The sequence below is a fragment of the Streptomyces fildesensis genome, from assembly GCF_016107395.1.
In the GTDB taxonomy this organism is placed as follows: Bacteria; Actinomycetota; Actinomycetes; order Streptomycetales; family Streptomycetaceae; genus Actinacidiphila; species Actinacidiphila fildesensis.
This window is the reverse complement of record NZ_JAAIKO010000004.1, coordinates 1-454,228: the sequence shown is the minus strand read 5'-3', so window position 1 is coordinate 454,228 and position 454,228 is coordinate 1. Positions and strand designations below refer to the sequence as shown.

The 454,228-nt window shown below is 70.9% G+C and carries 377 protein-coding genes, 10 tRNA genes and 3 pseudogenes; 171 read left to right on the top strand and 219 right to left on the bottom strand.

Annotated elements, in window-relative coordinates; genetic code table 11:
- Positions 1-274 precede the first annotated feature (274 nt).
- The 6 genes from C6N31_RS09940 (at position 275) to C6N31_RS09915 (ending at position 6,876) form a co-directional block, all read left to right on the top strand.
- A complete protein-coding gene (locus C6N31_RS09940) occupies positions 275-817 on the top strand; it encodes a hypothetical protein (RefSeq protein WP_138353251.1) in 543 nt (180 codons plus the stop codon).
- A gap of 83 nt (positions 818-900) precedes the next feature.
- Positions 901-2,055: a DUF4331 family protein gene (locus C6N31_RS09935; RefSeq protein ID WP_138353250.1), complete on the top strand. Its 1,155-nt coding sequence runs from the start codon at positions 901-903 to the stop codon at positions 2,053-2,055.
- A complete protein-coding gene (locus C6N31_RS09930) occupies positions 2,052-3,401 on the top strand; it encodes a Dyp-type peroxidase (protein ID WP_138353249.1) in 1,350 nt (449 codons plus the stop codon). Before C6N31_RS09935 ends, C6N31_RS09930 begins: the two co-directional genes overlap by 4 nt.
- 30 nt (positions 3,402-3,431) lie before the next feature.
- Positions 3,432-4,298, top strand: coding sequence for an enoyl-CoA hydratase/isomerase family protein (locus tag C6N31_RS09925; protein WP_138353248.1), 867 nt, complete (start codon positions 3,432-3,434; stop codon positions 4,296-4,298).
- Positions 4,299-4,354: 56 nt separating this feature from the next.
- Positions 4,355-5,410 carry a sulfite oxidase gene (locus C6N31_RS09920; RefSeq protein WP_138353247.1) on the top strand — a complete coding sequence of 352 codons (1,056 nt, stop codon included), beginning with the start codon at positions 4,355-4,357 and terminating at the stop codon, positions 5,408-5,410.
- Between the two features lie 947 nt (positions 5,411-6,357).
- Positions 6,358-6,876 (top strand): hypothetical protein, encoded by a 519-nt coding sequence (locus C6N31_RS09915; protein ID WP_187144867.1) that lies wholly within the window; start codon positions 6,358-6,360, stop codon positions 6,874-6,876.
- Between the two features lie 107 nt (positions 6,877-6,983).
- On the opposite strand, the gene C6N31_RS46060 is transcribed toward C6N31_RS09915, so the two are convergent.
- The 5 genes from C6N31_RS46060 to dnaG form a co-directional block, all read right to left on the bottom strand.
- On the bottom strand, positions 6,984-7,307 hold the full coding sequence (locus C6N31_RS46060; RefSeq protein ID WP_187144868.1) for an IS3 family transposase: 324 nt from the start codon (positions 7,305-7,307) through the stop codon (positions 6,984-6,986).
- A 174-nt stretch (positions 7,308-7,481) separates the two neighbouring features.
- Entirely contained in the window at positions 7,482-7,769 is a 288-nt protein-coding gene (locus tag C6N31_RS09905) for a transposase (protein ID WP_187144869.1), read from the bottom strand.
- An 821-nt stretch (positions 7,770-8,590) separates the two neighbouring features.
- A complete protein-coding gene (locus C6N31_RS09900) occupies positions 8,591-9,343 on the bottom strand; it encodes a hypothetical protein (protein WP_187144870.1) in 753 nt (250 codons plus the stop codon).
- 393 nt (positions 9,344-9,736) lie between these two features.
- Positions 9,737-11,080 (bottom strand): RNA polymerase sigma factor, encoded by a 1,344-nt coding sequence (locus tag C6N31_RS09895; protein WP_381585351.1) that lies wholly within the window; start codon positions 11,078-11,080, stop codon positions 9,737-9,739.
- A 255-nt stretch (positions 11,081-11,335) separates the two neighbouring features.
- On the bottom strand, positions 11,336-13,255 hold the full coding sequence (gene dnaG, locus C6N31_RS09890; RefSeq protein WP_138353244.1) for a DNA primase: 1,920 nt from the start codon (positions 13,253-13,255) through the stop codon (positions 11,336-11,338).
- 120 nt (positions 13,256-13,375) lie between these two features.
- Between dnaG and C6N31_RS09885 the strand changes: the two genes are divergently transcribed.
- The gene (locus C6N31_RS09885; protein ID WP_198357398.1) at positions 13,376-15,286 is read left to right on the top strand and encodes a glycoside hydrolase family 9 protein; all 1,911 of its coding nucleotides are present in this window, start codon (positions 13,376-13,378) and stop codon (positions 15,284-15,286) included.
- Between the two features lie 59 nt (positions 15,287-15,345).
- Here C6N31_RS09885 and C6N31_RS09880 read toward each other — a convergent pair whose 3' ends face one another.
- From C6N31_RS09880 to C6N31_RS09860, 5 genes are all read right to left on the bottom strand, one after another.
- Positions 15,346-15,786 (bottom strand): GNAT family N-acetyltransferase, encoded by a 441-nt coding sequence (locus C6N31_RS09880; RefSeq protein WP_138353242.1) that lies wholly within the window; start codon positions 15,784-15,786, stop codon positions 15,346-15,348.
- A gap of 35 nt (positions 15,787-15,821) precedes the next feature.
- Entirely contained in the window at positions 15,822-17,084 is a 1,263-nt protein-coding gene (locus tag C6N31_RS09875; RefSeq protein WP_138353241.1) for an NAD(P)/FAD-dependent oxidoreductase, read from the bottom strand.
- A 244-nt stretch (positions 17,085-17,328) separates the two neighbouring features.
- Positions 17,329-18,663, bottom strand: a complete 1,335-nt coding sequence (locus tag C6N31_RS09870; protein WP_138353240.1) for a deoxyguanosinetriphosphate triphosphohydrolase — start codon at positions 18,661-18,663, stop codon at positions 17,329-17,331.
- A gap of 68 nt (positions 18,664-18,731) precedes the next feature.
- Positions 18,732-19,658, bottom strand: a complete 927-nt coding sequence (locus tag C6N31_RS09865) for a sirohydrochlorin chelatase (protein WP_164607213.1) — start codon at positions 19,656-19,658, stop codon at positions 18,732-18,734.
- A gap of 66 nt (positions 19,659-19,724) precedes the next feature.
- Positions 19,725-20,189 (bottom strand): gamma-glutamylcyclotransferase family protein, encoded by a 465-nt coding sequence (locus C6N31_RS09860; RefSeq protein WP_138353238.1) that lies wholly within the window; start codon positions 20,187-20,189, stop codon positions 19,725-19,727.
- 129 nt (positions 20,190-20,318) lie between these two features.
- On the opposite strand from C6N31_RS09860, the gene C6N31_RS09855 reads away from it, so the two are divergent.
- The 3 genes from C6N31_RS09855 to C6N31_RS09845 all read left to right on the top strand — a co-directional run bounded on the left by C6N31_RS09855 (position 20,319) and on the right by C6N31_RS09845 (position 23,789).
- On the top strand, positions 20,319-21,038 hold the full coding sequence (locus C6N31_RS09855; RefSeq protein WP_198357397.1) for a SanA/YdcF family protein: 720 nt from the start codon (positions 20,319-20,321) through the stop codon (positions 21,036-21,038).
- Positions 21,039-21,150: 112 nt separating this feature from the next.
- On the top strand, positions 21,151-23,247 hold the full coding sequence (locus tag C6N31_RS09850; protein ID WP_138353236.1) for a molybdopterin oxidoreductase family protein: 2,097 nt from the start codon (positions 21,151-21,153) through the stop codon (positions 23,245-23,247).
- Positions 23,248-23,291: 44 nt separating this feature from the next.
- The gene (locus C6N31_RS09845) at positions 23,292-23,789 is read left to right on the top strand and encodes an OsmC family protein (protein ID WP_138353235.1); all 498 of its coding nucleotides are present in this window, start codon (positions 23,292-23,294) and stop codon (positions 23,787-23,789) included.
- A gap of 73 nt (positions 23,790-23,862) precedes the next feature.
- On the opposite strand, the gene C6N31_RS09840 is transcribed toward C6N31_RS09845, so the two are convergent.
- From C6N31_RS09840 to C6N31_RS09830, 3 genes are all read right to left on the bottom strand, one after another.
- On the bottom strand, positions 23,863-24,768 hold the full coding sequence (locus C6N31_RS09840; RefSeq protein ID WP_138353234.1) for a GlxA family transcriptional regulator: 906 nt from the start codon (positions 24,766-24,768) through the stop codon (positions 23,863-23,865).
- Positions 24,765-25,349 carry a cysteine hydrolase family protein gene (locus tag C6N31_RS09835; RefSeq protein ID WP_138353233.1) on the bottom strand — a complete coding sequence of 195 codons (585 nt, stop codon included), beginning with the start codon at positions 25,347-25,349 and terminating at the stop codon, positions 24,765-24,767. Before C6N31_RS09835 ends, C6N31_RS09840 begins: the two co-directional genes overlap by 4 nt.
- A gap of 76 nt (positions 25,350-25,425) precedes the next feature.
- The gene (locus tag C6N31_RS09830) at positions 25,426-25,872 is read right to left on the bottom strand and encodes a MarR family winged helix-turn-helix transcriptional regulator (protein ID WP_232484976.1); all 447 of its coding nucleotides are present in this window, start codon (positions 25,870-25,872) and stop codon (positions 25,426-25,428) included.
- Positions 25,873-26,112: 240 nt separating this feature from the next.
- Between C6N31_RS09830 and C6N31_RS09825 the strand changes: the two genes are divergently transcribed.
- From C6N31_RS09825 to C6N31_RS09755, 15 genes are all read left to right on the top strand, one after another.
- Complete coding sequence (locus tag C6N31_RS09825; RefSeq protein WP_187144871.1) at positions 26,113-27,444, top strand: NAD(P)/FAD-dependent oxidoreductase; 1,332 nt, start codon at positions 26,113-26,115, stop codon at positions 27,442-27,444.
- A 2-nt stretch (positions 27,445-27,446) separates the two neighbouring features.
- Positions 27,447-30,068, top strand: coding sequence for a nitrite reductase large subunit NirB (gene nirB, locus C6N31_RS09820; protein ID WP_232484975.1), 2,622 nt, complete (start codon positions 27,447-27,449; stop codon positions 30,066-30,068).
- A complete protein-coding gene (gene nirD / locus C6N31_RS09815; protein ID WP_138353231.1) occupies positions 30,065-30,388 on the top strand; it encodes a nitrite reductase small subunit NirD in 324 nt (107 codons plus the stop codon). The genes nirB and nirD overlap by 4 nt, the downstream gene beginning before the upstream one ends.
- 144 nt (positions 30,389-30,532) lie before the next feature.
- Positions 30,533-31,501, top strand: a complete 969-nt coding sequence (locus tag C6N31_RS09810; RefSeq protein ID WP_187145288.1) for a FecCD family ABC transporter permease — start codon at positions 30,533-30,535, stop codon at positions 31,499-31,501.
- On the top strand, positions 31,498-32,628 hold the full coding sequence (locus C6N31_RS09805) for a FecCD family ABC transporter permease (RefSeq protein ID WP_138353229.1): 1,131 nt from the start codon (positions 31,498-31,500) through the stop codon (positions 32,626-32,628). Before C6N31_RS09810 ends, C6N31_RS09805 begins: the two co-directional genes overlap by 4 nt.
- Positions 32,625-33,464 (top strand): ABC transporter ATP-binding protein, encoded by an 840-nt coding sequence (locus C6N31_RS09800; protein WP_138353228.1) that lies wholly within the window; start codon positions 32,625-32,627, stop codon positions 33,462-33,464. The genes C6N31_RS09805 and C6N31_RS09800 overlap by 4 nt, the downstream gene beginning before the upstream one ends.
- Before the next feature lie 62 nt (positions 33,465-33,526).
- Positions 33,527-34,534 carry an ABC transporter substrate-binding protein gene (locus C6N31_RS09795; protein WP_138353227.1) on the top strand — a complete coding sequence of 336 codons (1,008 nt, stop codon included), beginning with the start codon at positions 33,527-33,529 and terminating at the stop codon, positions 34,532-34,534.
- A gap of 79 nt (positions 34,535-34,613) precedes the next feature.
- Positions 34,614-35,807, top strand: coding sequence for an ATP-grasp domain-containing protein (locus tag C6N31_RS09790; protein ID WP_138353226.1), 1,194 nt, complete (start codon positions 34,614-34,616; stop codon positions 35,805-35,807).
- Positions 35,804-37,603: an IucA/IucC family protein gene (locus C6N31_RS09785; protein ID WP_138353225.1), complete on the top strand. Its 1,800-nt coding sequence runs from the start codon at positions 35,804-35,806 to the stop codon at positions 37,601-37,603. Before C6N31_RS09790 ends, C6N31_RS09785 begins: the two co-directional genes overlap by 4 nt.
- Positions 37,600-38,838 carry an MFS transporter gene (locus C6N31_RS09780; RefSeq protein WP_138353224.1) on the top strand — a complete coding sequence of 413 codons (1,239 nt, stop codon included), beginning with the start codon at positions 37,600-37,602 and terminating at the stop codon, positions 38,836-38,838. Before C6N31_RS09785 ends, C6N31_RS09780 begins: the two co-directional genes overlap by 4 nt.
- 11 nt (positions 38,839-38,849) lie before the next feature.
- Complete coding sequence (locus tag C6N31_RS09775) at positions 38,850-40,679, top strand: IucA/IucC family protein (protein WP_138353223.1); 1,830 nt, start codon at positions 38,850-38,852, stop codon at positions 40,677-40,679.
- On the top strand, positions 40,676-41,908 hold the full coding sequence (locus C6N31_RS09770; RefSeq protein ID WP_138353222.1) for a type III PLP-dependent enzyme: 1,233 nt from the start codon (positions 40,676-40,678) through the stop codon (positions 41,906-41,908). Before C6N31_RS09775 ends, C6N31_RS09770 begins: the two co-directional genes overlap by 4 nt.
- 8 nt (positions 41,909-41,916) lie before the next feature.
- Positions 41,917-42,558 carry a PhzF family phenazine biosynthesis protein gene (locus tag C6N31_RS09765; RefSeq protein WP_138353221.1) on the top strand — a complete coding sequence of 214 codons (642 nt, stop codon included), beginning with the start codon at positions 41,917-41,919 and terminating at the stop codon, positions 42,556-42,558.
- A gap of 62 nt (positions 42,559-42,620) precedes the next feature.
- Positions 42,621-43,391: an alpha/beta fold hydrolase gene (locus C6N31_RS09760; RefSeq protein ID WP_138353220.1), complete on the top strand. Its 771-nt coding sequence runs from the start codon at positions 42,621-42,623 to the stop codon at positions 43,389-43,391.
- A 134-nt stretch (positions 43,392-43,525) separates the two neighbouring features.
- Entirely contained in the window at positions 43,526-44,440 is a 915-nt protein-coding gene (locus C6N31_RS09755) for an oxidoreductase (protein WP_138353219.1), read from the top strand.
- A 49-nt stretch (positions 44,441-44,489) separates the two neighbouring features.
- Here C6N31_RS09755 and C6N31_RS09750 read toward each other — a convergent pair whose 3' ends face one another.
- Positions 44,490-45,302, bottom strand: a complete 813-nt coding sequence (locus tag C6N31_RS09750; protein WP_187144872.1) for an HAD family hydrolase — start codon at positions 45,300-45,302, stop codon at positions 44,490-44,492.
- Between the two features lie 212 nt (positions 45,303-45,514).
- Between C6N31_RS09750 and C6N31_RS09745 the strand changes: the two genes are divergently transcribed.
- Positions 45,515-46,567: an LPXTG cell wall anchor domain-containing protein gene (locus C6N31_RS09745; protein ID WP_138353218.1), complete on the top strand. Its 1,053-nt coding sequence runs from the start codon at positions 45,515-45,517 to the stop codon at positions 46,565-46,567.
- A 77-nt stretch (positions 46,568-46,644) separates the two neighbouring features.
- Here C6N31_RS09745 and ppdK read toward each other — a convergent pair whose 3' ends face one another.
- Complete coding sequence (gene ppdK / locus C6N31_RS09740; protein ID WP_138353217.1) at positions 46,645-49,356, bottom strand: pyruvate, phosphate dikinase; 2,712 nt, start codon at positions 49,354-49,356, stop codon at positions 46,645-46,647.
- 440 nt (positions 49,357-49,796) lie between these two features.
- Positions 49,797-50,939 carry a tRNA dihydrouridine synthase DusB gene (dusB, locus tag C6N31_RS09735; RefSeq protein WP_198357396.1) on the bottom strand — a complete coding sequence of 381 codons (1,143 nt, stop codon included), beginning with the start codon at positions 50,937-50,939 and terminating at the stop codon, positions 49,797-49,799.
- 104 nt (positions 50,940-51,043) lie between these two features.
- Here dusB and C6N31_RS09730 point away from each other — a divergent pair, with 104 nt between their 5' ends.
- On the top strand, positions 51,044-52,468 hold the full coding sequence (locus C6N31_RS09730) for an MFS transporter (RefSeq protein WP_138353215.1): 1,425 nt from the start codon (positions 51,044-51,046) through the stop codon (positions 52,466-52,468).
- On the opposite strand, the gene C6N31_RS09725 is transcribed toward C6N31_RS09730, so the two are convergent.
- Positions 52,469-53,380 carry a helix-turn-helix transcriptional regulator gene (locus C6N31_RS09725; protein ID WP_138353214.1) on the bottom strand — a complete coding sequence of 304 codons (912 nt, stop codon included), beginning with the start codon at positions 53,378-53,380 and terminating at the stop codon, positions 52,469-52,471.
- 110 nt (positions 53,381-53,490) lie between these two features.
- On the opposite strand from C6N31_RS09725, the gene C6N31_RS09720 reads away from it, so the two are divergent.
- The 3 genes from C6N31_RS09720 (at position 53,491) to C6N31_RS09710 (ending at position 57,078) form a co-directional block, all read left to right on the top strand.
- Positions 53,491-54,972 (top strand): MFS transporter, encoded by a 1,482-nt coding sequence (locus C6N31_RS09720; protein ID WP_232485032.1) that lies wholly within the window; start codon positions 53,491-53,493, stop codon positions 54,970-54,972.
- A gap of 74 nt (positions 54,973-55,046) precedes the next feature.
- Positions 55,047-56,057: an aldo/keto reductase gene (locus tag C6N31_RS09715; protein WP_138353212.1), complete on the top strand. Its 1,011-nt coding sequence runs from the start codon at positions 55,047-55,049 to the stop codon at positions 56,055-56,057.
- A 388-nt stretch (positions 56,058-56,445) separates the two neighbouring features.
- On the top strand, positions 56,446-57,078 hold the full coding sequence (locus C6N31_RS09710) for a TetR/AcrR family transcriptional regulator (RefSeq protein WP_138353211.1): 633 nt from the start codon (positions 56,446-56,448) through the stop codon (positions 57,076-57,078).
- On the opposite strand, the gene C6N31_RS09705 is transcribed toward C6N31_RS09710, so the two are convergent.
- The 3 genes from C6N31_RS09705 to C6N31_RS09695 form a co-directional block, all read right to left on the bottom strand.
- On the bottom strand, positions 57,039-57,821 hold the full coding sequence (locus C6N31_RS09705; RefSeq protein WP_138353210.1) for a DUF4097 family beta strand repeat-containing protein: 783 nt from the start codon (positions 57,819-57,821) through the stop codon (positions 57,039-57,041). The two genes, C6N31_RS09710 and C6N31_RS09705, sit on opposite strands and share 40 nt — an antisense overlap.
- Before the next feature lie 71 nt (positions 57,822-57,892).
- Positions 57,893-58,537, bottom strand: a complete 645-nt coding sequence (locus C6N31_RS09700) for a LuxR C-terminal-related transcriptional regulator (RefSeq protein ID WP_138353209.1) — start codon at positions 58,535-58,537, stop codon at positions 57,893-57,895.
- The gene (locus tag C6N31_RS09695) at positions 58,525-59,769 is read right to left on the bottom strand and encodes a sensor histidine kinase (RefSeq protein ID WP_138353208.1); all 1,245 of its coding nucleotides are present in this window, start codon (positions 59,767-59,769) and stop codon (positions 58,525-58,527) included. Before C6N31_RS09695 ends, C6N31_RS09700 begins: the two co-directional genes overlap by 13 nt.
- Before the next feature lie 169 nt (positions 59,770-59,938).
- Here C6N31_RS09695 and C6N31_RS43670 point away from each other — a divergent pair, with 169 nt between their 5' ends.
- The gene (locus tag C6N31_RS43670) at positions 59,939-60,430 is read left to right on the top strand and encodes a hypothetical protein (protein ID WP_138353207.1); all 492 of its coding nucleotides are present in this window, start codon (positions 59,939-59,941) and stop codon (positions 60,428-60,430) included.
- Between the two features lie 103 nt (positions 60,431-60,533).
- Here the strand turns inward: C6N31_RS43670 and C6N31_RS09685 are convergent, their stop codons facing one another.
- Positions 60,534-61,916, bottom strand: coding sequence for a glycine--tRNA ligase (locus tag C6N31_RS09685; protein WP_138353206.1), 1,383 nt, complete (start codon positions 61,914-61,916; stop codon positions 60,534-60,536).
- Between the two features lie 141 nt (positions 61,917-62,057).
- Here C6N31_RS09685 and C6N31_RS09680 point away from each other — a divergent pair, with 141 nt between their 5' ends.
- The 4 genes from C6N31_RS09680 (at position 62,058) to C6N31_RS09665 (ending at position 65,264) form a co-directional block, all read left to right on the top strand.
- Complete coding sequence (locus tag C6N31_RS09680; protein WP_138353205.1) at positions 62,058-63,035, top strand: metal ABC transporter substrate-binding protein; 978 nt, start codon at positions 62,058-62,060, stop codon at positions 63,033-63,035.
- A gap of 50 nt (positions 63,036-63,085) precedes the next feature.
- A complete protein-coding gene (locus C6N31_RS09675; RefSeq protein ID WP_138353258.1) occupies positions 63,086-63,871 on the top strand; it encodes a metal ABC transporter ATP-binding protein in 786 nt (261 codons plus the stop codon).
- On the top strand, positions 63,871-64,764 hold the full coding sequence (locus C6N31_RS09670; protein WP_138353204.1) for a metal ABC transporter permease: 894 nt from the start codon (positions 63,871-63,873) through the stop codon (positions 64,762-64,764). The genes C6N31_RS09675 and C6N31_RS09670 overlap by 1 nt, the downstream gene beginning before the upstream one ends.
- Positions 64,765-64,838: 74 nt before the next feature.
- A complete protein-coding gene (locus C6N31_RS09665) occupies positions 64,839-65,264 on the top strand; it encodes a Fur family transcriptional regulator (RefSeq protein WP_138353203.1) in 426 nt (141 codons plus the stop codon).
- Between the two features lie 98 nt (positions 65,265-65,362).
- On the opposite strand, the gene C6N31_RS09660 is transcribed toward C6N31_RS09665, so the two are convergent.
- The 5 genes from C6N31_RS09660 to leuA all read right to left on the bottom strand — a co-directional run bounded on the left by C6N31_RS09660 (position 65,363) and on the right by leuA (position 70,524).
- Positions 65,363-66,193, bottom strand: a complete 831-nt coding sequence (locus tag C6N31_RS09660; protein ID WP_138353202.1) for an isoprenyl transferase — start codon at positions 66,191-66,193, stop codon at positions 65,363-65,365.
- 63 nt (positions 66,194-66,256) lie between these two features.
- Positions 66,257-67,003 (bottom strand): DNA repair protein RecO, encoded by a 747-nt coding sequence (recO, locus tag C6N31_RS09655; RefSeq protein ID WP_138353201.1) that lies wholly within the window; start codon positions 67,001-67,003, stop codon positions 66,257-66,259.
- 111 nt (positions 67,004-67,114) lie between these two features.
- Positions 67,115-67,462 (bottom strand): hypothetical protein, encoded by a 348-nt coding sequence (locus C6N31_RS09650; protein WP_138353200.1) that lies wholly within the window; start codon positions 67,460-67,462, stop codon positions 67,115-67,117.
- Between the two features lie 148 nt (positions 67,463-67,610).
- Positions 67,611-68,378 carry a TerB family tellurite resistance protein gene (locus C6N31_RS09645; protein WP_138353199.1) on the bottom strand — a complete coding sequence of 256 codons (768 nt, stop codon included), beginning with the start codon at positions 68,376-68,378 and terminating at the stop codon, positions 67,611-67,613.
- 376 nt (positions 68,379-68,754) lie between these two features.
- Entirely contained in the window at positions 68,755-70,524 is a 1,770-nt protein-coding gene (gene leuA / locus C6N31_RS09640; RefSeq protein ID WP_381585325.1) for a 2-isopropylmalate synthase, read from the bottom strand.
- A 305-nt stretch (positions 70,525-70,829) separates the two neighbouring features.
- Between leuA and C6N31_RS09635 the strand changes: the two genes are divergently transcribed.
- Positions 70,830-71,909 (top strand): M4 family metallopeptidase, encoded by a 1,080-nt coding sequence (locus tag C6N31_RS09635; RefSeq protein ID WP_198357395.1) that lies wholly within the window; start codon positions 70,830-70,832, stop codon positions 71,907-71,909.
- Positions 71,910-71,956: 47 nt separating this feature from the next.
- Positions 71,957-72,223: a protealysin inhibitor emfourin gene (locus C6N31_RS09630; RefSeq protein ID WP_138353196.1), complete on the top strand. Its 267-nt coding sequence runs from the start codon at positions 71,957-71,959 to the stop codon at positions 72,221-72,223.
- A 42-nt stretch (positions 72,224-72,265) separates the two neighbouring features.
- On the opposite strand, the gene era is transcribed toward C6N31_RS09630, so the two are convergent.
- Positions 72,266-73,216: a GTPase Era gene (gene era, locus C6N31_RS09625; RefSeq protein WP_138353195.1), complete on the bottom strand. Its 951-nt coding sequence runs from the start codon at positions 73,214-73,216 to the stop codon at positions 72,266-72,268.
- Between the two features lie 200 nt (positions 73,217-73,416).
- Between era and C6N31_RS09620 the strand changes: the two genes are divergently transcribed.
- Together C6N31_RS09620 and C6N31_RS09615 are read left to right on the top strand one after the other, a co-directional pair.
- Positions 73,417-74,745, top strand: coding sequence for an ammonium transporter (locus C6N31_RS09620; protein ID WP_198357394.1), 1,329 nt, complete (start codon positions 73,417-73,419; stop codon positions 74,743-74,745).
- Positions 74,742-75,080, top strand: coding sequence for a P-II family nitrogen regulator (locus C6N31_RS09615; protein WP_138353193.1), 339 nt, complete (start codon positions 74,742-74,744; stop codon positions 75,078-75,080). The genes C6N31_RS09620 and C6N31_RS09615 overlap by 4 nt, the downstream gene beginning before the upstream one ends.
- Positions 75,081-75,104: 24 nt before the next feature.
- Here C6N31_RS09615 and C6N31_RS09610 read toward each other — a convergent pair whose 3' ends face one another.
- On the bottom strand, positions 75,105-75,458 hold the full coding sequence (locus C6N31_RS09610) for a cytidine deaminase-like protein (RefSeq protein ID WP_138353192.1): 354 nt from the start codon (positions 75,456-75,458) through the stop codon (positions 75,105-75,107).
- 252 nt (positions 75,459-75,710) lie between these two features.
- Here C6N31_RS09610 and C6N31_RS09605 point away from each other — a divergent pair, with 252 nt between their 5' ends.
- Positions 75,711-76,940: an esterase/lipase family protein gene (locus tag C6N31_RS09605; protein ID WP_138353191.1), complete on the top strand. Its 1,230-nt coding sequence runs from the start codon at positions 75,711-75,713 to the stop codon at positions 76,938-76,940.
- 674 nt (positions 76,941-77,614) lie between these two features.
- Here C6N31_RS09605 and C6N31_RS09600 read toward each other — a convergent pair.
- Entirely contained in the window at positions 77,615-78,052 is a 438-nt protein-coding gene (locus tag C6N31_RS09600; protein WP_138353190.1) for a hypothetical protein, read from the bottom strand.
- Between the two features lie 127 nt (positions 78,053-78,179).
- Between C6N31_RS09600 and C6N31_RS09595 the strand changes: the two genes are divergently transcribed.
- From C6N31_RS09595 to C6N31_RS09580, 4 genes are read left to right on the top strand one after another with little or no spacing between them, the layout of a single operon-like run.
- A complete protein-coding gene (locus C6N31_RS09595) occupies positions 78,180-78,992 on the top strand; it encodes a helix-turn-helix domain-containing protein (protein ID WP_198357393.1) in 813 nt (270 codons plus the stop codon).
- Positions 78,989-79,234, top strand: coding sequence for a DUF397 domain-containing protein (locus tag C6N31_RS09590; RefSeq protein ID WP_198357392.1), 246 nt, complete (start codon positions 78,989-78,991; stop codon positions 79,232-79,234). Before C6N31_RS09595 ends, C6N31_RS09590 begins: the two co-directional genes overlap by 4 nt.
- Positions 79,235-79,264: 30 nt before the next feature.
- Complete coding sequence (locus C6N31_RS09585; RefSeq protein WP_198357391.1) at positions 79,265-82,228, top strand: NACHT domain-containing protein; 2,964 nt, start codon at positions 79,265-79,267, stop codon at positions 82,226-82,228.
- A gap of 6 nt (positions 82,229-82,234) precedes the next feature.
- Positions 82,235-82,648 carry a hypothetical protein gene (locus tag C6N31_RS09580; protein ID WP_198357390.1) on the top strand — a complete coding sequence of 138 codons (414 nt, stop codon included), beginning with the start codon at positions 82,235-82,237 and terminating at the stop codon, positions 82,646-82,648.
- 12 nt (positions 82,649-82,660) lie between these two features.
- On the opposite strand, the gene C6N31_RS09575 is transcribed toward C6N31_RS09580, so the two are convergent.
- The 4 genes from C6N31_RS09575 to C6N31_RS09560 all read right to left on the bottom strand — a co-directional run bounded on the left by C6N31_RS09575 (position 82,661) and on the right by C6N31_RS09560 (position 86,887).
- Positions 82,661-83,992 carry a hemolysin family protein gene (locus C6N31_RS09575; protein ID WP_138353186.1) on the bottom strand — a complete coding sequence of 444 codons (1,332 nt, stop codon included), beginning with the start codon at positions 83,990-83,992 and terminating at the stop codon, positions 82,661-82,663.
- Positions 83,993-83,997: 5 nt separating this feature from the next.
- Positions 83,998-84,495 (bottom strand): rRNA maturation RNase YbeY, encoded by a 498-nt coding sequence (gene ybeY, locus C6N31_RS09570; protein WP_138353185.1) that lies wholly within the window; start codon positions 84,493-84,495, stop codon positions 83,998-84,000.
- A 22-nt stretch (positions 84,496-84,517) separates the two neighbouring features.
- Positions 84,518-85,564 carry a PhoH family protein gene (locus C6N31_RS09565; protein WP_138353184.1) on the bottom strand — a complete coding sequence of 349 codons (1,047 nt, stop codon included), beginning with the start codon at positions 85,562-85,564 and terminating at the stop codon, positions 84,518-84,520.
- A gap of 207 nt (positions 85,565-85,771) precedes the next feature.
- Positions 85,772-86,887 carry a carbohydrate kinase family protein gene (locus C6N31_RS09560; protein ID WP_198357389.1) on the bottom strand — a complete coding sequence of 372 codons (1,116 nt, stop codon included), beginning with the start codon at positions 86,885-86,887 and terminating at the stop codon, positions 85,772-85,774.
- A gap of 46 nt (positions 86,888-86,933) precedes the next feature.
- Between C6N31_RS09560 and C6N31_RS09555 the strand changes: the two genes are divergently transcribed.
- Positions 86,934-88,268, top strand: a complete 1,335-nt coding sequence (locus C6N31_RS09555) for a family 4 glycosyl hydrolase (RefSeq protein WP_198357388.1) — start codon at positions 86,934-86,936, stop codon at positions 88,266-88,268.
- A gap of 147 nt (positions 88,269-88,415) precedes the next feature.
- Here C6N31_RS09555 and C6N31_RS09550 read toward each other — a convergent pair whose 3' ends face one another.
- Together C6N31_RS09550 and C6N31_RS09545 are read right to left on the bottom strand one after the other, a co-directional pair.
- Complete coding sequence (locus tag C6N31_RS09550; RefSeq protein WP_138353181.1) at positions 88,416-89,498, bottom strand: hypothetical protein; 1,083 nt, start codon at positions 89,496-89,498, stop codon at positions 88,416-88,418.
- Between the two features lie 166 nt (positions 89,499-89,664).
- On the bottom strand, positions 89,665-90,750 hold the full coding sequence (locus tag C6N31_RS09545) for an S-(hydroxymethyl)mycothiol dehydrogenase (protein ID WP_138353180.1): 1,086 nt from the start codon (positions 90,748-90,750) through the stop codon (positions 89,665-89,667).
- Positions 90,751-90,900: 150 nt separating this feature from the next.
- On the opposite strand from C6N31_RS09545, the gene C6N31_RS09540 reads away from it, so the two are divergent.
- Positions 90,901-91,704, top strand: coding sequence for an HAD family acid phosphatase (locus C6N31_RS09540; protein ID WP_138353179.1), 804 nt, complete (start codon positions 90,901-90,903; stop codon positions 91,702-91,704).
- 83 nt (positions 91,705-91,787) lie between these two features.
- Here C6N31_RS09540 and C6N31_RS09535 read toward each other — a convergent pair whose 3' ends face one another.
- Both C6N31_RS09535 and C6N31_RS09530 read right to left on the bottom strand, forming a co-directional pair.
- Positions 91,788-92,780 carry an adenosine deaminase gene (locus tag C6N31_RS09535; RefSeq protein WP_138353178.1) on the bottom strand — a complete coding sequence of 331 codons (993 nt, stop codon included), beginning with the start codon at positions 92,778-92,780 and terminating at the stop codon, positions 91,788-91,790.
- Between the two features lie 134 nt (positions 92,781-92,914).
- Positions 92,915-93,592, bottom strand: a complete 678-nt coding sequence (locus tag C6N31_RS09530; protein WP_164293992.1) for a TetR/AcrR family transcriptional regulator — start codon at positions 93,590-93,592, stop codon at positions 92,915-92,917.
- Positions 93,593-93,708: 116 nt separating this feature from the next.
- Between C6N31_RS09530 and C6N31_RS09525 the strand changes: the two genes are divergently transcribed.
- Positions 93,709-94,083: a DoxX family protein gene (locus C6N31_RS09525; protein WP_138353176.1), complete on the top strand. Its 375-nt coding sequence runs from the start codon at positions 93,709-93,711 to the stop codon at positions 94,081-94,083.
- Between the two features lie 21 nt (positions 94,084-94,104).
- Here the strand turns inward: C6N31_RS09525 and C6N31_RS09520 are convergent, their stop codons facing one another.
- The 13 genes from C6N31_RS09520 to hrcA form a co-directional block, all read right to left on the bottom strand.
- Positions 94,105-94,692 (bottom strand): hypothetical protein, encoded by a 588-nt coding sequence (locus C6N31_RS09520; RefSeq protein ID WP_198357387.1) that lies wholly within the window; start codon positions 94,690-94,692, stop codon positions 94,105-94,107.
- A 4-nt stretch (positions 94,693-94,696) separates the two neighbouring features.
- Complete coding sequence (locus tag C6N31_RS09515) at positions 94,697-95,296, bottom strand: hypothetical protein (protein ID WP_138353174.1); 600 nt, start codon at positions 95,294-95,296, stop codon at positions 94,697-94,699.
- Positions 95,293-96,705: a hypothetical protein gene (locus C6N31_RS09510; protein ID WP_198357386.1), complete on the bottom strand. Its 1,413-nt coding sequence runs from the start codon at positions 96,703-96,705 to the stop codon at positions 95,293-95,295. Before C6N31_RS09510 ends, C6N31_RS09515 begins: the two co-directional genes overlap by 4 nt.
- A complete protein-coding gene (locus C6N31_RS09505) occupies positions 96,698-98,185 on the bottom strand; it encodes a putative T7SS-secreted protein (RefSeq protein ID WP_198357385.1) in 1,488 nt (495 codons plus the stop codon). The genes C6N31_RS09510 and C6N31_RS09505 overlap by 8 nt, the downstream gene beginning before the upstream one ends.
- Positions 98,182-98,484: a hypothetical protein gene (locus C6N31_RS09500; protein ID WP_138353172.1), complete on the bottom strand. Its 303-nt coding sequence runs from the start codon at positions 98,482-98,484 to the stop codon at positions 98,182-98,184. The genes C6N31_RS09505 and C6N31_RS09500 overlap by 4 nt, the downstream gene beginning before the upstream one ends.
- 116 nt (positions 98,485-98,600) lie before the next feature.
- On the bottom strand, positions 98,601-99,506 hold the full coding sequence (locus C6N31_RS09495) for a ribonuclease Z (protein ID WP_138353171.1): 906 nt from the start codon (positions 99,504-99,506) through the stop codon (positions 98,601-98,603).
- 5 nt (positions 99,507-99,511) lie between these two features.
- The gene (locus C6N31_RS09490) at positions 99,512-99,871 is read right to left on the bottom strand and encodes a histidine triad nucleotide-binding protein (protein ID WP_138353170.1); all 360 of its coding nucleotides are present in this window, start codon (positions 99,869-99,871) and stop codon (positions 99,512-99,514) included.
- A 91-nt stretch (positions 99,872-99,962) separates the two neighbouring features.
- The gene (locus C6N31_RS09485) at positions 99,963-103,259 is read right to left on the bottom strand and encodes a S41 family peptidase (protein ID WP_198357384.1); all 3,297 of its coding nucleotides are present in this window, start codon (positions 103,257-103,259) and stop codon (positions 99,963-99,965) included.
- 46 nt (positions 103,260-103,305) lie between these two features.
- Entirely contained in the window at positions 103,306-103,770 is a 465-nt protein-coding gene (locus C6N31_RS09480) for a hypothetical protein (protein ID WP_138353168.1), read from the bottom strand.
- A gap of 139 nt (positions 103,771-103,909) precedes the next feature.
- Entirely contained in the window at positions 103,910-104,659 is a 750-nt protein-coding gene (locus tag C6N31_RS09475; protein ID WP_138353167.1) for a 16S rRNA (uracil(1498)-N(3))-methyltransferase, read from the bottom strand.
- Positions 104,656-105,720: a nitronate monooxygenase gene (locus C6N31_RS09470; protein WP_198357383.1), complete on the bottom strand. Its 1,065-nt coding sequence runs from the start codon at positions 105,718-105,720 to the stop codon at positions 104,656-104,658. The genes C6N31_RS09475 and C6N31_RS09470 overlap by 4 nt, the downstream gene beginning before the upstream one ends.
- A 138-nt stretch (positions 105,721-105,858) precedes the next feature.
- Complete coding sequence (gene dnaJ, locus C6N31_RS09465) at positions 105,859-106,992, bottom strand: molecular chaperone DnaJ (RefSeq protein ID WP_138353165.1); 1,134 nt, start codon at positions 106,990-106,992, stop codon at positions 105,859-105,861.
- Positions 106,993-108,009, bottom strand: a complete 1,017-nt coding sequence (gene hrcA, locus C6N31_RS09460; RefSeq protein ID WP_138353257.1) for a heat-inducible transcriptional repressor HrcA — start codon at positions 108,007-108,009, stop codon at positions 106,993-106,995.
- A gap of 168 nt (positions 108,010-108,177) precedes the next feature.
- Here hrcA and C6N31_RS09455 point away from each other — a divergent pair, with 168 nt between their 5' ends.
- Entirely contained in the window at positions 108,178-108,903 is a 726-nt protein-coding gene (locus tag C6N31_RS09455; protein WP_138353164.1) for an MBL fold metallo-hydrolase, read from the top strand.
- Positions 108,904-109,059: 156 nt separating this feature from the next.
- The gene (locus C6N31_RS09450) at positions 109,060-109,893 is read left to right on the top strand and encodes a DUF3097 domain-containing protein (protein ID WP_138353163.1); all 834 of its coding nucleotides are present in this window, start codon (positions 109,060-109,062) and stop codon (positions 109,891-109,893) included.
- Between the two features lie 162 nt (positions 109,894-110,055).
- Here the strand turns inward: C6N31_RS09450 and hemW are convergent, their stop codons facing one another.
- The 3 genes from hemW to lepA form a co-directional block, all read right to left on the bottom strand.
- On the bottom strand, positions 110,056-111,288 hold the full coding sequence (gene hemW, locus C6N31_RS09445) for a radical SAM family heme chaperone HemW (RefSeq protein ID WP_198357382.1): 1,233 nt from the start codon (positions 111,286-111,288) through the stop codon (positions 110,056-110,058).
- A gap of 68 nt (positions 111,289-111,356) precedes the next feature.
- Positions 111,357-113,243, bottom strand: a complete 1,887-nt coding sequence (locus C6N31_RS09440) for an AMP-dependent synthetase/ligase (protein ID WP_198357381.1) — start codon at positions 113,241-113,243, stop codon at positions 111,357-111,359.
- 254 nt (positions 113,244-113,497) lie between these two features.
- Entirely contained in the window at positions 113,498-115,384 is a 1,887-nt protein-coding gene (gene lepA, locus C6N31_RS09435) for a translation elongation factor 4 (protein ID WP_138353160.1), read from the bottom strand.
- A gap of 197 nt (positions 115,385-115,581) precedes the next feature.
- Between lepA and rpsT the strand changes: the two genes are divergently transcribed.
- Together rpsT and C6N31_RS09425 are read left to right on the top strand one after the other, a co-directional pair.
- A complete protein-coding gene (gene rpsT / locus C6N31_RS09430) occupies positions 115,582-115,848 on the top strand; it encodes a 30S ribosomal protein S20 (protein ID WP_138353159.1) in 267 nt (88 codons plus the stop codon).
- Positions 115,849-116,050: 202 nt separating this feature from the next.
- The gene (locus C6N31_RS09425) at positions 116,051-116,905 is read left to right on the top strand and encodes a hypothetical protein (protein ID WP_232484972.1); all 855 of its coding nucleotides are present in this window, start codon (positions 116,051-116,053) and stop codon (positions 116,903-116,905) included.
- A gap of 97 nt (positions 116,906-117,002) precedes the next feature.
- Here C6N31_RS09425 and holA read toward each other — a convergent pair whose 3' ends face one another.
- Positions 117,003-117,989, bottom strand: a complete 987-nt coding sequence (holA, locus tag C6N31_RS09420; protein ID WP_138353158.1) for a DNA polymerase III subunit delta — start codon at positions 117,987-117,989, stop codon at positions 117,003-117,005.
- A gap of 57 nt (positions 117,990-118,046) precedes the next feature.
- On the opposite strand from holA, the gene C6N31_RS09415 reads away from it, so the two are divergent.
- From C6N31_RS09415 to C6N31_RS09405, 3 genes are all read left to right on the top strand, one after another.
- Positions 118,047-118,298: a hypothetical protein gene (locus C6N31_RS09415; protein WP_138353157.1), complete on the top strand. Its 252-nt coding sequence runs from the start codon at positions 118,047-118,049 to the stop codon at positions 118,296-118,298.
- 182 nt (positions 118,299-118,480) lie between these two features.
- Positions 118,481-118,912 carry a pyridoxamine 5'-phosphate oxidase family protein gene (locus C6N31_RS09410; RefSeq protein ID WP_232484971.1) on the top strand — a complete coding sequence of 144 codons (432 nt, stop codon included), beginning with the start codon at positions 118,481-118,483 and terminating at the stop codon, positions 118,910-118,912.
- Positions 118,913-119,124: 212 nt separating this feature from the next.
- A complete protein-coding gene (locus C6N31_RS09405) occupies positions 119,125-120,573 on the top strand; it encodes an APC family permease (RefSeq protein ID WP_138353155.1) in 1,449 nt (482 codons plus the stop codon).
- 38 nt (positions 120,574-120,611) lie between these two features.
- Here C6N31_RS09405 and C6N31_RS09400 read toward each other — a convergent pair whose 3' ends face one another.
- The 22 genes and pseudogenes from C6N31_RS09400 to C6N31_RS09290 all read right to left on the bottom strand — a co-directional run bounded on the left by C6N31_RS09400 (position 120,612) and on the right by C6N31_RS09290 (position 151,113).
- Positions 120,612-121,892, bottom strand: coding sequence for an MFS transporter (locus C6N31_RS09400; RefSeq protein ID WP_138353154.1), 1,281 nt, complete (start codon positions 121,890-121,892; stop codon positions 120,612-120,614).
- Between the two features lie 2 nt (positions 121,893-121,894).
- Positions 121,895-122,524: a winged helix-turn-helix domain-containing protein gene (locus tag C6N31_RS09395; RefSeq protein ID WP_138353153.1), complete on the bottom strand. Its 630-nt coding sequence runs from the start codon at positions 122,522-122,524 to the stop codon at positions 121,895-121,897.
- 43 nt (positions 122,525-122,567) lie between these two features.
- Positions 122,568-123,179, bottom strand: a pseudogene (locus C6N31_RS09390) (ComEC/Rec2 family competence protein); the annotation flags it as partial.
- Between the two features lie 364 nt (positions 123,180-123,543).
- On the bottom strand, positions 123,544-125,034 hold the full coding sequence (locus C6N31_RS09385) for a UvrD-helicase domain-containing protein (RefSeq protein WP_198357380.1): 1,491 nt from the start codon (positions 125,032-125,034) through the stop codon (positions 123,544-123,546).
- 49 nt (positions 125,035-125,083) lie between these two features.
- On the bottom strand, positions 125,084-125,935 hold the full coding sequence (locus C6N31_RS09380; protein WP_232484970.1) for a DUF6083 domain-containing protein: 852 nt from the start codon (positions 125,933-125,935) through the stop codon (positions 125,084-125,086).
- Between the two features lie 171 nt (positions 125,936-126,106).
- Positions 126,107-126,370, bottom strand: coding sequence for a helix-turn-helix transcriptional regulator (locus C6N31_RS09375; protein WP_198357379.1), 264 nt, complete (start codon positions 126,368-126,370; stop codon positions 126,107-126,109).
- 944 nt (positions 126,371-127,314) lie between these two features.
- Positions 127,315-129,018: an anti-phage protein gene (locus tag C6N31_RS09370; protein WP_198357378.1), complete on the bottom strand. Its 1,704-nt coding sequence runs from the start codon at positions 129,016-129,018 to the stop codon at positions 127,315-127,317.
- Between the two features lie 104 nt (positions 129,019-129,122).
- Entirely contained in the window at positions 129,123-129,560 is a 438-nt protein-coding gene (locus C6N31_RS46055) for a Cap15 family cyclic dinucleotide receptor domain-containing protein (RefSeq protein ID WP_438817412.1), read from the bottom strand.
- A gap of 194 nt (positions 129,561-129,754) precedes the next feature.
- Entirely contained in the window at positions 129,755-130,678 is a 924-nt protein-coding gene (locus tag C6N31_RS09360) for a nucleotidyltransferase domain-containing protein (RefSeq protein ID WP_198357376.1), read from the bottom strand.
- 262 nt (positions 130,679-130,940) lie between these two features.
- Complete coding sequence (locus tag C6N31_RS45100; protein ID WP_198357375.1) at positions 130,941-131,648, bottom strand: type ISP restriction/modification enzyme; 708 nt, start codon at positions 131,646-131,648, stop codon at positions 130,941-130,943.
- Positions 131,534-134,242, bottom strand: coding sequence for a type ISP restriction/modification enzyme (locus tag C6N31_RS45885; protein WP_307811311.1), 2,709 nt, complete (start codon positions 134,240-134,242; stop codon positions 131,534-131,536). The genes C6N31_RS45100 and C6N31_RS45885 overlap by 115 nt, the downstream gene beginning before the upstream one ends.
- Positions 134,243-134,515: 273 nt before the next feature.
- Positions 134,516-134,959: a hypothetical protein gene (locus C6N31_RS09340; RefSeq protein WP_307811310.1), complete on the bottom strand. Its 444-nt coding sequence runs from the start codon at positions 134,957-134,959 to the stop codon at positions 134,516-134,518.
- Entirely contained in the window at positions 134,956-137,067 is a 2,112-nt protein-coding gene (locus tag C6N31_RS09335; RefSeq protein WP_198357373.1) for an integrase, read from the bottom strand. The genes C6N31_RS09340 and C6N31_RS09335 overlap by 4 nt, the downstream gene beginning before the upstream one ends.
- Entirely contained in the window at positions 137,064-138,995 is a 1,932-nt protein-coding gene (locus C6N31_RS09330; RefSeq protein WP_198357372.1) for a hypothetical protein, read from the bottom strand. The genes C6N31_RS09335 and C6N31_RS09330 overlap by 4 nt, the downstream gene beginning before the upstream one ends.
- Positions 138,995-140,467: a site-specific integrase gene (locus tag C6N31_RS09325; RefSeq protein ID WP_198357371.1), complete on the bottom strand. Its 1,473-nt coding sequence runs from the start codon at positions 140,465-140,467 to the stop codon at positions 138,995-138,997. Before C6N31_RS09325 ends, C6N31_RS09330 begins: the two co-directional genes overlap by 1 nt.
- 3 nt (positions 140,468-140,470) lie before the next feature.
- The gene (locus C6N31_RS09320; RefSeq protein ID WP_307811309.1) at positions 140,471-142,600 is read right to left on the bottom strand and encodes a ComEC/Rec2 family competence protein; all 2,130 of its coding nucleotides are present in this window, start codon (positions 142,598-142,600) and stop codon (positions 140,471-140,473) included.
- On the bottom strand, positions 142,597-143,313 hold the full coding sequence (locus tag C6N31_RS09315; protein ID WP_269285038.1) for a ComEA family DNA-binding protein: 717 nt from the start codon (positions 143,311-143,313) through the stop codon (positions 142,597-142,599). The genes C6N31_RS09320 and C6N31_RS09315 overlap by 4 nt, the downstream gene beginning before the upstream one ends.
- A 335-nt stretch (positions 143,314-143,648) precedes the next feature.
- On the bottom strand, positions 143,649-144,494 hold the full coding sequence (locus C6N31_RS09310; protein WP_138353151.1) for a DegV family protein: 846 nt from the start codon (positions 144,492-144,494) through the stop codon (positions 143,649-143,651).
- A gap of 114 nt (positions 144,495-144,608) precedes the next feature.
- A complete protein-coding gene (locus C6N31_RS09305) occupies positions 144,609-145,220 on the bottom strand; it encodes a hypothetical protein (protein WP_164293976.1) in 612 nt (203 codons plus the stop codon).
- Positions 145,221-145,388: 168 nt separating this feature from the next.
- A complete protein-coding gene (gene leuS / locus C6N31_RS09300) occupies positions 145,389-148,277 on the bottom strand; it encodes a leucine--tRNA ligase (RefSeq protein ID WP_138353149.1) in 2,889 nt (962 codons plus the stop codon).
- A 254-nt stretch (positions 148,278-148,531) separates the two neighbouring features.
- Positions 148,532-150,493 (bottom strand): S53 family peptidase, encoded by a 1,962-nt coding sequence (locus C6N31_RS09295; RefSeq protein WP_198357370.1) that lies wholly within the window; start codon positions 150,491-150,493, stop codon positions 148,532-148,534.
- A gap of 547 nt (positions 150,494-151,040) precedes the next feature.
- Positions 151,041-151,113: transfer RNA gene (locus C6N31_RS09290), tRNA-Ala, on the bottom strand.
- Positions 151,114-151,322: 209 nt separating this feature from the next.
- Here C6N31_RS09290 and C6N31_RS09285 point away from each other — a divergent pair.
- A complete protein-coding gene (locus C6N31_RS09285; RefSeq protein WP_307811308.1) occupies positions 151,323-152,675 on the top strand; it encodes a glycosyltransferase 87 family protein in 1,353 nt (450 codons plus the stop codon).
- Here C6N31_RS09285 and C6N31_RS09280 read toward each other — a convergent pair.
- Positions 152,665-153,237 carry a MarR family winged helix-turn-helix transcriptional regulator gene (locus tag C6N31_RS09280; RefSeq protein ID WP_198357369.1) on the bottom strand — a complete coding sequence of 191 codons (573 nt, stop codon included), beginning with the start codon at positions 153,235-153,237 and terminating at the stop codon, positions 152,665-152,667. The genes C6N31_RS09285 and C6N31_RS09280 overlap by 11 nt on opposite strands.
- Before the next feature lie 89 nt (positions 153,238-153,326).
- Here C6N31_RS09280 and C6N31_RS09275 point away from each other — a divergent pair.
- Positions 153,327-154,393, top strand: a pseudogene (locus C6N31_RS09275) (alkene reductase).
- Between the two features lie 126 nt (positions 154,394-154,519).
- Here the strand turns inward: C6N31_RS09275 and C6N31_RS09270 are convergent.
- Positions 154,520-155,968: an MFS transporter gene (locus tag C6N31_RS09270; protein ID WP_187144877.1), complete on the bottom strand. Its 1,449-nt coding sequence runs from the start codon at positions 155,966-155,968 to the stop codon at positions 154,520-154,522.
- Positions 155,969-156,070: 102 nt separating this feature from the next.
- On the opposite strand from C6N31_RS09270, the gene C6N31_RS09265 reads away from it, so the two are divergent.
- On the top strand, positions 156,071-157,033 hold the full coding sequence (locus C6N31_RS09265; protein WP_306664960.1) for a helix-turn-helix transcriptional regulator: 963 nt from the start codon (positions 156,071-156,073) through the stop codon (positions 157,031-157,033).
- Positions 157,034-157,084: 51 nt separating this feature from the next.
- On the opposite strand, the gene C6N31_RS09260 is transcribed toward C6N31_RS09265, so the two are convergent.
- Positions 157,085-157,723, bottom strand: coding sequence for an NAD(P)-dependent oxidoreductase (locus C6N31_RS09260; RefSeq protein WP_198357368.1), 639 nt, complete (start codon positions 157,721-157,723; stop codon positions 157,085-157,087).
- Between the two features lie 5 nt (positions 157,724-157,728).
- Positions 157,729-158,712: an EamA family transporter gene (locus C6N31_RS09255; RefSeq protein WP_244809166.1), complete on the bottom strand. Its 984-nt coding sequence runs from the start codon at positions 158,710-158,712 to the stop codon at positions 157,729-157,731.
- A gap of 44 nt (positions 158,713-158,756) precedes the next feature.
- Here C6N31_RS09255 and C6N31_RS09250 point away from each other — a divergent pair, with 44 nt between their 5' ends.
- Positions 158,757-159,254: a MarR family winged helix-turn-helix transcriptional regulator gene (locus C6N31_RS09250; protein ID WP_138353144.1), complete on the top strand. Its 498-nt coding sequence runs from the start codon at positions 158,757-158,759 to the stop codon at positions 159,252-159,254.
- 93 nt (positions 159,255-159,347) lie between these two features.
- Here the strand turns inward: C6N31_RS09250 and C6N31_RS09245 are convergent.
- The 6 genes from C6N31_RS09245 to C6N31_RS09220 all read right to left on the bottom strand — a co-directional run bounded on the left by C6N31_RS09245 (position 159,348) and on the right by C6N31_RS09220 (position 163,263).
- Positions 159,348-159,420: transfer RNA gene (locus C6N31_RS09245), tRNA-Ala, on the bottom strand.
- Between the two features lie 94 nt (positions 159,421-159,514).
- Positions 159,515-160,168 carry a histidine phosphatase family protein gene (locus C6N31_RS09240; RefSeq protein WP_232485017.1) on the bottom strand — a complete coding sequence of 218 codons (654 nt, stop codon included), beginning with the start codon at positions 160,166-160,168 and terminating at the stop codon, positions 159,515-159,517.
- Positions 160,165-160,599 carry a ribosome silencing factor gene (gene rsfS, locus C6N31_RS09235; RefSeq protein WP_198357367.1) on the bottom strand — a complete coding sequence of 145 codons (435 nt, stop codon included), beginning with the start codon at positions 160,597-160,599 and terminating at the stop codon, positions 160,165-160,167. The genes C6N31_RS09240 and rsfS overlap by 4 nt, the downstream gene beginning before the upstream one ends.
- Positions 160,600-160,738: 139 nt before the next feature.
- Entirely contained in the window at positions 160,739-162,472 is a 1,734-nt protein-coding gene (locus C6N31_RS09230) for an LCP family protein (RefSeq protein WP_198357366.1), read from the bottom strand.
- Positions 162,473-162,499: 27 nt separating this feature from the next.
- Complete coding sequence (gene nadD, locus C6N31_RS09225; RefSeq protein WP_138353140.1) at positions 162,500-163,102, bottom strand: nicotinate-nucleotide adenylyltransferase; 603 nt, start codon at positions 163,100-163,102, stop codon at positions 162,500-162,502.
- A gap of 8 nt (positions 163,103-163,110) precedes the next feature.
- Positions 163,111-163,263 carry a hypothetical protein gene (locus tag C6N31_RS09220; protein ID WP_187144878.1) on the bottom strand — a complete coding sequence of 51 codons (153 nt, stop codon included), beginning with the start codon at positions 163,261-163,263 and terminating at the stop codon, positions 163,111-163,113.
- 136 nt (positions 163,264-163,399) lie between these two features.
- Between C6N31_RS09220 and C6N31_RS09215 the strand changes: the two genes are divergently transcribed.
- Positions 163,400-164,545: a M48 family metallopeptidase gene (locus C6N31_RS09215; RefSeq protein WP_198357365.1), complete on the top strand. Its 1,146-nt coding sequence runs from the start codon at positions 163,400-163,402 to the stop codon at positions 164,543-164,545.
- A 75-nt stretch (positions 164,546-164,620) separates the two neighbouring features.
- On the opposite strand, the gene C6N31_RS09210 is transcribed toward C6N31_RS09215, so the two are convergent.
- The 6 genes from C6N31_RS09210 to galE all read right to left on the bottom strand — a co-directional run bounded on the left by C6N31_RS09210 (position 164,621) and on the right by galE (position 170,687).
- Complete coding sequence (locus C6N31_RS09210) at positions 164,621-165,724, bottom strand: SCO2583 family membrane protein (protein ID WP_138353138.1); 1,104 nt, start codon at positions 165,722-165,724, stop codon at positions 164,621-164,623.
- A 66-nt stretch (positions 165,725-165,790) separates the two neighbouring features.
- Positions 165,791-166,225, bottom strand: coding sequence for an SCO2583/SCO2584 N-terminal domain-containing protein (locus C6N31_RS09205; protein ID WP_138353137.1), 435 nt, complete (start codon positions 166,223-166,225; stop codon positions 165,791-165,793).
- Positions 166,226-166,320: 95 nt separating this feature from the next.
- Positions 166,321-167,628 carry a glutamate-5-semialdehyde dehydrogenase gene (locus C6N31_RS09200; RefSeq protein ID WP_138353136.1) on the bottom strand — a complete coding sequence of 436 codons (1,308 nt, stop codon included), beginning with the start codon at positions 167,626-167,628 and terminating at the stop codon, positions 166,321-166,323.
- A 171-nt stretch (positions 167,629-167,799) separates the two neighbouring features.
- Positions 167,800-168,252, bottom strand: a complete 453-nt coding sequence (locus tag C6N31_RS09195) for a DUF8830 family protein (protein ID WP_138353135.1) — start codon at positions 168,250-168,252, stop codon at positions 167,800-167,802.
- Positions 168,253-168,408: 156 nt separating this feature from the next.
- Positions 168,409-169,539 carry a glutamate 5-kinase gene (gene proB / locus C6N31_RS09190; protein ID WP_244809168.1) on the bottom strand — a complete coding sequence of 377 codons (1,131 nt, stop codon included), beginning with the start codon at positions 169,537-169,539 and terminating at the stop codon, positions 168,409-168,411.
- Positions 169,540-169,706: 167 nt separating this feature from the next.
- On the bottom strand, positions 169,707-170,687 hold the full coding sequence (galE, locus tag C6N31_RS09185; protein WP_138353134.1) for a UDP-glucose 4-epimerase GalE: 981 nt from the start codon (positions 170,685-170,687) through the stop codon (positions 169,707-169,709).
- A gap of 123 nt (positions 170,688-170,810) precedes the next feature.
- Between galE and C6N31_RS09180 the strand changes: the two genes are divergently transcribed.
- Positions 170,811-174,380 carry a bifunctional glycosyltransferase/CDP-glycerol:glycerophosphate glycerophosphotransferase gene (locus C6N31_RS09180; RefSeq protein WP_269770748.1) on the top strand — a complete coding sequence of 1,190 codons (3,570 nt, stop codon included), beginning with the start codon at positions 170,811-170,813 and terminating at the stop codon, positions 174,378-174,380.
- 103 nt (positions 174,381-174,483) lie between these two features.
- Here C6N31_RS09180 and C6N31_RS09175 read toward each other — a convergent pair whose 3' ends face one another.
- From C6N31_RS09175 to C6N31_RS09140, 8 genes are all read right to left on the bottom strand, one after another.
- On the bottom strand, positions 174,484-176,046 hold the full coding sequence (locus C6N31_RS09175) for a glycosyltransferase family 2 protein (RefSeq protein ID WP_232484969.1): 1,563 nt from the start codon (positions 176,044-176,046) through the stop codon (positions 174,484-174,486).
- A 111-nt stretch (positions 176,047-176,157) separates the two neighbouring features.
- A complete protein-coding gene (obgE, locus tag C6N31_RS09170; protein WP_138359419.1) occupies positions 176,158-177,588 on the bottom strand; it encodes a GTPase ObgE in 1,431 nt (476 codons plus the stop codon).
- Between the two features lie 136 nt (positions 177,589-177,724).
- Positions 177,725-177,982 carry a 50S ribosomal protein L27 gene (gene rpmA, locus C6N31_RS09165; RefSeq protein ID WP_138359421.1) on the bottom strand — a complete coding sequence of 86 codons (258 nt, stop codon included), beginning with the start codon at positions 177,980-177,982 and terminating at the stop codon, positions 177,725-177,727.
- A 14-nt stretch (positions 177,983-177,996) separates the two neighbouring features.
- Complete coding sequence (gene rplU, locus C6N31_RS09160) at positions 177,997-178,317, bottom strand: 50S ribosomal protein L21 (protein WP_138359423.1); 321 nt, start codon at positions 178,315-178,317, stop codon at positions 177,997-177,999.
- 262 nt (positions 178,318-178,579) lie between these two features.
- Complete coding sequence (locus C6N31_RS09155) at positions 178,580-182,587, bottom strand: Rne/Rng family ribonuclease (RefSeq protein ID WP_198357363.1); 4,008 nt, start codon at positions 182,585-182,587, stop codon at positions 178,580-178,582.
- A gap of 222 nt (positions 182,588-182,809) precedes the next feature.
- Positions 182,810-183,589, bottom strand: coding sequence for a TIGR03936 family radical SAM-associated protein (locus C6N31_RS09150; RefSeq protein WP_138357744.1), 780 nt, complete (start codon positions 183,587-183,589; stop codon positions 182,810-182,812).
- A gap of 383 nt (positions 183,590-183,972) precedes the next feature.
- Complete coding sequence (locus C6N31_RS09145; RefSeq protein ID WP_198357362.1) at positions 183,973-185,442, bottom strand: hypothetical protein; 1,470 nt, start codon at positions 185,440-185,442, stop codon at positions 183,973-183,975.
- Between the two features lie 90 nt (positions 185,443-185,532).
- Positions 185,533-186,999 (bottom strand): APC family permease, encoded by a 1,467-nt coding sequence (locus tag C6N31_RS09140; RefSeq protein WP_198357361.1) that lies wholly within the window; start codon positions 186,997-186,999, stop codon positions 185,533-185,535.
- Between the two features lie 146 nt (positions 187,000-187,145).
- Between C6N31_RS09140 and C6N31_RS09135 the strand changes: the two genes are divergently transcribed.
- Positions 187,146-188,339 carry an ROK family transcriptional regulator gene (locus C6N31_RS09135; RefSeq protein WP_232484968.1) on the top strand — a complete coding sequence of 398 codons (1,194 nt, stop codon included), beginning with the start codon at positions 187,146-187,148 and terminating at the stop codon, positions 188,337-188,339.
- Between the two features lie 23 nt (positions 188,340-188,362).
- Here the strand turns inward: C6N31_RS09135 and C6N31_RS09130 are convergent, their stop codons facing one another.
- The 11 genes from C6N31_RS09130 to C6N31_RS09080 form a co-directional block, all read right to left on the bottom strand.
- Positions 188,363-190,288: a TIGR03960 family B12-binding radical SAM protein gene (locus tag C6N31_RS09130; RefSeq protein ID WP_138357748.1), complete on the bottom strand. Its 1,926-nt coding sequence runs from the start codon at positions 190,286-190,288 to the stop codon at positions 188,363-188,365.
- A gap of 101 nt (positions 190,289-190,389) precedes the next feature.
- On the bottom strand, positions 190,390-191,910 hold the full coding sequence (locus C6N31_RS09125; protein WP_198357360.1) for a CYTH and CHAD domain-containing protein: 1,521 nt from the start codon (positions 191,908-191,910) through the stop codon (positions 190,390-190,392).
- 83 nt (positions 191,911-191,993) lie between these two features.
- On the bottom strand, positions 191,994-193,190 hold the full coding sequence (rodA, locus tag C6N31_RS09120) for a rod shape-determining protein RodA (protein WP_138357750.1): 1,197 nt from the start codon (positions 193,188-193,190) through the stop codon (positions 191,994-191,996).
- The gene (mrdA, locus tag C6N31_RS09115; protein WP_138357751.1) at positions 193,187-195,400 is read right to left on the bottom strand and encodes a penicillin-binding protein 2; all 2,214 of its coding nucleotides are present in this window, start codon (positions 195,398-195,400) and stop codon (positions 193,187-193,189) included. Before mrdA ends, rodA begins: the two co-directional genes overlap by 4 nt.
- A gap of 75 nt (positions 195,401-195,475) precedes the next feature.
- Entirely contained in the window at positions 195,476-196,105 is a 630-nt protein-coding gene (gene mreD / locus C6N31_RS09110) for a rod shape-determining protein MreD (RefSeq protein ID WP_198357359.1), read from the bottom strand.
- Positions 196,106-196,107: 2 nt separating this feature from the next.
- Positions 196,108-197,055 carry a rod shape-determining protein MreC gene (gene mreC / locus C6N31_RS09105; protein ID WP_138357753.1) on the bottom strand — a complete coding sequence of 316 codons (948 nt, stop codon included), beginning with the start codon at positions 197,053-197,055 and terminating at the stop codon, positions 196,108-196,110.
- A 128-nt stretch (positions 197,056-197,183) separates the two neighbouring features.
- Positions 197,184-198,209, bottom strand: a complete 1,026-nt coding sequence (locus tag C6N31_RS09100) for a rod shape-determining protein (protein WP_138357776.1) — start codon at positions 198,207-198,209, stop codon at positions 197,184-197,186.
- A 310-nt stretch (positions 198,210-198,519) separates the two neighbouring features.
- The gene (gene ndk, locus C6N31_RS09095; protein ID WP_138357754.1) at positions 198,520-198,933 is read right to left on the bottom strand and encodes a nucleoside-diphosphate kinase; all 414 of its coding nucleotides are present in this window, start codon (positions 198,931-198,933) and stop codon (positions 198,520-198,522) included.
- Positions 198,934-198,983: 50 nt separating this feature from the next.
- Positions 198,984-199,319 (bottom strand): DUF4233 domain-containing protein, encoded by a 336-nt coding sequence (locus tag C6N31_RS09090; RefSeq protein WP_138357755.1) that lies wholly within the window; start codon positions 199,317-199,319, stop codon positions 198,984-198,986.
- Positions 199,320-199,328: 9 nt separating this feature from the next.
- On the bottom strand, positions 199,329-200,816 hold the full coding sequence (gene folC, locus C6N31_RS09085; protein ID WP_232485012.1) for a bifunctional tetrahydrofolate synthase/dihydrofolate synthase: 1,488 nt from the start codon (positions 200,814-200,816) through the stop codon (positions 199,329-199,331).
- 189 nt (positions 200,817-201,005) lie between these two features.
- The gene (locus C6N31_RS09080; RefSeq protein WP_138357757.1) at positions 201,006-203,636 is read right to left on the bottom strand and encodes a valine--tRNA ligase; all 2,631 of its coding nucleotides are present in this window, start codon (positions 203,634-203,636) and stop codon (positions 201,006-201,008) included.
- A 120-nt stretch (positions 203,637-203,756) separates the two neighbouring features.
- Here C6N31_RS09080 and C6N31_RS09075 point away from each other — a divergent pair, with 120 nt between their 5' ends.
- Entirely contained in the window at positions 203,757-204,683 is a 927-nt protein-coding gene (locus tag C6N31_RS09075) for a hypothetical protein (RefSeq protein WP_198357358.1), read from the top strand.
- Positions 204,684-204,772: 89 nt separating this feature from the next.
- The gene (locus C6N31_RS09070; RefSeq protein ID WP_138357759.1) at positions 204,773-205,570 is read left to right on the top strand and encodes a hypothetical protein; all 798 of its coding nucleotides are present in this window, start codon (positions 204,773-204,775) and stop codon (positions 205,568-205,570) included.
- Between the two features lie 82 nt (positions 205,571-205,652).
- Here the strand turns inward: C6N31_RS09070 and clpX are convergent, their stop codons facing one another.
- From clpX to C6N31_RS09045, 5 genes are all read right to left on the bottom strand, one after another.
- Positions 205,653-206,936 carry an ATP-dependent Clp protease ATP-binding subunit ClpX gene (clpX, locus tag C6N31_RS09065; protein ID WP_138357760.1) on the bottom strand — a complete coding sequence of 428 codons (1,284 nt, stop codon included), beginning with the start codon at positions 206,934-206,936 and terminating at the stop codon, positions 205,653-205,655.
- Between the two features lie 174 nt (positions 206,937-207,110).
- Positions 207,111-207,749, bottom strand: a complete 639-nt coding sequence (locus tag C6N31_RS09060; RefSeq protein ID WP_138357777.1) for an ATP-dependent Clp protease proteolytic subunit — start codon at positions 207,747-207,749, stop codon at positions 207,111-207,113.
- Positions 207,750-207,855: 106 nt separating this feature from the next.
- Positions 207,856-208,461 carry an ATP-dependent Clp protease proteolytic subunit gene (locus C6N31_RS09055; protein WP_164295743.1) on the bottom strand — a complete coding sequence of 202 codons (606 nt, stop codon included), beginning with the start codon at positions 208,459-208,461 and terminating at the stop codon, positions 207,856-207,858.
- Between the two features lie 261 nt (positions 208,462-208,722).
- Positions 208,723-210,132 carry a trigger factor gene (gene tig, locus C6N31_RS09050; RefSeq protein ID WP_138357762.1) on the bottom strand — a complete coding sequence of 470 codons (1,410 nt, stop codon included), beginning with the start codon at positions 210,130-210,132 and terminating at the stop codon, positions 208,723-208,725.
- A gap of 193 nt (positions 210,133-210,325) precedes the next feature.
- Positions 210,326-210,402, bottom strand: a tRNA-Pro gene (locus tag C6N31_RS09045).
- A 159-nt stretch (positions 210,403-210,561) separates the two neighbouring features.
- On the opposite strand from C6N31_RS09045, the gene C6N31_RS09040 reads away from it, so the two are divergent.
- Both C6N31_RS09040 and C6N31_RS09035 read left to right on the top strand, forming a co-directional pair.
- Positions 210,562-210,632 (top strand) — tRNA-Gly (locus tag C6N31_RS09040).
- Positions 210,633-210,895: 263 nt separating this feature from the next.
- The gene (locus C6N31_RS09035) at positions 210,896-211,267 is read left to right on the top strand and encodes an arsenate reductase family protein (RefSeq protein ID WP_138357639.1); all 372 of its coding nucleotides are present in this window, start codon (positions 210,896-210,898) and stop codon (positions 211,265-211,267) included.
- A 22-nt stretch (positions 211,268-211,289) separates the two neighbouring features.
- On the opposite strand, the gene C6N31_RS09030 is transcribed toward C6N31_RS09035, so the two are convergent.
- A complete protein-coding gene (locus C6N31_RS09030) occupies positions 211,290-211,742 on the bottom strand; it encodes an Lrp/AsnC family transcriptional regulator (protein ID WP_138357640.1) in 453 nt (150 codons plus the stop codon).
- Positions 211,743-211,859: 117 nt separating this feature from the next.
- Between C6N31_RS09030 and C6N31_RS09025 the strand changes: the two genes are divergently transcribed.
- Positions 211,860-212,873 (top strand): asparaginase, encoded by a 1,014-nt coding sequence (locus C6N31_RS09025; RefSeq protein ID WP_138357669.1) that lies wholly within the window; start codon positions 211,860-211,862, stop codon positions 212,871-212,873.
- On the opposite strand, the gene C6N31_RS09020 is transcribed toward C6N31_RS09025, so the two are convergent.
- Positions 212,838-213,032, bottom strand: coding sequence for a hypothetical protein (locus tag C6N31_RS09020; RefSeq protein WP_138357641.1), 195 nt, complete (start codon positions 213,030-213,032; stop codon positions 212,838-212,840). The genes C6N31_RS09025 and C6N31_RS09020 overlap by 36 nt on opposite strands.
- Before the next feature lie 229 nt (positions 213,033-213,261).
- The gene (locus tag C6N31_RS09015; RefSeq protein WP_138357642.1) at positions 213,262-214,404 is read right to left on the bottom strand and encodes a PP2C family protein-serine/threonine phosphatase; all 1,143 of its coding nucleotides are present in this window, start codon (positions 214,402-214,404) and stop codon (positions 213,262-213,264) included.
- Between the two features lie 112 nt (positions 214,405-214,516).
- Between C6N31_RS09015 and C6N31_RS09010 the strand changes: the two genes are divergently transcribed.
- The 3 genes from C6N31_RS09010 to tgmB all read left to right on the top strand — a co-directional run bounded on the left by C6N31_RS09010 (position 214,517) and on the right by tgmB (position 217,097).
- Complete coding sequence (locus tag C6N31_RS09010) at positions 214,517-215,749, top strand: GNAT family N-acetyltransferase (RefSeq protein WP_138357643.1); 1,233 nt, start codon at positions 214,517-214,519, stop codon at positions 215,747-215,749.
- Between the two features lie 201 nt (positions 215,750-215,950).
- Positions 215,951-216,142, top strand: coding sequence for a putative ATP-grasp-modified RiPP (tgmA, locus tag C6N31_RS09005; protein ID WP_198357357.1), 192 nt, complete (start codon positions 215,951-215,953; stop codon positions 216,140-216,142).
- A 13-nt stretch (positions 216,143-216,155) separates the two neighbouring features.
- Positions 216,156-217,097, top strand: a complete 942-nt coding sequence (gene tgmB, locus C6N31_RS09000; RefSeq protein WP_138357645.1) for an ATP-grasp ribosomal peptide maturase — start codon at positions 216,156-216,158, stop codon at positions 217,095-217,097.
- Positions 217,098-217,223: 126 nt separating this feature from the next.
- Here the strand turns inward: tgmB and C6N31_RS08995 are convergent, their stop codons facing one another.
- Complete coding sequence (locus C6N31_RS08995) at positions 217,224-218,045, bottom strand: Fpg/Nei family DNA glycosylase (protein WP_138357646.1); 822 nt, start codon at positions 218,043-218,045, stop codon at positions 217,224-217,226.
- A 7-nt stretch (positions 218,046-218,052) separates the two neighbouring features.
- Positions 218,053-218,538: a ribose-5-phosphate isomerase gene (locus C6N31_RS08990; RefSeq protein WP_138357647.1), complete on the bottom strand. Its 486-nt coding sequence runs from the start codon at positions 218,536-218,538 to the stop codon at positions 218,053-218,055.
- Between the two features lie 148 nt (positions 218,539-218,686).
- Between C6N31_RS08990 and C6N31_RS08985 the strand changes: the two genes are divergently transcribed.
- Positions 218,687-220,132: an amino acid permease gene (locus C6N31_RS08985; RefSeq protein WP_138357648.1), complete on the top strand. Its 1,446-nt coding sequence runs from the start codon at positions 218,687-218,689 to the stop codon at positions 220,130-220,132.
- 56 nt (positions 220,133-220,188) lie between these two features.
- Here C6N31_RS08985 and C6N31_RS08980 read toward each other — a convergent pair whose 3' ends face one another.
- On the bottom strand, positions 220,189-220,791 hold the full coding sequence (locus C6N31_RS08980; RefSeq protein WP_138357649.1) for a biotin transporter BioY: 603 nt from the start codon (positions 220,789-220,791) through the stop codon (positions 220,189-220,191).
- A gap of 337 nt (positions 220,792-221,128) precedes the next feature.
- Between C6N31_RS08980 and C6N31_RS08975 the strand changes: the two genes are divergently transcribed.
- Entirely contained in the window at positions 221,129-222,529 is a 1,401-nt protein-coding gene (locus C6N31_RS08975) for an amino acid permease (RefSeq protein ID WP_269287725.1), read from the top strand.
- Between the two features lie 84 nt (positions 222,530-222,613).
- The gene (locus tag C6N31_RS08970) at positions 222,614-223,255 is read left to right on the top strand and encodes a superoxide dismutase (protein ID WP_138357651.1); all 642 of its coding nucleotides are present in this window, start codon (positions 222,614-222,616) and stop codon (positions 223,253-223,255) included.
- Between the two features lie 88 nt (positions 223,256-223,343).
- Here the strand turns inward: C6N31_RS08970 and C6N31_RS08965 are convergent, their stop codons facing one another.
- Both C6N31_RS08965 and C6N31_RS08960 read right to left on the bottom strand, forming a co-directional pair.
- A complete protein-coding gene (locus C6N31_RS08965; RefSeq protein WP_138357652.1) occupies positions 223,344-223,736 on the bottom strand; it encodes a VOC family protein in 393 nt (130 codons plus the stop codon).
- Complete coding sequence (locus C6N31_RS08960) at positions 223,736-224,374, bottom strand: mycothiol-dependent nitroreductase Rv2466c family protein (protein ID WP_164295722.1); 639 nt, start codon at positions 224,372-224,374, stop codon at positions 223,736-223,738. Before C6N31_RS08960 ends, C6N31_RS08965 begins: the two co-directional genes overlap by 1 nt.
- A 151-nt stretch (positions 224,375-224,525) precedes the next feature.
- Here C6N31_RS08960 and pepN (C6N31_RS08955) point away from each other — a divergent pair, with 151 nt between their 5' ends.
- From pepN (C6N31_RS08955) to C6N31_RS08945, 3 genes are all read left to right on the top strand, one after another.
- Positions 224,526-227,102 (top strand): aminopeptidase N, encoded by a 2,577-nt coding sequence (gene pepN, locus C6N31_RS08955; protein ID WP_138357654.1) that lies wholly within the window; start codon positions 224,526-224,528, stop codon positions 227,100-227,102.
- A gap of 248 nt (positions 227,103-227,350) precedes the next feature.
- Positions 227,351-228,358: a hypothetical protein gene (locus tag C6N31_RS08950; RefSeq protein ID WP_138357655.1), complete on the top strand. Its 1,008-nt coding sequence runs from the start codon at positions 227,351-227,353 to the stop codon at positions 228,356-228,358.
- A gap of 155 nt (positions 228,359-228,513) precedes the next feature.
- The gene (locus C6N31_RS08945; protein ID WP_232484966.1) at positions 228,514-231,831 is read left to right on the top strand and encodes a S8 family serine peptidase; all 3,318 of its coding nucleotides are present in this window, start codon (positions 228,514-228,516) and stop codon (positions 231,829-231,831) included.
- Positions 231,832-231,911: 80 nt separating this feature from the next.
- Here C6N31_RS08945 and C6N31_RS08940 read toward each other — a convergent pair whose 3' ends face one another.
- Together C6N31_RS08940 and C6N31_RS08935 are read right to left on the bottom strand one after the other, a co-directional pair.
- Positions 231,912-234,440: an FtsX-like permease family protein gene (locus C6N31_RS08940; protein WP_269287722.1), complete on the bottom strand. Its 2,529-nt coding sequence runs from the start codon at positions 234,438-234,440 to the stop codon at positions 231,912-231,914.
- Positions 234,437-235,306, bottom strand: coding sequence for an ABC transporter ATP-binding protein (locus C6N31_RS08935; RefSeq protein WP_138357657.1), 870 nt, complete (start codon positions 235,304-235,306; stop codon positions 234,437-234,439). The genes C6N31_RS08940 and C6N31_RS08935 overlap by 4 nt, the downstream gene beginning before the upstream one ends.
- A 185-nt stretch (positions 235,307-235,491) precedes the next feature.
- Here C6N31_RS08935 and pepN (C6N31_RS08930) point away from each other — a divergent pair, with 185 nt between their 5' ends.
- Together pepN (C6N31_RS08930) and C6N31_RS08925 are read left to right on the top strand one after the other, a co-directional pair.
- A complete protein-coding gene (gene pepN, locus C6N31_RS08930) occupies positions 235,492-238,071 on the top strand; it encodes an aminopeptidase N (protein ID WP_138357658.1) in 2,580 nt (859 codons plus the stop codon).
- A gap of 134 nt (positions 238,072-238,205) precedes the next feature.
- Positions 238,206-239,627, top strand: coding sequence for an ATP-binding protein (locus tag C6N31_RS08925; protein ID WP_138357659.1), 1,422 nt, complete (start codon positions 238,206-238,208; stop codon positions 239,625-239,627).
- On the opposite strand, the gene C6N31_RS08920 is transcribed toward C6N31_RS08925, so the two are convergent.
- Positions 239,611-240,552, bottom strand: coding sequence for a DMT family transporter (locus tag C6N31_RS08920; RefSeq protein ID WP_198357355.1), 942 nt, complete (start codon positions 240,550-240,552; stop codon positions 239,611-239,613). The two genes, C6N31_RS08925 and C6N31_RS08920, sit on opposite strands and share 17 nt — an antisense overlap.
- A gap of 96 nt (positions 240,553-240,648) precedes the next feature.
- On the opposite strand from C6N31_RS08920, the gene C6N31_RS08915 reads away from it, so the two are divergent.
- Positions 240,649-241,323 carry a class I SAM-dependent methyltransferase gene (locus C6N31_RS08915; protein ID WP_203218435.1) on the top strand — a complete coding sequence of 225 codons (675 nt, stop codon included), beginning with the start codon at positions 240,649-240,651 and terminating at the stop codon, positions 241,321-241,323.
- A 658-nt stretch (positions 241,324-241,981) separates the two neighbouring features.
- Here C6N31_RS08915 and C6N31_RS08910 read toward each other — a convergent pair.
- From C6N31_RS08910 to C6N31_RS08900, 3 genes are read right to left on the bottom strand one after another with little or no spacing between them, the layout of a single operon-like run.
- On the bottom strand, positions 241,982-242,182 hold the full coding sequence (locus C6N31_RS08910) for a DUF397 domain-containing protein (protein ID WP_138357661.1): 201 nt from the start codon (positions 242,180-242,182) through the stop codon (positions 241,982-241,984).
- Between the two features lie 9 nt (positions 242,183-242,191).
- A complete protein-coding gene (locus tag C6N31_RS45880) occupies positions 242,192-242,398 on the bottom strand; it encodes a DUF397 domain-containing protein (protein ID WP_187144880.1) in 207 nt (68 codons plus the stop codon).
- A gap of 10 nt (positions 242,399-242,408) precedes the next feature.
- Positions 242,409-243,260: a helix-turn-helix domain-containing protein gene (locus C6N31_RS08900; RefSeq protein ID WP_187144881.1), complete on the bottom strand. Its 852-nt coding sequence runs from the start codon at positions 243,258-243,260 to the stop codon at positions 242,409-242,411.
- Positions 243,261-243,459: 199 nt separating this feature from the next.
- Between C6N31_RS08900 and C6N31_RS08895 the strand changes: the two genes are divergently transcribed.
- Positions 243,460-243,930, top strand: a complete 471-nt coding sequence (locus C6N31_RS08895; RefSeq protein ID WP_198357354.1) for an ATP-binding protein — start codon at positions 243,460-243,462, stop codon at positions 243,928-243,930.
- On the opposite strand, the gene C6N31_RS08890 is transcribed toward C6N31_RS08895, so the two are convergent.
- Together C6N31_RS08890 and C6N31_RS08885 are read right to left on the bottom strand one after the other, a co-directional pair.
- On the bottom strand, positions 243,816-244,772 hold the full coding sequence (locus C6N31_RS08890; RefSeq protein WP_198357353.1) for an EamA family transporter: 957 nt from the start codon (positions 244,770-244,772) through the stop codon (positions 243,816-243,818). The genes C6N31_RS08895 and C6N31_RS08890 overlap by 115 nt on opposite strands.
- Before the next feature lie 219 nt (positions 244,773-244,991).
- The gene (locus C6N31_RS08885) at positions 244,992-246,287 is read right to left on the bottom strand and encodes an MFS transporter (RefSeq protein WP_138357665.1); all 1,296 of its coding nucleotides are present in this window, start codon (positions 246,285-246,287) and stop codon (positions 244,992-244,994) included.
- 116 nt (positions 246,288-246,403) lie between these two features.
- Between C6N31_RS08885 and C6N31_RS08880 the strand changes: the two genes are divergently transcribed.
- Positions 246,404-246,958, top strand: coding sequence for a MarR family winged helix-turn-helix transcriptional regulator (locus C6N31_RS08880; RefSeq protein ID WP_164295710.1), 555 nt, complete (start codon positions 246,404-246,406; stop codon positions 246,956-246,958).
- A 45-nt stretch (positions 246,959-247,003) separates the two neighbouring features.
- Here C6N31_RS08880 and C6N31_RS08875 read toward each other — a convergent pair whose 3' ends face one another.
- From C6N31_RS08875 to C6N31_RS08865, 3 genes are all read right to left on the bottom strand, one after another.
- Positions 247,004-247,189, bottom strand: a complete 186-nt coding sequence (locus tag C6N31_RS08875; RefSeq protein WP_232485007.1) for a hypothetical protein — start codon at positions 247,187-247,189, stop codon at positions 247,004-247,006.
- A gap of 179 nt (positions 247,190-247,368) precedes the next feature.
- On the bottom strand, positions 247,369-249,435 hold the full coding sequence (gene malQ / locus C6N31_RS08870) for a 4-alpha-glucanotransferase (RefSeq protein WP_198357352.1): 2,067 nt from the start codon (positions 249,433-249,435) through the stop codon (positions 247,369-247,371).
- A gap of 91 nt (positions 249,436-249,526) precedes the next feature.
- Positions 249,527-250,933, bottom strand: coding sequence for an amidase (locus C6N31_RS08865; protein WP_187144882.1), 1,407 nt, complete (start codon positions 250,931-250,933; stop codon positions 249,527-249,529).
- A gap of 326 nt (positions 250,934-251,259) precedes the next feature.
- Between C6N31_RS08865 and C6N31_RS43660 the strand changes: the two genes are divergently transcribed.
- On the top strand, positions 251,260-251,889 hold the full coding sequence (locus C6N31_RS43660) for a discoidin domain-containing protein (RefSeq protein WP_438817411.1): 630 nt from the start codon (positions 251,260-251,262) through the stop codon (positions 251,887-251,889).
- 145 nt (positions 251,890-252,034) lie between these two features.
- Here the strand turns inward: C6N31_RS43660 and C6N31_RS08855 are convergent, their stop codons facing one another.
- On the bottom strand, positions 252,035-252,571 hold the full coding sequence (locus tag C6N31_RS08855) for an HNH endonuclease (protein WP_138355113.1): 537 nt from the start codon (positions 252,569-252,571) through the stop codon (positions 252,035-252,037).
- Between the two features lie 233 nt (positions 252,572-252,804).
- Here C6N31_RS08855 and C6N31_RS08850 point away from each other — a divergent pair, with 233 nt between their 5' ends.
- From C6N31_RS08850 to C6N31_RS08780, 15 genes are all read left to right on the top strand, one after another.
- A complete protein-coding gene (locus C6N31_RS08850) occupies positions 252,805-253,872 on the top strand; it encodes a mechanosensitive ion channel family protein (protein ID WP_138355112.1) in 1,068 nt (355 codons plus the stop codon).
- 200 nt (positions 253,873-254,072) lie between these two features.
- Positions 254,073-255,311 carry an ROK family transcriptional regulator gene (locus tag C6N31_RS08845; protein ID WP_138355111.1) on the top strand — a complete coding sequence of 413 codons (1,239 nt, stop codon included), beginning with the start codon at positions 254,073-254,075 and terminating at the stop codon, positions 255,309-255,311.
- Between the two features lie 157 nt (positions 255,312-255,468).
- Positions 255,469-256,797 carry an extracellular solute-binding protein gene (locus C6N31_RS08840; protein ID WP_138355110.1) on the top strand — a complete coding sequence of 443 codons (1,329 nt, stop codon included), beginning with the start codon at positions 255,469-255,471 and terminating at the stop codon, positions 256,795-256,797.
- The gene (locus C6N31_RS08835) at positions 256,797-257,744 is read left to right on the top strand and encodes a carbohydrate ABC transporter permease (protein WP_138355109.1); all 948 of its coding nucleotides are present in this window, start codon (positions 256,797-256,799) and stop codon (positions 257,742-257,744) included. Before C6N31_RS08840 ends, C6N31_RS08835 begins: the two co-directional genes overlap by 1 nt.
- A gap of 5 nt (positions 257,745-257,749) precedes the next feature.
- Positions 257,750-258,655 (top strand): carbohydrate ABC transporter permease, encoded by a 906-nt coding sequence (locus C6N31_RS08830; protein WP_138355108.1) that lies wholly within the window; start codon positions 257,750-257,752, stop codon positions 258,653-258,655.
- Positions 258,652-259,914 carry a 6-phospho-beta-glucosidase gene (locus tag C6N31_RS08825; protein ID WP_138355107.1) on the top strand — a complete coding sequence of 421 codons (1,263 nt, stop codon included), beginning with the start codon at positions 258,652-258,654 and terminating at the stop codon, positions 259,912-259,914. The genes C6N31_RS08830 and C6N31_RS08825 overlap by 4 nt, the downstream gene beginning before the upstream one ends.
- Positions 259,905-260,903 carry an N-acetylglucosamine kinase gene (locus tag C6N31_RS08820; protein ID WP_138355106.1) on the top strand — a complete coding sequence of 333 codons (999 nt, stop codon included), beginning with the start codon at positions 259,905-259,907 and terminating at the stop codon, positions 260,901-260,903. Before C6N31_RS08825 ends, C6N31_RS08820 begins: the two co-directional genes overlap by 10 nt.
- Positions 260,904-261,148: 245 nt before the next feature.
- Complete coding sequence (locus tag C6N31_RS08815; protein ID WP_244809177.1) at positions 261,149-262,609, top strand: GlnX family signal transduction membrane protein; 1,461 nt, start codon at positions 261,149-261,151, stop codon at positions 262,607-262,609.
- A 38-nt stretch (positions 262,610-262,647) separates the two neighbouring features.
- Complete coding sequence (locus C6N31_RS08810; RefSeq protein WP_138355104.1) at positions 262,648-263,655, top strand: glutamate ABC transporter substrate-binding protein; 1,008 nt, start codon at positions 262,648-262,650, stop codon at positions 263,653-263,655.
- 89 nt (positions 263,656-263,744) lie between these two features.
- The gene (locus C6N31_RS08805) at positions 263,745-265,064 is read left to right on the top strand and encodes a hypothetical protein (protein WP_138355103.1); all 1,320 of its coding nucleotides are present in this window, start codon (positions 263,745-263,747) and stop codon (positions 265,062-265,064) included.
- Between the two features lie 40 nt (positions 265,065-265,104).
- A complete protein-coding gene (locus C6N31_RS08800; RefSeq protein WP_138355102.1) occupies positions 265,105-267,804 on the top strand; it encodes a serine/threonine-protein kinase in 2,700 nt (899 codons plus the stop codon).
- A gap of 4 nt (positions 267,805-267,808) precedes the next feature.
- On the top strand, positions 267,809-269,086 hold the full coding sequence (locus C6N31_RS08795) for a PP2C family protein-serine/threonine phosphatase (RefSeq protein ID WP_138355101.1): 1,278 nt from the start codon (positions 267,809-267,811) through the stop codon (positions 269,084-269,086).
- A gap of 58 nt (positions 269,087-269,144) precedes the next feature.
- Entirely contained in the window at positions 269,145-270,488 is a 1,344-nt protein-coding gene (locus tag C6N31_RS08790; protein WP_138355100.1) for a vWA domain-containing protein, read from the top strand.
- Between the two features lie 32 nt (positions 270,489-270,520).
- Positions 270,521-271,420: an FHA domain-containing protein gene (locus C6N31_RS08785; RefSeq protein WP_138355099.1), complete on the top strand. Its 900-nt coding sequence runs from the start codon at positions 270,521-270,523 to the stop codon at positions 271,418-271,420.
- A 345-nt stretch (positions 271,421-271,765) separates the two neighbouring features.
- A complete protein-coding gene (locus C6N31_RS08780) occupies positions 271,766-274,732 on the top strand; it encodes a S53 family peptidase (protein WP_187144884.1) in 2,967 nt (988 codons plus the stop codon).
- A gap of 148 nt (positions 274,733-274,880) precedes the next feature.
- Here the strand turns inward: C6N31_RS08780 and C6N31_RS08775 are convergent, their stop codons facing one another.
- Positions 274,881-276,044, bottom strand: a complete 1,164-nt coding sequence (locus tag C6N31_RS08775) for a methyltransferase domain-containing protein (protein ID WP_138355097.1) — start codon at positions 276,042-276,044, stop codon at positions 274,881-274,883.
- Positions 276,045-276,299: 255 nt separating this feature from the next.
- Here C6N31_RS08775 and C6N31_RS08770 point away from each other — a divergent pair, with 255 nt between their 5' ends.
- The 4 genes from C6N31_RS08770 to C6N31_RS08755 all read left to right on the top strand — a co-directional run bounded on the left by C6N31_RS08770 (position 276,300) and on the right by C6N31_RS08755 (position 283,980).
- Positions 276,300-276,704, top strand: coding sequence for a globin (locus C6N31_RS08770; RefSeq protein WP_138355096.1), 405 nt, complete (start codon positions 276,300-276,302; stop codon positions 276,702-276,704).
- 157 nt (positions 276,705-276,861) lie between these two features.
- Entirely contained in the window at positions 276,862-280,188 is a 3,327-nt protein-coding gene (locus tag C6N31_RS08765) for an ABC transporter permease (RefSeq protein ID WP_198357350.1), read from the top strand.
- Between the two features lies 1 nt (position 280,189).
- A complete protein-coding gene (locus tag C6N31_RS08760; RefSeq protein ID WP_164607916.1) occupies positions 280,190-282,988 on the top strand; it encodes an FtsX-like permease family protein in 2,799 nt (932 codons plus the stop codon).
- Entirely contained in the window at positions 282,985-283,980 is a 996-nt protein-coding gene (locus tag C6N31_RS08755; protein ID WP_138355093.1) for an ABC transporter ATP-binding protein, read from the top strand. Before C6N31_RS08760 ends, C6N31_RS08755 begins: the two co-directional genes overlap by 4 nt.
- Before the next feature lie 103 nt (positions 283,981-284,083).
- On the opposite strand, the gene C6N31_RS08750 is transcribed toward C6N31_RS08755, so the two are convergent.
- The 7 genes from C6N31_RS08750 to C6N31_RS08720 all read right to left on the bottom strand — a co-directional run bounded on the left by C6N31_RS08750 (position 284,084) and on the right by C6N31_RS08720 (position 292,963).
- Positions 284,084-284,776, bottom strand: a complete 693-nt coding sequence (locus C6N31_RS08750; RefSeq protein ID WP_138355092.1) for a DUF8185 domain-containing protein — start codon at positions 284,774-284,776, stop codon at positions 284,084-284,086.
- On the bottom strand, positions 284,773-285,225 hold the full coding sequence (locus C6N31_RS08745; protein WP_138355091.1) for an acyl-CoA thioesterase: 453 nt from the start codon (positions 285,223-285,225) through the stop codon (positions 284,773-284,775). Before C6N31_RS08745 ends, C6N31_RS08750 begins: the two co-directional genes overlap by 4 nt.
- The gene (gene ettA, locus C6N31_RS08740; RefSeq protein WP_138355090.1) at positions 285,225-286,889 is read right to left on the bottom strand and encodes an energy-dependent translational throttle protein EttA; all 1,665 of its coding nucleotides are present in this window, start codon (positions 286,887-286,889) and stop codon (positions 285,225-285,227) included. Before ettA ends, C6N31_RS08745 begins: the two co-directional genes overlap by 1 nt.
- 292 nt (positions 286,890-287,181) lie before the next feature.
- Positions 287,182-288,573, bottom strand: coding sequence for an LAETG motif-containing sortase-dependent surface protein (locus C6N31_RS08735; RefSeq protein WP_138355089.1), 1,392 nt, complete (start codon positions 288,571-288,573; stop codon positions 287,182-287,184).
- Positions 288,574-288,808: 235 nt separating this feature from the next.
- Positions 288,809-289,213: a single-stranded DNA-binding protein gene (locus tag C6N31_RS08730; protein ID WP_138355088.1), complete on the bottom strand. Its 405-nt coding sequence runs from the start codon at positions 289,211-289,213 to the stop codon at positions 288,809-288,811.
- A gap of 304 nt (positions 289,214-289,517) precedes the next feature.
- On the bottom strand, positions 289,518-291,047 hold the full coding sequence (locus C6N31_RS08725) for a GTPase (protein ID WP_232484965.1): 1,530 nt from the start codon (positions 291,045-291,047) through the stop codon (positions 289,518-289,520).
- A gap of 293 nt (positions 291,048-291,340) precedes the next feature.
- Positions 291,341-292,963, bottom strand: coding sequence for a dynamin family protein (locus C6N31_RS08720; protein WP_198357348.1), 1,623 nt, complete (start codon positions 292,961-292,963; stop codon positions 291,341-291,343).
- Positions 292,964-293,263: 300 nt separating this feature from the next.
- Here C6N31_RS08720 and C6N31_RS08715 point away from each other — a divergent pair.
- Positions 293,264-293,339, top strand: a tRNA-Arg gene (locus tag C6N31_RS08715).
- 354 nt (positions 293,340-293,693) lie between these two features.
- Entirely contained in the window at positions 293,694-294,110 is a 417-nt protein-coding gene (locus C6N31_RS08710; protein ID WP_138355085.1) for a CBS domain-containing protein, read from the top strand.
- Between the two features lie 24 nt (positions 294,111-294,134).
- Here C6N31_RS08710 and C6N31_RS08705 read toward each other — a convergent pair whose 3' ends face one another.
- The 4 genes from C6N31_RS08705 to C6N31_RS08690 all read right to left on the bottom strand — a co-directional run bounded on the left by C6N31_RS08705 (position 294,135) and on the right by C6N31_RS08690 (position 299,786).
- Entirely contained in the window at positions 294,135-295,655 is a 1,521-nt protein-coding gene (locus tag C6N31_RS08705; protein WP_198357347.1) for a cellulase family glycosylhydrolase, read from the bottom strand.
- 107 nt (positions 295,656-295,762) lie between these two features.
- The gene (locus tag C6N31_RS08700) at positions 295,763-298,309 is read right to left on the bottom strand and encodes an ABC transporter permease (RefSeq protein ID WP_198357346.1); all 2,547 of its coding nucleotides are present in this window, start codon (positions 298,307-298,309) and stop codon (positions 295,763-295,765) included.
- A complete protein-coding gene (locus C6N31_RS08695) occupies positions 298,309-299,076 on the bottom strand; it encodes an ABC transporter ATP-binding protein (RefSeq protein WP_138355082.1) in 768 nt (255 codons plus the stop codon). The genes C6N31_RS08700 and C6N31_RS08695 overlap by 1 nt, the downstream gene beginning before the upstream one ends.
- Positions 299,073-299,786, bottom strand: a complete 714-nt coding sequence (locus C6N31_RS08690) for an ArsR/SmtB family transcription factor (RefSeq protein WP_138355081.1) — start codon at positions 299,784-299,786, stop codon at positions 299,073-299,075. The genes C6N31_RS08695 and C6N31_RS08690 overlap by 4 nt, the downstream gene beginning before the upstream one ends.
- A gap of 230 nt (positions 299,787-300,016) precedes the next feature.
- On the opposite strand from C6N31_RS08690, the gene C6N31_RS08685 reads away from it, so the two are divergent.
- A complete protein-coding gene (locus C6N31_RS08685; RefSeq protein ID WP_138355080.1) occupies positions 300,017-300,220 on the top strand; it encodes a helix-turn-helix transcriptional regulator in 204 nt (67 codons plus the stop codon).
- Between the two features lie 68 nt (positions 300,221-300,288).
- On the opposite strand, the gene C6N31_RS08680 is transcribed toward C6N31_RS08685, so the two are convergent.
- Positions 300,289-302,520, bottom strand: coding sequence for an MMPL family transporter (locus C6N31_RS08680; protein WP_138355079.1), 2,232 nt, complete (start codon positions 302,518-302,520; stop codon positions 300,289-300,291).
- A gap of 171 nt (positions 302,521-302,691) precedes the next feature.
- Here C6N31_RS08680 and C6N31_RS08675 point away from each other — a divergent pair, with 171 nt between their 5' ends.
- The gene (locus C6N31_RS08675; RefSeq protein ID WP_244809178.1) at positions 302,692-303,282 is read left to right on the top strand and encodes a TetR/AcrR family transcriptional regulator; all 591 of its coding nucleotides are present in this window, start codon (positions 302,692-302,694) and stop codon (positions 303,280-303,282) included.
- Between the two features lie 28 nt (positions 303,283-303,310).
- Here the strand turns inward: C6N31_RS08675 and C6N31_RS08670 are convergent, their stop codons facing one another.
- The 4 genes from C6N31_RS08670 to recD2 all read right to left on the bottom strand — a co-directional run bounded on the left by C6N31_RS08670 (position 303,311) and on the right by recD2 (position 309,117).
- The gene (locus C6N31_RS08670; RefSeq protein WP_198357345.1) at positions 303,311-304,066 is read right to left on the bottom strand and encodes a DedA family protein; all 756 of its coding nucleotides are present in this window, start codon (positions 304,064-304,066) and stop codon (positions 303,311-303,313) included.
- Between the two features lie 218 nt (positions 304,067-304,284).
- On the bottom strand, positions 304,285-305,034 hold the full coding sequence (locus C6N31_RS08665) for an SDR family NAD(P)-dependent oxidoreductase (protein WP_138355076.1): 750 nt from the start codon (positions 305,032-305,034) through the stop codon (positions 304,285-304,287).
- A 452-nt stretch (positions 305,035-305,486) separates the two neighbouring features.
- Positions 305,487-306,776 (bottom strand): citrate synthase, encoded by a 1,290-nt coding sequence (locus tag C6N31_RS08660; RefSeq protein ID WP_198357344.1) that lies wholly within the window; start codon positions 306,774-306,776, stop codon positions 305,487-305,489.
- Between the two features lie 124 nt (positions 306,777-306,900).
- The gene (recD2, locus tag C6N31_RS08655) at positions 306,901-309,117 is read right to left on the bottom strand and encodes an SF1B family DNA helicase RecD2 (RefSeq protein WP_164298385.1); all 2,217 of its coding nucleotides are present in this window, start codon (positions 309,115-309,117) and stop codon (positions 306,901-306,903) included.
- Between the two features lie 197 nt (positions 309,118-309,314).
- Here recD2 and C6N31_RS08650 point away from each other — a divergent pair, with 197 nt between their 5' ends.
- Both C6N31_RS08650 and C6N31_RS08645 read left to right on the top strand, forming a co-directional pair.
- Positions 309,315-309,563 (top strand): class F sortase, encoded by a 249-nt coding sequence (locus C6N31_RS08650; RefSeq protein ID WP_138355073.1) that lies wholly within the window; start codon positions 309,315-309,317, stop codon positions 309,561-309,563.
- Between the two features lie 84 nt (positions 309,564-309,647).
- Complete coding sequence (locus C6N31_RS08645) at positions 309,648-310,085, top strand: DUF937 domain-containing protein (protein ID WP_138355072.1); 438 nt, start codon at positions 309,648-309,650, stop codon at positions 310,083-310,085.
- A gap of 226 nt (positions 310,086-310,311) precedes the next feature.
- Here C6N31_RS08645 and C6N31_RS08640 read toward each other — a convergent pair whose 3' ends face one another.
- From C6N31_RS08640 to C6N31_RS08630, 3 genes are all read right to left on the bottom strand, one after another.
- Positions 310,312-311,163, bottom strand: coding sequence for a sugar phosphate isomerase/epimerase family protein (locus tag C6N31_RS08640; RefSeq protein ID WP_138355119.1), 852 nt, complete (start codon positions 311,161-311,163; stop codon positions 310,312-310,314).
- A 74-nt stretch (positions 311,164-311,237) separates the two neighbouring features.
- Positions 311,238-312,404, bottom strand: coding sequence for a dihydrodipicolinate synthase family protein (locus C6N31_RS08635; protein ID WP_244809179.1), 1,167 nt, complete (start codon positions 312,402-312,404; stop codon positions 311,238-311,240).
- On the bottom strand, positions 312,401-313,552 hold the full coding sequence (locus C6N31_RS08630; protein WP_198357343.1) for a Gfo/Idh/MocA family protein: 1,152 nt from the start codon (positions 313,550-313,552) through the stop codon (positions 312,401-312,403). The genes C6N31_RS08635 and C6N31_RS08630 overlap by 4 nt, the downstream gene beginning before the upstream one ends.
- Before the next feature lie 158 nt (positions 313,553-313,710).
- Between C6N31_RS08630 and C6N31_RS08625 the strand changes: the two genes are divergently transcribed.
- From C6N31_RS08625 to C6N31_RS08615, 3 genes are all read left to right on the top strand, one after another.
- Positions 313,711-314,787 (top strand): LacI family DNA-binding transcriptional regulator, encoded by a 1,077-nt coding sequence (locus tag C6N31_RS08625; RefSeq protein ID WP_138355070.1) that lies wholly within the window; start codon positions 313,711-313,713, stop codon positions 314,785-314,787.
- A gap of 179 nt (positions 314,788-314,966) precedes the next feature.
- A complete protein-coding gene (locus tag C6N31_RS08620) occupies positions 314,967-315,884 on the top strand; it encodes a bifunctional helix-turn-helix transcriptional regulator/GNAT family N-acetyltransferase (protein ID WP_138355069.1) in 918 nt (305 codons plus the stop codon).
- A 76-nt stretch (positions 315,885-315,960) separates the two neighbouring features.
- Complete coding sequence (locus tag C6N31_RS08615; protein ID WP_138355068.1) at positions 315,961-316,758, top strand: sugar phosphate isomerase/epimerase family protein; 798 nt, start codon at positions 315,961-315,963, stop codon at positions 316,756-316,758.
- A gap of 308 nt (positions 316,759-317,066) precedes the next feature.
- Here C6N31_RS08615 and C6N31_RS08610 read toward each other — a convergent pair whose 3' ends face one another.
- On the bottom strand, positions 317,067-317,300 hold the full coding sequence (locus tag C6N31_RS08610; RefSeq protein WP_198357342.1) for a hypothetical protein: 234 nt from the start codon (positions 317,298-317,300) through the stop codon (positions 317,067-317,069).
- Here C6N31_RS08610 and C6N31_RS08605 point away from each other — a divergent pair.
- The 3 genes from C6N31_RS08605 (at position 317,293) to C6N31_RS08595 (ending at position 320,740) form a co-directional block, all read left to right on the top strand.
- A complete protein-coding gene (locus tag C6N31_RS08605) occupies positions 317,293-317,991 on the top strand; it encodes a hypothetical protein (protein ID WP_198357341.1) in 699 nt (232 codons plus the stop codon). The genes C6N31_RS08610 and C6N31_RS08605 overlap by 8 nt on opposite strands.
- 78 nt (positions 317,992-318,069) lie before the next feature.
- On the top strand, positions 318,070-319,890 hold the full coding sequence (locus C6N31_RS08600; protein ID WP_138355066.1) for a glycoside hydrolase family 3 protein: 1,821 nt from the start codon (positions 318,070-318,072) through the stop codon (positions 319,888-319,890).
- Positions 319,891-320,044: 154 nt separating this feature from the next.
- Entirely contained in the window at positions 320,045-320,740 is a 696-nt protein-coding gene (locus C6N31_RS08595; protein ID WP_138355065.1) for a hypothetical protein, read from the top strand.
- A 62-nt stretch (positions 320,741-320,802) separates the two neighbouring features.
- Here the strand turns inward: C6N31_RS08595 and C6N31_RS08590 are convergent, their stop codons facing one another.
- The 5 genes and pseudogenes from C6N31_RS08590 to C6N31_RS08570 form a co-directional block, all read right to left on the bottom strand.
- Positions 320,803-322,227, bottom strand: coding sequence for a S28 family serine protease (locus C6N31_RS08590; RefSeq protein WP_198357340.1), 1,425 nt, complete (start codon positions 322,225-322,227; stop codon positions 320,803-320,805).
- Positions 322,228-322,312: 85 nt separating this feature from the next.
- Positions 322,313-326,209 carry an ABC transporter ATP-binding protein gene (locus tag C6N31_RS08585; RefSeq protein ID WP_138355063.1) on the bottom strand — a complete coding sequence of 1,299 codons (3,897 nt, stop codon included), beginning with the start codon at positions 326,207-326,209 and terminating at the stop codon, positions 322,313-322,315.
- A 174-nt stretch (positions 326,210-326,383) separates the two neighbouring features.
- A complete protein-coding gene (locus C6N31_RS08580) occupies positions 326,384-328,009 on the bottom strand; it encodes a thiamine pyrophosphate-binding protein (RefSeq protein ID WP_198357339.1) in 1,626 nt (541 codons plus the stop codon).
- On the bottom strand, positions 328,006-328,977 hold the full coding sequence (gene speB / locus C6N31_RS08575) for an agmatinase (protein WP_138355061.1): 972 nt from the start codon (positions 328,975-328,977) through the stop codon (positions 328,006-328,008). The genes C6N31_RS08580 and speB overlap by 4 nt, the downstream gene beginning before the upstream one ends.
- Before the next feature lie 141 nt (positions 328,978-329,118).
- A pseudogene (locus tag C6N31_RS08570) lies at positions 329,119-329,277 on the bottom strand (sodium:solute symporter); the annotation flags it as partial.
- Positions 329,278-329,410: 133 nt separating this feature from the next.
- On the opposite strand from C6N31_RS08570, the gene C6N31_RS08565 reads away from it, so the two are divergent.
- The 4 genes from C6N31_RS08565 to C6N31_RS08550 all read left to right on the top strand — a co-directional run bounded on the left by C6N31_RS08565 (position 329,411) and on the right by C6N31_RS08550 (position 334,023).
- Positions 329,411-331,060 (top strand): PucR family transcriptional regulator, encoded by a 1,650-nt coding sequence (locus C6N31_RS08565; protein WP_138355060.1) that lies wholly within the window; start codon positions 329,411-329,413, stop codon positions 331,058-331,060.
- A gap of 214 nt (positions 331,061-331,274) precedes the next feature.
- Positions 331,275-332,066, top strand: a complete 792-nt coding sequence (locus C6N31_RS08560; RefSeq protein ID WP_138355059.1) for a phosphatase — start codon at positions 331,275-331,277, stop codon at positions 332,064-332,066.
- A gap of 104 nt (positions 332,067-332,170) precedes the next feature.
- Positions 332,171-332,848 (top strand): response regulator, encoded by a 678-nt coding sequence (locus C6N31_RS08555; RefSeq protein ID WP_138355058.1) that lies wholly within the window; start codon positions 332,171-332,173, stop codon positions 332,846-332,848.
- Positions 332,845-334,023 (top strand): sensor histidine kinase, encoded by a 1,179-nt coding sequence (locus tag C6N31_RS08550; RefSeq protein ID WP_138355057.1) that lies wholly within the window; start codon positions 332,845-332,847, stop codon positions 334,021-334,023. The genes C6N31_RS08555 and C6N31_RS08550 overlap by 4 nt, the downstream gene beginning before the upstream one ends.
- Before the next feature lie 171 nt (positions 334,024-334,194).
- Here C6N31_RS08550 and tesB read toward each other — a convergent pair whose 3' ends face one another.
- The 3 genes from tesB to C6N31_RS08535 form a co-directional block, all read right to left on the bottom strand.
- Positions 334,195-335,070 (bottom strand): acyl-CoA thioesterase II, encoded by an 876-nt coding sequence (gene tesB, locus C6N31_RS08545; RefSeq protein ID WP_198357338.1) that lies wholly within the window; start codon positions 335,068-335,070, stop codon positions 334,195-334,197.
- A gap of 10 nt (positions 335,071-335,080) precedes the next feature.
- Entirely contained in the window at positions 335,081-336,238 is a 1,158-nt protein-coding gene (locus C6N31_RS08540) for an acyl-CoA dehydrogenase family protein (RefSeq protein WP_138355055.1), read from the bottom strand.
- A gap of 64 nt (positions 336,239-336,302) precedes the next feature.
- Complete coding sequence (locus C6N31_RS08535) at positions 336,303-336,914, bottom strand: SACE_7040 family transcriptional regulator (protein ID WP_138355054.1); 612 nt, start codon at positions 336,912-336,914, stop codon at positions 336,303-336,305.
- An 84-nt stretch (positions 336,915-336,998) separates the two neighbouring features.
- Between C6N31_RS08535 and C6N31_RS08530 the strand changes: the two genes are divergently transcribed.
- Genes C6N31_RS08530 through C6N31_RS08515 form a run of 4 tightly spaced genes read left to right on the top strand, consistent with a single transcriptional unit; the run spans position 336,999 to position 342,692 of the window.
- Complete coding sequence (locus C6N31_RS08530; protein ID WP_138355053.1) at positions 336,999-338,612, top strand: carboxyl transferase domain-containing protein; 1,614 nt, start codon at positions 336,999-337,001, stop codon at positions 338,610-338,612.
- 14 nt (positions 338,613-338,626) lie between these two features.
- Positions 338,627-340,588 carry an acetyl/propionyl/methylcrotonyl-CoA carboxylase subunit alpha gene (locus C6N31_RS08525; protein ID WP_198357402.1) on the top strand — a complete coding sequence of 654 codons (1,962 nt, stop codon included), beginning with the start codon at positions 338,627-338,629 and terminating at the stop codon, positions 340,586-340,588.
- The gene (locus C6N31_RS08520; protein ID WP_138355052.1) at positions 340,585-341,523 is read left to right on the top strand and encodes a hydroxymethylglutaryl-CoA lyase; all 939 of its coding nucleotides are present in this window, start codon (positions 340,585-340,587) and stop codon (positions 341,521-341,523) included. Before C6N31_RS08525 ends, C6N31_RS08520 begins: the two co-directional genes overlap by 4 nt.
- A gap of 2 nt (positions 341,524-341,525) precedes the next feature.
- Positions 341,526-342,692 (top strand): acyl-CoA dehydrogenase family protein, encoded by a 1,167-nt coding sequence (locus C6N31_RS08515; protein ID WP_164295410.1) that lies wholly within the window; start codon positions 341,526-341,528, stop codon positions 342,690-342,692.
- Positions 342,693-342,749: 57 nt separating this feature from the next.
- On the opposite strand, the gene C6N31_RS08510 is transcribed toward C6N31_RS08515, so the two are convergent.
- Positions 342,750-344,456, bottom strand: a complete 1,707-nt coding sequence (locus C6N31_RS08510) for a beta-N-acetylhexosaminidase (RefSeq protein ID WP_198357337.1) — start codon at positions 344,454-344,456, stop codon at positions 342,750-342,752.
- Positions 344,457-344,633: 177 nt separating this feature from the next.
- Here C6N31_RS08510 and C6N31_RS08505 point away from each other — a divergent pair, with 177 nt between their 5' ends.
- Both C6N31_RS08505 and glmS read left to right on the top strand, forming a co-directional pair.
- On the top strand, positions 344,634-344,909 hold the full coding sequence (locus tag C6N31_RS08505) for a hypothetical protein (protein WP_138355050.1): 276 nt from the start codon (positions 344,634-344,636) through the stop codon (positions 344,907-344,909).
- Between the two features lie 95 nt (positions 344,910-345,004).
- Positions 345,005-346,819 (top strand): glutamine--fructose-6-phosphate transaminase (isomerizing), encoded by a 1,815-nt coding sequence (gene glmS, locus C6N31_RS08500; protein ID WP_138355049.1) that lies wholly within the window; start codon positions 345,005-345,007, stop codon positions 346,817-346,819.
- A gap of 303 nt (positions 346,820-347,122) precedes the next feature.
- Here the strand turns inward: glmS and C6N31_RS08495 are convergent, their stop codons facing one another.
- Positions 347,123-347,644 (bottom strand): universal stress protein, encoded by a 522-nt coding sequence (locus C6N31_RS08495; RefSeq protein ID WP_138355048.1) that lies wholly within the window; start codon positions 347,642-347,644, stop codon positions 347,123-347,125.
- A gap of 1,029 nt (positions 347,645-348,673) precedes the next feature.
- Here C6N31_RS08495 and C6N31_RS08490 point away from each other — a divergent pair.
- The 3 genes from C6N31_RS08490 (at position 348,674) to C6N31_RS08480 (ending at position 350,702) form a co-directional block, all read left to right on the top strand.
- Positions 348,674-349,954 (top strand): helix-turn-helix domain-containing protein, encoded by a 1,281-nt coding sequence (locus C6N31_RS08490; protein WP_164295473.1) that lies wholly within the window; start codon positions 348,674-348,676, stop codon positions 349,952-349,954.
- Positions 349,955-349,959: 5 nt separating this feature from the next.
- Positions 349,960-350,562, top strand: a complete 603-nt coding sequence (gene orn, locus C6N31_RS08485; protein ID WP_138355047.1) for an oligoribonuclease — start codon at positions 349,960-349,962, stop codon at positions 350,560-350,562.
- A gap of 67 nt (positions 350,563-350,629) precedes the next feature.
- Positions 350,630-350,702: transfer RNA gene (locus C6N31_RS08480), tRNA-His, on the top strand.
- Between the two features lie 136 nt (positions 350,703-350,838).
- Here the strand turns inward: C6N31_RS08480 and C6N31_RS08475 are convergent.
- The gene (locus tag C6N31_RS08475) at positions 350,839-351,897 is read right to left on the bottom strand and encodes a LacI family DNA-binding transcriptional regulator (protein WP_138355046.1); all 1,059 of its coding nucleotides are present in this window, start codon (positions 351,895-351,897) and stop codon (positions 350,839-350,841) included.
- A gap of 260 nt (positions 351,898-352,157) precedes the next feature.
- On the opposite strand from C6N31_RS08475, the gene C6N31_RS08470 reads away from it, so the two are divergent.
- The 4 genes from C6N31_RS08470 to C6N31_RS08455 all read left to right on the top strand — a co-directional run bounded on the left by C6N31_RS08470 (position 352,158) and on the right by C6N31_RS08455 (position 357,086).
- On the top strand, positions 352,158-353,504 hold the full coding sequence (locus C6N31_RS08470) for an ABC transporter substrate-binding protein (protein ID WP_138355045.1): 1,347 nt from the start codon (positions 352,158-352,160) through the stop codon (positions 353,502-353,504).
- A gap of 123 nt (positions 353,505-353,627) precedes the next feature.
- Positions 353,628-354,644, top strand: coding sequence for a carbohydrate ABC transporter permease (locus C6N31_RS08465; RefSeq protein ID WP_198357336.1), 1,017 nt, complete (start codon positions 353,628-353,630; stop codon positions 354,642-354,644).
- A gap of 4 nt (positions 354,645-354,648) precedes the next feature.
- Positions 354,649-355,560 (top strand): carbohydrate ABC transporter permease, encoded by a 912-nt coding sequence (locus C6N31_RS08460; RefSeq protein WP_138357984.1) that lies wholly within the window; start codon positions 354,649-354,651, stop codon positions 355,558-355,560.
- Between the two features lie 56 nt (positions 355,561-355,616).
- Positions 355,617-357,086 carry a glycoside hydrolase family 1 protein gene (locus C6N31_RS08455; RefSeq protein WP_138357986.1) on the top strand — a complete coding sequence of 490 codons (1,470 nt, stop codon included), beginning with the start codon at positions 355,617-355,619 and terminating at the stop codon, positions 357,084-357,086.
- 116 nt (positions 357,087-357,202) lie between these two features.
- Here C6N31_RS08455 and C6N31_RS08450 read toward each other — a convergent pair whose 3' ends face one another.
- The 3 genes from C6N31_RS08450 to C6N31_RS08440 form a co-directional block, all read right to left on the bottom strand.
- Positions 357,203-358,678, bottom strand: a complete 1,476-nt coding sequence (locus C6N31_RS08450; protein ID WP_138357988.1) for a cellulose binding domain-containing protein — start codon at positions 358,676-358,678, stop codon at positions 357,203-357,205.
- Positions 358,679-358,803: 125 nt separating this feature from the next.
- Positions 358,804-360,198 (bottom strand): HAMP domain-containing sensor histidine kinase, encoded by a 1,395-nt coding sequence (locus C6N31_RS08445; protein WP_138357990.1) that lies wholly within the window; start codon positions 360,196-360,198, stop codon positions 358,804-358,806.
- On the bottom strand, positions 360,195-360,884 hold the full coding sequence (locus tag C6N31_RS08440; protein ID WP_187144889.1) for a response regulator transcription factor: 690 nt from the start codon (positions 360,882-360,884) through the stop codon (positions 360,195-360,197). The genes C6N31_RS08445 and C6N31_RS08440 overlap by 4 nt, the downstream gene beginning before the upstream one ends.
- 96 nt (positions 360,885-360,980) lie before the next feature.
- Here C6N31_RS08440 and C6N31_RS08435 point away from each other — a divergent pair, with 96 nt between their 5' ends.
- A complete protein-coding gene (locus tag C6N31_RS08435; protein WP_138357994.1) occupies positions 360,981-361,520 on the top strand; it encodes a hypothetical protein in 540 nt (179 codons plus the stop codon).
- Positions 361,521-361,543: 23 nt separating this feature from the next.
- Here the strand turns inward: C6N31_RS08435 and C6N31_RS08430 are convergent, their stop codons facing one another.
- The gene (locus tag C6N31_RS08430) at positions 361,544-362,410 is read right to left on the bottom strand and encodes a spermidine synthase (protein ID WP_198357335.1); all 867 of its coding nucleotides are present in this window, start codon (positions 362,408-362,410) and stop codon (positions 361,544-361,546) included.
- Positions 362,411-362,441: 31 nt separating this feature from the next.
- Entirely contained in the window at positions 362,442-362,801 is a 360-nt protein-coding gene (locus tag C6N31_RS08425; RefSeq protein WP_138358028.1) for a hypothetical protein, read from the bottom strand.
- A gap of 252 nt (positions 362,802-363,053) precedes the next feature.
- On the opposite strand from C6N31_RS08425, the gene C6N31_RS08420 reads away from it, so the two are divergent.
- On the top strand, positions 363,054-364,373 hold the full coding sequence (locus C6N31_RS08420; RefSeq protein WP_138357998.1) for an NsdA family TPR-like regulatory protein: 1,320 nt from the start codon (positions 363,054-363,056) through the stop codon (positions 364,371-364,373).
- Between the two features lie 80 nt (positions 364,374-364,453).
- On the opposite strand, the gene C6N31_RS08415 is transcribed toward C6N31_RS08420, so the two are convergent.
- Together C6N31_RS08415 and C6N31_RS08410 are read right to left on the bottom strand one after the other, a co-directional pair.
- Positions 364,454-365,062, bottom strand: coding sequence for a histidine phosphatase family protein (locus C6N31_RS08415; RefSeq protein ID WP_138358000.1), 609 nt, complete (start codon positions 365,060-365,062; stop codon positions 364,454-364,456).
- Positions 365,063-365,100: 38 nt separating this feature from the next.
- Complete coding sequence (locus tag C6N31_RS08410; protein ID WP_138358002.1) at positions 365,101-365,808, bottom strand: TetR/AcrR family transcriptional regulator; 708 nt, start codon at positions 365,806-365,808, stop codon at positions 365,101-365,103.
- Positions 365,809-366,022: 214 nt separating this feature from the next.
- Between C6N31_RS08410 and C6N31_RS08405 the strand changes: the two genes are divergently transcribed.
- The 12 genes from C6N31_RS08405 (at position 366,023) to C6N31_RS08350 (ending at position 381,195) form a co-directional block, all read left to right on the top strand.
- Complete coding sequence (locus tag C6N31_RS08405) at positions 366,023-367,030, top strand: phosphatase PAP2 family protein (protein ID WP_138358004.1); 1,008 nt, start codon at positions 366,023-366,025, stop codon at positions 367,028-367,030.
- A 21-nt stretch (positions 367,031-367,051) separates the two neighbouring features.
- Entirely contained in the window at positions 367,052-368,194 is a 1,143-nt protein-coding gene (locus tag C6N31_RS08400; RefSeq protein WP_244809180.1) for a PD-(D/E)XK nuclease family protein, read from the top strand.
- Positions 368,185-369,747 (top strand): hypothetical protein, encoded by a 1,563-nt coding sequence (locus C6N31_RS08395; protein ID WP_198357334.1) that lies wholly within the window; start codon positions 368,185-368,187, stop codon positions 369,745-369,747. The genes C6N31_RS08400 and C6N31_RS08395 overlap by 10 nt, the downstream gene beginning before the upstream one ends.
- Positions 369,744-371,126: an AAA family ATPase gene (locus C6N31_RS08390; RefSeq protein ID WP_198357333.1), complete on the top strand. Its 1,383-nt coding sequence runs from the start codon at positions 369,744-369,746 to the stop codon at positions 371,124-371,126. The genes C6N31_RS08395 and C6N31_RS08390 overlap by 4 nt, the downstream gene beginning before the upstream one ends.
- Before the next feature lie 134 nt (positions 371,127-371,260).
- On the top strand, positions 371,261-371,623 hold the full coding sequence (locus C6N31_RS08385) for a DUF8844 domain-containing protein (RefSeq protein WP_138358010.1): 363 nt from the start codon (positions 371,261-371,263) through the stop codon (positions 371,621-371,623).
- Positions 371,624-371,775: 152 nt separating this feature from the next.
- On the top strand, positions 371,776-372,393 hold the full coding sequence (locus C6N31_RS08380; RefSeq protein ID WP_138358012.1) for a bifunctional DNA primase/polymerase: 618 nt from the start codon (positions 371,776-371,778) through the stop codon (positions 372,391-372,393).
- A 57-nt stretch (positions 372,394-372,450) separates the two neighbouring features.
- Positions 372,451-372,524, top strand: a tRNA-Lys gene (locus C6N31_RS08375).
- A 260-nt stretch (positions 372,525-372,784) separates the two neighbouring features.
- Entirely contained in the window at positions 372,785-373,426 is a 642-nt protein-coding gene (locus C6N31_RS08370) for a class F sortase (protein ID WP_138358032.1), read from the top strand.
- 213 nt (positions 373,427-373,639) lie between these two features.
- The gene (locus C6N31_RS45520; protein WP_187144890.1) at positions 373,640-374,986 is read left to right on the top strand and encodes an alpha/beta hydrolase; all 1,347 of its coding nucleotides are present in this window, start codon (positions 373,640-373,642) and stop codon (positions 374,984-374,986) included.
- Positions 374,987-374,999: 13 nt separating this feature from the next.
- Positions 375,000-377,567: a bifunctional lysylphosphatidylglycerol flippase/synthetase MprF gene (locus C6N31_RS08360; protein WP_138358016.1), complete on the top strand. Its 2,568-nt coding sequence runs from the start codon at positions 375,000-375,002 to the stop codon at positions 377,565-377,567.
- A gap of 32 nt (positions 377,568-377,599) precedes the next feature.
- Complete coding sequence (locus C6N31_RS08355) at positions 377,600-380,272, top strand: phosphatidylglycerol lysyltransferase domain-containing protein (protein WP_198357332.1); 2,673 nt, start codon at positions 377,600-377,602, stop codon at positions 380,270-380,272.
- Between the two features lie 260 nt (positions 380,273-380,532).
- The gene (locus C6N31_RS08350; RefSeq protein ID WP_198357331.1) at positions 380,533-381,195 is read left to right on the top strand and encodes a hypothetical protein; all 663 of its coding nucleotides are present in this window, start codon (positions 380,533-380,535) and stop codon (positions 381,193-381,195) included.
- Between the two features lie 47 nt (positions 381,196-381,242).
- On the opposite strand, the gene C6N31_RS08345 is transcribed toward C6N31_RS08350, so the two are convergent.
- On the bottom strand, positions 381,243-382,694 hold the full coding sequence (locus C6N31_RS08345) for an alpha/beta hydrolase (RefSeq protein WP_198357330.1): 1,452 nt from the start codon (positions 382,692-382,694) through the stop codon (positions 381,243-381,245).
- A gap of 248 nt (positions 382,695-382,942) precedes the next feature.
- On the opposite strand from C6N31_RS08345, the gene lysX reads away from it, so the two are divergent.
- From lysX to C6N31_RS08330, 3 genes are all read left to right on the top strand, one after another.
- A complete protein-coding gene (gene lysX / locus C6N31_RS08340) occupies positions 382,943-386,182 on the top strand; it encodes a bifunctional lysylphosphatidylglycerol synthetase/lysine--tRNA ligase LysX (protein ID WP_198357329.1) in 3,240 nt (1,079 codons plus the stop codon).
- A 304-nt stretch (positions 386,183-386,486) separates the two neighbouring features.
- Positions 386,487-387,350 (top strand): polysaccharide deacetylase family protein, encoded by an 864-nt coding sequence (locus C6N31_RS08335; RefSeq protein WP_269287128.1) that lies wholly within the window; start codon positions 386,487-386,489, stop codon positions 387,348-387,350.
- A 110-nt stretch (positions 387,351-387,460) separates the two neighbouring features.
- Entirely contained in the window at positions 387,461-387,892 is a 432-nt protein-coding gene (locus tag C6N31_RS08330; RefSeq protein WP_138359237.1) for an OsmC family peroxiredoxin, read from the top strand.
- Positions 387,893-387,981: 89 nt separating this feature from the next.
- On the opposite strand, the gene C6N31_RS08325 is transcribed toward C6N31_RS08330, so the two are convergent.
- Both C6N31_RS08325 and C6N31_RS08320 read right to left on the bottom strand, forming a co-directional pair.
- The gene (locus C6N31_RS08325; RefSeq protein ID WP_244809185.1) at positions 387,982-389,235 is read right to left on the bottom strand and encodes a M6 family metalloprotease domain-containing protein; all 1,254 of its coding nucleotides are present in this window, start codon (positions 389,233-389,235) and stop codon (positions 387,982-387,984) included.
- Between the two features lie 4 nt (positions 389,236-389,239).
- Entirely contained in the window at positions 389,240-390,415 is a 1,176-nt protein-coding gene (locus tag C6N31_RS08320) for a M6 family metalloprotease domain-containing protein (RefSeq protein WP_138359251.1), read from the bottom strand.
- A gap of 331 nt (positions 390,416-390,746) precedes the next feature.
- On the opposite strand from C6N31_RS08320, the gene C6N31_RS08315 reads away from it, so the two are divergent.
- The gene (locus C6N31_RS08315; RefSeq protein ID WP_138359239.1) at positions 390,747-392,522 is read left to right on the top strand and encodes a putative bifunctional diguanylate cyclase/phosphodiesterase; all 1,776 of its coding nucleotides are present in this window, start codon (positions 390,747-390,749) and stop codon (positions 392,520-392,522) included.
- Positions 392,523-392,625: 103 nt separating this feature from the next.
- Here the strand turns inward: C6N31_RS08315 and C6N31_RS08310 are convergent, their stop codons facing one another.
- Positions 392,626-394,344, bottom strand: coding sequence for a glycosyl hydrolase family 18 protein (locus C6N31_RS08310; protein WP_307811296.1), 1,719 nt, complete (start codon positions 394,342-394,344; stop codon positions 392,626-392,628).
- 336 nt (positions 394,345-394,680) lie between these two features.
- On the bottom strand, positions 394,681-395,787 hold the full coding sequence (locus C6N31_RS08305; RefSeq protein WP_244809189.1) for an LLM class flavin-dependent oxidoreductase: 1,107 nt from the start codon (positions 395,785-395,787) through the stop codon (positions 394,681-394,683).
- A 345-nt stretch (positions 395,788-396,132) separates the two neighbouring features.
- Here C6N31_RS08305 and C6N31_RS08300 point away from each other — a divergent pair, with 345 nt between their 5' ends.
- A complete protein-coding gene (locus C6N31_RS08300; RefSeq protein WP_138359245.1) occupies positions 396,133-396,888 on the top strand; it encodes an IclR family transcriptional regulator in 756 nt (251 codons plus the stop codon).
- A gap of 102 nt (positions 396,889-396,990) precedes the next feature.
- Here C6N31_RS08300 and C6N31_RS08295 read toward each other — a convergent pair.
- Positions 396,991-397,064 (bottom strand) — tRNA-Lys (locus tag C6N31_RS08295).
- A gap of 127 nt (positions 397,065-397,191) precedes the next feature.
- Between C6N31_RS08295 and C6N31_RS08290 the strand changes: the two genes are divergently transcribed.
- Positions 397,192-400,950 carry a S8 family peptidase gene (locus C6N31_RS08290; protein WP_198357326.1) on the top strand — a complete coding sequence of 1,253 codons (3,759 nt, stop codon included), beginning with the start codon at positions 397,192-397,194 and terminating at the stop codon, positions 400,948-400,950.
- 104 nt (positions 400,951-401,054) lie between these two features.
- A tRNA-Lys gene (locus tag C6N31_RS08285) sits at positions 401,055-401,128 on the top strand.
- 98 nt (positions 401,129-401,226) lie between these two features.
- Here C6N31_RS08285 and C6N31_RS08280 read toward each other — a convergent pair.
- Positions 401,227-401,622, bottom strand: coding sequence for a nuclear transport factor 2 family protein (locus tag C6N31_RS08280; protein WP_138358385.1), 396 nt, complete (start codon positions 401,620-401,622; stop codon positions 401,227-401,229).
- Between the two features lie 218 nt (positions 401,623-401,840).
- The gene (locus tag C6N31_RS08275) at positions 401,841-402,680 is read right to left on the bottom strand and encodes a metallophosphoesterase family protein (RefSeq protein WP_138358383.1); all 840 of its coding nucleotides are present in this window, start codon (positions 402,678-402,680) and stop codon (positions 401,841-401,843) included.
- 114 nt (positions 402,681-402,794) lie between these two features.
- Here C6N31_RS08275 and C6N31_RS08270 point away from each other — a divergent pair, with 114 nt between their 5' ends.
- The 3 genes from C6N31_RS08270 to C6N31_RS08260 are packed head-to-tail and all read left to right on the top strand — an operon-like array spanning position 402,795 to position 407,766.
- Positions 402,795-405,668: a Na+/H+ antiporter subunit A gene (locus C6N31_RS08270; RefSeq protein WP_198357325.1), complete on the top strand. Its 2,874-nt coding sequence runs from the start codon at positions 402,795-402,797 to the stop codon at positions 405,666-405,668.
- Positions 405,665-406,150, top strand: coding sequence for a Na(+)/H(+) antiporter subunit C (locus C6N31_RS08265; RefSeq protein ID WP_138358379.1), 486 nt, complete (start codon positions 405,665-405,667; stop codon positions 406,148-406,150). Before C6N31_RS08270 ends, C6N31_RS08265 begins: the two co-directional genes overlap by 4 nt.
- Complete coding sequence (locus C6N31_RS08260) at positions 406,147-407,766, top strand: Na+/H+ antiporter subunit D (RefSeq protein WP_164295441.1); 1,620 nt, start codon at positions 406,147-406,149, stop codon at positions 407,764-407,766. The genes C6N31_RS08265 and C6N31_RS08260 overlap by 4 nt, the downstream gene beginning before the upstream one ends.
- A gap of 20 nt (positions 407,767-407,786) precedes the next feature.
- Here C6N31_RS08260 and C6N31_RS08255 read toward each other — a convergent pair whose 3' ends face one another.
- Both C6N31_RS08255 and C6N31_RS08250 read right to left on the bottom strand, forming a co-directional pair.
- Positions 407,787-409,286, bottom strand: coding sequence for a M1 family metallopeptidase (locus C6N31_RS08255; protein ID WP_198357324.1), 1,500 nt, complete (start codon positions 409,284-409,286; stop codon positions 407,787-407,789).
- Positions 409,287-409,443: 157 nt separating this feature from the next.
- Positions 409,444-410,901, bottom strand: coding sequence for a peptidoglycan D,D-transpeptidase FtsI family protein (locus C6N31_RS08250; RefSeq protein WP_138358373.1), 1,458 nt, complete (start codon positions 410,899-410,901; stop codon positions 409,444-409,446).
- Positions 410,902-411,011: 110 nt separating this feature from the next.
- Between C6N31_RS08250 and C6N31_RS08245 the strand changes: the two genes are divergently transcribed.
- The 5 genes from C6N31_RS08245 to C6N31_RS08225 all read left to right on the top strand — a co-directional run bounded on the left by C6N31_RS08245 (position 411,012) and on the right by C6N31_RS08225 (position 414,080).
- Positions 411,012-411,533 carry a Na+/H+ antiporter subunit E gene (locus C6N31_RS08245; RefSeq protein WP_244809190.1) on the top strand — a complete coding sequence of 174 codons (522 nt, stop codon included), beginning with the start codon at positions 411,012-411,014 and terminating at the stop codon, positions 411,531-411,533.
- Positions 411,530-411,799 (top strand): MrpF/PhaF family protein, encoded by a 270-nt coding sequence (locus C6N31_RS08240; protein ID WP_244809191.1) that lies wholly within the window; start codon positions 411,530-411,532, stop codon positions 411,797-411,799. Before C6N31_RS08245 ends, C6N31_RS08240 begins: the two co-directional genes overlap by 4 nt.
- Complete coding sequence (gene mnhG, locus C6N31_RS08235; protein ID WP_198357323.1) at positions 411,796-412,161, top strand: monovalent cation/H(+) antiporter subunit G; 366 nt, start codon at positions 411,796-411,798, stop codon at positions 412,159-412,161. The genes C6N31_RS08240 and mnhG overlap by 4 nt, the downstream gene beginning before the upstream one ends.
- A gap of 22 nt (positions 412,162-412,183) precedes the next feature.
- On the top strand, positions 412,184-413,308 hold the full coding sequence (locus C6N31_RS08230; RefSeq protein WP_138358367.1) for a PP2C family protein-serine/threonine phosphatase: 1,125 nt from the start codon (positions 412,184-412,186) through the stop codon (positions 413,306-413,308).
- Between the two features lie 211 nt (positions 413,309-413,519).
- The gene (locus C6N31_RS08225) at positions 413,520-414,080 is read left to right on the top strand and encodes a hypothetical protein (RefSeq protein ID WP_138358365.1); all 561 of its coding nucleotides are present in this window, start codon (positions 413,520-413,522) and stop codon (positions 414,078-414,080) included.
- A 69-nt stretch (positions 414,081-414,149) separates the two neighbouring features.
- Here C6N31_RS08225 and C6N31_RS08220 read toward each other — a convergent pair whose 3' ends face one another.
- The 11 genes from C6N31_RS08220 to C6N31_RS08170 all read right to left on the bottom strand — a co-directional run bounded on the left by C6N31_RS08220 (position 414,150) and on the right by C6N31_RS08170 (position 424,254).
- Positions 414,150-414,746, bottom strand: coding sequence for a class F sortase (locus C6N31_RS08220; RefSeq protein WP_198357401.1), 597 nt, complete (start codon positions 414,744-414,746; stop codon positions 414,150-414,152).
- A gap of 60 nt (positions 414,747-414,806) precedes the next feature.
- A complete protein-coding gene (locus tag C6N31_RS08215) occupies positions 414,807-415,376 on the bottom strand; it encodes a hypothetical protein (RefSeq protein ID WP_138358363.1) in 570 nt (189 codons plus the stop codon).
- A gap of 136 nt (positions 415,377-415,512) precedes the next feature.
- Positions 415,513-416,292: an HAD-IIA family hydrolase gene (locus C6N31_RS08210; protein WP_138358361.1), complete on the bottom strand. Its 780-nt coding sequence runs from the start codon at positions 416,290-416,292 to the stop codon at positions 415,513-415,515.
- Between the two features lie 89 nt (positions 416,293-416,381).
- Complete coding sequence (locus tag C6N31_RS08205) at positions 416,382-417,446, bottom strand: 2-aminoethylphosphonate ABC transporter substrate-binding protein (protein WP_198357322.1); 1,065 nt, start codon at positions 417,444-417,446, stop codon at positions 416,382-416,384.
- Positions 417,447-417,499: 53 nt separating this feature from the next.
- A complete protein-coding gene (locus tag C6N31_RS08200) occupies positions 417,500-418,297 on the bottom strand; it encodes an ABC transporter permease (RefSeq protein ID WP_164295446.1) in 798 nt (265 codons plus the stop codon).
- Positions 418,284-419,192 carry a 2-aminoethylphosphonate ABC transporter permease subunit gene (locus tag C6N31_RS08195; RefSeq protein ID WP_198357321.1) on the bottom strand — a complete coding sequence of 303 codons (909 nt, stop codon included), beginning with the start codon at positions 419,190-419,192 and terminating at the stop codon, positions 418,284-418,286. The genes C6N31_RS08200 and C6N31_RS08195 overlap by 14 nt, the downstream gene beginning before the upstream one ends.
- Positions 419,189-420,337 (bottom strand): ABC transporter ATP-binding protein, encoded by a 1,149-nt coding sequence (locus C6N31_RS08190; RefSeq protein ID WP_138358353.1) that lies wholly within the window; start codon positions 420,335-420,337, stop codon positions 419,189-419,191. The genes C6N31_RS08195 and C6N31_RS08190 overlap by 4 nt, the downstream gene beginning before the upstream one ends.
- On the bottom strand, positions 420,334-421,107 hold the full coding sequence (locus C6N31_RS08185) for a phosphonatase-like hydrolase (RefSeq protein WP_232484962.1): 774 nt from the start codon (positions 421,105-421,107) through the stop codon (positions 420,334-420,336). The genes C6N31_RS08190 and C6N31_RS08185 overlap by 4 nt, the downstream gene beginning before the upstream one ends.
- 8 nt (positions 421,108-421,115) lie before the next feature.
- Positions 421,116-422,234, bottom strand: a complete 1,119-nt coding sequence (locus tag C6N31_RS08180; RefSeq protein ID WP_198357320.1) for a TIGR03364 family FAD-dependent oxidoreductase — start codon at positions 422,232-422,234, stop codon at positions 421,116-421,118.
- Positions 422,235-422,372: 138 nt separating this feature from the next.
- Entirely contained in the window at positions 422,373-423,119 is a 747-nt protein-coding gene (locus C6N31_RS08175) for a GntR family transcriptional regulator (RefSeq protein ID WP_244809194.1), read from the bottom strand.
- Positions 423,120-423,159: 40 nt separating this feature from the next.
- Positions 423,160-424,254, bottom strand: coding sequence for an ROK family transcriptional regulator (locus tag C6N31_RS08170; RefSeq protein WP_198357319.1), 1,095 nt, complete (start codon positions 424,252-424,254; stop codon positions 423,160-423,162).
- A 56-nt stretch (positions 424,255-424,310) separates the two neighbouring features.
- On the opposite strand from C6N31_RS08170, the gene C6N31_RS08165 reads away from it, so the two are divergent.
- Together C6N31_RS08165 and C6N31_RS08160 are read left to right on the top strand one after the other, a co-directional pair.
- Complete coding sequence (locus C6N31_RS08165; protein ID WP_198357318.1) at positions 424,311-425,387, top strand: Gfo/Idh/MocA family protein; 1,077 nt, start codon at positions 424,311-424,313, stop codon at positions 425,385-425,387.
- A complete protein-coding gene (locus tag C6N31_RS08160; protein ID WP_198357317.1) occupies positions 425,384-425,854 on the top strand; it encodes a heme-degrading domain-containing protein in 471 nt (156 codons plus the stop codon). Before C6N31_RS08165 ends, C6N31_RS08160 begins: the two co-directional genes overlap by 4 nt.
- A gap of 756 nt (positions 425,855-426,610) precedes the next feature.
- Here the strand turns inward: C6N31_RS08160 and C6N31_RS08155 are convergent.
- From C6N31_RS08155 to C6N31_RS08125, 7 genes are all read right to left on the bottom strand, one after another.
- The gene (locus C6N31_RS08155) at positions 426,611-427,465 is read right to left on the bottom strand and encodes a fumarylacetoacetate hydrolase family protein (protein WP_138356624.1); all 855 of its coding nucleotides are present in this window, start codon (positions 427,463-427,465) and stop codon (positions 426,611-426,613) included.
- An 83-nt stretch (positions 427,466-427,548) separates the two neighbouring features.
- Positions 427,549-428,280, bottom strand: a complete 732-nt coding sequence (locus C6N31_RS08150) for a YidC/Oxa1 family membrane protein insertase (protein WP_198357316.1) — start codon at positions 428,278-428,280, stop codon at positions 427,549-427,551.
- 99 nt (positions 428,281-428,379) lie between these two features.
- The gene (locus tag C6N31_RS08145; protein WP_138356622.1) at positions 428,380-428,688 is read right to left on the bottom strand and encodes a DUF6412 domain-containing protein; all 309 of its coding nucleotides are present in this window, start codon (positions 428,686-428,688) and stop codon (positions 428,380-428,382) included.
- A gap of 48 nt (positions 428,689-428,736) precedes the next feature.
- Positions 428,737-430,215: a sodium:solute symporter family protein gene (locus C6N31_RS08140; RefSeq protein WP_138356621.1), complete on the bottom strand. Its 1,479-nt coding sequence runs from the start codon at positions 430,213-430,215 to the stop codon at positions 428,737-428,739.
- Entirely contained in the window at positions 430,212-430,409 is a 198-nt protein-coding gene (locus C6N31_RS08135) for a DUF3311 domain-containing protein (protein ID WP_244809195.1), read from the bottom strand. Before C6N31_RS08135 ends, C6N31_RS08140 begins: the two co-directional genes overlap by 4 nt.
- A 29-nt stretch (positions 430,410-430,438) precedes the next feature.
- The gene (locus C6N31_RS08130; protein WP_138356620.1) at positions 430,439-431,257 is read right to left on the bottom strand and encodes a class E sortase; all 819 of its coding nucleotides are present in this window, start codon (positions 431,255-431,257) and stop codon (positions 430,439-430,441) included.
- 60 nt (positions 431,258-431,317) lie between these two features.
- On the bottom strand, positions 431,318-432,664 hold the full coding sequence (locus C6N31_RS08125; RefSeq protein WP_138356619.1) for a DUF445 domain-containing protein: 1,347 nt from the start codon (positions 432,662-432,664) through the stop codon (positions 431,318-431,320).
- A gap of 140 nt (positions 432,665-432,804) precedes the next feature.
- Between C6N31_RS08125 and C6N31_RS08120 the strand changes: the two genes are divergently transcribed.
- Positions 432,805-433,947 (top strand): aminotransferase class V-fold PLP-dependent enzyme, encoded by a 1,143-nt coding sequence (locus C6N31_RS08120; protein ID WP_198357315.1) that lies wholly within the window; start codon positions 432,805-432,807, stop codon positions 433,945-433,947.
- Positions 433,948-433,953: 6 nt separating this feature from the next.
- On the opposite strand, the gene C6N31_RS08115 is transcribed toward C6N31_RS08120, so the two are convergent.
- From C6N31_RS08115 to C6N31_RS08105, 3 genes are all read right to left on the bottom strand, one after another.
- Complete coding sequence (locus C6N31_RS08115; protein ID WP_138356617.1) at positions 433,954-434,976, bottom strand: ABC transporter ATP-binding protein; 1,023 nt, start codon at positions 434,974-434,976, stop codon at positions 433,954-433,956.
- Between the two features lie 7 nt (positions 434,977-434,983).
- Complete coding sequence (locus C6N31_RS08110) at positions 434,984-435,748, bottom strand: ABC transporter permease (protein ID WP_164295480.1); 765 nt, start codon at positions 435,746-435,748, stop codon at positions 434,984-434,986.
- Positions 435,749-435,923: 175 nt separating this feature from the next.
- Positions 435,924-436,724: an ABC transporter permease gene (locus C6N31_RS08105; protein WP_138356629.1), complete on the bottom strand. Its 801-nt coding sequence runs from the start codon at positions 436,722-436,724 to the stop codon at positions 435,924-435,926.
- 287 nt (positions 436,725-437,011) lie between these two features.
- Between C6N31_RS08105 and C6N31_RS08100 the strand changes: the two genes are divergently transcribed.
- Entirely contained in the window at positions 437,012-439,279 is a 2,268-nt protein-coding gene (locus tag C6N31_RS08100) for a transglycosylase domain-containing protein (RefSeq protein WP_198357314.1), read from the top strand.
- Between the two features lie 13 nt (positions 439,280-439,292).
- Here C6N31_RS08100 and C6N31_RS08095 read toward each other — a convergent pair whose 3' ends face one another.
- From C6N31_RS08095 to C6N31_RS08085, 3 genes are all read right to left on the bottom strand, one after another.
- Entirely contained in the window at positions 439,293-439,613 is a 321-nt protein-coding gene (locus C6N31_RS08095) for a DMT family transporter (RefSeq protein ID WP_138356615.1), read from the bottom strand.
- A 98-nt stretch (positions 439,614-439,711) separates the two neighbouring features.
- Complete coding sequence (locus tag C6N31_RS08090) at positions 439,712-440,014, bottom strand: GroES family chaperonin (RefSeq protein ID WP_138356628.1); 303 nt, start codon at positions 440,012-440,014, stop codon at positions 439,712-439,714.
- A gap of 49 nt (positions 440,015-440,063) precedes the next feature.
- Entirely contained in the window at positions 440,064-440,387 is a 324-nt protein-coding gene (locus C6N31_RS08085; protein ID WP_138356614.1) for a DUF3618 domain-containing protein, read from the bottom strand.
- 131 nt (positions 440,388-440,518) lie between these two features.
- On the opposite strand from C6N31_RS08085, the gene bcp reads away from it, so the two are divergent.
- From bcp to C6N31_RS08065, 4 genes are all read left to right on the top strand, one after another.
- A complete protein-coding gene (gene bcp, locus C6N31_RS08080) occupies positions 440,519-440,986 on the top strand; it encodes a thioredoxin-dependent thiol peroxidase (protein WP_138356613.1) in 468 nt (155 codons plus the stop codon).
- 348 nt (positions 440,987-441,334) lie between these two features.
- Positions 441,335-441,961 (top strand): HNH endonuclease signature motif containing protein, encoded by a 627-nt coding sequence (locus tag C6N31_RS08075; RefSeq protein WP_138356612.1) that lies wholly within the window; start codon positions 441,335-441,337, stop codon positions 441,959-441,961.
- The gene (locus tag C6N31_RS08070) at positions 441,958-442,812 is read left to right on the top strand and encodes an HNH endonuclease signature motif containing protein (RefSeq protein ID WP_138356611.1); all 855 of its coding nucleotides are present in this window, start codon (positions 441,958-441,960) and stop codon (positions 442,810-442,812) included. Before C6N31_RS08075 ends, C6N31_RS08070 begins: the two co-directional genes overlap by 4 nt.
- A gap of 26 nt (positions 442,813-442,838) precedes the next feature.
- Positions 442,839-442,912: transfer RNA gene (locus C6N31_RS08065), tRNA-Leu, on the top strand.
- Positions 442,913-442,961: 49 nt separating this feature from the next.
- Here the strand turns inward: C6N31_RS08065 and rdgB are convergent.
- From rdgB to C6N31_RS08045, 4 genes are all read right to left on the bottom strand, one after another.
- On the bottom strand, positions 442,962-443,564 hold the full coding sequence (gene rdgB, locus C6N31_RS08060; RefSeq protein ID WP_138356610.1) for an RdgB/HAM1 family non-canonical purine NTP pyrophosphatase: 603 nt from the start codon (positions 443,562-443,564) through the stop codon (positions 442,962-442,964).
- 39 nt (positions 443,565-443,603) lie between these two features.
- The gene (locus tag C6N31_RS08055; protein WP_138356609.1) at positions 443,604-443,993 is read right to left on the bottom strand and encodes a hypothetical protein; all 390 of its coding nucleotides are present in this window, start codon (positions 443,991-443,993) and stop codon (positions 443,604-443,606) included.
- A gap of 137 nt (positions 443,994-444,130) precedes the next feature.
- Positions 444,131-444,853: a ribonuclease PH gene (gene rph / locus C6N31_RS08050; protein ID WP_138356608.1), complete on the bottom strand. Its 723-nt coding sequence runs from the start codon at positions 444,851-444,853 to the stop codon at positions 444,131-444,133.
- Positions 444,854-445,006: 153 nt separating this feature from the next.
- Positions 445,007-445,246 (bottom strand): PTS sugar transporter subunit IIB, encoded by a 240-nt coding sequence (locus C6N31_RS08045; RefSeq protein WP_138356607.1) that lies wholly within the window; start codon positions 445,244-445,246, stop codon positions 445,007-445,009.
- 237 nt (positions 445,247-445,483) lie between these two features.
- Here C6N31_RS08045 and C6N31_RS08040 point away from each other — a divergent pair, with 237 nt between their 5' ends.
- From C6N31_RS08040 to C6N31_RS08025, 4 genes are all read left to right on the top strand, one after another.
- On the top strand, positions 445,484-446,785 hold the full coding sequence (locus C6N31_RS08040; RefSeq protein ID WP_138356606.1) for a PTS transporter subunit EIIC: 1,302 nt from the start codon (positions 445,484-445,486) through the stop codon (positions 446,783-446,785).
- 219 nt (positions 446,786-447,004) lie between these two features.
- On the top strand, positions 447,005-448,255 hold the full coding sequence (locus tag C6N31_RS08035) for a PTS transporter subunit EIIC (protein WP_138356605.1): 1,251 nt from the start codon (positions 447,005-447,007) through the stop codon (positions 448,253-448,255).
- A gap of 106 nt (positions 448,256-448,361) precedes the next feature.
- On the top strand, positions 448,362-448,628 hold the full coding sequence (locus C6N31_RS08030; RefSeq protein WP_138356604.1) for a hypothetical protein: 267 nt from the start codon (positions 448,362-448,364) through the stop codon (positions 448,626-448,628).
- On the top strand, positions 448,625-449,020 hold the full coding sequence (locus tag C6N31_RS08025) for a type II toxin-antitoxin system VapC family toxin (RefSeq protein ID WP_138356603.1): 396 nt from the start codon (positions 448,625-448,627) through the stop codon (positions 449,018-449,020). Before C6N31_RS08030 ends, C6N31_RS08025 begins: the two co-directional genes overlap by 4 nt.
- 6 nt (positions 449,021-449,026) lie before the next feature.
- Here the strand turns inward: C6N31_RS08025 and C6N31_RS08020 are convergent, their stop codons facing one another.
- Positions 449,027-449,779, bottom strand: a complete 753-nt coding sequence (locus C6N31_RS08020; protein ID WP_138356602.1) for an MBL fold metallo-hydrolase — start codon at positions 449,777-449,779, stop codon at positions 449,027-449,029.
- 225 nt (positions 449,780-450,004) lie between these two features.
- Here C6N31_RS08020 and C6N31_RS08015 point away from each other — a divergent pair, with 225 nt between their 5' ends.
- Positions 450,005-450,469 (top strand): type II toxin-antitoxin system PemK/MazF family toxin, encoded by a 465-nt coding sequence (locus tag C6N31_RS08015; RefSeq protein ID WP_164295466.1) that lies wholly within the window; start codon positions 450,005-450,007, stop codon positions 450,467-450,469.
- 55 nt (positions 450,470-450,524) lie between these two features.
- On the opposite strand, the gene C6N31_RS08010 is transcribed toward C6N31_RS08015, so the two are convergent.
- The 5 genes from C6N31_RS08010 to C6N31_RS07995 all read right to left on the bottom strand — a co-directional run bounded on the left by C6N31_RS08010 (position 450,525) and on the right by C6N31_RS07995 (position 454,048).
- A complete protein-coding gene (locus tag C6N31_RS08010) occupies positions 450,525-451,475 on the bottom strand; it encodes a PLP-dependent cysteine synthase family protein (RefSeq protein WP_198357313.1) in 951 nt (316 codons plus the stop codon).
- The gene (locus tag C6N31_RS08005) at positions 451,475-451,780 is read right to left on the bottom strand and encodes a MoaD/ThiS family protein (RefSeq protein WP_198357312.1); all 306 of its coding nucleotides are present in this window, start codon (positions 451,778-451,780) and stop codon (positions 451,475-451,477) included. Before C6N31_RS08005 ends, C6N31_RS08010 begins: the two co-directional genes overlap by 1 nt.
- Before the next feature lie 81 nt (positions 451,781-451,861).
- Positions 451,862-451,966, bottom strand: coding sequence for a putative leader peptide (locus C6N31_RS46040; RefSeq protein ID WP_331284098.1), 105 nt, complete (start codon positions 451,964-451,966; stop codon positions 451,862-451,864).
- Positions 451,967-452,024: 58 nt separating this feature from the next.
- The gene (locus C6N31_RS08000; RefSeq protein WP_138356598.1) at positions 452,025-452,435 is read right to left on the bottom strand and encodes a M67 family metallopeptidase; all 411 of its coding nucleotides are present in this window, start codon (positions 452,433-452,435) and stop codon (positions 452,025-452,027) included.
- A gap of 152 nt (positions 452,436-452,587) precedes the next feature.
- On the bottom strand, positions 452,588-454,048 hold the full coding sequence (locus C6N31_RS07995; RefSeq protein WP_138356597.1) for an amino acid permease: 1,461 nt from the start codon (positions 454,046-454,048) through the stop codon (positions 452,588-452,590).
- Between the last annotated feature and the right edge of the window lie 180 nt (positions 454,049-454,228).

The following is a 454,228-nucleotide window of genomic DNA, read 5'->3' as shown; positions in this document are numbered from 1 at the left end:
GCCAAACCCTGGATCTGGGGCAGACCCGCCCCACCCACCCGACACCTACGCCGACGCTACGTCTACTGCCTTTGAGGAATTCAGCAGTAGTGAGTCAACGACCCGAGAGCATCGCTTGCTGCAGGCTCCCACGGCGCCGCCTTGGCGTCGGAATTCCTCCGGAGTTACGCCGTCCGGGCCTTCGCGCGCCGGCTGATCAAGCGCGTGTCGCGGTGGGAGGTTATGTTGAGTCAGCGGACTGGTGGGAATGATTCATGCCTCGTAAGGAGACCTCATGGCCACGCCTGCATCAGGATCAGTGCGACCGGGAATCATGCTGGGTTCAACGAGTGAGTTCAGTCTGTTCTTCGCGATCAGGCCTGGGCATGTCGATGAGCTGCGGGAGGCACTCACGCGCCTTGCTGAAGCTCCCGGATATAGGCCTGGCGACCATAATCTGCCCATCGCGACGATCCACGAGGCCAGATTCGTCATTTTCGACGACGGCACGCGCCTGCTGTTCGCGACGAGTTTCGACGGCCCCTGGGATGCGTACATCGAGGACTTCGCGTCCAAACCGCTGGCTCTTTTCGACAGTATCTTCAAGCATCTGGAGGGCTATAGGGGGGCCTCGGATGCCGCGGCACTGAAGGAGTTCATCGAAGGGCATCAGGTCACGGCCGTCGCGTACGCACGCAATTACGGCGGGACGGTGAAGGAGATCCGAAGGGCTGGACGTGTCAACGCCGCGTTCCAGCGGGTGCTCGACGACCCCGCGGCGGAGCAGGCGTTGCAGGACCCCGCGCTCAATCCCCTGCTCGGCGAGGCCGCCCAGTAGGCCCCGCTGTCCGTGGCTGTGCAGGTATCAGCAACTCGACCGGCTCGTCTCGGGTGACGTGCTGGGACGCTCTGGAGGTCTAGATGTCGGATCACGTATCCGGTCCGCGCGCGCTGGAGCACCCCATCGCGGACATCACCGATTTCTACGCCTTTCCCAGTCCGGAGCGCGCCGGCCATCTCGTTCTGGTGATGAACACCCTGCCCTTCGCCCCTCCCGACGGCCGGTTCTCCGAGGGATTGGTCTACCGGTTCCGCCTGCGGTCGGCCGATCTGGGCGGACCCGCCAAGCCGGTGTCTCTGACCGCCGGAGTTCCGGAGTTCACTTTCGACTGTGTCTTCTCCGTCGCCGAGCAGGACGGCGAGGCACCGGCCCGGCAGGACGGCACGTGCACCACCCCGAACGGGGAGATCGTGCCATTTCGCGTGGACGAGGAGAACCCGGTCGCCGTTCACGGCGTGCGGATTTTCGCCGGGCCCCGATGGGATCCCTTCTTTCTGGACGCGCCGGCGGCCCTGAAGACGCTCGCCACCGGGAAATTGGCTTTCACCGAACCGGGATCGATCTTTCTCGACGGCAAGAACGTGCTCAGCCTGGTCCTGGAGATCGACTGTGCCCTGCTGCTCGGCGGCGTCGAGGTGCTCGCCGTGGTCGCTGAGACCCTGACCCGCGGACCGGTCGGCATCCGTGTGGAACGGGTCGGTCGGCCGGAGGTCAAGAACCTGATCCTGGCCCCCCAACAGTTCGATCAGGTCAACCGCAGCCTGGAGATCCGCGACCTCTACAACATGGAGGACGCCTTCAACCTGTCGGAGAACTACGAGGAGGCCTATCGCGCCCGGCTCGACGCGAACCTGGCCTACTGGGACACCTTCGATGACGACGTCAGCTGGGCCGCGCTCGAGACCGGGGCGCATCCGCTGACCGAGTTCGTCCTGGCCGACTACCTCGTGGTGGACATCGGACAGCCCTACGCGGAGCACGGGTCATTCCTGGAGATCGAGTCCGCCGTGCTGGCCGGGCGCATCCATCAGACGTGCGGCGGGCGGGCACTGAACGATGACGCGATGGACACCTTGTTCACCCTCCTGGTCAACGGCGGCAAGGGGGAACGGATCCGGGACGGCGTCGACCACGCCAGCCATCCCGCAACGACGACTTTTCCCTATCTCGCCGCTCCCAACCCACGACCCCCCGAACCGCCGGGCCACCACCACCTACCCCTGAAGGACCAATGAGCACGCCTTCAGCCGATGAGAGCGTCGAACTGGAGTGGGACGACATCCAGAGCGGGGCGTTGCACGAGCGCCCGTCCCCGTATGTCGGCCGCTACGTGCTCATCCGCATCGACGACCGCGAAGCCGGTCGTGAACTGGTCCGGCGGCTCCTTCCCGCGATCGAGGCAGGCCATCCGACCGCCGATCCCGCCCGCGACGCCTGGATCACGGTCGCCTTCACCTACCAGGGCTTGCGCGCCCTGGGTGTCCCGTCCGACTCGCTCGACAGCTTCGCGCCCGAGTTCCGGGCGGGTATGGCCGCGCGAGCAGCCGAGCTGGGGGACGTCGGCGACAGCGATCCCGGCAACTGGGAGCAGCCGCTCGGCACCCCGGCCGTGCACATCGCGCTGGCCGCGCTGTCGCCCGACAGCGTGAGACTGGCCAAGGTCATGGAACGGGCGCAGCAGGCCTACGGGCAGCTGCCGGGGGTCGAGGTGATCTGGCGGCAGGACTGCTACCAGCTGGAGACGGGGCGGACCTCGTTCGGTTTCCGTGACGGGATCGGCCAACCCGCCGTGGAGGGGACCGGGAGGAACACCAACCCGCACGAGGCGCCCATCAAGGCCGGCGAGTTCCTCCTCGGCTATCCCGACGAGACGGGTGCGCTGCCGCCGATGCCCTCCCCTGATGTCCTTGGCCGGAACGGCACCTACCTGGTCTTCCGGAAGTTGCACACGCGGGTCGCCGCCTACCGTCAGTACCTGTACGACCAGGCGTCCAGCCGTGCGGAAGAGCGCCTCCTGGCCGCGAAGACGGTCGGCCGCTGGCCCAGCGGCGCGCCGCTGAGCTTGAGCTCGGACCAGGACGATCCCGAGCTCGGCGCGGATCCGGACCGCAACAACCGCTTCAGTTACCACGACGACCTGGACGGTTTCAAATGCCCGGCAGGTGCCCACGCGCGGCGCGCCAACCCGAGGGGCGCGCTGGACCATGAGAACAGCGTCAACGTCCGGCTGCACCGCATGATCCGTCGCAGCACCAGCTACGGACCCTCGCTCCCGGAAGGAGTGCGCGAGGACGACGGCGCCGACCGGGGCATCGTCTTCGTCTGCGTCGGCGCCCATCTCAAAAGGCAGTTCGAGTTCGTGAAGACGCAGTGGTTGAACGACGGAGTCTTCATCGGCGCGCCGCAGGAGGCGGATCCGCTGGTCGGACGCTCCGACACCCCGGGCGTGTTCACCATCCCGCGGCGGCCGGTGCGAAGGAGGCTGCGGAACCTGCCGCCGTTCGTCGTCACGCGCGGTGGAGAGTACTTCTTCGTCCCCGGCCTGCGGGCCCTTCGCTGGCTCTCGGAACTCGACAGTTGACCTGCGGTCGAACCGCACGAAGGAGCGACAGTGACCACGCAACCGAACCGTTCCGACCGGTGGGCCGCCATGGGTTTCACCCCGGCAGGAGCAGACGTCGACGAACCGGACCAGCCCGTCCTGGTCGAGTACCTCTCGGACGGAAAGATCGCCCTGATCACCCTGAACCGGCCTGAGGCCGACAACGCGATCACGACCGCGATGGGTACCCGGCTGACCGAGATCCTGGAGACCGTCGCCGTCCGCGCTCAGGTCCGCGTCGCCGTCGTCACGGGCGCCGGCGACCGCGCGTTCTCCATCGGCAGCGACCTCAGTCAGCGCAAGCAGATGACCAAGGAGGACTGGCTGCGCCAACGTCAGGACTTCGACCGGGTCCTCTACACGCTGAGGCAACTGCGCAAACCGATCTTCGCCGCGGTCAACGGGCTGGCCTTCGGCGGCGGTTCCGAACTCGCGCAGAGCACGGACTTCATCATCGCCGCCGACAACGCCGTGTTCGGCCAGCCGGAAGCGATGATCGGATTGTCCGCCGGCGGCGGGTCGCCGGTGCTGCTGCCCCGCGTCCTGCCCCGCGGCAAGGCCCTGCAAATGCTCATGACGGGCGAATCGGTCTCCGCGCAGGAGGCCTACCGGCTGGGGATGGCCAACGAGGTGCACCCGCAAGCCGATCTCATGGAGGCCGCCCTCAAGATCGCCGAGAGGATCGCCAACAACTCACCCACCGCGGTGCAGGCGGTCAAACGGGCCGTCCGTATGAGTGACGGCGAACCGCTCGAGCAGGCGATCTCGATCATGATGGAGGCGCACTGGCGATCCGCGGTCCACCCCGACCGCGTCGAAGGGATCGCAGCGTTCATCGAAGACCGCGAGCCCCATTTCCAGGACCCGGACTACTGACATGCCCCCTCCCGCGCGGGTGTGTTCCGACAGGTACCCCGAAGGAAGTGACCAACATGGCCGCACCGCGAAGCCGTGAGCAAGCACGCTCGGACCTCGTCATGATCCAGCCCGAGCCGTTCAACGCCGAGGCCCCACGGCAGGGGCTGTCCTCGGACATCACCCCGGTCGGCCAGCACTACGTGCGCAGCAACTTCGCACTGCCCGCCCACGACGGCGTGCTGAGGATCGATGGCGCGGTCCGACACACGAGCGAACTCACGCTCGACGACCTGCGCGCGATGCCCAGCATCCAACGAACCGTCACCCTGGAATGCGCCGGAAACGGACGCCTGGCGCAAAGTCCGCTACCGGTGGGCGAGCCCTGGGGCGGCTGGGCGGTGTCGACCGCCCGATGGACCGGCACCCTGCTCCACGAGGTACTGCGCCAGGCAGGTCCGGCCGACGACGCGGTCGAGGTCATCTTCCACGGCGCGGACCACGGTCCGTACTACCAGTTCGAGGACCTCAAGTACGCCCGTTCGCTTCCCTTCGCGCACACCATGGACCCGGACGCCGAGATCCTCATCGCCTACGACATGAACGACGAACCGCTCAACGCCGACCACGGCGCACCGTTCCGGCTGATCGTCCCCAACTGGTACGGAGTCGCGTCGGTGAAGTGGCTCGACCGGATCGAGGTCGTGACCCGGCCTTACGAAGGCGAGTTCCAGACCGGCCACTACATGTACGAGTGGGCGGACCAACCGCACGAACCAGTCACCTTGATGCGCGTACGGGCCCGCATCACCGACCCGGAACCAGGGCAGAACCTCCCTCTTGGCCCGTGCCGCGTCAAAGGCAAGGCATGGAGCGGCACCGGGCCGATCACCCGCGTCGAGGTCAGCCTGACCGGCGAGGGAGAGTGGTATCCCGCCCACGTCGAACCCGCAGACTCCCCCTACCAGTGGCAGGACTGGCACTTCGACTGGGTCCCCACCACAGTCGGGCGGCACACGCTGCGCGCCCGCGCGACCGACGCCGCCGGCAACGTCCAACCCGAAGTCCCGCCATGGAACCGCCTGGGCTACGGCAACAACGGCGTCGAGGTTCAGTTCGTCCAGGTCGTGTGAGACACGCCCCGTGACCCCGGTTTCATCGTTGGTGTGTGACGGGTGCAGCGCGTCGCGGGTCCTTTGCGGGTGGTCGGCCGGGGCGGCGACGTTGTGCGGGAGTCATGCGGCCTGGGCGAAGGTGTCGGGGGCAGGTTGACGGTGCTGGAGGTGTGGGAGGAGCCGTTTTCCATGACCCGGTGGATCCGCAGGGCCGGGTCGGTGCACTGGTCCAGTTGCCGGAGGAACGCGGTGAACGTTGGCGAGTTGTTGCGCTCGATGCGCTGGGTGAGCCCTGTCCGGTGGCCACGTCCATGGCCGCGACCATGGAGACCGTGCCGTGGCGGCGGCACTCGACCTCGCGGCGCTCCTGGCGTCCAGGGCGGGCGCGCACGGTCGGGGGCGGCGGGACTTGGCCTCCCGACCGTGCGAACCCTGCGTGCGCCACACCGCGCGATGGTCGAGCACGACGGACAGGACGAGCACATCCCGCTGTGCCGCATCGAGGCCCTCGGCGACGATCAGGAGGTGGGGCTTCGGCCTCTACTCGGCCGCCGCCGACTCCAGCACCGATGTCCTCTTGCACACCGGCACCGTTACCCGCCACCCCAACGAGGCCTTCGACACCGCGGCCGTCGTTTCAGCTCGCCAATTACGAGTCGTGACCGCAATGGTCCCACTCAACCAGCAAAGAATTTGCGACGCACATCGCACTGGGAGCGTGGGCCAGTATCCGGCAGCCTACCTCCGGTTCGTAATCATTCGTGCGGAACAATGACGGTATGTAGGTGAAGACAAGCCGTTCGAAAGCCTGCGGACAAGAGGTAGTGGCAGGGCCGTGCGGCGCTGGTCGTAGGCGGCGTCCTTGTCCACTTGGGCCCGGCCCGCCGCGCGGTGGGCAGAACGGCGGATTACGTTGACGGCACTGGGCACCCCCGGCGCGCGGCAGGCTCACGAGGTGAACTGATATGCACAGACTCTTTCCATGGCAGCGTGCATCGCATGAGGATCGTCGTGCCCTGCGTACGGATTACGCCGGGGCCGTCTACGGATCGCTCCTGGCCGCCTCCGTGATCGCCGCAGCAAGTAGCGTCGGCGAGTTTCCCCGCCTCGAGACTGTTGTGCTTCTGCTCGTCACCGGGCTGGTGTTCTGGGCTGTCCACGTCTACGCGCGCCTCACCGGTGAGCGGACGGTCGGCCGGAGCATCACCTGGTCCGAGACCTGGCGGATCGGACGCAGTGAGTGGTCCATGGTGGAGGCAGCCGTCCTGCCGAGCGCCGTCGTAGCTCTGAGCCCTGTGCTTGGACTGAGCCTGACGGCCACAGGGTGGACCGCACTCCTCGTCGCTGTGGCGCAGCAGGTGACGTGGAGCTATTTCGGCGCCCTGCACGCCAGTGGGTCTCGTCGCCGAGGGGCAACGGAGGCCGCTGTGAACTTGGTGTTCGGTTTGATCATCGTCGCTGCGAAATCCCTTCTTGGTCACTGACCTCGATCGAGCTCTTCGGCGCTGGCCGACATCCGACCGCCCAGCGGTGGGCCAGCCGCTACCGCGAGCTAGGGTCCGTTGCGAAAGTGGATCTTGATCGGTGATGATCATGGTGTGGCACGTGGAGATCTGACGGATGCACGATGGGCAAGGCTGGAGCCGTTGCTGCCGGTAGGTGGCAAACCGGGGCGCGGTGCGGTGGAGTCCCGGCCGATCAGATCAGCGGCGGACAGCGCCCGCCTGGCCTGACGGGTCAGGCCGCATCGCCGCCGTCGGGTGATCGCGGTGATCGCGGTGATCCGAAGGACACGCATCAGCCGCTCGACCCGATTCCCGTTGACGATCCGGCCGGCCCGCCGCAGGGCCGCGTGAATCCGCGGAGCCCCGTATGCGCCGCGCGAACCCGCATGCAGCACCCGGATCTCACCCACCAGCAGCTCCTCGACCCCCTCCGGCACTGCCCGAGCTGACCGCGACGCCAGGTGCGCGTAGCAGGTGGAGCGGAGCACCCCCCAGCACTCGGCACAGAAACGCACCACTGCGACCTGCAAAATTGCCCTCACACGCCTTCTCCGCGTCAATGAAACGACACCGCGCGGCGATGTCTACCTCATCTTGTCCCGCGCGAAGAAGGGGGTCGCTTTTCCCAGGACCTCGATCGTGGCCCCCTGCTCGCGGACCTTCCGCCAAAGCCGGACCAGCTCCTCACGCCCTGCACTGGTCAGAGCCCCCGTCGGTCCTGCACCGCGGTCGGCCTTCGCCTGCTTCACCCACCCGCGCAACCCCTCCGGACTCACGCCCAGATCCCTGGCGACCTCGGTGACCGTCTTGTCCGACGACAACGCCAGAGCCACCGCGTCCCGCTTGAACTCGGCCGTATACCGCTTACTCATATTGCTCTTCGTTGTCACTACCTGTGACTGCATCCTCCGGGACCATCCGTCCCAGTATCAAGCTGTCCAGCTCACAGGGAGAACTCCAAACGCAACCCCTTCCTGTCGCCCATCAAGATCGGCACCGGCTGGGCCAGTTACACGATCGTCCACTGACCCGCCCTCACGCCTCCAGTGGCATCAGCGACGACTTGAGATGACTGCCATGAGGCTCCGCCCCGGTTTCGGGGCGGAGCCTCTACGCGTTGGAAGGGATATCCGCTGCGGGGAGGTTCAACCACCCGCTCCGAGCTGTCGCGACCCTCCCCGGGCTGCCCCGCTTCGTCCCCGTGGGGACTCGTTGGGGACACATTGGGGACGCAAGGACAGGAACAGACTGACAAAGGGACCAGAGCACGAGCACACGACACACAATCTGAGCTGGGAAAACATCCAGAATCTGCGCAGAAGAGCAAGGGCCGCCAAGATCCCTAAAGGACTCATAATCCGTCGGTCGTGGGTTCGAGTCCCACCCGCCCCACCCTGAGGTCTTGCCGGAGAACTGGCCAGCCGTACTCACGATGGAAACCAAGGCCCAGGGGACGCTCAGGGGACATGCGGGGCCCGTTCCGGGTCGTCGTCAGCTGCTCGCCGACGCCGACCGGGACGATGAGCCGCGGGAGCCGGCCGTCTGCCGTGAGGCTCTGACGCACCACGTGGTCGTTCCGGGGCGGCGCGGGCCCGGTCGGGCGCCCGGCTGCCGTCCGGCGTGGGTTCCGCGCCGGACGGTGACGCTGCCAGGGATGAGCGGGCTCGGGCCTGGCGGTGTCCGCATCCGCGGATCAGGCGGTGTGCGTCACCCAGATTGCGGCGTGGAACGGGCCGTTGGCGGTGAATGGGCCGGGGGGCGGCAGGGCCGCTTTTCCGACAACGATCCCCGAACAGCTGGACTGCGACGCCGTGGAGTTGAGTCCGCCCAGGGCGGGCAGATTCGTGAATGCGCCGGTCTTCATGTCGAAGGAGAAAGCGAAGGAGTTGGAGGCGAATACGTTGCCGACAATGAGGTCGCCTTTGATCGCGCTGACCTCGGTGACGCCGTTTCCGGGGCCGATGCTGATGACTGCGTGGGTGGCCAGGTTGAAAGTGGACGACAGGAGGCTGTCTCCGCCCACAGCGGTGTTCCCGCTGACCAGTTGGGAGATCATCAGGCTGCGCCCGAGGTCGGTGCGGGCGTGGGTGAGCAGGTTGTAGGCGTACCCGTGGAGGGCGGCGTTGCCGGCTGTTCGGGATTGGCCCACGACGGTGTGCCCGCTGACCGCACTGGCTGTGCTGAAGGTGCCGCCGAGGGTACCGAGGTCGGTCATGGTGCGGGCGTGCCGGTTGTAGGCGAACGCGTGGGTAGCGGCGTTGCCGGTGGTCTGGGACGTCCCGACGACCGTGTCGTCGTCGGCCGCGGCCGCGGAGCTGTTGGTGCCGCCCAGTGTGCCGAGGTCAGCGACGGTGTACTGGACAGCCGGCGTTCCTGGGTCCGCCGGCGCGGGGCCGGCCGCGAGGGCCTGTCCGGCACCGGCGGTGATCAGTGCGAATGTGCTCACCGACGCGAGCAGGCACGCACGTAATCGAGTCACTTTCATGTTGCCCCCCTGTAAGAAGGATTGAGAACGCGAAAATGCACGGAATTCGCTATTCCAGCCCCCAAGCGGTATCCAAAACATCGTGCATTGCGGCTCCGGCGCTAATTCTGCGCTGACTGAGCCCGTTTCCCCATCACTTTATACAGCTTTCTCTGCGGGCCACCGGACGGCCGTCGCCGTGGCTCGTACTTCCCTTGAGGTGGGCCGGCACCGGTGGCGCTCAGGTCATTGCGACGAGGCCGTCGGTGAGAGCCGGGAGGCCGATCCCGGCAAGCAGGCAATCAACTGCGACCCGGAAGGGACAAACCCTCCAGGGTGCAACCGCGCGGCCGCCCGCGAGGCTACGGAGCAGGTTCAGTCCAGGTAGCCGCGGAGCTGGTCCGCGAAGGCGTGGTCGCGGAGTTTGTTGAGGGTCTTGGACTCGATCTGGCGGATGCGTTCGCGGGTGACGCCGAAGATGCGGCCGATCTCCTCCAGCGTGCGGGGGCGGCCGTCGGCGAGGCCGTAGCGGAGCTGGACGACCTTGCGTTCGCGTTCGCCGAGGGTGGAGAGCACCGCTTCGAGGTGTTCGCGCAGCAGCAGGAAGGCGGCGGATTCGACGGGGGACGTGGCGTCGCCGTCCTCGATGAGGTCGCCGAGGGCGACGTCGTCCTCCTCGCCGACCGGGGCGTGCAGGGAGACCGGTTCCTGGGCCAGCCGCAGGACTTCGGTGACGCGCTCCTCGGAGAGTTCGAGGTGGGCGGCGACCTCCTCGGTGCTCGGCTCGTAGCCGTGTTCCTGCAGCAGGCGGCGCTGGACGCGCACGACGCGGTTGATGAGCTCGACGACGTGCACCGGGACCCGGATGGTGCGGGCCTGGTCGGCCAGGGCCCGGCTCATGGCCTGCCGGATCCACCAGGTCGCGTACGTCGAGAACTTGTAGCCCCGGGCGTAGTCGAACTTCTCGACGGCGCGGATCAGGCCGAGATTGCCCTCCTGGACGAGGTCGAGCATGGTCAGACCGCGTCCGACGTAGCGCTTGGCGACGGAGACGACGAGCCGCAGGTTGGCCTCGATCAGCCGCCGTTTCGCCATCCGGCCGTTGACCACCAGCCGGTCGAGGTCGACGGCGAGCTGGGAGTCCAGGTCAGGGAAGTTGTTCAGCTTCTCCTCGGCGAACAGGCCGGCCTCGACCCGGCGGGCCAGTTCGACCTCCTCGACGGCGGTGAGCAGCGGTATGCGGCCTATCTCGCGCAGGTACTGCCGGAAGAGGTCCGCGGACGGGCCCGCCGCCTCCTCGCGGGACCGGCGCTCCCGGTCGTCGGCCTCGTCGTCGGGGTCCCGGGCCTCGGGTTCCCTGGCTATGGAGCCGCGGGATTCCCGGGGCTCGCGGGGCTCCGGGGGCTCGGGGGGCGCGGCGGGCTCGGACGCGAGGACCTTCAGGAGCTCCGGCGGCTCGGGTGGCTCCGGGTCCGGGTCCGAGTCCGGGCCGTCCTGCACTTCCCGGCCGTCCTCGGTTTCCAGGACGTCCTCCGTTTCCAGGACGTCCTCCGCTTCCGGGTGGGTGGCGGCGTGGTTCTGCTCCGGTACCCGCTCCCGTTCCCTCGGCTCGGCCTCGGGTTCCGACAAGACCACCTCGGCCACGGTCGTCAGGGGGTGGGTCTGCACGGGAGCGACCTCCATGGTGAGCACAGTCACGGGCTCGGAGACGCGCGGCATTGGGACGGTCGCGGCCTGGCCGCTGTCCGTCCGGGAGTTCGCCGTATGCGGATCACCGGTCGCATCTCTGTTTGCAGAATCCGGTATTCCGCGCTCCGAGGACTCAGGCACCGCCCCCCAGTGTGGCGTACGGCACACCCCCGCCACGAGGGGCGTGCGCCGGGTTTTTCGGGCCAATGTCACGGGGTGCGTTCGATCGGTCACCGCACCGGACAGCGACCTGGGGCACCTCCCAGCAATAGCTGGAGGACGGCCCTACAGAGCCGCGGTGCCCTGTTCGCGCAGCCGCTGGCCGTACTGCTGCAGCGCCCACAACTCGCTCTGGACGGCGCTGAGATCATCCGCACCGGCGCGCGGGCCGAGCCGGGTCAGATTGGCGCGGACCTCGCTGATGCGGCGCTCGACGGCCTGCAGCCGGACGGCGACGAGCTGCATGCCCGCGTAGACCTCGTCGGGGGCCCGACGGGTGTGGGTGGCCTCGACAGCCAGCTCGGTGACGAGGATCCGGACGGTGTCGTCCGGGGCGACGTCCCGGACCCGGGCGAGGTAGCCGTCGTCCGCGTGCTCGGTACCGCCGGCTTCGGAGATGGCGTGCCGGACGGCGGCGTACGGCGGGGCGGTGAACTCGTCCTCGCCGTAGGCGTCGAAGGCCGGGGAGACCAGGTGCGGATGCTGGAGGGCGAGCTTGAGCAGCTCGCGCTCCACCCGGTGGGAGGGGCTGCGCAGATCCAGCCGCGGGCCGCGCGGCGGCTGGGGGCGGGTGACGCCCTGGCCCGAACCACTGGAGCTCTGGCCCTGGCCCTGCTGACGGTCGCGGCGCGGCTCCGGGCCGCGCTGGCCGCGGTCGCGGGCCCAGCGGGCGAGCTGGGAGACCCGGCGGACGACGAACTGCTCGTCCAGGATGCCGAGCTTGGAGGCGAGCGACACCGCGTACTCGTGCTGGATGGAGCTGTCCTTGATCCCGGCGACGATCGGTGCGGCTTCCTCCAGGGCGGCGGCGCGGCCCTCGGCGGTGTCGGTGTTGTGCCGGGCGACGGCGCTGTGGATGGCGAACTCGAAGAGCGGGGAGGAGTGCTCGACAAGGTTGCGCACGGCCGCGTCACCGTCGGCGAGCCGCAGCTCGCAGGGGTCCATACCGCCGGGGCTGATCGCGATGGAGGTGCGGGCGGCGAACTTCTGGTCGTCCTCGAAGGCGCGCAGCGCGGCCCGCTGGCCGGCCGCGTCCCCGTCGAAGGTGAAGACGACGTGCGAGCTGGAGTTGTCCATCAGCAGCCGGCGGAGGATCTTGATGTGGTCCTCGGCGAAGGCGGTGCCACACGTGGCGATGGCGGTGGTGACGCCCGCGAGATGGCAGGCCATGACGTCGGTGTACCCCTCGACGACGACGGCCTTGCCGGTCTTGGCGATCTCCTTCTTGGCGAGGTCGATGCCGTACAGCACATGCGACTTCTTGTAGAGCGGCGTCTCGGGGGTGTTCAGGTACTTGGGCCCGTTGTCGTCCTCGCGGAGCTTGCGGGCGCCGAAGCCGATCACGTCACCGGTGATGTCGCGGATCGGCCAGATCAGCCGGCCGCGGAAGCGGTCGATCGCCCCGCGGCGGCCCTCGCTGGCCAGCCCGGACGTGAGCAGTTCCTTGTCGGTGAAGCCCTTGCCGCGCAGGAAGCGGATGAGATGGTCCCAGCCGGCGGGCGCGTATCCGACGCCGAAGTGCTCCGCGGCGGCCTGGTCGAAGCCGCGCTCGGTGAGGAACTTGCGGCCGATCTCGGCCTCGGCGCTGCCGAGCTGCTCGACGAAGAACTGCGCGGCGATCTTGTGCGCCTCGATGAGCCGGATCTTCTCGCCCTGCTGGCGGCCGGGGTTGTACCCGCCCTCGTCGTACCGCAGCACGATGCCGGTCTTGGCGGCCAGCCGCTCGACGGCCTCGGAGAAGGAGAGGTGGTCGAGCTTCATGACGAAGTCGAGCGTGTCGCCGCCTTCTTGGCAGCCGAAGCAGTAGAAGAGCCCCTTCGAGGGACTTACCTGGAACGACGGGGACTTTTCATCATGAAAGGGGCAGAGCCCTTTCAGGTTCCCACCACCCGCGTTCTTGAGCTGCAGGTACTCCGAGATGACGGCGTCGATCGGGACCGCGTCCCGGACCGCCTTGACGTCCTCATCCTTGATCCTGCCTGCCACCCGTGAAGTCTAAGGCCCAGGTGTGACAGACCCTTGACCTCCGCCGCGGCCACCCACTAGCTTCCCCAATTGTTAAGAATGTTTACTAATGGCGCGCGGTACCGACGGAGAGGCGGGCGCATGCCCCACAAGCACAGTCGACGACGCGGACTCGGCCTGGCGGCAGGTGCGGCCACGGCCACTGCCGCTGTCGTCGCGGCCCTGCTGAGCGGCGGCGCGGGTTCCGCCGAGGCCGCCACCACCGGACAGGTCCGGGTCAACCAGGTCGGATACGACGGCAGCGGCGCCAAGGAGGCGTTCCTGCTGGCGAAGGGCGCCGTCTCGGGCGCCACCTGGAAGCTGCTCGACAGCACCGGCGCGACCGCCGCCACCGGCAAGACCGGCACGAGCCAGGGCAGCTGGAACACCGCCTACCCGGCCGTCTACCTGATCGACTTCAGCTCGGTGCAGGCTGCCGGCACCTACCACCTGGAGGTCAGCGGCGCGGCCACCGGCGCCTCGCCCACCTTCACCATCGGCAGCGCGAAGGCCGTCTACGGCAAGCCCGCCGCCGATGCCACCACCTTCTTCCAGGCCCAGCGCGACGGCCGCGACGTCATACCCGGGTCGCTGAAGCGCCAGCCGTCCCATCTCAACGACGCGCACGCCGCCGTCTACGACTGGCCCAAGTTCATCAGCGGCGACGGCGACACGATCTCCAAGGCGCCGGCCAAGCTCGGCGGCACCGTCGACGCCGAGGGCGGCTGGTTCGACGCGGGCGACTACCTGAAGTTCACCGAGACCACGACGTACGCCGCCGCCACGCTGCAGATCGCCGCCCGCGAGACCGGCGCCTCCCCCACCTCCGCGCTCGGCGCCGAGGCGCAGCACGGCCTGGACTGGCTCGACAAGATGTGGGACGGCGACACCAAGACCCTCTACATCCAGGTCGGCCTCGGCTCCGGAACCGACAGCGGCAGCGTCGTCGGCGACCACGACGTCTGGCGGCTGCCGCAGAAGGACGACTCCGACACCGCCAACGCGTTCCTGCGCAACCGCCCGGTGTTCCGGGCCGGCGCCCCCGGCTCGAAGCTCAGCCCCAACCAGGCCGGCCGGCTCGCCGCCGACTTCGCGCTCGGCGCGCAGCGCTACGCCGCCTCGGACCCCGCGAAGGCCAAGAGCTATCTGGCGGCCGCCGCGCAGGTCTACGCGCTGGCGGACACCAAGCCCGGCAAGCTCGTCACGACCGTCCCGTACGCGTACTACCCGGAGACCAGCTGGCAGGACGACCTGGCCTTCGGCGGCGCCGAGCTGGCGCTGGCCGCGCAGCAGCTGGGCGACTCCCGCGCCGCCGGCTGGCTCCAGCAGTCGGCCACCTGGGCGAAGGCGTACGGCACGACCGGCGACACGCTCAACATGTACGACACCAGCGCGCTCGCCTACACGGACCTGGCGCGCGCCATCAAGGCCGCCGGGAACCCGGCCGGGCTGCCGGTCTCGTACGACACCCTGGTCGCGAACCTCAAGGCGCAGATCGCCTCGGGGCAGGCCCGCGCCGCCAAGGACCCGTTCCACGCCGGCGCGGTCTACAACGACTTCGACGCCGACTCGCACACCCTGGGCCTCGCGGCCACCACCCGGCTCTACCGGGGGCTGACCGGCGACACCTCCGTCAACCGGTTCGCCGTCCAGCAGCTCGACTGGCTGCTCGGCGCCAACGCCTGGGGCACGTCCTTCATGGTCGGCTCGGGCACCACCTACCCCAAGTGCACCGCTGGGCAGCTCGGCAATCTCGCCGGGAGCCTGGACGGCAAGGCGCCGGTGGACACCGGTGCGATCGTCAACGGGCCCAACGGGACCGCGCAGTTCGCCGACGGGCTGGGCGACTACCTGGACGACATGCGCAAGTGCCAGCCCGGCGGCGCGGACCCGTTCGGGACCTTCACCGGGCGCGGAAGTCGCTATGTCGACGACGTCCGGTCCTGGCAGAGCTCCGAGCCCGCGCTCGACATGGACGCCTCCGGACTGCTGGCGTTCTACCTGTCGAGCTGATCCGGCCGGGCCGGCCGGCTGATCACGAGGACGTCCTCGTGATCAGCCGGCCCTCGTGATCAGCCGGCCGTCTTGATCATGAATATGAAGTGCGGTCCGCTCGGTTCGACGATGAACTCCTCGCCGGTCGCGGTGAACCCGAGGTGCTCGTAGAAGCCCTGGGCGGACGTACGGCCGTTGCACCACACCAGCTCGGCGCCGCGCACCGTGGCCTCGGCGAGGCCGGCCTGCAGCACGGCCGCGCCGTAGCCCTGGCCGCGCACCTCGGGGGCGCTGCCCATACCCCGGAAGCGGTAGGCGGCGGCGCCCTCGCCGGGCAGCGTGTCGGGGAAGAACGTGACGCACGCCTGGACCGCGCCCTCGTCGTCGTAGGCCGCGACGTGGAAGGTGGACTCGCGGGAGTCCTCCGGGTAGATCGCGGTCTCCCGGGGCAGGCCGGTGCGGAGCACCGCCCAGCGCAGCTCGAAGATCTCCTCGACGGGTACGACGGCCGTGCGCATGACGTGGTCCTCCGCTGGTCAGTCCGGTCCTTCGGTCATTCCAGGAAGGAGGCTAGCGGCACGGTGGGGTCGGACAGCCGGTCGGGGTCGACGGTGCGGCCCGAGCGGATCAGCTGCTGGATCGGGTCGGTGACGTCCCAGACGTTGACGTTCATCCCGGCCAGCACGCGTCCCCCGCTGAGCCAGAAGGCGATGAACTCCCGCTTGCCGACGTCTCCCCGGCACACCACCTGGTCGTAGCTGCCCGGCGCGGCATGGCCGGAGAACTCCATGCCCAGGTCGTACTGGTCGGAGAAGAAGTACGGCACCCGGTCGTAGCTGACGTCCCGGCCGAGCATGGCGCGGGCGGCGGCCGGGCCGCTGTTGAGGGCGTTGGCCCAGTGCTCGACACGCAGCCGGCCGCCGGAGAGCGGGTGCTCGATGTTGGCGACGTCGCCGGCCGCGTAGATGTCCGGGTCCGAGGTGCGCAGGGACGCGTCCACGGCGATACCGCCGCCCGCCGAGCGTTCGGCGAGGGTCAGCCCGGCGGCCTCGGCGAGCGCGGTGCGGGGGGCGGCACCGATCGCGGCCAGCACGTCGTGGGCGGGGTGCTCCTCGCCGTCGTCGGTGACGGCGGCCAGCACCATGCCGTCCTGGCCGGAGATCTCGGCGAGCTTCGCGCCGAAGTGGAAACGGACGCCGTGCTCGCGGTGCAGATCGGCGAAGACCCCGCCGAGCTCGGGGCCGAGCACCGAGTACAGCGGCGTGGGCTCGGGCTCCACGATGGTGACCTCGGCGCCGTAGCCACGCGCGGCGGCGGCGACCTCCAGGCCGATCCAGCCCGCGCCGGCGATGACGATATGGCCGTTCTCGCGGCCGAGCGAGGTCAGTACGTGCTTGAGGCGCTCCGCGTGCGAGAGCCGCCGCAGGTGGTGGACGCCGGCCAGTTCGGTACCGGGGATGTCCAGCCGGCGCGGCTCGGCGCCGGTGGCGAGCAGCAGCTTGTCGTACGGGAGGACGGTGCCGTCCCCGAGCCGTACGGTTTTGGCCGCGGGGTCGAGGTGCACGACCGGCTGGCCGAGGTGCAGCTCGATGTCGTGCTCCGCGTACCAGGCCGTCTGCTGGACGAAGACCGAGTCGCGTTCCGCGCTGCCGATCAGAAACCCCTTGGACAGGGGTGGCCGCTCGTACGGGTGCTCGCGCTCGTCGCCGATCAGGATCACCCGCCCGGTGAAGCCCTCCGACCGGAGGGTTTCCGCCGCCTTGGCGCCGGCGAGTCCCGCTCCGACGATGACGATGGTCTGGTCTGCGTCCACCACTGTGCGCCTCCCCAACAGATGCCGTACCTGCGAGCGTCCCTTACGTCACGCCTGGCGGGAAGAGCGCCGCGCCGAGTCGACAAAGCGCCCCTCGTATGCCTCGCGCGCCCGCACTACTTCGGACAGATGCGCGCGGGCCCGGTCGCGGGTGGCCGCGACGGGACCGGAAAGAGTACGTCCGCGGCTGGTCGGCCCGGCCCGGCGGCACGTCGCACCGCCCGGCCCCCACCGCCGCGTCACCGCCTCACAGCAGCCTGGCGGACCGGCCCGTCGTGAGCCGTGCGTGCAGGGCCGTGGCCGTCGCGTCGGTGAGCGACGCGATCTGGTCGACGACGGCGCGCAGCCGCGCACTGTCGTCCGCCGCCTCGTCGAAGATGCCGCGGAACTGCGGGTCCAGGCCCTCGGGGGCGCGCGCCAGCAGCGCTTCTGACAGCTCCGAGATGAGGATCCGCTGCTCGGCGCGGCGGCGCTCCTGCGAGGCGCGCTGCATGACGTACCGGTCGGCGACCGCCTTGAGGACTGCGCACTCCAGGCGCTGTTCGCGCGGCACGACCAGCTCGGCGCGGTACCGGGTGAGCCGCCCGGTGCCGTACGCCTCGCGGGTGGCGCGCTCGGCGGCCAGGCAGAACCGGCCGATGAGCTGCGAGGTGGCGTCCTTCAGCCGGGCCTGGGAGATGGCCGAGCCGTCGTAGCCGTGCGGCCACCACGCCTGCTCCAGGAGCCGGTCGAGGGCCTCGGCCAGCTCGTCGGGGGTGGCGTCGGCCGCGTACCGCTCCCCCGCGCAGTCGAAGATGTCGGCGCGCTCGGCGTCGGCGAGCAGCAGGTTCGGGTCGAGGTGGCCGGCGTGCAGGCCGTCCTCCACGTCGTGCACCGAGTACGCGACGTCGTCGGCCCAGTCCATGACCTGGGCCTCGAAGCACTGCCGGTCCGCCGGCGCACCGGCCCGCAGCCAGTCGAAGACCGGCAGATCGTCCTCGTAGGCCCCGAACTTGGGGCTGCCGGGGTTCGTGGGGTGGCCGCCGCGCGGCCACGGGTACTTCGTGGCGGCGTCCAGGGCGGCACGGGTGAGGTTCAGGCCGACGCTGACCATCGTGCCGTCGGCGTCCCGCATGAAGCGCTTCGGCTCGATCCGGGTCAGCAGCCGCAGCGACTGCGCGTTGCCCTCGAAGCCGCCGCACGCCTCGGCGACCTCGGCCAGCACCTGCTCGCCGTTGTGCCCGAAGGGCGGGTGGCCGAGGTCGTGCGCCAGGCACGCCGTCTCGATGAGGTCCGGGTCGCTGCCGAGCGCGGCGCCCAGCTCCCGCCCCACCTGCGCGCACTCCAACGAGTGCGTGAGGCGGGTGCGCGGGCTGGTGTTCATCAGGGCCGAGCCCGGGTCCACCACCTGGGTCTTGCCCGCCAGCCGGCGCAGCGCGGCCGAGTGCAGCACCCGCGCCCGGTCGCGCTGGAACGCCGTGCGGCCCGGCCGCTTGTCGGGCTCGGTCACATAGCGGTCGGTATCGGCGTCCCCGTACGGCCCGTACCGCTCGTACGGCCCGAGGTGCGCGGCCGCCGCGTCGGTCCGGTAGTTCGCTTCCATGCCTGTGACCGTAACGCTCCGGAGTGACAGACGCGCCGCCGCCACCGGTCCCGCGGTCCCGTACCGGGTTACGCGCTGGCGAGATGGCGCGGCGCGGCCCGGCCGGCGGCGGCCAGCGCCTGGTCGTAACGGTGCAGCACCAGGCGGGCCATGGCGCTGTGCGCGCCCAGCGGTGCCGCCGCGATCCAGGGCGCCCCTGCCGACGTCCGGGTGGCGAACCGACCGGGGGCGGTGAAGTACGAGGCGACCGCGACCCGGTGGCCGCGCGCGGTCAGCGCACCGACCGCCTCGTCGACGGACGGTCCCGCGCCGGAGGCGTAGGCGGGCAGGACGGGGGCGCCGCCGAGCCGGTGGCTGAGGAGTTCGGCGGTGCGGGCGGTGTCGGCGGGCCAGTCGGGGTCGTGGGAGCCGGCGGCCGCCAGCACCACACCCGCGCGCCGCAGGCCCTTGCGCCAGCCGGCCTCCGCGAGGCGCACGTGCAGCGTCTCGGCGAGCAGCGGATGCGGGCCGAGCGGCGCGGCGGTCAGCCCGCGCAGGTGCGGGGCGCGGGCCAGCGCCTGCGGTATGTCCTGCTTGACGTGGTAGCCGTGGCCGAGCAGCAGCGGCACGAGCACCACATCACCGCGCAGCGCGGCGAGTGTGTCGTCGAGCAGCGGCTCGTTCAGCTCGATGTGCCCGAGGTGGACGGGCAGGCCGGGGCGCAGCGCCCGGACCCGGTCGAGGAGCGCGCGCACGGTGCGCCGCGCCGCGGGGTCACGGCTGCCGTGCGCCACGGCGACCAGGGCCGGGCCGCGCGGGACCGCGGTGAGGGTGACGTGGGAGAGCTGGCTGCTGAGCTGTGCGGTGATCCGGTTCAGGAGCTGCGCCGTACTGTCGAAGCTGCCGGACAGGCCGGAGTTGTCGGGGCTGTCAGAGCTGCCGGGGCTGCCGGAGCCGTCGGCCGGGGCCAGGCCGAACTCCGGGTGCGGGTGCGGATGCGCTGTCGACGCCGTCATGGACCGAGCCTGAAGTGCGGAGGTTGCGCCCGCATTGCACAGTGATGACAAGTGTTTTCCTCGGTCTCACGAGCGTCGGTACGGCCTGTGAGACCGCTGGGTGCGGACCCAGTCGCCGCCCGGAATGATCCGCCCCGACGCCCGCAGGGTCCTGGCCGGCCCCTCCCCCGCGAGATACACCCAGGCGTCGCACCGCAGACCGTCGCAGATCACGCGCAGCGCCAGCCGCTCGTACAGATTCCCGCGCGCGCCCGGGACGTGGTCCTCCAGCCGGTCGAGGTCGGCGAGGACGGTGTCGTACTGGTCGGGCAGCACGTCCAGCAGCTCACCGTGCACGGTGTCGGTGACGGGTTCGGCGGCCGGGGCAGCGACCGCGTAGGGGTAGCCGGGCCCGGCGTACAGCAGCGCCCCGGGCAGTACGGCGGGTCTCGGCGGTGCGGTACGGCCCTCCACCAGCGGGTGGTTGGCCTGGCCGGGACGCAGCGTCCCGTAGACGAAGAAGGGCAGGCGGGACGGGGGCGGCGGGGTCAAGGCGGCGGTCCTCTCTTCGCTGGCGGCGCGGCTGCGTCCATCGTGCCCGGAACCGTACCGGCGCCGTACGCGTCGATCCGGACGACGGAGTTGACCGCACGACAGAGTCGCTCAGCGAGGGGACGCCGAATGAAGCCGGGCCGGATACGTGCCGCCGTGCCCGCCGTGCTGCGCAGGCTGCGCCCGCCGCGGACCCGGCGCGGCCGCCGGCTCCTCCTGCAGGCCGTGATGCCCTGCTGCGTCCTGGCGCTGCTGCCCACGACCTGGCTGCAGATCACGGCGGACGGACGGGTGCGGGCGGTCGCGGACGTACCGTCGGAGCCGGTGGCGGTGGTGTTCGGCGCGGGCCTGGCGGACGGGAAACCGACGCCGTATCTCGCACACCGGCTGGACGCGGGCGCCGAGCTGTACCGGACGCACAAGGTCCGGGCGATCCTGGTGACCGGCGACAACAGCCGCACCGACTACAACGAGCCGGGCGCGATGCTCGGCTATCTGCAGAAGCAGGGTGTGCCCGCGTCGAAGGTCGTGCTGGACTACGCGGGCTTCGACACCTGGGACTCGTGCAGCCGCGCCAAGCGGATCTTCGGTGTGGACCGGGCGATCCTCGTCAGCCAGGGCTTCCACATCCGGCGGGCGCTGGCGCTGTGCGACGCGGCGGGCGTCGAGGGGTACGGCGTCGGGGTCGACGAACCGCACGACGTGACGTGGTTCTACGGCGGCGGGCGCGAGCTCGTCGCGGCGACCAAGGCGGCGCTGGACATCGTGGTCGAGCCCGACCCGGTCTTCCTCGGACCCCGGGAGCCGGGCGTGACACGGGCCCTGGCCCCGGACCCGGCGGCACGCTGACGGACGTCCGCCCCGCCCTCACAGGGCGCCCGGCGGCGCGCTGAGGTGCGCGTACCGGCCGCGTAACCGCGTCGCGTACGGGGGCGAAACACGTACGGCGCAGGCTGGGCGGATGAGCCCGAGCACCATTGACACGCACTGTCCCTACTGCGCCCTGCAATGCGGCATGGGGCTCGCGGCGCTGCCGGCGGGCGGCGTCGAGGTCGTGGAACGGCCCGCGTTCCCGGTGAACCGGGGCGCGCTGTGCGGCAAGGGGCGCACCGCGCCCCAGGTGCTGGCGCGCGGCGCGCGGCTGACCGGGCCGCTGGTGCGCGGTGCCGGCGGCGCGCTGGAGCCGGCCGGCTGGGACGAGGCGCTCGACCGGGTCGCCGAGGGACTGCTGCGGACGCGGGCCGAGCACGGCCGCGACGCCGTCGGGGTCTTCGGCGGCGGCGGGCTGACCAACGAGAAGGCGTACGCGCTCGGCAAGTTCGCGCGGGTGGTGCTGCGCACCTCGCAGATCGACTACAACGGCCGGTTCTGCATGTCCTCGGCGGCCGCCGCCCACCAGCGGGCCTTCGGCCTGGACCGGGGGCTGCCGTTCCCGCTGGAGGACATCGCCCGCACCGGCTGCGTGATCCTCGTCGGCTCCAACCTCGCCGAGACGATGCCACCCGCGCTGCGGTACCTCACGGAGCTGCGCGAGCGGGGTGGCAAGCTGATCGTCGTCGATCCGCGCCGCACCCGTACCGCCGAGCACGCGGATCTGCATCTGCAGCCGCGGCCCGGCACCGATCTGGCGCTCGCGCTCGGGCTGCTGCACCTCGCCGTCGCCGAGGGACATCTGGACGAGCGGTTCATCGCGGAGCGCACGACCGGCTGGGCCGAGGCGCGGCCGGGCGTCATGGCGCACTGGCCGGAACTGGTGGAACGCATCACCGGGGTGCCGGTGCCGCAACTCCGGGAGGCCGTGCGGATGTTCTGCGCGACACCGGAGAGCATGGTGCTCACCGCGCGCGGCCCCGAGCAGCAGTCCAAGGGCACCGACACCGTCAGCGCCTGGATCAACCTGTGCCTCGCGACCGGCCGCGCGGGCCGGCCGCTCTCCGGCTACGGCTGCCTCACCGGGCAGGGCAACGGGCAGGGCGGGCGCGAGCACGGCCAGAAGGCCGACCAGCTCCCCGGCTACCGCAAGCTGGACGACCCGGGCGCACGGGCGCACGTGGCGGCGGTGTGGGGTGTCGACCCGGACGACCTGCCGGCGCCGGGGCGCAGCGCGTACGAACTGCTGGACACGCTCGGCGTGGAGGTGCACGCGCTGCTGCTGATGGGCTCCAACCCGGTCGTCTCCGCGCCGAACGCCGCGCACATCACCGAACGGATCGCCTCGCTCGGCTTCCTCGCGGTCTGCGACGTCGTCCTGTCGGAGACGGCCGAGCTGGCGGACGTCGTGCTGCCGGTCACCCAGTGGGCGGAGGAGACCGGCACGACCACCAACCTGGAAGGCAGGGTCATCCTGCGCCGCAAGGCGATCGACCCGCCGCCGGAGGTCCGTACCGACCTGGAGGTGCTGAACGGGCTCGCCGCCCGGCTCGGGTGGGAGAAGGGCTTCCCCACCGACCCCGAGGAGGTCTTCGACGAGCTGCGCCGCGCGTCGGCGGGCGGTCCGGCGGACTACTCGGGCATCACCTACCGGCGGATCGCGGAGGAGGACGGCGTCTTCTGGCCGTGCCCGCAAACGTCTTCGGACGCCGCGCACCCCGGAACGCCCCGCCTCTTCCTGGACCGTTTCGCGACGCCGGACGGCAGGGCCCGCTTCGTCCCGGTCCTGCACCGGCCCTCCGCGGAGGAGCCGTCGGCCGACTACCCGCTCCATCTGACGACCGGCCGCGTCCTGGCGCAGTACCAGTCCGGTGCCCAGACCCGCCGTGTCCCCGAACTCAACGCCGCCTCCCCCGGCCCCTTCGTGCAGCTCCATCCACAGCTCGCCGCGCGCCTGGGGGTCGCCGAGGGCGACGTCCTCGCGGTCACCAGCCGCCGGGGCCGCGCCGTCGCCCCCGCGCTCATCAGCTCCGCCATCCGCCCCGACACCGTCTTCATGCCGTTCCACTGGCCGGGCGAGGGCCGCGCCAACACCCTGACCAACCCGGCTCTCGACCCGACGTCCCGCATGCCGGAGTTCAAGGTGTGCGCGGTGCGGGTGGAGGCGGTGGGTCCCGCGACCGGCTGAACGTACTCTGGGCCCTGTCCGGCAGATCAACAGAAGGAGCCGCCGTGCCCACGCCCCACACCTATGACACGCAGGTCACCTGGACCGGCAACCTCGGTACCGGGACGAGCACTTACCGCGCCTACGACCGTTCCCACGAGGTCTCGGCCGCCGGCGTACCCACCATCCTCGGCAGCTCCGACCCGACCTTCCGCGGCGACGCCTCCCGCTGGAACCCCGAGCAGCTGCTCCTCGCCGCGCTGTCGCAGTGCCACATGCTCGCCTACCTGCACGTCTGCGCCGTCGGCGGCGTCACCGTCACCGCCTACACGGACAACGCGCACGGCACGATGGAAACCACCCCCGAGGGCGGCCACTTCACGGAAGCGGTCCTGCGCCCACAGGTCGAGGTCGCCTCCCAGGAGATGGCCGACAAGGCCGCCACCCTCCACGCCGACGCCCACCGCACCTGCTTCATCGCCGCCTCGGTCAACTTCCCGGTCCGCCACGAGCCGGTGATCACCGTCTCATCGCTCGCACCACGGGGCAACCGGTCCGCATGATCGATCCTCGATAGCGGCCGATGCGCCGCACGAACCACGTCGGACCACCTCACTCAACCGGGACCCGGCGCCGTCAGGCCCGGGCGCGCAGGCGGCGGAGCATGCGGGCGTCCTCGAAGCCGACGGCTCGGGCGGCGGATTCGATGGTGGAGCCGTGGGAGATGAGGTGTACGGCGCGCTCGACGCGGAGGACCTGCTGGTAGCGGAGCGGGGTGAGGCCGGTGGCTTCGCCGAAGCGGCGGGTGAGGGTGCGTTCGCTGACGCCGGAGGTGGCGGCGAGGTCGGCGAGGCCGAGGTGTTCGGTGAAACGGGCGTCGATGAGGTCCTGGACGCGGTGGACGGCGTCGCTGAGGTGGGCGCGGTGCCGGAGCATCGCGCTGGTCTGCTGTTCGTCGCCGTTGCGGCGGGCGTAGACGACCATGTTGCGGGCGATGCGGGCGGCGGCGCCCGGCCCGTGCCGGCCGGCGACGAGGTGCAGCGCGAGGTCGATGCCGCTGGCGATCCCGGCGGACGTGACGATCCGGTCGTCGACCACGTAGAGCACATCGCGCACGACGGTGGCCCGCGGGTGGCGGACGGCGAGTTCGTCCTGCACGTCGTGGTGGGTGGTGCAGCGGCGGCCGTCGAGGAGGCCGGCCCGGCCGAGGGCGTCGGCGCCCGCGCAGATGCTGGCGACGACGCCGCCCGCGGCGTGGTGGTCGCGCAGCCGCTGGAGCGTGGACTCCGCCACGTGCCCGTTCTGCCTCAGCGTGCGGGACCGCCAGCCCGGGACGATCGCCAGGTCGTCGGGGGTGAGGTCGGGCCAGCGGGTGGCCGCCCTGAGCGGTACGCCCTGGGCGGTCGGGATGTCTTCCTGCTCGCCGACGTAGGCGGTCTCGTAGTCGTAGCCGAAGTCGGCCGCGGTCGAGAACACCTGCGCCGGGCCCGCGAGATCCAGCAGGTGCAGGTGCGGGACGAGCAGGAAGACGACCCGGGTCACGATCCGGTCAGCTCCTTGACGGTGGTCACCCGGGCGAACCGGCCGGCGAGCGCGTACTCGGTGCGCGCGATGATGTCGTCGGTCTGCAGGGTGCGGGGGTCGGCGAGGATCTCCTCGACCGAGCGGCCGGCCGGCGCGTCCCAGTGCTCGCACGGGGTGGTGGCGGTCGCGTCGGTGACGAAGGTGACCTCGTAGCCGAGGTCGGAGGCGAGCCGGGTCGTCGTCTCGACGCACTGCTCGGTGCGGATGCCGCTGGTGATGACCTCGGTGACGCCGCGCGAGGTGAGGAGCTGCTGGAGGTTGGTGGTGGTGAAGGCGTTGTGCGCGGTCTTGGTGAGCACCGGCTCGCCGTCGAGCGGCTCCAGTCCCTCCATCAGGCGCACGTGACCGCTGGCCGGGTCGAAGACCCCGCCGGTGCCGGGCTCGCTGTGCAGCACCCAGACGACGAGGTCGCCCTCGTCGCGGGCGTGCGCCACGAGGCGGTTCACCTGGCCGACGATGCCGGGGTTGGACGAGGCCTGCCACAGCGGGCGCTGGAGGAAGGACTGCTGGACGTCGATGACGATCAGTGCTCGGTTCATGCCTCGATCCTGGCCCTCGGCGGAGTCCGCGGTACAGACACCATTGTGCCTGGATGCGGAACGATCCGGTCACCGATCACGCGTCGGCGGGCGGTCCGGCGGGCGGCAGGGCGAGGGTGCGCAGCGCGGCGAGCAGCGCTTCCTGGTCGGGCGCCGCGCCGAAGAACGCCGCGTCGGTCGCCTCGACCGTGGCGACCGCCTCGGTGGCCAGCTCGGCGCCCGCGGGCGTGATGCCGAGCCGCTTGGCCCGGGTGTCGCTCGGATCGGTCACGCGGGTGAGCAGGCCCTTGTCCTCCAGCCGGCGCAGCACCTGGGACGTCATCTTCACGTCCGTGCCGCTGTGCCGGGCCAGTTGGAGCTGGTTGGGCTGCTCGCCCTGGCTGTCGAGCCACCACAGCCCGGCCAGCAGGACGAACTGGGCGTGGGTGAGATCGAGCGGCGCCAGGGCCGCCGCGATGGCGCGCTGCCAGTGGAGGGAGGTGCGCCAGAACAGGAAACCGGGGCTGTCGTCGGGTGCGGCCATCATCCGACCGTACCCGTCCCCACCGGCCGTAAGCGGATTCGGGGGCATCAATCTTCGCAGAGATCATCTACGCGCAGTCTTTATTCCGGTTCGGGTGCGGCCCGGGTTCGGCTCTCGTGCGGCTCAGAGCCGCGCCGCCATCCGTCTCACACCCGCCGCCGTCCCGCGCTGAGGGCACCGTTCCCTCAGGGAAACGGACGCGATGCGGCCGGGTAACAGCCGCGCCGCAGGCTGACCGGCATGGACATCGAAGCGGGCACGGAGATCGTGGTGGTGGGCGGCGGGATGGCGGGTGCGCGCCTGGCGCAGCAGCTCGCGCCCGCCGCCCCCGGCGTCCGCGTGACGCTGTTCGGGGAGGAGGCGCACGCCCCGTACAACCGGGTGCTGCTCGCCGAGGTACTCGCCGGACGGTACGAGCCGGACGTCATCACGCTGCCGGACGCCGCCTGCACCGTACGGCGCGTGGTGCGGGTGGACCGCGCCGAGCGCCTCGTGATCTGCGACGACGGCTCCGCCACTCGCTACGACCGGCTGGTGCTGGCCACCGGCTCCAACCCGGTGCTCCCGCCGCTGCGCGGCCTGTTCGAGGCCGGGCGCGGTGAACTGCCGCTGGGCGTGCACGCCTTCCGCACCATGGACGACTGCCTGGCGCTGTCCGGGGCGCTGCACCCCGGCGTGCGGGCGGTCGTCGTCGGGGGCGGGCTGCTCGGGGTGTCCGCGGCGCGGGCGCTGGCGGCGCGCGGCGCCCATGTCGTCCTGCTCCAGCAGGGCGAGTACCTGATGGAGCGGCAGCTGGACGAGCAGTCCGGCAGGCTGCTGCGCACGCATCTGGAGTCGATGGGCATCGAGGTCCACACGGAGTGCCGGGTGCGGGGACTGCGGACCGCCCCGGACGGTACGCCGCAGGCCGTCCGCGCCGTCCGGTCCGTCGAACTCGCCGACGGCTACTGCCTCGGCACCGACCTGGTCGTTCTCGCCTGCGGTGTGCGGCCCCGCACCGGGCTGGCGCAGGCGGCGGGGCTCGAGGTCGACCGGGGCATCGTCGTGGACGACGAGCTGCGGACGTCCGACCCGTTCATCCACGCGATCGGCGACTGCTCGCAGCACGGCGGTGTCGTGTACGGCCTGGCGAACGCGGCCCGTGAACAGGCGGACGCGCTGGCGCTGCTGCTCACCGAGGCGGCGCGGGGGCCCGCCCCCGGCCGCCCCGCGGACCCACCGCGCTACACCGGCACCCGCGCCCTGACCCGGCTGACCCTCGGCGGCTCCCCCGCGCCCGCAGCCAACGCCTCAGAGCCCGCCCGTACCGGTGCCACCGGGATCGCCCCCTTCGACCTCGCCGCGTTCGGCGACCCGCTGCCGGTCCCCGGCGACGACGTACTGCGCCTCACGGACGCGACCCGCGGCGCCTACCGGAAGGTCGTCATCCGTGACGACCGGCTGGTCGGCGGGATCCTGCTCGGCGATCTCGCCGCGGTGGGCACGCTCGCCCGCACCTGGGAGGCCGACGAGCCGCTCCCGGCCTCATCCGCTCCGCTGCTCCACCTGCTCACCAACGACGGAGGTTCCTGACCATGGCTGTTGACACGATGGCTGGCGGCACGACGGACGTTCCCACGGTTCCGACGATCGTGCTGGTCGGACACGGCATGGTCGGTCAGCGGTTCCTGGAGGCGCTCGCCGACCGGGGCGTCACCGAGCGGGCGCGGGTGGTCGTGCTGTGCGAGGAGCCCCGCGCGGCGTACGACCGGGTCCATCTGACCTCGTACTTCTCCGGGACGACGCCGGACGGACTCGCCCTCGCCGAGGACGGCTTCATGGAGAAGCACGGCATCGAGCTGCGGCTGGGGGATCCCGCGCTCACCGTCGACCGCGCGGCCCGCACCGTGACCGCCCGCTCCGGGCTGACCTTCGGGTACGACACGCTGGTGCTGGCCACCGGCTCCTTCCCGTTCGTGCCGCCGGTCCCGGGCAAGGACACCGAGGGCTGCTTCGTGTACCGCACCATCGAGGACCTGCTGGCGATCGAGGAGTACGCCGCGACCGGCGGCACCGGCACGGTCGTCGGCGGCGGACTGCTGGGCCTGGAGGCGGCGGGCGCCCTGAAGGGGCTCGGACTGGACACGCACGTAGTGGAGTTCGCGCCGCGCCTGATGCCGGTGCAGATCGACGAGGGCGGCGGCGAGGCGCTGCGGCGCACCATCGAGGAGATGGGCGTCACCGTCCACACGGGTGTCGGCACCCAGGCGATCGTGGCGGGCGAGGACGGCAGGGTCGCCGCGATGTCGCTGTCGGACGGCTCGACGCTCACGACCGGCCTGGTGGTCTTCTCGGCCGGCGTCCGCCCCCGCGACCAGCTGGCCCGGGAGTGCGGGCTGCCGGTCGGCGAGCGCGGCGGGATCGTCGTGGACGAGCAGTGCAGGACCGAGGACGAGGCGGTGTACGCGATCGGCGAGTGCGCGCTGGCCTCCGACGGCCGGGTGTACGGGCTGGTCGCGCCCGGCTACGAGATGGCGGAGACGGCGGCGAAGGCGATCGCGGGCGACGCGGGTTCCTTCAAGGGCGCGGATCTGTCGACGAAGCTCAAGCTGCTCGGCGTGGACGTGGCGAGCTTCGGCGACGCCCACGGCGCCACCCCCGGCTGCCTGGACGTGCTGTACTCCGACTCCCGTTCCGGCGTGTACAAGAAGCTGGTGGTCTCGCGCGAGGGTGTGCTGCTGGGCGGCATCCTGGTCGGCGACGCCGACTCGTACGGCATGCTGCGCCCGATGACCGGCTCGGTGCCGCCGGTGCCGCCCGAGCGGCTGGTGCTGCCTGCGGGCGCCGGAGGGCCGGTCGAACTCGGGCCGTCGTCGCTGCCCGACACGGCGGTGATCTGCAGCTGCCACAACGTCACCAAGGGCGCGATCCTCGGCGCCGTCACCGAGCACTCCTGCACCACCGTGCCGCAGCTCAAGAAGTGCACCAAGGCCGGCACGGGCTGCGGCAGTTGCCTGAAGGTGCTGGGGCAGCTGCTGCCGCCCGCCGAGGACAAGGGGCTGTGCGGCTGCTTCGCGCACACCCGCCAGGAGCTGTACGAGATCGTGCGCGCGCTGCGGGTCACCTCGTTCGCGGCACTGCTCGACAGCCACGGGCGCGAGGCGGCCAGGGGCGGCGAGGGCTGCGAGGTCTGCAAGCCGGCGGTGGCCTCGGTCATCGCCTCGCTGGCGCCGTCGATCGGCGCTCCGGTGCATGTGCTGGACGGCGGACAGGCCGCGCTCCAGGACACCAACGACCACTTCCTGGCGAACCTGCAGCGCAACGGCTCGTACTCGATCGTGCCGCGTATCCCCGGCGGTGAGATCACCCCGGAGAAGCTCATCGTGATCGGCGAGGTGGCCCGGGACTTCGGCCTCTACACGAAGATCACCGGCGGGCAGCGGATCGACCTCTTCGGCGCCCGTGTCGACCAGCTGCCGCTGATCTGGACACGGCTGGTGGACGCCGGGTTCGAGTCGGGGCACGCGTACGGCAAGGCGCTGCGCACCGTGAAGTCGTGCGTGGGCAGCACCTGGTGCCGGTACGGCGTCCAGGACAGCGTGAAGATGGCCATCGGCCTGGAGTTGCGCTACCGGGGGCTGCGCTCGCCGCACAAGCTCAAGTCCGCCGTCTCGGGGTGCGCCCGCGAGTGCGCGGAGGCCCGTGGCAAGGACTTCGGGATCATCGCCACCGCGTCGGGCTGGAACCTGTACGTCGGCGGCAACGGCGGCGCCGACCCGCGCCACGCGGACCTGCTGGCACAGGACCTCAGCGACGCGGAACTGGTCCGGCTCATCGACCGCTTCCTGATGTTCTACATCCGCACCGCCGACCGGCTGGAGCGTACCTCCGCCTGGCTGGAGCGGATCGAGGGCGGCCTGGAGCACGTCCGCGACGTCGTCGTGCACGACTCGCTGGGCATCTGCGACGAGCTGGAGTCACTGATGTCCGCGCATGTCGCGGGGTACCGCGACGAGTGGGCCGACACCATCAACGACCCCGAGCGGCTGAGCCGCTTCGTCTCCTTCGTCAACGCGCCGGACGTGCCCGACCCCAGCGTCCGGTTCGTCGAGGAGCGCGACCAGGTCAAGCCCGATCTGGATCTGCTGGCCGGCCCGGTGCTGCTGGCCGGCCCCACCCTCGCCATCCGCACCCTCGAAGGGACGGTCACCGCATGACCATCGAACTCCTCCTCGACGACGCCTGGTTCCCGGTCTGCGACGACGCCCTGCTGACCCCGGGCCGGGGCGTCGCCGCCCTGCTGCCCGACGGCTCGCAGGCCGCCCTCTTCCAGGACCGCCACGGCGCCCTCTACGCGATCGGCAACCGGGACCCGTTCACCGGCGCCTACGTGCTGTCCCGCGGCCTGCTCGGCTCGGCGGCGGGCCGGGCGTACGTCGCCTCACCGCTGCTCAAGCAGCGCTTCGACCTGGCGACCGGCACCTGCCTGGACGACGAATCGGTCAGTACCGCCTCGTATGCCGTCAGGTCCCAGTAATCCCCCATACAGCGCGACCGCGTCACGTAATGTGGCGAATGCACAGCGAATTGACAAGGTTAGGTTTACCTAACCTAAGATCGACCGGTGCTCAAGACCCAGCGGACGGCCGTCGCCGGCCAGCTCCCCTCCCCGGTCCGGCGGATACCGCTGTTCCTGCTCGGCGCCGTCGCGTTGACGGCGTGCGCCGCCGCGAGCCTCGCACTCGGCTCGCGGCCGGTCCCCCTCGGCACCGTGCTCGACGCCCTGTTCCACCACGCCCACAGCCGTGACGCCGTGGTGGTCACCGGGCTGCGCGTACCGCGCACCCTGATCGGGCTCGCGGTCGGCGCGGCGCTCGGGGTGGCGGGCGCCGTCGCCCAGGGCGTCACCCGCAACCCGCTGGCCTCGCCGACCACACTGGGGATCAACGCGGGCGCCGGCTTCGCCGTCGTCACCGCGATCTACGCACTGCATCTGACGCACCCTTCCCAGTACTTGTGGTTCGCGTTCGCCGGAGCCGCGGCCGCCGCGCTCTTCGCCCAGACGCTCGCCCGGCGGGCGGGCGACCTGGACCCGGTACGGCTCGCACTGGGCGGCACGGTGCTGACGGCCGTCCTGGTGTCCTGGACGTCCGCCGTGATGCTGGCGAGCAACCGCACCCTGGACGAAGCCCGGTTCTGGCTCGCCGGCTCGCTCTCGGGGCGGACACTCGACGTCCTCTACCCCGTACTCCCGCTGATCGCCGTCGGGTTGGTCATCGCGCTGGCCATCACCCCGGCGCTCAACGCCCTGGCCCTCGGTGACGAGACCGCGCAGGCCCTGGGCGTGCCGGTGGCCAGGATCCGGGTCGCCGGCGGCCTCTCCGTGGTGCTGCTCGCGGGCTCCGCCGTCGCGGTGGCGGGACCGGTCGCCTTCATCGGGCTGGCCGCCCCGCACCTGGTGCGGCTGGTGTTCGGCAACGACCACCGGCTGCTGGTCCCCGGCTGTCTGATCGCCGGCCCGCTGCTGCTGCTCGGCGCCGACGTCCTGGGCCGCGTCATGATCGCGCCCTCCGAACTGGAGGTCGGCATCGTCACCGCCTTCCTCGGCGCGCCGCTGCTCGCGGTGCTGGCCCGGAAGGTGGCCCGATGACGCCGCCCGCCCCCACGACCCCGCCCACGCCCGTGACCCCGCCCGCCCCCACGACGACGCAGTCCCTCGTCCCCGCACCCCGGAAGGATGCCAAGGATGCCTCCGCCGCCCCGAAGCGGCGGCCCTCCCGCGGGCGCCGGACCGCGCTGTTGAGCGTCTGCGCCGTGGCGGCGATCCTCGTACTGGCCACCACCGCGCTCACCACCGGGCAGATCCTGATGCCCCCGCTCACCGCGCTGCGCGCCCTGATCGGCCTCGGCGACTCCGGCGACGTGCTGGTGGTCCAGGAGTTCCGGGCGCCCCGGATGGCGGCGGCGATCGTCGCCGGCGCGGGCCTCGCCGTCGCCGGCGGGCTGCTGCAGCGGCTGTTCCGCAACCCGCTCGCCTCCCCCGACGTCATGGGCGTGACCGGCGGCGCCTCCCTCGGCGCCGTCTCGCTGCTCGCCACCGGCGCCTCGCAGACCCTCATCCCGCTGGCCGCCCTCGGCGGCGGGCTGCTCGCCGCCGTCCTGCTCGGCGCGTTCGCCTGGCGCTCGGGGCTCGGCGTCACCCGTCTCGTCCTGGTGGGGCTGGCCGTTCAGGCGGGCCTGGCCGCCGCCGTCAACCTGATGGTGGTGCGCTTCCCCGCCGAACTCGCCAACTCCGCGCTGCAGTGGACGACGGGGTCGCTCTACGGGCGGACCTGGACCGAGGTGTCCGCCGCCGGCGGCGCCGTGGCCGCCGCGATGGCCGCCGCGTTCGTCCTCCACCGGCGCCTCGCCGTCCTCGACCTGGGCGACGACTCCGCGGGCGGGCTCGGCCTGGCGCCGTCCGCCGCACGCCTCCAACTGCTGCTCACCGCCATCGTGCTGGCCTCGCTGGCCGCGGCGCTCACCGGCCCGGTCGCGTTCGTCGCACTCGCCGTACCGCACGTGGTCCGTTTCCTCGCCGGGCCGCCGACCGCCGGAACGCTCGCGCTGTCGGCCCTCACCGGCGCCGTCCTGCTGCTCGGCTCCGACCTGGTCGTCCAGCATCTGCTGCCGGTGCACGGACTGCCCGTCGGCGTGGTCACCGCGACCCTCGGCGCCCCCTGGCTACTCGTCCTGATGATTCGTCAGAGCAGGCCCACACACCGGAGTTTCGGATGACCGCCCGCGCCGACCGGCCGAACCGCACCAACCAGCTCTCCACCCACGGCCTGGACCTGCGCTACGGCGACCGTCTGGTGATCGGCGGCCTGGACCTCGTCCTGCCCGGCGGCGCCGTCACCGCCATCGTCGGCCCCAACGCCTGCGGGAAGTCGACGCTGCTGCGCGGGCTGTCCCGGCTGCTCTCCCCCGCCGCCGGCACTGTGGCCCTGGACGGCGCGGACATCCACCGGATGCCCGCCCGTTCGCTGGCCCGCCGGATGGGGCTGCTGCCGCAGCAGCCGGTCACCCCCGAGGCGATCACCGTCGAGGCGCTGGTCCGGCTCGGCCGCTACCCGCACCAGCGGCTGCTCAGCCCCTGGTCGGCCACCGACCAGGCCGCCGTCGACGAGGCACTGGAGCGCACCGGCACCACGGAACTGCGCGACCAGCACGTGGACCAGCTCTCCGGCGGTCAGCGGCAGCGCGCCTGGATCGCGCTGGCCCTCGCCCAGGACACCGAGCTGCTGCTCCTCGACGAGCCCACCACCTTCCTCGACCTGCGGCACCAACTCGACGTCCTCGACCTGGTGTCGGACCTGCACACCGAGTCCGGGCGCACCGTCGTCATGGTGCTGCACGACCTCGGCCAGGCCGCCCGGTACGCCGACCATCTCGTCGTCCTCCAGGAGGGCCGGCCGGCCGCGGCCGGGCCGCCCTCCGAGGTGCTCGACGCGGCGCTGGTGAAGGCCGTGTTCGACGTGGACTGCCAGGTCATCCCCGACCCCGAGACCGGCACCCCGCTCGTCGTGCCCCGCGGCCGCGCCAGACGGCACGCCACCGCCGTCGCCGGCTGAGCCCCGACCTTTCCCTTCCCCCGTCCCCCTCTCCTGTCCAGTCGCAAGGAACCCCCACCCTCATGAACACCAGAGCCCCGCTCCACCGCCGTCTCGTCCGGCTGATCGCCGCGCCCGTCGCCCTCGTCATCGGCGTGGGAGCGCTCGCCGCCTGCGGCAGCGGGACCGCGGCCAAGGACGACAAGGCGAACGCCGCGGCCACCGCCGACGGTTTCCCGCGCACCATCACGCACGCCATGGGCAGCACCACGATTCCCGCGAAGCCGCAGCGCGTGGTCGTGCTCGACACCGGCGAGCTGGACGACGTGACGATGCTCGGCATCACCCCGGTCGGCGCGGTCGCACCGCACCTCAAGTCCGAGGGCGGCTTCCCGGCGTACCTGCAGGGCAGGACCGAGGGCACCAAGGATGTCGGCCCGTCCGCGGAGCCCGACCTCGAGCTGATCGCGTCCCTCAAGCCGGACCTGATCCTGTCCTCGAAGGTCCGCCACGAGAAGGTCTACGACAAGCTCAAGGCCATCGCGCCGACCGTCTTCACCGCGACCACCGGCTTCCCCTGGAAGGAGAACCTGGCCGTCCACGCCAAGGCTCTCGGCCTGGAGAAGGAAGCCGCTACCGCGCTGAAGTCCTACGAGGACCGCGCCAAGAAGCTCGGTGCGGCCATCAAGTCCAGGAACGGCGGCAAGGAGCCGACCGCCTCGGTCGTCCGCTTCGTCGCCGGCCCGACCCGGCTCTACCAGCTGGACTCGTTCAGCGGCGTCGTGCTGAGCGACATCGGCCTGGGCCGCCCGGCCTCGCAGAACGTCCACAGCGCGATGCTGGAGGTCGGCCCCGAGCAGATCGACAAGGCCGACGCGGACCTGGTCTTCGTCACCGTCTCCGACGACCCGGCCAAGACGCGGCAGAGCGTCGTCGAGTCCAACCCGGTCTGGAAGGACCTGGGCGCGGTCAGGAACCACAAGGTCGTCAACGTGACCGACGAGACGTGGATGTCCGGCATCGGCGTCCAGGCCGCGCTCAGCATGCTCGGCGACGTGGCCAAGGCCGCGGGCGTCGACCTGCCGGAGTAACGCTTCCCGTGTGAGAGGGGCGGGCCTCCCCCGGCCCGCCCCCTCCCCACCACACGTTCCCAGAACAGGACTCTCAGCCATGCGGCTGTATCTGCTCGCGCTCAACCCCACGGACTCCGTCACCGAGGGTTTCCTGCCGGCCGCCTCCCGGCTCGGCCTGGACGTCACCGTCCTCACCGACTCCCCCGCCGCCCACCAGGAGCTGTACGGCACCCAGGTGGACGTCGAGGAGTGCGACGTACGCGACTTCCGTGCCGTCATCACCCGGATCGCCACCGGCCGCACCCCCCACGCCGTCTTCACCAACAGCGACCACCTGCAGACCCAGACCGCGCTCGCCGCCGAGTACTTCGGTCTGCCCGCCAAGCCCTGGCAGGCCGCCCTGCGCACCAAGGACAAGGCGCAGATGCGCCGCCACCTGGCCGCCACCGGCGCCGACACCGTGTGGTCCGCCGAACTCGCGGCCGGCGCGGACCCCGCCTCGCTGCTCGGCCTGCCGGTCCCCTACCCGTGCGTGGTGAAACCGCGCGAGGGCGTGGCCAGCGAGGACGTGGTCCTCGTCGGCGGCCCCGAGGAACTGGTGCTGCGCTGCAAGGAGATCCAGGCCCGCCGCCCGCAGGCGGCGCTCGTGGCCGAGGAGTACCTCACCGGCGAGCTGTACACGCTGGAGACACTCGGTGACGGCCGGACCCGGCACGTGCTGGGCGGATTCCACACCGGGCTCTCGCCGCTCCCCTACTTCATCGAGGAACGGCTCACCTTCGTTCCCGAGCACCCCGCCGCGGTCGTCGAGCAGATCCTCGCGCAACTGGACGCCCTCGGCGTCGGGTTCGGCGCCTGTCACACCGAGTTCGTGGTCCAGGACGGCCGGGCGCGCATCATCGAGGTGAACTACCGGGCCATCGGCGACCAGTGCGATCTGCTGCTCGCCGGGCTGCTCGACATCCCCCTCTTCGAGCACATCCTCCGCGTCCACCTGGGCGAACCGCTCCCCGCCGACCTCGGCGCCCGCGGCGGCGGCCGCGCCCGGCTGGAGTACCCGTGCGCGGACCGGGCGGGCACCCTGACCGCCGCGCCCGAGGCCACCGAGCGCACGGTGGACGGTGTCCGGCTGGTCTACCGCCCGCTGCGCGCGACCGGTGAACGGCACGAACTGCACCACACCAACCGGGACCTCCTCGGCATCGTGCGCGCCACCGGAACCGACCAGGAGGCGGTGGACCGCGTCGTGACGGACTTCCTCCGGGCGCAGCGCTGGGAGATCACCCCATGACGGGCACCCGTACGACCGATGCCGGTGTGGACGCGGAACTGATGCTGCGCGTGCTCAGCGCGCTGCTGCGCGAGGACGTCGTCGGGCTGCGCACCCGCTCCACCCTCGTCGAGGAGTCCGACGGCCGCTGGCTGCGGCTGCCGTACACCTACGGCGGTGACGGGGCCGGCGGGTTCGGGAAAGCGCTGCTGCTCCCGGTGACCGACGACGGCTTCCAGAGCGAGTACGCCGCCCGGCTGCCGCTGCTGCGGCGCGCCTCGGACGGCCGCGAACTCACCGGCGCCGACGCCGTGCTGCGGGCACTGCGCGCCCTGGCGGACCCCGTCGACCAGGCCGGCTTCGACGCGTTCGCCGAGGAGTGCCGGCAGACCGCGGCGACCCTGCGGCTGCACGACCGGGTGCGCGCGGAGGTGACCGGCCGGCTCGCCGAGCGCTACGGCTCCGACACCGCGTACTGGACGTACGCCCGCAGCCTGGGCTTCGACGCGCTGGCCGCCTTCCACGACCACCCGGTGTATCCGACATCGCGCGGCCGCAGCGGCCTCGGCGAGTCCGACCTGCGCGCCTATGCGCCGGAGTTCCACGAGGACGTCGCACCGCGCTGGCTCGTCCTGCCCCGTGATGCCGTGACGGAGTCCGGCGGCGGCCCCGCCGAGACGTACGCCTATCTGTGGCCGACACCCGCCTCCCTCGGCATGCCGGAGCTGCGCGACACCCACACCGTGCTCCCGGTGCACCCGCTGACCGTCGGGACGCCGCTGGACGAGGCGCTGCGCGCCACCGGTCTGGAAGGGCGCGCGTTCCTCGCCGAACAGGCGCCGCTGTCCCTCGTCCCCACCCTGTCCATGCGCACGCTCGCGGACCGTACGTATCCGCTGCTGCATCTGAAGCTGCCGCTGGCCACCGCGACCCTGGGGCTGCGCAACCGGCGGACCATCAAGCCGGGCACGCTCGCCGACGGGGCCGCCTGCCAGCTGCTGCTGAGCGAGGTGATCGCCCGCGAACCCCGGTTCCAGGACACCGTGCTGCTCGCCGACGAGCGCCGCTACGCGCACGCCGGGCACGAGCTCCTCGCCGTCCTGCTGCGCCGCTATCCGGAGCACCTGCAGAACTCCGTCCTGGTCCCGATAGCCGCGCTGCTCGCCGGCGCCCCGGACGGCCGGCTGGTGATCGACCAGCTCGCCGACCGCTTCTACGACGGCGACCCCATCGCTCTCCTGGACGCCTGCCTGACACTGCTGTTCGACTGGCAGACCACGCTCTTCGGCTACGGGATCGCCCTGGAGTCGCACCAGCAGAACATCTCCCTCGCCCTGGACCAGGACCGCACGACGGGCACCACCCGGCTGCGGCTGGTCCTCAAGGACAACGACGGGCCACGCATCAACACCGCGCGACTGAGCCGGGCACTGGGCGAACTTACGGCCAGGATCGACGAGTTCGACGACGAACGGATCTTCTGCGTCTCCGACGAACCGCTCATCGACCTGTTCACCACCATCACCGTCCACCTGTGCGCGGGCTCGTACGCCTTCGGGCTGGCCGACCACGGCCGGGCGCCGCTGGACGACCTGCTGCGGCTGGTCCGCGACCGGCTCTCCGAGGCGTTCGACCGTCTGGGCGGCGAGCCGGCCGAGCTGCTGCGCGAACGCGTGCTGAACGCCGAGCGGCTCCCGGTCAAGGCGATGGTCAGCGCCGGGACCCTGCTCAGCAAGGAGCGCTCCGGCGCGGCCGACATCAACAAGCACTACACGACCGGCCCCAACTACCTGCTGGTCGGGACTGGTTCGCGGTGAGCGCCGAGGCGGCGACGATTTCCGCCGCTCCGGCTCCCGCCCTGGGGCGCCGCCAGGTGCACGCCGTCGCGGCCTGCTACTTCGTCGCCTCGTTCGCCGCGCTCGGCCTGCCCCCGTACCTGACGTCCATCCTGCCGGAGCTGGGTGACCCGACCGCGCACTGGGCCGGGCTGCTCTACATCGTCCCGACGGTCTTCGGCGGCCTCGCCGCCCCGCTGTGGGGGCGGCTGGCCGACCGCTACGGCCGCAAACGGCTTCTGCTGCGGGCCCAGTTCGGGCTGGCGCTGTCGTTCCTGCTGGCCGGGGCCGCCGACTCGCTGCCCACCTTCACCGCCGCCCTCGTGCTGCAGGGCATCCTCGGCGGCACCTTCGCCGCCACCAACGGCTATCTCGCGGCGGGGCTGGACGGCACCCGGCTGTCCTGGGCCCTGACCCTGATGCAGGGCAGCGCCCGCGCCGCCCTCGTCGCCGCGCCCATCGTGGTCGGCACGCTGTCCCCCTGGCTCTCCCCGCACCGCCAGTACGCGCTGCTCGCGCTGCTCCCGCTGGGCGCCGCGGCGATGCTGCTGGCACTGCCGGAACCGCGCGAGACCGTCGTGGTCATGGAGAAGCCGCGGGCGGAGCAGCAGATGCTCGGAGCTGAGCCGGTCGAGATCGCGGTGGTAGCGCCGCCGGTCACCGCGCAGCGCGGGCTCCTGCGGGAGCTGTACCTCTTCGAGTTCGCGTTCGTCTTCTCGACCGTGATCTCGTTCCCCTACCTCATCGCCCTGCTCGGGGACCGAATATCGGGGATCTCCCCGGTCGTCTCCGGGTCGCTCTTCGCCCTGCCGCACCTGTGTTACCTGCTCTTCGCGGCGCCCGTGCACTCCGCCTTCCGCAACCGCCCCCGGCTCGGTATCGCCCTCGGTTTCACGGCGGTGACCGCGGGTCTCGCGGGGCATGCCGTGGCCGGTTCGCTGATCACGTTCACGGCCGTCCGGCTGCTGCTCGGCGCCGGGCTCACGCTCGGCCTGGTCGGTCTGTCCCTGCTCGCCGCCGACGCGGTGCAAGGCCGCTCGCCGGGAAGGATGTTCGGCTCCCTGGAGTTCGTCTCCAAGGGCGGGGCCGTCGCCGCCGGAGTGGTCGCCGCACTCGGCAACAGCGCCTTCGGACCGACCGCGCCCGTGCTCGCGGGCACCGCCGTCGCTCTGATCACCGTCGCAGCCGCCGTACACGCTCTCTTCTCGCACCCTTGATGGAGCCGTTGATGACGCTTCCCCTGCACCTCGCGCAGCCTTCCGCCGGCCTTTCCGCCAGCGCCCTTTCCGCCAGCGGTCTTCACGCCAGCGGTCTTCCCGACGCCGATGACGTCGTGGCCCACACCCTCCTCAACTGCCTGCTCCGCGAGGTATCGGGACCCGAGCACCAGACCGCGGTCGCGGACGGCCACCTCCTGCTGCGGCTGCCCCGCGCGGACGCGCTGCTGCGTGTCGCGCTGCGTCGCACCTCGCTCATCGGCGCCCACCGGTTCACCGGCCCCGTCGCGGAGCAACACGCGGACGGGTGGAAGGAGTTGGACTGGTACCGACTCGCCGAGTACGTGCACGACGAGCTGTCACTGCGCACCGGGGTGCGCAACGACGAGTTCCTCGACCAGATCGTCTCCAGCCACCGGGGCGTCGCCGCCGCGCTGTCGCTCCCCCGTCCGGTGCCCGGCAGCGACGACGGTCCCGGCGCCCCCGACTACCTGGAGTCCGAGCGGTCCCTGCTGTTCGGTCACCGCTTCCACCCCACCCCCAAGGCGCGCACCGGCGACCCGGCGTCGTGGGCCGCGTACGCCCCGGAGGCGGGCGCGACGTTCCCGCTGCGGCACTTCGCCGTCCGCGAGCACCTGATCGCGGAGGAGCGCAGCGAACCCGGCGCCGCCGACCCGCTGGACCGGCTGCGGCCGGTGCCCGCCGGCTACCGGCTGCTGCCCGCGCACCCGTGGCAGTACGGGCTGCTGCACGACCACCCGGCGCTGCGCGCCGCCCTGGCCTGCGGCGACATCCTCGACCTGGGCACCGGCGACGCGGCCGCGGCACCGACCGCGTCGGTCCGCACGCTGTACGACGGCGACACGTTCCTCAAGTTCAGCCTCAACATCCGGATCACCAACTGCCTGCGGAAGAACGCCGCTTACGAACTGTCCGGCGCGGTCGCGCTCACCCGCCTGCTGGCGCCGGTCCTCGCCGACCTGGCCGGGCGCTTCCCGGACAGCGCCATGCTGCGGGAGCCCGCGTACCGCAGCCTCGCGCTGCCCGGCGCCGACGGGCGCCCGGACATCGGCCTGCTGGAAGGCTTCGGCGTCATCGTCCGCGACGGCCTGGCCGCGCATCTGCGCCCCGGTGTCACCCCGCTGCTGGCGGCCGCCGTCGCCGACGAGTACCCCACCGGCTCCGCGCACATCTCGCGGCTCCTCGACGGGGCGGGCCCACAGGCCGCCCTCGACTGGTGGACGGCGTATCTGCGACTGCTGCTCCCGCCGGTGCTCGCCGCCTATTTCGACCACGGCGTCGTGCTGGAACCGCATCTGCAGAACGTGCTGATCGGGGTGGACGGCGACGGCTTCCCGGTCCAGGTGCTCTTCCGCGATCTGGAGGGCACCAAGCTCCTCCCCGAGCACCATGCCGCCACCCTCGCCGCGCTGCCCGCCGATGTCGCGGCCCCCATGACGTACGACGCGGAACGCGGCTGGGACCGCGTCATCTACTGCCTGCTCGTCAACCACGTCGCCGAACTGCTCGCGGCCCTCGCCGATCTGCACCCGCAGTCCGAGACGGCGCTGTGGGCGCGGGTGCACGGCGTGCTGCGCGAGTACGCGGACGACCACGGCTGCCCGCCCCGGCTCAGCGCCCTGCTCGCCGGGGTCCCGCTGCCCGCCAAGGCCAACCTCCTGACGCGCTGGGAGCGCAAGGCGGACCGCGAGGCCGGCTACGTACGGCTGCCGTCTCCGCTGGCCGAGGACGTGCTGTCGGGGGCGTCGGCGCCGGGCGCGGCGGGCTGCGGAACCGGCGGCGACGACAGCGACCGGACCGAGCCCTGGAGCACCCGATGACCCCGAACTCCTCCGCCGGCCCGGCGCTGCTGACCGACGCGGTCCGCGACCGGGCCACGTACCTCGCCGCCGACGACCTGCCCGCCTACCTCTACGACCTGGCGGAGCTGCGCGCCCACGCCGCCGCCGTACGGGCCGCGCTCCCCGAGCGCGTCGAGCTCTACTACGCCGCCAAGGCCAACCCCGAGCCGGAGATCCTGACCGCGCTCGCCCCGTACGTCGACGGTTTCGAGGTCTCCTCCGGCGGCGAACTGACCCATGTCCGCAAGGCCGTCCCGGACCGCCCGCTGGCCTTCGGCGGGCCCGGCAAGACCCCGGCCGAGATCGCGGCGGCGCTGGAGCTGGGCGTGGAACGCTTCCACGTGGAGAGCGAGTACGAGCTGCGCATGCTCGGCCACCTCGCCGCGCGGCCGGCCCCCGGCCGGACCGTTCCCGTCCTGCTGCGCTTCAACCTGCCGGTGCCGGGCGCGGCGCTGGAAGGCAGTTCACTGGCGATGGGCGGCTGCCCGACCCCGTTCGGCCTCGACCCCGCACAGGCCGACAGCGCCGTCCGGCTGCTCACCGACGGCAGCCACCCCCAACTGGAGCTGCGCGGCATCCACGCCCACCTCGCCAGCGGCCTCGACGCGACGGCGCAGCTCGCCGTGGCCGCCGAGGTGGTGGCGTTCGCGGTGGGCCTGGCCGCCCGGCACGGCATCGCGCTGCCCGAGGTGAACGTCGGCGGTGGCATGACCGTGGACTACGCCGATCCCGGCGCCCGCTTCGACTGGACCGCCTACGGCGAAGGCCTCGCGCGCCTCATCGCCGCCCACCCCGGCCTGCTGCTGCGTATCGAGCCGGGCCGCGCCCTCAGCGCCTACTGCGGCTGGTACGCCACCGAGGCGCTGGACGTGAAGCCCAGCCACGGTGAGGAGTTCGCCGTGCTGCGCGGCGGCACCCACCATCTGCGCACCCCGGCGACGAAGGGCCACGACCAGCCCTGCGAGGTCCTGCCCGTCGGCCACTGGCCGCACCCCTGGCCGCGCCCCGCCGCCGGACAGGACCACGTCACCCTCACCGGCCAGCTCTGCACCCCGAAGGACGTCCTCGCCCGCCGGGTTCCGGCGCCCGGCCTGCGGGCCGGGGACCGCGTAGTGTTCGCGCTGGCCGGGGCGTACGCGTGGAACATCTCCCACCACGACTTCCTGATGCATCCCCGGCCGGGCTTCCACTTCCTGGGCAGTGCTTGAATCGGCCCATGACCGATCATGAAGTGCTCCGGGTGTTCATCGGCCCCGACGGCCGGGGCGGCAACCTCCTGGGCGTGGTGTCGGCCGACTCCTCCGACCCGGCCGCCCGCCAGGCGATCGCCGCCGAACTCGGCTACAGCGAGACGGTGTTCATCGACGACGCGGAGCGCGGCGACGTTCGGATCTTCACCCCCAGCGTGGAACTCCCCTTCGCCGGCCACCCCCTCACCGGCACCGCCTGGCTCCTGAAGTCGTCCCTCCTGCGCCCGCCGGCCGGCGACGTCCCCGCCTGGACGGAGGGCGACTTCACCTGGATCCGCGGCCGCGCCGCCTGGGCCCCCGGCCGCCGCACCGAGCAGTACCCGACGGTCGCCGAGGTCGACGCCCTGCCCTCCCCGCCACCGGGCGAGGGCTGGCTCTACGCCTGGGCCTGGGCCGACGAAGCGGCGGGCCGCGTCCGCGCCCGCGGCTTCCCCCGCCGCGGCGACGCGATCACCGAGGACGAGGCGACCGGCGCCTCCGCGATCGTCCTCGCCGCCCAACTCGCCCGCCCCCTCGACATCCGCCAGGGCACCGCCTCCCAGATCCTGACCCGCCCGGGCCCGGACGGCACGATCGACGTGGGCGGCCGGGTGGCAGCCGTGCGCTGAAGGCGCGCGAGGGGCCGGTGATCCAGGGGTGGGCCGGACCGCGGCTGAGTAGGGTCTGCCGGATGACTCTTTCTCATGACGTGGCCGGAGACGGCCCGGCCGTGGTGCTGTTGCATTCCGGGGTGTGCGACCGGCGGATGTGGGACGCGCAGTGGACGGACCTGGTCGACGCCGGGTACCGGCCGGTGCGGTGCGACTTCCGGGGGTTCGGCCGCAGTCCCGTGCCGGACCGGCCGTACAGCAACGCCGACGACGTGCTGGACCTCCTCGACACCCTCGGCATCGAGCGGGCCGCGCTGGTGGCGTCCTCCTCCGGCGGCCGGGTCGCTCTGGAGATCGCGGCGCGCCGGCCGGAGCGGGTGAGCGCCCTGGCGCTGCTCTGTTCCGCGCTTCCCGGACATGAGGTCAGCGCCGGGCTGCGCGCGATCGGCGCGCGGGAGGACGAACTGCTGGAGGCGGGGGACGTCGCCGGGGCGGTGGAGCTGATGGTCGACACCTGGGTGGGTCCTGCGGGCGGGCCGGACGTCCGGGAGGCGGTGCGCGGGATGCAGCGGCGCGCCTTCGACGTACAGCTGGCCGCCCTCGAGGAGTTCGAGCCGATCAGGGCCGAGTTCGACCTGGCGGCGGTCACGGCGCCGTGCCTCGCCGTGTCGGGCGCCCATGACGTGACGGACTTCCGGGAGATCGCCGCCGCCCTGCCCGGCCTGCTCGCCGACGCCCGCCACGTCGAACTGCCCTGGGCGGGCCATCTGCCCAGCCTGGAACGGCCTGCCGCCGTCACCGAACTTCTCGTCGGCTTCCTGCGCGGAACGGTACCCGCTGCGGGGCGCTGACCGGCCGCGAGGCCGCACGCGTACGTGCCGTTCTTGTCCTGTCACGCACATGCCTCGTGCATCGGCGGCCCGCTCTCTAAGCTGACCGCCGGGGGATCCGGATTTCGGCCAGCGACACGAGGAGAACCGGTCACATGGGCTGGACTGCGAACGACATCCCCGACCAGACCGGACGCACCGCCGTGGTGACCGGGGCCAACAGCGGCATCGGGTACTGCGCCGCGAAGGAACTGGCGCGGCGCGGGGCGCTGGTCGTCCTGGCGTGCCGCAGCGAGGAGCGCGGGCAGGCGGCGGCGGACCGGTTGGTGGCCGAGGTCCCGGAGGCGCGGGCCGTGTTCCAACGGCTGGACCTGGGGGACCTGGGGTCGGTGCGGGCCTTCGCGGAGGAGTTCGCGGGCGACCGGCTGGATCTGCTGGTGAACAACGCGGGGGTGATGGCCCTGCCGTACACGCAGACCGCCGACGGGTTCGAGACGCAGTTCGGCGTCAACCACCTCGGTCACTTCGCCCTGACCGGCCTGCTGCTGCCGAAGCTGCTCGCGACACCCGGGGCCCGGGTCGTCAGCGTCTCCAGCGGGATGCACGCGATCGCCAACGTGGATCTCGGCGACCTGAACAGCGAGCGCCGCTACCGCCGCTGGATCGCGTACGGCCGCTCCAAGAGCGCCAATCTGCTGTTCATCCACGAGTTGGCGCGGCAGTTGGGGACGACGGGCGCGGACATCGTGGCCGCCGCCGCGCACCCCGGCTACGCCGAAACGAATCTCCAGACGGCGGGCGCCAAACTGGAGGGCCGCAGGCGCGCCGAGCGCGTCATCGGGATCGGCAACCGGATCATCGGCCAGTCGGCCGCGGCGGGCGCGCTGCCGACGCTCTACGCGGCCACCGCACCGGACGTGGCCCCCGATTCGTTCACCGGCCCCCGCCTGCAGGGCTGGCGCGGCGCGCCCAGCCGCTCCTGGCGCGCCTCCTGGACGAAGGACGACCGCGCGGGCGAGATGCTGTGGACGGCGTCCGAGCAGCTGACGGGTGTGACGTACAAGTTCTGAGGCCCGGGATCGGACGCGCCGGGGGAACGCGTACCGCTGCGCGCGGGTGCTACCCGCCGTAGAGCTCCTCCAGCACCCGCGCCACCCCGTCCTCATCGTTCGTGGCGGCCCGCAGCGGCGCCGCGGCCAGGACGTCCGGGTGCGCGTTGCTCATCGCGTAGCCGGCTCCTGCCCAGGTCAGGGTGGACAGGTCGTTCGGCATGTCGCCGAAGGAGACCACCTCGGAGGCGCCGATCCCGCGGGCCGCGCACCACAGGGCGAGCGTGCCGGCCTTGGTGACACCGGGCGAGCTGATCTCCAGCATGCCGGAGCCGCCGGAGTGCGTGACCTCGACGCCGGTGAGCGCCGCGTCGTGCGCCGCGGTCATCATCCGGTCCGCGTGGTGCCGCGACGAGTGCACGAGGAGCTTGACGATGTCCTCGTCCGACTCCCACAGCTCGGCGGCGGTCTCCACGATCACCTCCTGGAAGTCCTTCTTCCCGAAGTCCCGCTCGCTGATGAGGCGGTGGCCGGTCTCCAGGGCGAGCGTCGAGCCGGGCAGCACCGCGACGAGCGCCTCCGCCGCCTTGCGCGCGACGGGGTTCGGCATCAGCCGTGCGTCGAGGAACTGCCGGCCGGGGACGTCGTAGACGATCGCGCCGTTGCAGCAGATCGCGGTCCCCTCGTGCCCGGCGCCCTCGGCGATGCCGTCCACGTAACGCGGCGGCCGCGCCGTCACGAAGACGACCTCGGCGCCCGCGGCCGCCACCGACCGCAGCGCCCGCCGGGTCCGCTCCGAGACCGTTCCGTCGCTGCGCAGCAGCGTGCCGTCGAGGTCGGTGGCCACCAGCCGGGGAGGGGTTCGGGAGGGAGAAGCAGTCATGTTCGGATCATGGCAGATACGCCGGAAAAGGGTGGAGACGAAAGGTGGAGGCAGGGCGGCGTGGGGTGAAACGACGGGGGGCGACGAGGGAGAACGGGCTCCTGGGACCACGGGAAGGGTGCGCCCCGTACAACTTCCCATGGCCATCAGGTGTCTTGCAGTGAACACATGGCCATTTCGGCTCTGTGGCTCACGGGGCGAAGGGGACACCGATGGGACGGCACACAAGGGCGATTCTGGCCGGATTGGGACTCGCGGGGCTGCTGCTGGCGGCCGGTCCGGCGGCCGAGGCGCAGGCGGATGCCGGCCCGGTGGACGCCGACGTCCAGATGCAGTTCCTCCACCCGCAGGTGGCTCCCGGCCGGCAGTTCCACTTCTATCTCCTCACGCACCTGAAGTCGGGCACACTGAGCACGTTCCGCGGCTTGGTGCACCTGCCGGAGGGCATGACGTACGTTCCCGTGGTGGAACGTACGTGCGAGCCCACGTCGGCGAACAAGCGGGAGATCGCCTGTCGCCCTGATAGCCAGAGTCTGACCGTCCAGGTCGCGGACGATGTACCGGTCGGCACCAGGCTGACGATCACGGCGACGGCCGACATCGGCGACGCGGTCGACACGCATCCGGAGGACAACACCGCTCGACAGGAGGTGCTGGTCAAGCCGGGCGCGGACTGGAGCGTCAAGTGGACCGGCCCCACCACCCCGGTGCAGCCCGGCAGCACACCGGTGACCACACGGCTGGTCGTCACCAATCACGGCCAGGAGGCCGACCTCCCGTTCATCCTCACCAGCGGCCCGGGCGACTACCCGAGGCAGATGGAGTACTACGGGAAGTGGGACAAGACCTGCGGCATCGCCACCGAGGGAAACGGCCTGTTGTGCCGACCCACCACACCGGTGCCGCCCGGCGGAACGATCACCTACACCTTCCGCTTCAAGGTCTACCCCGCGGCACTCGGTAAGGAGCAGCGCCGGGAGGCCCGCGTCAGCTCCGAATTCCCGGCGACGGAGCCGGACATCAACGACAACACGACCACGCTGGTGGTCAAGGTCGCCGACAAGGCGGCGCAGCCGACCGGCAAGCCCACGTCCCCGGCCACCGGCGGCGCCAAGCCCACCTCGGCACCCACCACGGCGCCCGGCGACCATCTCGCGGACACCGGAGGGGCCGGCACCGGGTCCGCGCTCACCGCGGCCGGAGCAGCCGCCGCGGTCGGCGGCGGCCTCCTGCTGACCTCTCGCCGTCGGCGCCGCAGCCACTGACCCCAGGGGAAAAAGGTGGGGGCGGCGTCTCCGCACGAGACGCCGCCCCCGGTGAGGGTGGAGATGGTTCTACGGGGTCACCGGCTGTCGTTGCCGGACGGGTCCGCCGCCGCGCGGCCCGCTTCGAGGCGGGCCACCGGGATGCGGAACGGGGAGCAGGAGACGTAGTCGAGTCCGACCTCGTGGAAGAAGTGGACGGACTCGGGGTCGCCGCCGTGCTCGCCGCAGACGCCGAGCTTGAGGCCGGGGCGCGCCGCGCGGCCGGCTTCGCAGGCGGAGCGGATGAGGGCGCCGACACCGTCCCGGTCGATGGTCTCGAACGGGGAGACGCCGAAGATGCCCTTCTCCAGGTACGCGGTGAAGAACGAGGCCTCCACGTCGTCGCGGGAGAAGCCCCACACCGTCTGGGTCAGGTCGTTCGTGCCGAAGGAGAAGAACTCCGCGGCCTCGGCGATCTGGCCCGCGGTCAGCGCGGCGCGCGGCAGTTCGATCATCGTGCCGAGCGTCAGCTTGAGGTTTATGCCGGTGGCGGCCTCCACCTCGGCGATGACCTTCTCGGCCTCCTCGCGGACGATCTCCAGCTCCTGGACGGTGCCCACGAGCGGAATCATGATCTCCGGACGCGGATCGCCCTTCATGTTCTTGCGGTGCGCGGCCGCTTCGGCGATCGCCCGTACCTGCATCGAGAACAGACCGGGGATGACGAGGCCGAGCCGGACACCGCGCAGGCCGAGCATCGGGTTCTGCTCGTGGAGCTTGTGGACGGCCTGCAGCAGGCGCAGATCGTTCTCGTTGGCGTCCTTGCGGGACTCCGCGAGCGCCACCCGCACCGACAGCTCGGTGATGTCGGGCAGGAACTCGTGCAGCGGCGGGTCGAGGAGGCGCACCGTCACCGGCAGGCCGTCCATCGCCTCGAAGAGCTCGATGAAGTCGGCCTTCTGCAGCGGCAGCAAGGCACCCAGTGCCTCGTCGCGCTCGCTGTCGGTGTCGGCGAGGATCAGCCGCTCGACCAGCTCGCGCCGCTCGCCGAGGAACATGTGCTCGGTACGGCACAGGCCGATGCCCTGGGCGCCGAAGCGCCGCGCGCGGTTGGCGTCCTCGGCGTTGTCGGCGTTGGCCCGTACCCGCAGCCGGCGGACCCGGTCGGCGTAGGCCATGATCCGGTGCACGGCCTGGACGAGTTCGTCGGCGTCGTCGGCGCCCGCGTGCATCCGGCCCTCGAAGTACTCGACGACCGGGGACGGGACGACCGGCACCTCACCGAGGTAGACCTTGCCGGAGGAGCCGTCGATGGAGACGACGTCGCCCTCCTCGATGACGATCCCGCCCGGCGCGGTCATCCGGCGCCGCTTGGTGTCGACCTCCAGCTCCTCGGCGCCGCACACACAGGTCTTGCCCATGCCGCGGGCGACGACGGCGGCGTGCGAGGTCTTGCCGCCGCGTGAGGTCAGGATCCCCTCGGCGGCGATCATGCCGTTGAGGTCGTCCGGGTTGGTCTCGCGGCGGATCAGGATGACCTTCTCGCCGGACCGCGACCACTTGACGGCGGTGTACGAGTCGAAGACGGCCTTGCCGACGGCCGCGCCGGGCGAGGCGGCGATGCCCCAGCCGAGCCGCGTGACCTTCGAGTCCTCCTCGAAGCGCGGGAACATCAGCTGCGCGAGCTGCGCTCCGTTGACCCGCTGCAGCGCCTCGGCCTCGTCGATCAGGCCCTGGTCGACGAGCTGGGTGGCGATCCGGAAGGCGGCCGCCGCCGTGCGCTTGCCGACGCGGGTCTGCAGCATCCACAGATGGCCGCGCTCGATGGTGAACTCGATGTCGCACAGGTCCTTGTAGTGCGTTTCGAGCGTCGTCATGATCTGCATGAGCTGGTCGTACGACGCCTTGTCGAGGCCTTCGAGATCGGCGAGCGGCACGGTGTTGCGGATACCCGCGACGACGTCCTCGCCCTGCGCGTTCTGCAGGTAGTCGCCGTAGACGCCCTGGTGGCCGGTAGCCGGGTCACGGGTGAAGGCGACGCCGGTGCCCGAGTCGGGGCCGAGGTTGCCGAAGACCATGGAGCAGATGTTGACGGCCGTGCCGAGGTCGCCGGGGATGCGCTCCTGGCGGCGGTAGAGCTTGGCGCGGTCGGTGTTCCACGAGTCGAAGACCGCGCGCACGGCGAGGTCCATCTGCTCACGCGGCTCCTGCGGGAACTCGCGGCCCGTCTCCTTGAGCACGATGCCCTTGAACTCCTCCACGAGCTGCTGGAGGTCGGCCGCGTCGAGCCCGAGGTCGCTCTCGGCGCCCTTGGCGCGCTTGATCTCCTCGAGGGCCTCCTCGAAGAGCTCGCCGTCCACGCCCATGACGGTCTTGCCGAACATCTGCAGCAGCCGGCGGTAGGAGTCCCACGCGAAGCGCTCGTCCCCGGCCTGGGCGGCGAGCCCGGCCACCGAGGCGTCGGACATGCCGATGTTCAGGACGGTGTCCATCATGCCGGGCATGGAGAACTTGGCCCCGGACCGCACGGACACCAGCAGCGGGTTGTCCGGCTGCCCGAGCTTCTTGCCCATCTTCTGCTCGAGGGCGTCGAGGTGCGCACTCACCTCGTCGCGGAGCTCCGCCGGTTCGTGGCCGGAGTCCAGGTAGACCTTGCACGCCTCGGTCGTGATGACGAAGCCCGGAGGGACGGGCAGACCGAGGTTGGTCATCTCGGCGAGGTTCGCACCTTTTCCGCCGAGCAGGTCCTTGAGTTCCTTGTTGCCCTCAGTGAAGTCGTAGACGAACTTCTGCGATACCTGTTCCGACACGGGACTCGACTCCTCGTGAGGTCCCCCCGGACAGGGTCTGGGGGAGGGATGCCCTGACGGCGGGGAGCGTACCCATTCCCAAGGCTTTGCAGCACGTCCATCACCACATCAGACGGCCGTAACCACCCGTCTGCCACTAGATCGAAAGTAACGCGCCCCGGTGATCCACACCGGATTCCGTTCACTTGTCGAATCGACGACCGCGCAGCGTGGTGCGATCACCCATCAGAGATCACCCTGCGTGAGAAATCGTTGATCAAGTGGAGAAGCCGGGATGGCACTGAGTGCCATCCTTTGGAGAGATGCAGTCATGCCTCTGCGCTCATTTGAGCGCAACCCCCATCAAACGTGGCGTGAATCACGCGGTCCCGGAGGCCCCGCTGGACGCCCCATCTCACCTTTCGGACGCCCGAGGACGGCGAGGACGTCCGGCGAGGACGTCAGCCGCCCGACGTGTCCAGTTCGGCTTCCGGGCTGACGGCGGCGCAGTCGTACGGGTCGTTCAGCCAGCCGTCCGGGAGGACGACGCGGTTGTTGCCCGCGGTGCGGCCGCGCGGGCCCTCGGCGCTCTCGGGCCAGGGCTGGTCGAGGTCCACGGCGGCCAGGTGCTCGTCCAGCTCGGCGAGGGAGGAAGAGACGGCGAGGCTGCGGCGCAGCTGGGAGCCGACCGAGAAGCCCTTGGTGTACCAGGCGACGTGCTTGCGGAAGTCGATCACTCCGCGCTCCTCGTCGCCGATCCACTCGCCGAGCAGCTCGGCGTGCCGCCGCATGACGACGGCGACCTCCTTGAAGGTCGGCCGGGCCTGGGCGTCCCCGCCCTCCATGGCGCTGACCAGGTCGCCGAAGATCCAGGGGCGGCCGAGGCAGCCGCGGCCGACCACGACGCCGTCGGCGCCGGTCTCGCGCATCATGCGCAGCGCGTCGTCGGCGCGCCAGATGTCGCCGTTGCCGAGCACCGGGATCTCCGGGACGTGCTCCTTGAGGCGGGCGATGGCGTCCCAGTCGGCGGTGCCGCCGTAGTGCTGTGCGGCGGTGCGGCCGTGCAGGGCGACCGCGGTGACGCCCTCCTCGACCGCGATCCGGCCCGCGTCGAGGTACGTCAGGTGGTCGTCGTCGATGCCCTTGCGCATCTTGATGGTGACCGGCAGGTCGCCCGCGTTGCCGACCGCCTCGCGCAGGATGGAGCGCAGCAGGTTCCGCTTGTACGGGAGGGCCGAGCCGCCGCCCTTGCGGGTCACCTTGGGGACCGGGCAGCCGAAGTTGAGGTCGATGTGGTCGGCCAGGCCCTCGTCCGCGATCATGCGGACGGCCTTGCCGACGGTCACCGGGTCGACGCCGTAGAGCTGGATGGAGCGCGGCTTCTCGGTCGCGTCGAAGCGGATCAGCCGCAGCGTCTTGGAGTCCCGCTCGACGAGGGCGCGGGTGGTGATCATCTCGCTGACGAACAACCCCTTGCCGCCGGAGAACTCACGGCACAGCGTGCGGAAGGGCGCGTTGGTGATGCCGGCCATGGGGGCGAGCACCACGGGCGGCGACACCGTGTGCGGGCCGATCTGAAGTGGCATGGTGGCGTCAGCGGTCATGGCCCCATTGTCGCGTACGCCGGACGGGGATTTCGATGTACCGTTCACGTATATGTGTGCCCTTGGCCACGAGGGCGGAGAACGGCCGATCCCAGGAGGCCCAAGTGCCGGAACTGAGCCCCCGGCGCCGCATGCTCGTGCTGGCGATCTGCTGCATGAGCCTGCTCATGGTCAGCCTCGACAACACCATCCTCAATGTGGCGCTGCCCTCCCTGCAGAAGGAACTGCACGCCTCGGTCTCCGGTCTGCAGTGGACGATCGACGCGTACACGCTGGTGCTGGCCTCGCTGCTGATGCTGGCCGGCTCGACGGCCGACCGGATCGGCCGCCGCCGGGTCTTCCAGACCGGTCTGGTGCTCTTCACCGCGGGCTCGGTGCTCTGCAGCCTGGCGCCCAGCCTCAACTGGCTGGTCGTCTTCCGGATGGTGCAGGCGGTCGGCGGCTCGATGCTCAACCCCGTCGCGATGTCGATCATCACCAACACCTTCACCGACCCCCGGGAGCGCGCCCGCGCGATCGGGGTGTGGGGCGGCGTCGTCGGCGTCAGCATGGCGGCGGGCCCGGTGCTCGGCGGACTGCTCGTGCAGACCGTCGGCTGGCGTTCCATCTTCTGGATCAACCTCCCGGTCGGACTGCTCGCGCTGGCCCTGACCGCCCGCTACGTGCCCGAGTCGCGCGCCCCCAAGCCGCGCCGGGTGGACCCGGTCGGCCAGCTGTTCGTCATCGCCCTGCTCGGCTCCCTGACGTACGCGATCATCGAGGCGCCGGACGCGGGCTGGACGTCGGCGCTGATCCTCGGCTGCCTGGCGGTCGCCATCGGCTCGCTCGCCGGGCTGCTCAGCTACGAGCGGCGCCGCGTGGACCCGCTGATCGAGCTCGGCTTCTTCCGTAGCGCGCCCTTCAGCGGCGCGACGGTCATAGCGGTGAGCGCGTTCGCGGCGCTCGGCGGCTTCCTCTTCCTCAACACCCTGTACCTGCAGAACACCCGCGGTCTCTCCGCCCTCGACGCCGGGCTCTACATGCTGCCGATGGCCGTCATGTGCCTGGTCTTCGCCCCGCTGTCCGGGCGGCTGGTCGGCAACCGGGGGCCACGGCTGTCGCTGGTGCTCGCGGGTACGGCGATGACGATCAGCGGTGTGATGTTCGCGGCCCTGGACGCCGAGTCCTCCAACACACTGCTGTTCACCTCGTACGTCCTCTTCGGCATCGGGTTCGGTCTGGTCAACGCGCCGATCACCAACACCGCCGTGTCCGGGATGCCGCGCTCGCAGGCCGGGGTGGCCGCCGCCGTCGCCTCCACCAGCCGCCAGGTCGGGCAGTCGCTCGGGGTCGCCGTGATCGGCGCCGCCATCGCCGCCGGGCTGCACACCACCGCCTGGTGGATCATCGCGGGCTGCGGCGCCGTCGTCCTGCTCCTCGGCACGCTGACCACCGGCCGCTGGGCCGCCGGGACCGCGGAACGGGCCGCGGCGCGGTTCCGGGAACCGGCGCCCCTGACCGTCGGGACCGAAGCGGTCACGAACTCCTGACTACGACCGGCCCGCCGACGCGAGAACGGGCCGCGCGTCACTCGCGGCAGGGCCGCACAGCTCGTACAGCCGCTGCAGCCGGGTACGCGTCACCTCGTCCGCCGGGGTGTACGTCACGAGCCGCGGCCCGGAGCGCGGGCCGAGCCACAGATGGGTGAAGTCGAAGGTGAGCAGCCCGACCTGCGGGTTCAGATAGCGCTTGGAGCGGTTGTCCGGCTGGAGCACCTCATGGCGGTCCCACGCCTCGCAGAACTCCGGTGACGCCTGCTGGAGGCGCTTGAGGAGCGACTTCCAGGCCGGCTCCGCCAGGTGCTCGGCCATCGCCGACCGGAATTTGGCGGCCATCAGCCGGATCACCTCTTCCCGGTCGATCAGCGCCTCGCGCCAGGCCGGGTCGGTGAAGGCGAGCCACATGATGTTGCGGTCCTCGAAGGGCCGCGCGTCCAGATCGTCGACCAGCCGCCCGTAGGTGCGGTTGTACGCGATCACGTCGTGCCGGCTGTTGGCGACGAAGGCGGGCAGCGGTTCCAGCTGCTCCAGCATCAGACGGATCTGGTCCGACATGCCGGGGCAGTCCGCGAAGGGGCTGGGGTCGGCGACCCCGGCGAGGGTGAACAGGTGCACGCGCTCGTTCGGATCGAGCATCAGGGCGCGGGCGATCGCGTCCGCGACCTGCGCGGACACCTGGATGTCCCGGGCCTGCTCCAGCCACGTGTACCAGGTGACGCCGACCGCGGCGAGCCCCGCGACCTCCTCGCGGCGCAGCCCGGGCGTGCGGCGCCGCCGCCCCGCCGGCAGTCCGACCTGCTCGGGAGCGATGCGCTCGCGGCGGCTGCGCAGGAACGAGGCGAGCTCGCGCCGCTTGATGTCGGCGTCCGACTCGTGCTGCGCGGGGGGCGTCGTCGTAGGCATGCTTCCAGCATGCCGGATCGCGGAGCCAGTTGCGTGGTGGTTCTTATACCTGGATAAACGCTCTCTGGTACCACCCTGAAAACCGGCGCATGGTTGCTCACGTGACCCCAATGGAACGTACTCCCGTCCTCCCCTCCCGCGCCCTGGTCCTGCCCCGGGTGACGCGCATCGGCACTCCCCCGGCCACCACGGGCCCCGCCGCTCCGGCCGGTCCTGTACTGACCGCACTCGGCCTGTTCACCGTGCTGCTCGGCGCGGCCCTGCCACTGATCGACTTCTTCATCGTCAACGTCGCGCTGCCGACCATCGACCGCGACCTCGCCGCCGGACCGGCCCTGCTGGAGCTGGTGGTGGCCGGCTACGGCACCGCGTACGCCGTGCTCCTGGTGCTCGGCGGGCGGCTCGGCGACATGTTCGGCCGCCGCCGGCTCTTCCTCGCCGGGATGGCCGCCTTCGGCCTGACCTCGCTGGCCTGCGGCCTCGCGCCGGACGCCTGGACGCTGGTCGGCGCCCGGGTGGCGCAGGGCGCCGCGGCCGCGCTGATGCTCCCCCAGGTGCTCGCCACCATCCAGTCCTCCACCGCAGGACCGCGGCGCGCCCGCGCGCTCAGCCTGTACGGCGCCACGGCCGGCCTGTCGATGGTCGCCGGGCAGATCCTCGGCGGCGTCCTGGTGGCCGCCGACATCGCGGGCACCGGATGGCGCGCGGTGTTCCTGGTGAACGTGCCGGTCGCCCTGATCGGCCTGGTCCTGGCGGCCCGCACCATCCCCGAGACCCGCTCCGAGCGCCCCACCCCGATCGACGTCCCGGGCACCGTCCTGCTGGCCGTCTCCCTGGTGACGCTGCTGGCGCCGCTGACCGAGGGCCGCGCCTCCGGCTGGCCGCTGTGGACCTGGATCTCGCTCGCCGCCTTCCCGTTCGCGGCCTGCGCCTTCTACGCGGTCGAGCGCCGCGCGGACCGGCAGGGCCGCACCCCGCTGGTGCCGCCGAGCCTCTTCCAACTGCCCGGCATCCGGCGCGGACTGCCGCTCGTCGTCCCGTTCTCCATCGGCTTCGGCGGCTTCATGCTGGTGATGGCGGTGGCCCTGCAGCAGGGCCTGGCCTTCGGCCCGGTCGCGGCCGGCATGGCGATGGCGCCGCTCGCCGTCACGTTCTTCGCCGCCTCCCTGATGGGCCCGCGCCTGGTCGCGCGGTACGGCAGCCGGGTGGTCACGGTCGGCGGCCTGATCCAGGCACTCGGCCTCCTCCTCCTGGTCGCCGCGGCCCTGCACGACTGGCGGCACCTGAACGGCCTCTCCCTCGCCCCGGGCATGGCGGTGGCCGGCTTCGGCCAGGGCCTGCAGCTCCCGGTGCTCTTCCGCATCGTCCTCGCGGAGGTGCCCGCCGAGCGCGCGGGCGTCGGCAGCGGCGTCATGGTCACCACCCAGCAGTCCGCCCTCGCCCTCGGCGTGGCGACGCTCGGCACCCTCTTCCTCGCCCTGATCCCGTCGGCCGGCATGCGGAACGCCCTGGTCATCACCCTGCTCGTGCAGCTCGGCGCGATCGCCCTGACGATCCTGCTCAGCCTGCGACTCCCGCGCCATGTCTCCTAAACTGAATGACAAATATTGAAATCTGTCACTCCATATGCCATGCTTCAGTCACCCCCTCGTCCAAGGAGCACCCCGTGCTGAAGCGCACCCTCGGAACCACCGGCCCCTCCGTCTCCGCCCTCGGCCTCGGCGCCATGGGCATGTCGGCCCTCTACGGCGTCAGTGACGACGCCGAGTCGACCGCCACCATCCACGCCGCACTCGACGCCGGCGTCACCCTCATCGACACCGGTGACTTCTACGGCATGGGCCACAACGAACTCCTCATCCGTGACGCCCTGCGCAGCAGCTCCCAGGGCCGCGACCAGGCCGTCATCAGCGTCAAGTTCGGCGCGCTGCGCGACATCGACGGCGGCTGGTCCGGCTACGACGGCCGGCCCGCCGCCGTGAAGAACTTCCTCGCCTACTCGCTCAACCGCCTCGGCACCGACCACATCGACATCTACCGGATCGCCCGCGTCGACCCCGACGTACCGATCGAGGAGACCGTCGGCGCCATCGCCGACCAGGTCCAGGCAGGCCACGTCCGCCACATCGGCCTCTCCGAGGTCGGCGCGGACGCCCTGCGCCGGGCCGCGGCCACCGCTCCGATCTCGGACCTGCAGATCGAGTACTCGCTCTTCTCCCGCGGCATCGAGGCCGACATCCTGCCGACCGCCCGCGAACTGGGCATCGGCGTCACGGCCTACGGCGTCCTCTCCCGAGGACTGCTCAGCGGCCACTGGACCCGCGAGCGCTCCGCCCGGAGCAGCGCCACCGGCGACTTCCGCGGCATGAGCCCGCGCTTCTCCGGCGACAACCTGGACCGCAACCTCGACCTCGTCGAGGCGCTCCGCAAGATCGCCGGGGCCAAGGGCGTCACCGTCGCGCAGGCCGCGATCGGCTGGGTGCTGGCGCAGGGCCCCGACATCGTCCCCCTCGTCGGCGCGCGCCGCCGCGACCGCCTCACCGAGGCGCTCGGCGCCCTCGACGTCACCTTCGACGCGGCCGACCTCGCGGCCATCGAGGCCGCGGTCCCTGCGGGAGCGGCAGCGGGCGCGCGCTACCCGCAGGCACAGATGGCCCACCTCGACAGCGAGAAGTAGCCCTCCCGCCTCCGGCGGTGGTGCGGTGACCTCGGCGCCAGCAGCGCCGTTGCGCCTGCGGCGGGCATCCCCACCCTCCCCCAACCTTCGGCCGGGGGTGCCCCCACCACCGCCGTCACGAATCCACGCCACAGACACCACCCGCACCCCCGCAAGTACGTCGGCCCCTGCCACACCATTGCGCCTGCGGCGGACTTCGGGCGCCGGGCCGGACGGACCTGTTGTGACGTGAGGGGGACGGGGCCGCAGGGGGAGGGGTCCGAAATGCTGCCGTGTATTTGTGAGCCGCCAGGCTCGTAAATATACGATTTCGGACCCCTCCCCCGGAGGGCCCGGTCCCCGCACCCCCCACACTGGGGACGTAGCACCCCGTACCGAAAGGCCCCCCATGCCGCCCCCGCCCCGGACGCTCACCACCGACCGCATCCTCGAAGCCACCGAGGACGTGCTCCGCCGCTACGGCCCCGCCAAGGCCACCGTCGTGGACGTCGCGCGGGCCCTGGGCGTCAGTCACGGGACCGTCTACCGGCACTTCGCCAGCAAGGCCGCCCTCCGCGAGGCCGTCACCCAGCGCTGGCTGGACCAGTCGCACGCCACGCTCGCCGCCATCACCACCGCCCCGCACCCCGCGCCCGAACGGCTGCGCCAGTGGCTGACGGAGCTGTTCGCGGCGAAGCGCCGCAAGGCCGGCGGCGACCCGGAGCTGTTCGCGACGTACCTGGCACTCGCGAGCGAGGCCAGCGCCGTGGTCGCCCAGCACGTCGAGGACCTCGTGGGCCAACTCTCAACCATCGTCAGCGGCGGCCTCGCACGCGGCGAATTCTTCCTCCCCGAGTCCACCGACCCCTCCACCATCGCCCGCGCCATCTGGGACGCCACCGGCCGCTTCCACGACCCGGTGTACGCGGCCGAGTGGTCGCAGCCCGGCATCGATACCGCCTTCGACGCGGTCTGCGACCTCCTGCTGACCGGACTCCGCCCTCAGGACGCTCCCGGAACCTCCGGTACCCCACCCACATAGTCGACATCCACCGACCCCGACCCCGCCGTCGCGTCGATGATCCGCGGCGACGTGCTCTCCTCCAGCCCCGCCGCATACTCCCGCGACCCGCTCCCGCTGCGCCCGACCACCTGGTAGTGGGAACCCGGCGGGACGCCGATCGTCACGGCGCCCGAGCCCACCTTCGCCGTCACCTTGTCCGGGGCCGAGGTGAACGCCAGGTCCAGCGAACCGGAGTTCGCCCCCACGTCCGCCGTCCGGGAGGAGAGCCCGGTGCCCTCGAGCGCGCCCGATCCGGTGCGGGCCCAGATGGTGCCGCCGACGTCGGTCAGGGTCGTGGACCCTGAGGTGCTCGTCAGGTCCAGGCGGCCGGTGGTGCCGCGCACGTCCGTGGATCCCGAGGTGCCCACGACCTGGATCTCGATCTCCGGCGGGACGTCGAACTCCAGCTTCACCGAGCAGTCCAGGCCGGTCAGCGACCACCAGCCGGGGCACTCCGCCTGCACCTTCAGCACGCTGCCGTCCCACACCTTCCTGACCTGCGGCTTCGTCGTCGACCAGATCAGCGTCTGGCGGACCCGCACCTGACCGGCAGGACCGGGCCGCACCGTCACCGACGCGTTGCCCGCGTCCACCTGCAACCGCTGGACCCGCCCTCCCCCGGGCGGGACCTCGAGCGACTCCGTCGGTCCGGGCCGGTGCCCGCCGAAGTACGCCCAGGTCTCCACGGCCATCGGCGACACGATGAACAGCGCGCTGATCACCGCGACCACCAACCAAGCCGCACGATGCTTGCGGGGCTTCCGGGGATTCGAAGGGCTCCCCTCCGGGACCGTCACGCCCCCTCCAGGAACCGCAGCACAGCAAGCACCCGCCGGTGATCCCCGTCCGCCACCGGCAGATCGAGTTTCGCGAAGATGTTGTTGATGTGCTTGGCGACCGCGCTCTCGCTGACCACCAGTTGCTCGGCGATGCCCGCGTTGGAGCGCCCCTCCGCCATCAGCGAGAGCACTTCGCGCTCGCGCGGCGTCAGCCGCTCCAGCGGGTCGGAGTTGCGGCGCAGCAGAAGCTGCGCGACGACCTGCGGGTCGAGCGCGGTGCCGCCGTTCGCGACGCGGCGCAGCGCGTCGATGAACTCCTCGACGTCCGCGACCCGTTGCTTGAGCAGGTAGCCGATACCGCCGCCGTGGGACGACAGCAGGTCGGCCGCGTACCGCTCCTCGACGAACTGGGAGAGCAGCAGGACCGCGGTGTCCGGCCACTGCCGGCGGATCATCAGGGCGGCCCGTACGCCCTCGTCGGTGAAGCCGGGCGGCATCCTGACGTCCACCAGTGCCAGTTGCGGCCGGTGCTCGTCGACGGCCGTCAGCAGGGCCTCGGCGTCGCCCACTTCGGCGGCGACCTCGAAGCCCGCGGTCTCCAGGACCTTGACCAGTCCGATGCGCAACAGGATCGAGTCCTCGGCGATTACAGCCCGCACGGCAACTCCACAGTGATGATGGTCGGGCCCCCGGCGGGGCTGCTGATTCCGATGGATCCGTCGACGGAGCCGACGCGCTGCGCGAGCCCGGCCAGGCCGGTACCGCCCGCCACGTCCGCGCCGCCGATCCCGTCGTCGGTGACGGTCACCCGCAGCACGTCCCCGCGGCACCGCACCTCGACGTCCACCCGCTCCGCGCGGGCGTGCTTGGCGACGTTCGCGAGCGCCTCGGAGACCACGAAGTACGCGACGGCCTCCACGGTGGGCGACGCCCGCCGCTCCATGTCCACCTTCAGATGGACGGGCAGCGGCGCCCGCGCGGCGACACCCGACAGTGCCGCGTCCAGGCCCCGGTCGTCCAGGACGGCCGGATGCAGCCCGCGCACCAGGTTGCTGAGTTCCTCGATGGCTTCCTTCGCCTCGCGGTGCGCCTCGTCGATCACCCGGCGCGCCTCGGGCGGCAGGTCCTTGAGGGTGGCGCGGGCCAGGCCGAGGTTCATCGCGAGGGAGACCAGCCGCTGCTGCGCGCCGTCGTGCAGATCGCGTTCGATCCGGCGGCGTTCGGCGTCCGCGGCGTCCACCACTCCCGCCCGGCTCTCGGCGAGGTCCTCGACGCGGCGCCGCAGTTCCCCGGCCCGGTTGGGCCCCAGCAGCGCGGCGGCGGCCGAGGTGTCGAGCCGGGTGACGGCGGCGGCCAGGAAGGGCGCCACGAGCAGCAGGACGACCCCGGCGGCGGTGACGAGCGTGTACCGCTCGGTCCAGCCGGGCAGCCGGTCCTCGGCCGGCAGCGCCCACACCCAGGAGAAGACCAGCGCGCCGAAGATCCCCGCGACCCAGGAGCAGACGACGAGCACCGCTCCGGCCGCCGCCAGCGGGGCGGCCAGCAGGTGGTAGCCCAACTGCCGCCAGGTCGCCTCCGAGCGCAGCCACCGCCAGGCGCCGCGCGGGGTGTACCAGGGGCTCGCCCGCGGCACCCGGGGGACGGTCAGCCCCAGCAGCGACCAGAACCGGCTGCGCTGCAGCATCGTCAGCGGGCCGCACACCAGGGGCAGCGCGGGCAGCAGGATCACCGACCGCCAGTCCGTCACGAGGTCGAAGATCAGCAGCGCGCTCACCCCGGCCAGCGGCACGCCCGCCGTGACGAACGCCGTGTTCCGCCATGCCCAGGCCGACCACGGGGCGTATGCGGCGGCCTGCTGGAGTGCACGCCGCAGCGGCCCTGTTGATGCCATGCGCTCACCGTAGAGCCCCAGGTGGGGTGGTGTGCATCCCGTAGGGGTCCGTTCTCGGGGTATGGCCAGCACCACCACAGGTCGGTCCCGGGCGTTACTGACCTGCGCGGGTCCGGCGACGAGGCTGGTTCCCGTACCCGACCGCCGGGTCCGGAAGGAGTTCACCACCATGTCCGTCCTGGAGATGCCGGCCACCCGGATCCGTCCGACCGCCACCGTGCACGGCGGCACCGGCGCCGAGATCATCGAGTTGTACGCCGTCCCGGAGCCGGAGCCGCGCCGCCCCAGACCGCTCGGCTACGTCCTGATCGCGCTCGGACTGGCCCTGGTCCCCTGGCTGTTCATCCTCGCGACCTCGCTCCCGGACACCGCGCAGGCGTCCCACTGGTCGACCGCCTGGGTGGGCCTGGACGCCCTGGAGGCCGTCGGCCTCATCGGCACCGGCCTGCTCCTGCGCCGCCGCGACCACCGCCGCGGTCTCGCGGCGGCCGCCACCGCGATGCTGCTGGTCGTCGACGCCTGGTTCGACGTCACGACGGCCGCCCCTGGAGCAGATATCGCATCCGCGCTCCTGATGGCGGCCTGCCTCGAACTGCCGCTGGCCGCGCTGTGCGCGGCACTGGCCGTACGGGCGTCCGCACGCACGAACTCCCCCAGCTGACGCTGGGGCTCAGTTCATGCGTCCGCACACGCAAACGCAAACGCCGGCGGGGCTGGAATTTCCAGCCCCGCCGGCGTTTGCGGCGAACCTTGTGCAACCCGCCCTAGCAGCCGAGCAGTCGGCCACCCAGGTACGACTGGATCTGGTCCAGCGACACGCGCTCCTGCTTCATGGTGTCGCGCTCGCGCACCGTCACCGCGTTGTCGTCGAGGGTGTCGAAGTCGACGGTGACGCAGAACGGCGTACCGATCTCGTCCTGACGACGGTAGCGGCGGCCGATGGCACCCGCGTCGTCGAACTCGATGTTCCAGTTCTTCCGCAGGTCGGTCGCCAGGCCCTTGGCCTTCGGCGAGAGCTGCGGGTTGCGGGACAGCGGCAGGACGGCGACCTTGACCGGCGCCAGGCGCGGGTCGAGGCGCATGACCGTGCGCTTCTCCATGACGCCCTTGGCGTTGGGCGCCTCGTCCTCGTTGTACGCGTCGAGCATGAAGGCGAGCATGGCGCGGTTCACGCCCGCCGCCGGCTCGATGACGTACGGGAACCAGCGCTCGCCGGCCTCCTGGTCGAAGTACGAGAGGTCCTGGCCGGAGGCCTCGGAGTGCGCCTTGAGGTCGAAGTCGGTGCGGTTGGCCACACCCTCCAGCTCGGAGAACTCGTTGCCGCCGAAGTTGAAGCGGTACTCGATGTCAGTGGTGCGCTTCGAGTAGTGGGACAGCTTCTCCTTGGCGTGCTCGAACCAGCGCATGTTGTCCGGGTTGAGGCCCAGGCCGGTGTACCAGTTCCAGCGCTGCTCCATCCAGTACTCGTGCCACTGCTCGTCCTCGCCCGGCTTGACGAAGAACTCCATCTCCATCTGCTCGAACTCACGGGTCCTGAAGATGAAGTTGCCGGGCGTGATCTCGTTGCGGAAGCTCTTGCCGGTCTGGGCGATACCGAACGGCGGCTTCTTGCGCGAGGTCGTCTGCACCTGGGCGAAGTTGGTGAAGATGCCCTGGGCGGTCTCCGGCCGCAGGTACGCGACGGAGCCCGCGTCCTGGGTCGGGCCGAGGTGCGTCTGCAGCATGCCGGAGAACTGCTTGGGCTCCGTGAAGGCGCCCTTGTTGCCGCAGTTCGGGCAGTTGATGTCGGCGAGACCGTTGGCCGGCGGACGGCCGTGCTTGGACTCGTACGCCTCCTCCAGGTGGTCCGCGCGGTAGCGCTTGTGACAGGAGGTGCACTCGGTCAGCGGGTCCGAGAACGTCGCGACGTGGCCGGACGCCTCCCAGACCTCGCGCGCCAGGATGACCGACGAGTCGAGTCCGACAACGTCGTCGCGCGAGGTGACCATGGAGCGCCACCACTGGCGCTTGATGTTCTCCTTGAGCTCGACGCCGAGCGGCCCGTAGTCCCAGGCGGCCCGCGAGCCGCCGTAGATCTCACTGCACGGGAATACGAAGCCTCGGCGCTTGCTCAGGCTGACGATGGTGTCGATCTTGTCGGCGGCCACGGTGCTCTCTTCAGTACGACGAAGCGGTCAGTTGCCCCAGGTTACCGGCGGGCCCTGTCCCCATATCAAATCGGTTCCGGCGGAACTCCAGGGATCGAGGGCAATTGACAATCGTTTCCACTTCAGATGAAAATGAGTGTCATGAACAAACGCCACCGTCTGATACCCGCCGCCGTCGCCGGAACCGCCGCCCTGGGCCTGCTCACACTGAGTGCCTGCTCGGCTTCGGACGCCGCGGACGGCGTGGGGAGCAGCGGGAAACTGAAGGTCACGGCGTCCTTCTACCCCATGGAATTCCTGGCGAAGGAGATCGGCGGCGACCACGTCGCCGTGACGGCGCTCACCAAGCCGGGCGTCGAGCCGCACGATCTGGAGCTCACCCCGCGGCAGACCGCCGCCCTCGGCAAGGCCGACGTGATCGTCTATCTCAAGGGCCTGCAGCCCGCCGTCGACGAGGCCGTCAAGCAGTCCGGTGTGAAGAACACCGCCGACGCCGCCTCGCTGACCACGCTCGAGGAGCACGGCACCGAGGTCGACGGCCATGCGCACACCACCGGCGACAACCACTCCGGCGAGGGCGAGGGCGAGGGCGAGGCCGGCGCTGACCCGCACATCTGGCTCGACCCGGTGAAGTACGCCGAGGTCGCCAAGGGCGTCAACGCCACGCTCGCCAAGGCCGACCCGGACAACGCCGCCACGTACCAGAAGAACACGGACGTGCTGGTCAAGAAGTTGGACGCGCTGAACAACCAGTTCAAGGACGGTCTCAAGAACCGCGCCTCCGACACCTTCATCACCACCCACGCGGCCTTCGGCTACCTCGCCGAGCGCTACGGCCTGGTCGAGGAGGCCATCGGCGGCATCGACCCCGAGGCCGAGCCCAGCGGCGCCCGCATCAAGGCTCTGCAGCAGCTCTCCGCGAAGCACCACGTCTCGACGGTCTTCTTCGAGACGCTCGCCAGCAACGCCACCGCCAAGACCCTGGCCGGCGACCTGAAGCTGAAGACCGATGTACTGGACCCCCTCGAGGGCATCACCGACAAGTCCAAGGGCACCGACTACTTCGAGGTCCAGCAGAGCAACCTCAAGGCTCTGCAGACGGCACTCGGCAGCAAGTGAAGGACGCGATGACCGAGCAGATGACGGAGCACCTGGTGAAGGAGGCAGGCATGACGGAGGCGGACAGGGAGCCGGTCCCGGTCATATCCCTGCGCGGGGCGACGGCCTCGCTCGGATCCCGGCCCGTACTGCGCGGGGTGGACCTGGCGGTCGGCCGCGGCGAGGTCGTCGCGCTGCTCGGCGCGAACGGCTCGGGCAAATCGACGGCGGTCCGCGCCGTCGTCGGCCAGGTGCCGCTCAGCGAGGGCCGTCTCGAGCTGTTCGGCACCCCGCTCAAGCGCTTCCGCGACTGGGCCAGGATCGGCTACGTCCCGCAGCGCACCACCGCCGCGAGCGGCGTGCCGGCGACCGTCCGCGAGGTCGTCTCCGCCGGCCGGCTGGCCCGTACCCGGCTGCGGCCGCTCGGCCGGGCCGACCGCGCGGCGGTCGACCGGGCGCTGGAGCTGGTCGGTATGGCCGACCGCGCCAGGGACTCCGTCAACGCGCTGTCCGGCGGGCAGCACCAGCGGGTGCTCATCGCCCGCGCGCTGGCCGTGGAGCCCGAACTGCTGATCATGGACGAGCCGATGGCGGGCGTGGACGTCGCCAGCCAGGAGATCCTGGCCGGCACCCTGCGCGAGCAGGTCGCGGGCGGCGCCACCGTGCTGCTCGTCCTGCACGAGCTCGGGCCGCTGGAGCCGCTGATCGACCGCGCGGTGGTACTGCGGGACGGCTGCGTCGTCCACGACGGACCGCCGCCGCGCGCCGTCGGCCAGCACGCGCTGCCCGGCCACGACCATGTGCACCCGCACGCCGCACACGACGCCGAACCGATCAGGACGGGGCTGCTGAGCTGATGGACATCCTCGACTACGCCTTCATGCAGCGGGCCCTGATCGCGGCCGTCCTGGTCGGCATCACCGCCCCCGCCATCGGCATCTACCTCGTCCAGCGCCGCCAGGCGCTGATGGGCGACGGCATCGGCCATGTCGCGATGACCGGCGTCGGCCTGGGTTTCCTGCTCAACGCCAGCCCCATCTGGATGGCCACCGCCGTGGCCGTCGTCGGCTCCGTCGCCATCGAGCTGATCCGCTGGTACGGCAAGACACACGGCGACATCGCTCTAGCGATGCTGTTCTACGGCGGCATGGCCGGCGGCGTGATGCTGATGAGCATGTCCGACACGGGCTCCAACGCGAACCTCGTCACGTACCTCTTCGGCTCGCTCAACACCGTCTCACCGCAGGACGTCACGACCATCTGCGTGCTCGCCGCGTTCGTGGTGCTCGTCACAGTCGGGCTGCGCCGGCAGCTCTTCGCGATCTGCCAGGACGAGGAGTTCGCCCGCGTCACGGGGCTGCCGGTCCGGCTGCTGAACCTGCTCGTGGCGGTCACCGCCGCCGTCACCGTCACCGTCGCGATGCGCGTCGTCGGCCTGCTGCTCGTCAGCGCCCTCATGGTCGTCCCGGTCGCCGCGGCCCAGCAGCTCTCCCGCAGCTTCGCGATGACGTTCGCCCTGGCCGTCCTCATCGGTGTGACGGTGTCGCTCTCCGGAGCCGTCACGTCGTTCTACGTGGACGTTCCGTCGGGACCGACGATCGTTCTGCTGGCCATCGCCATCTTCATCGCCCTGGCCCTGCTCGCCGGTCCGCTCGCAAGAAAACGGGCCCGAGGTTCCGCTGCCGCCGCGGAACGGTGCACCCTGGAGGTACCCGCCGCGCGCGTCCCCCAGGACGACGTTCGGGTTTAGGCCCTGTGGCCTGACACAATGACGACCGACCGGACATCTGGACGGTGACGGTGACGACCGAGAAGGAGGCGTCGGTGACGACCACCAAGCCCCCCGTGCAGGGCCGATCGACCCGGCAGCGCGCTGCCGTCGCCGCCGCGCTCGACGAGGTCGAGGAATTCCGCAGCGCCCAGGACCTCCACGACCTTCTCAAGCACCGCGGCGACTCCGTCGGCCTCACCACCGTCTACCGCACGCTGCAGTCCCTCGCCGACGCCGGCGAGGTCGACGTGCTGCGCACGGACGACGGCGAGTCCGTCTACCGCCGCTGCTCCGACGGCCACCACCACCACCTCGTCTGCCGCATGTGCGGCAAGGCCGTCGAGGTCGAGGGCCCGGCCGTCGAGAAGTGGGCCGAGGCCATCGCCACCGACCACGGCTTCGTCAACGTCGCCCACACGGTGGAGATCTTCGGCACCTGCGCCGAGTGCGCCACCGCGGCTCCCCCGAAGGACGCCTGACCGCTGCGCGGTCCCGCACGTCATAGCAAAGCCGATGGTCCGCCGCGGGTAGGCGGCGGACCATCGGCTTTCGTGCTCAGCCGCGACGCACGCCCTGCTCAGCCGCGCTTATCGGCGTCCGGGACGAGGTCGTTCGGGAGGGCGCCGCCGAAGCGGCGGTCGCGGGAGGCGAATTCGTGGCAGGCGCGCCAGAGGTCGCGGCGGTCGAAGTCGGGCCACAGGACGTCCTGGAAGACCATCTCGGCGTAGGCGGTCTGCCAGAGCAGGAAGTTGGAGGTGCGCTGCTCGCCGGAGGGGCGGATGAAGAGGTCCACGTCCGGCATGTCCGGGTAGTACAGGTACTTCGCGAAGGTCTTCTCGTTGACCTTGGAGGGGTCGAGCTTGCCGGCCTTCACGTCCGCCGCCATGGCGGCGGCCGCGTCCGCGATCTCCGCTCGGCCGCCGTAGTTGACGCAGAAGTACAGCGTCATGGCGTCGTTGTCCTTCGTCTGCTCCTGGGCGACCTGGAGCTCCTGGACGACGGACTTCCACAGCTTGGGCATCCGGCCCACCCAGCGGATGCGGATGCCGAGCTCGTCCATCTCGTCGCGGCGGCGGCGGATGACGTCCCGGTTGAAGTTCATCAGGAAGCGCACCTCGTCGGGCGAGCGCTTCCAGTTCTCGGTCGAGAAGGCGTACAGGGAGAGGTTCTTGACGCCCAGCTCGATGCTGCCCTTGAGGACGTCGAGGACGACGGACTCGCCGACCTTGTGGCCCTCGGTGCGCGGCAGGCCGCGCTCCTTCGCCCAGCGGCCGTTGCCGTCCATGACGATGGCGACGTGCTGCGGCACCAGCTCCCCCGGGATCTTCGGGGGCACCGCACCGGACGGGTGTGGGTCCGGAGTCCGGTACTCCGGTCGGGAACGGCCCAGAATCCCGCGACGTGCCATGCGCGTTGCCTCTCCTACATCTCGGTACTGCGTACTGCTCGGTCCACCGCGCGCTGCCGCGCGCTACTTCTCGACGAACTTCAGCGACCGCAGCCCACGCTCCAGGTGCCACTGCAGATACGCCGCGACCAGCCCGCTGCCCTCCCGGCAGAAGTGCGGCTCGCAGGCGTCCGCCGTCTCCCAGTCCCCGCCCAGCAGCGCGCCGAGCAGTTCCAGGGACTCCCGTGAGGGTACGACGCTTCCCGGCACACGGCACTCGGCGCAGACGACTCCTCCCGCCCCTACCGAAAAGAACCGATTCGGCCCGTCCATACCGCATTTGGCACAGTTGTCGAAGCTCGGCGCATAGCCGTTCACGGCCAGTGAGCGCAGCAGGAACGCGTCGAGGATCAGCCGTGGCTGGTGCTCGCCCGCCGCCAGGGTGCGCAGCGCGCCGACGAGGAGCAGGTACTGCTGGACGGCCGGTTCGCCCTCGTGGTCGGTGAACCGTTCCGCCGTCTCCAGCATCGCCGTGCCGGCGGTGTAGCGGTCGTAGTCGGCCGCGATGGCGCTACCGTACGGAGCGATCGTCTCACCCTGTGTGCACAACGGCAGCCCGCGTCCGACGAGTTCCCCGCCCCGCGCGAACAACTGCACGTCGACATGGCTGAACGGTTCCAGCCGCGCCCCGAACTTCGATTTCGTGCGGCGGACCCCACGGGCCACCGCCCGCACCCGCCCGTGTCTGCGGGTGAGCAGCGTGATGATCCGGTCCGCCTCACCCAGCTTCTGGGTGCGCAGCACGATGCCGTCGTCGCGGAACAGACTCATACGGCCCATTGTCCCGTACGGGAAGGGGCCTCCGGGCACCCTGGCCCGTGCAGCGACCGCTGTGCCCCGGTACGGGCTCCGAGCGGCTCGTACCGGGGCGCAGCAGGACGGTCAGACGAACAGGACGGAGCGCAGCTTCAGCCGCTCGGAGCCGTGGCCGGTGAAGGGCCGCAGCCGGTAGGAGTCACCCTCGCAGCCGGGGTCGGTGAAGACGACGGCGGTGGCGTCGGTGCGGTTCAGCGGAGAGTGCGCGGGCGAGCTCGACGACGGGTCGGCGACCTCGGGGAGGGTGATGCACTCCCGGTTCGGCGGGTTGTCCAGGGTGGCCGACTGTGGGCTGCCGTCCAGGCCGGAGTACGTGTAGACGAAGGTCCCGTCGGCCGCGTCCGCCGGGGCGGACAGGGTCAGGACGAGGGCGAGGGCGCCGAGGGACGCGGCGACCGAATGACGAATGCGCATGGGGACAGGCTCCTGTGAGAAGGCGTACTGGACGCCTGAGCCCTTCCGTCGATGCGCCGGCGTTGCACCTCACCGACCTGCGGAAACGATTCACTGTCACCCGGACGGCCGCGCCCGGGGGCGCGCCGCCCGGCATCCGGAGGCTGTGTCAGGACGGTGCGCCCGCGGCCTCGGCGAGGAGCCGGTCGGTGTCCCCCGCGGGCAGCGACAGACAGCGGCCGACCGCGACCAGCGCCTCCCGCTCGGCGGGAAGGTAGGGACCGTCGGCGAGGGCGATCCGCGCGCCCTGCAGCAGGATCCGTTCTCGCCCCTGGGGCGCGAGGTGCGCGGAGAGCGGCTCCAGGGCCTCGTGGAGCTCGATGGAGAGCCAACTGCCGCAGCCGTCGAGGGCGTCGGCGAAGGAGTCGGGGCCGAGGGCGTCGGCGGCGCCGGGGAACCGGCCCGCGTCGGCGACGATCGCCGCCAGCAGTCCGAGGAGCTGGTCCTCCGTGCAGTCGGCGAAGCCGGCGGCGCGCACCGCGCGCACGGCTTCCTCCCGGGCCGGCCGGCCCGTGGCCCCGCCCGCCGTCAGCACGGCGAGTGCGACGGTGTGGACGGCGTCGCGCAGCATCGCGGAGAACCGGGCCGTCGTGGGGTGGTCGAGCGTCTCGGCACCGAAGTGCCCGTGGCAGCCGCTGCATTCAATGACGACACCGGCCGGTCCCCGCGTCAGCAGGGGAACGTTGAGCACGGTGAGGCGCCGCGTGCCGCTGCGCCGGTGATAAGCACGGTCGCCACCGCAGTCGGGGCAGAAGAACTCGCCGTCGTCCTCGGTGTGCCATGCGGTGCGCACACCCCAGAAGCACAGCCCTCGCAGCTGAACCACGTTGCACCCTCCGGCGTTTCGTCCCGGTACGCACCGATCCGGCACGCACATGTGCGTAACGCCTCGGCAACGGTGCCGTTACTGCTGCCGTGATGTTAGCCACACCAATGACGCGCAGTCAGTACCGCGTAAGGGGGGATTTCCGGATCGGCCGCCTCCGCACGGAGTCGTAGCAGGTCACAGCGGGTCGGCCCGGGAAGAGGATTGACGTGATCTCGCTGTTGGCCGGCACCCCTGCGGCCGGTGGGCACAGGACAGGGGTTTCCGGGCGTACCGGGCACGTTCCGGGGTCCGTTCCGCCCAGGTCCCCGGACGCGCCAACGGCCGCGGCGGGCCTGTGAAGGCCGCCGCGGCCGTTGCCGTAGGAGTTCGTCCGCGAGCCGGCCGGACGGGCTCAGGAACGGATGTACTCACCCGAAGGCGTCACTCAGCGGGCCGCCCGGTTGACGGCCGAGACGACCGCCTTCAGGGAGGCGCGCGTGGTGTTGGGGTCGATGCCGATGCCCCACAGCACCTTGCCGTCGATCGCGCACTCGATGTACGACGCCGCCCGGGCGCTCGCGCCCTCGCTCAGCGTGTGCTCGGTGTAGTCCAGCAGCCGCGCGTCGATGCCCACCGAGGACAGTGCGTCGAAGAACGCGGAGATCGGACCGTTGCCGCGACCGTTGAGCACCGTCGCGACACCGTCCACGACGGCTTCCACGGTCAGCGCGTCGCCGCCGTCGGTCGTGGTCTCGGCCTGGGCGGAGCGCAGTTCGATGCGGCCCCAGGCGTTCTCCGTCGTCGGCAGGTACTCGTCGCGGAAGGACGCCCAGATCTCGGCGGGCGTGATCTCGCCGCCCACGTCGTCGGTCCTGGTCTGAATGATCTTGGAGAACTCGATCTGCATCCGGCGCGGCAGGTCCAGCTTGTGGTCGTTCTTGAGGACGTACGCGATACCGCCCTTGCCGGACTGCGAGTTGACCCGGATGACGGCCTCGTAGGAGCGGCCGACGTCCTTCGGGTCGATCGGCAGGTACGGGACCGCCCACGGGATCTCGTCGACGGTCTTGCCGGCGGCGGCCGCGTCGGCCTCCATCGCCTCGAAGCCCTTCTTGATGGCGTCCTGGTGGGAGCCGGAGAAGGACGTGTAGACCAGGTCGCCCGCGTACGGGTGGCGCGGGTGGATCTCCATCTGGTTGCAGTACTCGGTGGTGCGGCGGATCTCGTCGATCTGCGAGAAGTCGATCTCCGGGTCCACGCCCTGGCTGAACAGGTTCATGCCCAGGGTGACCAGGTCGACGTTGCCGGTGCGCTCGCCCTGCCCGAACAGGCAGCCCTCGATCCGGTCCGCACCCGCCATGATCGCCAGCTCGGCGGCGGCCACCGCGGTGCCCCGGTCGTTGTGCGGGTGCACCGACAGGCACACGTTCTCGCGGCGCGACAGGTTGCGCGACATCCACTCGAAGCGGTCGGCGTGCGTGCTGGCGGCGGAGCGCTCGACGGTCGCCGGCAGGTTCAGGATGATCTCGCGGCCGGCCTCCGGCTGCCAGACGTCCATGACGCCCTCGCAGACCTCCAGGGCGAAGTCCAGCTCGGTGTCGGTGAAGATCTCCGGGCTGTACTGGTAGCCGAAGACCGTGTCGGAGCCCAGGATCTTCTCCGCGTACTCCATGACCAGCCGCGTGCCGTCCACGGCGATGGCCTTGACCTGCTCCTTGGTGCCGCGGAAGACCACCCGGCGGAAGACCGGCGCGGTCGCGTTGTACAGGTGCACGGTGGCCTGGCGGGCGCCGACCAGCGACTCGACGGTCCGCTCGATCAGCTCCTCGCGGGCCTGCGTCAGGACGGAGATCGTCACGTCCTCGGGGATCGCGCCCTCTTCGATGATGGAGCGCACGAACGCGAAGTCGGTCTCGCCGGACGACGGGAAACCGACCTCGATCTCCTTGTAGCCCATCTTCACCAGCAGATCGAACATCGCCCGCTTGCGCGCCGGGGACATCGGGTCGATCAGGGCCTGGTTGCCGTCCCGCAGGTCCGTGGAGAGCCAGCGCGGCGCCTTGGTGATCCGCGCGTTCGGCCAGGTGCGGTCGGCGATGTCGACGGCGTCGTAGGGCGCGTACTTGTGGATCGGCATCGAGGTGGGGCGCTGGCGCACGCTCGCCGCCGTGATGGGCGTGGGGCGGCCTACGGAATTCGCGGGGTTCTGGGACATCTGCGGTGGGCTCCTCATGGGTCCGGCTCCAGTACGGCCGACGGCGATGCGCACGCCAGAACTCCGCGGGGAGGGGGTCGGCCTACGACTACAGGCCCTCGCCGCGGCAGCTAAGGAGAAGCAGCCCGAAACGCATGATGTGGACGACCATAGCCGAGCCCGCTCGGAAATCGCACCCGAAGCGCGCTCCCTCTCAGTATGCAAGACGAGTGGTTCTGTCCAGTAAAAACATGATCTTCCGTCCCTTTTCAGTAATCATCGTTGCAAGCAGTGACAGTCCCGTCGCCACGTGCCACATTGCCGCCATGGACGCGACACCTACTTTCTGCACGATCATTCCTCCGCACGTCCTCGACAAGATGGCCACGTCCGAGGACCGCGCACTCTCCGATCTCGGCCGCCGCACCCTGGAACGGGATGCCTACGAGCGCACTCACCGCCGGCTGACCACCGTCATCGGCGCTCCTTCCATCGCCGGCGCGATCGTCTCCGACCAGCCGAAACGCACGATCTTCGACGCCAAGCACCAGACGGCGCTCCCGGGCCGGAAGTGCCGCGGCGAGGCCGACAAGGACAGCAAGGACCAGACCGTCAACCGCGCGCACGCGGGTCTCGGCGCCACCTTCGAGCTGTACCTCAAGGCGTACGGGCGGCACTCGATCGACGACCAGGGCCTGCCGCTCAACGCGACCGTGCACTACAGCCAGGGGTACAACAACGCCTTCTGGAACGGTGAGCAGATGGTGTTCGGGGACGGCGACGGCGAGATCTTCCTCGACTTCACCCTGCCGATCGACGTGATCGGCCACGAGCTGACCCACGGCGTGACCCAGTACACGGCGAACCTGACCTACTTCGGCCAGTCGGGCGCGCTCAACGAGTCGATGTCCGACGTGTTCGGCTCGCTCATCAAGCAGTACTCGCTGCAGCAGACGGCCGATACGGCCGACTGGCTCATCGGCGCCGGACTGCTCGGCCCGAACATCCACGGTGACGCGCTGCGCTCGATGAGGGCGCCGGGCACGGCCTACGACGACCCCCAGCTCGGCAAGGACCCGCAGCCCGGCAGCATGGACCAGTATGTGACGACCGGCCGTGACAACGGCGGCGTGCACATCAACTCCGGCATCCCCAACCACGCCTTCTACCTGGTGGCCGAGTCCCTCGGCGGGTATGCCTGGGAGAAGGCCGGGCAGATCTGGTACGACGTGCTGACCGGCGGGGAGATCTCCACGAAGGCGACGTTCGCCGAGTTCGCCCGGCTGACCGTCTCCGCCGCTCAGGCGCGGTTCGGGGAAGGTGAGGCGCACCAGGCCGTACTGAAGGCGTGGTCGCAGGTCGGCGTCCCGACGTCGACGGGCAATGGCGCGGACCTCCCGCGCTAGACCTGACGGCCGGACGGCACGTGGGGTCACGAGGGCTGAGGAGCACCGTGCGCATTGAAGTCATCCGTTCCGGCGGCTTCGCCGGAATCGAGCGTCGGGCCGTGCTGGACACCACCGGCCGGCCCGATGCCGCTCATCTGCACGGTGTGGCCCTTGAGGCCGTCGAGCAGGGCGGTTCCGCGCCGGACCGCGGGGTGCCGGACGGTTTCCACTACGAGATCACCGTCGACGGCCGCACCGTCCACTGCGCGGACCCGCACCTGACGGACGCGCAGCGCGATCTGATCCAGACGGTGCTCAAGGAAGGTGCGTGACGGGTGGCCCCGAACGCCGGCCGGCGTTCGGGGCCACGACCGTCAGAACCCGAGCTTGCGCAGCTGCTTCGGGTCGCGCTGCCAGTCCTTGGCGATCTTCACATGCAGATCGAGGAAGACCGGCGTGCCGAGCAGCGCCTCGATGTGCTTGCGCGACTTGGTGCCGACGTCCTTGAGGCGGGCGCCCTTGGGGCCGATGATGATGCCCTTCTGGCTGGACCGCTCGATGTAGATGTTGGCGTGGATGTCGAGCAGCGGCTTGTCCTTCGGCCGGTCCTCGCGCGGGATCATCTCCTCGACGACGACCGCGATGGAGTGCGGCAGCTCGTCCCGTACGCCTTCGAGCGCGGCCTCGCGGATCAGTTCCGCGACCATGATCTGCTCGGGCTCGTCGGTGAGGTCGCCGTCCGCGTAGAGCTGCGGGCCCTCCGGGAGCAGCGGGATGATCAGGTCGGCGAGCAGGCCGACCTGGACATCCGCGACGGCCGAGACGGGGATGATCTCCGCCCACTCGATGCCCAGCTCGCGGCCGAGCTCCGCGATCGCGAGCAGCTGCTCACGGAGCACCTTGTCGTCGACCAGGTCCGTCTTGGTGACGATCGCGATCTTGGGGGTCTTGCGGACCCCGGCGAGCTCCTTGGCGATGTACTTGTCACCGGGGCCGAGCTTCTGGTCGGCCGGCACACAGAAACCGATCACGTCGACCTCGGCCCAGGTCGAGCGGACCACGTCGTTGAGCCGCTCGCCCAGCAGCGTGCGCGGCTTGTGCAGTCCAGGGGTGTCGACGAGGATCAACTGCGCGTCAGGGCGGTGCACGATGCCGCGCACCGTGTGCCGGGTGGTCTGCGGCCGGCTTGAGGTGATGGCGACCTTGATGCCGACGAGAGCGTTCGTGAGGGTCGACTTGCCCGCGTTGGGGCGGCCGACGAAGCATGCGAAGCCGGACCGGTGGACGGCCTCGGAGGACTGGGGACTGGCGCTCATGCGGCCCATTCTCCCCGATCGCGGCGGGCCCGGGTCACACCGGCACCCGTGAACCCGGGCGGCGGCCGGATGTGAGCTGCCGGAAACTCCTCCGCAACACGAAACACGGCGGAAACACGTCTGCCCACATCCGGAAACCGCCGACCGTGAGGCTCGGGTCCATCCACCGCCGTGCACCACCCCCCGCCGCCCCGGGAAGGGAAGTCCTCGTGCCGTATCTGTCGGCCGGAATCGACTCCGGAGACACCGCCTGGCTGCTCGCCGCCACCGCGCTCGTCCTGCTGATGACACCGGGCCTGGCCCTCTTCTACGGCGGAATGGTCCGCACGAAGAGCGTCCTCAACATGCTCATGATGAGCTTCGTGTCGATCGCGCTGGTGACGGTGGTCTGGCTGGTCGCGGGCTATTCGCTCGCCTTCGGCCCGGACGCCGGCGGCCTCGGGCTGATCGGCGGCCTGGACCATCTGGGCATGCACGACATCGGCCCGACGAGCGTCACGGGCCATGTCCCGACGCTGCTGTTCGCCACGTTCCAGCTGACCTTCGCCGTCGTCACGGCCGCACTGATCAGCGGCGCCATCGCCGACCGCGCGAAGTTCGGCGCCTGGGTGGCGTTCGTGCTCGTCTGGACGCTTCTCGTATACGTCCCGGTGGCCCACTGGGTCTTCGGCACCGGTGGCTGGATCGTGGCGAAACTGGGCGCACTGGACTTCGCGGGCGGCACCGTCGTCGAGGTCTGCTCCGGCGCTTCGGGACTGGCGCTGGCGCTGGTCCTCGGCCCGCGGCTCGGCTTCCGCAAGGAGGCCATGCGGCCGCACAACCTTCCGCTGGTGGTGCTCGGCGCCGGGCTGCTCTGGTTCGGCTGGTTCGGCTTCAACGCGGGCTCGGCACTCGGCGCGAACGGCCTGGCCGCGGCCGCGTTCCTCAACACCCAGGTCGCGGGCTGCGCAGGCCTGCTCGGCTGGCTGATCGTGGAGAAGCGCCGCGACGGCCACGCCACGACGCTGGGTGCCGCGTCCGGTGCGGTGGCCGGCCTGGTCGCGATCACCCCGGCCTGCGGGTCGGTGGACCTGATGGGGGCGCTGGTCGTGGGCCTGGCCGCCGGGGTGCTCTGCTCGTTCGCCGTCAGCTGGAAGTTCCGGCTCGGCTACGACGACTCCCTCGACGTGGTCGGGGTGCACCTCATCGGCGGCATCGTCGGAACCCTGCTCATCGGCTTCCTCGCCACCGCCACCATGACCGGCGGCCCCGAGGGCCTGTTCTACGGCGGCGGCCTCGGCCAGCTCGGCAGGCAGGCCGTCGCGGTGGCGGCCGTCGGGACGTACGCGTTCACCGTCACGTACGGGATCGGGAAGGTCATCGATCGGCTGATGGGCTTCCGGGTCTCGGCGGAGGACGAACTCACCGGCCTCGACCTGACCGTGCACGCGGAGTCGGCATACGATCACGGCGTCGTCTCGCAGGGCGCCCCGCACGTGCACGCCTCGGCTCTCGCCCAGGCCCTTGCCCACGCCAAGAACAGGAGCTCCGCCGAATGAAGCTGGTCACCGGCGTCATCAAGCCGTTCAAGCTGGACGAGGTGAAGACGGCGCTCCTGGAGCTCGGCGTCCACGGCCTCACCGTCACCGAGGCCAGCGGCTACGGGCGCCAGCGCGGCCACACGGAGGTCTACCGGGGGGCCGAGTACCGCGTCGACCTGGTGCCGAAGGTCCGGATCGAGGTCCTGGTGGAGGACGCCGACGCCGAGGCCGTCATCGAGGCGGTCGTGAACGCCGCCCGCACCGGCAAGATCGGCGACGGCAAGGTCTGGTCGGTGCCGGTCGAGACGGCGGTACGGGTCCGCACGGGCGAGCGCGGACCCGACGCGCTCTGAGCGCTGTGCGTCCGGGGGTTTCGGTCAGCCCGCGGAGACCGTGACGCGCAGCGTCCCGTCGGGGCCCGCCAGGTGCACCGGGGTCTCCGGTCCGCCGAGGTCGCGGACGGCGGCCCGGTCGGCGCCGGCCGGGGTCTCGGCGGCGGTGACGACGGCCGCCGCCTCCAGGGACTGCGCGCCGCTGGCGACCGCCATGGCGACGGCGGTCTGCAGGGCGCTGAGCTTCAGCGAGTCCAGCGCGACGGTGCCGGCGACGTACGTACGGCCGGTCTCGTCGCGTACGGCCGCGCCCTCGGGCACGCCGTTGCGGGCCCGGGCGGACCGCGCCAGGGTGATGATCTTCAGGTCCTCGGGCCCCAGCGGGGTCGCATCGCTCATACCGGCGAGCATAAAGCGCCCGCGAGGACGGTGTCCGAGGCGGCGGTCCAACCCGGTGCGCAAGACGGCCTAATGGGCCACCTGATCACGCTATAAGCGTCTTTTAGCCTTATTGCTGATGTTCGGTCATGTTCGGATTACTTCTTCCGCTCCCGGCGATACGTTCCCGGTGGCCGCCGAGGACACCGCCGGCGGCCACCGGCAGCACGAGGGGCCCACGGGCCCATGGGGCACATAGGAGGGGACCGACCTATGACCGGACCTGCTGTTCAACCGTTCGGCTCGCTGGGAGCCACCACCGCCCGCGTGACAGGCGACCCGCACGTCGGACCCGTGGTCGACGAGACCTGGGAGTTCGAGGGCGGCACCGCCTGGGTGTTCTACGCCGAGGGCCACACGGAACTGGTGAAGCCCGTCATCCTGAGCGACGGCTTCTCGATGGGGCCGAGCAATCTCTTCCTCTTCTGGGAAGGGCTGGACCACGGCGAGTACCCGTTCGTCCGCGAACTGGGCGCCCGCGGCTATGACTTGATCATCCTCGGCTACGCCGAGCGGTCCGCGTCGATCCTGAAGAACGCGGAGGTCGCGATCTCCTGTATCAACCGCGCGAAGGACCAGCGCGCGAACAAGAGCGACCTCATGACGGTCGGCGGGTTCAGCATGGGCGGGCTCGTCACCCGGTTCGCCCTCGCCAAGATGGAGCACGAGGGCAGCAACCACGAGGTCGGCACCTACATCTCCTACGACAGCCCGCACCGGGGCGCCTGGATCCCGCTGAGCCTCCAGGGACTGGCGCACTTCCTGGCGCCGATCAGCGACGGCATGCAGAACATGATCAACAGCGAGGCCGCCACCGAACTCATGTGGCGGCACAAGGCGAGCATCGCCGCGGAGCCCATCCAGCACCAGAACCGTACGGACTTCCTCGCGAAGCTGGCGGAGTACGGATGGTGGCCGACCGGCCCCCTCAACCCGAACGGGATCCGCAAGATCGGCGTCGCCAACGGCTCCGGTACCGGCACCCCCAACGACGTCCCGGCCGGTGAGCTGGCGCTGGAGATCACCGGCGGCCTCTTCAAGAACACCGCCCTGTACCTCCAGGACGACACCGAGAACCAACTCGTGGCCTACCTCAAGCTGTTCCTCCAGACCGCCAAGGAGGTCCACACCTCAGGGCTGCCCGAAATGGACGGAGCTCCCGGCGGAACCCTCGAATCCTTCGGCATCGCCGCCGACGAACTCAACGGCGCCGACCAGCCCGCCACCGCCCACTACCGCTCGATCGCCTTCGTCCCGGCCGTCAGCGCCGTCGCCATCCGCGACATCGACACCCACGAGGACCTCTACGCCGACATCAGCGCGATCCCGTCCCAGGAAAGCGAGCTCGACGCGTTCCTGTGCGCCTCCCAGAACGAGGAACACACCCTCATGACGGAGGAACTGGGCAGCTGGATCATCGACCAGCTGGAACTCAACAAGTAGCCCTCCGGGGGGAGGGGTTGGGGGCTCGCCCGATGGGCGGGCCCCCTCTCGTGTGTTCGTGTACGTGTGCGGGTGCGGGGGGGTGGGTGGCTGGGGTTCGAGCGATGCGGAGTGCTCTTCTGCGTCGCTTCGCGCCTTGACCGGGCGGAGGGGGAGGCCCCGGCGCTGCGCGCCCGCCAGTGAGCCGACCCGCTGCGCGGCCCGGTGATGCGAAGCGAACCGGTCCGCTTCGCTCCCCTGGCCGAGTGGTGGGTGGTCGGGGCCGGAGGTGCCCTGACGGTGGCGGGTTCTGGCCGTGGCCGGGCTCCGGCCCACTCTCCCCGCCGAAATATGGGGCGAGTGTGACGAGAGATGACCCATGGGGTTCAGGGGGCGCCTTCGGGCCCGATGTGGATCACCGTGTGTGGCCGGAGGACTGCTCAGGCGACATCCAGGCGCACGGGGTGATCCCTTGCGGCCGCATGGGGCTCAAGGCGTCAGGATTCGCCCCCATCCGGGGAGCGCAGCGGACCGGCCCCACTCCGCACCCGGGGAGCGCAGCGGACCGGATTCACTGCACAACACCGGGCCGCGCAGCGGGGCGGCTCACTGGCAGGCGCGCAGCGCCGGGGCCTCCCCCTCCGCCCGGTCAAGGTGCGCAGCGCCGCAGAAGGGCACTTCGCACCGCCTGAACCTCAACCACGCTCCAACGGGCGCGGCTCCCAGCCGAGTTGGGCACAGAGCGTTCCGTGCAGGAGGTCGGGGTCGACGAGCCGGCGGTCGGGCCGAGGCGCGCAGCGCCAGCTCAGGGGCCAGGTGAGACCGGCGAGGGCGGGGATGCCGACGTAGGCGTCGCGGCCGCCTGATCCCAGACGGGTGGTCCCCGGTGGCCAGCTGCGCCCCGCGGAACTCCCGGGCGCAACCAGGAAGTACATCCACCGGCACCCCGCCGACTCCTCGATCACCGGCCCCGGTTCACCGTTCGTGAGAGCTTCGAGCCGCGTCGCCAGTTCCTCGCCGACCTCTTCCGCGACGCGGACGGCGTCGAAGAAGACGCCGGCCTTGCGAAGCCGGTGCCCGGAGACCGGCAGCCAGGGGTGCAGGACGTTCACTCGGTTACTTTCTGTATTCATACGTCCACTGTCGGCACGCACAGCTAGCCTGAACAGGACCGGAACCTCGACAGAGGCTGGGTGGGGGTTCGGGTCGAACTCCCGTGGAGACGTGTGGAATCGAGCTGACGGGTGTGGGGTGGCGAGAATGGGTCAGAGCGCTGGATCCTCGGGGACCGCACGGTACTTCGCCGAGCTATTGCGTACGTTCCGCAAGTCGCGCGGCCTCACGCAGGCCCAGCTGGGCGAGCTGGTTCATGTCTCCGACTCGTACGTCAGCGCCGTCGAGACGTGCGAGCGCATCCCGTCGCCTGAGTTCATCGCGGCGGCTGATGAGGCGCTGGAGGCGGGTGGACTTCTGGCGATCGCTACTGAGCACCTGGCTCATGACCGGTATCCGGCCTACTTCAAGGACTTCGCCAAGTTGGAAGCGGAGGCTATGAGCATCTCCTCGTACAGCACCCACGTGCTCCACGGATTGCTGCAGATCGAGGAGTACGCCCGGGCTGTGATCAGCAGCGAGTTCCCGCCGCTGGATGAAGAGGAGATCAACCGGCTGGTAGACGCACGCGGGGCGCGCAAGGGGCTGTTCGTCCGCAAGCCCACCGCGTTGCTCAGCTTCGTCATCGAGGAGTCCGTGCTGCGGCGCCAGGTGGGCGAGCGCGACATGATGTATGCCCAGTGCGAGCACCTGCTTAGTTGCGCAAGCATGCGTAACGTCACCATCCAGGTGATGCCGCTGGCTCGTGGAAATCACGCCGGGCTGGACGGCCCCATGACTCTGATCGAAACCCCGGGACACAAGCAATTGGTCTACCTCGAAGTGCAGGGCAACAGTCAGATCCTTGCACCCGCCGATGAGGTGGCCCGGTTCTCCCAGCGGTATGCGATGATCCGAACTCAGGCCCTGGGACTTGAGGAATCCGTGGCCCTGATAAAGGAGTTGGCGTCACAGCTATGAGCGACCTGATGTGGTTCAAGTCCAGCTACAGCGGTTCCAACGGCGGCGACTGCGTAGAAGTCGCCTACGACTGGCGCAAGTCCACCCACTCCGGTAGCAGCGGCGGCGAGTGCGTGGAGGTAGCCATCCACCCCACCACCGTTCACATCCGCGACTCCAAGGACCCGCAGGGACCGGCCCTCGCCGTCCCCGCCGCTTCCTGGGCCGCCTTCGTCGCATTCGCCGCCGCTCAGCCCAGCTGAGCTGAGCCGTCAGCACACGTCGGGGGTTACGTGTTACTCCAGTCGGCTGCCGCGAACTACACGACGCTCTTCACGATGTTCGGCGCCATCACGGCGGCGCTCATCGCGGGGGCCGGGCTGCTCTATCAGATACGCCGCACGCGGGCGTTGGAGCGGGACAAGGCCACGTGGGCGGCCGAGCTGGAAGCGCAGAAGGTGCAGCACCAGCTCGATGTCGATCTGGAGGTGAAGCGCCGGACGTGGGACCACGAGGTGGAGACGGCCGAGCGGGAGCGGCGGCGCGCCGAGGCGGAGGCCGAGCGGGAGCGGGCCGCGCTGCTGGAGGCGACGCTCCATCGGGAGGTGGAGCTCGGGGCGGCCGAGTACTGCGAGAAGCTGGCGCACGAGCTGTCGATGCTGCGCATTCTCGACCTGTCACGGCCGTTGGACCTGAAGAAGCTGTACGTCCAGGTGCGGGTGCAGGAGCAGGAGCCGCTGCGGTATCTGTACGACGATGAGCTCCTGACCGCGATCGAGCTGGAAGATCTGGCGTCTGCCGTCGTCGGCCAGGAAGGGATCGAGGCGCCCAAGAAGTCTCCGAGGCCCGATCGGGCCTCCCCCGCCACCCTCGCGCCGATGGAGGCGCTGCAGCGGCATCAGCGCATCGTTGTCGTGGGGGATCCCGGTGCCGGCAAGACCACCATGGTGCGGCATCTGGCGTTCGGGATCGCGACCCGGCGCGGGATACCGGGGCTGCCCGACCTGCCCGCCTACGTGGAGCTGAACCACTTCATCGGCAGCGGCCACACCAGCCTGCTCGACTACCTGGCCGAATTCTGGGCCGATCGGTACGGGTTCGCGGGCTCCCGGGCCCACATGGAGGCGAAGCTCACCGACGGGACAGCCGCGCTCCTGCTCGACGGGCTCGACGAGGTGCTGGGCGGGGGTTCCACCGAGGAGGCGACGGCGGCGTACAACCGCGTGGCCAACGAGGTGAACCGGCTGGCGGCCCGGTTCCCGAAGGCGCCCATGGTCGTCACCTGTCGGCGGCACGGCTGGCGCAGCGGGCTGGTGCAGTTCCAGGTGATGGAGGCGCTGGACTTCGAGTGGGCGCAGATCAAGACGTTCATCGCGAACTGGTTCGGTCCGAAGGACGTTCGCTCCGACGGTCTGGTGCAGGCGCTGTCCGGCAACTCCCGGCTGCAGACCCTCGCCGCGAACCCGCTGCTGCTCAGCCTGATCGCCATCGTGTACGAGCGGGATCTCGAACTTCCGGAGCGACGGGCGGCGTTGTACCGCCGGTGCGTGGAGGTGATGCTCCGCGAGTGGGACTCCCACCGGCAGATCTCCCGGTACAGCCGCTTCACGACCGACAACAAGCAGGATCTCCTCAAGCAGATCGCCTGGCACTACCACCAGCTGGGCCAGCGCTATTTCGCCGAGGACGATCTGCTGGCGCTCATCGCGCAGTATCTGCCGACGATCGATCTCCCGCCGGGCGACAACCGCGCCATCCTCGACGAGATCGCCGCCCAGTACGGCCTGCTCAAGGCCCAGGCGCACGGCTGGTACGGGTTTCTGCATCTGACGCTCCAGGAGCACTTCACCGCCACCGCCCTGTGGGAGCGGGGTCCCGAAGGGATCGAGGTGGCCACGGCGAGGCGCTACGACCCGTGGTGGGAGGAGGTCGTCCTGCTGCTCGCGGGATCGCTGCCGGATGCCACTCCCCTGCTGCTCGGGCTGCTGCAGCTGCCGGCGGACGGCTCCGGGCGCGAGGACGACGTGCTCAGCCTGCCGGACGACGATCTGTTCCACACGGATCTGCTGATGGCCGCGCGGTGTCTCACCGGAAGCCCGCGCATCGCCGACACCCGGCTCCGGCAGCAGATCGTGCGGTCGCTCTGGCGGTTGCTGGAGGAGACGCCGTACGAGCAGGACCGGGAGCGGGCGGCGCAGGTACTGGTGGGGTTGCTCGGTTCCGGAGGCCAACTGCCGGAGATCATCGACTACATCGCCGACGATCAGCACTCCGAGGACGTGCGGATCGCCCTCGTCGACGCGCTGGGTGCCCTCGGTGGGCGCGGGGCCGGTGAGCGGCTGCTGGGGCTCTTCACCCTTCGTTCCGAACTGCCCGGTGAGGTGAGAGAGCACTTCATCAGAGCGCTGGGGAAACTGCGGGTCGGGCAGGCGGTTCCCGCGCTTCTTCAGGAGCTCTCGAAACTGCAGAACTCCCGTCCTTCGTCGGACATGGACACGATCGCCAGAACGCATCACCTGGCGGCGATCGCCGAGGCGCTGGGCGCTACCGGTGGCCCTGCCGACACTCTTCTTCTCCTTCTGGAGCAGGAGGCAGGATCAGAGTGGTTCGGCACCCTCGTACGAGCCGTGGGTGACGCGCTGGCGCAGCTCGATGATCCTTCGGTGCCGGATCTCCTGCTGCGGTTCGCGGACCGCAACGGCGGCTGGGACCTCGGCGGTGGTTCGAGCCTGGCCGGGACGTATCTGAACGTTGCCGGAGAACCGGGCTTCCGATCCCTCCTGGACCTCGTCCGAGCCGGCGACGCCACCGGGTGGGAAGCCGTCCTCATCATGGTGAGCCTGGCGGAGTTCAGCACGCGGGGGCACGGCAGGGCCTGGCGGGAGGACTTCCTGGCCCTCGCCGTCGACGACAGCAGGCCCTGGCAGATCCGCTGGCTTGCCATGCGCTGTCTGGACCACCTTCCGGGCAGCGTCGATGAACTGGAGTTCCTCACCGCGCACCCGAGCCGGAACGTGGCAGTCTCCGCCGCGGTCACGTTGGCGGCCTGGGGAGCACCGGGCCATCTCCACCTGGTCCAGGAGGCGATCGTGAAGCATCGCCTCAGGCCGTTCATCCCTCTCAGGTCCCGCGATATCCGTAGGAGCATTGGGATCGCGTCCGTGAGGGGCCGTCTGATGCAGGTACTCGCACCGTACAACGACGTCGCGTTCTCGCGCCGGCTCACCCGGGCCGCCATCCGGGCCGGAATTGATTAGTCCTCCATGCAATGGCTGTGGGAGATCGATCCGGAGGCCGCATTCGACAACTGCCTGCGCCGGGGCAATCGATTCAGCCTGCTGTCCGACAAGATCTACGCGGTGCTCAAGGTTCCCCGGTCGTGCGTAGCGGACGCGCTGGAGACGATCCGGCACGTCAACGCTCAGCCGACCGTCGACGGGGACATCGGGACGCGGTCCCTGTTGCGGATGATCTCCGTCGTGGCCGACGATGCGGAGACCGTTGCCCGCCTGCTGGCTTTCGTCACCACAGAGATCCGGGACCCACGCCACCTACCTCCGGACTACGGGCTCCACACCAGCCAGCACGCCGTCCGCGAAGCCCTCTACGCCGTCAGCCGCCGCGCCCGCGTGCGGGTCCTCAAGGACGGGACCATCGTCGCGATCACCTCGGCCTGACGAACGGCAGAGCTATTCGCTCCCGTTCACCGCAGCCGCCGGCCCGCCGTTCGACCCCGCCGTAGCCCCGATCGGCTCCACCAACACCGTGCCGATGCGGTTGCGGCGGCCTGCCTGGGTTTCTGCGGTGAGACGCAGAGCGGTCGGCTGGGCCGGGGTGTAGGCGCCGTCCTGCGGGAGTTCGACGAAGGCGGAGGCGCCGGGGATCGGGACGCGGCCGAGGGACTTGGCAAGGAGGCCGCCGACGGTCTCGACGTCGTCGTCGTCGAGTTCGACGCCGTAGAGGTCGCCGAGGTCGCCGATGTCGAGGCGGGCGGTGACGCGGTAGGAGCCGCCGCCGAGGTCCTCGACGGGCGGGACCTCGCGATCGTACTCGTCGGTGATCTCACCGACGATCTCCTCGAGGATGTCCTCGATGGTGACGATGCCGGCCGTGCCGCCGTATTCGTCGATGACGACGGCGACGTGGTTGCGCTCCTGCTGCATCTCGCGCAGCAGGTCGCCCGCGTTCTTGGTGTCGGGGACGAAGGTGGCGGGCCGCATGACGGACGAGACGAGGTCGTTCTCGGCGTCGCGGTTGATGTGCACCCGGCGGGCGAGGTCCTTGAGGTAGACGACGCCGACGATGTCGTCCTCGCTCTCGCCGGTGACCGGGATGCGGGAGAAACCGCTGCGCAGCGCGAGCGTCATGGCCTGGCGGATGGTCTTGAAGCGCTCGATCATCACCAGGTCGGTGCGGGGCACCATGACCTCGCGGACGATGGTGTCGCCGAGTTCGAAGACGGAGTGCACCATGCGGCGCTCGTCGTCCTCGATGAGGGACTCGGACTCGGCGAGGTCGACCATCGCGCGCAGTTCGGCCTCACTCGCGAACGGGCCGCGCTTGAAGCCCTTGCCGGGGGTGAGGGCGTTGCCGAGGAGGATCAGCAGGCCGGGGATGGGGCCCATGATGCGGGCCAGCGGCAGCAGGACGTAGGAGGCCGCCGTGGCCGTGTTGAGCGGGTGCTGGCGGCCGATGGTGCGCGGGGAGACGCCGACCGCGACGTAGCTGACCAGCACCATGATGCCGATGGCGACGCCGAGGACCTGCCACGTCCGGTCGAAATGCCGGTCGCAGACGACCGTCACCAGGACGGCCGCCGCCATCTCGCAGCCGACCCGGACGAGCAGCGCCACGTTGAGGTAGCGGGTGGGGTCGGAGGCGACGGCCATGAGCTTGTCGGCGCCGCGCCGGCCGGTGCGGACGGACTCCTCGGCGCGGAAACGCGAGGTGCGGGCGATACCGGCCTCGGCGCAGGCGGCGAGCCAGGCGACGACGACGAGCAGTACGGCGGAGAGGACCATCGCCGTCAGTGGGTGGTGGTCGGGGCCGGGGAGGGGCCCTCGATGCCGCGCTCGGTGCGCCAGCCGTCGAGGATGGCCTTCTGGAGGCCGAACATCTCGGCCTTCTGGTCGGCTTCCTCGTGGTCGTATCCGAGCAGGTGCAGCACCCCGTGGACGGTGAGGAGCTGGAGCTCCTCGTCCATGGAGTGCTGCGTCTCCGCTTCCTCGCCCTGCTTCTTCGCGACTTCGGGGCAGAGCACGATGTCGCCGAGGAGGCCCTGCGGGGGCTCCTCGTCGTCCTTCCCGGGGCGCAGTTCGTCCATCGGGAAGGACATGACGTCGGTCGGACCGGGGAGGTCCATCCACTGGATGTGCAGCTGCTCCATGGCGGCCGCGTCCACGACGATCACCGACAGTTCGGCGAGCGGGTGGATCCGCATGCGCTGGAGGGCGTAGCGGGCGATGTCGAGGACCGCCTGCTCGTCCATCTCCCAGCCTGACTCGTTGTTGACGTCGATCGCCATGGTGCGGTGCGACTACTCTCGGTTAGGGGGTACGGGCTTTGCCGCCGTTTGCGGCACTTCGCCCGGCGTTCCCGTCGTCGAAACGCTCGTACGCATCGACGATGCGCCCCACCAGCTTATGACGCACGACGTCGGTGCTCGTCAGGCGCGAGAAGTGGACGTCCTCGACGCCCTCCAGAATGTCCTGCACCTGTCGCAGACCGCTCTTCGTGCCGTTCGGCAGGTCGACCTGGGTGACGTCGCCCGTGATGACCATCTTCGATTCGAAGCCGAGCCGGGTCAGGAACATCTTCATCTGCTCGGCGCTGGTGTTCTGCGCCTCGTCGAGAATGATGAACGCGTCGTTCAGGGTGCGGCCGCGCATGTACGCCAGGGGGGCGACCTCGATCGTCCCGGCGGCCATCAGGCGCGGGATGGTGTCGGGGTCGATCATGTCGTGCAGCGCGTCGACGAGCGGGCGCAGATACGGGTCGATCTTCTCGAAGAGCGTGCCGGGCAGGAAGCCGAGGCGCTCACCGGCCTCGACGGCCGGGCGGGTGAGGATGATCCGGCTGACCTGCTTGGCCTGCAGGGCCTGGATGGCCTTGGCCATGGCCAGGTAGGTCTTGCCGGTGCCCGCGGGGCCGATGCCGAAGACGATGGTGTTCTTGTCGATGGCGTCGACGTAACGCTTCTGGTTGAGCGTCATGGGGCGGATGGTGCGGCCGCGGTTGGACAGGATGCTCTGCGTGAGCACCTGTGCCGGGGTCTCCCCCGCCGGGTCGGCCGCGTTGCCGTTGGCACGCAGCATCGCGATGGACCTCTCCACTCCGTCTTCCGTCATCGGCTGGCCGGTGCGGAGCACCAGCAACATCTCGTCGAACAGCCGCTGGATGAGGGCGACGTCCTTGGGCTTCCCGGTCGCGCTGATCTCGTTGCCCCGGACGTGGATGTCGACGGCCGGGAAGGCCGTTTCGATCACACGGAGGAGGGCGTCTCCCGATCCCAGGACCGTCACCATGGGGTGCTTGGCCGGAACGACGAAGTGGGCGCGTGCCTGCGGCTGGTGCTGTGTCGGTGTCTGAGTCATGGGCCGGCTCGGAGCCTGGGAAACCCACCTTCTGATGACGACATGCCCGGTGAGGGCCTTGGAACACCAAGGGTACGTCGGTGACCCTTCTGGCCCGAGGGGTTTTACGCCGGGGTTTCGCGACCGGTTCCGTGACTGGTTCCGTGACCAGTTCTGTGACGGGTGGGGTTTAACGCGGGCGGGCTCTGCCCCGGGCCCGTCCCGGGCTCAGCGCCTGCCCTTCCCCGCCGGTCCCGCCGGGCGCCGGAAGCCGATGGTCGGTACCGCCCGGGGCAACGGGCCGGGCCGGGTGCCGGACGGCAGCAGCGCGTCGAGGAACGCGTACCGGCGCATCACGTCCTGGTCCTGCTCGTCGAAGGATTTGGCGTGCTGCCACCAGGCGGCGATCTCGATCCAGCCGGGGGCCGACAGCGAGCCGCCGAATTCCTGGACGGACAGGGACGCCGACAGGCAGGCGAAGGCGAGCCGGTCGGTGAGCGGCCAGCCGGCGAGGGAGCCGGTGACGAAAGCGGCGACGAAGACATCGCCCGCGCCCGTCGGGTCCAGCGCCTCGATCAGCAGGGCCGGGACCTCGGCGGTCTCGCCGGTCGCGGAGTCCACCGCGTACGCGCCCTCGGAGCCGAGCGTGACGACGGCCAGCGGCACCAGCTCGGCGAGCTTGCGGGCGGCGGCGCGCGGGCACTCGGTGCGGGTGTAGTGCATGGCCTCGGTGGCGTTCGGCAGGAAGGCCGCGCAGTGCTCCAGGGCCGCGAGGTCGGCCGGGTCCCAGCGGCCGGAGTCGTCCCAGCCCACATCGGCGAAGATCCGGCTGCCGTGCCGGGCCGCGTGCCCGATCCACTCCTGGCCGGGGCCGCCGGGCTCCAGGGAGGCCACGCAGGCGCGGGCCGCGGGCGGGCACTCGGGGGCGGGTTCCTCGGGCGGCGGCGCCTCGTGGCCGTGCGAGACCATCGTGCGCTCGCCCTCGTAGGCCATGGAGACCGTGACCGGCGAGTGCCAGCCGGGGATCCGGCGGGACAACGTGAGATCGATGCCCTCCCCCACCGCCAGGCTGTCCCAGCAGTAGTCGCCGTACATGTCGTCGCCGAAGGCCGCGGCCAGCTTGGTGCGCAGGCCGAGCCGGGCCAGGGCGGTGGCCATGTTGGCGATGCCGCCGGGGCTGGAGCCCATGCCGCGCGCCCACGACTCCGTGCCCCGCACCGGCGCGCTGTCCAGGCCGGTGAAGATGATGTCCAGGAAGACGGTCCCGGTCAGGTACACATCGGATGCCGGGTCTCCGGGAGAGCGGACCCCGGCCAGCGGATCGAATACGGGCTGGTCGTCCATGAACAACACTCTGCACGATGAGACGGACAGTGGAGGTCACAGACGCATGAGACTCGTGATTCTCGGTGGCGGCGGTTTCCGCGTGCCCCTGGTGTACCGGGCGCTGCTCGCGGACGCGGGTGCCCCCGGCGCCTGCCGTGAGCTGGTGCTGCACGACACGGATCCGGTGCGGCTGCGGGTCATGGCGTCCGTGCTGGCCGCCCAGGCGGCCGGGGTGCCGGGCGCTCCGGCGGTCCGGATCGCCCAGGACCTGGACGACGCGCTGCGCGGCGCCGATTTCGTCTTCTCCGCCATCCGGGTCGGCGGCACGGCCGGCCGGGTGTGCGACGAGCGGGTGCCGCTCGCGGAGGGCGTGCTCGGGCAGGAGACCGTCGGCGCGGGCGGGGTGCTGTACGGGCTGCGGACGCTGCCGGTCGCGGTCGCCATCGCGGAACGGGTGAAGGCGCTGGCGCCCGACGCCTGGGTCATCAACTTCACCAACCCGGCCGGGATGGTGACCGAGGCCATGGCACGGGTGCTGGGCGGGCGGGTGATCGGCATCTGCGACTCCCCGGTCGGGCTCGTACGCCGCGCCGCGCGCGCCGCGGGCGCCGACCCGGACTCCCCCACGTTCCGCTACGACTACGTGGGCCTCAACCACTTGGGGTGGCTGCGCCGGATGTCGGACGGCGGCCCCGACCTGCTGCCGGGTCTGCTCGCCGATCCCGGGGCGCTGGACTCGTTCGAGGAGGGCAAGCTCTTCGGGGCACCGTGGCTGGCCGCGCTGGGGGCGCTGCCCAACGAGTATCTGCACTACTACTACTTCGAGCGGGAGGCACTGGCGGCGGTGCGGTCGGCCGAGGCGACCCGCGGGGAGTTCCTGGACCGGCAGCAGGGCGCGTTCTTCGCCTCGGCAGCCGCTGCCGCGGACCGGCCGGCCGACGCGTACACCCTCTGGGACCGGACGCGGCTGGAGCGCGAGGAGACGTACATGGCGGAGAACCGCGCCGCCACCGGCGGCTGGCAGCGCGATCCCCACGACCTGGACGGCGGCGGCTACGACCGGGTCGCGCTGGCCCTGATGCGGGCCATCGCGCGCGACGAGCGGACCACGTTGATCCTCAACGTGCCGAACGGGACGACCGTCCCCGCGCTCGACGCGGAGGCGATCATCGAAGTGCCCTGCGAGGTGGGCGCCTTCGGTGCCCGGCCACTGCCGGTCGCGGCGCCCACCGAGCACCAGGCCGGGCTGATGCTCACCCTCAAGGCCGTCGAACGGTCGGCGATCGAGGCCGCCGCCTCGGGCTCCCGGGCGGCGGCCCTGCGGGCGCTGGCGCTGCATCCGCTGGTCGACTCCGTCACGGTCGCGGGCCGCATCCTGGACGCCGCGCTGCCGCGGTAGCCCGGCGATACTCGGTGGGACGTGCTCCGGCCGGCCCGTGGGTGGGGCCGGCCGGTGCGTCAGGCCGTCTCGCCTGTCAGGCCGTCTCGTCTGTCAGGCGGGTCAGGCGGGTCAGGCGGGTCAGGCGGGTCAGGCGGGTCAGGCGGGTCAGGCCAGCTTGCGGCAGAGCAGGGCATCCGGGGTCCGGCGAGAGCCGACGCGGCCGGTGTAGGCGATACCGGCCGCGTACTCGTCGGTGGCGCACTGCCCCTTGTAGTTCCCGGACGCGAACTCGCCGCCGGGACCGCCGGCCGGGCGGTTGTCGCCCCGGTCGAACCACACGGTGCGGCCGGCGGTGCCCAGCGCGGCACGCGCCGGGACGCACAGGGCCGCCGAGACGGCGGCACCGCGGACGCTGTAGCCGTCGAGGAACTGTCCCGCCGGGCATTCGAGCTTGGTGTAGCCGCCCGCCCAGTCGCCACTGCGGACGTAGCTCTCGTCGCGGACGACCGTGTACTCGGGGCCTGCCGACCGCAGGTCACCGGCGCCGGTGTCGGTGCACAGACCGCGGTTCCCGGTGTGCGCCAGGCCGATCAGCCGCTGCCCGTCGGGGCACGTGGCCTTGCGGGCTCCGGAGTCCCAGTCGGGCCCGCCGCGCATCCGCAGGGACCGGACGGCGTCGGCGTTGTCCAGGTCGAGCATGTTCCAGCGGGCCGGTACCGCCACCTGCCCGGTCCGGGAGGGAGCGGTGATCAGGTGGTTCCAGGCGGCGGACCGCCAGTCGGGGCCGTCGAGGATTCCCGAGCGGTGCCCGGCCGCGTCGTAGCGCACGAGCGCGTAGGCGTCGCCCTGGCCGTTCCCGCTCCAGCCGACCACCGGCCAGTACGAGAAGTCGGTGTCGTTGGTGGCGAGGAAGTCGGTGAAGTTGGCGAACCAGGCGCGCGCCTTGGGGTCGTTCTCCTCGGTGCCGGTGCCGAACTCGCTCACCCACAGCGGCGCCGTGAAGTGCTGCCCCTCGGTGGTGATGAAGAACGCCTGCTGCTGCAGCACCGCGAACAGCTGGCCGCGGGTCATGTCCTGGTAGCGTCCGCGACGAAGCGGGTCAGCCGCTCGGCGTGCTCCGCCGAGAGCAGATAGAGCCCGGGGGACGACCACCAAGCGGTACCCGGAGGGGTCGGCCGAGGGGTGGACCACGTCGACGCCGACGCCGAGGTCGAGGTCGAAGAGGATCCACGCGGCCGACCCCGACAACTACATCACCTACACCGACCCCGGGGACGCCGGCACCGCAACAGCATGATCTGGCAGGCCGGCGGCTTTCCCTTCAAGGTCACCGGGACCACCGGGGTGACGGCCGACCTCAAGGGCGACCCCGGGGCCCGGAAGTGGGCGGACACCCATGGCTCGCTGCACGACGTCAGAACACCACGACCGAGCGCAGCACGTCGCCCTCGTGCATCCGCGCGAACGCCTTCTCGATGTCGCCGAGCCCGATCGTCTCGGTCACGAAGGCGCCCAGGTCGAGGCGGCCCTGCAGATGGAGGTCGATCAGCATCGGGAAGTCCCGCGACGGCAGGCAGTCCCCGTACCAGGACGACTTGAGTGCGCCGCCGCGCCCGAAGACGTCCAGCAGCGGCAGCTCCAGCTTCATTTCGGGCGTGGGCACACCCACCAGCACGACGGTGCCCGCCAGGTCACGGGCGTAGAACGCCTGCTGGTACGTCTCAGGGTGGCCGACCGCCTCGATGACGACATCCGCGCCATTGCCGCCGGTCAGCTCCCGGATCGCCTCGACCGGGTCGGTGGAGCGGGAGTTGACGGTGTGGGTGGCGCCCATCCGCCGCGCCGTCTCCAGCTTCCGGTCGTCGATGTCGACGGCGATGATCCGGCCGGCGCCCGCGAGCCGCGACCCGGCGATGGCCGCGTCCCCGACGCCGCCGCAGCCGATGACGGCGACGGAGTCGCCCCGTCCGACCCCGCCGGTGTTGATCGCGGCGCCGATCCCCGCCATCACACCGCAGCCGAGCAGCCCGGCCACCGCCGGGGAGACCGCCGGGTCCACCTTCGTACACTGCCCCGCCGCGACCAGGGTCTTCTCGGCGAACGCGCCGATGCCGAGAGCTGGGGACAACACTGTTCCGTCCTCCAGCGTCATCTTCCGGCTCGCGTTGTGCGTGTTGAAGCAGTACTGGGGACGGCCGCGCAGACAGGCGCGGCACTGGCCGCACACCGCACGCCAGTTGAGGACGACGAAGTCGCCGGGTGCGACCTCCGTCACCCCCTCGCCGACCGACTCCACGATGCCGGAGGCCTCATGGCCGAGCAGGAACGGGAACTCGTCGTTGATCCCGCCCTGCTTGTAGTGCAGATCGGTATGACACACCCCGCAGGCCTGTACCTGGACCACGGCCTCGCCGGGCCCCGGATCCGGCACCAGGATCGTCTCGACGCGAACGGGTTCGTTCTTACCAGGCGCGATTACTCCGCGTACGTGCTGAGTCATGGATTCACCGTACGCCCGGACGGCCGCACCACGCAGGCACCGTGCCGCATCCGCCGGATCCCCGCGCGTAGACCATCCTTGACCAGCCATGATCATGGGTCTAGGTTCGCGGAATCACCCGACGTGCACATGACGTGAAGGAGCACCGCCATGCCCCGGACCCGAGCCCTGGCGCTCACCGCCGCGACCCTTGCGGTCGGCGCCACCCTCTACGGAATCGGCGGCGCCTCCGCCGGCAACTCGGTGCCGCGCAGCGACAAGCAGATCCCCAACCTCACCAACGTCGTCACCGAGATCAAGGCGTACTACGGCGACACCGTGGACGCCGCCGGTGAGCACAACGCGTCGCCGCAGAGCAGCTACGCGCAGCAGGTCGCGGGCATCGAGAGCAAGGCGAAGGACTACCTCAAGGACACCCTGCGGCACGAGGGTCATGGAAACGGGAACAGCTACGGGAACGGGCACGGCGCCAAGCCCGCGATCGTCCTCGACGTCGACGACACGACGCTGCTCACGTACAACTACGAGCTGGAGGTGGGCTTCAACTACACGCCCGCCACCAACGACACATACATCCGCACCAAGAACATGGCGCCGGTCTTCGGCATGCCGGACCTGGTCAACTGGGCCTCGGACCACGGCATCACGGTCTTCTTCCTGACCGGCCGCCCCGAGGCGCAGCGTGACCCGTCCACCGCCAACCTCGCCGTCGCGGGCTACAAGCCGGCCGCCGACGCCGCGCACTTCTTCCTGAAGAACAAGACGAGCCCGCCGGCCTACCTGCCGTGCGGTGCGACCTGCACGACGGTCGAGTACAAGGCGGGCACCCGCAAGCACATCGAGTCGCTCGGCTACAACATCGTCGCCAACTTCGGCGACCAGTACAGCGACCTCGAGGGCGGCTACGGGGACAAGACCTTCAAGCTCCCCAACCCCATGTACTTCCTGCCGTAGGCGCCCTGCTGCAAGCGCCGTGCCCTAGGCGCACCGTCCGGCCCGGCCGCGGCTCCGAGGGGCCGCCGGCCGGGCCGACGTCATCAGTCGAAGACGTACGCCTCGACCTCGGCGAGGTAGCGCGCCCGCAGGGCCTCGTCCCCGTCGAGGAAAGCCGCCTCGAAGGAGTTGCGGGCCAGCCCGCGCACCGTCTCGTCGTCCAGGCCGAGCGCGGCACGGACCGCCTCGTAGTTGTCCTCGGCGTACCCGCCGAAGTACGCGGGGTCGTCGGAGTTGACGGTCGCCAGCAGACCCGCGTCGAGCATCGCGCGCAGCGGGTGGTCCTCGATGCGGTCGATGCAGCGCAGCCGGACGTTGGAGAGCGGGCACAGCGTGAGCGGGATGCGGTCGCGGACGAGCCGGGCGACCAGCTCCGGGTCCTCCAGGGAGCGCAGGCCGTGGTCGACGCGCTCGACGCCGAGCACGTCCAGGGCCTCCCAGATGTACGCCGGCGGGCCCTCCTCGCCCGCGTGGGCGACGCGGCGCAGCCCTTCGGCGGCGGCCCGCTCGTAGACCTCGCGGAACTTCGACGGCGGGTTGCCGACCTCGGCGGAGTCCAGCCCGACGGCGGAGATCCGGGACAGGTACGGCTTGGCCGACTCGAAGGTGTCCAGCGCGGACTGCGCGGACTCGTCGCGCAGGAAACACATGATCAACTGGGTGCTGATGCCGTGCCGTTCCCGCCCGGCGTCCAGCGCGCGGGACAGCCCCTCGACGACGGTGCCGATGTCGACGCCGCGCGCGGTGTGCGCCTGCGGGTCGAAGAAGATCTCGGCGTGCCGTACGCCCTGTTCCGCGGCGCGCGCGAGATAGGCGTCGGCCAGGTCGGCGAAGTCCTCCTCGGTGCGCAGGACGGCCATCAGCGCGTAGTACAGGTCCAGGAAGGACTGCAGGTCCGTGAAGGAGTAGGCGCGGCGGAGCTCGTCGGCGTCGGCGTACGGCAGCGAGATCCCGCCGCGCGCGGCGAGCGCGAAGGCCAGTTCCGGCTCCAGGGTGCCTTCGATGTGGAGGTGCAGTTCAGCCTTGGGAATGGGCACGGGGGAATCACTTCACAGTCGGTACGGCAGCGAGGGGTCGTACAACGGTACAGGTCAGCGCGGTGCCGGCCGCGCGCGCCGCTGTCCGGGGCAGCGCTTTCGGCCGGTGGCGGGGCGTCGGCCGGTTGCGAGCGTCAGCCGGGGCAGGAGCTGCTGCCACCCAGAGCGGCCATGGCGAGGCCGACCTGCGTGGGCGTCAGGGCGGGCTCGGGCAGCGGGTGGGCGCGCTCGGCGCGGAAGCCGTCGAGCAGCAGCGCGAGATGACGCCGCCAGGCGCGCGGCGCGACCTCCCGGGTGGCCTGGGTGATCCGCGCCTGCGACCAGATGAGGAAGGCCAGGTCCTCGGGCGTGAGATCGGGGCGTACGGCGCCGGCCCGCTGGGCCCGGTGCAGGATGTCGCGGCTGAGCTCGAAGGTGCGCAGCCGCAGCCGTTCCACCTCGGGTGACGACGGCAGCCGCATGGACGCCAGGTCGTTGAACCCCCGGTCGCCGGCCTGCAGCGCGCACATGTCCTCCAGATACCCGGCGAACCCTTCCCAGGGATCCTCGGCGGCGGCCCCGCGCTCGGCCGCCGCCAGCCACTCGGCGAGCTTCTCGGCGAAGATCGCCTCGATGACGTCGAGCCGGGTCGGGAAGTGCCGGTAGAGGGTGCCGATGGCGACCCCGGCGCGCTTGGCGATCGACTCCAGCGGCGCGTCGATGCCGTCCTGCGCGAAGGCGGTGCGGGCGACCGCGATCAGTGCGTCGCGGTTGCGCTGCGCGTCGCGCCGCAGGACACGCTTCGGGCAGCGAGAGCGGTCGGAGTCGGACATGTCCGCCAGTCTACCGAACCGGAGGCATACCTCAGGTTCGGTGGTACGGTATTCAACCTGAGGGAACATGAGGGTTGCCTCAGGTTCGTCCCCACATCCCGGAAAGAGTCCCCGCCATGAACACCGTTCTCTGGGTCCTGCAGGGCGTTCTCGCCGCCGCCTTCCTCGCGTCCGGACTGATGAAGGTCACTCAGCCCAAGGAGAAGCTCGCCGGCACGATGAAGTTCGTGAACGACTACTCGGCCGGGATGGTCAAGCTCATCGGCGCGGCCGAGGTCCTCGGGGCGATCGGCCTGATCCTCCCGGCCGCGACGGACATAGCGCCGATCCTCACCCCGATCGCCGCCGCCGGCCTCGCGGTGACGATGGCGGGCGCCGCGAACTACCACCTCCGCAAGAAGGACGCGGCGAAGGAGGTCCTCCCGTCGGTCGTTCTGCTGGTCCTCGCCGTGGTGATCGCATGGGGCCGCTTCGGGCCGTACTCCTTCTGACCCGGCCCTCGCGTCACACCCTTACGTCGCCGTGATCTTGAGGGTGTGGACGATCTGGTCGGCCGCCGCCGTCATCAGGTCGGCGAGGCCGGGCGCCGTCCAGGAGACGAGGACCATGACCGCGCTCTCGATCCCGGGCGGCCGCACGCCGTAGGTGACCGTCTCCATCAGGGAGCGCTCACCGCTCTGCCCGGTCCCCCGGCCGGCCAGCCCCTGGCGGATGCGGACGGCCGGCCCTGCCGGAAGCACGGCCCGCTCCACCTCCGGCTCCTGGAAGTCACCGGTCGCGAAGACCTCGGTGATCCAGTCCAGCGTGATCGACGGCACCTTGTCGTCGGGGTGGACGACATCCACCTCCAGCACCGCGAGCGCCTCCTCGAACCCCTCCGGATACAGCCCGAACGCGAACACCGGCTCCCGCCCCCGGCTGTCGGCGGCCCGCTCCCGCAGGTCGTACATGAGCGCGTCGGCGTCGACCTCCGCCGGCGCCGCCGCGAGCTTCCCGGCCTGCTCCAGCGCCCACGCGCCGAGGTCGATGCCCGGCTCCAGGGGCAGCGGGATCCAGTCCTCGGGACATTCGATACCGACGTTCCACGTGTCGTCGTTCACTGGCTCATGCGCTCCACTTCAGGGACAGCGCCACGGCGTCGAAGAGATCCGCCATCGCGTCGGCGATCGGGTCGAGGGGCGTGGAGAACGACAGCAGCAGATACGCCTCCGAGCCCGGCACCGGCACGTGATAGTCCACGGACGTGACCGGCAGCGCGCCGCCGGACGGATCGTCCGCCGCCGGAACCGTCCGGGCCCTGGTCCGCACCGACGAACCGGCCGGCAGGTCCTCGACCGTCACCTGGTACCCGTCAGGACCACCCCGCTCCGCCAGAAACCCGGCCAGGTCGTCCACCGGCACCCCCGACCCCAGGCTCTCCTGCGGCACCAGCGTGACCAGCAGCGACGCCGGAACCGTCAGCGCACCGGCCGACTGCAGGCTCATGTACAGCTCGATCCCGCCGTTCCGGTACGCCTCCAGCGCCCGGCCGCGCAGCTCGTCGCGCACCTGCTGCTTGATGATCGGCGCATCGTCGATCCCTCGGAACTGCCGCTCCACGAGCGCGTCGACCGCGCCCTCCCGCCGCTCCGGATCGAGGTCGATCCGGAACCAGCCGTCCGGGAGCAGGAGTTGGTAGTCACTCGGCGAATCGGCCGGTGTCATGAACGTGGCTCCTGTCGAGAAGTGTTGTCCGGCGCCTGGCCCTGGGCCGGGCGGTCGAGTCGCAGGCGGCTGCGCAGGCTGTGGGCGGCGAGGGGGACGAGGATCCCGCAGAGGGCGAGCGAACCGAGCGCCGTGCCCGCCGCACCGGCAGAGGGGTGCCCGCCGATCATCCGGGCGCACCCCAGCAGCGAGAGCAGCGCCATACCGAGCACCGGCCAGGTGCCCCCGCCGCCGAGCACGGTGGCCGGGAACCGCGAGGCCTGACGAGCGGTGGCCGCTGGCAGGGTCGTCATCAGACCGACATCCGCCTGGCCCACCGGGCTTGCGGGCCACCGCTCCTTCTTGCCCTGTACACGGTCATTGACGCCGCGTCCGGTGGAGCTCCGCAGCTGTGTCCAGCGCGCCTCGCCTTCCGGCCCGCCGAACCACGGTTCCCAGGGCAGAACGGCACGGATTTCTCCGCCGGGTCCCTGGAACTCGACGCCCAGCGGTGTCCCGTTCGCGCTCTCCAGCACCCGGACCAGTGCGGCCACCCTGTGCGGACCCGAGCGCGCCAGCCAACGCTCGCGCCCGAGGCTGTCCACCAGGACGATGTCGCGTTCCTGCACCCGGACCGCCGCCGTTGCGCAGAACCGTACGCTCGCACCCGAGCCGGGCAGCGGGTCGGGGGCGATCCGCGACTCGACGGGAGGGACATCGGCGCGGCGCTCACGCAGCCGGGCCTGCAGCCGTGCGGCGAGGTTCAGCACCGGCATCACCAGGGCAGCGGCCGCCGTCACGACCCACAGTTCCCGCGGCGGATTCCCGACCGGGAAGATCGCGACGGCAAAGGCCAGGAACCAGACGGCCATCACCGCCCCCCGGCCGAGGGTGTTCCACCGGGGAAGCAGACGGCCAGGGTTCGCATACGTGGCGTTCCCGGCCCCGGACCGGGCAACCAGCTCGTCCTCGCGGTCGCGCACCGTGCGCACCGGAATACCGGCGTCCTTCAACAGCGGGGCGAGTCCGGTCAGTTCCAGGATCCGGAAGTCACGGTCCGGGCGGACTCCGCTCAGCACCGGGGACTCCGGAAGCCACGGCTCCACATCGATGCGCAGCACGCGCCTGCCGTCGCCGTCCTGAAGCTCCACGAAACCCCAGGTGCCGGGACGCGGCGGCACCGTCATGCTGCCGTCGATCCACGGCCCGACCGCGTCCACATGGACGGCGCGTTCGATGCCGCCCGGGCCGGTCGCGTAGCGGCGCTCACGCCCGTCCCGGGTACGGACCACCAGTTCGCGTCCGTCCCGGTGGATCCGGGCATTGCGGACAATGTCCAGGCCCGGATGCCGCCGGGCCGACGGCCGCAGCGCCGGCTCCGCGATGCCCGCGGTCCCGTTCCCGACAGGTACCAGCTGCGGATCAGTCACCGATCTCCCTGACTGTGGAGTCCTTCAGTCCCAGCGCGTCACCGGCGCCGGCCTTGTCCGCCGCGTCGATGCCCGAGGCGATGCCGGTCGCACCGATCCATATCCTGGTCTGGGTCTTGAAGACGTCCGCCCCCGCGTGGACCGCGCCGTTGGCGATGTTGCCGACGTTGGCGCGGGCCAGGTTGGCCGCGTCCGTGGCGAGTCCCGTGTCGCCCACTGCGGCGCGTACGCCGGTCCAGGTGTTGCCGTGGAACAGCTGGGGAACGTCGCGGAAGGCCTTGAGGTCCTTGACGCTCTGCCAGCTCTCCTTGGCGATCTTGACGGGATTGACCGCGTCACCGACGCGGCCCCAGCCGGGGAACCAGCCCTTCGGCGCGTTCTTCATGGCGTTCGCGGCGTCCTTGCCGCGGGCGGCTCCGCCGGACTCGCGGTTGGCGATCTTCCAGGCCTTGGCCACCTGTTTCTGGTACGCCTTGGTGCCCTTCTTCAGACCGTTCGCGACCGCGCTCTCCATGATCGATTTGTAGCGGGCCGAGCGCGCCAGCGCCCGCGTCCCCGCCGACGCGCCGCGCGCGCCCGCGATCGCGCCGCGGCCGATGCCGAAGGTGGCGAGGCCCACGACGTCGAGGGCGACATCGAACCAGTTGCCGTCGCCGGACAGCGCCAGCAGGACGTGCGCGACGAGCGAGACGAGCGTGGCGACCAGGGCGATCGTGCCGAGGATGCCCGCGAGGGCCTGGCCGATGATGGGGATCCAGCCGACGAGGAGCGAGAGCGTGCCGCAGATCGTGGCGACCCAGCCCGCGATGTCGGCGATCTTCCCGATGATGTCGGCGTGCTCGTGGACCCAGCCCTTGAACTTGTCCCAGCGGCTGTCCTTCAGGCCGTCGTGGTCGATGGCGTGGCGGATCGCGTCGGCTGCCGCCTTCGCGGCGTGGTCGCGGATGTCCTTCGCCCGCTGCAGGTCCTTCTTGGCCTCGCCGATCGCGCCCGCGGCGGCGTCCTGCTTGGCCTTGAGCTTGACGGCCGTCGGGTCGTCCTTGGGGGTGTCGGCGGGCTGTTGGGAGATCGCCCGCTGCGCACCGGAGTGCTCGGTGTCGGCGTCCTGGGCGTCGCGCAGGGCCTTGTCGGCGATCTTCTGCGCACGGTGCAGCTCGCGCGCGTACGGGCCGCCGGTCACGCCGTCGCCGGCGTCCTCCCCGAGGGCCTTGGCCGCCTCGTCGTAGCGGTGGAACGCCTTGCGGAGCTTGTCCGACGCCTTCGACGCCTGGTCGCGGAACTCGTCCGCGGCCTTGCCCTTCCAGGCCTCGACGGAGGCGAGCGCCTTGATCTCGCGGGCCTCGCGCTCGATCGACTCCGCCGTCTTCCGCAGCTCCCGGCCCAGCCGGGCCACCGTGTCCGGGTCCCCCGGGACCGGGTCCCCCGGGACCGGGTCACCGTGCTCGCCGAGGACTTCCCAGCCGTACGAGGGGCGGGTCATTTCTTGTCCTCCCCGCGCAGCGCCTTGGCGAGTTCGGAGTCCACCTGGTCGTATGTGTCCGCCGCCTGTTCGGTGATCTTGGCGAGCTTCTCCAGTTCCTCCGTCAGCTTCGTCCGGTGGACCTTCCAGTTGCTGCCGAAGTCATGGAAGACATCCGTGAGGAGGTCGGAGCCGATCTCCGCCCGGCCGTAGCCGTCCGCCGGGTTCGCGTGCTTGTCGAACTCGTCGTGGACGCGCTTGAGCGCGGCCGAGCACTGCCGTATCCGTAGCGTGTCCGCAGCAAGATCCGGTTCCCCCATGGCTGTCCTCCGCTGACCTCGAGCTGGAAAAGACTTGTACAAGTCTTGGGCAAGATCGAAGCAGGGTATCAACGCAGCGCCAAAGGGGCAGCAACGAAGCATCAAGGGAGCGGGATTCAGCGGCGCTTCGGCACCGGGACGCGCATCAGGTCCTCCGCCACGGTCAGTTCACCCTCGAAACCGGCCTCGCGGGCCTGGCGGCCGAAGAGGGCGGGGTCGGTGTAGCGCTGGGAGAAGTGGGTGAGGACGAGGTGGCGGACGCCGGCTTCTGCGGCCACCTGGGCGGCCTGGCCCGCGGTGAGGTGGCCGTGGTCACGGGCGAGGTGTTCGTCCTCGTTGAGGAACGTGGACTCGATGACGAGGAGATCGCAGCCCTCGGCGAGGGCGTGAACGCCGTCGCAGAGGCGGGTGTCCATGATGAACGCGAAACGCTGTCCGGTACGGACCTCGCTCACCTCGTCGAGGGTCACCCCGTCGAGCACCCCGTCGCGCTGCAGCCGGCCCACGTCCGGGCCGGTGATGCCGTGTGCGGCGAGGCGCGCGGGGATCAGACGGCGGCCGTCGGGTTCGACGAGGCGGTAGCCGTAACTCTCCACGGGGTGCGAGAGCTTGGCCGCGGACAGGGTGAAGGCCTCCGTGGTGGCCAGCACGCCGTCCGCGGCGACCGGCTCCTCGGTGATGACGGCCGTCTCGCGGTAGGCCGTCGAGTAGCGCAGCCGCTCGAAGAAGTGCTGCCCGCTCGCGGGGTAGTGGGCCGCGATCGGGTGCGGGACGCGGTCCAGGTTGATCCGCTGGATCACCCCGGCCAGGCCGAGCGAGTGGTCACCGTGGAAGTGCGTGACGCAGATCCGGGTCAGGTCGTGCGCGGCGACGCCCGCCAGCAGCATCTGGCGCTGGGTGCCCTCCCCCGGGTCGAAGAGGATGCCCTCGCTGTCCCAGCGCAGCAGATAGCCGTTGTGGTTGCGGAGCCGGGTGGGGACCTGGCTGGCGGTGCCGAGCACCACGAATTCACGGATGGACAAGGCGGTTATCCGGGGGGCCACTCAAGGCCGCGCCCACCGAGGACATGCGCGTGCGCGTGGAACACGGTCTGGCCGGCGCCCGCACCGGTGTTGAAGACGATCCGGTAGCCGCGGTCGACGGTCTTCTCCGCCGCCGCCACCTCGCCCGCCTCGCGCAGCACGTCGACGGCGGCCTGCGGGTCGCCGGCCGCGAGCGCGGCGGCGTCCGCGTAGTGCACCTTGGGGATCACCAGCACATGCGTGGGGGCCTGCGGATTGATGTCGCGGAACGCCACCGTCGTGTCGGTCTCGCGGACGATCGTCGCCGGGATGTCCCCGGCCGCGATCTTGCAGAACAGGCAGTCCGCCTGAGGTTCTCCCGCCACGGGTGCTTCTCCCTCTTCGCTCGTTGCAACGTTGGTCGTCGAAAGGCGCATCGTATCGGCCGGGCCCCGCCCGGCACGGTCAGGACGGGCCCTACGGCATGGGCGGCGGTGTCTTGGCCGGGTGCTCCGCGAGGGACGCCAGGGCCAGGTCGACGGCGGTGTCGAGCTGCGGGTCGGTGCCCGCGGCCCAGTCCTGCGGGCGCTGCAGCACCTCGACGTCCGGGTCGACGCCGTGGTTCTCGACGTCCCAGCCGTAGCCCTCGAGCCAGAAGGCGTACTTGGGCTGGGTGACGGCCGTGCCGTCCACCAGGTCGTACCGGCTGTCGATGCCGACCACGCCGCCCCAGGTGCGGGTGCCGACGACCGGGCCGATGTTCAGGGCCTTGATGGCGGCGTTGACGATGTCCCCGTCCGAGCCGGAGAACTCGTTGGCGACGGCGACGACCGGCCCGCGCGGCGCGTCCAGCGGGTAGCTCTGCGGGCGCAGGCCGCGCGGAAGGTCCCAGCCGACGATGCGGCGCGCGAGCTTCTCGATGACGAGCTGCGACGTGTGCCCGCCGCGGTTCTCGCGGACGTCCACGACCAGGCCCTCGCGGGCGACCTCGACCCGCAGATCGCGGTGCAGCTGCGCCCAGCCGAAGCCGACCATGTCCGGGACGTGCAGATAGCCGAGCCGGCCCCCGGAGCGCTCGTGGACGTGGGCCCGGCGGCCCGCGACCCAGTCGTGGTACCGCAGCGGCTCCTCGTCGGCGAGCGGTACGACCACGACGTACCGGACCGGGCCGCCGTCCGCCGGGGCGACGGTCAGCTCGACGGGCTTGCCCGCCGTGCCGGTCAGCAGCGGGCCGGGGCCGGCGACCGGGTCGACGGCGTGTCCGTCGACCGCCAGCAGGCTGTCGCCGGCGCGCACCGCGACCCCGGGTGCGGCGAGCGGGGAGCGGGCCTGCGGGTCCGAGGACTCGCCGGGCAGCACCCGGACGAACTGCCAGCGGCCGTCCTCCGCGCGGGCGATGTCCGCGCCGAGCAGGCCCTGCCGGGTCAGTGCGTCCCGGTGGCCGCCGGGCGGGGTGACGTAGGCGTGCGAGGTGCCGAGTTCCCCCTGCACCTCCCACATCAGGTCCATGAGGTCGTCATGGGTGGCGGCACGCTCCAGGACGGGCTTGTAGCGCTCGCCGACCGCGTTCCAGTCGACGCCGCTCATGTCGGCACGCCAGAAGTTGTCGCGCATCAGCCGGTGCGCCTCGGCGTACATCTGCCGCCACTCGTCCTGCGGCCGTACGGTCACCCGGATCCGCGACAGGTCGACGGTGATGTTCGCGTCCGAGTCGTCGTCGTCCGACGACTTGCTGTCGGCGGGTACGACGCGCAGCCGGCCGTTCGCGGCCAGCAGCACCTTGGTGCCGTCACCGGTGACCGCGAAGTCCTCGGCGTCGTCGGCGAGTTCCTCGACGCGCAGCTGCTTGAGGTCGTAGCGCTCCAGGACGCTGCCGGGCGGCTGCGCCTCGGGCGTGGCCAGGGCGGTGCCGAGGGTGCCGACCAGCGGGTGGCGCAGCCACAGCAGGCCGTTCTTGGCGGCGGTCAGCGAGGTGTAGCGGCCGGCTTCGACGGGGAACGCGACGATGCGGTCGGCGATGCCCTCGAAGTCGACGCGGGTGGCCGGGACCCGGGGGCGGTCCTCGCCGTCGGTCCCCCGGCCGTCCTTGCCCGCGCTGTCGCCGTCGCCCTCGGACTTGTCGTCCTTGGCCTCGTCGTCCGGCTCCTCGACCGGGCGGCCGTGCCGCTGCGGGCCGAAGGGCGACGGGGTGGTGGCGGCCAGCGTGATCAGGTGCGGGCGGCAGGCGTTGGGGAAGGACAGGTCGAAGACATGGGCGTCGTAGACCGGGTCGAAGGCCCGCTCGGACAGGAACGCGAGGTGCTTTCCGTCCGGGGTGAACGCGGGCGCGTAGTCGTTGAAGCGCAGCGGGGTCGCGTCGGCGACGGACAGGTCCGACGTCGCGGCGATCCTGAGCTGGCGCAGCGGGTCGGGGCCCGGGTGCGACCAGGCGAGCCAGGCCGAGTCCGGCGAGAACGCCAGACCGGTCACATCGCCCGCGTCGCTGGCCGCGACCTCGCGCACCTCGCCGGTCTGCGTCTCGACGAGCAGCACCCGGCCGTCGTGCGAGGCGACGGCGATCCGGTGCCCGTCCGGCGACACCTCGAGCTCCAGGACGCGGCCGAGGCGGCCGGCCGCCAGCCGGCGGGGCGCGACGCCGGGCGCCAGACCGGCCGCAGGGGAGAGTTCGAGGGCGTCCTCGCCCTCCGCGTCGGTGACCCAGACGACCTGCTGGTCGCCCTCGCCGCCGAAGGTGCGCGGCAGCCGCGTCCGAACCCCCGGCTCCGCGGCGAGCGCGCGCGCCGGGCCGCCCCGGTGGGTGACCCAGTGGGTGGTGCCGCGGACCTCGACGGCGCTGCCGCGTCCGGTGTGGTCGGGGCGGGCGTCCCCGAGGTGGTGCGAAGCGCGGACCGGGTGCGGCTGCAGGTCGGTGCGCTGGCCGCCGAGGCGGACCGCGAGCGGGCGCGGCGTGGCCGACTCGAGGTCGTCGAGCAGGTGGAGTTCACCGGCGGAGCTGTAGACGACGCGGGTGCCGTCGGTCGCGGCCTGCCGGGCGTAGAAGCCGTCGAGGGGGGTGTGCCGGCGCAGGTCCGAGCCGTCCGGGAGGCTGGAGTAGAGCGCGCCGGTGCCTTCGTGGTCGGAGAGGAACGCAACGCGCCCCCGACCTTCGGCCGGGGGTACCCGCATCTCGCTTCGCTCGCCGACCCAGAGCGGGGATTCGAGGTTGCCGTCGAGGTCCGCGTGCAGCCGCTCGAAGTCGCCGCCGCCCGTCAGGTCGATCCACAGCTTGCCCGCCGTGCCGCCCCGGTAGCGCTTCCAGGCCGCGGCCTCGCGGCCCATCGTCGCCGACTGCAGCAGCACCGCGCCCCCGGGCCCGTAGGCCAGATCGCCGACCGGTCCGTACGGCAGCGTGCGCGCGGGGCCGCCGTCCAGCGGCAGCGCCCGAGCCCAGGTGCGGCGCAGCGAGGGCTGGCCCTGCGTGCTGATCGCGACGACCTCGCCGTCCGGCGTCCAGCCGCGCACCGAGGTCTTCGCGCTGCCCCAGTGCGTCAGCCGCCGTGACGGGCCGCCGTCGACGGGTGCCACGTGCACCTCGGGCGCTCCGTCGCGGGTGGAGGTCCAGGCGACCGTCGTTCCGTCCGGCGAGATGCGCGGATGGTCGACCGGCATGTTGTCGGCGCTGACGCGCCAGGCACGCCCGCCGTCGAGCGGCGCCACCCAGACGTCGTCCTCGGCGACAAAAGCGACCAACTCACCGTTTACATGCGGATACCGGAGGTACGAAGGCTGTGTCACTCCGCCACATTAACCATGATCGAGGACGCGAACGAGCGCTTTGTCTTCAGCTTCTGGCGGATGCGGCGGAGGTTTTGCCGGACGGGCCGGACGTCGCCGAGCAGTCGCCCAGTCCGTTCACGTCGAAGACCGTACGCTTGCCGACCTGCGCGGTAAGCCTGCCGCGCACACAGCGGCCGTCGAGTTGCTCGGTCACCCGGCCGGTGACGGTGATCTTCTGCTTGTCGGTGGTCTCGCCCTGGCAGTCCACGGACGCGACGCCCTTGACCGGTGCGCCGGACGCCCGGGGGCTCGCCGTGCCGGAGGCGGTCGTGGCGCCGTCCACGGAGGCGTGGCACGACATCCACTGCACATTGATCCCGTGGTCCTTCAGGGCTCGGGTGCCCAGCTGGTCCGTGGTGATCGACACCGCCGAGGCGGTCATCCCACTCGCCGGATCGCACGCCACCACTCCGCCGAACGCGGCCAGTGCGAGGCCTCCGGCCACTCCCCACTGCTGTAAACGCTTCATACCGGCAGGGTCCCGCCGTCCTGCGCGGCGCACATCGCCCACACGACGTAGAACGCCCCTTACGGGACCGGGATTTCGCCACACATCCGGCAGTCTTCGGCGTTCTTCGAGCGTCCTTCGATCCCGTCGACCGGACCGGTCAGGACCAGCGGCCGGTGCGCCCGAGGAGCAGCGCGGTCGCGGCGACCCCGGCGGTGGAGGTCCGCAGCACGGTCGCGCCCAGCCGGTACGGCTTGGCCCCGGCGGCGGCGAAGGCGGCGAGCTCGTCGGGCGAGACCCCGCCCTCCGGGCCGACGACGAGCACGATGTCGCCCTCGGACGGCAGCGCGGCGTCGGCCAGCGGCGCGGAGCCCTCCTCGTGCAGGACGGCGGCGAAGGCCGCCCCGCCGAGCAGACCCGCCAGCTGCCGGGTCGTCATCAATTCGGTGACCTCGGGGAACCGCAGCCGACGCGACTGCTTCGCGGCCTCGCGTGCCGTGGAACGCCACTTCGCGAGCGCCTTGGCACCCCGGTCGCCGCGCCACTGCGTGATGCACCGGGACGCCGCCCACGGCACGATCGCGTCGACACCGGTCTCCGTCATCGTCTCGACGGCCAGCTCACCGCGGTCGCCCTTCGGCAGCGCCTGGACGACGGTGATCCGCGGCGCCGGCGCCGGTTCGGTGCGCAGCTCGGAGACGGCGACCTCCAGCCGGTCCTTGCCCTCGACGGAGGCGACCACGCCGTACGCTCCGACACCCTCGCCGTCCGTCAGGACGATCTCCTCGCCGACCGCGAGCCGCCGCACGGACACCGCGTGCCGCCCCTCGGCACCGGACAGCACGATCCGGCCGCCCTGCGACCCGTCCCGCAACTGCCCGGGTTCGACGATGAATACCGGCGCGGTCATCCGAAAGCCTTCCGTGCTGCGTTGAGTTCTTCCATGAGCACGGCGACGAGTTCGCCCGCCAGCAGGTCACGGGCCAGCCGGTGTCCCTGCCCCGCCCACAGCGCCATCGCCTGTGGATCTCCGGCCGCCGCTGCGGCCTTGCGGATGCCCGCGGTCAGATGGTGGATCTGCGGATAGCCCGCGGGCGCGTACGGCCCGTGCTCCCGCATGAAGCGGTTGACCAGCCCGCGCGCCGGCCGCCCGGAGAACGCCCGGGTGAACTCGGTGCGCGCGTAGACCGGGTCGGTGACGGCGCGCTTGTGCAGCGCGTTGGCCCCGGACTCGGGACAGACGAGGAAGGCGGTGCCCAGCTGCGCGGCGTCCGCGCCCACCGCCAGAACGGCCGCGATCTGGTTGCCGCGCATCAGCCCGCCCGTCGCGATGACGGGCAGCTGGACGGCGTCGCGGACCTGTGGGACGAGCGACAGCAGCCCGAACCCCGCGTGGTCCAGCTCCGGATCGTCCCGGTGGGTGCCCTGGTGGCCGCCCGCCTCCGTCCCCTGGACGCACACCGCGTCGGCACCCGCCCACTGGGCGGCGAGCGCCTCACCGGGTGTGGTGACGGTGACCACGGTGTACGTCCCGGCCTTCGCGAACGCGTCGAAGACCGGCCGGTCGGGACAGCCGAACGTGAAACTGACGACGGGGACCGGATTGTCCAGCAGTATCGAGACCTTGGCGTCGTACGCGTCGTCCTGTCCCGATTCGGGGTCGCCGAGCGGCGTGGAGTACCAGGCGGCCTCGCCCGCGAGCTGCTCGGCGTAGACCTCGACGGCGGACCGGTCGGCGGTGTCGGGCTGCGGCGTGAAGAGATTCACGCCGAAGGGGTTCGACGTCAGGTCGCGCAGCTGCCGGATCTCCTCGTACATCGCTTCCGGCGTCTTGTACCCGGCGGCGAGGAATCCCAGGCCGCCGGCGTCACTCACGGCCGCGGCGAGCCGCGGGGTGGACCCGCCGCCGGCCATCGGCGCCTGGATGATCGGGAACGCCGAGAACGACGAGAGATCGGTCAACGCGGACATACGCCCATCGTTTCACGCCGGGCGGGCCCGAACAGGTCAGGCCCGCCCCATGGGGCACCCCCGGCCGGAGGCTGGGGGACGGTCGGAGCCGGCGCCCCGCTGGAGGAGCCGGCGCCCCGCTGGACGCCGGCGGCGGTCTCAGCGGCCGTTGAAAGCGTCCTTCAACCGGGAGAACAGCCCCTGCTGGCCGGGCTGGAAGTGACCGGTCGGCCGCTCCTCGCCACGCAACTTGGCCAGTTGCCGCAGCAGGTCCTCCTGCGCGGCGTCGAGCTTGTTGGGCGTGATGACCTCGACGTGCACGATCAGGTCACCCCGGCCGCCGCCCCGCAGATGGGTCACCCCGCGCTGGTGCAGCGGGATCGACTGGCCGGACTGGGTACCGGGCCGGACGTCGATCTCCTCCATGCCGTCGAGCGTCTCCAGCGGGCACTTCGTGCCCAGGGACGCCGCCGTCATCGGGATGGTGACCGTGCAGTGCAGATCGTCGCCGCGCCGCTGGAAGGTCGGGTGCGGAAGCTCCCGGATCTCCACGTACAGGTCGCCGGCGGGGCCGCCGCCGGGGCCGACCTCGCCCTCGCCCGCCAGCTGGATGCGGGTGCCGTTGTCGACGCCCGCCGGGATCTTGACGGTGAGCGTACGGCGGGACCTGACCCGGCCGTCGCCCGCGCACTCCGGGCACGGGGTCGGCACCACGGTGCCGAAGCCCTGGCACTGCGGGCACGGCCGCGAGGTCATGACCTGGCCCAGGAAGGACCGGGTGACCTGCGAGACCTCACCGCGGCCGCGGCACATGTCGCAGGTCTGCGCCGCCGTGCCGGGCGCAGCGCCCTCGCCGGAGCAGGTGCCGCACGTCACCGCCGTGTCGACCTGGAGGTCCTTGGTGGTGCCGAAGGCCGCCTCGTCCAGCTCGATCTCCAGCCGGATCATGGCGTCCTGGCCGCGCCGGGTCCGCGACCGCGGACCGCGCTGCTGGGACTGCCCGAAGAAGGCGTCCATGATGTCGCTGAAGTTGCCGAAACCGGCTCCGAAGCCGCCCGCGCCACCGCCGCCGGAGGACGACAGAGGGTCGCCGCCCAGGTCGTAGACCTGCTTCTTCGCCGGGTCCGAGAGCACCTCGTACGCGGCGTTGATCTCCTTGAAGCGCTCCTGGGTCTTCGGATCCGGATTCACATCCGGATGCAGCTCGCGCGCGAGGCGGCGGAAGGCCTTCTTGATCTCGTCCTGTCCGGCGTCACGGCGCACGCCAAGGACCGCGTAATAGTCCGTGGCCACCTACGACTCCGCCAGGATCTGTCCGACGTAACGTGCCACTGCGCGTACCGCTCCCATCGTTCCGGGGTAGTCCATGCGGGTCGGTCCGACCACACCGAGTTTGGCGACTGCCTCGTCGCCCGAACCGTAGCCGACCGCCACAACGGATGTGGAATTCAAGCCCTCGTGAAAATTCTCATGCCCGATCCGCACGGTCATGCCCGAGTCGTTGGCCTCACCGAGGAGCTTGAGGAGCACCATCTGCTCCTCAAGGGCTTCCATCACCGGCCGGATCGTCAGCGGGAAGTCGTGGTTGAAGCGCGTCAGGTTCGCCGCGCCGCCGAGCATGATGCGCTCCTCGGTCTCCTCGACGAGCGTCTCCAGCAGCGTCGCCAGCAGGATCGACACCGACGGCCGGTCGTCGTACTCGAAGCCGTCCGGCAGATCCGCCACCAGCGGCGGGACGTCCGCGAACCGGCGGCCCACCACCCGGGCGTTCAGCCGGGCCCGCACATCGGCGAGCAGCGTGTCGCTCATCGGCGCCGGGCAGTCGATGAGCCGCTGCTCGACGCGTCCGGTGTCGGTGATGAGGACCAGCATGATCCGGGCCGGGGCCAGCGCCAGGAGCTCGACGTGCCGCACCGAGGAGCGGGTGAGCGACGGGTACTGGACGACGGCGACCTGCCGGGTGAGCTGCGCGAGCAGCCGTACGGTGCGGCCCACCACGTCGTCGAGGTCCACCGCGCCGTCCAGGAAGTTCTGGATCGCGCGCCGCTCGGCGGACGTGAGCGGCTTCACCCCGGCCAGCTTGTCGACGAACAACCGGTAGCCCTTGTCCGTCGGGATCCGGCCCGCGCTGGTGTGGGGCTGGTGGATGTAGCCCTCGTCCTCCAGCGCCGCCATGTCATTGCGCACCGTGGCCGGCGAGACGCCCAGGCCATGGCGCTCGGTGAGCGCCTTGGAGCCGACCGGCTCCTCCGTGCCCACATAGTCCTGGACGATGGCGCGCAGTACTTCGAGTCTGCGTTCGCTGAGCATCGCGCACACCTCCAGCCGTAGATCCCGCACCAGCACTGCCGTGGCCTGGCACTCATCCGATACGAGTGCCAGCATCCCCCGCAGTCAGTGTACGGCGGAGTAGCAAGGCCCCGGCAAGGGTCGCAACGGTAGCGCGCGGGGAGGGTCCCCCGGCGATAGCGTCACAGGGTGGATACCGCAGAGTCCGGCGCCGACGGCTGGGAGCACCTGGCTCCCGGCGTCGCCCGCCGCCGTCTTCCCTTCCTCGACGTCACGATCGGCCTGGTCGTCGGTGACGAGGGCGTGCTGCTCATCGACACCGGCTCCACCCTCGCCGAAGGCGCTCGACTACGGCTGCAGGTGCGGGAACTGACCGGCCGCCCTGTGACGCACATCGCTCTTACCCACGGCCACTTCGACCATGTCTTCGGCACCGCCGCCTTCTCCGGAGTGCGGGTGTACGGGCACCGGGCACTCGACGGCCGGCTGGAACGCGGGCGCGACGCGCTCCGCGAGGACGCGGTCACGCACGGCGTCGACCCCTCGGCGGCAGCCGAGGCGGCGGACGTCCTGGTGCGCCCCGACCGGCTCGTCGACGACGGCTACGAACTCGACCTCGGCGGCGGCCGCACCGCCCGGCTCTTCCACCCCGGCACCGGCCACACCACCCACGACCTGGCCGTGTACGTGCCCGGAACGCCCGCCGTCGTGTTCTGCGGCGACCTCGTCGAGGAGTCCGGCGAACCACAGGCGGGCCCCGACGCCGTCCCGGCCGCCTGGCCCGCCACCCTCGACCGGCTGCTGGCGGTGGGCGGCGGGACCGCCGTGTACGTCCCCGGCCACGGCGCCGCCGTGGACGCCCGCTTCGTCCGCGCCCAACGCGACGCCCTGACGGCCCGGTTCACCGCGTCGTAGTCCCCGCCCAGGACGCTGTCCTCGATACGATCCGCCCATGCGCAGCAGAGAATACGGTCCCGACCTCACCCCTCCCTGGCTGCGATCTCCCGGGTGATAACCCCCGTACCCCCAGCAAGCCCACGTCCGCGCCAGCACCTGAGCAGAATGGCCCCCATGCGCAGCAGAGAGTACGGTCCCGACCTCACCCCTCCCTGGAAGAAGAGCGTGCCCGCGCCCGAGGTGGCGGCGGAGCCGGATCTGGTGGTGGAGGAGGTCTCGACGGGATTCTGCGGGGCGGTGATCCGCTGCGAGAAGACGGCGGAGGGCCTGACCTTGACGCTGGAGGACCGCTTCGGCAAGCACCGGGTCTTCCCGATGGAGCCGCGCGGCTTCCTGCTCGACGGCAAACCCGTCACCCTCGTCCGCCCCCGCACCGGCGGCCCCGGGGCGCAGCGCGGCCCGCTGCTGTCCGCGTCGGGCTCGATCGCGGTGCAGGGCGCCCGCGCGCGGGTGGCACGGGCCGGGCGGATCTACGTGGAGGGCCGGCACGACGCGGAGCTGGTCGAGCGGGTCTGGGGCCACGACCTGCGCGTCGAGGGCATCGTCGTCGAGTACCTGGAGGGCATCGACGACCTGCCGGCGATCGTCGCCGCGTTCTCCCCCGGCCCGGACGCACGCCTCGGCGTCCTCGTCGACCACCTGGTGCCCGGCTCCAAGGAGTCCCGGCTCGCGAGCCAGGTCTCCGGCATCGACGACGTACTCGTCGTCGGCCACCCCTACATCGATGTCTGGGAGGCCGTGAAGCCGTCCTCCGTCGGCATCCCCGCCTGGCCCTCGGTACCACGCGGCCAGGACTGGAAGACCGGCGTCTGCGAGGCACTGGGCTGGCGTGAGACCACGGGCGAGGCCTGGCAGCGGATCCTGGCGTCGGTCCACACGTACAAGGACGTGGAACCGGCACTACTGGGCCGCGTGGAAGAACTGATCGACTTCGTCACCGCCCCCTGAGCCGGCCTGCCCACGCGGCACCCCATCCAGCCCGTGCGCCACGGCCCCGTCCAGCCCGTCCGGCGTTTGAGGACAAGGGGGCCCGGGGGCTTGCCCCCGGTTTCGGGAAGGGGCGGGGTCGGGGAACAGCCCCGCAGGGCCCCCACGCCCACCCCCACCCGCTCAGTCGACCAGGTCCCGCACCACCGCGTCGGCGAGCAGCCGCCCCCGCAGCGTCAGAACGGCCCGCCCGTCGGCGTAAGGACCGGCCTCCAGGAGACCGTCCGTTACCGCCTTCGCGGCGGCCGCCGCCCCCGCCGGCGCCAGCAACCCCAGCGGGCACCCCGCCGCAAGCCGCAACTCCAGCAGGATCCGCTCGACGCGCCGGTCCTCGTCCGCGAGCACTTCCCGTCCCGCGCCAGGGCTGCGCCCCTCGGCCAGCGCCTGCGCGTACGCGCCCGGATGCTTGACGTTCCACCACCGCACGCCACCGACGTGGCTGTGCGCGCCGGGGCCCGCGCCCCACCAGTCGGCGCCGGTCCAGTACAGCTCGTTGTGCCGGCAGCGGCCCGCTTCGGTGGTCGCCCAGTTCGACACCTCGTACCAGTCGAATCCGGCCGCGGCGAACCGCTCGTCGGCGATCAGGTACCGGTCGGCGTGCACGTCGTCGTCGGTCATCGGCACCTCGCCGCGGCGGATCCGCCGCGCCAGCTGGGTGCCCTCCTCGACGATCAGGGCGTAGGCGGAGACGTGGTCGGGTCCGGCGCCGATCGCCGCGTCCAGCGAGGCCCGCCAGTCGTCGTCCGACTCGCCCGGTGTGCCGTAGATCAGGTCCAGGTTGACGTGCTCGAAGCCGGCGGCGCGCGCCTCCGCGACGCAGGCCTCCGGCCGGCCCGGGGTGTGTTTGCGGTCCAGGATCTTCAGGACGTGCTGCTTGGCGCTCTGCATACCGAACGAGATCCGGTTGAAGCCGCTCGCCCGCAGCTCCGCCAGATAGGCCGGGTCGACGGACTCGGGGTTGGCCTCCGTGGAGATCTCCGCGCCCGGCGCGAAGCCGAACTCGGCGCGGATCGCGGCCAGCATCCGGACCAGGTCGGCGGCCGGCAGCAGCGTCGGGGTGCCGCCGCCGACGAAGACGGTCTCGACCTGGCGCGGGTCGTCGCCGAGCACCTTGCGGGCGAGCCGGACCTCGTCGATCAGGTAGTCCGCGTAGTTCTCGCGCGAGGCGAGCACCCCGCCGGAGCCGCGCAGCTCGCTCGCGGTGTAGGTGTTGAAATCGCAGTAGCCGCAGCGGGTGGCGCAGTACGGGACGTGCAGATAGAACCCCAGCGGCCGGGCGCCCGCCCCTGCGAGCGCGCTCGCGGGCAGCGCCCCGTCCTCGGGCATCGGCTCACCATCAGGCAGTACGGAAGGCATGACCCCATTGTCCGCCCCCGGCGGCGGCGCTCGTCCCACTCACTCGGGGACGAGCGCCATCGCTCCTGCTACGCCTCGCGCGATCCCGCGTACATGTCGTCGATCAGCGACTGGAACTCGCGCTCGACGACCGGCCGCTTGAGCTTGAGGCTCGGGGTCAGGTCGCCGTGCTCGACGTCGAGGTCGCGGGGCAGCAGCCGGAACTGCTTGATCTGCTGCCAGCGCTGCAGGTCCTCGTTGACCCGCGCCACATAGCCCTCGATCAGCTCGCGGGCCTGCGGGGAGGCGACGACCTCGGCGTAGCTCCGGCCTTCGAGCCCGTTCTCGGTGGCCCAGCCGAGGATCGTCGGCTCGTCCAGGGCGAGCAGCGCGGTGCAGAAGTTGCGGTCCGCGCCGATCACCAGGACGTTGCTGACGAACGGACAGACCGCCTTGAACTGGCCTTCCACCGCGGCGGGCGCGATGTACTTGCCGTTCGAGTTCTTGATGATGTCCTTCTTGCGGTCGGTGATCGTCAGGAAGCCGTCGGCGGACAGCTCCCCGATGTCACCGGTGTGGAACCAGCCGTCGGGCTCCAGGACCTCGGCGGTCTTCTCCGGCAGCCCGTGGTAGCCCTGCATGATGCCGGGGCCGCGCAGCATGATCTCGCCGTCCTCCGCGATCCGGACCTCGAGGCCGGGCAGCGGCTTGCCGACGGTGCCGGTGCGGTACGACTCGCCGGGGTTGACGAAGCTGGCGGCGCTGGACTCGGTGAGCCCGTAGCCCTCCAGGATGTGGATGCCGACGCCGGAGAAGAAGTAGCCGATCTCGGGCGACAGCGCGGCGGAGCCGGAGACGCAGGCGCGCAGCTTGCCGCCGAACGCCTCGCGGATCTTGGCGTAGACGAGCTTGTCGGCCACGGCGTGCTTCGCGGAGAGCCCGAAGGGGGCGCTGGCCTTGCCGGTGAGGCGCAGGTTGTTCTGGGTGACCTTGGCGTACTCGCGGGCCACTTCCGACGCCCACTTGAAGATCTTGTACTTGGCGCCGCCGCCCGCGCGGGCCTTGGCCGCCACACCGTTGTAGACCTTCTCGAAGATCCTGGGCACTGCCGCCATGTAGGTCGGCTGGATCAGCGGCAGATTGGTGATGATCTTGTCGACCCGGCCGTCCACGGCGGTGACGTGGCCGATGGTGATGTGGCCGGCGGTGAGCACCTTGCCGAAGACGTGCGCGAGCGGCAGCCACAGGTACTGGACGTCGTTCTCGTCGAGCAGGCCGACCGACTGGATCGCGCGGGCCATGTAAGCCCAGCAGTCGTGCGGCAGCCGCACGCCCTTGGGGCGGCCGGTGGTGCCGGAGGTGTAGATCAGCGTCGCGAGCTGGTCGCGGGTGATCGCGCCGACGGCGTCCTTGACCGCCTCGGGGTGCTTCTCCAGGAACGCCGCGCCGCGCCGCTCCAGCTCGTCGAGCGAGAGCACCCAGCCGTCACCGGAGCCGTCGGCGTCCTCGACACCGGTGGCGTCGATCACGACCACATGGGCCAGCTCCGGAAGCTCGGCGCGCCGCTCGCGGGCCTTGCCGACCTGTACGGCGTCCTCCGCGATCAGCACCCGGCTGCCGGAGTCCGCGAGGATGAAGGCCGTCTCGTCGGCGTTGGTGCTGGGGTAGATCGTCGTGGTGGCCGCACCCGCGCACAGCACTCCCAGGTCGGCGAGGATCCACTCGACGCGTGTCGCGGAGGCGATGGCCACCCGCTCCTCGGAACGGATCCCGAGGTCCATCAGACCGGCCGCGATGGCGAACACCCGTCCCGAGGCCTGGCCCCAGGTCAGCGAACGCCAGCTGTCCGGGCCCCCGGCCGCGTCGATCACGGGGTAGCGGTATGCCTCCGCGTCGGGAGTCGACTCCACCCGTTCGAGGAAGAGTGTCGCCACGGATGGCGGTCGGGTCTCGATCAGCGTCTGTGTCTCTGTCACGACATCCTCCGGGCCCGCGCCTGCTCTGTTAACTCACCAGTAACCTCTGCGTCGCGATCAGAGTAGAGGCCCATCGCCCGGCGCGTAAGGGGCTCAGGGCCGCTCGTTGCAACCGTAACCAATCGAGTAGGTGCCAGGTACATGCTTCGGACGCGTCGCAGGTGGGGGTTGCGCCCGCGAACCGGGCCGGATACACGGAGGGCGCCCCTCCGTTTCCGGTGGGGCGCCCTGGGCGCGGAGTGTGACGCGAAGAACTACTTCTTGCCCTTGCTCTCGCTGCCGCCGCCGTCGGAGTCCGTGGACAGCACCGCGATGAAGGCCTCCTGCGGGACCTCCACGCTGCCGACCATCTTCATCCGCTTCTTGCCTTCCTTCTGCTTCTCCAGCAGCTTGCGCTTACGGGAGATGTCGCCGCCGTAGCACTTGGCGAGCACGTCCTTGCGGATCGCGCGCACCGTCTCACGGGCGATGACGCGGCTGCCGACCGCGGCCTGGATCGGGATCTCGAAGTTCTGCCGCGGGATGAGCTTGCGCAGCTTGTCGACCATCCGGACGCCGTACGCGTACGCCTTGTCCTTGTGCAGGATGGCGGAGAACGCGTCCACCTTGTCGTGGTGCAGCAGGATGTCGACCTTGACGAGGTCGGCGGTCTGCTCGCCCTTGGGCTCGTAGTCCAGCGACGCGTAGCCGCGGGTCTTCGACTTCAGGTTGTCGAAGAAGTCGAAGACGATCTCGGCCATCGGCAGGTCGTAGCGCAGCTCGACGCGGTCCGCCGACAGGTAGTCCATCCCGAGCAGCGAGCCGCGGCGGGACTGGCACAGCTCCATGATCGCGCCGACGAACTCGTTGGGCGCGAGGATCGTCGACTTCACCATCGGCTCGTACACCGAGGTGATCTTGCCCTCGGGGAACTCGCTCGGGTTGGTGACGATGTGCTCGGAGCGGTCCTCCATCACCACGCGGTAGACCACGTTGGGCGCGGTGGCGATCAGTTCGAGGCCGAACTCGCGCTCCAGCCGCTCACGGACCACGTCCAGGTGCAGCAGGCCGAGGAAGCCGACGCGGAAGCCGAAGCCGAGCGCGGCGGACGTCTCCGGCTCGTAGACCAGCGCGGCGTCGTTGAGCTGGAGCTTGTCCAGTGCCTCCCGCAGCTCCGGGTAGTCCGAGCCGTCGAGCGGGTACAGGCCGGAGAACACCATCGGCTTGGGGTCCTTGTAGCCGCCCAGGGCCACGGTGGCGCCCTTGGACTGCGACGTGATCGTGTCACCGACCCTGGACTGCCGGACGTCCTTCACACCGGTGATGATGTAGCCGACCTCGCCGACCCCGAGACCGTCGGAGGGCGTCATCTCCGGACCGGAGATGCCGATCTCCAGCAGCTCGTGGGTCGCGCCGGTCGACATCATCTGGATGCGCTCGCGCTTCTTGAGCTCACCGTCCACGACCCGCACGTACGTGACCACGCCACGGTAGGAGTCGTAGACCGAGTCGAAGATCATCGCGCGGGCCGGGGCCTCGGCGATGTTGGCGCCGACCGGGGCCGGCACCTTCTTCACGACCTCGTTGAGCAGGTCGCCCACGCCGACGCCGGTCTTCGCGGAGACCTTGAGCACATCGGACGGCTCGCAGCCGATGATGTGCGCCAGCTCCTCGGCGAACTTCTCCGGCTGGGCGGCCGGCAGGTCGATCTTGTTGAGCACCGGGATGATCGCGAGGTCGTTCTCCAGCGCCAGGTACAGGTTGGCGAGGGTCTGGGCCTCGATCCCCTGCGCCGCGTCGACCAGGAGGACGGTGCCCTCGCAGGCGGCGAGCGACCGCGAGACCTCGTACGTGAAGTCCACGTGGCCCGGGGTGTCGATCATGTTCAGGATGTGGGTCGGGGCCGTGGCGTCGCCGTCCGTGGGCGCCCAGGGCAGCCGGACCGCCTGGGACTTGATCGTGATGCCACGCTCACGCTCGATGTCCATGCGGTCGAGATACTGGGCACGCATCTGCCGCGGATCGACCACGCCGGTCAGCTGGAGCATCCGGTCGGCGAGCGTCGACTTGCCATGGTCGATGTGCGCGATGATGCAGAAGTTACGGATCAGCGCCGGGTCGGTACGGCTCGGCTGCGGAACATTGATCGGGGTCGCGGGCACGCAGGGTCCTGTTTCTCGACGCTTGACGTCTGACGTCTGTAGGCGGATCGATACGTTGACCCCCATCGTCCCATGACTGGAGGCCTGGGACCGGTTTGGGAGGTCGTGCGGGCGGCTGGTAGCCTGGAGCACTGTGCCTCGTGCCCTGTGACCCGAGGCGCTCAATGAAAAGTACCCGAACCTGAGAAGGCTCCTTCGTGGCGAACATCAAGTCCCAGATCAAGCGGAACAAGACCAACGAGAAGGCGCGCCTGCGCAACAAGGCGGTCAAGTCCTCCCTCAAGACCGCGATCCGCAAGGCCCGCGAGGCCGCGGCGACCGGTGACCTCGAGAAGGCCACCATCGCCAACCGCGAGGCCGCGCAGAAGCTCGACAAGGCCGTCAGCAAGGGCGTCATCCACAAGAACCAGGCCGCGAACAAGAAGTCCGCGCTGGCTCACAAGGTCGCCTCGATCAAGGCCTGACCGTTTGACCGGGGCCCCTGGCCCCATCTCGCCGGAAACGGAACCAGCGGCCCCTCTACCGCCCGGACCGGCAACCGAAAGACATCGCGCCGCGCTCGGCCGTTCGCCACGCGGGTGCGGCGCACACAGCATCATCCGAAGGCCCCGCAGCCATCCTCACGGGACGGCAGCGGGGCCTTCGGCGTTGCCATATCCTCACGGCATGTCGACGCCGCCTGATCAGCCGAGCGCCTACCCGTATCCGGGTCCCCAGTCCGCCGCGCAGCCCTCGCCGGGGTTCGGGCCGCCGGTTCCGGCCCAGCAGAACCCGTACGCGCAGCCCATGCCGCAGCAGGTACCGCCGCAGCCGGGCCAGCCCGGGTCGTACTACGGACCGCAGGGTGCGCCGATACCGCAGCTGCCGCCACCGCCGCCGGGCGGTGGCTCGGGCGCCGGGAAGGCCGTGCTGTGGGCGGCCGTCGGCGCGCTGGTCGCGTCCGCCTTCTGGGGCGGCGGAGTGCTTCTGCTCGGCGGGAAGGACAAGGACACCGCGACCGCCGACCTCAAGGGGTACAAGGTCCAGTCCGATGTCTGCTCGGCCGCCGAGATCTCGGCCTTCAAGGGCAAGTACCCGGAGAGCGACAGCTCCCCGGTGACGTACACGCTCAAGCACGACGCGCTGGACGACATGTACTGCGACATGGACCTCAAGGCTTCGGGGTCGACCTACGCGGACGCCTATCTGTCCACCACGGTGCAGTTGCACAAGACGACCGATCCGTCGGCCGAGTTCGTGGCGCGGTGGGAGAGCTACACGCAGCGCAAGGGCGACTACAAGGCCGAGAAGGTCACCGGCTTCGGCGACGCGGCCTATCTGATCACCGAGGACACGATCAGCGGCTCGTCCGGGTCGCGCTCGGTGACGCTGGCCGTGCGGGACGGCTGGATGACGTACCAGATGGCCTGGAGCATGTATCTGTCCTCGCTCGACAAGGACAAGACCCCGCCGTCGGTGAGCGAGGTCACCGGCTGGGTGAAGAGCTCCACCACGGCGACGCTGGCCAAGCTGAAGAACTGAGCGGGGCCGAAGAACTGAGCCGGGGCTGAGGAACTGAGCCGGGCGGCCCGGCCGGAGGCCTGCTGGGCCGCCCGCGACTCCAGGAGCCGCCAGGCTTCTACGAGCGGTCGCGGGCGGCGCGGGCCACCGCCACGACGGCTTTCTCCAGGGCGTATGCGGGGTCCGCGCTGCCGCCCTTGACCGCGGCGTCCGCCTCGGCGACGGCGCGCAGCGCGGCGGAGACCCCGTCGCCGGTCCAGCCGCGCATCTGCTGGCGCACCCGGTCGATCTTCCACGGGGGCATGCCCAGGTCACGGGCGAGCTGGCCGGGGTTGGCGCCGCGCGGGGCGGAGGCGAGCTTGCCGATGGCGCGCACGCCCGAGGCGAGGGCGAAGGTGATGCCGGGCAGCGGCTGGCCCACCGAGAGGGCCCAGCGCAGCCGCTCCAGCGCCTCCGCGGTCCGGCCGGTGACGGCGAAGTCGGCGACCTCGAAGCCGGTGGCCTCGGCGCGGCCGGTGTAGTAGCGGGCGACGACGGCCTCGTCGATCGTGCCCTCGACGTCGGCGACGAGCTGGGCGGCGGCGCTGGCCAGCTCGCGCAGGTCGCTGCCGATGGCGTCGACCAGCGTCTGGGTGGCCTCGGGGGTCGCGGAGCGGCCCAGGGCGCGGAACTCGCTCCGCACGAACGCCAGCCGGTCGGCCGGCTTGGTCATCTTCGGGCAGGCGACCTCGCGGGCCCCCGCCTTGCGGGCCGCGTCCAGCAGAGCTTTGCCCTTGGCCCCGCCGGCGTGCAGCAGCACCAGGGTGATCTCCTCGGCGGGCGAGTCCAGGTACGCCTTCACGTCCTTGATCGTGTCCGCACCGAGGTCGTGCGCGTCGCGCACGATGACGACCTTGCGCTCGGCGAAGAGCGAGGGGCTGGTCAGCTCGGCGAGGGTGCCGGGCTGCAGCACTCCGGGGGCGAGGTCGCGCACATCGGTGTCGGCGTCGGCGGCGCGCGCCGCCACGATCACCTCCCGCACGGCGCGGTCGAGCAGCAGGTCCTCCTGGCCCACGGCGAGCGTGAGCGGAGCGAGCAGATCGTCTGGGGAACTCTTCCTGGCCATCGCGGACCAGCATCCCACGGGGGACTGACAGCGGCGGCCATGGCGGAGAATGGTCCGGTGAGCGACGTACGACATGTCCTGGTGCTGCCCGACCGCGATGCCGCCGAGGAGGCCGCAGAGGCGGCCATGGAGCGGTTCGGCCTCCCCTTCGAGCCGCAGCTCGTCCGTGACGCCCTGGCCGGCGAGGACGACGCCGAGGACGCCCAGTGGCTGGTCGTGGTGGAGGACGAGGAGGGCCGCCTCGAAGGCGCCGCCCTGCACGCCCTGGCGGAGGAGTTCGACGGCTGGCGGGAACAGCCCCGCGAGTAGCGGGTCGCCGGGCGGCCTAGGTCCGGAGATCTAGTGCCGCGGGCTCTGGTGGCGTCCGTCGGTGCTCGGTAGCGTCACGGGGCATGACGACACCTTCCGCACCGCTCACGCCTTCCGCCCCTTCTTCCGCTGCCGTCTCTCCCGCTTCGCCCCCTTCGCCCGTTCCGGACGGGCCCCGGAGCTTGAAGCAGCGCAAGGACGAGGCGCTGCACCGGCTCGAACACGACGCGGACGTATGGGTGGCCACCGCCGACGCCCAGGGGGCGCCGTGCCTGGTGCCGCTGTTCTTCCTGTGGGACGGCGAGGCGCTGTGGCTGTCCACCCGCGGTACGAATCCCACCGGCCGCAATCTGCGGGAGAGCGGGCTGGTGCGGGTCTGCCTGGGGCACACCCGTGACGTCGTCCAGATCGATGCCACGGCCGGCACCCTGACCGCCGCGGAGCTGCCCGTCGAGATCGGTGATGCCTTCGCCGCGAAGGGCGACTGGGATCCGCGCGGCGACGGACCGTCCTATCTGTGGTTCCGGGTCCAGCCGCACACCGTCCAGGCGTGGGGCACCGTGGCCGAGTTGAAGGACCGGGACCTGATGCGTGATGGCCAGTGGCTTCTCTGACGGGAATCTATCGAGGTCGACAGCTCGGGTGATCCATTGCTTCGCATACACCATGGAACGGCAATATTGACGACGGATTTCGTTGTTCTGAATCTCTTGACGCGTTCTTGGCGGCCGGGGTTTGATGCCGGGGATGAAGCGGCCGTTCCGCTTCGATTTTCCCTGGACCGGAGGCGGTAAGCCCCCCTCAGCACCATCCGATCGGACCCCGCATGACTGACACGCTGCGTCCTCCGCACTCCCCCATCGCGCCGCCCGTCACCCCGCCGAAGGCCCTCACCCGGTCCATCGGCGTGGTCGGCGGCACGCTGCTGACGCTGTCCTGCCTGACGCCCGCCTCGTCGCTCTTCGTCATCGTGCCGGGCCTCTTCGGGGATCTCGGCACCGGGACGGCGCTGACCATCGTGATCGCGGCCGTCCTGTGCATCGCGGTGGCCTTCTGCTACTCCGAGCTCGGCACCCTCATCCCGAGCGCGGGCGGCGAGTACGCCATGGTCGGGACGCTGATCGGCCGGCTGGCGGGCTGGATCGTCTTCATCCTGTCGCTGATCGTGGTCATGATCGTGCCGCCGATCATCGCGCTCGGCACCGGCGAGTACCTCGAACCGATCATGCACATCAACGCCCAGTGGGCGGGCGCGGGCGTCATGCTGCTCGCCACCGTCATGGGCCTGCTCGATCTGCGGGCGAACGCCTGGATCACCGGCATCTTCCTGGTCCTGGAGGTCATCGCGGCCGGAGTGGTCGCCGTCCTCGGCTTCTCGCACTCCTCCCGTTCGGCGTCCACGCTCATCCACCCGGTCGTCGAGGCGACCGGCGGCGCGCCGGGCAGCCCGGCCACCGCCGCCCTCACCGGCGGCGCGATCGTCGCGGGGCTGGCCGTCGCGCTCTTCGTGCTGCAGGGCTTCAGCACGGCGGTGTACCTGTCGGAGGAGATGGAGAACCCGCGCCGGAACGTCTCGCGGACCGTGCTGTGGACACTGGGCATCGGCGCCGTGGTCGTCATCGTCCCCACCATCGCGATCACGCTCGGCGCGCCCGACATGCAGACCCTGACCGAGGGCAACCTCTCGGCGATGGTGAAGGCCTGGAGCAACTCCGCCGTGGGGACGTTCGTCAGCCTGTGCATCGCGCTGGCGATCATCAATGCGGGCATCGTCATGGTCATCCAGAACTCCCGGGTGCTCTACGCCTCGGCCCGCGACCGCGCCTGGCCGCGGCCGGTCAACAAGGCGTTCTCCACGCTGAACAGCCGCTTCGGCTCCCCGTGGGTGGCCACCCTCGCGGTCGGCGTGCCGGGTGCGGCGCTCTGTTTCGCCCCGCTGGACACGCTCACCAATGTCACCGGGGTCGCGGTCGCCGGGATGTATCTGCTGGTCGCGGTCGGCGCCCTCGCCTCACGGCGCGGCAGCCACAAGTCGCGGCCCGCGTGGCGGATGCCGCTGTGGCCCGTGGTCCCGGCGGTCCTGATCCTGGTGATGGCCTACGTCCTGTACGTGCAGGAGATCAAGGACCTCGCGATCACCGGCGGCATCGTGGCCGTCGCCTGCCTGTACTGGCTGCTCTATCTGCGGCCCCGCCAGGACACCCGCTGGGTGATCACGGTGCCGGAGGAGCAGCTGGGCCTGGAGGACGAGCCCGTGCACGCCACGGCCGGCTGAGAACACCGCGGTTGTGCGGCGGCGCTGCGGGCGCCGCGTCACGCCGGCTCCATCGTTGTGGCCTCCCGGGCCGGGATCTCCTCCTGGTCCGGGAGTTCGCGTATCCGGGGTACCGGCGAGGGCAGCAGCCACAGGACGCACAGCACTCCGCCGACGGTGGCGATCCACAGCGTGGGCCGCAGTCCGAGTGCCGTGCCGAGCACGCCGCCCGCCAGGGCGCCGAGCGGGCGGACGCCGTGGTTGACCATGCGGTAGGCCCCGGTCACCCGGGCCCGCAGCCGGTCGGGGATGACAGCGCTCTGCAGGGAGCCGCTGGCTATGTCCAGCACCATCACCCCGAATCCGGAGACGAATTCGGCGAGGAAGAGCAGGGCGAGGACCAGCGGGGTGGGTCCGCCGGCCAGCGGCACCAGGATCAGCGGGGTGGGGAAGACCGCGAAGCCGAGGACGACCGCCGGGCCGATCCCGATCCGCCGGACGATCCGGCCGCTGAGGGCGGCGCCGATGAGTCCGCCGACCGCCCCGGCGCCGATCACCAGCCCCAGCACGCCCGCGTTCAGGCCGAGTTCACCGACCGCGTAGAGCACGACGATGGTGTGGAAGACGAAGTTGAAGAAGTTCACGGTCGCCGCGGCGGCCAGCAGCGGGCGCAGGATGCGGGAGCCCGCCATGAACCGCAGCCCGGCCGTGAAGTGCCCCTTCTCCGCCGGGGCGACCGGTGGTTCCACCGGGGAGATGCGTGCCAGGTAGCCGGCCGAGACGAGGTAGGAGACGGCGTCGACGAGCAGCGTGAGCGGTGCGGCGAGTATCTGCACCAGCAGACCGCCCACACTCGGCCCCGCCACGAAGGAGAAGGCCCGGCTGCCGTTGACGAGCGCGTTGCCGTCCACGTACTGGCCGGGCCGCACGAGAGAGACGAAGAGCGTGGCGTTGGAGACGTCGAAGGCGACGCTGCAGGCGCCGACGGCGAAGGCGATCACATACAGGTGCGTGAGGGTCAGCACGTCGAGGGCATAGGCGGCGGGCAGCGAGAGCATCAGCGCCGCGCGGACCAGGTCGGCGGCGATCATGATGCGCCGCCTCCTGCTCCGCCGGTCGGCCCACGCGCCCGCGGGCAGCGAGAACAGCAGGGCCGGCAGCAGACCCGCGGCGGAGAGCCAGCCCATCTGGGCGGCGTCCGCGTGCAGCACCAGGACGGCCGCGAGCGGTATCGCGAGGAACGACACCTGGTCGCCGAAGAGCGAGACGGTCTGGCCGGTCCAGTACTGGCGGAACGGGCGTTCGCGCAGCAGAGCCGGCATGCGCTCGGCGACCTTCATGACTACTCCTCGGCGGTGTCAGGGTCGGGGTCGTTGCCGGGGGCCGGGTTGTCGGCGGGGGCCTCGGCTTCCCGGTCCAGGAAGGCGATCCGCAGGACGGAGACGCGCTGCGCGCCGTCGGGGCGGAGCGCGGGATCCGTGTCGCGGTCGGCGAACGTCTCCAGCAGTTCGTCCACCTTCGCGCCCAGCGCGGTCAGTTCCTCCGGGGTCAGATAGACCCACGTGTCGCCGAACTGCTCCGCTTCCTGCCAGTCGCGCGACAGTTCACGGCGGGTCTCCAGCGCCTTGGTCATCTTCCGGAAGTAGTCCTCAGCGACGGCGACGGTGAGCGCGTCCGCCGCGTCCGCCACCGCCGGGTCGTCCGAGTAGCCGGGCCAGTCCGTGAAGCGCGCCGTCGCCCGCCACGGCTTCTGCCGGCCGTGGCCGCCCTCGGCCTCCTCGACGAGTCCGAACTTGGCGAGCACCCGCAGATGGTAGGAGCAGCTGGCGACGGACTCCCCCGTCAGCTCGGCGGCCCGCGTCGCGGTGAACGGGCCCTCCCGGCGGAGCAGACCGGTGAGCTTCATCCGCGTCGGGTGGGCGTAGGCCCGCAGGGCGCGCGGGTCGCTGAGGTGTATCTGCCGCTCGGTCATGATGTAAAGATACCTTTAGAAAGAAATCTTTACAACGAAGTCTTTACATAGAACTCCCCACCACGGTGGCCCGGAGATCGTCCGCACGGTCCCCCACGACCGCGACCGATCCGTCGGTGTCCGTCCGCAGCACCCTCGCGCCCTGCGCGCGCAGCGCCGAGACCGTACGCGGCGCCGGGTGGCCGTACGGGTTGTCCGCGCCGCAGGAGATCAGCGCCAGACGCGGCCGGAGCCGGGCCAGCAGCACCGGGTCCTGGTAGGCCGAGCCATGGTGCGCGACCTTCAGGACATCCACCCGGGGCAGCTCGGGGACGGCCGCCAGCAACTGCCGCTGGGCCGGCGGCTCCAGGTCACCGAGCAGCAGGAACGTCAGCCCCGCCGTACGGACCAGCAGGACGACGCTGGCGTCGTTCGGACCGTTGTCCGGCAGCTCGCCCGGGGTCACGGGCGGCCAGAGCAGCTGCCACTCCAGCCCTCCCAGCCGGCGCCGCTCCCCCGCCGCCGCACGGACCACCGGGATCCGCGCGGCGGCCGCCTGTCTGCGGACGAAGGCCGCCTGCTCGGGCGGTTCGTCCAGCGTCGTCGTCTCGATCGCGCCGATCTTGCGACCGCGCAGCACTCCCGGGAGCCCGTCCACATGGTCCGCGTGGTCATGTTCTCCACGATGTGTGTGTCTCATGAGACACACACAGGCGGGGAAGCAACAGGTGCGAGGCAGACTCCGTGACATCTGCTCGGCGTAGCCTCGCTTCTGCTGAGACACTGGGATCAGCATCGACCAGTGACGTGAATCACTCAGAGGCGTGGTGCTTCGAAGGTCAGTACGCACCCCGGCCAAAGGGCGGCGACTGCACTCCGTTGCGGTACCGCCGACGCGGGGTGAACGCCCAACTCGCCTGCGCGGCACTCGCCGCGCCAGCTGACGAAGTCCTTATCAGCTGGCGGACTATACAAGCCTGACGACATGTGGATGCGACCGTAATTTACCTTTGTGGTGGCAAGCTCTTCAAAAGTTGACCTTACTGGTTGCCTGGCTGCGCCTGCGGGGGCGGGGCGTCGGGATGATCGTCGATCCAAGCGAGGCTGCCGCGGTTGAGATGGCGGCGGGCGCGGGTGATGGCGACGTAGGCGAGCCGGGCCTCGGCAATGTCGATAGGCCCCGGTACGGGGTTGCCGTTTCCGTCGGGGCTTCCGGTGTCTTTGGGCGGGTGGAAGTCTTCGGCGATCTTCACGTTGGGCCATTCGCGCCCTTTTGCTTTGTGGGCAGTGGAGACGGTGACCTGGGCGCGGGATTCATCGTGGAGGCGACCGACGGCGTCGAGAATCTGATCGGTGCCGTGGCGGTCAATGAGGTCGACGAGTGCCTGGAGATCGCTTCCTGAAGGGTCGTGGGCGGCGTAGTCCTGCACGGCGCCCCAGGTGGGGAACAGGACGAGTTCGGGATGCGTGGTGGCGCGACCGTCTTTGAGGTCCCGGGCAGCCAAGGCCAGGGCGCGCAGGGGATTTCCGCCGCCGACGAGGGCGGTGCGGTGGCCGGCCCCGAGAAGATTAAGGATCTCGGTCATCGCGCCGACGTTGGTGCGACACAGCACGGCGTTCGGAGTGGTGGTGGCGGTGTCGAGGGTGGTGGGAATGGTGTCGCTGCCAGTCAGGCGAAGCTCCGTGCCGGTAGCGGTCAGCCAACGGTTTGCCTCGTGGGCGAGCGCGGGGCCGAAGCGGAAGGAGCGGGACAGGGCCAACTGGGTGCCGTCGAAACCGGTCATGACGTCTCGGGCACCGCGCCAGCCATAGATGGCTTGGGCGGAGTCGCCGACCATGACGAGCTGGGCGTGGTCTTTTTGGTGGAGAAAGACTTGCTCGACGACAGGGTTGGTGTCCTGGGCTTCGTCCAGCAGGAGGAAGTCGCAGCCGATATGGGGACGGGTTAGGGCCCAGATTTTGAGGTAGTGGTCGTGATCGAAGCGGACGCGGCCCTGGTCAGGGTCTTGCAGGTCCTTCCATGCCTGGAGGGCGAAGGGCAGGATGATGTGGGCAAATTCGGCATGGAACTCAGGGCCATTCAGACCGCGCAGGGCGGGGATGTGATGGCGGGTGGGGGCAGGGTCGGCGGAGTGGCAGAAGCGGGTGATTGTGCGCGCGACAGTGTGGGAGAGAGTGTGGGGGGTGATGTCGTGGGGGCCGATGCGGACGGTGGCGGTGATGCCGAGGTCCTGACCGGTTTTCCAGGCGGGGCGGCGAGGTGCGTTCAGGCGATGGCGGTAACGATGGCCCAGCGCCCGGTAGGCCAGTGAGTGGGCGGTTGTGCAAGTGACGGTGGCCGGGAAGCGAGCGGTGGCATCGGTAGCGGTCGCGCGGTTGTAGGCGAGGTAGCGGCCGCGGCGTCTGGCGTTGGCGGTGAGCAGGGACAAGGTGGTGGTCTTGCCGGTACCGGCTCCTGCCTGAATGGCCAGGTGCTGGCCGTCGTGGAAGGCCTCGATGGCGGCGATCTGTTCGTCGGTGGACTCGTGCACGATGCTCTCTCCGGACGGGGTTTTAGGGGACAGGGCAGCAACAGGCGGGTCAAGGATGCGTGCACCGCCGGGCGTACTGGCCTCCCGAGCGTTCGGTGGGGTGCTGGCTAGGCAGGCGGGGGTGGATGTGCTCTCGGTGACTGTGTGGTTCGAAAGGTTCCCATTCGGTCATCGCCATTTCGGTCCTGCGGGTGGTGTGGCCGGTGCAGCGCTGGGCACGCCAGCGAAGCTGCTCGGCGTAGGGCAGGGCGGCCAGGTCGTAGACGGCCATGGTTAGGCCTGCGGGCAGGGCGAGTTGCCCGGCCGTGGCGGTGGCTGGTAGGAGCCGCCAAACGCCAGCGGACTGTTTGATATGGGCGAGGGTTCGGCTGCAACGGGCTTTCGTGGTGGCTGCGGGGGCCAGGCAGGCGATCTCCTCGACGGGGCGGGCGGCCACGTAGCGGATCCCGAGGATTTGCACGACCGGCCGGGCCGGGCGGCAGGCAACCGGACCGGGGGCAGAGGTGGGGGTGATGGTTCCGACACCGATCAGCCGGCGCGTCCGGGTGGTCAGGGCCCGGCGCAGTCCCGACAGATCTGGCAGGTCCATGATCGGGGCGCGGGCCGGGCACAGGGCGGCGTGCGGGAGCCGGCACCAGGCGCTGCCGTCCGACGTCGGGTAGGCGACCCCAGCGGCCACATGCCAGCGACTGAGCTCCGGAACCGCCTCAGCAGGCAACTCGCTGGGATGAAGCGGCACCGGGCGATGGCCAGGGCGGTAGTACCACTCAACGGCGTTGCCGCAGTCACGGCAACGCCCAGGCTGGCCATAGCGCAGCAGCCGAGTGCCATTCCTCGGAACGGGGTGCACGTTGCGGGAGCCGTCACAGCGGCTGGGCGGGTGGTCGGGTACGACGGTCATGCCCGCGAAGATCGCAGTTGACACGCCGTGTGGGCAGTGGCGCGGCAGCAGCTGTCCCCCAACCGGACGATGCAGGTAGCACTGCAGTACGCCTAGCGGTCCGGTGTTCGCCACCAGTCAGCATTGCGGGTAGACCTCGGCGGCGGGTCGCCCAGGGTCGTCGGGTCGGTTTCAGCCGGTGGGAGGGCCGGGCAGTTCGTGCTCAGAGCACATAGTGCCGAGGAGATCGTCAAAGGAGGCACCCAGGGCATGGGCCAAAGCGTGCCAGGTGTTGAGGGTGCCAATCGTGCGGCCCTGCTCGATCTCGATGAGCGTGCGGCGCGACAGGCCTGAGCGTTCGGCGAGTTGATCGTAGGTCAGCCCCGCAGACGACCTGAGACGGGCCACCTCCAGACGGAGGGCGTCGAAGTCCGGGTCGAGCGGGAAGATCGTCACCTGTCCATCCGACGGTGCAGGACCCTGCACTGTCAGTGCAGATCTCTGCCCTATCTGCAAGCAAATGGATGCCAGGCAAGAGGGCAGGGTTCTGCACTACGGTGTCGCCGGGCCATAAGGGCCCCTCACCACAACGGGATGACCAGCTCCGAAACAACCCCAGGAGGCCAGGCACGATGGGTCCCGGCAGGCTTTCACCCTTCCCGCCACGGATCTGGACCGTCGATATCCGCGCCCGCGGCGGGGCGCCGGCCGTGGAATGCCACACCTGCGGACCAGTACGCGAGCACGGAACGGAGCCACGTGCGGTTCACCGCAGCGTTATCAGCCACCTCGCGGCCCATGCCCGACGCGATCTGACGCCGCCTTACCTCAGAAGCTGCCAGTGCGGCCACCGACGCTGTCCCTGGCACCGACCCCATCGCGGCTGCACCGGGCCCGTCTGTCTGGCCCTCACCTACGAGGCGGCTTCACGACGATGGCGCCTGACCGACCTCTGCCACCAATGCTGTGAAGCCACTACCGGAACCACTGCGGTCCCGCACGCTCCGAGTCCCAGCGCCCAGTACGCACCCGCACGGCACTCCACCGCAGGCCGCATGACTCCTCCCGACGAGGATCCACTGGTCTGGGACATCACCTGAAGCAGGGCATCCGGGCCCCATATCAGGTGGAATCGCGATCAGGATCGGGTATTCCTGAGGCATCTCCAGCAGATTAGGCCGCAGGCCAGTGCGACGAAGACGCCTAGAGTTCGGTACGGGGTTCCTGTCGGACGCCGAGTCGTGCCTGGACAGATAAACGGCGGATCGGGCGCTCCGGTAGCGCAGTCTCAGCTCCTGTCCCTGATCGACGATGAACGCTCATGTCGCGGTGGCTCACACCTCATGAAAATGCGAGGAAAGTCAACCCTGACCCTACTTCCCCCTTACGGGCAACAAAAACTAAAGCCAATACGAATCATTCATATCTGAATCCGGTTGCAAATCTGTTTTGATCATCCGCAGCTTCCGATTTCGCGCTTCCCACTCGTCCACTCTCACTCGGGCTCGATTCAGCGCTTTACACTGACCACTCGACAGGTAGAACCGAATCGACTTCACCGCATCCCAAGCCTCATTGCATTCCTTGGCATTAAGTGAGTCTTCCGAAGCAACCATAAGATAGCGATCAACGGCATCCACCACGATCTGCTTCTCAATGCGTGGGTGCAGTTGCGGAAGGATATTGATCACGCCGTCCGAGCTATAGACGACTACAATAGCCGAGGGTCGTTCACTGTCGAGGTAGCGGATGGCATTATTGAACCGACTACCGCGTGCTGGGTCACCTCTGCCGTGGGCAGTGCCATCGAGAATTACGCCGATAGCATGGCACTGGCCTTTCGGGTCGACGAGCATCGCACCATCCATGTCCGTCAACTGCGACAACAGTTGCGAAGTTAGCCGAGCTGGCTCAATTGACCACGACTGTGGCGATAGACGTTCAGCTTCCCCCACAGCGTCGCTTGAAATAATAAGCATGGCTCCGTGTCTGTGCTTTCCGGCAGCCTGTGCAGCCTCACGTAGCGCGCCTTGATCGGCCTCAGGGAAAAGGCGACTCGCGAGATCTTCCAGATACACTTCATCAAGTACACGCGTGGGCAAGGACGGAATGCCGTCACGCACTGTGAGCAGAACTTCGCTCGCGTGCGAAAACTCCCAAACACCTCGTGCAGTGAAACTGACGGAAAACACTGTTTCACTACTCGCGTCATACTCAGGCTTCACTACACCAAGGCCATAGACGATTTCGCCATCCGACAGCAGGTCCGATTGAGATCCGCTAGCCTCCAGAAGCTTTCGCACGGCCGTCACGTTATGCATCTTCACTGGGTGTTTGAGCCTGAGGAAAACTTCGATAGCGGGATCGTCCTGCTTTGCGATGACAAGCCGTCCCGCTCCAGGCCGCCCCTCATAAGGCAGAGCAGAGAGCCCACTCATCAGCAAATGGTTCTCGCCGCCAAACCAAAAACCAGCGCAGTACAAGATGGAGCGGATCATCGCTTCAGTGGCGCTCCGTACAATCTCATCGTTGCTGTCCGGGAGATACCCCGATCCAGAACCAGGAATATACAGAACTCGGATCGAACGTTTAAGAATCTCACGAATTACAGCATGCACCAGCGACATGTGCACATGAAAGCGATCACGTTCCTCGGTCGTGATTTTGGGGACCTTATGAAGGGCTGCTTTGTCAATACTGATAAGTGTATGGACTTCATAATCGCCCACGCAAACGGATCCACTTGAAAAATGTGCTCTCTCTCGCTCTCGTGGCATCGCTTCAAAAGCTTCTTCAAGCGCTTTTGCCCGCATGCTGTCGCGTAGTTCCAGATCACGCTCTTCATGCACATGAGGAACGCTGTGGAACATATCGCGCTCGGGATGGCTATCGTAAAGCTCGAGTGCACGTCGCCTCACTTGATCGAAGTCATCAGGTGAGTATGGGCCGTCTTCAGGATCAACGCATACGTCAAACTCATGCTCACCAGCGGATTTGAATCCAACGAGCACCACATCCGGATTCCCAGTGAATCCGATCGCCTCAAGGGCAAGTTTGGCGCAGACCTCCACAGAGATTCTGAAGTGATACTGATAGGCCCACATAAACTGTCTGATCGAAAGTCCCCCCGCATGGCCTCTATTCACTCCTCAGCAATCGCAGCAATTTGTTTTTACAAAGGTTCTACCTTGCTTCGCCATCGCCGGCCTCACGGCGTCCCTCCAAAGAGTTCGATTGCTTCAGCGAAGTCGTCGGCCAGCTTCTGCGTACTCCGCTCTTCAAAATCTAGCTCGCCTCTGCTGTCCCGATCTGTCCAGTACCGACCCTTGAGCCGCCTCGCCGGGCTACCAGACACATCAAGTACGGTTGACCCGTGGTGGATTCGGCTTCGGTGCTCAACGCGCATATCAGGCCTATTGAGATACATGTATGTCAGCCGGACAGACCCATCGGCTTCTTCCACGTTGGCCAAAGCAGAAGTGGACTTCGACTCGTCAGTCATCAGCTTCACAGAAATCCGTGAGGCAGTCTGTTGCACTACAAGATAAACGGTCTTCGGCGGTGGAATGTTGCCATTTTCCGCGTCAATCCAAAAAGATGTAAGCGTACCCTTCCAAGTCCCGCGGACGCTCCGCGGTACTCCCACACCCGGGATTTTCTGGACCAAGGGAAGCCGCCATAGCCAAAAGTCCCAGACGTTAAATAGAATTGTGCACAGAAGAACAGCGGACGAGAAGAATTTGAGGGCGTTCCAGTCCGGCTTCCCATCTTGCGCCCATGCGCTAAACACGAAGACGAAGACAACCACTCCGACAATTACGCGAATGACAATTGTTTGTTTCACGCCGCGTATCCCAAATAGTTCCAAGCCGCTTTCACGAAGTCACGTCCATCCTGACGATCCCAATCTTGTGCACTGTGAAAGAGGTACTTGCATTCGCTCACCTCTAGCCACCGCTTCGAGTCAACGGAGGGCTCGTCGCCCTGCAGTTCCCCCCAGATGTGAACGATGACGCCTTCAATCGTCTTAACCCACGTCGATGCAAGGAAGACACTGTCTGGGCAATTGTATACAAGACACTCAATAAAGAATGACGGAACCACTCGGTGGACGCCTTCTGAAACCATCGCGTTCTCGACGCGCTTCATAATCCGGACAGCATTTTTGTAATACTGTGTAGTGCGAGTGTTCTTCGCCCGACCATTTTCCAGTTGCTTTTGTGAATAATTCTGCAGGGAGGCACCATTCTTCTTGAAGACTTTGGCGCCCTCGCGATAGTTATTGGCCGAAATGTAATACCGATAGTCGAAGCAAGGCACGACGTCAGCATCTACCCGTGCGCTGCCAGAGCGGATACGAAAGGCCGTCGAACCCGAGGAGTCAACTTGTCCAGGGAACTTAGCCTTCAGTGCCGCTTCAAGTTCCGACCGTAGCCTTGGCGGGGTCCAGATTCCGGTGTAGGAACCGCTCGGTGGGTGTGCGCCCTTCGTTGCTTCGTCCCAGTACATGGCCTCGCCGCACTGCACAGCAATATCAACATCGCTGTCCGTTCTAACATTAGTGTTGTTTGCATACGAGCCTTTGGCATAGACAGCAAGATCGCAACCTTGGAACGCAGTGTGCTCCTTGATGCCTTCACGAATCATCCGCTCGGTGCGGTCTTGCCTATCTTGTTCGGTCGGACTGGACGGACCAATCCAACTGCTCAGTTTTTCTTCCAGTTCCATGCCGCTCCCCATCAAAATCGTCGAGTCGTTGACCACGGTAACGGTCTGCCGCTCTGGCTATCCTCCCCGCGGTGATGCTGGCCCCCGCCACCGGCGGTATTCCTGCCATCGGGCCCGCGCCGGCCGCTCCCGTCCCGGCCTTCGGGCCGTCGTCCCGATATCCGACGAGGTTATCCTCCGTGGTTGACTACATTAAATGGTGCCTGCCGGGTCCGGGATCGCGGCTGCGCGATGCCTCGCACCCCGCAGGCGCGATCCCTCCCGTGCTCTCGAGTAGACCCTGAACTCAGGCTCGCGACTACTCAAAAATGGACTGTTGAATGGGTGAGACTGAGGCTGCGGAGCGGACCTGCCGCGCCGACTCGGGAACAGGAAGAACTAGTTCCGAACTTAGATCTGATACTGAGATCACAGCACCCGCGAGAATAGCTGCCAAAGTATCGGCCTGCTGTTCATGCAAGTCGGTCAGACGCCGCAGAACTGAGAGAACCTCCATGAACTCAGTGATCCAATCGAGGGGCCACGTAGCCACATGAACATGGTCGAGCGGACTTGTCTTCTTTCCGTCAGGCAATGCCTTTCGATACCCGAACCACTTCCTGAGCACATTGTTCCCACCTACGTCGTATTCCCACATCGCTGGGGTGACAGGGCCGAAACTACCAAGGCCTAGGTTGATCACCTTCTTGTCTTCGTCATAGGTCATTGCCCCTGGTACTTCTGCGCCGATATCCTTTTCGCATACAATGCGGCGCCCGTCTCCCTGGGGGAATAGAACATCTCCAAAGTTCCGCGCGTGGGCGTCATCGACGAATCTTTCACCAAAGGTGGAAGCCCAGATAACATCCTCTCCTTGCAAGCAGGCCTTCGACCACAGGTCAGGATCAGCCGTTAGCGGTACACGTACTCCTGGTGTATTGAGTTCGTCAGCGAATGTCTGGGTGAAAGCCGGGCAGGCGACAACTCCTGCGACGTAGGATGCCAGGCTATCTGCTGATACTTCCACGCCGAGACGGGAGCTGATGGCATCAAGCAAACCCGGTGAAACGTTATCGCTGGTCCATCGGGATGCCTAAGCGGGAGAGTTCGACCTCCCTCACTTCCCTTGAATGCATCGCTATCTGGAATCAACGACATGAACAGAACACCTGGGCCGGATTCGATGGGCTTGGAGTGCTGTTCCACTAGATATAGCTGCTCTGGAGAAAAAGACTCCCAAAGGAAAGGTCGCGGAAAGTCTATGATGCGACGGTCTGGAATAATCCACTGGCGGTCGAAGTTTCTGTAGCCGTACCTCACTGGTTCAGCGCAGACACCGCTCTCATCTGCGACCGTCCCAACGTGAGGCGTCTGTCCGGGAAGGGGATCAACGCTCTTGTCGAGGGCGCGATCACGAGTGACCTTGAAAAGCTTCTCCTTTTCGGAAACGTCAGATTCTCCGATGAGTCGGCTCCAGCGGTCCTTCAGGATGTCTGGAGACGGCCCACTGACCCAACCTCGATTGGAGGTGACACCCGTTGTGAACCAAGGGAACAGGTCACTTAGGGCGGGGAAATCGTCCCATCCTGACTCTGCAGCTGGCGTGAAAGGGGCATTCCAACCGGGTCGAACTGCTCGCCAGTTGGAATCGTCCAACGCGATAGACTTGAGCGCCTCGAACTTCTCATCTCTACGCCCAGATACGGCCCTGTAGTGGATTACAGCTGGCATCTCAGAGCTGGGCTCGGATTTGCGAACGAAGAGACCGATAGCCAATGGCTGCTGCACCTTTGGAAAGAGACGCGTTCGAACTTCCGGTCGCATTCTCTCCGGTGAAAGATCGATAATCCAGCCCTCGTCACATGTTCTGCGCAAGTAATTTCGCATTCCCTTGAAGCCCGGACCGCGAAGATAGCCCGCCGTTGTGATGAAGCAAACGACTCCGCCGCGATCGGATTCGTGAGCGTCAAAAACCTTCCAGGTAGCCCACCTCCAGAAATAGACATAGAGATTTTTCAGTTTGTACTCTTGCTTTCCATTTCCCGGAAAACGAAACTCTTGGAGTGGCGGCTCACCCGCAAGCTTAGAGCCTGACTCAATCCAACCGCCCTTGCCCTCTGCCCGCTCCTGATAAGGAGGGTTCCCGATGACAACGGTAACTGGGGTTTTTGATTTTATTTCGTTTGCCTGCCGTCGCGACTCCGCGATCGGTGCGTATGTCGCGGCAATTTGCTCTTGTTGAATGTAGGGATCGTCCAGAGTGTTGGTTACGAACATCAGGGTTGAAGAATCAGCAACGTCTGCCTTCAAGCGCTTGTACATGTCTGTCGCACGCAATTCTGCTACTGCGTACGGGCCCATCTGAATCTCAAAACCGATGAGTCTATTCGCAAGAGCTTTTACCGTAGGGGCAACCATGCCCGGGCCAAATTTGTTCCTTGCGTGCTCTCCCACCCTTTCAATGACCGAATGAAGGAAGGTCCCCGTTCCCATTGCCGGATCCACAATGGTTACACTTTTATCAGCAAAACCGCTCGCTTTTCCGAGTCGCGTTTGTAGGACTTGCTCTGTCAGTCGAACCATCTCGTCGACAACTTCGAATGGAGTGTAGTAGGACCCACTATCCTGGCGAAGTGTGTCATCGTAGACGCCTAGGAAATGCTCATACAAGTGCAGGTAGGCATCTTTCTTTCCAGCTCTGATCGATGGCCAATCGACGGAACCGATGACGCGCACCATGAAATCTAGAGTGACTTCGAATCGGTCGGTCGCTGTCTCCGAGAAGAGTTGTAGAGCCTTACCCATAAGTGAGTGACCAGCACCAAGTTCGCGCGCAATTTCATGGAGGCCGCTATCGAGAGGGACGCCCTCTGTATGAGCGAGCAGCAGCGAGAAGGTCACAGCTTGTGCATAGCCATCTGCGAATGTGGCGTCATCGGCAGTGGGGAAGAGTAGATTGCGCCAGTCTCTCGCGAGCCCAGTGAATGGCTGGAGCCCAGCTGCCGCGCCTCCCTTGACAGCCTTCTTTTCTGCCTCGAGTTGCTCAAGTACGGCGGAGCGCAACAATCGACAGAGAGGGGCAATCCGCCCAACGAGGAGAGAAACGGACTTCACTGGAGGTGGTACCCAGCCAAGGAATGCTTGGATCAAATGTAGAAACTCGGCATCGACGGCGGTTAGTCCTTCTCCGCTTTTATGAAGATTGCCATTCAAATGCACCGGCTGCCCAACAAGTTCACCGTTACGGTAAAGACGCCACGCAGTCCCGTTCGTATACATCAAGTTGGGGACGTCCCGCAAACGCTCCCATTGCTTCTTGTTGGGCCCGTTAAAGTTTGCTGGATCGATGCTCAGTTCGGGTTTTTTTACCTCGATGTACCCGACAATGTCGCCCTGGATGCCCACTGCATAGTCGGGCCTTACGCCCAAATCTTTCAGCCTTGTTTCTGCATGCCAAAGAATATTTGTAAGTCCAGACTTTTCGCCAATCTCTTGCAGCAGATGTTCCAGCGGGCCCCTGATCGCCGCTTCAGGTTCTCCAGGGCCCGCCAGTAGTCCTTTGCAGCTGGCACCGAATCCGGCGATCGCCTGAGATACCCATCCCGGAACGTCATTGACCATGCCTTCAACTCCACAAGCTAGATGGGTCGCTCGATGATGCTGTAAGGAAGCCATTCAACCGTATGCGGAGAAGAGTGGGAAGCTGATCCGCCCAACGGTCGATGCCGGATCCCCTGCGACCGGGGCACTTTGGGGGGCCGGAGATGACGGGTTGCAAGACCACAGCGAGGCGCACGGCCGCCCTGCACTTCGTAGTCGCGCTCCAGGCTACGAAGTCAGGGACTGCATGAACTTCCTGACCTGCTCCGGTCAACTCGACAGACGGTGCTCTCACTAAGCCGGCCCGCGGGGCCCGTGCAGCGGTACGACGGTACCGCCGGATGCGCCGAGTTCCTGTCTGAGCAGTGTGTTGTCGTGGTGAAGCGCGGCGATGGCAGTCGCAGCGGCACACAGACGACGCTGGAGTGTCGTGCACTCCTGGGTCTTATCGGCGAGCTTTTTGCGGAGTTTGCGGATCTCCTCGTCCCGGTTGGGTTCCAGGGAGGCAACCTTGCCGTGCTTGGCGAGGTGCGCGTCCCACTCGGCAAGGATGGTGCGGGCCCGGTTCATCGTGGCTCGGCTGACTTGGGCCTCCTGCCAGAGGTTCTGTTTGGTCAGACATCCGTTGGTGTGGAGGGGCTTGCCCGCGAAGAGCCGTTGCATCGCGCTCCGCAGAGCCTGGGCAGTCTGGGCAGTGACGCCGTCGTTGGTCAAGGTGCGGTCAGCCGGGCCAGTCACGAGTTCTCCTCGCGGACCAGGGCGAGCACAGCGTCGACCCGGTCAATCTCGCGGCGGATAAGGGCAGTGCGGGGCGCGGGCAGACGGCGCGTCTCCAGAAGCTTGAGTTGAGTTCGCCGATGGGAGTCATGGAGGGCAACATGCTCGACGCCAATCAGGCTGTTGCGGCAGCGGTCGGGGCGGCAGCGATGGTCGAGCGGGCCAGTGTGACCCTCAGGGATGATGGTGTTCTCCAGGCAGAGCGCGCCAGTCGGATTGGACTCGTCGAACAGGCAGTTGTTGAGCATCCCGAACCGGATGGTGATCCGGGCCTTGCGCAACAGGTCCTCCTCGGTTCGAGCGTCGCCACCTTTGGCTCTCACCGTGGCGATGATCTCGTCAAAGACATCCTTGACCCGATCCGCGCCGGGGCCGTAACCAATCTTCTTGCCGTCCCTGTGCAGACCGAAAAGCTCCTTGAACCGACGAAAGCGGGCCGCGTCAACGGCAGACTGCAGGAGCCCAGACCACTGGGTGTCGGCGGCGGCGTAGCCGAGGGTGGAGCGGTTGGCCAGCGCGCGCGCGGCCACGTGCTTGAGCTGAATGCCAAGGGCGATTTCGGAGCCGGGGAATTGGTCAGTGAGCATGGCCATGGTTCGGCGAAACATGTGGGGACGCACTTTCCCTTCCGGGATTTCCTCGAGTCCGGACCAGTCCCGGCCCTCGTTCACCTCGCCAATGAACGAATCGATCATCTGGTCGCCGTGCGCTGCCTCGGTGAGATCAGGCCTGCTCAAAGGTGCGAAGACTCGTTCCTCGTGGATTGAAACACTTTCGGCGACGGTGATCGCCTCGGCAAGGGGGTCAGTGATCCACCAGTGCTTGCCCGGCCGTCCCGGCCGCTGCTTGTCGAGCGTGGACGCGATCGCGGGAGCGTTGTAGTGCTCGACGACCGCTCCGCGCCGGATCTCATGAATCTCACTGTCTCGCATCATTGACAACGCCCCCACCAGGCAGAACGCCGCGTCCCTGATCTTGGACAACATGGTGACCAAAGTCCGGGGGTCTAGGCCTGGATGCCAGGGCCCCTTCGTGCCGTCCGGCCGGGTGACCTCCACCAGGTCATGGATGATTCCTGTCGTCGTCGGATGCCCAGACTCCAGCGCCCCCATCACCCTCTCGCGGCGTAACCGGCTCGCTTCAGACTGCGCAGTGAAGACTGATCCCTCGCGCTCGATTCCGAGAAACAGCGACAGCAGGTTCCAGTTCACTCCCTCTAGCCGACAGTCCCGTAGGCTCCCCGCCGGCAGGTGCCTGTGTACGGGGATACGACTGCCGGGATCAGCGAGCCAGGCATCCAGGACGGCATCTACAGCGCTGCGCTCAACCTTCACTGCCCGGCCGCGGAGTTCCTCATAGTGGCGCTGGGCGCGCAGCACGTCGGGGGCGAACGTGTGCACGTAGATCCAGGCGGCGCGGACCAGCGGGAACCAAACTCCGGGCGCGATCGCGGGAGTGGCGACCTCCCCTGTGGCGACGTACTGAGCCACGTTTCGGGCACTCTTGCCGCGCCACGGATCCATCGACGGGCCACCGCAGTTGAGTGCGGGACCGTACTCATGGAGCCGTCGCAGGACTAGCACGTAGCCCATCAGGGTGCCCGGGCTCATCCGATCCGACAGCGACTCCACACATCTCGTCAGATCGGTACCCCGCCAGGCCCCGAGCTGCGCGGGCAGGCCGTTCTTGCCCGCCCATTTGATGATCCCTCGCATCCGTGACATATCACTAATGATTGTGGACGGATCAAGCGGGCCAGGCAGGAGATGCACTCCGGCATCGATCACCGCTTCGTGACGTGGATTGGCCATGATCATGGCCAACTCGCGGACTGTTAGGTTCCATTCGGGCATTTCAAGACCCTTATGGAATGTGATCTTCCATCCGCACGCGGGAATGTTGGCGTTGCGCCGGACGACACCGTTGAAGTTCCAGAGCCCTGCGTCGCCGAACCTTGGGACCTCCACGGCGTTCTGTCGTGCTTCGTGCAGCGTCGCGTGACTCTGAATGACCGGTTCGTTGTCACCGAAAATTGACACGGCCAGAGGGCGGGTGATGGGGGTGGTCATGCGTCGAACTCCACGTGTGCAGATAGGGGCAGATCAAGGGTGATACTGCCCTCCTCGATGTGTTTGCGGGCGACCGTAATCTCTTCTTCGGAGCGGTCCTCCAGCGTCGCCCGCAAATTGGCATAAGACTGACCCCACACGGCTGTGAATCGCTGGGGGTGCAGGCGCTGGCGCACCCGCTCAAGGTGATCTCGGAACAACAACAGCTGCGGCAACTGGCTGGGCATCACCCAGGCGTTGCAGCACTCCAAACAGCGCAGGGGAGCGACGGCGCACAACTCTCCGCGCGGGCTGAACGGGCTGTCGTACGGGTTTTTGCAATGCGTGACACCCATGTCGAGCTCGCCCTGGATTAGATCGCTGGCCTCCTGCTCGCTCAGCCCCAAAGTCTGCAGCTGGGCAAGTTCGTCCACTGAGGCGACGACCTGCGTGGTGAATACGGTGGGGCCGTCCACCGCCTTGTTGAACCAGTGCTCCTGTGAGGTGTTGATCACCTCCGCAGAGATCACCCGCAAGGTCGTTCCCTGGGCGTAGTGTCCCTTGTAGGTCTCCTCATGATGGTCGTCGGCGATATCATGGATTCGTCCGCGGAAGGTCACCGATTTTTCCACTTTGACCGACTTGCGCAGGCGCCTGATCTCCTGCTTCCCGGTGACAGCGATGTTATTTTGCCGCAACCAGGCAGAGAATCGAGACAGCGGGGCCTCCGGGTTCCACTCGCAGAACTTGAGCGTCAGATCGACGTCCACGGCTGCGCGGACGAACAGTTTTCTATCCGGTTCAGCGGCCTTGAGGCGTGCCCGTTCGGTAACGGTCAAGAGTCGGCGGACGATGGATCCGACTTCGCGCCGGGGCTCGTCCTGAAAGTCTTCGGTTTCCACCACGTCGGCCATTTCCAACGACGCGTCCTTAAAGGCGCGGTAGTAGCGACGCCTCGCACGCTTCTTGACAAGTGTGAGACGGACCCCGCCGGGCAGGAACTCCACATCGTCCTCACAGAGCGAGCTGACTTCCTCGGGGGCGTGGCCGGTGGCATCCACCAGCAGGATGCGGAAGGCATGTAGGTCTAGCGCATTCGGCCACAACTGAGCGGCTAACCAGCGGTCCAGAACTTGCTTAACCGCCCTCGACTGGATGGTGCCGTCCGATCTCATGACGCATTGGCGCAGTTCATCCGGCCACTTTGAGGGCGATGGCAGATTGTGGTGGATGTCGACTGGAAGGATTGCGTTGTGGGCCAGCCCCCACAACAGGTCATCGATCGACATCCAGGACCCGCAGTCCGGATGCTGGCCCTGACTGGCGCGCTCCCACCCTGCGGCCAGCCGCTTCTCTAAAGCGACTACCGCATTCCAGGCACCGCGGACCAAGGCCTGTTTGTCCTTTCGAGAGAACTCGTCCAGCTCGGTAGTCTCCCCTATCGGCACTCCGCTGCCGGCCCGGGCCATAGCTGTCACCCGCTCAGTCACTGGCCTTTGCGGATGCTCTACTCGCCGACGCACCAGGACCCGGATTGCCCCTGACAGAATGGATGGGCGCGTCGATCCGGTGGCGAATTCGGAGGGCAGGGTGCGTTCCCAGGCCGCCACCACTCGCGCAAGGTCCGGATGATCCCTGCCTAGGGAGGCATTAGGCGCGGCAGAGCCCAGCATCGCGTCCGCTGAGGCGCACAGGCGTTTGATCGCCTGCTGGTAGCTCTGCACGGTGCCCGCCGACAGTCCCGCGGCCGTCACATACTCGACCCACTCATCAGCGAGTTCGGCCGCCAGCTGGGCGCACTGGTAGTTACCCGGGAGGATCCGGTTGGTGAGGTTGCGGCGGGTAGCTGTCGAGGCGCGCACTATCCGCTCGCCGATCCGGCTGACCTCGATGGCCGACTGCTGGGAGTCCTCGGGGAAGTCCCGAGAAAATTCTCCACGCCGCGGCATCAGACGGACTCCTTCTTGTCCAGCCCAAAGGCGTGCGAGGCGATCTGGGCATAGGTAGCCTCATGGCCTACCTCTCCGACCCAGCCGCGAAAGGCGTCATCAAACTGGTTCAGGGAGTCGTCGGCGTACTCGAGGTACTCGAACGTGGTAGCTGGGCTGGAGTGCCCAAGTCTGCGACTGACGATCAGGAGAGGGTTCAGACGCATGTGGCTGGATAGGTAGGACCGGTGGCGCCGGCGGCGGGCCAATGCGTCTGGTTCCTCGCCGTCCATCTGCCGCTCCAAATAACTCAACAGCTGCAGCGCAAAGGTATGGCGAAGATCGTGCCAGCGCCACCGCTGGCGCGGCAGCACAGGAGTGCTCTCATTCGCCCAGGCAACCATCCGTCGCCAAGCACCGTGCCGGTAGCGCTTCCAGGAATCCGCCCCTGGCATCAACCCGCTATGGCAGATGAAAACAGCCATAGCCTCCAATCCAACCTCCGTCTCACGCACGGCGATTCGGCGCAGCCACGGCTCCATTCCGGACATCGAAAATACCCGGTCCATGCCGTCTAGTAGGCCGTAGACCAGACCCGAATCGTGATCAACCCGCGAGACGACGAATAGGTCCCGGTGCCGGCGTTCCAGGCGCCTCGCCGAAGTCGCCGATTGCTCGGGCCGCTCTAGCAGCAGATACGGTTCTAGTCCGCTCATCGAGTCTGAAGGTACATAGATTTTGCGAGCCTTGCCGTACTTTGCGCAGGCCTGAACCGTAAACACGACGTCGTCGACGGCGTACCCTACCCCGATTCCCAGCTCCGGTAGCAGCACCGTCGCCCACTCCTGCCACCGCATCCCTGTTCCCAACGCCAGGTCTGCGCCTCCGCGATTTCGATGCGGCGCCCAGCCTCGGAAGGACAGGTCCACTGCCGAATCCGGCTGCTGACCACCCAGACCCACGTCCCGTAAGTAGCGGTACTGATCGAGGGCGAGGTGACGAATGTTCATCCTCTGCCGGATCCGAGGCGCCATGGGGTTGCGCCCCATCGCCCCCATCCGCACCGGCAAATGCTCACGCGCTCCTACGCGAACCAAGTGGCCATAGAACCGGTCCAACAGCTGGCACTCCTTGCCCCAGGCCGAGTCCCCCAGCGGCCGCTTTTGTAACTCGGTGCGGACTCTTTTGAAGGCTTGGATGTCCGACTCTGTAGCCGTCACTAGGTTACGGCCACGCTTTTCCTGGTAGTCCGAAAGCCGCGCGACGATCCGCCCATACTCCCTCCGTGTGCCTGGCTTCAGGGCAGCGTAGGCAAGTGTCCGGCCCCACGAGGACATCGGCTCCACCGGCATCATCGTCTCGCCATCTAGGAAGATCGGCGTCCCATCTGCGATTGCTCGGTCATCCAGCAGCCTAGCGACGTCGTCGCCGGAGATTACTAAACTTTCCAAGTACCTTTTGGCGTTACCGGAGTTCACAAAGAACAAATCCATCCTTCACTCCTTCCGAGACAGTGCTGACAAGAGAGATATCAGAACTTCATCGCCACGGGAGGAGCTTCGAGGACTAGAGACACGTTCTCGTGAGACATCGATGAACTGCCCTAAGAAGAAGTGGGTCAGGATCAGCAGCGCGATCGAGGTCACCCCGAGCGACCGCAGACACCGGTCGACGAGGGCCGGCTCCGGCCCGGCGTCGATGACGACGGCCGAGCCGTCCGTCCCGGACAGCACCAGGGCATCCCCCTGGCCCACATCGCACATGGCGAGCCGCCAGCCGGGCGGCGGCCAGCCCGTGATGACGCGCGGGAGCGGTACGGGCCGCAGCACGGCGAGCAGCAGCAGGAGCGCGACCGCCGCGCACAGCCATGGGCGGGCCAGCAGCCGGCGGCCCGTCGTCACCACCGCCACGGTGAGCACGGCGAGCAGCAGGCCCCCGCCCCATCCGCCGGGCCAGCCGATCCCGGCACCGGGCAGTGCCGCGCCCCGCCGGGCGACGGCCGCGATCCAGCCGGTGGGCCACCCGGCCAGCCAGGCCAGCCACTCGGCGGCCGGCATCGCGAACGGCGCGGCGGCCAGCGCCCCGAACCCGAGCACCGTGGCCGGCCCCACCGCCAGTTCCGCGAGCAGATTGCACGGGATCGCGACCAGGCTCACCTGCCCGGCGAGCACCACGATCACCGGGGCGCAGACCGCCTGCGCGGCGCCCGCCGCGCCCAGCGCCTCGGCCGGTCCCGGCGGCATCCCGCGGCGGCGCAGGGCCGCGCTCCACCGCGGGGAGATCGTCAGCAGCGCGCCGGTGGCCAGCACGGAGAGCAGGAATCCGTGGGAGCGGGCGAGCCAGGGGTCGTAGAGGACGAGGAGGAGCACCGCCGCGGCCAGCGCCGGCAGCAGGGCGCGGCGGCGGCCGGTGCCGATCGCCAGCAGCGTGATCAGCCCGCAGGCGGCGGCCCGCAGCACACTCGGATCGGGACGGCAGACGATGACGAACCCGACGGTGAGCAGCCCGCCGAGCACGGCGGTCGTGCGCAGCGGGATCCCGATCCGCGGGGCGAGCCCACGTCGCTCCGCGCGGATGGCGAGGCCGGGCGGCCCGATGAGCAGCAGCAGGACGATGGTCAGATTCGAACCGGAGACCGCCGTCAGATGGGTCAGATCCGTGGTCCGGAACGCCTCGCGCAGTTCCGGAGTGAGCCGTGCGGTGTCCCCGTCGACGAGCCCGGGGAGCAGCGCCCGCGCATCGGGCGGCAGCCCGTCCGTCGCCGCGCGCAGCCCCGCCCTGAGCCGCCCCGCGAAACGCTGCGTCGCGGTGGGCGGGCCACTGATGTGCGGCGGCCCGCGCACCGACAGCACGGCGGCGCTCCGCTCGCCGGGCAGGACCGACGGTGCGATCCGTGCCGCCACAGTGACCCGGGTGGACGGCAGCAGTCCGAGCCACGGATCGGCGGACGACGCGGACACCCGGCCCTCCGCGGGACCCGACCCGGCCGGGCGCGAGCCCGGTCCCGTTCGTGGCCCCGGCCGCTGTCCCGGTGCCGGCTTGCGCGGTGCGCCCGCTTCGGCGATGACCAGGACCGGCGTGCGGACCTTCGTGGTCACCCCGTGCGCGGTGACACGGACGGCCTCCGCCGCGACGATCACGGCGTCCGGGGCGCGGGCCGCGCCCCGGACGTGCGGGAGGGCAGGCCGCGGATCGCCGGTGATCCTCAACTCGACGACAGCGTGGGCATGTTCGGCGGCCAGCGCCGGCAGCGGCCCGCGATGACCGTCCGCCGCATGCAGCGCGGCGACGGCCGTCGCCGCGGAAGCGCACAGCAGCGCGGTGGCGGTGGCCACCGCCAGCCCGGCGGGCCGCCCCCACCGGGCCACCAGCAGCGCCACCCCCAGTACGGCGGTGACCACCGCACACCAGGCCGCCATCTCTCCCGGCATCCCCAGCGCGAGCGCCGACGCGAGCCAGGCGGCGAGGGCCGGCGGCACGAGCCGCAGGTCCGCAGGGCCCTCCTGGTGCGGGTTGGACGCGCCGAGCGGTGATACCGCCGACGCGTGCACGGCCGAGCGCGCCACGGCGCCCGTATCCGCCCGGCGCCCCGCCGCCGCGTCGGGGCCCGCCCTGGGACGGGTCACGGCTGGACCAGGGGCTTGAGGTCGGAGAAGCGCCGGTCACCGATGCCGGTCACATTGCGCAGCTGGTCGACGGAGGCGAAGCCGCCGTGCTGGGCTCGGTAGTCGAGGATGTGCCGTGCCAGGACCGGTCCGACGCCCGGCAGGGTCTCCAACTGGGCGCTGGTCGCGGAGTTGAGGCTCACAGGACCGGCCGGCGCACCGCCTCCCGGTCCGGGGGCGGCGGGTGCGGGCGGCCCGCCGACGACGACCTGCTCACCGTCGGCGAGCACCCGGGCGAGGTTCAGCGCGCTGGTGTCCGTCCCCGGGAGCGCCCCGCCGGCCGCCGCGAGAGCATCGGCCACCCGCGACCCGGCGGGCAGCCTGAGCAGCCCGGGACGGCGGGCCTTGCCCGCGACGTCCACCGTCAGGACCGTCTTCGCCGCCCCCACGGCGGCCGGCACGTTCGGCACGGACCCGGCCGGCCCGGAGCCGGGCGCGGCGCTCGGCCCCCGCATCGGGAACAGGGACGCTCCGGGCGACGGTCCGTCGACGCGCGCCGGAGCGGAGACCGTCCGCGGGCGCCCGGTCCAGAAGTGCTGCACAGCGAAGCCGACGGCGACGGCCAGGACGACCAGCAGGGCAGCGGCGGTCCTGAACTCCAGGCCGCAGCGCACATACAGCCAGCCGCGGAAGGCTCGTAACCGCTCGGCAGGAGTCGCCCGGAACCGCGCCATGCCCTCAGGCACCGACCCCGACGCCAAGGTCGACGGCGCGGCCGAAGAAGCCGCAGAAGGAGCAGTAGAAGGACTGGAGCCAGCGGGCGGTGACGGTGGCGGATCCGGGCGAGGGTCCGGGCGCGGGTCCGGTGGGTCGAAGAGCGCGGCGGCGCGCTCCCCCACCGTCCCCTGGAGGTGCTGAACGCCCCGATTGCCCTGGAGGTGACTGCGGCGGCGGCTGATCGTGGTGAGCGCTGTGGTTCCCATGCCGCGAAACTAAGCGGAATCACCGAACGAAGATGATCACTGCCAAATCCTGTGGATAACCCACGAGTTGTGGACAACTCGCTCACTCAATGAGGTGAAATCACCGCTCCGAGCAGCCCCGGCCCCGCGTGCGCGCCGATCACCGCGCCCACCTCGCTCACCACCAGCTCGTCCAGCCCCGGCACTCGCTCCCGCAGCCGTTCGGCCAGCGCCGCCGCACGGTCGGCGGCGGCCAGGTGGTGGACCGCGACGGCCACCCGCCGGCTGCCGGCCCGCTCGACGACGATCTCCTCCAGCCGCGTGATCGCCCGGGAGGCCGTACGGACCTTCTCCAGCAGCTCGATCCTGCCGTCCACCAGCTGCAGGATCGGCTTGACCGCCAGCGCCGACCCGAACAGCGCCTGCGCGGCACCGATCCGGCCGCCGCGCCGCAGATAGTCCAGGGTGTCGACGTAGAAGTATGCCAAGGTGTCCGCCGCGCGCTTCTCGGCGGCGGCCACGACCTCGTCGGCCGTGCCCCCGGAACCGGCGGTCTCGGCCGCCGCCAGAACCGTGAAACCGAGCGCCATCGCGACCATTCCGGTGTCGACGACCCGTACCGGAACGGGCGAGTCGCGCGCGGCGACCAGCGCCGCGTCATGGGTCCCGGAGAACTCGGCGGACAGATGCAGCGAGACGATGTGGTCCGCCCCCGCCCCCGCCGCGGCCCGGTAGCACGCGGCGAACTCCGCCGGGCCGGGTCGCGAGGTGGTCACCGGACGTCTGCGCTGCAGGGCTCTGGCAACCGCCGGGGCGGAGATCTCCGTGCCCTCTTCGAACGCCTCGTCGCCGATCACCACGGTCAGCGGAACGACGGTGATGCCGTGCCGGGCCAGTGCCTCCTGCGAGAGGTAGGCCGTGGAATCCGTGACGATAGCGACATGCGGGGACATGTGCGGGAGGTTACCCGGGGCCCGGGCGTGGCGACAGTGCGGCCCGGGTCAAGATCGGCTGATGTGCTTGTGCGGCCCGGGTCAAGATCGGCTGATGTGCTTGTGCGGCCCGGGTCAAGATCGGCTGATGTGCTTGGGATCGCCGGCGGGGCCGCCCGTGGGGCCGCCGGTCGGCAGCGTGCTCGGCGCCCAGTGGCGCAGCGCTCCGGCCTCGATGTCGATCTGCTGCGCCAGCGCGGTCAGATCGTCGTCGGCGAACTGCCGGGCCCGGTCCTGGGCGGCCCAGCGCAGCGCGTCGGCGGAGTGGGTGATCCGCTCGGTGCGCTCGGCCAGGGACGGCAGCCGGTCGGCGATCCGCGCCTTGTCCGGCTCGCGCTCCAGCACCTTCAGCTCGGTGTCCAGCACCCGCGCGTGATCGTTGAGCCGGGCGAGCAGGGCGGACGCCTCGGAGAGCGAGGCGTCCTCGGCCGAGCCGGCCTCCAGCGCCCGGTAGGTGCTGTCGATGGAGGTCCGCAGGTCCAGCCGGAGTTGCGCCAGCTCCCCCGCCGCCCCCATCAGCGTGTAGCGGCGGGCCTTGAGCGCGGTGTCCTCGACGACCCGGCGGGCCTGCGCGCTGCCGCGCTCCACGCCGCGCTTCACCGCCCGCACGGTCCGTACGGTGGCGACGACGCCCACCGCCACGAACGACGCGAAGAGCAGCAGCAGCACAACGACGGCGATATCCACGGGTGCTCCTCCGGTCGAACGGGCGCGGGCAGCCGGGTGGGCCCACCGTCAACGGTAAACGCACCGGGCGGATCGGTGGCTCCGTACGAACCCCCAATCCGCCCGTAAGGGAAACCCCTGGTACCCGGCGCACCGCCGGATACCAGGGGTTCTGCGCACTCCGTAGCGTCAGCCGGTGACGATGTTGACCAGCTTCGGCGCCCGCACGATCACCTTGCGCACCGCGGCCCCGCCCAGCGCCGCGACCACGCCCGCGTCGGCCAGCGCCAGCGCCTCCAGGTCCGCGTCCGAGATCGTCGGCGGCACCTCCAGACGGGCCTTGACCTTGCCCTTGATCTGAACGACGCAGATCACGGCCTCGTCCTGGACCAGCGCCGGGTCCGCGACCGGGAACGCTGCGTGGACCAGCGAGTCGTCGTGGCCCAGCCTGCGCCACAGCTCCTCGGCGATGTGCGGGGCCAGCGGGGCGACCAGCAGCACCAGCGGCTCGGCGATGGCACGCGGCACGGCGCCGCCCGCCTTGGTCAGGAAGTTGTTCAGCTCGGTGACCTTGGCGATGGCGGTGTTGAAGCGCAGGCCCGCCATGTCCTGGCCGACGCCGTCGATCGCCTTGTGCAGCGCGCGCAGCGTCGCCTCGTCGGGCTCGGCGTCGGACACGGTGACCGCACCGGTCTCCTCGTCGACGACATTGCGCCACAGCCGCTGCAGCAGCCGGTACTGGCCGACCACCGCGCGGGTGTCCCAGGGGCGCGAGACGTCCAGCGGGCCCATCGCCATCTCGTACAGGCGCAGGGTGTCCGCGCCGTACTCGGCGCAGATCTCGTCCGGGGTGACGGCGTTCTTCAGGGACTTGCCCATCTTGCCCAGTACGCGGCTGACGGGCTCGCCCTGGTGGAAGTAGGCCCCGTCGCGCTCCTCGACCTCGGCGGCCGGCACCGGGAAGCCGCGGCTGTCGCGGTACACGAACGCCTGGATCATGCCCTGGTTGTACAGCTTGTGGAACGGCTCGGAGGACGAGATGTGCCCCAGGTCGAACAGCACCTTGGACCAGAAGCGCGCGTACAGCAGGTGCAGCACGGCGTGCTCGGCGCCGCCGACGTACAGGTCGACGCCGCCGTGCGGCTGGCCCTCGCGCGGGCCCATCCAGTACTGCTCGATCGCGGGGTCGACCAGCCGCTCGCTGTTGTTCGGGTCCAGGTAGCGCAGCTCGTACCAGCACGAGCCGGCCCAGTTGGGCATGGTGTTGGTCTCGCGGCGGTAGCGCCGGGTCCCGTTGCCGTCACCCAGGTCCAGGTCGACGTTCACCCAGTCCGCGTTGCGGGACAGCGGGGTCTCCGGGCGGGTGTCCGCGTCGTCCGGGTCGAAGGTGCGCGGCGAGTAGTCGTCGACCTCCGGCAGCTCCAGCGGCAGCATCGACTCGGGCAGCGAGTGCGCCACGCCGGCCTCGTCGTAGACGATCGGGAAGGGCTCGCCCCAGTAGCGCTGTCGGCTGAACAGCCAGTCGCGCAGCCGGAAGTTGACGGTGGCCTCACCGATGCCGTGCCCGGACAGCCACTCGGTGATCCTCGCCTTGGCGTCGACGACACCCAGGCCGTCCAGGGAGAACTCGTCGTTGGCGGAGTTGACCAGCTTCGCCTCGTACGAGGCGAAGGCGTCGTCCCACGCCGCCGGGTCGGTGCCGCGGCCGTCGGAGGGCTGGACGACACAGCGCATCGGCAGCTCGAAGGCGCGGGCGAAGGCGAAGTCGCGGCTGTCGTGCGCCGGGACGGCCATGATCGCGCCGGTGCCGTAGCCCATCAGCACGTAGTCGGCGATGAAGACCGGGACCTGGTCCCCGCTGACCGGGTTCACGGCGTAGGCGCCGGTGAAGACGCCGGTCTTCTCCTTGGCGTCGGCCTGCCGCTCGACGTCGGACTTGGCGGCGGCCATCTTGCGGTACGCGGCCACGGCCTCGCCCGGGGTGGCGTGCCCGCCGGTCCACACGTCGTGGGTGCCCTCGGGCCAGGCGGCCGGGACGACTGTCTCGACCAGTTCGTGCTCGGGCGCCAGCACCATGTAGGTGGCGCCGAACAGCGTGTCCTGGCGGGTCGTGAAGACGGTGATCTTCTCGTCGCCGACGGCGAAGTCCACCCGGGCGCCCTCGGAGCGGCCGATCCAGTTGCGCTGCTGCAGCTTGATGGCCTCGGGCCAGTCCAGCGGCTCCAGGTCGTCGATCAGCCGGTCCGCGTAGGCCGTGATGCGCATGTTCCACTGGCGCAGCTTGGACTTGAAGACCGGGAAGTTGCCGCGCTCGGAGCGGCCGTCCGCGGTGACCTCCTCGTTCGCCAGAACGGTGCCCAGCCCCGGGCACCAGTTGACGCGCGACTCGGACGCGTACGCCAGCCGGTACTCGCCCAGCAGGTCGGAGCGCTCGATGGCGCTCAGCGCGTCCCAGGCGCGGCCGTCCGGGGTCGGGCGGGCGCCGGAGGCGAACTGTGCGACCAGGGTGTCGATCGGACGGGCCCGGCCCGCCTCCTCGTCGTACCAGGAGTTGAAGATCTGCAGGAAGATCCACTGGGTCCACTTGTAGTACGCCGGGTCGATCGTCTCGACCGACCGGCGCATGTCGTGGCCCAGGCCCAGCCGGCGCAGCTGGCGCCGCATGTTCTCGATGGCGTCCTCGGTGGAGGCCCGCGGGTGCGTCCCGGTGGCGACCGCGTGCTGCTCGGCGGGCAGCCCGAAGGAGTCGAAGCCCAGGGTGTGCAGCACGTTGTGGCCGGTCATCCGCTGGTGGCGGGCGTACACATCGGTGGCGATGTAGCCCAGCGGGTGGCCGACGTGCAGTCCCGAGCCCGAGGGGTACGGGAACATGTCCATGATGAATTTCTTGGGCTTGGCGGCCAGCTCGGCATCCCCCGCCAGGTCACCGCTGGGGTTCGGCGCCTCGTAGGTACCGGACTCCTCCCAGAAGTCCTGCCAGCGGGCCTCGATGTCGGCGGCCAGCTGAGCGGTGTACTTGAAGGTCGGCACAGTACGGTGCGGCTCGGCTGCCTCAGTGGCGGCGGTGGTCTCGCTCATCGTCCTCGAAGCTCCATCGTGATCATGACGGGCGTACGCCGCGTCTGCTGCCTGCCTGCGGAAACGAAAAAACCCCTCGCACAGGAGGGGCCGCCGCACTGACTCGGTTCGTCGTCAGTGCGGCTTGCTAAGCAGAAGGCGTACGGCACGCATGGGGTCAGGTTACCGCAGCGCGCGAGGGGCCCGCACCGGGAATGCCCCGGTGCGGGCCCGTGCACTGGCTCAGGAGCTCAGCCCGTGCGCCGACCGTGAGGTCAGCGGTGGTTCTTCTTCGGCAGGTACGAGGTCACGTAGTCGGCACCAGGGGTACCGACGCCGGTGACGTCGTCGAAGCCGACCGTGGCGTGCAGCGACGCGTCCTTGCCGAGGCTGCGCAGGGACGTGATCGTGCCGTCCGCCGCGTCGACACCGTTGACGAAGTCAACGCGGACGACCGCCTGGTCACGGCCCTGGCCCAGCGGGTGGTCCGTGACGTCGTGGTAGGCCGACGTGGCGTACCGGTCGTAGATCAGCGGGTTGGCGAAGCCGACCGGGACCCCGTGCCGCGCCTGCTGCACGAGCGCCTGGACGCCGGCGATCACCGGGGCGGCGAGCGAGGTGCCGCCGATCCGGTACTCGCTGTACGCCAGCGAACCGTCCGCGAGGGACTGGGTCTGACCGACGAGGAAGCCGGTGTTCGGGTCGGCGACCGCCGAGATGTCCGGCTCGACGCGCTGCTTCACGCCGCCGCCGTTGGCGAGGGCGAGCGAGTCCGGGACGACGTTGCGCTGGTAGAACGGCTGCGCGTACAGGTTGCTGGTGCCGCCGCCCGCGCCTGAGGTGTAGGCGCCGGGGAAGCCCGTCCAGCTGTTGCCGTCAGCCGACAGCACAGCCTTCTCGGTGCCCCATCCGGTCTCCCACTGGTACTTCTCACCCTTGCCGACGTTCAGCGAGGTGCCGCCGACCGAGGTGGCCCAGGGGGAGTTTCCGGGGGTGTCGACCTGCTTCTTGCCGGTCTTGGCGACGTTGTCGCCGGAGTCACCGGAGGAGAAGTAGAAGCCGATGCCCTCGACAGCACCCTGCAGGAAGGTCTGGTCGTAGGCCGCGGCCACGTCCGGGGTCTCATTGGCCTCGACGTCGCCCCACGAGTTGGAGACGATGTCGGCCAGCCGGCCGTCGACGATCTTGTTCAGGGCGTCGAGCAGGTCGTTGTCCTGGCAGGACGCGCCACCCACGTAGACGATGTCGGCGTCCGGGGCCACGGCGTGCACGGCCTCGACGTCGAGCGTCTCCTCGCCGTACCAGCCACCCGCGTCGCAGGCCTCGGTCGAGTTGTAGTCGGCGGGCAGCACCTGGGAGAGCTGGCCCTTGCGGTACGCCTGGTCACCGTTGTTCTTGGCGTACTTCTTCGCGTCCTGGACGATGTACGGCGAGGCGTACGCGTCCGTGATCGCGACCGTGACGTTCTTACCGGTGTAGCTCTTCGCACCGTAGGCGGCGCGCAGGTCCTTGCCGGTGTAGCCCTTGATCGCGTACGGCGCCTTGGTGCCGTAGGCGGACGGGAGCTTCTTGTTGGTGTTCGAGCCGAAGTAGCTCGAGAACGGCCCGGCGTTCTTGAACACCGCGCCGGGAGGCGGCAGCGCCTCGTCGTGCTTGGCGATCTTGGGAGCGTTGTCCAGGCCGACGACCGTGAGCACCGCGCCGTTCAGCGCCGCCGGCGCGGACGCCGTCGTCGCCGGGGCGTGGTAAGTCTTGCCGTCCTTGGCGAAGTTGTGCAGCTGGGTGCCGAACGCCTTCTCCGCGGCCGCCACGTCACCGCTCACGGTGATGTAGTGCTGGGTGGTACCGGTCACCTTGAGGCCCGAGGACTTCAGCCAGGCGGTGACCTGGGCTATCTGGTCCTTCGTCGCACCGAACCGCGCCTGTGTCTGCGCCGCGGTCAGATACTTGCCGTAGGAAGCCGACTTCGGGTCGGAAACCGCGGTCGCATAGGCCGTGAGGCCCTTCGCGTCCCGGCCCGCCAGGTAGACACGGGCGGTAACGCCGCTGGCGTCCGCCGTGTCGCCCTTGTCCGCATTGGCGGTTGCCCACAGCGGCTTGGTGCCACTGAGCAGCTGCCTGTCGTGCGGTTGGTCAGCCTGCGCGGCAGGTGTGCCCAGCGCGAGCGCGCCGGCCATCAGCGGCAGCGCTGCGGCCACCGCCAGCCCGGCACGCGTTCTTTTGCGCTCAAATCTCATGAAACCCCCATGCGAAGCGAGTTGACGCCGATTACGGTGTCGCCGCTATGCGTACGGCTCGTACCGCAGAGCGCCACTCTTTCGCCGAAAAGCTCATGTCAGGGGCATGCAATTGCCAAGAGCAGGCCAAAGAAACGCCAGCGAACGGTAAGCGGCACGAGCCGGTCACGAGGGGCGGAAGCCGCTGCCCGGCCGGTGGGAACCGTGGCCGGGCCGACCGGAACCGCGGTCCGATCGGCGGGTGCTGACGGGGAATCCGGCACCCGGTCGGATCGACGTTAGCAGCGGCGGCAACGGCGTGGCCGGAGTTGCCGGAAGCCGGCCGCCGGAGGACGACCGCGGCTGCGGGCTCGGCCGGGGTCACGCGCTCGGGGCGCACCGCGCCCGGCTCACCGCGGCAGCGGCGGTGACCGGCGGCCGGCCAGGGCGGTCCGCCGCTGTCCGGCGCCGGCGCTGCGACCCGAAGACGCGAAGACCCGAAGACCGAGGAGAAGGCCGGACGAGAAGAAGGCCCGACCGCCGGTTCGGCGATCGGGCCTTCTGATTGTGGAGCTACGGAGAATTGAACTCCGGACCTCTTGCATGCCATGCAAGCGCTCTACCAACTGAGCTACAGCCCCGCGGTGTACCCCGCCGGGTTCCCCCGGCGACTCGGCATACATTACACGGCCCTGGGGGTGTTTCGCCAAATCGTTTACCGGGAAGCCGGGGGCTCACCTGGAGGAACGGTTGCTCTGCTGTTCCGAGGCCGAGCCAGGTAATGTCGGGATTCCGTGCCAGGTTCACCGGCGCCCCGTGCCCCCCACCAGTCTCCCTGGAGCAGCGCACTGTGACAGCGACGCAGCTGACCGCCGACACCCGCATGATTGCGGCCAGGACGTTCATTCTGCGGCGACCGACGCTGCTCGCCGCGGCGGTCTGCCTGGTCTCCTTCGCCGGCTTCTGGATGGCGCAGCGCGCCTCCCATGTGTCGATGATCGACCTGATGGTCTACCGGGCCGAGGGCGCGACCGTGCGCAACGGCGGCGACCTGTACGAGATGCGGGCCACGTACGCGAACCTCCCGACCACCTATCCACCCTTCGCCGCGCTGATGTTCATGCCTCTGACGTGGATCGGCGTGGGCGGGATGCGCGCGGTGGCGACGGTGGCGAACCTGGGCCTGCTGGTGGCGCTGGTGCATCTGTCGCTGCGGCTGACCGGGCGGCCGGCCAAGCTGCCGGCCGCGGCGGTGACGCTGGCCGTCGCGTCCGTCGCGGTGTGGTGCGAGCCGGTGTGGACGACCCTGCGGTACGGGCAGATCAACCTGCTGCTGGCCGTGCTGGTGCTGTGGGACCTGACGCGGCGCGCGGGCCATCGCTGGGCCGGCTTCGGGACCGGGATCGCGGCGGGCATCAAGCTGACGCCCGCGCTGTTCGCGGTGCTGCTGGCGGTGGCCGGGGTGGCGCTGGGCTGGCGGCGGCTGCGCCGTGGCCACAGCCCCTGGAATCCGCACCTGCGGCGGGCCGCCGTGGCCGTCATCACGTTCGTCGGGACGGTGGCGATGGCAGCGGTGGCGCTACCGCACGACTCACGGCGGTTCTGGACCGAGATGCTCTTCGCGGCGGACCGGGTCGGCTTCGGCGAGGACACCGCCAACCAGTCGCTGCGCGGGATCTTCGCCCGCGCCCTCCACACCGGCGACCCGGGCAGCGGCTGGCTGCTGGCGGCCGCCGTCGTCGGCTGCGCGGGCCTGGCCGTCTCGGTCGCGGCACTGCTCGCCGGGGACCGGCTGCCCTACAACGTGGCCTGGGCGACGCTGGCCTGCGCGGTGACCGCGCTGCTGGTCAGCCCGATCTCCTGGTCGCACCACTGGGTGTGGGGGGTGCCGATGGTGATCCTGCTCGGCACCGAGGCGCTGCGCCGCCGGGACGCGCTGTGGGCGGCGGGGGCGGCCCTGGTGGGGCTGCTGTTCTGCTCGTTCATGCTGTGGCTGGTCCCGCACGGCGCCGGGCGGTTCGAACTGGGGCAGAGCGGCGGGCAGATGGCGCTGTCCGCGGTCTATCCAGCGATCGGCGCCGCGTTCCTCGCGGTGACCGGCACGGTGGCGTTCCAGGCCTTCCGCAACGATCCGCGCCGACGGCGCTCCACACCCGTGCTGTCGTCGCGGCGGGCGGCCGCGTACGACTACGTCAACCGCTGACCGAACCCTCTACCCCGGCAGTCGTCCCCATCGCAGCCGCCTCGCCCGTCCCGTCCGTCTCTTCCGCCCCGTCCATGCCACGGCGGAGCAGGTTGTCCTCGACCCGGGCCAGCAGCCGGGCCAGTTCCCGGCGGTCGGCCGCCGACAGCCCCGCGACGGTGATCTCCTCCAGCTGCCGCCACGCGTCCTCGACGGGTGCGCGCAGCGTGTGGCCGGCCTCGGTCGCCTCGACGAGGACCGCGCGCCCGTCGTCGGGGTCGGGGCGGCGGGTGACCAGACCGGACTGTTCGAGGCGCTGGACCATCCTCGTCACCGTCGACGGGTCGAGGTCCAGCAGCTTGATCAGCTCGGACTGCCGCTGGGGTCCCGCGTCCCACAGCCGCATCATCAGCAGCTCCTGTCCCGCGTAGAGGCCGGCGCCGCGCAGCAGCCGGCCGGCGGCCATGCGGTGGGCGCGGGCGGTGCGGAACACCGCGTGGCTGATGCCGGTACGGCCGACGGGGGCCCGCGGCGGCGTACAGGCGGGGTCTTCGGTGGCAGCAGGGCGGCTCGTCGGGGTCATGAACCCATTATGTTGGCCGGCCAAGGAATGTGCTGGAGCGATGCGCGGTTGATTGGTTGGCCGACCACATAACTCCTGGGGAGACCCTCATGCCCAATGCCTTCGACCCCATCGACCTCGCCGGTACCCGGCTTCCCAACCGCATAGCGATGGCCCCGATGACCCGCAGCCGGGCTACGGTCCCGGTGCCACCCCGACCCCGGCGATGGCCGAGTACTACGCCCAGCGCGCCTCGGCCGGGCTGATCATCACCGAGGGGATCCAGCCCAGCGCCGTCGGCCAGGGCTACCCCGACACCCCCGGGCTGCACAGCGCGGAGCAGATCGCCGCCTGGCGGACGGTGACCGACGCCGTGCACGCTGCGGGCGGCCGGATCTTCGCCCAGCTGATGCACGCCGGCCGGATCGGCCACCCCGACCTGCTGCCGGACGGGCTCGTCCCGGTCAGCGCCTCTCCGGTGGCCGCCGAGGGCCGGGTGTACACCCATGAGGGGCCGAAGGAGTTCATCGCGCCGCGTGAGCTGGACGACGCGGAGATCCGGCGGACCATCGCCGACTTCGCGACCGCCGCCCGCAACGCGGTCGAGGCCGGTTTCGACGGGGTCGAGATCCACGGCGCCAACGGCTACCTGGTCCACCAGTTCCTGGCCCCCAACACCAACCGCCGCACCGACGAGTGGGGCGGCGACGGCGAGGACCGCATCCGGTTCGCCGTCGAGGTGACCCGCGCGGTGGCCGGTGCGATCGGCGCCGACCGGACCGGTCTGCGGATCTCCCCGGGAAACCCGTACAACGACATCGCCGAGCCCGAGCCGGAGGCCGTCTACAGCGCGCTGGTGCGCGCGCTGGAACCGCTCGGCCTGGCCTATCTGCACCTGGTCGAGGGCGGCGACCGCGGGCTGACGCTGCGGCTGCGCAAGCAGTACGCCGGGACCCTCGTTCTCAACGTCTGGTCCGAGCGGCGCCCCACCGGTCCCGACGCGCTCGCCCTCATCGAGGACGGCACCGCGGACCTGGTGTCCTACGGTGCCCTGTTCCTCGCCAACCCGGACCTGCCGCGCCGCCTCGCGGCCGGCGGCCCGTACAACACCCCCGACTCCGCCACGTTCTTCGGCGGGGACGAGCGCGGCTTCACCGACTATCCCGCGCTGGTCTGAACGGAGCGGGCGGAGCCGAACGGTTCCGAGCGGAATGGTTCGCAGCGGAACGGTTCGCAGCGAGGCGGTCGGAGCGCGGGGCCGGGGGCGGGAGGAGCCGGGATGCGGTCCCGGCTCCGTCCGGCCCTACGCCTTGTCGCGCCGCAGCCCCAGCAGCGCCCCGGCCACCGCGACGACGGTCAGCGCCGCCGCGGTCACCGCGAAGGCATGGGCCGCCGGGTGCGGCCCCGCGACGTCGAGGCGGTTCAGGAACAGGGTGCCGAGGGTGGCCACGCCCACCAGCATGCCGAGCTGGGTGACGGTGGCCAGCAGCCCGCTGGCGTCGGCCGCGTCCTGCGGGGCCACCTTCCCCAGCGCGCGGGTGAGGGTCGGGCTGAACGCCGATCCCAGCCCCGTGCCGATCCCCGCCAGTCCGGCGAAGAGCGCGAACCCGCCGTGCCCGCCGCCGCGCAGCGCCAGGCCGAGCACGGCGAAGGAGAGCGCCCCGACGGCGAAGCCGGCCGGGGCCAGCCACCGGTGCCAGCTCTGCGGCAGACGGCGCCAGTTGAGGCCGACTCCACCGAAGAACACCGCCGCGACGGCGAAGGTGAGGCCGGTGCGCAGCGCGCTGTCCCCCAGCCCGGTCTGCAGATGCAGGGCGATGCTGAACAGGAAGCCCGCGTTGACCGCCATCGCCAGGCCGATCATCGTCGCCGCCCGCGCCATCCCCGGCGCCCGCAGCACCCGCCCGGACACCAGCGGGGCGCCGCCACGGCGCGCCAGCCGCGACTCCAGCACCGTGAACAGCCCGAACAGCACCACGCTCAGACCCAGGCAGATCCAGCCCCACACCGGCCAGCCCTCCTCCTGCCCGAGCACCAGCGGCACGGTGAACAGCGTCACCGCGGCAGCCAGCGTCACCAGTCCCGGCAGGTCGAGTCCGCGCCGCCGTTCCGGGGCGCTGCGGACGTCGGCCGGGATCACCCGCGGCGCGACGACCAGCATGACCAGCCCGATCGGTACGTTCACCAGGAACACCGGCCGCCAGCCGGTGCCGAACAGGTCCGCGCTGACGAGCACCCCGCCGAGCGACTGGCCGATCGCCGCGCCCGAGGCGATCACCGCCGAGTAGACGCTGAGCGCCTTCGACCGCGCCTCGCCGCTGAACGTCAGCTGGATCAGGCTGAGCACCTGCGGAATCATCAGGGCCGAGCCCGCGCCCTGGACGAACCGGAAGCCGATCAGCTGACCCGTGGACTGCGCGAGGCCGCAGGCCAGCGACGAGGCCGTGAAGAGGGCCAGTCCTGACAGGAAGACCCGCCGGTGGCCGAGCAGATCGCCGATCCGGGCGCCGGTGATCAGCAGCACGGCGTACGCGATGGTGTAGCCGGCCACGATGAGCTGCAGCCCGGCGCCCGAGGCGTGCAGATCGGTACGGATGGTGGGCGCGGCGACGTTCACGATGAAGACGTCGAGCAGGGCCATGAACTGGCCCGTCAGGATGATGCCGAGCAGCAGGCCGGTGCGCGGGCGCCGGTCGGCGCCGGGGGTGGTCTCCTTGTCGGTGACGGGGAACGGGAGCACGGAATTCGTCATGTCCGCCAGCCTGCGCGCGGCGCACTACTGGTAACGAGAGCCCTGTGATGCTGGTACCGGCAGCACCTGGCAAGCGTGCCCGGGCCGATGGAGGATGGGGAGATGCCCCAACGCCGCACCGCCCTGGCCGCCTTTCTCCGCAGCCGCCGCGCCCGCATCACCCCCGCGGACGTCGGCATGCCGCCGGGGCTGCGGCGCCGTACCCCCGGTCTGCGGCGCGAGGAGGTCGCGCAGCTCGCAGGGGTCGGGGTCACCTGGTACACGTGGCTGGAACAGGGCCGCCCGATCAACGCCAGTGTGCAGGTGCTGGACGCGGTCGGCCGGGTGCTCCAGCTCGACGTGACCGAGCGCGAGCACCTCTACCGGCTGGCCGGGGTGCCGTTCGTCCGCCAGGACGTCTCCGACGCGGAGGTGGTGGGCGAGGAGGTGCAGGGCATCCTCGACGCCTTGGACCCGCTGCCCGCCGTGGTCTACAGCGCGCGCTACGACGTACAGGCCTCCAACGCCGCCTACCGCGACATCTGGCCGGCGACCACGTTCGTCCCGCGCGCGGAACGCAATGTGCTGCTGAAGCTGTTCACCATCCCGGACTGCTGCTCGTCGATGGTGAACAGCGACGAGGAACTGCCCCGCATGGTCGGTCAGCTGCGCGCCGCGTACGGCCGGCATGTCGGGGAGCCGGTCTGGGAGACGTTCATCGCGCGCCTGATCCACGAGAGCCCGGAGTTCGCGCAGATGTGGGCACGCGGTGACGTCGCCTCGCCGGGACCGCGGCTCAAGGTGTTCCGGCACGCGTCGGTCGGGCTGATCAACCTGACCTCGGTGTCGCTGGCCATCGACGGCATGGCCGAGCACCGGATCGTCGTCTACACCCCGGCCGACGACGAGAGCCGCGCGCAGATCGAGCGGCTGCGCGTCATGGCCGAGCCGATGATCGGCTGCCCCGTGCACCGGCGGAAGGTCTCGGAGATCGTGGCGGAACGAGAAGCGGAGCGAGCGGCGGAACGGGTGGCCGAGCGGGTGCCCGACCGGGTGGCGGAGCCGGTGGAGTCCCGCCTCCCGTGAGGGGGCGGGACACCCGCACACCGGCGGGCGCGGCCGGCGGCCACCCGGGGATCAGTACCCGGCGGTGAAGCGGGTCCTGTGGTGGCGGGGCCGCTCGGCCTCGTCCAGCAGCGCCACCGCCAGGTCCTCCATGGATATCGCCGAGTCGCCCTTGGCATCGACCAGCAGTTCATCGGTGCCCAGCCGGTAGCGGCCCGTGCGCACTCCCGGCTCCAGCAGCGCGGACGGGCTCAAGTAGGCCCAGTCCACCGCGGTTTCCGCGCGGCAGACGGCGAGCTGCTCGTTGCACGCCAGCGCGATCGGGCGCCACGAGGCGGGGAAGCCGGGTCCGTCGACGACGGTGACGCCCCCGGTGCCGGGCACGGTCAGGCTACCCGCGCCGCCGACGACCAGCAGCCGGACGCCGGTCCCGGTGAGCCCGGCCAGCAACCCCCGGGTGGCCGTGACGAGTTCGCCCTCGCTGCCGGGGGCGGGACGGGTCGCTCCGATCACCACGTCCTGGCCTGCGCTCAGTTCGGCCACGTCGTCGGCGTTCGCGGCGTTGCCCGCCCGTGCGTCGGCGGCGGACGGCAGCTCGGGGAAGCGGGCCGGATCGCGCACGACGGCGGTGACCTGATGGCCCCGCGCCAGCGCCTCGGCCACCACCCGGCGCCCTACGTTGCCCGCTGCTCCGAAGACGGTGATGCGCATCAATCTCAGCTCCTGCTCGATGAGTTGTCGATGGGGACGGACGAGGGGTTCCGGACGTCGCCGGCTTCGGGGGCGCCGCCCATAGCGGTGCCGGCGCTCCGGAACCGCGGCGGTCCGCCGGGGCCCGGCCGGTGCGCGGCGTTCCGCGTCTGGGCCACGACGAGGGCGGCCAGGACGATCAGCCCGCCCAGGATCTGGGCCGCGGTGAGCTCCTGGTCCAGGACGAGCCAGCCGAGCACCGTGGCGACCACGGGACTGAGCAGACCGAGGAACGTCACGCTGGTGGGCGACAGGTCGCGGATCCCCCGGAACCACAGGGCGTAGGCGAATGCCGCGCCGATGATCGAGAGATAGCCGTAGCCGGCCAGGTTCTCGGCTGTCAGGTTCGCCGGGGGCGGGCCTTCGACGAGGAGGGCGACCGGCAGCAGCAGCAGGCCGCCCGCGACGAGCTGCCAGCCGGTGGTGGCGAGCAGCGGTGCGGGTGACGTCCACCGCTTGCTGAGCACCACTCCGGTGGCCATCACGACGGCGCCGCCGACAGCGGCCGCGACACCGATCGCGTCGAGCCGCGCGTCGGCCCGCAGCACGAGCAGGCTGACGCCGGCCACGCCCGCTATGCCGGCCAGGACGGTGCGCGGGGACAGCCGCTCGCCGAGCAGACCGGAGGACAGGCCCGCGACCAGCAGGGGCTGGAGCGCGCCGAGGGTCGCGGCGACCCCGCCCGGCAGCCGGTAGGCGGCGATGAACAGCAGCGCGAGGAACGCCCCGATGTTGAGGGAGCCGAGCACCAGGGCACGCCACCACCACGACCCCTGCGGCAGCCGCCGGGTGAGGGCGACGAGCACGAGGCCCGCGGGAAGCGCGCGCAGCAGCGCGGCCAGCAGCGGCCGGTCGGGCGGTAGCAGCTCGGTGGTGACGAGGTAGGTGGTGCCCCAGATCGCGGGCGCCAGCGCGGTCACGACGATGATCCGGACTCGATTACTTAGCACTAAGGCAATGTATCTCATCGCTAAGACATTGGTACAGTACTCAGGTGGCAGATCATGTGGACCGCGTGCTGGAGCAGTGGGGAACGCAGCGCCCCGACCTCGACGTCTCGCCGATGGCGGTGATCGGCCGGCTGAAACGGCTCTCGCGGGTGATCGACGCCGAACTCCGCCGTACGTTCGCCGCGCACGGACTCGACGCCGCGTCGTTCGACGTCCTCGCCACGCTGCGCCGCAGCGGCCCCGAGAACCGGCTGACACCGGCCGAGCTGATGCTGGCGGCCATGGTCACCTCAGGAGCCGTCACCCAGCGGCTGGACCGCCTCCAGGACCGCGGCCTGGTGACGCGCACCCCCAGCCCGTCGGACCGCCGTGTGGTGCATGTCGCTCTCACCCGTGACGGCCGCGATCTCATCGACGAGGTGCTGCCCGACCACCTCGCCACCGAGAACCGGCTGCTCGCCGCGCTGACCGAACCCGAGCGGGCGGCCCTCGCCAACGCCCTGCGGCATCTCTCCGAGTCCCTCGGCGACACCATCGACTGACCCGCGCCCGGCCAGAGCCGGACCCACACGCGGCTGACCTGCGGAAACGCAAAGATCCCGCCCGATCGCAGTGATCGGACGGGATCCTTATCGTGGAGCTACGGAGAATTGAACTCCGGACCTCTTGCATGCCATGCAAGCGCTCTACCAACTGAGCTACAGCCCCGCCGTTTCCAGCGGCTCGCGCTGGGAACGAGAAGAAGCTTAACCGGTCTCCGGGGCAGATGCGAAATCCGCCCGGTGATCCACCGGCGAGTGGATCAGTTGTCGTCGCCGAGCACCGGTTCGGGCAGCGTGCCCGCGTTGTGCTCCAGCAGCCGCCAACCGCGCGCTCCCTCGCCCAGCACCGACCAGCAGCAGTTCGACAGACCCCCGAGGGCCTCCCAGTTGCCCGCTTCCAGCCCCAGCAGCCGGCCGATCGTGGTGCGGATCGTGCCGCCGTGGCTGACCACCACGAGAGTGCCGCCGTCGGCCAGCTTGTCGGCCTCGCCCAGCACCACGGGCGCCGCCCGGTCCGCGACCTCGGTCTCCAGCTCACCGCCGCCGCGCCGTACCGGCTCGCCGCGCTTCCAGGCGGCGTACTGCTCGCCGTGCCGCCCCACGATCTCCGTGTGGGTCAGACCCTGCCAGTCCCCCGCGTACGTCTCGCGCAGCCCCTCGTAGTGGGTCACACCGAGGCCGGTCACGGCGGCCAGCTCGGCGGCCGTCGCGGAGGCGCGCTGCAGGTCGGACGCGATGATCGCGGCCGGTTCGAGAGCGCCGAGCAGCCTGGCGGCGCGCCGGGCCTGGGCGATACCGTCCGCGGTCAGCGGGATGTCGGTACTGCCCTGGAAGCGCTGCTCCAGGTTCCACTCGGTCTGGCCGTGCCGCCAAAGAACGATCCGGCGGCCGCGGCCCGTCGTGTGCCCGTTCAGCTCAGGTCTCCATCCGCTTCGGCCGCGTACAGCTTCGCGTGCTCCTCGGCCTTGCCGCGGGTGGCGACGGCGTCGGCGGGCAGCTCGATCTCGGGGCAGTCCTTCCAGAGCCGCTCGAGGGCGTAGAAAACGCGCTCCTCGGAGTGCTGCACGTGGACCACGATGTCGATGTAGTCGAGCAGCACCCAGCGGCCGTCGCGCTCGCCCTCGCGGCGCACCGGCTTGGTGCCCAGCTCCTTGAGGAGCGCCTCTTCGATGCCGTCGACGATGCCCTTGACCTGCCGGTCGTTCGGGGCGGAGGCCACCAGGAACGCGTCGGTGATGGAGAGGACGTCGCTGACGTCATAGGCGATGATGTCGTGCGCGAGCTTGTCGGCGGCGGCCTGCGCGGCGGCCTTGATGAGCTCGATGGAGTGGTCAGTGGCGGTCACAGGTGAGGCTTTCGGGTCGAGGGCGTGTCTCTCCAGGGTCTCACGCCCCACGGACAGCCCCCGACCCGTTATCCATCAGGCCTGGTCAGGCCCCCTGAGCGGATTCCCGGCCGGTCCCGGGCCGCCGCTCAGGGGGGTGTCAGCCCTTGTAGTCCTTGCCGAGGACGACCGTGATGTCCGCATTCGCGGCGACCGTTCCCTTCTTCACCGCGCCCGCCGGCAGCCCCAGGGTCTTGGCCACATCGGCGGCCGCCGCCTTGCGGGCGTCGTCGGCGTAGAGCACCTCGGAGGCCGGCTGCGACGACGGGGCCGTACCGCCCGCCACGTAGGTGTACACGCCGCCGTTCAGGATCGCGGCCTGGGCCAGGCCCGCCGCCTTCTTGTCGCCGGAGGCGTCCTTGATCAGCACCCTGGCCTGCGCCGAGGCCCCGGCGTTCTTCACGGTGCCGCCCAGCACGTCCTTCACGACGCTCTCGGTGGCCTGCGCGCTCAGCGTCCCGTTCGGCTGCACCGGCAGCAGCGCGGTGCTGTAGGTCCCCGTCTTCGCCTGCTCCGCGAGCTGCGCCAGCGAGGCGCCGAGCGCGTTGACGGGCAGCGACGGGTCCGGGATCGAGTTCAGCGCCTCGACGGTCTTCGTCGCCGAGGCGGAGTCGCTCGGCATCTTCGCCAGGACGGCCTGCATGACCTGGCCGAAGCGGATGAGCTGCTTGGCCTGTGCCTCGCCGGGCCCGCGGTGGGTGGCGTACGCGACGGCCCCCTGGCCGTTCAGCTCCTGCGCCTTGCCCTGGGTGACCAGGACCTTGCCCGCGTCCTTCTGCGTCCCGTTCACCGCGGTGTCGGTGTCCAGGGTGATGCCGCCGAGGGACTCGACGAGGATCTCCAGATACGGGGTGTCCAGCCGCCAGCTGCCCTTGATGTCGGACCCGAGGAGCGTGTTCAGCCCCTGCCGGGTCGGCTCCTGGCCCTGGTCGATCTGCTTGCCGAGGGTGGTCGAACCGCCGTCGTCGGTACTGAGGGCGAGCGTGTTCGGCAGCAGCACCGTGGTGCCCTTGCCGGTGGTCTGGTTGCTGACCAGCAGCGCCGTGGAGGACTCCGAGCCGTCCACCGGCCGCAGGTTCACCACGATCACATCGCGCTTCTGGCCGCCCGCGCCGGCCGCCGCCGTGTTCTTGCCCGAGCCGCCGAGGCCGGGGATCCGGCCGGTCTTCCAGAGGTAGCCGGTGCCACCGACCAGCGCCACCACGACCAGCAGCACCAGGGCGATCTTGCGCTTGCGGCCACGCCGCTTGGTCTCGGCACGGCGTTCGGTGCGGGACTCCGAGAACTTCAGCCAGTCGATGACCTCTTCCGACTCCTCGTCGTCCTCGTCGACGAAGGCGAACTGCTCGGTGCGGTAGTCCTGTCCGGCCTGCTGCCGCGGCGGTACGGCGTCGGGCCCGGGGACCTGCGCGGGCACCGGGGCGGCCGGCGGGGCGGCGGCCGGGGCGGGCGCCGCGTAGTACGGCTGAGCGGGCGGCGCGCCGTACTGCGGCTGCTGCTGGTACTGCGGGTCCTGGTACGGCGGCTGCTGCAAGGGCTGCGGCTGCGCGTACTGGGGGTCCGGATACGGCTGCTGCTGCGGGATCCAGCCCTGCTGCTGCCCCGCGTACGTCTGCGCCGGGTCCGCGTAGTACGGGTCGGCGTACCCCGGCTGCTGCTGCGGCGGCTGCTGTTGCCGGGGCTGCTGCTCCGGCTGCTGTGCATACGGGTCGTATCCGTACTGCTGCTGGTAGTAAGGGTCCTGGGGCGCGGGCGGGTCCTGCGGGGCGTTCGGGTCCTGACCGTTCTCAGGACCTCCCTCGGCGTATTGCCAACGGGGGTTTGCGTCGTTCACGAGGACCCCTTCACTGCGATGCGTCCGCTACCCGTCGTCCCGGTAGAGCCTGCGTTTGTCGATGTAGCGCACCACCCCGTCCGGCACCAAGTACCAGACCGGATCGCCCTTGGCCACTCTCTGGCGGCAGTCCGTCGACGAGATCGCCAGCGCGGGAACCTCGACCAGCGAGACCCCGCCCTCCGGGAAGCCCGGATCCGCCAGGGTATGCCCAGGACGCGTCACCCCGATGAAATGCGCGAGGGAGAAGAGCTCCTCGGCGTTCCGCCAGGAGAAGATCTGGTTGAGCGCGTCCGCGCCGGTGATGAAGAAGAGGTCCGCGTCCGCGTGCTCGTCGCGCAGATCCCGCAGGGTGTCGATGGTGTACGTCTTGCCGCCGCGGTCGATGTCACTGCGGCTCACCGAGAACTGCGGGTTGGAGGCGGTGGCGATCACCGTCATCAGATACCGGTCCTCGGGTGGCGAGACCGGTTTGTCGGCCTTCTGCCACGGCCGGCCGGTCGGCACGAAGACGACCTCGTCGAGCTGGAACAGACTCGCCACCTCGCTGGCGGCGACCAGGTGACCGTGGTGGACGGGGTCGAACGTTCCGCCCATCACGCCGATCCGCTTCTTCACGTTCCCAGGCATCGCGGAGACTAGTCCCGGTTGAAGCGGGTCGTGATCCACAGCAGGAGGAGCAGCGCGAACAGCGCGCCACCGCCCGTGAGATACGGGCTGAGGCTCTCGTGGTTCCCCCCACCCGACTCCTCGGCGAGGGTGGTCAGTGCGGCAGCTGCGTATGACGTCATGGTCGGCAGGACCTTTGCGGTTTCGAGGGTGGACGGGAAGACTCACGCACATCGTACGGGCGGGCCCTGTGGAACTTAGCGCAGGCTCCGCGCGTCCAGAGTATGTACCGGTTGGCTATCTGGGGGTTGGGTCACTATGTCCGTGCCGAACGATCCGAGCGACTCCACGGAGTCCAGTGGCGGTGCCGCGAAGGTGCCCAGCCGCACGCGCAAGCGCTTCCCGGGGATCTCCTCCAGGGCGTACGAGCATCCCGCCGACCGGTCCGCGCTGGTCGCGCTCCGCAAGCTGACCGGTTTCGACACCGCTTTCAAGGCGCTCAGCGGACTGCTCCCCGAGCGCTCGCTGAGACTGCTGTTCCTCTCGGACTCCGTCCGGGTGAGCGACCAGCAGTTCGCGCACCTGAACGTCATGCTGCTCGACGCCTGCTACATCCTGGACCTGGAGAAGGTCCCGTCGATGTACGTCACGCAGGACCCGCAGCCGAACGCGATGTGCATCGGCATGGACTCGCCGATCATCGTGGTCACCACCGGCCTCGTCGAGCTGCTCGACGAGGAGGAGATGCGGGCGGTCGTGGGCCACGAGGTGGGCCATGCGCTCTCCGGCCACTCGGTCTACCGCACCATCCTGCTGTTCCTGACGAATCTGGCCGTGCGGGTCGCGTGGATCCCGCTGGGCAACCTGGCGATCCTGGCGATCGTCACGGCGCTGCGCGAGTGGTTCCGCAAGTCCGAGCTGTCGGCCGACCGGGCCGGGCTGCTGGTCGGGCAGGACCTGCAGGCGTCGATGCGCGGGCTGATGAAGATCGCCGGCGGCAACCACCTGCACGAGATGAACGTGGACGCGTTCCTGAAGCAGGCCGACGAGTACGAGGCCGCCGGCGACCTGCGCGACTCCGTCCTGAAGATCATGAACGTGCTGCCGCGCACCCACCCCTTCACCACGGTGCGCGCCGCCGAGCTGAAGAAGTGGGCGGCGAGCCGCGACTACCAGCGGCTGATGGACGGGCACTACCCGCGCAGGAGCGAGGACAAGGACACCTCGGTCTACGACACCTTCAAGGAGTCGGCGAACCACTACGCGGAGAACGTCAAGACCAGCAAGGACCCGCTGATGGGCCTGATCCGCGACATATCGACGGGCGCGGGCGACATCGGCGGCAAGCTCAGGAACAAGTTCACCGGTCCGGGCGGCACGCAGACCAGCACCCAGGAGCGGCCGGCGGACGAGACGCAGGAAGGCCCCGGGGACAGCCCGGAGAACGGTCCCCGCGCGGAGTGACACCGATTCCCGGGCACCGGCTCCAGGCACCGGCTCCGGGCACCGCCTCCGGGCCGTAACGCCCTCGGGCGCGGCCTAGGGAGCTGCTGAGGACGTGGTGGAGGGCGCCGCCGGGGTACCGGTGGCGCCGTTCGCCAGCCCCGCGCAGACGGATACTGCCGGACGGTCGCGGTCGTACGGATCGGCGGTGGTCGGGCCCTGCGGCGACTGGCCGGCGAGCAGCGGCCGGAAGTAGTCGGCGGCCGGGGCCGTGCAGGACAGCGGTCCGGCGGCGACATCGGCCTGCACCACTTCCATGTGGTGGTCGCGCAGGTCGTCCCGGTCGAAGCGGAACCGCATCTCGCGCCGCACGGTGAACAGCGAGGTGGTGCCCTGCGCCGCCCCGGAACCGGTGACGCCCTGCACCGCGTACACGAAGGTGTGGTCGGCGACGACCTCCAGCCGGTCGTCACCGACCTGGGCCACCGCGATGGTGCCGTTCACCCGTACCTTCTGGTCGGCCAGCCGCACCTTGGCCGGGTCCAGCCGCACCAGCCAGCCGGTCGCCGCGTGCTGCCCGTCGTCGCCCGGGGCGCTCAGGCTGCGGTCGAACTGGTCGACCTGGCCGGGATCGATCAGATCCCGGACGGCGCGCACACCGCCGCCCGTAACCGCTTCCGGGTCGAGCGACGAGGCCACCAGGTACTCCTTGGTGGTGCTGAGCGCCTGCATCACCTGACTCTCGGTGAAGTCCCCGACACGGCGCGCGGTCGGCAGCGGAAGCCCTTCGGCACCGGCCCGGTAGTGCGCGGCCGGATCGTTCGCGTACAGCGACTTCGTGTCCACGGCCGGTACCGGGCCCGGCGGCACCAGCGGTATCAGCGTGATCCGCAGCGGCTCCACCGCATCCGGCCCCGAACTGCTGTACGGATGACGTATGCCCAGGTAGATCGCGGTGCCGAAGGCGACGGCGATGAGTACGACCAGGATCAGGGCCTGGCGCGGGGCGCCGGCGACGGGCCACATATGGCGGACGCGCACCGCCCGCGAGGTCCCGTCCAGCCGCTCACGGGCCGAGTACTCCTGGATACGGGCAGCTCGAACGAACGATTCGTCGAAGACGACGGATCGGTACTCGTCCTCACCACCTCCCGGGACTCCCTCAGGGGCGCCCTCAGGAGGGTCTCCAGGACCGGCCATACCACAAGGTTAAGTCTCCGGAGGCACATATAAACGCCGTGATACGCGACAACTTCTGACAGCAGCTCAGGGAAGCGGGGTCGCGGCGACCGGCGGCAGGGTCTGGCTGCCGACCCGGCCGCTCGACGGAGGCGCAGGTACGGCGGGCTGGCGGCCGCCCCCGGCACCCCGGTACACGGCCGCGAAGGTCAGCGCCACCACGCCGATTCCCATCAGCACGGCGAGCAGCCAGGCGAGTGAACGGTGCCAGCGGACACTGCCGCCGCGGTACGGGCGGCCTTCGGCCATACGGACGTGCTGCAGATACAGGTCGTCGGATTCGCCGGTGTCGTACCGGACGGGATCGGCCGGCGCGGACCCGCCGCCGGAAACGCTTTCGGCCTCGGCACGGGCCCGCGCGGCGGCGAGCATGCGCTGGCGCGCGGTGGGCTCGTGCACGGGCGCGGACCGTACGAAGTCCTCGTCGAAGACCAGGGATGCGAACTCGTCATCATCCGGCATCGCACCAGGGTAGTCCGGCCAACGGCGCTTTGGGCAGGGAGCGGATGAAATACACTGCCCCCCCGCCCAGTTGGCCCTGTGGACGGACCGCCCCGCTACCGGATGTGGCCGTCGCCGGTCACGATGTACTTGGTCGACGTCAGCTCCGGCAGCCCCATCGGGCCGCGGGCGTGCAGTTTCTGGGTGGAAATGCCGATCTCCGCACCGAACCCGAACTCACCGCCGTCCGTGAACCGCGTCGACGCGTTGACGACGACCGCGGCCGCGTCCACCAACTGGGTGAACCGGCGGGCCGCGGGCTGCGAGGTGGTGACGATCGCCTCGGTGTGGCCGGACGACCAGAGCCGGATGTGGTGGACGGCCGCGTCCAGCGAGTCGACGACTCCCGCCGCGATGTCGTAGCTCAGGTACTCGGTCTCCCAGTCCTCCATGGTCGCCGGCACCACGGTGGCCTTGGAGCCGGTCCGCTCGGCCAGCGCCAGCACCCGCTCGTCACCGTGCACGGTCACCCCGGCCTCGGCCAGCGCCGCCAGCGCCAGCGGCAGGAACGCCTCGGCGATGTCCTGGTGCACCAGCAGGGTCTCCGCGGAGTTGCAGACGCTGGGACGCTGCGCCTTGGAGTTGATGAGCACCTCCACCGCCATCGGGAGGTCGGCCTGCGCGTCCACGTAGACGTGGCAGTTGCCGGTACCGGTCTCGATGACCGGCACCGTCGACTGTTCGACGACCGTCCTGATCAGCGACGCTCCGCCGCGCGGGATGAGGACGTCGACCATGCCGCGGGCCCGCATCAGCTCCTTGACGGACTCCCGGCTCTCGCCCGGCACCAGCTGCACCGCGTCGGCCGGCAGCCCGGCACCGCCGACGGCGTCCCGCAGCACCTTCACCAGTGCCTCGTTGGAGGCGTACGCGGAGGACGAACCGCGCAGCAGCACCGCGTTCCCGGACTTCAGGCACAGGGCGGCCGCATCCACGGTCACGTTCGGCCGGGCCTCGTAGATGATGCCGACCACGCCGAGCGGCACCCGCACCTGGCGCAGATCGAGCCCGTTCGGCAGCGTCGAGCCGCGGACGACCTCGCCGACCGGGTCCGGCAGGCCCGCCACGTCGCGGACGTCGGCGGCGATGGCCGCGACCCGCTCGCGGGTCAGCGTCAGCCGGTCGATGACCGTGTCGCTGCTCCCCGCCGCCCGGGCCCGCGCCACGTCGCGCGCGTTCGCCTCGACGATCTCCTTCGTCCGCACCACCAGCGCGTCGGCGATGGCGAGCAGCGCGTCGTCCTTCACCGAGCGCGGCAGCGGCGCGAGGTCGGCCGCGGCGGCCCTGGCCCGGTAGGCGGCCCGCAGCACGGCGGACTCGGGCAGGGGGGAGGGCAGGGAGGGGGCGTCATGACTACTGCTCATGTCAGGCAGCCTACGGCGCCTCCCGGGGACGGCGGGACGGGATTCCGGCCGTTGAGACGGCCCGCCGCCCCGGCCTGCCGGCTCCCCCGCCGCCCGGCCGGGGCGGGACCCGGGCCGGGCTGGGGCACCACTCGGCAGTGGTCAGGGGTGCTGGGGAAACACAGAGACGGCCTAGAAGGGGTGGACACCCACCGGCACGGCCGGCGGGGGGCCGTAGCCCTCGGAGATGCGCTGGTGATAGGTCTCACGGTCGATCACTTCGAGGCCGACCGTCTCCCATGGCGGGAGCTTGGCCGTCGAGCGGTGCTCGCCCCACAGGCGCAGCGCGATGGCCGCGGCATCGTGGAGGTCACGGGCCTCCTCCCAGTACCTGATCTCGGCGTGGTCATGGGCATATCGGCTGGTCAGCAGGAACGGGTGATCGTGCGCGAGCTGTTCCAGCGCGCGTCTGACCTCCGGGAGCGGGGCCCCGGGCCCGGAGACGCTGAGCGTGACGTGCCAGAGCCGGGAGCTGGTGCGCGCTTCCGGCTGATGGTCCGCACTGGTATCCGCTCCGCTGTCGACGCTGACCAGTGCCCGTTCCGTCGTCCCCCGGGGGAACGAACCTGGGCGCCCTCGTCTCACCGGCGGCCTCCCTGTGGCGTTCTGCTTTGCGAGCGCCGCCCGTCCCCGCGGCGGTATTGGCGACTCCTCCGCTTCAAAGTTGACCAGGGTGCGGGCTACCGCGGGGGCGTTTTCGACAAGAAGTCCCCGACTGGGTCTGCCGGGCCGGCCGTTCGCTCAGTGCTGGTGCAGCACAACGAGGTCGTCGCGGTGCACGACCTCGCGCTCGTACGCGGGTCCGAGTTCGCGGGCGAGGTCGTGCGTCGAGCGGCCGAGCAGCCGCGGCAGCTCCCTGGCATCGAAGTTGACGAGGCCTCGGGCGACCGCCCGGCCGGACTCGTCGAGCAGGTCGACCGGGTCGCCGGCCACGAACTGCCCCTCGACGCCGGTCAGTCCGGCCGGCAGCAGCGAGGTACGGCGCTCCGTGACGGCCTTGACCGCGCCCGGGTCCAGGCGCAGCGCGCCGCGCGGGGTGGAGGCGTGCGCGAGCCACAGCAGCCGGTCGGCGGACCGCTTGCCGGTGCGGTGGAAGAGCGTGCCGGTGACGCGGCCGGCGAGGGCGTCGGCGGCGTGGCTGGCGGAGGTGAGCACGACCGGGATGCCGGCGGCGGCCGCGATCCGGGCCGCCTCGACCTTGGTGACCATGCCGCCGGTGCCGACCCCGGCCTTGCCGGCGCTGCCGATGGTGACGCCTTCGAGGTCGGCGGGTCCCGCAACCTCGTCGATCCGGGTGGCGCCGGGCGAGCGCGGGTCGCCGTCGTAGAGGCCGTCCACGTCGGACAGCAGCACCAGCAGGTCGGCGCGGACCAGGTGGGCGACGAGGGACGCCAGCCGGTCGTTGTCGCCGAAGCGGATCTCGTCGGTGGCCACGGTGTCGTTCTCGTTGACGACCGGCACCGCGCCCATGACGAGCAGCTGGTCCAGGGTCCGGTACGCGTTGCGGTAGTGGGCGCGGCGGCTGATGTCGTCGGAGGTCAGCAGCACCTGGCCGACCCGGATCCCGTAGCGGGAGAACGACGCGGTGTACCGCGCCACCAGCAGTCCCTGGCCGACGCTGGCGGCGGCCTGCTGGCGGGCCAGGTCGCGCGGCCGCTTCGCGAGACCGAGCGGGGCGAGGCCTGCGGCGATGGCGCCGGAGGAGACCAGCACGATCTCCTTCGGGCCGTTCTCCCGGGCCGTCGCCAGCACGTCCACCAGCGCGTCGACGCGATCCGCGTCCAGCCCGCCGGAGGCCGTCGTCAGCGAGGACGAACCGACCTTGACCACGACCCTGCGGGCCTCCACCACGTCCTGCCGCGCCGCTGCCACGTACGTCCCCTGTGCTCGCCTGTTCCCGTCGGTCCGCCTGCCCCGATCCGTGCAATCTACGTGATCCGGGGCACCGCGCGGCCGGGCGTATCGCGCCCTGGACACCGCGCCCCGGCACCCGCCGGGGCGACGGGTCCGGGATACGGGTCAGGCCGGCGGATCACAGGTCAGGCCTGCGGGTCCGGGTGCCGCAGCTGCCAGCCGGCCCAGGCCGAGGTGACCATCTGGCGGACGTCGTACCGGGCGGACCAGCCCAGCTCCTTGCCGATCAGCTCGGCCGAGGCGACGACCCGGGCCGGGTCGCCGGCGCGGCGCGGGACGATCTCGGGCGCGAGGTCGGTGTGTCCCGACACCTCGCGGATGAGGTCGATCATCTCCGCCACCGACACGCCCTCGCCGGTGCCGATGTTGAGCTTCAGGGACGCCGAGGGGTCGGCGGTCAGCCGGCGCGCCGCGGCGACGTGGGCGGAGGCGACGTCCTCGATGTGAATGTAGTCACGGACGCAGGTGCCGTCCGGCGTCGGGTAGTCGTCGCCGAAGATCAGTGGCGGCTTGCCCTGGGCCAGTCGCTGGAACACCATCGGCACCAGGTTGAAGATCCCCGGGTCGCCGAGTTCCGCGGAGGCGGCGCCCGCCACGTTGAAGTAGCGCAGCGAGGCGGTGGCCATGCCGTGCGCCCGGCCGACCGCGCCGACCATCCACTCCCCCGTGAGTTTGGTCTCGCCGTAGGGGCTCATCGGGTCGCAGGGGGTCCGCTCGGTGACCAGCTCGACGTCCGGCATGCCGTAGACCGCGGCGGAGGAGGAGAAGAGGAAGCGGCTCACCCCGGCCTCGGCGGCGGCCTCGAGGACCGTCTGCAGGCCGACGACGTTCTCGCGGTAGTAGTGCAGCGGGCGCTCAACCGACTCGCCGACCTGCTTCTTCGCCGCGATGTGCACGATCCCGCGCACCTCGTACTGCCCCAGGACGCGGTCCAGCGCCGCCCGGTCCAGCACGGAACCCTGCTCCAGGGGAACACCGGCGGGCAGCCGCGCCGCGTCACCGGTACTGAGATCGTCGAGGACGACCACCTGTTCACCGCTCTCGACGAGCGCCTTGACGACATGCGATCCGATATATCCGGCGCCGCCGGTGATCATCCAGGTCATCCGGTCAGTCTAAGTCGGTGAGTAGCCATGCGATAAACTCGGAGTGAACCCTCAGCAGGCTGCGCTCCCCCGGAGCAGGACCTCGGTTCGTCATTTCCCGCCACGGAAAGGTTGTCCTGACCCATGGTCCCTCGGCTCTCGGTGGTAGTGCCGATTTACAACGTCGAGATGTTTCTCGAGGAGTGCCTCGAATCCCTCGCCGGCCAGACGCTCCGTGAGCTCGAAGTCATCATGGTCAACGACGGTTCGACGGACAGAAGTGGTGAGATCGCCACCGCCTTCGCCGCCCGCGACCCGCGGTTCCGCCTTGTCGAACAGACGAACGGCGGCCTTGGCCACGCCCGTAACACCGGTGTACGCAACTGCACTCCGGGGGTGGATTACCTCACATTCGTCGACAGCGACGACATCATCCCGGACTACGCCTACGAGCACTTCCTGTCGACGCTGGACGAGACGGGGTCGGACTTCGCGTCCGGCAACGTGTTCACGCTGGACTCGAAAGGCACCGCCCAGTCGGCGATGCACCGCAAGGCCACGGCGACGACGCGGCTGAAGACCCACATCACACGTGACCCGGCACTCATCGCCGACCGGCTCGCCCCCAACAAGGTGTTCCGCCGCACCTTCTGGGACAAGTACGCGATGGAATTCCCCGAAGGTGTGCTCTACGAGGACACTCCGTTGACGGTCCCGGCGCACTTCAGGGCCCGCAGCGTCGACATCCTCGGTGAGCCCACGTACTACTGGCGGCAGCGTGAGGGCGGCGCCGCACCGTCCATCACCCAGCGCCGCACCGAGCTGAAGTCGGTCCGCGACCGCGTGGCCGCCGTCGACTCGGTGAGCCGCTTCCTCGCCGCGCAGCCGGGCAAGGAGTACCGCAAGTACAAGCGCTGGTACGACGAGACGGCCCTCGCCAGCGACATCCGGATCTTCATCAATGTGCTGCCCGACGCGGACCAGGAGTTCCGCGACCTCTTCATGCAGGTCGCCTCGGACTTCCTGAGCCGGGTGGAGCCCCGCGCCCTGGACGCGCTGCCGGCCCTCATGCGGCTGAAGTGGCACCTGATCCGGCACGGCAAGCTGGACGAGCTGCTCGAAGTCCTGTCGTACGAGAAGAAGGAGACCGGCGCGTCCCTGCCGGTCGTCCGGCGGTTCCGCCGCTACGGCAAGTTCCCGTTCTTCGGCAACCGCACCGTGGGTGTGCCGAATCACGTGTACCGCCTCAAGCAGGAACTGGCGCTGCGCACCAAGGTGTCCTCGATCACCTGGCACGGCGACGAACTGAAGATCGAGGGCTTCTCCTACGTCAGCAACCTGAACGTCCACAAGCGGCGGATGTCGCTCAAGGTCATCGCGCTGCGCAACAGCAAGTCCAAGCGCACGCTGGTCATTCCGGCGCGTACGGTCTTCCGTCCCGAGGCCACGTCGACCTCCGGCCAGAACCGCTACTCGTACGACTGGTCCGGCTTCGAGCTGACGGTCAACGCGCAGAAGCTCAAGCAGCGCGGCCACTGGAACGAGTCGACCTGGCGCTTCGCGATCGGCAACCTCAGCCGCGGCCTGCTGCGCAAGGGCGCCCTGAACCCGGGGGCCTTCGGCTCCGGCACCCACCCGCCGGTGCACTACGTCGACGCCGAGACCCGGATCGTCCCGCTGTTCATCGGCGGCCGGCTGCGGCTGCGGGTGGAGAAGGTCCGCGCCCGGGTCACCGGGCACGAACTGACCGACGGATTCATCGAGATCCGCGGAGTGGCGGCCGGCAAGCTCGCCGAGGGCAGCCTGCTGAGCATGCAGCACCTCAAGACCCCCAGCTCGCACGAGTACCCGCTGGAGATCACCGGAAGCTCCCCCCAGGGGCAGACGACCTTCACCGTACGGATCCCGCTGGACGACATCGTCGACGGCCGGATGACGGAGGTCGCACTGTCCTCGGTCAAGGCGCCGGACAGCGAGACCTGGCGCACCGAGATCATCGTTCCCGGTGAGCGCAAGGCACGCCAGCTGATCGCCGACGACGATCTGGCGCCGGGCCGGTACGCGCTGGCACCGTCGGCCTCGGGTCTCCCCCGTGAGCTGGCCCTGCACCGCAACGCACCGGGCTACCTGCTGCTGAGCGACCGGATCGTACGGCCCGTCGTGGACCGGCTGACCTGGCAGTCGGACGGCTCGCTGCTGGTCGAGGGCGAGTGCCCGACCAGCGCCACCGACCCGGCGAACCTGGTGTTGATGCACCGGGCGCACCACGAGGAGAAGGTCTTCCCCGTGACGGTGGCCGACAACCGGTTCACCGCCACCCTCACCGTGCACGCCGTCCCGGGGATGGCCGGCACCCTGCCGCTGCGTCCCGGCCGCTGGAACCTGATGTTCCAGAACTCGGTGGAGGACAACGAGCGCACCCCGGTCGTCATCAGCCCCGCGCTGATCGACGACCTGCCCGCCGAGACCATGGTCGCCGGCCGCAAGTACGTCGCGGCCGCGCACTCCTACGACCGGCTGGCGCTCGAGGTCACCGCGTCGCTGCGGACCGACGAGCAGGGCCCGTACCGGCAGCGCCAGTTGCGGACGCAGTTCTACCCCGAGGCCCGCACCCAGCCGCTGCGCGAGTCCGTGCTGTACGACAGCTACACCGGCAAGCAGTTCTCCGACTCGCCGCGCGCGGTGTTCGAGGAACTGATGCGGCGCGGCGACGACCTGGAGCACCTGTGGGTCGTCCGCGACGAGCAGGTGGAACTGCCGCCGGGCGCGAAGGCCGTCCGCATGTGGGGCCGCGAGTGGTTCGAGGCGCTGGCCCGCAGCCGGTACATCGTCACCAACGCGCACCTGCCGTACTGGCTGAAGCGGCGTCCGGGCCAGGTCGTCGTCCAGGCCTGGCACGGCACCCCGTTGAAGAAGATCGGCCACGACATCGAGGACGTCCAGTTCACCAACGGGCGGTACCTGGAGAACGTGGCGAAGGAGTCGAAGAGCTGGAGCTTCATCGTCTCCCCCAACCGCTTCAGCACGCCGATCCTGAAGCGCGCCTTCGCGTTCGACGGTGAGCTGCTGGAGGCGGGCTACCCGCGCAACGACATGCTCTACGCACCGGAGCGCGACGAGATCGCCCAGAAGGTGCGCGAGCGCATCGGCCTCCCCGCGGGCAAGAAGGTCGTGCTCTACGCCCCGACCTGGCGCGACGACCAGTACTACGGCCCCGGCCGGTACAAGCTCGACCTCCAGGTCGATCTGGTGAAGGCCAAGCAGGAGCTCGGGGACGACTTCGTGCTCCTGGTCCGGCGCCACCCGAACGTGGTGGACACGGTGCCGGGTGCGGGCGAGGGCTTCGTCTGGGACGTCTCGGAGTATCCGGAGATCGGCGAGCTGTTCCTCGCCGCGGACGTTCTGATCACGGACTACTCGTCGCTGATGTTCGACTACGCGAACACCGGCCGCCCGATGCTGTTCTTCACCTACGACCTGGCGCACTACCGCGACCAGCTGCGCGGCTTCTACTTCGACTTCGAGAAGGAGGCCCCCGGGCCGCTGATCTCCACGTCGGACGAGCTGATCGCGTCACTCAAGGACCTGGACGCGGTGACGGACCGGTACAAGGACGCGTACAAGAAGTTCCAGGACGTCTTCTGCGACCTGGACGACGGCCAGGCCGCCGGCCGGGTCATCGACCGGATGCAGGAGCTGGCGAAGGAGGACTGACCTCCCCGCTCACAGCCGCGAAAGGGCGGCCACCCCTCGGGGTGGCCGCCCTTTCGGGTGAGTCCGGCAGAAGGCGGAGGCAGAAGACCGGAAGGCGGCAGCGTCAGCGGCCGAGCAGCCGGCGCATCCGGGCCTCGGCGACCCTGCGGGCGCCCTGCAGCCCGTCCGCGACCCGCAGCACGAGCGCCCGGCCGCCGGTGACATGCGTCTGGACCAGCAGCACCCGGCCGGTGGGGCGCACCACGATGCCCCGGCGGGGCGCCTGGGCTCCGGCGGCCCGCACCTCCACCGGGGTCGCGGCGCCGTCGGCGTACCGGATCTCGGCCCGTACGTTCCACACGCCCAGCTGCCCGGGGCAGGCCAGCGCCGGTGTCGACAGCCGTACGTCGGCGGTCCAGCCGTCGCCGTCCGGGACCAGCGGTGCCTCCACGCCGACCGCGGGCCGGCTTCCGGTCCGCTCCTCCAGCTCGACATGGATCGTGCGCGGGCCGAGCTCCGCGAGCCGCCCGTACAGCTCGTGCACGCGCAGGCTCAGCCGGGTGCTGCCGCCCGCCCTGACCCGGCCGTCGACGGCCACCGGCAGTTCGGCGGTGGCCAGCAGACCGAGACCCACGGGCGGCGCGGCCGGGTCGTACGGGGGGATCAGCCGGGGCGGGCGGGCGGTCAGCTCCACCAGCCGGCCGAGCTCGGCCGGCTCCGGCGCGGCCAGGATCGCACCGGCGATCCAGCGCGAGACGACAGCCGCGCAGGCGATGCCCTCGGAGTCGAACCCGGCCAGGTAGTCACGGGTGATCCGCCACCAGTCGGCCACGTACTCCCGGTCGCGCTGCGGGAGTTCACGCAAATAGAGCGGCAGGTCGTAGTCGCAGAACTTGGCCTGCGCATGCAGCGCCAGCTCCTCGCGTCCGGCGTTGCGCAGCACCTCGACGACGCCGCGGTGGGCGGTGACGCGGGACTGCCAGTTCCTGATGGCGCCGCGGCTCAGCGAGATCGACAGCTTCGCCGCCTGCCTGCGTACCTGCCAGAGGTAGACGACCTCGTCGGTCACCGCCAGCCGCGGGTCGGCGGCGTAGACCCGCGCGGTGAAGACGAAGTCCTCGTAGTGGAAGGCGCCGTCGGGGAACGTGATGGCGTGCTTCTCCAGGAACGCCCGGCGGTAGAGCTTGTTGACGGACAGGGTGTCCCACAGCATGCGGGGCCGGTCCTCGATCCCCTGGATCACGCTGCCGGGCAGATCGGCACCCGCCGACCGGTCGTAGATCAGCGGGGCCCAGACGGTGGTCGCGCCGTCCGGGAGCTCCACGCGCAGGCACTGGCCGGCGACGACGTCGGCACGCCGCTGCTCGGCGATCGGCAGCAGGGCGCCGATCGCTCCCGGCGGCAGGATGTCGTCACTGTCGAGGAACATCACGTACGGGAAGGCGGCGGCGGCCATGCCGTCGTTGCGCGGTGTCCCGCAGCCCCCGCTGTTCGTCGCCCTGGGGAGGATCCGCACCCGCGGGTCCGCGGCGAGCGGCGCGAGCGCGTCGAGGGTGCCGTCCGTCGAACAGTCGTCGACGACGATCACCTCGCCGACCTCGGACCCCTGCGCGAGCGCGGATTCAACAGCGCTCACGATGCGGGAGGCGTCGTTGTAGACGATCACAACGATGCTGACGTGTCCCATACCCGACCCCATGTCCCTGACCATCAGGAGATCATCTCATCCGGCGCCGGCCGGAAAGTCCCCGAGGAGCGCCTGGTCCGGCGCTCCTCGGGGGCTGTTCGGAACGACTGCTCAGAAGGCTTCGAAGTCGTCGAACTCCTGCTGCGCGTCGTCCTTGTCGCTCTTGTCGCGGCGGCGGTTGACCGCCGGGCGCGGCGGGTCGAAGCGGTGGTCCTCGCCGCGGCGGCCCAGCATCTCGGCACCGGCGGCCATCGTCGGCTCCCAGTCGAAGACGACCGCGTTCTCCTCCTCGCCGATGATGATCTCGTCGCCCGCCTGGGCGCCGGCCTTCACCAGCCGCTCCTCGACACCGAGGCGCGAGAGCCGGTCCGCGAGGTAGCCGACGGCCTCGTCGTTGGAGAAGTCGGTCTGCCGCACCCAGCGCTCGGGCTTCTCGCCGCGGACGCGGTAGGAGCCCTCCTCCTCGGTGACGGTGAAGCCGGCGTCGTCCACCGCGACCGGGCGGATGACGACCCGGGTCGACTCCTGCGCGGGCTTGGCGGCGCGGGTCTCGGCGACGATCTTCGCCAGGGCGAAGGAGAGCTCGCGCAGGCCCAGCCGGGAGACGGCCGAGACCTCGAAGACCTGGTAGCCGCGGGCTTCCAGCTCGGGCCGGATGATGTCGGCGAGGTCCTTGCCGTCCGGCACGTCGATCTTGTTCAGCACGACGATGCGCGGCCGGTCGCCCAGGCCGCCGTACTCGGCCAGCTCGGCCTCGATGACGTCGAGGTCGGTCACCGGGTCCCGGTCGGACTCCAGCGTGGCGGTGTCCAGGATGTGCACGAGCACCGAGCAGCGCTCGACGTGCCGCAGGAACTCCAGGCCCAGGCCGCGGCCCTGGCTGGCGCCCGGGATCAGGCCGGGGACGTCGGCGATCGTGTAGACGACCTCACCGGCGGTGACCACGCCCAGGTTCGGGACCAGGGTGGTGAAGGGGTAGTCGGCGATCTTCGGCTTGGCGGCCGAGAGCACCGAGATGAGCGAGGACTTGCCCGCGCTCGGGTAGCCGACCAGTGCCACGTCGGCGACGGTCTTGAGCTCCAGGACGATGTCCCGGGCCTTGCCGGGCTCGCCGAGCAGCGCGAAGCCGGGGGCCTTGCGGCGGGCCGAGGCCAGCGCCGCGTTGCCCAGGCCGCCGCGGCCGCCCTGGCCGGCGATGAAGGTGGTGCCCTGGCCGACGAGGTCGGCGAGCAGGTTGCCGTCCCGGTCCAGCACGACGGTGCCGTCCGGCACCGGCAGGACCAGGTCCTGGCCCTCGGAGCCGGTGCGGTTGCCGCCCGCGCCGCCCTTGCCGTTGGTGGCCTTGCGGTGCGGGGTGTGGTGGTAGTCGAGGAGCGTGGTGACGTCCTGGTCCACGACCAGGATCACATCGCCGCCACGGCCGCCGTTGCCGCCGTCCGGACCGCCGAGCGGCTTGAACTTCTCCCGGTGAACGGAGGCGCAGCCGTGGCCTCCGTTACCCGCGGCGACATGCAGCTCGACGCGGTCCACGAAGGTGGTCATACGGATTGCCTCCAGATAAATACGGGATTGTCTCAGTACTAACGCACCAAGGGCGGACCCTCTTCCCGCGCGCGGTGCGCGTCGGGGAAGTGGGATCCGCCCTCAGTGGTGTGTCTGTGTTCGTTGCGGAGCCGTATTAGACGGCGGCCGGAACGATGTTCACTACCCTGCGGCCACGCGCGGTGCCGAACTCGACCACACCGGCGGCGAGAGCGAACAGCGTGTCGTCCTTGCCGCGGCCCATGTTCGAACCGGGGTGGAAGTGCGTGCCACGCTGGCGGACGATGATCTCGCCGGCGTTGACGACCTGGCCGCCGAAACGCTTCACGCCGAGAAACTGAGCGTTGGAGTCACGTCCGTTACGGGTGGACGATGCACCCTTCTTGTGTGCCATGTTTTCTCAGTCCCTTACTTCGCAGCCGCGGGGATACCGGTGATCTTGATCGCCGTGTACTGCTGACGGTGACCCTGACGACGGCGGTAACCGGTCTTGTTCTTGTACCGCAGGATGTCGATCTTGACACCCTTGTGGTGGTCCACGATCTCGGCCGCGACCTTGATTCCGGCCAGGACCCACGGGTCACTGGTGACGGAGTCGCCATCGACCACGAGGAGCGTCGAGAGCTCGACCGCGTCGCCCACCTTGCCGGTGGAAATCTTGTCTACCTCGACGACATCGCCAACGGCCACCTTGTGCTGGCGGCCGCCGCTGCGCACGATTGCGTACACGCGGAACTCACTCTCAAGCTCGAATCGGGTACTCCTGAAGCCAGCCATCCCTGTCCTGCATTGGGGGGCCTCTCCCGGCGGACCGGGAGGGATTTGCTCAGGAGCGGGCGCAAAAACGCCGAAGGCCAAGGCTACGGGGCCCGTGGCGCAGGGTCAAACCGGGTGGCCGGGCGGCCGGCGGACGTAGTGCGGAAGGGCGGGCCCGAGGTCTCCGGGCCCGCCCTTCACCGTCTCAAGACGGCTTGTCACACCAGCAGTTGAGCTACTCGCTGTCGGCCGTACCGGCGGTCTTCTTCGTGGCCGCCTTCTTGGCCGGTGCCTTCTTGGCGACGGTCTTCTTGGCCGCCGTCTTCTTCGCCACGGCCTTCTTCGCCGCCGGCGCCTTCTTCGCGGCCGCCTTGCGCGGCGCCCGCTTCTTGGGCTCCGTGACCGCCCCGTCGGCCTCAGCGGCCTCCTGGACGGCCTCCGCGGCCTCGGTGGCGGGCTCGGTGCCGACGACCACCACTGCGGCGCCCTCGGCCGCCGGAGCGGTCACCTCGCGGGTCGCACGGCGGCGGGCGCGGGGCGGTGCGGCGGAGGGAGCGGGCTGCGCCGCCTCCACTGCCGCTTCCACGACCGGCTCCGGCGTCGGCTCGACGACGGGGGCGGCCTCGACCACGGTGACGGGCTCGGCCTCGGAGGAGGCCGGCGAACCCGCCGGGGCGCTCACCTTGCGGGTGGCACGGCGGCGCGTACGGCCCGGGGCCTGCGGCTCCATGACCGGTTCCGCGACGGGTGCCGGTTCCGCGACCGGCTCGACGACGACCGGTTCCGGGGCCTCGGCCGCGGGCTCGATCACGAACTCGATCACCTCGGCGGCCGGCGACTGCCGGTCCGCGAAGGGCGCGCCCGCCGGGGCGGTGGCCTTACGGCTCGCCCGGCGGCGGCCGCCACGGCCACGCGACGTCGCCGCGGCCTCGGCCTCGGCGGCGCTGCTGAACCACTCGTCGTCGGTCGCGACCGTCGGCACCAGCTCGGCCTCGGTCACCGCGACCGGCTCCAGCTCCGGGTACTCGTCCGCGTCCTCGTGCGCCTCGTACTCGTCGTTCTCGGTGTCGTTGCCGTTCTCGTTCTCGGTGTCGTGCTCGTGCGTGTGCTCGTCGCCCGCACCGGTCCCGGCCTTGCCGCGGCGCTTGCGCTTGCCGCCGCCACCGGTGGTCGTCGCCTGGTCCATGTGGACGATGACGCCGCGCCCGCTGCAGTGCACGCAGACCTCGGAGAACGACTCCAGCAGGCCCTGGCCGACCCGCTTGCGGGTCATCTGCACCAGACCGAGCGAGGTGACCTCGGCGACCTGGTGCTTGGTCCGGTCCCGGCCCAGGCACTCCAGCAGCCGCCGCATGACGAGGTCGCGGTTGGACTCCAGGACCATGTCGATGAAGTCGATGACGACGATGCCGCCCAGGTCGCGCAGCCGCAGCTGGCGCACGATCTCCTCGGCCGCCTCCAGGTTGTTCTTGGTGACGGTCTCCTCGAGGTTGCCGCCCTGACCGGTGAACTTGCCGGTGTTGACGTCGACGACGATCATCGCCTCGGTCTTGTCGATCACCAGCGAACCGCCGGACGGCAGCCAGACCTTGCGGTCCAGCGCCTTCAGCAGCTGCTCGTCGATCCGGTACGTCGCGAAGACGTCGACCTCGGAGGTCCACCGGCTGAGCCGGTCGGTCAGGTCAGGAGCGACATGGTGGACGTACTCGTTGATCGTCTCCCACGCCTCGTCACCGCTGACGATGACCTTGGTGAAGTCCTCGTTGAAGATGTCGCGGACGACGCGGACCGTCATGTCCGGCTCGCCGTAGAGCAGCGTCGGGGCGTTGCCGCCCTTGGCGCGCTTCTGGATGTCGTCCCACTGGCCCTGCAGCCGGTCGACGTCGCTGCGCAGCTCCTCCTCGCTCGCACCCTCGGCGGCGGTGCGCACGATGACGCCCGCGTCCTCGGGGACGATCTTCTTGAGGATGGTCTTGAGCCGGGCGCGCTCGTTGTCGGGCAGCTTGCGGCTGATGCCGGTCATCGAGCCCTCGGGCACGTAGACCAGGTAGCGGCCGGGCAGCGAGATCTGGCTGGTGAGGCGGGCGCCCTTGTGGCCGATCGGGTCCTTGGTGACCTGCACCAGGACCGACTGGCCGGACTTCAGCGCGCTCTCGATCCGGCGCGGACCGTGGCCCATGCCGAGCGCCTCGAAGTTGACCTCGCCGGCGTACAGCACCGCGTTGCGGCCCTTGCCGATGTCGACGAAGGCGGCCTCCATGGACGGCAGCACGTTCTGGACCTTGCCCAGGTAGACGTTGCCGACGTACGAGGTGGCCTGCTCCTTGTTCACGTAGTGCTCGACGAGGACGTTGTCCTCCAGCACGCCGATCTGGGTGCGCTCACCGCTCTGCCGGACGACCATGACGCGCTCGACGGCCTCGCGGCGGGCCAGGAACTCGGCCTCGGTGATGATCGGGACGCGGCGGCGGCCCTGCTCACGGCCCTCACGGCGGCGCTGCTTCTTCGCCTCCATGCGGGTGGAGCCCTTGATGGAGGTCACCTCGTCGAAGCCGGTGCCCAGGCTGGGCTCGGCCTTGGCGCGCGGCTCACGGACCTTGACGACCGTGCGCTCCGGGTCGTCGGCGACCGTGCCGTCGTCCCCGCCCGAGTCGCCACTGCGGCGACGGCGACGGCGCCGGCGACGGCTGCTGGTGGAGCCGTGGTCGTCGTCGTCCTGGCCACCGTCCGACGCCTCGGCGTCGTCCTCGGTGTCGTCCTCGTGCTCCTCGTCCTCGGCCGACTGCTCGTCGCCCTCGGCGGACTCGCCACGGCGACGGCGGCGGCCACCACGGCGGCGGCGGCGCGACGGACGGTCGTCCGACTCGTCGTCGTCCTCGTCGGACACGGTCTCCTCGGACACCGCGTCGGCGGTCTCGTCCTCGGCCTCGACGGGCGCGGCTTCGGTCACCACGTCCTCGGCCGGGGCGCCGCGGCGACGGCGGCGGCGACGCGAACCGCCCTCCTGCTCGTCGTCCTCGTCACGGGACCGGACGGCCGGAGCCGGCGGCTCCTCCTGGACCGGTTCGGCGGCGACGGGGGTGGTGACGTGCTCGGCGGCCTGGAAGACCGGCGGCTGGAAGACCATCGTCGGCGGGCGCACCGCACGGCGGCGGCCACGGGTCGGCGCCGGCTCGGCCGGAGCCTCCTCGGGCTCGACGGCCACCGGCGCGGCGGTCTCCTCCGGCTCGGCGGGCTCGACCGGACGGGCGGCCTCGACGGCCTGCTCGGCGGCGACGGCGCGCTTGCGGGTGCGGCGGTTGCGGGCCGGGGCCTCCGCCTCGGGTGCCTCGGCCACGGCCTCCTCGACCGGGGTGAACTGCGGGGCGGCCTCGGCGGTGCCCTTACGGGTGGCGCGGCGGGCGGCACGCGGCGCGGCAGGCGCCTCGGTGTCCTCCTCGTCCGGCACGACGGGCTGCGCGGCCGGTGCGGCCTGCGCGAAGGTGTCGTCCTTCGGTGCCAGCGCGCCCGGCTTCAGCCGGCGGGCGCCGTCGCCCGCGGCCGACGAGGCCGACGGGGCGGAGGGAGCGACGCGCTTGCGGGAGGAGCGGCGGCCACGGCCCGGGGCCTCGGCCTCGGACGCGGCGGGTGCCGCGGCAGCGGGGGCCGCGGCGACGACCGGCGCGGGGGCGGCGGGCGCCTCCTCGATGAACTGCGGAGCCTGGGCGGGCGCGGCGACCTTGCGGGTCGCGCGGCGGCGGGCCCGGGTCGGGGCGGCGGGGTCCACGGCCGGCTCGGCCGGTGCCTCGACGGCGGCCGGGGTCTCGGCGGCGGGCGCCTCCTCGACTGCCTGCGGGGCCTCGGACGGCGCGGTGACCTTACGGGTCGCACGACGACGGGCGCGCGGCGGCGCGGCGGAGGTGTCCGGGGCGTCAGCGGCCTCGGCCGGGGCTTCGGGCGCGGCGGCCGGTGCGGCCGCCGGGGTCTCGACAGCGTCGGGGGCCGCGGGGGCACCGGCCGGGGCCGTCACCTTGCGGGTGGCGCGACGACGGGCGCGCGGCGGCGCGGCGGAGGTGTCGGTGTCCTCTGCGGACGCCGGGCTCGCGGCCGGGGCCTCGTCGGCGGAAGTGGCCGGTATGGCCGGCGCGGCGGGCGGGCCCGCCGGGCGGGAGACGGCGCGGCGGCGACGGCGGGGGGCCGTGGCTTCTTCGCTGGTTGCGGCGCCGGTGTCCGGCGCCTCGTTGGGCTCGTTGTGATCGAGCATTCGGGCAGTGCTCCCGTCATGCTCCCGGGCGCCGCGCTCTGTTCCGGTGGCGGCGGGCCGCGACGTCGGTCGTGGTGCCGCTGTCCGGGGGCGCGGGCGCCGCACGGGAGCTGTTGTCTCGCTCGTCGGCACGCCTGTGACGGGCCGACGAAAGTCTTATGAGGTCAGCGTCACCGGGCCCGGGTGGCTCCCTGGCGCGTCGGCAACACGTCGACGGCGTTCCTACGCGGAAGCTTCCCCAGCCTTCGGCGGGGAGTCCCCACTCGGCACCGTCGCGGCGTCGCGATCTGGCGCGAGCGGGTCGGTGACCGTCCCGGACTCTTCGTGGAGCGGCCCCTGCGCCAGCCTGGTCACCGCTGCGGGGACCGGCGGCGCGAGGTCGGCCGTCACACGGAGGCCGGACAGGACGTCGTCGGGTCGCACGGCAGGTGTCAAGTGCCGAACAACTAGCCGCAGTATCGCACAGGCGACAGGCTCGGGCCTATCCGCACCCTGTTCGAGCGCGTCAGCCGGCATGACCTCGAGCCGGGTGACGGCGTCGCGCGCGTCGAAGGCGCGCATGCCGTTCTTGGTCTTCCGCTCGACCTGGACGGTCTCGGCGGCGAGGAAGAGGGCGACCGCACGCTCCGCCTCGGCCGGCTCGACGCCGTCGAGCCGGAGCTGCCATACGGAGGCCTGCAGCCGCTCGGCGAGGCCGGAGGTACGGGCCTCCACCGCTTCGGTGATGTCGAGCCCGGTGGGCAGCGACTCATCGAGCAGCAGTCGCAGCTTCTCGGGGTCGCGGACCTCGGTGAGGCCGATCTCCAGGTACTCGGCCTCGCTGCCGACGCCGGTGGGCGCGGCGTTCGCGTACGAGACCTTGGGGTGCGGGGTGAAGCCCGCCGAGTACGCCATCGGCACCTCGGCGCGGCGCAGGGCCCGCTCGAAGGCGCGCTGGAAATCGCGGTGACTGGTGAACCGGAGGCGGCCGCGCTTGGTGTAGCGCAGGCGGATGCGCTGCACCGTCGGTGCGGGCGGTGGGCCTTCGGGCTGTCGCTTGCCCAGTGTCGTTCAGTCCCTCGTACGTCTGCGGAGGCCTTGTCGGGGCCCGTTTGTCATACCCAAGGTTACGCCGCGTCGCGCACAGGTGATGACGGGCGGTGCGGAGCAGCGGGCCCGCGGGGTTTCGGCCAAATCCCATCCTCGCCTCCGGCCACCGCCATTCGCATCTCGTATGCGTAACGGGTCTGGACCGGAACCGTTCCGTGGGACCGGTCCGCACCGCCGGGTCGAGATCGAACTCACCAACGAGGAGCGGGCCGCCCGGGCGTTCCTCGTCGGCGACCTGGCGTACGGCGTCGGCATCCGCCGGCTGACGACGGCGCCCCGCCGGGTCCCGGTCCCGCTCAGCGATGGCCCGGCGGGACGCGCTTGCCGAACTCCGGGGCGCGCTTCACGAGGTCCGGGACGGGCGCCGCGCTCTGCTCCGGAAGGCGCGGGGCGCTCTTCGGCGCCCCGAACAGCATCCGGCGGGCGTCCGCCCGGGCCTCGCGAACGGTCACACGGACGGTGCGCAGCGCGTCCTGAACGATCTGCCGGGCCTCACCGACCGCCCGTCCGACCGGCGCGAGCACTTCGCGCCGCGTCCAGCGGCCGACGGCGCGCACGGCGTCGGCGGCCGGCACGAAGACGGTGTGCCACACCCAGCGCGCCGGATCGCCGATCAGGGTCCGCGCCAGCCACTTCAGCCCGCGCCCCACCGCCCGCGAGATGTACCCGGCGACCCGCCAGGCATGGCCGAGCGCGGCGGCGATCTCCCGCCCCACCGGGGCCAGTACATAGCGGTAGAGGGCCACGACGGGCACCACGAGCAGATACCGGAGCAGCCAGCCGACAGCCGTGCCGACGGCCTCGGCCGACCAGGTGAGGGCCGTGCCGAGCGCCCGCACCGACCACGCCGCGGCCCGGCCCAGCGGCGTCAGCACGTACCGGTGGAACGCGACCACCGGCACCACGAACAGCACCCGCCCGAGCCACACCGCGGCGGTGCCGGACGCGCGAGCCGTCCGGACCGCGGCATGGCCGAGCGGCGTGAGTACGTAGCGGTAGAGAGCCACGGCCGGTACGGCGACCAGGTAGCGGAGCAGCCGGCCGGCGGCCGTGCCGAGTGCCCGCACCGACCACCGTGCGGCGTGGCCGGCCGGCGTCAGCACGTAGCGGTACAGGAGCACCAGCGGAACGACGACCAGCACGCGCAGCAGCCACCGCACGGCCGCGCCGGTGCCGTGGCCGGTGGCCGCGAGGGCGGCGGCCAGCGCGCGGGCGGCGGGGGCCAGGACGGCGGTGTGCAGCAGCCGCAGCGGCCGGACGAGGAGGTGGGTCACGAGCAGGACGACGCCGGTCCCGAGCAGCCGGACCAGCGCGGCCAGGCCGGATCCGGCGGCGCGCAGCGACCACGTCACGCCCCGGCCGAACGGCGTCAGGACGTAGCGGTACAGGGCGCCGAGCGGCACCACGACCAGCGTGCGCACCAGCCACCGGGCGGTGGTGGCGGTCCCCCGGCCGGCCGGGACGAGTACCGCCGTCCAGAGCCACACCAGCGGGACGGCGATGAGGACGCGGCCCAGCCGGGCGAGGGCGCCGCCCAGCCACCGGAGGGCGCGGCCGGTGCCGCGGGCCACGGCGCTGAGCGGTTCGACGACGACGCGCCGCCAGAGCCAGCCCAGGCCGGCGCCCAGACCGCGGCCCAGGGCGGCGAGCGCGTCCCACGCCATCCGCACCGGAAGGATCACGACGAGCGCGAAGATCCGCACCGGCATGCGTATCGCGACCGTCAAGCAGCCCTGGCCGGTGTCCCGTTCCCCCGTCACGCTCATGCGCGCACGGTACGTGACGCCGGCCGGAACCCAGAAGCGGAGGGCCCCCGGGCAGCTCGCCCGGGGCCCCGCCCTACGTCCCCGCGTCCGTCAGACGGCCGCCGGCGCGGTGTCCTGCTCGGTGTCGGAGTCGATCCCCTGGAGGTACTCCTCGGTGATCTCCTTCGGCCCGAACGGCCAGACCTTCTCGAAGCGGGCCCACAGGAGGAAGGCGACGCAGCCGAGGGTGACCCACGCCAGGGACCACTCGATGGGGTGACGGCCGGGCGAGTTCTTGTCCGCGTAGCCGTAGATCACCAGCCAGCCGACGAGGGCGATGATGCTCGGCAGCGGGTAGAGCCACATCTTGTACGGCCGGTGCAGACCGGCCTGGCGGCGGCGCAACACCGAGACCGCGAGGATCTGCGCGAGCGCCTGGACGATCACCATGACGGTGGTGAGCAGTTGGATGAGGGTGGCCAGATCGGTGTGGCGGCCGATGAGGAAGCCGATCGCGGTGATGACGCCCATGGTGGCCAGGCCCAGCATCGGGAAGCGGTGCTGGGCGTGCAGCTTCCCGTACTGGCGGAAGAAGACGCGGTCACGGGCCGCGTCGTAGGGCACCCGGGAGCCGCCGAGGAGTCCGGTGAAGACCGAGGCGAAGGCCGTGATGAGGATGAGGACGGTGACGGTGTCGGCGGCGCCCTTGCCCCAGGTCTTCTCCATGACCGCGGAGGCGACCGACGAGGAGGCGATGTCGTCGGCGTTGAGCATCCGGTGCCAGTCGATGACCCCGAGGGTGCCGATCTGGAGCAGCAGGTAGATCCCCATGATGCCGAGGATCGAGAAGATGATGGAGCGCGGCAGGATGCGCCCGGGGTCCTTGATCTCGGCGCCCATGTACGCGGTGGTGTTGTAGCCGAGGTAGTCGTAGATGCCGATGGTGAGACCCGCGGCGAAGCCGATCCAGAAGGTGTGGCTGGTCAGTTCGAAGGCGTGCGCGGGGTAGGTGAAGGCCAGGTCCGCGTCGAAGTGGGTGAACGCGGCGAGGATGACCAGCGCGACCGACAGGATCATCACGCACCACATGACGGCGGTGATGCGGGCGATGTGCTCGATACCACGCCACAGCAGCAGGACGACGAGCGCGATCATGCCGAGACCGACGGCGTCCCCCGCGTTCTGGCCCATGTCGGGGGCCAGATAGCCGAGGTACTGGACGAAGCCGACGACTCCGGTGGACATGATCAGCGGGATGAAGAGCATGGCCGTCCAGACGAACAGGAACGGCATGAGCTTGCCCGAGCGGTACTGGAACGCCTGCCGGAGGTAGACGTACGAGCCGCCGGAACCGGGCATCGCCGCGCCCATCTCGGCCCAGATCAGACCGTCGGCCAGCGCCAGCAGGGCGCCGGCCAGGAAGCCGATCACGGCCTGCGGCCCGCCGAACGCGGCGACCATCAGGGGGATGGTGACGAAGGGTCCGATGCCGCACATCTGGCTCATGTTGATGGCGGTGGCCTGGAACAGGCCGATACGGCGGACAAAGCCGCCAGCAGGTGGCGGGGAGCCGGACACGGTGCCTCCCTGGGCAGGTGACGGGGACGGGGAGCGGACTGCCGTTTCGCCAGTGCAGGGGTTCGCCTCGGCGCCGGGCGTGCTTAAGTTAAGTACCTTTACTTGATGCGTCAAGGGGTCACGGCGATATGCATGAGAATGGTGCGATGAGCAGCAGCGACGGTGGTGCGGAACAGCCCTGGAACCGACAGCGACTGCGCAGCACCAACGAGCGGCTCCTGCTGGAGCGGCTGCGGACCGGGGGCGTCGCCTCCCGCGCCCAACTCGCCCGCGAGACCGGCCTGTCCAAGCCGACGGTCTCCAGCGCCCTCGCCTTCCTCGAACTGGCAGGACTGGTCCGCGAAGCCGGCCTGCACACCCCCGAACGCGGCCGCGTCGCCGTGCTCTACGCCCCCGACGCCTCGGCCGGCTACGCGCTCGGCATCGACATCGGCCGCGCGTGGCTGCGGGTCGCCCTCGCCGACCTCGACGGAACGGTCGTCGCCCGCGCCGACGTCCGCAACCGCGCCCGCAGCTCCGCCGCGATGGCCGACCTCGTGGTCGCCACCTCCCACCAGGTCGTCGCCGACTCCGGCGTCGCCCCCGCCAAGGTCGCCCACGCGGTGGTCGGCACCCCCGGCGTGTACGACGAGACGCAGCGCCGGGTCCGCTACGCCCAGCACCTGCCCGGCTGGGGCCGGGCCGGCCTCTTCGACCGGATGCGGGACGAACTCGGGGTACCGCTGGCCGTCCACAACGACGCCAACCTGGCGGCCCTCGGCGAGTACACCTTCGGCGTCGGCGCGGGCAGCAAGCTCTTCGTCTACGTCATGATCGGCACCGGGCTCGGCATGGGCGTGGTCTCCGAGGGCCGGCTGTTCACCGGCGCGCACGGCGCGGCGGGCGAGATCGGCTATCTGCCGTGGGCCGGCCCCGGCCACCACCGGCCGGACACACCGGACACCCTGGAGAGCGCGGTGGCGGCCGACGCCGTCGTCCAGGCCGCCCGCGGGCTGGGCATGAGCGGCCCGCTCACCGCCAAGGACGTCTTCGACGCGGCACGGGCCGGCGACGTCGCCGCTGTGGCCGCCGTCCGCCAGGAGGGGGAACGGCTCGCGCACACGGTGGCGGCGGTGGCGGCGGTGCTGGATCCGGACCTGGTGGTGTTGGGCGGGGGCGTGGGTCACAGCGCGGACCTGCTGTTGAGCACGGTCCGGGACACCTTGCGGGCGCTGACACCGCTACGACCGAAGGTGGTGCCGAGCGCCCTCGGAGAGGACGCGGTGGTTCTGGGCGCGGTGGCCACCGCGCTGGGAACAGCACGGGATGTGGTGTTCGAACAGCGGTCGGCATCGTCCTAGGACGATGCCGACCGCTGCGGTTGCTACTTGACGACCGTCAGCGGGAGCAACTTCTTGCCCGTCGGGCCGATCTGGATGTCCAGGTCGAGCTGGGGGCAGACGCCGCAGTCGAAACACGGGGTCCAGCGGCAGTCCTCGACCTCGGTCTCGTCCAGCGACTCCTGCCAGTCCTGCCACAGCCAGTCCTTGTCGAGGCCCGAGTCCAGGTGGTCCCAGGGCAGGACCTCTTCCTCGGTGCGCTCGCGGGTGGTGTACCAGTCCAGGTCGACGCCGGTGCCGGGGAGCGCCTTGTCGACGGCGCGCATCCAGCGGTCGTAGCTGAAGTGCTCGCGCCAGCCGTCGAAGCGGCCGCCGTCCTCGTACACCGCGCGGATGACCGCGCCGATCCGGCGGTCGCCGCGGGAGAGCATGCCCTCGACGATGCCCGGCTTGCCGTCGTGGTAGCGGAAGCCGATGTTGCGGCCGTACTTCTTGTCGTTGCGGATGGCGTCCCGCAGCTTGGCGAGCCGGGCGTCGGTCTCTTCGACGCCGAGCTGGCCCGCCCACTGGAAGGGGGTGTGCGGCTTGGGGACGAAACCGCCGATGGAGACCGTGCAGCGGATGTCGTTCTGCCCGGTGACCTCGCGGCCCTTCTGGATGACGTTGCGCGCCATGTCGGCGATCTGCAGGACGTCCTCGTCGGTCTCGGTGGGGAGCCCGACCATGAAGTACAGCTTCACCTGGCGCCAGCCGTTGCCGTACGCGGTGGCGACCGTACGGATCAGGTCCTCCTCCGAGACCATCTTGTTGATGACCTTGCGGATGCGCTCGCTGCCGCCCTCGGGGGCGAACGTGAGGCCGGACCGGCGCCCGTTGCGGGTCAGCTCGTTGGCGAGGTCGATGTTGAAGGCGTCGACCCGGGTGGAGGGCAGCGACAGGCCGACCTTGTCCTCCGTGTAGCGGTCCGCGAGGCCCTTGGCGATCTCACCGATCTCGCTGTGGTCCGCGGAGGAGAGCGAGAGGAGGCCGACCTCCTCGAAGCCGGTGGCCTTGAGGCCCTTCTCGACCATCTCGCCGATGCCGGTGATGCTTCGCTCCCGCACGGGGCGCGTGATCATGCCGGCCTGGCAGAAACGGCAGCCGCGGGTGCAGCCGCGGAAGATCTCGACGGACATCCGCTCGTGGACGGTCTCCGCGAGCGGGACCAGCGGCTGCTTCGGGTAGGGCCACTCGTCGAGGTCCATGACGGTGTGCTTGGAGACCCGCCACGGCACGCCCGAGCGGTTGGGGACGACGCGGGAGATCCGGCCGTCCTCCAGGTACTCGACGTCGTAGAACCTGGGGACGTACACCCCACCGGTCTTCGCGAGCCGGAAGAGCACCTCGTCACGGCCACCGGGACGGCCCTCGGCCTTCCAGGCGCGGACGATGTCGGTGATCGCCAGCACCGCCTGCTCGCCGTCGCCGATCACCGCGGCGTCGATGAACTCCGCGATCGGCTCGGGGTTGAAGGCCGCGTGGCCGCCCGCGAGCACGATCGGGTCGTCGAGCGTGCGGTCGGCGGCGTTGAGCGGGATGCCGGCGAGGTCCAGCGCGGTGAGCATGTTGGTGTAGCCGAGCTCGGTGGAGAAGCTCAGGCCGAACACGTCGAACGCCTTGACCGGACGGTGCGCGTCGACCGTGAACTGCGGAACCTGGTGCTCGCGCATCAGGGCCTCCAGGTCGGGCCACACGCTGTACGTGCGCTCGGCGAGGACGCCCTCGCGCTCGTTGAGCACCTCGTAAAGGATCATGACGCCCTGGTTGGGCAGGCCGACCTCGTACGCGTCCGGGTACATCAGCGCCCAGCGCACATCGCAGGCGTCCCAGTCCTTGACGGTGGAGTTCAGCTCCCCACCGACGTACTGGATGGGCTTCTGGACGTGCGGGAGAAGCGCTTCCAGACGGGGGAAGACCGACTCGACAGGCATCAGAGATGTCTTTCATCAGCGGGCAGGGGTGACCCTCAAGACTAGCGCGCCTTCGGAGTCGCCTTCGCCCGGTGGAAATCCCGGCCGTGCGCCGCACCGGATCACGGCCGGAGATCGGCCTCGCGCCAGCGCTCCGGGAGCTGCTCCTCCACCTCGATCGCGCGGGCCCGCTCCAGCTGGCTGAGCGCGCCGTACGGGAAGGCGCTCTCGCCCGCCGCGACGGCCTCCCCGGCCAGCCGGGCGATCGCGACCCGGCACATCACGCTGTCCTGGTGCTCGCCCAGCAGCTGCTGGACGGACTTCATCCGGGCGGTGTGCTCCTTCGCCGGGGAGCCGAGCACCGGGCGGGCGGCCTCGGCGCAGTAGCGGGCGCGCTTGGCCGCCTTGCGGGCCTCGTGCAGCGCCAGATCGCGCTCCTGGCCGCGTTCGACGGCCATGGCGGCCTCGACGAGCCTCCGCAGCCGCCGGTGGTCCCGGCGTACGGCCTTCTGCAGCGCGGGCGTCGCGGCCGCCTTCGCGCCCTCCAGGTACGGCGGGTCCGAGAGGAGTGCCTCGACCGTGTCCAGCACCTGGAAGTAGTGCGGGCCGCCGAGCACCCGCAGCACGGCGGCGTGCGTCTCGCCGTGCGCCTTGGTGCCTTCCGCGAGCAGCCGGCTGCGCAGCGTTTCGTCGATCAGGTCCGGGGCGAGCTCCGTGAGCCGCTCCTGCAGCCGCTCGGCCAGCACCTCACGGTCGCGCTCCGTGCCCAGCACCGCGCCGAGCCACTTCAGCTCCTCGCCGACCGGGTCGGTCACGGCCCGGTCCAGCTCCCGGCGGAAGGTCTTCAGGGCGCTGCGCGCCCGCCGGGCCGCGACCCGCATCTGGTGCACGGCGTCGGGCTCGGCCCGCCGGACCTCGGGGTCGAGGGCGATGAGGGCCCGCAGCTGCTCGTACAGATAGGCCAGCGCGGCGTCCCCGGCGGTGAGGATCTCGGCGGGCGGTCCCGGCGGGACGATCGCCGCCGTCAGCCGGTCGCCGAGGGCGCGGGCGAGCTTGGAGGGCGAGTCCGAAAGGTGCAGTCCCACGGCGGCCAGCCGCTGCTCGACGGCGTCCAGGAGCGCGGGCTTGCCGCCGACGAGTTCGACCTCGAACTCGGTCCAGGTGATCGCCAGGGCCTTGCTCGCCGGGCCGGCTCCCAGCAGCTGTGCGGTGACGTGGTCGTGGGCGATCTCCGCCAGGGGCTCCCCCGCCGCGTCCAGCAGATGCTGCCGCTCGCGGTGGTTCTTGAGCCGCACGACGGGGATCAGCCGCCGCCCCCGGGTGTGCACGGCCACCTCGGCGGCCAGGTCCTTCGGGACGGTGCGGGTCGCGCGTCCGAGCGGGGCGTGCACCTCGGTGCGGGTGTCGGCCTCGGTGGTCGGCAGTTTCAGATGCCAGCCGGCGTCGTCCCCGCCGGTGCGGCGGCGCAGGGTGATCCTGCGGGCCGCGAGGCGCAGGTCCTCGGTGTCGAAATAGACGGCGTCGAGTTCCGCCGGATCCAGGTCACAGCTGCTGACGACCTTGGGCAGCCCGCTGAGATCGGGCTGCTCGAACCGGCCGTCCGCTTCGTACTTGCGCTCGGTCTCCCGCACACGCTTACCCATGAAGGGAACGTAGTCGCGGGTTCCGCTGCGGGCAATGGCGCGTACCTTGCCACCGGCCGGTTCGTTCCGGCCGGTGGCGGCGATCAGGCGGACATCGGGCGCTGTATCCGGACCGCCTGGAGCAGTCCGATGGCGATCCAGATCGCGAACATCGACGAGCCGCCGTACGACACGAAGGGCAGCGGCAGGCCGGCGACCGGCATGATGCCGAGCGTCATCCCGATGTTCTCGAACGCCTGGAACGCGAACCAGGCGACGATGCCGGCCGCGACGATCGTGCCGTACAGGTCGGTGGCGCTGCGGGCGATCGCGCAGGCCCGCCAGACGATCAGCCCGAGCAGGACGATGATCGCGGCGGCCCCGGCGAAGCCGAGCTCCTCGCCGGCGACGGTGAAGACGAAGTCGGTCTGCTGCTCGGGCACGAACTGGCCGGTGGTCTGGCTGCCGTGGAAGAGCCCCTTGCCGAACAGGCCGCCGGAGCCGATCGCGATGAGCGCCTGGTGGGTGTTGTAGCCGACGCCGGCCGGGTCCAGGGCGGGGTTGGCGAACGCCGCGAACCGGTCGACCTGGTACTTGTCGAGCACGCCGAGCTGCCAGATCAGCGCGGCCCCCACCGCGCCCGCCGAGATCAGGCCCAGCACCCAGCGGTTGGAGGCGCCGGAGGCGAGCAGCACACCGAGGATGATCACCGCCATCACCATCACCGAGCCGAGGTCCGGCATCAGCATGATGATCGCTATGGGCAGCGCGGCCCAGATCAGGGCCTGGAGGACGGTGCGGTGGTCGGGGTGCACGCGGTCGCCCGCGTCCACCCGCGCCGACAGCAGCATCGCCATGGTCAGGATGATGGTGATCTTCACGAACTCGGACGGCTGCAGCGAGAAGCCGCCGCCGATCACGATCCATGAGTGCGCGCCGTTGATCGTGGTGCCCAGCGGGCTGAGCACCGACAGGATCAGCAGCACCGAGATCACGTAGAGCACCGGCACGACACCGCGCAGCCGGCGGTGTCCCAGCGCCACGACGCCCGCGGCGAGGCCGAGGCCGATGCCGGTGTTCATCAGATGGCGCAGCAGGAAGTAGTACTGGTCGCCGTGGGTGAGGTTGGTGCGCCCGCGGGTCGCCGAGTAGACAAGCAGCGTGCCGATCGCCGACAGCGCGAGTGCGGAGCCCAGCAGGACCCAGTCCATCCGGCGCAGTATCGAGTCCCGGGCGAGCAGTTTGCCCAGGGTGCTGCGTTCCGGGGTGAAGCGGCGGATCGTGTAGCCGTTGGCGGTCATGAGACGTACCTCCGGCCCAGCAGGAGCTTGTCGTCGCGGCCGGGGGCGAGCGCGGCGAGCACCGGGCCGCCGGCGGGCGCGGAGGGTGCGCCGGACGACGGGGCGAGGGTGGTGACGGCGGACACGGCACGGACGACGGAGCCGTCGTCGGCGAACTTCGGCAGCTTCGTCTCGGGGGTCGGCAGCAGCGCCTTCTTGCTGTCGATCGAGCCGTTGGCCTGGATGCCGTACATCGCCTCGTAGATCTTGCGGATCGCGGGTCCTGAACCGCCGGAGCCGGTGCCGCCCTGCGAGATCGTCATGACGATCGCGTAGTCCTTGGTGTACGTCGTCAGCCAGGACGTCGTCTGCTTGCCGTCGACCTCGGCGGTACCGGTCTTGGCGTGCAGCTGGATCTTGTCCTGCGGCCAGCCGGAGAAGCGCCAGGCGGCGGTACCGCTGGTGATGACGCCGGCGGTGGCCTGGTTGATGTACTTCAGGGTCTCGGCGCTGTCCGGCAGCTTGCCGGTGGCCTTGGGCGCGATCGGCTTGATCGTCTTGCCGTCCGCGCTGACGATCGCCTTCCCTATGGTCGGCTGGTAGAGCGTGCCGCCGTTGGCGAGGGCCGAGTAGATCCGCGCCATCTGGACCGGGGTGACGAGGGTGTCACCCTGGCCGATCGCGAAGTTCACCGAGTCACCGGCGCGCATCACATTGCCGTCGACGCAGTTCTCGCGGGCGATCTGGGTCGCGTAGTCCTGCTTGTTGGTCTTCCCCTCCCGGCACCAGTAGTCCACGTTGGCCTCGAAGTAGGCCTGCTTCCACTGGCGGTCCGGGACCCGGCCCTTGACCTCGCCCGGCAGGTCGATGCCGGTCTTGGCGCCCAGGCCGAACTGGTGGGCGGTCTTGTAGAAGAAGTCCTTGGGGTTCTTGGGCTTGGTGCCGCCGTCCGCGAGCCACTGGTTGTACGAGAGCCCGTAGAAGACGGTGTCGCAGGAGATCTCCAGCGCCTTGCCGAGGTTGATCGCGCCGAAGCTCTCGCCCTCGAAGTTCTTGAACACACGGCCGCCGATGGTCATCGACGAGGTGCAGGGGTAGGCGCCGTCGAGCGGGTATCCGGCGTTGACGGCGGCCGACGTGGAGATCACCTTGAAGGTCGAGCCGGGCGCCGACAGGCCCTGGATGGCCCGGTTCAGCAGCGGGTAGTTCGAGTCCTTGCCGGTCAGCTGCTTGTAGTCGGCCGGCGAGATGCCGCCGACCCACGCGTTCGGGTCGTACGTCGGGGCGCTGGCCATCGCGATGACCTGGCCGGTGTGCACGTCCATGACCGTGACCGCGCCCGAGTCGGCCTTGTAGTTGGTGCCCGTGACGGTGTCGAAGGTCTTGCGGGCCTCCACCATCGCGTCGTTCAGCTCCTTCTCGGCGACGGCCTGGACGCGCGAGTCGATGCTGGTCACCAGATTGGCGCCGGGTTCCGCGGGCGTGTCACCGGCCCGGCCGATCACCCGGCCGAGGTTGTCCACCTCGTAGCGGGTCACGCCCGCCGTACCGCGCAGCGCCGCGTCGTACTGGCGCTCCAGGCCGGAGCGGCCGACCTGGTCGGAGCGCAGCAGCGGCGTGCCGTTCTTCTGCGAGGAGGCGATCTCGTCGTCCGTGACGGGCGAGAGGTAGCCGAGCACCTGTGCGGCGTTGGCCTTGCTCGGCGCCGGGTAGCGGCGGACGGCGGTCGGCTCCGCGGTCACACCGGGGAAGTCCTCGCGGCGCTCCATGATCTGCAGCGCCTGCTGGGTGGTGGCCTTGTCGGTGATCGGGATCGGCTGGTACGGCGAGCCGTTCCAGCAGGGCTGGGGGGTCTTGGCGTCGCAGAGCCGGACCTTGGCGATGACGTCGGCGGGCGGCATGGCCAGCACCGCGGCGAGCCGGGTGAGGACGGCCTTGCCGTCGTCCTTCTGCTTGAGCAGCTCGGTGCGGCTGGCGGATACCACCAGCCGGGTCTCGTTGTCGGCGATGGGCACACCGCGCGCGTCCAGGATCGCCCCGCGGACCGCGGGGGTCACGACCTGCTGGATGTGGTTGCTGGCGGCCTTCTCGGTGTACTCGTCACCGTTGCGGATCTGCAGGTACCACAGGCGTCCGCCGAGGGTGAGCAGCAGGGAGAAGACGAGGATCTGCAGGATGACCAGGCGGATCGTGACGCGGGAGGTGCGGCCGGTCTCGGGAATGTTAGACATCGGCGCGCGGCGCCTTCCTCGCGGGATTCGTGGCGGTGGGGTTCCCCGTGCCGGAGGCCAGGGGAGGGCGGGCGCTCACAGCCTGCGGCCTCCCTTGGCGATGGAGCCGACCCGGCTGCCGCGGCCGACCCGGCCGAGCAGGCCGGCGCGCTGGCTGCCGATGCGGCTGCCGTAGCCGCCGGCCGCGTCCTCGGCGAGCGGGTCGTGGTCGAAGCGTCTGGCCAGTGCCATGACCAGCGGGACGATGAACGGGGCGAGCAGCAGGTCGTAGACGGCCGCGGTGAAGATCAGCTTGGCGAGACCCACATGGGCCCCGGCGGTGTCGCCGACCAGGGCGCCGACGCCCGCGTAGAGCAGGGTGCCGCCGATGGCCGCCGCGACGACGACGAGCATCGGCATGGCGGCGGTCCGCAGCTGCCCGGTCTCGGGCTTGGCGAGGCCCGCCAGATAGCCGATGACGCACAGCACGAGCGCGTACCGGCCGACGGCGTGGTCGGCGGGCGGTGCCAGGTCGGCGAGCATGCCGGCGCCGAAGCCGACGAGTGAGCCGCCGACGTGGCCGTAGGTCAGCGCGAGGCCGAGCACGGTGAGCAGCAGCAGGTCGGGTACCGCGCCGGGCAGGTGCAGCCTGGCGAGCACGCTGACCTGGACGACCATCGCGACGACGACCAGGACGGTGGAGAGCAGGATCCGGTTGAGTCGCATGGTCAGCTCCTGGTGGTGGGCGCACCGGAAGGGGTGGCGCCCGGTTTCCGCGCCGGCGGGGCGACCTTGGCCGCGGTGGGCGACGGCGTGGGCTTCGGCGGCAGCACACTGTCGCGCGGGTCCGTGCGCGGGCCCTCGACGACGACGCCGACGATGTCGAGCCGGGAGAAGCCGACGTACGGCTCGACCTGGACCGTACGGGTGAGGCTGCCCGCGGACGGGTCGATCGCGACGACCCTGCCGACCGGGACGCCGGGTACGAACGGCTTGCCGGCCTGCGAGCCGAAGGTGACCAGCCGGTCGCCCTTCTTCACCTTGGCCTTGCCGTTGAGCAGCTGGACGCGCATCGGCCGGTCGCCCTGGCCGGTCGCGAAGCCCAGTTCCATCGAGCCCTCCATCCGGGTCCCGACGGTGAAGTCCGGGTCGTTGGCGAGCAGCACGGTGGAGGTGGAGGGTCCGACGGTGGTGACCCGTCCGACCAGGCCTTCGCCGTTGATGACGGTCTGGTCGCGGAGGACGCCGTCAGCGCTTCCGGCGTCGATGGTGACCGTCCAGGAAAATCCCTGGGCGGCTCCTATGGCGATGATCTGAGCGCCCTTGATCGCGTACTGGCCGGCTCCCGCGGTCTTCAGGAGCTGGTCCAGTTCACGGGCCTTGTTGCGGGTGATGTCCTTGCTGCCGAGCTGCTGCTTGAGCTCCGCGTTCTCGCGTTCCAGGCGGCTGATCGTGCTGTGCCGCCCCCCGGAGTCGCGCACCGCGGAGATCGCGTTGCCGACCGGGTCGACGGCGGACGCCACACCCTTTTCGACAGGTCCGAAGGCCGAGGCCGCCGCCTGTCGGGGGCCGTCCATCGGTGACTGTTCGCCGCCGCGGATGTCCACGGTGATCAGTGCGAACGCGATCGCGATCAACAGCACCAGCAGAAGCCGGCTCTCTCGTGTGTCCCTCACGGGCGCCAGTCCGTGCCTTCCTCGAACGGACCGGTCGGCTGCGGTCCCCGGCCGGTCGAAGTGTGTGACGCAGTGAGAACGATCCCGCGTGCCGGCGGGCAGTCACCCGCACGCAGGACCTTGCGAACTCATCTGCGCGGCTGGGCGTCCAGAACCTGCTGCAACGCCTCGAACTCCTCGACGCACTTGCCGGCGCCGAGCGCCACGCAGTCCAGCGGGGATTCCGCGATGTGGATCGGCATTCCGGTCTCGTACCGCAGTCGCTCGTCCAGCCCGCGGAGCATCGCTCCTCCGCCGGCCAGCACGATGCCACGGTCCATGATGTCGCCGGAGAGTTCGGGCGGGCACTTGTCGAGCGTCGTCTTGACCGCGTCGACGATCGCGTTGACCGGCTCCTCGATGGCCTTGCGGACCTCGGCGGCCGAGATCACCACCGTCTTGGGCAGGCCACTGACCAGGTCACGGCCACGGATCTCGGTGTGCTCGTCCTTCTCCAGCTTCGGGTCGAAGGCCGACCCGATGGTGAGTTTGATCTGCTCCGCGCTGCGTTCGCCGAGCAGGAGGCTGTACTCCTTCTTGATGTGCTGGATGATCGAACTGTCCAGCTCGTCGCCGGCGACCCTGATGGACTGCGCGGTGACGATGCCGCCGAGTGAGATCACGGCGACCTCGGTGGTGCCGCCGCCGATGTCGACCACCATGTTGCCGGTGGCCTCGTGGACCGGGAGCCCGGCGCCGATCGCGGCGGCCATCGGCTCCTCGATGATGTGCACCTGGCGGGCGCCGGCCTGGGTGGTGGCCTCGATGACGGCGCGTCGCTCGACCCCGGTGATGCCGGAGGGCACGCAGACGACGACGCGGGGGCGGGCCAGATAACGACGCTTGTGGATCTTGAGAATGAAGTAGCGCAGCATCCGCTCGGTGATCTCGAAGTCGGCGATGACGCCGTCCTTCAGCGGGCGGACCGCGACAATGTTTCCCGGGGTGCGGCCGATCATCTTCTTGGCCTCGGCGCCGACCGCCAGGATGCCGCCGGTGTTCGTGTTGATGGCGACGACCGAGGGCTCGTTGAGGACGATCCCGCGACCCCTGACGTACACCAGCGTGTTGGCAGTCCCGAGGTCGACAGCCATGTCACGGCCGATGAACGACATGTTGTTCGCCATGTGGATACGTCTGGCCTTCCCGAGCTTGAGCGGAGATTCCATCGTAGTCGCGCCCCACGGGGCACGGGGTCCGGGGTTCCGACGTCATTGTCATCAGAACACACAGCGTCCGCTGGTAATGGTGACGACGTGTCGGAGAGATTGGTTCCCGATAATGCGTTGCATATGCCGGAGGCGACCGGATTTCCCCGGTCGCCTCTGAGCTGATTGGGCGTCAGTCGACGAGCCTTCACCGCAGGTCAGAAGGGGTACAGCCGGTCAGCGCATACACCCGGAAGCGGGACGGCGGGCCGATTGTTCAGACCAGGCCCGGGAAGAAGAGCTTGATCTCCCGCTCGGCGGACTCCGGGGAGTCCGAGGCGTGGATGAGGTTCTCGCGCACGATGCTGCCGAAATCCCCGCGAATGGAGCCGGGGGCGGCGGCGATCGGGTCGGTGGGGCCGGCCAGCGCCCGTACGCCCTCGACGACGCGCTCGCCCTCGACGACCAGCGCCACGGACGGGCCCGAGGCCATGAACTCCATCAGCGGCTCGTAGAACGGGCGGCCGACGTGCTCGGCGTAGTGCTGCTCCAGGGTGCCGAGATCGAGCGTGCGCAGTTCGAGGGCGCCGATCGTCCAGCCTGCCTTGCGCTCGATCCGGCCGATGATCTCGCCGATCAGGCCGCGGCGGACGGCGTCCGGCTTGAGAAGGACAAGGGTGCGCTGGCTCACGGTACGGCTCCTACTGACGGTGACGGGTATGACGACATTACAAGGCGTGGTCAGGCCACCTGCGCCGAGTGCCTCGCCTTGGCCTCGTCGATCTTCCGGCCGTAGTGGACGGAGGCCCACCACAGGGCCGCGAAGACCACGCCCAGGAAGTACATCGTCCCGACCCAGTAGCCGCTCACGACCAGAGCGATCTGCAGCGCCCAGCCGACCGCGAGGGCCCCGGGGCGGGACAGCATGCCGCACAGCAGCACGCACAGCAGCATCCCTGCGCCGCACACCGCCCACACCGTGCCGGCCGTCAGATCGTCCTGCTTCATCGCGACGAGACCGGCGAAGCCGATCACGAAGAACTCACCGATCAGGGTGCTCGCGCACAAGGTCCGCATCGTGCCGCCTCACTTCCGGCCCAGCAGCAGCCGGGCCTCTCCCACGGTGAACACCGATCCGGTGACCAGCACGCCCGCCCCCGAGTACGCGCCCTCGTCCTCGGCGAGGGTGATCGCGGCCTCGATGGCGTCGTCCAGCCGCGCCTCGACCTGCACCCGGTCGTCCCCGAAGACCTCGACGGCCAGCGCCGCCAGCGCGTCCACGTCCATCGCCCGGCTGGTCGAGTTCCGGGTCACCACGATCTCCGCGAGCACCGGCTCGAACGCCTCCAGCAGCCCGCGGACGTCCTTCTCCGCACTCGGACCGACGACCCCCACCAGATGGGTGAAATCGAAGACCTCGCTGACCGCGGCAGCCGCCGCCCGCGCGCCGGCCGGGTTGTGCGCGGCGTCCAGGACGACGGTCGGGCTGCGCCGGATGATCTCCAGACGGCCCGGCGACGTGACGGACGCGAAGGCACCGCGGATGGTGTCGATGTCCAGCGAGCCGACCCGTGTGGTGCCGATGCCGAAGAACGCCTCGACGGCCGCCAGCGCGACCGCGGCGTTCTGCGCCTGGTGCTCGCCGTGCAGCGGCAGGAAGATCTGCTCGTACTCGCCACCGAGGCCGCGCAGTGTCAGCAGCTGGCCGCCGACCGCGATCTCGCGGTGCACGACACCGAACTCCATGCCCTCGCGGGCCACCGTCGCGTCGACCTCGACGGCGTGCTTGAGCAGCACGGTCGCGGCGTCGACGGGCTGCTGGGACAGCACGACGGTCGCGTCCTTCTTGATGATCCCGGACTTCTCCACGGCGATCTCGCCGGGCGTCGTGCCGAGCCGGTCGGTGTGGTCGAGCGCGATCGGGGTGACGACGGCGACCGAGCCGTCGATCACGTTGGTGGCGTCCCAGCTGCCGCCCATGCCGACCTCGACGACCGCGACATCGACGGGCGCATCGGCGAAGGCCGCGTAGGCCATCGCGGTGAGCACCTCGAAGAACGACAGCCGGTGCGGCTGCGCGTCGTCCGTCATCTCGATGTACGGCTGGATGTCGCGGTACGTCTCGATGAACTTCTCGGCGCTGATCGGCTGCCCGTCCAGGCTGATCCGCTCGGTCATCGCCTGCACGTGCGGGCTGGTGTAGCGGCCGGTGCGCAGATGGAAGCCGAGCAGCAGCTGCTCGACCATGCGGGCGGTGCTGGTCTTGCCGTTGGTCCCGGTGATGTGGATGGCCGGGTAGGTGCGCTGCGGCTCGCCCAGGATGTCCATGAGTGCGGTCATCCGGTCGAGCGACGGCTCCAGCTTCGTCTCGGGCCAGCGCCCGGTCAGCTCCCCCTCGATCTCCCGCAGCTCACGCTCGGTCGCGGGGTCCTTGGGCGGGGCCGGTACGCCGTCGTCCGGCGTGAGCGGGACGGGCGTGCGCAGGGTACGGCTGCCTGCCTCGATCACCGCCATGTCGGCTTCCCGGACGGGCCCGCCGTCGGGGGCGTCGTCGTCCGGGGTCTCGTCGAACAGGTTTGCTGCCGCGTCGTCGTTCTGGGGGTGCTCGCTCACGCCGCCCAGTCTACGGAGCCGGTGCGGGTCCACATGCCCGGGTGAGCGGGCGGCGCACCGCGCGCGCCCCGGAGAACGCGACGGACGCGGGGGCCGGCCCGTGGCGAACGGGCCGGCCCCCGCGTCCCGAGGTCCGGGTGGTGCCGCGGGTCAGCCCTGCGGCAGGCCGTCCAGCTGGGCGGTGATGCGGGCGATGTCCGCCTCGGCCGTCGCCAGCCGGGTGCGGAGCTTGTCCACGACGTGCTCGGGCGCCTTGGCGAGGAACGCCTCGTTGCCGAGCTTGCCCAGCGCCTGCGCCTTCTCCTTCTCGGCCAGCCCGATGTCCTTGGTCAGCCGCTTGCGCTCGGCCTCGACGTCGATCGTGCCGGACAGGTCCATCGCGACGGTGCCGCCGGCGACCGGGAGGGTCGCGGTGGCGCTGAAGCCGGCACCGGCCGGCTGCAGGCGCAGCAGCTGCCGGATCGGCGCCTCGTGGGCCGCCAGCGCGCCCGGCAGCGTGAGCTGCGCGGGGACCTTCTGGCCGGGCTGCAGGCCCTGGTCGGCGCGGAACCTGCGGACCTCGGTGACCACCTGCTGAACGCCGGCGATCTCCTTCTCGGCCGCCGCGTCCCGGAAGCCGCTGTCCTTCGGCCAGTCGGCGACGACGACCGACTCGGCGCCGGTGAGCGTGGTCCACAGCGTCTCGGTGACGAACGGGACCACCGGGTGCAGCAGCCGCAGCAGCACGTCCAGCACCTCGCCGAGCACCCGGCCGGAGACCTCGGCGCCGCGGCCGCCCGCGAAGAAGGTGGTCTTCGACAGCTCGACGTACCAGTCGAAGACCTCGTCCCACGCGAAGTGGTAGAGCGCCTCGGAGAGCTTGGAGAACTGGTAGTCCTCGTAGAGCGCGTCCACTTCGGCGACGACCGCGTTGAGCCGGGACAGCACCCAGCGGTCGGTGGCCGACATCTCCTCGACGGGCGGGAGTTCACCCTCGACCGTCGCGCCGTTCATGAGCGCGAAGCGGGTCGCGTTCCAGATCTTGTTGGTGAACTTGCCGGAGGCCTGGACCCAGTCCTCGCCGATCGGCACGTCCACACCGGGGTTGGCGCCGCGGGCCAGGGTGAAGCGGACGGCGTCGGAGCCGTACTTGTCCATCCATTCCAGCGGGTTGACCGCGTTGCCGAAGGACTTCGACATCTTCTTGCCGAACTGGTCGCGGACCATGCCGTGCAGGGCGATGGTGTGGAACGGCGGGGTGCCGTCCATCGCGTACAGGCCGAACATCATCATCCGGGCGACCCAGAAGAAGAGGATGTCGTAGCCGGTGACCAGCACCGAGTTGGGATAGAACTTCTCCAGCGACTCGGTCTGCTCGGGCCAGCCCAGCGTGGAGAACGGCCACAGGCCCGACGAGAACCACGTGTCGAGCACGTCGGTGTCCTGCGTCCAGCCCTCACCGGTGGGCGGCAGTTCGTCGGGGCCGACGCAGACGACCTCGCCGGCCGGGCCGTACCAGACCGGGATGCGGTGGCCCCACCAGAGCTGGCGCGAGATGCACCAGTCGTGGAGGTTGTCGACCCAGCTGAAGTAGCGGGACTCCATCTCCTTGGGGTGGATCTTCACCCGGCCGTCGCGGACCGCGTCACCGGCGGCCTGGGCCAGCGGGCCGACCTTGACCCACCACTGCAGCGACAGCCGGGGCTCGATGGTCGTCTTGCAGCGCGAGCAGTGCCCCACCGAGTGCGAGTACGGGCGCTTCTCGGCGACGATCCGGCCCTCGGCGCGCAGGGCCGCGACGATGGCGCTGCGGGCTTCGAGCCGGTCCAGGCCCTCGAAGGGGCCCGGGACGGTGATGATCGCCCGCTCGTTCATGACGCTGAGGTTCGGCAGGTCGTGCCGGCGGCCGATCTCGAAGTCGTTCGGGTCGTGCGCCGGGGTCACCTTGACGGCGCCGGTGCCGAACTCCGGGTCCACGTGCTCGTCCGCGACGATCGGGATCCGGCGCCCGGTGAGCGGCAGTTCGATCTCGGTGCCGACCAGGTGCGCGTAGCGCTCGTCGTCCGGGTGGACGGCGACGGCGGTGTCACCGAGCATCGTCTCGGCGCGGGTGGTGGCGACGACGATGGCGTTGTCGCCCTCGCCGTAGCGGATCGAGACGAGCTCGCCGTCGTCGTCCTGGTACTCCACCTCGATGTCCGAGATGGCGGTCAGACAGCGCGGGCACCAGTTGATGATGCGCTCGGCGCGGTAGATCAGCTCGTCGTCGTAGAGCTTCTTGAAGATGGTCTGGACGGACTGCGAGAGGCCTTCGTCCATGGTGAAGCGCTCACGCGACCAGTCGACGCCGTCGCCGAGGCGGCGCATCTGGCCGGAGATCTGGCCGCCGGACTCTTCCTTCCACTGCCAGACCTTCTCGACGAACGCCTCGCGGCCCAGGTCGTGGCGGGACTTGCCCTCCTTGGCCAGCTCGCGCTCGACGACGTTCTGGGTGGCGATGCCGGCGTGGTCCATGCCGGGCTGCCACAGCGTCTCGTACCCCTGCATGCGCTTGCGGCGGGTCAGCGAGTCGATGATCGTGTGCTCGAAGGCGTGCCCCAGGTGCAGGCTGCCCGTGACGTTCGGCGGCGGGATGACGATCGTGTAGGGCGGCTTGTCGCTCTTGGCGTCGGCCTCGAAGTACCCACGCTCCACCCAGCGCTCGTACAGCTTCCCCTCTACCTCGGCCGGCACGTACGCGGTCGGCAGTTCGGGGGTGCTGTTCGGCCCGCCATGGGGGCTGCGCTGAGAGTTGTCGGTCACCCCGTCATTCTACGGGCGCCCCGCACCGCTCGTTACGAAGCCGTAGCGGGCCCGGCGTAAGCGGCGGGTAAGACATCCGGAAGGATGGGTGCACGGTCGTTTACGGAGGGGACGAGTCACATGAGCTACAACCAACCGCCGCCCGATCCCGGCTACGGCGGGCAGCCGAACCCCTACGGGCAGCAGCCGCAGCAGCCCGGCGGATACGGCCAGCCCCAGCAGGGCGGCTACGGACAGCAGCCTCAGCAGCCCGGGTACGGCTACCCGGCGCAGGTCCCCCCGCAGACCGGCCCGTACGGACAGCAGCCGCAGCAGGGCTTCGGCGGCTATCCGCCGCAGCCGCCGCCCGGCAAGAAGAACACGGTGTGGATCGTCATCGCCGCCGTGGTCGTCGTCGCCGCGATCGGTGGGGGCGCCTTCGCGCTCTTCCATGGCGGGGACGCGGACAAGGGCACGGTCAGCAGCAGCGGCGGCACCACCGGCGGCAACAAGGGCAGCGGAAGCGACGACGGCAAGAAGTACAAGCTGACCGCTCCGCAGACCGTCGCCGGTGACTTCCAGCTCAAGGACCCGCTGGACGACGACAGCAAGACCGAGATGAGGGACGTGCCCGGAGTCGTCAACCCGGAGCCGGCGGGCGGCAGTTACGAGAACAGCACCAAGAAGAAGATGCTGTTCAGGGGCGTGTGGGGCACGGTCGCCGATCCCGGGCGGGAGGTGGACGCGCTCTTCGTCAGCGGCACGAAGGACATCACCAAGGAGGGTGACGCCGAGCTCGTCGGGACCCCGGAGAAGGTCACGCCGGACGGGCTCGACGGCGGCGCCGTCATGAAGTGCCAGATCGTCAGGTTCAAGGCGCCCACCACCAGCACCTCACCGGTGAAGAGCGCGGATGTGCCGCTGTGCATCTGGTCCGACCGCAGCACCGTGGCCATGGTCATGGTCGTCGACCCGATCGCCGCCCTCACCGGCAGCGGCCCCAGCATCAGCGACACCGCGGCCACCACAGCGAAGGTGCGCAAGGACGCCCGCGTCGAGATCAAGTAGACCGACGCAGCAGGCCGTGACCACCTAGCGGTACGCGGTCACGGTCACACGAAGCAAGACGTACGTTCCACGAGGGGAATCACCCACACATGAGCTACAACCAGCCGCCGCCGGGTTACGGCCAGCCGCAGCAGCCGCCTCAGCAGCCCTACGGCCAGCCGCAGCCCCAGCCCGGATACGGCGGCTACCCCCAGCAGCCGCAGCAGCCCCAGCAGGGCTGGCCGCAGCAGCAGGGTTACCCGCAGCAGCCCCAGCAGCCGCAGCAGGGCTGGAACGGCCAGCAGCCCGGCCAGCAGCCGGGTTACCCGCCGCAGCCGCCCCAGGGCAGGAGCAAGACCGTCGGCGTGGTCATCGGTGTCGTGGTGCTCGCCGCCATCGGCGGGGGCATCTACTTCGCCACCAGCGGCGGTTCCAGCGGCAGTGGCGGCGGCTACAAGATCGCCTTCCCGGAGAAGATCGCCGACGGCAAGTACACCAAGTCGTCGGAGAACATCGGCACCCCCGAGACGGGCAAGTCGGACGCCGGCATCACCGACCCGACCAGCGTGCGGGGCACGTACAAGTCGGACAAGGAGACGGTCTCCCTCTCCGGCGGCGAGGGCAATGTCACGGACCCCAAGGCCGCGGTCGACAAGATCCTTTCGAGCGGTCTCAGCAAGAGCGGCGCCGAGGCCACCGAGCAGCACCCCGCCGGATTCGACGGCGCCGTGATGAAGTGCGCCGGCGGCGGCTCGTCCATGCCCTACTGCGTCTGGGGCGACGACAGCACCGTGATGATCTCGATGTACATCAACATCGACCTCAGCGGTACGTCCACGCCGCCCTCCGCCTCCGAGTGGGCGAACACCACGGCCAAGATCCGCAGCGAGATCCGCGTCAAGAAGTAGCCGCACCCGTGCGGTAGCCGTACAAAGCGAAGGGGGCGCCCGGCAGTTGCCGGGCGCCCCCTTCGATGTCAGCCGGTGAGCGCTATGCGCTCTTCTGCTCGCCCTTGCCGATGATGCGCGGCTCGCGCGGCACCAGGGTCGGGTTGACGTTGGAGTGCACGACCTCGTCGGTGATGACGACGCGGGCGACGTCCTTGCGGGACGGCACCTCGTACATCACGGACATCAGCACCTCCTCCATGATGGCGCGCAACCCGCGCGCGCCGGTCTGGCGGAGGATCGCCTGGTCGGCGATGGCTTCCAGCGCGCTGTGCTCGAACTCCAGCTCCACACCGTCGAGTTCGAAGAGCTTCTGGTACTGCTTCACCAGGGCGTTCTTCGGCTCCACGAGGATCTGCAGCAGCGCCTCACGGTCCAGGTTGTGGACGGAGGTGATGACCGGCAGCCGGCCGATGAACTCGGGAATCATCCCGAACTTCACCAGGTCCTCCGGCATGATCTCCTGGAACTGGTTCGCGGCCTGGATCTCGCGCTTGGAGCGGATCGTCGCGCCGAAGCCGATGCCCTTGGCGCCGGCCCGCGATTCGATGATCTTCTCCAGGCCCGCGAAGGCACCACCCACGATGAACAGCACATTCGTGGTGTCGATCTGGATGAACTCCTGGTGCGGGTGCTTGCGCCCGCCCTGCGGCGGCACCGAGGCCGTCGTGCCTTCCAGGATCTTCAGCAGCGCCTGCTGAACGCCCTCACCGGACACATCCCGCGTGATCGAAGGATTTTCACTCTTGCGAGCGACCTTGTCGATCTCGTCGATGTAGATGATCCCGGTCTCGGCCTTCTTGACGTCGTAGTCGGCCGCCTGGATCAGCTTGAGCAGGATGTTCTCGACGTCCTCGCCGACATAGCCCGCCTCGGTGAGCGCGGTGGCGTCGGCGATGGCGAACGGCACGTTCAGCATCCGGGCGAGGGTCTGCGCGAGCAGCGTCTTGCCGGAGCCGGTGGGGCCGAGGAGCAGGATGTTGGACTTGGCGAGCTCGATCGCGTCGTCGTGGCCCCGGCCGTTGTTCTCACCGGCCTGCACCCGCTTGTAATGGTTGTAGACCGCGACCGAGAGAGCCTTCTTCGCCGGCTCCTGGCCGACGACGTAGCTCTCCAGGAACTCGTAGATCTCCCGAGGCTTGGGCAGATCCTCCCACCGCACTTCGGAGGACTCGGCCAGCTCCTCCTCGATGATCTCGTTGCAGAGATCGATGCACTCATCGCAGATGTACACACCAGGCCCTGCGATGAGCTTCTTCACCTGCTTCTGGCTCTTGCCGCAGAACGAGCACTTGAGCAGGTCGCCGCCGTCACCGATGCGTGCCACGAGGTGTTTCCCCTTCGCCTGGGATCCGCCTAGTCCAACGGAACCTGGTGCTTCTCTCATCGACGGTACCTTGCCGCGCCCCCCGTGCGGGCCCCCCTTGGACCTACTCAGTCCAAGGAGGGCGGTAACGCTTCCGCACTGCGGTACCCCCATGGGGGTACCGCGATCCCTCCGTCAGACCGACGCGGAGGTCTTACGGGTGGAGACGATCTGGTCGACCAGACCGTACGCGAGGGCTTCCTCGGCGGTCAGGATCTTGTCGCGCTCGATGTCCTCGCGGATCTGCTCGATCGGCGTGGTGGAGTGCTTGGAGAGCATCTCCTCCAGCTGCGCGCGCATCCGGATGATCTCGTTGGCCGCGATCTCCAGGTCGGAGACCTGACCCCGGCCGGTCTCGCTGTACGGCTGGTGGATCAGGATCCGCGCGTTCGGCAGCGCCATCCGCTTGCCGGGGCTGCCGGCCGCGAGCAGCACGGCCGCGGCGGAGGCCGCCTGGCCCATGCAGACCGTCTGGATGTCCGGCTTCACGAACTGCATGGTGTCGTAGATGGCCGTGAGGGCCGTGAACGAGCCACCGGGCGAGTTGATGTAGACGGAGATGTCGCGGTCCGGGTCCATCGACTCCAGGCACAGCAGCTGCGCCATGACGTCGTTGGCCGAGGCGTCGTCGATCTGCACACCGAGGAAGATCACGCGCTCCTCGAAGAGCTTCGCGTACGGGTCGTACTCGCGCACGCCCTGCGAGGTGCGCTCGACGAAGCGCGGAATGATGTAGCGGGCCTCGGCGCCGAGCACACCTGGCGCCTCGGCCATCGTGCGCTCGTAGAGGCCGCTACCGGGGAAATTCAGGGAGTTCACTTTCACCGTCCTGGTGATGAGCAGTGGGCTGGGCGGGTTCGGCGGAGGGGGCCTGAGGTGCTCAGACAGCCCCGGTGCCGCCACCGCCCGGAACGCCGGAGGCGGTGAGCATGACCCCGTCCAGCAGGCCGTAGGCGGTGGCCTCCTCGGCCGAGAACCAGCGGTCGCGGTCGGAGTCCTTGGTGATCTGCTCGACGCTCTGGCCGCTGTGCTGCGCGATGAGCTCGGCCATCCGCCGCTTGGTGTGCAGCAGCTGCTCGGCCTGGATCTTGATGTCGGTGGCGGAGCCACCCAGACCCGCGGAGGGCTGGTGCATCAGGATCCGGGTGTTCGGCAGCGCGAAGCGCTTGCCGGGCGTGCCCGCGGTGAGCAGGAACTGGCCCATCGAGGCGGCGAGGCCCATGGCGATCGTCACGACGTCGTTCTTGATGAACTGCATCGTGTCGTAGATCGCCATGCCGGCCGTCACGGAGCCGCCGGGCGAGTTGATGTAGAGGTAAATGTCCTTGTCCGGGTCAGCGGCGAGAAGGAGCAGCTGCGCGGTGATCTTGTTGGCGATATCGTCGTCGACCGCCTGGCCGAGGAAGATGATCCGCTCGTTGAGCAGTCGGTTGTAGACCTGGTCGCCGAGTCCACCGATGGTCGGCTCGCCGGCGGCGGAAGGCATCGGAGTCGTCACGTATCCACCTGCTCGTTGTCGGACGGCCCGGGGCCGTCTCAGCGTCTTCGTCTTCGCGTCTTCGCGTCTTCGGGTGTTCTCGGGCGGCTCGGGGGTCAGTCCCCCAGCATCCCTACTTGGACCCTAACGCGCAGGTGGGGCCCAGCAATCCCCTACGCGAAACTGTTCGCTGTGAGCGCAGGCTCGGCGCCCGGGTAAGCAAAACGGGCCCGAACGCGGCTTCGCGTCGGGGCCCGTCGTGCGAACAGGTCAGGCCTTGTCGGAGGTCGCCTCGACGGCGTCCTCGACCTCGGTGGCGGTCTCCTCGTCGGAGCCGGCCTCCACCGTCACAGCACCCTCGTCCTCGACCTCGTCGTCCAGGTCGACCGTCTCACCGTTGGTGTCGGTGACCTTGGCGGCCTCGACGACCACAGCGAGCGCCTTGCCGCGGGCGACCTCGCCGACGAGCATCGGCACCTGGCCGCCTTCGACGACGGCCTGGGCGAACTGGTCCGGGCTCATGCCCGAGGAGGCGGCGCGGCGCATGAGGTGCTCGGTGAGCTCCTCCTGGTTGACCGACAGCTGCTCCTTGGAGACCAGCTCATCCAGGATGAACTGGGTCTTGATGCCCTTGGTGGCCTGCGCGCCGAGCTCCGCGTCGTGCTCCTCGGCGGTCTTGCCCTCGCGCTCCAGGTAGCTGTCCCAGTCCAGGCCCATGGCCGGGAACTGGTGGTGCTCCAGGTTGTGCTTGCGGGTCTGGATCTCGTCCGCCAGCAGCTTCTCCGGCATCGGGACCTCGACCAGCTCCAGGAGGGCGTCGAGCACCTTCTCCTGGGCCTGGGTGGCCTGGTCGTAACGCTTCATGTTCTCGAGGCGCTTGACGCTGTCCGCGCGCAGCTCCTCGAGGGTGTCGAACTCGCTCGCCAGCTGGGCGAAGTCGTCGTCCAGCTCGGGCAGCTCACGGGCCTGGACGGACGTCACGTCCACCTTGACCGACGAGGTCTTGCCGGCGGCGGAGCCGCCCTTGAGCTCGGAGTCGAAGGTGGCGGTGCCGCCGGCCTCGAGACCGATGACGGCCTCGTCGATGCCCTCGAGCAGCTGGCCGGAGCCGATGGTGTAGCTGACGCCCTTGGCGACGCCGTCCTCGAGGACCTCGCCGTCCACGGACGCTTCGAGGTCCAGGACCACGACATCGCCCTCGGCGGCGGCGCGCTCGACCGGGGAGGTCGAGGCGAAGCGCTCGCGGAGCTGCTCCAGCGACTTGTCGATGTCCTCGTCCGACACCTCAAGGGCGTCGACGGTGACCTCGATGCCGGAGTAGTCCGGGATCTCGATCGCCGGACGGATGTCGACCTCGGCGGTGAACTTGAGGTCCTGGCCGTCGTTGAACTCGGTGATGTCGACGTCGGGCTGGCCGAGAACGTTCAGCTCGCCCTCGCTGACAGCCTCCGTGTAGAACTTCGGGAGTGCGTCGTTGATGGCCTCTTCGAGGACCGAGCCGCGACCGAACCGCTGGTCGATGACGCGCGCGGGGATCTTGCCCTTACGGAAGCCCGGCACCGTGACCTGCTGGTTGATCTTCTTGTAGGCCGCGTCGAGGCTGGGCTTGAGCTCCTCGAAGGGCACCTCGACAGTGAGTCGAACCCGGGTCGGGTTCAGAGTCTCGACGGCGCTCTTCACGGTTGGGTCTCCTTGGGGCTGACATCAGGGGCTTTAGAGAATCGCGCCAACACCCGGTTCCCACCATGTGAGCGGAACCGGCGGCCGACGAGACGTACTACTCGGGGACTGCGCCCCTACGTCGCCCCGTATACAGGCGCCATTGCATAGTACCGGTACGACGGGCACGCCCGTCCCGCTCGGCAAAGTCATCTGGTCGGGGTGGCCGGATTCGAACCGACGGCCTTCCGCTCCCAAAGCGGACGCGCTACCAAGCTGCGCCACACCCCGCTGGTGCGAGACGTAGAGTACATGCCCTGGTACACGCGGGCGGCCAATATTCCGTCGCGACTTCAACTGAATCCCGGCCGGGTCGCACACCCGGATTTACCGGTGTGCGGCGGGGGTGTGCGAGCCGCTACGATGCGGTGTGCCAGAATCTGTGGCGCTGCGGGCGTAGCTCAATGGTAGAGCCCTAGTCTTCCAAACTAGCTACGCGGGTTCGATTCCCGTCGCCCGCTCTGTACGGCTCCGGCCCGTGCCCGAGGACTTCCGTCCCGGTCACGGGCCGGACGCGTTCCTGCCAGTGCGTTCTAGGGCGTGTTGCGAAAGTCCCGCCTGGCCCACGACGCCTGGCACGCGCCCTCGCCGCGTTGTCGGGCTCGTCCGAGTACGTCCAGTACGAGGACGACCCTCCGCCTTGCGAGCGCACGCACCGGACGCCGTGGACCACGCCCTCCGGGCGAACGGCGCTCCTTTCGCAACACGCCCTAGGCTGCCGGGCATGGAGATCTGGATCAATCCCGCCTGTTCGAAATGCCGCTCCGCGCTGAGCACCCTGGACGCCGAGGGCGCGGAGTACACCGTCCGCCGTTATCTGGAGGACCCGCCGGACGCGGACGAGCTGCGGGCGGTGCTGGGGCGGCTGGGGCTGGAGCCGTGGGACATCGCGCGGACCCAGGAGCCGGCCGCCGCCGGGCTGGGCCTGAAGGAGTGGGGCCGCGGGCCCGGGGACCGCGACCGCTGGATCGACGCCCTCGCCGCCCACCCCTCCCTCATCCAGCGCCCGATCATCACCTCGGACGACGGCACGGCCCAGGTCGCCCGTACCGAGGACGCGGTACGCGACGCGCTGTCGCGCGGCGGGGCGGGCTGAGGCCCGCGGCGATCAGTGGCGGTCAGTCGACCGGGACGCCCTGGGGGGCCTTGATGCGTTTCATGATCATCTGGGAGTTGACGTCGCTGACGCCCGGGAGGGAGATCAGCTTCTCGGTCCAGAAGCGCTCGTAGGCCTCGCTGTCGGCGACGGCGATGCGGAGCAGGCAGCCGGGGGCGCCGTAGAGGCGGTAGGCCTCGACCACGTCCGGGGTGGACTGGAGCTGGGCCTCGAAGGCGGCGACGGAGTCGCGGTCGCGGCGGACCTCCACCGAGGCGAAGACCTCGAAGCCGCGTCCGACGGCGGCCGGCTCGACGACGGCGCGGTAGCTCCGGATCACCCCGTCGTCCTCCAGTTGGCGCACCCGGCGCAGGCAGGGGGAAGGGGTGAGGCCGACCCGCTGGGCCAGCTCCTGGTTGGTCAGCCGGCCGTCGGCCTGCAGCTCGCGCAAGATTCGTCTGTCGATAGCGTCCATGGTGACATTTTCTAGCACTGTCGTGCGCATTTCGCGCCGTAATCAGCAATCAAATGTTGTCAATATCCGCATATCCTTGCTGTGGACTTATCAGACAACACGCGGAAGCGGGTCACAGTGCCGCACATCGTCGTCATCAGCACCGGGGGCACGATAGCCAGCAGGTGGCAGGGAGCCGGTTACGCGGCGGAGGCCGCCGGCCTGGAAGTGCTGGCCGCGGGGGCGATCCCCGAGGGCGTCGACGTACGGGTCGTGGACCTGTTCACCGTCAACAGCTCCCGGCTGACCACCGCCCACCAGCTGGAACTGCTGCGTACGGTGCACGAGGTGCTGGCCGACCCGGCCGTCGACGGCGTGGTCGTCACGCACGGCACGGACACCCTGGAGGAGTCCGCCTTCCTGCTGGACCTGCACCACGCGGACCGCAGGCCGGTCGTGCTCACCGGGGCGCAGAAGCCGCTGGACGCGGCCGACGGCGACGCGGCGGGCAACCTCTACGACGCGCTGCTGACCGCCTCCACCGGCCGGGACATCGGCGCGGTCATCGCCTTCGGCGGGCTGGTGCACGCGGCCCGCGGCACGGTGAAGAAGCACACCGTCGACGTCCAGGCGTTCGCCGACCCGACGGGGCTGCCACTGGGCCGGGTGCAGTTCGGCCGGGTCACCTGGGGGCGGCACCGCCCCCGGCCCGAGGCGCTGCCGGTGCCCGCCGCGGGCGTACGGCCGCCGCGGGTGGACATCGTGATGCACCACAGCGACGCCGATCCGGTGCTGTTCGACGCCGCGCTGGCCGCCGGCGCCGAGGGCATCGTGCTGGTCGGGACCGGAGCCGGCAACGCGACCCCGGACTTCGCAGCCGCGGTCGGCCGGGCGGTGGCGGCCGGCGTCCTCGTCGCGGTCAGCACCCGGGTGGCGGCCGGCGCGGTGGCGCCGATCTACACCGGCGGCGGAGCCGTGGACCTGGTCGAGGCGGGCGCCGTGCTGGCCGGCACGCTGCGCGCGGGACAGGCCCGCATCGCGGTGCTGTCCGCGCTGCTGTCCACACCCGACCGCGCGGACCGCCCCGCCGCGCTGCGCCGGATCGTGGACTCGTCGTCAGAGCTTTATCTGGTTGATGGTGTCGGCAAGTGAGGTAAGGAAACGGTTCACCGAGGGCGCCATATTGGTCGACGCGATGAAGAAGCCGAACAGGGCGGCCACTATCGCGGGGCCGACCTTGATCGACTTCCCCCTGATCATGACCACCAGAATGACGCCCAACAACAGGACTACGGACAGGGAGATGGCCACAGCGGATCACTTCCTCTTCGGTACGCCGCAACGGTCCGGGGAGTCGCCGCGCCCCCGCGCCACATCCATCGTGCCACCAAGCACCGACACTATGGACCCGGGAACCACATCGTTCCACGACAACACGGCCACAAACAGGCGGCCTCAAGAACAGGGGTGGCGAACTGGCGTGCGGACCACCGGTGTTGGGGGGCGTGGTGACGGTGGTGCCGGAGGGGGCGCCGCGCCGTCAGTCACGGCACACGACCAGCAGCGCACGGTCGTCGTTGACGTCCTTGGCGACCGCCTCGATCAACCGCCAGGCGGCGCCGCGGAATCCCGTGGCGACGAACCGGTCGGCCTCGCCGATCAGCCGGTCGATGCCCTCGGTAATGTCCCGGTCCGCGGCCTCGACCAGGCCGTCGGTGAACAGCAGCAGAACGTCGCCCGACCGCAACGTTCCCTTGACGCCGTGGAATTCGGCGCCGTCGTAGACCCCCAGCAGCGGGCCCTCCGCCGCCATCTCCTCCCAGCGGCCGGTTCCCGCGCTGAGCTGGACGCCGGGCAGATGGCCGGCCGACAGCAACTCGTAGTCGCCGCTCTCGAGGTCGAGCACCAGATGGATGGAGGTCGCGAAGCCCTCGTCCCAGTTCTGGCGCAGCAGATAGCCGTTGGCGGCGGTCAGGAAGGCGTGCGGCGGCAGCGAGCCGAGCAGACCGCCGAAGGCGCCGGACAGCAGCAGTGAACGGGACGCGGCGTCCATGCCCTTTCCCGACACATCGGTCAGCACCGCTTCGAGCACCCGGCCGCCGAGCGTGCGGGTGGCGACCACGAAGTCGCCGGAGAAGGACTGGCCGCCGGCCGGGCGCAGCGCCATCTCGGCGTGCCACCCCGCCGGGAGCCTGGGCAGCCGGCTCTGCACCCGGATCCGTTCCCGCAGGTCGAACAGCATCGTGTGGCCGCCCCGCCAGGGCACGCCGACCCGGCTGCGGAACTGGGCGATGAGCAGTCCGGAGAGGGCAACGGCGGAGACCACCAGGACGATGCCCGGGGTCACCCGGGACGGGCCGTCCTGGTACGGGCCGAGGACCGCGGACTCGACGACCAGCGCGACCGCGGCGCTCGTGTAGAGCACCAGGAGACTCGCCGGGCGCAGCAGCAGGCCGCCGGTGAGGATCGGCAGGACGAGGGCGCTGGGCGGGCACCAGACGGGGATGCAGACGGTGGTGTAGGCGAGGGCCGGGACCGTGAGCATCAGCACGCTCAGCGCCAGCCAGTCCGAGGCGTCCCCGCGGAAGTAGTCGACGGCGGACTTGCGCAGGCCGAGGCGGACCCTGTGCAGCGACCGGCGCCACCGGGTGCCAAGACTGTCTCTTGCCGCGTCCTTACCCATGTCCCGGCGACCCTACCCACCCTTTCGGCGGCACGTCGATTCCCTGGACGGTGGGTCGCTGTCTGCGGTAAATGGGCTCGCATCACGGTAAGAGGGCTGGTAGGCAGGGTCCATGACGACCGAATTGCGGGTGCTTGACGCCGAGCAGTGGGACGACTGGTACGGGATGTTGGAGCGCGCCTTCGGAGGCCCTGCCGAGTCCCGGGACGAACGGGCGCTGTGGCGGGAGCTGACCGATTGCGAACGGTCGCTCGCGGCATGGGACGGGGACGAGATCGCCGGCACCGCGGGGGCGTTCTCGTTCCGGCTGTCGGTGCCGGGCGGCGCGCTCGTGCCGGCGGCGGGCGTGACGATGGTGAGCGTGCAGCCGACGCACCGCCGGCGCGGGGTGCTGACGTCGATGATGCGCAGACAGCTGGACGATGTGCGCGCGGCGGGCGAGCCGTTGGCGGTGCTCACCGCCTCGGAGCCGGCGATCTACGGCCGCTTCGGCTACGGGCAGGCCACGGACCAGATGCGGCTGGAGATCGACACCAACCGCGTCCGGCTGAACCTGCCCGCCGGGACCGACCGGGTCCGGCTGCGGATCGTGGCCCCCGCCGCGGCACGCGAGGTGTGCGAGACGGTCTACGCGCAGCGGGTCGCCGCCCGGCCGGGGATGCTCGCCCGGCAACCGGGCTGGGACCGGCTGCCGTTGCTCGACCCGAAGTCGAACCGGGACGGCGCCGGCGAGCTGCTGTGTGTGCTCGCCGAGGTGGACGGCGAGGTGCGCGGCTACGCGCGGTACGCGGTGCGGCCCATCTGGAGCCCGGCGACCGGGCCCGACGGCGCGGTGCTGCTGCGCGACGTCGAGGCGCTCGACCCGGTGGCCTACGCGGCGCTGTGGAACTTCCTGTTCGGGCTCGACCTGACGTCCTCGGTACGGATCCGCAACCGGCCGGCCGACGACCCGGTGCTCCACCTGGTCTCCGACGTCCGCCGGTGCGGCATCGGGCTCCGCGACGGGCTGTTCGTCCGGACGGTGGACGTCGGGGCGGCCCTGGAGGCACGGACGTACGCGGCTCCGGTCGACGTGGTGCTCGATGTCGAGGACGCGTTCTGTCCGTGGAACGCCGGGCGCTGGCGGCTGGCGGGCGACGCGAAGGGGGCGACGTGCGCGCGGACCGGCGACGCGGCGGATCTGGCGCTCTCGGCGCGGGAGTTGGGGGCGGCGTATCTGGGCGGCTTCTCGCTCGGCGCCCTGGCGGCGGCGGGGCGGGTGACGGAGTTGCGGCCCGGCGCGCTGGCCGAGGCGTCGGCGGCGTTCGGTTCCGACGTCAAGCCGTGGTTGCCGCACGGGTTCTGAGCGTGCGTGGCGGCACCGGACACTCACCAGAGGCAAAAAAGTGACGGAGAGTGTCGAACTCACTGCACTCGGACACGCATAGTTACCTTTGTCACACCGGCGCCGGGAACGCATGGGACGGCTGAGCAAGTCTCATACGTAGAGCCGTAGTTGGGCACGTGTGCCGGACACCGCCCGGCCCGGAGTGACAGAGGAGAAGCCATGAGAGCATTCGCGCTGTTTCATGCCCGGCCGACCACCCCGGACGCCTTCACCACCCTGTACACCTACGACTGCGCGCAGCAGCTCAACGTCCTGCCCGACGGACGACCCGTCATCAGTGACCCCGTGATGCTGCTCGCCACCGGCTCCACCACGTCCACCGCCGGCTCCAAGACCCACTTCGACGACTGAGCCCCAGACGCCCATGACCGTCCTGATCCTGACCGTCCCGGAGGACGTGACAGCGGACCTGGTGGTGGCAGCCCTGCACGAGCGCGCGGTGCCGGTGGTGCGACTGGACCCGGCCGGACTGCCCGGCGAGGTCTCCATGTCCGCCGAGTACATAAGCGGCGACGTGCACGGCTTCCTGTCCGTACAGGGGCGCCTGGTGAGCATGAACAGCCTGCGCTCGGTGTGGATCCGGCGCCCCGGCACCCCGGGCGCGGATGCGACCCGGCGCTCCGAGCAGCCGGAGTGGCTGACCACCGAGGCGGAGCGGGCCCTGTACGGGGCACTGCGCTGTGTGCCCGCACCGTGGATGAACCATCCGGGCGCCGCCGAGCAGGCCCGCTACAAGCCCTGGCAGCTCTTCGCCGCGCACCGCGCGGGCTTCGCCGTGCCCGCCACCCTGATCACGACATTTCCGCAGGCCGCCCGGAAGTTCGCCGAGCAGCACCCGGAGCTGGTGGTCAAGTCCGTCTCCGGCACCCATCCGGGGAACCCGCCCATGGTGCTGCCGACCACGGTGGTCCCGCCGGACCCCGACTTCTCATCGGTCTCGGCGGGCCCCACCCTGCTCCAGGAGTACGTGCGCAAGACCGCCGACATCAGGCTGACCTGCGTGGGGGTCCGGCAGTTCGCCGCCGCCAAGAAGGCGGGCCCGGACCAGGTGGACGGCCGCTTCGGCAGCCCCGAGGACGCGCAGTGGTACCCGGTCGAACCGCCCGCGCGGATCGCGCGGGCGGTCCGGGACTACATGGACGAGGCCGGACTTGCCTACGGTGCCTTCGACTTCGCGGAGGACTGCGACGGCACCTGGTGGTTCCTGGAGTGCAACCAGTCGGGCCAGTTCGGCTTCGTCGAGCTGGCGACCGGTCAGCCCATCACCGCGGCGATCGCCGACTGGCTCGCCCGTGACGGGACCTGAGCCCCTTCCGCGCCGGCTCAGGACTCCCCGATCGCCCACCGTGAGCCGTAGGAGCAGTGCCGGAGGCGGGCGGTTCCAGGGCGTGTTGCGAAAGTCCCGCCTGGCCCACGACGCCTGGCACGCGCCCTAGCCTGCCGCCGAAGGCCCCTGGCAGTGCGGGCACCAGAACAGGTTTCTCGCTGCCAGGCCCGCCGTGCGGATCTCTCCGCCGCAGATCAGACAGGGCTGCCCGGTGCGGCGGTAGACGTAGACCTCGCCGCCGTGGTCGTCCTGGCGGGGCGGGCGGCCCATCGCTTCGGGCTCGTGTTCCGGGCGGACGGTGTCGATGCGGTTGTTGCGGACGCCTTCGCGCATGAGGGCTGCCAGGTCGGTCCACATCGCGTCCCATTGGGCGCGGGTGATGTCGCGGCCGGGGCGGTAGGGGTCGATGCCGTGGCGGAAGAGGACTTCGGCCCGGTAGACGTTTCCCACTCCGGCGATGATCTTCTGGTCCATCAGGAGTGCCGCGATAGTGGTGCGGCTGCGCGTGATGCGGTGCCATGCCTTGGCCGGGTCGTCCGCCGGGCGCAGCGGGTCCGGGCCGAGGCGGGCGTGTATCGCGTGCTTCTCGCCGTCGGTGATCAGCGCGCAGGTGGTGGGGCCGCGCAGGTCGGCGTACGAGTCCGGGTTGGCGAGCCGCAGCCGGACGGTGTCGGTGGGCGGTGGGGCCTTGCCGTCGCCGAAGCCGAGTTTGCCGAACAGGCCCAGGTGGATGTGGACCCAGCCCGTCCCGTCGAAGCCGAGGAACAGGTGCTTGCCGTGCGCGTCGACGCGGTCGAGGACCGCGCCGTCCAGCAGCGCGGCGCTGTCGGAGAACTTGCCCTGGGGGCTGCTCGCCCGCACAGGACGGCCGCCGAACCTCTCGAAGTGGTCGGCGGCCAGCCGGTGGATCGTGTGCCCTTCGGGCATGGTGCGGTCAGCCCTGCGGGTGGTGGGCCGGGATCGGGGGGAGCTCACCGGTGTTCTCGTACGCGGTGAGCATGTCGATACGGCGGGTGTGCCGCTCCTCGCCGGAGTACGGGGTGGCGAGGAAGATCTCGACGAACTTGGTCGCCTCGTCCTCGGTGTGCATCCGGCCGCCGATGCTGATCACGTTGGCGTCGTTGTGCTCACGGCCGAGGGCGGCGGTCTGCTCGCTCCAGGCGAGTGCGGCGCGGACGCCCTTGACCTTGTTCGCGGCGATCTGCTCGCCGTTGCCGGAGCCACCGATGACGATGCCGAGGCTGCCGGGGTCGGCGGCGGTGCTCGCCGCGGCCCGCAGGCAGAACGGCGGGTAGTCGTCCTGGGCGTCATAGATGTGCGGACCGCAGTCCGTCACCTCGTGGTTGTTGGCCTTGAGCCACTCGACGAGGTGGTTCTTGAGTTCGAAGCCGGCATGGTCGGAGCCGAGATACACGCGCATACGGACGAGTGTGGCATGTCCGGAGGCGGGCAGAGGTCAGGGGGGCGTCGGGCGCGCTTGAGGGTTATTTGAGGTTAAAACAACGAATTGGCCTCAGCTGTCCTCCGCTGTTCCGTAAGTGGTCGTTCCGGGTATTGGATGCGACCCCATGAGCTCACTTCCCCCCTCAGTCGTGACCGACGCCCCCCAACAGGAAGACAGGACTCCACAGCAGTCGTCCGGCCTCCAGGCCGGACTCAAGAACCGTCATCTGTCGATGATCGCGATCGGCGGTGTCATCGGCGCCGGCCTGTTCGTCGGCTCCGGTTCCGGTATCGCGGCGGCAGGCCCGGGCATCCTGCTCTCGTACGCCCTTGTCGGCACGATGGTCGTGTTCGTCATGCGGATGCTGGGCGAGATGGCGGTGGCCAACCCCACGTCCGGCTCGTTCTCCGCCTACGCGGACCGGGCACTCGGCCGCTGGGCCGGGTTCTCCATCGGCTGGCTCTACTGGTTCTTCTGGGTCGTGGTGCTGGCGGTCGAGGCGACGGCCGGCGCGACGATCCTGCACGGCTGGGTGTCCTCGGTCCCGCAGTGGGCCTGGGCGCTGATCGTGATGGCGGTGCTGACCGCGACCAACCTGGTCTCCGTCGGCTCGTACGGCGAGTTCGAGTTCTGGTTCGCCGGGATCAAGGTCGTCGCCATCGCCGCGTTCATCGTTCTCGGCGGGCTCGCCGCCTTCGGCATCCTGCCGGGCTCCGACCACGAAGCGGTCGGTATGGCGAACCTCACCGGGCACGGCGGCTTCCTGCCGAACGGGCCCGGCGCGATCCTCACCGGTGTGCTGATGGTGGTGTTCTCGTTCATGGGCAGCGAGATCGTCACCCTCGCGGCGGGCGAGTCCCAGAACCCGCGCAAGGCGATCACCAAGGCGACCAACAGCGTCATCTGGCGCGTCGGCGTCTTCTACCTGGGCTCGATCCTCATCGTGGTCTCCCTGCTGAAGTGGGACGACCCGGCGATCACCAAGAAGGGCTCGTACGTCGCGGCCCTGGACTCCATAGGTATCGCGCACGCCGGCGAGATCATGAACGTCATCGTGCTGACGGCCGTGCTGTCCTGCCTCAACTCCGGCCTGTACACCGCGTCCCGGATGGCCTTCTCGCTCGGGCAGCGCGGCGACGCGCCGGCGCAGTTCGCGCGCACCAGCAAGGGCGGGGTGCCGCGGAACGCGATCCTGGGGTCGGTGCTGTTCGGCTTCGTCGCGGTCTTCTTCAACTACGAGTGGCCGGACACCGTCTTCAAGTTCCTGCTCAACTCGTCCGGCGCGGTCGCGCTGTTCGTCTGGCTGGTCATCTGCTTCTCGCAGCTGAAGATGCGCCGCATCATCGAGCGGGAGGAACCGGAGAAGCTCATTGTGCGGATGTGGCTCTTCCCGTACCTGACGTGGGCGACGATCGGCATGATCTCGTTCGTGCTCGTCTACATGCTCACCGACAAGGACGGCCGCCCGCAGGTGCTGCTGTCGCTGCTGGTGGCGGCCGTGGTCATCGCGATCTCGCTGGTCCGTGAGCGGATGCAGCGCGACCGCAAGGACGCTGTCGTCGGCTCGTAGCCGTGGAACGACGGCGGCCCGGTCCCTGAGGGGCCGGGCCGCCGTGCTGTCCGCGGTCAGCCGCGGCGGCCCACCAGCTGCCAGGCGGCGGGCAGCACGCCCATCGCGAGCGCGGCCTTGAGGGCGTCACCGAGCAGGTACGGCGTCAGGCCGAGCGAAACGGCCTTGCCGAAGGAGAGATGGGCGGCCAGCGCCAGGTACGGCACGCCGACCGCGTAGATGATCACGCTGCCGAGCACCATGGCACCGGCCGTCCGCAGCACGGTGCGGTCCGCACCGCGGCGGGCGAGCGCGCCGACGGCGGCCGAGGCGAGCAGCATTCCGAGGATGTAGCCGAAGCTCGGCATGGCGGAGCCCGACGAACCCTCCGCGAACCACGGCATGCCAGCGACACCCGCGACGGCGTACAGCGCCAGGGCCGCGAATCCGCGGCGGGCGCCGAGCGCGGTGCCGACCAGCAGCGCGGCGAAGGTCTGGCCGGTGACCGGGACCGGGGAGCCGGGGACCGGCACCGAGAGCTGCGCGGCCAGACCGGTGAGCGCGGCGCCGCCGAGCACCAGCGCCACGTCGCGCACCCGGGCCCGGGCGGCGGAGGACGCGGGGAGCAGATCGGCGAGGACCGTGCCGGTCCGGGTGTCAGAGACAACAGCGGTGCTCATCGGGACTCCGTGGGTGAGAGGTCGGCCGGGCCGGGTTCGTACAGGTGACGCCGCGACGCTAGCGCAGCGGACAACCCAAGATCACCGTCGGCAGACGACAAAGGCACGCTCGGCGTCTTGGAGGTTCCCTGCACCGGCCAGCTTTCGCCGCCGCGCTTGCGTTTCGCTTGTTTCAGCAGGTCACGTGATGCTCGTCACGGTCGGCGCGGGAGACCCCGCCCGACGCCGACGGGTTTTGCGGAGCGTGCCCGGGCACGGGGACACTGTGGGGTCCCACCAAAGCCCACCGATTCTTCCACCGTCCCCCCTCCCCCGATCCTGTGAGAGTTCGAGCACCGTGCACGAGATACCGCCCCCCGCCGAGCCGTTGTCGGCCGGGCTGAAGCAGCGCCATCTGACCATGCTCGGCCTGGGCGGGGTGATCGGTGCGGGGCTGTTCGTCGGCTCGGGCGCCGGGATCGCGGTCGCCGGGCCGGGGATCGTCGTCTCGTATCTGATCGCGGGTCTGCTCGCGATGCTGGTGATGCGGATGCTCGGCGAGATGTCGGCCGCGATGCCCGCCTCCGGGTCCTTCTCGGTGCACGCGGAACGGGCCTTCGGCCGCTGGGCCGGTTTCACGGTGGGCTGGCTGTACTGGCTGCTGCTGGTCGTGGTGCTGGCGGTGGAGGCGACCGGCGCGGCGAAGATCGCGAACGGCTGGCTGCCGTCGGTGCCGACCTGGGCGTGGGTGCTGCTGTTCATGGTGGTGTTCACCGCCGCGAACCTCGCCGCCGTAGGCAACTTCGGCGAGTTCGAGTTCTGGTTCGCGGCCCTCAAGGTCGGCGCGATCGTGCTCTTCCTGGTGCTCGGCCTGCTGGCGGTCCTCGGGCTGCTGCCCGACACCGACCCGGTGGGCATGGCCAACCTCAGCGGCCACGGCGGCTTCCTGCCGAACGGCTGGGACGGGGTGGTCTCCGGGGTGCTCGCGGTCGTCTTCGCGTTCGGCGGCCTGGAGGTCGTGACCATCGCGGCGGCCGAGTCGGACGATCCGGCGCGCGCGGTGGGGCGCGCGGTTCGCAGTGCGGTGTGGCGGATCCTGCTCTTCTACATGGGCTCGATGCTCGTCATCGTGACCCTGCTGCCGTGGAAATCCGTCGTGCCCGGGCAGAGCCCGTACGTCGCGGTGCTGGACCGGATCGGCATTCCCGGGGCAGCGCAGATCATGAACATCGTGGTGTTCGTCGCGCTGCTGTCGGCGCTCAACGCCAATCTGTACGGCTCGTCACGGATGATCTTCTCGCTCGCCGAACGGGGCGAGGCGCCGGCCGCGCTGACGAAGGTCTCGCGCGGCGGGGTGCCGCGCCTGGCGGTGCTGGCGTCCGTCGCGTTCGGCTTCGCGTCGGTGCTGCTCAATCTGAAGTGGCCGGACTCGGTCTTCCAGTACCTGCTCAACGCGGTGGGCGCGGTGCTGCTCGTGGTGTGGAGCCTGATCGCCGCGTCGCAGCTGCGGTTGCGGCGGCGGCTGGAGCGCGCGGCGCCGGGGGCGCTCACCCTGCGGATGTGGTGCTTCCCCTGGCTGAGCTGGGCGGCACTGGCGGGGATGGCCGCGGTCCTGGTGCTGATGCTGACCGACGACGCGGCGCGCCCGCAGGTGCTGTGGTCGGCGGGGGCGACGGGCGTGGTGCTCGCGGTGGCGCTCGGACGGGAGTGGCGGGACCGCCGGGACCGCCTGCGGAACCCGGGCCGACAGGGCCGGTAGGGGCACCCGGGCCGGGCCCACTTCTGCTGCTAGCGTGCACTTGCATACGACTTGCAATAACCTAGCGGCCGGAGGAACTCGCGCATGCCCACGTACACGCTTCCTGAACTGCCCTACGACTACGCCTCGCTGGAGCCCGTGATCAGCGGCGAGATCATCGAGCTGCACCACGACAAGCACCACGCGGCGTACGTGAAGGGCGCGAACGACACCCTCGACCAGCTCGCCGAGGCCCGTGACAAGGAGCAGTGGGGCGGCATCAACGGGCTGGAGAAGAGCTTCGCCTTCCATCTCTCCGGCCACATCCTGCACAGCATCTACTGGTCGAACATGTCCGGTGACGGCGGCGGCGAGCCGCTGGACAAGGACGGCACGGGGCAGCTCGCGGACGCCCTCGCGGAGAACTTCGGCGGGTTCGACCGCTTCAAGGCCCAGCTCTCCAAGGCCGCGGCCACCACGCAGGGCTCCGGCTGGGGCGTGCTGGCGTACGAGCCGCTCAGCGAGCGGCTGATCGTCGAGCAGATCTACGACCACCAGGGGAACGTCGGCCAGGGCAGCGTTCCGCTGCTCGTCTTCGACGCCTGGGAGCACGCGTTCTATCTTCAGTACCGCAACCAGAAGGTCGACTTCGTCGAGGCGATGTGGCGCGTCGTGAACTGGCAGGACGTCCAGGCGCGGTTCGCCGCCGCCAAGGAGCGGACGAGCGGTCTGCTGCTGGCGCCGTAGGGCGCCCCGAAGGCCGAAGGCCCCCGCGCGGTGGTGTCGCGCGGGGGCCTTCACCCTGTGCTGCCGAACCCTCTCCCGCAGACCTGCGTCAGCGGGGTTCGATGAGGTCCCAGCGGTTGCCGTACAGGTCCTGGAAGACCACGACGGAACCGTAGGCCTCGTGCCGGGGCTCCTCCTCGAAGACGACGCCGGCCGCGACCATGTGCTTGTAGTCGCGGTCGAAGTCGTCGGTGTTCAGGAACAGCCCGACCCGGCCGCCGGTCTGGCCGCCGATCCGCGCCTCCTGCTCGGGCGTCGAGGCGCGCGCCAGGAGCAGTCCCGTCCCCTGTCCCCGCGACCCGCGAGGATCCACGATCACCCAGCGGCTGCCGTCGTCACGCGCGGTGTCCTCGCGCAGCTCGAAACCGAGAGCGCCGGTGTAGAAGGCGATGGCCTCGTCGTAGTCGCGGACGACGAGGGTCACCAGTCCGAGGTGCGGCATCAGTCGAAGATCGGCCCGGCGGTCCGGGTGCGCTTGATCTCGTAGAAGCCGGGGGTGGAGGCCACCAGCAGCGTGCCGTCCCAGAGCCGGGCCGCGGCCTCGCCCTTGGGGGCGGGGGTGACGACCGGGCCGAAGAAGGCGACCTGCTCGCCGTCTGCGCCGGGAACGGCGATGACCGGGGTGCCGACGTCCTGGCCGACCTTGTCGATGCCTTCCTGGTGGGAGGCGCGCACCTCGGCGTCGTAGGTGTCCTTGTCGGCGTAGTCGATCAGGTCCGCCGGGAGGCCGGCGTCCTCCAGCGCCCCCACGATCGCCTCCAGGGTCGCGCCCTCGCCGCGGTTGTGGAAGCGGGTGCCGAGCGCGGTGTAGAGCTTTCCGACGACCTCGTCACCGAACTTCTGCTGGGCCGCGACGACCACGCGCACCGGCCGCCAGCCCTTCGGGCCGAGCAGCTCGCGGTACTGCTCGGGCAGCTCGTCGAGCTTGGGCTCGTTGAGGACGGCCAGGCTCATGACGTGCCAGCGGACCTCGACCGGCCGGACCTTCTCGACCTCCAGCATCCAGCGCGAGGTCATCCACGCCCAGGGGCACAGCGGGTCGAACCAGAAGTCGACGGGGGTCTTCTCGGCTGTGGTCACTTCTTCTTCTCCTCAGGAACAGAAACAACACGGCACGGGACTGCTCGTACCTCGGAAACCTCGGGATCGGGGGCGGCATTCCCGCCTGTCGCCCATTGGTGCGGCGTGGGAGTATGCGAATCGATCGACGATGCTGACAAAGGAGTCATCAGTGCCCGGTGAGAACCTGTCCCGCGACGAGGCCCGCGAACGCGCGCGGATCCTTTCGGTCGACGGATACGAGGTCGCGCTCGACCTGCGGTCGGCCACCCGGCCCGACGAGGACACGTTCCGCTCGGTGACCACGATCCGCTTCCGGTCCGCGCAGCCGGGCGCGGCCACCTTCGTGGATCTGCTGGCACCGTCCGTCGAGTCCGTGGTGCTGAACGGACGGGAGCTGGACCCGGCGGCCGTGTTCGACGGGACGCGGGTCGCCCTGGACGGCCTCGAAGCCGAGAACGTCCTCACCATCGACGCGCGGTGCGCGTACAGCCGCACCGGCGAGGGGCTGCACCGGTTCGCCGACCCGGAGGACGGCGAGACGTATCTGTACACGCAGTACGAGCCGGCCGACGCCCGCCGGGTCTTCGCCAACTTCGAGCAGCCGGATCTCAAGGCGCCCTTCACCTTCTCGGTGACCGCGCCCGCGCACTGGACCGTACTGAGCAACGAGGCTCAGGCCGGCCCCGCGCGGGACGCCGACCCCTCCTCGGCGACCTGGGACTTCGCGCCCACCAAGCCGATCTCGACGTACATCACGGCTGTCGTCGCCGGGCCGTACCACCTGGTGCGCGACCACTACTCGCGGACCTTCGACGACGGCACCGTGCTGGACATCCCGCTCGGCGCGCTGTGCCGGGCCTCGCTCGCGCCGCACTTCGACGCGGACGACATCTTCACCGTCACCAAGCAGGGCCTGGACTTCTTCCACGACACCTTCGACTACCCGTACCCCTTCGGGAAGTACGACCAGGCATTCGTGCCCGAGTACAACATCGGCGCGATGGAGAACCCGGGCTGTGTCACGTTCCGCGAGGAGTTCGTGTTCCGCGGCAAGGTGACGCAGGCGGCGTACGAGGGCCGGGCCAACGTCATCCTGCACGAGATGGCGCACATGTGGTTCGGCGACCTGGTCACCATGCAGTGGTGGGACGACCTGTGGCTCAAGGAGTCGTTCGCCGACTTCATGGGCGCGTACTCGCAGGCCGAGGCGACCCGCTTCAAGGACAGCTGGATCACCTTCGCCAACCGCCGCAAGGCGTGGGCGTACCGGGCCGACCAGCTGCCCTCGACGCACCCCGTCACCGCGGACATCCACGACCTGCAGGACGCCAAGCTCAACTTCGACGGCATCACGTACGCCAAGGGCGCGTCCGTGCTGAAGCAGCTCGTCGCCTATGTCGGCTCGGACGCCTTCCTGGAGGCGGCCAGGCGCTACTTCAAGCGGCACGCGTACGGGAACACCACGCTGGCGGACCTGCTGGCGGTGCTGGAGGAGACCTCGGGCCGGGACATGGCGCAGTGGTCCCGCGCCTGGCTGCAGACCGCCGGGGTGAACTCGCTGACGCCGGAGGCCGTGTACGACGCCGAGGACCGGATCACCCGGCTGTCCGTGCTGCAGACCGCCGCCGCGTCGCACCCCGAGCTGCGGCCGCACCGCGTCGCCGTCGGCCTGTACCGGCGGGCCGCGGGCGGTGCGCTGGAGCGCTACGCCCGCGCCGAGACCGATGTCACGGGGTCCCGCACCATCGTGACGGAGCTGGCCGGCGCCGAGCGGCCCGATCTGATCCTGGTCAACGACGAGGACCTGACGTACTGCAAGATCCGCTTCGACCCGGACTCCCTCGACACCCTGCGCAAGCACCTGGGCGACCTGTCCGACCCCATGGCGCGGGCGCTGGCCTGGTCGGCGGTGTGGAACATGACCCGGGACGCGCTGATGCCGGCCCGTGACTACCTCGGGCTCGTGCTGCGGTTCGCCGGACAGGAGTCCGACATCGGGGTGCTGCAGTCGCTGCACCAGCAGGCGCAGACCGCGCTGCACCAGTACGCGTCGCCGAAGTGGCGCGCCGAGGGCGCCAAGGCGCTGGCCGACGGGGCGCTGACCGAGCTGCGGCAGGCCGAGCCGGGCAGCGGGCACCAGCTCGCCTGGGCACGCTTCTTCGCCTCGGTGGCGTCGTCGGCGGCCGATCTCCAGCTGCTGAGCGGGCTGCTCGAAGGCAGCGCCAAGATCGACGGTCTGGAGGTCGACCAGGAGCTGCGCTGGTCGTTCCTGGAGCCGCTGGCCGCCGCGGGCGAGGTCGACGAGGCCGTGATCGCGGCCGAACTGGCGCGCGACGACACCGCCTCCGGGCGACGGCACCAGGTGCGCTGCCTCGCCGCCCGGCCGTCGGCCGCGGTCAAGGCACAGGTGTGGGCGTCGGTCGTGGAATCCGACACCCTCTCGAACGCGCTGGTCGAGGCGAGCATCGCCGGGTTCGACCAGCCGGGCCAGGAGGAGCTGCTCGCGCCCTACGCCGACCGGTACTTCGCCGTGATCGAGCGGATCTGGTCGCAGCGTTCGATCGAGATCGGCATGGCGATCGTGCGGGGCCTCTTCCCGAGGTACCGGATCGCCCAGGAGACCGTCGACGCGGCCGGCGCCTGGCTCGACGCGCACGCGGACGCGGCGCCCGCGCTGCGCCGGCTCGTCCTGGAGGCCAGCGACGACCTGTCCCGCGCGCTGCGTGCCCAGGCGACCGACGGCTGACCCCCATCCCGGCGCACATCCCGGACCCCGCCGCGTCACCCCATCGAACGGTGACGCGGCGGGGTTCCGCCGTGTCATGGGCAGACTTCGACCGCTCGCCCACCGCACGGCTGCGGGATCGTCATCCGAATAGGTGAAAACCGCCCATCGGCATCCGAACGCCTGAACTTTAGTGCGGAGTTGTCCCGGTTTGTCGACGGCTGTGTAACAGCGGTTAGCGGGCGGTCCGGCGGCGGAACCAACCCGACATGAACCACAACGCACCGCACACCCCGCGCCCCCTGGACCACCTCTCCCGCACCCAGCAAAGGATCTTGACGACACGTCAGCTGCGCGAGCACGGCGTGACCGCGAGCACCCTGGCGGAACGCTGCCGGCCCGGCGGCCCGTGGCAGCAGCTGCTGCCGCAGGTGTTCCTGCTGCACGCCGGACCGCCCACCAGTGACGAACGGCTGCGGGCGGCGCTGCTGTACGCGGGCTGCGAGCCGGGCGGCACGGGCGGTCCGGGCGACGGCGAGGCGATGGTCACCGGGCTGGCGGCGCTGGCCCTGCACCGGTTCTCCTCGGTGCCGCCGCTGCTGGGGATCGACCGGATCGACGTCCTGGTGCCGCGCCAGCGGCGGCTGCGGGACGCCGGGGACGTGGCGATCCACCGGGCGCACACGCTGCCCCGGCCGCAGCAGGTGACCGGACTGCCGTGCGCCCCGGTGCCGCGTGCGCTCGCCGACGCGGTGGCGGACCTCGACGACGCCGAAACCGTACGGCGGCTGCTGACCGAGGCGGTGCGCGGCGGGCACTGCGAAGCCGCCGCGGTGGTCCGGGAGCTGAGCCGGGCCCGGCTGCTGTCCCGGCCGCACGTGGTGGACGCGGTGGACGCGCTGCTGGCGGAGGGACGGGCGCTCGCCGAGGGCCGGCTGTACGAGATGGTGACCTGCTACGGCCTGCCGGACCCGGTGTGGCACGTCGATCTGCGGCTGCCCGGCGGGCCGTCGCTGGGCGGCGTGGACGCGTACTGGCCGGAGCACGCGGTGGCGCTGGAGATCGACGCGCGCGGACCCCGCCAGGACGACGACGCCCTGTGGTCGCAGTACGCGCAGAAGCGCGAGCACCTGGAGGGACTCGGCATCACCGTCGTCCACCTCACCCCGAAGAAACTGCGGGACGCTCTCGAGCAGCAGGCGACCGTCGTGCGCACCGCGCTGATGGCTTCGTCGGACCGGACTCCGGCCGCTTACGTGGTCGTGACCCCGAGTTGACCGGCGCTTTACTCCTTTACGCGTGCTTTGCCGGTCATGGCGTATGGCGGAAATACGTCATGTCCACATCCTGCCTCGGACAACTCTCCACAAACACCGGTCGCTTACGTGACTCTTAGCGGTCAACCGGCACCGTTTTCCGAACAAGGATGCCCATGCCTCTCGATCACATACGCGCCAAGAGACGCGTGGCCCGCGTCGCGCTCGCCGCGGGCCTGGTGGCCGCACTGGCCGCGACCGGGTCCGCCACCGCGTTCGCCGACAACACCCCCAGCGGCACTCCGACCGGCGGCCCCGCTTCCGCCCCGGTCAAGGCTTCCACCGACAAGCTCGGTTCTGCCGACGCGGAGCTCCTGGCCAAGGCCAAGTCCGACGGCGACAAGACCGTGACGATGATGATCGCCACCGCTCCCGGCACCACCAAGCAGGTCGTCGACCAGCTCGGTGCCTCCGGTGCCTCGGTGGGGAGCACCTACGACAAGCTCGGCTACGTGCGGGCGACCGTCCCGACCGCCAAGGCGGACGCGGCGATCGCCAAGGCGCAGAAGCTGACCTCGGTCCACGGCATCGACCTCAAGCAGGAGATCGCGCTCGACGACCCGACGCCCGTGGCGGACACCGCCAAGGGCGCGAAGGCCAAGGGCAAGGCCGCAGCGAAGACCTACCCCGGTCCCAGCGCGAGCACCCCGGTGAAGAACCCGTACCAGCCCGCTTTCGAGACCGGCGCGGTGGACTTCGTCAAGAACCAGCCCAAGGCCGACGGCCGCGGCGTGACCATCGGCATCCTGGACTCCGGTGTCGACCTCGGTCACCCGGCGCTGCAGAAGACCACCACCGGCGAGCGCAAGATCGTCGACTGGGTCACCGCGACCGACCCGATAACCGACGGCGACGCCACCTGGCGCCGCATGACGGCAGCGGTCTCCGGCCCCACCTTCACCATCGCGGGCCGCACCTGGACCGCGCCGGCCGGTTCGTACATGTTCAACACGTTCTCCGAGGCCGCGACGGTCGGCGGCGACATGGCGGGCGACCTCAACCGTGACGGCGACACCACCGATGTCTGGGGCGTGCTCTACGACGCCGCCGCCGGCACCGTGCGCGTCGACCTGAACAACAACGGTGACTTCAGCGACGACGAGGCGCTCAAGCCGTACAAGAACGGCTTCCAGATCGCGCACTTCGGGACGGACAACCCGGCGACCGCCATCTCAGAGTCGATCCCGTTCGTCGTCCAGATCCGCAAGGACGTCCCGACGGACCCGTACGGCGGCGACTGGGTCGGCAAGAAGGCCGACTTCGTCAACATCGGCCTCGTCCAGTCCGAGCACGGCACCCACGTCGCGGGCATCACCTCCGCGAACGGCCTGTTCGGCGGCAAGATGAGCGGTGCGGCTCCCGGCGCGAAGATCGTCTCCTCGCGCGCCTGCACCTGGAGCGGCGGCTGCACCAACGTCGCGCTCACCGAGGGCATGATCGACCTCGTCGTGAACCACGGCGTGGACATCGTCAACATGTCCATCGGCGGCCTGCCCGCGCTGAACGACGCCAACAACGCGCGCGCCGAGCTGTACACGCGCCTCATCGACACCTACGGCGTCCAGCTGGTCATCTCGGCCGGCAACAGCGGCCCGGGTGCCAACACCATCGGTGACCCCGGCCTGGCCGACAAGGTCCTGAGCGTCGGTGCGTCGATCTCCAAGGACACCTGGGCGGCCAACTACGGCTCGCAGGTGGACAAGGCGTACCAGATGATGCCGTTCTCCTCGCGCGGCCCGCGTGAGGACGGTGGCTTCACGCCGACCATCACCGCGCCCGGCGCGTCGATCAACACGGTCCCGACCTGGGAGGCCGGCAGCCCGGTCGCCGAGGCCGGCTACAGCCTGCCGCCCGGCTACGCGATGCTGCAGGGCACCTCGATGGCCTCCCCGCAGGCCGCGGGGGCCAGCGCACTGCTGATCTCCGCCGCGAAGCAGAAGAACATCGCCCTGAACCCGGCCGCCCTGCGGACCGCGCTGACGAGCTCCGCGAAGCACATCGCGGGCACGCAGGCGTACGAAGAGGGCTCCGGTCTGATCGACATCAACGGCGCCTGGAACCTGATCAAGGCGGGTGTCTCGGCCAACGAGTACACCGTCAAGGCTCCGGTCGACACCGCGCTGTCGGCGTTCCTGAAGACCCCGGGCTTCGGCACCGGCATCTACGACCGGGAGGGCGGCCTCAAGACCGGCCAGACCCGGACGTACGACGTCACGATCACCCGCACCACCGGCTCCGACCGTCCGGTCAAGCACGCGCTGGCGCTGGTGAACAACGACGGCACCTTCAAGCTCGCCGGCAGCAGCGAGGTCTCGCTGCCGCTGAACGTGCCGGTCACCGTCAAGGTCACCGCGAAGGCGAAGACCACCGGTCTGCACAGCGTCATCCTGACCGTGGACGACAAGCGCACCAAGGGCACCGACCAGCAGATCCTGGCCACCGTCGTGGTCTCGAAGCCGCTGGCCAAGCCCGCCTTCTCCACCAAGGAGTCGGGCGTGGTGCAGCGCAACAGCACCACCTCGTACTTCCTGAACGTGCCGGCCGGCGCCAAGTCCCTGGAGATCGCCCTCGGCGGCATCCAGGCGACCAGCCAGACCCGGTTCATCGCGATCAACCCGTACGGCGTTCCGATGGACGACACGTCCACCCCGTCGTGCTACCTCAACTACGTGAACCCGAACAACAAGTGCCGTCCGGACCTGCGGTCGTACACCGACCCGCTGCCGGGCGTCTGGGAGATCGAGGTCGAGGCGCGCCGTACCTCGCCGCTGCTGAACAACCCGTACGCCGTCACGGCGTCGGTGCTGGGTGTGTCCTTCGACCCGGCCGTGCAGACCCTCGACGAGGCCACGGTCGGTACCCCCGCCGCGGTCAACTGGAAGGTCACCAACGGCTTCGCCGCCCTTGACGGCAAGCTGAAGGGCGGCGCCCTCGGCTCCGCGCTGACCGCCCGCCCGACCATCGCGCAGGGCGAGACGAAGGAGACGACGCTGGTCGTCGGCCCCGGCGCCTCCCGGCTCGACGTGGCGATCGGTTCCACCTCGGACACCGGCGCCGACCTCGACCTCGAGGTCTACCTCGGTTCCACCAAGGTCGGTTCGTCCGCGGACGGCGACTCCGAGGAAGCGGTCAGCGTCGCCAACCCGGCGGCCGGTACGTACACCGTCGTCGTGACCGGCTACTCGGTCCCGGCGGGCACCACGGAGTACAACTACAAGGACGTGTACTTCGCCGCCTCGCTCGGCCAGGTCAAGGTCGACGAGACCAAGACCGTCTCGCTGGCGAACGGCGCCTCGGCGTCCTTCTCCGCGCAGGTCGTGGCCGCGTCCCCAGCCCCCGAAGGACGTCAGTTCTTCGGTGAGGTGCAGCTGCTGAACTCCCGCGGCACCATCGCCGGAACCGGCAGCGTCATCATCAAGAAGGTCACCGGCTGACCGCCGGCTGATCAGCTGTAGAACCGCCTCGGGGCGGGTGCTCCCACGAGCACCCGCCCCGTCGTGTTCCCCGGCGTCCGCTACTCGCGGCCCGCGCCCGCCTCGATCGGGCGGGTGCGGAGCAGCGCCCGGGCCGGCAGGCCGGTGGCGGCCAGGCCCAGCAGGAGCACACCGCCGGCGATGGCGGCCGCCACGGTGGGCGGTACGTAGGGGGCGCCGCCGGTCAGCCCGCGGGCGATCGGGCTGAGCGTCGCCCAGGCGATGGCCGTTCCGATCACCAGCCCCGCGGTGCCGACGAGCAGCGCCTCCCAGCGCATCATCCCGAGCACCTGGCGGCGGGTGGTGCCCGCCAGCCGCAGCAGGGCGACCTCGCGGCGCCGGTCGAGGACCGTCATGACCAGGGTGTTGGCGGCAGCGACGGCGGCGAACCCGCCGAGCACCGCGGCCATCACGCGGTTGGCCCAGGCGTTGAGCTCCAGGTCCTTGTCGACCTGGGCGGTGTAGCCGGCCCGGTCGGTGACCGCGACGCCGGGGGCGTCGAGCCGCTGCAGCGCACTCGCGACGGCGGCCCGGTCGGCGCCCTCCATGTCACGGACCAGCACCTGGCTGTCGTACGCGACCGACACATGTCCGGCGACCGCGGCGCGCGGCATCAGTACCTCGCCGAGGCCCAGACCGCGCTCATAGAGGGCGACGACCCGGGGGTGCACCGTTGTGCCGTCGCCGAGCCGCAGTTCCATACGGTCGCCGACCGAGACCTTGGCGGTGTCGGCGAGCAGGCTGTTCAGCGCGACGGTGTCGTTCGCCGCCAGCCCGGTCAGCGAGCCCTCCTTGACGCCGACGTCGAGCACCTTGGCCAGGTCGGCCGGGTTCCCGGAGACCCCCAGCGTGGAGGCGCCGATGAAGGAGCCGGCCGAGCGGTAGAGGACCCCGGTGCGCAGGACGCCGACGGCCGCGTCCACGCCCTTCACCCGCGCCGCCTCGGCGGCGGTCGTGGACGGCAGTCCCGCGCCGGTGCCGCTGACGATCTGGTCGGCGACCACGCCGTCGCGCACCTGCTCCGCGGAGACGTGCTTGATGGTGCTCTGCATGAAGACCAACGTGCCGCAGAAGGCGATGACCAGCACGATCGGGGTGATCGCGGAGGCCAGCCGGCGGGAGTTGGCACGGGCGTTGGCGGCGGCGAGCGCAGCGGGCGCGGCCCCCGCTCGCAGCGGCAGTCCGAGGACGGTGGCGGCGAGCCAGGCGACGACGGGTCCGAGCAGCGCGACGCTGAGCATGAAGAGCATCACGACGCCGAGCGCGATGTTGGCCGCGTCCTCCCCCGTGGCGTGGGCCGCGAGCGACGCCGTGACGATGCCGCCGGCGAGGGCCGCCACGCCGAGCACCGTACGGACGGGCCCGGGGCGTCCCCGCTCCACCGCCGCCTCGCCCAGCGCCTGGCTGGGCCGGGCCTTGGAGGGCCGGCGGGCGGCCAGATAACCGGCGACGAGCGAGCCGAGCAGGCCCGCGCCGACCGCGCTGACCATGGGGATCCAGCCGGTGGAAACCTCCAGTCCGGCAGGCACCGCGCCGCGGTCGGCGAGCTGGCCGAACCACCAGTGGGCGAGCGCCAGTCCCGGCAGGATGCCGGCCGCGCCGGCGAGCGGGGCGACGATCATCGCCTCGGTGGCGACGGTGCGGCGGATCTGCCGTGGGGTCGCGCCGATCGCCCGCAGCAGGGCGATCTCCCGGCTGCGCTGGCCGATGGCGAGGGCGACGGTGCCCATGACGACGAAGATCGCGGTCATGGCGGCGATGCCGCCGAAGGAGCCGCCCAGTCCCACCAGCATCTCCTTGCCCCCCGCGAGTTCGGGGTGTTCGACCTCACCGCGGTCGTCCCCGGTCTGCACCAGGGCGTGCCCGCCGACGGCGTGCTCGACCTGTCCGGCGAGCTGCTCGGTGCTGACACCGGTACGTGCGTAGACGGCGATGGCGTCCGCCTGACCCTGGTGGCCGGCGAGCCGGCCCGCCGCCGCGTCCTCGAACCAGGCGGTGGCGGAACCCGACCCCTCCGCCGTCAGACCGGAGATCCGGTAACCGCCGGTGCCGGCGGGCGTGACGAGGGTGACGGTGTCGCCGGTGCCGAGCTTCGCGGCGTGCGCCGTCGCGGCGTCGAGGGCGACCTCGCCCGCCGCCGGGGCGCGACCCTCGGCGAGCGGTTTCGCGGCCGGGGCGGTGCCGATCGCGGTGGCCGACCAGTCGCGGCCGGTCAGCGCCGGCAGCGCCTTGCTCTGCACGGGGAAGGCCACGTCGGGCACGGCCGCGGCGACGCCCGGTTCACGGGCGATACGGTCCGCGAGCCCGGCGTCGACGCGGGCCCGGTCGGGCAGCGGCTCGGCCTCCTCGTCGCGGTCCTCGCCGTGGCCGACGGTCATCCGGGCGTGCTGGTCGGCGGCGACGACCACCGGGGCACCGGCGTAGCGCTCGGGCGTGAGGTGCGCCACGATCCCGGTCTGCAGCAGGGTGCCGCAGGCGGTCATGATGGCGGCGGCGAAGAGCAGGGCGATGAACGTGCCGGCGAAGGACGCCGGCCGGAAGCGCACGGAGGCGCGGGCGAGACCGTTCACGCGGCGGCCCTCGCAACGCGCTCCGGGCGGCCGCCGGTGGTCAGCGCGACCATGTGGTCGGCGATCTCCGTCGGCTCCGGGCGCTCCAGGTGGCCGGCGAACGAACCGTCGGCGAGGAAGAGCACCCGGTCCGCGAAGGAGGCGGCGACCGGGTCGTGGGTGACCATGACGACGGTGGCGCCGAGCCGGTCCACGGCGTGCCGCAGCAGACCCAGCACCTCGCGGGCGGTGTTGGTGTCCAGGGCGCCGGTCGGCTCGTCGGCGAACACCACCTCGGGCGCGGTGATCAGGGCGCGGGCGATGGCCACCCGCTGCTGCTGGCCGCCGGACAGCTGTCCGGGCCGCCGGCTTCCGTACCCTTCGAGGCCGACCTGCGCGAGCAGCTGGGCCGCCCGCCGCCGGTCGGGGCGGCCTCCGGCCAGCCGCTGCGGCAGCAGCACGTTCTGCTGCACGGTGAGCGACGGCAACAGGTTGAAGGACTGGAAGATGAAGCCGATGCGGCTGCGGCGCAGCTGGGTGAGCTTGTTCTCGTTGAGACCGGTGATGTCGGCGCCGCCGAGGTGCACGGTGCCGGCCGTCGGCTTGTCGAGCCCGGCGGCGCACTGCAGGAAGGTGCTCTTGCCGGAACCGGAGGGGCCCATCACCGCGGTGAAGCTGCCCCGCGGCAGCGCCAGGTCGATGCCGCGCAGCGCGTGCACGGTGGAGTCGCCGCGGCCGTAGGTACGGCGGACCGAGCGCAGCTCGACGGCGGCACCTGAGCCCGTCCCGTTACGGCCGGGCGCGGTGTCACCGCTGGTCCGCGGCGGGTACTGCGGCGCCGCGGGGGCCGTGGGGGCGGTGCTGGAGTGCTTCGACCGGAGTCGCATGATGTCCTCTGTTTCGGTTGCCGACGACCCTTCCGAAGTTACGGATCACCCGGGGTCCCGGACCATGCCGGTTCCCGGCGTCTTGGGGGTGGGGAAAACCCGAGGCCGGAGCTGGTGCAGACCCTGATCCCGGCCCGCGCAGCGTGCGAGGATGGCGGTCAGTCTTCATTAAGGAGTGGCCTACCGTGCCTGGCACGAACCTCACCCGCGAGGAGGCGCAGCAGCGTGCTCGCCTTCTCACCGTGGACGCGTACGAGATCGACCTCGACCTGAGCGGCGCGCAGGACGGGGGCACCTTCCGCTCGGTGACCACGGTGCGTTTCGATGCCGCGACGGCGGGTTCCTCATTCATCGACCTGGTCGCCCCGACCCTGCACGAAGTGGTGCTGAACGGCACCGCGCTCGACCCGGCGGAGGTGTTCGCGGACTCGCGCATCGCCCTGCCGTCGCTGCCGGCCGGCCGTAACGAGCTGCGGGTCTTCGCGGACTGCGCCTACACCAACACCGGTGAGGGCCTGCACCGTTTCGTCGACCCGGTCGACAAGCAGGCATACCTGTACACCCAGTTCGAGGTGCCGGACGCGCGCCGCGTCTTCGCCAGCTTCGAGCAGCCCGACCTCAAGGGCACCTTCCGGTTCACGGTGAAGGCCCCGGCGGGCTGGACGGTCATCTCCAACTCCCCGACGCCCAAGGCCGAGGACGTCAAGGACAACGTCTGGCGCTTCGAGCCGACGCCGCGCATCTCCTCGTACATCACCGCGCTGATCGCCGGCCCGTACACGGCCGTGCACAGCACGTGGGAGGGCGAGGGCCGCAGCGTCCCGCTGGCGATCTACTGCCGCCCGTCGCTGGCCGAGTTCCTGGACGCGGACGCGATCTTCGAGGTCACGCGGCAGGGCTTCGACTGGTTCGAGGAGAAGTTCGACTTCCCGTACCCGTTCGCCAAGTACGACCAGCTCTTCGTACCGGAGTTCAACGCCGGCGCGATGGAGAACGCGGGCGCGGTCACCATCCGTGACCAGTACGTCTTCCGTTCCAAGGTGACGGACGCGGCGTACGAGACGCGCGCCGAGACCATCCTGCACGAGCTGGCCCACATGTGGTTCGGCGACCTGGTCACCATGGAGTGGTGGAACGACCTCTGGCTGAACGAGTCGTTCGCCACGTACACCTCGATCGCCTGCCAGGCGTACGCGCCGGGCAGCAAGTTCCCGCAGTCGTGGACCACGTTCGCCAACTCCATGAAGACCTGGGCGTACCGGCAGGACCAGCTGCCGTCCACCCACCCGATCATGGCGGAGATCAACGACCTCGACGACGTCCTGGTCAACTTCGACGGCATCACGTACGCCAAGGGCGCCTCGGTGCTCAAGCAGCTCGTCGCCTACGTCGGCATGGACGAGTTCTTCGCCGGCGTGCAGGCGTACTTCAAGCAGCACGCCTGGGGCAACACCCAGCTGTCCGACCTGCTCGGCGCGCTGGAGAAGACCTCCGGCCGCGACCTGAAGAGCTGGTCGAAGGCGTGGCTCGAGACCGCGGGCATCAACATCCTGCGCCCGGAGATCACCCTCGCCGAGGACGGCACGATCACGTCCTTCGCGGTCCGCCAGGAGGCCCCGGCACTGCCGGCCGGCGCCAAGGGCGAGGCCGTGTTGCGGCCGCACCGCATCGCCGTCGGCTGCTACGACCTCCAGGACGGCAAGCTGGTCCGCACCAGCCGTATCGAGCTGGACGTCGACGGCGAGCTGACCGAGGTGCCGTTCCCGCAGAACACCGCGCGCCCCGCGGTGATCCTGCTCAACGACGACGACCTGACGTACGCCAAGGTCCGCCTCGACGACGAGTCCCTCGCCGTCGTCCGCGACCACCTCGGCGACTTCACCGAGTCCCTCCCCCGTGCCCTGATCTGGTCCGCGGCCTGGGACATGACGCGTGACGGCGAGCTCGCCACCCGCGACTACCTGGAACTGGTGCTCTCCGGCATCACCAAGGAGTCGGACATCGGCGTCGTCCAGTCGCTGCACCGCCAGCTCAAGCTCGCGCTCGACCTGTACGCGGACCCGGCCTGGCGCGACACCGGCCTGGCCCGCTGGACGGAGGCCGCGCTGGAGCAGCTGCGCGCCGCCGCCCCCGGCAGCGACCACCAGCTCGCGTGGGCCCGCGCCTTCTCGGCGACCGCCCGCACCCCGGAGCAGCTCGGGCTGCTCGCCGGGCTGCTGGACGGCACGCAGGTCATCGACGGCCTGGCCGTCGACACCGAGCTGCGCTGGTCCCTGCTGCACCGGCTCGTGGCGACCGGTCAGGCGGACGAGGCGGCCATCGCGGCGGAGCTCGCCCTCGACCCGACCTCGGCCGGCGAGGAGCACGCGGCCGGCGCCCGCGCCGCCCGTCCGACCGCCGACGCCAAGGCCGCGGTCTGGGCCGCGGTCGTCGAGGACGACAAGCTCGCGAACTCCCTGCAGGAGTCCGCGATCGGCGGCTTCGTCCAGACCGACCAGCGTGAGCTCCTCGCGCCCTACACCGAGCGGTACTTCAGCGCGGTCAAGGGCGTCTGGGACTCGCGCAGCCACGAGATCGCCCAGCAGATCGTGATCGGTCTCTACCCGGCCCTCCAGGTCTCCCAGGACACCCTGGACGCCACCGACGCCTGGCTCGCCTCGGCGACCCCGGTGCCGGCCCTGCGCCGGCTCGTCATCGAGTCCCGCTCGGGTGTGGAACGCGCCCTGAAGGCCCAGGCGGCGGACGCGGCGGCGGCCACCGCGTAGTACCGGCTCCGCGTGAGGCCCCGGACCCCAGGTCCGGGGCCTCACGCGTGTCCTGAGTGACGCAGAACACATCCATTTCTGGTATGTTCAATTTTGGTTGTACCACATATGGACCTATTGATCAGGTGGCCGCAATGGACAACTTCATCGGCCGGGAGCCGGAGCTCGCCGCGCTGAACCGCATGCTGCGGCGCGTCGCGGACGGCGGGCGGACCGGGCGGCCGGGCAAGGCGATGCTGATCCGCGGCCGCCGCCGGGTGGGGAAGTCACGGCTGGTCGAGGAGTTCATCGAGCGCTCCGGGCTGCCGAGCGTCTTCTTCACCGCCTCGCAGCAGTCCAACCCGGAGGCGGACCTGCGGATGTTCGTCGAGACCGCCGCGGCATCCGACCTGCCCGGCGCCGCCACCCTGATCGGCCAGTCGCCCAGGGACTGGGACGCCGCCCTGCGCCTGCTGGTCGCCGCCCTGCCCGACGACCGGCCGAGCGCCGTCGTCCTCGACGAGATGCCGTACCTGATAAAGAACGACGCCGGCTTCGAGGGCACCCTCCAGAAGCTCTTCGACCGGGAACTGTCCAGGAAGCCGGTGCTGCTGCTCTGCGTCGGCTCCGATCTGGCGATGATGGAGCGGCTCAACGACTACGACCGCCCGTTCCACCAGCGCGGCACCGAGATGGTGGTTCCCGCGCTGAGCCCCGCCGACGTGGCCGAGATGCTGCAGCTGCCGCCCGCCGACGCCTTCGACGCCTTCCTCGTCTCCGGCGGGCTGCCGCTCGTCCTGGAGGAGTGGCCCCGGGGCGCGGGGGTCTTCGACTACCTCGCCGAGGTCGTCGAGGACCCGACGTCGGCGCTGCTGGTGAGCGGGGAGCGGTCGCTGGCCGCCGAGTTCCCGGCCGACGCACAGGCGCGATTGGTCCTGGGGGCCATCGGTTCGGGTGAGCGGACCCGCACCCTGATCGGCCGGGCGGCCGGCGACCTCCCCCCCACCAGTCTCAACCGTTCGCTCCAACTGCTCACCGCCAAGCGGGTGGTGGAGGCCATCACCCCGCTGTCGACCCGCCCCTCCAAGGAGACCCGCTACTACGTCGCCGACCCGCACCTGCGCTTCTGGCTCGCTCTGCTCGGACCGTACATGTCCGAGATCGAACGCGGCCGGGGCGATCTGACGTTCGCGCGCATCCTGCAGACGTGGACCTCGTGGCGCGGGCGGGCGATCGAACCCGTGGTGCGTGACGCCCTCTTCCGCATGCGGGTGGGCGGCGTGCCGGACGACACCGGCGCGGTCGGCGGCTACTGGACCCGCAACAACGATCCCGAGATCGACATCGTCGCGGCCGACCGGGGGCCGATCGCCAAGCGCATCACGGCTGTCGGCTCGGTCAAGTGGCTGGAGAAACGGCCCTTCGACGCGCACGACCTCGCGAAGCTGATCGTCCATCGCTCCCGGCTGCCCGGCGCGGACACCTCGACGCCGCTGATCGCGGTGGCGCGCAGCGGCGTGTCGGTGGACGGCGTCCAGGCCGTGGTGCCCGAGGAACTGATCACCGCCTGGCGGTGACCGGACCGGAGGCGCCGAGCGCGACACCGGCCAGGATCAGCGCCATGCAGAGGATCTGCAGCGGGCCGGTGCGTTCGCCGAGCAGGGCGAACGAGAGCAGTGCGACGCAGACGGGCTGCAGGTAGTAGACGATTCCCGCGCGGGCCGGGCCGATGAGCGCGATGGCCTTGTTCCAGGCGAAGAAGGCGACAGCCGAGGAACACACCCCGACGTAGAGCAGCGGCCCCACCGTCCCGGTGGAGAGCGCGAAGCCGCCCTGCGTCACGAGACTGACGACGTACACCGGCGCCAGGAGCGTCGCCCCGAGCGCGAAGGTGGCCAACAGGAACGGCAGTTGGCCGATCCGGGCCGGCTTGCGGCGCAGCAGCGCGCTGTACCCGGCGAACGACAGGGCGGCGGCGAGCATCCACAGATCGCCGGTGGTGAAGTCGAGGCGGAGCAGCGCCGCCGGGGAGCCCTTGCACAGCAGCGTGAGCACACCCACGAGCGCGATCACCAGCCCCACGGCCCGCCGTCCGCCGATCCGCTGCCGGGCGAAGACGGCGATCAGCACCGGCGCGGCCGCCATGATCATGCCCATGTTGCTCGCGGAGGTGGTGACCCCGGCCTGGTTGACCAGCGTGTTGTACACGGTGATGCCGAGCAGTGCGGCGAGCGCGACGTACCCGAAGTGACGTCTCAGCAGCGCCCGTTCCCGCCACGCCTGCCGCACCGCGAACGGCGCGACCGCGACCAGCGCGATCACCCACCGCCAGAACGCCGCCTGCACGGGCGGCACACTGTCGTGCAGCGCCCGGGAGACGACGAAGCTCCCGGACCAGACGACGGCCGCGAGGAGGAGCCCGGATCCGGATCCGGATCCGGATCCGACTGGGGTGCGGGTCGGGCGGGTGGCGCTCGTGCGGGAGTGGTCCAGGACGGTCACGTGGCTCCTTCGGTGGGCGGTGTCCCCACTGTCACCCCGGCCAACCGATCAGGTCCATCGAATGTTTCTGACGAATACGTTCAGTAGACCTAAACAATGCACCACTCCCCCTCCGGTGCCATCCTGGAAGAGGACGCGGAGGTCGTGATGGGAATCTATGGCGAACAGGTCGTGCCGCGGATCATCAACTTCGCGTGCGGGATGAAGGTGGCCGTGCCGCTGCGACAGCGGGTCTGCGAGGGCCTGGAGGGCGAAGTCATAGAGATCGGATTCGGCACGGGGCACAACGTTCCCTACTACCCGGCGACCGTCACCGGCGTGACCGCGATCGAGCCCTCCGACGTCGGCTGGCGGCTCGCCGCGGACCGGGTCAGGGCGGCAACGGTCCCGGTACGCCGCGCCGGCCTGGACGGCCAGTCCCTGCCCTTCGCCGACGACAGCTTCGACGCCGCCCTCTCCACCTGGACCCTGTGCACCATCCCCGACGCCGACGCCGCCCTGCGCGAGGTCCGCCGCGTCCTCAAGCCCGGCGGAACCCTGCACTTCGTCGAACACGGGCTGGCTCCGGAGACGGACGAGAACGTCCGCCGCTGGCAACGCCGCCTGGAGCCGATGAACAAACGCCTCCTCGGCGGCTGCCACCTCACCCGCCCGACCGTCGAGATGCTGACGACCGCCGGTTTCACCATCAGAGAAGTCGACACCTTCTACGAAGAAGGCGCCCCCAAACCCATGGGCGCCGCCGCACTGGGTGTGGCGGTGGCGCCGTAGCGGGCGCGGCCTGCGGCAACGGGTTCGACCTCTTGCGGTCATGTGGTGGCTGGGGCCAGAGCAGTACGGAGTGGTTTTCTGCGTCGCTTCGCGCCTTGACCGGGCGGAGGGGGAGGCCCCGGCGCTGCGCGCCTGCCAGTGAGTCCGACCCGCTGCGCGGCCCGGCGTCGCGCAGGGAATCCGGTCCGCTGCGCTCCCCGGCGCGAAGTGAGGCCGGTCCGCTTCGCTCTCCGGGCGGGGCACGCTCCCGCGCCCGGTGGGTGGGGGCGTACCCCCTGGCCGCCCGCAAAGGATCAGTCCGTGTGGGCGGAGTTCCGCCATCTTGAGTTCTGGCCGTCGTTAGTGATCCACGTCTGTCGGTAGACCGCCCCACACGTCCCGTTGGACATCACTCGTCACACCCGCCCCACATTCCGGCTTGGAGAGCGGTTCAAGCTCCGCCCCTGCCCAAGAGCACCACCCGCAGGGCACCCCGGCCCCAACTACCCCACCACCCGGCAAGGGGAGCGCAGCGGACCGCCCCCACTCCGCTCCGGGGCGCGCAGCGAACCCGGCCCCACTGGCAGGCGCGCAGCGCCGGGGCCCTCCCCTCCGCCCGGTCAAGGCGCGAAGCGACGCAGAAGGGCACTTCGCACTGCTCTGACCCCAGCCACCAGGTTCACCGCAGGATGTCGAACGCTCCGGCCCTGACATCCCGCAGGAACGCGCGGAGCGCGGCAGGGGTTGTGGTGACGATGACGCCGGGATCGTCGCTCTCCCGGAGGAGGACCGCGCCGGCTAGGGACGCGAGCTCGACGCAGCTGTTGCCCTCATCGGCGCCGGAGAAGGACGACTTCTGCCAGGCGAGCTGGTCGATCATGAGGACCCCTCAGGTGAGCAGGAGATCGTCGAAGGCCCCATCCTTGAGCGCGTCGAGGAAGGCGCCGACGGCCGCCGGGTTGGTGGTGACGATGACCCGGGGATCGTCGCTTTCACGAAGGAGGACCGCGCCGGCTAGGGGCGCTAGCTCTACGCAGTTGTTGCCTTCGTCGGCACCGGAGAAGGACGACTTCCGCCAGGCTGGCTGGGCTACCACAGGGATCCCCTCACATCTCTTGGACGATTGCGCGGATTCTCTGCCTCGACAACTCCGTGCTGAGTGCGGCTTGTTCCATGGCGGCGAGCAACGCTCGATACTTGGCCAGCTGTGCCTCAGCGTCAAGAAACCCGCTGCCGATGACGGCATCAACCTGCACTGTGTCCATCTGCGGGATCGGGCCGCACGCGTAGAACATCGACTGTGCGGATCCACTGAGTTCGTCAGCATCGAAGGGGATGAGGCGGACGGTGATGTTCGAGCGCTCAGCCATCTCGGCGAGGTAGCTGAGCTGGGCGCGCATGATCTCGCGGCTCCCGTAGCGGATGCGGAGGGCTGCTTCATGAATGATCAGCTCGAACTCCTTGAGCGCGGCCTGATCGAGGACTTCTCGCCGTCGCATACGAAAATCCACGCGTAGGTCGATTTCGGCGGGAGGGAGTTCCGCCACGCCACCGGCGAACACCGCCCGAGCATAGGCCTCGGTCTGCAGCAGGCCTGGCATGTAGAGCATTTGAACCGTGTGCATACGCGTCGCGTGATGTTCCAGTTCGGCCAGATCGAGGAACCCGGCGGCCAGGGAGTCCCGGTACTCCTCCCACCAACCCTTCCCGCGCTCCTCCGCCATCGCCACCAGCGCTTCGACCAGAGCCTGATCCGTAGCCGAGTAGTGCGCGGCGAGCTGGCGGACTCGGGTGCCGCTGACGCCGTAGCGGCCCGACTCGATGTGGCTGATCTGGATCTGGTTGCCGCCGAGGGTGGAACCCGCCTCGCGGCCCGTCATACCGGCGCGCTCGCGGAGCTTGCGGAGCTCCGCGCCCAGGCGCTGCTGGCGGGCGGTGGGGAAGCTCCTCGGTGGCATCGCTGACCCTTCCGGTCCGATCAGTGCGGAGTGCAGCGTAACTCTGTCACGGGCGCACTCGTGGGGGCGAAATTCACGTACCAGACTTGTGCCGTAACGAAGTTGGGCCCTACCGTCGGTAACGACCCCCCCCCCCCCCACTTCAGGGAGTTGAAGGCTCTCAGCTGCCCAGTCGAACCCGACGCCACGGGAGACCCTCATGATCGCTGCACTCGCCCCCAAGGCTGACCCCGGCTGGAGTTACTCCCTCCAGTTACCGAACAACCTGCGCTGCGCGGGCGTTGCCCGCGTCGCTCTGCGGGCGATGCTCGCCGCCCATGGGCGGCCGGAGCTGACCGAAGTCGCCGAGCTGCTGGCGTCCGAGCTCGTCGGGAACGCGCTCGAGTACTCCGACGGAGTCGTGACGTTGCGCGTGCACTGGCGGGAAGAGACGCTGCGGCTCGCCGTATTCGACGACTCGGCCGAGCCACCGGTGTACGAGGCGGTGGACCCGGCCGAGTCGGAGAGAGGGCGAGGGATGCATCTGGTGCGGGAGCTGGCGGAGGACTGGGGGTACTACCTGGTCGGCGAGGAGATCCTCGGTGTCTCCGGGAAGCTGGTCTGGTGCGACATCGGCACGGAGACCAGCACCGGCACCGACGCCGGCACCGGCGCCACCCGCCGCTGGTAGTGCAACTGTCCCAGCAGCGTTCCGGTGAACGCGATGGCCATGCCGAGGAGTTGGACGGGAGTCAGGGACTGGTCCAGGATCGCCCAGCCGATGGCGGCGGCGGAGAGCGGGCTCAGGAAGCCGAGGAGGGAGACCGAGGTTGCGGGGAGGCGGCCGATGCCGCGGAACCAGAGCCAGTACGCGGCGGCGGTGTTGGCGACGGCCAGGTACGCGTAGCCGGTGACGGCGCGGGCGTCGAGGGCGGGCGGGAGGCCCTCGACGAGGAGGGCGACCGGGGCGATCAGCAGGCCGCCGGCGGTGAGTTGCCAGCCGGTGAAGGCGAGCGGGCCGACGCCTTCCGGGCGTCCCCAGCGCTTGGTCAGGACGGTCCCGGCCGACATGCTCGCGGAGCCGGCGACGCCGGCGAGCAGGCCGAGGGCGTCGAATCCGGCACCGGCCCGCAGGACGACGAGGCTGACGCCGACCGCCCCGATGACCGCGGCCGTGAGCGTACGGGCGCTGGGGCGTTCGCTGAGCAGGGCCGCCGCGAGGCCTGCCACGAACAGCGGGCCCACCGAGCCGACGACGGAGGCGACGCCGCCGGGCAGCCGGTAGGCGGCGAGGAACAGCAGCGGGAAGAAGGCGCCGATGTTGAGGGTGCCGAGCACCGCCGACTTCCACCACCAGGCCCCGCGCGGCAGCGCCCGGGTGGCGGCGAGCAGTACGAGCCCGGCGGGCAGCGCCCGCATCAGCCCGGCGAACAGCGGGCGGTCCGGCGGAAGGAGCTGGGTGGTGACCGCGTAGGTGGAGCCCCAGGCCAGCGGGGCGAGGGCGGTGAGGGCGATGGTGGAGAGACGGGACATCTGCGGACTCCTCACAGGAACAGCGGTCACAGCGGTCACAAGGGCAGGGGCCGCGAGAACGAAAGCCGGGCGACGACCAGGCGATGAAGCGGTCACGCGGTCAGGCGAGCGAGCGGACGAGCGGGAGGGCGGGCGAGCGGGCGACCGGACCGTCAGCCGAACAGGCGATCTGACGGCCGGGCCATCAGGCGAGCGGGCCATCAGGCGAACCCGCAGCGATCAGGCGGCCGGCACAAGGTCCGGCTTCGGGGAGGCGGCCACCGGGCGCGGGGCCGCCGGGTGGACAGCGTCCGATGCCAGGTGCGGCTCCAGCCGCACCAGGAGGAGCGCCGCGCCGAGCGTGGTGCCGATGAGCAGCAGCCACGGGAGCCGGCCGTCGACGGCCATCAGGCCGGTGAAGAGCGACGGGGCGATGGCCCGCACCAGCTGCCAGGAGAACTGGTAGGCGGCCATGTACCGGCCGCGTACCGCGTCCGGGGCGGCGGCGATGGCCAGGGCGCCGGCCGACGGGTTGTGCACCATCTCGCCAATGGTGTGCACCGTGATGATCACGGCGAGACCGGCGCCGATCGCCCAGCCGGCCTGCGGGCGCACCGTGCCGAGCACGATCTGTCCGGCGAAGGCCACCGCGAAGAGCACCGCGCCGAGCGCCGCGGACCGGTTGCGGCGGGCGCCGCGGCGGCGGACGAAGGACGCGACCAGGACGCCGCCCGCGGCGCACAGCACGGTGTTGACGGTGAAGGCGGCGCCGGTCAGGGACTCGGGGCCGTGCAGCCAGGTGGAGATGTAGAGCGGGTACAGGACGGGCAGCGCGGTGTAGCCCAGGGCGATGAGGAAGTTGGCCGCGGTCAGACCGAGGAACGGGCGGTCACGGAGCACCAGCCGGTAGCCGGCCTTCTGACGGGCGACGGCGGCCGCGTCCCTGACCACCATGACCGGGCGAACCCGCCACATCAGCAGCGCCGAGAGGATGAAGCTGGCCGCGTTGAGCCAGGCCGCCGCGGTGAAGCCGGCGTCGCCGCCGAAGCCGACGACGAGCGAGGCGAGCAGCGCGCCGGCGCCCATCCCGCCGTTGCTCAGCGCCCGGGAGGCGGCCTGCAGCCGGTCCCGGTCGGCGCCGCGGGCGATCTCGCCGAGGAAGGACTGCTGGACGGCGGGGAAGGCGCCGTCGCCGATGATCGTGACCAGGGCGACGACGGCGAAGGCGGGCACCGACTGCGCGAACGGGTAGAGCGCGAAGCCCAGCCCCCGCACCCCGAAGAGCACCAGCTGGACGCGGCGCGCCCCGAAGCGGTCGACGGCGGTGCCGGCCAGCGGCAGCGTGGTGAGCCCGATGAGCCCGGCCACCGTGAGCACCGCGCCGACGGCGGCGAACGACAGGCCCGTGACGTGGTGGAAGAAGATCAGGGTGAAGGGGAGGTACATCCCGGAGCCGACCGCGTTGACGGTCATCGCGGCGAGCATGGACCGCTCGCCGGGTATCCGTGAAGTGCGTGTTCGCGAGGTGCTGGCCATGTCCGCTCCTGGGATCGTCGCCCGAAGTAGCTCGGTGATAAGTAGCTTACTCCTAAGCGACTTACCGTCAAGCTACTTTCTTGCCAGCGACTGTTCTTCGTCCGATACTGATGTGTATGACCACCCCGGCCCCGGACTCCCCGGACCTCCCCGACGCCCCGGACCCCGCGAACGCCCCGGATCCGGATCCCCTGGACAGGATCACCGCGCAGTGGAACGAGGTCCGCCCCGACCTCGACACCGTGCCGATGGCGATCTTCGGCCGCATCTACCGCATCGCGCGGGCGGTCGGCGACCGGATGGAGAAGGAGTACGGGCGCTTCGGCATCAGCCGCGGCGAGTTCGACGTACTGGCGACGCTGCGCAGGGCCGGTGAGCCGCACACCCTGTCACCGCGCGAGCTCTCCTCGACGCTGCTGCTCACCACCGGCGGCATGACGGGACGGCTGGACAAGCTGGAGCGCGCCGGCCTCGTCGAGCGCAGCCCGGACCCGCACGACCGGCGCGGCCTGCGGGTCACCCTCACCGAACGCGGCCTCACGCTGCTGCACGAGGCGGTGGGCGCCGGGCTCGCCGTGCAGAAGGCGGCTCTCGGCGCGATGGACGACGAGCAGGCGGCGCAGCTCTCCGGTCTGCTGCGGCAGCTGCTCAGCTCGTCGGAACAGCACTGAGCCCCCTGCCGCGCATGCGGTCAGGGGGCCAGCAGGAGAAAGGCGTCAGCCGCGCTCTTGCTGCTGCTTACGGGTCTTGTCGGTCGCCATCACCACGCCGGCGATGATCGCGAACAGCGCGATCGGCGCGAGCACGAAGAGGCCGAGGGTCTGTACGACACTCAGGCCGGAACCCGGGTCGTCGCCGTCGTCGCGGGAGACCGCGAACGCGGGGGACGACATCAGCAGCATCAGCGTCGTCCCGGCGGTGATGACCCCGGCGCGCACGGCCTTCTTGTTGAGCTTCTTGTCCACGCCCTCAATGTAGTGAACGACCTCCGGGCCCGCACGCCCGGGGTGTCCTTATGGGGGTCCTTGCCCATGTCTTTACGCGCCCATGTCCCTGCGACCTGCGGCAACGGCAGACAGCGTTACTCAGGGCCGGTCTCCGGACCGGCCGCCAGCGCGGCCCGTACCTCGTCCAGCAGCGCGTGCAGCCGCGGCGATCCGGCCAGCTGCTCCAGCGTGACCGGCCGGCCCGCGACGTCGGCCACCGGCAGCCGCCAGTTCGGGTACTGGTCCCAGGTGCCCGGCAGGTTCTGCGGGCGGCGGTCGCCGACCGCGTCCGGCAGCCAGACGCCGACCATCGCCGCCGGGGTGCGCGCCAGGAACCGGTGGACGGCCTTGACGACGGCCTCCTCGTCGGCCGCCCCCTCCGGCAGCAGCCCCAGCCGGCCGAGCAGCGCGATCCACTCCGCGACCTCCGCCGCGTCCTCCGCCTGCTCCTCGGCCAGCGGCCGGGTCAGCAGCCCCAGCCGGTAGCGCAGCTCGACGTGCTCGCCCGTCAGCCGGGCGGCCGTGCTGGGCAGATCGTGCGTGGTGACGGTGGCCAGACAGGCCGGCCGCCACGCCTCCGGCGCCAGCGGCTTGCCGTCCCCGTCGTGGTTCCGCTCGAACCACAGCACCGACGTGCCGAGGATGCCGCGGTCGGACAGCTCCTCCCTGACCCCGTTCTCCACCGTCCCCAGGTCCTCGCCGATCACCACCGCGCCCGCCCGGTGCGCCTCCAGGGCGAGCACTCCGAGCATCGCCTCCGCGTCGTACCGGACATAGGCGCCCTCGGTCGGCGGCCGGCCCTCCGGCACCCACCACAGCCGGAACAACCCCATCACATGGTCGATCCGCAGCGCCCCCGCATGCCGCAGCAGCCGGCTCAGCAGATCCCGGTACGGGGTGTACCCGGTGGCCGCCAGCGCGTCCGGCCGCCAGGGCGGCAGGCCCCAGTCCTGGCCGCGCGAGTTGAACGCGTCCGGCGGTGCGCCCACCGACATGCCCCGCGCCAGCGCGTCCTGCATCGCCCATGCGTCCGAACCCGACGGATGCACCCCGACGGCCAGGTCGTGCACGATCCCGATCGGCATCCCGGCGGCGCGCGCCGCCGCCTGTGCCGCGCCCAGCTGATCATCCGTCAGCCAGGTGAGCCAGCAGTAGAAGTCCACCCGGTCGAGCAGCTCGCTGCGTGCCCGCGCGACCTGCGGGGACCGCGGATCGCGCAGCCCGGCGGGCCACGCGTGCCAGTCCGGACCGTGCACCTCCGCGAGCGCGCACCAGGTGGCGTGATCGTCCAGCGACTGTCCCTGCTCGGCCAGGAAGTCGGCGTACCCGGCCCGGCGCCCCGGCTGCAGCGGCACCTTCCGCACCAGCCCCAGCGCCTCCAGCTTCAGCTCCCACACCGCGTCCCGGTCGATCAGCGCGTCCTTGTACAGCACGCCCGCCCGCAGCGCCGCCGCCCGGCCGGCCAGCTCCACGGCCTGCACCCGGTCGTCCGGCGCCAGATACGCGTACTCCGGGATGTCCTCGACCCGCAGATACACCGGATCGGGGAACCGCCGGGACGACGGACGGTACGGCGAGGGATCCGTCGGCCGCCCCGGCACCGCGATGTGCAGCGGATTGATCTGCAGGAACCCGGCCCCCAGCGCCCGCCCCGACCAGGCCGCCAGATCCGCGAGATCGCCGAGATCGCCCATCCCCCAGGAGCGCTCCGACAGCGTCGAGTAGAGCTGCGCCATGAAGCCGAACGTGCGCCCCGGCGGACCCGGCAGCCGCTCGGGCGCGATCACCAGATCGGCCCGCGCCGTCCGCCCGTCCAGCGCGGTCGCCCGCACCACGTGCCGGCCGAGCGGAATCCGCTCCCAGTCACCGGCGTCGAACACCTCGCCCGACTCCGCCTCGATCAGCACCCGGGTCCCCTCGGGGAGCCCGAGCGGCAGCGGCCGGCCGGTCCGCACCACCGTGCACGGAGGCAGCAGCCGCTGCCGGTCGCGGTGCTCGTACGCGGCCAGCGCGTCCCGCACCGCCTGCGGCGTCGAGGCGTCCACCCCCAGCGCGGCCAGCACGGCCACCACCGTCTCCTCCGGCACCCGGACCTCCCGGTCGGGCCCAGGGCGGTACGTCGTGTCCACGCCGTGCAGCGCGGCCAGCCGCTCCCGGTCCATCGGGCCTCCAAGATCACAGTGCGGGGTGGGGGTCACCCCAGCCTTACCCCACCGGACACCCCGTCAGACGCCGCCACCCCGCCCGGCAGCGCTACCAAACCACCGGCCGCCGCTCCCGCCACGGCGCCGCCGCCTCCACCTGGGCCGCGAGCGCCAGCAGCGGGCCCTCCGCACCGTGCGCCGCGCCGAGCATCATCCCGACCGGCAGCCCGCCGTCCGTCCACTCCACCGGCAGCGAGACCGCCGGCAGCCCCGCGATGTTCCACGCGCCCGTGAACGGCGTGAACGCGTACTGCGCCGCGAAATCCGCCGCCGGATCCGCGTCGTCGCGCAACGCCCCCACCGGCTGCGGCAACTGGGCCAGCGTCGGCGTCAGCACCGCGTCGAACGGCGCCACCGCCGCCGCGAACTTCCGCCCCACCGCCTGCATCGCCCCCAGCGCCGTCGCGAACCGCTCCCCCGAAGCCATCCGGCCGCGCTCCCGCAGCCACCGCGTCAACGGCATCAACTCGCCCTCCCGCTCCGCGGGAACCGGCGCCAGCAGCGCCATCACCTCCCACACCGGATCGAACGACCCGTGGTCCCCGGGCCCGAGCGGCTGCTCGACGTCCACCACCTCGTGGCCCAGCCCCGCCAGCAGCGCCGACGTCCGCTCGTACGCCGCCAGCACCACCGGATCCACCGGCACATCGACATCGGGCCGCGCCCACCGCCCGATCCGCAACCGCCGCGGCTCCCGCTCGCACCACTCCAGGAACGACGTCCCCGACGCCGCCAGCGGCACCGGATCCCCGGGCACCGGCCCCGCCATCACATCCAGCAGCGCCGCGGTGTCCCGCACGTTCCGCGCGATCGGCCCCGTCTCCGCCAGCCCCGTCACATCCCCGTACGGCGCCGGGCTCACCCGCCCCCGGCTCGGCTTCAGCCCCACCACCCCGCAGCAGCTCGCCGGGATGCGGATCGACCCCCCGCCGTCGCTCCCGTGCGCGGCGGGCGCCAGCCCGGCGGCCACGGCGGCCGCCGCTCCCCCGCTCGACCCGCCGGCCATCAGCGCCGTGTCGTACGGGCTCCTCGCCGGAGGGGCCACCCGGCCCTCGGTGTACGCCGGCAGCCCGAACTCGGGCGTGTTCGTCTTCCCGAGCAGCACGGTCCCGGCGGCCCGCAGCAGATCCCCGACGTGCGTCCCCGACTCGGCGACCTGGTCCGCGAACACCGCCGACCCCGCCGTCCACCGCACCCCCGCCACCGGCGTCAGATCCTTCACCGGCACCGGTACCCCCAACAACGGCGGCAGCACCCCACCCTCCGCCAACCGCCGCTCCGCCCGCCGCGCGTCCTCGAGCGCACGCTCGGGCGTCACGGTCACATACGCCCCGACGGCATCGTTCAGCCGGTCGATCCGCCCGAGGTAATGCCGCGCCAACTCCGTTGGCGAGAGAATCCTGTCCCGGACCGCGGCGGCCTGCTGCAGCATCGTCAACTCATGAGGTTCGCCCATCCGGGCAGGTTAGTTCGGTACCGGCGGAAGCACGGGTACGCCGGCCCGTGCGAGCCGCTTCCGCCTACGGCGGGCTGTTCCACCCACCCGCCCTCTTCGCCTCACGGCGGGGCTCAGCCGCCCCGGGACGGCCGTTGCGCCACGCACCCGGCGGGGGTGCGGGTACGCGGGCGCCAGCGGCACCGTTGCGCCTGCGGCGGGCTGTTCCCCACCCACCCGCCCCGTCTACGCCTACCGGCGGTGCCGAAGGGCGGCGCCCGCGTACTCCGGACCACGCAGGTCAGCGAGCCGGTGGGCCGACGGGCTGGGGGGCGACCGGAGGGGCAGTGGCCGGCGCTTTACGCCTACCGGCGGGGTGGGGCGGCGCCCGCGTGGAGGTGCCCGCCTCCGTCGTGGTGCGGCGCGGCGCGGCCCCGGTCGTGCCGGTGCGCGTGTCCGTGCCGCCGGGTTCCGCGCCGGGCGGGTACTCCATCCCGGTGCGTTTCACGGTGGACGGCCGTTCGGCCGAGCAGTGGATCACCGTACGGGCCCGCCCGCGGACCGGCGGCCCGGACCTGGTCAGGGGCGCGCGGGCGATGTCCTCCGGGGACGAGACCCCGGACTTCCCGGCCGCGGCGATCGCCGACGGCGACCCGGAAACCCGCTGGTCATCGCCGGTGCAGGACGATGCCTGGGTCCAGCTGGAGCTGACCGCGCCGGCCCGGGTGGGCCGGGTGGTGCTGCACTGGCAGGACGCGTACGCCGCCCGCTACGAGGTGCGGACCTCGGCCGATGGGGTGACATGGCACACCGCGGCGACCGTGCGCGACGGCAAAGGCGGTACCGAGTCGGTCCGCCTGGACGACGCGTCCGCCCCCTGGGCGGGGGCGAAGTTCCTGCGGGTCCACGGCGTGCAGCGCGCGACGAAGTACAGCTACAGCCCGTTCGGGGTGGAGGCCTACGCCGTCCTGCCGTGACCAGCCCACGCGAGACGGGCGCCCGACGACCGGGGGCCGACGACCACGACGCAGCAAGGTGCCGGCCGGGCCGAGCCCGGTCGGCACCACCACCACCGAAACAACCAGCCTCGCATCCGCCTCCGCAGACACGAAAGCCCGGATATCAGGCGGAGATGCCGTCAATCCGGGCCAGGGCGTCGTCCGCGCCGAATGGTTGCAGGTACGGCAGCCAGCGCGGGTCTCTGTGTCCCGTTCCGATGATCCGCCAGGCCAGGCCCGCCGGTGGTGCGGGTGTATGGCGCAGCCGCCACCCCAGCTCCGCGACATGGCGGTCCGCCTTGACGTGGTTGCAGCGTCTGCACGCGGCGACGACGTTCTCCCAGGCGTGCTGACCGCCGCGGCTGCGCGGGATGACGTGGTCGACGCTGGTTGCGGCGGCTCCGCAGTACGCGCACTTGCCGCCGTCGCGGGCGAAGAGTGCCCTACGGGTCAGCGGGACGGTGCCTCGAAAGGGGACTCGCACAAATTTGGTGAGTTTGACGACACTGGGCGCCGGAAGAGCGCAGGACTCGCTGTGCAGATAGGCGCCGGTTTCCTCGAGGCACACGGCCTTCTTGTTCAGTACGAGGACAAGCGCACGGCGGAGCGGTACGACGCCGAGCGGCTCGTACGACGCGTTGAGGACCAGGACATGCGGCACGGGTGCCTCCTTATACGCCGGCGGCGCGTGGCTCGCGCCGGGACGATCTGCCCTCAGTCTCTCCGGAAGCCGGGTGGCGGCGCCACCATGACCAGGTAACGGACTCAGGGTGTTTTCGACCACACTCCTTTACTTCCCCACCTTTCGGGCTGTTGGCCCTCGAACATGGCAACGAGGCATATCCGTTAGCCCGTTAGTGTGGAGGGTCTGTCCCACAACGGAGGTTTTCCACCGTGTCCACCCCCGCACCGTCCCCGAGTGCTCCTGCAACCAGCTTCGACGACGCCCAGAAATCCGCGACCGAGGCCGCGGGCTGGGTCGAGGCCAACTGGGCGGACTGGCTCGGCGCGGGCCTGAGAATTCTGCTGATCATCGTCATCGCGCTGGTGCTGCGCGGTCTGGTCCGGCGGACCATCAGCAAGCTGATCGACCGCATGAACCGGGGCGTGGAAGTCGCGCAGGGCACCACCCTGGGCGGGCTGCTGGTCGTCAACGCGGAGCGGCGCAAGCAGCGCAGCGAGGCCATCGGGTCGGTGCTGCGCAGCATCGCCTCGTTCACCATCCTGGGCACCGCGGCGCTGACCGTGCTGTCGGTGCTGCAGATCAACCTGGCGCCGCTGCTGGCGAGCGCCGGGGTCGCGGGTGTCGCGATCGGTTTCGGTGCCAGGAACCTGGTGACGGACTTCCTGTCCGGCGTTTTCATGATCCTTGAGGACCAGTACGGCGTGGGTGACGTCATCGACGCCGGGGTGGCCAGCGGCACGGTGATCGAGGTCGGGCTGCGGGTGACGAAGCTGCGCGGCGACAACGGTGAGATCTGGTACGTCCGCAACGGCGAGGTCAAGCGGATCGGCAACCTGAGCCAGGGCTGGGCGACGGCCGTGGTGGATGTGCAGGTCGGCTACGCGCAGGATCTGGACCGGGCACGCGCGGTGATCGAGGCCGCCGCCGAGGACATGGCGAAGACCGATCCGTGGGACGAGGCGCTGTGGGAGCCGGTGCAGGTGCTGGGCCTGGAGTCGGTGAGCGCGGACTCGGTGGTGATCCAGGCGCAGGCCAGGACGATGCCGGGCAAGGCCACGGCGGTCGCGCGGGAGCTTCGCTGGCGGATCAAGCGGGCCTTCGACGAGGCGGGCATCACGATCGTCGGCGGGACCCCGACCGCGGCCGTGGACGACACGGGTGTGCCGGCCGACCCGATGGTGGCGGTGGCGGCCCCTTCGGCGCACTCCAACCCGGATTCACCGCAGGCGCTGGCGGCCCGCCCGGTGCCCTCACAGGGGGCGGAAGGCGCCAAGTAGCCAGGCGCCCCTTGGGTCTCCTCCTTTCGGCGGTCTTGACAACTGCCGCCTCCGGCCTCTGGCGCACTGCGCCGGAGGCCGCTTTCATGGAGGTAACGCTTTGGTCGACCTGTGGCCGAGCCCCCTTGACGCTCCGCCGAAAGCGGGCCTACCTTTCGTTTCACCAATAGGAAAGTTTCCTAACAGTGAACTGAGGGAGGATGGCGCGCATGGCTGGCACCCCTGGAACCCCGCGCGTACTGCGCGCCATGAACGACCGCGCGGCGCTCGATCTCCTGCTGGAGCACGGGCCCCTGTCGCGAACCCGGATCGGTAAGCTCACCGGCCTCTCCAAGCCGACCGCCTCCCAGCTGCTGGCGCGGCTCGAAGCGGCCGGACTGGTACTGGCGACCGGCACCACGGCCGGCCGGCCCGGGCCCAACGCCCAGCTGTACTCGGTGAACCCGGCCGCGGCGCATGTCGCGGGGCTGGACGTGACACCGATACGGATCAAGGCAGCCGTCGCGGACATCACCGGCCGTACCGTCGGCGAGTTCGAGCTGCCGACCCCGGGCCGCCGCGCGCAGGGCACCGTCGAGCAGGTCGTACAGGCGGTGGACGAGGCGGCCAAGGCCGCCGGGCTGAACCGCTCGGACCTGCACCGGGTCGTGATCGGCACGCCCGGCGCCTTCGACCCGAGCACCGGCCGGCTGCGCTACGCCAGCCATCTCCCGGGCTGGCACTCCACCACGCTGCTCGACGAACTGGCCGCCGCGCTCGCCGTACCGCTGGAGTACGACAACGACGTGAATCTCGCCGCGGTCGCCGAGCAGCGGGTCGGCGCCGCCCGTGACCACGAGGACTTCGTCCTGCTGTGGAACGAGGAGGGCATCGGCGCCGCCATCGTCATCGGCGGCCGGCTGCACCGCGGCTGGACCGGCGGCGCCGGCGAGGTCGGCTTCCTGCCGGTGCCGGGCACGCCCCTCGTACGGCACGTGACCAAGGCCAACAACGGCGGCTTCCAGGAACTGGCCGGCTGCGACGCGGTAGTGCGCGTCGCGCGGGAACTCGGCCTCACCCCGGTCAGCGGGGCCCCGCTCGCGGATCTGGCCGCCACGCTGCTCGCCGAGGCGGTGCGGTCCGCGGAGACGGCCGAACGCGACGGCACCCCGGACACCGGGCCGCACGCCGAGCTGCTGGCGCGGATCGCCACCGGGCTGGCCACCGGCCTGGCCTCGATGGTCGCCGTCCTCGACCCGGAACTCATCGTCCTCACCGGCAGCGTGATCGTCGCCGGCGGGGAGCACCTCCGTGCCCTCATCCAGGCCGAACTGGCGGAACTCGCCGTGCCCAGGCCCCGGTTGGTGATCGGCGCGGTGCAGGAACACCCCGTCCTGTGCGGGGCGCTGCAGAGCGCCCTCGCCACCACACGCGACGAGGTGTTCGACACCTCGCGCTGACCCCCGCTCCCCCGCCGACCACCCCTCGACGCACCACACCCCGCACCCACACACCACAGCGTCACCGTTCCGGACCGGCCCCGACAGCCGGCCCGTTGGCTTCGCACACCCTTCGCCCGCCCGTCAACGACCCCTCTCATCCCCCGGAGGAAGCGCAGTGTCCCGTACCAAGAAGGTGGCCGCCGCCGTCGCGGCCACGGCCGCGATAACGCTGTTCGCGAGCGCCTGTACCAGCCAGAGCACCACCCAGGCGAACGATGACGCCACCAAGGACGTCACCATCACCTTCTGGCACGGGTGGACCGCTCCCAACGAGCTCAAGGCGATCAACGACAACGTCGCCCGCTTCGAGAAGGCGCACCCGAACATCCACGTCAAGGTGCAGGCCAACATCACCGACGACAAGATCAACCAGGCGGTGCGGGCCGGCGGCGCCACCGCCCCCGACGTCGTGTCGTCCTTCACCACCGACAACGTCGGCAAGTTCTGCTCCTCGGGCGCGTTCGCCGACCTGGCGCCGTTCCTGAAGAAGGACAACATCGACCCGGCGAAGGTCTTCCCGAAGCCGATGCTCGAGTACACCCAGTTCCAGGGCAAGCGCTGCACGCTGCCGCTGCTCGGCGACGTCTACGCCCTCTACTACAGCCAGAAGGCCTTCAGGGAGGCCGGCATCGCCGGCCCGCCGAAGACCCTGTCGGAGTTCAAGGCCGACGCGGTGAAGCTGACGAAGTCCAGCGGTGCCTCGTACTCCCAGCTGGGCTTCATGCCCAACTTCCACGGCTACGAGTCCACTCCCGGCCACTTCGCCGCCCAGTGGGGCGCCAAGTACTTCGACGCCAGTGGCAAGGCCCAGCTCGCCAAGGACAAGGGCTTCGCGGAGATGCTCACCTGGCAGCGGGACATGGTGAAGTCCCTCGGCGGCTTCGACAAGCTGGAGAAGTACCGCAACACCTTCGGTGACGAGTTCGGCGCCAAGAACCCGCTGCACACCGGCCAGGTCGCGATGGGCATCGACGGCGAGTGGCGGCTGGGCATGGCCAAGGAAGCCAACGCGACCTCCGACCTCGCCGTGGCGCCGTTCCCGGTCCCGGACGACCAGGCCGACACCTACGGCCGCGGCTACCTCTCCGGCACCATCGTCGGCGTCGCCAACACCAGCTCGAAGAAGAACGCCTCGTGGGAGCTGGTCAAGTTCATGACCACCGACACCCAGGCCGTCGTGTCGTTCGCCAACGCCATCCACAACGTGCCGTCGACGTTCGAGGCGCAGAAGTCCCCCGAGCTGACCGGTGTCCCGAAGGTCTTCCTCGACATCGCCCAGAACCAGTACAGCAACACCACCCCGGCCAGCCTCAACGGCGGCGCCTACCAGGTGACGCTGCAGGACTTCGGATACGCCTTCGAGTCCGGTAAGAAGACGGATGTCCAGGCCGGTCTGCAGGGTGTCGACGCTCAGGTCGACAAGGACATCGCGCAGGCCAAGTGATGACAACCATCCATCCCCTGCTCAAGGCGAAGCGCAGGAAATCGACCCTCCGCACCCTCGGCTTCCTCTCGCCGTGGCTGATCGGCTTCACCGTCTTCTTCGTCTACCCGCTGCTGTCGACCGTCTACTTCTCCTTCATGCAGTACGACGGGTTCAACCCCCCGACGTTCGCGGGATTCAAGAACTGGTCGTACGTCTTCAACGACTACCCCCTGTTCTGGCCGTCGCTGCGGAACACCCTGTGGCTGGTCATCGTCATGGTGACGCTGCGAGTGGTCTTCGGACTCGGCATCGGTCTGCTGATCACCAAGATCAAGACCGGCGCGGGCTTCTTCCGCACGGCGTTCTACCTGCCCTACCTGGCCCCGCCGGTCGCCGCCACCATGGCGTTCGTCTTCCTGCTCAACCCGGGCACCGGACCGGTCAACCACATCCTGGACTCGGTGGGCATCCCGACCACGGGCTGGTTCACCGATCCGGCGTGGTCCAAGCCGGCGCTGACCATCCTGGCCGTGTGGGGCATCGGTGACCTCATGGTCATCTTCATGGCCGCGCTGCTCGACGTACCGAAGGACCAGTACGAGGCGGCCGAGCTGGACGGCGCGGGCGCGTGGGCTCGGTTCCGCTTCGTCACGTTGCCCAACATCTCGCCGATCATCATGTTCGCGGTGGTCACCGGCGTCATCCAGACCATGCAGTACTACACACAGCCACTGGTCGCGGGGAAGATCGCGTCCGGCATCATCGGCAACTCGGGCCAGCAGCTCGAGCCCGGTTACCCGGACAAGTCGACCCTGACCCTGCCCCAGCTCGTGTACAACCTGGGCTTCCAGCGCTTCGACTACGGCTCCGCCTGCGTGATCGCGCTGGTGCTCTTCGTCCTGGCGATGGCGTTCACGGCGCTGCTCATGCGACGCCGCAACGGCTTCCTGTCGGCGGAGGACTGATCACCATGACCCACGCAACTCTCGCCCCGCCGGCCCAGGCGCCGGCCCCGCACGCCACCGCGGTGGCGGCCAGACGGACCGCGAAGCGCAAGGACGTACTGCACTGGATCGCGGTGCACTCGCTCGGCCTCGCGGCGGCGCTGTTCTTCGTCCTGCCGTTCGTCTTCGTCTTCCTGACGGCCGTGATGAGCGACAACCAGGCGCTCAGCCGCGACCTGTGGCCGCACGACTGGCAGTGGAGCAACTTCCGGCAGGTCTGGGACACCCCGGGCTTCCTCACCTGGTGGCGCAACACCCTGGTGTACGCGGTGTCCGGCACGGTGCTGACCGTCGTGTCCAGCCTGCCCGTCGCCTACGCGCTCGCGAAGTTCCGCTTCCGCGGCCGCAATCTGGTGATGGTGCTGGTCATCTCGACGATGATGCTGCCGCCCCAGGTCATCATCATTCCGATGTACCTGTTCTGGACCCGGCAGCTGGGCATGGACGGGACGCTCTACCCGCTCATCATCCCGATGGCGTTCGGTGACGCGTTCACCATCTTCCTGCTGCGGCAGTTCCTGCTGACGATCCCGAAGGAGTACACGGAGGCCGCCAAGGTCGACGGCTGCGGCGAGCTGCGCACGCTCCTCACCGTGATCGTGCCGATGATCAAGCCGGCGATCGCCGCCGTGGGGCTGTTCCAGTTCTTCTACTGCTGGAACGACTACTTCGGCCCGCAGATCTACGCCAGCTCCAACTCGGCCGCCTGGACCCTCAGCTACGGCCTGGAATCGTTCAAGGGCGCCCACCACACCAACTGGAATCTCACGATGGCCGCCACCGTTCTGGTGATGGCTCCCGTGATCGTGGTCTTCTTCTTCGCCCAAAAGGCCTTCATCGAAGGCGTGACCCTGACTGGAGTCAAGGGATGAAACTGGCAGTTGTCGGCGGTGGCTCGACCTACACCCCCGAACTCATCGACGGTTTCGCGCGGTTGCGCGACACGCTGCCGATCGAGGAGCTGGTGCTGGTCGACCCGGCCGCCGAGCGCCTCGAACTCGTCGGCGGACTCGCCCGGCGGATCTTCGCCAAGCAGGGACATCCCGGAAAGGTCACCACCACCGCGAACCTGGAGGCCGGCGTCGCCGGCGCCGACGCGGTACTGCTGCAGCTGCGCATCGGCGGACAGGCCGCGCGCAACCAGGACGAGACCTGGCCGCTGGAGTGCGGCTGCGTCGGCCAGGAGACCACCGGGGCCGGCGGTCTCGCCAAGGCGCTGCGCACCGTCCCGGTCGTGCTCGACATCGCCGAGCGGGTCCGCAGGGCGGCGCCCGACGCCTGGATCATCGACTTCACCAACCCGGTCGGCATCGTGACCCGCGCCCTGCTGCAGGCCGGCCACAAGGCCGTCGGGCTGTGCAACGTCGCGATCGGCTTCCAGCGGAAGTTCGCCGCCTTCCTCGACGTGGCCCCCGACGCCGTCCACCTGGACCACGTCGGCCTCAACCACCTCACCTGGGAGCGCGGGGTGCGCCTCGGCGGCCCCACCGGCGAGGACCTGCTGCCCAAGCTGCTCGCCGAGCACGGCGACGCCATCGCCGAGGACCTCCGCCTGCCGCGGGTGATCCTGGACCGGCTCGGCGTCGTCCCCTCGTACTACCTGCGGTACTTCTACGCGCACGACGAGGTGGTGCGCGAGCAGAAGATCAAGCCGTCGCGGGCCTCCGAGGTCGCGGCGATGGAGAAGCAGCTGCTGGAGATGTACGGCGACCCGACGCTGGACGAGAAGCCGGAGCTGCTCTCGAAGCGCGGCGGCGCCTTCTACTCCGAGGCGGCGGTGGCCCTGGCCTCCTCCCTGCTGCGGAACACCGGCGACATCCAGGTCGTGAACACGTACAACAACGGGACCCTGCCGTTCCTCCCGGACGACGCGGTGATCGAGGTACCGGCGACGGTGGACGGCTCCGGCACCAAGCCGCTGCCCGTCGCCCCGCTGGACCCGCTGTACGCGGGCCTGATCGCCAACGTCACCGCCTACGAGGACCTCGCCCTGGAGGCCGCGATCCACGGCGGCCGGGACCGGGTGTTCAAGGCACTGCTGTCGCACCCGCTCATCGGCCAGTACGAGTACGCCGAAGCGCTGACCGACAGTCTCGTCGCGCACAACCGGGAGCACCTCGCGTGGGCCTGAACGAACCGCTCGTGCCGGGTGGCGTCCTCGCCATCGACGCGGGCAACAGCAAGACCGACGTGGCGATCGTGGCCGCCGACGGGACGGTGCTCGGCACCGCCCGCGGCGGCGGCTTCCAGCCGCCGGTCGTCGGTGTCGACGCGGCCGTCGCGGCCCTGGCGGCCATCGTCGGCCGGGCCGCCGCCGAGGCCGGCCTGACCCTCGGCGAGCGCCCGCTGACCGAGCACACCTCGGCCTGTCTGGCCAACGCCGACCTGCCCGTGGAGGAACAGCAGCTCGAACTGGCCGTGCACGCGCAGGGCTGGAGCCTGAGCACCCGGGTCGCCAACGACACGTTCGCGATACTGCGCGCGGGCGTCGACGAGCCGCGCGGCGTCGCGGTGGTGTGCGGCGCGGGCATCAACTGCGTCGGCATGCTGCCGGACGGCCGGACGGCCCGCTTCCCGGCGATCGGCAAGATATCCGGCGACTGGGGAGGCGGATCGGGTCTGGCGGAGGAGGCCCTGTTCCATGCCGCACGGGCCGAGGACGGCCGCGGCGGCCCCACCGAACTGGCCGTCTCGCTGCCCGCGCACTTCGGCCTCACCTCGATGTACGCGCTGATCGAGGCGCTGCACCTGGAGCACATCCCGCCGTCCCGCAAGTACGAGCTGACGCCCGTGCTGTTCCGCACCGCGGACGGGGGCGATCCGGTGGCCCGGAAGATCGTCAGCCGGCAGGCCGACGAGATCGTCGCGCTGGCGAGCGTGGCGCTGGGGCGGCTCGGACTGCTCGACGAGGAGGCCGACGTGGTGCTCGGCGGCGGTGTCATGGCGGCCGGGAATCCGACCCTGATGGACGCCATCACGGAGCGCCTCACCGCCCGCGCGCCGAAGGCCGTCACCCGTGTGGTGAGCGCCGCCCCGGTGCTGGGCGCGGCGCTTCTCGGCCTGGACCACGTCGCCGCGGAACCCGCGGTGCACGCCAGGCTGCGCGCGCACTACGCGTAGTGCCGTACCCGAACGCCGGACGGGCCCGTTCCACGGGCCCGTCCGGCTTTTCACGGGTGCCCCCGGAACCGGGCGCGGGTCCCGGGCGTGATGGGATACGGGTGAAGTTCGTACGGCAGGGCCGCATAGCGGGCAGTTCGCGCAAGATCCACGCAATCCCTAGGTGGATGACACCGCGTACGGCCATACTGCTGGCCAAGAGCTTGACTGCCGTGCGCAGGGGAGTTGTTCCGGGGGAGGGTTCAGTGACACAAACGCCGACGGGGAGCGGAATCCCGGCCGCGCAGGGCTATGGTGCCCCGCCCGCGCCGCGCGTTCCCCAGCCGCCCGCGAGGCCGCCGGCCGTACCGCCGCCCCCGCCGCCACGGCGGCGGGCCTGGAGCGAGGGCGCGGACCGGCTGCGGGCCGCCGCGACGACCGAGCCCGGCCGGCTGCGGATCATCGGCGCGGTACTGGCCGTGCTGGTCGTGGCGTTCGGGGCGGTGACGGCGTGGCAGATCACCGACCGCGCGTCGGCGGCGAGCGACGTGGTCAACCACAGCGCCCCGCTCAGCGCCAAGGCCGCCGAGATCTACCGGTCGCTGGCGGACGCGGACACCACCGCCTCCGGCGGCTTCCTCATCGGCGGCCAGCAGCCGAAGTCCGTCACGGACCGGTACGACAACGACCTGCGGACGGCGTCGAAGCTGATCGCCGAGGCGGCCGGGAACGCCCAGGGGTCCGCGACGACCCTGGAGCAGATCTCGCTGCTCAACCAGCAGCTCAAGGGGTACACCGAAGAGGTGGCGCGGGCCGGCGTCAACAACCGGCAGGGCTTCCCCGTCGGTGGCGCCCATCTGCGGTACGCCAACGAGCTGATGCGCCAGGACGGCGGCCTGTTGGACACCGCCGACAAGCTGTACAAGGCCGAGACGGCCCGGCTCGGCGAGGACTACGGCTCCGCCAAGGCGCTGCCGTGGCTCGCCTGGTCCCTCGGAGCGATCGCGCTCGGCGCCCTGCTGTGGGCCCAGCGCCGCTCGTACCGGCGCACCAACCGCGTCTTCAACCAGGGGATGCTGGCCGCCAGCGCGGCCTCGGTGGTGGTGCTGCTGTGGGCGGTGGTCGGCCACACGGTCGCCGCCTCCCAGCTCGACACGTCGTACGACCACGGGGCGAAGTCGCTGCAGGTGCTCAACAGCGCCCGGATCGGCGTGCTGCAGGCCCGCGGCGACGAGAACCTGACGCTGGTCGCCCGCGGCTCCGGCGCCTCGTACGAGACCAACTTCCAGGGCGGCATGTCGACCCTGGCCGGCAAGGACCCCAAGGGCGTCGGCGGCGAGATGGCGCAGGCCCTGGCGCTCGCGGACGACGAGGCGGGCCGCAGCCCGGTCAACGACGCGATCAAGGGCGTACAGGCCTGGCGGGGCCGGCACACCGCGGCCCGCGCCAGCGACAACGAGGGCAACTACGCGGACGCCGTCGCTCAGGTGATCGGCGGCAAGAACCAACAGGGCGAGGTGGTCACCGCGACCACCGGCCAGTGCTTCGACGTGGTGGACGCCAGCCTGCGCAAGGCCGTCGACCATGAGCAGCAGGAATTCGTACAGGCCGCGAACGACGGCCGCGGGGCGCTGACCGGGCTTCCGGCGGGTGCCGCGCTGCTGGCCGTGCTGGCCGCGGCCGGCGCCGCGCTCGGCATCGGACGCCGGCTGTCGGAGTACCGGTGACCGGGGTGACCGGCCAGGCCGGTGGAGGGAAGCGGACCATGCGCGAGGACACGCCACGGACGCGGCGGACGCGCCGCAGTTGGCGCGGCTGGGGCGGAGTCGCGGGGATGGCGGCCGCCTGCGCGCTGGTCGTCACCGCGGTGGCGGTCCCGCTGCGCGGTGCCGGCGCGGCGGACGGCGCGCGGTCGGCGACGCCCGGCGGCGTGCTGAGCGCCAAGTACGCCTCCACGGACGACACCTGCGACCACCCGGAGGCCAGCGGTCAGCGGCCGTCGACGGTGGACGGTGACGCCGTGCGGCGGATCAAGGAGCACGGCAAGCTCATCGTCGGCGTGGACCAGAACAGCTATCTGTGGGGCTTCCGCGATCCGGCCACCGGCCAGATCACCGGCTTCGACATCGACCTGGTGCGCGCCATAGCCAAGGACATCCTCGGCGACCCGGAGAAGGTCCAGTTCCTGACGGTGCCGACCGACCAGCGCATCCCGATGATCAAGGCAGGGAAGGTGGACATGGTGGTGCGCACCATGACCATCAACTGCTCACGGCTGAAGGACGTGGCGTTCTCCACCGCGTACTTCGAGGCCGGGCAGCAGCTGCTCGTGCCGCTGCAGGGCACCCCCATCACCGGCTTGGACACCTCCCTCAACGGCCGGACGGTCTGCACCGCGAAGGGCTCCACGGGCGAGACCAAGCTCAAGGAGGACTCGCACGGCGCCAAGGTCGTCCTCGTACCGAACCAGCTGGACTGCCTCGTGCGGCTGCAGCTGAACCTGGTGGACGCGGTGTTCACCGACAACGCGCTGGCGGCCGGCCAGGCCGCGCAGGACCCCTCGGTCCACCTCATCGGCCAGAAGGTCACCACGGAGCCGTACGGGGTGGCCATGAACCTCAGGGACACCGATCTGGTGGCCCGCGTCAACAAGGTGCTGGAGGATTACCGCAGCGGTGGCGTCAACAGCCCCTGGATGCAGGCGTACCGTCATTGGCTGGCCGCCAAGCTGCCGGATGTGACCGGACCGCCCGCACCGCTCTACAAGAACTGAACCACCTGGCCCCCGGGGCCGGAACACCAGGGCCGACCAGCAGGACTGAGCTCCGCACACGACGTGCCGGTTACGGGAAAGAAGGTTCGATGGCGGAGGGGGCACCTCCCGGCCGGAGGTCGGTGGAGGGACCGTCCGGGCCGGTGATGGGCCGGGAGGAGGTCGACCGTGCCCTGGCGCGGATCGGCGCGGACCACGAGGCGATCGAGTCCTCGCTGCTCGCCCTCCAGGACCACTCCGGCCGCCGGCTGCTCGAAGGCGCCGAGCTGGCTGGTGTCACCAAGGAGCGCTGGGCCGAGACGGATTCGGCGATCACCCTGCTGTGGTCGCACTTCGAGGCCTACACCGCTGCCCTGAACTCCGCGCGCGAGCTGCGCGGCCGCCGCCGCTGGCCCACCCAGACCGATCTGAACACGCTCACCGAACTGCTGCGCGGCACCGGCGTCACGGTGTCCGGCGGCGCGGTCCCGGACGCGGCCCGCAGTCTGACCGGCCCCGCCGTGCTCACCGAACGGTTCAGCCTGGAGCAGCTGCTGGACCGGATGAACGGCTGGTACGAGCAGGCCATGGCGATGGTCGCCGGCGCCGACTCCGTCTGGTCCGCGCTGCCCGCCCGTATCGATCTGCTCGCCGCGGACGTGCAACGGGTCCGCTCGCTGGCCCACTCGGTGGGGGTACGCCCCGGCGCCCACCCCTCGGGGGACGAGCTGGAGCGGCTCATCACCGACCTGGCCGCGCTGCGCGCCCAGGTGGTCTCCGACCCGCTGGCGTTCTGGCTGCCGGAGCCGAAGCCGGGCCGCGCGGACACCGCCCGCTACGAGCAGGCCGGCCGCCGGCTGGAGGAGCTGCGCCGTGAGGTCGACGCCGTGCTGCACGTGCGCGACGACGCCGACCAGCGGCTGCTGCACCTGCGGGACGTGCTGTCCCGGGCGGACCGTACGCTCACCGAGGCGCGCAGCGCACGCGTCGAGGTGCTGGCGAAAATAGCGGCGTCGGAGGTCCCGGCGGTCAGCGGCCCGTCGTCCGCGCTGCACGAGCGGCTCGCGGCGGCCGACGACTACCGCAGGACCGGTCAGTGGCACCGGCTGTCCCCGCTGCTGGACGGCCTGGAGCAGCGCGCCGACGAGGAGTTGCTGCGGGCCCGCGACTCCCTGACGGCGGTGACGGCGCCGCTCGCGGTCCGCGCCGAGCTGCGCGGCCGGCTGGACGCCTACCGCGCGAAGGTGGCGCGGCACGGCATGGCGGAGGACCCGCTGCTGATCGAACGGTACGACCAGGCGCGCCGCATGCTGTGGAGCGCGCCCTGCGATCTGCGGGCCGCGGAGTCGACGGTGCTGCGCTACCAGCAGGCGGTGGCCGAGGTGCTCGGGCCGAGGCAGTCGCAACCCGCGGACAGGCGGGAATCCTGATGCGGAACCATCTGCCGGTGGGACCACAGAAGAGGGTTGGATGGAAGAGGGCTGGACGGCTACGGGCCGGCCGCACGATGGAACGAGGGGGGACACCGTGAGCAAGTGCCAACGGCCCGGCTGCGGCGGGGCTCTGGAGGACATGGGCGGCGGCGAGCTGTACTGCGACACCTGCGGGCTGGCTCCCGTGGCCGTCGCGGCGGCGAGCAGTTCGGCACGGTCGGCCGCCGGCGGCGGCCTGGACTCGGGGCGCTCGTCGGCGCACTCCTCCCGTTCGTCGAAGTCGTCCTCGCGGTCCTCGCGCCGTTCGGTGTCCGGGCGGCTGTCCCGCGCCCTCAGCGGCTCCACCACCGGACGTTCGGTGTCGGTGCGCAGCTCCCGGAGCACGGGCAGCGGCTCCACCCGCGGCAAGCTGGGCGCCGGGCTGGTCTCCGTACCGCCCATCCCGCGCCCGGATCCGGCCGCGGCCGTCCTGGACAACCCGCAGGTCCCCGAGCGCAAGCGGTTCTGCAGCAAGGGCGACTGCGGGGCGCCGGTGGGCCGCAGCCGCGGTGACAAGGCCGGCCGCACGGAGGGCTTCTGCACCAAGTGCGGGCACCCGTACTCCTTCTCGCCGAAGCTGCGGGCCGGCGATGTCGTGCGCGGCCAGTACGAGGTCGTGGGCTGCCTGGCGCACGGCGGGCTCGGCTGGATCTATCTCGCGGTGGACCGCGCGGTCTCCGACCGCTGGGTGGTGCTCAAGGGCCTGCTGGACACCGGGGACGAGGACGCGCTGGCCGCGGCCGTCTCCGAACGGCGGTTCCTCGCCGAGATCGAGCACCCGAACATCGTCCGCATCTACAACTTCGTGGAGCACCTGGACCAGCGGTCCGGCACTCTCGACGGTTACATCGTGATGGCCTACGTCGGCGGCAAGTCGCTCAAGGAGATCGCCAACGACCGGCGCGGTCCCGACGGCAAGCGCGCGCCGCTGCCGGTGGCGACGGCCATCGCGTACGCCATCGAGGCGCTGGACGCGCTCGGTTATCTGCACAGCCGCAACCTGCTGTACTGCGACTTCAAGGTCGACAACGCCATCCAGCAGGAGGACCGCCTCGAACTGATCGACATGGGCGCGGTCCGCCGGATGGACGACAACGACAGCGCGATCTACGGCACGGTCGGCTACCAGGCCCCGGAGGTCGCCGAGCTGGGCCCGTCCGTCGCCTCCGACCTGTACACCGTCGCGCGCACCCTGGCCGTGCTGACCTTCGACTTCCAGGGCTACACCAACGTCTTCGCCGACAGCCTGCCCGACCCCGACAACATCGAGGTCTTCTCCCGCTACGAGTCCTTCTACCGGCTGCTGGTGCGCGCCACCGACCCGGACCCGGACAAGCGCTTCGCGTCCGCGGAGGAGATGTCGGACCAGCTGCTGGGCGTGCTGCGCGAGGTCGTCGCACTCGAGACCGGCAAGCCGCGGCCCGCGCTCTCCACCCTCTTCGGGCCGGAGATCCGGGTGGTGGACACGGAGTTGGTGCACCCGCTGCCCGGCGACGCGTCCCGGCTCGGCGCGGACCGCCGCCGCAAGCCCGGCGCGGTCGCCGCGGGCGCTGCCAACAGCTTGAACGGCGCGCCGCCCGCGTTCATCCCGCCGCAGGGCGGCGCACAGCAGGGAGCCCTGGCGGGCACTCCGGGCGCACCCGCCCTGCCGCCCGGCGCGCCCCTCCCGTACAGCGCGACCGTCGTCGGCACGGTGCCCATCGCCCCGGCCGCCCTGCCGGGTGCGGCAGGACCGGCGGGGGACGGCACCGGATTCGGCTTCCCGTCGGTCACCCGGCTCGACGCACCCGCCGCCGTACTGGCGCTGCCCGTGCCGCATGTGGACCCGTCCGACCCCAACGCCGGTTTCCTGGCGGGTCTGTCGTCGGCGGCGCCCTCCGAACTGATCTCCGCGCTGCAGTCCTCCCCCGTCGAGTCGGTCGAGCGGCGGCTGCGCGATCTGCGGGCCCGGCTCGAACTGGGCGACGGCGGCGCCGCGCTGCTCGTCCTGCAGGGCCTGGCCGACGACGACCTGGAGGACTGGCGCGTCGTCTGGCACCGCGGCCTCACCGCGCTGACCACCGGCGACCACGAGACGGCCGCGCTCTCCTTCGACGCGGTCTACGACGCGTTCCCCGGCGAGTCCGCGCCGAAGCTCGCGCTGGGCATCTGCGCCGAGGTGCTGGGCCAGCTGGACAACGCGACCGAGTACTACCGCCTGGTGTGGACCACCGACCAGAGCTACGTCAGCGCCGCCTTCGGCCTGGCCCGGGTGCGGCTGGCGGCGGGCGACCGGCCCGGCGCCGTACAGGTCCTGGAGTCGGTGCCCGAGTCGTCCATCCACTTCACCGCGGCACGGGTCGCGGCGATCAGGGCCCGGCTGCGCGACCGGTCCCCGCACGAACCGTTGCTGGACGATCTGACGGCCGCGGGCCGGCAGGTCGAGCAGTTGCAGCAGCAGGGCCTCGACGCCGACCGGCGCGAGCAGTTGTCCGCCGAGGTGCTCGGCAGCGCGCTCGACTGGGTGCTGGCGGGTGGCCAGGGTGCGCAGCCCGCCGCCGCCCATCCGGTGCTGCTGGGCAGCGCCCTGGACGAACGCGGGCTGCGCTTCGGCCTGGAGCGCTCGTACCGGGTGTTGGCCCGGCTGGCCCAGAAGGACCGCACAAGGATCGAACTGGTGGAGCGGGCCAACCGTTTCCGCCCCCGGACGTGGGTGTAACCGAATGCCAGGACTGCCGGAGTCGGCCCAGTCAGCTCAGTCGATCAGCTGCCCCAGCTGCGCGGAACCGCTGGAGGAGGGCGACAAGTTCTGCGGCGTATGCGGCGCGGACGTGACCGCGCCGCTCCCCGCCGCGGGCGCCGACCTGCCCGGAACCGGGCCCTCCGGCAACGGCTCGGCGGCGGGCACGGGGAACGGTGAGTTCACCGATCCCTTCGCGCTCGCTCCGCCCCGAAGCCCCGCTGCGGCCCCCGGGCAGACCGCACCGGGGCAGCCGCCGGCGAGCGCCGACGCACCCGCTCCGCCGCAGCCCGCCGCGGAGGTCACCGACCCGCGCGAGGAACTGCTCGCCGGACCGGCGCCGCAGGGGCGGACCTGTGTGGCGTGCGGGGTCGGCGGGGTCGACGCCGACGGGTACTGCGAGCACTGCGGGCACGCGCAGCCGCGGCTGCGCGACCACCAGGAGCGCGAACTCGAAGGCGTGGCCGCGGTCAGCGACCGCGGTCTGCGGCACCACCGCAACGAGGACGCGTTCGCCGTGGCGGCGACCTCGCTGCCGGACGGGACACCCGCGGTCATCGCGGTGGTGTGCGACGGCGTCTCGTCGGCGTACCGCCCGGACGACGCCTCGGCGGCGGCCGCCGCGGTGGGCAGCGAGAAGCTGCTCGACGCGCTGGAACACGGCAGTCCGCCGGAACAGGCCATGCACGACGCCCTGCTGGCGGCGGCCCACGCGGTGGCGGTGCTCGCCGAGGAGGACGACGTCCGGCAGGGCCCGCACCACAACGCCCCGGCCTGCACCTGCGTGAGCGCCGTCGCCGCGGGCCCGGTCTTCACCGTCGGCTGGATCGGCGACAGCCGCGCGTACTGGGTCCCGGACGACCGGAGCACCCCGTCCGCCCGCCTCACCGAGGACGACTCGTGGGCGGCCCGGATGGTGTCGGCGGGGCTGATGTCCGAGGCCGAGGCGTACGCGGACGAGCGCGCCCACGCGATCACCGGCTGGCTCGGCGCCGACGCCGTCGACATCGATCCGCACACCGCTTCCTTCCAGCCGGAGGGAACGGGTGTAGTGGTCGTGTGCACCGACGGGCTGTGGAACTACGCCGAGTCCGCGGCCGAACTGGCGGCGGTGGTACCGGCCGACGCCCGCACCCGGCCGCTGCACTGCGCGCAGACGCTGGTGGGGGTGGCGCTCGACGGCGGGGGCCACGACAACGTAACAGTCGCCGTACTTCCGTTCCCGGCCACGGTGGGGCGGGCAGGATCCGAACCTGCGTAGAACCGGTCCCTCTCCGGGGGATGTCTTTGTGGACTGAGGAGCGCGAGGAGCTCACGCGATGGCCAATTTCTCCAAGTCGAACGTGCCGCAGTTTTCGGTCGACATCTATCAGAACGAGTACCTGCCCGAGGGCGGCCGCGAGGTCAATGCCATCGTCACGGTGACGTCGACCGGCGGCGGCACCTCCGGCGGTCACCCGCTGGCGGCTCCCGGTTACGCCACCGACGGCGCCCCGGGCGGAGCTGTGGTGATCATGGTGGACTGCTCCGGTTCGATGGACTACCCGCCCACGAAGATGCGCAACGCCCGTGACGCGACCGCCGCCGCGATCGACACGATCCGCGACGGGGTGGCCTTCGCGGTGGTCGGCGGCACCCATCAGGCCCGCGAGGTCTACCCCGCCAACGGCGGTCTCGCGGTGGCCGATGCGCAGACCCGCGGCCAGGCCAAGCAGGCGCTGCGCAAGCTCACCGCGGGCGGCGGCACCGCGATCGGCACCTGGCTGCGGCTCGCCGACCGGCTGCTGGCGACCGCCGATGTGCCGATCCGGCACGGCATCCTGCTGACCGACGGCCGCAACGAGCACGAGAAGCCGGAGGACCTGCGGGCCACTCTGGAGGCATGCGCCGGCCGCTTCACCTGTGACGCGCGGGGCGTGGGGACGGACTGGGAGGTCAAGGAGCTGACCGGGATCGCCTCCGCGATGCTCGGCTCCGTCGACATCGTCGCCGACCCGGCCGGGCTGAAGGCGGACTTCCAGGCGATGATGGAGACCGCGATGGGCAAGGAGGTCGCGGACGTGGGGCTGCGGCTGTGGACCCCGCAGGGCTCCGAGATCAAGTTCGTGAAGCAGGTCGCGCCGACCGTCGAGGATCTGACGGCACGCCGTACGGAGGCCGGTCCGCGGGCCGGCGACTACCCCACCGGCTCCTGGGGCGACGAGTCCCGCGACTACCACGTGTGCGTCCAGGTGCCGAACGCCGGTGTCGGCCAGGAGATGCTCGCCGCCCGGCTCTCGCTGGTCCTGCCGCAGCCGGACGGCACCTCCCAGGTGCTCTCCCAGGGGCTGGTGCGGGCGGTGTGGACGGACGACATGGCCGCCTCGACCCGGATCAACCCGCAGGTCGCGCACTACACCGGCCAGGCGGAGCTCGCCTCCGTCATCCAGGAGGGCCTGGAAGCACGCAAGTCAGGCGACATCGACGGGGCGACCGCGAAGCTGGGCCGCGCCGTTCAGCTCGCGAGCGCCTCGGGCAATGACGACACCGCGAAGCTGCTGGCCAAGGTGGTCGACGTGGTCGACGCGCCGAGCGGTACCGTACGGCTGAAGGCGCGGGTCGCGGACGCCGACGAGATGACCTTGGAGACGCGGTCGACGAAAACCGTACGCGTCAAGAAGTAACCGCGCTCGCAGGCGGAGGGGGAGCCAGCCGTATGTCGACTTGTCCGAACGGTCACCAGTCGGGAACCGACGACTGGTGCGAGGTGTGCGGCCACCGCATGTCCGCACCCGCCGTGCCGTCCTCCTCCGCGGCCTCCGGGCCCGCCGGGCCGGTGGTCTCCGGCTACGATCCGGACGCCACGGCTGCGGCCGAGCCGTGCCCGACCTGCGGTACGCCGCGGGAGGGGCTGGCGCTGTTCTGCGAGGAGTGCCGCTACAACTTCCAGACGCACACCGCCACCACCTTCGTCGCGCCGCCGTCCCCTCCCTCGCCGGGGTTCCCGCCCTACCAGCGGTACGAGTCGCAGCGCTCGCGCCCGTCCCAGATGAACCGCCCGGCGGAGCCGCTGGCTCCCGAGGCGATCATCCCGGGCGGCTCGGGCGACTTCCTGCTCACGCCGCCGAGCGCGCCCTCCACCCCGTCGGCGCCGTCCCGGCCCGAGGCCGTCGTGCCGGAGCCGGCCGTGGCCCCGGTCGTGCCCGAGGTGACGGCCTGGACCGCCACCGTCGCCGCCGACCGTGACTACTTCACCGCGATGATGGCCCGCAGCGGACCCGACGCCACCGGTCTGTACTTCCCGTCGTACTCCCCCGAACTGCGGCTGCCGCTGGTCGGCAACCAGATCACCATCGGCCGCCGCCGGCACAGCACGGGCGAGGCTCCCGACATCGACCTGTCCCGCGCCCCCGAGGACCCGGGCGTCTCGCACCAGCACGCCGTTCTGGTGCAACAGCCCGACGGCGGCTGGTCCGTCGTCGACCAGGACTCGACGAACGGCACCACGGTCAATGGGGCCGCTGACCCGATCCAGCCCTACCTCCCGGTACCGCTGAAGGACGGCGACCGCGTCCACGTCGGCGCCTGGACGACGATCACGGTCAGCCGCGGCTGATGTCACTCCCGCACCACCTTTACCAAGGATGAGCAAACTTCGTACACCTGAACGACGCTCGCGTTCGCACAGCTGATAGAAAGCCTTGCTGGCTGTTCTCATCCGGTGAAGGGGTTCGGTCACCCTTCGCCCGGTGATCCGCCGGGGGGGCTCTTTCGCAGGTCCGGTACGGGTCGTGCCCGTACCAGGGGGGACCAACTCTTCTCTGCCGCCGTCCGCCGCGCTCCGCGCGGTGCCGGGGGCGCCCTCTCGCGGTATCGCCGTGGCCGCACGGCCGTTCGACGCAGATCTTGAGGGAGTTGACGCATGGGCATTGCAGCCCGTGAAAAGGTTTTTCGCATAGGCATGGTGACCGCCACCGCGGTCGCCATGATCGCCACCGCGGCGCCCGCCGCCCTGGCCGACACCACCCCGGCTCCGGCACCGAAGCGGATCGGGTCCGCCCCGGTCGCTCCGCACGGCGCCTTGCGCACCGGTACTCCCGACGGGGACGCGGCGCTGGACCTGAGCGTGTCGCTCAGCCCGCGCGACCCGGCCGGCCTGAAGAGCTTCATCGCGGCGGTGTCCGACCCCGCCTCGCCGCAGTACCACCACTACCTCAAGACCGGTGAGTTCGGCCCGGCCTTCGGCCCGACGCGAGCCACCGTCGACCGGGTGCGCGCCGCCCTCACCGCCCAGGGTCTCGACCCGGGCGAGGTCTCGGCGGACGGCTTCTCCATTCCGGTGCACACCACCGTGAGCGCGGCCGCCAAGGCGTTCGGGACCAGCTTCTCGGACTACCGGCTGGCGGACGGCCGCACCGGCCTGACGAACAACGCGGCGCCGGCCGTGCGGGCCGACATCGCGTCGGCGATCACCGGTGTCGTGGGGCTGAACACCCTGACCACCGTGAAGCCGAAGCACGTCACCTCCAAGGGGCAGTTCACCGCGAAGTCGAAGGCCTCGGCGGCCACGGTCGCCCCGCACGCCGCGGGCAAGTCCCCGCAGCTGTGCGCTGACGCCAAGTCGCTGTTCAGCGACAACTTCCTCACGGACACCCAGCAGTACTGGAGCGCCGGCGAGCTCTCCAAGGCCTACGGGATGAACAACCGGCCGATTCCGACCACCGGCGTGTCCGTGGCGCTCTTCGAGCTGGAGAGCTACGACCCGAAGGACATCGCCGCCTACCAGGCGTGCTACGGCACGAAGGTCCCCGTTACCGCGATCAATGTCGACGGCGGTCCGACGGCTCCGGCCGACTCCACCAAGAACATCGGCGGGGAGGCGGCCCTCGACATCGAGGACCTCATCGGCCTGGTGCCGGAAGCCTCGATCCTGGTCTACCAGGGCCCGGACGCCAACAAGGCGACCTGGAACCAGGTGCTCGACACCTACCAGCGGATCGTCACGGACAACCGCGCCCAGGTGATCTCCACCAGCTGGGGCTCCTGCGAGATCGGCACTCCCTCCGCGGTCATGGCCGCCGAGAACGTGATCTTCCAGCAGGCGGCGGCACAGGGCCAGACGGTCACATCCTCCGCAGGTGACAGCGGTTCCACCGACTGCTCGCGTCCGGGCGCGCCCGACCCCACCGTCGGGACGGACGACCCCTCCAGCCAGCCGTACGTGCTCGCCGTGGGCGGCACCAACATGGTCGGCGCCAACGAGTCGGTCTGGAACGACGGCGACGGCGCCACAGGCGGCGGCGTCTCCTCCATCTGGAAGTCGGCCACCGCTGCCGGCTACCAGAACGGCTTCACCGGCCCCGGCTACAACAACGCCTGCGGCGCAGCCGCGGGCGAGACCTGCCGCCAGGTACCGGACGTGGCGGCTCTGGGCGACCCGAACACGGGTTACCCGATCACCTGGGGCCGTGACTCCCAGGGCTACCCGATCTGGCACATGTTCGGCGGCACCAGCGCGTCCGCGCCGACCTGGGCCGCGCTGATCGCCCAGGCCGACATGGACCTGGCGTGCGCCGCCGACGGCCCGCTCGGCTTCGTGAACCCGGCGCTCTACAAGCTCCCGGCGTCCTCGTTCCGTGACGTCGTCACCGGCAACAACGACCTGCTGAGCTCCGGTTACACCGGCGGCCTCTACCAGGCCGGCTCCGGCTACGACCTCGCCACCGGCCTCGGCGCCCCGCACGGCCGGGCCATCGCCACCGGCCTGTGCAAGGCGCTGCCGGAGAAGCCGGCCGGCACCTTCACCCCGGCGAACCCGGCCCGTCTGCTCGACACCCGGTCCGCCATCGGCGTCCCCACCACCACGCCGGTCCCCGGTAACACCACGGTGAACCTGAAGATCAAGGGCGCTCCGGGTGCCCCGGCCAGCGGTGTGACCGCGGTGGTCCTCAACGTCACGGTCACCGCGACCACGCAGCCCGGCTACGTGACCGCCTGGCCGCACGGTGCGACCCGGCCGACCTCGTCCAACCTCAACTGGGTGAAGGGCGACACCGTCGCGAACCTGGTGACGGTTCCGGTCGGCGCCGACGGCTCGGTCGACCTGGGCAACGTCACCAGCGGAACGACGCACCTCATCGCCGACGTCTTCGGCTACTACTCGACGAACCCGTCGGGTTCCACCTACGCCTCCGCGGGTCCGGCGCGACTGCTGGACACCCGGACCTCGATCGGCGTTCCCACCACGACGCCGGCCGCGAGCAAGGGCACGGTGAACTTCAAGGTCGCGGGCGCCCAGGGCATCCCGGCGACCGGCGTCACCGCGGTGGTCCTCAACACCACCGTCACCGCCACCGCGCAGGGCGGCTTCCTGACCGCGTGGCCGCACGGCACGACCCGGCCGGCCTCCTCCAACCTCAACTGGGCGAAGGGCCAGACGATCGCCAACTCGGTGATCGTCCCGGTCGGCGCCGACGGTTCGGTGGATCTGTACAACGGCAGCGCCGGAACGGCCCACATCATCGCCGACGTCTTCGGTTACTTCACCGACTCGGGGACCGGCAGGACGTTCCACACCGCGGGTCCGACCCGGCTGCTCGACACCCGTTCCGGAGTCGGCTCGACCGGCAACGGCGGTGCGATGGCGCCCAACTCCCAGCTGGCGCTGAGCCTGAACGACGGCAATGTCCTGGCCAACGCCAAGGCCGTCGTCCTGAACGTCACCGTCACCGGCGGCACCGGCCTCGGGTTCCTCACCGTGTGGCCCGACGGGACGACCCGTCCCAACGCCTCCAACATCAACTGGGTCCCCGGACAGACGATCCCCAACCTGGTCACGGTCCCCGTGGTCAACGGCAAGATCGACTTCGGGAGCACCAGCCCGGGCACCGTCCAGGTCATCGCCGACCTGTTCGGCTACTACAGCTGATCCCGGCGGTCCGGTAACCCGGACTCCGGCTCTCGCAGCAACACGAGGCAACACGAGGCAGGCCCCGCACCCGGCAGTTCCGCCGGGTGCGGGGCCTTCTCGCTGCCCTTCTCGTTGCCCTCTCGCTGCCCCTGTTGCCCCGAGCCCTTCAGGCGGCCGGGACGTCCCAGACGTGCGCCCCGTCAGGAGCGTCCAGCCAGGTCCACTGGCGGTCTCCGTCGACGGAGAGGCCGTAGCGGTCACGCGCCGGCCGGGACGCGCGCAGCCACAGCTCGTGGGCGTCCTCCGCGATCGCCCACAGATCGCGGGGCCCGGCCAGCAGGACCCTGCCGTCGCGGTCGGCGCGGGCGCTGGAGCCGTCAGGGGCGGTGATGGCGACGCCGCGGTCGCCGGAGGCCCAGCGGACCTCCAGCGCGCCCGTCCGGAGGGTCAGCAGGAAGCGGAAGAGATCGTCCTCCAGGACCCGCGGCGGCGTGCCGGACCAGCGGACCGTCTCCGGGGCCTCGTCCGGCGGCGCGTCCGGTGACCCGTCGTCCGGCCCGTCCGGTACGGGATCCCGCCGGTGGGAGGCGGCCGCTCCGCGCAGCGGGACGAAGTAGGCCGCGGTGTGCAGGAAACGGCCCTCCGCACGGTCGGGACCGGTGACGGTCAGCCGGATCAGCCCGCCCGCGAACGGCGCGAGGATCCGGCCGCCGGGGCGGCACTGGCGCAGCCACTCGACCGGCACGGACGGCAGCTCGCAGGTCGCGACGATCCGGTCGTAGGGCGCCCGGTCCGGGTGGCCGAGGGCTCCGTCGCCGGTGACGACGGCCGGTGCGGCGCCCGCCGTCGCGAGGTGCGCGCGGGCCGCGTCGGTGATCTCCGGGTCCAGGTCGACGGTGGTGACGGCGTCGTCGCCGAGGCGGTGGGCGAGCAGCGCCGCGTTGTAGCCGGTGCCTGCGCCGATCTCCAGCACCGTCCGCCCCTCCCGTACCTCCAGTGCCTCGGCCATCGAGGCCATCAGCGACGGCTGGCTGCTGGACGAGATCAGCCTTCCGTCCTGTACGTGCGTGACCAGCGGAACGTCCTCGTAGGCGCCGGTCAGCCAGCGGGCGCGCTCCTTCGGATCGGGGTCGTCCGCGGTGAGCCGTTCGTATCCGCCGGGCCGCGGACTGTAGTACTCGGGGACGAACAGATGGCGCGGCACCTGCTCGAAGGCCGCCCGCCACCCGGGGTCGGCCAGCCCGCCGGCCGCGACGATCCGGCGTACCAGCAGGTCGCGCAGCGCGTCCGCCGCCTCGGTGCGGTGATCCTTCCGGTCCGCGTCCTCCATAGCTCCACTGTGCGGCGGCCGGGCCCGATCCGCGACGCCCCGCGCCCGCACCGGGCGGCCGGAGACCGTTCCCGCCCCCCCGTCGCGCCCTCGTCCCGCCCCCGTCGCGCACCGGGTCGTAGGTCCCAGGTCCTCCGCCGGGTCGTCTGAGACCATGGAGGAGTGCCGCGCGCTTCCCGGGGGCGACCCCGGTGCCCCGTGCGCGCACCACGTCGACCGGCGCCGGGCCGGTGCGACATCTTGAGGTGGAGCTGAGTGAACGAGACCCCGCAGGACACGGCGCCGCAGCAGACGTTCTACGACGCCGTCGGCGGCGAGCAGACGTTCCGGCGGCTGGTGCACCGCTTCTACGAGGGTGTCGCGGCCGACCCCGAACTGCGGGCGATGTACCCGGAGGAGGACCTCGGCCCGGCCGAGGAGCGCCTGACGCTCTTTCTCATGCAGTACTGGGGCGGCCCGCGCACCTACAGCGACAACCGCGGCCACCCGCGGCTGCGGATGCGCCACGCGCCCTTCCAGGTCGACCAGGCCGCGCACGACGCGTGGCTGCGCCACATGCGGGACGCGGTCGACGATCTGGCCCTCGCGCCTGAGCACGAGCGGCAGTTGTGGGACTACCTGGTGTACGCCGCCGCGTCGATGGTGAACACCGCGGGCTGAGCGGACCGCCGTTACCGTCTGACCGTGCTGCGACCGTCCGCTGACCGGACATCGGACAACGGACAACGGGTCACGATCGTATTGCGACAATCTTCTACACTTCCTCACGCCCGATCTGTTTGAGAGCATCCGAACAGCGGTCGAACGGGGGATAAGCGTGACGGGGTTTGTGTTTCTGCGTGTCCGCGCGCACCGATTGCTGCTGACCGCCGCCCTCCTCACCGTGGTTCTCACCACCAGCGTGCTGGCCACCCTCGCCGCGTTCACCAGCGCCATCGGCGATGCCGGGCTGCGCCGCACACTCGAACACCAGTCGGCGGCGCGGACCACCGTCAACGTCCAGATGACCGTCACGGCCGACGCCTGGCGGACCTCGGACGCCGGGATCCGCAAGAACCTGGGGAGCGCGTACGACGGGCTGCCCGCGGAGGTGCGGTCCAGCACCCGGTCCGGGCCGTACGCGCTGCCGGCCACGCTGGGCGGTGCCGCGTCCGGCGCCCCCAAGGGCGCCGACCCGGACCTGACGCTGCTGGCCACCTTCGACCGGGCGCACGTGACGCTGGTCCAGGGCGGCTGGCCCACCGCGGTCGACCGCGGCACCGGCGTCGTGCCGGTGGCGGTCCCCGAGCCCGTGGCCCGCTCCCTGGGCGTGCGGCCCGGCACCCTGGTCGACCTGACCAGCCGGCTCGGCGGCCCGGTGCTCCACATCCGGGTCACCGGCACCTACCGCCCGACCGACCGGACCGACCCGTACTGGCAGCTCGACCCGATGGGCGGCCACGGCATCCGCACCGTGTCCTTCACCACCTACGGGCCGCTGCTCGCCGACCCGAGCGTCTTCGCCTCCGACCGCCTCACGCCCGCCGAGATGTCCTGGCAGAGCACCGCCGACTTCCGGAACCTGGACGTGGCCGGGATCCCCGGGGTGCGGGACGACGTGCGGCGGACCATCGACGCCACCGCCAAGGACCCGGCGAATTCCGGCATCCAGATCTCCTCCGAGCTGCCCGACCTGCTCACCGGGGTGCAGCGCACCCTGCTGGTGACCCGCTCCACGCTGCTGATCGGCGCACTGCAGCTGCTGATCCTGGCCGGTTTCGCCCTGCTGCTCGTCGCCCAGCTGCTGTCCGAGGAACGGGCCGGCGAGACCGCGCTGCTGCGGGCCCGCGGCGGCTCGCGCGGCCGCGTCGCCCGGCTGGCCGCCACGGAGTCACTGCTGCTCGCGGTGCCCGCGGGACTGGCCGCGCCGCTGCTCGCCGGGCCGGTCATCCGGCTGCTGGCCGGGCAGGGTGCGCTGGCCAGGTCCGGCACCGACCTGGGCGGCGCGATCGGTGCGGCCGCCTGGTGGGTGGCCGCCGGAACCGCGCTGGCCTGCGCCTTCGCCGTCATCGTGCCGGCCCTGCGGAGCGCCGGGAGCTATGTCGAGGAGCGCTCGGCACGCGCCCGGCGCGGGGCGCTGCCCGCCGCGGTACAGGCCGGGGCCGACCTCGGACTGCTGCTGCTCGCCGGCATCGCCTACTGGCAGTTGTCGAGCCGCGCCTCGGACACCGGGGTGCTGAGCGCCGACACCGGCGGCAGCCTCGGCGTGGACCCGGTGCTGGTCGCCGCGCCCGCGCTGTGCCTGCTGGCCGGCACCGTCCTGATCCTGCGGCTGCTGCCGCTGGCCGCCCGGCTCGGTGAGCGCAGGGCGGCGCGGGGCAGCGGGCTGGCGCTCGCCCTCGCGGGCTGGCAGCTCTCCCGGCGACCGCGGCGCGGCGCCGGAGCCGTGCTGCTGCTCGTACTGGCCGTCGCCATGGGCATGTTCGCGATCGGACAGGGCGCCAGCTGGGACCGGTCCCAGCGCGACCAGGCCGACTTCGCGGTGGGCGCGGACCTGCGGGTGACCGGCGCCACCACCCCGCCGTTCGGACAGGCGGGGGTGTACGAACACACTCCCGGCATCGCCACCGCCGCCCCCGCGGCGCGGTCCCAACTGACGCTGCCCGAACAGCGCGTGGCCTCCGTCCTCATGATCGACACGGCGAAGGCCGGCGAGGTGATGCAGTTCCGCCAGGATCTCGCCGACCGTCCGCTGCCGGAGCTGCTCCGGCCGCTGCGGGCCGATCCGTCCGGCGGAGCGAAGGAGACCGCGGGCTTCCCCGTCGACGCCACCGCCCAGCAGTTGCGCTTCACCGCGCGGCTCGACTCGGACGGGCAGGGCGGGGTCGTCGACTCGCTCACCGCGGTCCTCAAGGACGGCAACGGCATCACATACGCGTTCCCGCTCGGCGATGTCCCGGCCGACGGAAAGCCGCACCTCCTGGTCCTGGACCTCGCCGACGCGGCGGGCCGGACGGGCGGGTCCCCGGCGGGACCGCTGCGGCTCACCCGCGTCGAAGTCGACTACGCGGCCCCCGAGTTCGTCGAGAAGCACCGGCTCACCCTCGCCCCGGCGACCGTCACCGCGGACGGCGCCGTCCGCCCGCTGACGGCCGCCGCCGGCTCGTCCTGGGCCGCGAAGGCGCAGATGCAGCGGGCCGACACCACGCTCGGCAGTGACCCCGCCCTCCAGCCGAACGCCGGCACCGTCACCAGCACCCAGGCCGGGGCCGCGCTGACCGTGGACTACTCGACCGGGGCCACCGACCCGACCCTGGCGGACTCCAAGGGCGCCCACCTCTCCGTACGTGTCGCAGAACCGGCCGCCCCGCCGCTCGCCGGGGTCGCCACCGACGCCTTCCTGCTGGCCACCGGCAGCAAGGTGGGCGGCGATGTCCGCGTCGAACTGAACGGCATCGAGACGACCGTGCGCATCACCTCCGCGATCCGCGCGCTGCCCGGCACCACCGCACCGCCGTCCTCCCTGAAGGACGGCGGAGCGCTGCTGCTGGACCTGCGCGCCGTGAACCGGACGCTCAACGCGACGGGCGGCCGCGGCATGGAGCCCAGCGAGTGGTGGCTGGCCGCCCGGCCGGGCGCCACCGGGAAGATCGCCGCCGCGCTGCGCGACCGGGCCGACATCGATTCCCTGCTGGTGCGTGACGAGACCGCGTCGGAGCTGCGGGCCGACCCGCTTGGCGCCGGGCCGCAGTCGGTGCTGCCGGCCGCCGTGATCGCCGCCGCGGTGCTGGCGGCGGTGGGCTTCGCGGTCAGTTCGGCCGGCGCGATCCGCGAGCGCAGCGGGGAGTTCGCGGTGCTGCGGGCGCTGGGGGCGCCCCGCCGCAAGCTGGCCCGGATGATGGCCGCGGAGCAGGGCCTGCTGGTGCTGCTGGCCCTGGTGGTCGGGGTGGCGCTGGGCGCGCTGCTGACCCGGCTGGTCGTACCACTGATCGTTCTGACGGCGCAGGCGTCCCAGCCCGTTCCGGGACTGCTGGTCACCCTGCCGGTGGGGCCGCTGGCCCAGCTGATCGCCATCGTGCTGGTCGTACCGCTGCTGGTGGTCGTCCTGACGGCGGTCCGGCGCGGCGACCCGGTCACCGCGCTGCGCAGGCAAGGGGAGGACTGACATGACGAACGGGACCGAAGGTCTCCCGGCGGCTCCACGGGCCGCCGCGCTCTCCTGGGTGCGGGTCCGGCTGCGCGCCGCTCCGGCCGCCGCCATCGCGATGGCCCTGCTCGTGCTGGTCACCGCCTTCCTCGCGGCCGCGCTGCCGCGGGCGGTGGACCGCTACGAGGTCAAGGCGCTGCGCGGTTCGCTCGCCGACGCCAAGCTGCGCGACCGCACGCTGTCCCTCAGCGACACCTCGTCGGGTCCGGACACCGAGGGCGCCTCCGGAGCGTCGCGGTTCGCGCCGGAGTGGATCGCCGGCGTGGAGTCGGAGTTCCAGAAGCTCGTACGACCGCCTCTGCGCCTGCTGCCGGGTCAGTCCGTGATCGGGGTCAGGACCGGCAGCGACTCCGCGGCGCTGGATCCCGGACTGCCCCGGCCGACCAAGGTGCTGAACCCGATGGCCGACCTCGTCGCCCAGCAGGGTCTGGAGCAGCACTCCCGGCTGGTGGCCGGCAGCATGCCGCGCGGTCCCGCTCCCGCCGACGCGTCGGGCGGGTCGAACCGCGTCGATGCGGCGGTCACCGAACAGACCGCCAAGGTGATGGGCCTGCGTCCCGGCTCCGAGATCCACCTCAGCACCCTGCGCACGGCGTTCACCGTCCATGTGACCGGCATCGTCTCACCCACCGAGCCGGGAGGCGCGTACTGGAACGAGGAACCCGACGTCCTCGCTCCCCAGTTGACGTCACCTCCCCCGCGGCCCGGCGAATACCCCACGTTCTACTGGCACTTCACCGTGCTGATCGCGCCGGAGGCGGCACCGGCCCTGCTCAGCCTGGGCAAGGGCGCGTCCTTCTACTGGCACCACCCCGCCGACGCCGGCCGGCTCACGGCCCAGGACGTGGCCCCGCTCCAGGCGCAGCTGGCCTCGCTCGACAGCGGCCCGGCCGCGACCGCGCTGCAGGAGGGCACCGGGAGTTACATCCACATCACGACCGGGCTCGGCCGGCTGCTCACCGCCTACGAACGCGACCGGGCGGCGGCGCTGCCGCTGGTCCTGGTCGCCGCGATCGGTGTCGGCGCCACCGCGTTCGCCGTCCTGCTCATGGCCGGCGGGCTCGCGGCCGAGCGGCGGCGCGGCGAACTCGCCCTGCTGCGCTCGCGCGGCGGCTCCCTGCGCGGCATGGTCGGACGGCTGCTCGGCGAGACCACGGCGGCCGCCGTGCCGGCCGCGCTCGCCGGAACCGTGCTCGCCCTGGTCCTGCTGCCGACCGACCGGTACCTGCTGTCCGTGCTGCTCGGCTCCGCAGTGGCCGTGACCGCCTCGCTCGCCCTGCCATTGCGGGCCGTCGCCGTCCACCGCAGGCCGCGCCCGGCCGCACGCGAGGACGTGGCCGCCGCCCGGCCCTCCCGGCGCCGTACGGTGGCCGAGCTGACGGTCACCGTCCTGGTCATCGGCGCGGTCGTCGCCCTGCGCCGGCGGGGCACCGTCAGCGGCGCCGACCCGTTTCTCGCGGCCGCACCCGTCCTCGTCGCCATCGCCGCCGCCCTGATCCTGCTGCGCCTGTACCCGCTGCCGCTGCGGCTGCTGGCCCGGCCCGCGGCCCGGCTGACCGGCGCCGTCACCCACCTCGGCCTGGCCCGCGCCGGCCGCTCCCCGGCCAGCGCCCAACTGCCGCTGCTCGCCCTGCTGATGTCGCTGACGGTGGCCTCGTTCGGTGGATCGGTGCTCGCCGGGGTCGCGGACGGCCGTGACGAGGCGGCCCGCGCGGCCATCGGCGCGGACGCCAGGATCGACGCCAACTTCGTCCTGCCCGAGAAACTCGCGGCGAACATCCGGCAGGTGCCCGGCGTCGCCGGGACCACCGGCGTCCGGGTCGAGCCCAGCGCCCCCACCTCCGGATTCGGGATGCCCTACAGCGTGCTCAGCGTCGACCCGGTCGCCTACGCCGCGCTGACCCGCTCCATCGGGCTCCCCGACTTCCCCGCCGACGCACTCCTGCACGACGACGGCACCGGCCCGATGCCGGCCGTCGTCTCCCGCAAGGTCGCCGCGAAGCTCGCGGGCAGCACCCTCTCGGTGCAGCCCGCCATCGGAACGACCGAGATCAAGGCCGCAGCGGTGCTGGACCTCACTCCGGCGGCACCCAACACCGATTTCGTGATCGTCTCGTCCGCGCAACTCGCCAAGCGCCACCCGGACATGAACTACAGCCAATACACCGGCCCCACGGTGCTGATGATCACCGCGAACGGTCCCATCGACGGCAAGGCGCTGCGCGCCGCCACCGCCGCGTCCGGCTCCAACATGTTCGTCGCCCTGCTGAGCGAGGAGCGCGGCGTACTCGCCGACTCGGCCCTGCAGTCCGGGGCGCGGGGCATCTATCTCGCCGCGGTCGCGGGCGGCGCCGGTTACAGTGCGCTCGCGCTGCTGCTGTCCCTGCTCCAGGCCGCCCCCCAACGCGCCGCGCTGCTCGCCCGGCTGCGGACGATGGGCATGGGGCGGCGCGACGGGCGACGGCTGGTGTTCCTGGAAATGCTGCCGCAGGCACTGCTGGCGGCGATCGGCGGCGTGCTCGTCGGCCTCGCGGTGATCCCGCTGCTCGGGCCCGGCGTGGACATCACCGCACTCGCGTTCGGCAGCGACCCCGGCACGAACGTACCCGCCGGCCTCGGGCTGCGCGCCGACCCGCTCTCGCTGGCGCTGCCTTCGGCCGGACTGCTGGCGCTGGCCTGTGTGGTGCTGCTGGCGCAGGTCTGGGTGACCGGACTGCGCCGTGAGAGTACGGACCTGAGAGTAGGAGACCGCTCATGACCCATACCACCGAGGGCGGCGCCGGCGGCGCCACGACCACCCTGGCCGATCTGGAACAGCGGGCGGCGGCCCGCCGCGAGCAGCCCGCCTACGGGCAGGACGCGCTCATCAGCTGCGACCGGCTGGTACGGATCTTCACGGCCGACGGCGTCGAGGTCCAGGCGCTGCAGGGCCTGGACCTGCTCGTCGCCAAGGGTGAGCTGATGGCCCTGGTCGGCGCCTCGGGCAGCGGCAAGTCCACCCTGCTGAACATCCTCGCCGGCCTTGACGTCCCGACCGCGGGCGCTGCCTCCGTCGGCGGCTACGACCTGCTCGACATGGACGCCAAGTCCCGGCTGCGCTACCGCCGGGAGGTCGTCGGCTTCGTCTGGCAGCAGACCGCCCGCAACCTGCTGCCCTATCTGACGGCAGCTCAGAATGTCGTGCTGCCGATGCAGTTGTCGGGGCGTGACGGGTTCCGCGCCAAGCGGCTGCACGCCGCCCGCGCCACGGAGCTCCTCACCATGCTCGGCGTCGGCTACTGCCACGACCGGCACCCCGGGCAGATGTCCGGCGGCGAGCAGCAGCGCACGGCCATCGCCGTGGCACTCGCCAACTCCCCGTCCCTGGTGCTGGCCGACGAGCCGACCGGCGAACTGGACTCCGCCACCGGCGAGCAGGTCTTCGCCGCGTTCAGGACCGCCAACGAGGAGCTCGGCACCACCGTTGTCGTCGTCACCCACGACCACGCCGTGGCCGACGCCGTACGCCGCACGGTCGCGATCCGGGACGGCAGGACGGCGTCCGAGGTGCTGCGCCACACCGAGATCGACGAACACGGCCAGGAGTCGGTCGTCGCCCGCGAGTACGCCACCGTCGACCGCGCCGGACGGCTGCAGCTGCCCCGCGACTACACCGCGGCGCTCTCCATCGAGAACCGGGTCCTGCTGGAACTGGAATCCGACCACATCGGCGTCTGGCCGGACCGGCCGACGCCGCCGGAGGAGGACTGATCCGGCGGCGTTGTGGCGTCGTTGGGTGCGGCGTTGTGGTGCGGCGTTGTGGTGCGTCGTTGTCTGCTTTGGCACGCGTCCGAGGCGGGCCTGGCCTTGACCGTCAGGCGGGCGTGACCGTCAGGCCGGAGCCGAGGGCGGTGCGCCGTACGGCGATCGATCCGTAGGGCGTACGCAGCCGCAGCCAGGCCCCTGCCGTCAGCAGCGTGAACGGCTCGTCGCGGCCACCCCGCAGGAAACCCAGCGCCTGCGCCGCGTGCACGGCGCGCATCGGCAGCGCCGTGTCCCCGACCGGCCGGGACCAGACCTCCTCGGCGAGCGCGTCGAGCTCGGCCCGCGTCCGCCGTTCCGGCACCAGCACTTCGGTACGCGAGCGGAACTCCCCCACCAGCCGCTCCGCGGCGGCCCGTACGTCCTCGGGCGCGAACTCCGCGACCCGCTGCCAGCCACCGCGCGGCGGCAGCAGCCCGGCCCATGCGGGGCCGGTGACGGACGGCGGGACCACGACGGCGTCGCCGCTCCCGTCGGGGGCTTCCCCGGCGCCTGCCTCGATCCGTTCCTCGATGCCTTCCAGCAGCTGCCCCGCCGAGACCGTGGCATCGAGGTCGAGAACGTCGCGGAGCGAGGCCGTGCGAATGGCGAGCACGCCGCCGAAGGGCGGCTGGCCGAAGACCGCCAGCACCCCCTCCGCGGAGCGCAGCCGCACCACGGCGGCCTTGTCCCAGCGGACCAGCCGGCCCAGGAAGGCGGCGAGGCCCGCCGCCTCCCCGGCACCGGCGAGAAGCAGCCGCGTCATGCGGCGACGGCCTCTTCCGCCACGGCCTCCGCCGTCGACGGCGGTTCGTCGCGGTACGCCTCGAGGAACGACCGTTCCTCCGGGCTGATCCGCCGCGGCCGCGCTTCCGCGAGGTCGTACGGGACCACGATCGTGGAGGCCCGTACGTACACGGCCTCCTCGTCCTTGATCTCGTACGCGACGGTCATCGAGGCCGCACCGATCTTCGTCACCCACGACTCGATGGTCACCGGCGCGTGCCGGTGCACCAGCGGTCGCAGATAGTCGATCTCGTGCCGGGCCACGACGGACCCGCCCGTGAACGACGTGCTGCCCTCACCGGGCGCCAGCCGGAACATGAAGTCGATCCGCGCCTCTTCCAGGTACCGCAGGAAGACCACGTTGTTGACGTGCCCGAAGGCATCCATGTCCGACCAGCGCAGCGGGCAGCTGTAGATATGCCGGGCCATCAGCCGCGGGTCAGCTTCTTGTAGGTGGCGCGGTGCGGGCGGGCCGCGTCGGCGCCGAGCCGCTCGACCTTGTTCTTCTCGTACGACTCGAAGTTGCCCTCGAACCAGTACCACTTGGACTCACCCTCGTACGCGAGGATATGGGTCGCGACCCGGTCCAGGAACCAGCGGTCGTGGGAGATGACCACGGCCGCGCCCGGGAACTCGAGCAGGGCGTTCTCCAGCGAGGACAGGGTCTCGACGTCGAGGTCGTTGGTGGGCTCGTCGAGGAGCAGCAGGTTGCCGCCCTCCTTGAGCGTCAGCGCCAGGTTGAGGCGGTTGCGCTCACCACCGGAGAGGACGCCGGCGGGCTTCTGCTGGTCCGGCCCCTTGAAGCCGAAGGCGGAGACGTAGGCCCGCGACGGCATCTCGACCTGGCCGACGTTGATGTAGTCCAGCTCGTCCGACACGACCGCCCAGAGGGTCTTCTTGGGGTCGATGTTGGCGCGGCTCTGGTCGACGTAGCTGATCTTGACCGTGTCGCCGATCTTGACCGAGCCCGAGTCCGCGGGCTCGAGGCCCTGGATCATCTTGAACAGCGTGGTCTTGCCCGCACCGTTGGGGCCGATGATGCCGACGATGCCGTTGCGCGGCAGGGTGAAGGAGAGGTCGTCGACCAGGACCTTGTCGCCGAACGCCTTCGAGAGGTTGTTGACCTCGACGACGATGGAGCCCAGACGCGGGCCCGGCGGGATCTGGATCTCCTCGAAGTCCAGCTTCCGCACCTTGTCGGCCTCGGCCGCCATCTCCTCGTAACGGGCCAGGCGCGCCTTGGACTTGACCTGACGGCCCTTGGCGTTGGAGCGGACCCACTCCAGCTCTTCCTTGAGGCGCTTGGCGCGCTTCTCGTCCTTGCGGCCCTCGACCTTGAGGCGGGTGGCCTTCTTCTCCAGGTACGTGGAGTAGTTGCCCTCGTAGGGGATCGCGCGGCCGCGGTCGAGTTCGAGGATCCACTCGGCGACGTTGTTCAGGAAGTACCGGTCGTGAGTGACGGCGACGACGGCGCCCGCGTACTTCGAGAGGTGCTGCTCCAGCCAGTTCACCGACTCGGCGTCGAGGTGGTTGGTGGGCTCGTCGAGGAGGAGCAGGTCCGGGGCCTCGATCAGCAGCTTGCAGAGCGCGACACGGCGCTTCTCGCCACCGGAGAGGGTGGTGACCGGCCAATCGCCGGGCGGGCAGCCCAGCGCGTCCATGGCCTGCTCCAGCTGCGCGTCGAGGTCCCACGCGTTGGCGTGGTCCAGGTCCTCCTGGAGCTTGCCCATCTCGTCCAGCAGCGCGTCCGAGTAGTCGGTCGCCATGAGCTCGGCGACCTCGTTGAAGCGCTTGAGCTTCCCCATGATCTCGGCGGCGCCGTCCTGGACGTTCTCCAGGACCGTCTTGGACTCGTCGAGCTTCGGCTCCTGCATGAGGATGCCGACGGTGAAGCCGGGCGACAGGAACGCGTCACCGTTGGAGGGCTGCTCGAGACCCGCCATGATCTTCAGCACCGTGGACTTACCGGCACCGTTGGGACCCACCACACCGATCTTCGCGCCGGGCAGGAAGCTCAGCGTCACGTCGTCAAGGATCACCTTGTCGCCGTGTGCCTTGCGCGTCTTGCGCATCGTGTAGATGTACTCAGCCAAGAGAAACCGTCCGGCAATCGATGTGTGGGCAGATACACCCCATCTTGCCGCACGTCCACCCCGACGGGCGAACGGGTAGGTCAGAAACCCCGGCCTGCGCACTCTCAGCCGATCCCTGCGGAGGGCGCCACGGCCCAGGGACGGCCCGGGACCGGCCCGGGCAAGGCCTGGGACGGCCGCCGCCCGGTCGCCGCTTGGTTGCGGTGGCCGGGCGGGGACGGAGCGGGGACGGGACTCCAAGAGTCCCGCCCCCGTTGTTTCCGTTACTTCTGCCTGCGGCTACTGCCCGCTGCTACTGGCCAGCGGGAGTTGCGGCCGACTTCTTCCGGCGGAGGAAGAAGACAGCGCCGCCACCGACCGCGACGAGCGCGACGGCGATGCCCGCGATCATCGGGGTGGCGCTGCTGCCACCCGTCTGAGCGAGGTCACCGCCGGTGGTGCCGGTGGTGGAGCCGGCCGAGGCCGGGCTGGGCTGGGTGGTGGGGGTGCTCGGCGCCGGGGTGGGCGTACCGGTCGTCTTGCAGTCCAGAACACCCTTGAACGTCTTGGTGAAGCCGTTCGGGCCGGAGATCGTGATCTCGTACTTCTGGTCTTCCTTCACCGGGACGGTGATGGTCTTCGACTTGCCGGCCTCGATGGAGAACTTCTTGCCGGCGAGCTCGAAGGTGAACGCCTCGTCGCCCTTGTTGCTGGCGGTGACGTCGACGCCGTTCTTGGCGCAGTTGACCGTGGCGGAGACCGCCGGGATCGGGCCCTTCTTGGCCCAGGTGCCCGTGGCCGTGGCCGTGGCGGTGGTCGCGCTGGAGCCAGCCAGGATCTGGACCTGGCTCTTGCTGTCGACGCCAGTGAACGCGCGGCCGACCGGAACCTGGGTGACGGCCGTGGCCGTCACCGACGTGGTGCCGTCGGCGGCACCCGCCGGGATGGCGAAGAAGAGCTGGTCACCGTTGCTCGCGGAGGTGACGGCCTTGCCCGACTTGTTGACGATCTTCACGCCGGCCGGGATGTCCGAGGCGGGCACGATCTGCACGGGCGTGGTGGAGGTGGTGTGCACCGTGACCGGGCCGAGCTTGTCGCCGGACTTGCCGGAGACGGCCGGCGGGTCGAGCGTCAGGGTCGCCTTGGGCTCGGGGGTGTCCGTCGCCGTCTTGCCCAGGTACTCGGCGAGCTTCTCGGCGGCCGGGTCGTTCGCGTCGACGTTCGCCTTGTCCGAGAAGCGCCAGATAGCGACCTGGGTACCGGCCGCGGCGGTCTTCTCGGTCAGCGGACCGGAGCCGGCGGCCTTGGCCAGCGCGCTGAGGTCGGCCACCTGCGGGTAGGAGTGCTGCAGGATCCAGTTGATCTTGCCCGCGTCAGGGTTGTTGTGCAGCGAAGAGGAGTCCCACGGGACCTCCTGGTACTTCGCGTGCTTCTGCGTCGGGTTGTGGATGTCGATGCAGTACGTCTGGATGGTGCCGCCGCCGACGTCCATGGTGAACAGACCGGCGTTGACGGGCTTGTTCTTGCCACCCTCGTGGATGACGACGCCGTCCGACTTGTCGGCCTGCAGACCGCCCAGTACCGCGGTGGCACCGCCGTCCGCGAAAGCGGCTCCCGCGCCGGATATCGCGCCGGCTGCGAGCAGACCCGTGGCCAGGCCCGCGGCGGCGAGGCGGGCAACGCCGCGCCTCTGAATCTTGAACATGGAACTCCCCTTCGGGCGAAGCCGGGTCGTGAGGGTGGCCTCGCCTGCGGCTCCGAGAGCATCCGGGCCCCCGCAGTACCGAAGGAATCCTAGGAACCACAGGTATCGCGGCCACCAACAATCCCCTCCCATAACCGTTTCGAATCGCAATCGTTATGCGATTAAGGGATGGTCATGAGAATGTCGATAAGTCACCGATGTCACTCGCCCGTATAAAGCTGCACAAACGGGCCTCTCAGGACATCTCGACCGGCCCGGGCGAAATGAGTTCCGGCCGGACCACCGACACCCGCCGGAACGCCGCCGTCCCCCGGGACAAATCGTGTCCGATCGCCACCGCGTCGATGTCCGCGGCGACATACCACCGTCCGTCGTACTCCTCCTCGCGGACCCTCAACCGGCCCCGCACGACCAACGGTTCGCCGACCTGGACGGACGTCCGCACATTGGCCGCCAACGTCCGCCACGCGCGCACCATGAAGAAGCTCGTACTGCCCTCGCTCCAGGCCCGCCGCTCCGCGACCCAGCGGCGCGCCGTCGTCTCCAGCCGGAACCGGATGACCGGCACTCCTGTCTCGGTCTCCCGGAATTCGGGCTGCGTCACGACATTCCCCACCACCGTCACCGACGTCTCATTCATGCGCCCGCTCTCCCCCCGCCGCCGAATTCCCGCTCCCGAATGCCCTGAGAACATCGTGCACGAGCCGGACGGAGCGTGGAAAAAACGGACCGAATCTGTGGATTACCGGCCGGTTGTGGATATCTCCGTCACTCCTGAGGGTGAAATCCCGGCCCGGGTGCCGGGCTCGGGTACCGGCCCGCAGGGCCGAGCAGGGGCGCAGGGCGGGAGGCGGGGTGCTGGCTCGCGAGGCCGAGCAGAGGCGCCGGGCAGGGCGCAGGGTGGGGGTGCCGGCTCGCGAGGCCGAGCAGGGGCGCCGGACAGCTCAGCCCCCGGCCACCACCGCGTACTGCTCCCGCACCTCGCGATAGCGCAGCAGTTCCGCCGCGACCGGCTCCAGCACCCGCGCCCGGCCGCAGTCCGCCGCGGCGGCCCGCAGCCGGCGCTCGGCCGCCTGCCCGTACCGGTGGGCCGGACCGCGCGCGGCGATACGGCAGGCCCAGGCGAGCGCCCGGCCGCCGAGGGCGCCGACCGCGAGCAGGACCACCGGCAGCCACCACGAAGCGTCCAGCGAACCCACCGCGATCGCGACCAGGCACACCACCCCGGCCACCGCGAGGCTCATCAGCAGCCACTGGGCGGCGCCCACCGCCGACCACCAGGTGGGCCGTTCCGGCTGCCCCGGCTCCGCGCGGGCCGCCGCCGTGTCGAGCGCCGCCGGCAGTCCCTCGCCGCCGCGCCGCGCCGCGTCCCGCACCGCCTGCGCCCACGGGACGGGCAGCCCCTGGGCCGCGTCGTCCGCGAGCGCCCGCACCGCCTCGTCCACCGCGGGGCGGGACGCGGCGAGCCCGGCCGGCCCACGGGCCACCCGGTCCGCCCCGCCCTGGCGTTCGCCGGTCAGCCGCCCCCACGGAGTGCCGCAGGCAGCCTCCGCGGCACGCGCCCAGTCCCGTTCCGCCGCCTCGCCGGCGCCCGCGACACCCACCGCGTCGGCCAACCGGTCGACGAAGTCCTCACGCGCGGGATCCGTCAGGCCCACCGCGCCCTCGCCCACGTACAGCGACTGCAAGCGGCCGGCGGTACGGTCCACATCGGCCGCGAGCCGCCGGTTCGCCGACCCCCGTTCGGCCACGATCTGCCCGAGACAGGCCCGCAGATCGGGCACCCCGACCCCGTTGAGCGCCGAGACCGCGAGCACCACCGCGCCGGCGTCGCCGTGCTCGCCGACGGCGAGGCCGTCCTCGTCGAGCAGCCGCCGCAGATCGTCGAGCACCTGGTCGGCGGCGTCGCCGGGCAGCCGGTCCACCTGGTTCAACACCAGCAGCGTGACGTCCGCGTGGCCGGCCAGCGGCCGCAGATAGCGTTCGTGCAGCGCGGCGTCCGCGTACTTCTCCGGGTCCAGCACCCACACCACCACGTCCACCAGCTGCAGCAGCCGGTCCACCTGGTCGCGGTGGCCGGGCGCGGCCGAGTCGTGGTCCGGCATGTCCAGCAGCACGAGCCCGGCCAGCCGCTCGTCCGTCCCCGGAACGCGGTCGGCGCCGTCCAGCACGCTCCTTCTGGCGTAACGATCCTGCGGGGCGATGCCGAGCCGGTCCAGCAGTCCGGCCGCGCCCTCGGGGTCCCAGGAGCAGGAGACCGGCGCGGCGGTCGTCGGCCGGCGGACGCCCGTCGCCGACAGTTCCAGTCCCGCGAGCGCGTTGAACAGCGTCGACTTGCCGCTCCCGGTGGCACCGGCCAGCGCTACGACCGTGTGATCGAGCGACAGCCGCCGACGCTCTCCGAGCCGTTCCAACAGCGCTCCGGCCTCGGCGAGTTCGTCCGGGCTGACGCGCGTCCGGGACAGCCCCAGCAACTCCCCGAGCGCGTCGACCCGGGCCGCGAGCGGGTCAGGGGAACGCGAGGCCCCGTACGAGCCCCCGGAAGAACGCGCTCCGCTACCCCGAGCCGCGCGCGTTCCTCCGCCGAAACCAGATCCTCTGGCGGAGTCCGATCCTCCGCCGGCACCCGCGCCTGTGGCGGCGCGTGATCCTCCGCCCACACCCCGTCCTCCGCCGGCACCCGTTCCTCTGGTGGCACCCGTTCCTCTGGTGGCACCCGTTCCTCTGGTGGCGCCCGTGCCGGTTCCTGCCGTGGAAGCCACCGCGATCACCTTTCCTTCTGCAGTAGGGACAGTGCGGCGATCAACGAGGACTGCTGCTGCGCGGTCACATCGAGGCCATCCACGGGCGCCAGTCGACGCTCGCACTCACCGCGCAGCAGCCCAGCGACGCCGTCCTCCAGCTGCTCCCGCGCCCGGTCGCGCATCCGCAGCGCGGCCTGCGCGCCGACGGTCTCCGCGAGCCGTTCGCCGGCGGCGCTCCCGCGCCGGCCGCCGAGCAGGACGGTGGCCAGCAGCGCCGCCGCGTCCTCCGGGTCGGCGGGGGCGCGATCCGCGGCGCGGGCGGCCCGCACCTCGGCGTACGCGAGGTCGGTGAGACCCTCGCGCCACCGCGCCACCCCGGCGTCGATCCGGTCCGCGGCGGCCGCCCGGTCCGGGCGCCCGTCCGGCTCCGCGAGCAGCGCGGCCCCCGCGCGGTCCCGCTGCCATCCGGCGGCAATACGTTCGTCGGCCGCGTCGACCTCGGAGCGCAGCAGCGTCGCGAGCCCTTCGGCGAGCGCGGACTGCAGCGCCTCCCGCCCGCAGTGCGGGTACTCCAGCCAGCGCGCCAGGGCTTCGCCGGCCAACGGCACCCCGGCCGTCACCGCGCCGTCGATCCGTTCGGCGGCCTCCGCGTACGCGTCCTCCGCGCCACGGGCCAGCCGTACCGCCGCCGCGTGCTGGACGGCCGAGGCCGAGGCCAGCGCCGGCATCCTGGCGCGCATCGAGTCCAGGACGCCGACCACGGTGCGCTGCGCCGCCTGCTGGCGGGCGGCCGGGTCCTCGGCGTTGTGCGCCAGCCACTGGCGGAGGGCGGCGACCGCGGTCTGCGGCAGCAGCCCGCCGCCGCCCGCGGATTCGGGCAGCTCCGGAACGGTGAAGCGCGGTACGTCCCCGAGCCCGGCCTTCGTCAGCAGCGCCGCGTAGTGCCGGGCGACGTCCTCGGCGATCTGGTGCGGCACCCGGTCCAGCACGGTGGCCAGCGTGACGTTGTACTCCTTGGCGGTGCGCAGCAGATGCCAGGGCAGCGCGTCGGCGTACCGCGACGCGGTGGTGACCAGGATCCAGATGTCCGCCGCGCAGATCAGCTCCGCGGCCAGCTCACGGTTGCGCGCGACCAGCGAGTCGATGTCCGGGGCGTCGAGCAGCGCGAGCCCCCTGGGCAGCGCGTCATCGATCTCCAGCCGCAGCAGTTCGCCCTCCGCGGCCCCGTCCTCGTCCTGCGTCCCGGGCCGCGCGGACCAGGCCCGTGCCAGACCCGGCAGGATCCGCGGATCGGAGAACCAGGCCCGGTCCGCGGGGTGGCACACCAGCACCGGCGTCCGCGTCGTGGGACGCAGCACCCCCGCCTCGCTGACCCGCCGCCCCACCAGCGAGTTGACCAGCGTGGACTTCCCGGCCCCCGTCGATCCACCGACCACCGCCAGCAGCGGCGCTTCGGGGGTCCGCAGCCGGGGCACCAGATAGTCGTCGAGCTGCGCGATCAGCTCCTGGCGGGTACGGCGGGCCCGCGCGGCTCCAGGAAGTGGGAACGGAAAGCGCGCGACGTCGACGCGGTCGCGCAGCGCGGACAGCGCGTCTAGCAGATCGGGCCGTACGTCCAAGATCGCCACAGTGGCAGAATGCCCCATTTTGGCGCATTTTTGAAGCGTATACCGCCCAGTTCACGCCTTTTTGGCCCGCACGCACCCGATACGGCGGTAAGCGAGCCGGACGAGACCCGGGCATAACGAGTGCACAACGGCCACCGACTGAGGCGGAAAAAGCGGTGCAGCATTCGTACCCGCCTGCGATTATCGGACCGCTTCACTGAACCTCCACAACGTGTCACGGAGGTGAAGCAACCGGTAGAAGGTCCACCGCGCCCTATCCTTGACCCCGGCCAGGTCACGGAACCACCCAGGGGCGGAGACAGCCGCGGCCACTGTCCGGCCCCCATAGCTCAGTGGATAGAGCAGGTGCCTTCTAAGCACTTGGCCGCAGGTTCGAGTCCTGCTGGGGGCACCACCGCTTCACCCGTTCCGGGGAAACCTTTCCGCAGGTCGTGCCGGTACGGCGCCCTGCTCATGCACTCGGGGGCAGCGACTCACGTGAGTCGCTGCCCCCGAGTGCGTACGGCGTCGCCGGCTCGTTCCCGGCGGGTGTACCTCATCCGTGTCGACATTTCTGGCAGGAACACGGCCGGTGTCCGTTCGGCACCCGTTCGGCCCAGTGATTGGCGAGCGGCGGGCCGAAGAGACTTTCGGGGTGGGTGACCGGTTCGCCAGCCTGGTGGGCGAGCAGGGGGCGGCTCCGGATGCAGGGCGGGGCGGGCTCGCCTAGCGTCGATGCGGGGGCTTACCTGCGATGGACGGAGTTTCCGTGGCGACTGCACGCGACATCATGCACAAGGGTGTGGAGAGCATCTCCGAACACGAGACGCTGGACGTGGCGGCCAAGCGGATGCGGGATGCGGGCATCGGCGCGCTGGCCATCACCGATTCGGACGGCGGACTGCGGGGCGTGCTCACCGACCGGGACATCGTTCTGCGGTGTGTGGCCATCGGGCACGACCCGTCGGCCATACGGGCCGCAGAGCTGATGAACGGGAAGCCCCTGACGGCCAAGGCCGACGACGACACGGACAGCGTCGTCGCCGCGATGGCCGCCAAGCGCGTCCGCCGGATCCCCGTGCTGGACGGCGACTCGCTCGTCGGCATGATCAGCGAGGCCGATGTCGCCCGCAAGCTGGGTGCGGCCAAGGCCGGAGCGCTGGCGGCGGCGATCCGCGCCGACTAGGAGCCTTCCGGGGGCCGCAGGGCTCTAGCGGGCCGTGACCGTCAGCGTCACGTGCCTGCCCGGCGGGGTCGCCGGAAGCAGGATCCGCGCCTCTCCCGCGACCTGGTGGACGAGGGCACCGCGGGCGCCGGTGACGGACACCCTGGCGCCGTGCGGGAACGCCGTGGCGGGCAGCCGCAGTTCCGTCCAGGCGCGCCGCGAGACCGCGGTGGTGGTCAGGGCGAGGGTGTACGTGTGGGTCGCGGGGTCGTAGAACTCCGCACCGGGTGTCCCGGCGATCGCCGGCGCGTAGGCGGCGAACACCGGCTCCTTGCCGGGCGCGGGTCGGCCGTCGGCGTCGTAGGCGCAGTAGCCACCGCCTTCGGCGGCGTGGCAGTCGTACCACAGGGCCCAGCCGGTGGCGAAGCCGCGCATGGACGCTGTCTGGCGGCGTATCAGCTCGGCGTTGCCGCTGCCGGTGGCCTTCGCGGGCCCCCATTCGCCCACCAGGACCGGCATCCTGTGAGCGGCCGGATAGGCGCGGATGACGGCTTCGTAAGCTTCGATGAACCCGTCGGCGGGATCCCAGTCGGCGCCGTTCTCCACGGCGGTGTCGTAGTAGTGCGGGGCGTAGCCGATGCGGTCGGAGCCGTGCCGGGGGTCGTTGAAGCCGGGCAGTTGAGTGGGGACGCCCTGGCCGATGAGGACGGTGGGCTCGACGAACAGCCAGGCGTCCTGATCGGCCGTGCGGACGGCGGCGATCAGCCGCCGGTAGAGGCCGGCGAGCCGGCCCCGTTCCATCGCGGCGGAGTTCTCGATCTGGGTGGCCGGGTCGGTGGGGTCACCGGTGAACGGGCCGAACGGCTCGTTGAACAGGTCGTAGCCCAGGAGGGACCGGTGGCCGCGCAGCGTCGCGGCGACCTTGGTGTACGCGGCGGCCTGGGCGGCCCGCAGATCCGCGTCGTCGTAGAGGTGCCGGAAGGCCGCACCGACCGCGGGCTGGAAGTAGTTGGCGAACCAGTCGTCGCCGGGCAGCGGTTCGTAAGGGATGCCGTCGGTGCGGGTGGCCCAGGCGGGGATGCCGTTGAAGCCGAAGGCCGGCCCGAAGACGTCCTGGTGCCAGTCGACGAGGACCAGGACGCCGTACCGGTCCGCCCAGTCCATGACCCGGCCGAGGTAGCGCAGATAGGCGGTGTCGTAGTGGCCGCGCCGCGGTTCGACCTTCTGCCACTGGATGTTGAGCCGGACAAGGTTGAAGCCGCTCGTGGCGAGCTCGGCGATCCCCGCCTCGGTGACCGTGTCGGTCTTGCCGAGGTTGAGGCCGTGCAACTGGAGGGCGCGGCCCTGGCGGTCGGCGAGATAGGTCCGGCCGTCGGGGGTGGTGACGGTGCCGGCCGCCACCGGTGCCGCCGCCCGGTGGGGGGCGGCGGCAACCGGGGCTGCCTGGTGGCTCCGGGCGGCCTGGGCCGGAGCGTTCTGGCCGGCCTGAGCGGCGGCGGGGAGGCTTCCGGCGCCCAGGAGGGCAGCGCTGACGGCGAGTGCGGTAGCGGTACGGCGCAGGCGCATGGCCCACCTCTCAGGCTCGGGCTCCGTACGGATGGCTGCCGATACTGTCCGGTAGCAATCACAGGGGCAAGTGTTCGAACCGGACTTCTTCCTGGACTTCTTCGCGGTCAGCCGATCGCCTCGGCGGGCCGGACCCGCAGCGCGAGCCGGGCCGGGAGTGCGGTGGCGAGCAGGGCGAGACCCGCCGCCAGGGCCACGATCAGCAGGTATCCGGCGGGGTCGAGCCGCGGGGCCGCCGCTCCCGTCATCCCGAGGCTGAACGCGGTCAGGGTGGCCAGGGCTATCGCGGTGCCGAGCACCGCCCCGACGAGCACGACCGCCAGCGCCTCCAGCCGCAGCATCCGCAGCACCTGCCGGCGGGTGGTGCCCACGAGCCGCAGCAGCGCGAACTCTCTGGACCGGTCGGCGGTGGACATCGCGAGGGTGTTGACGACCGCGATCGCGGTGAAGGCGAGCACCAGGCCCATCGCGAGGTAGTTGACCTCGGCGTTGGACTGCTGGACCTCGGCCTGGACCGCTCCCGCCTGATCGTGGTCGAGAACGGCGACACCCGGGAAGTCCTTGACCGCCGCGCCGAGCGCCGCACGGTCCGCGCGGCCGTCGGTGGCGACGAGGACGGCCGATGCCAGCGGATTGTCGACATGTCGTGCGACCAGGTCGTGGGACATCGTCAGGTCGCCGAATCCGAGACCGCGAGCGTAGACGGCGGCCACCTTGAGAGCGGCGGGAGTTCCGTCGCCGAGGGTGAGCCGTACGGTGCTGCCCGGCCGGACTCCCAGCCCGTCGGCGGCGACCTCGCTGAGCGCGATGTCACCGTCGCCGAACCCCCGGAGCGTGCCCCGGGTGACGTCGGGATCCCAGGTCGTCGTCAGTCCTGCGGGGGTCACGCCCTGCGCCGTGTACTTCGAGAGGCCGACCCGGACGCTGGTCCGTACGACCTCGGTGACCGCGGTGACGCCGGGTACCTGGCGCACCGCCGCGGCGGCTTCGCCGGGCACACCGGGCGCGGCGGCGCCGAGTACCCACTGGGCGCGGTTGCCCGCCGAGGCCTGCTGTTGAGCGGCGTGACCCATCGTCGTCTGCACGAAGATCACGGTGCAGGTCATCCCGACGAGCAGCGCGAGCGGAGTGACCGCCGCCGAGAGGCGCTTGGAGTTGGTACGGACGTTGGCGGCGGCGAGGTGGCCGCCGATGCGGGAGGCGCGGAGCGGAACGGCCAGTACCGCGGCGGCGATCCGGGCCAGCAGCGGCCCGAGCAGGGACACCGCGACGGCGAGGACCACCACGGTCAGGAAGGTGACCGGCGTGGACGCGGGTTCGGTCCGCAGACCGCTGAGCACGACGAGCAGGACGATGCCACCCGCGAGGAACAGGCCGCCGGCGAGCAGCCGCCCCCAGGGGGACGTACGGGTCTCCATGGCGGCTTCCGAGAGCGCCTCGGCAGGCCGGATCCTGGACGCCCTGCGGGCGGATATCCGGGCCGCGGACCAGCCGCCGAGCAGCGCGGCACCCACGGCCGCGAACATCGGGAAGGGGCTCCACGCGATCCGCAGCGTGTCCGGCACGGCGCCGAAACCGACGAACTCGGCGTGCAGCCAGTACGCGACCGGCAGGCCCGCGACGGAACCGAGAGCGCCCGCCGCCAGGCCTACCAGCAGCGCCTCCCTGCCGATCAGCCGGCGGATCTGCCTCGGGGTGGCGGCGATGGCGCGCAGCAGGGCTATCTCCCGGTAGCGCTGCTGGATGGTCAGAGCGAAGGTGCCGACGACCACGAGGACCGCGACGAGGAGTGAGGTGCCGCCGATCGCGCCACCCATGCTGACGAGTTTGATCCGGGCCTTGGCCGCGTCGGGGAACTCCACCGGTCCGCGGTCGGCTCCGGTGTGCACCTGGACCTTCGTGCCCTGCAGCGCGGTGGCGAGGTTCGTGGCGAGGGCGCCGGTGTCCGCGCCGGGCTCCGGCAGGACTCCTATCGCGGTGATCTGCCCGGGGTGGCCGGCCAGCCGTCCGGCCTCGGCGGTGGTGAAGAACAGCGAGGTCTGCTGCCGCAGATCACCGTCCTGGGCGGCGGCGATGCCGGTGACGCGATAGCTGCGCGGGGCCCGGGTGGACTGGACGGTGACGCTGCTGCCGGGCTTCAGGCCCATCCGCCCGGCGAGTTCGCGATCGATGACGAGATCGCCGTCCGTCTGCGGGGCGCGGCCCTCGGTGAGGGTGAAGGGCGTGAGTACGGCGGAGGCCCAGTCGTGGCCGAAGGACGGCTTTCCGCTCAGCGGGCCGCTCCGGTCCGCACCCCGGCCCACCGCATAGGCGGGGAAGGTGACTTCGGGGACGGCGGCCCGTACTCCTGGCACCTGGCGGACGGTCCGCACGGTGGTGTCCGGCAGCCAGACCCGCTCCGCGAGCGGTTTGGCCTTGTTCTTGACCTTGGTCTTGCCCTTCTTCTCCTTGACGGTGGTCTGGTGCACGTTCTGGTCGGCTCCGACGACGATCGGTGCGGCCGCGTACCGCTCGGTCGCGATCTCGCCCCGGAGACCGGTCTCCAGCAGCACCCCGCACGCGGTGACGAGCGCCGCGGCACAGAACAGGGCGAGAAAGGCTCCCGCGAAGCCGCCCTTGCGGGCCCGCAGGGTCTGCAGTGCGTAGCGCAGCATCAGGACCACGCCCCCAGGTGCGTCATGCGCTCGGCCACCCGGTCGGCGGTGGGCTCGTCGTCACGGCCCGCGATGCGGCCGTCGGCGAGGTAGAGCACGGTGTCGGCGTACGAAGCGGCGACGGGATCGTGGGTGACCATGACGACGGTCTGGCCGGTGTCGTCCACGCAGCCGCGCAGGAGGCCGAGGATCTCCTTGGCGGTGACCGTGTCCAGGGCGCCGGTCGGTTCATCGCCGAAGACCACGTCAGGGCGGGTGATCAGCGCACGGGCGATGGCCACCCTCTGCTGCTGTCCCCCGGACAGTTCCGCGGGGCGGTGGTCCGCACGGCCGGCCAGTCCGACGCGCCGCAGGATCTCCGCCAGCCTGGCCGGGTCGAGCCGTTGTTTCGCGAGTCTGAGCGGAAGCGCGATGTTCTGACGGGCGGTCAGTGCGGGGACGAGGTTGAACGCCTGGAAGACGAAGCCGACCCGGCTGCGCCGCAGTTGGGTGAGCCGGGTCTCGTTCATCCCGGTCAGCTCGGTGTCCCCGAGGTGGGACGTTCCGCTGGTGGGCGTGTCCAGCCCGGCCGCGCAGTGCAGGAAGGTCGATTTGCCGGAGCCGGACGGCCCCATCACCGCGGTGAAGGAGCCGCGCGGAATACTGGCGCTGACCTCGTCCAGGGCGCGTACCGCGCGGGGACCCCGGCCGTAGATCTTGGTGACGGCCGCCAGTCGTACGGCCGGCGCGAGCGCGATGCGGTCGGTGTCCATGGCGAACGTGTTCATGAAGGGGCCCCGTTCGTGGTGTCGTCGTACTTCGCTTCGGCCAGGTCCTCGGTCTGCTCATCGGGCAGGTTCTGGGTCTTCGCTTCGGCGGGCAGGGGATCGGTCGGCTCATCGGCGGCCGAACCTGCTGCCGACTGGACCTCCGGGGCGTCGGCCGGTGCCGGGAAGGCGAGGAATCGCGTGAGCACGTTTCGTGCGCCCTCCGGCAGTTCGTCGTCGGCGCGCTTGTACCGGTTGACCAGGGCGATGTACTCCTCGAAGAAATCGCGCAGTTCGGGGAGGGTCACCTGGATGGAGCCCCGGGAGTAGGGCTGGCTGTCCGCCCATACGCCCTCGATCTCGCGCTGGGACCGCTCGAAGAGCGCGAGGTCGGCGGCGAACGCGAGACGGTTCATCTCGTCGACGACCGGCCGCATCTCGTCGCTCTGCTCGGAGCGCTGCGGGAAGCGCAGGTCCGCCGGGGCGGCTCGCCACCAGCGCTCGCGCCCCCGTCCCGTCCCTTCGGCCTCCTCGACGAAGCCGTGCCGGTCCAGCTCCCGCAGGTGGTAGCTGGTGGCTCCGGTGTTCAGGTCCAGGGCACGGGCGAGGGTCGCCGAGGTGGCCGGCCCGTGCAGCGCCAGATGGTCGAGGATCTGCTGACGGCGTGGGTGCGCGAGCGCCTTGAGCGCCCCGAGATCGCCGATCTCCTTGATGCGTCGTTGCTTCGGCATGTGTACACAATGGTTTGTGCACACTCACTTGTGCACTGGCGGCGCCCCGCTAGTCACTACGGGGGTTAGCCTCACCCTGGTGCTGATCGTCACCTATCTGCCACGTTTGTCACTGTTACGCGGGTTCCGTGTCACAAACGATCTACAGGCCCATGCGGCTGTCAGTACATGTCGTTCACAGGACAAGGGTTACTGATCAACAGCCACCCCACTGTAGGGAGGTGCGTGACATGACCGACCGAACCCTGTGGTCGTACGCAGAGATCGCCGCACATATCCGGGTCCAGGTCGATACCGTGCGCTCGTATCGCAAGCACGGGCACCTGCCCGCTCCGGACGTCGTGGAGAGCGGCAAACCCTTCTGGTATGCCGACACCATTCGAGCTTGGAGTGCCCGGCGGCCCGGTAATCGGGGCCGCCGGGATCCCGACTGACACCCATGCCCGGGCCGCCGGGACTCTGACCGACACCCCACAACGACCGGCTCCTGACCGGCGAACAGCTACCGGACCGGCTCGGGGTCCCGCTCCTGATCACGCTGCGGGGCACGAGCCGCCTCCGGCGCCACTCCCCCGCCGCCGCCCTCGCTTATGCCGAACCGGTCATGGAACCGGCGCAGCGCGGGCGGCGCCCACCACGTGGCCTTACCGGTCAGTCGCATGACGGCCGGGACAAGCAGGGTACGGACCACCATGGCGTCCATCAGGACGGCCAGGGCGATGCCGAGGCCGAGCATCTTGGTGTTGGCCACCCGTGAGGTACCGATGGCCACCATGACGACGGCGAGGATCACTGCGGCCGCGGTGATGAGTCCGCCGGTACGCCGCACACCGAAGACGATCGCTCCCTGATGGTCACCGCTGCGGTCGTACTCCTCCTTGATACGTGACAGCAGGAAGACCCCGTAGTCCATGGACAGGCCGAAGGCCAGGCAGAACATCAGCACCGGGAGGGTGGTCTCGATGCTGCCGGTCGCCGTGAATCCCAGGAGCCCGGACAGATGTCCGTCCTGGAACACCCAGACCACCGCCCCGAACATCGCGGTCAGGCTCAGCGCGTTGAGCAGCACCGCCTGGAGCGGTATCACCACGCTGCCGGTCAACAGGAACACCAGAAGGAGAGTGACGACGGCGATCATTCCGATCGCCCAGGGCAAGCGGTCGGCGATGGCCTTCTGCGCATCGACCAGCACGGCGGCCTGGCCGGTGGCCGCGGTCCCGAACGGGGCGTCCACCGCTCGGATCTCCCCCACCAGGTCCTGGGTGGCCGCGTCCACGGCCTCGGTCCGGGGCAGCACGGTGAGGTACGCCGGGCCGCCGGAAGGAGCGGCGAACGGGCCTTCGACCGTGACGACTCCGGGCAGCGCGGCCAGCTTTCCCTTGTATCCAGCGAGCGCGTCCCGACCGGGGTTCCCCTCGGCGAGCACCGTGATTCCGCCGCCCGGATTGCCGGGGAACGCCTCGCGTATGTGCTGTTGGACGGCGTGCGACTCGGCGCCTGCCGGGAGCTGGCGATCGTCGGCCGTGCCGAACTGGATCTGCAGGAAGGGCAGTCCGAGCAGGAGCAGGCCCGCGGTGGCACCTATGGCGAAGAGCGGAGCACGCCGCATCACCAGCCGGGCGAGCGCCGCGTAGCCGGCTCCGGGCTCGCGCGGCTCCGCGGCGGGAACCCGTCGCCGCCACAGCCTGCGCAGGTCCAGGGCGTTGACCCGGTGCCCGAGCAGCACCAGGGCGGCGGGCAGCACGATCAGTGCGGCACCGGCCGCCAGCAGCACGACCGCGATACCGGCGTAGGCGAAGGAGCGCAGGAAGTACTGCGGGAAGACCAGCATCGCCGCGAGCGCGGCGGCGACCGTGAGCGCCGAGAACAGCACCGTACGGCCGGCGGTGCGCAGCGTCGCGCCCACCGCCTTCAAGGGGTCGTCCCGGTCCGCCAGTTCCTCACGGAAGCGGCGCACGATGAACAGCGCGTAGTCGATCCCCAGCCCCAGCCCGAGCACGGTGGTCAGGCTCTGGGCGAAGAGGGAGACATCGGTGAAGGACGTGATGAGGCGTAGCACCGCGTTGGTCCCCAGGATCGCGATGATGCCCACGCCGAGGGGAAGCAGGGCGGCCACCGCGCTGCCGAAGACCATCACGAGCAGCACGAGCGTGACCGGCAGCGCGATCATCTCGGCGCGCAGCAGGTCCTCCTCGATGGTGCTCTGCAGCTCGTGCCGGACCGCGGCCAATCCGCCGATCCGCACGTCCACCACCCCCTGAGCGCCCCGGCAGGCGGGCGCTATGCGCTCGACGGCGGCGCCCACCGCATCGTCGCCGCCCACGATCCGGGCCGCGATCATGGCTTCGCCGCGGTCCTTCGCCCGCAACTCGGGTGCTCCGGTGGCCCAGTACGACGTGACGCCGGCGATCGACGGGTCGGCGGCGAGCCTGCGGGCCAGGTCACGTCCGGCGGCGGCCACCTGCGGGCTGTCGACGCCCGCTCCGCGACTGTCCACCAGCAGGACGAGATTGGGCTGCGAGGCGGGGAAGTGCTCCTCCAGGGCCTTGGTGGCATAGGACGACTCCGAGTCCGGGGCCTCCCACCCGCCGCCGCTCAGCCGGTCCGCCACACCGCTGCCGGCGACCACGGCGAGGGCGGTGAAGAGCAGCGCGAGCAGCAGCGTGAGCCTGGGCCGGGCGGTGACCGCCCGGGTCCAGCCCCCGACGGCGTGCTCGCGGTTGACATCGGGCATCACTGAGGTGTCCCCTCCCCGTAGAACGAGCATAGAATGAAAAACACGAGTAGCCACTCGCGTTTTCAAGAATGCGAGCGACCACTCGTATTTGTCAATCATGATTGGGGCCTACACGTGTCCGAGGTGGAGGAGAAGCCGCGCCGTCGCCAGGCGCGCGGAGAGCGCAGGGTGACGCAGCTGCTGGAAGCGGCCGCGAGCGTGTTCTGCACGTCCGGCTACCGGGCGGCGAGCACGAACGCCATCGCCCGCGAAGCCGGCGTCTCCCCGGGCACGCTCTACCAGTTCTTCCCCAACAAGGAAGCCATCGCGGTCGAACTCGGCGGCCGGCTCATCCAGCAGATGCAGCAGGCCCACGGCCTGGTCTTCACTCCGGAGAACGCCGCACTCCCGCTCTCCGAGATGATCGACCGGATCGTCGATCCGTTCATCGACTTCAACTGCGCCAATCCGGCCTTCCTCGCCCTGATCAAGGGCCCCGACACGCCGGGCAAGGTCACCGACGAGCACGATCAGCTGCACGCCTCGCTACTGGAACGCGTCGACCGGCTGATCGAGCTGCGCGCCCCGTTGCTCTCGGCCGCGGACCGCGCCCGCATCGCCGAGATCGCGTTCGCCATGTTCAAGACGGGCCTGGAGCTCGTCCTCGCCCAGGAGGGCGCGGAACAGGCCGCGTACATCAAGGAGTTGAAGGGCCTGCTGTACCGCTATCTGGCCCCGTACGTCGGCACCGAGTCCCGCCCCCCGCTCGGCCACCACTGAGCCGCAACGGGTACGGCCGCCCGCACGGTTAGAGGCCCCGCCCGGCGGACTCGCAGAAGTCCTTGTCCAGGACGCTCTCGGGCCTGACAGCCGAAGCCGGAACGAGCGCCGGGGCCGGGGCCGGGAAACCGGCCGGAAGTGCCGTGGGAACTGCCATCGGAACCTGGCGGCGTTCCCGGGTCCTGGACGCCCATTGGGCCAGTACTCCCACGGCCGCCACCAGCAGGGAGACGCCGAGGCCGAGGCCGACGGCGTACAGGGAGTTGGAGGCCGCGCGGCCGCTGAAGTAGCCGACGCCGACGGAGTACGTGGCCCACACCGCCTCGGCCACCCCCGCTCCGGCCAGGTAACGGCGTGCCGGATAGCGGACCACGCCCGCGGCGAGACCGCCGATCAGGCGTCCGCTCGGCAGGAAACGCACCGCGATGACGAAGGGCACCCCATGCCGCTGTATGCGCAGCGCGGCCCATCGCAACAGGGCTGCTTGCCGCGGCCTGCGGTGGATACGGGATACGACGCGGCCGCTCACGGCCCGTCCGGTGCGGTGGATCAGCATGTCCCCGGCCAGCGCGCTCAGCGCGACGACCATGAGCACGAGGGTGAGGTCCAGCCGGCCCTGGGCGGCCAGTACTCCGCCGGTGACGAGCAGCACCGCATTGGGCACGAGCGGCGGCAGCGTGGTCGCGGCCAGCAGCGCGTACGCCCACACAACGTTTCCACCCCGCAGGTGCTCGACGAGACCCGCGGTGAAGTCGAGTGACGACACGAAGTGTCCAACGTCCATGTGGCTGCCCCTCTTCCCTCCCGTATCCCCAAGCTGGCAGGGGCGACCGGAGCGCTGCAAGAGAGTTTCGTCCTGATAGGGGGATTCCCAGGGGATTGCCAGGAACAGGTCATCCTCAGGGACCGGTCCGGCTCCACCTGTGGTCGCAGACCCGGGGAGCAGGGGGCCCGGGGTACCGCAGGGCACCGTGCGGGCCTTGCCCACCGGCCATGCGCCCGCTACCGGCCGAGCAGCTCGCCACCGTTGCACTGCAGGATCTCGCCCGTGATGAAGCCCGCTTCGGGCGAGGCCAGGAACACCACGGCGGCCGCCACATCGGCGGCCCTGCCCACCCGGCCGACGAGGGTACGGCCGGCCCGGCGCGTCAGCTCCGCGTCATCGAGCCGGGCGCCGAAGAACTCGGTGCCGGCGACGGTGCCCGGGGCGACGATGTTGCAGGTGACGCCCTGCGGGCCCAGCTGGGCCGCCAGCGAGTGGTTCCAGGCGTGCAGGGCGGCCTTGGACGCGCCGTACGAGCCGCCGCCGCGCAACGCCGCGACCGAGGTCACGGTGATCACCCGGCCGCCGTCCGTGGTGAGCCGGTCGCGCAGCGATTCGGTCAGCAGCACCGCGGTGAGCACATTGCGCTCGAAGTCTCCGCGCCATCGGGCCCGCACCCCGTGCGGCCCCGGCCCGGTCGCCGGCTCCCGGCTGCCGGCGTTGTTCACCAGCACGTCGACCCGGTCCGGAAGCCGGGTGAGCGCCGTCTCGACCTCGTCGGGGTCGGCGAGGTCGCAGTCGACAGGGGTGACGTCGAGACCGTGTTCGCCGCGCAGCTCCTCGGCGGTGGCCCTGAGCACGTCCCGGCGGCGGCCGACGATCGTGACCCGGTCCCCCGACCCGGCGAGCCGGGTCGCGATGGCCCGGCCGATGCCCGTACCGCCACCGGTCACGACGATGTTCCGGCCCACTGCCTCGTTCTGTGCCATGCGCTCCGCCCCTCGAGAAGTGACAGCACGCTACGGGATGGACCGTTTCGGTCTGCGAGTGGGGCGGGCGTCCGTAAAGAGACGTAGATCACACCGAATGGAACGTAACCATTACCGCCACTCGTGGGTCTATGGAGGGGAACACCACGCTCCCGGGGAGCGTTGGTGGGATGAAAGAGCGGGTCGTCTTGGGGGACGGCCCAATCGCGTCGCCGGGGCGAAAGTGCCCGGAGAGCTTGAGCGGCCCTCTCGGACTTTCTCGTCCCGGCATAGCGCGTCACCCAGCACCCGGTACGGACCCGTGGGGGGATCCGATCCGGGGGACGGGAGCGCCCCGCGCCGGACCCGTGGGGGGATCTAGCGCGGGGCGCTTCTTCATGCTCCGCGGGTTGTGCGCCGCGGCGTCGGCGGCGGCGTGCACCGCCGCCTGCCGCGCGGTCGGCGGCCTTCGGTCAGCGGGACTCGACCGGAAGGTAGTCCCGCAGCTCGATGCCCGTGTAGATCTGGCGCGGGCGGCCGATACGGGATCCGGGCTCCTTGATCATCTCGTGCCACTGCGCGATCCAGCCGGGAAGCCGGCCGAGCGCGAAGAGCACCGTGAACATGGTGGTCGGGAAGCCCATGGCCCGGTAGATCAGGCCCGTGTAGAAGTCCACGTTCGGGTAGAGCTTGCGCGAGACGAAGTAGTCGTCGCTGAGCGCGTGCTCCTCGAGCTTGAGCGCGATGTCCAGCAGCTCGTCGGACTTGCCGAGAGCGGAGAGGACGTCGTGCGCCGCGGCCTTGATGATCTTCGCCCGGGGGTCGAAGTTCTTGTAGACGCGGTGCCCGAAGCCCATGAGCTTCACGCCGTCTTCCTTGTTCTTCACCTTGCGGATGAAGGCGTCGACGTCGCCGCCGTCGTTCTTGATGCCCTCGAGCATCTCCAGCACCGACTGGTTGGCGCCGCCGTGCAGCGGGCCCCACAGGGCGCTGATGCCGGCCGAGATCGAGGCGAACTGGTTCGCCTGCGAGGAGCCGACCAGCCGGACCGTCGAGGTCGAACAGTTCTGCTCGTGGTCCGCGTGCAGGATCAGGAGCTTGTCGAGCGCACCCACCACGACCGGGTTGAGCTCGTACTCCTCGGCCGGAACCGAGAAGGTCATGCGCAGGAAGTTCTCGACGTAGCCGAGATCGTTGCGCGGGTAGACGACCGGCTGGCCGACCGACTTCTTGAACGCGTAGGCCGCGATGGTCGGCAGCTTGGCGAGCAGCCGGATCGTGGACAGGTGGCGCTGCTCCGGGTCGAACGGGTTGTGGCTGTCCTGGTAGAACGTCGACAGCGCGCTGACCACGGACGACAGCATCGCCATCGGGTGGGCGTCGCGCGGGAAGCCGTCGTAGAACCGTTTGACGTCCTCGTGCAGCAGCGTGTGCTGAGTAATTTCACCCTTGAAGGTGGAAAGTTCATCGACGGTCGGGAGCTCACCGTTGATCAACAGATACGCGGTCTCGATAAAGCTGCCACGTTCGGCGAGCTGTTCGATGGGGTAACCGCGGTAGCGAAGGATGCCCTCTTCACCGTCAAGGAAAGTGATCGCGGACTTGTAGGCCGCGGTGTTGCCGTATCCGCTGTCCAGGGTGACCAGACCGGTGTCGGCGCGCAGCTTGCTGATGTCGAAGCCCTTGTCGCCGACAGTGCTGTCGACCACCGGGTAGCTGTGCTCGCTGTCCCCGTACCGCAGTACTACAGAGTTGTCGCTCACGTCATTCCCTCACCGACGGTTTTGCCTCTTCTTCGAGGTGCCCTGACTAGGTCCACTGTCCCCCATTTGGCACTGGCGCGTGCACTCGGGGTCGGCCATAGGGCCGAAACATGGCACGGAGTGCCTATTTCGCGCCCTGAGCGAGCCGGTGATCGAGGGCGGTGAAGCGCCGACCGGCCGAGACGGTGCGTACCGCCTGGGCTATCGCCTTGCGCGACCCGACCAGAACCACCAGGCGTTTCGCCCTGGTAACAGCCGTATACAACAGATTCCGCTGCAACATCATCCATGCCCCCGTGGTGACCGGGATCACCACGGCCGGGTACTCGCTGCCCTGGGAGCGGTGGATCGTGACGGCGTACGCGTGGGCCAGCTCGTCCAGCTCGTCGAAGTCGTACGGAATCTCTTCGTCCTCATCCGTGAGCACGGTGAGCTTCTGTTCGACGGTGTCGAGCGCGGTGACCACCCCGACCGTGCCGTTGAAGACGCCGTTCTCCCCCTTCTCGTAGTTGTTGCGGATCTGGGTGACCTTGTCGCCGACACGGAACGTGCGGCCGCCGAACCTGCGCTCCGGGAGATCCGGCCGGGCCGGGGTGATGGCCTGCTGAAGGAGGCCGTTCAGCGCGCCGGCGCCTGCCGGGCCCCGGTGCATGGGCGCGAGCACCTGGATGTCGCGGCGCGGGTCGAGGCCGAACTTGGCAGGGATCCGCCGGGCCGCCACCTCCACCGTCAGCCGACCCGCCTCCTCGGTGTCCTCCTCGGGGAAGAGGAAGAAGTCGGGGAGCCCCTGGGTGATCGGCGGGACTCCCGAATTGATCCGGTGGGCGTTGGTCACCACGCCCGACTGCTGGGCCTGGCGGAAGATCCGGGTGAGCCGCACCGCCGGGACCGGGCTGCCCGGGGCCAGCAGATCCCGCAGCACCTCGCCCGCGCCGACGCTCGGCAGCTGGTCCACATCCCCGACGAACAACAGGTGCGCGCCCGGCGGCACCGCCTTGGCCAGCTTGTTCGCGAGCAGCAGGTCCAGCATCGAGGCCTCGTCCACGACCACCAGGTCCGCGTCCAGCGGTCGGTCCTTGTCGTAGGCCGCGTCCCCGCCCGGCTTGAGCTCCAGCAGCCGGTGCACGGTCGACGCCTCCATGCCGGTCAGCTCGGCCAGCCGTTTGGCGGCGCGGCCGGTCGGCGCGGCCAGCACCACCTTGGCCTTCTTCGCCTGCGCCAGAGTCACCACCGAACGCACCGTGAACGACTTGCCGCAGCCGGGGCCACCGGTGAGCACCGCGACCCTTTCGGTCAGCGCCAACCGCACCGCCTGCTGCTGCTCGGGCGCCAGATCGGCTCCCGTGCGGCCGGCCAGCCAGGACAGGGCCTTGTCCCACTGGACGTCCTGGAACAGCGGCAGCCGGTCCTCCGGCCCGCGCAGCAGTCTGAGCAGTTGGCCGGCCAGCGAGATCTCCGCTCGGTGGAACGGCACCAGGTACACGGCCCGCACCGGATCGCCGCCCTCCGGATCCGGTACCGACTCCCGGACCACGCCCTCCTCGCCCACCAGCTCCGCGAGGCAGTCGATCACCAGTCCGGCGTCCACCTGCAGCAGCTTGACGGAGTCGGAGAGCAGCTGTTCCTCGGGCAGGAAGCAGTTCCCGCTGTCGGTGGCCTGCGACAGCGCGTACTGGAGCCCCGCCTTGACCCGCTCCGGGCTGTCGTGGGGTATCCCCACCGCCTGGGCGATCCGGTCGGCGGTCAGGAATCCGATGCCCCACACATCGGCGGCCAGCCGGTAGGGCTGGTTCTTCACCACGGAGATCGACGCGTCGCCGTAGTTCTTGTAGATGCGCACCGCGATGGACGTGGACACCCCCACTCCCTGGAGGAAGACCATCACCTCCTTGATCGCCTTCTGCTCCTCCCAGGCGACGGCGATCATCCTGGTCCGCTTCGGCCCGAGCCCCGGCACTTCGATCAGCCGTTTCGGCGCCCCTTCGATGACATCCAGGGTGTCGGTGCCGAAGTGCTCCACGATCCGGTCGGCGATCTTGGGCCCGATCCCCTTGATCAGCCCCGAACCGAGGTATCGGCGGATGCCCTGGATCGTCGCGGGCAGGACGGTGGTGTAGTTCTCCACGGTGAACTGCTTGCCGTACTGCGGATGGGAGCCCCAACGGCCCTCCATGCGCAGCGATTCGCCCGGCTGCGCGCCCAACAGGGCGCCGACCACGGTCAGCAGATCGCCGGCGCCGCGGCCCGTGTCGACCCGCGCGACCGTGTAGCCGTTGTCCTCGTTGGCGTAGGTGATCCGCTCCAGGACGGCTTCGAGCACGGCGAGTCGCGCGTCCCCCATGGCCCTGCCTCCCCTCCCCCAGCGGCCTCCGCGACGGTCCAGCGGCTGCCCGACTGCTGCTCGTCGGCGATCTGGTCCGAAGGTACCGCCTGCCCCCGACACTCCGGGTACGCCTGTGGACAACCGCGGCGCACCGCCGCGTACGCCGCTGGGCTGACCCCGCCACGGCACTTCTCGTCTTTTCGGCCGATGGGCTCATGGCCGTTCTCCCGAGGCCCCGAACAAAGGTGAAGAAGGGCGCGGACATCGCCGTCCGCGACCCCGCCGGGAAGAACGTGCACTACACGGTGACCGGCACCCAGACGGTGAACAAGAACACCGTCCCGACCGAGAAGGTCTACGGCCCGGACCCCGACCCCGTACTGCGGCCGGTGACCTGTGACGGCGCCCTGGACGCCGCAGTGCACCCCGTGGACAACCTCATCGTCTACGCGTCCCTGCGATAGGCCCGCGCAGCGCCCGGACCTGGCCTGACGCGTTCGGCCGACCACCACGGGCCCCGGACCGCCTTCGCGCGTAGCGTCCGGAGTATGAGCGACCAACCGCTGCAGAACGAAGTGCTGTCCGAGCTCGGCGACGACCAGATCCAGGAGATCGCCGGAGTGCTGGGCACCGATCCGGAATCGGCCCGGAAGCTCGTGGGGACCTCGGTCACCTCGCTGACCGGCGTCCTCACCGACGACGCGGTCACCCCGGGCGGCACCGCGGAACTCAGCCAGGCGCTGGAGCAGGCCGCCACGGAACCCGAGCCGCCGGCCGGGGCCGTCGGCTTCGCCGGACTCGGCGGACCGGCTTCGGTGGCGGGCGGCGGCATGCTGGTCGCCGTACTCCGCAAGGTGACGGCGCCGACCGCCCGAGCGGTGGCGAAGAAGACGGGTCTGCCGGTCACAGCCGTCGCCGGAGCGCTCGAACTCGTCATCCCCGTGGTGGCGACCGTGCTCGCCAAGCGGGCCCGCTCCAAGAGATGAGCCCTGGGGGCACTTGGGGGCGGTGACCCGTCCCCGTCCCGGGACAGACGAAAGGGGTCCGGCGTGAGCCGGACCCCTTTGCGTTTCCCCCCAGTACCCCCGAAGCCCCCCTCGGGCGCATATCACTACCTCAGTTCCCCGAACCCCTCCCGGGAACCTTGATGCCTATAAGACCGACCACCCCCCAGAAGGGTTGTACGCCGGACAGAAATAATTTGAAGATTCTTCAGAGCACGTGTTCGCGGTACCGGCGGGCGATCTCCGCGACCACTTCGGCGCCGTCCCGCGCCCACAGGGCGGGGTTGAAGATCTCCACCTCCACGGCGCCGGAATACCCCGCCGCATCGACCTGCTCACGGAATCCGCGCAGGTCAACGCAGCCGTCACCGAGCTGGCCCCGCCCCAGCAGCACGCCCTCGGGCAGCGGGGTGACCCAGTCCGCGAGCTGGAAGGCCGCGATCCGGCCGCCCGCGCCGGCGCGGGCGATCTGCGCCGGAACCCGGTCGTCCCACCACAGGTGGTAGGTGTCCACGACGACCCCGACCCGCTCGGCGGGAAATCGCTCGGCGATGTCCAGTGCCTGGCCGAGCGTGGAGACGACGCAGCGGTCCGACGCGTACATCGGGTGCAGCGGCTCGATCGCCAGGCGCACCGACCGCTCGGCGGCGTACGGAGCCAGCTCGGCCAGCGCGTCGGCGACCCGCTCCCGTGCGGCCCCGATATCGCGCTCTCCTGATGGCAGTCCGCCCGAAACCAGCACCAAGGTGCCGGTTTCCAGGACGGCCGCCTCGTCGATCGCGGCCCGGTTGTCGTCCATCGCCGCGCGCCGGGCGGCCGGATCGCTCGCGGTGAAGAAGCCGCCGCGGCACAAGGACGTCACCTGGAGGCCGGTTTCCCGCATCAGACGGGCGGCCCGCTCGACGCCGTACTCCTGCACCGGCGCACGCCAGAGGCCCACACCAGGCACTCCGAGCCCGGCGCAACCCGCCGCCAGCTCGGGCAGCGACCACTGCTTGACGGTCTCCTGGTTGATACTCAGCCGCGCCAGATCGCCGGCCGTCGCGCGGACAGAGCTCATGGGGCCGGCAGCGGGCACGGGGCCGGCGGTCGTACGGTCGGGGCGTCCGCTGTCGGCGGTCTTACGGTCCGCGCTCATGCGGTCACCCCGTGGATGACGAGCAGCTGCCGCATCCGCGCCTCGGCCAGCGCCGGGTCGGGGAACAGGCCGAGACCGTCGGCCAGCTCGTAGGCACGGGCGAGATGCGGGAGGGAGCGTGCCGACTGCAGACCGCCCACCATCGTGAAGTGCGACTGGTGGCCCGCCAGCCAGGCCAGGAACACCACACCGGTCTTGTAGTAGCGCGTCGGAGCGCCGAACAGGTGCCGGGACAACTCGACGGTCGGGTCGAGAAGTGCCCGGAAGCCGGCCGCGTCCCCGGTGTCCAGGGTGCGGACGGCGGCGGCGGCGAGCGGCGCCAGCGGGTCGAAGATGCCGAGCAGCGCATGGCTGAAGCCCTGCTCGTCACCCTCGATCAGCTCGGGATAGTTGAAGTCATCGCCGGTGTAGCAGCGCACGCCCTTGGGCAGCCTGCGGCGCAGTTCCACCTCGCGCCGGGCGTCGAGCAGCGACACCTTGATCCCGTCGACCTTGTCGGGGTGGGCGGCAATGACGTCCAGGAACGTCTCCGTGGCCGCGTCGAGATCCTCGCTGCCCCAGTAGCCGGCCAGCGCGGGGTCGAACATCGGACCGAGCCAGTGCAGAACGACCGGTTCCGCGGACTGGCGCAGCAGGTGGCTGTAGACCTCGACGTAGTCGTCAGGGCTGCTGGCCAGGGCCGCCAGCGCGCGGGACGCCATGAGGACGGCCTGCGATCCGGACTCCTCCACGACCGCGAGCTGCTCCTCGTAGGCAGCGGTCACCTCGGTGAGTGTCCGGGCCGGCGCGACGAGTTGGTCCGTGCCGACGCCGCAGGCGATGCGGCCTCCGGTGGCCCGTGCCTCGGCGGAGGAGCGGCGGATCAGCTCGGCCGCGGCCGCCCAGTCCAGACCCATGCCGCGCTGGGCAGTGTCCATCGCCTCGGCGACACCCAGACCCTGTGACCACAGGTGGCGGCGGAAGGCGAGAGTGGCGTCCCAGTCGATGGCCGCCGGTTCGTCAGCGGCGCTGCGCCAGGGGTCGGCGACGACGTGCGCGGCCGAGTAGACGACCCGGCTGCGCAGTTCACCGCCCAGGGCATGGACAACGGGCTCGGTACGCGGCACATAGGAACGTAGTTCACCGGTGGCACTGGGGAGCTCGATGGCCGCCCGGCCGCTCACAGGGACAGCTCCGGGACGTCGAGGCGCCGGCCCTCGGCGGTGGATTTCAGGCCCAGTTCGGCGAGCTGGACGCCGCGCGCGCCGGCCAGCAGGTCCCAATGCCAGGGCTCGTCGAGGACGACATGCCGGAGGAACAGCTCCCACTGGCTCTTGAATCCGTTGGTGAACTCACCGTTGTCGGGGACCGACTGCCACTGGTCACGGAAGGGCTCGGTGACCGGGAGGTCCGGGTTCCAGACCGGCTTGGGGGTGGCGGAGCGGTGCTGCACCCGGCAGTCCCGCAGGCCCGCGACGGCCGAGCCGTGCGTGCCGTCGACCTGGAACTCCACCAGTTCGTCGCGGTTGACGCGCACCGTCCAGGAGGAGTTGATCTGGGCGATGGCGCCGCCGTCGAGCTGGAAGATGCCGTACGCGGCGTCGTCGGCGGTCGCGTCGTACGGCTTGCCGTGCTCGTCCCAGCGCCGCGGGATGTGGGTGGCGGTCAGCGCCTGGACGGTGCGGACCTGCCCGAACAGCTCGTGGAGCACGTACTCCCAGTGCGGGAACATGTCGACGACGATGCCGCCGCCGTCCTGTGAACGGTAGTTCCAGGAGGGCCGCTGGGCGCTCTGCCAGTCGCCCTCGAAGACCCAGTAGCCGAACTCGCCGCGGATGGAGAGGATCTGCCCGAAGAAGCCGCCGTCGATGAGCCGCTTGAGCTTCAGCAGGCCGGGGAGGAAGAGCTTGTCCTGGACCACGCCGTGCTTGACGCCGGCGGCGGTGGCGAGCCTGGCCAGCTCCAGGGCGCTGTCCAGGGACGTGGCGGTGGGCTTCTCGCAGTAGATGTGCTTTCCGGCGGCGATGGCCTTGCGCACCGACTCCTCGCGGGCCGAGGTGACCTGCGCGTCGAAGTAGATCTCGACCGTCGGGTCGGCCAGGACGGCGTCGAGGTCGGTGGAGATGTGCTCCAGCCCGTGCCGGTCCGCCATCGCGCGCAGCGCGTGCTCCCGACGGCCGACGAGGACCGGCTCGGGCCACAGCGTCGTGCCGTCCCCGAGGTCGAGTCCGCCCTGCTCGCGCAAGCTCAGGATCGAGCGGACGAGGTGCTGGCGGTAGCCCATGCGGCCCGTGACGCCGTTCATGGCGATCCGCACTGTCCTGCGTGTCACGTTGGGTCCTCCCCTTCGGCCGCTACCGCCGGTCAAGCGATAGCAAGCGCTTTCTTCTCTGGCACGCTAGCCGGAAGCGGGCCGATCCGACAAGGTGAGAACATGTCCGGCAACGGGCGGTGCGGTCCCGGGACGGCCAGCAGGAGGTACGGACGCAGATGGCAGTGACCCTCGCCGATGTCGCGGCGCGCGCCGGGGTGTCGTCCGCGACCGTCTCGCGCGTCCTCAATGGCAACTACCCGGTCGCGGGCAGCACGCGCGACCGCGTCCAGCGGGCCGTCGAAGACCTGGACTATGTGGTCAACGGGCAGGCCAGAGGCCTCGCGGCCGCCACCTCCGACCTGGTCGGAGTACTCGTCAACGACGTCGCGGACCCGTTCTTCGGACTGATCGCGAGCGCCGTCCAGGCCGAGATCAGCGACGCATCCGCACCCGGCGGCGGCAAGCTCGCGGTGGTCTGCAACACCGGCGGCTCCCCCGAGGCCGAACTCACCTATCTCACCTTGCTGGAACGCCAGCGTGCGGCCGGAGTGGTGATCACCGGCGGCGCGGTCGAGGGCGCGGAGCACAGTGCGGCGGTCGCCGCCCGGCTCGCCCGGCTCGCGGAGTCCGGCACGCGGATCGTGCTGTGCGGACGGCCTCCGCTGGAACAGCCGGCCACGCAGATCCCCGTCGCGACCGTCGCGTTCGACAACCGGGGCGGCGCGCGGCGGCTCACCGAGCACCTGCTCTCCCTCGGCCACCGCCGGATCGGGTACGTCGCGGGTCCCGCCGACCGCACCACCACCCGGCACCGGCTGGAGGGCCACCGGGCGGCACTGGCGGACCACGGCCTGCCGGCCACCGGTCCCGCCGTCGACCGACTCACGGTGCACGGCTCGTACGACCGCTCCTCCGGCTACGACGCGGCGCTGGAACTCCTGCGCAGGGAACCCACGCTGACCGCCGTCATCGCCGCCAACGACACCGTCGCGCTCGGCGTCTGCGCGGCCCTGCGCGACCAGGGGTTGAGCATTCCGGACGACGTCTCGGTGGCGGGCTTCGACGATCTCCCGTTCAGCGTGGACACCGCGCCGGCCCTGACAACGGTCCGCATCCCGCTGCAGGAGGCGGGCGCCCGGGCCGGCCGCCTCGTCATGGGGCGGCAGACCGCGCCGCCCGGCGGCCTCGCGACGATCCGCACCGAGCTGATGGTGCGGGCGTCCACGGCACCGCCGCGGGCCGGGTCCGCCTGAAACGAGGCCGAGGGGTTCACGGGACGCCCGGGAGGCCGTCCGGGAGGCCGTCCACCAGGGCGTCACGGGGTGTCCGCAGGGGCGCCCGGAAGTTATCCACAGGCCTTTTCACGGTGCCGTCGCGGGCTTACCTTTGACTCAGGCAAAGGAATTTCGACGGTGAATGCCGAGGTGCCCCCATGGCCGTGCAAGAGATCCGCGCGTTCAACCGCTTCTACACCAACCTCATCGGCGCGCTGGACTACAGCCGCCATCTGCATACTCCCTACACGCTGACCGAAGCGCGGGTGCTGTACGAGCTGGCGCACTCCCGGCGGACAGACGCCGCCGACCTCCGGGTGGAACTCTCGCTCGACGCCGGGCACTTGAGCCGCATGCTGTCGAAGTTCGAACAGGACCAGCTGGTCACCCGTGCGCCGTCCGAACAGGACGCCCGGCGGCAGCGCATAGAGCTGACCCCGCGGGGCCGGGAGGCGGCCACGCTGCTGGAGAAACGGGCGGAGGAGGCCGTCGGGTCGCTGCTCAGCGATGTGCCCGAGGAGGACCGCCCGCGGCTGGCCGAGGCCATGCGCACCGTCCGGGAGATACTGCGCGACGACCGCCCGCCTGCCCCGGCCCGGATCGAACTGCGCGGACCCCGGCCCGGCGACCTGGGCTGGGTGATCCAGCGGAACGCGGCGGTGTACGCGGCCGAGTTCGGTTGGAACAGCGAGTACGAAGCACTGGTGGCACGGATCGTGGCGGACTTCGCCGCCGATCCGGATCCCGGGCGCGAGGCGCTGTGGATGGCGGAGCTGGACGGTGTGCCGGCCGGCTGTGTGTTCTGCGTCCGCGACGAGGTACCCGGCGTCGCGCGGCTGCGGCTGCTGCTGGTCGAGCCGGGTGCGCGCGGTCATCGCATAGGCGACCGGCTGGTGGAGCGGTGCATATCCTTCGCCCGCGGGGCCGGCTACCGCGAGCTGGTGCTGTGGACGAACGATGTGCTGGGGGCGGCCCGGAAGATCTACCAGCGGGCCGGCTTCGAGCTCGTCGCGGAGAAGCCGCATCACAGCTTCGGCAAGGACCTCGTGGGACAGGACTGGCGCCTGGTGCTTTAGGCCGGATCGCGGCGGCGCGCGCCGAGAGCGCCGTGGGAGGTTGACCATGCCCTGCGTGGTGCCTAGTGTCCGCCGGATGAAGCTCGCGTTCTCCACACTCGGCGTCCCCGCACTCCCCATCGAGCAGGTCGTCCGCCTCGCCGCTGAGCATGGTTTCCACGGTGTGGAGATCCGGGCCAACGCCGAGGAACCCGTCCACACCGGCCTGTCCGCGGCGGAACGGAGCGCGGTCGTGGCCGAGTTCGAGAAGTCGGGGGTGGAGATCCTGACGGTGGCGGCTTACGCCAAGGTCGCCGCGCCGGGTGACGACGAGCCGGTACTGACGGACCTGCGGGCAAACCTGGCCCTCGCAGCCGATCTGGGGGCTCCGTTCGTGCGGGTCTTCCCCGGCGGTGGGGAACTGCCGGCGGCGGAGGCGGACCTGTACGCCGCACGGCGCCTTGCGGCGGTCGCGCCGGACGCCGCCCGCCTCGGGGTGAAGGTGCTGCTCGAGACGCACGACTCGCACCCGACCGGAGCGGACGCGGCCCGGATCATGGGGCTGGTCGGGCACGGCAGCGTGGGTGTGATCTGGGATGTGATGCACACCTGGCGCGGTGGTGAGCAGCCGTCCGAGACCTACCCCGTACTCGCCCCGCACCTGGGGTACGTGCAGGTCAAGGACATCGCCTCGGCCGAGGACACCACCCCGCTGCCGCTCGGGGAGGGTGTGCTGCCGCTGGCCGAGACCGTGGAGGTGCTGAGCCGGGGGGACTGGGACGGCTGGCTCTGCTGGGAGTACGAGAAGCGCTGGTACCCGCAGGTCGCGGACCTGCCGGAGCTGCTGTCACCGGCCCGGCAGCATCTGTCCCGGCTGCTCGCCAACTCGGCATGACACCGGGGCCGGCCGTGCGCCGGTCGCGGGGTGGTCGTTGGGGGTCCTTGGGAAGGTCGGTCCATGCCGCGCAGAGCCCGTGCGGGACCGGTCGATGCCAGGGGCGGTCCGTGCGCTTTCGGCCAAACGGCGCATCACACACTGCCCGGTGACCTCGGCCGGCCCGACGATGGAGCCATGTTCAGCCACCGCACGGAACCGGTCGTGGAATCCGCCCGTCCAAGCCACATGCTGCTGATAAAGCTCCGTAGAGCCGTGTCGGTCGCGGTGCTGGCCGCGTCACTGACAGCCCTGTCCACCGGCTGCGGTCAGGACCGGTCCGCCACCGGTGCGCCGCCTTCCGACAGTGCCGGGGGCGACCACAGCCCCAGCACCTCGGGGACGGGGGTTCCACCGTCGACCGGTGGTTCTCCGTCGGGCAGTCCGTCGTCCGCCGGCACCGCGACCACCCCCGTCCAGTCCGGGGCCCACGGGATCGAGTCCCGGGTCGTGTACCTCTCCGCCGGGGTGCGCAGGCCGCCCGCGGTCCACTCGGTGATCAACAGCGAACTCGAGCTGTCCCGCTTCCCGAGCTGGTTCGCGGGGTCCGATCCGGCGGCGGCCCGCGAGATCGCCCAGCGCACCCAGAAGACGGACTTCTCGCGCAATGTGCTGGTGGGCTGGGTGGAGACCACCGGCTGCAGCCAGGCCACCGGGGCCGCGCTGCTCGCCAGTGGCGACCGGCTGACGCTCGGGGTCAGCCAGCCGAAGCCCAAGCCGGAGTGCCTGGTCGCCTATCAGGTCACGGTGGTCTTCGAGGTGCCGCGCGACCGTATGCCGAAGCATCCGGTGTTCGGGACCGGAGGTGCGGCGGCCACCGCGCCCAGCCCCGGTACGACGGTGGCGTTCACGTACCTCAATGGCGCGACCGCCCAGGGCCAGGGGCTCAAGGGCTCGGAAGTGACCCAGCCCGCCCAGCTGAACGCCTATCTGGCGGGTCTGCCCGCCGCCGGCGCCTCGGCCGTACGCACACAGCTGGCCGCGCATTCGCCGAAAAGCGGTGAACGGCGCTTCGGATTCAAGCTGTCCGGCTGCCGGTCCACCGGCGCCGCACTGCTCATCACTCCCGAGGGGCGGGTATCGGCGTCGCCGACCGGAGGCGAGAACATCCGCTGTATCCGGCCCGAGATCTACGCGGCGGTGCTGGCCGTCCCGGTGAATGTGCTGCCGACTCGCGTCACAGCCATTGACTGACGAAAACTTTCCGGCTATCCGTTTCAACTGAAGAAAACTTTCAGCGTGCTCATCTCCTCCAGCCGGAAGGAGTTCGACATGCACCACCAACCATCCCGCCGCACCGTTCTCGCCACCGCGGCCGCCACCGCCGTCACAGCGGGCGCCTTCGCCGCCGGCGTCCCGTCCGCCCAGGCCGCCGCCCCGGACCGCAGGCTCATCCGCGCGATCATCGCGCGGATGAGCCGTGCGGAGAAGGTCGGCCAGCTCTTCGTGATGCGGGTCTACGGCCATTCCGCCACCGCCCCCGACCCTGCGGACGTCGCCTCCAACCAGAGCGAGATGGGCGTCTCCGACGCCGCCGAACTGATCGCCAAGTACCACCTCGGCGGCATCATCTACTTCAGCTGGGCGCACAACACCCGGGACCCGCACCAGATCGCCGACCTCTCCAACGGCATCCAGCGCGCCGCGCTGGCCCATGGGACTCCGATCCCACTGCTGATCTCCACCGATCAGGAGCAGGGCGCGGTCGCCCGGATCGGCTCACCCGCCACGCTCTTCCCCGGCGGGATGGCGCTCGGCGCCGACGGTGATCCGCACGACGCCCGCGCCGCGGCCCATGTCGTGGGCACCGAGCTCGGCGCCATGGGCGTCAACCAGAACTTCTCCCCGGTCTCCGACGTGAACATCAATCCGGCCAACCCCGTGATCGGCGTACGGTCCTTCGGCGCCGATCCGCAGGCCGTCGCCGCTCTGGCGGCAGCCCAGGTCAAGGGGTACCAGGGGGCCGGGATCGCCTCCACCGCCAAGCATTTCCCCGGCCATGGCGACACCGGCACCGACAGCCATTTCGAACTGCCGGTCATCACCCACTCGCTGGACGAGTGGCGGCGGATCGACGCCCCGCCGTTCCGCGCCGCGATCGCCGCCGGGATCGACTCGATCATGACGGCCCACATCCTGGTTCCCGCGCTCGACGACTCGGGGGACCCCGCCACCCTCTCCCGCCCCATCCTCACCGGGATCCTCCGGGAGGAACTCGGCTACGACGGCGTCGTGATCACCGATTCGCTCGGCATGGCCGGTGTGCGGCAGAAGTACGGCGACGACCGGGTGCCGGTGCTCGCCCTCAAGGCCGGCGCCGACCAGCTGCTGAACCCGCCGCTCCTCGACGTCGCCTGGAAGGCGGTGCTCGACGCGCTGACGTCCGGGGAGATCACCGAGCAGCGGATCGACGAGTCCCTGGTCCGGATCCTGGAACTCAAGACCCGCAAAGGCCTGTTCCGCAATCCCTATGTCACGCATCAGGGCGTCGACCGGGCGGTCGGCATCCGTTCGCACCTCGCGACCGCCGACCGGATCACCGACCGTACCGTCACCCTGCTCTCCAACCCCTCCCGGGTCCTGCCGCTGCCGCGCCGCGCCCACCGGAATCTGCTCGTGGTCGGCGCGGATCCGGCCGCGCCGTCCGGCACGGGTGGCCCGCCGACCTCGGTTCTCGCCAAGGCGCTCACGGACCTCGGCCACCGAGCGCAGGCGCTGCCCACCGGTACCGCGCCCGGCCAGGCCGTCATCGACGAGGCCGTCGCGGCCGCCCGCGGCAAGGACGGCGTCGTCATCGGCACGTACAACGTCACGGCGGCCGCGGCCGGCCAGATCGCCCTGGTGAAGGCACTGGTGGCGACCGGCATCCCGGTCGTTCAGATCGCCCTCCGCAATCCGTACGACATCGCGTGGCTCGGCGGCGTCGCGGCCGGGCTCGCCGTGTACGGCTGGACCGATGTGTCGATGCGCGCGGTGGCCCGGGTCATCGCCGGCAGAGCGGCTCCGACGGGCCGGCTGCCGGTCGCGGTGCCCCGCGCGGACGATCCTGAAAAGGCGCTCTATCCGATCGGACACGGCCTGAAATACCGGTAGTCGGGGCTCCCGGGAAACACATCGGGTCGGGTGTCGGACCGTCCGGGAAGGTGCCGGGCCAACCCGGAGCCGGCGGGCCCTCCCCTCCGCCGGTTCCACCCCCTACCCTGACGTATGGGTGCATGTTGCCCGGGGGAAGCCTAGGGGGGCCTTCATGCGCGGGTACGGCCATTTGGGATCGTTTCTGCACGCCGCGGTGGTATCGGCCGCCGTCCTGTTCGCACTCGCCCTCCTCGCCGCGCTCGCGGCCTGCACACCGTTCCGGGGGACGGCGGGCGGCGGTTCGGGGGCGGGAACGGCCGCCCCCTCACCCACCCTGAAGCCCGCGGGCACGGATACGGCGTTCCTCGCGGAAGGCGCGTGTGCGCAGAGCGATCCGCTGGGCTCGTACCGGGAGGTGGCGTGCTCGGACCCGAACGCCATCGCCGAGGTCACGGTCCGGTTCTACGGTCTGCTGCCGGATGCGTCAGCACCGGCGTCATCGCCGGCCGCCGGACAGGCCGCCTCGACAGCCCCCACGGTGCGGGCGGGAGACCGCTGTCCGGAGACGACGGACTTCGTCCTGTCGGTGTCGTCCGGCCGGTCGCCGGGGTACGCCTGCATGCGCAAACGCGACGGCCCGCACCCCGGTGACCCGGGGGCGGGCGGTGGTCCGCGCACCATCGTCGGCGACTGCGTCTACACAGCGGGTGCCGGCCAGGTGAAGGAGACGGCCTGTGACCGTTCCAGCCGGAACAAGCCCGGGTACCGGGTGGACGCGATCGCAGCTGAGCGCGCCCAATGCCCGCCGGGAACGGCGCTGTTCGTGAACGTCGGGCCGGCGGGCGTCGGATGCGCCCGCCGGCTGTGAACCACGTCCTTGCTCGGATCACGCCCTGATCTCCGAACCCGGGACCAGGGCCGGGTCCGGCGCTACAGCGGGTGGCGGTCCATGACGTCGTTCGGTACGTCGAGCTTCGCGTCGAACGAGGGGGCGAGCGTCGTGGCCGGGGTGACGCCCGCCCACTTCAGCACCTTGGCGGTCGCCTTGGCGTTGTCCGCGGGCTTGAGCGCGGCGATGTTCGCGCCGTGGTTCGCGCCCGGCGCCCACATCACGAAGGAGTCCTTCGCGCCCTTCCCGAGACGGAACGGTTCTGCACCCCATGGGTCGTTCGTTCCGTAAACGAACAGCATCCGCTGGGCGTGGTGCTGCACCCAGTTGTCCACATCCGGCATCGCCGACGGCTTGAAGGTCATCGGGATGGACCGCGGCACGTACGAGCGCGGCTGGTAGATGCCCGGGTAGCGCAGCAGCCCCTTGAGGTGCGGGGTCGCGAAGGTGGGCGCGCCGAGCTGGGTGCCGGCCTGGTAGTAGTACGGCGTGTAGTACTCCAGGCCCTGGTCGGTGTAGAAGTCGAAGCCGGAGATGGTGTCGATGAAGGTGTACAGCTCATCGGTGGTCGCGGTCGGCTTGGGGACGGTCGGGCACTCCGACTCCAGGTGGTACTGCCAGAACGCCCACACCAGGTCCAGCACGACGTTCTCGTACGCCTTGTCGGCACTGCCCACGGTGGTGAAGGTCAGCGCGTTGTCGTCGGCGTACTTCTGGTAGCGGGCGACGATCTCGTCCCGGCGTACCAGCGCCTCGCGCTGCACGGCGTTGAGCGCGGCACGGCAGTCGGCGTTGCCGACGGTCTTGAAGAACTCCGTGTAGGCCGAGTCCTCCTTGTTGACCACGTCATTGGGCGCGACATAGGCGACCGTGCCGTCCATGTCGTTCGGGTAGAAGCGGCGGAAGTAGGTGGCGGTCATGCCGCCCTTGCTGCCGCCGGTGTCGATCCAGTTCCGGTGGTAGATCCGGTCCAGCGCCTGGAAGATCCGGTGCTGGTCGCTGGCCGCCTGCCAGATGTCGAGCTTGGACCAGTCGGCCGGCTCGGCGGGGCGGGACGGCGTGAAGAACCGGTACTCCATGGAGACCTGGTTGCCGTCGATGAGCCGGGTCGGCTCCGAGCGGCTCGCGTTGGTGGAGAGCCCGTAGCCGGAGGTGAAGAAGACCGTCGGGCGGTCGGTCGCCTTGTGGAGCACCGTCAGCCGCTGCTGGAAGGTGCCCTTCCAGGGGCGGAGGTGGTCGATCGGCTGGGTGTAATGGAGAACGAAGTAGCGGTAGCCGGTGACCGGCTTCTCCTCGATGAGGGTCATCCCGGGTATCGCCAGAATGCGGTCCTTGATATCCGCACTCGCCGAATCGACACTCGCTGAATCCGCGGCGGTGGCCGTCCCCGTCGCACCGGCCCCGACCGCACCGGTCGCGCCGACGAGCAGCATCAGTGACAGCAGCCATCTGAGCGCCTTACGCATGCACCCTCCCCTGGGTTCACGGACGTTGCCGCGAACCTAGGGGAGCAACGGTCTTACCACCAGAGGGCCTTGGGACAGTGAAATATCAGGCGGCGGCCCGTACTTCACCGACGAATGTGCGCCACAACCGGGCGTATCGCCCGTCCGCGGCAAGCAGTTCGTCATGGGTGCCGTCCTCGATGACACGGCCGTGGTCGAGCAGGACGACACGGTCGGCGCGCGAGGCCGTGGTCAGCCGGTGCGCGACGACGAGCGTGGTGCGCCGCACCGCCAGCCGGTCGGCGGCCTGGTTGACCAGCCCTTCCGTGGCCAGGTCGAGCGCGGCCGTCGCCTCGTCCAGCAGCAGGATGTCGGGATCGACGAGCTCGGCCCGGGCCAGCGCTATCAGCTGCCGCTGCCCTGCGGACAGGTTGCGGCCGCGTTCGCTGACCAGGTGCAGATAGCCGCCGTCGAGCGTCGCGATCATCTCGTGCGCGCCGACCGACCGGGCCGCGGCCTCGACCTCCGCGTCCGTCGCGTCCATCCGTCCGTACGCGATGGAGTCGCGCACCGTTCCGGCGAACAGGTAGGGCTCCTGCGGTACGACGCCCAGCCGCTGCCGGTAGGCCGTCATGTCCAGTTCGCGGATGTCGGTGCCGTCGACAAGGACACCGCCGCCGGTCGGGTCGTAGAACCGGGCGACCAGCTTGACCAGCGTGGACTTGCCCGCGCCCGTCTCGCCGACGAAGGCGACCGTCTGCCCGGCCGGGATGTGCAGGTCCACGCCGCTCAGCGCCTCGGCGCCGTCCCCGTACCGGAAGTGCACGTCCTTGAAGGTGATCTCACCGCGCAGCGACGGGACGGCCAGCGGCCGGGCCGCGGCCGGGGTGGTGCTCGGCACCCGCAGCAGTTCACGGATCCGGCCGAGCGACACCGACGCCTGCTGGTAGCCGTCGAAGACCTGCGACAGCTGCTGCACCGGCGCGAAGAACAGATCGATGTAGAGCAGGTACGCGACGAGCGCGCCCGCGGTCAGGGTGCCCGCGCCGACCCGCTGGGCGCCGACGATCAGCACCAGCGCGGCCGCGCCGCTGGACAGCAGCTGGACGAACGGGAAGTACACCGAGATCAGGAACTGTCCGCGCACCCGGGCTTCGCGGTACGCGCTGCTGCGCTCCGCGAACCGGACGGCGCCGACGCGCTCACGGCGGAACGCCTGCACGATACGCAGCCCGGCGACGTTCTCCTGCAGGTCCGCGTTGACGACGCCGACGCGTTCACGGGCCAGTTCGTACGCCCGGACGGACTTGCGCCGGAACACCCAGGTGGCCAGGACGAGCGGCGGGAGCGTCGCGAACACCAGCAGCGCCAGCTGGACGTCCAGGGCGAGCAGCGCGACCAGGATGCCGAAGAAGGTGAGCACGCTGACCAGGGCGGTGACCAGTCCGGTCTGCAGGAATGTCGACAGGGCGTCGACATCCGTGGTCATCCGCGTCATGATCCGGCCGGTCAGCTCACGCTCGTAGTAGTCGAGCCCGAGCCGGTGCAGATGCGAGAAGATCTTCACCCGCAGCGTGTAGAGGACGCGCTCGCCGGTCCTGCCGGTCAGCCGCGCCGATCCCCACTGCGCCGCCCACTGCACGACGACGATCACCAGGCCGGCGGCCGAGGCCGCCCAGACCGCGCCGAGCGCGGCCTCCCGGACACCGGAGTCGATGCCGTGCCTGATCAGCACCGGCAGCATCAGTCCGGCGATGGCGTCCGCCGCCACCAGCAGCAGGCTGAACAGCAGCGGGGTGCGGAAGCCGCGCAGCAGGCTGCGCAGCCCGAACTCCTCGTCGACGATGCGGGCCTGCGCCTCGTCCACGTCGGGTGTGTCGGTGGCGGGTGGCAGCGCTGCCACCTTCGCGAGCAGATCGGGCGAGGCCGGCATCCCGGCCATCGCGGCGGCCATGCCGGCGGGTCCACCCGCCGCCGGAACGATGGGAGCCGGGGCGGCTCCGTTCTCCCGTGCCTTCCCCGTAGCGGGCCCGTCAGCGGGGTGCGGTTCCCTGGGCCACAGCTCTGCCGTCACGCTGTCGGACACTGTGGATCCGTTGATCCTGCCCGTTCCGTTGAACCGGTCGGACCCGTTGAGCCTCTCGGACCCGTGAGCCTCTTCGGATCCGGGTGCGGTGGCGGTGCGCTCCGCAAGTCCGGTCGCGGCGCCCTCGCCCGACCAGGCGGCGGCGAGCACACCGGCCGGGTCGGCGGTGACGACGTCCGCGCCGAGCGCGTCCGGGTCGGTCAACAGCTTGCGGAAGAGCGCGGAGCGCTCCTCCAGCTCGTCATGGGTGCCGATGTCCGCCAGCCGGCCGTCCTCCAGGACGGCGATCCGGTCGGCGAGCGCCAGCGTCGAGCGGCGGTGGGCGATCAGCAGCGTCGTCCGGCCGGTCACGACCTCGCGCAGCGCGTCGAAGATCTCCGCCTCGACCTGGGCGTCGACCGCCGAGGTCGCGTCGTCCAGGAGCAGCAACCGCGGGTCGGTCAGGATCGCGCGGGCGAGGGCGACGCGCTGCCGCTGGCCGCCGGACAGGGTCAGGCCCTGTTCGCCGACCACGGTGTCGTAGCCCTCGGGGAGCGCCTCGATGAACTCGTGGGCCTGCGCCGCGCGGGTCGCGGCGAGCACCTGCTCATCGGTGGCGTCCGGGTGTCCGTAGGCGATGTTGGAGCGCACGGTGTCGGAGAACAGGAAGCTGTCCTCGGGCACCATGCCGATGGCGCCGCGCAGCGAGTCGAAGGTGAGGTCGCGGACGTCCTCGCCGCCGATCCGCACCGCGCCGCCGGTGGCGTCGTAGAAGCGCGGCAGCAGCAGCGAGACGGTGGACTTCCCGGAGCCCGAGGCACCGACGACGGCGACGGTCTCACCGGGCTCGACGCGCAGCGAGAAGTCGGCCAGCACCGGCCGCTCGGGGTCGTAGCCGAAGGTGACGTGGTCGAACTCGACGGTGGCCGCGCCCTCGGGCAGCGTCCGGGTGCCCTCCTCCAGCGTCGGCTCGGTGTCGATCAGCTCCAGGACGCGCTCGACGCCGGCCCGTGCCTGCTGTCCGACGGTCAGCATCATGGTCAGCATCCGCACCGGGCCGGTGAGCTGCGCGAGGTACGTGGAGAACGCGACGAACGTGCCGAGCGTGATCTGCCCGCGGGTCGCCATCCATCCGCCGAGCGCCAGCATGCCCACCTGGCCGATCGAGGGCACGGCCTGGAGGGCCGGGCTGTAGCGCGCGTTCAGCCGGATCGTGCGGAGCCGGCCGGCGAACAGCTTCTTGCTGACGCCCTCCAGCTTGTCCATCTCCTGCTGCTCCTGGCCGAAGCCCTTCACCACGCGGACGCCGGTGACGGACCCGTCGACGATGCCCGCGACGGCGGCAGCCTGCCCCTGGGCGTACCAGGTGGCGGGGAAGAGCCGCTTACGGCTGCGGTCGGCGATGAACCACAAGGCGGGGGCGACGGCCAGCGCGACGAGGGTGAGGAGCGGGGAGAGCGTGAGCATCACGATCAGGGACAGCACGAACAGCAGCACGTTGCCGATCATCATCGGCAGCATGAAGAGCAGGCCCTGGATGAGCTGCAGGTCGCTGGTGGCCCTGCCGACCACCTGGCCGGTGTCCAGCTCGTCCTGCCGCCGGCCGTCCAGCCGGGTCAGCGAGCGGAACATGTCGCTGCGCAGGTCGTGCTGCACATCGAGGGCGAGCCGGCCGCCGTAGAAGCGCCGCACATACGTCAGGACGTAGACGGCGACGGCCGCGACCACCAGCACGATCGCCCAGGGCAGCAGCGGACGGTCGTGCGCGAGCACCACGTCGTCGATGATCAGCTTCGGCACCAGTGGGACGAGCGCGGTGACGGCCATCCCGCCCAGTGACGCGCCCAACGCCAGCAGTACGTTGCGGCGGTACCGCCAGCAATAGCCGACCAACCGCCGCAACCAGCCCTGCTCCGGCTCAACCTTCGCCGATGTCACCCGGGTCCTCCCACTGATCCACGACTACCCGACGCTGCAACGCGCTGGCGTGCGAATTTCATCCTGCTGCAACAAACCGCAGCCAAAGAGGGGCCAAGGTCTCACTCCTCTCGGGCGATGGACCTAAGCCTTGCCGGAGCCGGGCGGCCCGCTCCCGGCGGAGCGGGCGGCCGGTCAGCTCCCTATGAGATGGGTGGGGGCGAACATCCGCAGGTGCGCCGGGAGGACGACGACGGAGGGGCCCGGGGTGGCCAGCGCCGCCGCGAGGTCGTCGCGGAGGGTGTCGGGCGTGGTGGCGGTGGCCGGGACCCCGAAGGACTCGGCGAGGGCGACGAAGTCCGGGCGGGCCAGCTCGGTGGCGGTGGCCTGGCCGAAGGCGTCGGTCATGTACTCGCGCAGGATGCCGTAACCGCCGTCGTCCACGATGAGCCAGGTGACGGGCAGGCCGTACTGCCGCGCGGTGGCCAGCTCGGCGATGGAGTACATGGCTCCGCCGTCCCCCGAGACGGCCAGGACCGGCCGCGTGGGATCGGCGGCGGCCGCGCCGAGGGCGGCGGGAAAGCCGTAGCCGAGGCCGCCGGCACCCTGCGCCGAGTGCATGGTGTTCGGGTGCCGGGCGTCGAAGGCGGACCAGGCCCAGTAACCGAGGATCGTCATGTCCCAGCAGCTGGGCGAGGTGTCGGGCAGGGCGTCGCGGACCGCGGCCAGCAACTGCTGCTCCAGGCCCAGGTCCTGGCCGGCGATCCGGTCACCGACGAGCGCCAGGACTTCGGCGACGGCCTTGGCGGCCTCCTCGTCCGGGCGCGGCACCGTCAGGTCGCACAGGGCGGCCAGCGAGAGCCGGGCGTCGCCGTGAATGCCGAGGGCCGGGTGGTTGGACTCCAGCTTCCCGAGGTCCGCCTCGATCTGGATCACCCGGCCGCGGGGGCGGAACGTGTGATAGTTCGAGGAGAGTTCGCCGAGGCCGGAGCCGACGACGAGCAGCACGTCGGCAGCTTCGAGGAAGTCGGTGGTGTGCCGGTCCTCGATCCAGGACTGCAGCGACAGCGGGTGCTCCCAGGGGAACGCGCCCTTGCCGCCGAACGTCGAGGCGACCGGGGCGTCGAGCTGCTCGGCCAGCGCGAGAAGCTCCCCGGCCGCGCCGGACCGTACGACGCCGCCGCCGGCCAGGATGGCCGGCCGCTGTGCCCCGGACAGCAGCCGGGCCGCCTCGGTGATCAGTTCGGCGCGCGGCTCCAGCGGGCGGGGCACCGCACGCAGCGCGGTGACGAGCGGGACGCCGGTGCCGGCGAGCAGCACGTCCTGCGGGATCTCCACCCACACCGGTCCGTACGGCGCGGTGAGCGCGGACTCCCAGGCCTCGGCGAGCGCCGAGGGGATCTGCGAGGCGGTGCGGACCGTGTGCACGGACTTGACCACGTAGCGGAACGACGCCTTCTGGTCGCGCAGTTCATGCAGGTACCCGTGGCGTCCGCCGCCGAGTCCGGCGGTCGGGACCTGGCTGCTGATGGCCAGCACGGGCGCGGAGGCGGCGGCGGACTCCTGGAGCGCGGCGAGCGTCATCAGCGCGCCGGGGCCGGTGGAGACCAGCAGTGGGGCGACGCCGCCGGTGACCCGGGCGTACGCGTCGGCGGCGAAGCCCGCGTTGTTCTCGACGCGCAGCCCCACGTAGCTGAGCGTCGAGCGGCGCAGCGCGTCGAAGGTGCCGAGGGCGTGCTGCCCGGGCAGCCCGAAGACCGTGGTCGCGCCGAGCGCGGCCAGGGATTCGACGACGAGGTCGCCGCCGTTGCGGGCCGTCACTTGGCGCTCTGGCGGGCCGCGGAGATCTGCCGGGACATGATCGTGGTCAGCTCGTACGCCGTGTGGGAGGCCGCGACGGAGGTGATCTCCGCGTGGTCGTACGCGGGGGCGACCTCGACCACGTCGGCGGAGACCAGGTGGCAGGAGGAGAGCCCGCGGATGATCTCCAGCAGTTCACGGGAGGTGAGGCCGCCGGCCTCCGGGGTGCCGGTGCCCGGGGCGTGCGCCGGGTCCAGGACGTCGATGTCGATGGAGATGTACAGCGGCCGGTCGCCGATGCGCTCGCGCAGCTGCTGCGCGACCTCGTCGACACCGCGGCGCATGACGTCCGCCGAGGTGACGATGCCGAAGCCCATCTTCTCGTCGTCGTCCAGGTCCTTCTTGCCGTACAGCGGGCCGCGGGTGCCGACGTGGGAGAGCGCCTCGGTGTCGAGGATGCCCTCCTCGACGGCGCGGCGGAACGGGGTGCCGTGGGTGTACTCGGCGCCGAAGTACGTGTCCCACGTGTCCAGGTGCGCGTCGAAGTGGAGCAGGGCGACAGGCCCGTGCTTGCGGGCGACCGAGCGCAGCAGCGGCAGCGCGATGGTGTGGTCGCCACCGAGGGTCATCAGGCGGGCGCCGGTGTCGAGCAGATCGTCGGCGGCGGCCTGGATGGTTTCGACGGCCTCGTTGATGTTGAACGGGTTGGCGGCGATGTCGCCCGCGTCCGCGACCTGGGCGAGCGCGAACGGCGAGGCGTCCTGCGCCGGGTTGTACGGGCGCAGCAGCCGGGAGGCCTCACGGATGGCGTTGCCGCCGAAGCGGGCGCCGGGACGGTACGAGACCCCGCTGTCGAACGGCACACCGACCACGGCGACGTCCGCGGTGCCGACCTCGTCCAGCCGGGGCAGCCGGGCGAACGTGGCGGGGCCGGCGTACCGCGGGATGCGGGACGAGTCGATCGGTCCACGCGGTTCGTTGCTGCTCATCGGGGTGCCTTCTTTCGCGTTACTCGTGGTGCTTCGGTGTGATTCGAGTGTCCCCCGGCTCGCTGACAAGCGGGCCGGGGCTGTGGATAACTTCGGTTCGGCCCGGTCCGGGGACCGGGACGACCCTGTGCCGGGACCGGTTCAGCCCTGTGCGGGCACCGGTTCCGCGACGGCCGGGACGGTGGCGCCGCGGCCCGCGAGCCGCTCGCGCCAGGCCGCCAGGACGGCCGCGTCGGTCGGCTTCGTGGCCAGGCTCACCACGGCGTACGTGGCGAGCGAGGCCAGCAGGCCGTAGTCGACAGCCATGGGCTCTCCTCCGTCCGAAGCGCTTCACTGAATGCGGGCGATTCCGGGGATGACCCTAGGTGGCTGAAAGATGTCGCTGAAGTGTACGTTTCCTCCATTCGACGTCACTCCAGTGGATGGACCGCACATGCCGAGTCTGGCGCCGCCCACTCCCCCAGTACCGCTCGCCGATCTGCTGGCCCGCGCGGACCTGGGACTTCGGCAGGTCGCGGGTCCGCGCGAGGACATCCCCGTCCACTGGGTGCACACCAGTGAGATGGAAGACCCGGTTCCGTATCTGCTGGGCGGCGAGCTGCTGCTGACCGCCGGGGTGCACTTCCCATCGGCGGGCGACACCACGAGGCGACGGGAAACGCGCCCGGCCGACGCCGACGGCGGCCCCACCGATGACCTCGGCGTCGACCAGGCCGGTGGCGGTGTCGACGACGCCTATCTCGACCACTACGTGGCACGCGCCGTGGAGGCAGGTGCCGCGGCGCTCGGCTTCGGGCTCGCACCCGTCTACGAGGAGACGCCCCGCGCCCTCGTGGAGGCGTGCGACCGGTACGGCCTGCCTTTGGTGGAGGTTCCGCCGCAAACCCCGTTCACCGCGGTCGCCCGGGCTGTCTGGCAGGCGATGGCCGAGGCCCGCCATCGCGAGCTGCGCCGGGTCACCGAGGCCCAGCAGTCCCTGGCCTCCGCCGCCGCCCGCCCCGAGCCGGTGCCCGCCGTGCTGCGTCAGCTCGCCCACCATCTGGGCGGCTGGGCGGCCCTCCTCGGCCCCGGCGGCGGGGAGCTGTACGGGGCGGGCACCCGCCCCGGGCCGCCGGTCCGCACGGCGCTCGGCCGGCTGGCGCAGGTGGTCAGGCCGCTGCCGGGCGACCGGGCGCAGACCGTCCAGGCTCCGTCCTCGGCCACCGACACCGTCGCCGGCGCGCATCTGGCGGCCTACGCGCTGGCCGGGAGCGCTCCCGGCGAGGGCCTGGTGCTGGCGGTCGCGGCGGGGCGGCGCGATCCGGCCGACAACGCGCTCACCGGGGTCGCCACCGTGCTGCTCTCGTTGCTCACCGGCCCTTACCAGGGCACGGCCGACACCGACCGCTCCGCCGCCCTGGTGCGGCTGCTGCTCGGCGCGCGCCCCGAGGACGTCGCGCCCCTGCTGACCGCTCCCACCCGGCCTGCCGCCGAGACCGGCGGCGAGGCGGAAGCCGTCGCGGCGACCGGGCCGCGCTGGATCGTGGTGCACGGGCACCACCGCGGCTCCGGCCCCACCCGCGGCGAGGCGGCACCGCTGGCCGCCGCCGCTCTGGCGGCCGCGCTCGGCACCGCGCTGGTCGACGCGGACGGGGTCGCCGCCGTCCGGGCCCTGCTGCCCGCCGACCGCCGGATCTCCGCGCAGCCGGGCTGGACGCTCGGGGTCAGCGCCCCGGCGTCCACGGCGGAACTCGCCGCCGCCGACGCCCAGGCGGCGGGTGCGCTGCGCCGGGCCGTCGCGAACCGCTCCGAGCTGGCCCGGCACCGCGGCGGCGGCGCGGGCATGACGGCGCTCGTGGCGCCCGAGGAGGCGCGCGCCCAGGCCCGCGCCCTGCTGGAACCGCTACTGGACTCCCCCGCCCTCGTGGAGACCCTGCGCGCCTGGCTGGCGCTGCACGGCAGCTGGGACCGCAGCGCCGTGGCACTGGAAGTGCATCGCAACACGGTCCGGCAGCGCATCGCGCGGACCGCCGCGCTGCTCGACGCGGACCTGGACGACCCCGATACCCGCATGGACCTCTGGTTCGCCCTGCGCTGGCTCTGAGCAGCGACGACGTCGGCGGCGACGCTGTCAGCGGCATCGGGCCCACGCCGGGACCGACACACGGCCGGGCCCGTGCCGAGGCTGGAACCGGTGCCCGGAGGAGCGTCGTCGACAGCCGGCGGAAAGCCGGTCCAGGATCCCTCCGAGGGTCACACATCGGTGCCGATCACCCTCGCCCCCTACGCCCGTGCGGCCAGGCGCGACAATGAGACACATGCCCCATGACACGACGCCGTCCCGCCAGTCCCTCGCCGAGCACCTCATACGCACCCGCATCGCGGGTGACGTGGCCACGAGCCGCGAGAACAACCTGGATCACTACCGTGAGCTCGCCGAGGGGAACCGCTACTACTGGTTGGGCCTGGAACTCGGCGAGCGCTGGACGGATCCGCGGGCCGTGCTGGAGCTGATGGTGGAACGCTGCGGGGTCGTCGCCAACCCGAAGCACCGCAGGGGCCAGGACACCATCGACGCGGAACTGACGATCGACGCGCTGGACCGGATGGCCGTCGAGCTGCGCAAGGCGGCGGAATCCCGGGCCCGCGTGCTGTTCGCCACCGGTCACCCGGCCGGCATGTTCGCCGTCCACCAGGCGCTCGCCGCCGCGCTGCGCGACGCGGGCTGCGAGATCCTGCTGCCCGCGGACCGGCTGTACGCCGACAACGGCGAGATCCGGCACATCGGTGGCGTGTCCGTCCTGCACCGCGGCGGAAACCTCATGCACACCCACTCCCCCGACCCCATGCGGGAGGTGCTGGACGCCATGGAGCACGAGGGCCAGGAGCCCGATCTCGTCGTCGCCGACCACGGGTGGGCGGGCTTCGCAGGCAGCCAGGGCATCGACACGGTCGGGTTCGCGGACTGCAACGATCCCGCGCTGTTCGTCGGTGAGGCCGAGGGCGACCTGACGGTGACGGTCCCCCTGGACGACAACGTGCCGCCCCACCTGTACGACCCGCTCACCGCCTACCTGCTGGCCGCCGCAGGCCTCGAAGCACGGATCTGAGCCCGGCGCGGGCACGCGGCCTACCTCCGCGCAGCGGATCCGGACTCTGCGGATCCGGAGTCTCTGGTTACGATCGCAGAGGGGCTTCAGAAGGCAGGCGCAAGTTGATCCATGTAGCGATCGTCGACGACGAGGCGCTGGTCAGGGTCGCCCTGCGGCGGATTCTGGAGACCGCGGGAGACATCGCGGTGGTCGTCGACTGCGACGGCCGGGACGCGGTGGCCACCATCGAGGCGGCCGGACCCGACCTCGTGCTGCTGGACGCCGTGATGCCGGCACCGGACGGGCTCACGGTCCTGCGGGAGCTGCGCGCCCTGCCGCGGCCGCCCGCCGTCGCGATGCTCACGGCGTTCGACACCAGCGCGTACATCAGTGCCGCGATGCGGGAGGGCGCCACCGGCTTCCTCCTCAAGGACACGGCCGTGGGCACGCTGATCGACGCCGTGCGGGTGCTCGCCTCCGGCGGGACGGTCTTCACGCCGACCGTCAGCCGTACGGTCGTGCACGGCTACCTCGGGGCAGGGGCCGGGACGGGCCTCGACAACCCCGGCGGTGCGGACGCCGTCGCCCTGGGCCTGCTCACCACCCGCGAGCGCGAAGTCCTCGTCCTCGTGGCGGCGGGTCTGCCGAACTCCGACATCGCCGCACGGCTGGGGATCACGGTCGCCACCGTCAAGGACCATGTGCGCGCGGTGCTGCGGAAGCTGGACGCGCCCAACCGGGTCGCCGCGGCCGTGCTCGCCCACCGCGCGGGACTCGCCCCGGCCGTGGAGCGGACGTGAGACTGCGGCCGGCCGTCCTCGATGCCGCCCTGATCGCCCTCTCCGCGACCGAGGTGTGGGCGACGCGGTCGATGGGCGGCTCCCTCTCGCTCGCCGTCGCGTGCACCGCGACGGCCGCTCTCCTGGTGCGCCGGCGGTTTCCGCTGCTCGCCTTCGCGGCGACACTGCCCGCGCTCTCGCTCGGGTACGTGTGGCTGGCGCCGATGGCCGCGCTCTACCAGGTCGCCTCCGGCGGGACGGGCCGCACGGCGCCGGACGCAAACGGCAGCACCAGGTCCCGCCCCCGTGTCACGCCCCGCATGTGGGTCATCGGCGGCTGCGCCGCGGCCGTGGCCGTGGTCTCCTTCGTCCCCTGGCCGTGGCTCGGCACGATCGACTGGGAGCCGGCGCCCACGATCCTGGCGCTGCTGCTCTCCGCCCTGCTGGCCACCGCCCCCACGGCCCTCGGGCTGCTCAGCTCCTCCCGGCGGGAGCTGGCGGCCCGGCTCGCCGAGCTGGCCGCGAGCCGGGAACGCGAAGCGCGGCTCGCCGCCGAGCAGGCCGTCGTCCAGGAGCGCGCCCGGCTCGCCCGCGAGATGCACGACACGGTCGCGCACCACATCAGCCTCATCGCGGTGCAGTCCGGCGCGCTGGAGGTCACCGCGCGGAGCCAGGAGGCCCGCGACGCGGCCGGAGCGGTGCGCGAGCTGAGCCGGGACGCGCTGGACGAACTGCGTCGCATGGTCGGCCTGCTGCGGCTTCCCGTGACGAACGCGTCCGGCTCGTCGGACCCGGCGGACACGGCGGGCCGGGCGGCGCCGGCCGGACCCGGACTGGCCGAGTTGCCGGCGCTGCTGGCGACGGCGGGCCCCACGGTGCGGGGCCGGGTCGACGCGGGAGGCTGCCCGGCGCCCGTCGGGCACGCCGCCTACCGGATCGTGCAGGAGTCGCTGACCAACGTGCGCAAGCACGCGACGGGCGCGGAGACGGAAGTCGACGTACGGCTGACCGGGGGGCGGCTCCTGGTCAGCGTCCGCAACGGCCCGCCAGGTGAGCGGCCCGGTCCGCTGCTGCCCTCCGGCGGCCACGGCCTCGCCGGCCTGCGCGAACGTGCCGCCCAGCTGGGCGGCACCCTCGACGCGGGCGCGCAACCCGACGGCGGCTTCCTGGTGCGGGCCGTCCTCCCCGCCGCGTAAGGCTGCAGCTAGGGCGTGTTTCGAAAGCCCCGCCTGGCACGCGCCCTCGCCGCGTTGTCGGGCTCGTCCACGTACGACCAGTACGAGGACGACCCTCCGCCTTGCGAGCGCACGCACCAGACGCCGTGGGCCACGCCCTCCGGGCGAACAGCGCTACTTTCGACACACGCCCTAGACCGGGACGCGGACCACGCCCTCCTGGATCACGGACACCACGAGGCGCCCGTCCTGGGTGTAGATCCGGGCGGTGCCCAGTCCCCGGCCGCCGGACGCCGACGGGCTCTGCTGGTCGTACAGCAGCCATTCGTCGGCGCGGAAGGGCCGGTGGAACCACATGGCGTGGTCCAGGCTGGCGCCGACCACGTCGCCGACGGCCCAGCCGCCGCGCCCGTGGGCGAGGAGCACCGAGTCCAGCAGCGTCATGTCCGAGACGTACGTGGCCAGGCAGACGTGCAGCAGCGGGTCGTCCGCGAGCTTGCCCCGGGTGCGGAACCACACCTGGGAGCGCGGTTCGCGCGGGCCCTGCCCGGCGACCAGGAACGGCGGGTCCTCCGCGTACCGCAGGTCGACGGCGGCCCGCGCTTCCAGGAGACGGTCGATGACCTTGGGGTCGGGGAACTTGTCCGCGTGGGCGGGCAGCAGTTCCTCGGCGGTGGGCAGCGACTCGGGGTCCGGCGCCGGCGGCATGGGCTCCTGGTGCTCGAGCCCTTCCTCGTGCTCCTGGAAGGACGCCGACAGATGGAAGATCGGCTGCCCGTGCTGAACGGCCACCACCCTTCGGGTGGTGAAGGAGCGGCCGTCCCGGATCCGGTCCACCTGGTAGACGATCGGCGCGCCGGGGTCGCCCGGCCGCAGGAAGTACGCGTGCAGGGAGTGCGCGGCCCGGTCCTCGGGGACGGTGCGGCCCGCCGCGACCAGCGCCTGGGCGGCGACCTGGCCGCCGAACACCCGTGGCACGACCGCCGACCTGCTGATGCCGCGGAAGATGTCCTGCTCGATCCGCTCCAGATCGAGCAGATCGAGCAGGGACGTCAGCGCTGTGTTCACAGGGTCGCGCTCACAGGCCCATCGACTTGGCGATGATGGAGCGCATGACCTCGCTGGTGCCGCCGTAGATGCGGTTGACGCGGTTGTCCGCGTACAGGCGGGCGATGGGGTACTCCAGCATGTAGCCGTAGCCGCCGTGCAGCTGCAGGCACTTGTCGATGACGCGGGCCGCGACGTCGGTGCAGAACAGCTTGGCGGAGGCGGCGTCGGCGGCGGTCAGCTCACCGGCGTCGTGCGCGTCCAGGGCGCGGTCGACGACGGCCTGGGCCGCGTCCACCTCGGCCTTGCAGTCGGCGAGCACGAACTTGGTGTTCTGGAACGAGGCGACGGACTGGCCGAAGACGGTGCGGTCCTGGACGTACGCCTTGGCGAAGCCGATGGCCGCGGAGGCCTGCGCGTACGCGCCCACGGCGATGGCGATCCGCTCCTGCGGCAGGTTCTGGCCGAGGTAGGAGAAGCCCTTGCCCTCCTCGCCGAGCAGGTCCTCGACGGGCACCTTCACGTCGGTGAAGGACAGCTCGGCGGTGTCGGAGGTCTTGAGGCCGAGCTTCTCCAGCTTGCGGCCGACGGCGTAGCCCTCGGACTTCGTGTCGACGACCAGCAGCGATATGCCCGCGCGGCGGTCCTCGGGGGTGGCCGGGGCGGTCCTGGCGCAGACGATGACACGGTCGGCGTGCACGCCGCCGGTGATGAAGGTCTTGGCGCCGTTGAGGACGTAGTGCGTGCCGTCCTCGGAGAGCTTGGCGGTGGTCTTCATGCCGGCCAGGTCGGAACCGGTGCCCGGCTCGGTCATCGCGATGGCGGTCATCATGTCGCCGGAGACGAAGTCCGGGAGCCAGCGCTTCTTCTGCTCGTCGTTGCAGTAGGCCAGCAGGTACGGGAGGCAGAGGCCGGTGTGCACGCCACTGCCGCCGAAGCTGACGCCCGCGCGGGCGCACTCCTCGGTGATGACGGCCTGGAACTTGAAGCTGGTCTCGCCGGCGCCGCCGAATTCCTCGGGCACTTCGATACCGAAGACGCCCAGCTCACCGAGCTTGCGGTAGAAGTCGCGGGGGGCCTGGCCGGCCGCCAGCCACTCGTCGAAGACGGGAACGACCTCGGCGGCGATGAAGTCCCGGATCGTCTCGCGGAACGCTTCGTGGTCCTCGTTGAACACCGTACGACGCACTTCGCGCCTCCTCTGGGCCTGAGACATGGGATCCGGGACGGGGTCCGGAAAAATAAGCAAGCGCTCAGTAAGTTACTCGCCGGTCGTCCATGCTGTCCAGAGCCGTCAGTGCGCCCAGTGCCAGCCGGCGCAGCAGCGCCGCCGTGTCGTTCCGGTCCGGGAGCCCGCTGTGCGCGCCCAGGTGCGGGGTGGAGTTGAGCAGTCCGAAGACCGCGTGCACGGCGGCCCGCACCTGCGGCTCGGGCGCGGCAGGACGCACCTGCCGGACGACCTCCACCCACTGCTCGACGTACTGCCGCTGGAGCTGGCGCACCAGCTTGCGGTCGGAGTCGCGCAGCCGGTCCAGTTCGCGGTCGTGCAGGGTGATCAGCGGGCGGTCGTCGAGCGCGAAGTCGATATGGCCGCGGACCAGCGCGTCCAGTGCCCCGGCCGGGTCGTTGGCCTCGGCGACCCGGGCCTTCCCGGCCGTGAGCAGCCGGCCGCTGATACCGACGAGCAGCTCGGCGAGCATCGCGTCCTTGCCCGCGAAGTGCCGGTAGAGGCCGGGTCCGCTGATGCCGACCGCGGCCCCTATCTCGTCCACACCGACGCCATGGAATCCGCGTTCGGCGAAGAGCCGGGCGGCCTCCCGGAGGATCTGGTCGCGGCGGTTCTCGGTCGCCTTCGTGGGGTGCATGGAACGAGTCTAGACAATCCCGTTAGCGAGCGTTAACGTGAAGGTCACCACGTTAACGCTCGCTAACTTCCGGGGGCCCGACACATGGCAGCACCCGTCCTCTCCAGCGCCGCCGATCCGGCGTCGGAGACCTACCGCGCCAATGCGGCGGCGCACGCCGAACTGAGTGCGCGGCTGCGCGACAAGCTCGCCGCCGCCCGGCTCGGCGGCGGCGAGAAGGCCCGCGCCCGGCACACCGCGCGCGGCAAGCTCCTGCCCCGCGACCGGGTGGACGGGCTGCTCGACCCCGGCTCGCCCTTCCTGGAGCTCGCCCCGCTGGCCGCCGACGGGATGTACGAGGGCCAGGCCCCGGCCGCCGGCGTCGTCGCCGGTATCGGCAGGGTCTCCGGCCGTGAGGTCGTGGTCGTCGCCAACGACGCCACGGTCAAGGGCGGCACGTACTACCCCATGACGGTGAAGAAGCACCTGCGGGCGCAGGAGATCGCGCTCGACAACCGGCTGCCGTGCGTCTATCTGGTCGACTCCGGCGGCGCCTTCCTGCCCCGGCAGGACGAGGTCTTCCCGGACCGCGACCACTTCGGTCGGATCTTCTACAACCAGGCGACGATGTCGGCCCGCGGCATCCCGCAGATCGCCGCGGTGATGGGCTCGTGCACGGCCGGCGGCGCGTACGTCCCCGCCATGAGCGACGAAGCGGTGATCGTCCGCAACCAGGGCACGATCTTCCTGGGCGGGCCGCCGCTGGTGAAGGCCGCGACCGGCGAGGTCGTCACCGCCGAGGAGCTCGGCGGCGGCGAGGTGCACTCCAGGATCTCCGGCGTCACCGACCACCTGGCCGAGGACGACGCCCACGCGCTGCGCATCGTGCGGAACATCGTGTCCACCCTCGGCCCGCGGGTCCCCCGCCCCTGGGACCTCGACCCGGTCGAGGAACCCGCCGTCGACCCCGCAGGGCTCACCGGCGCGGTGCCCGTCGACTCCCGCACCCCGTACGACGTGCGCGAGGTCATCGCCAGGATCGTCGACGGCAGCCGTTTCGCCGAGTTCAAGGCGGAGTACGGCACGACGCTCGTCACCGGCTTCGCCCATGTGCACGGCCACCCGGTGGGCATCATCGCGAACAACGGCATCCTCTTCGCCGAATCCGCCATGAAGGGCGCGCACTTCATCGAGCTGTGCGACCAGCGCGGCATCCCGCTGCTCTTCCTGCAGAACATCTCCGGGTTCATGGTGGGCCGCCAGTACGAGGCGGGCGGCATCGCCAAGCACGGCGCCAAGATGGTCACCGCGGTGGCCTGCGCCCGGGTGCCCAAGCTGACGGTCGTCATCGGCGGCTCGTACGGCGCCGGCAACTACTCGATGTGCGGACGGGCCTATTCACCGCGCTTCCTGTGGATGTGGCCCAACGCCAAGATCTCCGTGATGGGCGGCGAACAGGCCGCGTCCGTGCTCGCCACCGTCAAGCGCGACCAGATCGAGGCGGCGGGCGGTGAGTGGGCTCCCGATGAGGAGACCGCGTTCAAGGACCCGATCAGGGCCCAGTACGACACCCAGGGCAACGCCTACTACGCGACCGCCCGGCTCTGGGACGACGGCGTGATCGACCCGCTGGAGACCCGCACGGTCCTGGGCCTCGCGCTCACCGCCTGCGCCAACGCGCCGCTGGGTGAGCCCGGCTACGGCGTCTTCCGGATGTGAGGACAGAGATGACCATGTTCGACACCGTCCTCATCGCCAACCGCGGCGAGATCGCCGTCCGGGTGATCCGCACGCTGCGGCGCCTCGGCGTGCGCTCGGCCGCCGTGTTCAGCGACGCCGACGCCGACGCCCGGCACGTCCGCGAGGCCGACACCGCGGTCCGCATCGAGAACTACCTCTCCATCGACGAGCAGTTGCGCGCGGCCGCCCGAACCGGGGCGCAGGCCGTCCACCCCGGCTACGGCTTCCTCGCGGAGAACGCCGCCTTCGCTCAGGCCTGCACCGACGCGGGGCTCGTCTTCATCGGACCGCCGGCCTCGGCGATCCAGCTGATGGGTGACAAGATCCGCGCCAAGGCGACCGTCCTGGAGGCCGGTGTCCCGGTCGTCCCGGGCTCGTCCGGCAGCGGTCTCACCGACACCCAACTCATCGGCGAGGCACAGAAGATCGGCATGCCGGTCCTGCTCAAGCCGTCCGCGGGCGGCGGCGGCAAGGGCATGCGGCTGGTGCGGGACGAGACGCTGCTCGGCGACGAGATCGCCGCCGCCCGGCGCGAGGCCCGTGGTTCCTTCGGCGACGACACCCTCCTCGTCGAGCGCTGGATCGACCGGCCGCGGCACATCGAGATCCAGGTGCTGGCCGACGCCCACGGCAATGTCGTCCACCTGGGCGAGCGGGAGTGCTCGCTGCAGCGCCGGCACCAGAAGGTGATCGAGGAGGCGCCCAGCGTGCTCCTGGACGAGGCCACCCGTGCGGCGATGGGCGAGGCCGCCGTGCAGGCCGCCCGCTCCTGCGGCTATGTCGGCGCGGGCACCGTCGAGTTCATCGTCCCGGGCGCGGACCCCTCCGCGTACTGCTTCATGGAGATGAACACCCGCCTCCAGGTCGAGCATCCCGTCACCGAACTGATCACCGGCCTGGACCTCGTCGAGTGGCAGCTGCGCGTCGCCGCCGGCGAGCACCTGCCGTTCGGGCAGGAGGGCGTCACCCTCACCGGCCACGCCGTCGAGGCCCGGATCTGTGCCGAGGACCCGGCCCGCGGCTTCCTGCCCTCCGGCGGGACCGTGCTGTCGCTCCACGAACCGCAGGGCGACGGGGTCCGCACCGACTCCGGGCTCGCCGAGGGCACCGAGATCGGCAGCCTGTACGACCCGATGCTGTCCAAGGTCATCGCGTACGGGCCCGACCGCGCCACCGCGCTGCGCAAGCTGCGCGCGGCGCTGGCCAGCACCGTCACCCTGGGTGTCTCCACCAACGCGGGCTTCCTGCGGCGGCTGCTGGCCCACCCGGAGGTGGTCTCCGGAGTCCTCGACACCGGACTGGTCGAGCGCGAGGTCGGCTCGCTGATCTCACCGGACGTCCCGCCCGAGGTCTACGCGGCCGCGGCGCTGCTGCGCCAGGCCGCCCTGCTCCCCACGTCGGACGCCACCACCTGGACCGATCCGTTCTCGGCTGCCGACGGCTGGCGGCTGGGCGGCGAGCCGGCCTGGACCACCCACCATCTGCGGGTGCCCGGACACGAACCGCTGGCCGTCCGGGTCCGCGGGAACGAGGTCCGGGTGGGCGACGCCCCGGCGGTCCCCGCGCGCCTGGTCACCGACGGCGGACGCGGCGTCCTGCACTGGGACGGCGCCACCCATTCCTTCCACCACGCGGGCGCCTGGCTGGGCCGTGACGGGGACAGCTGGCACGTCGCGGACCACGACCCCGTCGCGGCCGCCCTGAGCGGCAGCGCGGGCGCCGGTGGCACCGGCGCGCTCACCGCGCCGATGCCCGGCACCGTGACCGTCGTCAAGGTCGCGACCGGGGACGAGGTGACCGCGGGCCAGAGCCTGCTGGTCGTCGAGGCGATGAAGATGGAGCACGTCATCACCGCTCCCCACGACGGCACGGTCACCGAGATCGACGTCACCCCCGGCAGCACCGTCGCCATGGACCAGGTGCTCGCCGTCGTCGCTCCCCGGGAGGAGTCATGACCAACGGTCTGCCCATGTCCGTACCGGCGTCCGGACTGCCCGCGCGGGTCAGGATCCACGAGGTCGGCGCGCGCGACGGGCTGCAGAACGAGAAGACGACCGTCCCGACGGCGGTGAAGGCCGAGTTCATCCACCGGCTGGCCGCCGCGGGCCTCGGCACGATCGAGGCGACCAGCTTCGTGCACCCCAAGTGGGTGCCCCAACTGGCCGACGCCGCCGAGCTGATGCCGCTGCTTGCCGATGTGGACGCGCATCTGCCGGTGCTGGTCCCCAACGAACGCGGTCTGGAACGCGCCCTGGCGCTCGGCGTCTCGGAGATCGCGGTTTTCGGCAGCGCGACCGAGTCGTTCGCCAAGGCCAATCTCAACCGGACCGTCGACGAGTCCCTCGCCATGTTCGAGCCGGTCGTCGCCAAGGCCCGGGAGGCCGGGGCCACCGTGCGCGGCTATCTCTCCATGTGCTTCGGCGACCCGTGGGAGGGCCCGGTCCCGGTGGAGCAGGTGGCCGCCGTCGCCCGCCGGCTGTACGACCTGGGATGCACCGAGCTGAGCCTGGGCGACACGATCGGGGTCGCCACCCCCGGCCATGTCACCGCGCTGCTCGCCGCGCTGGTGGAGCAGGGGGTCCCGACGGACCGGCTCGCCGTGCACTTCCACGACACCTACGGCCAGGCGCTGTCCAACACCCTGGCCGCCCTCCAGCGGGGGGTGACCGTCGTCGACGCCTCCGCGGGCGGCCTCGGCGGCTGCCCGTACGCGAAGAGCGCCACCGGAAACCTCGCCACAGAAGACCTCGTCTGGATGCTGAACGGCCTCGGTATCGACACCGGGGTCGACCTCGACCGCCTCACCGCCACAAGCGTGTGGATGGCGGAGCAGCTCGGGAGGCCAAGCCCCTCCCGCACCGTCCGCGCCCTCTCCCACCAGGAGCCGTAGTCATGTCGATCGATCACCGCCTCGCCCCCGAGCACGAGGAACTGCGCCGCACCGTCGAGGCGTTCGCGCACGACGTGATCGCGCCGAAGATCGGGGAGTTCTACGAGAACCATGAGTTCCCGTACGAGATCATCCGTGAGATGGGCCGGATGGGCCTGTTCGGCCTGCCCTTCCCCGAGGAGTACGGCGGCATGGGCGGCGACTATCTCGCCCTCGGCATCGTCCTCGAGGAACTCGCGCGGGTGGACTCGTCCGTCGCCATCACCCTCGAAGCGGGCGTCTCGCTGGGCGCGATGCCGATCTTCCGCTTCGGCACCGAGGAGCAGAAGCGCGAGTGGCTGCCGCGGATGTGTTCCGGGGAGATCCTGGGCGCGTTCGGGCTGACCGAGCCCGAGTGCGGTTCCGACGCCGGCGGCACGCGCACCACCGCCCGGCTGGACGAGGCGACGAACGAATGGGTGATCAACGGCACCAAGTGCTTCATCACCAACTCCGGTACCGACATCACGGGTCTGGTCACGGTCACCGCCGTCACCGGCCGCAAGGACGACGGACGACCGCTGATCTCGTCGATCATCGTGCCCTCGGGCACGCCGGGCTTCGGTGTCGCGGCTCCGTACTCCAAGGTCGGCTGGAACGCCTCGGACACCCGTGAGCTGTCGTTCTCCGACTGCCGGGTCCCGGCCGCTAACCTGCTCGGCGAGGAGGGCCGCGGCTACGCGCAGTTCCTGCGGATCCTCGACGAGGGCCGGATCGCGATCTCGGCGCTGGCCACCGGGCTGGCCCAGGGCTGCGTCGACGAGTCCCTGGCGTACGCGAAGACCCGGGAGGCGTTCGGCCGGCCGATCGGTGCGAACCAGGCGATCCAGTTCAAGCTCGCCGACATGGAGATGCGCGCCCACATGGCCCGTGTCGGCTGGCGCGACGCGGCCTCCCGGCTGGTGCGCGGCGAGCCGTTCAAGAACGAGGCGGCGATCGCCAAGCTCTACTCCTCGACGGTCGCCGTGGACAACGCCCGTGAGGCCACCCAGATCCACGGCGGATACGGCTTCATGAACGAGTACCCGGTGGCCCGTATGTGGCGGGACTCCAAGATCCTGGAGATCGGCGAGGGCACCAGCGAGGTCCAGCGGATGCTCATCGCCCGCGAGCTGGGGCTCACGGGCTGAGGGGCTGACGAGCCGGCGGCGGGCGGTCGTGGGTGACCGTCCGCCGCCGGCCGGCCGTCAGCTGCTCGGCCAGGGCACCTGGGGCGACCGGTAGTAGCCGATGCCCAGCGCCGTCCAGCGCGGGCCCTGGGCGGCGAGCCGCACCTTGTAGGCATCCCACTGGTGGGTGGCTGCCGGGGACCAGCCGATCTCGGCGATTCCCGGCAGTCTCGGGAAGGTCATGTAGTCGGAGTCCGCGCTGGTCACGATGGTCTCCGTCCACAGCGGCGCCTCCACGCCGAGGACGGCGGAGGCGGGTGCGCCCTTGATGAAGGTGGCGGGGTCCCAGTTGTAGGAGTCCTTCACCTCGACCAGGCCGGCCCAGGCCTGGCCCAGCGGGGTGGAGGCGTTGTACTTCATGTCCAGGTAGGCGCGGTTGGCGGGCGAGAGGATCAGCCGCATTCCGGCCTTGGCCGCGTCCGCGACCTCCTTCTCACTGCCCTTCGTGCCCCAGTACTGGCCGACGGCCCCGGCGACCGGGTGCGCGCCCGCCAGCTGGTGCCAGCCGATCACGGTCTTGCCGTACTTGGTGACGATCGGCTGGACCTTGTCCATGAACGTCACGTAGTCGGCGTGGCTGGTGGAGTGCGCCTCGTCGCCGCCGATGTGCAGATACGGGCCCGGGGTGAGGGCGGCCAGCTCCCCCAGCACCTGGTCCGCGAACCGGTAGGTGACGTCCTTGGCGGCGCACAGCGAGCTGAAGCCGACGTTGGTGCCCGTGTAGAGCGGCGGGGCGATGCCGTTGCAGTTCAGCTCCGCGTAGGAGGCGAGGGCCGCGTTGGTGTGGCCGGGCATGTCGATCTCCGGCACCACCGTCAGATAGCGGCTCGCGGCGTAGCGCACGATCTCGCGGTAGTCGGCCTTCGAGTACGAGCCGCCGGGTCCCCCGCCGACCTGGGTGCTGCCACCGTAGGCGGCCAGCCGCGGCCAGGAGTCGATGGCGATCCGCCACCCCTGGTCGTCCGACAGATGCAGATGCAGCTGGTTGATCTTGTAGAGGGCGAGCTGGTCGATGTACCGCTCGACCTGCGCGACGGAGAAGAAGTGCCGCGAGACGTCGAGCATGCCACCGCGGTAGGCGTAGCGCGGCGCGTCCGTGATGGTGCCGCCCGGCACGTTCCAGGGGCCGCTCTGCACGGTGCGCTTCTCGACCGTGGCGGGGAGCAGCTGGCGCAGCGTCTGCACACCGTGGAACAGCCCGGCGGCCTGCTCGGCGCCGATGGTCACCGACTGCCCGGAGACGACGAGCCGGTACCCCTCCGCTCCGAGTGCCACGACCGTGTCGTGGGGCGCCTCGGCGCCGTCCGCCTTGGCCCCGTCCGACCTGGCGCCGGCAGCGTTGTAGCTGCCCGCACCACTGATCGTCGCTCCCAGCCTGAGCACGATGCCGTCGCTGCCTCCGTCGTCCGCGACGACGGGCAGCGGGTATCCGGTGGACGGCCGCAGCACGCCCGCGAGGTAGTCGCCGACCTTCCGCACCTCGTCGGAGTTCCCGGGCACGTGGATGCGGGTGCCGGCGCCGATGGCATAGGAGGCGCCGCCGGACTGTACGGAGGCCGGGGCGGGGACGACCCGCTCCAGGACGGCCGACGAGGCGTCGGCTCCGGAGGCGGAGGCGGCCGAGGCGGCCGGCGCGGCCGGGGCGGTGGCCCAGGCAGTGGCGCTGATCAGCAGCAACGAGCACAGGATCTGGGGCAGATTGTTCCGAACGCTGGGTCGTCTCACAGGGGGATTCCCTTCAGCGGGCGGCGGAGAGTACCGATGCCACTTGGGTACCGTGCGCCCCCGGAGTGGTCAAGGTGTAGACCAATTCCCCACGCTTTTGGCTCACCCGGATCCACCTCCTGCCCGAAATCGGGCAGGATTCTTGCAAACGGGCGATGATCACACCAGTATCGACGGATGCCCGACCGCCAGACGTCCCATGAGGACCTTGTCGACCACCTGGTCCGCACCACACCGCTGCACCGCGGTGAGGCGGTCCGGGTGATCCAGGACGTGCTGGCGTACTTCGACGAGACGACAGAGCTGTTCGTCCGCCGCCGGCACCGCGAGCTCCAGGCCAAGGGCCTGGTCAACGCGGTGATCTTCGAGCGGATCACCGAGGAGCTGCCGTACCGCGCGGTGGCTCCGCCGGAGCTCTCCCTGCGGCAACTGCGCCGCATCGTCTACGGCTGACACAGGCTGACACACCGGAAACACCTGGTGCCCGCGTGCGGGTGCGGCACCACCTGCTGACGTACGACTGACTCACGACGGAGAGGGACGACCATATGTGCGGGATCGTCGGATACATCGGTAAGCGCGACGTGGCTCCACTGCTGCTGGAAGGCCTGCAGCGGCTGGAGTACCGGGGCTACGACTCGGCGGGCGTCGTCATCACCGGAAAGTCCGGGGTCCTCAAGACGGTCAAGGCCAAGGGCCGGGTCCGCGAGCTGGAGGCCCGTATCCCCAAGCGCTTCGCCGGCACCACCGGTATCGCGCACACCCGCTGGGCCACGCACGGCGCTCCGAACGACGAGAACGCGCACCCCCACCTTGACGCGGAGGGCAAAGTCGCCCTCGTCCACAACGGCATCATCGACAACGCCGACGATCTGCGCGCCAAACTGATCGCCGACGGCGTCGAGTTCACCTCCGAGACCGACTCCGAGGTCGTCGTGCACCTCATCGGCCGCTCGCAGGCCGACACCCTGGAGGCCAAGGTCCAGGAAGCGCTGCGCCGCGTCGAGGGCACCTACGGCATCGCCGTCATGCACCAGGACTTCCCCGACCGCATCGTCGTCGCCCGCAACGGCTCGCCCGTCGTGCTCGGCATCGGCGACAAGGAGATGTTCGTCGCCTCGGACGTCGCCGCGCTGGTCAGCCACACCCGCCAGGTCGTCACCCTCGACGACGGCGAGATGGCCACCCTCAAGGCCGACGACTTCCGCACGTACACCACCGAGGGTTCCAGCACCTCGGCCACGCCGACCACCGTGGAGTGGGAGGCCGAGTCGTACGACATGGGCGGCCACGACACGTACATGCACAAGGAGATCTCCGAGCAGCCCGACGCGGTCGACCGCGTGCTGCGCGGCCGTATCGACGACCGGTTCTCCACCGTGCACCTGGGCGGGCTGAACCTCGACCCGCGCGAGGCGCGGAGCGTCCGCCGGATCAAGATCCTCGGCTGCGGCACGTCGTACCACGCGGGCCAGATCGGCGCGCAGATGATCGAGGAGCTGGCCCGCATCCCCTCGGACGCCGAGCCCGCCTCCGAGTTCCGCTACCGCAACCCGGTCGTCGACCCCGACACCCTCTACATCGCGGTCTCCCAGTCCGGCGAGACCTACGACGTGCTCGCCGCCGTCCAGGAGCTCAAGCGCAAGGGCGCGCGGGTGCTGGGTGTGGTGAACGTCGTCGGCTCGGCGATCGCCCGCGAGACGGACGGCGGCGTGTACGTGCACGCCGGCCCCGAGGTCTGCGTCGTCTCCACCAAGTGCTTCACCAACACCGTCGTCGCGTTCGCGCTGCTCGCGCTGCACCTGGGCCGGATCCGCGACCTGTCGGTCGCGGACGGCAAGCGGATCATCGCGGGGCTGCGGAAGCTGCCCGCTCAGATCGCCGAGATGCTGGAGGGCGAGGCGGAGATCGAGAAGCTGGCCGCCGAGTACGCGGGCGCCAAGTCGATGATGTTCATCGGGCGCGTGCGGGGCTATCCGGTGGCGCGTGAGGCCTCGTTGAAGCTCAAGGAGATCAGCTACATCCACGCGGAGGCGTACCCGGCCTCCGAGTTGAAGCACGGTCCGCTGGCGCTGATCGAGCCGGCGCTGCCGACGGTGGCGATCGTGCCGGACGACGATCTGCTGGAGAAGAACCGGGCGGCACTGGAGGAGATCAAGGCGCGGAGCGGGCGGATTCTGGCGGTGGCGCACCAGGTGCAGGAGAAGGCGGACCACACGATCGTGGTGCCGAAGAACGAGGTCGAGCTGGATCCGATTCTGATGGGGATTCCGCTGCAGTTGTTCGCTTACCACACGGCGAAGGCGATGGGGCGTGACATCGACAAGCCGCGGAACCTGGCGAAGTCCGTGACGGTGGAGTAGGCCTGCGGGTTGGTGGTGGGTGCGGGGGCCGGGTCCTCCGGGGTGGGTTTCGAAATCGACTATTTACGGGCCTGGCGGCCCACAAATAGCTCGGCAGCATTTCGAAACCCACCCCTGCGGCCCCGGCTCCCTCGCGTCCCCTCCGACCTGCGGGAACGTGGGCCGTAAGGGATCACAGCGCACAGGGTCCGGGGCGTCGGCCTGATGCCCCGACGGTTTGCGGGATGGGTCTGCGAGCCAGGTGACGGCCGGTGGTGGGTGTGGCTGTGGTGGCGCTCCCCTGGGTGCTCTCCCGTGGGCGTTCTACGGGATGACGATGACCGGGCGTTGCGCCCGGCGCGCCAGGCGGCCTGCTACCGAGCCGAAGATGCGGCCGATGATGCCCTGGGTGCCGCCCACGACGATGGCGTCGGCCTCGTACTCGCGGCCGACCTCCTCCAGTTCGTGGCAGATGTCGCCGCCGCGTTCGACGAGGATCCAGGGGACCTCGGCGAGGTGGTCGGCGCAGGCGAGTTCCAGCCCCAGGACCTCGGTTCTGTGGTCGGGGACGTCGACGAAGACCGGTGGTTCGCAGCCCGCCCAGACCGTGGCCGGGAGGCGGTTGGCCACGTGGACGATGATCAGAGCCGAGCCCAGTCGCCGGGCCATGCCGATCGAGTAGGCGAGCGCCCGCTCGCTGGAGACCGAACCGTCGAATCCCACCACGACACCGTGCCGGAAGGCCGGGTCGCAGGACGAGCGCAGCTCGGGGGCCGCTTCGGGGAGCGCCGCCGATTCGGCGAGCGGCTTGCCTTCAGCGGGCTCAGGGAGCTCATAACCGGCCATGATGCGGTTTCTCGACAAGGGCGGCGTGGGGACGCCGACCGGCGGACAACGGCGGTGCTGCAGTCGTCACAGCGAGCTTCGCTGCGTCTTCGGTAATACCCTGACGGGGGCCGCGAGGCTGACCGGTTTCGGCCAGTTCGAGGCTTCCGACCCTGGTCACTCCAGAGTACGGCGGAGACGCATCCCTGCACAGACTCGTCGAGCCTTCGCAGGCATTACGTACCCGGAGTTTCCAGGAGAATGCCGGAGCCCGGCCGTGAGCGCAACGTCGTGCCGTCATCCGGCCGGACGAATCCGCGCGGCGGGAGCGGCCGTCGCGGGCGGGCCGGCTCCAGAACGGGTCCAGGGCGGCTCCAGAACGGCTCAAGGGGTCTTCCGGAGCGGCCCGAGGGCTCCCCTGGAGACACCCCGGAGCGATGTGCGGAGCACCCCAGACCTGCGCGGGACGCCTTGCCGGGGGGGCACCGCACGAACATCGCCCCCCGCGCAAACCAAATTCTCCGCGGCACCGGCGTGAACAAGACACCGGTCCGGCGAGGGACCGGCAAATGGCCCGATAACGCCCCGATGACGCCGGCGGCCGTGAGGGGCGCACCGGGGCGGTTGGCTGGCCAGGGGGCGCACACCGGGGTGCCGTCCAGGGGCGTGCACATCGGTGCGTATGTTTTTCAGCCAACTTCTGGCCGCAGTACCCCTGTTGGTCAAAGCGCTTGCTGACACGTCTGCCACCTGCAATGAAACGGCTCCAGGGGGCGCGAGGAGCGTCGTAGGCCACCGCGGGAGCCAGAGGCGTACTTCCCAGCAGGCCCGGTGAGTGGAACGCTTCGTGATCGAATGCTTCACGCCACGTGGTCAAGTCGACTTAGCGCCAGGTGGTGAAGTATTCACAACTGCCTCATCTGACACACCAAACACAGTAGATTCGATCTTGGGAAATACGGCGGGGGAAACGTGCAGGACCGAGGGGCCGCGTCGATCGAGGGGGGCTTGAGCTCCATGATGAGCCAGGAGTCCAGGACCGGTACGGCGATGGAGAACCTGTCGCCATCAGCCGGATCCTCAGCACCGTCAGCGTCGTCCCGCGCCACTCGCAAACTGTCCGCGCGGCGGCGTGCCGAAGTTGTCGCCGTGCTGCTGTTCAGCGGCGGGCCGATCTTCGAAAGTTCCATCCCGCTCTCCGTGTTCGGCATCGACCGGCAGGACGCGGGCGTGCCCCGCTACCGGCTGCTGGTCTGCGCCGGCGAGGACGGGCCACTTCGCACCACAGGGGGCCTGGAACTCAGCGCCCCGTACGGACTCGAAGCGCTGTCACGGGCCGGCACCGTAGTGGTGCCCGCCTGGCGCTCGATCTCCCAACCACCACCTCCCGAGGCCCTCGACGCGCTGCGCCGGGCCCATGAGGAGGGCGCCCGGATCATCGGCCTGTGCACAGGGGCGTTCGTACTGGCCGCCGCGGGGCTTCTGGACGGCCGCCCCGCGACCACCCACTGGATGTACGCGCCCACCTTGGCCAAGCGCTATCCCTCCGTGCATGTGGACCCCCGGGAGCTTTTCGTGGACGACGGAGACGTACTGACCTCGGCCGGCACCGCGGCCGGAATCGACCTCTGCCTGCATGTCGTACGCACCGACCACGGCGCCGAGGCGGCGAACGCGCTCGCCCGGCGGCTCGTCGTGCCGCCGCGCCGCAGTGACTGGCCCTCCAGCCAGCGCCACCTCGACAGGTCATTACCAGAAGAGATCGGCGGTGACCCGCTGGCCGAGGTCGTCGCCTGGGCGCTGGAGCATCTGCACGAGCAGTTCGACGTGGAGGCCCTCGCGGCTCGCGCCTATATGAGCCGCAGGACCTTCGACCGGCGGTTCCGGTCGCTCACCGGCAGTGCCCCGCTGCAGTGGCTGATCACTCAGCGGGTGCTGCAGGCGCAGCGGCTGCTGGAGACGTCCGACTTCTCGGTAGACGAGGTGGCGGGCCGCTGCGGCTTCCGCTCCCCCGTCGCGCTGCGCGGGCACTTCCGCCGCCAGCTCGGGTCGTCGCCCGCCTCCTACCGGGCCGCGTACCGGGCCCGGCGCCCGCAGGACGACCCGGAGCGGCCACCCGCGCCGGCCGAGCACCTGCCGCCCCGCCGGGGCACGCCACAGCTCCTGACGGTGCCGGGCAAGCCCGACTCCGACGTGTACGCCCCTCGGGTGCCCGAGCAGAGCCGCATGGACGGCTCCGACGGCATCATCAGGGGGCGGCTGCGCGCGGAGCGCATCGCACGCGGCCGCAACCCGGCTATGCCTGGTCCACGCGATCGCCCCTTAGGGTGAGACCCATGAACGACCGCATGGTGTGGATCGACTGCGAGATGACCGGGCTGTCCCTGGCCCATGACGCGCTCGTCGAGGTGGCCGCACTGGTCACCGACTCCGAGCTGAACATTCTCGGCGAGGGGGTGGAGATCGTCATCCGCCCGCCCGCCGAGTCCTTGACGACCATGCCCGACGTCGTACGCGAGATGCACACCGCCTCCGGGCTCCTGGAGGAGCTCGAGGGCGGTGTGACGCTCGAGGAGGCCGAGAAGCTGGTGCTCGACTACGTGCGCGAGCACGTGTCGGAACCGCGCAAGGCCCCGCTGTGCGGAAACTCGGTCAGCACTGACCGCGGCTTCCTCGCCCGGGACATGCCGGCCCTCGAACAGCACCTCCACTACCGGATCGTGGACGTCTCCTCCATCAAGGAGCTGTCCCGCCGGTGGTACCCCCGGGCGTACTTCAACAGCCCGGAGAAGAACGGCAACCACCGCGCCCTGGCCGACATCCGCGAGTCCATCGCGGAGCTGCGCTACTACCGCGAGGCCGTCTTCGTGCCGCAGCCCGGCCCGGACACCGACACCGCCCGGGCCATCGCGGCCAAGCACGTCCTGGCTGCCGAATAGCCTGAGGCGAGCACCCTCCCGGACCCTGTATGCTTCTTCAGGTCGGCGCCGAGAAGCGCCGGACATGGTGGGTGTAGCTCAGTTGGTAGAGCACCTGGTTGTGGTCCAGGTGGCCGCGGGTTCAAGTCCCGTCACTCACCCTGAACGACGAAGGCCCGGTCTGTGAGAACAGACCGGGCCTTCGTCATGTCCTGGGTCCCGGGGGCCCGGTGGGGGTCGGGGCGGCGCCGTTCGCCCTGTGTCCGACGTCACACTTTCCGGTGAACGCGGACCCCGCTACGCCGAGTCCCGCCGTACCAGCTCCGTGGCGAGCACCACATGCCGCCGCACCGAGGTGCGTTCCGCGATCTCCTCCAGGAGGACGCGGGCCATGGTGCGGCCCATCTCCTCGATGGGCTGCCGGACACTCGTGAGGGCGGGGTCCGTATGGCGGGCGATGACGGAGTCGTCGAAGCCGATGAGCGCCACGTCGTCGGGGACCCGCCGGCCGGCCTCCCGCAGGACCTGGAGCGCGCCGGAGGCCATGACGTCGGAGGCCGCGAAGACGGCGTCCACGTCGGGCCGCCGGGCGAGCAGCTCGCGCATCGCGCGCCGGCCGCCCTCCTCGGTGAAGTCGCCGCGGGCGACGAGCGAGGCGTCGTCGCCCAGGCCCGCCGCGCCGACGGCCTGGCGGTAGCCGTCGAGACGGCAGCGGGCGACGTACATGTCGACGGGGCCGGTGATGGTGGCGACGGCACGGCGGCCGCGGCCGAGCAGATAGCCGACGGCGGACCGGGCGCCGCCGACGTTGTCGGAGTCCACGTAGGACACGGACTCCAGGTCGGAGCGCCGGCCGTTCAGGACGGCGGGCATGTCCAGCTGTTCCAGCAGGTCCGGCAGCGGGTCGTCCTCGTGCACGGAGACGAGCAGAACGCCGTCGACCCGGTGGGCGCTGAGGTACTGGGCGAAGCGGGAGCGTTCCTTGGGGGTTCGGATCAGCGTCAGCAGCAGCTGCATGTCGGTGTCGGCGAGCTCGGCGCCGACACCGCGGATGATGTCGGAGAAGTACGGCTCGGCGAAGAGCCGGGTCTCGGGTTCGGGGATGACGAGCGCGATGGCGTCCGTCCGGTTGCCCGCGAGGGCGCGGGCGGCGCGGTTGGGGACGTACCCCAGCTCGGCGACGGCGACCTCGACGGCGGCCTTGGCCCGGTCGCTCACCCGGGGGGAGCCGTTGATGACCCGGGAGACCGTGCCGCGGCCCACCCCGGCGCGTGCGGCGACCTCTTCGAGCGTGGGCCGTCCGCTGTGCCGACCGTTCACGGTCACTTCCGCCTCCCGACATGGCTGACGCGCCATCCTAGGCGCTCGGACGCACCGTGCGTGAGAGCGCTCCCACGATCTCTCACGATAGCGGCCGTGCGGTGCCGGTTTCGTTCAAGAAGTGATCGAAGGTCCGGTCCGGACACGTTCCGGCAACGAAAACGACTTCATGCCTTGACACTTCCCCCTCCGAGGCAGGACTGTTCCGGCAAGCCTTCGTGGGAGCGCTCCCACACCTCGTCGCACGCCCGGACGTCAGAACGAACGCCAGACCCACCCTGGACAAGGAGAGTGGAATGCGCACTTCCAGCGGCACTCGCGCCCGTCGGACCGCACTGATAGCGGTCGCGGGGCTCGCGACCTGCGCGACCCTGATCACCGGCTGCAGCAGCGACAGCAGCTCGGACTCGGGGAAGAAGGGCAGCACCGGAACCGAGAACATCACGCTGCACGTCGGCGACTTCGGCTCGTTCGGCTACGACGACAAGACGGGCGCGGCCCTGTTCGCGGAGTACCACCAGCTGCACCCGAACATCACGATCGTCGAGGACAACGTCGCCGACGGCCAGAAGTACTGGGACGCGCTGAAGCTGCACCTGTCGCAGGGCAGCGGGCTGGCCGACGTCCAGGCGATCGAGGTCGGCTTCATCGCCGAGGCGACCGCCACGCTCGGCGACCGGTTCGTCGACCTGGGCAAGGCCACCGGGGTCGACACCACCAAGTGGCTGGACTGGAAGGAGAAGCAGGCCACCACGAAGAGCGGCCAGGTGATCGGACTCGGCACCGACGTCGGCCCGATGGCGGTCTGCTACCGCAAGGACCTGTTCCAGAAGGCCGGTCTGCCGACCGACCGTGAGGCGGTCGCCGCGCTGTGGGCGGGCGACTGGGCCAAGTACATCGCTGTTGGTCAGCAGTTCAAGGCCAAGGCGCCGGCCGGGGTGTCCTTCACCGACTCCGCCAGCGGTGTCTTCAACGCGGTGGTCTCCAGTCAGGCGCAGCAGTACTCCGACGACCAGGGCAAACTGATCTACGACACCAGCCCGGGTGTGAAGAAGGCGTGGGACCTGGCGGTGGAGTCGGCGCAGCAGGGTCTGAGCGCCAAGCTGCGGCAGTTCGACGACAAGGGCACCTGGAACGCGGCGTTCAAGAACTCGACGTTCGCCACGATCGCCTGCCCCAGCTGGATGACCGGCATCATCAAGGAGCAGGCGGGTCCGGCCAATACGGCGAAGTGGGACATCGCCGCGGCGCCGGAGTCCGGCAACTGGGGCGGTGCGTTCCTGTCCGTGCCCAAGGCGGGCAAGCACACCGCTGAGGCGACCGCGCTGGCCGCCTGGCTGACCGCGCCCGAGCAGCAGGCGAAGGTGTTCGCCAAGAACGGCAACATCCCGTCCACCAAGGCCGGTCTCGACTCGCCGACCGTGACGGACGCGACGAACCCGTACTTCGGCACCGCGCCGATCGGGAAGGTCTACACGGCCATTGCCAAGGGCGTCACCCCGGCGCCGATCGGCCGCTACGACGGCCAGGTGAAGACGTACATCACCGACAACGGGCTGCTCGACATCGAGCAGCACGGCACGTCCAAGGACAAGGCGTGGTCCACCGTGCAGGCGCTGGTCAAGGACAAGATCGACCAGTAGCCGGCGGGGCCGCCCCGCAGTGCCCACTCCTGCCGGGCGGCCCGCCCCACGACGCTGATCCGGCCGTGACCGACCGTCCCGACCGAGACCGACCGACTGACCCGACCGGGAAGGACGCCACTCGTGGCCACCTCCGTCAGGGCGTCGGCCGACGGCAGTCCGCCGCCGGCCCGGCCCGTCCCCGCCCCCGCCCCCGCACCACCGGGCACCCCCGGCACGCCCGCCGGCCACTCCTGGCGCTCGCGGCTGTACCGCCTGGATCTGAAGGCGACGCCGTACGCGTACATCGCCCCGTTCTTCGTCTGCTTCGCCGCGTTCGGGCTCTTCCCGCTGATCTACACGGGTTGGCTCTCGTTCCATCAGGTGGAGTTGGGCGGTACCGCGCAGTGGCGCGGGTTCGACAACTACACCCGGTTGTGGGACAGCGAGTTCTTCTGGAACGCGCTGCGCAACACGTTCTCGCTGGGGGTGATCTCCACCGTCCCGCAGCTGCTGATGGCGCTGGGGCTGGCCCATCTCCTGAACTACAAGCTCCGGGCGCGCGGGTTCTTCCGGGTCGCGGTGCTGGCCCCGTACGCGACGTCGATCGCGGCGGCCTCGCTGGTCTTCGTCCAGCTCTTCAACCCCGACTACGGGATGGTCAACCAGCTGCTCGGCCACTTCGGGGTGCACCACATCCAGTGGGAGGCCGACAAGTGGCCGTCCCAGATCGCCATCTCCACGATCGTGACCTGGCGGTGGACGGGGTACAACGCGCTGATCTACCTGGCCGCGATGCAGGCCGTGCCGGGTGATCTGTACGAGGCGGCAGCGCTGGACGGGGCGTCGCGCTGGCGGCAGTTCCTCAGCGTGACCATCCCCTCGATCCGTCCCACGATCCTGTTCACGATCATCGTCTCGACGATCGGGGCGACCCAGCTGTTCGGCGAACCGATGTTGTTCGGCGGCGGGTTGGGCGTCAGCGGCGGATCGGCGCACCAGTACCAGACGCTCAGCCTCTACATGTACGAGAAGGGCTGGCAGAACGGGGCGCTGGGACAGGCGTCGGCCGTCGCGTGGGTGATGCTCCTGATCCTGCTGCTCGTGGGCGCCGTCCAACTGATCATCACGCGGGTCAACCGCAGGAAGCTGGGGGGCTGACCTCATGGCACACGCAGTCGCGGAACGGGCCGCGCACCGGTCAGGGCCCACTCCCGCCCCGCCCAAACGGCGGCGCTTCTCGGCCCGCGCCGGACGGCAGGACCACGCCGGGCCCGTCACGTACGTGGTCCTGGTGGTCGCGGCGCTGGTCTCGCTCTTCCCGCTGTACTGGACCGTGGTCGCGGCCTCCAGCACCGACACCCAGATCGTGCAGCCGCCGACCGAGCTGCTGCCCGGCTCCCATCTGATCGACAACCTGAAGATCGCCTGGGACCAGGTCCACATGGGCCAGGCGCTGATCAACTCCACCATCGTGGCCGGGTTCGTCTCGCTCAGCACGGTGCTGTTCGCCACGCTGGCCGGCTTCGCCTTCGCGAAGCTGCGCTTCCGGGGCCGCAACGGGCTGCTGACCCTGGTGGTGGCGACGATGACGATCCCGCCGCAGCTCAGCGTGATCCCGCTCTACCAGATCATCACCGATCTGGGCTGGGTGGGCCGGCTGCAGTCGGTGATCCTGCCGTCGCTGGTGGCGGCGTTCGGGGTGTTCTTCATGCGGCAGTTCCTGGCCGAGGCGCTGCCCATCGAGCTGATCGAGGCGGCCCGGGTGGACGGGGCGCACAGCCTGCGGATCGTGTGGCACGTGGTCTTCCCGATCGCGCGGCCGGCCATGGCGGTGCTGGGGATGCTGGTCTTCGTCCAGTCCTGGAACGACTTCTTCTGGCCGTTCATCGCACTGAACCAACAGAACCCCACCGTGCAGGTGGCGCTGGCCGGGCTCGGTTCCGGTGACCACACCATCGACCACGCGGTGGTGCTGACCGGCGCGCTGATCGCGACCGTGCCGCTGCTGCTGGTCTTCGCGCTGCTCGGCAAACACATCGTGGGCGGCATCACCGCCGGCGCCGTCAAGAGCTGACCTCCCGAAGCCCTACGCCCGCACCTGTCCCGCTCACCTTTTGGGAGTGCCCCCGTATGACCGCTGTCCGATCCGAGACCGAGACCGAGGCCGCACCGGCCGGTCTGCTCCGTTTCCCGCCCGGCTTCGTCTGGGGCGCGGCCACCGCCGCGTACCAGATCGAGGGCGCCGTGGCCGAAGACGGCCGCACCCCCTCCATCTGGGACACCTTCAGCCACACTCCGGGCCGGGTCCACAACGGCGACACCGGCGACATCGCGGCCGACCACTACCACCGGTTCCGCGACGATGTCGCCCTGATGTCCGGCCTCCACCTGGGCGCCTACCGCTTCTCCATCTCCTGGTCGCGGGTCCAGCCCACCGGCCGCGGCCCCGCCGTCCAACGCGGCCTGGACTTCTACCGCGCGCTGGCCGACGAGCTCCTCGACAAGGGCATCACCCCGGTCGCGACCCTCTACCACTGGGATCTGCCGCAGGATCTGGAGGACGTCGGCGGCTGGACGGTGCGCGACACCGCCGAACGCTTCGCCGACTACGCCGCGATCATGGCCGGCGCACTCGGCGACCGCATCCCGTACTGGACCACCCTCAACGAACCCTGGTGCTCCGCCTTCCTCGGCTACGGATCCGGCGTCCACGCCCCCGGCCGCACCGAACCGGACGCCGCGCTGAAGGCGGCCCACCATCTCAATCTCGCCCACGGCCGGGCGATCGGGGTCCTGCGCTCCACACTCCCCGCCACCGCGCGGACCTCGATCACCCTCAACCTCCACCAGGTGCGCCCGCTCGACGGCTCGACGGCGGCACTGGACGCGGCACGCCGGATCGACGCCGTCGGCAACCGGATCTTCACCGGCCCGATCCTGCACGGCGGGTACCCGGAGGACCTGCTGGACGACACCGCGCACCTCGTCGACTGGCAGACCCTGGTACGGGACGGCGACCTCGCCGAGATCTCCCGCCCCATCGACCTGCTGGGCATCAACTACTACACGCCCACCGTCGTTTCGGGCCCGCAGCCCGCCCCCGACGGGACCGAGGCCGCCCGCTTCGACGGCCACGGCGCCAGCGCGCACTCCCCCTGGCCCGGCTCCGAACAGGTCGCCTTCCACCTCCCACCCGGCGAAACCACCGCGATGAGCTGGGCCGTCGACGCCAGCGGACTGTACGACCTGCTGCGCCGCACCGCCCAGGAGAACCCCGGCCTGCCACTGATGGTCACCGAGAACGGCGCCGCCTTCGACGACTACGTCTCCCCCGAAGGCACCGTCAACGACCCACGGCGCATCGACTACCTGCGCGGACACCTCGCGGCCGTACACCGCGCGATGGCCGACGGCGCCGACGTCCGCGGCTACTTCCTGTGGTCACTCATGGACAACTTCGAATGGTCCTACGGCTACAGCAAACGATTCGGCGCCGTCTACGTCGACTACGCCACCCAAAACCGCATCCCGAAATCCAGCGCCCACTGGTACGCCCAGGTCGCGCGCACGGGTGAGATCACGGAGCCTGACGCTCCGTAAGAGACGCGGGGTGGTGCGGGGGTTCGAGGGTGCCGTCGACACCACTTCACGCGGCAGCGGCCCACCGGCGGGAACCCCCGCCGGTGGGCCGCTGCGTCCTGCGGTCGGCCGTGCGATCAGCCGAAGGAGGCGAACGCCTTGGTGAAGGCCAGATCGCCCTGGACGATCGAGCTGCAGCTCGCATCGGCGAAGTTCTTCGCACCGCCGGGGCACTGCTTGTCACGCGTCGAGGACCACATCGACAGCCAGCCCAGGCCCTTCGACTTGGCGAAGTCCACCAGCTGCGTTGCGTCGTCCACCGTGAAGATCTCGGTGTTGACGTCGTTCACACCGATCATCGGGGTGACCGCCACCGCCTTCCAGGCGGCCGCGTCCGACAGGCCGAGCACGCTCTTCACCTGAGCCTGCGTCGCCGTGGCGCCATCGATCGCGTACTGGCCCATGTCGCCGTTGAACGCGGGCCCGTAGTCCATCGCCATGATGTTGACGGCCGAGATCTTCACGCCGTTCTTCTTGGCGTCGGCCAGCAGGTTGATGCCGTCCTGCGTCAGACCGGTCGGCATCGCCGGGAGGGTGTACGAGACGTCCAGTCCGCTGTGGCTCTTCTGGAGCGCGGCGATGGCCTGCGCGCGGCGGCTGTTGGACGCGGTGTCCGGGAGCGCGCCACCCTCGATGTCGAAGTCGACCTTGGTCAGCTTGAACTGGTCGACGGCCTTGCCGTACGCGGCCGTCAGATCGCCGACCGAGGTGCAGGCCGTGCCCAGTTCGGAGCCCGAGGCCCCGCCGAACGAGACGCGGACATCGCCGCCCGCCGCCCGCAGCGCGCCTATCCGGCCAGCCACCGCGTCGGAGCCGAGGTCCGTCACACCGCCCCACTTGGGGGTGCAGCCGCCGCCGGAGGTGATGAAGGCGAGGTTGTACTGCTTGACGCCGGTGCTCTTCGCGGAGCCGACCATGTCGAAGGCCGGGTACAGCGAGGTGTCGATGTACGGCGAGAAGCCCGCGCCGGCGACCGGGGTGGTGCCGCCGGTCTTGGTGGGGGTGGGGGTCGGCGTGCTGGTCTTCGTGGGGGTCGGCGACGCGGTCTTCGTCGGGGTGGGCGAGGCGGTCGGGCTCGCGGTCACGGTCGGACGGCCGCTGGGGGTGGCGGTCGGGCCGGAGTCCACCGAACACTTGGCGTCGTTGATCAGGCAGTTGACCGGGTCCGCGGCGGTGCCGCCGGACGCCGCCACGAAGCCGACGTCGACCTTCGCGCCGGGCGCCACGGTGGCGTTCCAGCCCTCCGGCTTCACGGTGATGTGCTGGCCGTTCGCGGTGAACCTGCCGTTCCACAGCGAGCTCAGCGTGGTGCCGGCCGGCAGGTCGAACGACAGGGTCCAGCCGGACAACGCCTTGTCCGAGGAGTTCGTGATCTCGTACTGCCCGGTGTAGCCACCGGTCCAGCCGCTCGTCTTGGTGTAGGCGGCGCCGACCGGGGCGGCACTCGCTGACCCGGCCAGCGCGAAGGCGCCTCCCGCCACGACACCCGCGGCGACGAGGCCACCGATCGCTTTGGTCGTGAACCCGGGTCGACGGCGATGCGTGCTGGCCATACCGGCCTGCCTTTCGTGGGGGGCGGGGTGCGGCACGACGCTAGCGCGGGCGGAACGGACAAAAGCCCTGACCACAGCGGGGGTTGGGGTTCTTATGGCGCCCTTAAGGACGGCATCGGAGCGGGTTAAAGGTTCAGACCACTGGCGGTGGACTTCTGTCCCGGTCTGCGACGGCGGCGTGGCACACGGTGACCCCGGCCGGATGCGCCGGAGCCGGGGCGCAGCGCCAGCCAGACCCGGACCTCGGTGCCGCCGAGCACGGAGTGGCCGATGGCGATGTCGCCGCCGGTGGACTCGGCGACCCGGCGCACGATGTCCAGGCCAAGGCCCGTCGAGCCCGGCCCGCCGTCGCCCTGACCGCGGCGCAGCGCGGCCGCGGGGTCCCGGATGCCGGTACCGGCGTCGGAGACCAGCACGATCACGGCGTCCTCGCCGTTGTGCACGTCCACGGCGAAGGCGGTGCCCTCCGGGGTGTGCCGGAAGACGTTGCCGAGCATCGCGTCGAGCGCGGCGGCCAGCTCACCGCGCGCCACCGGCACCCGGACCGGCCGGTCCACGCCCGCCGTGCGCGCCTCACGCCCCTGGTCCTCCGCGAGGGCGGACCAGAACGCCATCCGTTCACGGATCACCTCGGCGGCGTCGCAGCCGGCCATGACCGGTGCGGTGATCTGCTGTTCGCGCGCGGTACGGATGATCGTGTCGACCTCGCGCTCCAGCTGCGCGACGGCCTCGCGGGTCTGCTCGGCGACGGGCCCGTTCCCGAGCGAGGCGGCGTTGAGCCGGAGCACGGTGAGCGGGGTGCGCAGCCGGTGCGAGAGGTCGGCGGCCAGTTCGCGCTCGTTGGCGAGCAGTTGGACGACCTGGTCGGCCATGGCGTTGAACGCGACCGCGACCGAGCGCAGTTCCGACGGCCCGGCCTCCGAGACCCGTACGCCGAGGTCGCCGCGGCCGAGCGCGTTCGCCGCGTTCGCCAGCCGGCCGGCGGGCCGCACCATCCGGGTGCCGAGCCGGTCGGCGATGGCCACCGAGCCGACGATCAGGCCGATGCCGACCGCCGCCAGCACGATCCACGCGGTGGCGACGCCCCGGGTGATGTCGCTGTCCGGGACGAAGACCTCGACGACCGCGACCGTGCCCGAGCTGACCGCGTTCGGCTGCAGCAGCGCGTACCCGCCGCCGACCGCGACGGTGGAGGCCCGGCCGCGGCTGGACGCGGCGTCCATCGCGGCGGCGGAGGAGCGGTGCCTGCCGATCTCCACCGGGGCGGTGCCGGCGGTGGCCGGCACATGCAGCGCCATCCGGCCGTCCGCGCCCGCCTGGGTGGAGGCGAGCGCCCGTTCCAGCTGGACGCGGTCGGTGGTGATGGCCAGCGCGGGACCGATCGCGGCGGCCTGCCGTTCGGCGTTGGAGAAGGCCCGGTCGCGGGCCAGTTCCTTGACCACCAGGCCCAGCGGTACGGCGAACGCGACGACGACCATCGCGGTCACCGCCAGGCACACCTTGACGAGCAGCCATCTCATGCCGGTGGCTCCAGCTTCACCCCGACGCCGCGCAGCGTGTGCAGATACCGCGGCCGGGCGGCCGTTTCGCCCAGTTTGCGACGGAGCCAGGACAGATGGACGTCGATGGTCTGGTCGTCGCCGTAGGACTGCTGCCACACCTCGGCGAGCAGTTCCTTGCGGGCCACGACGACACCGGGGCGCGACGCGAGAAAGGCCAGCAGGTCGAACTCGCGGCGGGTCAGGTCCAGCGTCATCCCGTCGAGCTCCGCCTGCCGCCTGCGCACATCGATCCGCAGCCCGCCGACCGCGAGCCGCGCGGTCTCGTCAGGCGCGGCCTCCCGGCCGCGCGCCCGGCGCAGCACGGCGGCCATCCGGGCGGACAGATGCTCGACCGAGAACGGCTTGACGAGATAGTCGTCGGCGCCCGCGTTGAGCAGCCTGACCACCTCCGCCTCGTCGTCACGGGCGGTGGCGATGATCACCGGGACATCGGTGATCCCGCGCAGCATCTTCAGCGCCTCCGACCCGTCCAGATCCGGGAGGCCGAGATCGAGGATCACGACGTCGAAACCGACCTGCGCCACCTCGCGCAGCGCCTCAAGAGCCGTGCCCACACTGCGTACGGTGTGGGCCGCCTCGGTGAGGTGCCGGATGAGGGCGGAGCGCACGAACTGGTCGTCCTCGACCACGAGCACACTTGCCATGGCCCGCACGGTAGCCCATCCGGGGGACCCGGTACCCCTCCGTCCGTTTACCGCCCTCCGCGCCCGGACCTGCCGCGCGTACGGCAGGATGTGCCGATGCAACGAGGATTGCTTCACGCCGGGGCCTGGACGCTCGCGACCACAGCCGCGGTGACGATGTCGTGGTTCGGAGTGCACTCCGTGCTCGCCGGTACCGCCTACGATCCACCGCGCGCGCTCCCGGTCTCCGATGCCGTCGCCGGCTCCTCGGCGCGGCCGGTGGCCTCCTCCACGCACCGGCCGAAGCCGGTGCCGTCCACGACGTCCCCCGCACCGACCGTGCCGCCCACCACCAAGCCCGCGACGAAGGCGCCGTCCCCGCCGCCGGAGAAGCCCCCGGGCACCTCGCACGACGCCTCCACCAGCAACACCACCGGCAATGTGCACGCCTACAAGGTCACCGGCGGCCGCGTCGTGCTCGACCTCGGGCCGGCCTCGGCCACCCTCGTCTCGGCCACCCCCGACGAGGGCTGGGAGATGAAGGTCTGGAAGCTGGACGAATGGATCCGGGTGGACTTCACCAGCGGAACCACCACCTCGTCGGTCTTCTGCACCTGGAACGGCCACCCGCCCGTGGTGGAGATGTACAAGAATTAGGGCCTGTCGTCCGGATCTCCGGTTCAGCGGAAGACCGACTCCGGCGGGGCCGGGGACGGGGCGGCCGTCGCGTCGGTGACCGGGGCCGCGCCGCCGGCGAAGTCGGCCAGCGGGCGGCCGTGTTCGACGCGGCCGGGGTGCGGGTCGGAGGCGACCCGCCGGGTCAGCTCGGCGAGCGGCAGCTCGACGTCGGCGGCGAGCAGGATGGCGTTGCCGAAACGGCGGCCGCGCAGCACCGCCGGGTCGGCGGACACACAGACCTCGGCGAACGCCGACCGCGCGGTGGCGATCTGGGCGCGCAGGAAGCCGAGGGCGCCGCCGTCGGCGAGGTTGGCCGCGTAGAAACCGCCGGGCCGCAGCGCGCGCCTGACCTCGTGCAGGAATTCGGCGCTGGTCAGATGCGCGGGAGTGCGGGCGCCGCCGAAGACATCGGCGATGACCAGGTCGGCCCAGCCGTCCGGGACCTTCCCCAGCCCCGCCCGGGCGTCCCCGCCCCGCACCTTGATCCGCCAGGTCCGGTCCCACGGCAGTTCACGGCGGACCAGCTCGACGAGCGGACCGTCGATCTCGACGGCCTGCTGGGTGGAGCGCGGCCGGGTCGCGGCGGTGTACCGGGCCAGGGTGAGCGCGCCGCCGCCCAGGTGCAGCACCTGCAGCGGGCGCCCCGGGGGCGCGACCAGGTCGATGATGTGGCCCAGCCTGCGCTGGTACGAGAAGTCCAGGTACGACGGGTCGTCGAGGTCGACGTGCGACTGCGGTGCGCCGTCGATGAGCAGCGTCCAGCCGTGCGGCCTTTCCCGGTCCGGGACCAGCTCGGCCTGCCCGCCGTCGACCACGGCGCCGACCGCTTCGCGGGCCTGCGCCCTTCCGCCCTGCTTCTTACCTGCCACCCGACCAGTATCGGCCAGCAAGCAGCCGGCGTCAGACGCCGCCGGCCAGCCTGATCGTGCGGGCCGCCTCACCGAGCGCCGCCCGCAGGACGGCCGGGTCGGTGGCGGTGATCCGGCCGGGCCCGCTGTCCGGCGGCACCAGCCAGCCGGAACCGGCCTCCGACGGCTCCGCGCCGATCGAGAAGCCGCGGCCGTTGCTCCGCGTACAGGAACTGCCGGGCAGGTCCCAGCCGTCCGCGGTGCCCTGCGGCACCAGGAACCCGATGCCGTCCCCCGCGTCGTCGTGCAGCACCGGCCCGACGCCGGTCCGCAGCCGCAGGATGTCGACGGCCTCCAGGCCCTGCTGGGTCGGGACGGTGACGAGATCGCACGGCGGCGTCGCCGGCGGCATCTCGCTCCGCTCCGGGCTCGGTTCGTGCCGATCGGTGTCCAACAAGGGGAACCCTCCTCGCGGGCGGACGCAGCACCGCCCTTACGAGGAGTACAACGCGCCTCCCTGTCAACAGCTACGCCCCGCTAACGCCGCAAGGGGTGGCATTTCATGGCGGATCACGGGTGAGATATCCGTTTTGTAGGCAAACCCTCGGTATCTGCCCCGTCACAGCGGGTACCGTCGTCGCGCCGTCCGCACCAGGAGTCCGCCATGGCTTCACCGTCCTCAAGCCCCGATCCAGCCCGAACCGCCACCATGGCCAACGCGGCCTTCCGGCAGTTGCGCGGAGACCGTTCCCCCAACGAGTTCGCTGCGGCGGTACGCCGTTCCGCCCGCGAGATCGGCGAGCAGGTCAGCTGCGACGCCCGGTACATCGGGCGGGTGGAGGCCGGGGAGATCCGGTGCCCCAACTACGCCTACGAGCGGGTGTTCCGCCATATGTTCCCCGGCCGCTCGCTGGGCGACCTGGGCTTCGCCCCGCGCGAAGCGGTACGGGGCAGACGCGGCGGCGCGCCACCGCTGGATACGTACGAATTCGAGTTCGAGGAGAGCGACGTGCTGCGTCGCGTGTTCATGACCGGCGGCCCCGCCGTCATCGCGACCGCCCTGGTGTCCGGCTCCGCCGTGCACCCACCCGCCGGCCGGGTCGGCGTCGGCGAGGTCCACGCCGTCGAGGAAGCCGTGCGGCACATCCGGCTGCACGACGACCGGCACGGCGCGGACGGCCTGTACGAACAGGCGGGCCAGGCCCTGCGCACCGCCTACCGGCTGCTCGACGAGGGCGCCTACAGCCAGTCCGTGGCCGACGGGTTGTACGCCGGAGCGGGTGAACTCGCCGTCTCCGTCGGATGGCTGGCCCACGACTCCGGCCGGTTCACCGACGCCCGCTCCTACTACGCCGAGGCGCTCGCCACGGCCCGCGTGTCGGGCGACGCTGCCCTGGAGGCCCACGCGTTCTGCAACACCGCCTTCCTCGCCCGCGACGCGGGCCGGCCGCACGAGGCCGTCCGGGCCGCGCAGGCCGCCCAGGCCGCCGCCCGGCGCCTCGCCTCACCGCGGCTGCTCTCCCTGCTCGCGCTGCGCGAAGCGGGCGGCCGCGCGGGACTCGGCGACCGCTCCGGATGCGAACGCGCGCTGTCCCGCGCCCAGTCACTCTTCGGGCGCGGCCCGTCCGACGCCGACCCGCAGTGGATGACGTTCTTCGGCGAGGCCGAACTCGCGGGCCTGGAGGCCCAGTCCTGGTCCGCGCTCGGCGACCACCGCCGCGCCGCGGACTCCGCCCGCCGCGCGGTCAGCCTCCAGGACCCGCACTTCACCCGCAACATCGCCCTCTACGGCGCCGAGTTGTCCGCAAACCTGGCCGCCGGCGACCGCCCCGACGAGGCCGCCGCCGCGGGCTCCCGCGTCCTCGACCTCCTCGGCCGCGTCCAGTCCTCCCGCGTACGAGCCCTCCTGGACACCACAGCCACCCGCCTCCGCCCCCACCACCGGACGACGGCGGTAGCCGACTTCCTCAACCGCCAGCGCTGACCGCCTCCGGCGGAGGTTCCAGGACCCACCTGCGGTCGGAGTGCGGGTACGTCAGTGCCTGCGGCGGGGCAGTTCCCACGTCACCCGAGGTGCCCCGTGTCGTTCCAGCGTTCCACCGCCGGGTCCCCGTACGCCCACCCCAGAATCGACAGCGACGCCGGATCCAGCCGGATGGAAGCCCCGAACGACGGGTCCAACCCCAACCACCGCGCCCCCAGCGTCCGCAAGAAGTGCCCGTGGGCGAAGACGAGCACATCCCGCTCCGCCGACCGCGCCCACGCCACCACCTCGTCCGCCCGCTCCGCGACCTCCGCGAGGGACTCGCCGCCCACCACCCCGTCCCGCCAGATGTTCCACTCGGGCCGGCCCGCCGCGCGCTCGCGCTCGGCGATCTCGTCGGGGACGAGCCCTTCGTAGGCGCCGTAGTCCCACTCCATGAGGGCGTCCCACGGCTTGGCGCGGTCGCCGAAGCCGGTGAGTTCGCCGGTCTCGCTCGCGCGGACGAGGGGGCTGGTGCGGACCTCGAGGCCGGGGAGTCCGTCCCAGGGGGCGCCGTGCAGCCGTTCGGCGAGGAGCCGGGCGGTGCGGCGGCCCTCGTCGGTGAGGGGGATGTCGGTGCGGCCGGTGTGGCGGCCGGAGAGGGACCACTCCGTCTGGCCGTGACGGACCAGAAGGATGCGCGGAGCCATGCGGAGGGACCTTTCACTACGTAATGGAGATCACTCCATCATCGCGCACTCCGGGCGCCCGGCCCGATGAGGCCGGTCAGCAGTCCGTCGAGGCCGAGCTCGTACTGGGCCATGCCCGCGTCCTGCGCGATGGCGAGCTCGGGGACGAGCTCGGTGAGCGCGGGGTAGCGGTCGGCGGGGAGGTCGGCGAGCCGGGCGCGTACCCGGTCGCGCAGACCGTCCTCGCACAGGGCGCGGTCCCGGCGGACGTTCCACAGCGCGGAGCCGACCGTGTACTGCATGAGGGCGACGTGGGCGCGCGCGGCGTCGACCCGGTCGAGGCCGGCGGCGCGCAGCAGGCCCAGCATCCGGTCGATGACGGCGATGGCCTCGTCGCCGCGCATGGGCCGGGTGGTCAGCAGCTGCAGGGCCGACGGGTGCTCCGCGAAGAGCCGGAAGACACTGCGGCATACTTCACGCAGTTGCTCGCGGGCGTCCGCGACGCCCGCGGCCTCGCCCACGGCGGGCAGCTCGACCTCGCTGAGCAGCCGCTGGGCGACGGCGTCGCTGATCTCTTCCTTGCTGCGGAAGTGCGAGTAGACGGCCATCGTGCCGACGCCGAGCTGCGCGGCGAGGGCGCGCATGGTGAACGCCTCGGCGCCGTCACGGTCGAGCAGGACGACCGCTGCGTCAAGGATTCTGTCCGGATTGAGCGTGTTGCGCGGAGCGCGGCGCCGGGGGGCGCGGGCCGACTGGGTGACGGTCATGCCATTCTCTAACTTCTCGCGGAGAGCAACCTGGGAGGGCGCCCCGGGCGTCTTCCCGCACGCATACCCGACCAAGAGATGTTGAACACGGAACGAACGCAGTGTGGCCAGGAATTTCCGGGGCGATGTGCGGGCTGTCTAGCGTACGACGTACGGTAGAGCCTACGACATGGTCCGCAACGAGCCACATCCGCAGAACGGGGAGAACGGCCGCATGACGATCACCGCCACAGCGCCTCGCGCCTCGGCCTACCGGGGCCGGCTGCGCTGGTGGACCGAGCTGCCGCTCATCGCCGTCGTGTACGCCCTCTACTCGTGCGGCCGCCTGCTGGTCCGCGGCGACGTGGACAACGCCGTCGAGAGCGGGATCGACATCCTGCATCTCGAAGAGCTGATGCGGATCGATCCGGAGCGCTGGCTCAACGGCATCTGTACGAAGTACGCCGCGATCGGCGTCCCCGCGGACTTCGCGTACGCCTCGCTGCACTATCTCGTGACGCCCGTGATCCTGGTGTGGCTGTGGCGGCGGCGGCCCACCCACTACCGCGCGGCCCGCACATGGCTGATGCTCTCCACCCTGATCGGGCTGATCGGCTTCACCCTCATGCCCACGGCGCCGCCCCGGCTGCTGGACTCCAGCCACGGCTTCATCGACACCATGGCGCAGTACGGCTCCTACGGCTGGTGGGGCCAGGACGCCAGCGCCCCGCGCGGCCTCGGCGGGCTGACCAACCAGTACGCGGCGATGCCGAGCCTGCACGTCGGCTGGTCGCTGTGGTGCGGGATCATGCTGTGGCGCTACGGGCGGACCCCACTGGTGCGCGCGCTGGGCATCCTGTACCCGCTGATCACCACGTTCGTGGTGATGGGCACCGCCAACCACTACCTGCTGGACGCGGTCGCCGGTGCGGCCGTCATGGGCATCGGCTACCTGCTGGCCCCGCGGGTCCTTCTCGCCGTCGACGCGCTGCGCGCCCGGTGGGCCGTCCGGTCCGGTGCCACCACCTCCGCGGAGGGCCACAGCCCGGTCGTGGCGGCCTCCGCGTCCGCTGCCGGCCCCGGGACGACGGCCCCGGCCTCGGCGGCTCCCAGAACGGCGCCGCACGGCGCCGTCCCCAGCGGCGTCGCGACCCCGCGGACGGGATCTCACGACGACCACCGGGACGAGCACAGATCGGATCCCTCGGGCAGGTCTTCCGTGGGTCAGGGCCGAATGTCGTAGCCGGGTGCGAGACTTCCGCGGGTGAGCACTACGCACTATCTGCGGGAGCGGCTGGCCGAGTTGCGCGGACCGGCCACGTCACCACGTCCGCTCGACGCGCGGGCCCTCGCGGCCCTGGCCGCGAACCCCGGCTGCCGCCGCCGGGCCCTGCTCGACGCCGCCGGGATCGACAAGGGCGCGGTCGCGCAGGTGCTGGGCGCGCCCGCCCCGTTCGGGCAGTCCCAGTTCGCCTTCGCCCGCGGCCATGCCTTCGAGGCCCGGGTCAAGGCGGAGGAGTGCGCCGAGCTGCTGCGCCTGCTGGGCGCCCCCGAGGACAGCGGCGCGCTGCTGCCGGACCTGTCGGCCGCCGGCCCTGAGGGCCGTACCGCCAGGACCCGGCTGGCCCTGGCGGAGGCGACCTCCGCCGGCCGCTGGACGCTGCTGGACCACCCGCTGCTGGCGCTCGACGTCGCGGGCTCCGCCGCCTACCTGGAGCCGGACGCGGTGGTCGTCGCGCCGGACGGCTCCTGGACGGTCGTCGAGGTCAAGTCCTTCCCGATCCTGGACGGCAGCGCGGACCCGGTGAAGGTGGGCGCCGCCGCCCGCCAGGCCGCGGTGTACGTGCTGGCGCTGGAGCGGCTGGCCGGGCTGCTGGAGGAGACCACGGGCCCCGTGCGGGTGTCGCACGATGTGCTGCTGGTCTGCCCCAAGGACTTCTCGAACCTGCCGACGGCCCAGTTCGTCGATGTGCGCAAACAGCTGTCGGTGACCCGGCGGCAGCTGACCCGGCTGACCCGTATCGAGGAGATCGCCGCCGAACTGCCGGACGGCACCACGTTCGACCTGCGCTGGTCCGAGGACGGCCGCACCCCGACCCGGCCGGCCCCCGAGCTGGCCGCCGCCGTCGAGGCGGTCCCGGCCGCGTACTCCCCCGAGTGCCTGGCCGCCTGCGAGCTGTCCTTCCACTGCCGTGACCGCTCCCGTGCCTGCGGCTCCGTCGAGTCCCTGGGCCGCGGCCTGCGCGGCGAACTGGGCACCCTCACCACGGTCGAGGCCGTGCTGTCCGCCGCCCTCGGCACGGACGCCGCCGGCGCCGAGACGGCGGACCCCGCCGTCGCCGCGCTGCGCCGCGCCGCCGTGCTGCGCGCCGAGGCGCTCACCGCTGGGGGTGCCTCATGTCACTGATCGGGACCCTGGCGCGGGCCGAGGCCGTGGTCGCGGGCCGGGCGCAGCCGGTGGCGACGGTCCGGCACCGGTACCTGTCGCAGCATCCGCTGGTGTTCGTGCCGCTGACGACGGCGGGCGAGGTCGGCGCACCACTGGGCGCGCTGGTGGGCCGCGACCGGGAGGCACCGAGCCTGCTGGTGGTGACGCAGCCGCGTGACCGGGACCTGCGGTTCGACTTCCTCGCGGCGCTGGCGACCACGGTCATCGCGCACATGGACCGGTACGCGGACGACGTGGAGACCGAACCGGCGACGCGGAACCGCGAGGAGTCCGAGGTCTGCGCGGACGCCCCGCAGATCATCGTGCCGAACGCGGCGGCGGCGGACTACGTCCGGCTGCTCGGCCGCTCCACCCGGTTCCGCCGCACGGCGGAGGAGAATCCTGACGAGCCCTATCCGGTGCCGTCACGGGTGCCGCTCTCCGGCCGCTGGCTGACGCACTACGGGGAGCGCGCCCGCACCCCCGGCGCCTCGCTGCTGCTGTCGATGACGGAGCTGCTGTCGCGGCACTGGGCGACCGGCCAGAGCAATCTGGAGGACCAGCACCTGGGCGCGCTGCTCGGCTGGATCGCCCCTCCGAAGGGCATGACCGGCGCGGACGCGGCCCGTCGCGCGGAGACCGGACGCGGACCGGACGGCCTGTTGCTGAGCCCGCCCGCCGGCCCGGCGACCGACCCCGCCTTCGACAACACGGTGCTGGCCCCCGCGATGTCCCGCTTCGACGCGGCCCGGGCGGCGGCGCGGGCGGCCGGCGAGGAACGGTCCGCCGCGACGTCCGCCGCCGAGGCCGAGGTGCGGGCGCTCGTCGAGAGCCAGTTGCGGCCTACCTGGGACGATGTGTGGCGCGGGCTCGATCTGCTGCGGGCGCTGCCCGAGGGCGGGCATGTCGAGGAGCGCTGGAAGCGGGACCGCTGGTCGTACACCGGCCACCGGGACCGGGTGCGGGCCGGTGAGCCGCCGCAGCCGAAGCGTGACGACGCCATCGCGGCCGCGCAGAAGCTGATGGGCCGCGAGACGGCCCAGGTGCGGCTGGAGGCGCAGGAGGCGCTGGACGATCCGCTGGTGATGGCCGGGCGGCGGCTGTCCGGCGAGGCGTTCGCGGGCGAGGTCACCGACGTGGTGATGGCGTACAGCGAGGCGAAGGTGCCGCGCCCGCGCCCGCTGGTAACCGTCGCGACCGCCGACGTACCGCATTTCGACGCCGACGCGAAGCTCTACCGCGCGCTTCCCGGGGGGAAGACCCAGGAGGCGCGCTTCGTCGAATGGCCGGCGCCCGGTGAGGTCACGGTGCGACTGCTGAACGGCATGGGCCGGGGCAAGGTCCCGGACGAGGGGTCGGTGCCCGCGGCCGGCGACCGCGTGTGCTGGACCCTGTTCGAGCACGCGCCGCGCGGCGGACCGGAGTTGCCCGACCCGGAGGACACCCCGTGGACGCACGGCGGCCCGCCGGAGACCGCCGCCGCGCCGGCCGCACCCGCACCCGATCCCGTCACCGTGGAGGACTTCCTGTGAGCCGCACGACGGAGGACTCTCCGCCCCACGGCCCGGCCCGCCCCGCCCCGCGCGACCCCGCCGCCGAGGCGGCGGCGGTCACCGAGGCGATCCTGCGCGACACGCTGCACGGCTCGTCGCGCGGTGTCGTCGTCGACTCCCCGCCGGGCGCGGGCAAGTCGACGCTCGTGGTGCGCGCCGCCCGGGAACTGACCGCGGCGGGCGAGTCGTTGATGGTAGTGGCGCAGACGAACGCGCAGGTGGACGATCTCGCGGACCGGCTGGCGACCGCCGATCCGGGGCTCGCGATCGGCCGGCTGCACGGCAGCGAGTCACCGCCCGATCCGCTGCTCGACCGGCATCCGTCGATCGTGAAGTCCGCGAAGGTCGCCGATCTCGCCCAGCAGAAGGTGGTGATCGCGACCTCCGCGAAGTGGGCGTACGTCAAGACCACCGATCTGACGTCGCCCTGGCGGCACGCGATCGTCGACGAGGCGTACCAGATGCGCTCGGACGCGCTGCTGCAGGTCGCCGGGCTCTTCGAGCGGGCGCTCTTCGTCGGTGACCCGGGGCAGCTGGACCCGTTCAGCGTGGTGGGCGCCGACCAGTGGGCGGGGCTGAGCTACGACCCGTCGGCGAGCGCGGTGGTGACGCTGCTGGCGCACAATCCGGGCCTCCCGCAGCACCGGCTGCCGGTGTCGTGGCGGCTGCCCGCGTCGGCGGCGCCGCTGGTGTCGCGGGCGTTCTACCCGTACACGCCGTTCCGCAGCGGCACCGGGCCCGGCGTCCGGCGGCTGTCGTTCGGGGTGCCCTCGCAGGGCACCGGGCCCGACGAGGTGCTGGACGAGGCGGCCGCGTCGGGCTGGGGGCTGTTGGAGCTGCCTGCCCGGCACACTCCCCGGACGGATCCGGAGGCGGTGCACGCGGTGGCCCAGGTGGTGCGGCGGCTGCTGGACCGGGGCGGGGTGACGTTCAGCGAGCGCTCGCAGGAGCCGGCGCCGCTGACCGCGGACCGGATCGCCGTCGGCACGGCGCACCGCGACCAGGCGGCGGCGGTGCGGTCGGCACTCACCGCGCTGGGCGTGACCGGTGTCGCCGTGGACACCGCGAACCGGCTGCAGGGCCGGGAGTTCGACGTGACGGTCTTCCTGCACCCGCTGTCCGGCCGCCCGGACGCGACGGCGTTCCATCTGGAGACGGGCCGGCTCTGCGTGCTCGCCTCCCGGCACCGGCACGCCTGCATCGTGGTGTGCCGGGCGGGCGTGGCCCGGCTGCTGGACGAGCACCCGTCGACGGAACCGGTGCAGCTGGGCGTGACGGTGAAGTTCCCGGACGGCTGGGAGGCCAACCACGCGGTCCTGGCGCACCTGGACGAGCACCGGGTCCCGTACCGGACATAGCCCGGTGCGGAACGGTGCGGAACGGGTGCGGAACGGGTGCGGAACCGCACTTCAGGCGGCACTTCGGACGGCCCGGAGGCCCACTTGCGCGGGCGCGGGACAATGGAACGCGCGAATCCCTTGGAGGTAGGTACATGTCCGAGCCGCAGTCGGCTCACGACCGGCGCGACGCTGTCCCGCCGGCTCCCGCACGGCGCCTGCGCCCGGCGGAGCTGCTCTTCGAGCCCGCCCAGGCCCTCGCCGACGAGGAGCACTTCTTCGACCTGGAGTCGCTCGACGATCCCCGGCAGCTGCTGGCGCGCTCCACGGAGCTGGCGCTGGCCTTCCGCGCCGCCGCCGACCGGGCGACGGAGTACCAGGCGATAGCCGCGGCCCAGCTGGCGGATCCCCGGCGCTTCGACCGGCTGACGTATGCCGCGATCGCGGAGCAGTCCGGCTGGACCGAGGACTACGCGAAGAAGATGGTCGAGTTCGGGACACGCCTGCAGGAGCGGTGACCGAAACCAATGCCCTGCGCGGGTGATTGTGTCAAGCGACCACGGCCCTTTGGCATATGCAGGATGCGCAAGGTACCGGACGACCGGTGTTCCTGTCCCGTATTCGTCCGATTCACATGGACGCAGCGCGAGCGGCCGGTACCTCTAGGTGTATGAGCGAATGGCAGTGGGAGACCTGGAGGCACCCGGACATCACCGTGGCCGGCGACCCGACGGACCCTGAACGGCAGTCGCACACCGCGTACGTCACCCCGGCGGGAGCCGCCTGGCTCGCCTCCGCCAGCGCCTTCCCGCGCAGCGTCCAGGCGCTGTGGAGCGCCCGCCCGACCGCGCCCAGCGTGCTGCCGTGCGGCACCGTCTTCGACGTGGTGAACCTCCCCGCGCTCTTCGGCCGCCGGGTGCTGGAGCAGTTATGGGCCGCCGGTCCCGGAAGCGGGCCGGTCGCCGTGCACCGCGGCCGGGTGCTGCTGCTGGTCGCCCCCGGATCCGCCCAGCGGCTGCCGTCGCTGCTGGGCTGGGAGGAGTGGAGCCGCTCGGTGCCGCCGCTGATGTGCCACGGCCTGGGCGACGCGGTGACCGTGCCTCCGCTGTACGGCGACGAGACCGGCCTGGACACCGAGGGCGGATCGTCGCGCTGGGTGGTGGCCCCCGACACCCGTCATCCCTGGCTCCCCGGCCCCGACGTGCTGCTGTGGGCCTGCATCCGCGCGGCCCGCGCCGCCGCCCGTACGACCGCTCCCGCGGTGGCTCCCTCGGCCTCCCCGGCCTGAACGGGATATCGATTTTCACTCCGCCGGAAGCGGATGCTAATGTCTGTCTCGCAGCACGCGCCGCTAGCTCAGTTGGTTAGAGCAGCTGACTCTTAATCAGCGGGTCCGGGGTTCGAGTCCCTGGCGGCGCACCTACGGGAAACCGTTGACCTGGGCGTTCCTCCTTCGGGAGGGGCGCCTTTCGTCATGTACGGGGCCAGTACGGAGCCAGTACCGAGCCGGCACGGGAGCAGTGCGAGAGCGGTACGGGAGCGGCCCGGCGCGGTAACAAGGCCAGGGAGAGACCGTCTCCAGGAGGCCCCGCATGCCGCTGCCGCACTACCGTCCCCCGGACGCGCCCGACGGCGCGCGCGAGGACGCGTGGCGTCCGCCGCCGCGCCGCGTCGGCCGGATGGCGGCGGGCATCCTCGCGGTCACGGTGGTGACCGGCGCCTGGCTGCTGCGCGACGGCACGCAGGAGCGGGAACCGCCGCTGCCCACCCCGGCCGAGGCGGTCTCCGCGGCCGGGCGGAACCCGGCCGCCGGCGGGCAGACGGAGGTCGCACTGCCGCCGCGCGCGGCCCCGATGACCGCCGCCGCCCCCGAACGGATCCGCGTCCCGGCCATCGGGGTCGACGCGCCCCTCATGCGGCTCGGGCTCGACACCACCGGCCATCTGCAGACCCCGCCGGAGTCCGAGCGCGGGCTGGCCGGCTGGTACGCGGGCGGGGCCGCGCCCGGCGCCGCGGGCGCCGCCGTACTGGCCGGGCATGTGGACACCCGCGAGGGCCCCGCGGTCTTCTACGAGCTGGGCGGGCTGCACAAGGGCGACCGGATCGAGATCGACCGCGCGGACCGCCGTACCGCCGTGTTCACGGTCTACGGCATCGAGGTCTACGAGAAGCAGGACTTCCCCACCGACCGGGTCTACGGCGCGACACCGGACGCCGAACTGCGCGTGATCACCTGCGGCGGAGTGTTCAGCAAGGCGGCGGGATACCTGGGCAACGTCGTGGTCTACGCCCGGCTCACCGGCTCCACCGAACCGTCCTGACGGAGTCCCGGCGGCCCCGCCGACCGGCCCAACCGGCGCACCCTCCTGACGCACCGGCACCCCGTTGCCCCCACCCCTTCCACCGGCGCGCCCACCCCCGGAACGGCCGGTTGGCCGAACCGGGGGCACACCACTGGCAGGTGAATGCAGTATGTCCTAGTTTAGGTATTTCTGATGTCATTTATGAATCTGCGCGTCACCGGGGAGGTCCCTGTGCGACAGCCGCTGGCCATGAGCGGGCCGATGGACTGGCCGCTGACCAACGGCGCCGTGCCCTGGATCGTGCTCGTGATCGGCCTGCTGTCGCTCGGCTGGCTGCTCGTGGTCCGCCAACGCTCCTGGTGGACCCTCACCGTCCCGCTGATCGCCCTCGGCACCGCCGTCGCGGTGTTCGTCGTGCAGTACCTGGAGGACAACTCCTGGCGGCTGATCGCCGACGAACTGCCGATCGGCGTCCTGGTGTGGATCGGGGTCGGGGTGTTCGGCGTCGCCCTGGCCGTGGCCCGCTGCTTCTACACCCCGCACTGGCGGATCAGGCTGGCCGCGCTGCTGGCGGGCCTGCTCGTCCTGCTCGCCGCGTGCTCCCAAGTGAACGTGTTCTACGACCAGTACCCCCGGCTCCGCACCCTGGTGACCGCGCTGACCCGGGAGAGCACCGACCTCAGGACGGCCAGCGGCGGCGGCAAGGAGAACACCACCGTCCGCACCCCGGTGGGCGGCACGCTCGAATCGGTGTGGAAACCGCCGGCGGACATGCCCGGCAAGGGATCGCTGTCGAAGGTGCGGATCCCCGGCACCGTCTCCGGCTTCGACGCGCGCGACGCCTGGGTCTATCTGCCGCCCGCCTACCGGACCAATCCGCGCGCGCTGCTCCCCGTCATCGTCCTGATGCCCGGTCAGCCCGGATCGCCGCAGGACTGGCTCGACTCCGGGCAGCTGGCCGAGACCATGGACGCGTACGCCGCCGAGCACCACGGGCTGGCGCCGGTCGCGGTCTCCGTCGACACCCTGCACTCGCCGCTGAACAACACCATCTGCGTGGACTCCGAACGCGGCAAGGTGCACACCTACCTCACCCAGGACGTACCGGCGTGGATCAGGGCCAACCTCCAGGTCGCGGCCGCACCCGGGTCCTGGGCGGCGGGCGGCTATTCGCTCGGCGGCACCTGCTCGCTGCAGCTGGCCGTCACCGCCCCGGAACTCTTCGGGTCGTTCGTCGACATCTCGGGGCAGCGCGAACCGACCCTGGGCGGCCACCAGCACACCGTCGACGAGCTGTTCGGCGGCAGCTCGGCCGCCTACGACGCCATCAGCCCGCTGAAGATCATGCGGAAGAAGTCCTTCCCCGGCACCAACGGCCTGTTCATCGTCGGCTCCTCCGACGGCACCTACCGGCCGCAGCAGCGGGACGCGTACGCGGCGGCCCGCAAGGCCGGGATGAACGTCACCTACAAGGAGCTGCCCGGCGGCCACAGCTGGGCGGTCTGGCGGCCCGCCCTCGGCGTGGGGCTGGCCTGGCTCGGCGGCGTCACCCATCTGACCTCCCCATCCAGCGGCTGACGGGACTGCACCGATGACCGAAACGCAGGCGCAGGCGCGGGAACTCCCCGACGGCCCGGAGCCGGCCGGGCCCAGTACGCCGAAGCCGCCCGGCCGGTGGCGATCCTGGGCGGCCACCATCCGGCGCGGCGCCGGGCAACTACGGCACGCACCCGTCACCGTGACCCTGATCGCCGCCCTGTGGATCACCGGCGCGGCCACCGGATCGCTGCGCAGGGGCCCGGACGACCAGCTGTTCGACGCCGTCGGCGTCGGCTGGGAGACCCTCGCCGAGGGCCACTGGTGGACCCCGCTCAGCTCCGGCCTGTGGTGCTCCAGCCTCGACATGTATCTGATCAGCACCGTGGCGCTCGCCGTGCTCGGCACCCTGGCGGAGCGCCGGATGGGCTCCGCCCGCACCGTGCTGGCACTGGTTGCCGCCCAGGTGGCCGGCACCCTGCTCGGGGTGGGCCTGGCCAAGCTCGGCGACCTGGCCGGCGACGACTGGCTCGAACTGCTCTCCCTGGAGGCGGCGGTCGGCCCCACGGTCGCCGTGGCGGGGGTGGCCTTCACGGTGAGCGGAACGATGACGGCGCTGTGGCGGCGCCGGGTGCGCCTGCTGCTGGCCGCGGTGGTGCTGGTCCTCGCGCTGTACCTGGGCACCCTGCTGGACGTCCTGCAGGTCACCGGCGGGGTGATCGGCCTGGCCGTCGGAGCGGTGTTCTGGCACCGGCTGCCGCACCGGCCGACCGGTGCTTCGCACTCCGAAACCCGGGTGCTGGTCGGGCTGTTCATCGCCGCCGCCGCGATCGGCCCGGCGCTGACGATGCTCTCGCCCGACGCGCTCGGCCCGCTGGCCACCTTCCGCGATCTGCTCGTCACCTCGCACCCCGACGCCCAGGCCGTCCAGGACGCCTGCGCCGAATCGGTGCGGGCCTGCCATCAGATCCACGCCGAGGAGCACTTCTACGACTCCCCCGCGATCCTGATGACGGTCATGCCCGCACTGCTGCTGCTCGTCCTCGCCGAAGGACTACGGCGCGGCCGGCGGCTGGCCTGGATCCTCGCCATCGTGGTCAACCTGGCGCTGATGGCGATCGTTCTCTACGAGATGGTGGACTTCCTCGGTTCGCTGGACCTCAGCACCCCGGAGGGCCGGGACGACCGGAGCTGGCTGATCCGCGCCTGCATCGAGCAGCTCCTGCTGCCCGCCGCCTCGATCGTCCTGCTGGTCGTCACCAGGAGCCGCTTCCAACTGCGATTGCCGCGCACCTCGGTCCGCAGGATCGCACTGGCCGTCGGCGGCAGCGTGCTGGCCGTCGCGGCCGTCTACGTGGGCACCGCCTACGCGATCCGCGACCAGTTCTACCCCGTCGCCACCGTCTCCTTCCTGTGCCAGGGGCTCGTCTCCGTCTTCCTGCCGCCCATCTACAGCGACCTCGCCGACCAGGGCCCCATCCCGGTCGGCTCGGGCGCCCACTGGCTGTACGAGTACTGCGGTCTGGTGCCCTGGCTGGTCGCGCTCGTCTCCCTGCTGGTGGTCTTCCGCAGCAACCGGCTGCGGGCCTCCGACGAGCAGGCCCGGCGGGCCCGTTCGATCCTCACCGAGCACGGCGGCTCGACGCTCTCGTACCTGTCCACCTGGGAGGGCAACCACTACTGGACGTCCCCCGGCGGCGACGCGGGCGTGGCCTACCGGGTGCTCTCCACCATCGCGCTGACCACCGGTGACCCCTTCGGGGAGCCGTCGGCCCGGCAGCGCGCGGTGGGCGAGTTCGCCGCGTTCTGCGACGCGCGCGGCTGGTCACCGTGCTTCTACAGCGTCAACGAGGAGTCCCGGCAGGCCGCCGAGGCGCTCGGCTGGAAGTCCCTGCAGGTCGCCGAGGACACCGTCGTACCGCTGGCCGGTCTGGAGTTCAAGGGCAAGAAGTGGCAGGACGTCCGCACCGCGCTCAACAAGGCGGGCAAGGCCGGCATCACCGCCGAGTGGTGGCGCTTCCCGGACGCGCCGCTGGCGCTCACCGAGCAGATCCGGGCCATCTCCGAGGAGTGGGTCGCCGACAAGGGCCTGCCCGAGATGGGCTTCACCCTCGGCGGCCTCGACGAACTCGACGACCCCGAGGTGCGCTGTCTGATCGCGCTGGACGCCGACCGGACCATCCACGGCATCACCAGCTGGATGCCGGTCTACCGGGACGGCGAGCCGATCGGCTGGACACTGGACTTCATGCGGCGCCGCTCCACCGGCTTCCGCGGCGTCATGGAGTTCCTGATCGCCTCCTCCGCGCTCGGACTGAAGGAGGAGGGCGCGGAGTTCATCAGCCTGTCCGGGGCGCCGATGGCCCGGGTGGACCGCGGCGAGGCCCCGGCGCCGCTCCAGCGGCTGGTCGATGTGTCGGGGCGACTACTGGAACCGGTGTACGGTTTCCGTTCATTGCTCGCGTTCAAGGCAAAATTCCAGCCCGACTACCACCCTATGTACATGTGCTACCCCGATCCGGCCGCTCTGCCGACCATCACCCGCGCCATCGGCAAGGCGTACCTTCCGCACATGACGGCGGCTCAGGGCGTACGGCTGGTCCGCCAGCTGTCCGGCTCCTGAGCCGGGGTCCGACTCCGGTTTGAGGTGACGCCATGTGGGACTGGTTGGCCGACGCCTACCGGACGCGGATCGTCGACAACGGTCGCGAACCGCTGTTCCTGCTCCTCGTCGGGTTGATCGGCTCGTTCCTCTTCATCCGCTTCAGCGTGCGGATGATCCGCCGCGGCGTGAGCTGGTGGCCGGGGAACGTCAACCCGGGCGGACTGCACATCCACCATGTCGTCTTCGGCCAGGCCATGATGCTCATCGGCGGCATCGGCTCCTTCGCGGTACGCGGCGGCGTCCTCGCGCACAACCTGCTGGCCGTGCTGTTCGGCATCGGCTGCGGGCTGGTGCTCGACGAGTTCGCCCTCGTCCTGCACCTGGAGGACGTCTACTGGAGCGAGCAGGGCCGCAAGTCCGTGGACGCGGTGATCCTCGCTGTCGCGGTGATCGGTCTGCTGCTCATCGGGGAGGCCCCGCTGGGCGGCTTCGTCGGCGGGATCAACGGCGAGCAGATCGGTGTCGCGGCGGTCCTGCTGGGCTTCGTGGTCATCTGCCTGATCAAGGGCAAGGTGTGGACGGGGCTGATCGGCGTGATGATGCCGCCGGTCGCGATCATCGGGGCGCTGCGGCTGGCCCGCCCGGCCAGCCCCTGGTCCCGCTGGCGCTACCACTCCCGGCCCCGGCGGCTGGCCCGCTCCGAGCGCCGCGAGGACCGGGTCCACCGGCGGCTGGTGGCGTTCAAGACCAGGCTGATGGACGCCGTCGCGGGCGCCCCGCACCTGAAGTCGAAGTCCGAGAGCGTCCCCGTGCCCCGCCCGACGGTCGTCGACATCCCGCCGTCCCGGATCGAGGTGTGGCTGCGGCCGCTGCAGCAGCCGGGCGCGGCGGTCGCCGTCTGGTACCTGCGGACCGCCGCCGTGGTCAACGTGCTGACCGGGCTGATCGCGCCGTTCCGCGAGCGGGTGCACCGGGCCACCAACGGGGAGTTCTTCACCGCCTTCCTGCTGAGCCCGGGCTTCACCGGCGCCGTCCTGGCCTTCCTGCTCGCGGTGACGCTGCGCCGCCGCAAGCGCGCGTCCTGGATCGTCGCCGTCACGCTGGTCTGGGGGTACCTGGCGCTGTGCCTGCTGGCGCTGGATCTGCTGCCGGAGGCCCGCGCACACCCCTTCAACTGGATCTCCCTCGGGCTCACCGTGCTGCTGGCCCTCGCGCTGGCGGTGTCCCGCCGGGCGTTCAACGTGCGGGGCGAGCGCGGCAACGTCGCCCTCGGACTGGTGTCGCTGCTGATCGGCAGCGTCGTCACGGTGGGCCTGGGCACCGTCCTGGTGCACGCCACCGACGCCCCGCCGCCCGCGAGCTGGCGCGCCTGCCTGCACTACGCCGTGCTGCGTGTGCTCACCGTCTCCAGCCTGTTCGACCTGCCCGAGATCGCCGTGCCCGCCTGGACCGACCTCGCGATCAACCTGCTGAGCGTCACGCTGATGCTGATGGTGCTGCTCGCCTTCTTCCGCTCCCCGCGCGGCCGCGCCCGGCTCCAGCCGGCGGACGAGCAGCGACTGCGCGAACTGCTCGCCGCGCACGGCGAACACGATCCGGTCGGGTACTTCGCCCTGCGCCGCGACAAGTCGGTGAGCTGGTCACCCGGCGGCCGGGCCGCCGTGCTGTACCGGGTGGTGAACGGGGTCGCGCTGGCCTCCGGCGATCCGATCGGTGACCGCGAGGAGTGGCCGGCGGCGATCGACGGCTGGCTGGCCGACGCCCGTCAGCACGCCTGGATCCCGGGGGTCACCGGGACCGGCGGGGGCGCCGCCGCGGTCTACGAACGGGCCGGGCTGAAGTCGCTGGACTTCGGCGACGAGGCGGTGGTCGACGTCGCCGCGTTCGCCGGAACGTACCTGGGCACGTCCACGACAGGAGCGCACGGCCCGGACGGCGGCGAGGCGCTGCGTCCGCTGCGCGAGGCCCACGGGCTGATCCGCGACGCCGGCTACACCGCCGTCGTACGCCGCCACCGCGACATCCCCCGCGACGAGATGGCGGATCTCGCCCATCTCGCCGACGCCTGGCGACGGCACGCCAGTGAGCGCGGCTTCTCGGTGGCCCTGGGCCGGCTGGGCGACCCCGCGGACGGCGAGTGCGTGATGGTGGAGTGCCGCGACCCGCAGGGGCGCACGTCGGCGCTGCTGAGCTTCGTGCCGTGGGGCCGGCGCGGCCTCTGCCTCGACCTGATGCGCCGCGACCGCGAGTCCGGCAGCGCGCTGATCGACTACCTGATCACCGAACTGCTGCTGCTGGCCCGGGCGGACGCCGAGCCCGTGCGCGGCGTCGAGCGGGTGTCCCTCAACTTCGCGGTCTTCCGCTCGGTCTTCGAGGAGGACGGCAAGGCCGGTGCGGGCCCGCTGCTGCGGCTGTGGCGCAAGGTCCTCCGGCTGCTCTCCCGCCGCTGGCACCTGGAGGCCCGCTACCGCTCCTACGCCGCCTACCTGCCGGAGTGGCGCCCGCGCCACCTGCTGTACGAGCGGTCCGCCGAGCTGCCCCGTATCGCCGCCGCCACCGCCATGGCCGAGGGCTTCCTGACGGCGCCGCGGCTGCCCCGGCTCGGCGGGGCGCCGTACCCGGCGGCGCCCGCGACGGCACTGGCTTCGGAACCGGACGGTTCCGGGCCGGAGGACTCCCCGCCGGACCCCGCGCCGGACGATCCGGCTCCTGGCCCGCGCTGAGGCGGACCGGGTGCGGGGGCGCCGGCCGGACCCGTGTCACCCGACCGGCCGTGGCGCGGTCATCCGATCCTGACGCGTCCCGACCGGCTCCCTGACCTGCGCCTGCCGCGTCGGCCCTGTTCCTCCGTTGGTCCGTTCGGCGTAGTTCTGACCGATCGTCAACAGGCACCGGGAGCGCCGTCCGGGTGTCCTCGGAGGGTGGGCAGATTCCTGTCTGCCCCGCGGAACACCGTCCGTGACCCCGCCCTGGGAGAAACCCGATGCGCTCACAGCACCTACTCACCGGCTCCGCCCTTGCCGCGGTCATCGCGCTGAGCGCGGTGGGAGCCGCGTCAGCCGCCTCGACCGAGCCCATCGCCCCCGTCGAGTCCGCGGCGCCCTCGGCGCCCGCCGAGCTCTCCTCCCCCGACGTGCCGGCGGACCTCACCTCGCCCGCGGTGCCCAGCGAGCTCTCCTCGCCCGCTGTGCCCCTCACGCCGGTGGGGCCCGCCAATCCCGTCATCGTCCAGCCGAACCCGGTGGCCCCCGGCGGTCAGTTCTCCGTGTTCGACGGCGGCAACTGCACCGGCACGAGCGGCGTCGCCACGTTCAGGTCCGCCTCGGGCGGCTCGTCCATCCCCGCGGTCAACCTCTCCACCCTCAGCAACCAGCTCGGCGGGGTCGGTACGGTCCCGGCGGGCACCGAGCCGGGCCAGTACGAGGTCTCGGTGTCGTGCCAGAACGGCGGCACCGGCAAACAGGGCCCGTTCACCGGCACCCTGACCGTCTCGTCCCGCACGCCCAAGGGCGGGGTACAGACCGGCCTCGGCGGCGGCATCGGCATGGACCCGGCCGAGACCGCGCTGGGCGCGGCGCTGGTGGCCGCGGCTCTCACCGGCACGATCGTCCTGGGCCGTCGACGGGCCCGCGACAGCGACAACTGAGCGGAGCCGCCTGAGCGGTGGCATCGGCTGCTCGATGTCGGTGCCTGTCAGTCGCAGACGGTGCCCGCCGCCGGCAGCCTGCCGTCCAGCAGGAAGCCGTCGACGGCGTCCGTCACGCAGGTGCTGTGCGCGAAGTAGGCGCCGTGGCCCTGCCCGTTGAACGTCAGGACCGGGCTCCCGTTGCCCAGCGCGTCGCTCATCCGCCGGGCGTTCGCGTACGGCGTCGCCGGATCGCCCTTGGTGGAGACCAGCAGCGCCTTGGGGGCATCCACGGCCCGGACGTCGCGGGAGGTGTTGTCCCCGGCGGACGGCCAGCCGGCACAGGCCAGCATCGAATTGACGATGGACCGGCCGAACACCGGAGACGCGGCGGCGAACGCCGCCCCGGCCGCCGCCACCTGACCGGCCGTGTACCGGTCGGAGGTGTCCCGGCAGTCCACGGCCAGCTTCGCCACCGCGTAGTTGGTCCGCCCCGGATCGCTCCCGTCGGACCGGGTCCGCCGCCGGACGTCCGAGCCCCCGTCCTGCGCGAGCAGCAGCATCAGCTCACCGTCGCCGGCCCGCAGCGCGGCCAGCGCCTCGCTCAGCGCCGGCCAGGAGTCCGCGCTGTACATGGCCGTCTGCAGCGCCTCCAGGTACTCGTCCTGGCCGAGGTCCCCGACGGCGGTCCGCACCGGGTCGTCCGCGAGCCGGTCGCCCAGGTCCGCAAGTCCGGCCATCCGGGCTCGCTGGTCCGCGCCGGCGATCGGGCACGCCTTCCCCTGCTTCGCGCAGTCCTTCACGAACGCCTCCAGCGCGCGCTGGAACGCGGCCGCCTGACCCAGCGCCACCCGCTCGCTGTCGGACGCCGGATCCTCCACCCCGTCCAGCACCAGCCGTCCGGCGCGGTCGGGGAACTGGTGCGCGTACACCGCACCCAGCTTGGTCCCGTACGAGAAGCCCAGGTAGTCGAGCTTCTCGTCACCCAGCGCCGCCCGCATGACGTCCAGATCGCGCGACACGTTCGTCGTCCCGATCCACGGCAGGATCCTGCCCGACCGCTGCCCGCACTGCCCGGCGAGCCTCCGCACCTGCTCGATCAGCTCCCCCTCCGCGGGCGGCGGGTCGCCGCAGTCCACCGGCACACTGCGGCCCACCCCGCGCGGATCGAACCCGATCAGGTCGTACCGGGTGTTGAGGACCGCCAGGTCCGTACCGGCCCGGTCGGCGAGCGTGTCGATCCCGGAGACCCCGGGGCCGCCGAAGTTCACCGACAGGGAGCCGATGCGGTCGCCGGGACCGGTGGCGGGGTAGCGCGTCAGCGCGATGTCGGCGGTGCCGCGGGAGGGTGTCGCGTAGTCCAGCGGCACCACGATGCTGCCGCACTGCATGCCGTCGGCCGCGCATTCGGCCCAGGTGATCCGCTGCGCGTAGAACCGCGTCAGATCCGGCTGCGCCGGGCCTCCGACCAGCACCAACGCCGTCGTGGACCCCACCGCCAACCACAACCCGAACCCCATCCCGCCAACCTAAACGCCCCCACGAAGCCCCGCACGCCGGGCGAAGCCAGGCACAAACCCCAACCCCCGGCCGAACCCGCCGCCTGAGACCCACCCAGCCCGGCCGACGCCCGACGCCCGTTCCCCTCCACCAGCCCGCCCGGCGATTGAGGGCACAGGGCGGGCGGGTGGGGGAAGCCCGCTGCCGGGCCGGGCTCCGGCCGGGGCGTCCCGGTTGCGGAAAGCCGGGGGGCGGACAGCATGGTCGTATGGAGGAACCCCGCTGGAAGCGCTCGGTACCGGGGTGGTTCGGGGAGTTCTTCGCCTCACTCGCCATCTTCTGCGCCGTCCTCGCCGTAGTCGGCCCCCTGCACCGTCTCCTCGAACCCGTGCGCCGCTGGGTGGAGATCCTGACGGTGCCGGCGTCCGCGAACCTCGCCTACGCGGCGTTCCTGATGCTGCTGGCCGGCGCGCTGGCGGCGCGCAAGCGGGTGGCGTACTGGATCGTCGTGGTGTTCCTCGGGCTGTCGGTCCTGGCCAACGTGGTGCTGATCGCCTTCGAATCGGAGTGGAGCGCCATCCCGGCGCTGGCCATCACCGGCACGGCGCTCGCCGTCCTGGTGGTGTCGCGCGGCGAGTTCTCCGCCCGGGTGCGCAAGGGCGCGTTCTGGCGGGCGCTGCTGGTGCTGCTGGTGGGCCTGGTGATCGGCGTCCTCGCCGGCTGGGCACTGCTGTCGGTGTTCCCCGGCACACTGGTCGGGAAGGACCGGCTGCGGTGGGCAATCAACCGGGTGGTCGGTGGCGTCAACGACCTGCCGGACGGCATCGGTCATCCGCCCTTCTGGACCAACTTCTGGCTCGGTCTGTTCGGCGCGCTCGCGCTGCTCGCCGCCGCCGCCACGCTGTTCCGCTCGCAGAAGGTCGAGGCGGCGCTGCACGGCGACGACGAGCCGCGGATCCGCGCCCTGCTGGCGAAGTACGGGGAGCAGGACTCGCTCGGCTACTTCGCCACCCGGCGGGACAAGTCGGTGGTCTTCTCGCCCAGCGGGAAGGCCGCCGTGACCTTCCGCGTCGAGGTGGGCGTCTGTCTGGCCAGTGGTGATCCGCTGGGTGACACCGAGGCGTGGGGGCCCGCCATCGAGGCGTGGCTGGAGCACGCGGCGCAGTACGGCTGGGTGCCGGCGGTGATGGGCGCGGGTGAGGAGGGCGCGAAGGCGTACTCCCGGGCCGGGCTCGGCGCGCTGGAACTGGGCGACGAGGCGGTCCTCGAGGTCGGCGGCTTCGATCTGGGGGGCCGCGAGATGCGCGGCACCCGGCAGGCCGTCAACCGGGTGCGGCGCACCGGTGCGACGAGCCGGATCCGCCGGCACCGCGAGCTGTCGCCCGAGGAGTTGAACGAGGTCGTGGCACGGGCCGACGCCTGGCGCGGCACCGATACCGAGCGCGGCTTCTCGATGGCGCTGGGCCGGCTCGGCGACCCGGAGGACGGCGACTGTCTGCTCGTCGAGGCGCTGGACGACGCGGGACAGGTCATCGCGCTGCTGTCGTTCGCGCCCTGGGGCCGGGCCGGGGTCTCGCTGGACGTGATGCGGCGCGATCCCGCCGCCCCCAACGGGATCATGGAGTTCATGGTGACGGAGCTGGCGGCGCAGTCGCCCCGGCTCGGCATCCGGCAGATCTCGTTGAACTTCGCGGTCTTCCGCTCGGTCTTCGAGGAGGGCGCCAGGATCGGCGCCGGCCCGGTGCTGCGGCTGTGGCGGCGGCTGTTGCTCTTCTTCTCCCGGTGGTGGCAGCTGGAGGCCCTGTACCGGTCGAACGTCAAGTACCAGCCCGAGTGGTATCCACGCTTCCTCTGCTACTCCGAGGCGAAGGACCTGGCCCGTATCGGCCTGGCCTCCGGTATCGCCGAGGGCTTCGTGGAGATGCCGCGGCTGCGCTTCTGGCGGGACCGGAACGTGGGGCAGGGACCGGCCGCGCTGCCCGCGTTCGTCGAGCTGGAGGAGGCCTCGGCCGCCGCCGCTGACCTGTCGGCGGCAGCGGCAGGACCGGACCGGACGGCCGGTTCCGGACGCCCGGAGCAGGTACGCGTCAGGATGCGGAAGCTGGAACGGCTGCGGGGGGCGGAGACCGACCCGTACCCGCCCGGCATCGTGCCCACCCACACCCTGGCCGCCGCGGCGGCGGCGCCCGCCGGCACCGATGTCCGGCTGTCCGGGCGGGTGTTGCGGCTGCGCGACCACGGCGGCGTGGTGTTCGTGACGCTGCGGGACTGGTCGGGCGATCTGCAGATCCTGCTGGGCCGCGACCACTTCACCGCCGAGGGGATGCGGGCGTTCGCATCCGACGTCGACCTGGGCGACCTGCTGGACTTCGAAGCGGTGATGGGCGTGAGCCGGGCCGGTGAGGTGACCGCCGACGCGAACACCTGGCGGCTGAGCGCCAAGTGCCTGCACCCGCTGCCCGACAAGCGGCGCGGCCTGACCGACCCGGAGGCACGGGTCCGGCAGCGCTATCTCGACCTGGTGGTCCGGCCCGAGGCCCGCGACGTGCTGCGGGCCCGCAGCGCCGCGGTGCACTCGGTGCGCGAGTCGCTGGTGGCCCGCGGCTTCCTGGAGGTCGAGACGCCGATGCTGCAGCCGGTGCATGGCGGCGCCAACGCCCGCCCGTTCACCACCCACATCAACGCCTACGACCTGGACCTGTATCTGCGCATCGCCCCGGAGCTGTATCTCAAACGGCTCTGTGTCGGTGGTGTCGAGAAGGTCTTCGAACTCGGCCGCACCTTCCGCAACGAGGGCGTGTCGTACAAGCACAACCCCGAGTTCACGATGCTGGAGGCGTACCAGGCCTATGCCGACTACGACTCGATGCTGGATCTGACCCGCGAACTGATCCAGCAGGCCGCGACCGCCGCCAACGGCTCGCAGACCGCCCGCCGGGACGGCGGTGAGGTCGGCCTGTCCGGGCTGTGGCCGGTGCGGACCGTCAACGACGCGATCTCGCAGGCGCTCGGCGAGGAGGTCACCGCCGACACCCCTCCCGAGGTGCTGCGGCGGCTCTGCGACCGCGCGGGCGTCCCGCACACCCCCGCCGACGGTCGCGGTGACATCGTGCTGGAGATGTACGAGCGGCTGGTCGAGGAGCGCACCACCGTCCCGACCTTCTACAAGGACTTCCCGCTGGACGTCTCCCCGCTCACCCGGCAGCACCGCGTCGACCCCCGGCTCGCGGAGCGCTGGGACCTGGTCGCGTACGGCACCGAACTGGGCACCGCCTACACGGAGCTCACCGACCCGGTCGAGCAGCGCCGCCGGCTCACCGAGCAGTCGCTGCTGGCGGCGGGCGGTGACCCCGAGGCGATGGAGCTCGACGAGGACTTCCTGACCGCCCTGGAGTACGCGATGCCGCCGACCGGCGGGCTGGGCATCGGTGTCGACCGCCTGGTGATGTTCCTTACCGGCCGGTCGATCCGCGAGACCCTGCCGTTCCCGCTGGTCCGTCGCCGCTGATCTGCGGATATACCGTCCCTAGGGGGATACCGGACGGCCGGACATTGGCCGAACGGACGAGGGCGCCTGCCGGGGGCTGCCCTTACGGTGGGAGCACGGGACGAACGAAGGGCCGGTCCGGTGTGCGGACCGGCCCCTTCAGGCCTGCGAGTGGGTCGCTCTACCGATGAGCTACGGCCCCGTGCGTGGAGCCGGCTGGACTCGAACCAACTTCTCCCCACTCTTCAAAAATCATAACAATCCCCCTATTTTCTGCAATTCGGACAAAGCGGTACGGGGGCCCGGCATCGATGGAGGTACAACCGTGGCGCTGAGCAGCGCGAAGAAGACGACCGCCACCGCTCTGGGGGTGACGCTCGCCGGAGCCGCCCTGGCGGCCTGCGGCGCCCAGCAGGGCACGCGTACGGCGCCCGTCTCCGCCCCGTCGCCTGCCCCGCCCTCCGCCACGGTCCCCCATCAGACCCGGACGGGCACGCCACCCGCCACGTCCTCGCGGCCCGCCTCGCCGCCCGCCTCGTCCTCGGCGACCACCCGGTCCGACGACGCGCCCGGCGGCACCCGCGTCAGCCGGGAGATACAGCACGGGCTGGAGGACGGCGGCAAGGCCGTGGCCCTCACCTTCGACGACGGCCCCGACCCGCGCTGGACGCCGCAGATACTGGCGCTGCTCGCCCGGCACCACGCGAAGGCCACCTTCTGCGAGATCGGCCCGAACGCCCAGGCCCACCCCGCCGTCGTCCGGCAGATCACCGCGGCCGGGCACCGGCTGTGCGACCACTCGGTGCACCACGACGAGCACCAGAGCGCCAAGTCCGCCGACTACAACACGCACGAGATCCTGGACGCGCGCCAGGAGATCGCCGACGCGGCAGGGCCCGGCGCCGAAGTGCCGTACTACCGGGCGCCCGGCGGCGACTTCAAGCCATGGATACGGGAGATAGCCGCCGGCCACGGCATGCGCCCGCTGGGCTGGACCTCCGACTCCGACGACTGGAAGCGCCCCGGCACGGCCGCGATCATGCACCACATCAACGCCAACCTCCGGCCCGGCGCGATCGTGCTGATGCACGACGGCGGCGGCGACCGCACCCAGACGGTGCAGGCGCTGTCCCAACTGCTGGACCAGCTCGACGCGCAGCACTACACGTACAGCTTCCCGGGCCGCTGACCCTCCCGCTGACCTTCCCGCTGCGTTCCCGCCGACGTTCCCCGCCGGGGACCCGGTGGCGCGGTAGCGTTCGAGAGGCGTTTCCCGCTCTCTCTTGGAGGTTTGTGACCATGGCAACCACCCGCACCGCGACCACCCAGTGGAAGGGCGCCCTCCTCGACGGCTCCGGCACCGTCTCCCTCGACACCTCCGGTGTCGGCACCTACGACGTCTCCTGGGCCTCGCGCGCCGAGGTGGCCAACGGCAAGACGAGCCCCGAGGAGCTCATCGCGGCCGCGCACTCGTCCTGCTTCTCGATGGCCTTCTCGCACGCACTCGCCGGCGCCGGTACCCCGGCGGAGCTGCTCCAGACGCAGGCCGACGTCACCTTCCAGCCGGGCGAGGGCATCACCGGCGTCGTCCTGTCCGTCAAGGGCACCGTCCCCGGCATCACCGCCGAGGCGTTCGAAGCCCTTGCCCAGGAAGCGAAGGCCAACTGCCCGGTCAGCCAGGCCCTTGCCGCGGTGAAGAACATCACCCTCAAGGCCGAACTCCTCTCCTGACACCGGCTCTCCGCCCGACCGCCCCGGCGCGGTGCGCCGGCTCTCCCCCTCCCGAGAGCCGGTGCGCCGCGCCGGAGCCGGTCCCGGGGTCAGCGGCGGGTCACCCTGACCTCCCATTCACCGGCGGGGTCACGGCCCAGCACCCGGACCGTCAGGCCCGCCGCCGGGTCGTTGAAGACCTCGCCCACCCGGAAGGGGGCGTCGTTGAGGGAGTTGAACGATCCGCTGCTGAAGTCGCAGGCGCTGGTGGTCGGATGGGCGTCCCGTACGGTCACCGGGCCGGCGCCGGAGTCGATGTCGGTACGGACCTGGTAGACGAGTACGCCCTCGCGGCAGGCCTCGCTGTCGTTGCCCGACGCCTGCCGGGCCTCGATCACATAGGCGCGGGTCCGCCCGTACGGGACGACAACGGCCTTGCGGCCACCGGCCAGTGAGACGGCGCGCAGCGCGTACGTCCATTCGCCGCGCACCGGGGCGCAGGCGATCTGGGTGTCGTCCAGCCAGCCGAGCCGCCACTTGTGCCAGGCGAGCAGGTCGCCGCCCAGGCCCCAGTCCAGGGACATGCTGTCCCACTGGCCCGCGAGGGTGTCGGTGCGCTGGAAGTCGTCGGAGGCGTAGAGGTCGGGCAGGCCGAACGCGTGGCCGTTCTCGTGGCCGAGGACGCGGGATCCCGACTGGTCGTGGCCGTAGATCAGCGAGACCCGGTCGAGCCGGGCGCCGTCGTCGGTGGTGGCGGCCGAGGCGCCGGTCCAGGTGACCGACAGGACGGCCTCGTCGGCGGGCGGGCCCGCGTTCGGGGTGACGAGGATGTTGACCAGGTCGTAGCCGCGGAAGTCGATGTCCCGGTCGGCGACCGAGAGCAGGTCGCGCATCATCTCGGTGTGCGCGTCCCAGCCGTAGCCGCGGCCGATCCCGTACGCGGAGAAGGGCCGCGGCATGCGGATGTAGCGCATCACGGGCGTCGACTCGTAGTGCAGCTTTCCGTAGGAGCCGCGGTCGAACCACTGCTGGACGGCGGGGAAGAACTCCGCGTACCGCTCGGCGGCGCTGTAGGGCGCGGGCGCGTCGGAGAAGTCGATGAACAGCGTCAGGGCCCGGACCCGGCCGGTCGACGGGGCGAACTCACTGCCCACCCCGCGCGCGGCGCGGTCGGGGAAGCCCTCGGACATCGCGGTGCCCGGCGTCGCGCGCAGCGCGCACGGCCTGGAGGCCGTCGGCGGGGAGTAGGCGGCCTGCGGCCCGGTGGCGGCCGTGCTGGCCACCGCGAGCAGCGCGACCGTCCCGATGGCGGCGGCCTTCAGGCCCGCTCCGGGTATCCACGGTATTCGCCCGTCCGTCGCCACGGCGCTATCCCTCGCTGACCTTGACGGCCCAGGAACCGTCCAGGGAGCGGGAGGCGACCGTGACGTGGACCAGGCCCGCGTCGTAGGAGTAGGACTCGCCCACGCCGAGCGGCGCGTCGGCGAGCTGCGGGTAGGCGGAGCCGTCGTGGCAGGCGGAGGTGGCGGGGTGGCCGTCGAGGACGTCGACGGGGCCTTCGCCGGACTCGGTGCCGGAGCGCACCTTGTAGAGCAGCACGCCCTCCCGGCACAGCCCCACGTCGTTGCCGGCCGCGGTGCGCACCTCGATGGCGAGCGCGGTGCGCTGCCCGGTGCGGACCACGACGAGCTTGGTGCCGCCCGCGGTCTCCAGCGGTGTCAGTTCGTGCCAGGTGGTGCCCGTCCGGGACACGCACTGGACCTGGCTGTCCCGCAGCCAGCCGAACTTCCACTTGTGCCAGGCGAACGGCTCGGGGGCGAGGCCGAATTGGCTGCCCATGAGGTCCCAGTCGCCGACATGGGTGTCCCAGTCGGCGTCGCTGCCGATGGCCGGCCGGGAGTACAGGTCGGGCAGGTCGAAGACATGGCCGGTCTCGTGGGCCAGCACGTTGTGGTCCGGGGGGTGCTGCTCGAACACCGTGACCAGCCGCCGCAGATCGGTGCCGTCCGCCCGCATCGGGGTGGCGAGGTTCACGACCTTGGTGGCGTCCGCGTCGACGCCGGGGGCGTCCGGGTCCGCGACCAGGTAGACGAAGTCGAACGCGGAGAAGTCCACCGAGGGGTCGGCCACGGCGATCGCGTCCCGCAGGTACCCGGTGCGCAGGTCCGGGTCCCAGTCGCGCCGGATCCCGTAGTCGGTGGAGTTCCGCGGCATCTTGAACCAGTGGTCGACGGGGTGGGCGCGCAGCTGGAACTGCCCGTACGAGGCACGGTCGTAGAAGCGCGAGGTCTCCGGGAAGTGGTCGGCGGCGACCTCTTGGGGGGTCAGGGCCGGCGCGGCGTCGGGGAACGAGAGGAAGATCATCACGGCGTCCAGGGCCGTGGTCGGCCGGGGGTACGAGGCGTTCCACGTATCCACTCCTTCGGAGTGGTGGGCCGTGGTGCGCGGCAGGGCGCAGTCCCCGCCGGGAGCGGCGGCCGCGGCGGGCCCCGCGACGAGCGTCCAGGCGACGACGGCGGCGAAGACACTCGCCGCCGCCGCCATCGCGCGCAGGGGTCGCCGCCGCGCCCGTATGAGGATGCCTGACCGCCGCACATGGACCTCCGGGGAGGAATCGTGAGCCCGTTCGGGGCACCTTCACCACGTTGCTATGAATTGCGGCGTTATGTCCTGTTGAGTTGCTCCGCACGGGGTGATTCCGGCTTCATTACTGTGCGTAATGGCCTATCCGAATCGGTCAGTTGCTCGTCGCATTCGTGCAGAAACGATCAATCCGTCAGCTTGCGTGCCAAGAATCACCACGACGGCGCTGGATCCGCCGCTCCGCCAGCGCCTATGATCGCCACCGAGACCAGCGCGACACGGGGAGCGGGCAATGGGCGGACCCTCGGGCGGCCCCAGTGCCGAACCCGACATCACACCGGTAATCCTCACGCTGAGTAACGGTTCCCCTCCGGGACCGCTCGGCCCCACGGCCGGTGAACCGCGCGACTACCGCGCCGCCTTCACCGCGGCCCGGCTGCCCATGGCGCTGGTGGACCGCGACGGCTGGGTACTGGAGGCCAACCAGGCGCTCGGCGCGCTCCTCGGCACCAGCGCAGCCGGGCTCGCCGCGCGCGTCGCCACCGGACTGCTGGGCCTGGCCGAGGACGACCCGGTGCGCATCGCCTACCGCGAGGTGCTCGCCGGCCGCCGCGACCAACTGCGCTGCACCCGCCGCATCAAGCGCCGCGGCGGCGGCTCCCTGTGGGCCGAGGTGACGCTCGCCGGCACCGGAAGCGCCTGCGGCACCGCGCTGCTCTCCGTCGAGGACATCGGCGAACGCCACAGCCTGCGCGAGCAGTTGCGCCATCTGCAGATGCACGACTCCGTCACCCGGCTGCCCAACCGGGCGCTGTTCTTCGAGCGGCTCTCCGCCGCCCTCGACGGCGCCGGCAGCAGGACCGGCCGGATCGGGCTGTGCTACCTCGACCTCGACGGCTTCAAGGCCATCAACGACACCCTCGGGCACCGGATCGGCGACCAGCTGCTCGCCGCCGTCGCCCAGCGGCTGCTGACCTGCGCGGAGCCCGGCGGCAACCTGGTCGCCCGGCTCGGCGGCGATGAATTCGCCCTGCTCGTCCGGGACTCCACCGGCACGGGACAGGCCACCGTGCTCGCCGAGTCCGTACTCACCTCACTGCAGCGGCCGTTCGACGTGGACGGTCAGCGGCTCGCCGTGTCGGCGAGCATCGGCGTGGTCGAGCGCGAAGTCGCCGGCAGCTCCGCCACCGGTCTGATGCAGGCCGCCGACACCACGCTCTACTGGGCCAAGGCCGACGGCAAGGCCCGCTGGACGCTCTTCGACCCCGAGCGCAACGCCCACCGCATGACCCGGCAGGCGCTGTCCAGCACGCTGCGACAGGCCGTGGAACGCGGTGAGTTCATCCTGGAGTACCAGCCGCTCGTCGGGCTCGACAGCGGTGTGCTGCGCGGCGTCGAGGCTCTGGTCCGCTGGCAGCACCCGCACTTCGGGCGGCTGGCGCCGGACCGCTTCATCGGGCTCGCCGAGGAGAACGGCTCCATCGTCCAGCTCGGCCGCTGGGTGCTGGCCGAATCGTGCCGTCAGGCGCGGGTCTGGCAGAAGGACCACCCGGACGACCCGATCTTCATCAGCGTCAACGTCGCGGTCCGCCAGGTCTGGGACTCGGACCTCGTCGCCGATGTCGCCGCCATCCTGGAGGAGACCGGGCTGCCGCCGGAGCTGCTGCAGCTGGAGCTCACCGAGTCCGCCGTCATGGGCTCGGCCGGCCGGCCGCTGCAGGCCCTTCACGCGCTGAGCGAGATGGGCGTGCGGATCGCCATCGACGACTTCGGCACCGGCTACTCCAACCTCGCCTACATGAGCCGGCTGCCGGTCTCCGCGCTCAAGCTCGACGGCTCCTTCGTCCAGGGCTTCCGCTCCGCCGAACACCCCAACCCCGCCGACGAGACCATCGTCGAGGCCCTGGTGGAGCTCGCCCACCGGCTGGGTCTCACCGTCACCGCGGAGTGCGTCGAGAACGCCGAACAGGCCGAGCGGCTGCGGCGGATCGGCTGCGACACCGGCCAGGGCTGGCACTACTCCCGCCCCGTCGCCGCCGAGCGGATCTCCGAACTGCTCGCGGGCTGACGCCGGCCGGCTGCTCCCAGGCCGGAGCGGGCCCCGGACCGGCACATGCCGGAGCCCGCGTCCGTGGGGGGAAGGGACGCGGGCTCCGGATGGGGCGGTCAGGTCAGCAGGCGCCGAGGTCCTGCCACACGCCCCATTCGCCGGTGGTGCCGGGCTCCTCGCCCGTCGTCCACCACTTGGCCTTCCAGTTGTGGCCCTTCCAGGAGACCGTTCCGCTGGCGCTGGTGTAGACCGCGGAGGAGCTCCAGGCGGCCGCGGCGCAGGTGCCGGTGGGCGGGGTGGTGGGAGGCGTGGTCGGAGGCGTCGTGGGCGGAGTGGTCGGAGGAGTCGTGGGCGGGGTCGTCGGCGGCGTGGTGGTGGTGCCACAGCCGCTCGCGGAGCCGCCCACCGCGGTGTTGATCTTGTTGAGCAGCGTGGTGCCGGTGTCGAGGTCCAGCAGCGAGTACATCATCGCGCCGCCGAGTCCGCGGCAGTGCGCGTAGTCCGCGCGGGCCTGGATCGACTGGGCGTTGAGACCGGTCCAGAACTCCGTGCCGTTGTAGAAGTACGAGGACTTCGACGCGTCGTCCCAGAAGGTGGTCGCGGGGTTGTCGACGATGCCGCCGAGTTCCTTGTAGTACGCGATACCGGCCGTCGCGCTCAGGCTGCGGGCCGGGGCGGGACCGGTGGCGGGCTGCCCCAGACCGTGGTTGGCACCGGCGGGGACGCCCGTCCAGCCGCGGTAGTACAGCTCGTAGCCCAGCGTCAGCTTGTTGGCGGGAAAGCCGCCGGCGATGCCGTATGCGGCGTTGCCGTCGAGCCAGGCGTTCACCGCGTTGGTGACGTTGTACTTCTCGGTGCCCGGCGCGATCGGGTCGGTCGGGTCGCCGGCCGACGGGACGAGCGGCGACTGGTGGTAGACCGGTCCGTCGGTGTCCCAGGCGCCGTGCATGTCGTAGGTCATGATGTTCGCGTAGTCGAGGTACTGCCCGACCTTGTTGGTCTCGATGTGCGCGATCTTGTCCTGGCCGGCCGGCAGCGCGGCGGTCAGCAGCATCTTCTTGCCGCCGTTGGCGGCGCCGTACGCGTCGAGCTGCTTGCGGAACTCGGCGAGCAGCAGCGTGAAGTTCTGCTTGTCGGCCGCGTCCACGTGGTTGCCGAGGTGGCCGCCCGTCGAGCCCGGGTACTCCCAGTCGAGGTCGATGCCGTCGAACACGCCGGCCGCGGAGCCGGGGCCGCCGAAGCCGCCGTCGACGGGCAGGTTGCCCTTGATGTACTGGTCGATGCAGGACGTCACGAGCTTCTTGCGGCTCGCGTCGGTCTTCGCCGCGTCCGAGAAGTACTTGGAGTACGTCCAGCCGCCGATGGAGATGTCCACCTTCAGCTTCGGGTACTTCGCCTTGAGCTTCCGCAGCTGGTTGAACGCGCCGGTGATCGGCTGGTTCCAGGTGTCGGCCACCCCGTCGACGCTGTCGGCCGCGCCGAAGGACTTCTGGTAGTCCGCGAAGGAGTCGCCCGCGCCGTCACCGGCGCTGGGGTTGTTCTCGTCCTGCGAGGCGGCCTTGTTGGCCTCGAAACAGGTGAGGTCGGTCGGGTGGATGTTCCCGAACGAGTAGTTGATGACGTCGAGCTTGCTCGCGATCCCCCGGGTGTCGAGGTCCTTGGGGTAGAAGGCGTTGCCGTACACGCTCCACTGGTCGTAGTAGGCGATCTTCACCCCGCCGCTGCTCGCGGCCGCGGCGGCCGGCTGAGCGTCGGTACCCGCGGCGCTCGCCGGGGCGAGCCCGCCGACGAGCGCGGTGATCGCGCCGAGAGCGAGGGCCGCACTGGTGGCGGCAGCCACGAGTGATCTTTTCTGGAGCTGCACGAAAGACCTCCGGGGGGAGAGGGAGGAGCAGGGGGCTGCGCCATGAATAGCGCCCTTGAGATGCTCCGGTCAATGGTCTGAACCAGACTTAGGACTAGACCAATTGACGCCACGCCTACCCGCCGGAAACCCCCTCCGGCCAGCGAAAAGCCGCCTGTCGCAGGTGCTGACAAGCGGCTTTAGCCTGAGTTAAGGATCCGGAAGATGTCCTTCCGGGGGACGAACCACGCCCCTTCGGGAAACCCGCTTTTAACCGCCGGAGCGATCAGGAGGGCGGGCTCGGGGTCGCCCCGCCAGGTTCGTTCCGAGGCCCTACGACTCGCCGCCGGGCAGCCCGTACGCGTCCGCGATCAACGCGTAGGACCGCAGACGGGCCGCCGGCGTATGCGCGTTGGCCGTGATGATCAGCTCGTCCGCGCCGGTCCGCTTCACCAGGGCGTCGAGCCCGTCGCGGACCTCCTCCGCGCCGCCGTGCACCACGTTCACGAGCCAGGAGTCGATGAACTCCCGCTCCAGGGCGCTGAATTCGTATGCCTCGGCCTCCTCGGGCGACGGGATGAGCCCCGGCCGCCCGGTGCGCAGCCGCAGCATGCCGAGCGCGCCGGTGAGCACCTGGCGGCGCGCCTCGGCGGGGTCGTCGGCCGCGAGGGCGGAGACACCGATCGCGGCGTACGGGCGGTCCAGGACCGCGGACGGGCGGAACGATTCGCGGTAGAGCTCCAGCGCGGGAACGGTGTTGGCCGCCGAGAAGTGGTGCGCGAAGGAGAACGGCAGGCCCAGTGCGCCGGCCAGCCGGGCGCTGAAGCCGGAGGAGCCGAGCAGCCAGACCGACGGACGCGACGCGGACTGCACCCCGCCGGCGACGGAGCCCTGCACCGGTCCGGGGATCGCGTGGATGCGCGCGTAGCGGTGCCCGTCCGGGAAGTCGTCGTCCAGGAACCGGGTCAGCTCGGCGAGCTGCTGCGGGAAGTCGTCGGCGCCGTCCGGGCGGTCGGTGCGGCGCAGCGCGGCCGCGGTGGCGCCGTCGGTGCCGGGCGCGCGGCCCAGACCGAGGTCGATCCGGCCGGGGGCGAGCGCCTCCAGGGTGCCGAACTGCTCGGCGATCACCAGCGGGGCGTGATTGGGGAGCATCACTCCGCCGGAGCCGAGCCGGAGCGTGCGGGTGAACGCGGCGAGGTGGGCGAGGATCACCGCCGGGGAGGAACTGGCCACACCCGGCATCGAGTGGTGCTCGGCGACCCACATCCGGTGGAATCCGCGGGCCTCGGCGAGCTTGGCCAGTTCGACACTGGCGCGCAGGGCGTGGGTGGCGGTCAGCCCGCTTCCCACGGTCGCCAGGTCGAGCACGGACAGCGGCACGGGCGCGCTGCCACGGGCTGCTCCGCGGATGTCATCGGTGGTCTGCGGTTCGTCTCCCACGGGGGGCGCCTCCTCGGTCATGTATTCGCCTGCGGCAACTGGAACCGGAGACGTACTCCGGTTATTCCCGGCCGACCATCGCCCCGATCTTCGCGCCGCTCTTCACCCCGACCCCCCTCGACAAGGCCCATGGCATATGCCGATGCGGCGCTTTCCTGCATATACGCACGAAGCCCACCAATCGGCCGGTCAACGGCCTCTACCTTCAAGGCCGTTGCGGCTATCGTGGGGAGCGGCTCGGCTGTCGGGTCCGATCGGTACGCCCATCGGCCGTGACCAGCAGCTACAGCCGTGACGTACGGCACGCCGCACCGGACGCGAACGGCACACCTGCAGGGGGATTCCGTGGCGCTTGAGTACCGACAGATCGCGCCGGTGTACGCGGTCCAGTACGCGCTGCGCGTACTGGAGGCCGTCGACCACCACCGGCACGGCGTGACGGCCGAGCAGCTGGCCCGCGAGATCGGCGTGCCCATCGGCTACCTCTCGCAACTGCTGGCCATGCTCAAGCGCGAGCGCTATCTCTCGTTCCTGCCCGGCGGCGGTTACGTGACCGGCGAATCCCTCGTGCTGCTGGCCGCCGCCGACCGCGAGCAGGCGCTCGCCGACAAGCTCAACAGCGTCCTCAACGAGCTGCGCGACGAGGTCGGCGCCGCCGTCTATTTCGGCCGTTACGACGACGGCGAGGTGACGGTGGTCGACGTGGCGGACGGGCCGACCACCCCACGGGTCAACGAATGGGTGGACTTCCGCTCCTCCGCCCACGCCAGCGCGGTCGGCAAGTGCCTGCTCGCGCAGCTCGACCACCGCGGCCGCCGCGAACACCTGTCCCGGCACCGGACCGCGCGCCTCACCTCGCGCACGGTCGTCAACGAGAAGGCCCTGCTGTCGGAACTGGAAAGCCGGCCGGCCAGCCATCCCATGCTCGACCTGCAGGAATACGCGGTCGGCACGGTCTGCGCCGCGGTACCGGTCACCATCGGGAAGACGGTCGCGTGCCTCGCGCTGTCGATGCCCACCTCACAGGCGCACCGCCTCAAACCGGCCGTCGACACCCTGAACGAACGCGCGGCGCCGGTGCTGCTCTCCCTCAGCTTCTGACCCACCGGGACCCACCAGGGCCGGCCACCACGTGGCCGGAGGACACCGGGACCGGGACACGAAGAAGGCCCCCCGCTTCCGCGAGGGGCCTTCGACCGTCGGTGCGCCGTCAGGGACTCGAACCCCGGACCCGCTGATTAAGAGTCAGCTGCTCTAACCAACTGAGCTAACGGCGCGTGCTGACATGGAAGATCGTACCCGATCCTCCGGGGTGCTTAAAAACCGGCGGCGGATCTCCGCCAGGCGGGATCCTGCCAGGCTGTGCCGGTGCCCGGCGCGGCTCCAGGCCGATAGATCATGTGCATGACGCCGATAAGACGCCGTGCCTCCCTGCTCGCCAGCGCCACCGCGCTCGCGCTCGCGCTCAGTACCGGACTCCTCCTCCCCACGACCCCCGCGACCGCCGCCCCCGGCGCCACCCCGCGCAAAGCGGCACCGCAGCAGGCCACCACGTACGACATCACCCTGGTCACCGGGGACGTCGTGCACTTCGCCGACGGGGCCGGCAACCAGGACACCGTCACCGTGGACCGCCCGCACGGCGCCCCCGGCGGCGTGCACGTCCAGCAGGCGGGCGGTGAGACCTACGTCCTGCCGGACGAGGCGCTGCCGCTGCTCGCCGCCGGCAAGCTCGACCGCCGGCTGTTCGACCTCACCGCGCTGGTGAAGATGGGCTACGACGACGCCCGCTCCGGCGGCGTCCCGATGATCGCCACCTACACCGCCGCCGCCCGCGCCGCCCGTTCGCTGCCCGCCGCCCCCGCCGGCAGCACCACCACCCGGCAGCTGCCGAGCATCGGCGGCGCCGCGCTCAAGGCGCGGAAGAAGGACACCCGCGCCTTCTGGCAGGACGTGGTGGCCGCACCGGCCGCCGCGGCGAAGGCCCGCTCGCTCGACGACGGCATCGACAAGCTGTGGCTGGACGGCCGGGTCGAGGCGAGCCTGAAGGAGTCGGTACCGCAGATCAACGCGCCGCAGGCCTGGGCGCAGGGCTACGACGGCAAGGGCCGGAAGGTCGCCATCCTGGACACCGGGATCGACGACACCCACCCGGACCTGAAGGACCAGGTCTCGGCCGAGCAGAGCTTCGTCCCCGACCAGCCGGTCACCGACCGGAACGGTCACGGCACGCACGTCGCCTCGACGATCGCGGGCACCGGAGCCGCCTCCAACGGCGACTACAAGGGCGTCGCGCCCGGCGCCAAGCTGCTGATCGGCAAGGTGCTCTCCAACGAGGGCTCGGGCGAGGACTCCTGGATCATCGCCGGCATGGAGTGGGCCAGGGCCCAGGGCGCCGACGTGGTCAGCATGAGCCTCGGCTCGCCGCTCCCCGACGACGGCACCGACCCGATGTCGCAGGCGGTCGACAACCTCTCCGCGAACGGCGGACCGCTCTTCGTCATCGCCGCCGGAAACGCATACGAAGCCGGCTCCATCGGCTCTCCCGGCTCGGCGGCCGCGGCGCTGACCGTCGCCGCCGTGGACAAGCAGGACGGCCGCGCCGACTTCTCCAGCATGGGTCCGCTGAGCGGCTCGTACGCGCTGAAGCCGGACATCTCGGCGCCCGGCGTCGACATCACCGCCGCCCGCTCGCAGGCGCTCGCCTCCGGCAGCGGCATGTACCAGACCATGTCCGGCACCTCGATGGCCACGCCGCACGTGGCCGGCGCCGCCGCGATCCTCAAGCAGCGGCACCCCGACTGGAGCGGACAGCAGCTCAAGGACGCGCTGATGAGCTCGTCCCAGCAGCTCACCGCCTTCACGCCGTACGAGATGGGCACCGGACGGCTCGATGTGCTCGCCGCCGTGGACTCCACGGTCCAGGCCACCGGCTCGGTCGACGCCGCCGTCTACAAGTGGCCGCACGCCGGCGCCACGAGCACCACGCGCACCCTCACCTACCGCAACAACGGCGCGGCGGCCGTCACGCTGAACCTCGCGCTGGACCCGGCCGCCCAGGCGGCCGGCGCCTACACGCTGTCCGCGAGGACGGTGGCCGTCCCGGCGGGCGGCACCGCCACGGTCACCCTCACCCTCGACCCCACCACCGTCCCGTCCGCGACCACCTTCTCCGGCCAGGTCACCGCGACCGACGCGGCCGCGGGCAAGGCCGTCGCGCACACCGGCTTCGCGCTCACCAAGGAGCAGGAGCTCTACGACTACACGATCAAGCTGACCGGACGCGACGGGAAGCCGGCCGCCGGCACCGTCGTCCTCGCCGAGAAGGACAACCCGTACCCGTCGCCGCTCGCCGTGGCCGGCGAGCGCACCCTGCGGCTCCCGCCGGGCACGTACATGGCGTACGCGGAGCTGGAGGTCACCGGTGACACCCCGGACTCCCGCGGCCTGGCGGTGCTCACCAGTCCAGAGACGGTGCTCACGAAGAACACCACGGTGGCGCTCGACGCGAGCACGGCGCACAAGGTCAGCGCCCGCGTCCCGCAGGAGACCGAGCAGCGGCAGCTGCACCTGGACATCGCCCGCACCTTCTCCAACGGCAATCTCATCCGCGACGCGTACATCGTGCCGCCGGCGTTCGACACCGTCTACGCCGCGCCCACCCGGAAGGTCACCGACGGCACCTTCTCCTTCGTGACCCGCTGGCGGCTCGGCGAGAAGCAGGTCGACGCCTCGGCGCACGGCCGGGACCTCGAACTGCTGCCGCAGGCCGGCGCGACCGTCAACGACGGCTCGGCCAAGCTGCGCGTCGTCACCGCGGGCAAGGGCGCCGCGGCCGACTACCAGGGCCTGGACGCCAAGGGCAAGGCGGTCGTCGTCACCCGCAGCGATGACGTCCCTCCCGCCGACCGCGCCGCGAACGCCGTCAAGGCGGGCGCCGAGCTGCTGATCGTCGTCAACGACGGCACCGGCCGGCTCTCCGACTACTACGCGGACGACGCGGGCACCAAAACCTCCCTGAGTGTCGTCTCGATCATGCGCGACGCGGGCGCCCGGCTCGTCGCCGACGCCAAGGGCGGCAGACTCACCCTCGACGTCACGCAGCGCACCGACCCGCGCTACCTCTACGACCTGCTCTCGCAGCAGGACGGCACGATCCCCGACCGGTCCCTGGCCTACACCCCCGACCCCAAGCGGGACCTCGCCCGGATCGACGCGAAATACGACGGCGACCGGCAGCGCGCCGGCGGCGGCTTCCGCTACGACATCCCCGCCTGGGGGCCGGGCATCGGCTTCACCGAGAAGGAGTCCTACCCCGGCGTGCGCACCGAGTACGTCTCGCCGCAGCACGGCGCCGGCTTCTGGTACGAGGACCACGCGGTCTACCAGCCGGACTACTCGGACGAGCTGTTCGAGATGCGCGGCGGCAACGACCACTTCACCGCGGGTCGGCACTACTCCACCGAGTGGTTCGGCGGGGTCCAGCGGCCGCGTCTGGGCCAGGCGTTCTGGGGCCCGAACCGCAGCGTCTACAACGACATCCAGTTCAACATCACTCCGTGGACGGACGCGGGAGCGGGCCACTCCGGCTCGATGCCGTCGGACGAGTACAACGGCGCCACCACGTACGCCGCCTACCAGGGCGACACCCTGATCACCAAGGGCACCGGCCGGGCCGGCGGACTGTGGAGCGTCTCCCCGCAGACCCTCCCCTACCGCCTGGTGCTGGATTCCGCGCGGGACGCGAAGGAGTGGAAGAGCTCGATCCGCACGCACACCGAGTGGGGCTTCGTCTCCGGCGCGATTCCGCAGGACGGACCCTGGCAGGAGGACGTCAAGCTGCTGCAGCTCGACTACGACGTGGCCACCGACACCGCGGGTGACGTCAAGGCCGGGCAGTGGACGCGGATCGGTCTGTCGTCCGCCACGCAGCAGTGGCTGGCCGGTGTGACGAAGGCCACCAGGGCGACGCTGTCGGTCTCGTACGACGACGGCAGAACCTGGGCTCCGACCCTCCTGATCAGGACGGGAGACGGTTCCTGGACCACGCTCGTCAGGACGCCGAACAAGCCCGGCGGCTCGGTCTCGCTCAAGGCCACCGCGCAGGACGGCAAGGGCGGCACCGTCAGCCAGGAGATCATCCGGGCCTTCGGCCTGCGCTGATCCCGGTGTGGCCCGGCGTGGTCGTCCCACGCCGATCATGACGCGGGGCCGGAGGGGAGGATGGTCATCAGCACCCCCTCCGGCCCCGTATGATTGACCCGTAGGCGCCGTTAGCTCAGTTGGTTAGAGCAGCTGACTCTTAATCAGCGGGTCCGGGGTTCGAGTCCCTGACGGCGCACAGCAGAACACCAAGGGCGTTCTTCCTCCAGGAAGAGCGCCCTTGGTCGTTTCCGGCCGGTCGGGACGGGCCGCCGCGCGGGATCGGGCCCGGAAGGATCAGGCCCAGAAGTCGTCCGCCACCGCCATGTCCTCCACGTACTCGTCGAGGTCGGTGATCTTCTCGCCGATGACGCGGAACACGATGCCGCCCGCCATGTCGATCTTCTTGCCGGCCCGCTCGGCGCTGATCTGGTGCACCGCCATCACATGGCCCCGGCCGTCGACGAAGACGCTCCGCAGTTCGACCCGCAGAGTGCCGTTCGTCTGCGCGGCGAGCTGGCCGTAGTAGCCGAGCACCGCCTCCAGTCCCTTGAAGTCACCGGAAAGCTGGTGACTCCCGGGGACGTGGTGCGCGCAGTCGGCCGTCATCATGCCGCCGAGTGTGTCCATGTCGCCCTGTGAGAACGCCTCGTAGCCCTTACGAATCAGCGCGGCGTTCGGATGTTCAGCCATGGCATTTCGCCACCTTCCTGGACAGGCAGGGATAGAGGCTGATGTATTCACCCTCTCACCGGGCGGGCCGCCGGACCACCCGGTGGGCAGGGGCGCGCCGCGCTCCGCCGACTACCCGGTGTTCAACCTGGTGACCCCGTGGTCCCGGCATCCGGATCGAAGGCCCCTCGCGGAAGCGGGGGGCTTCCCGGTTCCACGGAGCCGCGGGGCCGCAGACCTCAGCGCGCCGGCTCGGGCAGGATCTGGCGGGGGACGGTCCTGGGGTGGCCGGGGCGGTTCCATTCGCGGGGGTAGCCGACGGAGACCTCCTCGAAGCGCACCCCGTCGTACCAGGCGGTCCGGGGAATGTGCAGATGGCCGTAGACCACCGCGCTCACCGTGAACCGCCGGTGCCAGTCGGCCGTCCGCTCGGTGCCGCACCACTGGGCGAACTCCGGGTGGTGCAGGATCCGGGTGGGCTGGCGGACCAGCGGGAAGTGGTTGACCAGGACCAGCGGGAGGGCTGGATCGCAGTCCCGCAGCCGCCGCTCGGACTCCTTCAGCCGGGCCCGGCACCAGGCGTCGCGGCTCGGGTACGGATCGGGATGCAGCAGGAACTCGTCACTGCACACGATCCCGGACTTGTACGCCTGGGCGAGCGACTCCTCCTTGTTCGCGGCGGTGTCGGTGCGGAACGTGTAGTCGTAGAGGACGAACAGCGGCGCCACGACGGCCGGGCCGCCCGCGCCCTCCCAGACCGGGTACGGGTCCTCCGGGGTGAGCACGCCCAGCGAGCGGCACATCTCGACCAGATGGCGGTAGCGCGCCTCGCCGCGTAACTGGACCGGATCCTCGGCCGGGGTCCACAGGTCGTGGTTGCCCGGCGCCCACACCACCCGGGCGTATCTGCTGCTGAGCAGGGTCAGCGCCCACTCGATGCCGTCCGTCAGCTCGCCCACGTCACCCGCGACGATCAGCCAGTCGGTGTCCGACCCGGGGCGCAGGCCCTCGACGATCTTCCGGTTCTCCGCGAACGCCACATGCAGGTCGCTGATCCCCCAGAGTTTTCCATCCGGCATATGCAGACGGTAGGCGGATCCGGGCACGGGCGGTACCCCGCCCAATGGGTGATCCTGGCGTACGCCGGGCGCGCCGGTCCCCCGTGCCGCCCGGGCGGCGGAAGTGTTCGCCGCGTGCTCGCCCTGATCGCCGCCCACTTCGTGCTCGCCGCCTGCGCCACCCCTCTGGTGCGGTGGCTCGGCCGGCGAGCCTTCCTCGTCCTCGCGCTGGCACCGGCCGCCACGACGGTGTGGGCGTTCACCCAGTGGGCTGCCGTCGCCGACGGCGCGGTGCGCACCGAGCAGTGGCGGTGGGCGCCCGCCCTCGATCTGAGCATCGCGCTGCGGCTCGACGCCCTCGGGCTGCTGCTGACCGTGCTGGCCGGTGGCGTCGGCGCGCTCGTACTCGTCTACTGCACCGGCTACTTCGGCGACGACGAGCCGGGACTGGCGAACTTCGCGGGCACCCTGACCGCGTTCGCCGGGGCGATGCTGGGGCTCGTCCTCGCCGACGACCTGATCCTGCTGTACGTCTTCTGGGAACTGACCACCGTCTTCTCGTTCCTGCTCATCGGCCATCTGTCGGTGAAGAAGGCCAACCGGCGCTCCGCGCTGCAGGCGCTGCTCGTCACCACGGTCGGCGGCCTGGCCATGCTGGTCGGGCTGTTGATGCTCGGTCAGGCGGCGGATACGTACCGGATCTCCGTCCTCGTCGCGCATCCGCCGCCATCGGGCGGTACGGCGGTGCCGGTCGCGCTGTTGCTGGTGCTCGCGGGGGCGCTGTCGAAGTCCGCGATCTGGCCGTTCAGTCTGTGGCTGCCCGGTGCCATGGCGGCGCCGACGCCGGTCAGCGCCTATCTGCACGCGGCGGCCATGGTGAAGGGCGGCATCTATCTCGTCGCCCGGTTCTCCCCCGCCTTCGCCGCGGTCGCGCCCTGGCGGGGTGTGACGCTGACGCTCGGTGCCGCCACGATGCTGCTCGGCGGGTGGCGGGCGCTGCGCGAGACCGACCTGAAGCGGATCCTCGCCTACGGGACGGTGAGCCAACTCGGCTTCCTCACCGCGCTGGTGGGGGCCGGGTCCCGGTACACCGCGCTGGCCGGCGCCACCATGCTGCTGACGCACGCGCTGTTCAAGGCGCCGCTGTTCCTCGTGGTCGGCATCGTCGACCATGCCACCGGGAGCCGGGACATCCGCCGGCTCGCCGGTCTGGCGCGCGCGATGCCGGTGGTCTGCGGCACCGCCTGTCTCGCCGGTGCCTCCATGGCGGGCCTGCCGCCCTTCCTCGGCTTCGCCGCCAAGGAGGCCTCGTTCGCGGCGCTCTGGGCCGGCGGCACCGCCGACCGCCTCACCCTGTACGCCACCGTCGCCGGATCGGCCCTGACCACGGCGTACACCCTGCGCTTCCTGTACGGCGCGTTCGGCCCGGCCACGTCGCCCGACCTGCCGCGGGCGACCGCGCACGGCGGGCGGACGAAGGCGGCCCTGTGGGCTCCGACGGCGCTGCTGGCGCTGGCGGGCCTGGTGCTGGGCCCGGGGGTGGGCCTGCTGGCGCCGCTGATGGAGCGTTACGCGGCCGCGTTCCCGTCCCGGGGAACCGCGTACCACCTGGCTCTGTGGCACGGCACCGGCCTCCCGCTCATCCTGTCGGAGATCGCGTGGGCGGCCGGTGCGGCGCTGTTCGTCGTACGGAACCACCTGGTGCGCTGGGGCAAGCGGCTGGCGCTGCCGAGCGCCGAGGCGGCGTTCGCCCAGATCCTGTGGCAGACGGAGCGCTTCGCGCTGCAGCTGACCGGCAGCATCCAGCGCGGTTCGCTGCCGGTCTATCTCGGCACGGCGCTGCTGGTCTTCTCCGGCGCCGAGGCGGCGGCGCTGTTCACCGACCGGCCGTGGGCCTGGGGCGGCTCGCCGCACCTGTGGGACGACGCGGGGCAGATCGCGGTGGCGGCGGCCGTGGCGGCGGCGGGCGTGCTGTGCCTGCCGACCCGGCAGCGGATGAAAGCCGTGGTGCTGGCCGGCACGACCGGGTACGGCACCGGCGTGCTGTTCGTGCTGCAGGGGGCGCCGGACCTCGCGCTGACGCAGTTCACGGTGGAGACGACCAGCATCGTCGTGTTCGTCCTGGTGCTGCGCCGCCTCCCGCACCGCTTCCCGCCGACGGCGACGGCCTGGCGCCGTGCCCTGCACGCCGCGCTCGGCGTCACCACCGGGACGCTGGCGGCAGGTCTGACGTATCTGGCGGTGGCGGCCCGCCGGCATCCGGCCGCGGGCGCCGCCATGGTGGCCGAGACCGCGCACGACGGGCTGAAGAACGTGGTCGCGACGATCCTCGTCGACCTGCGGGCCTGGGACACGATGGGCGAGTCGGCGGTGCTGGCGGTCGCGGCCGTCGGCGTGACGAGCCTGGTCTATCTGCGCCGCCGGGCCGGCGCGCTGCCGCGCGCGCAGGAGGACGGCAGCACCGCGGGCGTGTGGGCGTCGGAGGTGCGCGCCGGGCCGCGCGCGGCCCCGGAACGCACCTGGCTGGCGGCGGGCGACACCCTCGACCCCGACCGGCGCTCGGTGGTCTTCGAGGTGGTCGCGCGGCTGGTCTTCCACCCCATCCTCGTGCTCTCGCTGTATCTGCTGTTCTGCGCGGAGAACCTGCCGGGCGGCGGCTTCACGGCCGGGCTGGTCGCGGGGCTGGCGCTGGTCGTGCGGTATCTGGCGGGCGGGCGCTACGAGTTGGCCGAGGCGGCCCCCGTCGACGCCGGATTCCTGCTCGGCACCGGCCTGATGATCTCCGTCGGTACGGGTCTCGGCGGGCTGGTGCTCGGCTCGGACGTCCTGGACAGCGCGGTGTTCCACACCCGGCTGCCGCTCTTCGGCGAGGTGCACGTCCCCAGCTCCGTGCTGTTCGACTTCGGTGTGTACCTCCTGGTCCTCGGGGTCGTCCTCGATGTGCTGCGGAGCCTCGGCGCGAAGATCGACCAGCAGATCGAGCGCGAAGAAGCCCGGAGGAAGGCATGAACGCCACCGTCGCCCTGATCGCCGCCGGCGGGGTGCTGTTCGCCTGCGGGACGGTGCTGCTGCTCGCCCGCCCGCTGACCCGCATCCTGCTCGGCGCCGTCCTGCTCGGCAACGGGGTGAACCTGCTGGTGCTGGCCACCTCGGGCCGTTCCGGGAAGGCGCCGCTGCTGTCCCCCGGCACCGATCCGGCGGCGGTCTCCGACCCGTTCCCGCAGGCGATGGCGCTGACCGCGATCGTGATCACCCTGGCGCTGACCGCGTTCCTGCTCGCGATGGCGTACCGCAGCTGGCAGTTGACCGGCAGCGACGACGTACAGGACGACGTCGAGGACATCCGGGTCGCGCTGCGGGCCGAACACGAGGGGACGCGCGCCGAGTTGAGGACGGTGATCCGCGCGGACCGGGCCCGGCAGGCGCGTGCCGAGGACTCCGAGGACCTCGACGACGAACTGTGGGACAACGTGCTGGGGGCCGACCGATGAACGCGACCGCACTGCTGCCGCTGCCCGTCGTCCTCCCGCTCTTCGCCGCGGGCCTCAAACTCGCCGTCGGACTGCGACTCCCCCGGATCCAGCGGTTCATCAGCGCTGCCGTCCTCAGCGTCGTGCTGGCCGCCTCCGTCACCCTGTTGGTGGCGGCCGACCGGGACGGCCCGCAGGTGATGCACGCGGGCGGCTGGCCGGTCCCGATCGGCATCGCGCTGGTCGCCGACCGGCTGTCGGCGCTGATGCTGGTCGTCTCGTCCGCGGTGACGCTGTGCGTGCTGGTGTACTCCATCGGCCAGGGCATGGCCGACCGCGACGAGGCGACTCCGCTGTCGGTCTTCCACCCCGCGTATCTGATCCTCGTCGCCGGGGTCTCCGACACGTTCCTGTCCGGCGACCTGTTCAACCTCTACGTCGGCTTCGAGATCATGCTGACCGCCAGCTATGTCCTGCTGACGCTCGGCGGCACGGCGGCCAGGATCCGGGCCGGAGCCACGTACATCGTGGTGTCGCTGCTGTCCTCGGTGCTCTTCCTGGTGGCGATCGGCATGGTCTACGCGGCCACCGGCACCATGAACCTCGCGGAGCTCTCCGTGCGGCTGGCCGATCTGCCCGCCGGGATCCGGCTGGTGCTGCAACTCGCCCTGCTCACCGTCTTCGGGATCAAGGCGGCCGTCTTCCCGCTCGCCGCCTGGCTCCCCGACTCCTACCCGACCGCGCCGGCGCCCGTCACCGCCGTCTTCGCCGGGCTGCTCACCAAGGTCGGCGTGTACTCGATACTGCGCACCCAGACGCTGCTCTTCCCCGGCACCCGGCTCGCCGAGCCGCTGATGCTGATCGCCCTGCTGTCGATGGTCGTCGGGATCCTGGGCGCGGTCGCGCAGACCGACCTCAAACGGTTGCTGTCCTTCACCCTCGTCAGCCATATCGGGTACATGGTCTTCGGCATCGCGCTGGCCTCCCGTGGTGGTGTCGCGGGCGCGGTCTTCTACGTCGCCCACCACATCACCGTGCAGACCACGCTCTTCCTGGTCACGGGGCTGGTGGAACGCCGGGGCGGCACCACCGACCTGCAGCGGCTCGGCGGGCTCGCCAGGATCTCCCCGCTGCTCGCCGCCGTCTTCTTCGTGCCCGCGATGAACCTCGCCGGGATCCCGCCGCTGTCGGGGTTCCTCGGCAAGCTCGGGCTGCTGCGCGCGGGCGTCGCCGACGGCGGCGCCTGGGCGTACGTGCTGGTCGGCGGTGGTGTCGTGACCAGCCTGCTGACGCTCTACGCGCTGATCAAGGTCTGGAACCTGGCCTTCTGGCGGGCCGCGCCGCCCGACCTGTGTGCCGACGGCACCGTGCTGGAGACGGACGACGACGCCGATCAGGACGACTCCGACGAGGAGACCCTGATGCCCGCCGGGCGCCCCGAGTCGGCGTCCCTCAGCGGCCGTTCGATCACCACCACCGCCGCACTCCCCCGCACGATGCTCGCCGCCACCATGGCCCTGGTCGCCCTCGGGCTGGCCTACACCGTGCTGGCCGGACCGCTGACGGGGCTCGCCGACCGGGCGGCCGGCGAGCTCCTGTCACGAACGCCCTACGTCCAGGCGGTTCTGGCGCACTGACGCAGGGACCGCTCGTCGGGTCAGCGGTCGTGAACCGTGTGCGTCGCCGCGATCTGCTTCCAGGACTTCGGCTCCGCCTGCGGTGCGGCCGGGGCGGCGCGGAGCGCGCCGGCCTTCGGGGCGGCCGGCGGCGCCGCGGGCTTGGCCGCGGTGAAGAGCCAGGTCTCGAAGAGCGGGCCGAGCTTCTTCCCGGAGATCTTCTCGGCGAGCTTCTGGAACTCGGCGATGGAGCCGTTGCCGTACTGGTGCTGGGCGGGCCAGGCCTTCAGCAGGGCGAAGAACGCCTTGTCGCCGATCTTGTTGCGCAGCACCTGGATGGCGACGGCGCCCCGGTCGTAGACGGCGCCGTCGAACTGGTTCGCCGCGCCGGGGTCGCCGGGCTTGACGGTCCAGAACGGGTCGTCGGCCGGGTGCTGGCTGTAGACCCAGTCGGCGAGTTCCTGCGCGGTGCCCTCGCCCTCGTGCTCGGACCACAGCCACTGGGCGTAGCTGGCGAAGCCCTCGTTGAGCCAGATGTCCGACCAGCGGGAGAGCGAGACGCTGTCGCCCCACCACTGGTGCGCCAGCTCGTGGACGACGACCGAGGGGTTCGCCCCGCCGGCGAACTGCGCGGGGCTGTAGAAGACCCGGCCCTGCGTCTCCACGGCGTAGTGGGTGGGCACGTTGGGGGCATAGCCGCCGGCGGCGCTGAACGGGTACGGGCCGAAGTAGGTGCTCTCCCAGTCGATGATCTCGCCGGTGCGCTCGATGCTGGCGCGGGCGGCGCCGTCGTTGTCGCCCAGGTCCTTGCTGTAGGCGTTGATGACGGGCAGGCCGTTGGCGGTGGTGTTCCGCGTGATGTCGAACTTCCCGACCGCGAGGGTGGCCAGGTACGTGGCCTGCGGCTTGTTCTGCCGCCAGTTGTAGCGCGTCCAGCCGAGCTTCGAACTCTGCGAGACCAGCACACCGTTGCTGATCGCGGCCGAGCCGTCGGGGACGAGCACCGAGACGTCGTAGGTGGCCTTGTCCAGCGGGTGGTCGTTGCTGGGGAACCACCACCAGGCGGATTCCGGCTCGTTGGCGGCGACGCCGCCGTCGGGGGTGCGCTGCCAGGACGTGAAGCCGTAGCGCTTCACCTTGCCCGGGACCCCGGAGTAGCGGACGACGACGGTGGCCTGCTGGCCCTTGGCGAGCGGGGTGGCCGGGGTGATCTCCAGCTCCTGCTCACCGCTGGTGGCGAACTTCGCGACCCGGCCGTTGACCCGGACCTCGCTGACGTCCAGCGCGAAGTCGAGGTTGAAGCGGGTCAGTCCCTGGGTGGCGGTGGCCAGCAGGGTCGCGGTGCCCTCCAGCTCGTCGGTCGCGGGCTGGTACTTCAGCCGCAGGTCGTAGTGGGAGACGTCATAACCCCCGTTCCCGTACGTCGGGTAGTACGGGTCGCCGATGCCGGGCGCGCCCGGTCCGGCGTCGGCGGCGGATGCCGGGATCGCCAGCAACAGGCCGGCAGCGCTCACGGCGGAAACGATCGCTCTCTTACGCACAGGGGTCCTCCAGCGCGGGGTGAGTTCGGACACCCCGACCCTAGGAACCAGCTGTGTGTCCCAGCTACCCCTGCACCCACTGCTGTCTCAAGACCTTCACCGTGCGCAACACAACGTCTCAAAACACCGTGCGGCGCCCGCCCGCCGTGACCCCGGCTCAACCTGTCTTCAATGCCGCCTTCATCATCGCCCGCGCGATCGGCGCCGCCAGCCCGTTCCCGCTGACCTCCGAGCGGGCCGCGTCCGACTGCTCGACGACCACGGCGACCGCGACCTGGTGGCCCTTGCCGTCGTCGGCGTAGGAGACGAACCAGGCGTACGGCGTCCCGCTGTTGTTCTCGCCGTGCTGGGCGGTGCCGGTCTTGCCGCCGACCTCGACACCGCTGATCTTCGCGTTGCTGCCGGTGCCGTTGTCGACGACGTTGACCATCGCCTTGCGCAGCTTCGCCGCGGTGTCCGCGCTGACCGCGCGGGTGCTCTCGCCGTCCGGGTAGGACTGCAGCACGGTGCCGTTGCCGTCGGTGACCTGCGAGACCATGTGCGGGCTCGCCAGCTCGCCGCCGTTGGCGAGGGCCGCGACGACCATCGCCATCTGCAGCGGGGTCGCGGTGTCGTCGAACTGCCCGATGCCGGACAGGGCGGTCTGCGCCTTGTCCATGCCCTTCGGGTAGACGCTCTTGGCCGCGCGCACCGGGATGTCGAGGCTGTCGGTGTTGAAGCCGAACTTCTCGGCGGCGGCGCGCACCTTGTCCTGGCCGAGGTCGACGGCCATCTTGCCGAAGACGTTGTTGCAGCTGTACTGGAGCGCGGTGTTGATGCTCGCGTTCTCGCAGGGCGCGGACGCCGACTCGTTGACCAGCACCCGCGAGGTGCCGGGCAGCGGGTACGGGTTCGGGCTGGCGGTCTTCTCGTCGATCGACGAGTACAGCCCGTTCTCCAGGGCCGCCGCGGCGACGACGAGCTTGAACGTCGACCCCGGCGGGTACGCGGCGCGCAGCGCCCGGTTGAGCATGGGCTGGTCCTTGTCGGCCTGCAGGGCGCTCCACGCCGCGCCGTCGGCCTTCGAACCGCCCGAGATCTTCGACGGGTCGTAGCTGGGGGTGCTGACCATGCCGAGGATCCGGCCGGTCGCCGGGTCGATGGCGACGGCCGCGCCCTTCTTGTCGCCGAGCCCCTTGAAGGCGGCCTGCTGCACGGCGGGGTCGATGGTGGTGATCACATCGCCCGGCTCGGTGGCCTTGCCGGTGAGCGAGTCGGGCAGGCTCTTCAGCCGCGGGTCGGTGCCGCCCAGGATGCCGCGGTAGATGCCTTCGAGCTGGGTGGCGCCGTAGACCTGCGAGCTGTAGCCGGTGACCGCCGAGTACAGCCCGCCGCCGGTGTACGTGCGCTTGTAGCGCAGGTCGCCGCCGCTGGTGGTGGTGGAACCGGTCACCGGCTTTCCGCCCACGACGATGTCGCCGAGCGGGTTCGCGTACTGCGCGATGATGTTCCGCCGGTTGTGCTTGTCGTCCGCGAGCGCCCGGCCGTCCACCGCCTGCATCCACGTCACCCGCACCATGACCGCGAGGACGAGCAGGAGGCTGAAGACCGACGCACGCCTGATGGTCTTGTTCATCCCTTGCAAGAACGTTCCAGGGGGATTCGTTGGTTCCGGCGGGTGAGCACAGGTTCCTCACAGGTCGCGGCTCCCGCACGGAACGGCCCCGCTCTGTGAGGATCTCGACCGTGCGCACCCTGCGAGGGATCGAGTGGCCGCTGGTCGGCTGGCTCGTCGTCGTCTGGGTGCTGCTGTGGGGCAGCCTCACCGCCGCGAACGTCGTCACCGGCCTGGTCGTGGCGGTCGTGCTGTGCCTGGTCTTCCCGCTGCCGCCGCTCAACCTGGGGCTGCGGATTCACCCGGTCGGCCTAGTGCGGTTCGCCGCGCTCTTCCTCGTCGATCTGACCGTCTCGGGGCTGCGCACGGCCTGGCAGACCCTGACCCCCGCCCCGCTGCCCTGCGCGGTGCTGGCGGTCCGGCTGCGCTGCTCGGGCGACCTGATGCTGGCGGCCACCGCGATCGCCGTCTCGGCGGTGCCGGGCAGCGCCGTGCTGGAGGTCCAGCGGTCCACCGCGACGCTGTTCGTGCACGTCATGGGCTCGGACATCGAGGAGGCCAGGGACGGGGTACGCCGGCTGGAGACGCTGGTGGTGCGCGCCTTCGGCACCCGCGCGGAGATCGCGTCGCTCGATGCGGGGGGCACGTCGTGAGATGGGTCACCGCTGCCGTCCTGGGGCTGCTGATCGCGGCCGGTGTGATGGTCTTCGTCCGGCTGGTGCGCGGTCCGTCGATGCTCGACCGGGCGGTGGCGGTGGACGCGCTGCTGGCCGTGGTCGTCGCCGGCCTCGGCGCGCAGGCGGCGGCCGACCGCACCCCGTACGCGCTCCCGGTCCTGCTGGTGCTGGCCTTCCTCGGCTTCACCGGCTCGGTCGCGATCGCCCGCTTCATCGCTCTCCGGGACAAGGACTCGTCATGACCGTCCTGGACTGGGGTTCCGTGTGCGACTGGACCGCCGCGGTCTTCCTGCTGCTCGGCGCCGCGCTCTGCTTCGTGGCCGGGGTCGGACTGCTGCGGCTGCCCGACACCCTCACCCGGATGCACGCGGCGACCAAGCCGCAGGTCCTGGGTCTGCTGCTGGTGCTGGTGGGGGTGGCCCTGCGGCTGCGGTCCTGGGTGGACGTGGGCACCCTGGTGCTGATCGGGGCGTTTCAGCTGATGACCGTCCCGGTGGCGGCGCACATGGTGGGGCGGGCCGCGTACCGCACCGGTCAGGTGCGCGGCGATCAGCTGGTCCTCGACGAGCTGGACGACCATCTGACCCGATCCGGCCCCGACTGAGTCCAACCGGTAAGTTCGATATGTGACAAATGCTCGGATCGTCGGAGCACTGCGGTCCCTGGAATCCGCCGTCCTCGCCCGCCAGGGCATGGGGCTGCCCCTGCTGGCCATCGCGGTCGTCTCGGCGGCGGACCTGGCGGCCGGCCGGGACCACTACATCGGGCCCGGAATGGTGGTGGCCCCGGCGCTGGCCTCCATCACGACGACCTGGCGGCGCACCCTGCTCATCGCCGTCCTCGGCCTCGCCGCGCAGACGGCGCTCGCGCCGTACAACGGAGTCGTCCAGGGCCGCGACTGGGTGCTGCTCACCGGCCAGCTCGCCACCTATGTGGTGGTCAGCCTGTTCAGCGCCTACATCGCCTGGCGGCGCGAGACCGGCCAGCGGGCCTTCACCGCGATCACCTCGGTCGCCGAGGCCGCCCAGCGCGCCCTGCTGCGGCCCCCCGGGGACCGGGTCGGTGACGTCCGGCTCGCCGTCCGGTACGTCTCGGCGGCGGACGCGGCCCAGATCGGCGGCGACCTGTACTCCGTCCTGGACACCCCGCACGGCGTGCGCGCGCTCATCGGCGACGTCCGCGGCAAGGGTCTGGACGCCGTCCAGACCTCGGCGGTCGTGCTCGGCGCCTTCCGCGAGGCCGCCTACGACGAGGGTGGACTGACCCGCGTCGCGCAGCGCGTCGAGGCGAGCGTGCAGCGCCATGTCGTCTCCGGCGAGTTCGCCACCGCCCTCTTCGCCGAGTTCGACGGCCCCGGCTCCGTCGAGTTCCTGCACTACGGCCATGTGGCACCGCTGCGCATCTCCCCGGACGGAACGGTGACGACGCTGAACCCGCCGGACCCCTGGGTGCCGCTGGGCCTGGGCCGGCTGGTCAAGGGGGCGGCCGTGCCCTGGCGGGCACCGCTCGGCGGCGAGGACGTGCTCGTGCTCTGCACGGACGGGGTGATCGAGGCCCGCAGCCCGGTGGACGGCTCCTTCTACCCCCTCGCCGAACGGGTCGGGTCACTGGTGGCGGGTCTGGCCCAGAACCTGGAGGCGGCCGTCGAGCGCGTCTACGCCGACCTGCTGCGGCACGCGGGCGGCTCCCTCGGCGACGACGTGGTCCTCCTGCTGCTCGCGCCCGCCCGGCCCCCGACGCAGCCGCTCTGAGGCGCTACCGGGGACACCGCCGGCGCCTCCCCCTCGCGTGGCTGGAAGCATCGCACTGAGTACCCACTCCATGACGTGTCGTCAAGTGGCCCTAGCGGCAAGGCGTTCGCCTGTTCTAGGGTTACTACGTGGCCCTGGACCCCGGCCCCGCTCCAGGCGGAGCCCGGCTGGGCTCAAGTGCCTCCAACTCTGCAGGACGTGGACCGGCGTCATGGCGAAGCTTGCGGCGATCTCGCGACTCCCCCTCTCCGACCCGCGGCGATCGACCCTCGATGTCTCCTGGACGTTCTCGCTGCACCGCACCCCGGGGAGCGATGAGCTGGCCGCCAGGATGACGTGCGCCGCGCTCGACACCCTGGGGCCGTACGGGCAGGTCAGCGCGCAACTGGCCGCCGCGATCACCTTGGCGTGCGGTTATGTCGTCGACCACGGGCTCGCGCACCGGTACCGCGTGACCCTGGGCGTGGACGGGGCGCGGTGCACGGTCTCGGTGACCGATTACGGCTACGACAAACCGCTCACGGTCCCGCCCGACCCACCGCATTCGTACGCCGCGACCGCCCTGTGCCAGCAACTCGCCCACCCCACCGAGAACGGGGCGCGGATCGACGGTGTGCAGGTGCACCACGCCACCGACGGAGCGGTCCTGATCCGCTTCCGTGCCCTGCTTCCCGCCGCCGCGGCCGATGCCGCCGACGACTCCGCCCCAGGGCTCCCCCAGCCTCCCCCGGCCGCGCCGGACCACTCCCGCAGTCCAGGCGCCCGAGGGTGAGGTGCGCCCGGCCGGCGGCTCCGGGGGGAGCGGGTCGCCGGCCGGGCGCCAAAAAACGTGCGGCGGCGGTCAGTCCTGATGTGATCCGGTCAGCGCCGCGAAGACGACCACGTTCGCCGAGTACGCGCGCTTCTCCTGGTCGAACGTGCCGCCGCAGGTGATCAGCCGCAGCTCCGGCCGGGTGCCCGCCCCATAGACCCGGTCCGCGGAGAAGTGGTCCTTGTCGACGACCTCGACGCCTTCGACGGTGAACTCCGCGACGGAGCCGTCCGCCCGCTGGATCTCCACCTCCGCGCCCGGCGTCACCGTGCTCAGCCCGTAGAAGACCGCGGGCCTGGTCTCGGTGTCGACATGGCCGACGAGCAGCGCCGCGCCCGCCGCGCCCGGCGCCGGACCGCCGCGGAACCAGCCGGCGACGTCCGGGGTGCTGTACGGCGGCGGGTCCACCGCACCGTTCAGCAGGCCCCGTTCGACGATCCCGGCGTGCAGCCCGATCGACGCGATGTCCACCCGCACCGGTTTGGAGTCCGGCAGCGGGAGGTGCGGGGCGTAGACCTGCGGCGGCCGGTCGGCGGAGCCGGCCGCCGGCTGTCCGCCGGGGCCGGCCGGGTCCACCCCGTCGCCGGGGTGGCCCATCAGCCAGGCGGCGAAGAGCACCAGCCCCATCGCCACCGCGGCCCAGGTGCGGCCGCTGACGGACGTGCGTTCCTCGTCGGGCACCGCGGCCTAACCGTGGCGGCGTCGGCGGTACACCGCCACGGCCGCGAGCGATGCCGCCGCCGCGCCGCCGACCGCCAGCACCGAGTCGGTGCCGGGACCGGCCTCGGCCGGGCCGGCCGCCAGTTGCGCGGTTCCACCGCCGCCCGCCGGAACCGGGGCCGTCGGCCAGAGCGGTTCGGGCTTCACGGGGGTGACGGGCGCGACCTGGTTGATGATGACCACGGTGCCCTGGGCGGCGTGGGTGTTGCCGTCGCACTCGACGGAGACGGAGTAGGTGCCCGCCACCGCGTCGGACCGGATGGACGCGTCACTGACCAGTCCGTCCTGGCCGTCGACCGGCGGTGCCAGCGTCACCGGGCTCACGAAGACCTCGGCGCTGGCCTTGGCCTTCGCCGACCGGCAGGCGCTCTTCACGTGCAGTGTGATGACCGCGCCCGCCCAGGTCTTGCCGGGGGTGACGGTCACCGTTCCCGAGGCCGACGCCGAACTCTCGTTGTCGGCGAATGCCGGGACAGCGCCACTGAGCAGGAACAGTACGGCCGCACCGGCAGCAGCCGGTCGTCGGATATCTAGCATCGGGGGAACCTCCGCTCGGCCGGGTACGGCCAGCGGTACCCGGTGCTTCGAACATCCATCCAGGAGGGTTCCGCCGCACCCCGGACGGCGTTTGGTTACGCCATCAGGGGGTGCCGGTCACACACAGTGCGAGCGCTCAGATCTCGTCGACGAGGTCCGCGATCGAGTTCACGACCCGCGACGGCCGGAACGGGTACTTGTCGATGTCGGCCTTCGACGTCAGACCGGTCAGCACCAGGAAGGTCTCCATGCCGGACTCCAGCCCGGCGAGCACATCGGTGTCCATCCGGTCGCCGATCATCGCGCTGGTCTCGGAGTGCACACCGATCGCGTTCAGCCCGGCGCGCATCATCAGCGGGTTGGGCTTGCCGACGAAGTACGGATCCTTGCCGGTGGCCTTGGTGATCAGCGCGGCCACCGAGCCGGTGGCGGGCAGCGGGCCCTCGGCCGACGGGCCGGTCTCGTCCGGGTTGGTGCAGATGAAGCGCGCACCGCCGTTGATGAGCCGGATCGCCTTGGTGAGCGCCTCGAAGCTGTAGGTGCGGGTCTCGCCCAGCACCACGTAGTCGGGCTCGACGTCGGTGAGGATGTAGCCGACGTCGTGCAGCGCGGTGGTCAGACCGGCCTCGCCGATCGCGTACGCCGTACCGCCGGGGCGCTGGTCGTCGAGGAACTTCGCGGTGGCCAGCGCCGAGGTCCAGATGTTCTCGACCGGAACGTCGAGACCCATCCGCGACAGCCTGGCGTGCAGGTCACGGGCGGTGTAGATGGAGTTGTTCGTCAGCACCAGGAACGGCTTGCCGGACTCCCGCAGCCGCTTGATGAAGGCGTCGGCGCCGGGGATCGGCGTGCCCTCGTGGATCAGCACCCCGTCCATGTCGGTGAGCCAGGATTCGATCGGCTTGCGTGTCGACACGGGCGTGTTCTCCTGTCCTGGTGAGCGGCTCTGCGCTGCCCAGCGTAGCCGGGGCGCACCGTGTACGCCCCGGCCGTCTCATCCGCTGATCAGCTGCCGGTCGCCTTCTTCCAGGCGTCGACGTACGAGGCCAGGTCGGTGTTCACGGTGGCCCAGTCGGGCGTGAAGATCTCGACGCCGGACATGATCGCCTTCAGCTTCGCCGCGTTCGCGTCCGTCGCCGTCACATCGGTGCGGGCCGGGAAGCCGCCGCCGACCGAGGACACCTCCTGCTGCGCCTCGGGGGTGAGCAGGAAGTCCAGCAGCTTCTTGCCGTTCTCCGTGTGCGGGGCGTCCTTGACCAGGCCGGCCGCGTACGGGAGCGCGAAGCTGGTGGGCTTGCCGGTGGCGTTCGCGGCGGGGAAGAAGATGCCCTGGTTCGGCATGGACTTCATGTCGGCGTAGTTCATCTGCACATCGCCGTTGGCGACGACCAGTTCACCCTTGTCGACCTTGGGCGCGAGCGCGCCCGTCGACTTCGACGGTCCGACGTTGTTGGTCTGCAGCTTCTTCAGGTACGCCATCGCCGGCTCCAGGCCGCCGAAGTCGTGGATCGCCTTGATGACGACGGCCGTGCCGTCGCCGGCGACGCCCGGCGTGGAGTACTGCAGCTTGCCCTTGTACTGGGCGCCGAGCAGGTCGTCCCAGGTCTTGGGGGCCTGCTTCAGTTCCTTGGTGTTGTAGATGAAGCAGAAGTAGTTGTTGACGACCGAGGTCCACTTGCCGCCGGCGTCCTTGTCGGCGGCGGCGACCTGGTCGGAGCCGGCCGGCTTGTAGGTGTCCAGCAGTCCCTTGCTGTCGGCCTGCTGGATGAACGGCGGCAGGGTGACGACGACGTCAGCCTGGGTGTTGGACTTCTCCCGGGCCAGCCGCTGCACCATCTCGCCGGAGCCGCCCTCGACGTACTTCACCTTGATGCCGGTCTTCGCGGTGAAGTCCTTGAAGACCTTGTCGTAGAAGCCGGAGCCGTCGTCGGCCTTGAGGCCGTCGGCGCTGTAGACGGTGATCTCCTTGGCGTCGCTCGCGGCCGAGGAACCGCCGCAGGCGGTGAGCGAACCGGCGAGGACCAGGGCGCCGGCGACGGCGGCGAGCGGCTTGAGACTGTGTGCGGGCATGGCAGATCGATCTCCTTGCTGGGTAACGGAATCGCGGGGGGTGGTGCGGGACGTCAGCGGTAGGCGGCCCTGGTGCGGATCCGGCTCACGCCGAGCAGGACGACGAGCGTCGTCACCATCAGCACCACGGCGAGGGCGGCTCCGGAGAAGAGCGAGCCCCGGTCGGTGGCACCGAAGATCTTGACCGGCAGCGGGAGCCAGTCGGGTGGGTAGAGCATCATCGTGGCGCTCAACTCGCCCATGGACAGGGCGAAGCAGAGGCCGGCCGCCGCGGTCAGGGACGGCAGCAGCAACGGCAGTTTCACCCGCCACAGCACATACGCGGGGCGGGCGCCCAGGCTCGCGGCGCTCTGCTCGTAGGCCGGGTCGAGCCGGGCGACGGCCGCCGCGACGGACTGGTACGCGAAGGCCGTGACCAGCACCGTATGGGCCAGGACGACGATGCCGCGGGTGCCGTTGAGCAGCAGCGGCGGCTTCGAGAACGCCACCAGCAGGGACAGCCCGACCACCACCGACGGCACCGCCACCGGCAGCATGAACAGCGCGTCCAGCAGCCTGCGGCCGCGACCGCGCAGCGCGTCGGCGGCCAGCGCCGCCCAGCCGCCGACCACCAGGGCCAGCACGCTCGCGGCCAGCGCGGTGACCAGGCTGGTGGTGAGCGCGTCCAGCGACTCGCCGCGGGTGATGTCCTGGTAGTGGGTGAGGGTCGCGCCGGAGGGGAAGGCCCCGCTCCAGTGCGTAGCGAAGGACGCCAGCGCGATCACCGCGAACGGCAGCGCGAACAGCGGCAGGAACAGGACGAAGAAGACGGTCCACACGGCCCAGCGGCCACTGCGGCTATGCACCAGCACGACGGCCTCCGGCGGCTGTTCGGGCGACGACGGCGCGGTACAGCCCGTAGAGGGCGACCGACAGGGCGATGTTCACGACCGCGACGACACAGGCGCCGGTGTAGTCCGACTCCAGGATCGCCTTGCTGTAGACGAGCATCGGCAGCGTGGTGACGTCCTTCGCACCGGTGAAGAGCACGATGCCGAACTCGTTCAGGCACATCACCAGCACCAGGCTGCCGCCCGCCGCGAGCGACGGCAGCGCCTCCGGCAGGATCACCTGCCGGACGATCCGCGGCGCCTTCGCGCCCAGCGAGGACGCGACCTCGATCTGCGCGGTGTCCACCTGCGAGAAGGCGGCGAGCAGCGGCCGCATCACGAACGGTGTGAAGTACGTGATCTCCGCGAGCAGCACGCCCCAGGGCGTGTGCAGGAAGTCGACGGGTCCGCCCGCCGCGCCCGTCGCATCCGTCCACAGGCCGTTCGCCATGCCGACCGTGCCGTAGACGAAGAGCAGCGCGAGCGTGATCAGGAAGGACGGGAAGGCGAGGAAGATGTCGATGAACCGGCTGAGCGCCTTCCCGCCGGGGAACGGTACGAAGGCGATCACGAGGGCCAGCGCGAAGCCCAGCACCAGGCAGCCCACGGTGGAGCCGACCGCGATCCAGACCGTCGTCCACAGCGCCTCGCGGAAACCCGTCGAGGCGAACACCTCGCGGTACGCGGACAGATCGTGCCCGCCGGTGTCCGGGGTGAACGACTGCTGGACGACCAGCACGAGCGGGTACAGGAACGCCAGCGCCAGCCCGGCCACGGGCGGCAGCGCCCAGACCCAGCGGGGCACCGCGCGCGGTGTCCGTGCCGGACGGGGCACGGGTGCCGCGAGGTCCGGCGTCCGCACGGTCCCGGTACTCATACCCGCTCCAGGAGCGGTCGCTCCGTGCCGACACCGGCCGGCAGGAGCACCGTGTCCTCGGGGTCGAAGGCGAGCGTCACCGTCGCCCCGACCGCAGGCGGCTGCCGCAGGTCGCCGACGTCCGCGCGGATCTCGTGGCCGCCGGCGTCGACGAGCAGCCGGTGGGTCGAACCGCGCCACTGCACGCCCGTCACCGTGCCGCGCAGCGAGTTGGCCGCGCCGCCGGCCGCTCCCGCTGCGGCCAGCCGCAGGGCGTGCGGGCGGACGCACATCGTGGCCTCGGCACCCTCGACCGCGCCCTTCGGGAGCTCGGCGGCGCGCACCACCGCGTCGCCGAAGTGCAGCGCCCCCTCCCCCGCGACCCGGACCGGCAGCAGGTTCGCGCTGCCGACGAAGGAGGCGGTGAACTCGGTGCGCGGGCGGCGGTAGAGGTCCTGCGGGGTGCCGCAGTCCTGCAGCCGCGCCTTGTCCATGACCGCGATCCGGTCGGCGAGGGTGAGCGCCTCGATCTGGTCGTGGGTGACGTACAGGATGGAGACGTCGGGCAGTTCGCGGTGCAGCCGCGCCAGCTCGGCGAGCATGCCCGAGCGCAGCTGCGCGTCGAGCGCCGACAGCGGCTCGTCGAGCAGCAGGACGCCGGGCCGGATGGCCAGTGCGCGGGCGATCGCGACGCGCTGCTGCTGACCGCCGGAGAGTTCGCGCGGATAGCGCCGGGCGTAGCCGGCCATCCCCGTCATCTCCAGCGCTTCCGCGACCCGGCCGGGTATCGCGGCGCGTGGCGTGCGCTGCGCCTTGAGGCCGAACGCGACGTTCTGGTCGACGCGCAGGTGCGGGAAGAGGGCGTACTGCTGGACGACCATCCCGATGCCGCGCCGGTGCGGCGGCAGATCGGTGACGTCCTGCCCGCCGATCAGCACCCGCCCGCCGGACGGCCGCACGAAGCCGGCGACCGCCCGCAGCGCGGTGGTCTTGCCGGAGCCGGACGGGCCGAGGAGGGCGAGGACCTCGCCCGGCTCGACGGTGAGGTCGAGCGCGTCGAGCACCGTCAGGTCCCCGTACGTGACGCTCACGTGGTCGAAACGAATGCCGCTGCGCACCGCGCGCGACGTCGGGACCGCCTCGGGCCCGCCCGGCTCCGTACTCATCGCTGCTGCCCCGCCCCGGCGGCCGCGCCGAACCCGTCGGCCGCGGCGAACCCGGTGAACCCGGTGAACCCGGTGATCGTCCGCGGGAGTTCCGCGACGGAGGCCAGGACATGGGTCGCCCCGGCGCCGCGCAGCGCGGCCTCGTCGTGCGCGCCGGTCAGCACGCCGGCGACCACCGAGGCGCCGGAGCGGCGGCCGCAGAGCATGTCGTACGAGGTGTCGCCCGCGACGGCGATCTCCCGTACGTCGTCGGCCGCCCCGGTGCGCAGCAGTGCGGCGAGCACCAGGTCGGGGAACGGGCGCCCGCGCCCGGCGTCGGCCGGGCACAGGGTGAGGTCGGCGATGTCCTGCCAGCCGAGCGCGTCCAGGATCGCGTCCTGGGTGACGCGCGAGAAGCCGGTGGTCAGCACGACCGTGCGGCCCTCGTCCCGCAGCTTCCCGATCGTCTCGGCGGCGCCGGGCAGCGGCGCGCAGCGGCCGCCGTCGACGAGTTCCGCGTAGGCGCTCTCGAACGCCGCGTTGCCGCGCTGGGCGATGTCCTCGTCGCCGAAGAGCGCGCGGAAGACGGTGATCTTCGACTCGCCCATCGTCGCGCGGACGTAGTCGAGCTTCTTCGCGTGGTCGTCGCTGCCCGGCTCCACCCCGAGCCGTTCGGCGGCGCGGGAGAAGGCCTGTTCCACGAGCCCGCCGTCGGCGACCGTGGTCCCGGCCATGTCGAGCACGACCAGTTTGATGCTGCCGTCCGTCATGGTGTCCGTCCTGTCGGTCATCGTTTCCCTCACCAGCCCAGCGCGTCGGCGGTCGTCTCACCGATCGCCGGGGAACAGGTCATGCCGCGCCCGCCGGGCCCGGTGACCAGCCACACTCCGTCCAGTACTTCCTGCCGGTGCACCACATGTGCGGTGTCCACGCACTGCGCGTACACCCCGGCCCAGCGGCGCCTGATGCGCGGCAGCGGCCGGCCGAGCAGCTGCCCGGCCCGCTCCAGCAGGTGGTCGTACGGGTCCTCGACGACGTCGAAGTTGAACGTCTCGTCGTACTCGTGGGTGTCGCCGATGGTCAGTCCGCCGTCGAGGCGCTGGACCATCAGCAGCTGCATCTTGTGCGCGGCGGCCACCGGCGGCTGCGGCTGTCCGGCGCGCAGCGCGTCGAGCGCGTCGCCCTCGTAGGCCGGGTAGTAGCGGAAGCTGTCGGCGTCGGCGACCGAGGTGGTCAGCGGCTCGCCGAGCGGATCGGTCTGCGCCATCTGCAACCGCACCCGGCGGACCGGCAGTTCGGGGGCGAGCTCGCGCACCAGCCCGGACAGCCAGGCCCCGGTGGCCAGGACGACGCTGTCGCCCCGGTGCACCTCGCCGTGGTCGTCGCGGACCGTGCCGGGCCCGACCTCCCGGACCTCGCGGCCGGGGAGGAACGTGTACCGGCCGGTCGCCGCCAGGTACTCGCGCAGCGCGGGCAGCGCGACCCGGGACTCGACGGCGGCGTCCCGCTCGCACAGCAGCGCCCCGGTGATGTCGCCGCGCAGCGCCGGGTTGTGGTCCCGGGCGGCCGCGGCGTCCAGCCACTTGAAGCCGCGCTCGGCGGCGTCGGGGCGGGCGATGACCTCGTCCACGACGGCCTTCTCGGCCGCGGTGCGGACCACGGTGAGCGAGCCGTTGGCGCGGAAGCCGGTGCCCGGCACCCGGGCACCGATGTCCTCCCACAGCTCACGGGCCCGCAGCGCGGTCTCCAGCTCCTCGCCGGCCGACCGGCCACCGACCCACACCAGGCCGAAGTTGCGTACGGAGGCGCCGCGGGCCTCCCGCTCGCGCTCCAGGTGGACGACCTCATGGCCGCGGTGGACGGCTTGCCAGGCGTGCATCGTGCCGAGCGCACCGGCGCCGACGATCAGGACTCTCATGGGGCCCAAAGGTGCTCGGGCCTTCGGAAGCGTACGTATCTCATGCATGAACCGATGGTGAACAGCCCAGCAACGCTTGGACTAGACCCGTTACCGTTTCGTGATCGAAATCCTTCGCACAGCCTCCCGTCGGCCCGGCTACTTCTTGGACATCTGCGTGGTGAAACTGAACCGGTCGCCGCGGTAGAGCGAGCGCACCCGCTCGACCGGCACTCCCCCGCCGTCCCGGCTCGTCCGGTGCAGCAGCAGCATCGGCAGCGCGGGCGGCGTACCGATCAGCAGCGCCTCGCGCGGCGTCGCGAGCACCGTCTCGATCCGCTCGTCGGCCGACATCAGTTCCAGTCCGGCCTTGTCGCGCAGATACACGTAGAAGGACGAGTCGGGGGCGAAGTCCCGTTCCAGGTGTGGCAGTCGGGCCACCGACAGATAGGTGCTCTCCAGGCCGACCCGTTCCTCGTCGGCGAGCAGCACCCGCTCCATGTGCCAGACCTCGTCACCGGCCGCGATCTGCAACTCGCGCGCCAGCACCGCGTCCGCCGCCAACCGCTCCAGAGTGATCAGATGGCGGCTCGGGACCCGGCCCTGCCGCCGGACGCCCTCGGTGTAGCTCGCCAGCGACAGCGGCTGCTCCAGCTTCGGCCCGGCCACCACCGTGCCCCGCCCCTTGCGCCGCACCCGGCCCTGGATCAGCAGCTCGCGCAGCGCCTGCCGCACGGTCTCCCGCGCCACCTCGAACGTGGCCGCCAACTCCCGCTCGGTCGGCAGCAGTCCGCCCTCGCCGAGCTCGTCGAGCACGGCCTCCAGCCGGGTCTTCACAGCGTAGTACTTGGGCACCCGGCCGTGCTCGGGAATGCCGGACCGGATCGGGGCATGTGGATCTGTCACGGGACCGATCCTCGCAGAACAGTGGCGGTCCGCCTGCCCGTCAGCCGAGTGCGGCGCCGCCGAACACCGAGGCCAGCACGAGCAGCGCCGCGCCGTCGGCCACCACCCGCGTCCCGCCGGGGGCCACCGAGACCGGCACCGTGCGCCCCGCGGAACGAGCCGTGCGCTCGGTCAGCACCGCCGCGACCTCCTGCCGGAACAGCGTCTCGTCGGCCAGTACGGTGCGCCCGCCGAGCACCACCCGGTCGATGTCCAGCAGCGAGACGAGGTTGGCCGCACCGACGCCCAGCAGGTACGCGGCGCCCGCCGAGTCACCGCGGTCGACCGCGGCCAGGCACATCGCCTCGATGCAGCCGCGGTTGCCGCAACCGCACACCGGACCGTCCAACTGCACGACCTGGTGCCCGAATTCGCCCGCGCCGGTGCGCTCGCCGCGGAAGACGGCGCCGTCCAGCACCAGCCCGGCGCCCAGCCCGGTCCCCAGATGCAGATACGCGAACGATCCGTCCCCCGCGTCCTGGCCGAGGACCGCGAGCGCCGCCGCGTTGGTGTCCTTGTCGACGACGACCCGCAGCCCGAGCCGCCGCTCCAGCGCGTCGCGCAGCGGGAAGCCGTCCCAGTCCGGGAAGCCGGTGACACGGTGCAGGACGCCCGAGGCGTGGTCGAGCGGCCCGGGAGCCGCGACGCCGACGCCGAGGATGGCGGGGCCGGCGTCCAGCGCCCGCACCTCGCGCGCCACCGCCTCCAGCACCTCCCCGGCGGGGCGGCCGAAGTCGAGCCGGGAGGTGCGGGCCCGCATCCGCTCGCCCGACAGGTCGGCGAGGACGACGGTCAGCTCGTCACGGTCCAGATGCACCCCGGCCGCGTACCGCGCCCGGCGCACCAGCCGCAGCTCGGTCCGCGGCTTGCCGCCGGTCGACGCCTGCCGCCCCGACTCCTCGGCCAGCCCCTCGGCCCGCAGCCGCGCGGTGATCTTGCTGACCGCCTGCGGGGTGAGCCCGGTGCGCTCGGCGAGCTCCAGCCGGCTGATGCCGCCGGTCCCGTGCCGGGTGGCGGCGCGCAGCAGATCGAGCACCAGAGCGGCGTTGTGGTGCCGCAGCGCGGGCAGATTCGCCCCTGAGATTCCCCTGTTCACCCCTCCATTGTCCCCGGTGCTTGCTCTTTGGCAACACTGTTGCGAAAGTGGAGGGCATGAGTAGTCCCGCCACCCCCCTCCGCGTCGGACTGGTCGGCTACGGCCTGGCCGGCTCCGTCTTCCACGCCCCGCTCATCGCCGCCACCGACGGCCTGGTCCTCGACACGGTCGTCACCTCGAACCCCGAGCGCCGCGAGCAGGCCCGCGCCGAGCACCCCGACGTCCGGTTCGCCGCCTCCCCCGACGAACTGTGGACCGGCGACCCCGTCGACCTCGTGGTGCTCGCCTCCCCCAACCGCACCCACGTGCCGCTCGCGACCGCCGCCCTCCAGGCCGGGGTGCCCGTCGTCGTCGACAAGCCGCTCGCCGGCACCGCCGCCGAGGCCTACGAACTGGCCGCCCTCGCCAAGGACCGCGGCCTGCTGCTCTCCGTCTTCCAGAACCGCCGCTGGGACAACGACTTCCGCACCCTGCGCCACCTCGTGGACAGCGGCGAGCTCGGCACCGTGCAGCGCTTCGAGTCCCGCTTCGAGCGGTGGCGGCCGCAGCCCAAGGGCGGCTGGCGCGAGTCGGGCGACCCCGCCGAGATCGGCGGGCTCCTCTACGACCTCGGCAGCCACCTCGTCGACCAGGCCCTGACGCTCTTCGGCCCGGCCGTCCGCGTCTACGCCGAGTCCGACGTCCGCCGCCCCGGCGCCGAGGTCGACGACGACACGTTCATCGCGATCACCCACGCCGGCGGCGTCCGCTCCCACCTGTGGGCCAGCGCCACCACCGCCCAGCTCGGCCCCCGCTTCCGGGCACTCGGCAGCACCGCCGGCTACGTCAAGTACGGCCTCGACCCGCAGGAGGCCGCCCTCCGCGACGGCCTGCGGCCCGGCACCGCCGACGGCGACTGGGGCGTCGAGCCGGAGTCCGACTGGGGCACCCTCGGGGCCGGCGACTCCGTTCGCCCCGTCCCGACCCTGCCGGGCGACTACCCCGCCTACTACGCGGCGGTCGCCGCGGCCCTCCGCGACGGTTCGGCCCCGCCGGTCACCGCCCTGGAGGCGGCCGCCGCCCTCGAAGTCCTGGAGGCGGCCCGGCTCTCCGCCCGCGAGGGCCGCACGGTGGAACTGGAGGCGCGCTCATGAGCACTCCCAGTGATCTCGTCGCTGAGCTCGAAGCGCAGGAACGCGACCTCGTCCTTCAGGGGTTCAGCAACGACGACGCGTGGCGGCTGGGGTCGCTGCTGGTGGAGCTGGCGCGGGAGCGCAACGCCCCCGTGACGATCGACATCCGTCGCGGTAGCCAGCAACTCTTCCACTACGCGCTGGACGGCACCTCCCCGGACAACGACGCCTGGCTCGCCCGCAAGTCCCGCGTCGCGGAGCGCTACGGCGCGTCGTCGTACCTCGTCGGCGCCCGCTTCCGCGCCAAGGGCACCACCTTCGAGGAATCCTCCCGCCTGGACCCGGACCTGTACGCCGCCCACGGGGGCGCGGTGCCGCTGCGTGTGGCGGGGGTGGGGATCGTCGGGACGGCGGCGGTGTCGGGGTTGCCGCAGTCGGAGGATCATGCGCTGGTGGTGGAGGCGTTGTCGCGCATGGTGCGGGGGTAGCGGGCGGTTCGTCGTGGGTCGGTCGGGGGCCGGGCCCTCCGGGGGAGGGGTCCGAAATCGTATATTTACGATCCCCCAACCTTCGGCCGGGGGTGCCCCCAGCGGCTCACACATACACGGCAGCATTTCGGACCCCTCCCCCTGCGGCCCCGTCCCCCTCCCGTCACGGACACCCGTCCGCGGGAGAGCGAGTCGTGGGCAACGCCCGGCGCGGGGGCGCAGCGGGTGCCAACACGCCTGCATCCGTCCCCCGCCCTCCCCCAGGGGTGCCGACGCACGCACATCGGTCTCCCGTCCCCCCATACGCCCGCGGTGCCGACGCCGCGCATCCGTCCCCGACCCTCCGGCCCCGCCCCCTCACGTCCGCGGGTGCCGACGCGCGTGCATCTGTGACGGCATTGGGCGGGTGGGTGGAGAAAGCCCGCCGCGGGCGCAACGGTGGCGCGGGCGCCGACGTACCCGCACCCCCGCCGCAGGCACAAACCGGCCCGCGCGGGCCGCACCCCGTGCCGGAGGGCACAAGGGCGCGTGGGTGGGCGAAAGCCCGCCGCAGGCGCAACGGTGGCGCGGGCGCCGACGTACCCGCACCCCCGCCGCAGGCACAAACCGGCCCGCGCGGGCCGCACCCCGTGCCGGAGGGCACAAGGGCGCGTGGGTGGGCGAAAGCCCGCCGCAGGCGCAACGGCGCTGCGGGCGCCGACGTACCCGCACCCACGCCGGCCGGCGTACCCGTACCCGCACCCCCGCCGGCAGGCGTTACGCGTCCGCCAGGACCTGGCGTTGGCGGCCCAAGCCGTCGATCTCCAGTTCCACCACATCCCCCGCCCTCAAATACGGCTTGGGATCCGGCTGGCCCATCGCCACCCCCGCCGGTGTCCCCGTGTTGATCACGTCGCCCGGGTACAGCGCCATGAACTGGCTCAGGTAGCGGACGACCTCTGCCACCGGGAAGATCTGGTCCGCGGTGGAACCGGCCTGCTTCGGTTCGCCGTTGACCCAGAGGCGCAGGCCCAGGGCCTGGGGGTCGGGGACTTCGTCGGCGGTGACGAACCAGGGGCCGATGGGGTTGAAGGTCTCGCAGTTCTTGCCCTTGTCCCACTGGCCGCCGCGCTCGATCTGGAACTCGCGCTCCGAGACGTCGTGGGAGAGGGCGTAGCCGGCCACCGCGGCCAGCGCTTCCTCGTGGGACGCGGCGTACCGGAGCTCGCGGCCGATGACGATGGCGAGCTCGACCTCCCAGTCGGTCTTCACGCTGCCGCGCGGCACCAGGACGGTGTCGTCGGGACCGACGACCGTGTCCGGGGCCTTCATGAAGACGATCGGCTCGGCCGGGATCGCTGCGCCGGTCTCCGCCGCGTGGTCGTGGTAGTTGAGACCGATGCAGACGATCTTGCCGATGCGGGCGAGCGGCGGGCCGACGCGCAGGGCGGCGTCCAGCCGGGGCAGGGATCCGTCCGCCGCGGCCGCGGCTATCCGCGCGAGCGCGGCATCGTCGGCGAGGAGGGCGCCGTCGATGTCGGGCACGACGCCGGACAGGTCGCGCAGGATTCCGTCGCCGTCCAGCAGGGCCGGAGCTTCCGCTCCGGCGGGTCCGACACGCAGCAGTTTCACAGACGTACTCCTGTTGGGCGAGGGTGGTCATCGGATGTCTTGGCAGATCCTCCAAGTAGTCGCGGCCGTCACGCAACCCCCTTTCACGAAGTGGACTTCGCGGCATTCAGTGCCACATGTGGGGCACGCTGCAGCCAGGCGCGTTCCGCGGCGCTCCAGGCGGTGGTGGTGGCCAGATACAGCCCGGCCGCCAGCGGGACGTAGGCGGCGGTCAGCAGGGTGCCGAAGGAGAGCAGCGGAAGGATCTTCGCCATCGCGGCGGCGCCGGGAGCGGCACCGGGTGCCGCGGGCATGGCAGCGGTCGCGGCGGCCTTCCGGGCCCGCAGATACGTCCAGCCCGCGACGGCCGCGATCACCGCGAAGAGCCCGAGGAAGACGGCGCCGTGCGGCCCGGCCACCCCGCCGTCGGCGAGTGCGTCCTTCCACCGGCCGCCGAGGGGTGCGCCGAAGAGGGTGTGGTCGAGAAGGTCGCCGCCCGAGGAGGAGAAGACTCGGTACATGAGGAAGAAGACCGGCAGCTGCACGAGCATCGGGACGAAGCCGGCGAACGGCGAGGCGCCCTCCTTCGCGTAGAGGTCGGCGAGTGCCTTCCGGAGCCGTTCCGGGTTCTTCTTGTGCTTGCGGTTCAGTTCGGCCACCCGCGGCGCCAGGGCGGCCCGCGCCTTCTCACCGCGGGCGGCGGCCCGCGCCAGCGGATGGAGGGCCAGGCGGACGGCGACGGTGATCGCGACGATGGCGGCCGCGGTCGCCGAAGCGCCCAGGAGCGGGCCGAGCAGCGAGGCGACGGACATGACGAAATGAGCGAATACGGACATGGGGTGAGCCCTCCACGGGGTCTCGTCGGGCCGGAAGAAGTCGGCGTGACGAGCCGCGCGGGGCGCAGCGGGAACCGGTGGGTACCGGTGCGGTAGCGCCTACGCGGCCGTCGGGACGAGACGGCCGGGCGCTCGGGGGCGCGGTCGGCCCGAGGCATCGGGATCGCGCTGTACGAGGAAGGCGGTACGGCGTTCGCGGTCCCGGATCGCGGTCCGGATCCGGCCGGGCACCACGGGCCCGGGCCAGGCGGCGGTGACGACGAAGGCGCGGCACAGCAGTGCGGCGGCGACCGTGGTCGCGGCGGCGGCCGCGCTGGACACCAGGCCGGTCTGGGTCAGCAGCACCCCGGACAGGGCGAGGAAGAGCGCGCCCACGAAGAGGCGGAACGCGGCGGTGTCACGTCGCACGAGCTCGCCTCCTCCAGTCGGTCCGGATTCCGATGGTAGCCCCACGGTCTAGGCGGCGGGCAGTGCCTCCTGCGCGAGGACCTCGTCGTCCGGCCGTGTGTCGGCCGGCGCGGGCAGGGCGTACGTCACGGCGAGGGCGACGGCCACGTTCAGGGCGAGCGCGAGCAGCCCCGCGTTCACGCCCCACAGGGGATCGCGGTCGGTGAAGACGAGCCAGCACACGACCGCACCCCCCGCCAGCAGCCCGCTGAGCGCGCCCGCGAGGGTCAGCCGGCGCCACAGCAGGCCGAGCAGCAGCATCGGGACGAGCTGCGCCATGCCCTCGTAGGAGATCAGCGACAGCCGCACCAGGGTGTTGGGGAGGGTGTACGTCAGCAGCAGCGCGAGCGAGCCGGCGGCCACCACGACCACCTGCGACCACAGCTTCTGCCGGCCGGCCAGCCGCGGGACCGCGCCGAGCACGCTGCGGCCCCACATGGTGCCGATGACGAGCATGAACACCGCCATGGGCACGATGGACGACAGGGCCGCGGCCACTCCGATGATCCCGACGGCCCAGGCCGGCAGCGAGTCGGTGATCAGCTGGAACAGGGCGAGGTTGGAGCCGGCGCCGGTCAGGCCCGGCACGACGAACAGCGCCGCCATGCCCAGCAGGATCGGGACGAGGAGGAGCACCTGGTAGAAGGGCAGCGCGATGGCGTTGCGGCGCAGCGCGTCCGCGTCGCGCGCGCTGAGATAGCCGGCGACCGTCGTCGGGAAGATCACCACGGTGAGCGAGTTGAGCAGGCTCGTGGTGATGAACCAGCTCTCGCCGAGACCGCCGGACGTGTGCCCGGGGAACGTCAGCCACTGCGCCTTCTCCTCGGTCAGCCGCCGGAACAGCTCGCCGTAGCCGCCGAAGTAGTGGAAGGGGACGTAGCAGGCGAGGAAGCCGAGGGTCCCGATGACGAGGACGTCCTTGAGGACCGACACCCAGGCGCTGCCGCGCAGCCCGCTGACCACGACGAATCCGGTGGTGACGGCGAAGCCGAGGAAGTACGCCCAGTAGAGGCTGATCGCCCCGTAGGAGATCGTCGAGACGACGACGCCCATGCCGGTGATCTGCAGCTGGATGTACGGCAGCAGGCAGACGGTGGCGAGGACGGCGACGAGCGCGCCGAGCCGTGGGCTGGCGTAGCGGTGGGCGATCATGTCGGTGATGCCGACCAGGTCGTGGCGGCGCGCGTAGGCCCACAGCATGGGGCCGACGACGTAGCCGACCGCGTAGCCGCACGACAGGTACGCCAGGACGTAGAGCACGGGCGCGCCGAAGTTGTAGCCCCAGCCGGCCGCGCCCAGGTAGCTGAAGCTGGTGTAGCTCTCACCGGCCATCAGCACCCAGATGAAGACCGGGCCGAGGCTGCGGCCGCCCACCGACCACTCGGTGAGGCCGCCCTGCGAGCCGCGCCCGCGGACGGCGAGCAGCCCCAGTGCGACGGTCGCCACCATGAAAACGCCGAAGACCGAGGTGGCGACCGCGGCGTTCACGTACGCCTCCGCCGGTCGCCGCGGTAGGCCAGCCACACCGCGAGCGGGGTGGCCAGCGTGGCGGCCAGCATCCAGAAGAAGAGGAAGGGAATCCCGAACACCACGGGGTGCACCCGATTCACCAGCGGCAGCGCGCCGAGGTACAGCACGTACGGCACGAGCAGCCACAGCAGATGGCGTCGGCCTCGGAACACCCTGGGCACCTTGGACACGCGGCCCGACCCTAGCGCGCCCGCGCCGACTTCAGCCGCCCCCACACCACCAGCCGGTACTTGGAGGTGTATTCGGGTGTGCAGGTGGTGAGCGTGATGTACGCGCCGGCGCCGGTCATCCGGGCGTCCGGGTGCACGGAGCTGAACGGCACCGGGGCGATCACGGACCCGTCGGAGGGATTCGTCTGCGGCACGGTCTTCTCCACGACGTAGACGAAGCGGCCGGTGGCCGTCTCGACGGTGACCGTGTCGCCGGCCCGCAGCCGGTTGATGTAGCGGAACGGCTCTCCGTGGGTGTTGCGGTGCCCGGCGACGGCGAAGTTCCCGGCCTGGCCGGGCTGGGCGGTCTGCGGGTAGTGGCCGACGTAGCCATGGTTGAGGATGGCGGACTTGCTGATGCCCTGGGCGACCGGGGCGGTCACCCCGATCGCGGGGATGCGGATCACGGCGTAGGCCAGATCGTCCCGTTCCGGTGCCGTCACCTCCCGCTGCGAGGGCCCGGCGGACGCCGTTTCATCGGATGTATCCATCGTCGGCGTATCGCCGGGAGCCTGCGCCGGGTCGGATGCGGGAGCCGGTGCGGGGGCCGCGTTCCACTGCTGTTCCAGCGCCGCGACCTCGCGCCGCGCGGACTCGTGCGCCCGCAGGTTCGTCCACCACAACTGGTGCGCCACCAGCAGCAGCACGACGACCCCGAACGTCACGGCGAGTTCGGCGGCGCCCCACAGCGTCCGCCCCAGCGGAGTGCGCCGCGCGCCGCCGCGCCGCAGCAGCCGCCCCTGGCCCTGGACGACGACCCGGACCGGCCTGGACTTCTGACGCACCGTCATACGGGTGACGATACGGCCGTTCCCGGCCCGCCGGACAGGGGCCTGTCCGGCGGAACGTTCCTAGCCGGCGAAGAGCCGGGACGCCGAGTAGATGGCGAGCCCCGCCAGCGCTCCGACGACCGTGCCGTTGATCCGGATGAACTGCAGGTCACGCCCCACATGCGCCTCGATCTTGCGGGACGTCTGGTCGGCGTCCCAGCCCGCCACCGTCTCGGTGATCAGGGAGGTGATCTCGTCCCGGTAGGTCGTCACCACATACGTGGCGGCGTCCTCCAGCCAGCCGTCCACCTTCGCCTGCAGGGCGGGGTCGGTCGCCATCCGGGCGCCCAGCGACAGCAGCGACGCGCGGGTCCGCAGCCGCAGCTCGCTGCGCTCGTCCTCGGCGGCGGCCACGACCATGCCGCGGACCGCGGTCCAGGCCGACTCGATCAGATCCTGCACCTCGCCGCGCGCCAGCAGGTCCTTCTTCAGCCGCTCGACGCGCTCACGGGTGTCCGGGTCGGACTGCAGCTCGACGGCGAAGTCCCCGAGGAACCGGTCCACCGCCCCGCGCGCCGGGTGGTCCGGCATGTCGCGCATCTCGGCGGTGAAGCGCACCAGTTCCTTGTAGACCCGCTCGCCGACCTTGCGGTCCACGAACCGGGGCGTCCACCCCGGCGCGCCGCCCTGCACCGCGTCCATCACCGAGTCGCCGTGCTCCACCAGCCAGTCGTGCGCCCGCACACAGACCAGGTCGACCACCCGGCGGTGGCCACCGTCCGCGACGACCCGCTCCAGCATCCTGCCGACGCCCGGCGCCACCTCCTGACCCTCCGCGCGCCGGGTGATCGCCTCACCGACCACCGCCTGGACGTCGGAGTCCCGCAGCACCTTCAGCACCCCGCGCAGCGCCGCCGCGGCCTGCTCCGTCACCTTGTCGGCGTGCTCGGGGTCGGCGAGCCAGGTGCCGAGCCGTGAGCCGATGCCGACGGCCCGCAGCCGGGTCCTGACGACGTCGGCCGACAGGAAGTTCTCGCCGACGAAATCGCCCAGGCTGTGGCCGAGGGCGTCCTTCTTCGTCGGGATGATCGCGGTGTGCGGGATCGGCAGTCCCAGCGGGCGGCGGAACAGCGCCGTGACGGCGAACCAGTCCGCCATCGCACCGACCATGCCCGCCTCCGCGGCGGCCGCGACGTACCCCGCCCAGGGACCGGCGCCGGCCGAGTCCGCCCACTTCGCCAAGGCGTAGACGACCGTCGCGGCGAGCAGCAGCCCGGTCGCGATCACCTTCATCCGGCGGACCCCGCGACGCCGCCCCGCGTCGGCGGCCTCCGCCGCGCTCGGCGCCGTACCCGGACCGGCCGGTGGACCGCCGCGTGGACCGTCGTCGGGACCGCCGCCTGGATCGCTCACTACCGCTGCTTCCATCCGCTCCACCCGCGTATTGTCACCGCCACTGCCAACCTGGGAACGAACAACAGGTTCCCCGCGTCCCGGGAAGTCACGCCAGGAACGGCGGACGGCCGCGAACGCCGTCCGGGGACCCCGCACCGAGGGAGCGAGCCGCCATGACAGCGCAGGACAGGACCGGAGGGCTGCCCGGCTACGCCGGACACTTCGAGGAGCCCGAGGGGTACCTGGACTTCGCCCGCTACGGCCCGCCGTCCCGCGACGTCCTGGACGCCACCGCGCAGGCGCTGGCCGACTCCGCCCGTGCCACCCACAGCACGGTGGACGCCCTGATGCGCGCCGAGCCCCGGGCCCGGGAGGCCGCCGCCCGGCTGGCCGGGACCGACCCCGGCCACATCGTGCTGCTGCCGAACACGTCCACCGGACTGTTCCACGCCGCCTTCGGCATCACCGGCGGCACCGTGCTCGTCCCGTCCGGGGAATTCCCCTCCAACCGGTACCCGTGGCAGCGTGCCGCGGAGCTCGGCAGGGCCGTACCGCGCCTGCTGGAGCCCGACCAGCGGGGCCTGATCACCCCCGACACCGTCCGCGACGCCCTCACCGGACCCGGCGCCGGTGACGTGGTGGCCGTTGCGCTGAGCGCCGTGGACTTCCGCACCGGCCACCGCGCCGACCTGGCCGCGATCCGCGAGGTGATCGGCGACCGGCTGCTCGTCGTGGACGCCATCCAGGGCTTCGGCGTCGCCGACCTGCCCTGGCAGGCCGCGGACGTCGTCGTCACCGGCGGCCAGAAGTGGCTGCGGGCCGGCTGGGGCACCGGTTTCGCCGCGCTGTCCGACCGGGCGCTGGAGCGGCTGGAGCCCGTCCTCACCGGCTGGACCGGCGTCGAGGACGCGGGCCTCTTCGACGACCGCGAGCACCCGCCCGCCGCCGGCGCCCAGCGGTGGAGCATCACCAACCTGAGCCCCGTCACCGCGGCCGCCTTCGCCGCCGCCCTGGAACTCGTCGAACGGTCCGGGGTGCCCGCCATCGAGGAGCACATCACCACCCGGGTGGCCCAACTCATCGACACCGTTCTGGCCTGCGGCGGCGAGGTGCTGTCCCCCGTCGCCCCGGAGCAGCGCGCCGGCATCGTCTCCTTCCGCATCCCCGGAACCGATCCGCGGCTCGTCGCCAAGGCGCTGCACGGGTACGAGGTCACCCCGACGGTCCGCGCGGACTCCCTGCGCCTGTCGGCGCACGCCTCGACCCCGCTGGCCGCCGTCGACCGCGTGCACGCGGCCCTCGCCTCACTGCGCTGAACGTCCTCACCGCGCCGAACGTCCCGCCGCCGGGACCGCTGTCTGGGCCGGCACCGGCGACGACGAGTACATCCGCGCGATGACGTCCTCGATCGCCGGCTCCCGCACCGACAGGTCCACCAGCGGATAACGCGCCGCCAGCTCGGCGACCAGCGGAGCCGCGCTGGCCGCCGCGGGGAACGCCAGCCACTGGCGCGGCCCCTCGACCTTCACACAGCGCGCGCCCGCCACCACCACCGCCGGCAGCTCCCGTTCGAAGTCGACGACGAGCGTGCGCTCGCTCTCCCCCACCGCGTGCAGCCCGCTCAGCCCGCCGTCGTACATCAGCCGCCCGTGGTCGATGACCATCACCCGCTCGCAGAGCTGCTCGATGTCCGTCAGATCGTGCGTGGTCAGCAGCACGGTCGTGCCCTGCTCGGCGTTGACCGTCCGCAGGAACTCCCGCACCTTCGCCTTGCTGACCACGTCGAGGCCGATGGTCGGCTCGTCCAGGTACAGCACCTCCGGATCGTGCAGCAGCGCCGCCGCGATGTCACCGCGCATCCGCTGCCCCAGCGACAGCTGGCGCACCGGCACGTCCAGCAGCGGGCCGAGGTCGAGGAGGTCGACGCAGCGCGCGAGGTTCTTCGCGTACCGCCCGTCCTCGATCCGGTACAGGCGCCGCACCAGCTGGTACGAGTCCTTCAGTGGCAGGTCCCACCACAGGGTGGTGCGCTGCCCGAAGACCACACCGATCCGCCGCGCCAGCTTCGTCCGGTCCCGCGACGGGTCGATCCCCGCGACCCGCACCCGCCCGCCGCTGGGCATCAGGATGCCCGTCAGCATCTTGATGGTGGTGGACTTCCCGGCCCCGTTCGGCCCGATGTACCCGACCATCTCGCCGCGCGGCACCGAGAACGAGATCCCGTCGACCGCCCGCACCTGATGCCGCTCCCGCCGCCACCGCCCGGCCTTGCGGCGGACGTCGAAGACCTTCTCCACCGCGTCGAGTTCGATGTGCGCGCCGTTGCCGTCCACTGTCCCCACCATCCGCCCCTCAGCTTCCCGTGCTCCGGTACGACCGCAGACCCGTCCGCCACGCCAGCCCCGCCACCGCGCAGCACGCCACCGCCACCAGCGGTGACGCGAAGTCCAGCCACCCCGGCAGCGCCAGCGGATCGTCGCGGCCCAGGATCCGCAGCGCGGGCAGCCAGTTGACGAAGGCCAGCGGCACGATGAAGGTGACGCCGCGCACCAGGTCCTTGGCGAAGATCGACGGCGGGTACTGCAGCAGCGTGTTCCCGCCGTACGTGAAGGAGTTCTGCACCTCCGAGGCGTCACCCGCCCAGAACTGGAAGGCCGCCCCGGCCACGAACACCGCCCCGAAGATCGCGCCTCCGCTGAGCAGCATCATCGGCATCATCAGCACCTTCAGCACCGTCCAGTCGATGTCGAGGCGGCTCAGCGACCAGCCCAGCACCAGCGAGCCCTGGGTGATCCGCCCCAGCCGCCGCAGCGCGAACCGGTCGGCGGCCACCTGCGCGAGCACCGGCACCGGGCGCAGCAGCAGTGTGTCCAGCGTGCCGTCCCGTACCCGGCGCCCGAGCCGGTCCATGCTGCCCATCGTCAGATCGGCCAGCCCGAACGCGGTGCTGGTCGTCCCGTACAGGAACGCCACCTCGGGAAGCGTGAACCCGCCCAGCGTCGTGACGTGCGAGAACATCAGCAGGATCGTGGCGAAGTCCAGTCCGGTGGTCGCGAAGTTCCCGAACGCGGTCATCAGGAACGACGCCCGGTACGCCATCGTCGACCGCACCCACATCGCGACGATCAGCCCGTACGCCCGCAGCCCGTCGACCACCCGGCGCTCGGGCGCGCTGTTGTCGACCGCTTCGAACCCGGCCGCTTCGAACCCGGCCGCTCCGAACCCGCTGTCCTCGACCGCACCGAGCCCGGCCGCACCGCCGCCGGCCACCACCCGCTCGGCCGCTCCGCCCTCAGCCACCCTGCACCACCACCTTCCTGGTCGCCACGGACTGCAGCGCCCGCCCGGCCGCGAGCAGCGCCAGCGCCCAGCCGGCCTGGAAGGCGAACACCCGCAGCAGACCGGTGCCGGTGTGCCGGCCGAGGAAGACATCGGCGGGGATCTGCTGCAGCGCCGCCCACGGCAGGGCCCGCGCCAGCTCCCCCAGCCAGCCGGGGAACAGCGTCAGCGGCAGCAGCGCGCCGGAGAAGAACATGCTGGCCAGCCCGGCGATCTGGCTCACCCCGGCACCGTCGAGCAGCCAGAACGCGCTCAGCACGACGAGATAGCGCAGCGCGAAACTGACGACGACCCCCAGCGTCACCGACACCAGGAACAACAGCCAGGTCAGCGCGCTCGCGGGCAGCGTCAGCTCGAAGGCGAGCGCGCCGATCAGCATCGGGACGACGCCCCGCCCCAGCAGATGGAAGGCCGCCCGGCCCAGGTCGGTCGCGAGCCACCACACCTGCAGGTCGGCGGGCCGGTACAGATCGATCGCCACGTCCCCGGTACGGATCCGCTCGATCAACTCGTCCTGGAAACCGCCGCCCATCATCGCCGTGGTCATCAGCAGCGCCTGGCCCACCCACACATACGTCAGCGCCTGCGACCGGTCGTAGCCGCCCAGCCCCGGACGCGCGTCCCACAGCGCGATATAGGTGTAGGCGAGGATGAAACCGAAGACCGTGTTGGTGAAGACACCGGCGGCCGTCGCCACCCGGTACGTCGCGAACCGCCGGAACCCGCTCAGCGCGACCGCCGCGTACAGCCGGATGCCCCCCACTCCCCCACGTCCCCTCCGTCAGGGCCTGGTCCCGCACCCGCCGTTCGCGCCAAAGCTGCCGAGCTTAATCGCCCATCGGGAGGACCTGCCAATGGTTTTCCACCCTTTCGAGTGCACCGGATCAGCCATTCGGCCTGTCACAGCCCTGTCACGGGTGCGCGGCGTTGATCGCACAAGCACGGATGATGCGACAGTGTTCAACGGGGCGTACGTAACGATTGACCCAAGATGTTCCGTCGCGGACCAACCCCGGCGGCGGCGGAGGAGTCCTAACAGACATGAGCGACGAGCCGGAGCAGCAGAAAAGCAGTAACGCTTCGCCAGGCTGGGAGCCCCGACCGCCGGTCCTCAACCGGAGGGGACGGCCCAAGCGGACCGGCCTCGGCCGGCTCATCCCGACCTGGCGGATGGTGACCAGCACGGTCATCATCGTCCTGCTCATCCTCGTCGGCGGGTTCTTCATCGGCTACGCCCTGGTGCCGATCCCGAACCCCAACGCCGCCGCCACCGCGCAGAGCAACGTCTATTTCTACGCCGACGGCAAGACCGAACTGGCCCGCGACGGCGAGATCAACCGCGAGAGCGTCAGCCTCGCCCAGATCGCCAGGACCGCCCAGTACGCGGCGCTCTCCGCCGAGGACCGCGGCTTCTACCACGAGTCCGCCGTCAGCCCGAAAGCGATGATCCGCGCCGCCTGGAACACCGTCACCGGCAAGGGCAAACAGTCCGGCTCCACGATCACCCAGCAGTACGTGAAGAACTATTACCTCAACCAGGAGCAGACCGCACTTCGCAAGGTCAAGGAATTCTTCATCGCGATCAAACTCGACCGCAATGAAACCAAGGACGAAATCCTTGAGGGGTATCTGAACACCAGCTACTTCGGCCGCAACTCCTACGGCATCCAGGCCGCCTCCCAGGCCTACTTCAGCAAGGACGCCGACAAACTCACCACCGCCGAAGGCGCCTACCTCGCCACTCTCCTCAACGCCCCCAGCGAGTACGACGTCGTCGCCCACCCGCAGAACCTCCCCAAGGCCCAGGCCCGGTGGAACTACGTCCTCGACGGCATGGTGAAGGAAGGCTGGCTCAACGCCGCCGAACGCGCCGTCATCAAGTTCCCCACCCCCGGCAAGCCCAAGCCCGCCGCCAGCAAGACCGGCCAGCGCGGCTACCTCATCGAGGCCGTCAACGACTACCTCGACGACAACAACATCATCGACGCGGAAACCCTGCGCGCCGGCGGCTACCGGATCGTCACCACGATCCAGAAGGACAAGGAGGACGCCTTCGTCGCCGCCACCAAGAAGAAGGTCTACGACAAGCTCGGCACCACCAAGGCCGACAGCTACGTCCGCGCCGGCGGCGCCTCCATCGACCCCGCCACCGGCAAGGTCGTCGCCATGTACGGCGGCATCGACTACACCAAGCAGTACGTCAACAACGCCACCCGGAGCGACTACCAGGTCGGCTCGACGTTCAAGCCCTACATCTTCGCCTCCGCCGTCCAGAACAACTCCCAGACGCAGGACGGCCGCACGATCACCCCGCGCACCATCTACGACGGCGACAACCGCCGCCCGGTGATCGGCCCCAACGGCCCCGTCGGCTACGCGCCGCCCAACGAGGACCAGCGGGACTACGGCGACATCACCGTCACCAAGGCCATGGACAACTCGGTCAACGCGGTCTACGCGCAGATGGCCCAGGACGTCGGTCCCGACAACGTCGTCAACACCGTGCACGCGCTGGGCCTGCCGGCCACCAAAACGCTCAACGCCTTGCCCTCGATGGCGCTCGGCACCATGGAAGCCAGCCCCCTCGCCATGGCCCAGGGCTACGCGACCCTCGCCAACCACGGCAAGTACATCCCGTACACCCTCGTCGAGAAGATCACCAAGGACGGCGGCGACCTCAGTCTCCCCAAGCGCGACGCCAAGCAGGCCGTCTCCCGTGAGGCCGCCGACACCACCACCTCCATCCTGCAGAGCGTCGTCGACGGCGGCACCGCCTCCGTCGCCCAGGAGTCCGGCCGGACCTCCGCCGCCAAGACCGGCACCATCGACGACGACAAAGCCGCCTGGTTCGCCGGCTACACCCCGAACCTCGTCACCGTCGTCGCCGTGATGGGCCAGAACTCCGACACCGGCAAACTCGAATCGCTCAATGGCGCACTCGGAGTACCCCGCGTCAACGGCGGCGGCGCGCCCGGCGAGGTCTGGGCCGCCTACACCGAGGCCGCCCTCAGCGGCACCGAGGACATCGACTTCGACCTCGAACCGCAGGACGGCGCCACCGCCCCGACCGAGGCCCCCAGCACACCGCCCACGTCAGCGACACCGTCGGAGACCCCGTCGCAGACGCCCTCCCGGACCCCGTCGCAGACACCGTCCCAGACCCCGTCCGAGACGCCGTCGGAAACCCCGACGGAAACCCCCACCGAGACCCCGCCCGAGACCAGCGGACCCCCGACCCTGCTGCCCAGCGGCGGAGCGGTCGGCGGAGGCGGCGGGAACGGCGGGGGCGGCGGCCCGGACGGGGGCTAGGCCCAGGCCGGGGTTAGTGGCCCGAAGTGGCCTTCAGGCCCACGACAGCCACCAGCAGCAGACAGATGAAGAAGATCCGGGCGGCGGTCGCCGGCTCACCCAGCACCACCATGCCCAGGACCGCCGCCCCGGCAGCACCGATGCCCACCCACACGCCGTACGCCGTACCGATCGGCAGCGTCTTCGCCGCCTGCGCCAGCAGCACCATGCTCACCACGATGCCCGCACCCGTGAACACACTCGGCCACAGCCGGGTGAACCCCTCGGTGTACTTCATACCGATCGACCAGGCGACCTCGACCAGACCCGCGACGCACAAAAGGACCCATGCCATGACGGCACCTCCATGGTTACTTGCTTCCAGGGGGTGCGTCGTCTTTGCATGGGTCCCGGTACGGCGCGTCTCGTCGGGCTCTCTCCGACCATAGCAAACTACAGATAAAGGCCCGTGGAGTCCTCCGACCCCTGCAGCCGCTCCGCCGCGACCGCGTGCAGATCCCGCTCGCGCATCAGCACGTACGCGACACCCCGCACCTCGACCTCGGCCCGGTCCTCCGGGTCGTACAGCACCCGGTCCCCGACCTCCACGGTCCGCACGTTCTGGCCCACCGCGACCACCGCGGCCCACGCCAGCCGCCGGCCCACCGCGGCCGTGGCGGGGATGAGGATGCCGCCACCCGAGCGGCGCTCCCCCTCGGAACCTTCGGCCCTGACCAGCACCCGGTCATGCAGCATCCGGATGGGCAGCTTGTCGTGCTCATTCTTGGAACTCACGGCGACGACGTTACCGGCGACGCCGGCGGACCGAGAGCCCGGCCACCACGGCGACCAGCGCCACCGCGGCCACCGCCACCGGCACCACCCGGTCCACCCGCAGCACACCGTCCTCGGACACGAAGTGCCCGCGCGCGTCACTCACCGCGCGATTCACCCCCACGAAGGCCCGGCCCGCCGTGCGGTCCACAGCGGAGAAGGCCTTCGCCTTCATGTCCCGCGCGACCGTACTCGGATGCACCCTTACCGCGATCTCGTCCAGCGTCGCGGCCAGATCCTGCCGCCTACGGGAGATCTCCGCCTCAATCTGAGCGGGAGTCCTGCCTTCCGACACCGCACTGCCTCCAACGCCTAGACCGGTACCGTGACGGACAGTCTGTCAGCCCGACGCGGACCGCGCCCCGTCGGCACCCCGTTTGCGTACCCGGGAGTACCCCGCGTGTACCGCGTAAGGAGCCACCACCCATGACCGAACGCCTCCAGCCCGGCGACACCGCCCCCGCCTTCACCCTCCCGGACGCCGACGGAAAGCCCGTCTCCCTCGCCGACCACGCGGGCCGCAAAGTCATCGTGTACTTCTACCCGGCCGCCCTCACCCCCGGCTGCACCAAGCAGGCCTGCGACTTCACCGACAACCTCGACCTGCTCGCCGCCGCCGGCTACGACGTGATCGGCGTCTCCCCCGACAAGCCCGAGAAGCTCGCCAAGTTCCGCGAAAAGGAAAACCTCAAGGTCACCCTGGTGGGCGATCCCGACAAGAAGGTCCTCGAGGCCTACGCCGCCTTCGGCGAGAAGAAGCTCTACGGCAAGACCGTCACCGGCGTCATCCGCTCCACCGTCATCGTCGGCGCCGACGGCAAGGTCGAACACGCCTTCTACAACGTCAAGGCCACCGGCCACGTCGCCAAGCTCATCAAGGACCTCAAGGTCTGAGCGGACCAGCGGCGGAGTGACCAAAGTCCGGAGAACGGGGGCTTTGGTCTACTCCCGCACCCATCGCGCAGAAGACCCCCTCGGACGAGAACCATCGAACGAGAGGACCCCCTGTGCGGACCCGCCCACCGACGCCGAAGCCGCAGAACTCTGCGCCGCCCGGTCCCCGTCCCCCCGCTTCTGACCCGCCCGGCGTGACCGTCACCCGAATGCCTCGTTAATACGTACGAGGCTGCGACACGCGGCCGCACCCAGGGCTCTGCAGCCACCACCGGTGAGCGAGGGATTCCCCCGGTCGCGGCTGCACGGAATCCCCCTCCCACCGACCCGATCCGGAGGGGGATCCCCATGTCCATCAGATACACCCGCGAACTCCTCACCGAAGCCGCCCGCGAAACGACGAACCTCGACGAGGCCGTCCGGTGGTGCGGAGGTGATCCGACCCCGGGTAGCCGAAGCTATCTCCGCACCAAGATGGCGGAAGCGGGCATCGACATCTCGCACTTCGCCACCGGGCGGGTGCGGCACACCGAACCGATCCTGCGCGAACTCGTCGCCTGCTCGCGCAGCGTCGCCGAGGTCGTCCGCCGCCTCGGGATCAACCCGGTCGGCGGCAACCAGGCCCACATCGGCCGCCGCATCACCGCGTTGGGCCTCGACACGTCGCACTTCTCGGCGCTCGGCAGGAGCCGTCCGAAACGGCCGACCGGCGACCGTCTCGTCCTGGGAACACCGGCGGACGGCAGGATTCCGGGCGAGCGCTTACGCCGCGAGCTGCTGCGCAGCGGGGTGCAGGAGACATGCGCGATGTGCGGCACCGGCACGGAATGGAATGCCAGACCCCTCCGCCTCGAGGTCGACCACATCAACGGCGACTGGTGGGACAACCGCCGGGAGAACCTGCGCCTGCTCTGCCCCAACTGCCATGCCGTGACAGACACTTATCGCGGCCGCAAGCGGAGGGCCACGGCATGAGCGGATCCGTCTCCTACCCCCGCGATCTCCTGGCCCGAACGGCAACCATCTCCACCAGCCTCGTGGACCTTCTGCGCAGGCTGGGCGCGCCGCTGGGAAGCGGTCCGTACAGGTACCTGCGTGACCGTCTGCGGCACTACGGCATCGACACGTCGCACTTCGTCGACGAGCCTCTTCCCGAGCGGGAGCGCCGGGCGTACCCGAGGGCTCTGCTCGAGGAGGCAGCTGCCTGCTCCCACAGCATCCGCGAGATGCTCGAGTTCATGGGCTACCCGCCGGACGACAGCCCGTACGGCCACATCAGAAAGAAGCTCGACCGCTTCGGCATCGACACCTCGCACTTCACCAGCGGGCGCAGATACGGCGGGAGTCCGCTACCTCTCGACCGACTGAGCGCCGCAGTTGCGGAGTCCAGGAGCCTTGCCGGAGTACTCAAGCACCTCGGCCTGGCCGACAACGGGGCAGCTCGCGCACACGTCAAGCGCAGCATCGGCGTGCACGGCCTGTCGTCCGCGCACTTCACAGGGCAGGGGCACCGCCGGGGTAGGCCGTCCCCGAACCGCCAGTCGGCGTCGGACATCCTGCGGCGTCTCGAATCCGGTTCCGCACGCGCCAAGACCGTCATGTTGCGGCGCGCACTCGACGAGATCGGGGTTCCTCACACATGCGGAGCATGCGGCGTCGGGGACACCTGGCGGGGTAAGCGGCTCGTGTTGGAGATCGACCACATCAACGGCGACCGGCTGGACAACCGGTCGGAGAACCTGCGATACCTCTGTCCGTCCTGCCACAGTCAGACGGTGACGTTCGGCAGGCGAGATCCACGCGCGATGATCAGCTTGCCAGGCTGACCACTTAGTGATATACTTAAACCGTAGGGCCTGTACCCCAGTGGCTAGAGGGCGCCGGTTTAGGTCCGGTGTGTCGTGGGTTCGAATCCCACCGGGCCCACATGAATATGGCCATTCCCTTGCACAAGGGAATGGCCATATCGCTGTTCTCAGCCAAGAAGTTCGGCCACGATCGGTGCCAGCGCCCGGAACGCTTCCCCCCGGTGGCTGATCGCGTTCTTCTCCGACGGAGTCAGTTCCGCGCAAGTGCGGGTGTCACCGAGCGGTTGGAGGATCGGGTCGTAGCCGAAGCCGCCGGTTCCCGTAGGCGTGTGGCGGAGGGTGCCGGGGAGGCGGCCTTCCACGACGCGTTCGGTGCCGTCGGGGAGGGCGAGGGCTGCCGCGCAGGCGAAGTGCGCGGCGCGGTGGGTGTCGTCGATGTCGGAGAGCTGGGCGAGCAGGAGGGCGAGGTTGGCGGCGTCGTCGCCGTGGGTGCCGGCCCAGCGGGCGGAGAAGATGCCGGGGGCGCCGCCGAGGACGTCGACGCAGAGGCCGGAGTCGTCGGCGACGGCGGGCAGGCCGGTGGCCTGGGCCAGGGCGTGGGCCTTGAGGAGGGCGTTCTCGGCGAAGGTGACGCCGGTTTCCTTGACGTCGGGGATCTCGGGGTAGGCGTCCGCGCCGACGAGGTCCACGGCGAGACCTGTGTCGGCGAGGATGGCGCGGAGTTCGGTGACTTTGTGGGCGTTTCGGGTCGCGAGGACAAGGCGCTGCATGGCGTCGATTATCTCCTGGCGGGAAGCGCGGCCCGGCCGTCAGCCCGGGGTGCAGACCTTGGTGAGTTCGCCGGCCGCGTCCGCGACCGGCGTCACGTCCGGGGTGGTTCCGTTGTTGGCGGCTGTGCGGGCGTTCTTGACCGCGGTGTTGAGGTCGTTGACGGCCTTGCTGACGTCGGCGTTGCCGGTCTTGTTGCCGACGTCCTTGAGGTCGCGGGAGATCTGGTCGAGGGCGTTGACGGCGTCCTGCGGGCTGTTGCCGGCGTTGCTGACGGCGTTCTGCAGGTTCTGGACGTCGCCCGCGACCACGGCGGCCACGTGGGCGCAGTCGAGTGCCTTGTCGATGGCGCTGCAGCCGGCGGCGGCCGGGAGCGTCAGGGCGGCGGCCGCGGCGAGGGCGGCGACGGTGATGCGGCGGCGCGTGGCCATGGGTGGGTTCCTCCCCCGGGGATCTCCGTGTGAGATCTGTATCGGTAGACACGCGCCGCGTGGCGCCCCAGTTGCCTGGTTGCGCGAAAGTGACAGGTTTCGCGATGGGTATCAGCGGTCGGTATCAGCGGTGAGTACTAGCCCAGTACGGCGAGCTGAGCTGCTGTCAGTTCGGCGCAGCCGCCGACGGCGAGGTCGAGGAGGGCGTTGAGTTCGGTGCGGTCGAAGGGGGCGCCTTCCGCGGTGCCCTGGACCTCGATGAAGCGGCCGTCGCCGGTGCAGACGACGTTCATGTCGGTCTCGGCCTTGACGTCTTCCTCGTAGGCGAGGTCGAGGAGGGGTACGCCGTCGACGATGCCGACGCTGACGGCGGCGACGGTGCCGGTGAGGGGTTTGGCGGTGGCGCGGATGAGCTTCTTCTGCTGCATCCAGGTGACGGCGTCGGCGAGGGCGACGTAGGCGCCGGTGATGGCGGCGGTGCGGGTGCCGCCGTCGGCCTGGAGGACGTCGCAGTCGAGGACGATGGTGTTCTCGCCGAGGGCCTTGTAGTCGATGACGGCGCGCAGTGAGCGGCCGATGAGGCGGGAGATCTCGTGGGTGCGGCCGCCGATCTTGCCGCGGACGGATTCGCGGTCGCCGCGGGTGTTGGTGGCGCGCGGGAGCATGGAGTATTCGGCGGTGACCCAGCCTTCGCCGCTGCCCTTGCGCCAGCGGGGTACGCCTTGGGTGGCGCTGGCGGTGCAGAGGACTTTGGTGTCGCCGAAGGAGACGAGGACCGAGCCCTCGGCGTGCTTGCTCCATCCGCGCTGGATGGTGACGGGGCGGAGCTGTTCGGGGGTGCGGCCATCGAATCGAGACATGGTTCGACCCTATCGACAAACGGCGGGGGCCCGTTCCGGTCGGAACGGGCCCCCGCGGGTGTCGGTGGTGCGCTGAGGGGTGAGCTCAGTTGTGCGGTGAGCTCAGTTGTGCGGTCGGCTCAGTTGTGCGCTGGGCTCAGTTGTCCGGTGAGCTCAGTTGTCCATCATGTCTTCGATGTCGGCGGCGATGGGGTCGGCGTCGGTGCCGATGACGACCTGGATCGCGGTGCCCATCTTGACGACGCCGTGGGCGCCGGCCTTCTTGAGGGCGGCCTCGTCGACGAGGCCGGGGTCCTTCACCTCGGTGCGGAGGCGGGTGATGCAGCCCTCGACCTCTTCGATGTTGTCGAGTCCGCCGAGTCCGGCGACGATCTGCTCAGCCTTGGTGGCCATTGCTCACTCCTGAGTGTCTCGGCCCGGCGGCCCGGCCCGGTTTCAAACGGTAACGCACGTTTGGCCCATCTTCGCGGGCAGGGTTCCGGTTTGTGACGAAAGATAACGATCACTGGTGCCGTGCCCTCGGGGGCGTAGTGCCACCCACGTCGTAAATGGTCTACACCACTTTGGGCCAGGCGACAAAACAGAGGCGACACGACAGCCGCCTGACCGGCAGCCACCAGGAGGCCACCGATGAGTTCGGACAACGCCGCCGTCGGGCAGCAGCCCCGGAAGAAGTGGACCAGTGTCCTCTTCCAGGGGCTGCAGAAGATGGGCCGCAGCCTGCAGTTGCCGATCGCGGTGCTTCCGGCGGCGGGCATCCTGAACCGGCTCGGCCAGCCGGATGTCTTCGGCGCGGACGGGCTGGGCTGGGACAAGGTCGCCAAAGTCTTCAACGGCGCCGGAGGTGCGCTGCTGGACGGCTCGTTGGGCCTGCCGATGCTGTTCGCCGTGGGTGTGGCGATTGGCATGGCCAAGAAGGCGGACGGCTCGACCGCGCTGGCCGCGGTGGTGGGCTTCCTCGTCTACTTCAACGTGCTGCGCCAGTTCCCGGTGGACTGCGGCGGCGCCGCCAAGTTCTCCACCGGGGTCTGCCTGGAGGGTACGACGGTCACCGCGGCCGCCTTCCAGAACCCGGGGGTCTTCGGCGGCATCGTGATCGGCCTGGCGACGTCCTACTTCTGGATGCGCTATCACCGGACGAAGCTGGTGGACTGGCTCGGCTTCTTCAACGGGCGCCGGCTGGTCCCGATCATCATGGCCTTCGTGGCGATCGTCTTCGCGGTGATCTGCCTGTGGGTCTGGCCGCCGATCGGCGACGCGCTCACCAGCTTCAGCAAGTGGCTGGTCGACCTGGGCTCGGTCGGGTCCGGCATCTTCGGTGTGGCCAACCGCGCGCTGCTCGTCATCGGCCTGCACCAGTTCCTGAACGTGTTCGTGTTCTTCCAGTTCGGCGACTTCACCAAGCCGGACGGCGCGGTCGTGCACGGTGACATCCCCCGCTTCCTGGCGGGCGACCCGACGGCCGGCCAGTTCACCTCGGGCTTCTTCCCGATCATGATGTTCGCCCTGCCTGCCGCGGCGCTGGCGATGGCGCACTGCGCCAAGCCGCACCGCCGCAAGGAGATCACCGGCATGATGGTGTCGATCGGTCTGACGTCGCTGGTCACCGGTATCACCGAGCCGATCGAGTACTCGTTCCTCTTCATCGCACCGGTGCTGTACGCGATCCATGCGGTACTGACCGGTGTCTCGCTGGCCGTCACCTGGGGCCTCGGCGTGCATGACGGCTTCAGTTTCTCGGCGGGTCTGATCGACTACGGCCTCAACTGGGGGCTGGCCACCAAGCCCTGGTTGATCATTCCGATCGGGCTCGCCTTCGCGGTGGTGTACTACGCCCTCTTCCGCTTCGTGATCACCAAGTTCAACCTCGCGACGCCCGGCCGGGAGCCGGAGGACGTCGAGGAGGAACTGGTGCAGGAGAACATCAAGTAGCGCGATGGCCACCCGGAGAAATCCGGGCATGAAGTCCCGCCCCGAACGGCCCCCGAGTCCTTGGACCCGGGGGCCGTTCGGCATGTGGTTTAGACCACCGGAACTGGGGATTCCTTTATCCCGCCCCGACGTGTTAAAACTGGTCTACACCACTCAGTGGTATAGACCATAGCGGCGGGCCGTCCCCCTTGAAGTGCCCGCCTCACCAGGAGGAATCTGATGAGTACGGCCACCGCTACGGCGGCCCCCGCGAAGAAGCGGGGCTCCGGTCTCTTTTCCGGTCTGCAGAAGGTCGGTCGCAGCCTCCAGCTGCCGATCGCCGTTCTGCCGGCCGCGGGCATCCTGCTCCGCCTCGGCCAGGACGATGTCTTCGGCGACAAGGGCCTCGGCTGGCACAAGGTCGCGGCGGTCTTCGCGACCGCCGGCGGCGCGGTCTTCGACAACCTGCCGATGCTGTTCTGTATCGGTGTGGCGATCGGCTTCGCCAAGAAGGCCGACGGCTCGACCGCGCTCGCCGCGCTGGTCGGCTTCCTGGTCTACAGCAACGTCCTGAAGGCGTTCCCGGTCACCGACGCCGTCATCAAGGCGGGCAAGGACGACCCGGCGGTCTACAACAACCCCGGCGTCCTCGGCGGCATCATCATGGGTCTGCTCGCCGCGGTCCTGTGGCAGCGCTACCACCGCAAGCAGCTGGTCGACTGGCTCGGCTTCTTCAACGGCCGCCGCCTGGTGCCGATCATCATGGCCTTCGTCGGCACGCTCGTCGGTGTCGTATTCGGCCTCGGCTGGGAGCCGGTCGGCAAGGTCATCAGCAACTTCGGTGAGTGGATGACCGGTCTGGGCGCCGTGGGCGCCGGTCTGTTCGGCCTCATCAACCGCGCGCTGATCCCGGTCGGCATGCACCAGTTCGTGAACTCGGTCTCCTGGTTCCAGCTCGGTGACTTCAAGAACTCCGCGGGCGAGGTCGTGCACGGCGACCTGACCCGGTTCTTCGCCGGTGACCCCACCGCTGGACAGTTCATGTCGGGCTTCTTCCCGATCATGATGTTCGGCCTGCCGGCCGCCGCCATCGCCATCGCGCACTGCGCCCGCCCCGAGCGCCGCAAGGCCGTCATGGGCATGATGATCTCGCTCGCGCTGACCTCGTTCGTCACCGGCATCACCGAGCCGATCGAGTTCTCGTTCATGTTCATCGCCCCGGTGCTCTACGTGATCCACGCGCTGCTGACCGCCGTCTCGATGGCCGTCACCTGGGCGCTGGGCGTGCACGCCGGCTTCACCTTCTCGGCCGGCTTCATCGACTACTTCCTGAACTGGAACCTCGCCACCAAGCCGTGGCTGATCATCCCGATCGGGCTCTGCTTCGCGGTGATCTACTACGTGGTCTTCCGCTTCGCGATCACCAAGTTCAACCTCATCACCCCGGGCCGCGAGCCCGAGGAGGAGATCGAGGACCTCACCAAGGCGTGAGCCGGGTGAACCCCGCTCGTTGAGAACGGCGCGAGGCCCCCGGAACCGTACGGTTCCGGGGGCCTCGCGCATGCAAAGATGCATGCAACCGGTGTAGCCTGGAGTCATGGTCGCTCTCCAGATTCGTGACGTCCCCGACGAACTGCGCAACAAACTCGCCGCCATAGCGCAGGAACGCGGGCAGTCGCTGCAGAACTACCTGCTCGACGTCGTCAATGACGAAGTCAGGCGCCGGGACAACGTGGCCGAGCTGCAGCGTTTCTCCAGGCACTCCTACGGGACCCGGCTCACCCGGGACGACGTCCTCGGCACGCTGGGCGCCGAACGGACTGAGCGTGACACGACCATGGGCCTGCCCGGTGGCACCGGATGATCGTTGTCGATGCCTCGGTCTTCGCCTTCTCCCTGCTCGACGAGGGGCCGACGGGCGACCGCTGCCGAGCGGCACTCGCCGCCGACGACCGGTGGATCGCCCCTGAACACTGGATGGTCGAGGTGCTCTCGGTGGTGAGGGGCAACCTGCTGGGAGGGAAGATCAGCGCGCGACACGCGGCCGACGCTGTTGACGCGCTGGCCCGGATCGATCCGGTCGTGCCACTCACCAGGGTGTTACTGCCCCGGATGTGGGAACTCCGGGGCAACGTCACCGCCTATGACGCGGCGTATGTGGCGGCCGCCGAGGCGTACCGGTGCACCCTGGTGACCACGGATGGCCGCCTGGCGCGCGCTTCCGGCCTGCGCTGCACCGTCGACGTCATCGACTGACGCGGCTCAGATCTCGTACACCGCGCCCGACGTGGCGAGTTCCACCGGGCCGTCGAAGACGGCGCGGGCGTCGGTGAGGTTGCGGGCGGGGTCGGTCCACGGCGGGATGTGGGTGAGGACGAGGCGCCCGGCGCCGGCGCGGTCGGCGTGTTCGCCGGCCTGGCGACCGTTGAGGTGCAGCTCGGGGATGTCTTCCTTGCCGTGGGTGAAGGAGGCTTCGCACAGGAAGAGGTCGGTGCCGTCGGCGAGGCCGAGCAGCGCGTCGCAGGGGCCGGTGTCACCGGAGTACGTCAGGGTCCGGCCGTCGTGTTCGATGCGGAAGCCGAACGCTTCGACGGGGTGGCTGACCCGGTCGGTGGTGATGGTGAAGGGGCCGAGCGTGAAGCTGCCGGGTTCCAGGGTGCGGAAGTCGAAGACCTCGCTCATGCACTTCTCGTCGGGCATGTCGCCGTAGGCGGTGGAGAGCCGGCGCTCGGTGCCTTCGGGGCCGTAGACGGGGATGGCGTCGGCGGGGCCGCCGTCGTGGCGGTAGTAACGGGCCACGAAGTAGCCGCACATGTCGATGCAGTGATCGGCGTGCAGATGGCTGAGCAGGACCGCGTCCAGGTCGTAGAGGCCGCAGTGGCGCTGCAGTTCGCCCAGGGCTCCGTTGCCCATGTCGAGCAGCAGCCGGAAACCGTCGGCCTCGACGAGGTAGCTCGAGCAGGCCGATTCCGCGGACGGGAACGAACCCGAGCAGCCGACGACGGTGAGCTTCATGCCGTGAAACCTCCGTGGGCGCGCCACAGATCGCCCCCATACCGGTTGGAGTGGGGGGTTAGGCGGGTGCGGTCCGCCATGTGTTGACGAGAGTAAGGCGCGGGGCGGGCCGACGCGCCTCCTCCGTGCCCTGTTGTGGGCGGAATCACCAGTACGAGGGGCGGCCGGTACGGTCGGTTCCGATTGAGGATCTTCTTCGACAGATTTTCGACTGTGGGAGCCCATATGGACATGACCTGGTGGTTGGTGGCGGTCGCGGCCGTGGTCGTACTGGCTGTTTTCTCGGTGTGGACGCGGTCGGCGGCGCGGCGGCGGCCCGGTGGTCCGGTGCGGCCGCCGCGCGCGGCGGATCGTCCGGGGCCCGGGCGTGGCGGGCGGCGGGCGCCGGCCGCGGGGGAGATCTGGTGGGCGGACGTGCCGTTCGAGGACGGGTCGGGGGCGAAGGACCGGCCGTGTCTGGTGCTGTCCGTGAAGGGGGGCACGGTGCGCGTCGCGAAGATCACCAGCAAGTACCACGAGGAGCTGCCGGGGGTGATCGCCCTGCCGCCGGGAACCGTGGGCGACGCGCAGGGCCGTACGAGTTATCTGGAGACCGACGAGCTGCGGGAGGTGCGCTCCGCGGCGTTCCGCCGCCGGGCGGGTGTGCTGGACGCGGCGCTGTGGCAGCAGGTGCGGCGGATGGTGCGCTGACCGCGGCCGGCCGCCCGGGTGGGCCGGCCGGCGCCGCGTGGGTGCGCGGGGGTGGTCAGGCCCAGAGCTGGCCGTGCAGCTGTTGGACCGCGGCTTCGGTGCTGGGGGCGGTGTAGATGCCGGTGGAGAGGTACTTCCAGCCGCCGTCGGCGACGACGAAGACGATGTCGGCACGCTCCCCCGCCTTGTGGGCCTTGGCGGCGACGCCGAGTGCGGCGTGCAGGGCAGCGCCGGTGGAGACGCCGGCGAAGATGCCCTCCTGCTGGAGGAGCTCGCGGGTGCGGCGGACGGCGTCCTCGGATCCGACGGAGAAGCGGGTGGTGAGGACGGACTCGTCGTAGAGCTCGGGGACGAAGCCCTCGTCGAGGTTGCGCAGTCCGTAGACGATGTCGTCGTAGCGGGGCTCGGCGGCGACGATGGCGACTCCGGGGACCTTCTCGCGCAGGTAGCGGCCGACGCCCATCAGGGTGCCGGTGGTGCCCAGGCCGGCGACGAAGTGGGTGATGGTGGGGAGGTCCGTGAGGATCTCCGGGCCGGTGGTCGCGTAGTGGGCGCCCGCGTTGGCGGGGTTGCCGTACTGGTAGAGCATCACCCAGTCGGGGTGTTCGGCGGAGATCTCCTTGGCCATCCGGACGGCGGTGTTGGAGCCGCCCGCGGCCGGTGAGGAGATGATCTCGGCGCCCCACATCGCGAGCAGTTCGCGCCGCTCCGACGAGGTGTTCTCGGGCATGACGCAGACGATGCGGTAGCCCTTGAGGCGCGCGGCCATGGCCAGCGAGATGCCGGTGTTGCCCGAGGTGGGTTCGAGGATGGTGCAGCCGGGGGTGAGCCGGCCGTCCGCCTCGGCCTGCTCGATCATGTGGAGCGCGGGGCGGTCCTTGATCGAGCCGGTGGGGTTGCGGTCCTCCAGTTTGGCCCAGACGCTGACGGCGTCGGACGGGGACAGGCGCGGGAGGCGGACGAGCGGGGTGTTGCCCACCGCCGCCAGCGGGCTGTCGTAGCGCATCAGACAGCGTTCGTTTCGGTCGCCGCGGAGCCGGAGCCGCCGGCGACGGCCGGCAGGATCGTGACGCTGTCACCGTCGGTGAGCTTGGTGCTGATGCCGTCGAGGAAGCGGACGTCCTCGTCGTTGAGGTAGACGTTGACGAATCGGCGCAGGCCGCCGTCGACGACGATGCGCTCGCGGATTCCGGTGTGCCGGCTCTCGAGGTCCGCGAAGAGTTCGTCGAGCGTGCTGCCCGCACCGTCGACGGCCTTGGCGCCGTCGGTGTAGGTGCGGAGGATGGTCGGAATGCGGACCTCGATGGCCATGGGTGGGCTCCGTTACATGCGGGCGTCAGACGGGGGGACGTGCGGGCGTGCTGTGCGGCGTGCCGGGGGTGGCGGCAGTGCTCAGGCGCGCGGACAGGCGGCGCTGGCGACACGGCAGAGGTCGACGTGCAGCCGCGCGACGAGCAGCATGCCCGGCGGGTTGTTCTTCACGTCGTGGGGAACCATGGGCTCATCGTATCGATTCCCGGGCGCGGTCCGAGACAGGCGTCCCACGATTCGGACCTCAGGCGCCGGAGGCCACTACCCGCACGTCTTCTTCGGTCACGACCCCGTCCACAATGCGGAACGAGCGGAACTGGAACTCCTCCGCGGTCGAGACCAGGACGTAGTGCGCGCCAGGCTCGTTCGCGTAGGTGATGTCGGTACGGGACGGGTACGCCTCGGTGGCGGTGTGCGAGTGGTAGACGATCACCGGCTCCTCGTCGCGGTCGTCCAGGTCGCGGTAGAGCTTGAGCAGGTCGGTGGAGTCGAACTCGTAGAACGTGGGTGAGCGGGCCGCGTTCAGCATGGGGATGAAGCGCTCGGGGCGGCCGCTGCCCTCAGGTCCCGCGACGATGCCGCACGCCTCGTCGGGGTGGTCGGCGCGGGCGTGGGCGACGATCGCGTCGTGGATCTCCTGCGTGATGGTGAGCATTGGGAAAAAGTAACAGCGCGCGAAGCGCCCACTGCAAGGGTGGGGGTGGGCGACGGGCGGGAAAAGTAACAGCGCGCGAAGCGTACGAAGGCCCGCCCCAGGGGTGCGGGGGCGGGCCTTCGCGGCAGGTGGTGGCTTCGGCGCGCGGTGGTTCAGCTCGCGGCGTCGGCCAGTGCGGGTTCCGGGGCGACGTGCGGCTTGGGGGCGAACGCCTCCGGGTTCTTCCGCTTGAGCCAGGCGTACCCGATGCCGAGGATCGCGAACCACACGGGAGCGCTGTAGAGCGAAATCCGGGCGTCCTTGTCGATGCCGATCAGGACCATCACGCCGGCCAGGAAGATCAGCGCGATCCAGCTGGTGTACGGGGCGCCCGGCGCCTTGAACCAGGCTTCGGCGGCGCGGCCGGCCTTGACCGCCGCGCGGTAGCGCAGATGGGAGATGAGGATCATCGCCCAGGTCCAGACGCCGGCGACGGTGGCGAAGGCGGTGATGTAGGTGAAGGCGCCGTCCGGGTCGACGTAGTTGATCCAGACGCCGATGCCCATCAGGGCGACGGAGACGAGGATGCCGGTGGCCGGGGTCTGGCGTGAGTTGAGCTTGGCGAAGGCCCTGGGGCCCTGCCCGTTGACGGCCAGGTCGCGCAGCATGCGGCCGGTGGAGTACATGCCGGAGTTGCAGGACGACAGGGCGGCGGTGAGGACCACGAAGTTCACGATGGCCGCGCCGAACGGGATGCCGATCTTGGCGAAGGCGGCCACGAACGGGCTGACGCCCGGCTGGAACTCGGTCCAGGAGACGACGCCGAGGATCACGATGAGCGCGCCGACGTAGAAGACGCCGATCCGCCAGGGCAGCGTGTTGATGGCCTTGGGGAGCGTCTCGCGGGGGTTCTCGGCCTCACCGGCGGTGACGCCGACGAGTTCGACGGCGAGGTAGGCGAACATCACGATCTGCAGCGTCATGAGGGACTTGCCGACGCCGTTGGGGAAGACCCCGCCGTCACCCCACAGATGGCTGAGCGAGGCGGTGTCGCCGGCGGCGGAGAACCCGATGGTCAGAACGCCGATCCCGATGAGGATCATGCCGATGATCGCGGTGACCTTGATCATCGAGAACCAGAACTCGACCTCGCCGAAGACCTTCACCGAGATGAGGTTCACTCCGAAGAGCACCAGCAGGAAGATCAGGGCGGAGATCCACTGGGGGATGTCCTTCCACCAGTAGGTGATGTACACCGAGGCGGCGGTGACCTCGGCCATGCCGGTTACCACCCACATCAGCCAGTACGTCCAGCCGGTGACGAACCCCCAGAACGGGCCCAGGAACTCGCGGGCGTAGTCGGCGAAGGAGCCGGACACGGGGCGGTAGGTGAGCAGTTCGCCCAGGGCCCGCATGATGAAGAAGATGATGACGCCGGCGATGGCGTACATCATGATCAGGCTCGGTCCGGCCTGATGGATGGCCTTGCCGGCGCCCAGGAAGAGGCCGGTGCCGATGGCACCGCCGATGGCGATCATCTGGATCTGCCGGCTGCCGAGCCCTCGCTGGTAGCCCTCTTCGCTGACGGGCGCGGCGGCCGCGTCGTCGTGGTGCCCGGTGTGTTCCGTCGGCATGGTGGTGGTGCGCCTTTCTCCATATCCCCCCGGACAGTGGAGTTGCGAGCCGGCGATCGGCCGGCTCAGCGCCTGGCGGAACAGGGATGGCGTCCCGGCCAGTGGTCGGAATTAGTACCACGGGCTGAGTAGGGTCGGGGACTGGCGCGGTGGCTGACGCTCCGTTTCCAGTCCCCGCCG

Excerpts from the sequence above, each read along its gene's own strand:
- leuA (WP_381585325.1), bottom strand. The coding sequence starts at position 70,524 with ATGTCCCAGAACCCCGCGAATTCCGTAGGCCGCCCCACGCCCATCACG.
- C6N31_RS08830 (WP_138355108.1), top strand. The coding sequence starts at position 257,750 with ATGACCCACGCAACTCTCGCCCCGCCGGCCCAGGCGCCGGCCCCGCAC.
- C6N31_RS09710 (WP_138353211.1), top strand. The coding sequence starts at position 56,446 with ATGCCGCCCCCGCCCCGGACGCTCACCACCGACCGCATCCTCGAAGCC.
- C6N31_RS09765 (WP_138353221.1), top strand. The coding sequence starts at position 41,917 with ATGACCGATCATGAAGTGCTCCGGGTGTTCATCGGCCCCGACGGCCGG.
- C6N31_RS08440 (WP_187144889.1), bottom strand. The coding sequence starts at position 360,884 with ATGGCAAGTGTGCTCGTGGTCGAGGACGACCAGTTCGTGCGCTCCGCC.
- C6N31_RS08380 (WP_138358012.1), top strand. The coding sequence starts at position 371,776 with ATGAGCGAATGGCAGTGGGAGACCTGGAGGCACCCGGACATCACCGTG.
- C6N31_RS08075 (WP_138356612.1), top strand. The coding sequence starts at position 441,335 with ATGTCCATCAGATACACCCGCGAACTCCTCACCGAAGCCGCCCGCGAA.
- C6N31_RS08185 (WP_232484962.1), bottom strand. The coding sequence starts at position 421,107 with ATGACCGACAGGACGGACACCATGACGGACGGCAGCATCAAACTGGTC.
- speB (WP_138355061.1), bottom strand. The coding sequence starts at position 328,977 with ATGAGCAGCAACGAACCGCGTGGACCGATCGACTCGTCCCGCATCCCG.
- C6N31_RS08680 (WP_138355079.1), bottom strand. The coding sequence starts at position 302,520 with ATGCCCGATGTCAACCGCGAGCACGCCGTCGGGGGCTGGACCCGGGCG.
- C6N31_RS08005 (WP_198357312.1), bottom strand. The coding sequence starts at position 451,780 with ATGGCCATCGAGGTCCGCATTCCGACCATCCTCCGCACCTACACCGAC.
- C6N31_RS09475 (WP_138353167.1), bottom strand. The coding sequence starts at position 104,659 with ATGACCGCGCCGGTATTCATCGTCGAACCCGGGCAGTTGCGGGACGGG.
- C6N31_RS09205 (WP_138353137.1), bottom strand. The coding sequence starts at position 166,225 with ATGCCGGATGATGACGAGTTCGCATCCCTGGTCTTCGACGAGGACTTC.
- C6N31_RS08865 (WP_187144882.1), bottom strand. The coding sequence starts at position 250,933 with ATGGGCGAACCTCATGAGTTGACGATGCTGCAGCAGGCCGCCGCGGTC.
- C6N31_RS08750 (WP_138355092.1), bottom strand. The coding sequence starts at position 284,776 with ATGACGCGGCTGCTTCTCGCCGGTGCCGGGGAGGCGGCGGGCCTCGCC.
- C6N31_RS08350 (WP_198357331.1), top strand. The coding sequence starts at position 380,533 with ATGCGCTCACAGCACCTACTCACCGGCTCCGCCCTTGCCGCGGTCATC.
- recD2 (WP_164298385.1), bottom strand. The coding sequence starts at position 309,117 with ATGGGGGACGCGCGACTCGCCGTGCTCGAAGCCGTCCTGGAGCGGATC.
- C6N31_RS08265 (WP_138358379.1), top strand. The coding sequence starts at position 405,665 with ATGAACGCCACCGTCGCCCTGATCGCCGCCGGCGGGGTGCTGTTCGCC.
- C6N31_RS09935 (WP_138353250.1), top strand. The coding sequence starts at position 901 with ATGTCGGATCACGTATCCGGTCCGCGCGCGCTGGAGCACCCCATCGCG.
- nadD (WP_138353140.1), bottom strand. The coding sequence starts at position 163,102 with ATGCCTGGGAACGTGAAGAAGCGGATCGGCGTGATGGGCGGAACGTTC.
- C6N31_RS09330 (WP_198357372.1), bottom strand. The coding sequence starts at position 138,995 with ATGCCGCGGCGTGGAGAATTTTCTCGGGACTTCCCCGAGGACTCCCAG.
- C6N31_RS09470 (WP_198357383.1), bottom strand. The coding sequence starts at position 105,720 with ATGTCCGCGTTGACCGATCTCTCGTCGTTCTCGGCGTTCCCGATCATC.
- C6N31_RS09560 (WP_198357389.1), bottom strand. The coding sequence starts at position 86,887 with ATGGACGACCAGCCCGTATTCGATCCGCTGGCCGGGGTCCGCTCTCCC.
- C6N31_RS08495 (WP_138355048.1), bottom strand. The coding sequence starts at position 347,644 with ATGGCCGGTTATGAGCTCCCTGAGCCCGCTGAAGGCAAGCCGCTCGCC.
- C6N31_RS08160 (WP_198357317.1), top strand. The coding sequence starts at position 425,384 with ATGAGCACTCCCAGTGATCTCGTCGCTGAGCTCGAAGCGCAGGAACGC.
- C6N31_RS09425 (WP_232484972.1), top strand. The coding sequence starts at position 116,051 with ATGTCGACGCCGCCTGATCAGCCGAGCGCCTACCCGTATCCGGGTCCC.
- C6N31_RS09805 (WP_138353229.1), top strand. The coding sequence starts at position 31,498 with ATGACGCCGCCCGCCCCCACGACCCCGCCCACGCCCGTGACCCCGCCC.
- C6N31_RS08895 (WP_198357354.1), top strand. The coding sequence starts at position 243,460 with ATGATCGCTGCACTCGCCCCCAAGGCTGACCCCGGCTGGAGTTACTCC.
- C6N31_RS08640 (WP_138355119.1), bottom strand. The coding sequence starts at position 311,163 with ATGAGCTCTGTCCGCGCGACGGCCGGCGATCTGGCGCGGCTGAGTATC.
- lysX (WP_198357329.1), top strand. The coding sequence starts at position 382,943 with ATGGAGGAACCCCGCTGGAAGCGCTCGGTACCGGGGTGGTTCGGGGAG.
- C6N31_RS08915 (WP_203218435.1), top strand. The coding sequence starts at position 240,649 with ATGCACCACTCCCCCTCCGGTGCCATCCTGGAAGAGGACGCGGAGGTC.
- C6N31_RS08965 (WP_138357652.1), bottom strand. The coding sequence starts at position 223,736 with ATGCCGCACCTCGGACTGGTGACCCTCGTCGTCCGCGACTACGACGAG.
- C6N31_RS08435 (WP_138357994.1), top strand. The coding sequence starts at position 360,981 with ATGCAACGAGGATTGCTTCACGCCGGGGCCTGGACGCTCGCGACCACA.
- C6N31_RS08475 (WP_138355046.1), bottom strand. The coding sequence starts at position 351,897 with ATGGCGCGTCAGCCATGTCGGGAGGCGGAAGTGACCGTGAACGGTCGG.
- C6N31_RS08165 (WP_198357318.1), top strand. The coding sequence starts at position 424,311 with ATGAGTAGTCCCGCCACCCCCCTCCGCGTCGGACTGGTCGGCTACGGC.
- C6N31_RS08505 (WP_138355050.1), top strand. The coding sequence starts at position 344,634 with ATGCCCGACCGCCAGACGTCCCATGAGGACCTTGTCGACCACCTGGTC.
- C6N31_RS08720 (WP_198357348.1), bottom strand. The coding sequence starts at position 292,963 with ATGGGGCATTCTGCCACTGTGGCGATCTTGGACGTACGGCCCGATCTG.
- C6N31_RS09695 (WP_138353208.1), bottom strand. The coding sequence starts at position 59,769 with ATGGCATCAACAGGGCCGCTGCGGCGTGCACTCCAGCAGGCCGCCGCA.
- C6N31_RS08180 (WP_198357320.1), bottom strand. The coding sequence starts at position 422,234 with ATGAGAGTCCTGATCGTCGGCGCCGGTGCGCTCGGCACGATGCACGCC.
- C6N31_RS09770 (WP_138353222.1), top strand. The coding sequence starts at position 40,676 with ATGACCCCGAACTCCTCCGCCGGCCCGGCGCTGCTGACCGACGCGGTC.
- C6N31_RS08665 (WP_138355076.1), bottom strand. The coding sequence starts at position 305,034 with ATGGCACAGAACGAGGCAGTGGGCCGGAACATCGTCGTGACCGGTGGC.
- C6N31_RS08315 (WP_138359239.1), top strand. The coding sequence starts at position 390,747 with ATGGGCGGACCCTCGGGCGGCCCCAGTGCCGAACCCGACATCACACCG.
- C6N31_RS08775 (WP_138355097.1), bottom strand. The coding sequence starts at position 276,044 with ATGGAGGACGCGGACCGGAAGGATCACCGCACCGAGGCGGCGGACGCG.
- C6N31_RS08620 (WP_138355069.1), top strand. The coding sequence starts at position 314,967 with ATGGCCGTGCAAGAGATCCGCGCGTTCAACCGCTTCTACACCAACCTC.
- C6N31_RS08025 (WP_138356603.1), top strand. The coding sequence starts at position 448,625 with ATGATCGTTGTCGATGCCTCGGTCTTCGCCTTCTCCCTGCTCGACGAG.
- C6N31_RS08730 (WP_138355088.1), bottom strand. The coding sequence starts at position 289,213 with ATGAATGAGACGTCGGTGACGGTGGTGGGGAATGTCGTGACGCAGCCC.
- C6N31_RS08705 (WP_198357347.1), bottom strand. The coding sequence starts at position 295,655 with ATGCGCCTGCGCCGTACCGCTACCGCACTCGCCGTCAGCGCTGCCCTC.
- C6N31_RS08825 (WP_138355107.1), top strand. The coding sequence starts at position 258,652 with ATGAAACTGGCAGTTGTCGGCGGTGGCTCGACCTACACCCCCGAACTC.
- C6N31_RS09405 (WP_138353155.1), top strand. The coding sequence starts at position 119,125 with ATGACTGACACGCTGCGTCCTCCGCACTCCCCCATCGCGCCGCCCGTC.
- C6N31_RS09500 (WP_138353172.1), bottom strand. The coding sequence starts at position 98,484 with ATGGGGGAACCGGATCTTGCTGCGGACACGCTACGGATACGGCAGTGC.
- C6N31_RS09855 (WP_198357397.1), top strand. The coding sequence starts at position 20,319 with ATGAAGCCGGGCCGGATACGTGCCGCCGTGCCCGCCGTGCTGCGCAGG.
- nirB (WP_232484975.1), top strand. The coding sequence starts at position 27,447 with ATGGCTGTTGACACGATGGCTGGCGGCACGACGGACGTTCCCACGGTT.
- C6N31_RS08745 (WP_138355091.1), bottom strand. The coding sequence starts at position 285,225 with ATGGCCCGGCATATCTACAGCTGCCCGCTGCGCTGGTCGGACATGGAT.
- C6N31_RS09905 (WP_187144869.1), bottom strand. The coding sequence starts at position 7,769 with ATGAGTAAGCGGTATACGGCCGAGTTCAAGCGGGACGCGGTGGCTCTG.
- C6N31_RS09825 (WP_187144871.1), top strand. The coding sequence starts at position 26,113 with ATGGACATCGAAGCGGGCACGGAGATCGTGGTGGTGGGCGGCGGGATG.
- C6N31_RS09265 (WP_306664960.1), top strand. The coding sequence starts at position 156,071 with ATGCCCCAACGCCGCACCGCCCTGGCCGCCTTTCTCCGCAGCCGCCGC.
- C6N31_RS08470 (WP_138355045.1), top strand. The coding sequence starts at position 352,158 with ATGCGCACTTCCAGCGGCACTCGCGCCCGTCGGACCGCACTGATAGCG.
- galE (WP_138353134.1), bottom strand. The coding sequence starts at position 170,687 with ATGACCTGGATGATCACCGGCGGCGCCGGATATATCGGATCGCATGTC.
- C6N31_RS09675 (WP_138353258.1), top strand. The coding sequence starts at position 63,086 with ATGACGGAGGCGGACAGGGAGCCGGTCCCGGTCATATCCCTGCGCGGG.
- C6N31_RS09035 (WP_138357639.1), top strand. The coding sequence starts at position 210,896 with ATGGAGATCTGGATCAATCCCGCCTGTTCGAAATGCCGCTCCGCGCTG.
- C6N31_RS09915 (WP_187144867.1), top strand. The coding sequence starts at position 6,358 with ATGCACAGACTCTTTCCATGGCAGCGTGCATCGCATGAGGATCGTCGT.
- C6N31_RS09135 (WP_232484968.1), top strand. The coding sequence starts at position 187,146 with ATGAGCAGCAGCGACGGTGGTGCGGAACAGCCCTGGAACCGACAGCGA.
- C6N31_RS09380 (WP_232484970.1), bottom strand. The coding sequence starts at position 125,935 with ATGACCGTCGTACCCGACCACCCGCCCAGCCGCTGTGACGGCTCCCGC.
- C6N31_RS08695 (WP_138355082.1), bottom strand. The coding sequence starts at position 299,076 with ATGAACACGTTCGCCATGGACACCGACCGCATCGCGCTCGCGCCGGCC.
- C6N31_RS08355 (WP_198357332.1), top strand. The coding sequence starts at position 377,600 with ATGTGGGACTGGTTGGCCGACGCCTACCGGACGCGGATCGTCGACAAC.
- C6N31_RS08405 (WP_138358004.1), top strand. The coding sequence starts at position 366,023 with ATGACGATCACCGCCACAGCGCCTCGCGCCTCGGCCTACCGGGGCCGG.
- hrcA (WP_138353257.1), bottom strand. The coding sequence starts at position 108,009 with ATGCTCAGCGAACGCAGACTCGAAGTACTGCGCGCCATCGTCCAGGAC.
- C6N31_RS09885 (WP_198357398.1), top strand. The coding sequence starts at position 13,376 with ATGCCCCACAAGCACAGTCGACGACGCGGACTCGGCCTGGCGGCAGGT.
- rph (WP_138356608.1), bottom strand. The coding sequence starts at position 444,853 with ATGTCTCGATTCGATGGCCGCACCCCCGAACAGCTCCGCCCCGTCACC.
- C6N31_RS09930 (WP_138353249.1), top strand. The coding sequence starts at position 2,052 with ATGAGCACGCCTTCAGCCGATGAGAGCGTCGAACTGGAGTGGGACGAC.
- C6N31_RS08910 (WP_138357661.1), bottom strand. The coding sequence starts at position 242,182 with ATGATCGACCAGCTCGCCTGGCAGAAGTCGTCCTTCTCCGGCGCCGAT.
- C6N31_RS08020 (WP_138356602.1), bottom strand. The coding sequence starts at position 449,779 with ATGAAGCTCACCGTCGTCGGCTGCTCGGGTTCGTTCCCGTCCGCGGAA.
- C6N31_RS08385 (WP_138358010.1), top strand. The coding sequence starts at position 371,261 with ATGTCCGAGCCGCAGTCGGCTCACGACCGGCGCGACGCTGTCCCGCCG.
- C6N31_RS08760 (WP_164607916.1), top strand. The coding sequence starts at position 280,190 with ATGACGAACGGGACCGAAGGTCTCCCGGCGGCTCCACGGGCCGCCGCG.
- C6N31_RS09515 (WP_138353174.1), bottom strand. The coding sequence starts at position 95,296 with ATGACACCGGCCGATTCGCCGAGTGACTACCAACTCCTGCTCCCGGAC.
- C6N31_RS09835 (WP_138353233.1), bottom strand. The coding sequence starts at position 25,349 with ATGAACCGAGCACTGATCGTCATCGACGTCCAGCAGTCCTTCCTCCAG.
- C6N31_RS08330 (WP_138359237.1), top strand. The coding sequence starts at position 387,461 with ATGGCAACCACCCGCACCGCGACCACCCAGTGGAAGGGCGCCCTCCTC.
- C6N31_RS08530 (WP_138355053.1), top strand. The coding sequence starts at position 336,999 with ATGGCAGCACCCGTCCTCTCCAGCGCCGCCGATCCGGCGTCGGAGACC.
- C6N31_RS46040 (WP_331284098.1), bottom strand. The coding sequence starts at position 451,966 with ATGGTTCCCCACGACGTGAAGAACAACCCGCCGGGCATGCTGCTCGTC.
- C6N31_RS09850 (WP_138353236.1), top strand. The coding sequence starts at position 21,151 with ATGAGCCCGAGCACCATTGACACGCACTGTCCCTACTGCGCCCTGCAA.
- C6N31_RS08600 (WP_138355066.1), top strand. The coding sequence starts at position 318,070 with ATGCACCACCAACCATCCCGCCGCACCGTTCTCGCCACCGCGGCCGCC.
- C6N31_RS09030 (WP_138357640.1), bottom strand. The coding sequence starts at position 211,742 with ATGGACGCTATCGACAGACGAATCTTGCGCGAGCTGCAGGCCGACGGC.
- C6N31_RS09865 (WP_164607213.1), bottom strand. The coding sequence starts at position 19,658 with ATGACGGCGTCGACAGCGCATCCGCACCCGCACCCGGAGTTCGGCCTG.
- C6N31_RS09450 (WP_138353163.1), top strand. The coding sequence starts at position 109,060 with ATGCGCAGCAGAGAGTACGGTCCCGACCTCACCCCTCCCTGGAAGAAG.
- C6N31_RS09010 (WP_138357643.1), top strand. The coding sequence starts at position 214,517 with ATGACGACCGAATTGCGGGTGCTTGACGCCGAGCAGTGGGACGACTGG.
- C6N31_RS08490 (WP_164295473.1), top strand. The coding sequence starts at position 348,674 with ATGGAGAACCTGTCGCCATCAGCCGGATCCTCAGCACCGTCAGCGTCG.
- C6N31_RS09680 (WP_138353205.1), top strand. The coding sequence starts at position 62,058 with ATGAACAAACGCCACCGTCTGATACCCGCCGCCGTCGCCGGAACCGCC.
- holA (WP_138353158.1), bottom strand. The coding sequence starts at position 117,989 with ATGGCCAGGAAGAGTTCCCCAGACGATCTGCTCGCTCCGCTCACGCTC.
- C6N31_RS08455 (WP_138357986.1), top strand. The coding sequence starts at position 355,617 with ATGACCGCTGTCCGATCCGAGACCGAGACCGAGGCCGCACCGGCCGGT.
- C6N31_RS09615 (WP_138353193.1), top strand. The coding sequence starts at position 74,742 with ATGAAGCTGGTCACCGGCGTCATCAAGCCGTTCAAGCTGGACGAGGTG.
- C6N31_RS09795 (WP_138353227.1), top strand. The coding sequence starts at position 33,527 with ATGAACACCAGAGCCCCGCTCCACCGCCGTCTCGTCCGGCTGATCGCC.
- C6N31_RS08290 (WP_198357326.1), top strand. The coding sequence starts at position 397,192 with ATGACGCCGATAAGACGCCGTGCCTCCCTGCTCGCCAGCGCCACCGCG.
- C6N31_RS09775 (WP_138353223.1), top strand. The coding sequence starts at position 38,850 with ATGACGCTTCCCCTGCACCTCGCGCAGCCTTCCGCCGGCCTTTCCGCC.
- C6N31_RS09100 (WP_138357776.1), bottom strand. The coding sequence starts at position 198,209 with ATGTCGTTCATCGGCCGTGACATGGCTGTCGACCTCGGGACTGCCAAC.
- C6N31_RS09370 (WP_198357378.1), bottom strand. The coding sequence starts at position 129,018 with ATGTGGGCCTATCAGTATCACTTCAGAATCTCTGTGGAGGTCTGCGCC.
- C6N31_RS09400 (WP_138353154.1), bottom strand. The coding sequence starts at position 121,892 with ATGAAGGTCGCCGAGCGCATGCCGGCTCTGCTGCGCGAACGCCCGTTC.
- C6N31_RS08925 (WP_138357659.1), top strand. The coding sequence starts at position 238,206 with ATGGACAACTTCATCGGCCGGGAGCCGGAGCTCGCCGCGCTGAACCGC.
- era (WP_138353195.1), bottom strand. The coding sequence starts at position 73,216 with ATGGGCCGCATGAGCGCCAGTCCCCAGTCCTCCGAGGCCGTCCACCGG.
- mnhG (WP_198357323.1), top strand. The coding sequence starts at position 411,796 with ATGACCGTCCTGGACTGGGGTTCCGTGTGCGACTGGACCGCCGCGGTC.
- C6N31_RS08805 (WP_138355103.1), top strand. The coding sequence starts at position 263,745 with ATGGCGGAGGGGGCACCTCCCGGCCGGAGGTCGGTGGAGGGACCGTCC.
- C6N31_RS08110 (WP_164295480.1), bottom strand. The coding sequence starts at position 435,748 with ATGTGGGTGCGGTCGACGATGGCGTACCGGGCGTCGTTCCTGATGACC.
- C6N31_RS08275 (WP_138358383.1), bottom strand. The coding sequence starts at position 402,680 with ATGCCGGATGGAAAACTCTGGGGGATCAGCGACCTGCATGTGGCGTTC.
- C6N31_RS08280 (WP_138358385.1), bottom strand. The coding sequence starts at position 401,622 with ATGGCTGAACATCCGAACGCCGCGCTGATTCGTAAGGGCTACGAGGCG.
- C6N31_RS09070 (WP_138357759.1), top strand. The coding sequence starts at position 204,773 with ATGAGCTACAACCAGCCGCCGCCGGGTTACGGCCAGCCGCAGCAGCCG.
- C6N31_RS08645 (WP_138355072.1), top strand. The coding sequence starts at position 309,648 with ATGAGCGACCAACCGCTGCAGAACGAAGTGCTGTCCGAGCTCGGCGAC.
- C6N31_RS09750 (WP_187144872.1), bottom strand. The coding sequence starts at position 45,302 with ATGACTGCTTCTCCCTCCCGAACCCCTCCCCGGCTGGTGGCCACCGAC.
- C6N31_RS09145 (WP_198357362.1), bottom strand. The coding sequence starts at position 185,442 with ATGAGCGTGACGGGGGAACGGGACACCGGCCAGGGCTGCTTGACGGTC.
- C6N31_RS09605 (WP_138353191.1), top strand. The coding sequence starts at position 75,711 with ATGACCGGACCTGCTGTTCAACCGTTCGGCTCGCTGGGAGCCACCACC.
- C6N31_RS08785 (WP_138355099.1), top strand. The coding sequence starts at position 270,521 with ATGTCGACTTGTCCGAACGGTCACCAGTCGGGAACCGACGACTGGTGC.
- C6N31_RS08120 (WP_198357315.1), top strand. The coding sequence starts at position 432,805 with ATGACAGCGCAGGACAGGACCGGAGGGCTGCCCGGCTACGCCGGACAC.
- C6N31_RS09600 (WP_138353190.1), bottom strand. The coding sequence starts at position 78,052 with ATGAATACAGAAAGTAACCGAGTGAACGTCCTGCACCCCTGGCTGCCG.
- C6N31_RS08360 (WP_138358016.1), top strand. The coding sequence starts at position 375,000 with ATGACCGAAACGCAGGCGCAGGCGCGGGAACTCCCCGACGGCCCGGAG.
- C6N31_RS09650 (WP_138353200.1), bottom strand. The coding sequence starts at position 67,462 with ATGCGCATTCGTCATTCGGTCGCCGCGTCCCTCGGCGCCCTCGCCCTC.
- C6N31_RS08460 (WP_138357984.1), top strand. The coding sequence starts at position 354,649 with ATGGCACACGCAGTCGCGGAACGGGCCGCGCACCGGTCAGGGCCCACT.
- C6N31_RS09595 (WP_198357393.1), top strand. The coding sequence starts at position 78,180 with ATGGGTCAGAGCGCTGGATCCTCGGGGACCGCACGGTACTTCGCCGAG.
- C6N31_RS09125 (WP_198357360.1), bottom strand. The coding sequence starts at position 191,910 with ATGGGTAAGCGTGTGCGGGAGACCGAGCGCAAGTACGAAGCGGACGGC.
- C6N31_RS08790 (WP_138355100.1), top strand. The coding sequence starts at position 269,145 with ATGGCCAATTTCTCCAAGTCGAACGTGCCGCAGTTTTCGGTCGACATC.
- C6N31_RS08885 (WP_138357665.1), bottom strand. The coding sequence starts at position 246,287 with ATGGCCAGCACCTCGCGAACACGCACTTCACGGATACCCGGCGAGCGG.
- C6N31_RS08795 (WP_138355101.1), top strand. The coding sequence starts at position 267,809 with ATGCCAGGACTGCCGGAGTCGGCCCAGTCAGCTCAGTCGATCAGCTGC.
- C6N31_RS08625 (WP_138355070.1), top strand. The coding sequence starts at position 313,711 with ATGGCAGTGACCCTCGCCGATGTCGCGGCGCGCGCCGGGGTGTCGTCC.
- C6N31_RS08595 (WP_138355065.1), top strand. The coding sequence starts at position 320,045 with ATGCGCGGGTACGGCCATTTGGGATCGTTTCTGCACGCCGCGGTGGTA.
- C6N31_RS08420 (WP_138357998.1), top strand. The coding sequence starts at position 363,054 with ATGGCTTCACCGTCCTCAAGCCCCGATCCAGCCCGAACCGCCACCATG.
- C6N31_RS08320 (WP_138359251.1), bottom strand. The coding sequence starts at position 390,415 with ATGGCGGCGGCGGCGAGTGTCTTCGCCGCCGTCGTCGCCTGGACGCTC.
- C6N31_RS45885 (WP_307811311.1), bottom strand. The coding sequence starts at position 134,242 with ATGGTCAATGACGTTCCGGGATGGGTATCTCAGGCGATCGCCGGATTC.
- C6N31_RS08890 (WP_198357353.1), bottom strand. The coding sequence starts at position 244,772 with ATGTCCCGTCTCTCCACCATCGCCCTCACCGCCCTCGCCCCGCTGGCC.
- C6N31_RS08880 (WP_164295710.1), top strand. The coding sequence starts at position 246,404 with ATGACCACCCCGGCCCCGGACTCCCCGGACCTCCCCGACGCCCCGGAC.
- C6N31_RS09800 (WP_138353228.1), top strand. The coding sequence starts at position 32,625 with ATGACCGCCCGCGCCGACCGGCCGAACCGCACCAACCAGCTCTCCACC.
- C6N31_RS09530 (WP_164293992.1), bottom strand. The coding sequence starts at position 93,592 with ATGTCCGACTCCGACCGCTCTCGCTGCCCGAAGCGTGTCCTGCGGCGC.
- C6N31_RS08425 (WP_138358028.1), bottom strand. The coding sequence starts at position 362,801 with ATGCCGCCGGCGACGCCGCCGTGCGATCTCGTCACCGTCCCGACCCAG.
- C6N31_RS08560 (WP_138355059.1), top strand. The coding sequence starts at position 331,275 with ATGCCCCATGACACGACGCCGTCCCGCCAGTCCCTCGCCGAGCACCTC.
- C6N31_RS08410 (WP_138358002.1), bottom strand. The coding sequence starts at position 365,808 with ATGACCGTCACCCAGTCGGCCCGCGCCCCCCGGCGCCGCGCTCCGCGC.
- C6N31_RS09215 (WP_198357365.1), top strand. The coding sequence starts at position 163,400 with ATGTCCGTGCCGAACGATCCGAGCGACTCCACGGAGTCCAGTGGCGGT.
- C6N31_RS08095 (WP_138356615.1), bottom strand. The coding sequence starts at position 439,613 with ATGGCATGGGTCCTTTTGTGCGTCGCGGGTCTGGTCGAGGTCGCCTGG.
- C6N31_RS09015 (WP_138357642.1), bottom strand. The coding sequence starts at position 214,404 with ATGGGTAAGGACGCGGCAAGAGACAGTCTTGGCACCCGGTGGCGCCGG.
- C6N31_RS08935 (WP_138357657.1), bottom strand. The coding sequence starts at position 235,306 with ATGCGACTCCGGTCGAAGCACTCCAGCACCGCCCCCACGGCCCCCGCG.
- C6N31_RS08445 (WP_138357990.1), bottom strand. The coding sequence starts at position 360,198 with ATGAGATGGCTGCTCGTCAAGGTGTGCCTGGCGGTGACCGCGATGGTC.
- C6N31_RS09525 (WP_138353176.1), top strand. The coding sequence starts at position 93,709 with ATGAACACCGTTCTCTGGGTCCTGCAGGGCGTTCTCGCCGCCGCCTTC.
- C6N31_RS09200 (WP_138353136.1), bottom strand. The coding sequence starts at position 167,628 with ATGAGCAGTAGTCATGACGCCCCCTCCCTGCCCTCCCCCCTGCCCGAG.
- C6N31_RS08515 (WP_164295410.1), top strand. The coding sequence starts at position 341,526 with ATGTCGATCGATCACCGCCTCGCCCCCGAGCACGAGGAACTGCGCCGC.
- C6N31_RS09155 (WP_198357363.1), bottom strand. The coding sequence starts at position 182,587 with ATGCTCGATCACAACGAGCCCAACGAGGCGCCGGACACCGGCGCCGCA.
- C6N31_RS08215 (WP_138358363.1), bottom strand. The coding sequence starts at position 415,376 with ATGCTAGATATCCGACGACCGGCTGCTGCCGGTGCGGCCGTACTGTTC.
- C6N31_RS43670 (WP_138353207.1), top strand. The coding sequence starts at position 59,939 with ATGTCCGTCCTGGAGATGCCGGCCACCCGGATCCGTCCGACCGCCACC.
- C6N31_RS08565 (WP_138355060.1), top strand. The coding sequence starts at position 329,411 with ATGCCGAGTCTGGCGCCGCCCACTCCCCCAGTACCGCTCGCCGATCTG.
- C6N31_RS08990 (WP_138357647.1), bottom strand. The coding sequence starts at position 218,538 with ATGCGCGTGTATCTCGGCTCCGACCATGCCGGCTTCGAACTCAAGAAC.
- C6N31_RS08205 (WP_198357322.1), bottom strand. The coding sequence starts at position 417,446 with ATGCCCGCACACAGTCTCAAGCCGCTCGCCGCCGTCGCCGGCGCCCTG.
- C6N31_RS09755 (WP_138353219.1), top strand. The coding sequence starts at position 43,526 with ATGGGCTGGACTGCGAACGACATCCCCGACCAGACCGGACGCACCGCC.
- hemW (WP_198357382.1), bottom strand. The coding sequence starts at position 111,288 with ATGCCTTCCGTACTGCCTGATGGTGAGCCGATGCCCGAGGACGGGGCG.
- C6N31_RS08810 (WP_138355104.1), top strand. The coding sequence starts at position 262,648 with ATGCGCGAGGACACGCCACGGACGCGGCGGACGCGCCGCAGTTGGCGC.
- mreD (WP_198357359.1), bottom strand. The coding sequence starts at position 196,105 with ATGCGACTCAACCGGATCCTGCTCTCCACCGTCCTGGTCGTCGTCGCG.
- C6N31_RS08450 (WP_138357988.1), bottom strand. The coding sequence starts at position 358,678 with ATGGCCAGCACGCATCGCCGTCGACCCGGGTTCACGACCAAAGCGATC.
- C6N31_RS08755 (WP_138355093.1), top strand. The coding sequence starts at position 282,985 with ATGACCCATACCACCGAGGGCGGCGCCGGCGGCGCCACGACCACCCTG.
- C6N31_RS08415 (WP_138358000.1), bottom strand. The coding sequence starts at position 365,062 with ATGGCTCCGCGCATCCTTCTGGTCCGTCACGGCCAGACGGAGTGGTCC.
- C6N31_RS08055 (WP_138356609.1), bottom strand. The coding sequence starts at position 443,993 with ATGGCCACGCGCCGCCGCATCACCGTCGCCGCCCTCGCCGCGGCCGCC.
- C6N31_RS09480 (WP_138353168.1), bottom strand. The coding sequence starts at position 103,770 with ATGAAGCGTTTACAGCAGTGGGGAGTGGCCGGAGGCCTCGCACTGGCC.
- C6N31_RS09540 (WP_138353179.1), top strand. The coding sequence starts at position 90,901 with ATGCCCCGGACCCGAGCCCTGGCGCTCACCGCCGCGACCCTTGCGGTC.
- C6N31_RS08000 (WP_138356598.1), bottom strand. The coding sequence starts at position 452,435 with ATGCTCACCATCACGCAGGAGATCCACGACGCGATCGTCGCCCACGCC.
- C6N31_RS08345 (WP_198357330.1), bottom strand. The coding sequence starts at position 382,694 with ATGGGGTTCGGGTTGTGGTTGGCGGTGGGGTCCACGACGGCGTTGGTG.
- C6N31_RS09260 (WP_198357368.1), bottom strand. The coding sequence starts at position 157,723 with ATGCGCATCACCGTCTTCGGAGCAGCGGGCAACGTAGGGCGCCGGGTG.
- C6N31_RS09720 (WP_232485032.1), top strand. The coding sequence starts at position 53,491 with ATGGAACGTACTCCCGTCCTCCCCTCCCGCGCCCTGGTCCTGCCCCGG.
- C6N31_RS08195 (WP_198357321.1), bottom strand. The coding sequence starts at position 419,192 with ATGAGTACCGGGACCGTGCGGACGCCGGACCTCGCGGCACCCGTGCCC.
- C6N31_RS08045 (WP_138356607.1), bottom strand. The coding sequence starts at position 445,246 with ATGGCCACCAAGGCTGAGCAGATCGTCGCCGGACTCGGCGGACTCGAC.
- C6N31_RS08535 (WP_138355054.1), bottom strand. The coding sequence starts at position 336,914 with ATGCACCCCACGAAGGCGACCGAGAACCGCCGCGACCAGATCCTCCGG.
- C6N31_RS09545 (WP_138353180.1), bottom strand. The coding sequence starts at position 90,750 with ATGACTCAGCACGTACGCGGAGTAATCGCGCCTGGTAAGAACGAACCC.
- C6N31_RS09830 (WP_232484976.1), bottom strand. The coding sequence starts at position 25,872 with ATGGCCGCACCCGACGACAGCCCCGGTTTCCTGTTCTGGCGCACCTCC.
- C6N31_RS08780 (WP_187144884.1), top strand. The coding sequence starts at position 271,766 with ATGGTGACCGCCACCGCGGTCGCCATGATCGCCACCGCGGCGCCCGCC.
- C6N31_RS09325 (WP_198357371.1), bottom strand. The coding sequence starts at position 140,467 with ATGGATTTGTTCTTTGTGAACTCCGGTAACGCCAAAAGGTACTTGGAA.
- C6N31_RS08685 (WP_138355080.1), top strand. The coding sequence starts at position 300,017 with ATGACCGACCGAACCCTGTGGTCGTACGCAGAGATCGCCGCACATATC.
- C6N31_RS08690 (WP_138355081.1), bottom strand. The coding sequence starts at position 299,786 with ATGCCGAAGCAACGACGCATCAAGGAGATCGGCGATCTCGGGGCGCTC.
- mrdA (WP_138357751.1), bottom strand. The coding sequence starts at position 195,400 with ATGTCTAACATTCCCGAGACCGGCCGCACCTCCCGCGTCACGATCCGC.
- C6N31_RS09660 (WP_138353202.1), bottom strand. The coding sequence starts at position 66,193 with ATGGCACGTCGCGGGATTCTGGGCCGTTCCCGACCGGAGTACCGGACT.
- C6N31_RS09060 (WP_138357777.1), bottom strand. The coding sequence starts at position 207,749 with ATGGCCGAGGCGCCAGGTGTGCTCGGCGCCGAGGCCCGCTACATCATT.
- C6N31_RS08650 (WP_138355073.1), top strand. The coding sequence starts at position 309,315 with ATGGCCGTTCTCCCGAGGCCCCGAACAAAGGTGAAGAAGGGCGCGGAC.
- C6N31_RS09870 (WP_138353240.1), bottom strand. The coding sequence starts at position 18,663 with ATGGAAGCGAACTACCGGACCGACGCGGCGGCCGCGCACCTCGGGCCG.
- C6N31_RS09175 (WP_232484969.1), bottom strand. The coding sequence starts at position 176,046 with ATGGGACACGTCAGCATCGTTGTGATCGTCTACAACGACGCCTCCCGC.
- C6N31_RS08370 (WP_138358032.1), top strand. The coding sequence starts at position 372,785 with ATGGCGGCGGGCATCCTCGCGGTCACGGTGGTGACCGGCGCCTGGCTG.
- C6N31_RS08590 (WP_198357340.1), bottom strand. The coding sequence starts at position 322,227 with ATGCGTAAGGCGCTCAGATGGCTGCTGTCACTGATGCTGCTCGTCGGC.
- C6N31_RS08670 (WP_198357345.1), bottom strand. The coding sequence starts at position 304,066 with ATGGACGTTGGACACTTCGTGTCGTCACTCGACTTCACCGCGGGTCTC.
- C6N31_RS08100 (WP_198357314.1), top strand. The coding sequence starts at position 437,012 with ATGAGCGACGAGCCGGAGCAGCAGAAAAGCAGTAACGCTTCGCCAGGC.
- rpmA (WP_138359421.1), bottom strand. The coding sequence starts at position 177,982 with ATGGCACACAAGAAGGGTGCATCGTCCACCCGTAACGGACGTGACTCC.
- C6N31_RS09555 (WP_198357388.1), top strand. The coding sequence starts at position 86,934 with ATGAGACTCGTGATTCTCGGTGGCGGCGGTTTCCGCGTGCCCCTGGTG.
- C6N31_RS08150 (WP_198357316.1), bottom strand. The coding sequence starts at position 428,280 with ATGTCCGTATTCGCTCATTTCGTCATGTCCGTCGCCTCGCTGCTCGGC.
- C6N31_RS08090 (WP_138356628.1), bottom strand. The coding sequence starts at position 440,014 with ATGCTGCATGACCGGGTGCTGGTCAGGGCCGAAGGTTCCGAGGGGGAG.
- C6N31_RS08835 (WP_138355109.1), top strand. The coding sequence starts at position 256,797 with ATGACAACCATCCATCCCCTGCTCAAGGCGAAGCGCAGGAAATCGACC.
- C6N31_RS09895 (WP_381585351.1), bottom strand. The coding sequence starts at position 11,080 with ATGCCGCGCGTCTCCGAGCCCGTGACTGTGCTCACCATGGAGGTCGCT.
- C6N31_RS08995 (WP_138357646.1), bottom strand. The coding sequence starts at position 218,045 with ATGCCCGAAGGGCACACGATCCACCGGCTGGCCGCCGACCACTTCGAG.
- C6N31_RS09920 (WP_138353247.1), top strand. The coding sequence starts at position 4,355 with ATGGCCGCACCGCGAAGCCGTGAGCAAGCACGCTCGGACCTCGTCATG.
- C6N31_RS08980 (WP_138357649.1), bottom strand. The coding sequence starts at position 220,791 with ATGAGCACCGCTGTTGTCTCTGACACCCGGACCGGCACGGTCCTCGCC.
- C6N31_RS09315 (WP_269285038.1), bottom strand. The coding sequence starts at position 143,313 with ATGGCGCGGTTCCGGGCGACTCCTGCCGAGCGGTTACGAGCCTTCCGC.
- C6N31_RS09645 (WP_138353199.1), bottom strand. The coding sequence starts at position 68,378 with ATGTGCGTGCCGGATCGGTGCGTACCGGGACGAAACGCCGGAGGGTGC.
- tgmB (WP_138357645.1), top strand. The coding sequence starts at position 216,156 with ATGACCGTCCTGATCCTGACCGTCCCGGAGGACGTGACAGCGGACCTG.
- C6N31_RS09505 (WP_198357385.1), bottom strand. The coding sequence starts at position 98,185 with ATGACCCGCCCCTCGTACGGCTGGGAAGTCCTCGGCGAGCACGGTGAC.
- C6N31_RS09090 (WP_138357755.1), bottom strand. The coding sequence starts at position 199,319 with ATGCGGACCTTGTGCGCGAGCACCCTGATCGGTGAGTTCTTCGTGATC.
- C6N31_RS09180 (WP_269770748.1), top strand. The coding sequence starts at position 170,811 with ATGGTCCCTCGGCTCTCGGTGGTAGTGCCGATTTACAACGTCGAGATG.
- C6N31_RS08525 (WP_198357402.1), top strand. The coding sequence starts at position 338,627 with ATGTTCGACACCGTCCTCATCGCCAACCGCGGCGAGATCGCCGTCCGG.
- C6N31_RS08040 (WP_138356606.1), top strand. The coding sequence starts at position 445,484 with ATGAGTTCGGACAACGCCGCCGTCGGGCAGCAGCCCCGGAAGAAGTGG.
- C6N31_RS08845 (WP_138355111.1), top strand. The coding sequence starts at position 254,073 with ATGGCGCGCATGGCTGGCACCCCTGGAACCCCGCGCGTACTGCGCGCC.
- C6N31_RS09130 (WP_138357748.1), bottom strand. The coding sequence starts at position 190,288 with ATGCCTGTCGAGTCGGTCTTCCCCCGTCTGGAAGCGCTTCTCCCGCAC.
- C6N31_RS09210 (WP_138353138.1), bottom strand. The coding sequence starts at position 165,724 with ATGGCCGGTCCTGGAGACCCTCCTGAGGGCGCCCCTGAGGGAGTCCCG.
- C6N31_RS09580 (WP_198357390.1), top strand. The coding sequence starts at position 82,235 with ATGCAATGGCTGTGGGAGATCGATCCGGAGGCCGCATTCGACAACTGC.
- C6N31_RS08035 (WP_138356605.1), top strand. The coding sequence starts at position 447,005 with ATGAGTACGGCCACCGCTACGGCGGCCCCCGCGAAGAAGCGGGGCTCC.
- C6N31_RS08985 (WP_138357648.1), top strand. The coding sequence starts at position 218,687 with ATGAGCTCACTTCCCCCCTCAGTCGTGACCGACGCCCCCCAACAGGAA.
- C6N31_RS09785 (WP_138353225.1), top strand. The coding sequence starts at position 35,804 with ATGACGGGCACCCGTACGACCGATGCCGGTGTGGACGCGGAACTGATG.
- C6N31_RS08395 (WP_198357334.1), top strand. The coding sequence starts at position 368,185 with ATGTCACTGATCGGGACCCTGGCGCGGGCCGAGGCCGTGGTCGCGGGC.
- C6N31_RS09745 (WP_138353218.1), top strand. The coding sequence starts at position 45,515 with ATGGGACGGCACACAAGGGCGATTCTGGCCGGATTGGGACTCGCGGGG.
- C6N31_RS08220 (WP_198357401.1), bottom strand. The coding sequence starts at position 414,746 with ATGGGGCTGGTGCTCTTCGCCGCCTGGCTGATGGGCCACCCCGGCGAC.
- C6N31_RS08970 (WP_138357651.1), top strand. The coding sequence starts at position 222,614 with ATGCCCACGTACACGCTTCCTGAACTGCCCTACGACTACGCCTCGCTG.
- C6N31_RS09575 (WP_138353186.1), bottom strand. The coding sequence starts at position 83,992 with ATGGTCCTCTCCGCCGTACTGCTCGTCGTCGTCGCCTGGCTCGCCGCC.
- C6N31_RS08010 (WP_198357313.1), bottom strand. The coding sequence starts at position 451,475 with ATGCGCTACGACAGCCCGCTGGCGGCGGTGGGCAACACCCCGCTCGTC.
- C6N31_RS08070 (WP_138356611.1), top strand. The coding sequence starts at position 441,958 with ATGAGCGGATCCGTCTCCTACCCCCGCGATCTCCTGGCCCGAACGGCA.
- C6N31_RS08130 (WP_138356620.1), bottom strand. The coding sequence starts at position 431,257 with ATGACGGTGCGTCAGAAGTCCAGGCCGGTCCGGGTCGTCGTCCAGGGC.
- C6N31_RS09220 (WP_187144878.1), bottom strand. The coding sequence starts at position 163,263 with ATGACGTCATACGCAGCTGCCGCACTGACCACCCTCGCCGAGGAGTCG.
- C6N31_RS09760 (WP_138353220.1), top strand. The coding sequence starts at position 42,621 with ATGACTCTTTCTCATGACGTGGCCGGAGACGGCCCGGCCGTGGTGCTG.
- C6N31_RS08735 (WP_138355089.1), bottom strand. The coding sequence starts at position 288,573 with ATGTTCAAGATTCAGAGGCGCGGCGTTGCCCGCCTCGCCGCCGCGGGC.
- C6N31_RS08260 (WP_164295441.1), top strand. The coding sequence starts at position 406,147 with ATGAACGCGACCGCACTGCTGCCGCTGCCCGTCGTCCTCCCGCTCTTC.
- C6N31_RS09790 (WP_138353226.1), top strand. The coding sequence starts at position 34,614 with ATGCGGCTGTATCTGCTCGCGCTCAACCCCACGGACTCCGTCACCGAG.
- dusB (WP_198357396.1), bottom strand. The coding sequence starts at position 50,939 with ATGACCGCTGACGCCACCATGCCACTTCAGATCGGCCCGCACACGGTG.
- C6N31_RS08700 (WP_198357346.1), bottom strand. The coding sequence starts at position 298,309 with ATGCTGCGCTACGCACTGCAGACCCTGCGGGCCCGCAAGGGCGGCTTC.
- C6N31_RS09395 (WP_138353153.1), bottom strand. The coding sequence starts at position 122,524 with ATGACCGAGCGGCAGATACACCTCAGCGACCCGCGCGCCCTGCGGGCC.
- nirD (WP_138353231.1), top strand. The coding sequence starts at position 30,065 with ATGACCATCGAACTCCTCCTCGACGACGCCTGGTTCCCGGTCTGCGAC.
- obgE (WP_138359419.1), bottom strand. The coding sequence starts at position 177,588 with ATGACCACCTTCGTGGACCGCGTCGAGCTGCATGTCGCCGCGGGTAAC.
- C6N31_RS08615 (WP_138355068.1), top strand. The coding sequence starts at position 315,961 with ATGAAGCTCGCGTTCTCCACACTCGGCGTCCCCGCACTCCCCATCGAG.
- C6N31_RS08800 (WP_138355102.1), top strand. The coding sequence starts at position 265,105 with ATGGAAGAGGGCTGGACGGCTACGGGCCGGCCGCACGATGGAACGAGG.
- C6N31_RS09270 (WP_187144877.1), bottom strand. The coding sequence starts at position 155,968 with ATGACGAATTCCGTGCTCCCGTTCCCCGTCACCGACAAGGAGACCACC.
- C6N31_RS08225 (WP_138358365.1), top strand. The coding sequence starts at position 413,520 with ATGGCGAAGCTTGCGGCGATCTCGCGACTCCCCCTCTCCGACCCGCGG.
- C6N31_RS08520 (WP_138355052.1), top strand. The coding sequence starts at position 340,585 with ATGACCAACGGTCTGCCCATGTCCGTACCGGCGTCCGGACTGCCCGCG.
- C6N31_RS09635 (WP_198357395.1), top strand. The coding sequence starts at position 70,830 with ATGGACGCGACACCTACTTTCTGCACGATCATTCCTCCGCACGTCCTC.
- C6N31_RS08875 (WP_232485007.1), bottom strand. The coding sequence starts at position 247,189 with ATGCTGCTGATGTCGTCCCCCGCGTTCGCGGTCTCCCGCGACGACGGC.
- C6N31_RS08250 (WP_138358373.1), bottom strand. The coding sequence starts at position 410,901 with ATGAACAAGACCATCAGGCGTGCGTCGGTCTTCAGCCTCCTGCTCGTC.
- orn (WP_138355047.1), top strand. The coding sequence starts at position 349,960 with ATGAACGACCGCATGGTGTGGATCGACTGCGAGATGACCGGGCTGTCC.
- C6N31_RS09590 (WP_198357392.1), top strand. The coding sequence starts at position 78,989 with ATGAGCGACCTGATGTGGTTCAAGTCCAGCTACAGCGGTTCCAACGGC.
- C6N31_RS08900 (WP_187144881.1), bottom strand. The coding sequence starts at position 243,260 with ATGCCACCGAGGAGCTTCCCCACCGCCCGCCAGCAGCGCCTGGGCGCG.
- C6N31_RS09075 (WP_198357358.1), top strand. The coding sequence starts at position 203,757 with ATGAGCTACAACCAACCGCCGCCCGATCCCGGCTACGGCGGGCAGCCG.
- C6N31_RS08115 (WP_138356617.1), bottom strand. The coding sequence starts at position 434,976 with ATGGTGGGGACAGTGGACGGCAACGGCGCGCACATCGAACTCGACGCG.
- C6N31_RS09295 (WP_198357370.1), bottom strand. The coding sequence starts at position 150,493 with ATGAGATTTGAGCGCAAAAGAACGCGTGCCGGGCTGGCGGTGGCCGCA.
- C6N31_RS08945 (WP_232484966.1), top strand. The coding sequence starts at position 228,514 with ATGCCTCTCGATCACATACGCGCCAAGAGACGCGTGGCCCGCGTCGCG.
- tgmA (WP_198357357.1), top strand. The coding sequence starts at position 215,951 with ATGAGAGCATTCGCGCTGTTTCATGCCCGGCCGACCACCCCGGACGCC.
- C6N31_RS08125 (WP_138356619.1), bottom strand. The coding sequence starts at position 432,664 with ATGGAAGCAGCGGTAGTGAGCGATCCAGGCGGCGGTCCCGACGACGGT.
- C6N31_RS08030 (WP_138356604.1), top strand. The coding sequence starts at position 448,362 with ATGGTCGCTCTCCAGATTCGTGACGTCCCCGACGAACTGCGCAACAAA.
- glmS (WP_138355049.1), top strand. The coding sequence starts at position 345,005 with ATGTGCGGGATCGTCGGATACATCGGTAAGCGCGACGTGGCTCCACTG.
- C6N31_RS09335 (WP_198357373.1), bottom strand. The coding sequence starts at position 137,067 with ATGACCACCCCCATCACCCGCCCTCTGGCCGTGTCAATTTTCGGTGAC.
- rodA (WP_138357750.1), bottom strand. The coding sequence starts at position 193,190 with ATGACCGCCAACGGCTACACGATCCGCCGCTTCACCCCGGAACGCAGC.
- C6N31_RS09055 (WP_164295743.1), bottom strand. The coding sequence starts at position 208,461 with ATGCCTTCCGCCGCCGGCGAGCCGACCATCGGTGGACTCGGCGACCAG.
- C6N31_RS09670 (WP_138353204.1), top strand. The coding sequence starts at position 63,871 with ATGGACATCCTCGACTACGCCTTCATGCAGCGGGCCCTGATCGCGGCC.
- C6N31_RS08190 (WP_138358353.1), bottom strand. The coding sequence starts at position 420,337 with ATGAGTACGGAGCCGGGCGGGCCCGAGGCGGTCCCGACGTCGCGCGCG.
- C6N31_RS09725 (WP_138353214.1), bottom strand. The coding sequence starts at position 53,380 with ATGCCTACGACGACGCCCCCCGCGCAGCACGAGTCGGACGCCGACATC.
- ybeY (WP_138353185.1), bottom strand. The coding sequence starts at position 84,495 with ATGGCGATCGACGTCAACAACGAGTCAGGCTGGGAGATGGACGAGCAG.
- leuS (WP_138353149.1), bottom strand. The coding sequence starts at position 148,277 with ATGAGCGAGACCACCGCCGCCACTGAGGCAGCCGAGCCGCACCGTACT.
- bcp (WP_138356613.1), top strand. The coding sequence starts at position 440,519 with ATGACCGAACGCCTCCAGCCCGGCGACACCGCCCCCGCCTTCACCCTC.
- C6N31_RS09565 (WP_138353184.1), bottom strand. The coding sequence starts at position 85,564 with ATGACTCAGACACCGACACAGCACCAGCCGCAGGCACGCGCCCACTTC.
- C6N31_RS09880 (WP_138353242.1), bottom strand. The coding sequence starts at position 15,786 with ATGCGCACGGCCGTCGTACCCGTCGAGGAGATCTTCGAGCTGCGCTGG.
- malQ (WP_198357352.1), bottom strand. The coding sequence starts at position 249,435 with ATGGACCGGGAGCGGCTGGCCGCGCTGCACGGCGTGGACACGACGTAC.
- C6N31_RS07995 (WP_138356597.1), bottom strand. The coding sequence starts at position 454,048 with ATGCCGACGGAACACACCGGGCACCACGACGACGCGGCCGCCGCGCCC.
- C6N31_RS09940 (WP_138353251.1), top strand. The coding sequence starts at position 275 with ATGGCCACGCCTGCATCAGGATCAGTGCGACCGGGAATCATGCTGGGT.
- C6N31_RS08015 (WP_164295466.1), top strand. The coding sequence starts at position 450,005 with ATGGACATGACCTGGTGGTTGGTGGCGGTCGCGGCCGTGGTCGTACTG.
- rdgB (WP_138356610.1), bottom strand. The coding sequence starts at position 443,564 with ATGCAGCGCCTTGTCCTCGCGACCCGAAACGCCCACAAAGTCACCGAA.
- C6N31_RS08950 (WP_138357655.1), top strand. The coding sequence starts at position 227,351 with ATGAACCACAACGCACCGCACACCCCGCGCCCCCTGGACCACCTCTCC.
- C6N31_RS09310 (WP_138353151.1), bottom strand. The coding sequence starts at position 144,494 with ATGTCCCCGCATGTCGCTATCGTCACGGATTCCACGGCCTACCTCTCG.
- C6N31_RS09280 (WP_198357369.1), bottom strand. The coding sequence starts at position 153,237 with ATGACCCCGACGAGCCGCCCTGCTGCCACCGAAGACCCCGCCTGTACG.
- recO (WP_138353201.1), bottom strand. The coding sequence starts at position 67,003 with ATGAGTCTGTTCCGCGACGACGGCATCGTGCTGCGCACCCAGAAGCTG.
- C6N31_RS09610 (WP_138353192.1), bottom strand. The coding sequence starts at position 75,458 with ATGAGCGATGCGACCCCGCTGGGGCCCGAGGACCTGAAGATCATCACC.